General features: G+C 73.2%; 411 protein-coding genes, 8 tRNA genes, 3 rRNA genes, 1 other RNA gene, 7 pseudogenes and 1 riboswitch (1 of these 431 only partly in view). Of the genes and pseudogenes, 206 read left to right on the top strand and 224 right to left on the bottom strand.

The genetic code is table 11. The annotated features are described in order from the left end of the window. A protein-coding gene (locus BLASA_RS02145) for a DNA polymerase III subunit gamma and tau (RefSeq protein WP_014374355.1) crosses the window boundary here: on the bottom strand, positions 1-878 show its start. It extends 1,492 nt beyond the left edge of the window; only the first 878 of its 2,370 coding nucleotides appear in the window; its start codon is at positions 876-878; its stop codon lies beyond the left edge, outside the window. 192 nt (positions 879-1,070) lie between these two features. Further along, an RNA gene (ffs, locus tag BLASA_RS23810) (signal recognition particle sRNA small type) lies at positions 1,071-1,166 on the bottom strand. A gap of 176 nt (positions 1,167-1,342) precedes the next feature. On the opposite strand from ffs, the gene BLASA_RS02140 reads away from it, so the two are divergent. Further along, positions 1,343-2,308, top strand: a complete 966-nt coding sequence (locus BLASA_RS02140; RefSeq protein ID WP_014374354.1) for a DMT family transporter — start codon at positions 1,343-1,345, stop codon at positions 2,306-2,308. Between the two features lie 70 nt (positions 2,309-2,378). On the opposite strand, the gene BLASA_RS02135 is transcribed toward BLASA_RS02140, so the two are convergent. After that, positions 2,379-2,463 (bottom strand) — tRNA-Ser (locus tag BLASA_RS02135). 164 nt (positions 2,464-2,627) lie between these two features. Between BLASA_RS02135 and BLASA_RS02130 the strand changes: the two genes are divergently transcribed. The 3 genes and pseudogenes from BLASA_RS02130 to BLASA_RS23225 all read left to right on the top strand — a co-directional run bounded on the left by BLASA_RS02130 (position 2,628) and on the right by BLASA_RS23225 (position 4,598). Further along, on the top strand, positions 2,628-2,975 hold the full coding sequence (locus BLASA_RS02130; protein WP_041776016.1) for a hypothetical protein: 348 nt from the start codon (positions 2,628-2,630) through the stop codon (positions 2,973-2,975). A gap of 11 nt (positions 2,976-2,986) precedes the next feature. Continuing rightward, a pseudogene (locus BLASA_RS26475) lies at positions 2,987-3,268 on the top strand (protein kinase domain-containing protein); the annotation flags it as partial. After that, entirely contained in the window at positions 3,165-4,598 is a 1,434-nt protein-coding gene (locus BLASA_RS23225) for a protein kinase domain-containing protein (protein ID WP_269446699.1), read from the top strand. The pseudogene BLASA_RS26475 and the gene BLASA_RS23225, both read left to right, overlap by 104 nt. 230 nt (positions 4,599-4,828) lie before the next feature. Here the strand turns inward: BLASA_RS23225 and BLASA_RS23930 are convergent, their stop codons facing one another. Beyond that, on the bottom strand, positions 4,829-5,017 hold the full coding sequence (locus BLASA_RS23930; protein ID WP_051005118.1) for an Ada metal-binding domain-containing protein: 189 nt from the start codon (positions 5,015-5,017) through the stop codon (positions 4,829-4,831). A gap of 378 nt (positions 5,018-5,395) precedes the next feature. On the opposite strand from BLASA_RS23930, the gene BLASA_RS02115 reads away from it, so the two are divergent. The 3 genes from BLASA_RS02115 (at position 5,396) to BLASA_RS02105 (ending at position 7,658) form a co-directional block, all read left to right on the top strand. Next, a complete protein-coding gene (locus BLASA_RS02115) occupies positions 5,396-6,559 on the top strand; it encodes a hypothetical protein (protein WP_014374349.1) in 1,164 nt (387 codons plus the stop codon). A gap of 371 nt (positions 6,560-6,930) precedes the next feature. Next, positions 6,931-7,122, top strand: a complete 192-nt coding sequence (locus BLASA_RS02110; RefSeq protein WP_166486454.1) for a hypothetical protein — start codon at positions 6,931-6,933, stop codon at positions 7,120-7,122. A 212-nt stretch (positions 7,123-7,334) separates the two neighbouring features. Then, positions 7,335-7,658 (top strand): hypothetical protein, encoded by a 324-nt coding sequence (locus BLASA_RS02105; protein ID WP_014374346.1) that lies wholly within the window; start codon positions 7,335-7,337, stop codon positions 7,656-7,658. 262 nt (positions 7,659-7,920) lie between these two features. On the opposite strand, the gene BLASA_RS02100 is transcribed toward BLASA_RS02105, so the two are convergent. The 5 genes from BLASA_RS02100 to BLASA_RS02080 all read right to left on the bottom strand — a co-directional run bounded on the left by BLASA_RS02100 (position 7,921) and on the right by BLASA_RS02080 (position 10,366). Then, positions 7,921-8,008, bottom strand: a tRNA-Ser gene (locus BLASA_RS02100). A 10-nt stretch (positions 8,009-8,018) separates the two neighbouring features. Beyond that, positions 8,019-8,483, bottom strand: coding sequence for a nucleoside deaminase (locus BLASA_RS02095; protein WP_014374345.1), 465 nt, complete (start codon positions 8,481-8,483; stop codon positions 8,019-8,021). Between the two features lie 76 nt (positions 8,484-8,559). After that, positions 8,560-9,207, bottom strand: a complete 648-nt coding sequence (locus BLASA_RS02090) for an HAD-IA family hydrolase (RefSeq protein WP_014374344.1) — start codon at positions 9,205-9,207, stop codon at positions 8,560-8,562. Next, positions 9,204-9,707: a tRNA adenosine deaminase-associated protein gene (locus BLASA_RS02085; RefSeq protein ID WP_014374343.1), complete on the bottom strand. Its 504-nt coding sequence runs from the start codon at positions 9,705-9,707 to the stop codon at positions 9,204-9,206. The genes BLASA_RS02090 and BLASA_RS02085 overlap by 4 nt, the downstream gene beginning before the upstream one ends. Next, positions 9,704-10,366 (bottom strand): O-methyltransferase, encoded by a 663-nt coding sequence (locus tag BLASA_RS02080; protein WP_014374342.1) that lies wholly within the window; start codon positions 10,364-10,366, stop codon positions 9,704-9,706. The genes BLASA_RS02085 and BLASA_RS02080 overlap by 4 nt, the downstream gene beginning before the upstream one ends. A 55-nt stretch (positions 10,367-10,421) precedes the next feature. Here BLASA_RS02080 and BLASA_RS02075 point away from each other — a divergent pair, with 55 nt between their 5' ends. Both BLASA_RS02075 and BLASA_RS02070 read left to right on the top strand, forming a co-directional pair. Next, positions 10,422-11,381 (top strand): prephenate dehydrogenase/arogenate dehydrogenase family protein, encoded by a 960-nt coding sequence (locus BLASA_RS02075; RefSeq protein WP_166486453.1) that lies wholly within the window; start codon positions 10,422-10,424, stop codon positions 11,379-11,381. Between the two features lie 62 nt (positions 11,382-11,443). Next, the gene (locus tag BLASA_RS02070; protein ID WP_014374340.1) at positions 11,444-11,677 is read left to right on the top strand and encodes a DUF2630 family protein; all 234 of its coding nucleotides are present in this window, start codon (positions 11,444-11,446) and stop codon (positions 11,675-11,677) included. On the opposite strand, the gene BLASA_RS02065 is transcribed toward BLASA_RS02070, so the two are convergent. Next, complete coding sequence (locus BLASA_RS02065) at positions 11,678-12,898, bottom strand: PucR family transcriptional regulator (protein WP_014374339.1); 1,221 nt, start codon at positions 12,896-12,898, stop codon at positions 11,678-11,680. Positions 12,899-13,207: 309 nt separating this feature from the next. On the opposite strand from BLASA_RS02065, the gene BLASA_RS02060 reads away from it, so the two are divergent. The 7 genes from BLASA_RS02060 (at position 13,208) to BLASA_RS02030 (ending at position 21,301) form a co-directional block, all read left to right on the top strand. After that, positions 13,208-14,077: an ABC transporter ATP-binding protein gene (locus BLASA_RS02060; protein WP_014374338.1), complete on the top strand. Its 870-nt coding sequence runs from the start codon at positions 13,208-13,210 to the stop codon at positions 14,075-14,077. After that, complete coding sequence (locus tag BLASA_RS02055) at positions 14,070-14,837, top strand: ABC transporter ATP-binding protein (RefSeq protein ID WP_014374337.1); 768 nt, start codon at positions 14,070-14,072, stop codon at positions 14,835-14,837. Before BLASA_RS02060 ends, BLASA_RS02055 begins: the two co-directional genes overlap by 8 nt. 31 nt (positions 14,838-14,868) lie before the next feature. Then, entirely contained in the window at positions 14,869-15,753 is an 885-nt protein-coding gene (locus BLASA_RS02050; RefSeq protein WP_014374336.1) for a branched-chain amino acid ABC transporter permease, read from the top strand. A 2-nt stretch (positions 15,754-15,755) separates the two neighbouring features. Next, entirely contained in the window at positions 15,756-16,946 is a 1,191-nt protein-coding gene (locus BLASA_RS02045; RefSeq protein WP_166486452.1) for a branched-chain amino acid ABC transporter permease, read from the top strand. Between the two features lie 89 nt (positions 16,947-17,035). Further along, positions 17,036-18,400, top strand: a complete 1,365-nt coding sequence (locus BLASA_RS02040) for an ABC transporter substrate-binding protein (protein ID WP_231839532.1) — start codon at positions 17,036-17,038, stop codon at positions 18,398-18,400. 171 nt (positions 18,401-18,571) lie between these two features. Then, on the top strand, positions 18,572-19,561 hold the full coding sequence (locus BLASA_RS02035) for a UDP-glucuronic acid decarboxylase family protein (protein ID WP_014374333.1): 990 nt from the start codon (positions 18,572-18,574) through the stop codon (positions 19,559-19,561). A 108-nt stretch (positions 19,562-19,669) separates the two neighbouring features. Continuing rightward, the gene (locus tag BLASA_RS02030; protein WP_014374332.1) at positions 19,670-21,301 is read left to right on the top strand and encodes a VWA domain-containing protein; all 1,632 of its coding nucleotides are present in this window, start codon (positions 19,670-19,672) and stop codon (positions 21,299-21,301) included. Positions 21,302-21,375: 74 nt separating this feature from the next. On the opposite strand, the gene BLASA_RS02025 is transcribed toward BLASA_RS02030, so the two are convergent. The 16 genes from BLASA_RS02025 to BLASA_RS01950 all read right to left on the bottom strand — a co-directional run bounded on the left by BLASA_RS02025 (position 21,376) and on the right by BLASA_RS01950 (position 38,559). After that, the gene (locus BLASA_RS02025; RefSeq protein ID WP_014374331.1) at positions 21,376-22,308 is read right to left on the bottom strand and encodes a glycosyltransferase family 9 protein; all 933 of its coding nucleotides are present in this window, start codon (positions 22,306-22,308) and stop codon (positions 21,376-21,378) included. Between the two features lie 107 nt (positions 22,309-22,415). Next, positions 22,416-23,831: a D-glycero-beta-D-manno-heptose 1-phosphate adenylyltransferase gene (gene rfaE2, locus BLASA_RS02020; RefSeq protein WP_014374330.1), complete on the bottom strand. Its 1,416-nt coding sequence runs from the start codon at positions 23,829-23,831 to the stop codon at positions 22,416-22,418. Further along, positions 23,828-24,526 (bottom strand): D-sedoheptulose-7-phosphate isomerase, encoded by a 699-nt coding sequence (locus BLASA_RS02015; RefSeq protein ID WP_014374329.1) that lies wholly within the window; start codon positions 24,524-24,526, stop codon positions 23,828-23,830. The genes rfaE2 and BLASA_RS02015 overlap by 4 nt, the downstream gene beginning before the upstream one ends. After that, positions 24,523-25,767: a glycosyltransferase gene (locus BLASA_RS02010; protein WP_014374328.1), complete on the bottom strand. Its 1,245-nt coding sequence runs from the start codon at positions 25,765-25,767 to the stop codon at positions 24,523-24,525. The genes BLASA_RS02015 and BLASA_RS02010 overlap by 4 nt, the downstream gene beginning before the upstream one ends. Before the next feature lie 52 nt (positions 25,768-25,819). Continuing rightward, complete coding sequence (locus BLASA_RS02005; protein ID WP_014374327.1) at positions 25,820-26,800, bottom strand: glycosyltransferase; 981 nt, start codon at positions 26,798-26,800, stop codon at positions 25,820-25,822. After that, positions 26,797-27,915, bottom strand: coding sequence for a glycosyltransferase family 9 protein (locus BLASA_RS02000; RefSeq protein WP_014374326.1), 1,119 nt, complete (start codon positions 27,913-27,915; stop codon positions 26,797-26,799). Before BLASA_RS02000 ends, BLASA_RS02005 begins: the two co-directional genes overlap by 4 nt. Continuing rightward, positions 27,915-29,405, bottom strand: a complete 1,491-nt coding sequence (locus BLASA_RS01995) for an HAD-IIIA family hydrolase (RefSeq protein ID WP_014374325.1) — start codon at positions 29,403-29,405, stop codon at positions 27,915-27,917. Before BLASA_RS01995 ends, BLASA_RS02000 begins: the two co-directional genes overlap by 1 nt. A 195-nt stretch (positions 29,406-29,600) precedes the next feature. After that, a complete protein-coding gene (locus BLASA_RS01990; protein WP_014374324.1) occupies positions 29,601-30,272 on the bottom strand; it encodes a 3-oxoacid CoA-transferase subunit B in 672 nt (223 codons plus the stop codon). Continuing rightward, a complete protein-coding gene (locus BLASA_RS01985) occupies positions 30,269-30,934 on the bottom strand; it encodes a 3-oxoacid CoA-transferase subunit A (protein WP_014374323.1) in 666 nt (221 codons plus the stop codon). The genes BLASA_RS01990 and BLASA_RS01985 overlap by 4 nt, the downstream gene beginning before the upstream one ends. 34 nt (positions 30,935-30,968) lie before the next feature. Then, a complete protein-coding gene (locus BLASA_RS01980) occupies positions 30,969-32,591 on the bottom strand; it encodes a tripartite tricarboxylate transporter permease (protein WP_014374322.1) in 1,623 nt (540 codons plus the stop codon). A gap of 1 nt (position 32,592) precedes the next feature. Continuing rightward, positions 32,593-33,045, bottom strand: coding sequence for a tripartite tricarboxylate transporter TctB family protein (locus tag BLASA_RS01975; RefSeq protein WP_014374321.1), 453 nt, complete (start codon positions 33,043-33,045; stop codon positions 32,593-32,595). Positions 33,046-33,128: 83 nt separating this feature from the next. Beyond that, positions 33,129-34,133 carry a Bug family tripartite tricarboxylate transporter substrate binding protein gene (locus BLASA_RS01970; protein ID WP_014374320.1) on the bottom strand — a complete coding sequence of 335 codons (1,005 nt, stop codon included), beginning with the start codon at positions 34,131-34,133 and terminating at the stop codon, positions 33,129-33,131. Between the two features lie 46 nt (positions 34,134-34,179). Next, positions 34,180-35,160, bottom strand: a complete 981-nt coding sequence (locus tag BLASA_RS01965) for a tripartite tricarboxylate transporter substrate binding protein (RefSeq protein ID WP_014374319.1) — start codon at positions 35,158-35,160, stop codon at positions 34,180-34,182. 118 nt (positions 35,161-35,278) lie between these two features. Further along, positions 35,279-36,829 carry an acetolactate synthase large subunit gene (locus BLASA_RS01960; RefSeq protein ID WP_014374318.1) on the bottom strand — a complete coding sequence of 517 codons (1,551 nt, stop codon included), beginning with the start codon at positions 36,827-36,829 and terminating at the stop codon, positions 35,279-35,281. Between the two features lie 99 nt (positions 36,830-36,928). Then, on the bottom strand, positions 36,929-37,429 hold the full coding sequence (locus BLASA_RS01955) for a MarR family winged helix-turn-helix transcriptional regulator (RefSeq protein ID WP_014374317.1): 501 nt from the start codon (positions 37,427-37,429) through the stop codon (positions 36,929-36,931). A gap of 38 nt (positions 37,430-37,467) precedes the next feature. Further along, on the bottom strand, positions 37,468-38,559 hold the full coding sequence (locus tag BLASA_RS01950; RefSeq protein WP_166486450.1) for a hypothetical protein: 1,092 nt from the start codon (positions 38,557-38,559) through the stop codon (positions 37,468-37,470). Between the two features lie 228 nt (positions 38,560-38,787). On the opposite strand from BLASA_RS01950, the gene BLASA_RS01945 reads away from it, so the two are divergent. Then, positions 38,788-40,083, top strand: a complete 1,296-nt coding sequence (locus tag BLASA_RS01945; protein WP_014374315.1) for an alpha-hydroxy-acid oxidizing protein — start codon at positions 38,788-38,790, stop codon at positions 40,081-40,083. A gap of 75 nt (positions 40,084-40,158) precedes the next feature. Here BLASA_RS01945 and BLASA_RS01940 read toward each other — a convergent pair whose 3' ends face one another. The 5 genes from BLASA_RS01940 to BLASA_RS01915 form a co-directional block, all read right to left on the bottom strand. Beyond that, positions 40,159-41,424, bottom strand: a complete 1,266-nt coding sequence (locus BLASA_RS01940) for an integrase catalytic domain-containing protein (RefSeq protein WP_014374314.1) — start codon at positions 41,422-41,424, stop codon at positions 40,159-40,161. A 277-nt stretch (positions 41,425-41,701) separates the two neighbouring features. After that, positions 41,702-44,470, bottom strand: a complete 2,769-nt coding sequence (locus BLASA_RS26180) for a penicillin-binding protein (protein WP_269446685.1) — start codon at positions 44,468-44,470, stop codon at positions 41,702-41,704. 344 nt (positions 44,471-44,814) lie between these two features. Further along, a tRNA-Arg gene (locus tag BLASA_RS01925) sits at positions 44,815-44,887 on the bottom strand. 20 nt (positions 44,888-44,907) lie between these two features. Beyond that, a tRNA-Ser gene (locus tag BLASA_RS01920) sits at positions 44,908-44,996 on the bottom strand. 178 nt (positions 44,997-45,174) lie between these two features. Continuing rightward, positions 45,175-46,374, bottom strand: coding sequence for an MFS transporter (locus BLASA_RS01915; RefSeq protein WP_014374312.1), 1,200 nt, complete (start codon positions 46,372-46,374; stop codon positions 45,175-45,177). Positions 46,375-46,477: 103 nt separating this feature from the next. Between BLASA_RS01915 and BLASA_RS01910 the strand changes: the two genes are divergently transcribed. From BLASA_RS01910 to BLASA_RS01870, 9 genes are all read left to right on the top strand, one after another. Further along, positions 46,478-47,008 carry a CGNR zinc finger domain-containing protein gene (locus BLASA_RS01910; RefSeq protein ID WP_014374311.1) on the top strand — a complete coding sequence of 177 codons (531 nt, stop codon included), beginning with the start codon at positions 46,478-46,480 and terminating at the stop codon, positions 47,006-47,008. Positions 47,009-47,571: 563 nt separating this feature from the next. Next, the gene (locus BLASA_RS01905) at positions 47,572-48,144 is read left to right on the top strand and encodes a DoxX family protein (RefSeq protein WP_014374310.1); all 573 of its coding nucleotides are present in this window, start codon (positions 47,572-47,574) and stop codon (positions 48,142-48,144) included. After that, positions 48,141-49,193: a PHP domain-containing protein gene (locus BLASA_RS01900; protein ID WP_041776007.1), complete on the top strand. Its 1,053-nt coding sequence runs from the start codon at positions 48,141-48,143 to the stop codon at positions 49,191-49,193. The genes BLASA_RS01905 and BLASA_RS01900 overlap by 4 nt, the downstream gene beginning before the upstream one ends. A 519-nt stretch (positions 49,194-49,712) precedes the next feature. Beyond that, positions 49,713-50,981 carry a nucleotide sugar dehydrogenase gene (locus tag BLASA_RS01895; protein ID WP_014374307.1) on the top strand — a complete coding sequence of 423 codons (1,269 nt, stop codon included), beginning with the start codon at positions 49,713-49,715 and terminating at the stop codon, positions 50,979-50,981. Between the two features lie 152 nt (positions 50,982-51,133). Continuing rightward, entirely contained in the window at positions 51,134-52,384 is a 1,251-nt protein-coding gene (locus BLASA_RS01890; RefSeq protein ID WP_197536258.1) for a glycosyltransferase, read from the top strand. 153 nt (positions 52,385-52,537) lie between these two features. Then, positions 52,538-52,801: an acyl carrier protein gene (locus BLASA_RS01885; RefSeq protein WP_014374305.1), complete on the top strand. Its 264-nt coding sequence runs from the start codon at positions 52,538-52,540 to the stop codon at positions 52,799-52,801. Next, positions 52,791-54,074, top strand: coding sequence for an AMP-binding protein (locus tag BLASA_RS01880; protein WP_014374304.1), 1,284 nt, complete (start codon positions 52,791-52,793; stop codon positions 54,072-54,074). The genes BLASA_RS01885 and BLASA_RS01880 overlap by 11 nt, the downstream gene beginning before the upstream one ends. Beyond that, on the top strand, positions 54,071-54,781 hold the full coding sequence (locus BLASA_RS01875; protein WP_014374303.1) for an SDR family NAD(P)-dependent oxidoreductase: 711 nt from the start codon (positions 54,071-54,073) through the stop codon (positions 54,779-54,781). The genes BLASA_RS01880 and BLASA_RS01875 overlap by 4 nt, the downstream gene beginning before the upstream one ends. Positions 54,782-54,790: 9 nt before the next feature. Continuing rightward, the gene (locus BLASA_RS01870) at positions 54,791-55,357 is read left to right on the top strand and encodes a serine O-acetyltransferase (RefSeq protein WP_014374302.1); all 567 of its coding nucleotides are present in this window, start codon (positions 54,791-54,793) and stop codon (positions 55,355-55,357) included. A 136-nt stretch (positions 55,358-55,493) separates the two neighbouring features. On the opposite strand, the gene BLASA_RS01865 is transcribed toward BLASA_RS01870, so the two are convergent. From BLASA_RS01865 to BLASA_RS01845, 4 genes are all read right to left on the bottom strand, one after another. Beyond that, a complete protein-coding gene (locus BLASA_RS01865; RefSeq protein WP_041775557.1) occupies positions 55,494-56,384 on the bottom strand; it encodes a glycoside hydrolase family 26 protein in 891 nt (296 codons plus the stop codon). Between the two features lie 701 nt (positions 56,385-57,085). After that, positions 57,086-58,303: a Na+-driven multidrug efflux pump gene (locus BLASA_RS01855; protein WP_014374300.1), complete on the bottom strand. Its 1,218-nt coding sequence runs from the start codon at positions 58,301-58,303 to the stop codon at positions 57,086-57,088. Between the two features lie 179 nt (positions 58,304-58,482). Then, a complete protein-coding gene (locus BLASA_RS01850) occupies positions 58,483-59,940 on the bottom strand; it encodes a hypothetical protein (protein WP_014374299.1) in 1,458 nt (485 codons plus the stop codon). A gap of 184 nt (positions 59,941-60,124) precedes the next feature. After that, the gene (locus tag BLASA_RS01845; RefSeq protein ID WP_014374298.1) at positions 60,125-61,549 is read right to left on the bottom strand and encodes a Wzz/FepE/Etk N-terminal domain-containing protein; all 1,425 of its coding nucleotides are present in this window, start codon (positions 61,547-61,549) and stop codon (positions 60,125-60,127) included. A gap of 274 nt (positions 61,550-61,823) precedes the next feature. On the opposite strand from BLASA_RS01845, the gene BLASA_RS01840 reads away from it, so the two are divergent. After that, positions 61,824-63,053 (top strand): hypothetical protein, encoded by a 1,230-nt coding sequence (locus BLASA_RS01840; protein WP_166486449.1) that lies wholly within the window; start codon positions 61,824-61,826, stop codon positions 63,051-63,053. 13 nt (positions 63,054-63,066) lie between these two features. On the opposite strand, the gene BLASA_RS23220 is transcribed toward BLASA_RS01840, so the two are convergent. After that, on the bottom strand, positions 63,067-64,197 hold the full coding sequence (locus BLASA_RS23220) for a glycoside hydrolase family 26 protein (protein WP_014374296.1): 1,131 nt from the start codon (positions 64,195-64,197) through the stop codon (positions 63,067-63,069). Between the two features lie 286 nt (positions 64,198-64,483). Here BLASA_RS23220 and BLASA_RS01830 point away from each other — a divergent pair, with 286 nt between their 5' ends. From BLASA_RS01830 to BLASA_RS24745, 3 genes are all read left to right on the top strand, one after another. Beyond that, on the top strand, positions 64,484-65,404 hold the full coding sequence (locus BLASA_RS01830; protein ID WP_014374295.1) for a glycosyltransferase: 921 nt from the start codon (positions 64,484-64,486) through the stop codon (positions 65,402-65,404). Beyond that, positions 65,401-66,288, top strand: a complete 888-nt coding sequence (locus BLASA_RS01825) for a glycosyltransferase family 2 protein (RefSeq protein ID WP_014374294.1) — start codon at positions 65,401-65,403, stop codon at positions 66,286-66,288. Before BLASA_RS01830 ends, BLASA_RS01825 begins: the two co-directional genes overlap by 4 nt. A 1,008-nt stretch (positions 66,289-67,296) precedes the next feature. Continuing rightward, positions 67,297-67,668, top strand: a complete 372-nt coding sequence (locus BLASA_RS24745; protein ID WP_166486448.1) for a hypothetical protein — start codon at positions 67,297-67,299, stop codon at positions 67,666-67,668. A 49-nt stretch (positions 67,669-67,717) separates the two neighbouring features. Here BLASA_RS24745 and rfbF read toward each other — a convergent pair whose 3' ends face one another. The 6 genes from rfbF to BLASA_RS01785 form a co-directional block, all read right to left on the bottom strand. Next, positions 67,718-68,491 carry a glucose-1-phosphate cytidylyltransferase gene (gene rfbF / locus BLASA_RS01815; protein ID WP_014374292.1) on the bottom strand — a complete coding sequence of 258 codons (774 nt, stop codon included), beginning with the start codon at positions 68,489-68,491 and terminating at the stop codon, positions 67,718-67,720. 289 nt (positions 68,492-68,780) lie between these two features. Further along, positions 68,781-70,298, bottom strand: a complete 1,518-nt coding sequence (locus BLASA_RS01810; RefSeq protein WP_014374291.1) for a sugar transferase — start codon at positions 70,296-70,298, stop codon at positions 68,781-68,783. Between the two features lie 689 nt (positions 70,299-70,987). Then, positions 70,988-71,287, bottom strand: coding sequence for a hypothetical protein (locus BLASA_RS01800; RefSeq protein ID WP_041775552.1), 300 nt, complete (start codon positions 71,285-71,287; stop codon positions 70,988-70,990). A gap of 141 nt (positions 71,288-71,428) precedes the next feature. Continuing rightward, a complete protein-coding gene (locus BLASA_RS01795) occupies positions 71,429-72,733 on the bottom strand; it encodes an NAD(P)H-dependent oxidoreductase (RefSeq protein ID WP_014374290.1) in 1,305 nt (434 codons plus the stop codon). Further along, positions 72,730-73,299, bottom strand: coding sequence for a dTDP-4-dehydrorhamnose 3,5-epimerase family protein (locus BLASA_RS01790; protein ID WP_014374288.1), 570 nt, complete (start codon positions 73,297-73,299; stop codon positions 72,730-72,732). The genes BLASA_RS01795 and BLASA_RS01790 overlap by 4 nt, the downstream gene beginning before the upstream one ends. Then, positions 73,296-74,321, bottom strand: a complete 1,026-nt coding sequence (locus tag BLASA_RS01785; RefSeq protein WP_014374287.1) for an NAD-dependent epimerase/dehydratase family protein — start codon at positions 74,319-74,321, stop codon at positions 73,296-73,298. Before BLASA_RS01785 ends, BLASA_RS01790 begins: the two co-directional genes overlap by 4 nt. Before the next feature lie 230 nt (positions 74,322-74,551). Between BLASA_RS01785 and BLASA_RS01780 the strand changes: the two genes are divergently transcribed. Next, positions 74,552-75,358: a glucose-1-phosphate cytidylyltransferase gene (locus BLASA_RS01780; RefSeq protein ID WP_014374286.1), complete on the top strand. Its 807-nt coding sequence runs from the start codon at positions 74,552-74,554 to the stop codon at positions 75,356-75,358. A 20-nt stretch (positions 75,359-75,378) separates the two neighbouring features. After that, a complete protein-coding gene (locus BLASA_RS01775; protein ID WP_231839531.1) occupies positions 75,379-76,017 on the top strand; it encodes a PIG-L deacetylase family protein in 639 nt (212 codons plus the stop codon). Here BLASA_RS01775 and BLASA_RS01770 read toward each other — a convergent pair. The 4 genes from BLASA_RS01770 to BLASA_RS01755 all read right to left on the bottom strand — a co-directional run bounded on the left by BLASA_RS01770 (position 75,969) and on the right by BLASA_RS01755 (position 79,613). Next, entirely contained in the window at positions 75,969-76,205 is a 237-nt protein-coding gene (locus tag BLASA_RS01770) for a hypothetical protein (RefSeq protein ID WP_166486417.1), read from the bottom strand. The genes BLASA_RS01775 and BLASA_RS01770 overlap by 49 nt on opposite strands. A 171-nt stretch (positions 76,206-76,376) precedes the next feature. Then, on the bottom strand, positions 76,377-77,429 hold the full coding sequence (locus tag BLASA_RS01765; protein ID WP_041775550.1) for an alpha-hydroxy acid oxidase: 1,053 nt from the start codon (positions 77,427-77,429) through the stop codon (positions 76,377-76,379). Between the two features lie 759 nt (positions 77,430-78,188). Continuing rightward, complete coding sequence (locus BLASA_RS01760; RefSeq protein ID WP_014374281.1) at positions 78,189-78,413, bottom strand: hypothetical protein; 225 nt, start codon at positions 78,411-78,413, stop codon at positions 78,189-78,191. Between the two features lie 363 nt (positions 78,414-78,776). After that, positions 78,777-79,613 (bottom strand): hypothetical protein, encoded by an 837-nt coding sequence (locus tag BLASA_RS01755; protein ID WP_014374279.1) that lies wholly within the window; start codon positions 79,611-79,613, stop codon positions 78,777-78,779. Positions 79,614-79,859: 246 nt separating this feature from the next. Between BLASA_RS01755 and BLASA_RS01750 the strand changes: the two genes are divergently transcribed. Beyond that, on the top strand, positions 79,860-80,096 hold the full coding sequence (locus BLASA_RS01750) for a hypothetical protein (protein WP_014374278.1): 237 nt from the start codon (positions 79,860-79,862) through the stop codon (positions 80,094-80,096). A gap of 264 nt (positions 80,097-80,360) precedes the next feature. Further along, positions 80,361-81,347, top strand: coding sequence for an LCP family protein (locus BLASA_RS01745; protein WP_014374277.1), 987 nt, complete (start codon positions 80,361-80,363; stop codon positions 81,345-81,347). Positions 81,348-81,362: 15 nt separating this feature from the next. On the opposite strand, the gene BLASA_RS01740 is transcribed toward BLASA_RS01745, so the two are convergent. Beyond that, positions 81,363-82,682, bottom strand: coding sequence for a UDP-glucose dehydrogenase family protein (locus tag BLASA_RS01740; RefSeq protein WP_014374276.1), 1,320 nt, complete (start codon positions 82,680-82,682; stop codon positions 81,363-81,365). Positions 82,683-83,267: 585 nt separating this feature from the next. Between BLASA_RS01740 and BLASA_RS01735 the strand changes: the two genes are divergently transcribed. From BLASA_RS01735 to BLASA_RS01725, 3 genes are read left to right on the top strand one after another with little or no spacing between them, the layout of a single operon-like run. Then, positions 83,268-84,536 (top strand): glycosyltransferase, encoded by a 1,269-nt coding sequence (locus BLASA_RS01735; RefSeq protein ID WP_014374275.1) that lies wholly within the window; start codon positions 83,268-83,270, stop codon positions 84,534-84,536. Continuing rightward, positions 84,533-86,248, top strand: a complete 1,716-nt coding sequence (locus BLASA_RS01730) for a right-handed parallel beta-helix repeat-containing protein (protein ID WP_014374274.1) — start codon at positions 84,533-84,535, stop codon at positions 86,246-86,248. The genes BLASA_RS01735 and BLASA_RS01730 overlap by 4 nt, the downstream gene beginning before the upstream one ends. Continuing rightward, positions 86,245-87,381 carry a right-handed parallel beta-helix repeat-containing protein gene (locus BLASA_RS01725; RefSeq protein ID WP_014374273.1) on the top strand — a complete coding sequence of 379 codons (1,137 nt, stop codon included), beginning with the start codon at positions 86,245-86,247 and terminating at the stop codon, positions 87,379-87,381. Before BLASA_RS01730 ends, BLASA_RS01725 begins: the two co-directional genes overlap by 4 nt. Before the next feature lie 343 nt (positions 87,382-87,724). On the opposite strand, the gene BLASA_RS01715 is transcribed toward BLASA_RS01725, so the two are convergent. Continuing rightward, entirely contained in the window at positions 87,725-88,651 is a 927-nt protein-coding gene (locus BLASA_RS01715; RefSeq protein ID WP_014374271.1) for a hypothetical protein, read from the bottom strand. A 42-nt stretch (positions 88,652-88,693) separates the two neighbouring features. Next, positions 88,694-89,632, bottom strand: a complete 939-nt coding sequence (locus tag BLASA_RS25735; RefSeq protein WP_014374270.1) for a GDP-mannose 4,6-dehydratase — start codon at positions 89,630-89,632, stop codon at positions 88,694-88,696. A gap of 333 nt (positions 89,633-89,965) precedes the next feature. Between BLASA_RS25735 and BLASA_RS01705 the strand changes: the two genes are divergently transcribed. The 5 genes from BLASA_RS01705 (at position 89,966) to BLASA_RS01680 (ending at position 96,312) form a co-directional block, all read left to right on the top strand. Beyond that, positions 89,966-91,285: a UDP-glucose dehydrogenase family protein gene (locus BLASA_RS01705; RefSeq protein WP_014374269.1), complete on the top strand. Its 1,320-nt coding sequence runs from the start codon at positions 89,966-89,968 to the stop codon at positions 91,283-91,285. A 385-nt stretch (positions 91,286-91,670) separates the two neighbouring features. Next, positions 91,671-92,135: a hypothetical protein gene (locus BLASA_RS01700; RefSeq protein ID WP_014374268.1), complete on the top strand. Its 465-nt coding sequence runs from the start codon at positions 91,671-91,673 to the stop codon at positions 92,133-92,135. A gap of 673 nt (positions 92,136-92,808) precedes the next feature. Further along, a complete protein-coding gene (locus BLASA_RS01690; RefSeq protein ID WP_166486446.1) occupies positions 92,809-93,891 on the top strand; it encodes an LCP family protein in 1,083 nt (360 codons plus the stop codon). A 412-nt stretch (positions 93,892-94,303) separates the two neighbouring features. After that, on the top strand, positions 94,304-95,272 hold the full coding sequence (locus tag BLASA_RS01685) for an NAD-dependent epimerase/dehydratase family protein (RefSeq protein WP_014374264.1): 969 nt from the start codon (positions 94,304-94,306) through the stop codon (positions 95,270-95,272). Further along, a complete protein-coding gene (locus BLASA_RS01680; RefSeq protein WP_014374263.1) occupies positions 95,269-96,312 on the top strand; it encodes an O-antigen ligase family protein in 1,044 nt (347 codons plus the stop codon). Before BLASA_RS01685 ends, BLASA_RS01680 begins: the two co-directional genes overlap by 4 nt. Here BLASA_RS01680 and BLASA_RS01675 read toward each other — a convergent pair. Then, entirely contained in the window at positions 96,286-96,888 is a 603-nt protein-coding gene (locus BLASA_RS01675; RefSeq protein ID WP_014374262.1) for an acetyltransferase, read from the bottom strand. The genes BLASA_RS01680 and BLASA_RS01675 overlap by 27 nt on opposite strands. A gap of 190 nt (positions 96,889-97,078) precedes the next feature. Here BLASA_RS01675 and BLASA_RS01670 point away from each other — a divergent pair, with 190 nt between their 5' ends. The 4 genes from BLASA_RS01670 to BLASA_RS01655 are packed head-to-tail and all read left to right on the top strand — an operon-like array spanning position 97,079 to position 101,688. Continuing rightward, positions 97,079-98,890, top strand: a complete 1,812-nt coding sequence (locus BLASA_RS01670) for an ABC transporter ATP-binding protein (RefSeq protein ID WP_014374261.1) — start codon at positions 97,079-97,081, stop codon at positions 98,888-98,890. Beyond that, positions 98,887-99,708, top strand: a complete 822-nt coding sequence (locus tag BLASA_RS01665) for a putative methyltransferase (protein ID WP_014374260.1) — start codon at positions 98,887-98,889, stop codon at positions 99,706-99,708. The genes BLASA_RS01670 and BLASA_RS01665 overlap by 4 nt, the downstream gene beginning before the upstream one ends. After that, on the top strand, positions 99,698-99,979 hold the full coding sequence (locus BLASA_RS01660) for a PqqD family protein (RefSeq protein ID WP_014374259.1): 282 nt from the start codon (positions 99,698-99,700) through the stop codon (positions 99,977-99,979). Before BLASA_RS01665 ends, BLASA_RS01660 begins: the two co-directional genes overlap by 11 nt. After that, a complete protein-coding gene (locus BLASA_RS01655) occupies positions 99,976-101,688 on the top strand; it encodes a lasso peptide biosynthesis B2 protein (RefSeq protein ID WP_014374258.1) in 1,713 nt (570 codons plus the stop codon). Before BLASA_RS01660 ends, BLASA_RS01655 begins: the two co-directional genes overlap by 4 nt. Here the strand turns inward: BLASA_RS01655 and BLASA_RS01650 are convergent. Further along, positions 101,641-102,570: a hypothetical protein gene (locus BLASA_RS01650; RefSeq protein WP_166486445.1), complete on the bottom strand. Its 930-nt coding sequence runs from the start codon at positions 102,568-102,570 to the stop codon at positions 101,641-101,643. The genes BLASA_RS01655 and BLASA_RS01650 overlap by 48 nt on opposite strands. On the opposite strand from BLASA_RS01650, the gene BLASA_RS24735 reads away from it, so the two are divergent. Together BLASA_RS24735 and BLASA_RS01640 are read left to right on the top strand one after the other, a co-directional pair. Continuing rightward, complete coding sequence (locus BLASA_RS24735) at positions 102,569-102,724, top strand: hypothetical protein (RefSeq protein ID WP_014374256.1); 156 nt, start codon at positions 102,569-102,571, stop codon at positions 102,722-102,724. The two genes, BLASA_RS01650 and BLASA_RS24735, sit on opposite strands and share 2 nt — an antisense overlap. A 122-nt stretch (positions 102,725-102,846) precedes the next feature. Beyond that, positions 102,847-104,075, top strand: a protein-coding gene (locus BLASA_RS01640; RefSeq protein ID WP_085972497.1) for an IS3 family transposase whose coding sequence is annotated in 2 segments (ribosomal slippage) — positions 102,847-103,159 and positions 103,159-104,075 — 1,230 coding nt in all. Because the reading frame shifts where the segments join, the coding sequence is not laid out codon by codon here. Between the two features lie 107 nt (positions 104,076-104,182). Here the strand turns inward: BLASA_RS01640 and BLASA_RS23215 are convergent. From BLASA_RS23215 to BLASA_RS01605, 7 genes are all read right to left on the bottom strand, one after another. Continuing rightward, positions 104,183-104,764: a response regulator transcription factor gene (locus BLASA_RS23215; protein WP_166486444.1), complete on the bottom strand. Its 582-nt coding sequence runs from the start codon at positions 104,762-104,764 to the stop codon at positions 104,183-104,185. A gap of 62 nt (positions 104,765-104,826) precedes the next feature. Beyond that, positions 104,827-105,375, bottom strand: a complete 549-nt coding sequence (locus tag BLASA_RS23925) for a helix-turn-helix transcriptional regulator (protein ID WP_166486443.1) — start codon at positions 105,373-105,375, stop codon at positions 104,827-104,829. A 76-nt stretch (positions 105,376-105,451) separates the two neighbouring features. Continuing rightward, the gene (locus BLASA_RS01625) at positions 105,452-106,570 is read right to left on the bottom strand and encodes a nucleotidyltransferase family protein (RefSeq protein WP_014374251.1); all 1,119 of its coding nucleotides are present in this window, start codon (positions 106,568-106,570) and stop codon (positions 105,452-105,454) included. 171 nt (positions 106,571-106,741) lie between these two features. After that, complete coding sequence (locus BLASA_RS01620; RefSeq protein WP_014374250.1) at positions 106,742-107,905, bottom strand: glycosyltransferase; 1,164 nt, start codon at positions 107,903-107,905, stop codon at positions 106,742-106,744. Beyond that, positions 107,902-108,996: a glycosyltransferase gene (locus BLASA_RS23205; RefSeq protein ID WP_014374249.1), complete on the bottom strand. Its 1,095-nt coding sequence runs from the start codon at positions 108,994-108,996 to the stop codon at positions 107,902-107,904. The genes BLASA_RS01620 and BLASA_RS23205 overlap by 4 nt, the downstream gene beginning before the upstream one ends. Continuing rightward, positions 108,993-109,901 (bottom strand): GNAT family N-acetyltransferase, encoded by a 909-nt coding sequence (locus BLASA_RS01610; RefSeq protein WP_014374248.1) that lies wholly within the window; start codon positions 109,899-109,901, stop codon positions 108,993-108,995. Before BLASA_RS01610 ends, BLASA_RS23205 begins: the two co-directional genes overlap by 4 nt. Further along, positions 109,898-110,707, bottom strand: a complete 810-nt coding sequence (locus BLASA_RS01605; protein WP_166486442.1) for a polysaccharide deacetylase family protein — start codon at positions 110,705-110,707, stop codon at positions 109,898-109,900. Before BLASA_RS01605 ends, BLASA_RS01610 begins: the two co-directional genes overlap by 4 nt. Before the next feature lie 347 nt (positions 110,708-111,054). Here BLASA_RS01605 and BLASA_RS01600 point away from each other — a divergent pair, with 347 nt between their 5' ends. Together BLASA_RS01600 and BLASA_RS01595 are read left to right on the top strand one after the other, a co-directional pair. Beyond that, positions 111,055-112,467, top strand: coding sequence for a polysaccharide pyruvyl transferase family protein (locus BLASA_RS01600; protein WP_083877897.1), 1,413 nt, complete (start codon positions 111,055-111,057; stop codon positions 112,465-112,467). Between the two features lie 64 nt (positions 112,468-112,531). Beyond that, on the top strand, positions 112,532-114,019 hold the full coding sequence (locus BLASA_RS01595; protein ID WP_014374245.1) for an oligosaccharide flippase family protein: 1,488 nt from the start codon (positions 112,532-112,534) through the stop codon (positions 114,017-114,019). Positions 114,020-114,095: 76 nt separating this feature from the next. On the opposite strand, the gene BLASA_RS01590 is transcribed toward BLASA_RS01595, so the two are convergent. Genes BLASA_RS01590 through BLASA_RS01580 form a run of 3 tightly spaced genes read right to left on the bottom strand, consistent with a single transcriptional unit; the run spans position 114,096 to position 116,630 of the window. Further along, positions 114,096-114,755 (bottom strand): sugar transferase, encoded by a 660-nt coding sequence (locus tag BLASA_RS01590; RefSeq protein ID WP_197536257.1) that lies wholly within the window; start codon positions 114,753-114,755, stop codon positions 114,096-114,098. After that, positions 114,752-115,918, bottom strand: coding sequence for a glycosyltransferase (locus BLASA_RS01585; protein WP_014374243.1), 1,167 nt, complete (start codon positions 115,916-115,918; stop codon positions 114,752-114,754). Before BLASA_RS01585 ends, BLASA_RS01590 begins: the two co-directional genes overlap by 4 nt. Continuing rightward, positions 115,911-116,630, bottom strand: a complete 720-nt coding sequence (locus tag BLASA_RS01580) for a polysaccharide deacetylase family protein (RefSeq protein ID WP_197536256.1) — start codon at positions 116,628-116,630, stop codon at positions 115,911-115,913. Before BLASA_RS01580 ends, BLASA_RS01585 begins: the two co-directional genes overlap by 8 nt. Before the next feature lie 417 nt (positions 116,631-117,047). On the opposite strand from BLASA_RS01580, the gene BLASA_RS01575 reads away from it, so the two are divergent. The 4 genes from BLASA_RS01575 to BLASA_RS01560 are packed head-to-tail and all read left to right on the top strand — an operon-like array spanning position 117,048 to position 121,580. Beyond that, a complete protein-coding gene (locus tag BLASA_RS01575; protein ID WP_051004767.1) occupies positions 117,048-119,021 on the top strand; it encodes a nucleoside-diphosphate sugar epimerase/dehydratase in 1,974 nt (657 codons plus the stop codon). Further along, on the top strand, positions 119,018-120,322 hold the full coding sequence (locus BLASA_RS01570; protein WP_014374240.1) for a nucleotide sugar dehydrogenase: 1,305 nt from the start codon (positions 119,018-119,020) through the stop codon (positions 120,320-120,322). Before BLASA_RS01575 ends, BLASA_RS01570 begins: the two co-directional genes overlap by 4 nt. After that, positions 120,319-120,615, top strand: a complete 297-nt coding sequence (locus tag BLASA_RS24730; RefSeq protein WP_014374239.1) for a hypothetical protein — start codon at positions 120,319-120,321, stop codon at positions 120,613-120,615. The genes BLASA_RS01570 and BLASA_RS24730 overlap by 4 nt, the downstream gene beginning before the upstream one ends. Next, on the top strand, positions 120,612-121,580 hold the full coding sequence (locus tag BLASA_RS01560) for a nucleotidyltransferase family protein (RefSeq protein WP_014374238.1): 969 nt from the start codon (positions 120,612-120,614) through the stop codon (positions 121,578-121,580). Before BLASA_RS24730 ends, BLASA_RS01560 begins: the two co-directional genes overlap by 4 nt. A gap of 22 nt (positions 121,581-121,602) precedes the next feature. On the opposite strand, the gene BLASA_RS24725 is transcribed toward BLASA_RS01560, so the two are convergent. Continuing rightward, positions 121,603-122,811 (bottom strand): glycosyltransferase, encoded by a 1,209-nt coding sequence (locus tag BLASA_RS24725; protein WP_051004765.1) that lies wholly within the window; start codon positions 122,809-122,811, stop codon positions 121,603-121,605. A 96-nt stretch (positions 122,812-122,907) separates the two neighbouring features. Between BLASA_RS24725 and asnB the strand changes: the two genes are divergently transcribed. From asnB to BLASA_RS01535, 4 genes are all read left to right on the top strand, one after another. Continuing rightward, on the top strand, positions 122,908-124,824 hold the full coding sequence (gene asnB, locus BLASA_RS01550; protein ID WP_014374236.1) for an asparagine synthase (glutamine-hydrolyzing): 1,917 nt from the start codon (positions 122,908-122,910) through the stop codon (positions 124,822-124,824). Further along, positions 124,821-125,786, top strand: a complete 966-nt coding sequence (locus tag BLASA_RS01545; protein WP_014374235.1) for a GNAT family N-acetyltransferase — start codon at positions 124,821-124,823, stop codon at positions 125,784-125,786. The genes asnB and BLASA_RS01545 overlap by 4 nt, the downstream gene beginning before the upstream one ends. 318 nt (positions 125,787-126,104) lie before the next feature. Further along, positions 126,105-127,559 (top strand): polysaccharide biosynthesis tyrosine autokinase, encoded by a 1,455-nt coding sequence (locus tag BLASA_RS01540; RefSeq protein WP_014374234.1) that lies wholly within the window; start codon positions 126,105-126,107, stop codon positions 127,557-127,559. Positions 127,560-127,629: 70 nt separating this feature from the next. Further along, positions 127,630-129,063 carry a hypothetical protein gene (locus BLASA_RS01535; protein WP_014374233.1) on the top strand — a complete coding sequence of 478 codons (1,434 nt, stop codon included), beginning with the start codon at positions 127,630-127,632 and terminating at the stop codon, positions 129,061-129,063. 52 nt (positions 129,064-129,115) lie between these two features. On the opposite strand, the gene BLASA_RS01530 is transcribed toward BLASA_RS01535, so the two are convergent. Then, positions 129,116-130,267: a DegT/DnrJ/EryC1/StrS family aminotransferase gene (locus BLASA_RS01530; protein WP_014374232.1), complete on the bottom strand. Its 1,152-nt coding sequence runs from the start codon at positions 130,265-130,267 to the stop codon at positions 129,116-129,118. 578 nt (positions 130,268-130,845) lie between these two features. Here BLASA_RS01530 and BLASA_RS01525 point away from each other — a divergent pair. Then, complete coding sequence (locus BLASA_RS01525; RefSeq protein ID WP_014374230.1) at positions 130,846-131,646, top strand: hypothetical protein; 801 nt, start codon at positions 130,846-130,848, stop codon at positions 131,644-131,646. Between the two features lie 94 nt (positions 131,647-131,740). Here the strand turns inward: BLASA_RS01525 and BLASA_RS01520 are convergent, their stop codons facing one another. After that, positions 131,741-132,040: a hypothetical protein gene (locus BLASA_RS01520; RefSeq protein ID WP_014374229.1), complete on the bottom strand. Its 300-nt coding sequence runs from the start codon at positions 132,038-132,040 to the stop codon at positions 131,741-131,743. A gap of 230 nt (positions 132,041-132,270) precedes the next feature. Between BLASA_RS01520 and BLASA_RS01515 the strand changes: the two genes are divergently transcribed. From BLASA_RS01515 to BLASA_RS01495, 5 genes are all read left to right on the top strand, one after another. Next, on the top strand, positions 132,271-134,589 hold the full coding sequence (locus BLASA_RS01515) for a putative bifunctional diguanylate cyclase/phosphodiesterase (RefSeq protein WP_014374228.1): 2,319 nt from the start codon (positions 132,271-132,273) through the stop codon (positions 134,587-134,589). 88 nt (positions 134,590-134,677) lie between these two features. After that, entirely contained in the window at positions 134,678-135,067 is a 390-nt protein-coding gene (locus BLASA_RS01510; RefSeq protein ID WP_014374227.1) for an S-adenosylmethionine decarboxylase, read from the top strand. Position 135,068: 1 nt separating this feature from the next. Further along, positions 135,069-135,866, top strand: coding sequence for a hypothetical protein (locus tag BLASA_RS01505; protein WP_014374226.1), 798 nt, complete (start codon positions 135,069-135,071; stop codon positions 135,864-135,866). An 83-nt stretch (positions 135,867-135,949) separates the two neighbouring features. Next, a complete protein-coding gene (locus tag BLASA_RS01500; RefSeq protein WP_014374225.1) occupies positions 135,950-136,216 on the top strand; it encodes a ribbon-helix-helix protein, CopG family in 267 nt (88 codons plus the stop codon). Further along, a complete protein-coding gene (locus tag BLASA_RS01495; RefSeq protein WP_014374224.1) occupies positions 136,213-136,614 on the top strand; it encodes a type II toxin-antitoxin system VapC family toxin in 402 nt (133 codons plus the stop codon). Before BLASA_RS01500 ends, BLASA_RS01495 begins: the two co-directional genes overlap by 4 nt. Positions 136,615-136,683: 69 nt before the next feature. On the opposite strand, the gene BLASA_RS01490 is transcribed toward BLASA_RS01495, so the two are convergent. Next, positions 136,684-136,887 carry a hypothetical protein gene (locus BLASA_RS01490; RefSeq protein ID WP_014374223.1) on the bottom strand — a complete coding sequence of 68 codons (204 nt, stop codon included), beginning with the start codon at positions 136,885-136,887 and terminating at the stop codon, positions 136,684-136,686. Between the two features lie 391 nt (positions 136,888-137,278). Between BLASA_RS01490 and BLASA_RS01485 the strand changes: the two genes are divergently transcribed. From BLASA_RS01485 to BLASA_RS01470, 4 genes are all read left to right on the top strand, one after another. Then, positions 137,279-137,506 carry a hypothetical protein gene (locus BLASA_RS01485; RefSeq protein ID WP_014374222.1) on the top strand — a complete coding sequence of 76 codons (228 nt, stop codon included), beginning with the start codon at positions 137,279-137,281 and terminating at the stop codon, positions 137,504-137,506. After that, the gene (locus tag BLASA_RS01480) at positions 137,503-137,904 is read left to right on the top strand and encodes a TA system VapC family ribonuclease toxin (protein ID WP_014374221.1); all 402 of its coding nucleotides are present in this window, start codon (positions 137,503-137,505) and stop codon (positions 137,902-137,904) included. Before BLASA_RS01485 ends, BLASA_RS01480 begins: the two co-directional genes overlap by 4 nt. A gap of 147 nt (positions 137,905-138,051) precedes the next feature. Beyond that, the gene (locus BLASA_RS01475; protein ID WP_014374220.1) at positions 138,052-138,315 is read left to right on the top strand and encodes a type II toxin-antitoxin system VapB family antitoxin; all 264 of its coding nucleotides are present in this window, start codon (positions 138,052-138,054) and stop codon (positions 138,313-138,315) included. Further along, positions 138,312-138,722: a type II toxin-antitoxin system VapC family toxin gene (locus BLASA_RS01470; protein ID WP_014374219.1), complete on the top strand. Its 411-nt coding sequence runs from the start codon at positions 138,312-138,314 to the stop codon at positions 138,720-138,722. Before BLASA_RS01475 ends, BLASA_RS01470 begins: the two co-directional genes overlap by 4 nt. A 25-nt stretch (positions 138,723-138,747) precedes the next feature. On the opposite strand, the gene BLASA_RS01465 is transcribed toward BLASA_RS01470, so the two are convergent. The 3 genes from BLASA_RS01465 to BLASA_RS01455 all read right to left on the bottom strand — a co-directional run bounded on the left by BLASA_RS01465 (position 138,748) and on the right by BLASA_RS01455 (position 141,191). Further along, entirely contained in the window at positions 138,748-138,951 is a 204-nt protein-coding gene (locus tag BLASA_RS01465) for a hypothetical protein (protein WP_014374218.1), read from the bottom strand. A 114-nt stretch (positions 138,952-139,065) separates the two neighbouring features. Then, the gene (nrfD, locus tag BLASA_RS01460; RefSeq protein ID WP_014374217.1) at positions 139,066-140,127 is read right to left on the bottom strand and encodes an NrfD/PsrC family molybdoenzyme membrane anchor subunit; all 1,062 of its coding nucleotides are present in this window, start codon (positions 140,125-140,127) and stop codon (positions 139,066-139,068) included. A gap of 2 nt (positions 140,128-140,129) precedes the next feature. Then, complete coding sequence (locus BLASA_RS01455; protein ID WP_014374216.1) at positions 140,130-141,191, bottom strand: 4Fe-4S dicluster domain-containing protein; 1,062 nt, start codon at positions 141,189-141,191, stop codon at positions 140,130-140,132. Positions 141,192-141,236: 45 nt separating this feature from the next. Between BLASA_RS01455 and BLASA_RS01450 the strand changes: the two genes are divergently transcribed. After that, positions 141,237-141,485 carry a ribbon-helix-helix protein, CopG family gene (locus BLASA_RS01450; RefSeq protein WP_041775983.1) on the top strand — a complete coding sequence of 83 codons (249 nt, stop codon included), beginning with the start codon at positions 141,237-141,239 and terminating at the stop codon, positions 141,483-141,485. After that, the gene (locus tag BLASA_RS01445; protein ID WP_014374214.1) at positions 141,482-141,823 is read left to right on the top strand and encodes a type II toxin-antitoxin system PemK/MazF family toxin; all 342 of its coding nucleotides are present in this window, start codon (positions 141,482-141,484) and stop codon (positions 141,821-141,823) included. Before BLASA_RS01450 ends, BLASA_RS01445 begins: the two co-directional genes overlap by 4 nt. A gap of 2 nt (positions 141,824-141,825) precedes the next feature. Here the strand turns inward: BLASA_RS01445 and fdh are convergent. Further along, positions 141,826-145,122 (bottom strand): annotated as a pseudogene (gene fdh, locus BLASA_RS01440) (formate dehydrogenase). A 178-nt stretch (positions 145,123-145,300) separates the two neighbouring features. Between fdh and BLASA_RS24720 the strand changes: the two are divergent. Further along, a complete protein-coding gene (locus BLASA_RS24720) occupies positions 145,301-145,534 on the top strand; it encodes a hypothetical protein (RefSeq protein ID WP_014374211.1) in 234 nt (77 codons plus the stop codon). Beyond that, positions 145,531-145,905, top strand: a complete 375-nt coding sequence (locus BLASA_RS01430; protein ID WP_014374210.1) for a type II toxin-antitoxin system PemK/MazF family toxin — start codon at positions 145,531-145,533, stop codon at positions 145,903-145,905. The genes BLASA_RS24720 and BLASA_RS01430 overlap by 4 nt, the downstream gene beginning before the upstream one ends. A gap of 90 nt (positions 145,906-145,995) precedes the next feature. Here BLASA_RS01430 and BLASA_RS01425 read toward each other — a convergent pair whose 3' ends face one another. Further along, positions 145,996-146,217: a hypothetical protein gene (locus BLASA_RS01425; protein ID WP_014374209.1), complete on the bottom strand. Its 222-nt coding sequence runs from the start codon at positions 146,215-146,217 to the stop codon at positions 145,996-145,998. Between the two features lie 305 nt (positions 146,218-146,522). Then, positions 146,523-146,789 carry a hypothetical protein gene (locus BLASA_RS01420; RefSeq protein WP_166486438.1) on the bottom strand — a complete coding sequence of 89 codons (267 nt, stop codon included), beginning with the start codon at positions 146,787-146,789 and terminating at the stop codon, positions 146,523-146,525. A gap of 210 nt (positions 146,790-146,999) precedes the next feature. Between BLASA_RS01420 and BLASA_RS01415 the strand changes: the two genes are divergently transcribed. The 4 genes from BLASA_RS01415 to BLASA_RS01400 all read left to right on the top strand — a co-directional run bounded on the left by BLASA_RS01415 (position 147,000) and on the right by BLASA_RS01400 (position 151,125). Beyond that, positions 147,000-147,965, top strand: a complete 966-nt coding sequence (locus BLASA_RS01415; protein ID WP_014374207.1) for a glucosyl-3-phosphoglycerate synthase — start codon at positions 147,000-147,002, stop codon at positions 147,963-147,965. Between the two features lie 87 nt (positions 147,966-148,052). Further along, positions 148,053-148,892: a glycerophosphodiester phosphodiesterase gene (locus BLASA_RS01410; RefSeq protein WP_014374206.1), complete on the top strand. Its 840-nt coding sequence runs from the start codon at positions 148,053-148,055 to the stop codon at positions 148,890-148,892. Between the two features lie 104 nt (positions 148,893-148,996). Further along, positions 148,997-149,956, top strand: coding sequence for a glucosyl-3-phosphoglycerate synthase (locus tag BLASA_RS01405; protein ID WP_014374205.1), 960 nt, complete (start codon positions 148,997-148,999; stop codon positions 149,954-149,956). Between the two features lie 8 nt (positions 149,957-149,964). Further along, a complete protein-coding gene (locus BLASA_RS01400) occupies positions 149,965-151,125 on the top strand; it encodes a glycosyltransferase (protein ID WP_231839530.1) in 1,161 nt (386 codons plus the stop codon). A 3-nt stretch (positions 151,126-151,128) separates the two neighbouring features. Here BLASA_RS01400 and BLASA_RS01395 read toward each other — a convergent pair whose 3' ends face one another. The 3 genes from BLASA_RS01395 to BLASA_RS01385 all read right to left on the bottom strand — a co-directional run bounded on the left by BLASA_RS01395 (position 151,129) and on the right by BLASA_RS01385 (position 154,003). Beyond that, the gene (locus tag BLASA_RS01395) at positions 151,129-152,085 is read right to left on the bottom strand and encodes a Gfo/Idh/MocA family protein (RefSeq protein WP_014374203.1); all 957 of its coding nucleotides are present in this window, start codon (positions 152,083-152,085) and stop codon (positions 151,129-151,131) included. Beyond that, entirely contained in the window at positions 152,082-152,747 is a 666-nt protein-coding gene (locus BLASA_RS01390) for an HAD family hydrolase (RefSeq protein WP_014374202.1), read from the bottom strand. Before BLASA_RS01390 ends, BLASA_RS01395 begins: the two co-directional genes overlap by 4 nt. A 140-nt stretch (positions 152,748-152,887) precedes the next feature. Next, positions 152,888-154,003: an NDMA-dependent alcohol dehydrogenase gene (locus tag BLASA_RS01385; RefSeq protein WP_014374201.1), complete on the bottom strand. Its 1,116-nt coding sequence runs from the start codon at positions 154,001-154,003 to the stop codon at positions 152,888-152,890. 178 nt (positions 154,004-154,181) lie between these two features. Here BLASA_RS01385 and BLASA_RS01380 point away from each other — a divergent pair, with 178 nt between their 5' ends. Then, positions 154,182-154,880: a TetR/AcrR family transcriptional regulator gene (locus tag BLASA_RS01380; protein WP_014374200.1), complete on the top strand. Its 699-nt coding sequence runs from the start codon at positions 154,182-154,184 to the stop codon at positions 154,878-154,880. Positions 154,881-154,889: 9 nt separating this feature from the next. Here BLASA_RS01380 and BLASA_RS01375 read toward each other — a convergent pair whose 3' ends face one another. The 5 genes from BLASA_RS01375 to BLASA_RS01355 all read right to left on the bottom strand — a co-directional run bounded on the left by BLASA_RS01375 (position 154,890) and on the right by BLASA_RS01355 (position 158,397). After that, entirely contained in the window at positions 154,890-155,483 is a 594-nt protein-coding gene (locus tag BLASA_RS01375; RefSeq protein WP_014374199.1) for a TetR-like C-terminal domain-containing protein, read from the bottom strand. Positions 155,484-155,617: 134 nt separating this feature from the next. Then, positions 155,618-155,950 carry a hypothetical protein gene (locus BLASA_RS01370; protein WP_014374198.1) on the bottom strand — a complete coding sequence of 111 codons (333 nt, stop codon included), beginning with the start codon at positions 155,948-155,950 and terminating at the stop codon, positions 155,618-155,620. Positions 155,951-156,006: 56 nt separating this feature from the next. After that, complete coding sequence (locus BLASA_RS01365; RefSeq protein WP_014374197.1) at positions 156,007-156,897, bottom strand: 1,4-dihydroxy-2-naphthoyl-CoA synthase; 891 nt, start codon at positions 156,895-156,897, stop codon at positions 156,007-156,009. Positions 156,898-157,012: 115 nt separating this feature from the next. Further along, the gene (locus BLASA_RS24490) at positions 157,013-157,705 is read right to left on the bottom strand and encodes a hypothetical protein (protein WP_166486416.1); all 693 of its coding nucleotides are present in this window, start codon (positions 157,703-157,705) and stop codon (positions 157,013-157,015) included. 215 nt (positions 157,706-157,920) lie between these two features. Beyond that, complete coding sequence (locus BLASA_RS01355; RefSeq protein WP_014374195.1) at positions 157,921-158,397, bottom strand: NUDIX domain-containing protein; 477 nt, start codon at positions 158,395-158,397, stop codon at positions 157,921-157,923. Positions 158,398-158,539: 142 nt separating this feature from the next. Between BLASA_RS01355 and BLASA_RS01350 the strand changes: the two genes are divergently transcribed. The 3 genes from BLASA_RS01350 to BLASA_RS01340 all read left to right on the top strand — a co-directional run bounded on the left by BLASA_RS01350 (position 158,540) and on the right by BLASA_RS01340 (position 160,798). After that, positions 158,540-158,998 (top strand): MaoC family dehydratase, encoded by a 459-nt coding sequence (locus tag BLASA_RS01350; protein WP_014374194.1) that lies wholly within the window; start codon positions 158,540-158,542, stop codon positions 158,996-158,998. A gap of 7 nt (positions 158,999-159,005) precedes the next feature. Beyond that, positions 159,006-159,584: a TIGR00730 family Rossman fold protein gene (locus BLASA_RS01345; protein ID WP_014374193.1), complete on the top strand. Its 579-nt coding sequence runs from the start codon at positions 159,006-159,008 to the stop codon at positions 159,582-159,584. A 98-nt stretch (positions 159,585-159,682) separates the two neighbouring features. Beyond that, the gene (locus BLASA_RS01340) at positions 159,683-160,798 is read left to right on the top strand and encodes an NAD(P)/FAD-dependent oxidoreductase (protein ID WP_014374192.1); all 1,116 of its coding nucleotides are present in this window, start codon (positions 159,683-159,685) and stop codon (positions 160,796-160,798) included. Positions 160,799-160,867: 69 nt separating this feature from the next. Here the strand turns inward: BLASA_RS01340 and BLASA_RS01335 are convergent, their stop codons facing one another. The 4 genes from BLASA_RS01335 to BLASA_RS23200 form a co-directional block, all read right to left on the bottom strand. After that, positions 160,868-161,692, bottom strand: a complete 825-nt coding sequence (locus tag BLASA_RS01335; protein WP_231839614.1) for a hypothetical protein — start codon at positions 161,690-161,692, stop codon at positions 160,868-160,870. 375 nt (positions 161,693-162,067) lie between these two features. Next, positions 162,068-164,332 carry an immune inhibitor A domain-containing protein gene (locus BLASA_RS01330; RefSeq protein ID WP_014374190.1) on the bottom strand — a complete coding sequence of 755 codons (2,265 nt, stop codon included), beginning with the start codon at positions 164,330-164,332 and terminating at the stop codon, positions 162,068-162,070. Positions 164,333-164,643: 311 nt separating this feature from the next. Continuing rightward, positions 164,644-166,260 (bottom strand): FAD-binding oxidoreductase, encoded by a 1,617-nt coding sequence (locus tag BLASA_RS01325; protein ID WP_083877892.1) that lies wholly within the window; start codon positions 166,258-166,260, stop codon positions 164,644-164,646. Positions 166,261-166,368: 108 nt separating this feature from the next. Beyond that, positions 166,369-167,430, bottom strand: a complete 1,062-nt coding sequence (locus BLASA_RS23200; protein WP_051004760.1) for an alpha/beta fold hydrolase — start codon at positions 167,428-167,430, stop codon at positions 166,369-166,371. Positions 167,431-167,504: 74 nt separating this feature from the next. Here BLASA_RS23200 and BLASA_RS26470 point away from each other — a divergent pair. Continuing rightward, positions 167,505-168,375 (top strand): annotated as a pseudogene (locus tag BLASA_RS26470) (site-specific integrase). Between the two features lie 78 nt (positions 168,376-168,453). On the opposite strand, the gene BLASA_RS01310 reads toward BLASA_RS26470, so the two are convergent. Next, positions 168,454-168,541 (bottom strand) — tRNA-Ser (locus BLASA_RS01310). 109 nt (positions 168,542-168,650) lie between these two features. Here BLASA_RS01310 and BLASA_RS01305 point away from each other — a divergent pair. Then, on the top strand, positions 168,651-169,871 hold the full coding sequence (locus BLASA_RS01305; RefSeq protein WP_014374186.1) for an MFS transporter: 1,221 nt from the start codon (positions 168,651-168,653) through the stop codon (positions 169,869-169,871). A 22-nt stretch (positions 169,872-169,893) separates the two neighbouring features. On the opposite strand, the gene BLASA_RS01300 is transcribed toward BLASA_RS01305, so the two are convergent. Genes BLASA_RS01300 through BLASA_RS01280 form a run of 5 tightly spaced genes read right to left on the bottom strand, consistent with a single transcriptional unit; the run spans position 169,894 to position 175,579 of the window. Beyond that, positions 169,894-170,940: an ABC transporter ATP-binding protein gene (locus tag BLASA_RS01300; RefSeq protein ID WP_014374185.1), complete on the bottom strand. Its 1,047-nt coding sequence runs from the start codon at positions 170,938-170,940 to the stop codon at positions 169,894-169,896. Further along, positions 170,937-172,067: an ABC transporter ATP-binding protein gene (locus BLASA_RS01295; protein WP_014374184.1), complete on the bottom strand. Its 1,131-nt coding sequence runs from the start codon at positions 172,065-172,067 to the stop codon at positions 170,937-170,939. The genes BLASA_RS01300 and BLASA_RS01295 overlap by 4 nt, the downstream gene beginning before the upstream one ends. Next, positions 172,064-173,062: an ABC transporter permease gene (locus tag BLASA_RS01290; protein WP_014374183.1), complete on the bottom strand. Its 999-nt coding sequence runs from the start codon at positions 173,060-173,062 to the stop codon at positions 172,064-172,066. The genes BLASA_RS01295 and BLASA_RS01290 overlap by 4 nt, the downstream gene beginning before the upstream one ends. Positions 173,063-173,108: 46 nt before the next feature. Beyond that, the gene (locus tag BLASA_RS01285; protein WP_269446698.1) at positions 173,109-174,035 is read right to left on the bottom strand and encodes an ABC transporter permease; all 927 of its coding nucleotides are present in this window, start codon (positions 174,033-174,035) and stop codon (positions 173,109-173,111) included. An 11-nt stretch (positions 174,036-174,046) separates the two neighbouring features. Further along, positions 174,047-175,579 (bottom strand): ABC transporter substrate-binding protein, encoded by a 1,533-nt coding sequence (locus BLASA_RS01280; protein ID WP_014374181.1) that lies wholly within the window; start codon positions 175,577-175,579, stop codon positions 174,047-174,049. A gap of 174 nt (positions 175,580-175,753) precedes the next feature. Here BLASA_RS01280 and BLASA_RS01275 point away from each other — a divergent pair, with 174 nt between their 5' ends. Genes BLASA_RS01275 through BLASA_RS01265 form a run of 3 tightly spaced genes read left to right on the top strand, consistent with a single transcriptional unit; the run spans position 175,754 to position 179,056 of the window. Next, positions 175,754-176,941 (top strand): hydroxymethylglutaryl-CoA reductase, encoded by a 1,188-nt coding sequence (locus BLASA_RS01275; RefSeq protein WP_014374180.1) that lies wholly within the window; start codon positions 175,754-175,756, stop codon positions 176,939-176,941. Positions 176,942-176,999: 58 nt separating this feature from the next. Beyond that, positions 177,000-178,019, top strand: coding sequence for a dipeptide epimerase (locus tag BLASA_RS01270; protein WP_014374179.1), 1,020 nt, complete (start codon positions 177,000-177,002; stop codon positions 178,017-178,019). Then, a complete protein-coding gene (locus BLASA_RS01265) occupies positions 178,016-179,056 on the top strand; it encodes a DUF1611 domain-containing protein (protein WP_014374178.1) in 1,041 nt (346 codons plus the stop codon). Before BLASA_RS01270 ends, BLASA_RS01265 begins: the two co-directional genes overlap by 4 nt. Positions 179,057-179,066: 10 nt before the next feature. Here BLASA_RS01265 and BLASA_RS24485 read toward each other — a convergent pair whose 3' ends face one another. The 6 genes from BLASA_RS24485 to BLASA_RS01240 form a co-directional block, all read right to left on the bottom strand. Beyond that, positions 179,067-179,225, bottom strand: coding sequence for a hypothetical protein (locus tag BLASA_RS24485; protein ID WP_014374177.1), 159 nt, complete (start codon positions 179,223-179,225; stop codon positions 179,067-179,069). A 14-nt stretch (positions 179,226-179,239) separates the two neighbouring features. Beyond that, the gene (locus BLASA_RS01260; protein WP_166486437.1) at positions 179,240-180,034 is read right to left on the bottom strand and encodes a class E sortase; all 795 of its coding nucleotides are present in this window, start codon (positions 180,032-180,034) and stop codon (positions 179,240-179,242) included. Positions 180,035-180,284: 250 nt separating this feature from the next. Continuing rightward, positions 180,285-181,931 (bottom strand): fibronectin type III domain-containing protein, encoded by a 1,647-nt coding sequence (locus tag BLASA_RS01255; protein ID WP_041775538.1) that lies wholly within the window; start codon positions 181,929-181,931, stop codon positions 180,285-180,287. Positions 181,932-182,242: 311 nt separating this feature from the next. Continuing rightward, the gene (locus tag BLASA_RS01250) at positions 182,243-183,097 is read right to left on the bottom strand and encodes a MaoC family dehydratase (protein WP_014374174.1); all 855 of its coding nucleotides are present in this window, start codon (positions 183,095-183,097) and stop codon (positions 182,243-182,245) included. After that, entirely contained in the window at positions 183,097-184,464 is a 1,368-nt protein-coding gene (locus BLASA_RS01245) for a 3-oxoacyl-ACP reductase (RefSeq protein WP_014374173.1), read from the bottom strand. The genes BLASA_RS01250 and BLASA_RS01245 overlap by 1 nt, the downstream gene beginning before the upstream one ends. Before the next feature lie 143 nt (positions 184,465-184,607). Beyond that, entirely contained in the window at positions 184,608-185,903 is a 1,296-nt protein-coding gene (locus BLASA_RS01240) for an acetyl-CoA C-acetyltransferase (RefSeq protein WP_014374172.1), read from the bottom strand. Between the two features lie 62 nt (positions 185,904-185,965). On the opposite strand from BLASA_RS01240, the gene BLASA_RS01235 reads away from it, so the two are divergent. Both BLASA_RS01235 and BLASA_RS01230 read left to right on the top strand, forming a co-directional pair. Continuing rightward, the gene (locus BLASA_RS01235) at positions 185,966-186,670 is read left to right on the top strand and encodes a TetR family transcriptional regulator (protein ID WP_231839528.1); all 705 of its coding nucleotides are present in this window, start codon (positions 185,966-185,968) and stop codon (positions 186,668-186,670) included. Beyond that, positions 186,667-188,730 (top strand): acyl-CoA dehydrogenase, encoded by a 2,064-nt coding sequence (locus BLASA_RS01230; RefSeq protein WP_051004759.1) that lies wholly within the window; start codon positions 186,667-186,669, stop codon positions 188,728-188,730. The genes BLASA_RS01235 and BLASA_RS01230 overlap by 4 nt, the downstream gene beginning before the upstream one ends. Positions 188,731-188,959: 229 nt before the next feature. Here the strand turns inward: BLASA_RS01230 and BLASA_RS01225 are convergent, their stop codons facing one another. Then, on the bottom strand, positions 188,960-191,716 hold the full coding sequence (locus BLASA_RS01225) for a SpoIIE family protein phosphatase (RefSeq protein ID WP_014374169.1): 2,757 nt from the start codon (positions 191,714-191,716) through the stop codon (positions 188,960-188,962). Positions 191,717-191,904: 188 nt separating this feature from the next. On the opposite strand from BLASA_RS01225, the gene BLASA_RS01220 reads away from it, so the two are divergent. After that, the gene (locus BLASA_RS01220) at positions 191,905-192,993 is read left to right on the top strand and encodes an EAL domain-containing protein (RefSeq protein ID WP_166486436.1); all 1,089 of its coding nucleotides are present in this window, start codon (positions 191,905-191,907) and stop codon (positions 192,991-192,993) included. A 19-nt stretch (positions 192,994-193,012) separates the two neighbouring features. On the opposite strand, the gene BLASA_RS01215 is transcribed toward BLASA_RS01220, so the two are convergent. Beyond that, complete coding sequence (locus BLASA_RS01215; protein ID WP_014374167.1) at positions 193,013-193,936, bottom strand: aldo/keto reductase; 924 nt, start codon at positions 193,934-193,936, stop codon at positions 193,013-193,015. 158 nt (positions 193,937-194,094) lie between these two features. On the opposite strand from BLASA_RS01215, the gene BLASA_RS01210 reads away from it, so the two are divergent. Both BLASA_RS01210 and BLASA_RS01205 read left to right on the top strand, forming a co-directional pair. Continuing rightward, complete coding sequence (locus tag BLASA_RS01210) at positions 194,095-194,550, top strand: HU family DNA-binding protein (RefSeq protein WP_419761014.1); 456 nt, start codon at positions 194,095-194,097, stop codon at positions 194,548-194,550. Between the two features lie 133 nt (positions 194,551-194,683). Further along, positions 194,684-195,940 carry a serine hydrolase domain-containing protein gene (locus tag BLASA_RS01205; RefSeq protein WP_014374165.1) on the top strand — a complete coding sequence of 419 codons (1,257 nt, stop codon included), beginning with the start codon at positions 194,684-194,686 and terminating at the stop codon, positions 195,938-195,940. Positions 195,941-195,988: 48 nt separating this feature from the next. Here BLASA_RS01205 and BLASA_RS01200 read toward each other — a convergent pair whose 3' ends face one another. Continuing rightward, entirely contained in the window at positions 195,989-196,450 is a 462-nt protein-coding gene (locus BLASA_RS01200) for a MaoC family dehydratase (RefSeq protein WP_041775972.1), read from the bottom strand. Positions 196,451-196,519: 69 nt separating this feature from the next. Between BLASA_RS01200 and folP the strand changes: the two genes are divergently transcribed. The 4 genes from folP (at position 196,520) to BLASA_RS01180 (ending at position 200,803) form a co-directional block, all read left to right on the top strand. Next, positions 196,520-197,380 carry a dihydropteroate synthase gene (gene folP, locus BLASA_RS01195; RefSeq protein WP_014374163.1) on the top strand — a complete coding sequence of 287 codons (861 nt, stop codon included), beginning with the start codon at positions 196,520-196,522 and terminating at the stop codon, positions 197,378-197,380. Positions 197,381-197,540: 160 nt separating this feature from the next. Continuing rightward, entirely contained in the window at positions 197,541-197,966 is a 426-nt protein-coding gene (locus BLASA_RS01190; RefSeq protein ID WP_014374162.1) for a PaaI family thioesterase, read from the top strand. Positions 197,967-198,054: 88 nt separating this feature from the next. Next, positions 198,055-199,650 carry a 4-coumarate--CoA ligase family protein gene (locus BLASA_RS01185; RefSeq protein WP_014374161.1) on the top strand — a complete coding sequence of 532 codons (1,596 nt, stop codon included), beginning with the start codon at positions 198,055-198,057 and terminating at the stop codon, positions 199,648-199,650. A gap of 160 nt (positions 199,651-199,810) precedes the next feature. Beyond that, positions 199,811-200,803 (top strand): NAD(P)H-quinone oxidoreductase, encoded by a 993-nt coding sequence (locus BLASA_RS01180; protein ID WP_014374160.1) that lies wholly within the window; start codon positions 199,811-199,813, stop codon positions 200,801-200,803. 2 nt (positions 200,804-200,805) lie between these two features. Here the strand turns inward: BLASA_RS01180 and BLASA_RS01175 are convergent, their stop codons facing one another. Then, positions 200,806-202,029 carry a cysteine desulfurase-like protein gene (locus tag BLASA_RS01175; protein ID WP_014374159.1) on the bottom strand — a complete coding sequence of 408 codons (1,224 nt, stop codon included), beginning with the start codon at positions 202,027-202,029 and terminating at the stop codon, positions 200,806-200,808. A 98-nt stretch (positions 202,030-202,127) separates the two neighbouring features. Here BLASA_RS01175 and BLASA_RS01170 point away from each other — a divergent pair, with 98 nt between their 5' ends. Both BLASA_RS01170 and BLASA_RS01165 read left to right on the top strand, forming a co-directional pair. Further along, entirely contained in the window at positions 202,128-202,673 is a 546-nt protein-coding gene (locus tag BLASA_RS01170; RefSeq protein WP_014374158.1) for a bacterial proteasome activator family protein, read from the top strand. 17 nt (positions 202,674-202,690) lie between these two features. Further along, positions 202,691-202,891 carry a DUF1707 SHOCT-like domain-containing protein gene (locus tag BLASA_RS01165; protein WP_014374157.1) on the top strand — a complete coding sequence of 67 codons (201 nt, stop codon included), beginning with the start codon at positions 202,691-202,693 and terminating at the stop codon, positions 202,889-202,891. On the opposite strand, the gene BLASA_RS25730 is transcribed toward BLASA_RS01165, so the two are convergent. From BLASA_RS25730 to serS, 4 genes are all read right to left on the bottom strand, one after another. Further along, on the bottom strand, positions 202,860-204,725 hold the full coding sequence (locus BLASA_RS25730; RefSeq protein WP_014374156.1) for an SPFH domain-containing protein: 1,866 nt from the start codon (positions 204,723-204,725) through the stop codon (positions 202,860-202,862). The two genes, BLASA_RS01165 and BLASA_RS25730, sit on opposite strands and share 32 nt — an antisense overlap. A gap of 122 nt (positions 204,726-204,847) precedes the next feature. Beyond that, the gene (locus tag BLASA_RS01155; protein ID WP_014374155.1) at positions 204,848-205,651 is read right to left on the bottom strand and encodes an HAD family hydrolase; all 804 of its coding nucleotides are present in this window, start codon (positions 205,649-205,651) and stop codon (positions 204,848-204,850) included. Positions 205,652-205,662: 11 nt separating this feature from the next. Beyond that, positions 205,663-206,571, bottom strand: coding sequence for an HAD family hydrolase (locus BLASA_RS01150; protein ID WP_014374154.1), 909 nt, complete (start codon positions 206,569-206,571; stop codon positions 205,663-205,665). A gap of 79 nt (positions 206,572-206,650) precedes the next feature. Further along, positions 206,651-207,952 (bottom strand): serine--tRNA ligase, encoded by a 1,302-nt coding sequence (gene serS / locus BLASA_RS01145; protein WP_014374153.1) that lies wholly within the window; start codon positions 207,950-207,952, stop codon positions 206,651-206,653. A 141-nt stretch (positions 207,953-208,093) separates the two neighbouring features. Here serS and BLASA_RS01140 point away from each other — a divergent pair, with 141 nt between their 5' ends. Genes BLASA_RS01140 through BLASA_RS01130 form a run of 3 tightly spaced genes read left to right on the top strand, consistent with a single transcriptional unit; the run spans position 208,094 to position 210,254 of the window. Continuing rightward, positions 208,094-209,524, top strand: a complete 1,431-nt coding sequence (locus BLASA_RS01140; RefSeq protein ID WP_014374152.1) for a GuaB1 family IMP dehydrogenase-related protein — start codon at positions 208,094-208,096, stop codon at positions 209,522-209,524. Further along, positions 209,521-209,868 (top strand): metallopeptidase family protein, encoded by a 348-nt coding sequence (locus BLASA_RS01135; RefSeq protein ID WP_014374151.1) that lies wholly within the window; start codon positions 209,521-209,523, stop codon positions 209,866-209,868. Before BLASA_RS01140 ends, BLASA_RS01135 begins: the two co-directional genes overlap by 4 nt. Before the next feature lie 53 nt (positions 209,869-209,921). Further along, on the top strand, positions 209,922-210,254 hold the full coding sequence (locus BLASA_RS01130; RefSeq protein ID WP_014374150.1) for a GroES family chaperonin: 333 nt from the start codon (positions 209,922-209,924) through the stop codon (positions 210,252-210,254). Positions 210,255-210,332: 78 nt separating this feature from the next. On the opposite strand, the gene BLASA_RS01125 is transcribed toward BLASA_RS01130, so the two are convergent. Continuing rightward, entirely contained in the window at positions 210,333-210,809 is a 477-nt protein-coding gene (locus tag BLASA_RS01125; protein ID WP_014374149.1) for a MarR family winged helix-turn-helix transcriptional regulator, read from the bottom strand. Positions 210,810-210,877: 68 nt separating this feature from the next. Here BLASA_RS01125 and BLASA_RS01120 point away from each other — a divergent pair, with 68 nt between their 5' ends. Next, the gene (locus BLASA_RS01120; protein WP_014374148.1) at positions 210,878-212,998 is read left to right on the top strand and encodes an MMPL family transporter; all 2,121 of its coding nucleotides are present in this window, start codon (positions 210,878-210,880) and stop codon (positions 212,996-212,998) included. A gap of 49 nt (positions 212,999-213,047) precedes the next feature. Here BLASA_RS01120 and BLASA_RS01115 read toward each other — a convergent pair whose 3' ends face one another. Then, positions 213,048-213,602 carry a PIN domain-containing protein gene (locus tag BLASA_RS01115; RefSeq protein ID WP_014374147.1) on the bottom strand — a complete coding sequence of 185 codons (555 nt, stop codon included), beginning with the start codon at positions 213,600-213,602 and terminating at the stop codon, positions 213,048-213,050. Position 213,603: 1 nt separating this feature from the next. Further along, positions 213,604-214,014, bottom strand: a complete 411-nt coding sequence (locus BLASA_RS01110) for a helix-turn-helix domain-containing protein (protein ID WP_197536254.1) — start codon at positions 214,012-214,014, stop codon at positions 213,604-213,606. A gap of 331 nt (positions 214,015-214,345) precedes the next feature. On the opposite strand from BLASA_RS01110, the gene BLASA_RS01105 reads away from it, so the two are divergent. Next, on the top strand, positions 214,346-215,254 hold the full coding sequence (locus BLASA_RS01105; protein WP_014374145.1) for a ketopantoate reductase family protein: 909 nt from the start codon (positions 214,346-214,348) through the stop codon (positions 215,252-215,254). Here the strand turns inward: BLASA_RS01105 and BLASA_RS01100 are convergent. Both BLASA_RS01100 and pheA read right to left on the bottom strand, forming a co-directional pair. After that, on the bottom strand, positions 215,241-215,561 hold the full coding sequence (locus BLASA_RS01100; RefSeq protein ID WP_014374144.1) for a hypothetical protein: 321 nt from the start codon (positions 215,559-215,561) through the stop codon (positions 215,241-215,243). The two genes, BLASA_RS01105 and BLASA_RS01100, sit on opposite strands and share 14 nt — an antisense overlap. A gap of 118 nt (positions 215,562-215,679) precedes the next feature. Further along, positions 215,680-216,627: a prephenate dehydratase gene (gene pheA, locus BLASA_RS01095; RefSeq protein WP_041775537.1), complete on the bottom strand. Its 948-nt coding sequence runs from the start codon at positions 216,625-216,627 to the stop codon at positions 215,680-215,682. 109 nt (positions 216,628-216,736) lie between these two features. Here pheA and BLASA_RS01090 point away from each other — a divergent pair, with 109 nt between their 5' ends. From BLASA_RS01090 to larC, 3 genes are all read left to right on the top strand, one after another. Further along, positions 216,737-218,407, top strand: a complete 1,671-nt coding sequence (locus BLASA_RS01090) for a GGDEF domain-containing protein (protein ID WP_231839527.1) — start codon at positions 216,737-216,739, stop codon at positions 218,405-218,407. 178 nt (positions 218,408-218,585) lie between these two features. Continuing rightward, positions 218,586-221,249 (top strand): diguanylate cyclase domain-containing protein, encoded by a 2,664-nt coding sequence (locus tag BLASA_RS01085; RefSeq protein WP_231839526.1) that lies wholly within the window; start codon positions 218,586-218,588, stop codon positions 221,247-221,249. A 442-nt stretch (positions 221,250-221,691) separates the two neighbouring features. Further along, positions 221,692-222,909 carry a nickel pincer cofactor biosynthesis protein LarC gene (gene larC / locus BLASA_RS01080; RefSeq protein WP_014374140.1) on the top strand — a complete coding sequence of 406 codons (1,218 nt, stop codon included), beginning with the start codon at positions 221,692-221,694 and terminating at the stop codon, positions 222,907-222,909. 10 nt (positions 222,910-222,919) lie between these two features. Here larC and BLASA_RS01075 read toward each other — a convergent pair whose 3' ends face one another. Both BLASA_RS01075 and BLASA_RS01070 read right to left on the bottom strand, forming a co-directional pair. Continuing rightward, positions 222,920-223,330, bottom strand: a complete 411-nt coding sequence (locus tag BLASA_RS01075; RefSeq protein WP_014374139.1) for a DUF6157 family protein — start codon at positions 223,328-223,330, stop codon at positions 222,920-222,922. A gap of 77 nt (positions 223,331-223,407) precedes the next feature. After that, entirely contained in the window at positions 223,408-224,523 is a 1,116-nt protein-coding gene (locus tag BLASA_RS01070) for an MFS transporter (RefSeq protein ID WP_014374138.1), read from the bottom strand. A gap of 242 nt (positions 224,524-224,765) precedes the next feature. On the opposite strand from BLASA_RS01070, the gene BLASA_RS01065 reads away from it, so the two are divergent. From BLASA_RS01065 to BLASA_RS01055, 3 genes are all read left to right on the top strand, one after another. After that, complete coding sequence (locus BLASA_RS01065; RefSeq protein WP_014374137.1) at positions 224,766-226,241, top strand: sensor domain-containing diguanylate cyclase; 1,476 nt, start codon at positions 224,766-224,768, stop codon at positions 226,239-226,241. Between the two features lie 103 nt (positions 226,242-226,344). Further along, positions 226,345-226,944 (top strand): TMEM165/GDT1 family protein, encoded by a 600-nt coding sequence (locus tag BLASA_RS01060; RefSeq protein WP_014374136.1) that lies wholly within the window; start codon positions 226,345-226,347, stop codon positions 226,942-226,944. A gap of 78 nt (positions 226,945-227,022) precedes the next feature. Next, a complete protein-coding gene (locus BLASA_RS01055; protein WP_014374135.1) occupies positions 227,023-227,403 on the top strand; it encodes a hypothetical protein in 381 nt (126 codons plus the stop codon). On the opposite strand, the gene BLASA_RS01050 is transcribed toward BLASA_RS01055, so the two are convergent. Next, on the bottom strand, positions 227,400-228,290 hold the full coding sequence (locus BLASA_RS01050; RefSeq protein ID WP_014374134.1) for a haloalkane dehalogenase: 891 nt from the start codon (positions 228,288-228,290) through the stop codon (positions 227,400-227,402). The two genes, BLASA_RS01055 and BLASA_RS01050, sit on opposite strands and share 4 nt — an antisense overlap. A gap of 110 nt (positions 228,291-228,400) precedes the next feature. On the opposite strand from BLASA_RS01050, the gene BLASA_RS01045 reads away from it, so the two are divergent. After that, positions 228,401-229,153: a MerR family transcriptional regulator gene (locus tag BLASA_RS01045; protein ID WP_014374133.1), complete on the top strand. Its 753-nt coding sequence runs from the start codon at positions 228,401-228,403 to the stop codon at positions 229,151-229,153. A 109-nt stretch (positions 229,154-229,262) separates the two neighbouring features. Here BLASA_RS01045 and BLASA_RS01040 read toward each other — a convergent pair whose 3' ends face one another. From BLASA_RS01040 to BLASA_RS01020, 5 genes are all read right to left on the bottom strand, one after another. Next, the gene (locus tag BLASA_RS01040) at positions 229,263-229,850 is read right to left on the bottom strand and encodes a hypothetical protein (protein ID WP_014374132.1); all 588 of its coding nucleotides are present in this window, start codon (positions 229,848-229,850) and stop codon (positions 229,263-229,265) included. Positions 229,851-230,011: 161 nt separating this feature from the next. After that, the gene (locus BLASA_RS01035; RefSeq protein WP_014374131.1) at positions 230,012-230,992 is read right to left on the bottom strand and encodes a glycine betaine ABC transporter substrate-binding protein; all 981 of its coding nucleotides are present in this window, start codon (positions 230,990-230,992) and stop codon (positions 230,012-230,014) included. Next, a complete protein-coding gene (locus tag BLASA_RS01030; protein WP_014374130.1) occupies positions 230,992-231,807 on the bottom strand; it encodes an ABC transporter permease in 816 nt (271 codons plus the stop codon). Before BLASA_RS01030 ends, BLASA_RS01035 begins: the two co-directional genes overlap by 1 nt. Beyond that, positions 231,804-232,991 carry an ABC transporter ATP-binding protein gene (locus BLASA_RS01025; protein ID WP_014374129.1) on the bottom strand — a complete coding sequence of 396 codons (1,188 nt, stop codon included), beginning with the start codon at positions 232,989-232,991 and terminating at the stop codon, positions 231,804-231,806. The genes BLASA_RS01030 and BLASA_RS01025 overlap by 4 nt, the downstream gene beginning before the upstream one ends. Next, entirely contained in the window at positions 232,984-233,613 is a 630-nt protein-coding gene (locus BLASA_RS01020; RefSeq protein WP_231839525.1) for an ABC transporter permease, read from the bottom strand. Before BLASA_RS01020 ends, BLASA_RS01025 begins: the two co-directional genes overlap by 8 nt. Positions 233,614-233,880: 267 nt before the next feature. On the opposite strand from BLASA_RS01020, the gene BLASA_RS01015 reads away from it, so the two are divergent. Beyond that, positions 233,881-234,975: an FUSC family protein gene (locus BLASA_RS01015; RefSeq protein ID WP_083877888.1), complete on the top strand. Its 1,095-nt coding sequence runs from the start codon at positions 233,881-233,883 to the stop codon at positions 234,973-234,975. 98 nt (positions 234,976-235,073) lie between these two features. Here BLASA_RS01015 and BLASA_RS01010 read toward each other — a convergent pair whose 3' ends face one another. Continuing rightward, entirely contained in the window at positions 235,074-236,579 is a 1,506-nt protein-coding gene (locus tag BLASA_RS01010) for a glycerol-3-phosphate dehydrogenase/oxidase (RefSeq protein ID WP_014374126.1), read from the bottom strand. Between the two features lie 38 nt (positions 236,580-236,617). Here BLASA_RS01010 and BLASA_RS25440 point away from each other — a divergent pair, with 38 nt between their 5' ends. Beyond that, entirely contained in the window at positions 236,618-238,270 is a 1,653-nt protein-coding gene (locus BLASA_RS25440; RefSeq protein WP_014374125.1) for an FAD-binding oxidoreductase, read from the top strand. 107 nt (positions 238,271-238,377) lie between these two features. Here BLASA_RS25440 and BLASA_RS01000 read toward each other — a convergent pair whose 3' ends face one another. Further along, a complete protein-coding gene (locus BLASA_RS01000; RefSeq protein ID WP_014374124.1) occupies positions 238,378-239,145 on the bottom strand; it encodes an SDR family oxidoreductase in 768 nt (255 codons plus the stop codon). A 119-nt stretch (positions 239,146-239,264) separates the two neighbouring features. On the opposite strand from BLASA_RS01000, the gene BLASA_RS00995 reads away from it, so the two are divergent. From BLASA_RS00995 to BLASA_RS00985, 3 genes are all read left to right on the top strand, one after another. Continuing rightward, a complete protein-coding gene (locus tag BLASA_RS00995) occupies positions 239,265-240,500 on the top strand; it encodes an arginine deiminase (RefSeq protein WP_014374123.1) in 1,236 nt (411 codons plus the stop codon). Between the two features lie 107 nt (positions 240,501-240,607). Continuing rightward, positions 240,608-242,083, top strand: coding sequence for an MFS transporter (locus BLASA_RS00990; RefSeq protein WP_014374122.1), 1,476 nt, complete (start codon positions 240,608-240,610; stop codon positions 242,081-242,083). Further along, complete coding sequence (locus BLASA_RS00985) at positions 242,080-243,513, top strand: M20/M25/M40 family metallo-hydrolase (RefSeq protein WP_014374121.1); 1,434 nt, start codon at positions 242,080-242,082, stop codon at positions 243,511-243,513. The genes BLASA_RS00990 and BLASA_RS00985 overlap by 4 nt, the downstream gene beginning before the upstream one ends. A 7-nt stretch (positions 243,514-243,520) precedes the next feature. On the opposite strand, the gene BLASA_RS00980 is transcribed toward BLASA_RS00985, so the two are convergent. The 6 genes from BLASA_RS00980 to BLASA_RS00955 are packed head-to-tail and all read right to left on the bottom strand — an operon-like array spanning position 243,521 to position 250,054. After that, on the bottom strand, positions 243,521-243,790 hold the full coding sequence (locus BLASA_RS00980) for an acyl carrier protein (RefSeq protein WP_014374120.1): 270 nt from the start codon (positions 243,788-243,790) through the stop codon (positions 243,521-243,523). Positions 243,791-243,810: 20 nt separating this feature from the next. Continuing rightward, complete coding sequence (locus BLASA_RS00975) at positions 243,811-245,376, bottom strand: class I adenylate-forming enzyme family protein (RefSeq protein ID WP_014374119.1); 1,566 nt, start codon at positions 245,374-245,376, stop codon at positions 243,811-243,813. A 25-nt stretch (positions 245,377-245,401) separates the two neighbouring features. Continuing rightward, the gene (locus tag BLASA_RS00970) at positions 245,402-246,598 is read right to left on the bottom strand and encodes a cytochrome P450 (protein WP_014374118.1); all 1,197 of its coding nucleotides are present in this window, start codon (positions 246,596-246,598) and stop codon (positions 245,402-245,404) included. Continuing rightward, the gene (locus tag BLASA_RS00965; protein WP_014374117.1) at positions 246,595-247,950 is read right to left on the bottom strand and encodes a condensation domain-containing protein; all 1,356 of its coding nucleotides are present in this window, start codon (positions 247,948-247,950) and stop codon (positions 246,595-246,597) included. The genes BLASA_RS00970 and BLASA_RS00965 overlap by 4 nt, the downstream gene beginning before the upstream one ends. Further along, entirely contained in the window at positions 247,944-248,477 is a 534-nt protein-coding gene (locus BLASA_RS23195; protein ID WP_014374116.1) for a PaaI family thioesterase, read from the bottom strand. The genes BLASA_RS00965 and BLASA_RS23195 overlap by 7 nt, the downstream gene beginning before the upstream one ends. Beyond that, positions 248,474-250,054 (bottom strand): class I adenylate-forming enzyme family protein, encoded by a 1,581-nt coding sequence (locus BLASA_RS00955; protein WP_166486432.1) that lies wholly within the window; start codon positions 250,052-250,054, stop codon positions 248,474-248,476. The genes BLASA_RS23195 and BLASA_RS00955 overlap by 4 nt, the downstream gene beginning before the upstream one ends. A gap of 169 nt (positions 250,055-250,223) precedes the next feature. Here BLASA_RS00955 and BLASA_RS23190 point away from each other — a divergent pair, with 169 nt between their 5' ends. The 10 genes and pseudogenes from BLASA_RS23190 to BLASA_RS00900 all read left to right on the top strand — a co-directional run bounded on the left by BLASA_RS23190 (position 250,224) and on the right by BLASA_RS00900 (position 262,027). After that, complete coding sequence (locus tag BLASA_RS23190; protein WP_014374114.1) at positions 250,224-250,796, top strand: hypothetical protein; 573 nt, start codon at positions 250,224-250,226, stop codon at positions 250,794-250,796. An 88-nt stretch (positions 250,797-250,884) separates the two neighbouring features. Next, entirely contained in the window at positions 250,885-251,556 is a 672-nt protein-coding gene (locus tag BLASA_RS00945; RefSeq protein ID WP_014374113.1) for an O-methyltransferase, read from the top strand. A gap of 302 nt (positions 251,557-251,858) precedes the next feature. Next, a pseudogene (locus BLASA_RS26465) lies at positions 251,859-252,104 on the top strand (4'-phosphopantetheinyl transferase family protein); the annotation flags it as partial. Between the two features lie 269 nt (positions 252,105-252,373). Then, on the top strand, positions 252,374-253,117 hold the full coding sequence (locus BLASA_RS00935; RefSeq protein ID WP_041775535.1) for an SDR family NAD(P)-dependent oxidoreductase: 744 nt from the start codon (positions 252,374-252,376) through the stop codon (positions 253,115-253,117). A gap of 132 nt (positions 253,118-253,249) precedes the next feature. Further along, positions 253,250-255,019 carry a squalene synthase HpnC gene (gene hpnC / locus BLASA_RS25435; protein ID WP_014374110.1) on the top strand — a complete coding sequence of 590 codons (1,770 nt, stop codon included), beginning with the start codon at positions 253,250-253,252 and terminating at the stop codon, positions 255,017-255,019. Continuing rightward, complete coding sequence (gene hpnE / locus BLASA_RS00925; RefSeq protein ID WP_014374109.1) at positions 255,016-256,380, top strand: hydroxysqualene dehydroxylase HpnE; 1,365 nt, start codon at positions 255,016-255,018, stop codon at positions 256,378-256,380. The genes hpnC and hpnE overlap by 4 nt, the downstream gene beginning before the upstream one ends. Then, positions 256,377-257,390 (top strand): polyprenyl synthetase family protein, encoded by a 1,014-nt coding sequence (locus tag BLASA_RS00920; RefSeq protein ID WP_014374108.1) that lies wholly within the window; start codon positions 256,377-256,379, stop codon positions 257,388-257,390. Before hpnE ends, BLASA_RS00920 begins: the two co-directional genes overlap by 4 nt. Before the next feature lies 1 nt (position 257,391). Further along, positions 257,392-259,317, top strand: coding sequence for a squalene--hopene cyclase (gene shc / locus BLASA_RS00915; RefSeq protein WP_014374107.1), 1,926 nt, complete (start codon positions 257,392-257,394; stop codon positions 259,315-259,317). Then, the gene (hpnH, locus tag BLASA_RS23885; protein ID WP_014374106.1) at positions 259,314-260,969 is read left to right on the top strand and encodes an adenosyl-hopene transferase HpnH; all 1,656 of its coding nucleotides are present in this window, start codon (positions 259,314-259,316) and stop codon (positions 260,967-260,969) included. Before shc ends, hpnH begins: the two co-directional genes overlap by 4 nt. 17 nt (positions 260,970-260,986) lie before the next feature. Continuing rightward, positions 260,987-262,027: an NAD(P)-binding domain-containing protein gene (locus BLASA_RS00900; protein WP_014374105.1), complete on the top strand. Its 1,041-nt coding sequence runs from the start codon at positions 260,987-260,989 to the stop codon at positions 262,025-262,027. Here the strand turns inward: BLASA_RS00900 and BLASA_RS00895 are convergent. After that, positions 262,011-263,471, bottom strand: a complete 1,461-nt coding sequence (locus tag BLASA_RS00895; protein WP_014374104.1) for an aldehyde dehydrogenase family protein — start codon at positions 263,469-263,471, stop codon at positions 262,011-262,013. The two genes, BLASA_RS00900 and BLASA_RS00895, sit on opposite strands and share 17 nt — an antisense overlap. A 45-nt stretch (positions 263,472-263,516) precedes the next feature. Further along, a complete protein-coding gene (locus BLASA_RS00890) occupies positions 263,517-264,446 on the bottom strand; it encodes a DUF5926 family protein (protein WP_014374103.1) in 930 nt (309 codons plus the stop codon). A 174-nt stretch (positions 264,447-264,620) separates the two neighbouring features. Here BLASA_RS00890 and BLASA_RS00885 point away from each other — a divergent pair, with 174 nt between their 5' ends. From BLASA_RS00885 to BLASA_RS00870, 4 genes are all read left to right on the top strand, one after another. Beyond that, entirely contained in the window at positions 264,621-265,823 is a 1,203-nt protein-coding gene (locus BLASA_RS00885) for a cytochrome P450 (protein WP_231839524.1), read from the top strand. Positions 265,824-265,945: 122 nt separating this feature from the next. Continuing rightward, positions 265,946-267,562 carry a long-chain fatty acid--CoA ligase gene (locus BLASA_RS00880; RefSeq protein ID WP_014374101.1) on the top strand — a complete coding sequence of 539 codons (1,617 nt, stop codon included), beginning with the start codon at positions 265,946-265,948 and terminating at the stop codon, positions 267,560-267,562. Between the two features lie 148 nt (positions 267,563-267,710). Continuing rightward, a complete protein-coding gene (locus BLASA_RS00875) occupies positions 267,711-268,217 on the top strand; it encodes a SigE family RNA polymerase sigma factor (protein ID WP_014374100.1) in 507 nt (168 codons plus the stop codon). Further along, a complete protein-coding gene (locus BLASA_RS00870; protein WP_014374099.1) occupies positions 268,214-268,939 on the top strand; it encodes a hypothetical protein in 726 nt (241 codons plus the stop codon). Before BLASA_RS00875 ends, BLASA_RS00870 begins: the two co-directional genes overlap by 4 nt. 226 nt (positions 268,940-269,165) lie before the next feature. On the opposite strand, the gene BLASA_RS00865 is transcribed toward BLASA_RS00870, so the two are convergent. Together BLASA_RS00865 and BLASA_RS00860 are read right to left on the bottom strand one after the other, a co-directional pair. Next, positions 269,166-269,495, bottom strand: a complete 330-nt coding sequence (locus BLASA_RS00865; protein WP_231839523.1) for a rhodanese-like domain-containing protein — start codon at positions 269,493-269,495, stop codon at positions 269,166-269,168. Between the two features lie 141 nt (positions 269,496-269,636). Next, positions 269,637-269,894, bottom strand: a complete 258-nt coding sequence (locus BLASA_RS00860) for a hypothetical protein (RefSeq protein WP_014374097.1) — start codon at positions 269,892-269,894, stop codon at positions 269,637-269,639. 267 nt (positions 269,895-270,161) lie between these two features. Between BLASA_RS00860 and BLASA_RS25430 the strand changes: the two genes are divergently transcribed. Together BLASA_RS25430 and BLASA_RS00850 are read left to right on the top strand one after the other, a co-directional pair. Then, positions 270,162-270,674, top strand: a complete 513-nt coding sequence (locus tag BLASA_RS25430) for a PH domain-containing protein (protein ID WP_014374096.1) — start codon at positions 270,162-270,164, stop codon at positions 270,672-270,674. Beyond that, the gene (locus BLASA_RS00850; RefSeq protein ID WP_014374095.1) at positions 270,671-272,116 is read left to right on the top strand and encodes a PH domain-containing protein; all 1,446 of its coding nucleotides are present in this window, start codon (positions 270,671-270,673) and stop codon (positions 272,114-272,116) included. The genes BLASA_RS25430 and BLASA_RS00850 overlap by 4 nt, the downstream gene beginning before the upstream one ends. Positions 272,117-272,228: 112 nt before the next feature. Here BLASA_RS00850 and BLASA_RS00845 read toward each other — a convergent pair whose 3' ends face one another. Next, complete coding sequence (locus BLASA_RS00845; RefSeq protein ID WP_166486430.1) at positions 272,229-272,951, bottom strand: response regulator; 723 nt, start codon at positions 272,949-272,951, stop codon at positions 272,229-272,231. 62 nt (positions 272,952-273,013) lie between these two features. Here BLASA_RS00845 and BLASA_RS00840 point away from each other — a divergent pair, with 62 nt between their 5' ends. The 3 genes from BLASA_RS00840 to BLASA_RS00830 all read left to right on the top strand — a co-directional run bounded on the left by BLASA_RS00840 (position 273,014) and on the right by BLASA_RS00830 (position 275,106). Then, positions 273,014-273,751, top strand: a complete 738-nt coding sequence (locus BLASA_RS00840; RefSeq protein WP_014374093.1) for a sensor histidine kinase — start codon at positions 273,014-273,016, stop codon at positions 273,749-273,751. Positions 273,752-273,862: 111 nt separating this feature from the next. Next, a complete protein-coding gene (locus BLASA_RS00835) occupies positions 273,863-274,723 on the top strand; it encodes a manganese catalase family protein (protein WP_014374092.1) in 861 nt (286 codons plus the stop codon). A gap of 95 nt (positions 274,724-274,818) precedes the next feature. Then, positions 274,819-275,106 carry a hypothetical protein gene (locus BLASA_RS00830; protein WP_014374091.1) on the top strand — a complete coding sequence of 96 codons (288 nt, stop codon included), beginning with the start codon at positions 274,819-274,821 and terminating at the stop codon, positions 275,104-275,106. 230 nt (positions 275,107-275,336) lie between these two features. Here BLASA_RS00830 and BLASA_RS00825 read toward each other — a convergent pair whose 3' ends face one another. Together BLASA_RS00825 and BLASA_RS00820 are read right to left on the bottom strand one after the other, a co-directional pair. Then, positions 275,337-277,058 (bottom strand): sodium:solute symporter family protein, encoded by a 1,722-nt coding sequence (locus tag BLASA_RS00825; RefSeq protein WP_014374090.1) that lies wholly within the window; start codon positions 277,056-277,058, stop codon positions 275,337-275,339. After that, positions 277,055-277,333, bottom strand: a complete 279-nt coding sequence (locus BLASA_RS00820) for a DUF4212 domain-containing protein (RefSeq protein ID WP_041775532.1) — start codon at positions 277,331-277,333, stop codon at positions 277,055-277,057. Before BLASA_RS00820 ends, BLASA_RS00825 begins: the two co-directional genes overlap by 4 nt. A gap of 191 nt (positions 277,334-277,524) precedes the next feature. Here BLASA_RS00820 and BLASA_RS00815 point away from each other — a divergent pair, with 191 nt between their 5' ends. Further along, positions 277,525-277,944, top strand: coding sequence for a hypothetical protein (locus BLASA_RS00815; protein WP_014374089.1), 420 nt, complete (start codon positions 277,525-277,527; stop codon positions 277,942-277,944). A 28-nt stretch (positions 277,945-277,972) separates the two neighbouring features. Here the strand turns inward: BLASA_RS00815 and BLASA_RS24705 are convergent, their stop codons facing one another. Next, positions 277,973-278,122, bottom strand: a complete 150-nt coding sequence (locus tag BLASA_RS24705; protein WP_166486429.1) for a hypothetical protein — start codon at positions 278,120-278,122, stop codon at positions 277,973-277,975. A 113-nt stretch (positions 278,123-278,235) separates the two neighbouring features. Between BLASA_RS24705 and BLASA_RS00810 the strand changes: the two genes are divergently transcribed. Together BLASA_RS00810 and BLASA_RS00805 are read left to right on the top strand one after the other, a co-directional pair. Next, a complete protein-coding gene (locus tag BLASA_RS00810; protein WP_014374088.1) occupies positions 278,236-278,829 on the top strand; it encodes a hypothetical protein in 594 nt (197 codons plus the stop codon). Between the two features lie 75 nt (positions 278,830-278,904). Further along, positions 278,905-280,350 carry an MBL fold metallo-hydrolase gene (locus tag BLASA_RS00805; RefSeq protein WP_014374087.1) on the top strand — a complete coding sequence of 482 codons (1,446 nt, stop codon included), beginning with the start codon at positions 278,905-278,907 and terminating at the stop codon, positions 280,348-280,350. Between the two features lie 107 nt (positions 280,351-280,457). On the opposite strand, the gene BLASA_RS00800 is transcribed toward BLASA_RS00805, so the two are convergent. Next, positions 280,458-281,366 (bottom strand): Fpg/Nei family DNA glycosylase, encoded by a 909-nt coding sequence (locus BLASA_RS00800; protein WP_014374086.1) that lies wholly within the window; start codon positions 281,364-281,366, stop codon positions 280,458-280,460. 220 nt (positions 281,367-281,586) lie between these two features. Here BLASA_RS00800 and BLASA_RS00795 point away from each other — a divergent pair, with 220 nt between their 5' ends. After that, positions 281,587-282,165 (top strand): AMIN-like domain-containing (lipo)protein, encoded by a 579-nt coding sequence (locus tag BLASA_RS00795; RefSeq protein ID WP_231839522.1) that lies wholly within the window; start codon positions 281,587-281,589, stop codon positions 282,163-282,165. An 82-nt stretch (positions 282,166-282,247) separates the two neighbouring features. Here BLASA_RS00795 and BLASA_RS24700 read toward each other — a convergent pair whose 3' ends face one another. From BLASA_RS24700 to BLASA_RS00775, 3 genes are read right to left on the bottom strand one after another with little or no spacing between them, the layout of a single operon-like run. After that, positions 282,248-283,402, bottom strand: a complete 1,155-nt coding sequence (locus tag BLASA_RS24700) for a GerMN domain-containing protein (protein ID WP_014374084.1) — start codon at positions 283,400-283,402, stop codon at positions 282,248-282,250. Beyond that, positions 283,399-284,772, bottom strand: coding sequence for a sensor histidine kinase (locus BLASA_RS00780; RefSeq protein ID WP_041775531.1), 1,374 nt, complete (start codon positions 284,770-284,772; stop codon positions 283,399-283,401). Before BLASA_RS00780 ends, BLASA_RS24700 begins: the two co-directional genes overlap by 4 nt. A 31-nt stretch (positions 284,773-284,803) precedes the next feature. After that, positions 284,804-285,520 carry a response regulator gene (locus BLASA_RS00775; protein ID WP_014374082.1) on the bottom strand — a complete coding sequence of 239 codons (717 nt, stop codon included), beginning with the start codon at positions 285,518-285,520 and terminating at the stop codon, positions 284,804-284,806. A gap of 144 nt (positions 285,521-285,664) precedes the next feature. Between BLASA_RS00775 and BLASA_RS00770 the strand changes: the two genes are divergently transcribed. The 3 genes from BLASA_RS00770 to BLASA_RS25720 all read left to right on the top strand — a co-directional run bounded on the left by BLASA_RS00770 (position 285,665) and on the right by BLASA_RS25720 (position 287,420). Further along, positions 285,665-286,003, top strand: a complete 339-nt coding sequence (locus BLASA_RS00770) for an STAS domain-containing protein (RefSeq protein ID WP_014374081.1) — start codon at positions 285,665-285,667, stop codon at positions 286,001-286,003. A gap of 49 nt (positions 286,004-286,052) precedes the next feature. Next, positions 286,053-286,652 (top strand): deoxyribodipyrimidine photo-lyase, encoded by a 600-nt coding sequence (locus BLASA_RS25725; protein ID WP_014374080.1) that lies wholly within the window; start codon positions 286,053-286,055, stop codon positions 286,650-286,652. A 75-nt stretch (positions 286,653-286,727) separates the two neighbouring features. Next, positions 286,728-287,420: a cryptochrome/photolyase family protein gene (locus BLASA_RS25720; protein WP_014374079.1), complete on the top strand. Its 693-nt coding sequence runs from the start codon at positions 286,728-286,730 to the stop codon at positions 287,418-287,420. A 77-nt stretch (positions 287,421-287,497) separates the two neighbouring features. Here BLASA_RS25720 and BLASA_RS00760 read toward each other — a convergent pair whose 3' ends face one another. Further along, positions 287,498-287,965 (bottom strand): DUF309 domain-containing protein, encoded by a 468-nt coding sequence (locus BLASA_RS00760; protein ID WP_014374078.1) that lies wholly within the window; start codon positions 287,963-287,965, stop codon positions 287,498-287,500. Between the two features lie 160 nt (positions 287,966-288,125). On the opposite strand from BLASA_RS00760, the gene BLASA_RS00755 reads away from it, so the two are divergent. From BLASA_RS00755 to egtE, 5 genes are read left to right on the top strand one after another with little or no spacing between them, the layout of a single operon-like run. Beyond that, positions 288,126-289,028, top strand: coding sequence for a DUF4397 domain-containing protein (locus BLASA_RS00755; RefSeq protein WP_014374077.1), 903 nt, complete (start codon positions 288,126-288,128; stop codon positions 289,026-289,028). A 22-nt stretch (positions 289,029-289,050) separates the two neighbouring features. After that, positions 289,051-289,719, top strand: coding sequence for a class F sortase (locus BLASA_RS00750; protein WP_014374076.1), 669 nt, complete (start codon positions 289,051-289,053; stop codon positions 289,717-289,719). A 44-nt stretch (positions 289,720-289,763) separates the two neighbouring features. After that, entirely contained in the window at positions 289,764-290,366 is a 603-nt protein-coding gene (locus BLASA_RS00745) for an RNA polymerase sigma factor (protein ID WP_231839521.1), read from the top strand. Then, positions 290,347-291,120, top strand: a complete 774-nt coding sequence (locus BLASA_RS00740; protein WP_014374074.1) for an anti-sigma factor — start codon at positions 290,347-290,349, stop codon at positions 291,118-291,120. The genes BLASA_RS00745 and BLASA_RS00740 overlap by 20 nt, the downstream gene beginning before the upstream one ends. Positions 291,121-291,141: 21 nt before the next feature. Beyond that, positions 291,142-292,275 (top strand): ergothioneine biosynthesis PLP-dependent enzyme EgtE, encoded by a 1,134-nt coding sequence (egtE, locus tag BLASA_RS00735; RefSeq protein WP_014374073.1) that lies wholly within the window; start codon positions 291,142-291,144, stop codon positions 292,273-292,275. Positions 292,276-292,454: 179 nt separating this feature from the next. Here egtE and rrf read toward each other — a convergent pair. From rrf to BLASA_RS00710, 5 genes are all read right to left on the bottom strand, one after another. Continuing rightward, a 5S ribosomal RNA gene (gene rrf / locus BLASA_RS00730) occupies positions 292,455-292,571 on the bottom strand. Between the two features lie 112 nt (positions 292,572-292,683). Further along, positions 292,684-295,810 (bottom strand): 23S ribosomal RNA (locus BLASA_RS00725). 491 nt (positions 295,811-296,301) lie between these two features. Beyond that, positions 296,302-297,820 (bottom strand): 16S ribosomal RNA (locus BLASA_RS00720). Together the 16S, 23S and 5S rRNA genes form the textbook arrangement of a ribosomal RNA operon. Positions 297,821-298,238: 418 nt before the next feature. Continuing rightward, on the bottom strand, positions 298,239-298,865 hold the full coding sequence (locus BLASA_RS00715; protein ID WP_014374072.1) for an alpha-ketoglutarate-dependent dioxygenase AlkB: 627 nt from the start codon (positions 298,863-298,865) through the stop codon (positions 298,239-298,241). 69 nt (positions 298,866-298,934) lie between these two features. Beyond that, positions 298,935-301,151, bottom strand: coding sequence for a RecQ family ATP-dependent DNA helicase (locus tag BLASA_RS00710; protein ID WP_014374071.1), 2,217 nt, complete (start codon positions 301,149-301,151; stop codon positions 298,935-298,937). 101 nt (positions 301,152-301,252) lie between these two features. Here BLASA_RS00710 and BLASA_RS00705 point away from each other — a divergent pair, with 101 nt between their 5' ends. The 6 genes from BLASA_RS00705 (at position 301,253) to BLASA_RS00675 (ending at position 308,322) form a co-directional block, all read left to right on the top strand. After that, entirely contained in the window at positions 301,253-302,104 is an 852-nt protein-coding gene (locus BLASA_RS00705) for a PHP domain-containing protein (RefSeq protein ID WP_014374070.1), read from the top strand. Between the two features lie 58 nt (positions 302,105-302,162). Then, the gene (locus BLASA_RS00700) at positions 302,163-303,134 is read left to right on the top strand and encodes a carbamate kinase (protein ID WP_014374069.1); all 972 of its coding nucleotides are present in this window, start codon (positions 302,163-302,165) and stop codon (positions 303,132-303,134) included. A gap of 11 nt (positions 303,135-303,145) precedes the next feature. Beyond that, positions 303,146-304,249, top strand: a complete 1,104-nt coding sequence (locus BLASA_RS00695) for a ring-opening amidohydrolase (RefSeq protein WP_014374068.1) — start codon at positions 303,146-303,148, stop codon at positions 304,247-304,249. A gap of 663 nt (positions 304,250-304,912) precedes the next feature. After that, positions 304,913-306,055, top strand: a complete 1,143-nt coding sequence (locus BLASA_RS00685; RefSeq protein ID WP_014374067.1) for a Cache 3/Cache 2 fusion domain-containing protein — start codon at positions 304,913-304,915, stop codon at positions 306,053-306,055. A gap of 52 nt (positions 306,056-306,107) precedes the next feature. Beyond that, entirely contained in the window at positions 306,108-307,232 is a 1,125-nt protein-coding gene (locus BLASA_RS00680; RefSeq protein ID WP_014374066.1) for a PP2C family protein-serine/threonine phosphatase, read from the top strand. A 115-nt stretch (positions 307,233-307,347) separates the two neighbouring features. After that, positions 307,348-308,322 carry a tripartite tricarboxylate transporter substrate binding protein gene (locus tag BLASA_RS00675; RefSeq protein ID WP_014374065.1) on the top strand — a complete coding sequence of 325 codons (975 nt, stop codon included), beginning with the start codon at positions 307,348-307,350 and terminating at the stop codon, positions 308,320-308,322. A 137-nt stretch (positions 308,323-308,459) separates the two neighbouring features. On the opposite strand, the gene BLASA_RS00670 is transcribed toward BLASA_RS00675, so the two are convergent. Both BLASA_RS00670 and BLASA_RS26175 read right to left on the bottom strand, forming a co-directional pair. Further along, entirely contained in the window at positions 308,460-309,893 is a 1,434-nt protein-coding gene (locus tag BLASA_RS00670; protein ID WP_014374064.1) for a DUF1116 domain-containing protein, read from the bottom strand. After that, positions 309,890-311,395: a succinyl-CoA synthetase subunit alpha gene (locus BLASA_RS26175; RefSeq protein WP_014374063.1), complete on the bottom strand. Its 1,506-nt coding sequence runs from the start codon at positions 311,393-311,395 to the stop codon at positions 309,890-309,892. Before BLASA_RS26175 ends, BLASA_RS00670 begins: the two co-directional genes overlap by 4 nt. A gap of 180 nt (positions 311,396-311,575) precedes the next feature. Here BLASA_RS26175 and BLASA_RS00660 point away from each other — a divergent pair, with 180 nt between their 5' ends. The 5 genes from BLASA_RS00660 to BLASA_RS00640 all read left to right on the top strand — a co-directional run bounded on the left by BLASA_RS00660 (position 311,576) and on the right by BLASA_RS00640 (position 317,618). Further along, positions 311,576-313,057, top strand: a complete 1,482-nt coding sequence (locus BLASA_RS00660) for a uracil-xanthine permease family protein (protein ID WP_014374062.1) — start codon at positions 311,576-311,578, stop codon at positions 313,055-313,057. Continuing rightward, positions 313,054-313,929: an FAD binding domain-containing protein gene (locus tag BLASA_RS00655; RefSeq protein ID WP_014374061.1), complete on the top strand. Its 876-nt coding sequence runs from the start codon at positions 313,054-313,056 to the stop codon at positions 313,927-313,929. The genes BLASA_RS00660 and BLASA_RS00655 overlap by 4 nt, the downstream gene beginning before the upstream one ends. Continuing rightward, positions 313,926-314,435 (top strand): (2Fe-2S)-binding protein, encoded by a 510-nt coding sequence (locus BLASA_RS00650; protein ID WP_014374060.1) that lies wholly within the window; start codon positions 313,926-313,928, stop codon positions 314,433-314,435. Before BLASA_RS00655 ends, BLASA_RS00650 begins: the two co-directional genes overlap by 4 nt. 91 nt (positions 314,436-314,526) lie before the next feature. After that, positions 314,527-316,950, top strand: coding sequence for an aerobic carbon-monoxide dehydrogenase large subunit (cutA, locus tag BLASA_RS00645; protein WP_014374059.1), 2,424 nt, complete (start codon positions 314,527-314,529; stop codon positions 316,948-316,950). Next, positions 316,947-317,618, top strand: coding sequence for a CoxG family protein (locus BLASA_RS00640; RefSeq protein WP_014374058.1), 672 nt, complete (start codon positions 316,947-316,949; stop codon positions 317,616-317,618). Before cutA ends, BLASA_RS00640 begins: the two co-directional genes overlap by 4 nt. A 153-nt stretch (positions 317,619-317,771) precedes the next feature. On the opposite strand, the gene BLASA_RS26460 is transcribed toward BLASA_RS00640, so the two are convergent. The 3 genes from BLASA_RS26460 to BLASA_RS00625 are packed head-to-tail and all read right to left on the bottom strand — an operon-like array spanning position 317,772 to position 318,547. After that, entirely contained in the window at positions 317,772-317,996 is a 225-nt protein-coding gene (locus tag BLASA_RS26460; protein WP_419761017.1) for a hypothetical protein, read from the bottom strand. A 44-nt stretch (positions 317,997-318,040) separates the two neighbouring features. After that, positions 318,041-318,310, bottom strand: a complete 270-nt coding sequence (locus BLASA_RS00630) for a type II toxin-antitoxin system Phd/YefM family antitoxin (protein WP_014374056.1) — start codon at positions 318,308-318,310, stop codon at positions 318,041-318,043. Between the two features lie 24 nt (positions 318,311-318,334). Then, the gene (locus BLASA_RS00625; protein ID WP_014374055.1) at positions 318,335-318,547 is read right to left on the bottom strand and encodes a hypothetical protein; all 213 of its coding nucleotides are present in this window, start codon (positions 318,545-318,547) and stop codon (positions 318,335-318,337) included. 44 nt (positions 318,548-318,591) lie between these two features. Here BLASA_RS00625 and BLASA_RS00620 point away from each other — a divergent pair, with 44 nt between their 5' ends. The 4 genes from BLASA_RS00620 to BLASA_RS00605 all read left to right on the top strand — a co-directional run bounded on the left by BLASA_RS00620 (position 318,592) and on the right by BLASA_RS00605 (position 321,857). Continuing rightward, positions 318,592-319,584 carry a hypothetical protein gene (locus BLASA_RS00620; RefSeq protein WP_014374054.1) on the top strand — a complete coding sequence of 331 codons (993 nt, stop codon included), beginning with the start codon at positions 318,592-318,594 and terminating at the stop codon, positions 319,582-319,584. 104 nt (positions 319,585-319,688) lie between these two features. Next, on the top strand, positions 319,689-320,135 hold the full coding sequence (locus BLASA_RS00615; RefSeq protein ID WP_014374053.1) for a MarR family winged helix-turn-helix transcriptional regulator: 447 nt from the start codon (positions 319,689-319,691) through the stop codon (positions 320,133-320,135). After that, entirely contained in the window at positions 320,132-320,806 is a 675-nt protein-coding gene (locus tag BLASA_RS00610; protein WP_014374052.1) for a hypothetical protein, read from the top strand. The genes BLASA_RS00615 and BLASA_RS00610 overlap by 4 nt, the downstream gene beginning before the upstream one ends. A 118-nt stretch (positions 320,807-320,924) precedes the next feature. Then, the gene (locus BLASA_RS00605; protein ID WP_014374051.1) at positions 320,925-321,857 is read left to right on the top strand and encodes an oxidoreductase; all 933 of its coding nucleotides are present in this window, start codon (positions 320,925-320,927) and stop codon (positions 321,855-321,857) included. Positions 321,858-321,932: 75 nt separating this feature from the next. Here the strand turns inward: BLASA_RS00605 and BLASA_RS00600 are convergent, their stop codons facing one another. Then, positions 321,933-322,487, bottom strand: coding sequence for a hypothetical protein (locus tag BLASA_RS00600; RefSeq protein ID WP_014374050.1), 555 nt, complete (start codon positions 322,485-322,487; stop codon positions 321,933-321,935). Next, a complete protein-coding gene (locus tag BLASA_RS00595) occupies positions 322,487-323,620 on the bottom strand; it encodes an EstA family serine hydrolase (protein ID WP_014374049.1) in 1,134 nt (377 codons plus the stop codon). Before BLASA_RS00595 ends, BLASA_RS00600 begins: the two co-directional genes overlap by 1 nt. Positions 323,621-323,959: 339 nt before the next feature. Here BLASA_RS00595 and BLASA_RS00590 point away from each other — a divergent pair, with 339 nt between their 5' ends. Further along, positions 323,960-325,186, top strand: a complete 1,227-nt coding sequence (locus BLASA_RS00590; RefSeq protein ID WP_014374048.1) for an EAL domain-containing protein — start codon at positions 323,960-323,962, stop codon at positions 325,184-325,186. Between the two features lie 10 nt (positions 325,187-325,196). On the opposite strand, the gene BLASA_RS00585 is transcribed toward BLASA_RS00590, so the two are convergent. The 3 genes from BLASA_RS00585 to BLASA_RS00575 form a co-directional block, all read right to left on the bottom strand. Then, positions 325,197-326,099 (bottom strand): GGDEF domain-containing protein, encoded by a 903-nt coding sequence (locus BLASA_RS00585; protein WP_041775526.1) that lies wholly within the window; start codon positions 326,097-326,099, stop codon positions 325,197-325,199. Between the two features lie 172 nt (positions 326,100-326,271). After that, on the bottom strand, positions 326,272-327,378 hold the full coding sequence (locus BLASA_RS00580; RefSeq protein ID WP_014374046.1) for an alkene reductase: 1,107 nt from the start codon (positions 327,376-327,378) through the stop codon (positions 326,272-326,274). A gap of 79 nt (positions 327,379-327,457) precedes the next feature. After that, a complete protein-coding gene (locus BLASA_RS00575) occupies positions 327,458-329,299 on the bottom strand; it encodes an ABC transporter ATP-binding protein (protein WP_014374045.1) in 1,842 nt (613 codons plus the stop codon). A 91-nt stretch (positions 329,300-329,390) separates the two neighbouring features. On the opposite strand from BLASA_RS00575, the gene BLASA_RS26170 reads away from it, so the two are divergent. Then, positions 329,391-329,807: a MarR family winged helix-turn-helix transcriptional regulator gene (locus tag BLASA_RS26170; RefSeq protein WP_014374044.1), complete on the top strand. Its 417-nt coding sequence runs from the start codon at positions 329,391-329,393 to the stop codon at positions 329,805-329,807. A 57-nt stretch (positions 329,808-329,864) separates the two neighbouring features. Further along, the gene (locus BLASA_RS00565) at positions 329,865-330,434 is read left to right on the top strand and encodes a DUF421 domain-containing protein (protein ID WP_014374043.1); all 570 of its coding nucleotides are present in this window, start codon (positions 329,865-329,867) and stop codon (positions 330,432-330,434) included. Here the strand turns inward: BLASA_RS00565 and BLASA_RS00560 are convergent. After that, positions 330,435-331,001, bottom strand: a pseudogene (locus BLASA_RS00560) (peroxiredoxin family protein); the annotation flags it as partial. Positions 331,002-331,152: 151 nt separating this feature from the next. Continuing rightward, positions 331,153-332,307, bottom strand: coding sequence for a glycerate kinase (locus BLASA_RS00555; RefSeq protein ID WP_014374040.1), 1,155 nt, complete (start codon positions 332,305-332,307; stop codon positions 331,153-331,155). 86 nt (positions 332,308-332,393) lie between these two features. Here BLASA_RS00555 and BLASA_RS00550 point away from each other — a divergent pair, with 86 nt between their 5' ends. Together BLASA_RS00550 and BLASA_RS00545 are read left to right on the top strand one after the other, a co-directional pair. Then, positions 332,394-334,496 (top strand): hydantoinase/oxoprolinase family protein, encoded by a 2,103-nt coding sequence (locus BLASA_RS00550; RefSeq protein ID WP_014374039.1) that lies wholly within the window; start codon positions 332,394-332,396, stop codon positions 334,494-334,496. A gap of 74 nt (positions 334,497-334,570) precedes the next feature. Next, positions 334,571-336,448 (top strand): hydantoinase B/oxoprolinase family protein, encoded by a 1,878-nt coding sequence (locus BLASA_RS00545; protein WP_014374038.1) that lies wholly within the window; start codon positions 334,571-334,573, stop codon positions 336,446-336,448. Positions 336,449-336,509: 61 nt separating this feature from the next. Here BLASA_RS00545 and BLASA_RS25695 read toward each other — a convergent pair whose 3' ends face one another. From BLASA_RS25695 to BLASA_RS26455, 3 genes and pseudogenes are all read right to left on the bottom strand, one after another. After that, on the bottom strand, positions 336,510-336,686 hold the full coding sequence (locus tag BLASA_RS25695; RefSeq protein WP_014374037.1) for a hypothetical protein: 177 nt from the start codon (positions 336,684-336,686) through the stop codon (positions 336,510-336,512). A gap of 133 nt (positions 336,687-336,819) precedes the next feature. Continuing rightward, the gene (locus BLASA_RS25690) at positions 336,820-337,143 is read right to left on the bottom strand and encodes a hypothetical protein (protein ID WP_014374036.1); all 324 of its coding nucleotides are present in this window, start codon (positions 337,141-337,143) and stop codon (positions 336,820-336,822) included. Positions 337,144-337,184: 41 nt separating this feature from the next. Further along, positions 337,185-337,229: pseudogene (locus BLASA_RS26455) on the bottom strand (hypothetical protein); the annotation flags it as partial. 102 nt (positions 337,230-337,331) lie between these two features. Between BLASA_RS26455 and BLASA_RS00535 the strand changes: the two are divergent. From BLASA_RS00535 to BLASA_RS23180, 3 genes are all read left to right on the top strand, one after another. After that, the gene (locus BLASA_RS00535; protein ID WP_014374035.1) at positions 337,332-337,856 is read left to right on the top strand and encodes an NUDIX domain-containing protein; all 525 of its coding nucleotides are present in this window, start codon (positions 337,332-337,334) and stop codon (positions 337,854-337,856) included. A gap of 109 nt (positions 337,857-337,965) precedes the next feature. Continuing rightward, positions 337,966-338,976, top strand: a complete 1,011-nt coding sequence (locus BLASA_RS00530) for an ATP-dependent DNA ligase (RefSeq protein WP_014374034.1) — start codon at positions 337,966-337,968, stop codon at positions 338,974-338,976. A 70-nt stretch (positions 338,977-339,046) separates the two neighbouring features. Then, a complete protein-coding gene (locus BLASA_RS23180; protein ID WP_014374033.1) occupies positions 339,047-340,924 on the top strand; it encodes a diguanylate cyclase domain-containing protein in 1,878 nt (625 codons plus the stop codon). Here BLASA_RS23180 and BLASA_RS00520 read toward each other — a convergent pair. From BLASA_RS00520 to msrA, 5 genes are all read right to left on the bottom strand, one after another. Beyond that, positions 340,921-341,454 (bottom strand): MarR family winged helix-turn-helix transcriptional regulator, encoded by a 534-nt coding sequence (locus tag BLASA_RS00520; protein WP_231839520.1) that lies wholly within the window; start codon positions 341,452-341,454, stop codon positions 340,921-340,923. The genes BLASA_RS23180 and BLASA_RS00520 overlap by 4 nt on opposite strands. A 22-nt stretch (positions 341,455-341,476) precedes the next feature. After that, positions 341,477-341,698 (bottom strand): ATP-binding protein, encoded by a 222-nt coding sequence (locus tag BLASA_RS00515; protein ID WP_014374031.1) that lies wholly within the window; start codon positions 341,696-341,698, stop codon positions 341,477-341,479. Between the two features lie 115 nt (positions 341,699-341,813). After that, the gene (locus tag BLASA_RS00510) at positions 341,814-342,941 is read right to left on the bottom strand and encodes a class I SAM-dependent methyltransferase (protein ID WP_014374030.1); all 1,128 of its coding nucleotides are present in this window, start codon (positions 342,939-342,941) and stop codon (positions 341,814-341,816) included. Positions 342,942-342,995: 54 nt separating this feature from the next. Next, on the bottom strand, positions 342,996-343,922 hold the full coding sequence (locus BLASA_RS00505; RefSeq protein WP_014374029.1) for a haloalkane dehalogenase: 927 nt from the start codon (positions 343,920-343,922) through the stop codon (positions 342,996-342,998). A 96-nt stretch (positions 343,923-344,018) separates the two neighbouring features. Continuing rightward, on the bottom strand, positions 344,019-344,672 hold the full coding sequence (gene msrA / locus BLASA_RS00500) for a peptide-methionine (S)-S-oxide reductase MsrA (protein WP_014374028.1): 654 nt from the start codon (positions 344,670-344,672) through the stop codon (positions 344,019-344,021). An 89-nt stretch (positions 344,673-344,761) separates the two neighbouring features. Here msrA and BLASA_RS00495 point away from each other — a divergent pair, with 89 nt between their 5' ends. The 3 genes from BLASA_RS00495 (at position 344,762) to BLASA_RS00485 (ending at position 346,789) form a co-directional block, all read left to right on the top strand. After that, positions 344,762-345,778 carry an NADP-dependent oxidoreductase gene (locus tag BLASA_RS00495; RefSeq protein WP_014374027.1) on the top strand — a complete coding sequence of 339 codons (1,017 nt, stop codon included), beginning with the start codon at positions 344,762-344,764 and terminating at the stop codon, positions 345,776-345,778. A 109-nt stretch (positions 345,779-345,887) separates the two neighbouring features. After that, complete coding sequence (locus BLASA_RS00490; protein ID WP_014374026.1) at positions 345,888-346,106, top strand: hypothetical protein; 219 nt, start codon at positions 345,888-345,890, stop codon at positions 346,104-346,106. Beyond that, the gene (locus tag BLASA_RS00485) at positions 346,103-346,789 is read left to right on the top strand and encodes an alpha/beta fold hydrolase (RefSeq protein WP_014374025.1); all 687 of its coding nucleotides are present in this window, start codon (positions 346,103-346,105) and stop codon (positions 346,787-346,789) included. The genes BLASA_RS00490 and BLASA_RS00485 overlap by 4 nt, the downstream gene beginning before the upstream one ends. 14 nt (positions 346,790-346,803) lie before the next feature. Here the strand turns inward: BLASA_RS00485 and BLASA_RS00480 are convergent, their stop codons facing one another. Beyond that, positions 346,804-347,607, bottom strand: coding sequence for an SDR family NAD(P)-dependent oxidoreductase (locus BLASA_RS00480; protein ID WP_014374024.1), 804 nt, complete (start codon positions 347,605-347,607; stop codon positions 346,804-346,806). A 101-nt stretch (positions 347,608-347,708) separates the two neighbouring features. On the opposite strand from BLASA_RS00480, the gene BLASA_RS00475 reads away from it, so the two are divergent. Then, positions 347,709-348,428, top strand: a complete 720-nt coding sequence (locus BLASA_RS00475) for a Mut7-C RNAse domain-containing protein (protein WP_014374023.1) — start codon at positions 347,709-347,711, stop codon at positions 348,426-348,428. A 117-nt stretch (positions 348,429-348,545) separates the two neighbouring features. Continuing rightward, the gene (locus BLASA_RS00470) at positions 348,546-349,838 is read left to right on the top strand and encodes an Nramp family divalent metal transporter (protein WP_014374022.1); all 1,293 of its coding nucleotides are present in this window, start codon (positions 348,546-348,548) and stop codon (positions 349,836-349,838) included. A 12-nt stretch (positions 349,839-349,850) separates the two neighbouring features. Here the strand turns inward: BLASA_RS00470 and thiD are convergent, their stop codons facing one another. The 3 genes from thiD to BLASA_RS00455 are packed head-to-tail and all read right to left on the bottom strand — an operon-like array spanning position 349,851 to position 351,923. Further along, the gene (gene thiD / locus BLASA_RS00465; RefSeq protein ID WP_014374021.1) at positions 349,851-350,705 is read right to left on the bottom strand and encodes a bifunctional hydroxymethylpyrimidine kinase/phosphomethylpyrimidine kinase; all 855 of its coding nucleotides are present in this window, start codon (positions 350,703-350,705) and stop codon (positions 349,851-349,853) included. Further along, the gene (locus BLASA_RS00460) at positions 350,695-351,330 is read right to left on the bottom strand and encodes a TenA family protein (protein WP_014374020.1); all 636 of its coding nucleotides are present in this window, start codon (positions 351,328-351,330) and stop codon (positions 350,695-350,697) included. The genes thiD and BLASA_RS00460 overlap by 11 nt, the downstream gene beginning before the upstream one ends. Continuing rightward, positions 351,327-351,923 (bottom strand): TenA family transcriptional regulator, encoded by a 597-nt coding sequence (locus tag BLASA_RS00455; protein WP_014374019.1) that lies wholly within the window; start codon positions 351,921-351,923, stop codon positions 351,327-351,329. Before BLASA_RS00455 ends, BLASA_RS00460 begins: the two co-directional genes overlap by 4 nt. A gap of 32 nt (positions 351,924-351,955) precedes the next feature. Continuing rightward, a riboswitch (TPP riboswitch) is annotated at positions 351,956-352,067 on the top strand. On the opposite strand from BLASA_RS00455, the gene BLASA_RS00450 reads away from it, so the two are divergent. The 7 genes from BLASA_RS00450 (at position 352,057) to BLASA_RS00420 (ending at position 357,328) form a co-directional block, all read left to right on the top strand. Beyond that, complete coding sequence (locus BLASA_RS00450) at positions 352,057-353,394, top strand: purine-cytosine permease family protein (protein WP_014374018.1); 1,338 nt, start codon at positions 352,057-352,059, stop codon at positions 353,392-353,394. Its footprint overlaps the riboswitch before it by 11 nt. Then, positions 353,391-354,017, top strand: a complete 627-nt coding sequence (thiE, locus tag BLASA_RS00445) for a thiamine phosphate synthase (protein ID WP_014374017.1) — start codon at positions 353,391-353,393, stop codon at positions 354,015-354,017. The genes BLASA_RS00450 and thiE overlap by 4 nt, the downstream gene beginning before the upstream one ends. Next, on the top strand, positions 354,014-355,126 hold the full coding sequence (gene thiO, locus BLASA_RS00440) for a glycine oxidase ThiO (protein WP_014374016.1): 1,113 nt from the start codon (positions 354,014-354,016) through the stop codon (positions 355,124-355,126). The genes thiE and thiO overlap by 4 nt, the downstream gene beginning before the upstream one ends. A gap of 31 nt (positions 355,127-355,157) precedes the next feature. After that, a complete protein-coding gene (gene thiS, locus BLASA_RS00435) occupies positions 355,158-355,358 on the top strand; it encodes a sulfur carrier protein ThiS (RefSeq protein ID WP_014374015.1) in 201 nt (66 codons plus the stop codon). Further along, a complete protein-coding gene (locus tag BLASA_RS00430; RefSeq protein ID WP_014374014.1) occupies positions 355,355-356,188 on the top strand; it encodes a thiazole synthase in 834 nt (277 codons plus the stop codon). The genes thiS and BLASA_RS00430 overlap by 4 nt, the downstream gene beginning before the upstream one ends. Beyond that, positions 356,185-356,787 (top strand): thiamine phosphate synthase, encoded by a 603-nt coding sequence (locus tag BLASA_RS00425; RefSeq protein ID WP_014374013.1) that lies wholly within the window; start codon positions 356,185-356,187, stop codon positions 356,785-356,787. The genes BLASA_RS00430 and BLASA_RS00425 overlap by 4 nt, the downstream gene beginning before the upstream one ends. 118 nt (positions 356,788-356,905) lie before the next feature. After that, positions 356,906-357,328 carry an ATP-binding protein gene (locus BLASA_RS00420; RefSeq protein WP_014374012.1) on the top strand — a complete coding sequence of 141 codons (423 nt, stop codon included), beginning with the start codon at positions 356,906-356,908 and terminating at the stop codon, positions 357,326-357,328. Positions 357,329-357,352: 24 nt separating this feature from the next. Here BLASA_RS00420 and BLASA_RS00415 read toward each other — a convergent pair whose 3' ends face one another. Together BLASA_RS00415 and BLASA_RS00410 are read right to left on the bottom strand one after the other, a co-directional pair. Further along, positions 357,353-359,869 (bottom strand): SpoIIE family protein phosphatase, encoded by a 2,517-nt coding sequence (locus BLASA_RS00415; RefSeq protein WP_014374011.1) that lies wholly within the window; start codon positions 359,867-359,869, stop codon positions 357,353-357,355. Between the two features lie 782 nt (positions 359,870-360,651). Beyond that, the gene (locus BLASA_RS00410) at positions 360,652-361,671 is read right to left on the bottom strand and encodes a hypothetical protein (protein WP_014374010.1); all 1,020 of its coding nucleotides are present in this window, start codon (positions 361,669-361,671) and stop codon (positions 360,652-360,654) included. A 301-nt stretch (positions 361,672-361,972) separates the two neighbouring features. On the opposite strand from BLASA_RS00410, the gene BLASA_RS00405 reads away from it, so the two are divergent. After that, the gene (locus BLASA_RS00405; protein WP_014374009.1) at positions 361,973-362,920 is read left to right on the top strand and encodes a nucleoside hydrolase; all 948 of its coding nucleotides are present in this window, start codon (positions 361,973-361,975) and stop codon (positions 362,918-362,920) included. Here BLASA_RS00405 and BLASA_RS00400 read toward each other — a convergent pair. Beyond that, positions 362,917-363,606, bottom strand: coding sequence for a GAF and ANTAR domain-containing protein (locus BLASA_RS00400; protein WP_014374008.1), 690 nt, complete (start codon positions 363,604-363,606; stop codon positions 362,917-362,919). The genes BLASA_RS00405 and BLASA_RS00400 overlap by 4 nt on opposite strands. 114 nt (positions 363,607-363,720) lie before the next feature. On the opposite strand from BLASA_RS00400, the gene BLASA_RS00395 reads away from it, so the two are divergent. Continuing rightward, positions 363,721-364,245 carry an ATP-binding protein gene (locus BLASA_RS00395; protein WP_231839673.1) on the top strand — a complete coding sequence of 175 codons (525 nt, stop codon included), beginning with the start codon at positions 363,721-363,723 and terminating at the stop codon, positions 364,243-364,245. A 32-nt stretch (positions 364,246-364,277) separates the two neighbouring features. Here BLASA_RS00395 and BLASA_RS26165 read toward each other — a convergent pair whose 3' ends face one another. From BLASA_RS26165 to BLASA_RS00350, 9 genes are all read right to left on the bottom strand, one after another. Next, positions 364,278-365,894 carry a GTPase gene (locus BLASA_RS26165; RefSeq protein ID WP_014374006.1) on the bottom strand — a complete coding sequence of 539 codons (1,617 nt, stop codon included), beginning with the start codon at positions 365,892-365,894 and terminating at the stop codon, positions 364,278-364,280. Further along, a complete protein-coding gene (locus BLASA_RS00385; protein WP_014374005.1) occupies positions 365,891-367,591 on the bottom strand; it encodes an ABC transporter in 1,701 nt (566 codons plus the stop codon). The genes BLASA_RS26165 and BLASA_RS00385 overlap by 4 nt, the downstream gene beginning before the upstream one ends. A gap of 52 nt (positions 367,592-367,643) precedes the next feature. Next, positions 367,644-368,282: a flagellar brake protein gene (locus BLASA_RS00380; RefSeq protein ID WP_014374004.1), complete on the bottom strand. Its 639-nt coding sequence runs from the start codon at positions 368,280-368,282 to the stop codon at positions 367,644-367,646. A 208-nt stretch (positions 368,283-368,490) separates the two neighbouring features. After that, a complete protein-coding gene (locus tag BLASA_RS00375; RefSeq protein WP_231839518.1) occupies positions 368,491-369,192 on the bottom strand; it encodes an NYN domain-containing protein in 702 nt (233 codons plus the stop codon). Positions 369,193-369,308: 116 nt separating this feature from the next. Continuing rightward, on the bottom strand, positions 369,309-371,366 hold the full coding sequence (locus BLASA_RS00370; protein WP_014374002.1) for a putative bifunctional diguanylate cyclase/phosphodiesterase: 2,058 nt from the start codon (positions 371,364-371,366) through the stop codon (positions 369,309-369,311). Positions 371,367-371,540: 174 nt separating this feature from the next. Further along, on the bottom strand, positions 371,541-373,196 hold the full coding sequence (locus tag BLASA_RS00365; protein WP_014374001.1) for an acyl-CoA dehydrogenase family protein: 1,656 nt from the start codon (positions 373,194-373,196) through the stop codon (positions 371,541-371,543). Positions 373,197-373,271: 75 nt separating this feature from the next. Next, complete coding sequence (locus BLASA_RS00360) at positions 373,272-374,555, bottom strand: competence/damage-inducible protein A (protein WP_014374000.1); 1,284 nt, start codon at positions 374,553-374,555, stop codon at positions 373,272-373,274. Positions 374,556-374,564: 9 nt separating this feature from the next. After that, positions 374,565-376,919 (bottom strand): protein kinase domain-containing protein, encoded by a 2,355-nt coding sequence (locus BLASA_RS25675; protein ID WP_014373999.1) that lies wholly within the window; start codon positions 376,917-376,919, stop codon positions 374,565-374,567. Further along, on the bottom strand, positions 376,916-378,544 hold the full coding sequence (locus tag BLASA_RS00350; protein WP_166486424.1) for a protein kinase domain-containing protein: 1,629 nt from the start codon (positions 378,542-378,544) through the stop codon (positions 376,916-376,918). The genes BLASA_RS25675 and BLASA_RS00350 overlap by 4 nt, the downstream gene beginning before the upstream one ends. A gap of 278 nt (positions 378,545-378,822) precedes the next feature. Between BLASA_RS00350 and BLASA_RS00345 the strand changes: the two genes are divergently transcribed. Next, positions 378,823-379,668, top strand: a complete 846-nt coding sequence (locus BLASA_RS00345; protein WP_014373997.1) for an enoyl-CoA hydratase-related protein — start codon at positions 378,823-378,825, stop codon at positions 379,666-379,668. Here the strand turns inward: BLASA_RS00345 and BLASA_RS00340 are convergent. Next, entirely contained in the window at positions 379,655-381,490 is a 1,836-nt protein-coding gene (locus BLASA_RS00340; RefSeq protein ID WP_014373996.1) for a hypothetical protein, read from the bottom strand. The genes BLASA_RS00345 and BLASA_RS00340 overlap by 14 nt on opposite strands. 189 nt (positions 381,491-381,679) lie before the next feature. On the opposite strand from BLASA_RS00340, the gene BLASA_RS00335 reads away from it, so the two are divergent. After that, a complete protein-coding gene (locus BLASA_RS00335; protein ID WP_014373995.1) occupies positions 381,680-382,267 on the top strand; it encodes a hypothetical protein in 588 nt (195 codons plus the stop codon). On the opposite strand, the gene BLASA_RS00330 is transcribed toward BLASA_RS00335, so the two are convergent. From BLASA_RS00330 to BLASA_RS23165, 3 genes are all read right to left on the bottom strand, one after another. Further along, a complete protein-coding gene (locus BLASA_RS00330; RefSeq protein ID WP_014373994.1) occupies positions 382,235-383,761 on the bottom strand; it encodes a dynamin family protein in 1,527 nt (508 codons plus the stop codon). The two genes, BLASA_RS00335 and BLASA_RS00330, sit on opposite strands and share 33 nt — an antisense overlap. Beyond that, complete coding sequence (locus tag BLASA_RS00325; RefSeq protein ID WP_014373993.1) at positions 383,758-385,602, bottom strand: dynamin family protein; 1,845 nt, start codon at positions 385,600-385,602, stop codon at positions 383,758-383,760. Before BLASA_RS00325 ends, BLASA_RS00330 begins: the two co-directional genes overlap by 4 nt. 183 nt (positions 385,603-385,785) lie before the next feature. Next, positions 385,786-387,357, bottom strand: coding sequence for an IniB N-terminal domain-containing protein (locus BLASA_RS23165; RefSeq protein WP_014373992.1), 1,572 nt, complete (start codon positions 387,355-387,357; stop codon positions 385,786-385,788). A 235-nt stretch (positions 387,358-387,592) separates the two neighbouring features. On the opposite strand from BLASA_RS23165, the gene BLASA_RS26160 reads away from it, so the two are divergent. Then, complete coding sequence (locus tag BLASA_RS26160) at positions 387,593-389,719, top strand: Hsp70 family protein (RefSeq protein WP_014373990.1); 2,127 nt, start codon at positions 387,593-387,595, stop codon at positions 389,717-389,719. Then, on the top strand, positions 389,716-392,337 hold the full coding sequence (locus tag BLASA_RS00310) for a LuxR C-terminal-related transcriptional regulator (protein WP_231839517.1): 2,622 nt from the start codon (positions 389,716-389,718) through the stop codon (positions 392,335-392,337). The genes BLASA_RS26160 and BLASA_RS00310 overlap by 4 nt, the downstream gene beginning before the upstream one ends. 102 nt (positions 392,338-392,439) lie before the next feature. Here BLASA_RS00310 and BLASA_RS00305 read toward each other — a convergent pair whose 3' ends face one another. Next, positions 392,440-392,655 (bottom strand): hypothetical protein, encoded by a 216-nt coding sequence (locus BLASA_RS00305; RefSeq protein ID WP_166486423.1) that lies wholly within the window; start codon positions 392,653-392,655, stop codon positions 392,440-392,442. 129 nt (positions 392,656-392,784) lie between these two features. Here BLASA_RS00305 and BLASA_RS00300 point away from each other — a divergent pair, with 129 nt between their 5' ends. Continuing rightward, the gene (locus tag BLASA_RS00300; protein ID WP_014373987.1) at positions 392,785-393,423 is read left to right on the top strand and encodes an MBL fold metallo-hydrolase; all 639 of its coding nucleotides are present in this window, start codon (positions 392,785-392,787) and stop codon (positions 393,421-393,423) included. 21 nt (positions 393,424-393,444) lie between these two features. Here BLASA_RS00300 and BLASA_RS00295 read toward each other — a convergent pair whose 3' ends face one another. From BLASA_RS00295 to BLASA_RS00275, 5 genes are all read right to left on the bottom strand, one after another. Next, positions 393,445-393,720 carry a GlsB/YeaQ/YmgE family stress response membrane protein gene (locus tag BLASA_RS00295; protein WP_014373986.1) on the bottom strand — a complete coding sequence of 92 codons (276 nt, stop codon included), beginning with the start codon at positions 393,718-393,720 and terminating at the stop codon, positions 393,445-393,447. A gap of 138 nt (positions 393,721-393,858) precedes the next feature. Continuing rightward, positions 393,859-394,326 carry an SRPBCC family protein gene (locus BLASA_RS00290; protein WP_014373985.1) on the bottom strand — a complete coding sequence of 156 codons (468 nt, stop codon included), beginning with the start codon at positions 394,324-394,326 and terminating at the stop codon, positions 393,859-393,861. 1 nt (position 394,327) lies between these two features. Further along, positions 394,328-395,068, bottom strand: a complete 741-nt coding sequence (locus BLASA_RS00285; protein WP_014373984.1) for a GntR family transcriptional regulator — start codon at positions 395,066-395,068, stop codon at positions 394,328-394,330. Between the two features lie 78 nt (positions 395,069-395,146). Continuing rightward, the gene (locus BLASA_RS00280) at positions 395,147-396,499 is read right to left on the bottom strand and encodes a metallophosphoesterase (RefSeq protein ID WP_014373983.1); all 1,353 of its coding nucleotides are present in this window, start codon (positions 396,497-396,499) and stop codon (positions 395,147-395,149) included. Positions 396,500-396,599: 100 nt separating this feature from the next. Then, on the bottom strand, positions 396,600-397,226 hold the full coding sequence (locus tag BLASA_RS00275) for a CYTH domain-containing protein (RefSeq protein ID WP_014373982.1): 627 nt from the start codon (positions 397,224-397,226) through the stop codon (positions 396,600-396,602). A gap of 63 nt (positions 397,227-397,289) precedes the next feature. On the opposite strand from BLASA_RS00275, the gene BLASA_RS00270 reads away from it, so the two are divergent. Both BLASA_RS00270 and BLASA_RS00265 read left to right on the top strand, forming a co-directional pair. Continuing rightward, complete coding sequence (locus tag BLASA_RS00270) at positions 397,290-398,252, top strand: endonuclease/exonuclease/phosphatase family protein (protein WP_014373981.1); 963 nt, start codon at positions 397,290-397,292, stop codon at positions 398,250-398,252. 93 nt (positions 398,253-398,345) lie between these two features. Continuing rightward, positions 398,346-399,188: a PRC and DUF2382 domain-containing protein gene (locus BLASA_RS00265; RefSeq protein WP_014373980.1), complete on the top strand. Its 843-nt coding sequence runs from the start codon at positions 398,346-398,348 to the stop codon at positions 399,186-399,188. 7 nt (positions 399,189-399,195) lie between these two features. Here BLASA_RS00265 and BLASA_RS00260 read toward each other — a convergent pair whose 3' ends face one another. The 7 genes from BLASA_RS00260 to BLASA_RS00230 all read right to left on the bottom strand — a co-directional run bounded on the left by BLASA_RS00260 (position 399,196) and on the right by BLASA_RS00230 (position 405,158). Continuing rightward, positions 399,196-399,981: a nitrilase-related carbon-nitrogen hydrolase gene (locus tag BLASA_RS00260; RefSeq protein WP_014373979.1), complete on the bottom strand. Its 786-nt coding sequence runs from the start codon at positions 399,979-399,981 to the stop codon at positions 399,196-399,198. Then, a complete protein-coding gene (locus BLASA_RS00255; protein ID WP_014373978.1) occupies positions 399,978-401,159 on the bottom strand; it encodes a pyridoxal phosphate-dependent aminotransferase in 1,182 nt (393 codons plus the stop codon). Before BLASA_RS00255 ends, BLASA_RS00260 begins: the two co-directional genes overlap by 4 nt. A gap of 67 nt (positions 401,160-401,226) precedes the next feature. Continuing rightward, entirely contained in the window at positions 401,227-401,442 is a 216-nt protein-coding gene (locus BLASA_RS00250; RefSeq protein ID WP_014373977.1) for an RNA-binding S4 domain-containing protein, read from the bottom strand. Positions 401,443-401,447: 5 nt separating this feature from the next. Further along, positions 401,448-402,176 carry an MOSC domain-containing protein gene (locus BLASA_RS00245; RefSeq protein WP_014373976.1) on the bottom strand — a complete coding sequence of 243 codons (729 nt, stop codon included), beginning with the start codon at positions 402,174-402,176 and terminating at the stop codon, positions 401,448-401,450. A gap of 1 nt (position 402,177) precedes the next feature. Further along, on the bottom strand, positions 402,178-403,104 hold the full coding sequence (locus tag BLASA_RS00240) for an aldose 1-epimerase family protein (RefSeq protein ID WP_014373975.1): 927 nt from the start codon (positions 403,102-403,104) through the stop codon (positions 402,178-402,180). Between the two features lie 366 nt (positions 403,105-403,470). Then, positions 403,471-404,514 carry a hypothetical protein gene (locus BLASA_RS23155; RefSeq protein WP_014373974.1) on the bottom strand — a complete coding sequence of 348 codons (1,044 nt, stop codon included), beginning with the start codon at positions 404,512-404,514 and terminating at the stop codon, positions 403,471-403,473. Next, on the bottom strand, positions 404,511-405,158 hold the full coding sequence (locus BLASA_RS00230) for an RNA polymerase sigma factor (RefSeq protein ID WP_197536251.1): 648 nt from the start codon (positions 405,156-405,158) through the stop codon (positions 404,511-404,513). The genes BLASA_RS23155 and BLASA_RS00230 overlap by 4 nt, the downstream gene beginning before the upstream one ends. Before the next feature lie 250 nt (positions 405,159-405,408). On the opposite strand from BLASA_RS00230, the gene BLASA_RS23870 reads away from it, so the two are divergent. Next, positions 405,409-406,047 carry a ribonuclease D gene (locus BLASA_RS23870; RefSeq protein ID WP_166486422.1) on the top strand — a complete coding sequence of 213 codons (639 nt, stop codon included), beginning with the start codon at positions 405,409-405,411 and terminating at the stop codon, positions 406,045-406,047. Between the two features lie 818 nt (positions 406,048-406,865). Here the strand turns inward: BLASA_RS23870 and BLASA_RS00225 are convergent. From BLASA_RS00225 to BLASA_RS00215, 3 genes are all read right to left on the bottom strand, one after another. After that, positions 406,866-407,756, bottom strand: a complete 891-nt coding sequence (locus BLASA_RS00225; RefSeq protein WP_166486421.1) for a HipA domain-containing protein — start codon at positions 407,754-407,756, stop codon at positions 406,866-406,868. 165 nt (positions 407,757-407,921) lie between these two features. Next, positions 407,922-408,278: a hypothetical protein gene (locus BLASA_RS00220; protein ID WP_014373969.1), complete on the bottom strand. Its 357-nt coding sequence runs from the start codon at positions 408,276-408,278 to the stop codon at positions 407,922-407,924. 115 nt (positions 408,279-408,393) lie between these two features. After that, entirely contained in the window at positions 408,394-408,858 is a 465-nt protein-coding gene (locus tag BLASA_RS00215; RefSeq protein WP_014373968.1) for a GNAT family N-acetyltransferase, read from the bottom strand. A 73-nt stretch (positions 408,859-408,931) separates the two neighbouring features. Between BLASA_RS00215 and BLASA_RS00210 the strand changes: the two genes are divergently transcribed. The 3 genes from BLASA_RS00210 to BLASA_RS00200 all read left to right on the top strand — a co-directional run bounded on the left by BLASA_RS00210 (position 408,932) and on the right by BLASA_RS00200 (position 411,186). Further along, positions 408,932-410,119: an acyl-CoA dehydrogenase family protein gene (locus tag BLASA_RS00210; protein WP_014373967.1), complete on the top strand. Its 1,188-nt coding sequence runs from the start codon at positions 408,932-408,934 to the stop codon at positions 410,117-410,119. A gap of 39 nt (positions 410,120-410,158) precedes the next feature. Next, on the top strand, positions 410,159-410,638 hold the full coding sequence (locus tag BLASA_RS00205) for a pyridoxamine 5'-phosphate oxidase family protein (protein ID WP_014373966.1): 480 nt from the start codon (positions 410,159-410,161) through the stop codon (positions 410,636-410,638). Positions 410,639-410,727: 89 nt separating this feature from the next. After that, positions 410,728-411,186, top strand: a complete 459-nt coding sequence (locus BLASA_RS00200; protein ID WP_014373965.1) for a DUF1707 SHOCT-like domain-containing protein — start codon at positions 410,728-410,730, stop codon at positions 411,184-411,186. A gap of 64 nt (positions 411,187-411,250) precedes the next feature. Here the strand turns inward: BLASA_RS00200 and BLASA_RS00195 are convergent. Next, positions 411,251-411,333, bottom strand: a tRNA-Leu gene (locus tag BLASA_RS00195). 175 nt (positions 411,334-411,508) lie between these two features. Between BLASA_RS00195 and BLASA_RS00190 the strand changes: the two genes are divergently transcribed. The 7 genes from BLASA_RS00190 to pknB all read left to right on the top strand — a co-directional run bounded on the left by BLASA_RS00190 (position 411,509) and on the right by pknB (position 421,098). After that, on the top strand, positions 411,509-412,327 hold the full coding sequence (locus tag BLASA_RS00190) for an FhaA domain-containing protein (protein ID WP_014373964.1): 819 nt from the start codon (positions 411,509-411,511) through the stop codon (positions 412,325-412,327). 163 nt (positions 412,328-412,490) lie between these two features. Next, on the top strand, positions 412,491-412,955 hold the full coding sequence (locus BLASA_RS00185; RefSeq protein ID WP_014373963.1) for an FHA domain-containing protein FhaB/FipA: 465 nt from the start codon (positions 412,491-412,493) through the stop codon (positions 412,953-412,955). Then, positions 412,952-414,358 carry a PP2C family protein-serine/threonine phosphatase gene (locus BLASA_RS00180; RefSeq protein ID WP_014373962.1) on the top strand — a complete coding sequence of 469 codons (1,407 nt, stop codon included), beginning with the start codon at positions 412,952-412,954 and terminating at the stop codon, positions 414,356-414,358. The genes BLASA_RS00185 and BLASA_RS00180 overlap by 4 nt, the downstream gene beginning before the upstream one ends. An 81-nt stretch (positions 414,359-414,439) precedes the next feature. Beyond that, complete coding sequence (locus BLASA_RS00175) at positions 414,440-415,846, top strand: FtsW/RodA/SpoVE family cell cycle protein (RefSeq protein WP_014373961.1); 1,407 nt, start codon at positions 414,440-414,442, stop codon at positions 415,844-415,846. Further along, the gene (locus BLASA_RS00170; protein ID WP_014373960.1) at positions 415,843-417,285 is read left to right on the top strand and encodes a peptidoglycan D,D-transpeptidase FtsI family protein; all 1,443 of its coding nucleotides are present in this window, start codon (positions 415,843-415,845) and stop codon (positions 417,283-417,285) included. Before BLASA_RS00175 ends, BLASA_RS00170 begins: the two co-directional genes overlap by 4 nt. Continuing rightward, the gene (locus BLASA_RS00165) at positions 417,285-419,030 is read left to right on the top strand and encodes a protein kinase domain-containing protein (protein ID WP_014373959.1); all 1,746 of its coding nucleotides are present in this window, start codon (positions 417,285-417,287) and stop codon (positions 419,028-419,030) included. Before BLASA_RS00170 ends, BLASA_RS00165 begins: the two co-directional genes overlap by 1 nt. Positions 419,031-419,172: 142 nt before the next feature. After that, entirely contained in the window at positions 419,173-421,098 is a 1,926-nt protein-coding gene (gene pknB, locus BLASA_RS00160) for a Stk1 family PASTA domain-containing Ser/Thr kinase (RefSeq protein WP_014373958.1), read from the top strand. Positions 421,099-421,164: 66 nt separating this feature from the next. Here pknB and BLASA_RS00155 read toward each other — a convergent pair whose 3' ends face one another. Both BLASA_RS00155 and BLASA_RS00150 read right to left on the bottom strand, forming a co-directional pair. Further along, positions 421,165-421,824, bottom strand: a complete 660-nt coding sequence (locus tag BLASA_RS00155; RefSeq protein ID WP_014373957.1) for an aminodeoxychorismate/anthranilate synthase component II — start codon at positions 421,822-421,824, stop codon at positions 421,165-421,167. A gap of 61 nt (positions 421,825-421,885) precedes the next feature. After that, on the bottom strand, positions 421,886-422,635 hold the full coding sequence (locus BLASA_RS00150) for a DUF881 domain-containing protein (protein ID WP_014373956.1): 750 nt from the start codon (positions 422,633-422,635) through the stop codon (positions 421,886-421,888). Between the two features lie 135 nt (positions 422,636-422,770). Here BLASA_RS00150 and crgA point away from each other — a divergent pair, with 135 nt between their 5' ends. Beyond that, positions 422,771-423,043, top strand: coding sequence for a cell division protein CrgA (crgA, locus tag BLASA_RS00145; RefSeq protein ID WP_014373955.1), 273 nt, complete (start codon positions 422,771-422,773; stop codon positions 423,041-423,043). Positions 423,044-423,571: 528 nt separating this feature from the next. On the opposite strand, the gene BLASA_RS00140 is transcribed toward crgA, so the two are convergent. Continuing rightward, positions 423,572-424,732, bottom strand: coding sequence for a thiolase family protein (locus tag BLASA_RS00140; RefSeq protein ID WP_014373954.1), 1,161 nt, complete (start codon positions 424,730-424,732; stop codon positions 423,572-423,574). 92 nt (positions 424,733-424,824) lie between these two features. Here BLASA_RS00140 and BLASA_RS00135 point away from each other — a divergent pair, with 92 nt between their 5' ends. Next, complete coding sequence (locus tag BLASA_RS00135; RefSeq protein WP_014373953.1) at positions 424,825-425,241, top strand: PH domain-containing protein; 417 nt, start codon at positions 424,825-424,827, stop codon at positions 425,239-425,241. On the opposite strand, the gene BLASA_RS00130 is transcribed toward BLASA_RS00135, so the two are convergent. The 6 genes from BLASA_RS00130 to BLASA_RS00110 all read right to left on the bottom strand — a co-directional run bounded on the left by BLASA_RS00130 (position 425,231) and on the right by BLASA_RS00110 (position 431,237). Continuing rightward, positions 425,231-425,992 carry a rhomboid family intramembrane serine protease gene (locus BLASA_RS00130; RefSeq protein WP_014373952.1) on the bottom strand — a complete coding sequence of 254 codons (762 nt, stop codon included), beginning with the start codon at positions 425,990-425,992 and terminating at the stop codon, positions 425,231-425,233. The genes BLASA_RS00135 and BLASA_RS00130 overlap by 11 nt on opposite strands. A gap of 128 nt (positions 425,993-426,120) precedes the next feature. Further along, positions 426,121-426,654 (bottom strand): peptidylprolyl isomerase, encoded by a 534-nt coding sequence (locus tag BLASA_RS00125; protein ID WP_014373951.1) that lies wholly within the window; start codon positions 426,652-426,654, stop codon positions 426,121-426,123. A gap of 589 nt (positions 426,655-427,243) precedes the next feature. After that, positions 427,244-427,369, bottom strand: a complete 126-nt coding sequence (locus BLASA_RS26155; protein WP_269446680.1) for a hypothetical protein — start codon at positions 427,367-427,369, stop codon at positions 427,244-427,246. Between the two features lie 117 nt (positions 427,370-427,486). After that, complete coding sequence (locus BLASA_RS00120) at positions 427,487-428,233, bottom strand: hypothetical protein (protein WP_014373948.1); 747 nt, start codon at positions 428,231-428,233, stop codon at positions 427,487-427,489. Positions 428,234-428,457: 224 nt separating this feature from the next. Next, on the bottom strand, positions 428,458-429,498 hold the full coding sequence (locus tag BLASA_RS00115; RefSeq protein WP_014373947.1) for a hypothetical protein: 1,041 nt from the start codon (positions 429,496-429,498) through the stop codon (positions 428,458-428,460). Further along, positions 429,498-431,237: an HsdM family class I SAM-dependent methyltransferase gene (locus tag BLASA_RS00110; protein WP_014373946.1), complete on the bottom strand. Its 1,740-nt coding sequence runs from the start codon at positions 431,235-431,237 to the stop codon at positions 429,498-429,500. The genes BLASA_RS00115 and BLASA_RS00110 overlap by 1 nt, the downstream gene beginning before the upstream one ends. Before the next feature lie 375 nt (positions 431,238-431,612). Here BLASA_RS00110 and BLASA_RS00105 point away from each other — a divergent pair, with 375 nt between their 5' ends. Further along, complete coding sequence (locus BLASA_RS00105; RefSeq protein WP_014373945.1) at positions 431,613-432,434, top strand: hypothetical protein; 822 nt, start codon at positions 431,613-431,615, stop codon at positions 432,432-432,434. A gap of 133 nt (positions 432,435-432,567) precedes the next feature. On the opposite strand, the gene BLASA_RS00100 is transcribed toward BLASA_RS00105, so the two are convergent. Then, a complete protein-coding gene (locus tag BLASA_RS00100; protein ID WP_014373944.1) occupies positions 432,568-434,325 on the bottom strand; it encodes an ATP-dependent helicase in 1,758 nt (585 codons plus the stop codon). A gap of 2 nt (positions 434,326-434,327) precedes the next feature. Then, positions 434,328-436,025 carry an ATP-dependent nuclease gene (locus tag BLASA_RS00095; RefSeq protein WP_014373943.1) on the bottom strand — a complete coding sequence of 566 codons (1,698 nt, stop codon included), beginning with the start codon at positions 436,023-436,025 and terminating at the stop codon, positions 434,328-434,330. 358 nt (positions 436,026-436,383) lie between these two features. Between BLASA_RS00095 and mobF the strand changes: the two genes are divergently transcribed. From mobF to BLASA_RS23860, 3 genes and pseudogenes are all read left to right on the top strand, one after another. Next, positions 436,384-440,010, top strand: a complete 3,627-nt coding sequence (gene mobF / locus BLASA_RS00090; RefSeq protein WP_014373941.1) for a MobF family relaxase — start codon at positions 436,384-436,386, stop codon at positions 440,008-440,010. Between the two features lie 162 nt (positions 440,011-440,172). Next, entirely contained in the window at positions 440,173-440,397 is a 225-nt protein-coding gene (locus BLASA_RS00085; RefSeq protein ID WP_014373940.1) for a helix-turn-helix domain-containing protein, read from the top strand. Between the two features lie 162 nt (positions 440,398-440,559). After that, positions 440,560-441,507 (top strand): annotated as a pseudogene (locus tag BLASA_RS23860) (tyrosine-type recombinase/integrase); the annotation flags it as partial. A 205-nt stretch (positions 441,508-441,712) separates the two neighbouring features. Here the strand turns inward: BLASA_RS23860 and BLASA_RS00070 are convergent. The 6 genes from BLASA_RS00070 to gyrB form a co-directional block, all read right to left on the bottom strand. Further along, positions 441,713-441,785: transfer RNA gene (locus tag BLASA_RS00070), tRNA-Ala, on the bottom strand. Positions 441,786-441,810: 25 nt separating this feature from the next. After that, positions 441,811-441,951 carry a DLW-39 family protein gene (locus BLASA_RS24690; RefSeq protein WP_014373938.1) on the bottom strand — a complete coding sequence of 47 codons (141 nt, stop codon included), beginning with the start codon at positions 441,949-441,951 and terminating at the stop codon, positions 441,811-441,813. Between the two features lie 80 nt (positions 441,952-442,031). Further along, a tRNA-Ile gene (locus BLASA_RS00065) sits at positions 442,032-442,105 on the bottom strand. 371 nt (positions 442,106-442,476) lie between these two features. Further along, complete coding sequence (locus BLASA_RS00060; protein WP_014373937.1) at positions 442,477-443,220, bottom strand: DUF3566 domain-containing protein; 744 nt, start codon at positions 443,218-443,220, stop codon at positions 442,477-442,479. Between the two features lie 107 nt (positions 443,221-443,327). Beyond that, positions 443,328-445,796 (bottom strand): DNA gyrase subunit A, encoded by a 2,469-nt coding sequence (gyrA, locus tag BLASA_RS00055; RefSeq protein ID WP_014373936.1) that lies wholly within the window; start codon positions 445,794-445,796, stop codon positions 443,328-443,330. Positions 445,797-445,952: 156 nt separating this feature from the next. Further along, a complete protein-coding gene (gyrB, locus tag BLASA_RS00050) occupies positions 445,953-447,986 on the bottom strand; it encodes a DNA topoisomerase (ATP-hydrolyzing) subunit B (protein WP_014373935.1) in 2,034 nt (677 codons plus the stop codon). A 286-nt stretch (positions 447,987-448,272) separates the two neighbouring features. Between gyrB and BLASA_RS00045 the strand changes: the two genes are divergently transcribed. After that, positions 448,273-449,784 carry an SDR family oxidoreductase gene (locus tag BLASA_RS00045; RefSeq protein WP_014373934.1) on the top strand — a complete coding sequence of 504 codons (1,512 nt, stop codon included), beginning with the start codon at positions 448,273-448,275 and terminating at the stop codon, positions 449,782-449,784. Positions 449,785-449,913: 129 nt separating this feature from the next. Here the strand turns inward: BLASA_RS00045 and BLASA_RS00040 are convergent, their stop codons facing one another. The 8 genes from BLASA_RS00040 to dnaA all read right to left on the bottom strand — a co-directional run bounded on the left by BLASA_RS00040 (position 449,914) and on the right by dnaA (position 461,137). Further along, positions 449,914-451,185, bottom strand: a complete 1,272-nt coding sequence (locus tag BLASA_RS00040; protein WP_014373933.1) for an IS110 family transposase — start codon at positions 451,183-451,185, stop codon at positions 449,914-449,916. 285 nt (positions 451,186-451,470) lie between these two features. Beyond that, the gene (locus BLASA_RS00035) at positions 451,471-453,243 is read right to left on the bottom strand and encodes an ABC transporter ATP-binding protein (RefSeq protein ID WP_014373932.1); all 1,773 of its coding nucleotides are present in this window, start codon (positions 453,241-453,243) and stop codon (positions 451,471-451,473) included. 10 nt (positions 453,244-453,253) lie between these two features. After that, complete coding sequence (locus tag BLASA_RS00030; protein WP_014373931.1) at positions 453,254-454,222, bottom strand: hypothetical protein; 969 nt, start codon at positions 454,220-454,222, stop codon at positions 453,254-453,256. A gap of 45 nt (positions 454,223-454,267) precedes the next feature. Then, positions 454,268-454,768: a DUF721 domain-containing protein gene (locus tag BLASA_RS00025; RefSeq protein WP_014373930.1), complete on the bottom strand. Its 501-nt coding sequence runs from the start codon at positions 454,766-454,768 to the stop codon at positions 454,268-454,270. Positions 454,769-454,918: 150 nt separating this feature from the next. After that, positions 454,919-456,097, bottom strand: a complete 1,179-nt coding sequence (recF, locus tag BLASA_RS00020; RefSeq protein WP_014373929.1) for a DNA replication/repair protein RecF — start codon at positions 456,095-456,097, stop codon at positions 454,919-454,921. A gap of 21 nt (positions 456,098-456,118) precedes the next feature. Further along, entirely contained in the window at positions 456,119-457,078 is a 960-nt protein-coding gene (gene gnd, locus BLASA_RS00015; RefSeq protein ID WP_014373928.1) for a phosphogluconate dehydrogenase (NAD(+)-dependent, decarboxylating), read from the bottom strand. 79 nt (positions 457,079-457,157) lie between these two features. Then, positions 457,158-458,318 (bottom strand): DNA polymerase III subunit beta, encoded by a 1,161-nt coding sequence (gene dnaN, locus BLASA_RS00010; RefSeq protein ID WP_014373927.1) that lies wholly within the window; start codon positions 458,316-458,318, stop codon positions 457,158-457,160. Between the two features lie 1,049 nt (positions 458,319-459,367). Beyond that, positions 459,368-461,137 carry a chromosomal replication initiator protein DnaA gene (dnaA, locus tag BLASA_RS00005; protein WP_014373925.1) on the bottom strand — a complete coding sequence of 590 codons (1,770 nt, stop codon included), beginning with the start codon at positions 461,135-461,137 and terminating at the stop codon, positions 459,368-459,370. Between the last annotated feature and the right edge of the window lie 236 nt (positions 461,138-461,373).

The raw sequence follows: 461,373 nt of genomic DNA, 5'->3' as shown, positions 1-461,373 counted from the left end.
TCGCGCAGCCGGTCGAGCAGGTCGGTGGCGAAGCGCCGGGGGTCGTGGCCGGCCTCGACCACGCGGTCGACCGCACGGAAGACGCCGGGCGCGTCCTGGGCGGCCAGCGCGTCGATGGTCTCGTCGAGCAGCGCGTCGTCGGTGACGCCGAGCAGCCCGACCGCGGTCCGGTACGTGACGCCCTCGGGGCCGGCGCCGGCCAGCAGCTGGTCGAGGATGGACAGCGAGTCGCGCACCGAGCCGCCGCCGGCCCGGACGACCAGGGGGAACACGGTCGGCTCCACCTGCACACCCTCGGCCGCGCAGGTCTTCTCCAGCAGGGCGCGCAGCGTCGTCGGCGGCACCAGCCGGAACGGGTAGTGGTGGGTGCGCGAGCGGATGGTCGGGAGGACCTTCTCCGGCTCCGTCGTCGCGAAGACGAAGACGAGGAAGTCCGGCGGCTCCTCGACCACCTTCAGCAGGGCGTTGAAGCCCTGCGTGGTGACCATGTGCGCCTCGTCGACGATGTAGACCTTGTAGCGGCTGTTCACCGGCGCGAAGAACGCCCGCTCGCGGAGGTCCCGGGCATCGTCGACGCCACCGTGGCTGGCCGCGTCGATCTCCATGACGTCCAGCGAGCCCGGGCCGTCGGGGGCGAGTGCGATGCAGGACCCGCACACCCCGCACGGCGTGGACGTCGGCCCCTGCTCGCAGTTCAGCGAGCGCGCCAGGATCCGGGCCGACGACGTCTTGCCGCAGCCCCGCGGGCCGCTGAACAGGTACGCGTGATTGATCCGCCCGGCGTCGACCGCGTTCATCAGCGGGGTGGTGACGTGCTCCTGCCCGACCACCTCGGCGAAGGTCGCCGGGCGGTACTTGCGGTAGAGCGCCAGAGCCACGGCAGCAGGTTACGCGGGGCGTGAGACACCACAGCGGACGCGACCGCCGACAGTGTGGACCGATCGCGGAGCCCGGAGGGTTCCCGATCGGGACACGGGCAACGGCTCCGCACACCAGGGGGACGGCACCTGGCCGCGGTGCGGTCCGGAGGACCGCGATGTCATCGCGGTGTCGGCCGGAGGCCGGCAGAAGACAGGGACCCCCCGCGCACCCGCCAGAGCCCGCTTATCCTTGCTGCCTTCCGGCCCTGGGGAGGTTCACAGGGTGACGCCACACGAGGGGTCGCGCACCACTGTAGAGGAATCGGCCCGGCCGGTGCCGCACGCCCCGCTACGCTGCTTCCCGTGACGCCCCGCCTCCGCCTCGTGCTCCCGCCGCCCCGGTCCTGACCCGGAGCCATCCGCGCACCGGCGCGCCGCGCTCCGGAGACGAGTCCCCCACCGGAACCGGCACCTGGAGCGTCATGTCCACCCCCGACCTCACCGCGGACCGCGAGCGCCCGACCGCCGTCCCCGCCGCCGCCCGCCGCGGTTTCCCCCTCGTCGTGCTCGCCGCCCTCTGCTGGGGCACCTCCGGTCTCAGTGGCGCGGTGGTCGCCCGGCGCAGCGATCTGGGCCCGCTCGACATCGCCTGGCACCGGATGGCCATCGGCGCGGTGGTCCTCCTCGCTCTCTGGGCGGCCACCCGGCGCCGGTCCCGACCCGCACCCGCGGTGACCCGCGGCACCGTCGTCCGACTGCTCCTGGTGGGCGCCGGGCTGGCCGCGTACCAGCTGGCCTACTTCGCCGCGGTCGCCGCGAGCGGGGTCAGCATCGCCACCCTCGTGGCGCTGGGCCTGGCGCCGCTGCTGATCGCCGTCGGCGCCTCGCTGCTGGGTCACGGCCGCCCCGATCGGACCACCGCCGTCGCGCTGGTCGTGGCCCTCGTGGGGCTGGTGCTGCTCGTCGGGGTCTCGGCCGGTGCCGACACCGGGACGGCCGTGGTGCTCGGTGCTCTCCTGGCGGTCGGGTCGGCCCTCGGCTACACCGTCGTCACCCTGGCCGGCGCCGGCGTGCCCGCCGGGGTACCGGTGACCCTCGTGGGCTTCGCCCTCGGGGCGCTGCTGCTCACCCCCGTGGCACTGGCCGCCGGCCTCCGGTTCACCGCCGACCCGGCCGCCCTGGCCGTGCTGCTGTACCTGGGGACCGTCCCCAGCGCGGCCGCCTATGCGATGTTCTTCACCGGGCTGCGCACGGTGCCGGGCGCGGTGGCGTCCATCGTCACCCTGCTGGAACCGCTGACGGCGACCGCACTGGCCGCCCTCCTCCTCGGCGAGCGCCTGGCGCCGGCGGCACTGGCCGGCGGGCTGCTCGTCCTGGCCGCCGTCGCGGGGCTGTACCTGCGCCGCCTGCAGCGGCCGGCGCCGGTCCCGCCGGCTGCCGGCGCCTGACCCGGCGGGCCGACGACCCCGACGTGGAGACGACAGGCCCCGGTGCGCACACCGGGGCCTGTCCGTACTGCGGAGGATGGGAGATTCGAACTCCCGAGGGGTTGCCCCCAACCCGCTTTCCAAGCGAGCGCCATAGGCCACTAGGCGAATCCTCCAGGTACGGACCGAATGCTACCGGTTCCCTTTCCGGCGGTCGGCCGCGACACCGCGGACGGGCCGTCCGGGCAGGTGTGCGGCATCCTGCACGGCAGAGCGGTTGACCGTGCGGTCGGCGGGGAAGGGCCCCGAGTCGCGGGGCACGGACGAGGAGGCGCGGGACATGAGCCAGCACAGCGAAGTGCGGCCGGACGTCGTGGAGGCGATCGTCGGCGTGCTCAAGGGCGGCGACGCGGCGGGGCTGCCGGCCGGCGCGACGGCCGAGGAGAAGACCGCGGCGAAGGACCGCTATCTCTCGGAGTTCGTCGCCGAGCGCAGCAAGCGCGACCGCCAGGCGCAGGCGTGGGAGCTGCTGCTCACCCGCAGCTACGACGAGCCACCCACCTGGCAGCGGATCTTCGACGACCTCGATCCCGAGGTGCACACGGAGCTCGGCGAGCTCTACGACGCCCTGCCGGTGGGTGCGCAGGAGGAGTACGCACGCCGGTACGGCGTGCCCTCCACCGTCTGACCCGTCCCCGGTTGGAGTCGCAGATCGGCGGCGGCGGGATGGGGACCGTCTGGCTCGCCCGCGACGAGCGGCTCGGCCGGCAGGTCGCGGTGAAGCAGGTGCTCTTCCCGCTCGGGGCCGACGAGAAGCAGATCGACGAGCAGCGCCAGCGCGCCCTGCGCGAGGAGCGGATCGCGGCGCGGCTGAGCCATCCGCACGCGATCTCGGTCTACGACGTCGCCGTGGAGGGCGGGGCGCCCTGGCTGGTCATGGAGTACCTGCCCTCGCGCAGCCTCGCGGAGGTCCTCACCCAGGACGGCGTGCTGCGCGGGGGACCAGGTGGCGCAGATCGGTGCCCAGGTCGCCGACGCGCTGGCCGCCACGCACGCGGCAGGCATCGTGCACCGCGACGTGAAGCCGGCCAACATCCTGATCGGCCGCGGCGGCCGGGTCGCCGGGCTGGTGAAGATCACCGACTTCGGCATCTCGCACGCCCGCGGCGACGTCACTCTCACCCAGACCGGCCAGCTCACCGGCACCCCGGCGTTCCTCGCTCCCGAGGTGGCGCAGGGGTTCGAGATGACCGAGGCCAGCGACGTCTTCTCCCTCGGAGCCACGCTGTACACCTGCCTGGAAGGCATGCCGCCGTTCGGCATGGACGACAACGCCCTGGGGATGCTGCACCGGGTCGCCGGTGGGCAGGTCATGCCCCCTCGCCGCGCCGGCGAGCTCACCGGCCCGCTGCTGCGGATGCTGGCCGCGGGCCCCACCGCCCGGCCGGCGATGACGGAGGTGCGCGACGAACTGGCCCGGCTGGCGGCCGGTCGGGACGGGGACACGACGACAGTCCTGCTCGCCCGGACCGACCTGCGGCCGTCGTCGGGACCGGCCGGGACCGCGGTCCTCGCCTCCACCCCCGTATCGGGACCGGCGCCCCGGCCGACCCCCGCCGCGTTCACGCCGGTCCCCCGCACCCCGGTCCCGCAGCCGGCCCCCACTCCGGCGCCACCCGCGCCGGCCGCCCCCGGCCGGCGGCGCGGCGCCTGGGCGGCGGCCGCGATCGTCGCGGTGTTCCTGGCGGGCGCACTCGCGCTGCTGGTGAACACGCTCGGCGACGCGGATCCCGAGGAACCGGCCGCGGGCTCCACGACCTCGGCGCCGTCGGAGGCGCCGCCGACCAGCGAGCAGCCGGCTCCTCCCCCGGTCGAGCCCGAGCCGCCGGTCGAGCAGGAACAGCCGACCGCACCGGCCCCCGCGGAGGAGCCCGAGGACGACGACCGGGACGAACGCGAGGAGGACGGCGAAGGGGGCGGCGAGGGCAGCGACGTCGACCCGCTGAACGAAGCGAACATCCGCGCCTTTCTCCGGGACTACCACCGGCTCGTGCTCGACGACCCGGCCCGGGCCTGGGAGCTCACCGGCCCGACGCTGCGCGCCAACATCAGCCGGGAGAACTACATCCGCTACTGGGACCAGTTCTCCGACGTGCGCCTCAGCGACATCGCGGCCGAGGACGGGCGGAGCACGGCCACGGCCACCATGGAGCTGCGCTACCCCGACGGCCGCCGCGAGACCGGGCCGCACGTGTTCACGTTCCTGGACCGGGACGGTGTGCTGATCCTGGACAGCGACTTCCCCGCCTGAACCGCCCCGCCGAACGACGACGGCGGCGCACGGCCGGGTCAGGACCCGGCCGGACGCCGCCGTCGGAACTGCTGGCGGGCTGACGACACAAGCCGCTGAACAGCCCGAAGATCATCCTGTGCGGGATCGTTCCCCGCCGCATCGGTGATCATTCCCCGCCAGGGACTTCACTCGGCCAGGGGCCGCAGGAGCGGTGGGGCTACAGCGGTTGCCGTCCGCTTCCACTCCCGCTACTTCTCCGGCAAGCACCTGGAGCACGGCTCGTAACCGGCGGCGATGGCCGTGGCCTCATCGGCGAAGAAGACCCGGTGCTTGACGTAGTGGCCCTTGGCGATCCACCTGAGAGCGGAGGGACAGTCGAGGCGTCCGTAGATCTTCCCGGGCCGATAGCCGCCCAGCGTTCCGGGGACCGGGCTCATGTACGGACGACGATCGGCACCCAGCAGTTTGTACACGTCGGCATCCTGCGGCCACGGTTGGCTGACCCTCGACAACCGGTCTCCATACGGTGTGTCAAAGGGGTATAAGCCCTCTCCCAGCAGAGGCTGCATGGTGTATTGATAACGGCCAGGCAAGTCTGCGTCGCGACGACGGCGCCGCCACGCAACGGCGCACTCTGGAGCACCGCGCGCATGTCACTCCAGCCCGGGCTCGGCCTTCGACATCCAGGAGGAGTGCGGGCGCAGGCTGTCGACGCCCATCACCGGTCGATGAGCGCTGGCACCACAGCGCGAGTCGCTCGGCCTGATCGTCACCGTCGGCCACTACGTTCACCACGCAACGGAAGGAGCGCGGCTGTGGAAGCGCCGTACACCAGCACCGGACCCGGCCAGGCCGTGCGCCTCGTCTACCAGGTCATGGGTTCCAACGGGCCGATCCCAAACCCGCAGAAGATCCGCTACATCCCGGTCGGATCCGCTGATGCGGCGGGCCTGGGGCTGCCCACACCGACGGGGCCCCTGCCGTCGGCACCGGACGCCTCCGCCGTGATGGGTGCGGTCCAACTCGCCAACCTCGGCGTCTCCGTCGTCAACCTCGCGATCTCCACGGCGATCCTGTTCGAGGTCAAGAAGCAGACGCGCATGCTGCGCGAGATGCAGGTTGGACTGCAGGAGGTCCGGGCGGGAATCAGTGATCTCCTGACGCGCACGGAACGCATCGACGTCAACGTCGCAGAACTCCACCTCCGCGACACCCTCAACCACGCGCTGAAGTCCGCGAGCAAAGGCGACGAGGTCGATCTGGTTCTGCTCGCGCAGTTGGTCGCCAAGGCTCTCGACCGGTTCTTCGCGTCGATGGACGGTCCCGTTCAGCCCGGCATGAATCGGAGTTTCACGCTCACCTCGGACGTGCGCGAGATGGCAGAGGCCGCCCTGCACCTTCTCTGGGGTGCCCGCCTGACCGCCGTCCAGGCGCACAACCTTGCTTGCTCGGGTGACCCACTCAAGGTGGTCGGCGATGACGGGCTCCGCCGCCACCTGGAACAAGCGGCGGACGCAACCACGCTCATGGCGGCCATGGGCACCATCATGGATGGCGCGAACGCCATGGCGGACAAGGTGGCCGACGGCCTTCGCGACACTCGGCTGTTCTGGGGTGACAGCGACATCAAGCGCAAGTTCATGCACCGTCAACTGGCGGGGCTTCAGAAGAAGAACCTCGACCGCCTGGCGCCAGTTGCGCCAGCCCGCCGCCTGCTGGCCGAACTGCAGGACCAAGAACCGTGGAAGGCCGCCTGCGAAGAAGGCGACGAGTCAATCAACGCCTTTCTGCGGGACTATCTGCTGGCCTGGAGTGCCCACACAGACGCAGGTCTGCTGTGGAAGCTCCGGTACGAAACAGACCTGCAGGCCGACGCGACCTACTGGCAGACCCTCGACGGCTGGATGCAGCCGATGGTGACCGACGCGACCGAACCGGTTTTGGGCGTCACTCGGCCGCACGAAGCAACCGTCGCCTGACGCGGGCGGCGTTGCACGGACACTGGCCGGGGCGAGACATAGCCCTGTGGGCGATCCGGAGCCGTATCCGGCGCTGCAGGCTCTGCCGCCGTCGACCGGCACGTTCTCCCAGCGGGTCGGCGACCTGCCCACCGAGGCGCAGATCCTCGCGCACGGCTTCGACTTCCACCCCGACTGGTGGGAGACCCGGATCGGCAATCCGGCGTGGACCACGTTCTTCCATGACCTACCGCCCGCAACGCGCGGGGGGGACACCGGCGGATCACCCGCCGGGATCTGCTCACCGGGCTCGGCCCGTCCAGCGGCCGGGATGGTTGGGGGCGCTGCTGGCCGGGTGCTACGCGTGGGGTACCGGCGATCAGCCTTGGCTGGTGCCGCGCCGGGCGCTGGTCTACACCCGTCCCGATCGGCTGCCGTATCCGCTCACCGAGGCCCGGCTCGCCGCGGCCGTTGATGCCATGCATCGGGGAACGCCGGAGGACGGCTACCGACTGCTGCTGCGCACCTGCGACAACCTGGGCGAGGGCAGTGGGGCGGTCAAGTACCTGGGGCCGTCGTTCTAGACCAAGGTCCTGCACAACGCCGACGCCGACCAGTCCACCGGCCGCCCCGTGCGGGCGCTCATCCTCGACCGGTTCGTGGTCAACGGGCACGTCACCGACGCCCGGCTGCGGATCCTTCCGCCCGCCGACATCAGCGGGGAGAACAAGCCTCGCGTCTGCGGGCAGAGTCGATCGCGGTCAGCCCGCTCGACGGTGCCAAGGTCCGCCAGTCGTTGCCCTACGGCTCCGACCAGCACACGGACCTGTACAACACGCTGCGCCAGTCGCAGGAGGGCATGCACGGGTTCGCCAAGGACGAAGCGCACGAGGCCCTCGCTGCACCCGGCAGGCGCCGCGTCCGGGGCAAGGCCGCGCAGAGCGTCTTCGCCGCGTTCCTGCTCGCCGCTGCGAGCATCCGCAAGATCCGCACGTTCCTCGCCAACGCGATCGAAGACCCCAGCGGCGTCATCTACGTTCCTCGCAAGCAGCGCAAGGGCGAACACGCCCGCACCGGCCTACCACCCGGCGTCGGGCCACCCGAGACGGCCGCGGCCTAACCCGGCCAGATGAACAACCCCACAGCACTCGCCAGCCGGTCCCAACGGACCGGCCCTTCGGCATGCCCGCAAACTGTCCGGAACGGCAGATTCAGCCTCCGATGACCCTCGATGGCCGTCGATCCGCCCACAACAGCGGCTGATCCGGCCCCGAACAGCAGCGAAGCCGCCCCCAGAGTCCCCAACCTGCCGGTCAGATCCCCCAAAGACGGCTTCGCCGTCACTTTCGTCGCTACTTCCGGAATCTTCCGTCGGTAGCCCCTGGCGGTGGCGGTGGGATTTGAACCCACGGAGGCTTGCACCTCACACGCTTTCGAGGCGTGCTCCTTCGGCCGCTCGGACACGCCACCGCCGAAGAGACTACAGGCCCCGCTGCCGCCGGAAGAAAGCACGTAGCAGCGCGCCGCACTCCTCCGCGCGGACCCCGCCGGTCACCTGGGGGCGGTGGTTGAGCCGCCGGTCGCGGACCACGTCCCACAGCGATCCCGCCGCTCCTGCCTTCGGGTCCTCGGCGCCGAAGACGATGTGGTCGACCCGGGACAGGACACTGGCGCCCGCGCACATCGTGCAGGGCTCGAGCGTGACCACCAGGGTGCAGCCGGACAGCCGCCAGCCGTCCCCGTGCGCCTGCGCGGCGGCCCGCAGCGCGCGCACCTCCGCGTGCGCCGTCGGGTCGCTCCGCTTCTCCCGCTCGTTGGCCGCCTCGGCCAGCACCGTCCCGTCCGGTCCGAGGACGACGGCGCCGATCGGGGTGTCGCCCCAGCCCTCCGCGGCGGCCGCCAGCTCCAGCGCCCGGCCCATCGCCGCGTCGAGGTCGGGGCTCACGGGGCCCCCTGCCGCCAATCCGTCTCTGCCCAGCTCCGGTGGGCAGAGACGGACTGCCGGCGAACCAGGTATCGGCTCACGCGGCGCCGTCCAGCGGGAAGCCGACCAGCTCGGACAGCTCGGCGAGCGCGGCGGAGGGGTCCACCACCTTGATCGTGGAAAAGCCCAGCGCCCGGGCGGGCTTGAGGTTGATGCCGAGGTCGTCCAGGTAGGCGCAGTCGGCGGCCTCGATCCGCCGGCCGGCCGCGTCGGAGAGCCGCACCAGCGCCCGTCGGTAGATCTCGGGCTCGGGCTTGCGCACACCCTCGACCGATGACTCCACGATCGCGTCGAACAGGCCCAGCAGCTCCCCGAGCCGCCCGGTGCGCTCCATCGGCGCGACGTTGTTCGACAGGAGCGCCAGCGGCAGCCCCGCCTCCCGCAGCCGCCGCACGGCGGCCACCATGGCCGGCCGCACCTCGCCGTGCAGGGCCGCGAGGACGCGCGCCGCCTCGAGCCGGTGGCCCCGCGCGGCGGCCTCGGCCTCGAAAGCCGCGCAGAACCCGGCGACGTCGAGCTCGTTGCGCTCGAACCGGGCCCACGCGTTGGTGTCCGGATCGGTCGAGTTGAGCTGGCGGATCAGGCCCTCGGGCAGCCCGGCCTCGCGCTCGTACGCGGCGAAGGCGGTCATCGGGCTCTCGGTGATGACCCCGCCCAGGTCGAACACCACCGCGGTGACGGTCACGAGACCACCGCCGCGGCCAGCTCGTCGGCGAAGCCCAGCCGGGTGGCGATCCGGGCCACCATCTCGTCGGCCCACAGGTCGTCAGCGGTCACGATCGGTCGTAGCTCCTCAGCGGGCAGCCCGTCGTCGGCGAACAGGTCCAGGTCGCCGCCGGGCCAGCCGGTCTCGTCGTCGTCGAAGGCGCCGTCGGTGTCGACGCCGATCCCGTAGCGCTCCACCACCTCGGCGGCGAGCACCCACTCCAGCATCGTGGCGTCGGAGATCAGCGCGCGCACCATGCCGCCGGGGCCGTGCCGCAGCGCCACGAAGTACAGCCGGGAGTCCACGACGAGCACGACCGGCGGCGGCCAGTGACCGGCCGCCGGGTCGCCCAGCGCCCGCTCGAGCACCGGCAGCTCGTCGCCGGCGTCGTCGGCCAGCAGCTCCACCCGCCACCGCCCGTCGCTGCGGCTGACCCGCACCGCGTAGCTGGGCGGCCCCTCCGCCCCGGTGCCGGTCATCGCTTGCGCAGCAGGGTCAGGCCGTCGGCGAGGGGCAGCAGTGCCGTCTCCCACCGCGGGTCGCGGGCCAGCGCGGTGTTCAGCTCCGCCAGCGCCCGGTCGGACTCGTCGCGCGGCTCGAGGACCTGGCCGCCCCGGAGCGTGTTGTCCAGCAGCACCACACCGTTGCGGCTCATGCGCGGGTGCAGCTCCTCGACGTAGGCGGCGTAGCCGGTCTTGTCGGCGTCGACGAAGGCCAGGTCGAACGTCTCCGCACGAGGAAGCCCCCGGAGCGTGGTCAGCGCGTCGCCGATCCGCAGCTCGATCCGCCCGGCCACCCCCGCCCGCTCCCAGTACCGCCGGGCGACCGCCGTCCACTCCTCGCTGCGGTCCAGGCAGAGCAGCGAGCCGTCCTCGGGCAGCCCCCGGGCGATGCACAGCGCGGAGAAGCCGGTGAACGTGCCGATCTCGATCGCCCGCCGCGCGCCCAGCGCGGTGGTGAGCAGCCGCATCAGCACCCCCTGCTCGGGTGCGATCTGCATGGTCGCCGACGCCTCCCCGCGGGCGGCCATCTCGGCGGTCTCCCGGATCAGGTCGGCCATCACGTCGTCGACCGGGTCGGACGACGCGCGGACGTAGTCGGCGAGCTCCGGGCTGAGGAGGAACGACCGGGGCGTCATGGCGTGGCGGGGTGGAGCAGCGCGTCGGTCGGGAGAGGCGTCATAGCCTCTGATCATGGCCGATGCCGCGCGCCCCGGGGCCGCCCCCGCCGGTGGAGCACCCTCGTTCCCGGTACCGACCATGCCCGCTCCCCCGGTGGCGGTGGTCGGGCTGGGTCAGCTCGGTGGCTCGCTGGCCGCCGCCCTCGCCGCTGCCGGCCGCCCGGTGTCCGGCTGGGACGTCGACCCGGATGCCCGGGACGCCGCCGCCGCGCGCGGTGTGCGGATCACCCGGGAGCTCTCGGGGGTCGTCGTCCTGGCCGTGCCGCTGCCGGTCATGGCGACGGCGCTGGACGGGCTGGCGATCGACCCCGACGCCACGGTCACCGATCTGGGGTCGGTCAAGGTGCCGGTGCTCGCGTCCGTCGGCACCACGCTGGGACGCCGGTTCGTCGGCGGCCACCCCATGTGCGGCACCGAGCGGTCGGGGCACGGGGCCACCGACCCGGCGCTGTTCACCGGCGCCCGCTGGGCGCTCTGCCTGGAGGCCGACACCGAACTGCCCCGGTGGCTGCGCGTCGCGGAGGTGGCACTGGCCGTCGGCGCCGAGGTCGTGCCGGTCACCGCGGCGGAGCACGACGACGCCGTCGCGACGATCAGCCACGTGCCGCACCTGCTCGCCGCCGCGCTCGCCGCCGCGGCGGCCGAGGCCGGGCCGCTGGCGCTCGCGCTGGCCGCCGGGAGCTTCCGGGACGGCACCCGCGTGGCCGGCAGCGACCCCGGCTTCGTGACGGCGATGGTCGAGGGCAACGCGGGCCCCTCCGCGGCGGCCCTGGGCCGGGTGCGCCACCAGCTCGCCCGCCCGTGGCCCGAGCTGGTGGCCGCCGGCCACGCCGTCGCCAGCGGCCGGCCGGGCCGCCGCACCGTCCGGGTCCCGCTCGACCGCGCCGCGCTGCTGGCCCTGGGCCGCGCCGGCGGAGCCGTGCACCGCCGGCTGGCGGCCTTCGTCGAGGGCTGGGTGCCCGAGCAGTCCTGACCGTCCGGGCGCACGGGGCGGGTTCCGGTTTCACGGCTCTGTCCCCGGGCAGGTTCGAGAGCATGGACGAGGACGACATCCTGACGCGCATCCACACCCTGGTGGACGAGGAGCACGCGCTGCGCGACAGCAGCGAGCACACCGACGAGACCAGGGCCCGCATGAGCAAGGTCGAGGCCGACCTGGACCAGTGCTGGGACCTGCTGCGCCAGCGCCGCGCCAAGCGGCAGTACGACGAGAACCCCGACGAGGCGCAGGTCCGGCCCGAGCAGCAGGTGGAGAGCTACCTCCAGTAGTCAGGCGGAGCGCCTGGCCGGCTGCCCGTGCTCGGTGCCCAGCAGGGCCAGCTGCCAGAGCAGCCGGGAGCGGGGGTCGGTCAGCTTCCGGTCGGTCACCGACTCGATCCGCCGCAACCGGTGCATCACCGTGTTCCGGTGGCAGTACAGGGCGTCGGCGGCGCGGGTCGGTGACCCGTCGGAGGCGAGGAAGGCCGCCAACGTGTCCAGCAGCACCTCGCGCTCGTCCTGCGGCAGCTCGAGCAGCCCACCGAGGGACTGCCCGACGAGCCGGGAGCTGATCTCCGGCGAGTTGCTGAGCAGCGCCTCGGGCAGTCGCTCGTCGATGCTCACCACCCGGCTGGCACCGGCAGGCAATGTCCGCACCGCCGTCTCGGCCAGCCGGTAGGCGACACCGGCCGCGGCCGCGCCGACGACGACGTCGGACACCCCGACCGGCCCGCGCGCCGCGGTGCGCAGCAGGGCCAGCAGGTCGGCCGGCCGGCTCCTGCCCAGCACCACCACGCCGACCTGCGCCTCGCTGCGGGCGCCCCACACCGATCGCAGCCCGCGCTTGAGCAGGGTCTCCGCGGGCGTCTCCAGCCCCGGCTCCCCGTCCGGGCCCGGCAGCGCGACGGCCGCCATCAGCCGCCCCTCGAGCGGCATGGCCAACAGCTCGGCGGCGCTGCGCACGAACGCCGGATCGCTGCCGCGGCCGTCCAGCAGGCCGTCCAGCACCTGCTGCCGGGCCTGCTCGTCCACGCCGTCGAGCCGTCGCTGCTCCTGCCGGTAGCCCTCGGCGAGCGCGCCGCACTCCGCGTCGTTGGTGCGCCACACCGAGCCGGCCACCTCGAGCAGGAGCGTGTCCTCGTGCCCGCTGCCGTCCCGGGACACCGCCACGAGCGTCTCCCAGGTGACCTGGCCGCCCAGCCGGTAGGCCCGCAGCACCGCTTCCAGCGGCATGCCCTGCGCGGCCCGCCGCCGCCCCACCGCCCGCGCGGACGCCAGGTGCGGCGACCCTCCGGGTCCCGCCGCGGCCATGAGCGAGCGGAGCCCGTTCTCCAGGTTCGAGCGCGTCGACAGCCGCAGGTCCTGCTCGGACTGCTCGATCAGCTCGCGGTACGCCGGCTCGGTGCGGGCGAGCACGTCCACCATGCGGTCGGTCATCGCGTCGAGCTGGTCGAGCAGCCTCGGCCCCAGCTGCGCAAGCCTCGTCGCCACCTCCGGCCGGAAGGCGTGCACTCGATCACCTCCTCGAAGACACCGCTGACAGCACAACACGGGGAGTTCAGAACTGTGCGTTCCGCCCATTGTGAGTGCACCCACGGCACGAGAGGGTCGGCGCCACCGAAGCGTGACCCAATCGACGCCCGCAGCGGGTCGGGAACCGGCTCCACGGCGCCGACGGACAGCACAACCCGACCTCGGGATCGCTGTGCGGTGCGCCCATTGTGACCGCGAACACCGCCGGGCAGGCTCACCAGAAATACTCGTGACCCGATCGAGGCCGTTCGGCATGCCCGGACGGTGATCCCCTGACGAAGAGGAGCAGTGGGCCCCTTGGCGCAGCCGCTCAGGCATTCCGGCAGCCAGCCACCCGACGACGCGCCCACCTCCCGGCTCGAGATGAGCGGCATCAACGTCGCCTTCGGCGGCGTCGCGGCGCTCACCGACGTCTCGCTCACCGTGGAGCCGGGCCAGGTGCACGGGCTCATCGGTCCCAACGGAGCCGGCAAGACGACCCTGTTCAACGTCGCCTGTGGACTGGTGCGCCCGTCGGCCGGCCGGATCACGTGGCGCGGGCAGGAGCTGCGCCGCCTGAAGCCCGCACAGCTCACCGGCCTCGGCATCGCCCGCACGCTGCAGGGCGTCGGCCTGTTCCCGCTGATGACCGTCCTCGAGAACGTGATGGTCGGCGCGCACCGGCACGCGAAGGCCGGCTTCTTCTCCGCGCTGTTCGCGCTCCCGACCTCGGACAAGGATGAGCACCGGCTGCGCGAGCGGGCGATGCACGCGCTCACCGAGCTGGACGCCGAGCAGTACGCCGGTCGCTACCCCGGCTCGCTGCCGTACCCGGTGCAGAAGCGCGTCGCGCTGGCACGCGCGCTGGTCGCCGAGCCGGACCTGCTGCTGCTCGACGAGCCGGCCAGCGGCCTGTCCGAGGAGGAGATGCACGAGCTCGGCGACCTCGTCCGCAGCCTGTCCGGCCAGATGAGTGTCCTGCTGGTCGAGCACCACATGGACCTGGTCATGCGGGTGTGCGACCGCATCACCGTCCTCGACTCCGGCATCCAGATCGCGGCCGGCACGCCCGCGGAGGTGCAGGCCGATCCTGCGGTGACCGAGGCCTACCTCGGCGACGAGGTCGAGGCCGGGCCGACGACGGCGAGCACGCCGGAAGGAGGAGCCACCCGTGTCTGAGACCACGCGCGGCGCCACCGCCATGCCGGCGGCAGCCGGCAGCGCCACGACGACCGCCCTGCTCGAGGTGGAGGACCTCAGCGCTTCGTACGGACCGGTCCGAGCGTTGGACGGCGTCACCCTGCGGGCCGACACCGGCCGGATCACCGCCGTCCTCGGCGCGAACGGCGCCGGCAAGACCACCCTGCTGCGCACGATCAGCGGGCTGGTCCGGCCCACCGGGGGGCGCGTCCGCCTGGACGGTGAGGACATCACCAAGGCGCGCGTCGAGTCGATGGTCGCCAAGGGGATGTCGCACGTCCCCGAGGGCCGCGGCGTGATCGCCGAGCTCACCGTCGACGAGAACCTGCGGGTGGGCTCGCTGTTCCGCGGAAAAGTCGGCAAGGAGGAGTTCGACCGGGTCTACGACCTCTTCCCGCGCATCGCGGAGCGGCGCGACAACCACGCGCACACGCTGTCCGGCGGCGAGCGGCAGATGCTGGTCATCGGCCGCGCGCTGCTGGCCCGCCCCCGCGTGCTGCTCCTCGACGAGCCCTCGCTGGGCCTGGCCCCGAAGATCGTCGCGCAGATCTTCGGATTGCTCCGCCAACTGGTCGACAGCGAAGGCCTGTCGGTCCTGCTCGTCGAGCAGAACGCCCGGAGTGCGCTGTCGGTCGCCGACATCGGCGTCGTCCTCAACCTCGGCCGGGTCGTCGTCACCGACGACGCGCGCACGTTGATGGCCGACGAGCAGCTCCGGCACGCCTATCTCGGCTTCTGAGCCGCCCGCAGAGTCAGGAAGACGCATCGTCGTGACCTATTTCGTGAACGTCACCATCACCGGGCTGATCGAGGGCACCATCTACGCCGCCTTCGCGCTCGCCCTGGTGCTGATCTGGCGGTCCACCCGGATCGTCAACTTCGCCCAGGGCGCGATGGCCGCCCTCACCACCTTCATCGCCCTCGCCCTCATCCAGGGCGGGATGTCCTACTGGCTGGCCTTCGCGGCCGCGCTGCTCAGCGGCTTCGCCCTGGGCGCGATCGTGGAGCGGGTCGTCATCCGGCCGGTCGAGGGCGGGCCCGAGCTCAACGCGGTCATCGTCACCCTCGGCCTGTTCGTCGCGATCCAGGCGCTGATCGCGATCCTCTTCGGCTCGTCGTTCCAGAGCTTCCCGGCACCGTTCGGTCTGCGCGGGCTCGAGATCGGCGGCACCACCATCGCGCTGACGCCCAACAGCATCTTCGTGGCCCTCGCGGTCATCGTCACGATGGCGCTGCTCGTCGCGCTGTTCCGGTTCACCCGCGTCGGCCTGGCGATGCGCGCCTCGGCCTTCGGCCAGGAGGTCGCCCGCCTGCTCGGCGTCCGGGTGGGCCGGATGCTGACGCTGGGCTGGGCGCTGGCCGCGGTGGTCGGGGCGCTGTCCGGGATCCTCATCGCCGGCGGTGAGTTCGTCTGGCCGGCCTACATGGACAGCCTGATCATCTTCGGCTTCGTCGCCGCGGTGCTCGGCGGGCTGGACTCCCCCATCGGCGCGATCGTCGGCGGGCTGCTCCTCGGCCTGGCGCTGAGCTACGTCAGCGGCTACGTCGAGCGCGGCAGCGCGCTGGTCAACGTCGCGGCGCTGGTGATCCTCATGGTGGTGCTGCTCGTGCGCCCCGGCGGTCTCTTCTCCAGCACCGTGGCACGGAGGGCATGACGATGAGCGAACTGCGGACCCCCGAAGACGCCCCGGGCAAGGCGGCGTCCCAGGCCCCCGGCGAGACCACGGTTGCGGCCGACGCCCCCTCGGCGCCGGCCCGCACCGGCCGGACGTTCCTGCCGGAGTCCACGCTGCTGCGGCATCTGCTGGTGCTGCTGATCGCAGCGGTCGTCGCGGTCGCCGTGCTGGAGCTCACCGACTCCTTCACCAACTCGCAGCTGGCGCAGCTGAGCTACTACGCCATCGCCGCCGGCGGACTCACCGTGCTCACCGGCATGAACGGCCAGATCTCGCTCGGCCACGGCGCGCTCATGGCGGTCGGCGCCTACACCACGGCGCTGTTCCTCGCCGCCGAGGAGCCGCTGCCCCTGGCAGTCATCTTCCTGGCCGCCGTGGTGGTCGCCACTCTCGTGGGCGCTCTGGTCGGCGTCGCCGCCGCCCGCCTGCACGGCCCGTACCTGGCCGGGGCGACGCTGGCACTGGCGGTCGGCATCCCCGGCCTGGCCATCTACTTCCACGACTGGCTCGGCGGTGAGCAGGGCCTGCGGGTGAGCGCGCCTCGCGCGCCGGAGTCGTTCGACGCGTTCATCGGCTTCGTGTCGGGCGGCAACGCGTCGAACACCAAGTGGCTGGCCTACATCGGCGTCGTCTGCCTGCTGATCACCTACTTCCTGCTGGCCAACCTGGTCCGCAGCCGGATCGGGCGCACCTGGCGAGCGGTGCGCGACCAGGAGGTCGCCGCTGAGCTGGCCGGCATCAACCTCGGCGCGTGGCGGGTGCTGGCGTTCGTGGTGAGCGCCGCCGCCGCGGGCCTGGCCGGCGGGGTCCTGGCGATCGTCGTCCGACTGGCCGCACCCAGCGGCTTCACCATCGTGCTGTCGCTGTCGCTGCTCACCGCGATCGTGATCGGCGGCCTCGGCAGCCTGCTCGGCGCGCTGCTCGGCTCGGCGCTGCTGGTCTTCCTGCCGCCGTTCGTCACGAACCTGGGTGCCGACTTCGGCTTGAACAACACCGAGGCCGCCCAGCTGGCGCCGCTCGTCTACGGCGTGGTGCTCATCGTGGTGATGATCTTCGCGCCGGCCGGCTTCGTCGGCACGATCAAAATGCGCTGGCTGACGCGCAAGGCCAAGCGGCAGATCGCAGCCCAGCAGGCCGCGGGGGCCACGTCGGCTCCCGGCAGCAGGGGGTGAGCACGACCCGATCGTCTCGCCGATCCCGGCCGCTCCATCCCATCCAGACTCCCGGGCACCGATGCCCGGGCCGCATCAGAGGAGAACTGTTGTCCAGATCCTCCCGACGGCTTCTGTCCACCATGGCCGCCGCTTCCATGCTCGCCACCCTCGCCGCCTGCGGCGCCGGGGGCGACGACGGGGACGGCGGTGGCGTCAGCGCCAGCGCCGATGGTGAGAACGAGGCCTCCGACATCGGCATCACCGAGGACACCATCACGCTCGGCTCGCACTACCCGCTGACCGGTGTGGCCGCCCCCGGCTACAGCGAGATCCCCACCGGCGTCGAGGCCTACTTCGACTGCGTCAACCAGGCGGGCGGGATCTACGACCGCGAGATCGAGTGGATCTACCGCGACGACGCCTACAACCCGACCCAGACCGCCCAGGTGGTCAACCAGCTGGTGCTCGAGGACGAGGTCTTCGCGATCATGGGCGGCCTCGGGACCCCGACGCACAGCGCGGTCCTCGAGTTCCTCAACGCCGAGGGGGTGCCCGACATGTTCGTGGCATCCGGCTCGCTGCTGTGGGGCGCCCAGCCCGATGAGTACCCCTACACGTTCGGCTGGCAGACCGACTACATGAGCGAGGGGAAGATTATCGGCCAGTACATCGCCGAGAACTTCCCGGACGCCAACGTCGGCCTCTTCCTGCAGGACGACGACTTCGGCGAGGACGGCGAGGCCGGCCTGCGGCAGTACCTCTCCGACGACCAGATCGTCGCCGTCGAGCGCTACGTCCCGGGCAACACCAACATCGGTCCGCAGATCGCCGCGCTGCAGGCGGCCGGCGCCGACGTCGTCGTCGGCTTCACCGTGCCCAGCTACACGGCGCTGTCGCAGCTGGCCGCAGCTCAGCTGGGCTTCCAGCCGGAGCAGTGGTTCTACTCCAACGTCGGGTCGGACCCGGCGCTGGTCGGGCGACTGCTGAACAGCTTCTCCCAGGGTGCGGTGAGCGACGCCAGTCTGCTGGCCGGCGCCATCACCACCGACTACCTGCCGACGGTCGACGAGACCGACAACCCCTGGGTGCAGGAGTTCCAGCGGATCTGGGACGAGTGCGGTGGCGAGGGTGAGCTCACCAACTACCGCATCTACGGCATGAGCCAGGCATACACCATGGTGCAGGCGCTGCAGGCGGCTGGGCGGAACCCCACGCGTGACGACTTCGTCGAGATCGTCGAGCAGATCGGCGAGGACTGGCAGGGCCCCGGCCTGGCGCCGTTCCGCTACTCGGAGGAGAGCCACCTCGGCATCAGCGGCATGTCGCTCGCCCGGATCACCCCCGACGGCGGCTCCGAGCAGCTGACCCCGGTGCTGGTGACCGACATCGGTGACGCCCCGATCGAGGAGTACACCGGCGAGGAGTCCACCCCGCCGGCGGACGCCATCCCCGAGGAGGAGCCGGCCGGCTGATCGGCTGACCCCACCGTGCACCGGGCCGCCGGTCTCCTTCGGGAGGCCGGCGGCCCGTCCACGTTCGGGTGGACCGCCGCCCCGACACTTCGGGATCGAAGTGTGTGCGGAGTTGATCTCCGGGTAGGGGGTGCTGCAGCGCGCTCCCGCGCGCGGGCGAGGAGGACGGCGATGGTCAGCGGGCCGGCACGCGAGACACGGACGATCCGCCGGGCGGTCGTCACCGGAGGGGCGGGGTTCCTGGGCTCGCACCTGTGCGAGCAGCTGCTCGAGCGCGGGGTCGAGGTGGTCTGCCTCGACAACTTCCTCACCGGTTCCCCGGAGAACGTCCTCCACCTGATGGAGCACCCCGGGTTCCGCCTGGTCCGCTGCGACGTCACCGACTACGTGCACGTCCCCGGCCCGGTCGACCTCGTGCTGCACTTCGCCTCGCCGGCCAGCCCGATCGACTACCTGAAGATGCCGATCGAGACGCTGAAGGTCGGCAGCCTCGGCACCCTGCACACCCTCGGCCTGGCGCACGACAAGGGCGCCCGGTACGTGCTGGCGTCGACGTCGGAGGTCTACGGCGATCCGCTGCAGCACCCGCAGACCGAGGAGTACTGGGGCAACGTCAACCCGGTCGGCCCCCGCGGGGTCTACGACGAGGCCAAGCGGTTCAGCGAGGCCATGACCACCGCCTACCGGACGTCGAAGGGCACCGACACCGGCATCGTGCGGATCTTCAACACCTACGGCCCCCGGATGCGCGCCGACGACGGCCGCGCCATCCCGGCGTTCGTGAACCAGGCGCTCGAGGGCCGCCCCCTGACGGTGGCCGGGGACGGGTCCCAGACGCGCTCCATCTGCTACGTCGACGACACCGTCGCCGGCATCCTCGCGATGGCGTTCTCCGCCCACACCGGCCCGGTCAACATCGGCAACCCCGACGAGCTGTCGATGCTGCGGCTGGCCGAGTGGATCGTCGAGCTCACCGGCTCCGGCTCCCCCATCGACTACATCGACCTGCCCGTCGACGACCCCAAGGTGCGCCGCCCGGACACCACGCGCGCCGAGCAGCTGCTCGGCTGGCGGCCTCGGGTGCCCTCGGAGGAGGGGCTGCGCCGCACCGTCGACTGGTTCGCCGCCCAGCGGCAGACCGCGCGGGTGCAGGCCGTCTGACCCCGGCGTGCGACGAGGGTCACCCCGGAGCGGCGCGGTCGCCCTCTAACCTGGAGCGGCGGGCTCGGGGGAGCCGCGCCCACCCCGAGTCGACCTCAGAGAGCGAGCATGGGCCGCCACGCCGATACCACCGCACGTCGCCGTCCGGTGCCGCCCGTCCTCATCGCCGCAGCGCTGGCCGTGGTGCTGGCCGGCGGCGGCCTCGCCTGGTGGCTGACCGGTAGCGGCGGCTGTGACGACCGCGCGACCGTGGCGGTCACCGTCGCCCCCGAGCTGGGCGAGCTGACCGAGCGGATCCTCCCCGCGGAGATCGTCGTCGAGGAGCGTCTCTGCGTCGAGACCACCGTGGCCACCCAGCAGCCGCTGCAGACCGTCGGCGACCTGTCTGCCCTGGCGGCCGACGCGCTGCCCGGCGTGTGGGTACCCGACTCGTCGCTGTGGGCGGCCCGCGCGGCCGAGGCACCGCTGGAGGTGGTGGGCTCGCTGGCCACGTCGCCGGTCGTGCTGGCCACCAGCCAGGCCGCCGTCGACGCCCTCGGCTGGGCCGACCAGCCACCCGGATGGGGCGCCGCCCTGGCCGGCGCGCACCCGGTCGCGGTTCCCGACCTCGCCACGAGCGCCGAGGGGCTGGCCGCGCTCACCGCCGTGAGCACCGCGCTCGGCGGCGGCGAGGCGGCCGGCAACGCCGTCGTGCAGGCCGTGCTGGCCGCCCAGCGCGGGCCCGCGCTGTCCGCCGCGGAGGGCCTGGCCGCGGGCCTGAAGGGCGGTGCCGATGCCCCGCTGGTCCCGGTCAGCGAACAGGAGGTCTACGAGATCAACACCGCCGCCGAGGCGTCCGCGCTCGTCGCCGTCTACCCGGGCGAGGGCAGCCCGGTGCTGGACTACCCGGTCGTGCGGGTGGGGTCGCCGGACGGCGACCAGGCCCTCGCCGTGGCAGCGGTCGTCCGCGCACTGACCTCGGACGCGGCGCGCACCGCGGCCGTCGACGCCGGTTTCCGCGACGGGAACGGCGCCGTGCCCCCGGACGCCGCCGACGCCGGGATCCGGGCCGAGGCGCCCACCGCCCTCGAGCTGGAACCCGCCGCCGTCCAGGCGCTGGTGGCGCAGCTGAGCAACCTGGCGGATCCCTCCCGGATCCTCGCGGTCTTCGACGTCTCGACGTCCATGGAGGCGCCGGTCGGTGAGGGGACGCGCGCGACCCTGGCCCGGGACACGGCGAAAGCCACGCTCTCGCTCGTGCCCGGCGACTTCGCGCTCGGCCTGTGGGCGTTCGCCTACCAGCTCGACGGCGAGCAGGACTGGACCGAGCTGGTGCCCACCCGTGAGCTCGAGACCCTCGTCGGCGACACCACGCAGCGGGAGATCCTCGACGACCAGCTCGACACCATCCCCGACCGGCTGACCCCGGGCGGCACCGGCCTGTACGACACGACGCTGGCCGCGGTGCGGGCCGCGCGGGAGAACTACGACCCGACCGCGGTCAACAGCGTCCTGGTCCTCACCGACGGCACCAACGAGGACGACCAGAACGGCCTCACCCTGGACAACCTGTTGATCACGCTCGCCGCCGAGGCCGATCCCGAGCGGCCCATCAAGGTCATCGGGGTGGCGCTCGGCCCGGACGCCGACCTGACCGCGCTCGAGCAGATCGCCGACGCGACCGGCGGGGCGGCGTACTCCGCGGTCGACGAGAGCGACCTGCAGACCGTCCTCTTCGACGCCCTCCGCCAACGCGGCTGAACCCCGGCCGAACCCCGCACGGGCATAGGAGGCTATGCATACGTCCCGCGGCGCCGAAGCGTAGGCATAGCTTCCTATGCCCGGGGTCGGTGGGCGGCGTCGGGCAGCCGGTCGAGGGCTGCGACGACCTCGTCGACGGTGATGCGCGCCAGCGCCGGGTCGAGTTCGGTGCCCCAGGGGTCGCCGGTGCCGTCGCCGTGCCAGAGGACGACGTGCTGCGCCCGCGCCGGCGGGCCCCACAGCGCCGGGGACACCGGGCCGAACAGCACCACCGACGGCCGTCGGTAGGCCGACGCCAGGTGCGCGACGCCGGTGTCGCCGCAGACGACGACCCGCGCGGCGGCGACCACCGAGGCCAGTTCCATCGACGTCGTCCACCCGGCGAGCACGCACCCCTCCCCCAGGCCGGCGGCCGAGGCCACCGACCGCGCCAGCTCCACCTCGCCCGGGCCGCCGGTGATCCGGACGTCGTGGCCGGCGCCGGCGAGGTGCCGGGCGACCGCGGCGAACCGGTCGGCCGGCCAGCGCCGCCCGGGGTAGGCGGCACCCGGGTGGACGACGGCGACGTCGCGCACCGGCGGCGGCACGGCCGGGACGGCGAGATCGAGGGCATCGGGATCGGCCTCGACGCCCAGCCCCTCGGAGACCAGCCGGCACCATCGCCGCACCTCGTGCTCGCCGGGGAGCCAGGTCGGGCCGGGGTACCCGGGGCTGGCGAAGGTGAGCAGGCGCTGCGGGTGCAGGCCGGCCACGACCACGTGCGAGGCCGGGCCCTTGCCGTGCAGGTCGACGGCGAGCTCCGGCGGTGGTCCCGACCAGTCCAGCGGCTCGAGCTCGCGGGCGGGCAGCACCTGGTCGACGGCGTCGATCAGCTCGGCGAGCGGCCGCAGCGGCTCCGTCGTCGCCAGGACCAGCCGGTGATCGGGGACCGCGGCCCGGATCGCCCGGATGGCGGGCACGCCGGTGAGCAGGTCGCCGAGCCCCAGCGGCCGCAGCACCACCGCCACCGGCTGCCCGCCCCTCACGGGAACCGAGGCATAGGAACCTATGCCTATGGAATGGGGCCCGAATCCATAGGCATAGGTTCCTATGCCTGCCACTCCGGGGGCGGGCATCACACCTGCGAGCGCTCCACCAGCGCCGTGGTCGAGTGCCCGTCGAGGTAGGGCAGGACGACGGCCTGGCCGCCCCAGCCGCGCAGCACCTCGGCCTCGGGCAGGTCGGCGCCGGCGTAGTCGCCGCCCTTGGCCCAGACGTCCGGGCGCAGCCGGTCGAGCACCTCGGCGGGGGTGTCCTCGCCGAAGACGACCACGGCGTCGACGAACTCCAGCGCCTCCAGCACGCGGGCGCGGTCGGTCGCGGTGACCAACGGCCGCGACGGGCCCTTGAGCCGGCGCACCGAGTCGTCGGAGTTGATGCACACGATCAGGCAGTCGCCGAGGCCCCGGGCCGCGCGCAGGGTGGCCACGTGGCCGGGGTGCAGCAGGTCGAAGCACCCCCCGGTGGCGACGACGGTGCCGCCGGCCGCCCGGACGCGGGAGATCACCGCGTCCGCACCCGGCTCGGGAACGACATCCGGCTCGGCCGGCTCGGCGGCGTCCCAGGCCGATGCCCCGCCGCGGGCCACGAACGCCGACGCGAACGCGACCGCGGCGGCCACGGCCTCACCGGTGACGGCCCCGTCGGCCAGGGCGAGCGCCGCGGCGGCGGCGAAGGAGTCACCGGCTCCGCAGGGGTCCCCGCCGGTGACCGTGACCGCGGGCACGACCATCGGCGCCCCGGAGCCGTAGGAGAGCAGCGCGCCGCGGGAGCCGAGCGTCACCGCCACCGCCCCGACCCTCCAGTGCCGGATGAGCGACTCCGCGCGGGTACCGACCGCGGCCAGGCCGCTGCCCTCGGCGTCCACGCCGGCCGCGGCGGCCACCCGGGCGGCCTCCGCGCCGTTCGGGGTCACCAGGCGGGCGCTGGGCACGGGGTCGGCGCCCCGGGGGTGCGGGTCCCAGACCACCGGCCCCCGTGCGGCGGTCAGCGCGGCGCGGACGGCGGGGTCCGCGGTCGTCCCACGGCCGTAGTCGGCGACCAGCACCGCGGCCGCGTTCCCGATGGCGGCGGCGGCCTCGGCCGGCAGCTCACCGAGCGCCGCCACCGGCGCACCGCTGTCCAGCCGGGCGACGGAGTGGTCGCCCACCCGCACCCGCTGCTTGACCGCGGTGCCGCCGGTGGCCGGGATCTCGATCAGCCGGACCCGGCCGGCCAGCAGGGCGCGCAGCCGGTCGGCGCCCTCGTCGGAGTCGATCGGGGCCACGAGGACGACCTCGCGGCGCCCGGCCGCCGCGGCGATGACCGCGGCCAGCGCGGCGCCGCCGGGGCGTTCCCGTCGCTCGATGTCCTCGACCACCGGGACCGGCGCATCGGGGGTCAGCCGGGACGCCGACCCCACCAGGTCGACGTCGAGCAATGCGTCTCCGACGACGACCAGCGGCCGGGGATCCGCACGCACGGCCATGAACGCGGGATCGCGGCGGGTCACCGGGCGGTCCCCAGCGTCGGCCCGGACGGGACCCGCGAGGGCTCGCTCAGCACGGCCGCGTCGAAGGCGGCGCAGACCAGGTGCAGGGCGACCAGGTGGCACTCCTGCACGGTCGCCGTCCACGGGGAGTCGATGCAGACCGCGTCGTCGGCGGCGGCGGCCAGCGGGTTGGGCGCCGGGCCGGTGAGGGCCAGCGTGGTGATGCCGCACTCGCGGGCCCGGCGGGCGGCGGCGACGGCGTTGGGCGAGCGGCCCGACGTCGACAGCAGGATCAGCACGTCACCGGCCCGCCCGTGCGCCTCCACCTGGCGGGCGAACAGCTCGTCGGCCGGGTAGTCGTTGGCGATGGCGGTCAGCGACGAGGTCTCCGCGGTGAGGCAGATGGCGGAGAACGGTGGCCGGTCGGCGCGGTAGCGGCCCACCAGCTCGGCGGTGAGGTGCTGGGCCTGGGCGGCGCTGCCCCCGTTGCCGGCGGCGAGCAGCCGGCCGCGGGACTCGCCGCACAGCACGCCGGCCAGCTGCCGGCCCCACCGGTCGAGCACGTCCAGCTGGCCGTTCAACGAGCCGAGCGCCGCGGTCAGCGAGGCGACGTGGTCGGCACCGGTGAGGTGGGTGCAGGTGTCGGGCGAGACGGCCTCCGCATTGGAGGACGGAGCGGTGGTGTTCGGGGCCGCACTCATCGGAATGCTGCTCATCGGGCGACCTCCACGGGACGGCGGCGGGCGAGCACCTGCCGGTAGACGGTTTCGGTGTCGGCGACGACGCGGGCCCAGCGGTAGCGGGCGCGGGCCCGCTTCACGCCGGCGGCGCCGTAGGCGGCGCGCCGCTCGTCGTCGGTGAGCAGCGCGGCGAGCACCTCGCCCAGCCGCTCGGGGTCGCGGGGCGGCACCAGGTCACCGGTGACCCCGTCGGCGACGGTGTCCTGCAGCCCGCCGACGGCGGTGGCGACGACGGGGCGCCCGCAGGCCATGGCCTCCAGCGGCGTGATGCCGAACGGCTCGTACCAGGGCACGGCGAGGACGACGTCGGCCGAGCGCACCCAGGCCGGCACGTCGGCGCGGGCCACGGACCCGGCGAAGACCAGCCGGTCGGCCACGCCGGCCTCGGCGGCGATGCCGCGCAGCCGCTGCACCTCCGGATCGGCGTCGATCGCGTCGGTCGGCGGGCCGCCGACGACCACCAGCTCGGCCTCCGGCACCGCGCGCAGGGCCCGGACGGCGTCGTCCTGGCCCTTGCGCTCGACGAGCCGGCCGAGGACCAGCAGGCGCGTGCGCTCGGTCCGGGGTGCGACCGGGCCGCGGGGGGTGAACACCGAGGTGTCCACGCCGCAGGGGACGATCGAGACCCGGTCGCTCGGCAGCCCGAGGCGGCGCAGTTCGAAGACCTCGTCGGAGCAGGTGGCGACGACGTGGCCGACGTCGCGGCACAGCCCGCGCTCGAGGTCGATCCGCTCGGCGGGCGAGGTGTCGGCGTCGCCCTGGTGCCGGCGCTTGACCGAGCCGAGGGCGTGGAAGGTCTGCAGCACCGGCACCGGCGTGAGCAGGCTGGCCGACGCCTCGACCGACGCCAGGCCGCTCATCCAGAAGTGCGCGTGCACGACATCGGGTGCCTGCGCGGCCCAGCCGTGCCGCAGCACCCGCGCGAACGCGGGCATGTGCTGGAGCAGCTCGTCCTTGGGCAGCGCCTCGGCCGGTCCGGCGGTGACGTGCACGACGTCGTACCCGTCCGGCGTGGAAACCCGCTCGGGCAGCCCCGCGTCGTCGCGGCGGGTGTGCACGGTGACCTCGTGGCCGCGCTGGGCGAGCCCGGCGGCCAGGGCGGCGACGTGCACGTTCTGCCCGCCGGCGTCGACGCCACCGATCGCGGCGAGCGGGCTGGCGTGCTCGGATACCAGGTCGATCCTGAGCCGGTACGTCCCCAGCTGGTCGGTCCTCATCGACCCACCTCCGGTGTCGGAGCGGAACGGCTCCGCCGCACTGTCAAGCACATCACCTGGTCACCTCCTCCAAGAGCCCATCCCAGTCCCGCAGGAAGCGGTCGAGTCCGTAGCGCTCCAGCGCCGCAACGCGGGCCGCCTTGCCGGCGAGCCGGGCGGCGCCCTCGTCGTGCAGGAACTCGCGCACGGCGGCCCACAGCCGGTCGGGCCGGGTGGAGAGCACGCCGGCCTCGGCCGGCACGGCCGCCACGACCTCGGTGGTGGCCAGCCCGACCACCGGCATGCCCAGGTGCATGGCCTCCAGCAGCGAGAGCCCCAGCGACGTCCAGCGCACCGGGTGCACGTAGACCCGTCGGCGGGCCAGCTCCTCGTGCATCGCCGCCTGCGGCGGGTCGTCGTGCAGGGTCACCCGGTCGGGGTCGAGGCCGTACGCCTCGTGCAGCCCGGCCAGGCCCATGCCGAAGACGTCGACCGGTGCCGCCTGCGCGAGGCCGGGCAGCAGGTCGGCGCCGACGGTCCGGCCGCGGCGCACCGGCTCGTTGGTGACGACGGCAGCGCGGGCCAGCTCACCGGTGTACCGCTCCCCCGGGTCGACGATGCCGTGCTCGATGACCGTCGCCGGGGCGCGGCCGTTGTCGTAGAACAGCTGGTTGAAGAAGGTGACGTGCGCGATCGGGATGTCGTCGCGGTCGGCCATCGGGTGCACGGTGTGCGGCACCGGGCCGTCACCGGGCTCCAGCCCCGGCGCGTTGTGCTCCAGAAAGACGGCGGGCAGGTCGCGGCCGGGCTCGCGGCCGAGCCATTCGCGGACCAGCTCCAGGTCGCGGACGCGCTGCAGCACCACGACGTCGACCTGCTCGTCGCGCAGCTGCTCGGGCGTCACCTCGCGGGCCGACGACGGCCAGTCCCAGGTGCGGGCGCGGCCGAGACCGTCCGGACCGCGATCCGGCGTCACCGGGAGCAGGTAGTCGTGGTCACCCTGGACGAACGACGTCGTCCAGGACCCGTGCACGTGCCAGATCAGGATCTTCACGTTCTCCCCTGGAGTGTCGGCGCCGCCTCTCGGGCTGCGACAGGGTGTCGGAGAACGGCCGGCTGTTGGACCGTGGTGGTGAGCGTGGCGACGGCGACGACGACGTCCTGCGCCGTCACCGAGGTCAGGCAGGGGTGGCCGGGCACGGGGCACTCGCGGGCCCGTGTGTCGCGGCAGGGGGCCGACTGGTCGCCGAGCAGCACGGTGGGCACGCCGTAGGGCGCCCACCGGGCGGCCGGGACGACCGGCGAGAACAGGGACACGACCGGCGTCCCGACGGCGGCGGCCAGGTGCGCCGGACCGGTGTTGCCGACGACGACCGCGACCGCACCGTCCAGCAGCGCGGCCATCTCCGGCAGCGACGTCGCGCCGCCCAGGTCGACGCCGCGGCTCCCGGCGACGGCCGCGCTCAGGGCTTTCTCCCCCGGCCCGCCGGTGACCAGCACCCGGTGACCGGCGTCGGCCAGCGCCTCGACCGCCTCGGCGCAGCGCTCCGCCGGCCAGGCCCGCGCCGGCACCGACGCTCCGGGGTGCACGACCACGTACCCGGGCGACAGATCATGGCCCCGGTGCTCGTGCGCGACCGGGGGCAGGGGTCGTCGCACGGCGAGCCGGCCGTCGTCGCCGTCCGGCAGCTCGAAGCCCGCGGCCCGGGCGAGCGACAGCGCCCGCTGGGGCTCCGGGAGGTCGTCCTCGACGCGGTGGCGCACGTCGAGCAGCGTGCCGGGGTAGTCCACGCTGATCGCCGAGATGCGCGGCACGCCGGCCAGCCGCAGCACCAGGGCCAGGGGCAACGGCGACTGGTGGAACGACGTGGAGATGACCGCCGCATCGGGCGCGAGGGCCCGCACGCGCCCGATCAGGGCGGCGACGTCCGCGGCGTCCACCGCCGGCGGGTCGCCGAGGATCCAGGGGCAGGCCCACGTCCACACCTCGTCGACGCCCGGCAGCAGCTCGGCGGCGGGTGCTCCGGCCGGCCCGGCGAGGAATACCACGCGGTCGGCGCCGTGTGCGACGGCGCGCACGAGCGGGCCCTGCAGGAGGACGTCCCCGGCGTTGTCCAGCCGGGCGACGAGAACCGTTCGGCGGCTGCGGGGGGCGGGTCCGGGGCTCATCACCACCGCCCCGCCAGGACGTCGTCGACCGCGGCGGTCAGGGTCCCGGCCCGGTGCCCGGCGGCCTCGACCTCCTCGCTGCGGGTGACCGGGGTGGGCACCATGATCGCGACGGCGCCGGCCGCGGCCGCTGCCTCGACGTCGGCGCCGATGTCACCGACCACGACGCAGCGCGCCGGGTCGACGCCGAGTTCGGCGCAGGCCGCGGCGACCATGCCGGGGGCGGGCTTGCGGCAGCCGCAGCCGTCGTCGGGCCCGTGCGGGCAGAACTGGATGGTGTCGAACGGGCCGAGCAGCTCGTCGAGCCGCTCCATGCAGGCGGCCACCTGCTCGCGGGTGATCAACCCGCGGGCGACGCCGGACTGGTTGCTCACCACGCCGACCCGCACGCCGCGGGTGCGCAGCGCGTCCAGCGCCTCCTTCGCGCCGTCCACCGGGCGGACCCACGCGGGGTCGCCGTTGTACGGGTAGTCGTGCACGAGGGTGCCGTCGCGGTCGAAGAGCACCAGGTCGGGCAGGCCCTTCCAGCGGCGGACCCCCACGTGCTGCACCACCCCGCGGAGCCAGTGCCAGGTGGCCAGCGGCGGGATCAGCGCGCTGGTGGCCAGCATGGTGCTCACCTCGGTGCGGTCGCGCGGACCGGCGGCGATGCGCCGCCAGGCGAACTCGGCCGTGCCGGCCGCCCACGCGGCGGCCGCGACAGCCGCGGCGCCCGGCCTCCGCGCCACGGCCAGCCCGACCGCGGCCAGTGCCGCGGCGGTGACCGCGGTGTGCTGGGGACGGCGGCCGAGCGCGGCGTCGGCCCGATCGCGCCAGTCGGGGCCGTGCAGCCGGCGCATCAGCACGTCGTCGGCGTTGCCGGCCTGCACCCGGACGCTGACCCAGCGGTCGGTGGGCCGGACCGGGTGGGTGATCCAGCGCTCGCCGCGCACCAGGCGGGCGCCGGTGTCCATGACCCGCAGCGCCAGGTCGGAGTCCTCGCGGAAGGCGCGGGGGAAGCGCTCGTCGAAACCGCCGACCGCGGCCAGGGTGCTGCGGCGGTAGGCGAGGTCGGCGGTGATCCAGCTGGAGGCGGCCAGCCCGGCGGTGCCGCGCTCCCAGTCGGTGGGCTGCCGGTCGGGCGGCAGCGGCACCCGGACGCGGCCCTGGCTGCCGGCGACGTCGGCCGGCAGACCTGCGAGGTCCTGCTCCAGCCGCGCGTACCAGTCGGGGTCGGGGACGACGTCGTCGTCCAGGAAGGCGGTCCACTCCGTCCGGGCCGTGCGCCAGCCCAGGTTCCGCGCGCGCGCCGGGCCGCCGCCACCGGTCCGCACCACGCGCACCGGCGGCAGGCCCGGCCGGTCGGGGTGCAGCGGGGCGCCGGTGGGCCGGTCGTCGACCAGGACCAGTTCGGCCGGCCGGGGGCCCGGGGCAGCGGCGAGCGCGTCGAGCAGGACGTCGAGCGACGGTCGCCCGATCGTCGGCACGACGACGGTGCACTGCGCGAGCATGATCACCCCCCTGCCCGATCCGCGGCGACCCAAACACTACGGGCTTGAAGTGTTCCGCGGCCGTCCGAACGGGTGACGGACCGGAGGGGCTGCAGCGGCAGTCGGTCTCTGCCCAGCCAGTGTGGGCAGAGACCTATCGCGCGATCGGTCTCTGCCCAGCCGGTGTGGGCAGAGACCGACTCGCGGTGGAGCAGCTCAGCTGCCGGAGGGCTCCAGGAGGGCGACCTCGTCGGCGAAGGCCAGCGACGCACCGGTGCGCTCCTGCAGATCCTCGCGGGAGAGCCCGACCACCATGTCGCGGACCACGAACCCGTCCGGGCCGACGTCGATGACCGCGAGTTCGGTGTAGATGCGGTGCACGACCTGGGCGGCGGTGAGCGGATAGGTGCACTCGGGCAGGAGCTTGGCCCGGCCGTCGGGCGTGGTGTGCATCATCAGCACGAGCACCCGCTTGGCGCCGACGGCCAGGTCCATGGCGCCGCCGACGGCCGGGGGCAGGTGCGCGTCGTCGGTCGCCCAGTTGGCGAGGTCGCCCTGCTCGGACACCTGGAAGGCACCCAGGACCGTGACGTCGATGTGGCCGCCGCGCATCATCATGAACGAGTCGGTGTGGTGGAAGTAGGAGCCACCGGGAAGCAGGGTGACCGGCGACTTGCCGGCGTTGATCAGCTCCCAGTCCACCTCGCCGGGCGCCGGCGCGGGGCCCATGCCCAGGATGCCGTTCTCGCTGTGGAAGACGATCTCCTTGCCGGCGGAGATCACGTCGCCGACGAGGGTGGGCATGCCGATGCCCAGGTTGACGTAGGAGCCGTCGGGGATGTCGCGGGCGACCCGGGCAGCCATGTCGGTGTGCGAGAGCTGGGTCATTCCGCCACCTCGACGACCCGGTCGACGAAGATGCCCGGGGTCACGACTGCCTCGGCATCCAGATCGCCCAGCTCCACGAACTCCCGCACCTGCACGGCGGTGACCTCCGCGGCGGTGGCCATGGTCGGGCCGAAGTTCCGCGCCGCCTTGTTGTAGACCAGGTTGCCCCAGCGGTCGGCGCGCAACGCCTTGACCAGGGCCAGGTCGCCGCGCAGCGGCTCCTCGAAGACGTGCCGCCGTCCGGCGATCATCCGCACCTCCTTGCCGCGGGCCAGCAGCGAGTCCGCGCCGGCGGGGGTGAAGAAGCCACCGAGGCCCGCCCCCGCCGCACGCATGCGCTCGCTCAGCGTGCCCTGGGGGACCAGCTCGAGCTCGATGTCCCCCGCCCGGTAGAACTCCTCGAACCAGATCGACCCCGCCGACCGCGGGTACGAGCAGATGATCTTCCGCACCCGGTGCTCCCGGATGAGCGCGGCGACGTCGGTCTCGCCGGCGCCGGCGTTGTTGGTGACGATCGTCAAGTCCCGCGCCCCCTGGTCGAGGACGGCGTGCACCAGCTCCACCGGGACGCCGGCGGCGCCGAACCCGCCGACCAGGACGGTCGAGCCGTCCGCCAGGCCCTGGACCGCCTCGGCGAGGGACGCCACCCGTTTGTCGATCACTCGCGCCCCTCGCGCTCGATGGATTCCGGTTCGGTCAGGAGCGGTCGCGCGGCGCCCCGCTCTCGGCCGGGGGCACCTGCTCGTCGGTCGTCTCGTTGCCGGGGGTCCCCTCGGGCTCGGCGGTGGTCCCCGTCGCGGTGAGGTCCTCCTCCCCCGGGGTGGCCGGGCGGCTGCGGCGGCGACGCTTCCGGATCCCCGAGATCACGCTGATGATGATGACCAGCGCCATGAGGGCGAAGATGGTTCCGGACATGGGCCGGGTGACGAAGGTCGACAATTCGCCGCCGGAGAGCAGCATCGATCGGCGGAAGTTGGTCTCGAGGATCGAGCCGAGCACGAAGGCGAGCACCAGCGGGCCCGGCTCGAACCCGGTCTTCTTCATCAGCCAGCCGACGATGCCGAAGATCAGCACGACCCACATGTCGAACGGGTCGTTGTTGACCGAGAAGACGCCGGCCATCGTGACCAGCAGCGCGAAGGCGGCGAGGATCCCGGCCCGCACCCGCAGCAGCTGCACGAACACCCCGACCAGCGGGATGTTCAGCGCCAGCAGCATGAGGTTGCCGATGTACATCGACGCGATGACGCCCCAGAAGATCTCGGGCTCCTGGGAGATCAGCTGGGGGCCGGGTGTGATGCCTTGGACCAGCAGCGCGCCGAAGATCAGCGCGAGGACCACGTTGGCCGGGATCCCGAGCGTGAGCAGCGGGATGAAGGCCGAGGTCGACGACGCGTTGTTGGCCGTCTCCGGCCCCGCGACGCCCTCGATGGCGCCCTTGCCGAACCGGCTCGGGTCCTTGGCGCGCCGCTTCTCGGTGGCGTAGGAGGCCAGCGAGGAGATGACCCCGCCGCCACCGGGCAGGACGCCGATGAAGAAGCCCATCACCGAGCCGCGGGCGATCGCACCCGAGGAGTCGCGGAAGTCCTTGCGGCTCGGCCAGACGTTCTTGAGCTTGGTCTTGATCGCCTGGGCCTTCTCGGTCTTCTCGACGTTGTAGAGGATCTCGCCGACGCCGAACAGGCCCATGGCCACCGCGACGAAGTCGAACCCGTCGAACAGCGAGATCTGCCCGAAGGTGAAGCGGGTGGTCCCGGTGATGGCGTCCTGGCCGATGGTGGCCAGCAGCAGGCCCAGGGCCGCCATGCACAGGCTCTTCACCGGGTGCCGGGTGCCCAGGTAGGTGACGAGCAGGATGCCGAGGGCGGTGAGCGCCACGTACTCCTGCGAGCCGAACTCGACGGCCAGGTCGGCCAACGGCGGCGCCAGCAGGGTCAGCCCGATCACCGCGACCGTGCCGCCGATGAACGAGCCGACCGCCGCGATACCCAGGGCGGGGCCGGCCCGGCCCTGCTTGGCCATCTGGTAGCCGTCGAACGTGGTGACGACCGAGGCCGCCTCGCCGGGCAGCTGCAGCAGCACCGAGGTGATCGTGCCGCCGTACATCGACCCGTAGTAGATGCCCGCCAGCAGGATGACCGCGGTGACGGGCTCGACCTCGTAGGTCAGCGGCAGCAGCAGGGCGATGGTCGCCGTCGGCCCGAGGCCCGGCAGCACGCCGATGACCGTGCCGATCAGGACGCCGAGGAAGACGTAGAGCAGGTTGACCGGGTCGAGGGCGACGGCGAAGCCCTGGCTGATCCCGTCGAGGATTCCCACGTCAGCGCCCCGTTCCCGCGAAGAGGATGCCGTCGGGGAAGGGCACGGCCAGTGCCACGTCGAACAGCAGGTAGAACACCAGCGCGCCGCCGACCGCCAGCGGGACGGCCCAGCGCCACGGCTCCTTGGCGAACAGCCGCAGCCAGAGGAGCAGCATGAGGAAGGCGGGGATGACGAAGCCGATCGTCTCGAAGAGCACGATGAACGCCGCGAGGCTCAGCAGCCCGCCCGCGATGCGCAGGGCATTCCGGTTCCACTGCTCGTAGTCGTCGGGGTCGTCGATGAACAGGAGCAGCAGCGCGGTCAGCGCCATCAGCGACGCCACGATGAACGGCCACAGTCCCGACCCCGGGGCCTGGAGCTCACCGAGGCCGAGCTGGTATGCGCCGTACATCGCGGCAAGGCCGAACACCAGCAGGAGCGCGGGGGCCAGCCGGTGCAGGTGCTTGGACATCGGGAACTCCAGGAGGACGCGGGGACCGGGAGCAGGCCGGCGCCGTGGGGCCCGCCGTTCCCGGCGGGCCCCACGGCGGAAGGTCACTCCTGCAGGATCGGGCCGTAGGCCTCGATGATGCTGTCGATCCGCGACGAGAAGGCCTCGGAGTCGATGAACTCGTCGGGCACGTACTGCTCACCCAGCTGCTCGCGGACCTCGTTCTTCTGCAGGCACGTGTCCACCGTCTCCTCGAGCGTCGACACGACGTCGTCCGGGACGCCGGCCGGCGCCGCGAGACCGAACACCGACACGCTGTTGGTCAGCTCGGGGAAGCCGGACTCCGCGAGGGTCGGCGCGTCGATGTAGTCCACCGGCTCGGCCGGGCTGACCGCCAGCGGGAGGAAGCTGCCGGCCTCGATGTTCTCCAGGACGTCCTGGGAGGAGTTGATGAAGATGGCGTCGACGTTGCCGCCGAGGATGGCCGTGGTCATCTCGGCATTGCCGGTGAACGGCACCGCCGTCACCTCGACGCCGTACTCCTCGGCCAGCCGCCGGAGCTCCATCGCCTGCGACGTCGTCGTGCCGGGAACCCCGACGTTGAGCTCGCCCGGGTTCTCCTCGGCGTACTGGAAGAACTCCTCGGCGGTGCTGAACTGCGAGTCCGCTCCCACGACGAGCGCCGAGGGGATCTCGGTGACCACGGCGATCGGGACGTAGTCCTCGTTCGTGTAGCCCACGTCGTCCTGCAGCGGGTTGGTCGCCGATGCGGGCACCGCGATCAGCGACAGGGTGTAGCCGTCGTTGCCGCCGGCGATCATCGCCTGCATGCCGACCGAGCCGGAGGCACCCTCCCGGTTCTCCACGACCACGGTCTGCCCGAGCTCCTCCTCGATGCAGGACCCGATCGTGCGCCCCGCCAGGTCGGTGGGGCCACCGGCGGCGTAGGGCACGATCAGGGTGATGCTCTCGGTCGGGTACTCGGCGGCGGCCGCGTCGCCGCCACCCCCGGCATCGGTGTCGGGCTCGGCCGCATCGTCACCGCAGGCGGCGAGGACGAGGACGGACGCCGCCAGCAGGGCTGGGGCGGTGGCACGGATTCGTCGCATGTGTGGTTCCTCCGGTCGTGCGGGATCGGTACAGGGGATGCGCAGGTCAGCCGAGGATCGGCTCGTACGCCTGCTGGGTGTCGTCGAGGATCGTGCCGAGCTCGTCGGCGCCGGCGAACTCCTCGGGCACGTACTGCTCGCCGATCGTCTGGCGCACCTCGTCCTTCGCCAGGCAGGTCTGCAGCGTGTCCTCGAGCGTCGTCACGACGTCGTCGGGCAGACCGGCGGGGCCGGCGAGGCCGAAGGTGGAGCCCGAGAGGGTCAGCCCCTCGTAGCCCAGCTCGGTGAAGGTCGGGGTGTCGGGCAGCCAGGACAGCCGCTCCTCCGACGAGGCCACCAGCGGCTGGAACGCCCCGGCCTCGATGTTCTGCACGACGTCCGAGGAGGCGTTGATCAGCACCGCGTCGACGTTGCCGCCCAGGACGGCGGTGGTCATCTCGGCGTTCCCGTCGAACGGGACCACGGTGACCTCCACGCCGTGCTCGTCGGCCAGCCGCTGGAGCTCGATGCCCTGCGGCGTCGAGGCGCCGGGGACGCCGACGGTCACCGTGCCCGGTTCGGCCTCGGCCGCGGCGAAGAAGTCCTCGGCGGAGGCGTACGGCGAGTCCTCCCCCACCGCCAGCACCGAGGGCACCAGCGACATGACGCCGATCGGGGTGAAGTCGTCCTTGGTGTAGTCCAGGTCGTTGGCCAGCGGGGTGAGGACCGTGGTGCCGGCCGTGACCAGCGACAGGGTGTACCCGTCGGGCTCGGCACCGGCCAGCTCGGTCATGGCCAGCGCACCCGATCCGCCTTCCATGTTCTCGACCACGACCGTCTGCCCCAGCTCCTCCTCGATGCAGGCGCCGACGGTGCGGGTGGTCAGGTCGGTGGGGCCACCGGCGCCGTAGGGCACCAGCATCCGGATCGACTCGGTCGGGTAGGAGGCGGCGGCCTCGCCAGGAGCTGCGGCCTCCTCGCCGTCCCCACCGCACGCCGCGACGAGACCCAGCAGGACGAGGCCGCTGAGGGCTGACGAGTTCCGCATGGTTCCTCCTGGATGGTGACGCCGGCTACCGCCGGATCGGGCGGTGGCCCGGGTCACGACGATGTAAGCACAGCTGGGAGACGGCGGCGCCCGGGAGTCGGCAACGGTTCGGACTCGTTCACGGACCGGGAAGTACCACATCGATCAGGTGCGGGCCGGGCTCGGCCAGCGCGCGGCGGAACTGCTGGATCAGGTCCTCGGCGGTCCGCGCCCGCGTCGCCGGGACGCCCATGCCGGTGGCCATGGCCGCGAAGTCCAGCTCCGGCCGTCCGAGCTCCAGCAGGTCCCTCGCCCGCGGCCCGGAGGCCGCCGCCCCCACGTTGGCGAGCTCCCCCTCGAGGATCCGGTAGGAGCGGTTGCTGAACACCAGCGTGGTGACGTCGAGCCCCTCGCGAGCCTGGGTCCACAGGGCCGACACGGTGTACATGGCGCTGCCGTCGCCCTCGAGGCAGATCACCGGGCGACCCGGCGCCGCGACCGCGGCTCCGGTCGCCACCGGCAGCCCCTGACCGATGGCTCCGCCGGTGAGCGTGAGCCAGTCGTGCGGCGGCGCGCCCGCGGTCGGGCCGGGCATCTGCCGGGTGGAGGTGACGCCTTCGTCCACCACGATCGCCCCCTCGGGCAGCAGCGCACCCAGGATCCGGCCGATCGAGTCGAGGCTCAGCTCGCCGGTGGGCAGCTCCGGCCGCCCGGCCGGCTGCAGGACCGCCTCCGCGGGCGCGCCCACGAGGTCCGCGAGCCGCTCGAGCGCACCGGGCAGGTCGTCGGCGACCGTGCCCAGCTCGTGCACCTGGCAGCCGTCGGGCACCAGGTCGCTGGGCTGGTCGGGATAGGCGAAGAACGACACCGGCGAGCGGACACCCACCAGCACCAGGTGACGGACGCCGGCCAGCCGCCGGGTGACCTGGTCGGCCGCCCGCGGGAGCCGCTCGACCACCGGCCGGCCCGCGCCGCGCTCCAGCCGGGCGGGGAACGTCTCGCAGAACAGCGGCGCCCCCGCGGCGGCCGCCACCCGGCTCGCGGCCACGAGGCCCCGGGTGCGGGTCGCTCCCCCGCCGACCAGCAGGGCGCACGGCTCGCCGGAGGCCAGCACGGCGGCCACGGCGGCGAGGGCGTCGTCCGGCACCGCCGCCGGCGCCTCGACCGGCAGCGGCGCGGCGCTCGCGGCACCGGCCGACCAGGAGGTGTCCGCGGGCAGGACCAGCGTGGCGATCTGGCCGGGTGCGGTGCGGGCAGCGGCGACGGCGGCCGCGGCGTCGTCGCCGATGTCGGCCGACCGCGCGGAGCGCCGGACCCAGCCGGACACCGTGCCGGCGAGGGCGTCGATGTCCGACTCCAGGGGTGAGTCATAGGCCTTGTGGTAGCCGGCGTGATCACCGACCACGGTGACGATCGGCGTCCGCGCGCGGCGGGCGTTGTGCAGATTGGCCAGCCCGTTGGCCAGACCCGGCCCCAGGTGCAGCAGGACCGAGGCGGGGCGGCCCGTCATCCGCCCGTAACCGTCGGCGGCACCGGTGGCCACGCCTTCGAACAGGCAGAGGACGCCGCGCATCTCCGGCACCTGGTCAAGCGCGGCGACGAAGTGCATCTCGGACGTGCCCGGGTTGCTGAAGCAGACGTCGACGCGCGCGTCGACCAGGGTGCGGATCAGCGCCTGGGCCCCGTTCATCGCCGCACCGCCGTCGTGCGGAGCCCTGGGTGATGCCGGTCACGGAGGTCTGTCACGCCGGCGACCGTACGCGCGTCGCGCCCGGTCCACCCGGGGACGTCAGCGGCGGCTGCGGGTGGCGGCCGAGACCCGGGCCAGGGCGTCGGTGACGACGGCGGCGTCGTCCCCGATCAGGGTGAGCAGGTGGGCGACGAGTTCGTCGTGCGTGACGCGGGCCGCCTCCACCCGTTCCCGGCCCGCCGGTGTCAGCCGCGCGTGCAGCAGCCGCTTGTCGCCCTCGACCCGTTCCCGGATGACGAGGCCCTCGGTCACCAGCCGGTTGATCGTGCTGGTGACGCCGGGCCGCGACAGCCCGACGGCCTCGGCGACCTCCCCCATCGACGCTCGTTCGCCCGGTGAGTCGGCGATCCGGCGGAGGGCCTCGAAGCCGGTGAGGGAGAGGCCGTGGTGGCGGTGGAGCGCCGAGTCGACCCGTCGGGTGATCCGGTCGTGCACCTGGACGATGCGCAACCACGTCTCGGCGGGGCGGGGAGCGACTCCGGGAAGAGCGGCGGCGTCCCGGGGGACCCCGCGCGCGATCGCGTCCTCGGACAGTGGCACCTGCCCATCGTCCCCTGATCCGGGAGCGGCGAAACCGGTCAGGCGGTACGGATCGGGCCGCGGCCGCGACGATCGGCGTGCTGCCGGCCCGCGACCGAGACCAGCGCGCCGACCGTGCCCACGAGCGCCACCGCCGCCGCGATCAGGGAGGCGAGCGAGACGACACCCCGCGTCCGGCCGGCCGCTTCCTGGCCGGCGGCGACCTGCAGGTCCACACCGGTGCTGACGGCGGAGTCGACGCCGACGAGGTCGAGCGTGGTGGGACCGGCCGTCACGTCCGCGGGGATGCGGACGTCCACGCGGACCGCACCGTCGGCGTCGGCGGTCGCCGTGGCGAGGACCGTGTCCCGGCCGTGGAGCCGGATGTCCACCCGCTCACCGGGGATGAAGCCCGCTCCGCGCAGGGTCACCGTGCCCCCGGACGGGATCTGCGGCGTGCCCGCGGCCGCGGGCGCCGGGACGGCCGGCGAGGTGCTCTCCGGGACGGAGGTGACCGACGGGGTGCCCGTCGTGCTGGTCTCGCTGCTCGTCGTGGTGGTGCGGGGTGCCCGGCTGGTGGTCACCGCGACGCCCGCCTGCGAGCCGGTGCCGCCGGCCGAGCCGGTGCTGGGTGCGGGAGCGGTGGCACCGGCTTCCACGCTGGCCGTCGGCGGCGCGGGCGGGGGCGGCGGCGGGGACAGGGCGAGCTGGCAGTCCTCCACCGTCGGCCGGGTGAGCGTGTACTCCTCGAGCTCGTCGACGTATGCGACGCCGGAACCGTCCCGGGCGGTGAACTCCAGCCGTGGGTCGATGGTCTCGCCGGGTGCGACGTCACCGGTCCGCAGCACCACGCTGCTGCCCTGCGCGCCGAGCGTGGCCTCGTCCTCACCCGCCGGCCGGCGGGTCGTCGCCAGGCGGACGGAGAAGGGAGCGCTGCCGGCGACGACCTCGACGACGATCCCGCCCGGGTGGCAGCTGGGCCCGTGGGTGACGCGGGCGTCCGGACGGGTCGGGTCGTCGATCGCCAGCGCGGACCCGGCCCCGGCGACCGCGGCGGAGAGCAGCAGGACGAGGAGACCGGTCACCACACCGGCAGAGCGGGCGCTCCGCGCCTTCCGGGCCGACGTCGTCCACGTCGGTTCGGCGGTCAACTCCCACCTGCTGGTCAGTCCGATCTCCGCCTTTCGGTGCGCTGGAGTTCCAGATGATGCAGGATGTGACGCTTCGTCGCCAGCCCGTTACGCGCGTGTCGGGCGTGTCGTCCGGCGTGTCGGGAATTCCCTTTCCGACCGGTCTCCGGAGAACCTCGGTGAGGTCGCCGGTATGCCCTCCGCCCGCCCCGCGGGAGACGGTGAGAGCGGGGTCACTACGGTGGCCGCGTGAACGAGGTGGGCGTGGGTCGACGGCGGCAGAACGAGGTCTACCGGGCCGGGGTGTACGGCCGTTCCCCGCGCGTGCCCGTCGGCATCCGGCGGCTGCAGGAGCGGGCCAAGCGGGTGCTCGACGCCCGCGCCTACGCCTACGTGGCCGGCGGCGCGGGCGACGAGACGACGCAGCGGGCGAACCGCGCCGCGTTCGACACGTGGGCCGTCGTCCCCCGGGTGCTGCGGGACGCCAGCGCGCGCGACACCTCGGTGGAGCTGTTCGGACGCCGGCTACCCGCGCCGTTGCTGCTCGGCCCGGTCGGCGCCCTCGAACTGGTGCACCCGGAGGCCGACCTCGCCGTCGCCCGGGCGGCCGCGGCCACCGGTGTGCCGATGGTCTTCTCCAACCAGGGCTCCCGCTCGATGGAGGAGTGCGCGGCGGTGATGGGCGCCGCGCCCCGCTGGTTCCAGCTGTACTGGTCGACCTCCGACGAGCTGGTCGAGAGCCTGATCGGCCGGGCGGAGGCCGCGGGCTGCGACGCGCTCGTGGTCACCCTGGACACCACCATGCTCGGATGGCGGCCACGCGATCTCGACCTGGGCCACCTGCCGTTCGCCCTGGGCAAGGGCATCGCCCAGTACACCTCCGACCCGGTGTTCCGCAGGCTGGTCGAGGCGCGGGCCGCCGGCGCCGGGCAGACAGACTCCCCGCCCGCCCAACCGCAGCCCCGCCCGACGCCCGCCGCGGTCAAGGCGCTGGTGACGATGGCGAAGGCGTGGCCGGGGTCGTTCCGCGACAACCTGCGCTCGCCGCTGCCCCGCGCCGCCGTCGAGACGTTCCTGTCCATCTACTCCCGGCCCTCGATCAGCTGGGCCGACCTCACCTGGCTGCGGGAGCGCACGAAGCTGCCCATCCTGCTCAAGGGCGTGCTGCACCCCGACGACGCCCGCCGCGCGCTGGACGAGGGGATGGACGGCGTCGTCGTCAGCACCCACGGCGGCCGCCAGGTGGACCGTTCGATCGCCGCACTGGACGCCCTGCCCGACGTCGTCGCCGCGATCGGCGACCGCGCGCCGGTGCTGCTCGACAGCGGAATCCGCAGCGGCGCCGACGTGTTCACCGCCGTCGCGCTCGGCGCCCGGGCGGTGCTGCTGGGCCGCCCCTTCGCCTGGGGGCTGGCACTGGCCGGCGAGGAGGGGGTCCGACAGGTGATCTCCGACGTGGTCGGCGAGTTCGACCTGACCCTGGGGCTGACCGGGCACACCGCCGTCGACCAGCTGAGCCCGGACATCCTCCGTCGCGTCGGCTGAGGGACGTCCGTCCAGGGAGTCCGTCCCGGCTGCGGCTGGAGGGCGACACTCCGCACCCGCCCCTGTTGCCTCACGTCAAGATGCCCGCGTACGGCCCTTCGTTGACTCACGTGCGGATGCCCGCGGATGAGCCTTCGTTGCCTCACCGGCAGGTGCCCGGGTAGCCGGCGGCGTGGCCGGGACGCGTCGGGACAGGTGCTTGGTCCTGACGAGGTCGAGGAGCTTGTCGCTGAGGGCGTGTTGGTCGCGGCGTAGCTGAGCGGGGTTGAGACCGCGGTACTGCTTGTCGAGCGCTGTTCTGATCTTGGCCGGGATGCGGTCGTCGGCGACGGTGCGCTGGTGGGGCGTGGCCACGGTGTCGTACCGCTTGATCACCTTCGCGCCGTCGCGGGTCTTCTCGATGAGCTTCTGCTGCGGGGAGAAAAAGTTGATCTGCAGCCGGAGCCGGGCGTACAGCTCGTTGAGCGCGTCGACCTCGGCGCCGGTGTCGAAACGGTGGTAGCCGACGGCCTGGCGCACCACCGACCAGTTCTTCTGCTCCACGTGCGCGCCGTCGTTCTTCCGCCCGGCCCGCGACCGGGTGAAGGTGATCTTGTTGGCCACGCAGTAGCGCAGCAGCTGGGCGTTGATGAACTCGCTGCCGTTGTCGGAGTCGATGCCCTTGACCGGGAACGGGAACGCCGCGGTGATCTCCATCAGCGCCGCGAACACCCACTTCTGCGCCTTGTTGCGCACCGCCCGGGTCTCGGTCCACCCGGTGGCGATGTCGGTCACCGTCAGGGTCTGGGCGAAGTCACCCGAGGGGTCGCCGCCCTCGTGTCCGACCAGGTCGATCTCGACGAAACCGGGCTCGTCCTCGTTCCAGTCCGCCCAGGTGCGTATCGGGATCTGCGACTTCAGCAACGACCCGGGCTTGGTGCCCGACCGGCCCTTGAGCTGCAGTTTCTTGCGGTCACCGGCCAGCCGCCGGTCGATCGTGGCCGCCGACATACCGACCAGCTGGGCCCGCACCGCAGGAGTGAGGTCGAGCTCCCCTGCCCGCTCCAGCGCAGTGGTGATCTCGGGCAGGAACGGGGCCAGGCGCTTGCCGGCCGGCGCGTCCAGCACCGCCCAGATCTTGCGCAACGGCACCAGCACGTCCTCGCCGTAGACCGGCGGGCGAGGCGCCCGTGCTCGCCGCGGCGGCTCGCCCGCCAGCGCCAGGCGCAGCGCCTTGCGGGCGTGGTCACGGTGCCAGCCGGTCACCGCGCACAACTCGGTCAAGATCGCGGCCTTCTCGCTCTTCGACGCAGACCGGTACCGCTTCGCCGTCGTCTTCGTGACCGCCTTCCGCTGCCCCATCGTTAACCCCATCGCCGACCGTGGCCCGACCCCAGCGCTCCGGGCTCACCGCCACGCCGCTACGCGGGCATTTCTTGATGAGGCAACGAAGCCGCTACGCGGGCATCTGGCGTGAGTCAACGCGCCGCCTTGACGGGGGCTGTGGTGTGGGTCACAGTGGGATCCGGGCGGGGGTAGCCGGGAACGAGTGGCTACCCACTGCTGGGTAGACCGACCAACGCGGCCAGACCGTCAGGACCGGCCCCCCGCCCCCACTCCCCCCCATGCCTGGCGCGGCCTACGCCGGCTGCCCAGCGAGCTCGGGAGCCGGCTCCGGTGCGGGCTCGGGTGCCGGTTCCGGTGCCGGTTCCGGTGCGGGCTCGGGCTCAGGTGCCGGCTCCGGTGCGGGCTCAGGCGCGGGCTCGGGCGCCGGTTCCGGTGCGGGCTCGGGCTCAGGTGCCGGCTCCGGTGCGGGCTCAGGCGCGGGCTCGGGCGCCGGCTCCGGTGCCGGTTCCGGTGCGGGCTCGGGTGCCGGCTCGGGAGCCGGCTCAGGTGCCGGTTCCGGTGCGGGCTCGGGTGCCGGTTCCGGTGCGGGCTCGGGTGCGGGCGCCGGTGCGGGCTCCGGTGCGGGCTCGGGCGCGGGCTCGGGCTCGGACGCGGGTGCCGGTTCCGGTGCCGGCGCCGGCGCCGGCGCCGGCGCCGGCGGCGGCGGCGGCGGCGGCTCAGGGGCCGGCGGCGGAGGAGGAGGAGGAGGAGGAGGAGGCGGGGGCGGCGGCGGAGGCGGAGGCGGAGGCGGCGCCCAGCGCGCACCGTTGCTGACCAGCACCGTGACCGGAGCGCTCTGCTGCACGAGGCTGCCGGGCCCCGGCTGGACCCCGAGGACGACGCCCGGCGGGCGGCCGCTGTCGACGCGGGCGAGCATGGCGGTCAGGCCACGGGCGCCGAGGATCCCGCGGCACCGGTCGGCACTCTTCCCCGCGCAGCCTGCGGGCACGGTCGCCCGCGTCCCGTCCACGTACCGGACGTCAGCCGGCGGGAACGGTGCCGGAGCCCGGGCACTCAGCACCGGCTGCATCGCGTCGTGCCAGATCTGCGCGGGCATGCCACCGCCGAAGCCACCGACGTCCCGGTTGGCCACCGGGTCGTAGACCATCACGCTGGCCGACAGCTGCGGTGTGTAGCCGACGAACGTGACCGAGAAGTTGTTCTGCGTCGTCCCCGTCTTGCCGGCGATCTGGTGCCCGGGCACGTGGGCACGCTCGCCGGTCTGGCCGGGGAACCCGGGCTCGACGTCCTTGCGCAGCGCCTGGGTGAGGGTGTGCGCGAGCGCCGGGTCGACGACGCCGGCCTCGCACTGCGGCCCGCCAAGCGGCTGGCCGTCCTCGCCGAGCAGCGGCTGCCCGTCGCGGTCGAGCACCCGGGCGATCGGGATCGGCGCGCACCGGGTGCCGCCGGCGGCGAGCGTCGCGTAGGCGTTGGCCAGGTGCAGCGGGCTGGTGGCCTCGGAGCCGAAGGAGAACGAGCCGCGGTTCTGGGCCACGATCTCGTCCGCGATCGGGTCCAGGGAGCGCAGCCCCAGCCGCTGGGCCATGCGGACCGGCGCCTCCACACTGCCCAGCTGGTCCTGAAGCGCCAGGAAGTAGGTGTTCGAGGACATGTACAGCGCCCGCTCCATGTCCAGCGTGCGCGGGTAGCGGCCGGCGTTCTCCACGTCGTAGGGGCCGTCGCCGTCCTGGTAGACCGTCGACACGTAGGGGTTGGAGGTGGTGATGCGGTGCTCCAGCCCGAAGCCCTGCTCCATCGCCGCGGCGGCGGTGAACACCTTGTACGTCGAGCCGGAGCCCTGCCCGGCGGCGACGTTGAGGTTGACCGTCGTGTAGGCCGGATCGCCCGGGACGACGCCGAACTTCCGGTTGACCGACATGGCGAGCACGCGGCCGGTGCCCGGCTCGACGACGGTGTAGATGCCGGCGCGCGGGTCCTGGAGGCCCAGGGTCTTCAGCACCGCCGCGTCGCCGGCACGCTGGATGGCCGGGTCCAGCGTCGTCTCGACGGTGAGCCCACCGGTCTCCAGCTCGGCCACGCTCAAGCCGAGGGTGCCGGTCAGGTAGTCGAGGGCGTAGTCGCAGAAGAAGCCACCGATCAGCGCCTCCCGGCAGCCGCGCGGCGGGGGCTGGCCGGGGGTGAGCACCACCGGGGTGGCGCGGACGGCGTCGGCCGCGGCCTGGTCCACCATGCCGAGTTCCGCCATCCGGGCCAGGACGACGTCGCGCCGCTCGGTGGCGCGCTCGGGAGCGACGAACGGGTCGTACTCGCTGGGGCTCTGCACCAGACCGGCGAGCGTGGCGGCCTGGGCGAGGGTGAGGGCGTCCGGCGTCGTCCCGAAGTAGGCGTGGGCCGCGGCGGCCACCCCGTAGGCGCCGGCGCCGAAGTACACCCGGTTGAGATAGCGGGTGAGGATCTCGTCCTTGGTGTACTGCTGCTCCAGGGCGAGGGCCAGCTGTGCCTCGCGGAGCTTGCGGCCGAGGCTCTCGTCGGTGGCGGCCTCGCGGGCGTCGGGGTCAGTGGCCGTCTGCAGCCGGATCTGCTTGATCAGCTGCTGGGTGATCGTGGAGCCGCCCTGCACCACCTCGCCGGCCGAGAGGTTGGTCAGGAACGCCCGGGCCAGCCCCTTGCCGTCGACCCCGCTGTGGCCGAAGAAGCGGCTGTCCTCGATGGCGATCAGCGCGTCCTTCATCACCGGGGCGATGGCTTCCCCGGGCACCGGGGTGCGGTTGCGCCGGTAGAGCTCGGCGATCAGCGAACCGTCGGCCGCGAGGATGCGGGTGTTGCCGGCCGGGGTGAGGTCGAGCAGGTCGGCGCTGACCGGGCGCAGCAGACCGGCACCGGCGTTGGTCGCCATCGACGCGCCACCCACGAGCGGCAGGGCCAGCCCCGCGAGCAGCGCACCGGCGAGCAGCACGGCCAGGGCGAGCTCGGCCACCAGTCCGCCCCGGCGCACCCGCTTCCGCGGAGCATCCTCGACCCCTGGCAGCGGCAAGCCGTTGATGGAGGGGCGGGGCGACACGAAACTCCTCGGCGCAGGCGACAACGGCAGGGCCCGCATGGCGGGCCCTGCCCCTCGATACCCCGGTCCCGGGATCTCGCCACCGGCCGGCAGCGTCTGTCACGCGATCGCAAAGTGCGCGATGGCCGCCGCTCCACCCGGCGTGCGAGCGCCCCGGTGCGCACTCCCGCCCTTTGGGGGTCGTTCTCGCGCCGTGGGGGCGCTGCAGCACCCGCAGAGCACGAGCAGCAGCCCCAGAGCGGGGCGGGGGAAGGCCGGCTCGGGCAGCGGTGACGACCCGGGAAACGAATCTGCCGCGTCTCCCCCGTCGGGGCGGCGCGGCAGATCGGTGTCTCAACCAGACGTGCACCCGAAGGGATTCGAACCCCTAACCTTCTGATCCGTAGTCAGATGCTCTATCCGTTGAGCTACGGGTGCGTGTGTTCAGTTGTCGTACGCGGAGGCTCCGGGATTTGAACCCGGGATGGGGATTAACCCAAACCGCATTAGCAGTGCGGCGCCATAGACCGGACTAGGCGAAGCCTCCCGGGGTCCGAGTCGCCTCGTAACCACCGAGGGAAGAGACTACCAGCGCCTCCAGGGGTCTCCCAGCCCGGGTCCGCGGGCCCGGACGTCGACCAGCCGAGTGCGACGAACTCGTGGCGATCAGCCCCGGTGATGGCCACGAGTTCGTCGCACTCGACCGGCGCACTCAGCCGGCGGTTTCAGGCCGGGACGCTCTCCCGGACGGCGGCGACGGGCTCCATGTCCCGCCCGGGCACCAGCGTGACGACGACGGCCGCCGCGGCTCCGGCGCAGGCGAGCACCAGTGCCCCGGAGACGCCGAACCGACCCTCGATCAGCGCGCCACCGAGGGCCGCGCCGACCGCCGAGGCGCCGACGGTGATGGTGGAGAGCCAGGTGAACGCCTCGGTGGTGGCGTGCACGGGGGCGATGGACCCGACCAGCGAGCTCTGCACGGTGAGGGTCGGCGCGATCGCCGTGCCGCCGAGGAACAGCAGGACGCCGAGCGCCCAGGGGCTGGAGATCCAGGCCAGGGGCGCGAGGCCGATGGTGACGCCGAACAGCAGCCAGCGGTACTGCCGGGGCAGCGACGCGCTCATCACGCGGGCGCCGAACCACAGCCCGCCGGCGACCGAGCCCAGCGACCAGACCGCGAGCAGCAGGCCGGAGAGGCCGGGCGCGCCGGTGGAGTCGGCGAACGCGGGGATGGCGACCTCGAGGGCGCCGAAGCCGAGCATCACGGCCGAGCCGCTGAGCAGCACCCGTGGCATACCGGGGGTCAGCACGGTCGAGAACAGGCTCGCCGCCCCGGCGGGCGCGGGCACCCAGGACCGGGCCGCACGGGCGATGCCCAGCGCCCCGCCGACGGCCAGCGCGCCGGCGACGCCGACCGCCCACGCCGGTGCCGCGAGCACCGCGAGGGTGGCGACCAGCGTGGGGCCGACGACGAAGACCAGCTCGGTGGCGGTGGCGTCGAGAGCGTAGGCGGTGGAGCGGCTGCGCGGGTCGGTGCGCGACCACAGGGCGCGGACGGTGCCGGAGACCAGCGGCGTGCTGGCGCCGGCCAGGCCCGAGGCGGCGACGACGGCGGCGTCCGGCGCTCCCCCGAGGACGACGGCGACCAGCAGGGCGAGCAGCAGCGGGTAGAGCGCCGCCTGGGCGAGCAGGATCGTCCGCGGCCCCCTCCGGTCGGCGAGCCGCCCCAGGACCGGCGCCATCGCGGCCGAAGCGACCCCGAGGGAGGCCGCGGCGAGACCGGCGATGGCGTACGAGCCCGTCTGCTGCTGCACCATGAGCAGCAGCGCGAGCGGCACCATGGCAGACGGGAGACGGCCGGCGAAGCCGGCGAGGAGGAGCACCGGGGCGGAGGGAAGCCGCCAGACGGCGAGGTAGGCGCGCACGCTTGCACTCGTTTCACACTGCAGGGAAAGGAACAGTAGGCGGTCAAAGACCGTTGATCGCCTACGCAGTCCCGAGAGTAGGGACTCGACGGTAGGGAGTCAATTGGACTACGACACCTACGGGTCTACCGCGGTCGAGCTGGCCATCGCCCTGGCCAACGCCGACCTCGAACCCGACGACGGCGTGCCCCGTTTCCTGGCGGCGCACGACGAGTGGTTCACGCCCGGGACCTCGCTGGAACTCACGGCCTCCGACGCTCACCAGGCGGCCGCCACCGCGCGGTTGGTCCGCGCCGTCGCGCTGGCCGATTCGCAGCCCGACGTCCTCACCCGGCTCAACGAGCTGCTGGCGCTCGCCCGTCCCCGGCCCTACGCCACCGACCACGACGGCGAGCTGCACCTGCACTACGCCGGCCCCGACGCCCCCGCGCTCGAGCAGCTGACGACGACGGTGGCGATGGGGTTGTCGCAGGTGGTGGTGCAGCACGGCTGGCAGCGCCTGGGTGTCTGCTCGGCCGAGGGGTGCGACGACGTCTACGTCGACACCTCGCGCAACGCCAGCCGCCGCTACTGCTCCAACACCTGTGCGAGCCGCTCCACGGTGGCCGCCTACCGGGCGCGCCAGAAGTCCTGACGCGCGCCTCCGACTCTCCGGAGAGTCCCCGCCGTCGTCGTCCTGCACTCTCCGCACACCCACCGTAGTGTCGAGGTGACCGATCGTCACCACCGACGTCGGCGCGGAGGACGGGGGACGGCGGTGCCGTGGTGGGGCTGGCTGCTCGTCGCCTGGCCGGTGGTCGCGCTCTTCGCGGCCCTTCTCGTGGGCAGGGCCATCCGACTCGCCGACCGGCCACGGCGACCCGCGGACCGTCCACCGGCAGCCAGCAGCCGGCAGCGGCGACGCCACCCCTCGCCCGTCGGCGCGGGATGCAGTCACCGAGATCCCTCGACAGGGGCGCCCCGAGCCGCGAGTGGACGACGACGTGGGCTGAGCCGACACCGGCGCCGCACGCCCGGCGCCCTACGGCTGCCCTGGCGGGGGCGCTGGACTTCCGTAGCCCACGGCGGGGGACGCGTGCCCCGGCAGCCGCGGATGCCGTCGGCCGACGGCCCCGAGTTGCGGACGGTGGTTGCCCGGTGGATCTTGCGGGCAGTCCACGACGCGACTGTCCCGATGCATCGAGGAAAGAGGTCACCATGCTGGTTCGCCGGATCGCCCGGCCCCTGCTCGCCGCGCCCTTCATCTACGGGGGGATCAGCACGCTGCGCAAGCCGCAGGATCGCGTGCCGGGCGCCCGCCCTGTGGTGGAGAAGCTCGCCGACACCGCCGACAAGCAGCTCCCGGTGGAGGTGCCCCGGGACGTCGAGCAGTGGGTGAAGGCCGACGCCGCCATCAAGGTCGCCGCGGGCTCGCTGTTCGCGCTCAACAAGTTCCCCCGGCTGACCGCGATCGCCCTGTCGGCGTCGGTCGTGCCGACCACGCTGGCCGGTCACCGGTTCTGGGAGCACGACGACCCGACCGAGAAGTTCGGGCAGCTCTCGAACTTCCTGAAGAACACCGGCCTGCTGGGCGGGCTGCTGCTCGCCGCCGTCGACACCGAGGGCAGGCCGTCGGTGCGCTACCGCGCCAAGCGGGCGGCCAAGCGGGCCGCCGACGTCACCGAGAAGAACTACGAGAAGGCCTCCAAGCGTGCGGTCACGGCGCAGAAGAAGGCCTCGCGCAAGGCCGGCAAGAAGACCGGCAAGGGAGCCCTGAAGGTGCTGAGCTGAGCACCCCCCTTCCGCCCGCGGCCGCGCTCCGGAGGATCGCCTTCCTCCTGGAGCGCGCCCGCGAGGCCAGCTACCGCGTCGGGGCCTACCGCACCGCCGCGGCGGTGGTCGCCGGCCTGGACGAGGCCGAGCTCGACCGCCGGATCCGCACCAACACGCTGAAGGACCTCAAGGGCATCGGCCCGAAGACGGCGACGGCGATCGCCCAGGCGCACGAGGGCCAGGTGCCGGAGTACCTGGCGGACCTCGAGCAGGGCTACGCCGACGAGGTGCCGGCGGCCGACGAGATCGCGGCGTTCCGTGCCGCGCTCAAGGGCGACCTGCACGCGCATTCGGACTGGTCCGACGGCGGCAGCCCGATCCGGGAGATGGCCGAGGCCGCGATCGCGCTCGGCCACGAGTACCTGGCGCTCACCGACCACTCCCCCCGGCTCACCGTCGCCAACGGGCTCTCCCCCGAGCGGCTGGAGCAGCAGCTCGACGTCGTCGCCGCGCTCAACGAGGAACTCGCGCCCTTCCGGATCCTCACCGGCATCGAGGTCGACATCAACGTCGACGGCAGCCTGGACCAGACCGACGAACTGCTCGGCCGGCTCGACGCCGTCGTCGCCAGCGTCCACTCCGACCTGCGCGCCGACCGCGCGGCGATGACCCGGCGGATGCTCGCCGCCGTCGCCGATCCGCACACCGACGTGCTGGGCCACTGCACCGGCCGGCTGGTGATCGGCCGCAGACAGCGCAACGGGACCCAGCGGCCGCGGCCGGAGAGCCAGTTCGACGCCGAGGCCGTCTTCTCCGCCTGCGTCGAGCACGGCACCGCGGTGGAGATCAACTCCCGCCCCGAACGGCTGGACCCGCCGCGGCGGCTGCTCACCCTGGCCGTCGAGCTGGGCTGCGAGTTCGCCATCGACACCGACGCGCACGCCCCTGGCCAGCTGGACTGGCAGTACAACGGCTGCGAGCGGGCGATCGAGTGCGGCGTGCCGGTGGAGCGGGTGGTCAACACCCGCTCCGCCGACGACCTGCTCGAGTGGACCACACCGCCGTAGTGAAAGAGCTCCGTGCCGAGGTGCTAGACACGTGGCACTCGCGCCACCTGGGGAAACGGCAGAACGACAGATCCGCCGAACGAGGCAGGGATCCGACTGCCGAGCGTGGAGAGCCCTACTCGGAGCGGGGTCGAAGGCCCGGATCGGAGACGTCGTCGTGCTGAACGCGCTGTTGCTGACCAGGACAGCCGACGGGCCGCATCGGGCGACCTCCGGCCGCCCGGAGCCGACAGCAGGCACACCAGGACGAAGCCACGTGCACTGAAGCCACGTGCACTGGTTCCGCCGGATCGGCGACGATCCCTTCAGCAGCGCGACGGCCTACGGCTGCCGTTGCGGTATGGTCCGCGCCGGGTTCTGAGCCACCCTGTCGCACCGACCGTCGAGGAGGCGGTGCGGCTGCGACACAGGTTCCATTGGCTGCCGTCACACGGACGTGTGGACGTGCGCTGCCGCCCCTTCGGCCCGGCGCGGTGCCGACTAGGGTGGATTTTCGATCAACGCAGGGAGTGAGCACCGGTGAAGGTAGCCGTCTTCGGCCTGGGCTACGTCGGCATGACCGCAGCGGCGTGCATGGTGAAGCAAGGGCACGTGGTCGTCGGGATCGACGTCAGCGAGGCCAAGGTGTCCACGATCCGGCGTGGCAAATCGCCGATCATGGAACCGGGCGTCCAGGAGCAGATCGCTGAGGGGATCGACCGGGGGACGCTGTCCGCGACGACCTCCCCGATCGGCGTGCTCGACGACGCTGACTTGGCGATCGTCTGCGTGGGCACGCCGAGCGCTCCCGATGGCGGCCACAACATGACCTACATCGCCGAGGTCAGCCGCCAGATCGCCGCCAACGTCGGAACCGGGCGCACGACCCCGCTGACCGTGGCGTACCGGTCGACGGTGCGGCCCGGAACGATGGAGGAGCTGGTGTGGCCGATCTTCCAGGGCGCGCTGGGGGACGACATCGACGCCGCGCTGGAGCTCGTCTACAACCCCGAGTTCCTCCGCGAGAGCAGCGGGATGCGCGACTACTTCGAGCCGCCGAAGGTGGTGGTCGGCACTCGTGACGGCCGAGGGTCGGACACCATGCTGAAGCTCTATGCCGATGTCCAGGCTCCGTGGTTCGACGTCCCGTTCCGCGAGGCCGAGCTGACCAAGTTCGTCGACAACACCTGGCACGCGGTCAAGGTGGCCTACGCGAACGAGCTGGGGCGCATCTGCCAGCAGATGGGCATCAGCGCCTCGGCGGTGTCCGAGATCTTCCTGTCGGACACCAAGCTGAACATCTCGGCCCGGTACCTCCGCCCGGGCGGACCGTTCGGCGGCTCCTGCCTGCCCAAGGACGTGCGGGCACTCCAGCGGATCTCCGCTGACGTCGGCGCCAACACCCACCTGATCGACGCGCTGATCCGTAGCAACGAGTCGCACAAGTACCACCAGTTCCAGGACATCCGGAGCGCGGTCTCCCCCGGCGACCGGATCCTGCTCTGCGGCCTCACCTTCAAGGCGCACACCGACGATGTCCGGGAGAGCCCGGCCATCGACCTCGCCCGGATGCTGATCACCGACGGGTGCCTGGTCGAGGTCTACGATCCCTACCTGGAGCCGGCGGCCTTGGTCGGCCAGAACCTCGGCTATGCGTACAGCCACCTGCCGCAGCTGTCCTCGCTCCTGGTGAGCGCCCAGCACGCCGAGTCGCAGGACTACGCGCTCGTGGTCGACACCAACGGGACCGCGTCGGACCTTCAGTTGAGCCCGGATCAGCCGGTCGTGTCCACCAACCGCATCGCATGACCGGGCGCTTCCTGCCCGGCGGCCCCACACGAGCAGCGCCGACGGAGGGCTCTCAGCTGCCCCGCCGGATGCGCGTCGAACCGACGCCGAGGCCGCTGCGCATCGCGATCGTCTACAGCAGGTCACCGCTGCCCATGAGGCGAGCCGACCAGATGACCGTAGCGAACCTCATCTCCTTCCTCGCCGCCCGAGGCCATACGGTCGACCTGTACGCCCTCCGTACGGGTGGGCAGATCACGGAGTCCCACCAGTCCTGGCTGCGCGACCACTGCTCCCAGGTCCGCCTCTTCCGGCACGGTCGGTTCCGGATGGCGCTCGGCATGCTCCAGGCCGTCTGCACAGGCAGGCCGCTCCAGGTAGGCATCTTCCGGAACGGCCGGCAGCGCCAGGCCGTGGACCGCGCCGCCCGCGACGGCGACTACGACATCGTGTACACGTACTACCTCCGGAGCGCGGAGGCGACCCGGAGCATCCGCCAGAAGCGGGACGGTGTCTCGCGCCGCCGTCCCGCCACGTTCCTGGCGATGCAGCTCTCCCAGAGCCTCAACACCCGCCGGATCCTCGAGAACGCATCGAACGTCTGGACCCGGACCCTCTACTGGTACGAGTCACGGCGGGTGCGCCAGTACGAGACGACCGTCTGGCGGGACTTCGACCGGTCCGTCCTCATCGGTCAGCAGGACCTGGACACCATCAACGAGGAGTGCCGCAGGGCCGGGCTGCCCGAACTGGACAACGTGGTCTTCGGGGCGCACGGCACGGACCTGGACCAGTTCGCGGTGGCCACCGCGGACGAGGTCGTCCCGAACCGGATCGTCTTCTCCGGCGTCATGCGAACGCCGACCAACGTCCAAGCCGTCCTCTGGTTCGCCCAGAAGGTGTGGCCGACAGTGCGCCGCGCGGTTCCCCAGGCCGAGTTCATGATCGTCGGCCGGGAACCGACCGGCGAGGTCCGCGCGCTGCACGGCAAGGACGGGATCACGGTGACGGGCACGGTCCCCGACCCGGCGGTCCTCATCCGCAGCGCCACCGTCTGCATCAACCCCATGCAGGCGGGAGGCGGCATGCAGAACAAGCTGCTCGAGTACCTGGCATGTGCAAAGCCGGTCGTCGCCACGACCGTGGCGAACGAGGGCATCGGCGCACCGGCAGACTGCGTCGCCGTAACAGACGACCCTGCGGAGTTCGCGCAGCAGACGATCCGCCTCCTCGAGGACCGTGCGGCCCAGGTCCGTCTCGGCACCGCCGCGCGGTCGTTCGTCGAGGAGCACTGGTCCTGGGAGGGCCACTTCCTGCGCCTCGAGCGAGACTTCATCCTCGCCCTGGAAGAGCTATGCGGGGACGAGGCAGCAGAGGACACACTCCCCCCGCGGAGGAGCCGCCCGGGGCGATCCGTCGCCTGAGATAGCGACAGCAGGGCTGGGCGCGGATGCTGCCCAGCACCGACGCCGTACCCGTCACCAAGGACCGCCTGCAGGCTGGAAAGGTTTCCCGCAACGGCGGGTTGCCTATGATGTCCCCGGTGAGTCCGGAGCAAACTGCGGAGAGGGGTCGGCATGGCCGACGTGAGCCAGGTGCGGGCAGCCGTCGTCGAGGAGATCACGGCACTGCTGGCTGAGGACGGGAAAGACGTTCCGCCGCTGACCGACGACATCGTCCTCCTGGAGAGCGGTCTCGACAGCCTCGGGTTCGCCGTCCTCGTCACACGGCTCGAGGAGTCACTCGGCTACGACCCCTTCACCGAGATGGACGATCCCGTCTATCCCACGACCCTGGCCGACTTCGTCGACATCTACTCCGGACGGCCGCATGAGCGCTGATCCACAGGACACCGCCCGCAGCGGTGCCGGGCCGGCGATCATCGACCGAGACGGTGCCGTGCTGCACGCGGAGTTGCGTCAGGACCCCTTCGGTCTGCGCCGCATCGTTCCCCGGGGAGCAGTCGTCGCCCTCCAGGCCCACCGGGCCCGCACCGTGGCCGCAGCCCTCTGCGTCCTCGAGGGCCGCGCCCGACGGGTCGACCTGATCGGGTCCCTCGGCCACTCCGTGGAGCCGGGCACCATCACCGTCGACGACGCGGCCGTGGGGACGGAGTCCGCAGCGGAAGATGACGAGCACGCGGGCGAGGCAGCGACGGACCAGGCCGAGACCCGGACCCGCTGGCGACTGTTCACGTCCGGGACGACGGGCGAACCGAAGCCGGTCGACCACACGCTGAGGTCCCTCAGCCGGACGGTCCGCGTCCCCGGCACCGGCGGCCGGACGCAGCGACGCTGGGGACTGCTCTACGAGCCTACGCGGATGGCAGGCCTCCAGGTCCTGCTGCAGGCACTGGCGAGCGAGGACGTCCTGGTGGACGCATCCGGCCACGGAAGTCTGCCGGACCGACTGCAGTGGTTGGCCGACAACTCGGTCGACACGATCTCGGCGACACCGACGATCTGGCGCCAGGTTCTGCAGAGCCAGGACCCCAGGGCACTGCCGCTGACGCAGATCACGCTGGGCGGCGAGATCGCCGACCAGCGCCTCCTCGACGCGCTGCGCCGGACGTTCCCCGAGGCACGCATCACGCACATTTTCGCCTCCACGGACACCGGTGCGGCATTCGCCGTCAACGACGGCCGGGAGGGCTTCCCGCGCGCCTATCTGGAGTCCGCGCCGTCCGGGGTGCGACTGGACGTGCGCGACGGCCGGTTGTTCGTCGAGGCTCCCGAGGTCAGTGGCGCCGGGCCCGACGGTTTCGTGGACACCGGGGACTTGGTCGAGATGACCGCCGATCGGATCCGAATCCTCGGCCGGGCCTCCGGCGCGGTGAACGTCGGCGGTGTCCTGGTGTCACCGGAGCAGGTGGAGAGCGTGCTACGGGCCCATCCGGACGTCGTCGACGCCGTGGTGACCTCCCGGCGCAACGCTTTCAGCGGAAACATCCTGGTGGCCGATGTGCTGCCCACATCCGAGGCCGACACGAGGGCCCTGCCCGCCGCGCTCCGCGCCGAGGTAGCCTCCCGACTCTCCTCGGTGCACGTCCCCGCCTCCGTCAAGGTCGTTCCCGAGATGGTCGTCACGTCGACCGGCAAGGTCGGCCGCCGGTGAGCGACCTCGTGGTGATCACCGGGACGAGCGGGGGGCTCGGCCGGGCTCTGGCCCGGGAAGCCGTGGCGAACGGTTACCGGGTCCTCGGGATCGCTCGCCGATCGGTCGAGGAGGCCGACATCGGGGACGGGTACGCGCACCTGTGCGCGGACCTGTCGGACATCGACGCGATCCCACGTCTGGCGCGACAGGTGCTGGCCGAGCACGGCGCCCCCTACGGGCTGGTGAACAACGCCGCCGCCGGGCTGGACGGCCTGCTGCCGACGATGCACAACAGCCAGATCCGCGCGGTGCTCGACCTGGACCTGTTGTCGCCGATCATGCTGACGAAATACCTCTGCCGGCCCATGCTGTCCGTGGGCCGTGGACGGGTCATCACCGTGTCCTCGATCGTCGCCCGCACAGGCTTCCGTGGCCTGTCGGTCTACGCGGCCGCCAAGGCCGGGCTCGAGGGGTTCACCCGGTCACTCGCCCGCGACCTGGGACGTCGCGGCGTGACCGTCAACGCGGTCGCGCCCGGCTTCCTGGACACGGACATGACCACGGTCCTCGGGGATGCCGGCATGGCCCGGGTGCAGCGACGCAGCCCGCTCGACCGGTTCGCCACCACCGAGGAGGTCGCCGCCGCGGTGACGTACCTGCTGAGCCCGGCGGCAGCAGGAGTGACGGGGACGACCCTGACCGTGGACGCCGGGTCCACTGCCTGAGGAGCCTGCATGACGCGCCAGCCCACCCCATCGACGCTCCACCTCGTCCGCGAGGACTGGCTGACCCACAACCGCAAGCTCACCGCCCCCGGTGTTCACGCCCTCGTGGTGCACCGCCTGCAGGTGTCGCTGGCCCAGCGCACGGGCCTGCCGGCCAGGGTCGGCCGCCTGGCACTACACGCAGTGAACAACCTCCTGATCCGGAACGTGTACGGGATGGAGCTCTACCCGACGACCCGGATCGGCCGGCGACTGCTGCTCCCTCACCACGTCGGTGTGCTCCTGGGCAGGCACAGCGTCATCGGCGACGACTGCGTGATCCGGCAGCACGTGACGCTCGGCCAGCAGGGCGGTACAACCTACGACCAGCCCACCCTGGGGGACCGTGTCGACGTGGGGCCGGGCGCGACAATCGCCGGAAGGATCACCGTGGGGGATGACGCGACCATCGGCGCGCACGCTCTGGTCCTGCGGGACGTTCCCGCGGGTGCGACCGCGATGGTGTCTCCGGCTCGGGTCCTGCCGGCGACGCCCGGGGCTGCCTCGGCCGCCCGCGGGGCAGCGGCCTCGTCCTGACGGCCAGCCGGGTCGCTCCGCCCTTCCCCGCGCCGGCGTCGGGCACCGCAGGTGGGCGGTCACCAGGATCTGGTGACCGCCCACCGTCGGAGCACTCCTCGACGCTCCCGCACGGGATGACGACGCGCGTGCCGGTCTAGCGGTAGAGCTTCTGGTAGGCGGCAGAGCCTCTCGGGTTCTGGTTCGGGCTCACGAGCGAGCCGGCGACCCCCGACCTCGACTGGTTGAAGTAGGACTCGTACGCCAGGTGGTCACCCAGCGAGCGGAAGAACCCGACCATCTTCTCGATGTAGAGGGGGTTGTCCCCCCCGTTGTTCCCGGCCTGCTCCGTGCCCGGGTAGAGCCCCCACTCGGGAACGCTGACCTGCTTGCCACGCTGGATCGCGAAGTCCGCCCAGAAGCGGAGCCCGAACTCACCGGCGAGGTGCTCCTGCCAGTCGGCCTCGGTCCGCACACCGGGCCAGATATCGTACGAGTCGATTCCGACGATGTCGACGTACTGGTCACCGGGGTAGGCCTTCCGGGCGTCCGCGACGCTGTGCCCGCGGCCACGGTTGACGTTCCAGTCCCAGCGCAGCTCCGGCGCCACTCGCTCCACCTGGGTATGGATGGCGCGCCAGCACGCGGCGAACGCCTCGGGGTTGCGGGCGGACCACTTGTACCAGTCGCCGTTGAACTCCCAGCCGAGCCGGATGATGACCTCGTCGGCCAATCCGCGCTCGGCCAGGTTCTCGCCGAACTCCCGCCAGTGCCGGTCGTAGCTGCCCCGCGCGCATGCGTCCAGGGACGCGCTCTCCTTCTCGGGCAGCATGGCCACCCCGAACGACTTGATGTAGGGAGTCCCCGACCAGTTGTTGTACAGCCAGGTCGGGTTGACGATGTCGGCCCAGCTGGACCGCGCCGGCCAGTCGACCACGACATCGAGCTCCCGTCCGCGCCAGGCGGCGAAGGCCTCGTACTCCTCGGGGTCCGAACCGGGCACGTAGACGCCGCTCCGCCAGGCTGCACCCGAACGGCTCCCCTGCATCGCCGCAGCCTGCCGGCCCGCAGCGGCGGCCGGCGGCGCTGCGGCCGGCGGCACGGCGGCGGGCGCAGCGGCGGCCGGCGGTGCGGCCGCCGGTGGCGCATCGGCCGCTGGGGGCGCAGCCGCCGTCGGCGGCGCAACGACAGGAGCCGGGCTCTCGGGGACCGCAGCCGCGGGCACCTCCACCGGGACCTCGGCGGGAGGGGCCGCGGTCACCAGAGGCGTGCCGGGAGGGACTGCGGTGGGAGCCCTGCGCTCACCGCGACTCACCGCCGTCCCTTCGTCCGTGGGGCCGGACTCCGGGATGCCGCCCTGCCGGGCACCGATGACGGCGCCCTGGGATGGGGAGTCGGGACCGTGGGACAGCTGCGCCAGCGGCTGGCAGGCAGTGATCGACAGGAGGGCAACTGCCGCCAGGGCAGTGGCTCCGACACGGGAACGGGGAAGTTTCACAGCGGGGGGTCCTCCGGGCGTCGGTCACCCTGAGCGATGTAACCGACCTGTTGAGTCATCGACATGTCGACTGTGACATGTCAGCTCTGCATACGGAAGGTCACGCTCAGTACTCAACAACCCCACCAGTCACAGCGGTCCCGTTGGCATCCCCCGCCCTGCGTGTCGGCCTGGCGTGTCACCCGGGCAATGACATCGCCGGCGTCCGGGTCCGGTGCGGACGGCTCCGGAGCCGTTGCCGCCGGCCGCCGTCAGGCGTCGGAAGCAGCCCGGACGACCGCCGGCGGGGCGTCGTCCCGGTCGGCGGTGGTGGCGCCGGTGGCTCGGACCGCGAGGACGACCATGAGGACGCCTCCCACCAGGTGGGCCAGCGCGATGCCCCAGGCGGCGCCCTCGATCCCGAGCCAGGCACCGCCGCCCACCCCCAGCCCCAGGATGAGCGGCGCCTGGACCAGCGTGGCCCGGAAGAGAAGATCGACCCGGCTGAGGACCTTGAGCGTCGCCATTGCGCCGATCACCAGAGAGATGAGGCACTGCGTCGTACCGACCGCGGCCATTACGCGCTCGGCCTCGTCCCACGAGGACCCGAGCAGCTCCCGGCCGATCGAATCCGGGAGGAGCAGGAGGGTGACCACCACGGTCGCACTGATGGTGAACGCGAAGCCGGCCAGCAGGAGGGCGGGGGTACGTAGCGCGCGCGGTCCCCGGGCGGCCAGCCGGCGGGCCAGCAGGGGAACCATGAAGGCCGTCAGAGCTCCGAACACCAGCTGGATCGGGCCGAGGAGGGTCTGCGCGAAGCGCAGCCCGCCCGTCGCGGCGAACCCCAGCAGCACCACGAGCAGGGATGTGGTCAGCGTGAACGACCCCATGTTGATCAGGTAGTCCCCGCCCAGCCGGACGTTGATCGACGAGTGCTGGCGCAGCCAGGCGATCACCCCCGCAGGGGCAGCGGGCAGCCCGAACTGCCAGGCCCCCAGCCCGGCGCCCACCCAGGCACCCAGCGCCCAGGCGGCGAGGTACCAGCCCAGCTCGTCGGTCTCCGAGACGATGCACGCCGCGATGGCCGCGAACTGGACCAGGAACCGGACGAGGTCGTTGACCGCGGCCTTGTGGACGGCCCCGGTGGCGAACGCGGCGCTGCGCCAGCTGTCCTGCAGGAGTTGGCCGGGCAGGATGATCACCAGCAGCGCCAGCGCTTCCCCCAGCTGGTCACCCAGGGCCAGCCCGACGGCCAGGCAGACGAGGCCGAAGGTGAGCCCGGCGCCGGTGCTCGAGCCGGCCGCCTGAGCCACCGCCCGGCCCCGGGTCTCGTCGGAGGCAGCGCTGAACCTGATCAGGAGGGGATCGGTCGTCACCGCGCGGGAGAGGCCGATGGCTAGGCTGAAGATCAGGAACACGTAGGTGAAGACGCCTCCGAGTTCCTCGTCGACCGCTCGGGCGACGGCGATCGTCAGGCCGAAGTTCGACATGCTCGCCAGCGCCTGCGAGAGGATGGTCCAGAGCGCCTGCTGCTGGGATCGGCCGGGCCGGAGTCCACGCCGTCGGGAGGGGTCACGCCGTCGGGAGGGGTCACGCCGTCGGGAGGGGTCACGCTGGTCCCCCGACGTACCCGGCGAGGAGGCCGGCGCACCGGCCGGCGACCGCCGGCTCAACCCCGGGACCGATCGCCGAGGGTCTCCGGGGCCGGATGCGCGACGGCGCCGCTGCGGGTCGCCCGCCTGGGGTGACGGGGACGTCGGCCGGCCGGCTTCGTGACGACCACTCCGGTGAGCTCCTTCCCGGCCGCCTCGATCCGGTACCGCGCCGTGGCCAGCAGGTCCGGATCCTCGCCGAGCCCGGTGACGGCGACCACGGCAGCCGCCCTGCCCACCAGGGCCAACGACGAGGGGCTCGACCGCACCGGAGCGGTGTGGACGAGGACGAGGTCTGCCACCTCCGTCAGGCGGAGCAGCGCCCGGTCCACCGCCCCGCCGGTCTCGAAGCCGGTGTCCCGGGAGTCCCCCAGCATGGCCAGCCCGATCCGGCCCGGCAGGTCGCCGTCGGTCCGGACGGCCACCACGCCCTCGCCGGTGTCCACCGACGCCTGCGCCAGTTGCTCCACCGAGCGCGGGGGCGCCTGCGAGACGAGTCGCTCGACGAGTGCACGCGCCCCCGGATCGGCATCGAGCACGATGACGTTCCGGCCACGCGCGGCGGCGGCCAATGCCAGGCCCTCCACGGCGGCGGCCGTCCCGCTGTCCTCGGTGACGCCGGTCAGGACCACCGGACCTTCGGCTCCGTGCACGGCGTAGTCGAGCGCTACCAGCGTCAGGGCGTGGTCCTCGGCGTCCGGGACCATCCCTCCGACCCTCCCGGCCCCGGGCACCGGGACGACTCCGAGGACCGGGCTCCCGGCGGCCTCGGCGATCGGTGTGACGTCACCTGCGGGTGGTCGCCGCAGGAGCGCCAGGGCGGTAGCGGCCAGCGCGGCGATGACGGCCAGGATCACCGCGGCCCGTAACGGACGGGGCGAGGACGGATCCTCCGGCAAGACGGCCCGTTCCACGACGGCGACCCCGTCCCCGTACACCGCCGCCTCGGTGCGGATCTGGTCGGCCACGGCCGGGTCCGCGGTCGCGGCCAGCGCGGCGGCAGCCCTGCCCGCCACCCGCTCGGTCGCCGACTCCAGGTAGGCGGTCACCACTGCATCCGCCCGGTCCACCGCAGACTCCGGGGTCGGTGCCGTGGCAGCGACGAGCAGCACGTCGGCGTCGGAGAGAGCCGAGACGTCCACGGACTCGGCCAGTTCGCTCACCGAGAGGTCGCCGTCCAACCGCTCGAGGGCCGCCCGGAGCAGCGGCTGGGTGGTCATGATCAGGCGCTGGTTGCTCAGAAAGCGGGACGAGTCGACGAAGGATCTCCCGCCCAGGGGTTCGAAGACGTCGTCCGCGGACAGTACGACGCGGCTGACCGCGGTGTATTCCCGGGGTTGGCCCTCGCTGAACACGTATCCACCGATGCCGGCCACGACGGCTGCTCCCAGGATCAGCCAGCGCGCCCGCCACACCGCGCCTCCGAAGGACGGCCTGTCCCGGCCGGCGCGAGCCCTGCGGGTGGGGCGGCTCATGCGCACTCCTCAGAGACAGACACCATCAGCGGGCTCGCCCCCACGGGCTGCGCACCCACGGAAGACTTCGGTGCGGGCGCAGAGGTTCGCGGTCACCGACCCTCACTCTGACACGGCGATGGCCACCGTCAGCGCGGTGGGCACCCGGAACCGCGTGCCCGTACCGCTGCGGGTCAGGCCGGGATCAGCGCGTGTGCACCGGCGCGTCGGGCACCGCGTCGGGCGATGACCGCAGGGGCGGCTGGTGGCGCAGCCGGGCCCGTGACCTGCGGGCGCTCGCGACGACGACACCGGAGCACGCGCGCCCGGCCAGCGAGAGCCGATCCCGCACGTCGACGAGGTCCTGGGTCCGGGCCCCTCGTCCCTGCCCGTCGACCACGAGGACGACCTCCCCGACGTCCCGGAGGAGCGCGAACGCCACCGGGTCCTCCGAGACGGGACCCGCGCACACCAGGACCAGGTCGTAGGCACCGGCCAGCGAGGCGAGGCGGCGCCGCGCCGCCCCCTGCGGTCCTGCAGCATCCCGGGTGAGGACCGCCAGATCGACGCGCACGCCGTCATCTCCGGGCAGCGGGGCGTCGACGACGAAACGGTCGAGGCTCCCGGCATCGCCGGCCTCGTCGAGGGTCTGGGGCGGCGGATCCACCTGCGCCGCGGCGATCAGGGGAGCACCGTCCCCGTCGGCGTCGACGACGAGGACCCGGCGGGTGCGGGCCGCGGCCGCGGCCAGGCCGAGGGCCACTCCTCGAGCCAGTGGATGGCGACCCAGCGGACTGACCATGACGATGGGCGACCGGCCGTCACAGGTGTAGTCCAGACCGACCACGGCCATGTCGTAGCCCTCGGGCGCCGTGGCCGTCACCCTCCCGCGGGCCACGGGGACGTCCACCACGCCGAGCAGAGCAGCGTCCGCGTCCGCCGCCAGCTCCTGGGGGGTCCGTGCCTGGTGGTCGCGCCGCCAGAGCGCGAAGCCCGAGGCGACGATTGCGGACAGGATCCCGAGGAGCAGCGCGTCGCGCACCGGCTTCGGCGCGATGGGCTCGACCGGCACGGACGCCCTCTCCACCACCGAGACGCCGTCCCCGTAGACCGCCGCCTCGGTCCGGATGCCGGCGACCGCAGCTGCGCCCCCGGCGACCACCAGGGCAGCCGCATCCGCGATCTCGTCCACTCGCTCGCTGATGAACTGCTGGTAGGCGAACGCGACGGCGTTGGCACGAGCCGCGGCGAGCTCGGCGGTGGGCGCCTGGGCAGTGACGATGATGATGTCGCTGTCCGCCAGGGTCGTGACGGCGAGCGACTCCTCGAGCAGCTCGGTGTCGTCGCCCGCGCCGAGCTCCGCGGCCGCCAGGTCGAGCACCTCGCCGGACTGGATCACCTCGCGTTGGTTGGCGAGGTATCGGGAGGCGTTCCCAGCGGTCCCGCCGAGGGGGTCGAAGGGGTGGGTCGCCGAGAGGACCAGGCGGCTCTCCGCCTGGTACGTCTCGTCCTGTAGCGAGCTGAGCAGGTAGCCGAGGACCGCACCGAGGACGGTCGCGACAGCGATCAGTCGACGCCGGCGCCACAGGGCGGAAGCGACGAGGGACTTCTCCCCCGATGTGGTAATCATGGCCATCCTCCCTGCACCGGCGAGCCGGTCGTCGGCCCTAATGTTCACATGCTCCGACGGCAGGCAGCGCCGTCGTGAGCAGTTCTTCCCACCATCGGGGCAGCGCACGGACGGAGGATGCGGCGTGACGCCAGCGGACAGACCGGCACGGCCCTCGGTGCGGTCGCACCGGGAAACACACGGGGGGACGGGGCCGGGCAGCGGCCCGGTCCTGGCAGGACGGGGTCCTCGCGTCTCCACGGTCGTCATCGGCACGCTCGCCCTGATCCTGCTGGTGCAGCGCCTGGTTCTCCCGGTCGGCCCGAGCCCGGTGCAGCTCAGCATCCTTGTCGCGTACGGCGCTCTGGCGCTGCTCCTGCTCACCGGCCAGGCCCGTGCCGATCGGATGCGCGCGGAGCTGTTCATGCTCGCGGTGGCTCTCTGCCTGGTCGCGACCCTGACGGCGGCCGCCATGGGGTCGACCCCGAGCCTGCCGTCTCTGGGCCTGCTGATCCTGCTGTACCTGCTCTGGATCTACCGGGTCGTCCCCGAGGCGACGGCCTCGTTGATCACGGTGGCCCGGGGCTTCGTGTGGATGATGCTTGTGTTCGCATCCGTCGGCATCGTGCAACTCGTCTCGCAGTTCGTGGGGGTGTGGTCCTACACCGACTACGTCGGTGAGTTCCTGCCGCCGGTGCTGATCGACGACAGCTTCAACAGCAGCATCCCCGTCGTCTACGGATCCCCGGTGCACAAGGCGAATGCCTTCGTCTTCCTCGAGCCGTCCTTCTTCTCCCAGTTCACCGCCCTCGGTGCCGTCGTCGCCGTGGTGACCAGGGCCCCGGCCTGGCAGGTCCTGGTCCTGGTGGGCGGTGTCTTCTCGGCGGTCTCGGGGACGGGCCTGATCGTGCTGCTGGTGGGCGGGCTGTTGATCGCCGTCCGAGCCGGGTGGCTGATCCGGCCGGTGCACGTGGGGGCGCTCGCGCTGGCCGCGGTGGGCCTGCTCGCCAGCCCGGTCGCCCCGCTGCTGACCCGCCGGATGGGCGAGACGTCCCAGGTGGGCAGCAGCGGCTACCTGCGCTTCGTCCAGCCCTACGCCGAGGTGGCCGGTGCGCTGCGCGAGGATCCCATCCGCTTCCTCATGGGCTACGGGGCCGGTTCGGTCGACCGACTGCTGCCGTCCGGCCGGGAAGGCCGCGAACCCGTGGTGTACACGATCATCCCCAAGCTGGTCTTCGAGTACGGGCTCGTGGCCGGTGGCGTCCTGGCGCTGTTCATCGTGCTGGTCCTCCTCGACCGCGGCGCGTGGCGCGTGGTCCCCGGGACCGTCCTGGTGATGATCTTCCTGCTCTCTGGCAGCCTGCTGCAGCCGCACACCGTCGTCACCGCCTGGTTGCTGACCGGGCTGTGGGCCGGCGGCGCGGGCCGGCGACTGGACCAGCTGGACCGGAGTCGGCTCCTGGCCGACGAGGGGACGGACCGCGGCGTCGGCCTCCCCGCCCCGCGGGGACGGCTCCTGCTCTGACCGCCGGGAGGGGTCAGCCTCCGAACAGCTCCAGGTAGCGCTCCCGGGCCTCCGGGAACCGGTCGCTCTGCCACAGCCGGTGGGTGCCGCCGTCGTTGGTGCTCTCGAAGTAGGAGTGGTATCCCACCCGGTTGTCGGGGTCCTCGATGAACTCGGCCATCTGCTCGATGTAGTGGGGGTTGTCCCCACCGCCGAGGTCGTCCGTGCGGTCCCAGACACCCCACTCCGGCAGGGACATCTGCTTGCCGCGCTCCGCCGCGAAGTCGCTCCAGAACTCGAGCCCCCGGTCGCTGCCGTAGATCTGGACCTCCCAGGCGCGCTCCCGGCGCTCCTCGGCGCACTCCCCGAGGCAGTCCTCGGGGATGGGATAGGTGCCCCTGGCCCCGCTCACGTCGTAGGCATCGACCCCGACGAAGTCGACGTACTCGTCGCCCGGGTAGTACTCGACGGCGTCGTAGTCGTTCCCCGCCCCATTGTTGACGGTCCAGTCGAAGAGGAACTCCTGGCCCTCGACCTCGCGCATCGTCGTGACGATCCGCCGCCAGTACTCGATCCAGGCCTCCTCGTCCTCGGTGGACCAGCGCCAGCCGTCGATGTTGAACTCCCAGCCGAGCCGCAGGATGGCGTCTTCGTGGCCGTGGGCCACGAGCGTCTCGGCCAAGGTGCGGAAGTACTCGTCGTACTCGCCGTCCGCGCCCTCCTGGATGGAGACGCCCTCGACCTCCTCCGGGAGCATGGCGACCCCGAGCACCAGCCGCCGCTCCTGACCCTCCCAGCCCTCGACCAGGTAGTCGGGCCGCGAGATGTCCCACCAGTTGGCCCGGGCGGAGAAGTCGGCCGCCAGCTCGATCGGACGCCCGAGCCACTCCTCGTAGGCGGCCACCTCGTCCGGGTTGGTGCTGCGGAAGACGCCCACCATGGGCCTCTCCCAGTTGTCCCGTGTCGGCCGCTGGATCGGCTCCTCCGCCAGGACGTCGGCCTCCGGCCCGGGCTCGGACGGCTCCTCGGCGTCGAGCGGCGCCTCGGTCGCGACCGGGACCCCGTCGCCGCCCGGGTCGTCCTCACCGTCGACGATTCCGGCCACCAGGAGGACTCCCAGGACCACCGCGAGGACCAGCAGGGCGGACAGCCACCTGTGCGCCACCCACGGACTACGCTCCGGCTGTGCCGGCTCGGGTCCCCCAGCAGGGACGGCCTGGTGCGGCGACGTGCTGTGGCCGACCTGCTGCTCCGAACCCACATCCACTCCTCGTCACGTCACGCCAGCACGGGCAATGGCCGCCGACAGCCTCACGCCTACGGGTTAACGGGCCGCCGTATCCGACGGACGCATGGTCGGGTGTCCTGCCCGAACCAGGTAGTTTGCCACGGAGATGCACGCGGCGCCGCCGAGATGATGTGGCACCGCCGAGGTGAGGAGTCCGTACATCGTGGTGGCAGTTCCCCTGACCGAACGGGACGTCGAGCTCGTCGTGGTGACGTACCGGAGCCGCGCCCAGCTCGAGGGACTGCTGAGCGGATTGTCGGAGGACCTGCCGGTCGTCGTCGTCGACAACTCCGACGGCGTGGACGGCGTCGACGAGGTCGTATCGAAGCGCCCGCGCGGTCGGTACCTTCCGGGGGGCGGGGTCGGTTTCGCCCGTGCGGCCAACCTCGGGGCCCGCACCTCGACGGCCGAGTACCTCGTGTTCCTCAACCCGGACATCCGCCCCACGGACGAGGTGCTCGCCACCCTGGTCCAGGACGTGGCCGACGACCCCACCTGTGCCGCCAGCGCAGCCACCCGCGCCGATGCGGCCGGTAGGCCGCAGAAGAACGGGGGCTGGGAACCGTCGGTCGGGCGCGCGTTCACCCACGCCCTCGGTGCGCACAAGGTCTTCCGGCGGGCGGGCCTGTACGCGACCCCCCGACTGGATCAGCCGCTGGCGGTCGACTGGGTCAGCGGCGGGTGCATGGCGGTGCGCCGGGAGACCTTCCTCTCCCTCGGCGGCTTCGACGAGAGCTTCTACGTGTACTGCGAGGACATGGCCTACGGGCGAGCGGCCCGTGAGCACGGCCTCACGGAGCGGCTGCGCACCGATGTGACCTTCGTCGGGGATGCCGGTGGCTCGGGGGCACCGTCCCTGGAGATGGCGCGGCTGCGCGGCGCGGCGATGACCCGCTACGTGCGCAAGCACAACCCTGCGGCGGTGGCCCTCGCCATCAACGCCGTCAACGCCGCCGGCTACGCAGTGCGCGCCGCCCAGCTGCGCCTCCGTGGCGACCGGACCACCGCGCAGGTCTGCTGGGCGTACGTGAAGGGGGCCGTGACCGCGCGGGCCACGGTCGCCGGTCGGGTCGTGACCCGATGAGCCGGCCCGCCCCGCAGGTCGGTGCCCCGCGGTACGGGGCCGTCGTCCTGACCCAGGGCAACCGCCCTGCCGAACTCCGGGCCGCCGTGGAGTCGCTCCTCCGCCAGCGCGACGTCACGGTCGACCTCGTGGTGGTCGGGAACGGGTGGCAGCCCACGGGGTTGCCGACCGGGGTCAAGACGCTAGGGCTGCCCGAGAACGTCGGCATCCCGGCCGGGCGCAACGCCGGGGTGCCGGAGGTGGACGGCGACCTGCTGTTCTTCCTGGACGACGATGAGGTGCTGCCCGAGGACACCCTGCTGGCCGAGGCCGCCCGCCGCTTTGCCGCCGATCCGCGGCTGGGCATGATCCAGCCGCGGATCGACGTGCTCGGCGGGGGCGAGCCGCCGAGGCGGTGGACCCCGCGCAGCCGCGTCGGGGACCGGATGCGCTCGGGCATGGCCTTCCAGGTGCTGGAAGGGGCGCTCGCCATCCGGCGCGACGTGTTCGACGCCGCGGGCGGGTGGCCGGGGTCGTTCTGGTACAGCCTGGAGGGGGTCGAGCTGGCCTGGCGGGTCTGGGACACCGGGCACACCGTGCGCTACGAGGCGGACCTGGCAGCCGAGCACCCGCTGACTCAGGTGACCCGGCACAAGGACTTCTACCGGCTCAGCGGCCGTAACCGGATGTGGCTCGCTCGCCGCAACCTGCCGCTCGTCTTCGGCGTCCCCTACGTGATGTCCTGGGCCGGCCTGCAGGCGGCCCGGTCCCTGCGCCGCCCGGACAACGTCCGCACGTACCTGGCCGGGACCTGGGAGGGGCTGAGGACGCCCACCGAGCGCCGGCCCCTGAAGTGGCGGACCATCGCACGGATGACGCGGTACGCCCGGCCACCGGTCTGGTGACCGCCGGCTCGATCCGAACGGATCCGCGCCTCCCCGGCTGACGGGTGGGTGGGGCGGCATGAGGAACCGGCCACCTCCGGCCGGAGCGTGACGAGCCGACCACTGTCGGTTCCTCCAGGCCAGAGGCTTCGTGCCCGGCGTTGCCGGGTGCCCGAGGTCCGGAGACACTGCGGACCCTGGTCGTCATTCGCCGTTCCGTTCGGCCACCACCCCTGGGAGGCACGCGTGGGCATGTCTCACGTCCGTCGGCCGGGCCGGCGGACGCCGGTTGAGCGGAGCACCTCGTTCCGGGACCTGCTGTCGGGCTCGGGGCTCGGTCTCCTGGTGCTCGCGGTAGCGACCCTGGGACTCGGCAGCACCCTGCTCGCGGTCGGTTCGGTCGCCCTCGTCGCGGGGACGGCGGTGGGCCTCGCCGCACTCCTCGGGCCGCGGGCTCGTCCGGCGCGTAGCGGTGGCCTCGGCGGCCGGGTCGCCGCCCACCTGCTGGTCGCCGCGCTCTTGCTCGGCTCGGCGGGATGGGCCGTCCGCTCCGGGACCGAGGACCGACCGTCCGCGCTCGCGGATCCGGTCACCCGGGCCGCGACCGGACTCGACTCGCCCGACGAGCTCGACCCCGGTCCTCCTCCAGAGGCTCCCGGGACGACCCCCGCCGAGGGCACCGGACCGGCGGCCGGCACCGCCGGGGACCCGCCCGCCAGAGAGGTCCCGTCCAGCGCAGGCCCACGTCCGGGGACCGGCGGTTCCATGGAGCCGCCCCTCCAGGAGCCCGGGCCGGTGCCGGTTCCGGGAAGCCTCGACCGTCCGCCGCCGCGCATCGACGGTCCGCCCCCAGCGGCGCCCGCAGAACCGGGCCGCCCCGTTCCCGGCGCAGCCGCCACGGAGGCGCCCGCCCGACCGGCGCCGCCGGCCCCTCGACGCACCTCTCCGCCGGCCGCGGTGAGCACGCCGGCTCCGCAACCGTCGAGACAGCAGCCCTCGGGGCAGCAGCCGGTTCCGGACCCGTCGCCCGTGGCCGATCCGGGGCCCGACCCGGTCAGCGATCCCAGGACCGACCCGGGAACCGAGCCGATCGTCGGTCCGACCACCGATCCGGTCCTCGATCCGGTTCCCGACCCCGAGCCGATGCCGCCTGCCCCGGAGCCCCGGCCCGCGCCCGAGGTCACGCCGGACCCCGAGGCCACTCTCACGCCCGCAGCCCCGGCCGACCCCACTCTGGCACCCGCACCCTCGGCCGACCCCACCCCCGCGCCCACCGCTACGCCGACACCCGAGCCCGAGCCGAAGGAGGACGAGGACGAGCGCGAGCCCGAGTCACCGCCGGAGCCGCGGGTGGACCGGCTGACCCTCGAGGACGTCGTGGACAGCATCCTGGCCGGCTGACCGGAGGCCAAGGCCCTCAGCGTCCGGCCGACTCAGCCGGACGGTGAGGTCACCACACCTTCCACGGCGCCCGACCGCTGCGCCATATCTCGTCGAGCATGTTCTTGTCCCGCAGGGTGTCCATGGGCTGCCAGAAACCCTGGTGGCGGTAGGCGCTCAGCTGCCCGGCGTGCGCCAGTTCCCGCAGCGGCTCCTGCTCCCACACCGTGCTGTCGTCGCTGATGTAGTCGATGACGTCAGGCTCGAGGACGAAGTAACCGCCATTGATCCAGGCGCCGTCGCCTTCGGGCTTCTCGTGGAAGGAGTGGATGGAGGTCTCGTCCTCACCCAGCACCACCGCACCGAACCGGCCGGGCGGCTGGACGGCCGTCATCGTCGCCAGGCGGCCCTGCTGCCGGTGGAAGCGGATCGACTCGGTGATATCGATGTCGGCCACCCCGTCCCCGTAGGTGAAGCAGAACGTCTCCCCGTCGAGGTGGTCGGCGACCCGGCGGAGCCGGCCGCCGGTCATGGACTCCTCACCGGTGTCCACGAGGGTCACCCGCCAGTCCTCGGCCTTGGCCGAGTGCACGTGGACCTGGTTCTTGGCCAGGTCGATGGTCACGTCGGACATGCGCAGGGCGTACGTGGAGAAGTACTCCTTGATGTAGTAGCCCTTGTAGCCCAAGCAGACGACGAAGTCGTTGATGCCGTGGGCCGCGTAGGTCTTGAGGATGTGCCAGAGGACCGGACGACCGCCGATCTCCACCATCGGCTTCGGCCGGACCGTCGTCTCCTCGCTGAGCCGCGTCCCCAGGCCTCCGGCCAGGACGACCGCCTTCACCTCGCGCCCCCGATCACCGCTCGATCCGATCCCGTCCGAGATGAGTCGTCCATGCGTTCCCCCGTCGCCTCGCTGACCGCAGCCCTCCGACCGGCGCTGGTGGCCGGTCCCGCTCCCGGCGGAGCCCGTGCGGCCCACGCCCGGTGGAGGTGCTGTCCATGCCGATCCCTGACATCCGGACGCTACTCGGGTGCCCGCCCTTCAGGCCGCTCCGCGGACGCCGGACCCGGCACAGCGGGCCTTCTTCACCTGTACGGGTGCATGCAGTCGTGCCGGGCGGGGGTGCCCGTCAGTACGCTCCCGAGCCCCGGAGAACAGCGCCCGCAGTCTTCCACAGGATCATGAGGTCGAGAGCCAGTGACCAGTTCTCCACGTAGCGGACGTCCATCCGGACCGAGTCGTCCCAGGACAGGTCCGAGCGGCCGCTGATCTGCCAGAGCCCGGTGAGCCCCGGCTTCACGAGGAACCGGCGGTGCATGTCCACCCCGTACCGCTCCACCTCGCTCGGCAGCGGAGGCCGTGGGCCGACGAGGGACATCTCGCCGCGGACGACGTTGAACAGCTGCGGCAGCTCGTCGACGGAGTACCGCCGCAGGACCTTGCCCACCCTGGTCACCCGCGGGTCGCTGCGCAGCTTGAAGAGCACCCCGTTGCCCTCGTCCTGCGCCGCGAGCGACGCCGTCATGTCGTGGGCGCCCTGAACCATGGTCCGGAACTTCAGCATGTGGAAGACCCGGCCGTCCCGGCCGACCCGCTCCTGGCGGAAGAGCGCCGGGCCCTGGCTGGTGAACCGGACGGCAGCCGCGACCACAAGCAGCAGGGGCAAGAGCAGCAGCAGCGCCGCGACGGCGGCCGTTCGGTCCGTCGCCTCCTTGGTCAGGCGCCGCACGCCACGGAGTTCCGGACGCTCCATGTGCAGCAACGGGAGACCGGAGACGGGGCGGATGTTCACCCGCGGCCCGACGATCTCCGTGATCGCCGGAGCCAGGAGGAGCTCCGCCTGGGTGTCCTCGAGCGCCCAGCCGAGTCGCCGGAGGGCAGGCCCGTCCATCTCCGGCGACGGGAGGACCGCCACCGTCTCGACGGCATGCGCACGGACGACCTCGGCTACCTCGTGCAGCCCGCCGAGGACCGGCAGCGAGCCGTAGATCTCGTCGTCCTGCCCGGCTTGCCCGGCCGGCCGGCAGCAACCCACCACCCGGTAGCCGTGGTAGGCCTCCCGGTCGATCTGCGTGTGCAGGGCGGCGATGCCGTAACCGTGACCGACGATCAGCATGGTCTGCTCGAAGCGGCCCCCGCTCCGCTGCCGATGGACCCACACCCGGTGCGCGTAGCGCTGGCCCAGGGTCAGCAACGTGGCCAGCGGCAGCGCCAGGACGATGAAGCCCCGCGCGACCTCGAGCTTGAACGCCCAGCTCACGGTGCCGACCGTGGCCAGCAGGAACACGGCAGCAGAGAAGACCCGACGGAACTCCTCTGGACCGATCCACAGGAAGCGCCGCTCGTAACCACGCGCCAGGAGCATCGCCGTCACCCACACGAACGGGAGCAGCCCCGCGATCCACGCGGACGCCGCGTGCGACCCCTGGGTGGCCGTCTCGGGCCCGAACCGGATCAGGTAACCGGCGGCCGCGGCGGTCAGACCCGCCAGCGCATCCCCGGCCAGGATCCGCCGGACGTAGATCCCCTGCCAGGACGTCCGCTGGCTGGCGGCACCCGGGCCACCGAGACCGAACAGCGTCCTGGACCTCGAACCGTCCGGGGAACCCTGCACGGGCGACGGCTGATCACTCTGCGTGAGAGCCACTACTCCATCCCTCGTCACTGCTCGACCCCCGTCCCTGGTCATCACGCTCTCGGGCGAGTCCAGGCGCTGCCCGCTCCAGGCTTCGCGACGTTACCCAACACTCAGCGTGAGGGGAACGTCCAGCAGGCACCGGCTCGCAGCCGACCACGGACGGGGGGCACCCCCGGCCGCGCGGCCCTGCGCGTCGGGGCTCTCTGACAGGCCAGCAATACCCGTTGTCACGAGCAACCGTCCCCGCGTGCTACACCTCACACAACTTTCCGGTCCACCGTATCGAGACCGCCACGGGTTGGTTACCGTCCATCCCCACCGCGGTCTTTCCCGCGGGCACGGGAGGCGGGGCGGAAATGATCGATCAGCACAGCGGAGTGCACGACGACAAGGTCACGGGCCTCGAGTCCACCGATGCGGAGGGATGGCGGAGGCCTTTCCCCCGCCTGCCTGCCGCGCTGACGCTGACCGCTCTGGCCCTTGCCGCGCTGAGCATCGGCCTGCCGAACATCGCGCCGGGGGTCGGCTTCCTGTCCGACCCCGGATCACCGGTCCGCATGTTCTTCGGGGTCTCCAAGGAGATGAACCTCCCGACGTTCTTCAGCGTCATGCTGGGGATGGCGGCGTTCCTCGGTCACGCGGTGACGGGCAGACTGGTCGGCGGACACACCGGGAGGGCGTTCTACGCGACTGCCGCACTACTGCTCGCGATGGCCTTCGACGACTTCACCGCCCTGCACGAGAACCTCGACGAGATCGGTCTCACGGCGACGCCGCCAGGCGTCTCCAGCTACCTGTGGGTGATCCCGGCCCTCGTTCCGGCGGCCGTCGTCCTCATCGCCTTCTGCTGGCTGGGGACCCGGCTCCGCGGTGGCGCGCGTCGCGACCTCCTGCTCGGTGTCGTGATCTTCCTGACGGCCGCCCTCGGCCTGGAGTCGGTCAGTGGCCTGCTCGACCACCCCGGAACCGACGGCGCCCCGCTGCAGGTCATCACCCACATCGAGGAGGTGACCGAGAACCTGGGGCTGATCCTGCTGCTCCGCGCGTCGCTGGAGATGCTGCAGGTCTCCCGCCGGACACCGTCCGGGTTCTCGGTGCGGCCGGCCCCCGGTCGGAGTCCGTCCCGGACTGACCACCCGCTAGACGGCCGCCGCCGAACTGCCGAAGAACCGGGTGTCCTGCTCGGCGCGGAGCCGGTCGACCAACCGGTCCCCCGGAACCTGGACGTCGGCGTAGCCGATCACCTCGTCCTTGGCGACGTCCCGGAGCAACCGGGTGCCCTCCGCCAGGCCCAGCGGGAGCAACCGGTCGCGGTGGGTGACGTCGGCCCGCTCGGCCTCGCCGTAGTAGTGGTATCCGCCCGGGCGGTCGAGGACCGTCCCGGCGGACAGGTCGATCTTGGCCGTCGTCACCACGTCGACCTGCGGGGCGCCGGCCGGGCGGATCGCCGGGTCGCCGAGGAGGGCGGCTCGGGCCACCGTGATCGGCACCTCGAAGTGGCACAGGTGGTAGGGCGTGTAGAAGCTGTACAGCGGCCCGGTCCCGAGCTTGTACAGCTCCAGGTAGTGACGCTGCTTGGGGTCGTCGTGCTCCCCGAGCACGTAGATGCCCGGCCCCGGCCGGCTGCCGACGACGTAGTCGACGGCTCCCCCCAGCGCCCGGAGTTCCTCGATGTCGTACATGGTCGTCAGCTCGTCGACGTGCCCGTGGTGGTCGCGGCCCAGCATGCCGCGCCGGTGCACCGAGAAGCCCGCCGCGTTGGCGACCAGGGCCTCCTCCACGCTGACCTTCGTGCCGTCGGCGAAGCTCGTCACCATCCACGGGTCCTGGCCCCACCGCTTGGCGAAGCCCTCCTGGGTGGTCGGGTTGCGGTAGGGGTCCTGCAGACCCTTGATGTTCCCGGCCACCAGCGGCCGCAGGCCGATCTGGCGGACGAACCGGATGAGGTTCATCTGTACGGCCGGCTGGTCGCCGTCGGCGCCGGAGTAGACGAGGCCGGCCGCATCGGCCTTGGTGACCAGCAGCGGTCCCAGAGTGGCGTCCACCTCGGCGTTGAGCAGGACCAGGTGCTTGCCGCCGGCGAAGCAGGCCAGGGCGACCTCGGCTCCGAAGGCCACGGCGCCGGTCGCGTCGACGACCACGTCGACCGCGTCGCTGTCGGTCAGGACCCGGAAGTCGTCGGTGATCGCCACCTCGCCGGAGGCGGCCAGCCGGTCGACGCCGCCCGGCTTCTCGGCGGCGGCCGGCCGGCCACCGGCGGTGGTGACGGCCTCGTGCGCCTTGACCGGGGTCCGGTTGCTGACGGCCACGAGCTGCATGCCGGGGGTGCTGTTGAGCACCTGGTTGATCAGCCCGCAGGCCATGAACCCGGCGCCGACGATCCCGAGTCGGACGGGCCGTCCCTCGGTCTGCCGCTCCCGGAGCAGGCGGTCGACGACGATCACGAGTCGACCCCCGCTGCGAACGCCGCCGCGTTGGCCGCGTGGTCGAAGGCCGGCCAGGCCGCGTCCTTGTCGGAGATGACCGAGACCTCGCGGGGCCACGGGATCCCGAAGGCCGGGTCGTCGTACCGGTAGCCGATCTCGGCGCCGGCCGCGTAGGGAACGCTGACCATGTAGAGCACCTCCGTGTCGTCCGTGAGCGTCAGGTAGGCGTGCGCCACGTGCGCCGGCAGGTAGAGACCCGCGCGGTTGTCGGCGGACAGCTCGACGGCGACGTGCTGCAGATAGGTCGGCGAGCCGGGCCGGATGTCGACGGCGACATCGACGATGGCACCCCGGGTGCACCGCACGAACTTCGACTCCGGGTGCCCGGGCAGGGACAGGTGCAGGCCGCGCATGGTGCCCGCACGGTGGTTGAAGGAGACGTTGGCGTGCGCCACGGCCGACTGCAGGCCGTGGGCCTCGAACTCCTCGGCGGCGAACGACCGGGCGAAGAAGCCGCGCTCGTCCGAGTGCGGCTCCATCTCGACCAGGTGGACGCCGTCCACCGCCTGCGGGGTGAACTTCACGGCGCCGTCCAATAGAGCTCGGGGTCGACCTGCGAGGTCCGGATCAGGTATTCGATCTGCTTGAGCCGGGTGTGCCCCCGGCCGGTGAAGGTGGCCTCGTCCATGTCGATGGCCTCGAAGATCCGGTGCAACTGGGCGGCTCCCGCCTTGGCGTCCCAGCCGGTCTCATACCCGGGGAGCACCTCGCGGATCTTGTCGAACCCGACGCGGTAACTGCGGTTGTCGGCGCTGGGGTCTCCGAAGGAGAGCTCGCAACCGGGGAACTCGGCGGCCACGATCTCGGCGACCTCCCGGACCCGGTAGTTGTTGGCCTCGCTGCCCACGTTGAAGACCTGCCCGTGCACCCGCTCCCGCGGGCTGTCCAGGGTCATCCGGATGGCCGTGGCGATGTCGAGGGCGTGCACCAGCGGCCGCCAGGGCGTGCCGTCGCTGGTCATGGCGATCTTGCCGGTCGTCCACGCCAATCCGGCCAGGTTGTTGAGCACGATGTCGAAGCGCATGCGGGGGCTCGCCCCGAAGGCGGTGGCGTTGCGCAGGAACGTCGGGGAGAAGTCGTCGGAGGCCATGGCGCCGACGTCCCCCTCGACCAGGGCCTTGCAGCGGGCGTAGGAGGTCTGCGGCGAGACGGGGCTGGTCTCGTCCACGGTCCCGTCGGCCACGCCGTAGACGCTGCACGAGGACATGTAGACGAACCGCTGCACGCCGGCCGCGCGAGCGACCTGGGCGAGGTGCACCGAGCCCTTGTGGTTGATGTCGTAGGTGACCTCACCGATCAGGTCGCCGATGGGGTCGTTGCTGAGCTCGGCCATGTGCACGATGGCCTCGACGCCCTCGAGGTGACGCGGCTCGATCCGCCGGATGTCCAGGGCCAGCGTCTCGGGCACCCGCTCGAGCCCGGGGTAGAGCCACCCGTTCTTGTAGTAGCCGGTGTCCACGCCGACCACTTCGTGCCCCCCGCGCAGCAGCTCCTGCGCGGCGAGGCAGCCGAGGTAGCCCTCGGTGCCGGTGACCAGAACTCGCACGCCCGCCTCCCTCCATCCCCTGCTCGTTCGCACTCTCGGTCCGTCATGGCGAACGCTAGCCCCTGACCCGCCCCGCGCAAGCAACCGTGCCCGGAACGGACCACGGCACCGCGGATCCCGACTGATCGAGTGACCCCGGAGTGGCGACGGCGCGGACAGTCGGCTAGAACCGGGGTACGGCCGCGCAGCCCGTCGTCCGTCACCGTCGCGTTCAATCAGACAAGGTGATCATGAAGGTCGTGCTGTTCTGTGGTGGCTTCGGCATGCGGATGCGCGACGACGTCGACGACGTCCCGAAACCGATGCAGATGGTCGGCGACCGCCCGCTCATCTGGCACGTCATGCGCTATTACGCCCACTTCGGCTACACCGATTTCGTGCTCTGTCTGGGCTACGGGGCGCGGCACATCGTGGACTTCTTCCGGAGCTACGACGAGACCCGCTCCAACGACTTCGTGCTCCGCAAGGGCGCGACGGAGGTCGAGCTGCTCTCCTCGGACATCGCCGACTGGACGATCACGTTCGTGCACACCGGGCTGGACACCCCCATCGGCGAGCGACTGCGGCGGGTGCGTGAGCACGTCGGCTCCGAAGAGGCCTTCGCAGCCAACTACGCCGACGTCCTCACCGACGCCCCGCTCGACGAGATCGAACGACGCTTCCGGGCCAGCGGCGCCATCGGGAGCCTGCTGGCCGTGCCGCCGCAGTCGGCGTTCCACATGGTGGCCGCCGACGCCGAGGGCCTCGTGGATGCGATCACCTCGGTGTCGAGCTTGCCGGTACGTGAGAACGGCGGGTACTTCTTCTTCCGACGGGAGATCTTCGACCACCTGCACGAGGGCGAAGACCTCGTCACCCACGCCCTGCCGAGGCTGATCGAGAAGCGGGCGTTGCTCGCCTATCCGCACGACGGCTTCTGGAAGCCCGCGGACACCGTCAAGGAGCGCAGCGAGCTCGACCAGCTGGCCCGGCGCCACGAACGGCCCTGGGCGCTGTGGGCGGAGGGCCACCCGGCCGCCGCCCCCGGCCGGCGCTGAGCGTGCTGGGGCTGGCGCCCGTGGCAGGGCGGCCGCTGCGGCTGGCGCTGCTCGGTGCGCACTGCGACGACGTGGAGATCGGCTGCGGCGGCCTGGTCCTGGACCTCGCGGCGCGCGGGGCGCTGGGTGAGGTCGACGTCCTCGTGCTGGCCTCGGAGCCGGCGCGGGAGGCCGAGTCGCAGGCCGCGCTGGCGGCCTTCTGCGCACCTGCCACCCCGGCAGTCCGCTTCGGCGGGCTGGCGGACGGCCGCCTGCCCGGGCACTGGAACGAGACCAAGGACCTGCTGCAGGACTGGGCGGTGGCCTGCCGGGCGGCGGACGTGGTGCTGGCCCCCTCGCCTGCCGACGCCCACCAGGACCACCGGCTGCTCGGCGAGCTCGTCCGCACCGCGTTCCGGGACCACCTGGTCCTGCACTACGAGATCCCGAAGTGGGACGGCGACCTGGGGTCCGCGCGGCCCTCGGTGTACTGGCCGCTCACGGCGGAGCAGCTGGGGCGCAAGTACGCGCTGCTGTCCGAGCACTACCCGTCCCAGCGGGGCCACGACTGGTTCCGTGAGGACACGTTCCGCGGGCTGGCCCGCCTCCGCGGGATGGAGTGCCGAGCCGACTACGCCGAGGCGTTCGGCTGCCCGGCGCTGGTCCTCCGCCTGAGCTGAGTGCGCGCCGAGCCGCCGGCCACCGAGCCGCCCGGCAAGGACTGGGCGGCCAGCGCGGTTGTCTGCGGCACACCGGAACGCAGCTCGCGCTGGTCGGCGACCCGGATGCCACGGCCGATGACCACGGCGACCGCAGCCGCCAGCAGGAACCAGCCGGCCAGCCCGCCCACGATCCAGAGCCCCGTCACGGAGGGATCTTCGGCAGGTCGGCCGACGAACATGATCGTTCGGTCCCACGTGTCGCGACAGGTGGGTCGCCTGGGCCCACTGTGATCGCCGAGGTTCGGCGGCATCCGTCCGCCGGCCTCGACCGGCTGCCGCATGCAGGGCCAGCGCAGGCAGCGTGGGCTGCGGACAGCTCACCCGTGCCGGGGTACCACCATGCCGGGATCGAGGTCCCCGAAGGAGCGTCCGCCCGCCACCGCCAGGACGTGCCGCAGATCATCGGCGAGCGTCCGTAGCACGGTCTCCACTGCGTCGGCGCCACCGGCCGCCAGCGCCCACAGCACCGGGCGCCCGACCAGCACGGCGCTCGCCCCGAGGGCCAACGCGACGAGCGCGTCGAGCCCGCTCCGGATGCCGCCGTCGGCCAGCACCGGGGCGCGGCCGGCGACTGCCTGCACCACCTCCGGTAGGGCCAGCGCGCTCGGCACCACCCGATCCAGCTGCCGGCCACCGTGGCCGGAGACGATCACCCCGGCCGCCCCGGCCTCCAGGCACCGGACGGCCTCGTCACCGCGCAGCACACCCTTCACCAGGACCGGCAGCCCGCCGACGTCGGCCAGCCGGGCGATCACGTCCGGGGTCATGGACGGGTCCTGCTCGGCCGAGTCCCGGCCGACGGCACCGGGCAGGAGGTGCTGGGCGAGGTTCACCAGGTACACGTCGTCCGGAACGGCGAACCGGACACCGCCCACCTTGTTCTTGCGACCCACGTAGGGGGTGTCGACGGTGAGCACGATGGCCGTCGCCCCGGCCGCGGCGGCGCGCTGCACGAGGGCCTCGGTGAGCCCGCGGTCACGCATCAGGTAGGCCTGGAACCACCACGGACCCGTGGCCGCTGCGACGACGTCCTCGATCGTCCGCGACGAGCGGGTCGAGAGGACCGCCAGTGAGCCGGCGCTGCCTGCTCCGCGCACGGTCGCGCACTCCCCATCCGGATGCGCAAGTGCGTGGAAGGCCATGGGCGCCACGAGGAACGGCGAGGCGACCCGGGTGCCGAGCAGATCGACGGAGAGATCGACGACGGAGACGTCGTTGAGCACGCGGGGCCGGAGCCGGTAGGAGCGCCATGACTCCTCCGCCTCGCCCACGGTGATCTCGTCACCCGATCCGGCCTCGTAGTAGTCCCAGACCTCAGGAGGGACCCGGTTCCGGGCCTGGGTGCGCAGCTCCGCGAGCAAGGGCAGCATCTGTCGTGGCCGGGTGAGCCCTCGGCCGTCCTCCTGTCATCTGCGGTCCGATGCGTCGACGCGCGGACTGGACCCGGCGCCGCGCGCAGCCTAAGCGCGCCGGTGTCCTGACCGGTCGTCCACCGCCGCAGGCGGCCACGGTGGCGCCGCGGACCGGCTGGTCGGCAGATGCGGACGGCGTCGCCCGACGGCTTCCGGAACAGCAGACCGCGTTCGCCCCGCCTCGCGACGGACTTCCACCGGGCACGACCGGCTGTCACACTGGCCCCATGCGCGACCCTTCGGGCGCTTCCGTCGGGCTCCCCCGGTTGGCGTCACTCGTGCGCCGCGCCTCCAGCGCGACGCGTCACCTGCACCATTTCCGCTGGCGCAGTCCCGACCCGTTCAGCGGCTCGAGCCTGTACGCCTGCCGCTGTGGTGAGGTCCGCCCAGGGCTGTGACCCGGCCGACGGCCACTCCGGTGCTGACCCGGACGACGTCGTCCGCGGAGTGACCGCGGGCGGCGCAATCCAGGGCGGCGATGTCGGCCCAGGAGCCGGGGTCGTCGGAGTTGGTGATGTTGTAGGTGCCGAACTCCTCGGGGATCGGCCCGGTGTGGGTGTCGCCGAAGACGCAGCGGCGCTGAGGATCACGTCCACCCCGGACCAGTGGAACCCCTGGAGAGCCGTGGCGTCGGCGATGTCGAGATCCGCGAGGGCGATGGCGTCGGGGAACTGGCGCGGCGCAGCGCCCTGCCGAGCGGAGACCCGTGGTGGGAGATCAGTCCGCCCGGGGCCTCCCGGTGGAGAGCACCACGAGACACGCGAGAGCGAGCATGGCAGCCGCCCACCCGGCGAGGACGAAGAGGTCACCAGCGTGCAGCCCATGTGCGGACGAGAGGGAGAGCAGGATCGGCCCTTCGTTGATGTACCGGCCGGTGACCAGGAGGAAGGCGAACCCGGTGACGACTCCGCCGATCATCAGTGCACAGATCGAACGGAGCACGCCCACAGACTAGGCCGTCAACATGGCCGCACGAGAGCATCGCCCGTCAGGCGGTGCGGTTTCGCTGTCCCTGCCCGTCCCGCGGCTCGGCTCGGCGACCGCCGCTGCCCCGACGTCTCCAGTGACGTCGATCGGGACGCTCAGCGCGGATCGGGGTTCGACGCGGCAGGTCATCGAGCGCTCCGGGGAGCACCACGGTCGAGCGCAACAACTCCGGTGAGCTCGCACGAGTGGTACCCACCGACCTTCGATCGTCCTGGCTCCATCTGCACTGGTACCACTGGGCGGGGCACGACGCGTTCAGCGGATCGACCCTGTACGCCTGCCGGTGCGGCGTGGTCCGGCCCGGCTTCTGATCCGGGGTCAGGCGCGGGTGGTACCCCCGGCCCCGGGGCGGCCGGGCAGGACGTCGGCCACCTCGAGGCTGTGGGCATCGGCCGTGCGGCGCAGCGCCCAGTCGGCCGGGAGCGCCAGCCGCGGGGCGACGCCGACGAGGACGGCCATCAGGAACGCGACACCGGCCAGCGCCTCGCCGGACTCCTCGACGAAGGTGACGGTGATCGCCCAGCTCCCGGGCGCCACCGTGGCGGCGGCGGGTAGCCCGACGGCGGCGACCGCGTATCCGCTCAGCGCGCCGAGCACCCGCCGGCGGTCACGGCGGTCGGTCCGGCTGAGGAACCACAGTGCCGAGAGGACGACGGCGGCGGCCAGGACGCTGACCACCACCGCGCCGCGGGCCCCGACCACGTCGGCGAGGGCCCGCACCCCCTCGACGTGCACGGTGCTGCCGGCCTTGACCGCGGCGATCCCGGCGGCCACCAGGCCGACGGCCAGCCACCAGCTGCGGCGGGTGGTGGCCGCCCCGGCGACCGCGACGAGGGCCGCGGCACCGAAGAGGGCGGTCACGTACAGCCGCGGCAGGGAGGCCGGCGCGTCCATGGAGAACAGCTGGGCGGCCGGACCGGTCGCGCCGGCCAGCCGCAGGGCGTAGCCGGTGGCCATGAGCGCGACGGCGAGCCCGGCGAGGGCGATGCCGACCGGGGGCAGCGGCACGGCACGCCGCCGGGGGCGGCGGGCGGCAGGCCCTGCGGGGGCGGTGCCGCGGTCGGCCAGCCGGATGCCGCGGCCGATGACGACGGCAAGCAGGGTCGCGAGCACCAGCCAGACGACCAGTCCACCGACGATCCAGAGCCACGGCACGAGGAGATCATCGGCAGGTGCGGCCCAGAACCTGACCGTCCCGTCCCGTTGTCGTCGCGTGTCGCGACGGGTGGGTCAGCTGAGGTCGCTGAGGCAGGCCCGGAGGGCCCACGCGGCCCGGCGGCGTGCGGAAGCCTCATCCGCACCCGGCGTAACGCCCGATCACAGAAGGCCCGCACGGGTTTCGGCAAGCCATGCCGGAACTGGAGCCGAGGAGCCGTCGTGGTGGTCCCGTAGGAAGGACGCATGAGCGCGATGGTGGTCGTCGGAGCGGTGTGGATGGCGCTCGCGCTCGGGCTGGCCCTCATGCTGGGCCGAGCGATCCGCCTGGCCGACGCCAAGGAGTGCAGGACGTCGCACCAGTCGAACTTCGTCGTCGACGGGGACCCCTTCGACGCGCCGCTGCCGGCCGCGCCGATGTCCCCGACCGCACTACTGACCGGGGGGCTACCGCTCTCCCGTCGCCCCGCCGACGGGGCCTGACCTCCCTCTCCGTCCTCGTTTCCTCGCCCACGGTGAGCATGACGGTCGGAGGGCCGCCCGGCGCGCCGTACCCTCGGGCGTGAGCCGGCCGGACGGGGGACAGATGAGCACCGACGAACCGGGCGGGACGCCGTCCGCGGACTCCGCGGGCGTCCGCCGGCTGACCCCGTCGGACGCCGAGCCGGACCCGCAGGACCACACCGGGCAGCACCGGCTCCCCGACGCGGAGCACGACCCTGCCCTCGGCGGCACCGGCTGCGCACCGTGCTCATCAGCGTGGGTGTCCTCGCGGCCGTCCTGCTGCTCGCGGTCGGCGGCGGCTTCTGGTACCTCACCGAGCGCTACGCCGGCAACATCGACCGCGTCAGCGATGTCTTCGCGGACATCAACGAGGAAGCCCGCCCGGCACCGGCCACGCCGGTGCAGCCGGCCGCCGAGGATCCGGTCACCTTCCTGCTGGTCGGTTCGGACACCCGGTCACAACTGGAGGCGGGTGAGACGCCCGACGGCCGGTCCGACGCCATCATGCTGGCCAGATTCTCCGCAGACCGTCAGCACGCGCAGGTCATCTCGATCCCCCGCGACAGCTGGGTGAACATCCCGGGGCACGGCATGAACAAGATCAATGCCGCGTACGCCTTCGGTGGCCCCTCCCTGCTCATCCAGACGGTCGAGGAGCTCACCGGGGTACGCATCGACCACTACGCGGCGATCGACTTCGACGGGCTGATCCAGGTGACCGACGACCTCGGCGGCGTCGAGGTGGTGGTCGCCGAGACCACCTCCAACGGCCCGTACACGTTCCCCGCGGGCGTGAACCACCTGAATGGGGACGAGGCCCGCTGGTACCTGGGTCAGCGGTACGGGCTGGCCGGCGGCGACTTCGACCGGGTGCGCCGGCAGCAGCAGTACCTGCAGGCGATGTTCGGGAAGCTGTTCAGCTCCGACACCTTCACCGATCCGGCCCGCCTGGATGCCGCGCTGCTCGCGGTCACCAGCGCCGTGAAGCTCGACGAGACGCTGGGCAACGGCGAACTGCTGTCCCTGGCCTACTCGCTGCGCAACCTCACCCCGGAGAACGTCGAGTTCTTCACCGCCCCGGTGCTCGGCCTGGGGATGGAGGGGCCGGCCAGCGTGGTCTACCTGGACCAGACGGCCGGTGAACGCATGTGGGAATACCTCCGCAACGACTCCCTCGGGAAGAACGCCGACGAGTTCGCCGACGACGCGCTGCCCGAGGTGCCCCGGTAGGAGAAGCCCGGCGGCTCAGCCGGCCCGGCGGCCGAGCGCGCGGTAGGTCCACCCGGCGGCGGTCCAGGCGTCGCGGTCGAGGGCGTTCCGCCCGTCGAGCACCCGCTTCTGCCTGACGACCTTCCCGAACGTGACCGGGTCGAGTTCCCGGTACTGCGTCCACTCGGTGAGCACCAGCACGGCGTCGGCACGGTCGGCCGCCTCCTCCGCCGTGTCGGCGTAGTCCAGCTGCGGCCACAGCCGGCGGCCGTTCTCGACGGCGGCCGGGTCCGTCACCCGGACGACGGCGCCCTGCAGCTGCAGCTGGGCGGCGACGTTGAGGGCTGGGGAGTCACGGATGTCATCGCTGTCGGGCTTGAAGGCCGCGCCGAGCACGGCCACCCGCTTGCCGAGCAGCGACCCGTCGCACACCTCGCGAGCGAGCTCCACCATGCGGATGCGGCGCCGCATGTTGATGTTGTCGACCTCGCGCAGGAAGGTCAGCGCCTGGTCCGCGCCCAGCTCACCGGCACGGGCCATGAAGGCGCGGATGTCCTTGGGCAGGCAGCCGCCGCCGAAGCCCAAGCCCGCGTTGAGGAACTTACGGCCGATGCGGTCGTCATAGCCGATGGCGTCGGCCAGCAGCTTCACGTCGGCGCCGGTCGCCTCGCACAGCTCGGCCATCGCGTTGATGAAGGAGATCTTGGTGGCGAGGAAGGAGTTGGCGGCCGTCTTCACCATCTCCGCGGTGGCGTAGTCGCTCTCCACCTTGGGGGTGCCCCGCTCGACGATCGTCGCGTACACCTCGTCGAGCAGCGCCCGGGCGGTGTCGCCGTCGGCGCCCGCCGGAAGCCCGTAGACCAGCCGGTCGGGGTGCAGCGTGTCCTCGACGGCGAAGCCTTCCCGGAGGAACTCCGGGTTCCAGGCCAGCAGAGCGCCCGGCACCTTGCTCTCCACCAGCTCCGCCAGGCCGGCCGCGGTGCCGACCGGCACGGTCGACTTCCCGACCACCAGATCCCCGGGCTCGAGGACTCCGAGGAGCGACTCGACCGCCCCCTGCACGTACCGCATGTCGGCCGCGTACTCGCCGCGCTTCTGCGGGGTCCCGACACAGACGAAGTGGACCGACGAGCCGGCGGCGTCGGCGAAGTCGGTGGAGAACCGAAGTCGGCCGGTCGCCAGGGTGCGCGCCAGCAGCTCTTCGAATCCCGGCTCGAAGAAGGGCGCCTCGGCCGCGGCCAGCGTGGCCACCTTGCGCTCGTCGACATCGATCCCGACGACCTCGTGGCCCAGCTCCGCCATCGACGCCGCATGCACGGCGCCCAGATAGCCACAACCGATGACCGACAATTTCATGGGCTAACTCCAGTGGGAAGAAGGATTGTGCGCAGTGGCCGCGCACCGCCGAAACGGCGTAGACAGCACGCACCGTAACCGATGCCGGAGGGGGGCATGAGCGAGCATCCCCGCCAGGAAAGCGAGTTACACCAGCGTCCTTTACGCTTAGTAGTGCTACGTGCACGCATTGTACGTTTACGGAAAGTTAATGTTATCGGGGTGCGCGACGGTCGATTTCCGTCCATGATCAGTCGGGGTCACTGGCAGGTAGCTGCGCCGGTGACCAGCGCGCCGGCCGCGGCCGTGCACGCCGAATAACGCCGTTCGACCTCGTCAGACGGTCGCCACAGTGCCGTGGCGACCGTGCAGCGGGGGTGACCGATCCGTCCGTCCGTCCGAATTCCGACAATGCGGGCAGCATGCCCGCAGTGCTCACGTTGCGTAATCATTTAATCACTCGTCGGTGAGTGGTCATGGTGCGCATTCCACGACCGGCCATGCAAGCCGCCGACTCCCGTCCGGGCGCTGCGTGACGGTGCATGCCCGCGGCCGGGCTCTCCGCATTGCCCGTCGCACCATCAGATTCTTGGAGAAACGCTCTCGATGTCCGACCTCTTGTCCGTGGTCGCCCGCGACTGGCACCTGCTCATCCCGGTCGGCGTGGTGGGCGCGCTGTCCTGGTCCATCTGGCTGATCCGCAAGATCCTCTCGAGCCGGTACCGGCCGACGGTCAACGACTACCGGACGACCACGTCGGTCGTCGTTCCGTCGTTCCGTGAGGACCCGGACGTGCTGGAGCGGTGCCTGGACACCTGGCTGGCGCAGGACCCCACCGAGGTCATCGTCGTCCTGGACCTCGAGGACGACGAAGCGTTCCGGCGGCTGACCGCTCGAGAGGATCCCCGGTTGGTCGTGCTGTCCTTCGCGCACGAGGGGAAGCGCTCGGCGCTCGGCGTCGGCATCCGGGAAGCCAAGGGCGAGATCCTGGTGCTGTGCGACTCCGACACCAACTGGCGTCCGGGGCTGCTGGAAGCCGTGCAGATGCCCTTCGTCGACCCCACGGTCGGCGCGGTGAGCACCCGGCAGAACGTGCACCTGCCGATGTCGAGCATCTGGCGGCGGGTGGCCGACTGGATCATCGATCTGCGCTACCTCGACTACGTGCCTGCGACCGGACGGGCCGGCGCCGTGGTGTGCGTGTCCGGCCGGACGGGGGCCTACCGGCGGAGCGCCGTGCTGCCGGTCCTGGAGAACCTCGAGCACGAGTTCTTCCTCGGCCGGCGCTGCATCGCCGGTGACGACGGCCGGCTGACCTGGCTGGTGCTGGCCAGCGGGTACAAGACCATGCACCAGGACACCGCCCGGGCGATGTCGATGTTCCCGGGCAGCTTCAAGGCCTTCTGCAAGCAGCGGGTGCGGTGGAGCCGGAACAGCTACCGCTGCTATCTCACCGCCGTGTGGAAGGGCTGGCTGTGGCGGGTGCCGCTGGTCAGCCAGATCACGGTGCTGCAGATCCTGTTCACCCCGGTCACCATGTTCGCCGCCATCTACTACGTGGTGGCTGCCGGCGTCATCGGCACCGGCTGGTGGGGGCTGGGTCTCGCGGTGACCTGGCTGTTCCTGGGTCGGGCCATTCGTAGCTACAGCCATCTCCGCCGTCGTCCCAGCGACCTGCTGATCCTGCCCCTGGTGACCCTGGTGATCGTCATGGTGGCCCTCCCGATCAAGACCTATGCATTGGTGACCATGAACAAGCAGGGCTGGCTGACCCGCCGCGCCGACCTCACCGGCGGCGAGGGCCAGAACGAGGCGAGCCTGCGCGCTCCCGCACCGGTCACCGCCACTGCTGCCCCGGCGGGGGCGCCGGCATGAGCGCGCGAGAAGGACGACGGGTCACGGCCGGGCGGCTGGTGGCCGGGTTCGCGCTTGTCGCGGCCGTGCTGGGCGTCGCCGCCCTGCAGCCGTTCGAGCAGGAGCCACCACCGGCACTGCCGGCTCCTGCGCTCCTGGCCGCCCAGTCCCGCGCCGTCGACGACGGGGCTAAGCGGCAACGCCAGCTGCTGACCGAGGAGGACGACCGGCTGCTGCGCCTGGTGGCCGGTCTCCGTCCCGGCTCGGCCCCCTATCTGCGCGCCATTGAGGGTGACGAGACGCTGGTGCTCACCCCTCGCGGCCTCGACTACCAGCTGGCCGACCTGATCGCGAGCGGCGTCGCCCAGGAACAGCCCGGCGGTGCCGTCCTGCTCACCGGGCACGTCCTCGTGGCGCCGGGCGCACGGCTCGACATCACCGCTCCGGGCACGAGCCTGCGGCTGCGCAGCGACCCCGGACAGATCGCGTCGCTCGTTGCCTGGAAGGCCGACCTCGAGCTGTCCGGCGCCGACGGGAACCCGCTCACCGTCACCAGCTGGAACACGCGCCTGAACGCTCGGGACGAGCAGGTCAGGAACGGCCGGGCCTACATCCGCGTGGTGAGCGGAGACCTGGACGCCAGCCACGTCGACACCACCGCACTGGGCTTCTGGGCGGGCCGCACCGGCGGCGTCGCGCTGACCGGCGGGTCCAGCGGCCCGTCGGGCGGCACCATCACCGACTCCTCGTTCGAGGACGGGCACTACGGGCTGTTCGCGTCCGAGACCGAGGACCTGGAAGTGACCGGATCCCGGTTCACCGGGAATGCCATCGACGGCATCGCGCTACACCGGCAGACGGTCGAGACCTCGGTCCTCGACTCGCTGGTGGAGGGGAACGGCCGGCACGGCATCGCCGCAGGCCGGGGCTCCGAGGACGTCACGCTGACCGACGTCGCAGCCGCGAACAACGCGGAGTACGGCGTCTACTTCAGCGGCGCACCGCTCTCCGACGGGCCATCGGCCAGTGGCGCGTCGCTGCGCTCCTACGGCAGCCTGGCGATCACCGGCGGCGAGCTGCGCGGCAACCGGAAAGGCGGCGTCCGCGTGGTCGGGGCCAGCGACGTGACCATCGTCGGCACCGAGGTGGCGGACAACCGGGACGGCATCGTCCTGGTCGACACCGCGGCCCCGGCGACGGTCGCGGGCACCACCGTGTCCGGCGACCACCGGTTCGGCATCTCGGCGACCGGTGGTGCGGCCACGATCACCGGCAACGAGGTCACCGGCGGGGAGACCGCGATCCGGGTGCGCGGCGCCAGCGGCACCGTCACCGGGAACACCGTCGAGGGCGCCACCAACCACGGCATCTCGGTGGTGGGCCCGGCCGTGGCCTCCTCCGTCGTCGACAACTCGATCGGCGGCCGCGGACCCAGTGGTCTGGACCTGCACCGCCTCTCCCCCGGCGTGGTGGTCGAGCAGATCGGCAACGACCTCGAGGGCTGGACCCGCGACCGCGACAACTGGGTCTACTGGTCCACGTTCGTGCCCAACCACCCCATGCTGGTCCTCTGGGTGGTGATCCTGGGCGTACCCCTCGCGCTCGCGCTACGGGCCCGCCGCAACCGCCCATCGGTCGGCACCCCGCCATACCAGGACGCCATCCGGCGGGAACGCACGGCAGCACGACGCGTCGACCTCGGCCGACCGATCACCTCAGGAGGCCACGCATGACCAGCACACCGACAGCCGCCACCCGGCGGGCTGCCACCCGGCCCCACCGGGTGTGGCGGCACGTCCTGCTCCCCCTGGCCGTCGCGTTGACCGCCGGCGCCTGCACGTCGGGCTCGACCGACACCACCTCCTCCGCGCCGTCGCCGTCGGCCGCCCCGGAGACCAGCACGACCGCTCCGACGCCTCCCCCTCCCCCGGTGGAGGAGAGCGCCGCCGGCACGTCCGAGCTGCCGCCGGCCTGTGCCGACGTCGAGGCCGTGGAGGTGACCGATGCCGACGGGCTGGAGACCGCTCTCGAGGACGCCCGTCCCGGGCAGGTCATCCGCCTGGCCGACGGCACGTACGAGGGCAGCTTCGTGGCGACGACGGCGGCGACGCCGGACGCCCCGATCCTGCTGTGCGGCAGCCGGGACGCCGTGCTGGACGGCGGCGACATCGACGGTGACTACGCGCTGCACCTGCAAGGCGCCTCCTCCTGGCACCTGCTCGGCTTCACCGTGACCGGCGGCAAGAAGGGGGTGATGGTGGACGCGGGCACCGGCCACCGGATCGAGGATCTGCTGGTGACCTCCATGGGCGATGAGGCGATCCACCTCCGTACCAACAGCTCGGACAACGTCGTCGTGGGGAACACGGTGCGCGACACCGGCTTGCGGAAGCCCAAGTACGGCGAGGGCATCTACATCGGCAGCGCCGAGAGCAACTGGTGCCGGCAGACCGATTGCGAGCCCGACCGCAGCGACCGGAACCTCATCGAGGGCAACGACATCGCCGGCACCACCTCGGAAGCCGTGGACATCAAGGAAGGGACGACCGGAGGGGTGCTGCGCGGCAACACCTTCGACGGCTCCGACATGGTGGAGGCCGACTCCTGGGTGGACGTGAAGGGCAATGACTGGCTCATCGAGGGCAACACCGGCCAGAACTCGCCGGTCGACGGTTTCCAGGTGCACGACGTGGCCGACGGCTGGGGCAAGGGCAACGTGTTCTCGGGGAACCGGGCCGTCGGGGTCGCCGAGCTGGGCTACAACGCGGCAGGCAACCGGGCGCTCCGGGAGAGCACCACGGTCGAGTGCGACAACTCCAGCGAGGGCGGGAAGGCCCTGAGCAACGTGCCCTGCTCTGCAGGCTGACCACGATCGTCGGCACGGAGCAAGCGCCGACCGTGGCCGGCGAGCTACCCCTGAGCTCGCCCGGGTGGTACACACCGACCTGACTCGAGTGCGACAAGCAGCAGCGCAGATAGGGGCTTCGGCTCCCGGATCGGAGTAGTCGTGCTGGACCGGCACCTGTTGACCGACAGGAACGAGCAGCCGGGTGAATCCGACCGTGTGAGCAGCGACGCCCGCCGGAGACGGCACTCGTCGGTGCACCTGCACTGGTACCACTGGGCGGGCCACGATCCGTTCAGCGGATCGAGCCTGTACGCCTGCCGCTGCGGCGTGGTGCGCCCCGGCTTCTGATCCGGGCGGGCGGTCAGCCGCGCGCGGTGCCGCCGGCCGTCGAGCGGCCGGGCAGGACGTCGGCCACCTCGAGGCTCTGGGCGTCGGCGGTGCGGCGCAGCGCCCAGTCGGCCGGGAGCACCAGCCGCGGCGCCACCCCGAGGAGGGCGGCCATCAGGAAGGCGACACCGGCCAGCGCCTCGCCGGCCTCCTCGACGAAGGTCGCGGTCACCGCCCAGCTCCCGGGCGCGACCGTGGCGAGGGCAGACAGCCCGACGGCGGCGACGGCGTAGCCGGTGAGGGCGCCGAGCACCCGCCGGCGGTCTCGGCGTTCGGTGCGGCTGAGGAACCAGAGTGCGGAGACGACGGCGGCGGCGGCCAGGACGCTGACGACCACCGCGCCCCGCGCCCCGACCACATCGGCCAGGGCACGCATGCCCTCCACGTGCACGGTGCTGCCGGCCTTCACCGCGGCGATCCCGCCGGCCACCAGGCCGACGGCCAGCCACCAGCTGCGGCGGGTGGTGGCCGCCCCGGCGACGGCGACGAGGGCCGCGGCGCCGAAGAGCGCGGTCACGTACAGGCGGGGCAGCGACGCGGGGGCGTCCATCGAGAGCAGCTGGGCGGCCGGGCCGGTGCCACCGGACAGCCGGAGGGCGTAGCCGGTGGTCATGAGCGCGACGGCGAGCCCGGCCAGGGCGATGCCCACCGGGGGCAGCGGCACGGCGCGCCGCCGGGCGCGGCGGGCAGCAGGGGCGGCGGCGGGCGCGGCGGCAGCGGAGCTCGGCAGATCGGCGGTGGTCAGCGTCGGATAGCTGGCAGCGGTGCCGCGGTCGGCCAGCCGGATGCCCCGGCCGATGACGACGGCGAGCAGGGTCGCGAGGACCAGCCAGACGACCAGTCCACCGACGATCCAGAGCCACCACACATGCTCGTGATCGGCAGGTGGTGCGCGGAACATGACCGTCCCGTCCCGACTTTTTCGGCCGGGGCGTTCGCAGGCTCAGGAGTCGGCGAGGTAGCCGCTCAGCGCGTCGCGCCAGTCGCGGGGCCGGAAGCCGGTCGCACGGATGCGGATGAGGTCGAGGACGCTGTTGAGCAGCCGGGGGCCATCCCGGTCTTCCCGGCGTAGTGCTCGGCGGTGCTCACTCGGGTCACGTCGTCGGCCGAGCGCCCGCGGGCGCCGAAGACCAGCGCCGCGACGTCCGCCCAGGAGGTGGGCTCGCCGTCGCCGGTGAGGTTGTAGGTGTCGTACGGCGCCCCGTCCCGACCACGTGCCGGATGCCGGCGGCGAGGGTCGGCCGGCCCAGCTGGTCGTCGACGACCGACGGGGAGACGCCGCGGTCGGCGAGGCCGGCCATGGTGCGCACGAAGTTGCCACCCTCGCCACCACCCAGGTGGTGCGCACCAGCCAGTGCCGCTCGATCGCGGTGGCACGGGCGGTGTACGGCGTCTCGGGGGTGAACTTCGCCGGGTCGTCGAGCTCCAGGTCGCCGTAGACCTCGTCGGTGGAGATGTGGTGGTAGCGGACGCCGTGCGCGCGCACCGCCTCCAGCAGCGTGAACGAGCCGACGATGTTGGTCTGCAGGAACGGCGACGGGTCCCGCAACGAGTTGTCGTTGTGGCTCTCCGCGGCGAAGTGCACGCCGACGTCGCAGCCACTGACCAGCCGGTCGACCAGCTCGGCGTCGGCCACCGAGCCGTGCACGAACTCGATGCGGTCGCGCACCGGCGCCAGCGACGCCTCGTTGCCCGCGTACGTCAGCGCGTCGAGCACGGTGATTTGGTGCTCGGGGTGTTCACGAACGGTGTAGTGCACGAAGTTGGCGCCGATGAAGCCCGCGCCCCCGGTGACGAGCATGCGCATCGTCTGCTGAATCTCTGCGGCGAGCAGGCACGGCATGATCCCGCGGAGGATGGTTTTGGTCAGCGCATCGCTCACCTCCGCCTACTCCACGCCTCGCAGCCGTTCGCCGGACCAGGGCGGGCATCTGCGGTCCGACACAACCTCCCGTCCGTGCTGCGCTACCGACGATGCCACGGCCGGGCATCCCACCCGGCCAGATGGCGCGCGAGGGAAGCCGGCAGACCCGCGACACCCCGGGTTTGGGTCCGGCTTGCACCCGGCCGGGTTAGTTCTGCCTGTCCGCGGACCCCCGGGGTGGCCAGCACGGCCCAGGGTGGACGACGATGACCGGGGCCTGGAGCGGACGTACGGGATGACGCCGGGCCCTGGACTTGCCTCGACCATCCCGGTCGGAAAGTGGAGCACTGCATGAAGATCTCGGTCATCGGATGCGGATACCTGGGCGCCGTGCACGCCGCGTCGATGGCCGAGCTGGGTCACGATGTCGTCGGCATCGACGTCGACCGCCCGAAAATCGAGGCGCTATCGCAGGCCCGAGCCCCCTTCTTCGAGCCGGGCTTCGAGGAGCTTCTGGCCCGCACCCTCGCCACCGGGCGGCTGCGCTTCTCCACCGACTTCGCCGACGCCGCCGGCGCGGCGGTGCACTTCGTCTGCGTCGGGACGCCGCAGCGCCGCGGCGAGTACGCCGCCGACATGCGCTATGTCCAGGGAGCGGTCGAGTCGCTGCTCGATATCCTCGCCACCGGCGAGCTCGTCGTCGGGAAGTCCACCGTGCCGGTGGGCACGGCGGCCCGGCTGGCCGAGCTGATCGGCGACAAAGTGCCCGGCGCCCTGCTCGCCTGGAACCCCGAGTTCCTGCGCGAGGGCTTCGCCGTCGAGGACACCCTGCACCCCGACCGGCTGGTCTACGGACTCCCCTCCTGTCCGGACGGCGACACCGCGCGGAAGCTGCTGGACGAGGTGTACGCCCCGATCGTCGAGCGCGGCACACCCAAGGTGGAGAGCGACTACGCCACCGCGGAGATGGTGAAGACGGCCGCCAACTCCTTCCTCGCCACCAAGATCTCCTTCATCAACGCGATGGCCGAGCTGTGCGAGGCCACCGGCGCCGACGTGAAGCTGCTGGCCGACGCCATCGGCTATGACGACCGCATCGGCCGCAAGTTCCTCAACGCGGGCCTCGGATTCGGTGGCGGCTGCCTGCCCAAGGACATCCGCGCCTTCATGGCGCGGGCCGGTGAGCTGGGCGCGGACCAGGCGCTGACGTTCCTGCGCGAGGTCGACAACATCAACATGCGCCGGCGGATCCGGATGGTGGAGTTGGCCCGTGAGGTGTGCGACGGCTCGCTGCTCGGCAAGCGCGTCGCCGTCCTGGGTGCGGCCTTCAAGCCCGACAGCGACGACATCCGCGACTCCCCGGCCCTCAACGTCGCCGCCCAGCTGCAGCTGCAGGGCGCCGTCGTCCGGGTGACCGACCCGGCCGCCGTGGAGAACAGCCGGCGGCTGTGGCCGCAGCTGGACTACGCCGACACGGCGGAGGAGGCGGCCGATCGTGCCGACGCCGTCCTGGTGCTCACCGAGTGGAAGGACTACCGGCAGCTCGACCCGGTCGCCTTCGGCAAGATCGTCAAGCAGAAGCGGGTGCTCGACGGCCGCAACGCCCTCGACCGGGACGCCTGGACCGCCGCCGGGTGGACCTACCGCGCACTCGGCCGCCGCGCGGGCTGAGCGACGGCTGCCCGACCACCTCACACGGGTGCAGGAGTTGCTGCCGACCGGAACCGCCGGCCGATAGCGATCGGCCGCCACCGGTCGCGGCACGGCGGGAGACTCGCCGGCCGCGCAGCCGGCGTGCGCTTCTTCTTCATCCTCAGCGGCTATGTGCTGACCTGAACCCATCGCACCGGCGGCCGAGCCGGGTTGTTCTACCGCCGCCGGTGCGGACGCATCGCGCCGGCCTACTGAGTTGCCGTCGTCGCGTTCATCCCGCTGAACGCGCCGGCCTACCGCGAACGGATCGGCATGCTCCTGCCGCACATGACTCCGTCATCCGTGGGCCGCGCACGCGTGCTTCCCGGCCAACAAGTACTGCGGGGCCAGGAATCTAGCGGCTGTGAGGTTCCGCCTCGGCGTCCTGATCGCGCTGTGGATGACGCAGGGCGCGGTCGGTACCGGCTCGGCCTTTCCGTCGCCCCTCGCGCTGGCCGCCGCCGCGGTGTCGGTCCCCGGCTACCCTGATTTGGTGGGCATCCCGTTCATCCCGTTTCCGCTGGGTGATCGCGACGGCCGCCCAGGCCGACCTCGAGGGCCGCCCGTCGGCGTTTTGCACCCGCTGCTGGTGCATCTCGGCGAGTGGTCGTTCGTCTTCTACCTCACCCACCAGCAGGTGATCCGGACGGTGGGCTACGTGCTGGTGCCCACCACGGCCGTGACGGGCAAGGGTGCGCCGCTGCTCGCCGTGGCCGGCTCGATCGCCGGCGCCTGCCTGCCTGCTCTACTCGGTCGTCGTGCAGCCACTGGAGAGTTGGGCTGCGCGGTGGCACCCTGCCAGTCGGCACCGTTACGCGGGAGGCGTTGACCGGCCCCGTCCCGGAGCCGCAACCCTGCTGATGCAGTTCCGTAACCCGAGCGTGCGCATGGCCATTATCGTTGCGGGCAATGGAGCAGATCACAGTGGCGCCAACGTGCGATGCGTTCCTCACATCGGCATCCGGCCTCCGAGCCGGCGACACCTAGGAAGAGCGCATGACGTGGGTGGTAATGCTCCCAGCGGTGTGGGTGATCGTCGCCATCGCGGCCGGCGTGGTGATCGGCCGGGGCGTCCGCCTTGCCGATGCCGAGGCGGCCCGGGTCGGCCGCGCCGAAGACGACGCGTGGGTGCCGCGCGTCGCTGCCGGGGGGCCCGCTCGCCTCGTGGGCTCCTCTTCCCGGGGACGGCGAGCCGGCGGCGGGCGGCGCTCTCGGGGCGGGTAGCGGTGCGCCGATGCCCCCTCTTTCGGGGGTGCATCGCGGCGTTCGTGCGGGCAGCGGCGCACCGCGGGCGCAGGCCGGCCTGACGCCCCTCGCCCCGACAGACCTGGACATGGGTGGCCCGAGACCCATGACATGGCCGGTGACCGCGCCGGTTCCACCTACGTCGGGTGACTCTGGGCCATACCGGCCCGCCGCCGTCACCTGAGTGGGTTACAGAGCGTACCGACCTGCGGTTACCCAGCGTAACGTCGATGCTGTCGTCGTCGTTGGGGGAACCGATGCGCACCGAGATCGCCGATCTGGATCGACCTGCCGATACAGGGGCTGCGCCCGCGCCGTTAGCGCCGCTTCGCCGGGACCGGGCTCTGCGCCAGGCGCTCGTCGCCATCGGGGTGCTGGGGCTGGTACTCACCCTGCTGGTCAGTGGTGCCCTGTGGTTCCTCACCGATCGCTACGCCAGCAACATCGACCGGGTCTCCGACGTCTTCGCCAGGCTGGATGCGGGCACGCGGCCGGCACCGGCCACACCTGCGGAGCCGTCCGGGAACGAGCCGGTCACATTCCTGCTGGTCGGCTCCGACTCCCGGGCGACGGCGGACGAAGGCATCGCGTCCGGCGGCCGGGCGGACGCCGTCATGCTCGCCCGCTTCTCGGCCGACCGGCAGTACGCCCAACTGATCTCGATTCCTCGCGACTCGTGGGTGGAGATCCCTGGCTACGGCACGGATAAGATCAATGCCGCGTACGCCTACGGCGGGCCGGCCCTCCTGATCGAGACCGTCGAGCAGCTGACCGACGTGCGCATCGACCACTACGTGGCGATCGACTTCGCGGGACTGATTCAGGTGACCGACGATCTAGGCGGTGTCGACGTGGACGTCGCCGAGACGACGACGAACGGCCCGTACACCTTCGAGGCCGGGGTGAACCACCTCGATGGCGCCGAGGCGCGCTGGTATCTGGCGCAGCGCAAGAGCCTGCCCGGCGGGGACTTCGACCGGGTACGGCGACAGCAGCAGTACCTGCAGGCCATGTTCACCAAGTTGTTCCAGGCCGACACGTTCAGCAACCCGGGCCGGCTCGACGCCGCACTGCTCGCCGTCACCAGGGGGGTGGCGGTCGACGACACGCTCGGCAACGCCGATCTGCTGGCGCTGGCGTACTCGCTGCGCAACCTCAGACCCGACGCCATCGACTTCTTCACCGCACCGGTGCTGGGTACCGGGCGGGAGGGTTCGGCGAGCGTCGTCTACCTGGACACGGTGACCGCCGAGCGCATGTGGGCTTACCTGCGGAACGACTCCCTGTCCCAGAACGCTGGGGAGTTCAACGACGAGGCGCTGCCCGTCGTCCCTCGATGACCACTCCGAGCATCCCGACGCGGAACCTCGTTCGCCCCTCCTGTCCCGGCCGCCACGGGACGCAAGGGCAGCACCGTGCGTAGCTCGCGGAGGTCAGCTGCGGCGGCACGATGCCGCCGTGATGTTCCTCCTGGGCTCCACCTGGCTGGCGATCAACATCTGGGTGAGCGAGTATGGGTGGTTGCTGTTGGCAGCCGCCCTGGCTAGCGTGCGCTGGCGACTCGGGCACCGTGGACTCGGGGGCCGGCGTCCCGTCGGCGGCCGATCGGACGTCGGACAGGATTGACTCGGATCAGTAGCACTCGACCGTGGCACGATGCCCTGAACTGGCGCGCGCGGCTCGACGAACGTCGGACACCGGGCGTCGCCGTAACGACGGGACCCTGGCAGGGTCCACGCACAGGAGGTGCCCGTGAAGGTTGTCGTTACAGGTGGCGCCGGCTTCATCGGCGCGAACTTCTGCCGAGTGTTGAGCGCGGAGTCCGGGGCCGAGGTCGTGGCGCTGGACGACCTCTCGACCGGTTTCCGCACGAACCTCGACGGCGTCGACGCCACCCTGGTCGAGGGCAGCATCCTCGACCGCGACCTGCTCGACGAGGTCGTCTCCGGTGCCTCGTCGATCGTGCACCTGGCGGCGATCCCCTCGGTACCGCGGTCGGTCGCTGATCCGCTGGCCAGTCATGCCGCCAATGCCACCGGGACGCTGGAGGTGCTCGACGCCGCCCGCCGAGCCGGGGACGTGCACGTGGTGGTGGCCTCGTCCTCGTCGGTGTACGGACGCAACCCGGAGCTGCCCAAGCACGAGGGCCTGCGCTGCGAGCCGATGAGCCCGTACGCCGTGAACAAGCTGGCCGCGGAGACCTATGCCGGTGCGTACGCGGCCTGCTACGACCTGGAGGTGCTGCCGTTCCGGTTCTTCAACGTCTTCGGGCCGCTGCAGGCCGCCGGGCACGCCTACGCCGCGGTGATCCCGGCGTTCGTCGATGCGGCCATGGCAGGCCGGGCGTTGCCCGTGCACGGGGACGGGTCGCAGAGCCGTGACTTCACCTACGTGGAGAGCGTCACGCGGGTCCTCCGCGAGGCCGTCGTGCGGCGGGCCACCTCCGCATCACCGGTCAACCTGGCGTTCGGCTCTCGCACCACGCTCATGGAGGTGGTCGCGATGCTCGGGGAGATCCTGGGCCGCCGGCTCGAGGTCGAGCACCTCCCGACCCGGCCGGGTGACGTCCCGCACTCACAGGCCGATGACAGCCGACTGCGTGCTCTGTTCCCCGAGCTGAGCCCGGTGCCGTTGCGTACCGGCCTCGAACGCACCGTCGCCTGGTTCGAGGAGCTCGCCGGCTCCGGCTCGGCGTCCGGACGAGGAGGATCCGCGGCGTGATCCGCGCCCGGCTGGCCGACATGGTCGGGGCCGGGCTGTTGTTGCTCGTCGCCGGCGCCGCGCTCGTGTCGGCAGAGGTGACCGGGGCTGGGAACCCGTGGCCGGTCGTTGCCACGTTGATCGGGGCCGGGGTGGCCTACGCGGCCGGCCGCGTGCTGGTCCCCGTGCTGCGCCCCGTGGTGGCGGTCGTGCTGTGCGGGGTGGTGGCGGTCCTCCTCCTCGACCCCGCTGCGCTGTCGGGGGGCCCGCTCGTGCCGCCGCTGGGTTACGCGAACGCCAACGCCGCGCTGTACGTGCAGGTGGCCGCGCTGACCGGGCTGGCGGCGCTCACCGCAGGCGACGACCGCCCGCCGGGGCTGACGGTGCTGCCGGTAGGAGGACTGGTCGCCGTCACCGGGTTGACCGGGTCCCTCGCCGGTCTGACGACCGGCGCCGTCGTGCTCGTCGTCTTCCTCGCGCTCCTGGCCGGCTGGCGACCCGGTCGACGCCGGTGGCTGCTCGGCTGCTTGGCGACGGTGCTTGCGGCGCACCTGACCGTGCTCGCCCTGGGTGCCACCTACCGGCCGGACGACGCGCCGACGGCGCAGGTCGCCGCGGCGTCCGCACTCAGCGAGCGGCGGCTGGCTCTGTGGCACGACGCCGTCTCACTCACGGCCGATCACCCGTTCACCGGTGTCAGTCCAGGCGAGTTCCCGCGGGCGAGCCCTATGGCCCGGCTCGACCCGGACACCCGCCAGGCGCACTCGGCGACGCTGCAGACGGCCGCGGAGACCGGTTGGCTCGGTGGAGCAGCCCTGCTCTGCTTGCTGTTGTGGGCCGTGTCCCGGCCGCTACTGGGCGCCGGTCGCCCCGGGGCGACCGCCGTCGTCGGAGCGACCTCCGCCACGGCTCTGGCGGTGCACGCCGCCGTGGACTACGTACTCGCGTTTCCGCTCGTCCTCACCACCGCAGCGCTCGTGCTTGGTGCCGCGACGGCGCACTTGTGGACGGCGCCGGCCACGGCGATGCGACGTTCAACGGACGAGCGGCCGAGCCGGTGAACCGACGACGACCGTCCCGGCCGGCACGTCGCGCGTGACGACCGCGCCGGCCCCGACGAAGGAACCGCGGCCGATGGTGCGGCCCTGCAGGACGACGGCATTGCTGCCGACGGTCACGTCCTCCTCCAGCGTCACCGAGCCGGAGATGTTCGCTCCGGGATAGACGGTTGCCCGGTCCCCGAGCAGGGCGTCATGACCGATCGTGGCGTTGTACTGCACCTGGGCATGGAAGCCGATGCTGACGCTGCTCGAGACGTGTGCGTTGGCCATGACGAGGCAGCCGAGCCGCAGCGTCGTCTCCGGTGCGATCACGGCCCTGGGGTGTATCAGCGTGGTCGGACGAAGTCCGCGGCCGTCGAGCAGCGCAGCGAGCCGACGCCGGGCCGGCGGATCGGCTATGCCGATGACGTAGGAGGCGACCGCGGGGGCCCGCTCCGGGGCCAGCACCGGCATCCCCCGCACCGTCTGGCCCGCCCGCGCGTCGTCGAGGAACGCCTCCACGGCCGTCCCGCAGGCGATCGCCACGTCCAGCGTCTCCCTGCCCAACCCACCGGCACCGGCGATGTAGAATCCCACAGCGGCATACTGCCGTGCCGTCCCGCCCGTCCGGTCCTCCCCCCTCACCTCCGGTCGGTGCGACGAACGACCGGAAGTCGAGGCGCCGGTCATCGGTGCCGCGGCACGAGCTCCGCACTACTGTCACCGCCGTGGCGACGACCGGCACCGTGCATCCGCGGGTGCTGCGTCGCGTGCCTTGGGGGCTGACGTGAGGGGAGAGCCCACGGTCGGCCGAACGGCGGAGCTCCGACGGGTCGCTGGGCTGCTGGGCGGAGCGGTGCGGCTGGCGTGGCGTGCCGACCGGGTCACCTTCATCGCCGCCGCGGGGTGGACCGTCGTGGGCGCGGTGAGCCTGGCCGCTCTGGTGCTGGTCGGGAAGTGGGTGCTCGACGGCATACTGGCCGCGCCCCAGGGTGGCGCGAGCGCCGCTCGCCTGGCTCCGGCCCTCGCTGCGCTCGCGGTGGTCACCGCACTGGCCGGCGCCGCTACGGCGTTCCAGCAGCAGCATCAGCGGCTCATGAACGAGCAGACGTCCCAGACGGTGTGGCGGCAGGTGCTCGGCGTGACCAGCCGGGTCGGGCTGGAGGCCTTCGAGTCACCGAGCTTCTTCGACCGGTTGCAGCGCATCCAGGACAACGCCGTCACACAACCCGCGGCCGTGGCGACCGGCTTGTTCGGTCTCATCGGTGGCGGCGTCGGCACCATCCTCCTGCTCGCCGCCTTGCTGACCCTGGACCCGCTGCTCGTCCCGGTCCTCCTGCTGGCCGGCGTCCCCTCCGTGCTGCTGAGCAGGAAAGCCAGCCGGACGGAGTTCGAATTCACGACCCGGGCCATGCCGATCTACCGGCGCCGGACGTACCTACGGCGAGTTCTGACGGGCCGGCAGGAGGCCAAGGAGGTCCGGGCCTTCGGCGTCGAGGCTGCCCTCCGGCACCGGCACGAGCAGGCCAGCGCCCAGTTCCTGTCCATGTTCCGGGACCAGGCCCGTCGACGTCAGCGGTATGCAGCGGCGGTCGTGGGCACGACCTCGTTGGCCCTGGTCCTCACGCTGGCCCTGCTGGTGTGGCTGATCGCGGTCGGTCGCGTCGGTCTGGCGGAGGCGGGCGCTGCGGCGTTGGGCGTGCGGCTGGTCAGCTCACGCCTCGAACAGTTGTTCAAGGCCGTGGGCACCCTCATCGAGTCGTCGACCTTCCTCGCCGACCTCGCGGACTTCCTCGACTCGCCGGGCCAGGCCGCGCAGGGCGACGAACCGAGTGGCGCCCCTCTCCTCCAGGACGTCGTCCTGGAGGACGTCCATTACACCTATCCCGAAACGGCCACGCCTGCCCTTCGTGGCGTCGACCTCACGATCCGCCGAGGGCAGGTCGTCGCCCTCGTCGGAGAGAACGGCTCGGGCAAGACCACGGTCGCCAAGATCGTCGCCTGCCTCTATCCGCCCACCCAAGGCACCATGCGCTGGGACGGGCGCGACATCGGGGAGATGGAGCCGGCGCGGATCCGGCGGAGCGTGGCGGTGATCTTCCAGGACTTCGTGCGCTACCAGCTCACCGCGCGAGAGAACATCGACCTGAGCGGTCCGGACGAGCAATCGGACCAGCCGCGGGTCGAGGTGGCGGCTCACCGCGCCGGAGCGGCGCCGTTCATCGAACGCCTGCCCGAGGGGTACGACACGCTGCTGGGCAAGGAGTTCGCTGGCGGGGTGGACCTGTCGGTCGGGCAGTGGCAGCGGGTGGCGCTGGCCCGCGCCTTGTTCCGAGACGCCCCCCTTGTCGTCCTGGACGAACCGACGGCGGCGCTGGACCCCCGTGCGGAACATGCGCTGTTCGAGGACGTCCGCGCCCTGCTCGGTGGCCGGACGGCGCTGCTTGTCTCGCATCGCTTCTCTAGTGTTCGATCAGCCGACATGATCTACGTGCTCCAGGACGGCCGGGTGGTGGAACAGGGCACTCACGACGCCCTGATGGCGGAGGCCGGACTGTACGCGGAACTGTTCACGCTGCAGGCCCGGGCGTACCTGTGAGCCGCCCCGACCCGGTCACCCGCGCCGTCCTGCGCAGCCACCGCTTGATGGAGGCCGGCCTGAAGGCAGCGCGTGGCCTGTTCGACGGCGTCTGGCTCGGCCTGCTCGACGATCGGCGGCTGGCTGCACTGGACACGGCGTACTACGACCGTGCGCCGATGTACCAGGACGAGGCATACAACCGGAGCGGGCTCTCGTCGTGGGAGCAGCATGCCGTCTCGACGTACTTCCCGGCCGGCTGCCGGGTCACCGTGGTGGGCGCGGGGGGCGGCCGCGAGGTGCTCGCCCTCCTCGCGCAGGGTTTCGACGCCATGGGGTTCGAGCCGCATCCCGCGCTGGCTGCCTTTGGGGCCCGCCTGATCGCGGCCGAAGGCCACGGGGAGCGTGTTCGGGTCAGCCCCCGGGTCGGTTGGCCACCGGCAGCACCACCCACCGACGCCGTCGTCATCGGCTGGGGGGCCTACATGCTGATACCGGGGCGGCACCGCCGGATCGCCTATCTTCGCGCGACGGCCACCGCACTGCCGGACGGAGGCCGGGTGCTGTTGTCGTACTTCGCCCGCCGCGGAACCATCGCCCGGTTCCGGGTCGCCGCCCGGATCGGAACCGCGCTCCGTCGGCTCAGCCGCCGGCCGCCGGTGGAGCCCGGAGATGCGCTCGTGCCCAACTTCGTCCACTTCTTCACCCGCGAGCAGATAGAAGCCGAGCTGGTCGAAGCCGGATTCCGCCCCTTGCAGGTGGGCTCAGACGACTATGGTTGGGCGGTTGGAGAAGTGGTGCAACGTCCCGTCTCTGCAGGAGTGACCCATGAGCGCTGACTCCCGAACCCATTCCGTCAAGTTGCGTGAGAGGGCGGCCGCCTGGCGGGAGGTCGACGGCGAGATCATCCTTCTGGGCTTGGAGTCGTCGACCTATCTCGGCGTCAACGGGGCCGGTTCCACGCTCTGGCCCCTGATGGTCGAGGGGACGACGAGCGAATCCATGGCGAACCGGCTCGTGGAGCGGTACGGCATCGACCGGACGCGTGCGGACGGCGACGTCGCAGCCTTCGTCGAAGCCTGCCGAACCCGGGGTCTACTCGAACCGTGACGAGCGCGGAGCCGGCAGCAAGGGCCGACACAGAGAACCGCGCCACCCCCGCATTCGACCGCTATGCGAGTACGCCCCTGACGCCCCGGTGGTCCGTGCCGACTGCGCGAGCCGCCGCCTGGACCGCCTGGGCCGTCTGGCGGACGCGACGGTCCTTGAAGTCGGCGGGCCTCCAAGCCGTCGTCCCGGACGTACCCCCCTTGCCGCCCGGTGCGCGGCGCGGCGTGTTCGCGGTCCTTCGACGCCTCGAACCCACCTGCCTGGAACGGTCGCTCGTCGAGCAGGCCTGGCTGGCGGTCAACGGCGTTCGCTGTGACGTCGTGGTCGGGGTCGCCCGACCGGAGGCCAGGGTGGAAGCGCACGCCTGGCTCGCCGGAGATGCGCTGCCGTCACGGGCGGCGAACGGCTACTCGGAGATTCATCGACTGCCGCCCTCCGCTGTGATCGCACCAAAGCCGGCAGAGATACCGGAGTCCCCCCGGCCCTACCAGCTGACGGCACTGCAGACATCGATCGGGATGCTGGTCGGGCAGAATCCCTCGGCGCCACCGCTGCCCAGGGCGCTGCGGGCACAGACCGCCCGTGAGGCGCTCGAGGCGTCGATCCTCCAGGCGTTGCAGAGTCCGCCGTGCGTCATCAGTTTCTCCGGGGGGCGCGACTCGTCCGCGGTCCTCGCGGTCGCCGCCCATGTGGCCCGGCGTGAGGGCCTGCCCCTGCCGATCCCGGTGACGCTGCGCTTTCCTGACGTCGGCGCTTCCGACGAGGGGTCTTGGCAGGAACTCGTCGTTCGACACCTCGCACTGACCGAGTGGGAGAAGGTCGCACTGACCGATGAGATGGACATCGTCGGCCCGCTAGCCCAGCGCGTGATGCGACAACACGGATTGCTCTGGCCGCTGAACGCGCACTTCCACCTGCCCGTCGCGGAGCGGGCGCCAGGGGGCTCGGTGCTCACCGGCTTCGGCGGTGACGAGTTGCTGTCGATGGGATGGGACTGGGAACGCGTCAACCAGGCGCTGACCGGCCGCGTGCGCCTCAACAAGAGGGACGCAGTCCGGATTGCAGTCGCTGCGATGCCTCCGGTGGTCCGGCGCCTGTTCCTCGAGCGCCGGAAGCGGCACAGGCCGGCTCCGCGGCTCACGTGGTTGCGGCCGGATGCAGAGGCGGCGGTCGCGAGGATGAAGCTCGACGCGGCCGCCCGCGCGGCGGTCCACTGGGACGAGAACATCCGTCGAGACTGGTGGCCGAGCCTGTACCGCAGCGTCTGTGCCGACAGCCTCGACATCGTGTCGCGCGGCGCGGGCTCTCGGTTCGCGTCGAGTCCCCTGTGCGATGGCGTCTTCCTGGACGCGCTCGCCCGGGAACGTGGCCGCGGCGGGTTCGCCAGCCGAACGGAGGCGATGCAGTACCTGGTCGGTGATCTTCTGCCCCACCCGGTGCTCAACCGGTCGACCAAAGGATTCTTCGATGGGGCCTTTTGGAACGTCCACGCGCGTCAGGCGGCGCAGGACTGGGACGGCTCCGGGGTGGATGCGAGCGTCGTTGATCCGGACGTGCTCCATGCCATGTGGAAGACCGAGGGCTCCGGCTCTGACGCCCGTAGTTGGATGCTCCTCCAGTCTGCATGGCTCGCTCAGCACCGAGCGGCTGCGACTCGGACGTCAGCCGCCACCACCGAAACCACGGGTGGCGCGCAGAAGCGCGGCTGAGGCATCGGACATGGCGCCCCAGTCTTTCGGGCGGGTGAGCACCAGGACAGGCAGGGAAGCGAGCGAAATGGCCGCAGCCGGGTCGCGCGGCCCCCGGTACAGCGCATAGTTGCCCAAAACCGACTTCAGCCGGTCCCGGACCGGTTGTGCCGTGACGCCCACCGTCGAACCCCACGTCGGAACGATCCAGCCCCGAAGGACCGCTCGGGAGTCGCTTCGCGGCAGGCGCAGGCGAATTCGCTCGCGAACTCCTACGACTCCTAGCGGCTCGCCCCCGAACCGGTCCGCTGCCCCCGGGCGGAGGTCGATGCAGGACGGGCCGGCGTGAGCGAGCTGGCCGTCGAGCACGAGCAGGTCGTCGCACAGCACGGCGCGGCCATCGGTTGCGAGTTGCGCCAGCAGGGAGCTCTTGCCGGCTTCCTTGGCACCGAGCACGCCCCACGCCCCGCCGTCGACCACAAATGCCCCGGCATGCAGCACGTGCCGACCTATCCACCAGTTCGAGATCGCCGCCGTCATCGCCAGGAACGGGTGCAGTACCTGCTCATCGTTGTACGGCCCGTCGAGGCGCAGCTGCGCCCGGAGAGGTTCCCGAGACAGTCTGACCCACCCGCTATCCCCTTGGAGTCCGAAGGCCGCGCTCCACTCGTCCAGCTCGGTGACGTGGGGCCGTTCGCCCGTCGTCTCCCGGCGCACCTCCAAGAGGGGCAACGTGTCGTCGTCGGGCTGCATCAACCGTGCCGCAGCGTCGAGACCCTGGATGCGCAAGCCGTATACCGATCCCAACGAAGACCGCCGTTCCCCTAGGGCAATTTCCTCTGATGCATGCAGACCGGCGAGCGTAGCGTCCGAGATCCCACAACACAGGAGATTGAGTTCCATGACGAACGAGGACTACACGCCCCCGACCATCGCGGAGATCGGCTCGCTGCACGAGTTGACTCTGCAGGCCAAGGACTTCACCGGTGTGGACGGCATCGTGCTGCAGCCCGACCCGAATGCTCCGGGCGTTCCACTCGGTCCTGTCTCTCCCTGACGCTCGCCGAGGGACGGGACCCCGTCACGCAGGGCCCATGCAGGGCCCCGTCCGGGACTTGACCCCTGATCGTGGACACGCTGAATCCAGGCTTGGCCTGGAGGAAGCGAGAAGATCAGACGGTGGCGAGGAAGACGTACTCCGAGGAGTTCCGCCGGGACGCGGTGGAGCTGTACCGGTCGACGCCGGGGGCGACGGTGGTGGGGATCGCCGGCGACCTGGGGATCATGGACGGAACGCTGTCGGCGTGGCTGAAGGCCGCTGGCGTTGAGGTGCAGCGGCGGCCTGGTGGCCGGTCCGGACCGCCAGGACCGGAGGGCGAGACTCCTGAGCAGGAACTCGCCCGCCTGCGCGCTCGAGTCAGCGAGCTGGAGGCTGATCAGCGGAAGCTGAACAGTGAGCGAGACATCCTGCGGGCGGCGGCCAAGTATTTCGCCGGGGAGACGCGCTGGTGACCCGCTTCCAGTTCGTCGCCGACCACCGGGACGCCTTCGAGGTGAAGCGGATGTGCCAGATCGTGGAGGTCGCCCGAACATCGTTCTACGCCTGGGAGGCCGGCGCCGAGGCCCGTGCCGTGGCCGATGAGGAGCTCGCGGCCCGGATTCGCGCGGTGCACGCCGAGGACCCGGGCAACCGGGCCTACGGGGCGCCGCGGGTGACCGCCGAGCTCAACGACGGCGCCCCGGCCGAGGCGCGGGTGAACCACAAGCGGGTCGCCCGCGTCATGGCCTCCAACGGCATCGCCGGGATCCGGCTGCGCCGGCGGGTGCGCACCACGATCCCCGAACCGGCTGATCAGCAGGTGCCTGACCTGCTTGAACGCAACTTCACCGCCGACGCCCCCAACCGCGTCTACGTCGGGGACATCACCTACCTGCCCTGCGGCGACGGGCGCAACCTCTACCTGGCCACGGTGATCGACTGCTTCTCCCGCCGGCTGGTGGGCTGGTCGATCGCCGACCACATGCGCACCGAACTCGTCGAAGACGCACTGCTCGCCGCGCACCGCGAACGCGGCGGCCTGACCGGGGCCATCTTTCACAGCGACCACGGCGCTCAATACACGTCACGGGCCTACGCCGACCTGTGCGACCGCCTCGGCGTGACCCGCTCGATGGGCGCGGTCGGCTCCAGCGCCGACAACGCCCTGGCCGAGTCCTTCAACGCCACCCTCAAGCGCGAGACCCTCGCCGGCGCTCCCGGCTGGGACACCCCCGCCCAGGCGCGGCGCGCGGTGTTCGCCTGGAGCACCCGCTACAACACCCGCCGGCGGCACTCCGCCTGCGGCCAGATCAGCCCCAGCGCCTACGAGGCCCGCCGGTCTCCGGCTACGCTGCCAACCGCGGCGTAGACACCCCACGCGTGTCCAAGATCAGGGGGCAAGGCCCTCCCTCGGTTCGGCAGCCTGTCTGCCGAATCCGAAAAGTCTGCTGAATCCCGGACGAATGAACGCATCGTTCAATCCAGCAGGTGTCGGGACCTCGCTAGGGACACCGCGTGCGCCTGATTGCGAGCTCCCAGCTTCGCGAACACCCGCGCTTTGTGCGCCTCGACCGTCTTGACGGAGATCTCCAACTTCTCGGCTACCCCTCGAGTGGTCAACCCCCTGGCCATGGCCGCGAGGATCTCCCGCTCGCGGCTCGTCAGGACGTCTCGGCGGGGGTTTGAGGGACTGGGTCCGTCACGCTCCGCCCGCCAGCGATTGAGAACCGCATGGGCCGCCAGCGGATGCAGTGCCGATCCCCCCTTCGACACCGTGCGCACCCCCTGTGCCACATCGTCCGGCAAGCCGTCAGTGAGGAACACACAACCGGACGCACCGGCGAGCAGGATGTCGACGACGTTGTCTGAGTGGCTCTCGCACACCGCAAGAATGCGCGCCCCCGACGACAGCAGGGCAGTAAGGCCGGCGAGGAGGTCGCCGTCGGGAAACCGTTCCGCGCTGACCACGACCTGCGGGTGTGTCTCAGCGCAGCGTTGCCGCAGGATGGTGAGCCGGTCCGCATCACCTACGACTGGTATGCCGCGCTTCTCGAGCACGGACTGCAGCGTGGTCCGCACCAATGCGGAGGGGTGCGCGACGAGCACTCGTGGTGCGGCACTCATGGTATGGGCTCGGCGGTCGGGTCACCGGGCAGCAGTAGGATGAGCCCTTCGTCGAGGGCACGAGCGACGGCCTGCGCCTGGCTGGCGACCCCGAACTTCGTGAACACCGCCTGCTTGTGGCCGTCGACGGTGCGCGCGCTGATGCCCAACCGCTGGGCGATCTCTCGAGCAGTCAGGCCGACGGCCACCAGTTCGAGCACACCGGCCTCACGAGCGGTCAGCAGCGCGCGCAGCGGTTCCGCGTGCGTCGCCGAGCGCGGCGGCTTTGAACCCGACGGGCCCCGGATCGCCGCACTGATCATCGCTGCTATCGTGGTCCCGTCCGTGATTCGCACCAGTCTGTGCCGCGCGGTGAGGCGGGTGATGGCTGATCCAGCGACGGGGCTCAGCACCACGTCGGCATCCAGTTCCCCCAGTGCGTGATCGAGCGCCGCAACCGTCGGGACCGCCGCCACGACCATGACACCGGACGACCGCAACGCCTCGCTGACTCCCTCCCGTATGAAGCACCGGGGGTCCTGCACGATTGCCCGCACCTCGGTCACCGGGGGTATCATGGGAGGAACCCTAAGCACCAGCGCGTGATCAAGGCAGATTCTCACTCCGCCGAACTCCGCGAGCTCAGCTCGATCTCTTTCGGGAACGCAGTCCTGCGACGGCGAACAGCCCCTTGGTCAGCCGCTGCCGCGGGCTTACGTATCGACCCTCCACGTAGGAAGGGTCCGGGAAAGCCAGTGCGCGCAAGAAGGCTGCCTTGTCGCGGAGGCCGGGAACTGCCCGAAGCGCTCCGAGTGACTTCCGGGCATAGCCGCTCTCGGAGTCGCTGTACAGGGCGAGCTCACGCGCCTCCCGCCGCGATGGGCGGTAGCCAAGCGCCCAGACGACCAGGTCCGGACGAAGGTCGAGCCGAAGGGTGCGCCAACTCTCCGTCACAGCCTTGGCCACGACCGCCTCGGCGCGCCAGTTTCGAGCGAGCAACAAGACCCGGTCGACGTCGAGCCGCACGTCGAGCAGCATCTGCACGACGTCACGTTGCGGTACGAGGCGAGGGACGACGTCGCCGAGGGCGGCGTGGAAGCACGCATGCATGAAACGGACCTCCCGGTCCAGCGCCTGGAGGCGAGCACCACCCATGGTGAACGTGCTCGACGAGCGCCACACCTCCACAAGGTCCACCCACAGCCCGAACGGCCCCATGACGAACGTCCGGTGCAGGTCGACCACCAGGTGGTCGCTGACGACGAAGCTGGTTCCCTTGCTGAAGCGACGGTCGAAGCCAGGGCGAGGCTGCCGGTGCCGCCGATGGTGTCCCGCTTCCGTCAGCGCTACGACAGCCCGGTCGAAGTCATCCGACCGGACGATGAGGTCGATGTCGACGAACAGCCGGAGGGCTGGGTCAGGGTAGTCGAGCTGGGCCACCGCCGGCCCCTTGAGCACGCGTGCCTGCACTCCGGCTGATGCGAGCTGTCGAAGGATCTGGAGAGCGCCCGTCTCGATGCCGAGCACTCTGCCCACCGCGACGAGGTGTTCTCTCTTCGCCTGTACAGCCTGTTGCGGAGTGGCCGCCAGCGCGCCCGAACCGATGGCATGGACCAGGAACCCGGGCAGGCGCTCCGCGCGAACGCGGCGCAGCAATTCGGCCCAGGCGACGTCGTCGAGCGGCTCGGCCGGCCACGCGCCCTGCGCACACTCCATCCCGCTGGCAGCAATGCTGCCGAGCAGCTCTCCGACGTCGGTCATGGGCCACCTGATGTTCGGTCGGTGCGGGAGGCACCACACCTGCTGCTGCTCATGGTGACAGCAATTCGACAGGGAAAGCGATTCACGCCAGCCGACCAGGTGGACTCGCGAACGACCGTCACGCGCGGAAATCGGGGAAGTCGGTCGTGTCGCCGAATAGCGGAGACCGAGTCACCGTCCGGCATGGGACAGGGATCGATACCAGTCGGCCATGCGCGCGGCCACCGTCTCGATCCGATAGTTGTCCTCGAAGCGGCTGAGCGCCGTCGCGACCAATCGCCGCCGGCGCACGGGATCGTCGATGAGAGAGAGGACCGCATCTCCGAGGGCCACCACATCGCCCGGCGGGACGACGACGCCCGAGTCTCCCAGCACCTCAACCACCGCCGGCAGCGCGAAGCTGGCGACGGCAGCCTCCATGGCCATCGCCTCGATGACGACGCCACCGAGGCCTTCCGACAACGAAGGAAGAGCGAAGACGTCTGCGGCGCAGAGAAGATCACCCACATCATCGCGGCGTCCCAGTACACGGACACTGCCCTCAGGGAGATCCGCCTGCGTGATGCAGCTCTCGATGCGGCTGGTATTGGCGCCAGGCCGTCCCGCGAGCACGAGCACCGCCCTGGGGTGCTTCGCGACAACTGTCGTGAACGCCTGGACAAGGAGGTGGTGTGCCTTCTGCCCTTCCTGACGCCCGACCGACAGCACCACCGGCTGGGTGTCATCGAGCTCCAAGGCAGCTCGAGCGGACGCTCGGCGCTCCGGGCTGGGATGCCCCAGAGCCGCTCGGTCGCGCCCACGAGGGACGACGGTGATCCGGTGAGGATCGGCGCCCAACGTCTCCTCCGCAGCGGATGCCGAGAAATGGGACAGAGCATGCACGCCGATCGTGGCGTGCCGCGTCAGCTGCCGGTCGACCTGCTTTACGACCACCCCCGCCAGGCGGCCACCGGATGCTCTCCCTACGGTGGCCGCGTAGGCCGCGTTGACCACGGAGATCACGGCTGGGACACCGCGCATGCGGGCGGCCACCCGGCCGACGACTCCGGCATCGAAGAGGGTCGTGTGGACGAGGTCTGCCTGGAGGCCGGGAAGCAGCCGCATGAACCGAGCAGTGGCCGACAGCAACCCAGGCGCATCGAGACAGATGACGTCAGCGCCCGATGACCGCGCCTCGTCCACCCGGGAACCGCGATCGTGCGGGTGGACGGTGACCACGGTGCTGCGGATGCCTGCGGCACGGAGGTGGGGAAGGGACTGGAGCAGGGAGACCTCGGCGCCGCCGGACGGCGAGAGCCGGTTGATGACGTGGACCACGTGGAGCTCATCGGTCACCGCGCCACCTCGTGCAGCAGCGACTCCCAGGCGTCGAGGATCCGCTCCATCTCGAACTGCTCCATGCAGTGCCTGCGACCGGCCGCGCCCATCTCCTCCGCGGCGGTCAGCGCGGTCTCGACCGCGCGGGCCATGCGCACGGGATCCCCGGGTTCAACCAGGACCCCCGTGACGCCGTCCACGACGACGGATGAGGTGAAGCCGACGGCCGTGGCCACGACCGGGATCCCCACGAGCCCGGCCTCGATCACCACGCCAGGCAGGCCTTCGCTGTCGCTCGCCAGCGCCAGGACGTCCGCGGCCGCCAACACCTGAGCAACGTCGTTCCGCACGCCCAGGAATACGGCGCGGTCACCGAGAACGGCGCGCGCTTGCCTCTCCAGTTCCGCTCGGAGGAGCCCGTCACCCGCCAGCACCAGCCGGGTCGACGAGTCCATGCGACCGACGGCGTCGATGAGGACGTCGACCCGCTTCTCCGGCGCCAAGGCTCCCGCGTGGACCACGACATCCCCGGCGCCATCAAGCCCAAGCGCCTTGCGAGCAGCGGCTCTCCGGTGCTCGTCGGTCGGCGGGAAGTCGCTCGAACGCCGGCCGTTGCCGATGACGCGGACCGCGGCGGGCCGCATGCCCAGATGGTCGATCAACGCCTTCCGCGAGGCCTCGGTGCGAGCCGCCACGGCAGCGAGACGGCGGAACATCAGTCGCACTCGGGCACGACGGAGCGGCGTGTTCGCCCAGAAAAGTGGGTCACCGATGTTGACGTAGACGACCGGGACCCTGGAGAAGCACAGGGCGAGGGCGCAGGCCGGCAAGGTGCGGGACCCGTGCGCGACGACGACATCGACATCGGCCGCCGCACGGCGCAGGCCCATGAGCGTCGCCGGCCCCAGATGGGTCGCCCCCAGTGGATCGACGGGGAGGGTGGGGGGATGCGACGCGCCGACGAGCGCGACCGGCCGGGTGTCGTGCCCCCGCTCCCGCAGGCCACGCTGCACGCTGAGGGCGAACGACTCCGCGCCGCGACGTTGCGTCGACGTCAGGACGTGCAGAACCCGCAGCTTCGGCGGCCCCACGTGCGCGGAGGTGATCACAGGACCCCTTCCAGGTCTGCACCGGTGAACGTCCAGTTGCCGCCGGCCCTCGCGTCGACCGGAGCGTCCGGGCCCTCCTGCTGCCACACCGAGACGGTGCTCCCCGATACCACCCGCGGCCTCGCGGACGTCGCTGGATCGAGCGCCTGCAGGATCACCGCACCGCACCGTCCTCGAGCGCACGCGGCCCCGAGGAGCGCCGACTGCTCCTCGGGTGGACCGGTCCTCACCACGACGACCAGGACGGGGACGCCGCGCAGGGTCGTGCGCCGGTACAGCAGGCGGCTGCCGCCGTTCCGGAGCTGGACCGCCTCGTACCGATGACCGGAGCGCGGATCCACTCGCCATCCCAGGCCGCGGGCGTCCCAGTCGGTGTGGAGCCGGCCGGCGGGGATCGTCGGCTGCACCGTCCGGGGATCGATCTCCTCCACCAGCGCCGGGCGTCGTGGAAGACGCACCGACAGCACGGACGGCCGGGGCTCCAGGATCGTCCAACCCAGCCGGCGGTACGCCTCCCGACTGGCGGGGACAGAGGTCGAGTAGAGGACGTGCCAGCGCTCGGCTGCTGCGAGGTGGGACATCTCGCGCCTGACCAGACCACTGAAGACGCCGCGGCCCCGCGCTGCGGGAGTGACCGCTCCGTCCATGGCCCGGGACGCGGCGAAGCTCCTTCCGTCCAGCGCCAGGCGCCACGGGACGATCAGCCGCGCGCCCAGCACGGCGTCCCCGTCGACCGCCACCCATCCTCGGGAGGGACCCCACGGGCCTTCGACGTGCTTCCAGGTGTAGTGGTCCGCCGTCTTGGCAGGTCCGAACGCCGCCTGCAGCAACTCGACGATCTGCTGCCTCGGGACGTCCTCGACCAGCACGACGTCGTACGAGGGCCGGTCTGCTGCCTTGCTCACCGCAGGATCCCGAAGGCGGCCGAGTGCGCGCCGGAGGCGATGGACCGCGCCCGGCCCACGCTCGCCGACGCGTCCAGCCGGAGGCGTGACAGGCGGTGGGAGCTCTCGTCCAGCCTCGTCAGCCGGTGATCGAACAGGAACGACGCGACGTACCCCAGCTCCTGGGCGGTCCGTTCGGCCTCCTCCCCCAGGTCGCCGTTGGGATAGGCGAAGAACCGCGGGGCGATGCCCCAGCTGACCAGCGTCTCGTGGGCCTGGACGAGCTGGCGGCGCTGCTCGGGATCGGTGCACCTCGGCAGGCACGGGTGGTCCCAGGTGTGGTTTCCGATCTCGTGGCCGGCTTCGCACCAACGACGCAGGTCGTGCTGCGTCGCCTGTTCCACGGTCAGCGGTTGCCCGAGTCGGTCGCGCAGACGTTCCTCGAGGACGGCGACCTCAGCGCGCCGCTCGGGGTCGGGGAGCATCTTCAGCCGCGCCCGGGAGAACTGTGTCTGCTCCCCTGGAGCGATGACTCCCGCCCCGCCGGCGTGGTCCACGACCTGCCACCAGAACGGAACGCGGGTGTCCAACGTCCCGGGGCAGACGAACATGCATGCCGAGACGCCTTCCTCGGCGAGGAGGTCAGCCACCGCGAATGCGTCCGGGTGCCCGTCGTCGAAGGTCAACCACAACGATGCGGGCGGCAGCTTCTCCCCCGTCGCGACGGCCCTCGCGATGTCGTCTCCGGTGACGAGCTGGTACCTCCGCCTCAGTGCGGCGATCTGATCGACCAGCGCCCGGGGATCGGAGACTCCGTGGTACGCCACCACGCGCAGCCGACCGGAACTGAGCCGCCTGGCAGCCGCCGTGACGGGCGCAACCTGCAGCGCAGACGCGAGGGTCCTCGTCGCCAGCTGCCGATCCGAGAGCATGCGGCGATCTTGCCATGACGATCGGCGGGGAGTGCCGGGCCGGGACGCCGGTGCCGGCGGCCCCGGACGCGGCGCACGAAGACGTTTGATCGGGGGTGGCCGTCCCCGACCCGGCGCTGGTCGAGCCGCCCCGCACGACCGACCCGACGGCCGGCTACCGAGTTCAGCCAGCTGTTGGGCCGCACAGCGGTCAGGAACCAAAGGGGTGACGCGCCGGAACGCCACGCTAGCCTCCACCAGGCATGACAACGGCACGGGAGGGTGACTTGCGAGTGGTCGATCATGTGTTCCGGCGACCCGTTGCCCTGCTCGGTACGGCGATCCGGTCCTTCGGGCGATGGAAGAACCAGGTACGCACGAGTTCACGGAGTCTCGAAGGGGCTCGCCGCGCACAGCAGCGCCAGGAGTCCGCACCGAAGCGCTTCGTGATAACCAATGTCTTCGGTGATACGAACGTGGGAGGAGCGGCCATCACGGCCGCGACGCTGGAGGCCCTGCTCGTCGCATCCCCCGGCGCCCAGGTCGCTGCGCTACCGATTGACAACCGACGGCCGATCGATCGAAGTCACCAGCTCACGACCAGCGCCTACCCCGAGCTCCGCTGGCTCCCGTCGCCCTTCCCCCGGTCGGGACCGTTGGCGGGCATCCGCCGGGTGGCGCGGCTAATTGCCAGTCTCGTGCTGCCCGGACGTGACTCGGATCCGCCTGCTCTCAAGGCGCTCCGAAATGCGGACCTCGTCGTGAGCAAAGGCGGTTACGTCTTCGTCGATCGCGACAGCATCAGGTCGACCCTGTCGATGGTGAGCACCATCTACCCGCTGCTCTACGCCGCACGTCATGGGGTGCCCACCGCAACGTTTCCGACGACGGTCGGCCCGTTCTCCCACTCCATCCCCCGAGCCGTGGTCCGGCACGTTCTCCGGCGACTCGACCTCGTCATCGCTCGTGACCCGCGGAGCTTCGATGAAGCGCTCGCTCTCGGAGTCCCTCGCGATCGTGTCGTGTCCGCCACGGACGGGGTGCTGCACATGGCCCCGCCCAGTCTTGCCGCTCAGGAGAAGGCGCTCGCGAAGGCGGGCCTACAAGGACAGCGTTTCCTTGTCCTGACTCTGCGCCACATCCCCGAGGCGGCGCCGAACGAGAAAATGTTCCGGGCCGTGGAGGAAGCCAGCCGCAACGCGCTCGACCGGTCACACGTGGACCGAATCGTGATCGCCATTCACGACGAAGCGGAGCGAAGCCACGCCCACCGGCTCGCCGACGCACTGGGCGCCCCGGCCACGGTGCTCGAGGAGGGGTGGACGCCAACCGGACTGATCGCGCTGTACGCCCGCGCCGAGGTGCTCCTGGCCACGCGCCTGCACTCGGCGATCTTCGCTTTCATCGCCGGCACGCCGGCCGTGGCCGTCTCCAGCGCCGGGACGAAGACGGAGGGGGTTTACGAGTCACTGGGTCTGCCGGGTTCCTGGGTCATGCCCCTCAGGGACACGACGGGCTCCCGGCTTTCCGCGCAAATGACGGAGATGGCAGGCGAGTCAGCTGCCCGAGCTCAGGTCCAGGAAGCCATGGAACGACTGCGGAAGAACGGCAACCCCGTAGCCGCGCACTTCGCGGCCCTGGCGCAGCACCGTCGGCCTCTTCCGGTGAGGGACTAGGGCTGACAGCGGTGGACGATCCGGGACGGCAGTCGATGCCAACGGCTATGCAGGCCGACGCAGCATGAGCGCCTCCTCCGACTCGGATCGGTCTGCACCGACCACCACCGGACAGGTCGCCCGGCGTGGAGCACGCACCACGCTCGTGGCACACACCATCGTCCAGCTGGGAAGTCTGGCAGCGACGGTGATCCTCGCCCGGCTGCTCACCACGGGCGAGTTTGGGATCGTGGCGCTCGCGCAGAGCTTACTGGGCTTGTTGTCCCTGCTGTCACTCAGCGGCATCAACGCGGCCATCGTCACGCGAACCGACGGCCTCCGGACGGCTGCCTCCTCCTACTTCTGGTTGTGCGCAGGCACCGGCGTGGCGGCCGTCTTGGTGATGACCCTCGCCGCACGACCGCTCGCGTCGTTGCTGGGCCAGCCCGACGCCGGTCCGTACCTGGCTGTGTTGTCCTTCTCCTTCTTGTTCGGTCTCATGCAACTGGTTCCTCAGGCACTGCTGCAGCGAAGCCGCAAGTTCACGAGGATGAATGCGGCCCTGCTCGCCGGATCCCTCACATACCTGGTTCTCGAGGTCGTCTTGGCATTCGCCGGCCTCGGAGCGTGGGCGGTCATCATCGGGAACGTCTGCGGGGCGGCCGCGGGCTTCGCCGTCTCCATTACTGCCGCGCGCTGGCTGCCTGACACGCGCATCTCGATGGGGCTGATCCGTCGCGACCTGTCTTTCACGTCAGGGCTGACACTGGGCATGGCGTTCTCCTATGTCCAGAAGAACGCCGACTACTGGCTTGTGAGTGCCGGCATCGGCGGACCTGCGCTCGGGGTCTACTACGTGGCCTACGTCCTTCCGAACATCATCCGCCTACGGATCACGGACGTCGTCCGTCAAGTCATGCTGCCGACCTATATGCGAGCCGGCGACCTGCGTAGCACTGCCCAGCTCTGGCATAAGACGCTGCCGGTGCTGCTCGGCTTGGGAATGCCCGTGTTCGTCGGTATCAGCCTCTGCGCGGAGCCTTTGATCCTCCTCTTCTTCGGTGCGTCATGGTCCGGCGCAGTGGACCCGCTGCGAATTCTCGCTCTCGGTGCCCTGATTGATCTCTACACGACATCGGTCAACATCGTCTCGGTGGCCCAGCGCTCAGTTCGACGCCACGTTCTCGTGCTCGGGTTCCGCGCCGGCGCGACAGTCGTCGGCGCAACGATCGCCGTAGCCGTGTGGGGAGACATCGTCGCAGTAGCCGGCGCCGTCGTTACTGCATCCCTGACGACCGTCTGTCTCCAGGAAATTCTCGTGAGCAGGCACCTGCTGCTCGGATGGCGTCTCGTGGCCCGGCCGGTCGCGACGTACATCGGGCTGTCAGTGCTGATGAGTGCCGCTGTGATCACCTGCGACGTCCTGCTGCCGTCCAGCACGCCCACGGCCGTGGAATTAGTCGTTCTTGTGCTCGTCGGCGCGACCAGCTACCTGGGGGGTGGCTTCCTGGTCGCACGAGCCACGGTTCGAGTGCTCCTGCGGGACGCTCGCCTCGTCGTCGCGGGGCGGTGACGGGACAGACCGGAGCGGCTCCGCTGACCCACCGGTCCACCATGGGCTTACGTACTGCAATGCGCTTGAGGTGAAGTTAGGCCTCGCGTGAGTACTGACACGTCGGCAGACCGATCAGGTCCTCCGGCAGCGGAAATCCCGGATTGATCCCGCCGACCGCGGTCACGCCGCTCGGACGCAGCAAGCGCCACGCCGTGAGCAGCAGGATGCGCGCATCCAGTGACCAGCTGCGGTGCTCGACATACCAGAGGTCGAGCTCGATGCGCTCTGGCCAGCTGATGCTATTGCGGGCCAGGACCTGCGCCCAGCCCGTGAGACCAGGACGGACGGCGAGCCGACCCCGCTGACGATCGCTGTAGCGCTCGACCTGCTCGGGGAGCGTGGGTCGCGGCCCGATGAGCGCCATGTCGCCGCGGAGCACGTTCCACAGCTGGGGCAATTCGTCGAGGCTCGTCGTCCGCAGTACGTTACCCACTGTGGTCAGGCGATCGGGGTCCGGCTCACCCGGGTAGTCCTCCGCCCGCATGGTGCGGAGCTTGAGGATCGAGAACTCGGCCCCGTGCAGCCCGCTGCGCTGCTGTCGGAACAGCACCGGCGGCCCCATCCGCCAGCGGACGAGGACGGCCGCCGCTACCGCCACCGGGCCGAGCACGACCCCTGCGACCGTCGCGAGCGCGAGGTCCACGGCGCGCCGAGCGCTTTCCCCGCCCCGGTACGGCCGAGCGGTGACGGTCACTGCTCGGCCCATCCGAGACCGCGGCGGCGGGCCACCGCGGCGTACGTCCGCAGCGACTCCGCTGCGATCCCCACCTGGTCGAACTCTGCCCGGGCCCGCTCCCCCGCCGCCGCACCCAGCCGGGCGCGCAGCGCCGCGTCGTCGAGCAGCCGTGCGATGGCACCTGTCAGCGCGTCGGCGTCCCGAGGTGGGACCAGCAGCAGGTGCCTCTCGTGGTCGCCCACCTCGCGGCAGCCGCGGATGTCGCTGAGCACCATGGGCAGGCCGCACGCAGCCGCCTCCATGCCCGAGCGCGAGAAACCCTCCCGGTACGACGGCAGCACGAAGACGTCAAGGGCGGAGTACACCCCCGGCATGTCCGATCGGGCCGGGACCCATCGAACGGCCGGGTCCTCCTCCGCCAAGGCATCCGGCTTGTCCGGATCCTCCGGGCCGATCCACAGGAACCGTGCCCGCTCACCGAGCGCGCGCGCGGCCGCCACGAACTCGGCGATCCCCTTCTCCTGCACCCGTCGCCCGATGGCTCCGACGACGAGCTCGGCGGAGCCGATGCCGAGCTCGGCGCGTACGCGCTCCTGCCCGGCCGGATCGGGCCGGAACCGCTCGAGGTCGATGCCGTTCCCGACCACCCGCGAGCGCCTCGGCGAGACGAACCGCCGCAGCCGGTGCCGGTCGGCCGCGTTCTGGTAGAGCTCGGCATGCGAGGCCTGCGCCGCGAGTGCCTCGGCGCCCAGAACCATCGCCTGCCGACGCCAGGGGTCGCCCGGCCCGGCCCACAACCCGTGGCAGGTGTTCACGATGACCGGCACACCTGCTGCCCGGCCGGCAAGCCGGCCGATCACACCGGTCTTCGGATTGTGGGTGTGCAGGACATCGAGCCGCAAGCCCTTCAGGACCGACACCAGCTCTCGGGCGGCGCGCAGGTCCTGCCGTGGCTGCCAGGACCGGGTGAGACCAGGAACCGGCACGTGCGTCGCCCCGGTCTTCTCCACATCCGACGCGAACGGCCCGGGAGCACTCAACGCGAACGTCTCCAGGCCAGTCTCCACGTCGGCCTGCAGCTCGCGCCCCAGCAGGAGAGCCAGGCTCATGTCGACGGTGGTCAGGTGAGCGACGCGCAGCGGCCGACCACCGGGCCCACGCAGCACCGGGAGTTCAGGCACGCGCACCGCTCCTCTTGGCCAGCGCCACCATCCCGGCATAAGCCTTTTCGGGGCCGAGTGACCCGCGCAGCTTGGCCCGGAAGAAGCCGATCGGATCGGTGCGGCGCACGGGCACGCGGCGCAGCCGCGCGAGGTCCACGCCGGGCTGGTTGCGGCCGAGTTCTCCGGTGACGGACGAGCGGTACCGCCTCCGCAGCTCCTCCTCCATGCGCGGGACGGCGACGCCCCACGGGTAGGCGAAGTGCCGGGGTCGTGTTCCCAGCCGTTCCTCGATCGCCGAGTCGCAGAAGTCCAGTTCCTCGGTGGTCAGCAGCTCGGGACGCGCGTGGTTGTGGGTGTGCGCGCCGACGGTGACCAGGCCCGTCGACGCCATCTCCTCGATGTGCGCCCACTCCAGGGCCGGCCCCGCCGCCTTCGCCGTCGAGCCGTCCCAGTGCATCGTCCCACCGACGAACGCGGTGGCCAAGTACAGCGTGCTCGGCAGGCGGGCTTCCCGGAGCCGGGGCCAGGCGTGCTCGTACACGTCCCGGAAGCCGTCGTCGAAGGTGAGGACCACGGACGGGGACGTGTCGCCCCGCTCGATCCGGTCCAGGGCATCGTCGAGCCGCAGCACGTCGTGGCTGGCGAGCTCGTCGAGCTGCGCCTCGAAGTCCGCCACGGCCAGATCCCGCTCGTCCGGCGAGCCGCCACCCACCCGGTGGTAGATCAACACGGTGCACCCGGAGGCCTCGCGGCCCGGTACCGCACCCAGTACACGCTTGAGGCCTGTTCGCACGGCAGCACGATAGCCGTCCACGTCACCGAGCGGAGTCACTTCTTGCGTTTGTATCCACGCGCTCAGTAGCGACATGAGGAGTCGACGGCAATAACAGTAACTAAGCGCACTGGATTGAATACACGATGTCATTTAAGTTGCTCGAGTTGAACGTTTTAGGGGCTTCCGCGGCACGAGTTCGTGCCGTTAAGGTCCGTTCGTCTTTGTTTAGCGCGCCGACGATCTGGGCACCGGGTCGGGTCGGCGTCCCATCGCCCAGGGGGGGACGTGGGATCGGTCAGAGGTCCGCACGACGCCAGTCCGTCGGTTCCGGTCAGCCTCCTCGGCCGTCTCGCGAGAACCCGCCCGGCCCTGGTGCTTCCGCTGCAGGACACCGTCCTGCTCACGGCCGCGCTGGTGCTGTCCCTGCTGTTCCGGTACGACGGCGCGGTCCCGTCGGATGCCTGGGCGGGTCTCCTGAGCTTCGTCCCTCTCGCGATCGCCGTGTTCGTCGGGGTCAACGCCGCGGCCGGCGTGTACGGGCACCTGTGGCGGTACGCGAGCGTGGTCGAGGCGCGGCGGGTCCTGGTCGCAGGAGGGGCCGCCACCCTCATCATGGTCGCGATCGACCTGGTACCCCGGTTCGTGCCGCTGACCGTCGCACTGGTGTCCGGCCTCGTCGCGACCATGTTCGTGGGTTTGGCGAGGTTCCAGACGCGCCTGGTGTCGTTCCGCCGGCGATCGGAACAGGCCGAGGCCGACACCGGCATGCGCGTGCTCGTCATCGGCGCCGGCCGGACGGGCGCGGAGCTCATCCGCCAGATGCAGACCCACGGGCACACCGGGCTCCTGCCCGTGGCGGTACTCGACAACGACGCCCGCACCTGGGGGCGGCTGCTCTCCGGGGTGCGCGTCCTGGGCGGCCTGAGCGAGCTCCCACGGCTCCTCGCCGAGCTGGACGTCCACCAGATCGTGCTGGCAGACCCGGAGACGCCCACCGCCGTCGTGGAGCGCATCGCCGGGCTGGCCGACGATTCCGGCGTGGTCCTGCGGGTCCTGCCGGGCGGCGACGAGCTGGTCCGCTCGGGCCTCCGGCTGCAGGACGTGCGCGACCTGCGGATCGACGACCTGCTCGGCCGCGAGCCCGTCGGCACCGACCTGGTCCGGATCGCCTCGATGCTGCAGGGGCGTCGGGTCCTGGTCACGGGCGCCGGCGGCTCGATCGGCTCCGAGATCTGCCGCCAGGTCGCCAGGTGCGCCCCGGAGCGCCTGGTCCTGCTCGACCACGACGAGACGCATCTGCACGACGCCCTCGCCACGCTGCCGCCCACGGCAGTGCCCGAGCTCGTCGACATCCGCGACGCGGAGCGGCTGAACCGGGCCTTCGCGCGACACCGGCCCGACGTGGTCTTCCACGCCGCCGCGCACAAGCACGTGCCCATGCTGGAGACGGCGCCCAGCGAGGCCGTGATGACCAACGTGGTCGGCACCGGGAACGTCGTCGCGGCCGCCGCGGCGGTCGACGTCCCGTCCCTCGTGCTCATCTCCACCGACAAGGCGGTGCGCCCGAGCAGCGTCATGGGCGCCTCGAAGAGCGTCGCGGAGGACCTCGTCCTGACCAGCGCCCGGAACTCCGGCCGAGCCTGGTGCGGTGTCCGCTTCGGCAACGTGCTCGGCTCGCGCGGCAGCGTCATCCCGACGTTCTCCCGCCAGATCCAGGCGGGCGGCCCGGTCACGGTCACCGACGCCCGGATGACCCGCTACTTCATGACCATTCCGGAAGCCGTCCAGCTGGTTCTGCAGGCGGCCGCGATGAGTCGCGGCGGTGAGTTGTTCATGCTCGAGATGGGACAGCCCGTCAGCATCATCGATCTCGCCCACCGGATGATCCGCCTGTCCGGTCGCCGACCGGGTACGGACGTCGAGATCCGCATTTCCGGAACACGTCCCGGCGAGAAATTGCACGAGGAATTGAGCATTCCGGAGGAGGGGGCGCGGCCGACCGAGCACCCCAGCGTGCTGCGCCTTGATCCGGTGCTGCCCTCCGACCGTGCGCTGGCCGCGCGAGTGGACCTGTTGCGCCGCCTGGCGGACGCGGAGGACGGCGCAGGGGTCCGCGCCGCCCTGCTGGAGCGGAACGAAGCCGCCGAGGTCGCCCCGCAGCCGAACTTCGTCGTTCCGATGGGCCCGCTGTCCCCCGACTCGCCGGTCGAGCCGGCCGCTGCCGGTATGGCCCCCCTCGGTCCGCTGCACGGCCAGGCCTTCGACGACCACCGAGGCACCTCACCTCTGATCACAGCCGCGCAGTCCGCCGGTGAGCTCACCACGATGAATGGGAATCGGGCATGAAAACGCAGCAGCTCCAGCGTCGTATCACCCGCCGCGAAGCGGTGATCGGCGTCGTGGGCCAGGGCTACGTCGGGCTGTCGCTGGCCGCGTCGGCCGCCGTCGAGGGGATGACCGTCCGGGCGGTCGACGTGGACACCGACCGAATCCAGCAGCTCGCCGCAGGGTCGAACGTCGTCCCCGGGGTGGACGACGCGCTGTTCGCCAACGCGGTGGAGGCCGGTCGGCTCTTCTTCGGGACCGATGCCGCCGCCCTCGCCGACTGCGACGTGGTCGTCATCTGCGTCCCGACGCCGGTCGTGGAGCACCGCCCCGACCTGCGGTTCATCGAGGACGCCGGACGGGCGGTTGCCGGGCACCTCCGCCGGGACAGCCTCGTGGTGCTGGAGTCCACCACGTATCCCGGCACCACCGAGCAGGTGCTCCGCCCCCTACTCGAGGCGCACGGCCTGCGCGCCGGGCGCGACTTCCTGCTGGCCTACTCGCCGGAGCGCATCGACCCCGGCAACGTCAAGTACGGGTTGCGCAACACCCCGCGGGTCGTCGGCGGGATCGACGAGCCCTCCTCGCAGACCGCCGGCATGTTCTACGACCAGCTCGTGGACGAGGTGGAGGTGCTGTCGAGCTGCCGGGCCGCGGAGATGGCGAAGCTGCTCGAGAACACGTTCCGGATGGTCAACATCGCCCTGGTGAACGAGCTGGCGACGCTCTGCTCGGAGCAGCAGATCGACGTCTGGGAGGTCATCCGGGCGGCGGCGACGAAGCCCTTCGGCTTCATGCCCTTCTACCCCGGACCCGGCGTGGGCGGGCACTGCATCCCGCTCGACCCCACCTACCTGGCCTGGCAGTCGCGACGGGACACCGGGCGGCCGTTCCGCCTCGTGGAGACGGCGCAGGACATCAACGCGCACATGCCGACCTACGTCACCTCGCGGGTCATCGAGGCGCTGAGCGACCACGGCAAGGCGGTGAAGGGGGCGAACATCCTCGCCTTGGGCGTCACCTACAAGCCCGACGTGGGTGACCTGCGGGAATCGGCAGCCATCGAGGTGCTCGCCCGTCTCGTCAGCAAGGGTGCGAAGGTCACCTTCCACGACCCCTTCGTCACGGAAATCCGGGAGCACGGGCTGTCACTGCGCGGCTCCAGCCTCTCGCGCACCTCCCTCGCCGCGGCCGACATCGTCCTGCTCCTGACCCCGCACTCCACCTACGACGTCGACATGGTGGCGGAGCACGCGAAGCTGCTGTTCGACGCCCGCAATGCAACGAACGGGAGTCGCCGGCCCACCGTGGTCACCTTGTGACCGGCGACCACGGCCCGGGGATCAGGGCCGGCGCGGTCGTCCGGCGGCGGCCCGGCCTGTTGTTCCGCTCCACCGCAACCGGTTACCTGCTGCGCTCCGAGGGGCGGCTGGTTCCAGTCACCGGCGCGGGCGCCCGGGTGTGGTCGCAGCTCGTGGGCGACGTGCCGATCGACGACCTGGTCGAGCACCAGTCGGCGGCGACGGGGCGGGACCGCAGCGATGTCGAGGCCGAGGTGCTCGGCGCCCTGGCCGACCTCGAACGGTGCCGGTCTCTCGAGGTCGTCCCGGAGTGAGCCCCCCGCCCGACGACGTCCTGACCGCGGTGGCCGCCGCGGGGCTGCCAGGATCGCTCCGGGAGCTCCCCCAGCGGGAGATCCACGAGCCGCTGGCAGGAGACCTGGTCGCGGCCGTGCGGCCACACCGGCTCGCGGGCCTTCTGCTCGGTACGGTCCAGCGCGAGGAGCTGGTCCTGCCACCGGCGGCCACGGCTGCGCTGGCAGAGACGCACACGCAGGACATGGCCACCTGCCTGCGGCTCGAGCACGCGCTGCTCTCGGTGGCTGAGCTGCTGGACCAGGCGGGCGTCCCGTTCCGGGTACTGGGGGGCACCGCTGCAGCGCAGCTGCAGTACCGCGACCCGGCGATGCGGCCCTTCCACCGGCTCAGCCTCCTGGTGCAACCACCGCAACTCCCGGACGCGACCGAACTGCTCCGGGGCACCGGCTGGACGGAGCGGCCGTCGGACGCGGCGGCCGTACCCGGCACCACGCTCACCGGACCCACCGGACTCCGGCTCGACCTGCACGACGCCCTCCCGATGCCCGTCCCCGGGGTGGAGGTCGACCCGGCCGGCCTCTGGGGCGAGGGACGCGAGTTCCGGCTCGGTGGCCGGAGCCTGCGGACGTTGGCCGATGAGGAGCGGCTGCTGCACGCCTGCGGGATGGTGGTGGCCGGCTCATCGTCGCTCGTCGCGCACCGTGACCTCGCGGAGCTGGTGTTGTTCGGCGAGTGGCTGCAGCCTCGGCTCATGCACCTGTCGAAGGTCTGGAACGCCCACGCGCTCCTCGCGCGGGCCGTGACCTCCGTGTGGCGACGCTTCGCACTCGCCGACGTCACGGCTCTGTCGGTCTGGGCGGAGGGTTGGCAGTCCTCGACCCAGACGTCTCCGTACCGCCGTGGCCATCGCACACCGTCGGACAGCAGCCTGCGCCTGCGTCGACCCGGCTGGCTCCAGGGCCCGTCCGCGAAGCGTCGGTAGCGCTCCACCCCCTGCCGAACCGTCAGCGCCGCGCGCGATCCCGCAGCCGGCGGAACGACGCAGCAGCCCCCCGTGGTCGCAGGATCCGGGGAGCACCCTGGCGGCCGGGTCCGTGCACCGTCGCCCGCCCGTACGCCAGTTCCATGTACCCCCTCTCCAGCCGCCGGCAGGCGAGTCGGATGTCGAACGCCTGCCCACGGTCGCGCGCCGCGAGCCCCATCCGTCGTCGACGCTCCTCGTCCTCGATCAACGTGGTCAGCGCCGCCACCAGGGCGTGCGTGTCGCGCGGGGGGACCAGGAGCCCCTCGACGCCGTGCCGCACCTGCTCCGGTATCCCGCCGACCCTGGTGGCGACCACGGGAAGACCCACGCACAGCGCTTCCATGATCGCGATCGGCTGACCCTCGTAGCGCGAGGGCAGCACGAAGATGTCGGCCGCTGTCAGCAAGTTGGGCACGTCGTCGACCTGCCCCAGGAACCGGAACCGGTTGCCGAGGCGGAGCCGTTCGTGCTCCCGGTGCAACATGTCCGCCAGCGCGCCCTGACCGGCCGCGAGGAACACGGCCCGGGAGTCGGCCTGCGTGATGACTGCGGCAGCGTCCAGCAGCTCGGGGTAGCCCTTCTCCCGCCGCAGGTTCGCCACGGTGCAGATGACGATGCCGGCGGGATCGATGCCCAACTCCTTTCGCACCTCCTCGCGGCGGCCGGGCGCCGTGGTGTAGTCCTCAAGCACGACTCCGTGCGCCAGTACTTCGACTTCCGGGCGCCACCGACGCCACATCGAGTTGCGGCACTCGGTGGACACCGCGAAGCGGAGATCGTCTCTCCTGTGGAGCACGGCGTTAAGCCAGCGCGTCGCAGGCACGTAGGAGTTCCAGCTGTTGTGCTCGGTCGAGACCATGGCCGGCCGCGTCCTCTTCCCGAGGGTGAGCCTGAGCAGCCGGGTCACGCCCGCGACGACCGGGGAGTGGGTGTGGACCACGTCGTAGTCGCCGCGCTTCAGGAGCTGGCGCAGCTTCCGCGCCCACGCGACGTTGCGGCGCAGCGCGCCCCGCGGCGCCTCCGTCAGGAGGGGGACCACCTCCACGCCGGCGGCGGCCAGTTCGCTGACGAGTGCATCCTTGTGCGGCAGCACGTACGCGACCGTCAGGTGGAACCTCCTCCTGTCCGAGACCCTCGCGAGCGATACGAGCAGCCGCTCCGCACCCCCGGCCCCCAGACCCTTGATCACCCACAGGACCCGGACGCGTTCTCCAGGCACGGGCGATGCGTCACTGACGGCTAGGGTGGTCCGGGGCTCTGGTCCGGGACTCGTAGGAGGCTTGCCGTGTGCGGCATCGTGGGGTTGCTCGACTTCGACGGCGTCCTGACCACCGAGGCCATGCGGCACCACCTCGGCACCATGGTCAGCTCGGTCACCCACCGTGGTCCCGACGACCAGGGCGTGTTCCTCGACGACCGAGTCGGCCTGGGACACCGGCGGCTCGCCGTCGTGGATCTCTCGCCTGCTGGTCATCAGCCTATGACCTCCCGGAACGGCCGCCATGTCCTCGTCTTCAACGGGATGATCTACAACTTCCGCGCCCTGGCCAAGCAGTTGGCCTCCGAGGGTGTCACCTTCCGGGGGCACTCGGATACGGAGGTACTCCTGGAGGCTTGGGCCACGTGGGGTCCGGAAGAGACGCTGTCGCAGGTGAACGGCATGTTTGCCCTCGCCGTCTGGGATCGCCAGGAGCGGACCCTCATCCTGGCCCGAGATCGTCTCGGCGAGAAGCCGCTGTACTGGACCCATCAGCGCGGCGTCCTGGCTTTCGGGTCGGAAGTGCGTTCCCTCGTCCAGCTGCCGATCGTCGACCGGGAGCTGGACCGGGACGTGCTCGCCGAGATGCTGCACTGGTCGTTCGTGCCGGGCGCCGCGAGCGTCTGGAAGGGCGTGCACCGTCTGGAGCCGGGCCACGTGCTGCGCTTCCGGCACGGCGATGCGCAACCACGTCTGGGACCGTACTGGAGCATCTCCTCCGTTGCGCTCGCCGGCTCTGCAGACCCGTTCACGGGGTCCGAGGAGGAGCTGGTCGAGCGGACCGAGGAGCTCCTCACGGACGCGGTCTCCCTGCGCCTGGAGTCCGACGTCCCCCTGGGGACCTTCTTGTCCGGCGGGATCGACTCCGCCCTGGTGACCGCCTTGGCCACGTCCACGGGGCAGTCGATCCGGACCTTCACCGTCGGGATGGCGGGGGGCGGGGACCTCGACGAGTCGGATGCAGCCGGGGAGGTGGCACGCCACCTCGGCACCGACCACACGACCGTGAGGCTTCGACCGCAGGACGTCATGCGGGGCGTGGACGACCTCGGTCGCGTGTACGACGAGCCCTTCGCCGACCCCTCCGCCCTGGCGCTCCTCGCCCTGGCGCGCGCCACACGTGAGTACGCCACCGTCGCCCTGAGCGGGGATGGCGGCGACGAGCTGTTCGGCGGCTACAACCGGTACGTCGCGGCGCAGCGGGTCGTCATCTCCGCCGCTCGAGTGCCGCACGTGCTCCGTGTCGCCGCAGCACGAGGTGTCCGAGCCGTTCCCCCCCGGGCATGGCAGCGTCTCGGCACGCGGGTGCTCCCCCGCCTCGCGACGATCCCGGATCTCGGCAGCAAGGCGCACCGGGCGGCGGATGTCCTCGGCAGCCGGGACCTCGGCGACGCGTGGATGAGTCTCGCGGCGATCTGGCCGCAGCCACCGATCCTGGGTGCCGGTCCGACGCCGGCCAGGGCCCCGGAGCCATCTCTCCGGGGGCTCATGCTGAGGGACCAGGCCGTGACGCTCCCCGACGACATGCTGACCAAGGTCGACCGGGCCACGATGTCGGTCGGCCTCGAGGCCAGGGTCCCGCTCCTCGACCACCGGTTGGTGGAGTGGTCGTGGCGGCTGCCGACCGAGGCGATGGTTCGTGACGGTCGAGGCAAGTGGGTCCTACGGGAGGTGCTGAGCCGGCACCTGCCGGCCGACATGATCGACCGGCCGAAGGCCGGATTCGACCCACCCGTGGGGCGCTGGCTCACCGGGCCCCTCCGCGGGTGGGCGGAGGAACGACTGTCGCCCGAGGCCCTGGCCGGATCCGGGATCATCGACCCCCAGCCGGTGCAGCGGGCCTGGCGGGCACACCTGGCGGGGCGCGCGGACCACACGTACCGCCTCTGGTCCGTCGTGATGCTGCAGTCGTGGCTGGCCGAGCAGAAGGACGTCGTGGGATGACGCAGCCTGACCCGCTCGTCCTGCGCAGGGCGACGGCACTCGATGACGCCGGGATCCGACAGCTGGTCGCGAGGGAGATGGGCTGGGGCGACGGCGGCCACGCCGCCCGCATGTGGGACTGGAAGCACGAAGGCAACCCCTTTGGGCCGTCCCCGAGGTGGGTGGCAGCCCAGGGCGATCGGATCGTGGCCGTCCGTATCTTCCTGCGCTGGCAGTTCGTGACGCCCGCTGGAGGGGCACAGGCTGCGGTCCGAGCCGTCGACACCGTGACCGACCGCGAGTTCCGCGGGCAGGGGCTGTTCCGCCGCCTGACGCTCCAGGCGCTCGACGACATGGCGCGGGAAGGGGTCGACTTCGTTTTCAACACCCCGAATGACCTCTCCCGCCCCGGCTACCTGTCGATGGGATGGCAGCCGAGGGGCCGGCTGCCCGTCGCCGCGTGGGGCAACGGCGCCGCCGGGTGGGCTGCGATGGCCCGGAACCGGCGTCCCGCCGACCTGGGCTCCTTGCCGTCGAGCGCCGGGCAGCCGGCGGGGGACGGCCTGGACGACGACGTCATCGGGCTCCTGGACCGGCCGAGCGCCCAGCTCACCACGCGCCGGTCGGCCGGGTACCTCCGCTGGCGATACGCGGGCCTTCCCGACCTGCACTACCGCGTCGTCCGGCTGGGCCGTGATCCGCGCGAGGGGGTCGGCGTGGTGCGCGTTCGGCGGCGCGGCTCCGCGGTGGAGGCCGCCGTCCTCGACTCGTTCGCCCCCAGCCGCCGGCAGGGCATCCGCCTCACCCTGGAGGTCGCCCGGTCCACCGGGGCCACCCACGTGCTCGCACTGCCGCAGGCATCGGGCGCCGTCGGGGTGCCCGTCCCGAAGGTCGGGCCCCAGCTGACCGTGCGGGAGATCGCGGCCGCACCCCCGGAGGCAGGCGGCTTGAGCCTGGCGCTGGGGGATGTCGAGCTGTTCTGAGCCGCGTCGCACGCTGCGCCGCCGATGGCGCCCGGTACGGCTGCGGGCGGCGGCCCGTCCTGCGCCCCCGGGGACGTCCACGCGTCGGTGCCGGTGGTGACTATCCACCGGGGGATCCGCTGCCCGACATCGGCGTTGTCGGGGGCTACAGCTCGCCCGGGGGCGGTGCCGCGCAACTCATTCGGGGACTTGGGGTGTTGGCAGACGCCCCGGTGACGTAATTTTCCGTTCGAACCTGCTCCGACGTCGCGGTGCGTCGGCTGGGACGACCCGCGGGGAACGGAGCGGGGGCCAAGCACCGGACGGTACCGAGGAGCCATGGAGTCCACCGACTACCTGAAGGTGCTGCGGCGCCGTTGGAAGATCATCCTCGCGTCGGGGCTGCTCTCCGCCCTCGTCGTGCTGCTCCTGGTGCAGCCGGAGGCATCCGGGCTCGGTGCCCGCTCCTACACGGCGACGGCGACCCTGCTGCAACCCGTCGACGGGGCCCTGGGGCCGGAGTTCACCGCACTCCTGGTGACGACCGGACCGGTGCCCGTCGCGGTCGCTGAGCAGCTCGATTACGCCGGCGAGCCCACCGAGCTCAGCGCGCTGGTGCAGGTGTCTCCCGACGCAGAGACCGGGGCGGTGCAGATCTCCACCACCTCCACCGACCCCGAACAGGCCGCTCTCATCGCGAACACCTTCGCAGAGGCGACTCTCGCCGAGGTCGCCGATCGGACCACCGGCGCCGTTGCCGGCGTTCCACCGATCGAACTCCTCGAGCGCGCCACGCCGCTGCCGAACGACGACAGCTTGCTGAGCGGGCCGACGACCCAGAGCGGCCGGCTCGTGCTCGGCCTGGTGGTGGGGCTCGTCCTCGGCAGCGCACTGGCGCTGCTCGTGGAGCGTTTCGACACGAGCGTCCGCGACCGCATCGACGTGCAGCGCGCCTACCGGGTGCCGGTGCTCGCGGAGGTCCCGCGGCTGCCCCGGTCGGCCCGATCGTCCCGAGGGGTCATCGTCAAGACCGATCCAGCTTCGACGGCCGCCGAAGCCTTCCGGTCCCTGCGGTCCTCGGTCCTGCTCATCCCCAGCCGGGTGCTCCTCCCGGCCGACGCCGATCAACTGGTCGGCCCGACGAGCGAGCGTGGCAGGCCGCAGATCATCCTGGTGACCAGCGCGCGAGCGGGCGAGGGCAAGACCACGACCGCGGTCAACCTCGCCGCCGCGCTGGCCGAGAGCGGCCAGCAGACACTCGTCCTGGACTTCGACTTCCGCCGGCCGGACGCGCATCGGTACCTCGACGTGATCAACGGGCCGGGGCTGTCGGACCTGGTCCATGCCGAGGAAGGTGAGCACGAGCTGCGCACGTTGTGCCGTCCCTCTGCCGTCGACGGCGTCCGCATGGTGCCGGCCGGAACGATGATCGATCAGCCACCCGCCCTGCCGACGCGGATCGCCGGCCTGCTGTCCGACGCCCGCGGGCTGGCCGACGTCGTCATCGTCGACAGCCCGCCCATGCTGCTCGGGAACGACGCCATGGACTTGATGCCCTACGTGGACACCGTGCTGGTGACCTGCCGGAGCGGACGGGTGACGCGCGACCAGGCCGAGCGGGCCAGCGAACTGCTGGCCCGCCTCCGCGTCCCGGTCGTCGGTGCCGCCTTCATCGGCTGGCGCGCGAGCGTGAGGAACCTCGGCGAGCGGATCGCGCACCGCTCCGGTGCCCTCACGAACTCCGAGTTCCCTCGGAGGGACACCGGCGCCTCCGCCCACAGGGCGGAATCGTGAACCCGCGGTCGACCAGCGCCCCCGGTGTGCGGCCCGCGTCCTCGCCGGCCCGCTGACGGTCGGCCCCGCAATGGCGCACCGCTCCTCGCCGGGCCCCGTCGGCCAGCAGGTCCCGGCCGGGCACCTCGCTGCCCGGCTCGGCCGCCGGCTCGAACGGATCCGGCCGGCCGGCTGGACTGCCGGCCTGGGGCTGGCCGCGATCGCGGCCTACGCCATCGTGCTGGCCGCGGGCATGACGCGTTCCACCTACGACGTCTGGGGCGCGCTGGTCGTCGGCCCCGGCCTGCTGGCCGTGAGCTGGCCGCTGCTCGCGGGAGTGCTCCGTCGCGAGAGAGACCAGTGGGTGCGCCGCGTCATCGTGTTCGCGTTCGGCCTGAAGATCCTGGGTGCGCTCGCACGCTGGGCCGTCGCCTTCGTCCTCTACGACGGCGCCGCGGACGCCAGTCGATACGACCTCCAGGGTGCGGCGGTCGCCGAACAACTGCGTTCGGGCTCGTTCGTCATCGATCTCGGGGTGCCGCTGGTCGGAACCGGCTTCCTGATCCTGCTCACCGGCATCGTGTACACGGTCACCGGCCCCACGCTGCTCGGCGGCTACCTGGTCTTCGCCTGGCTCGGCTTCTGGGGCCTGTACGCCTTCTACCGGGCTTTCCGAACCGCCATGCCCGAGGGCAATCACCGGCGGTACGCGCTGCTCGTCTTCCTGCTGCCCTCCATGATCTTCTGGCCCTCCGGGATCGGGAAAGAAGCCTGGATGTGCCTGTGCCTCGGCGTGGCAACCCTGGGTGCCGCACGGCTCCTGACGGGCACGCGCGGTGCTGTGCTCCCACTGGCGCTCGGACTGGGCGGCTCTGCCCTGGTGCGCCCCCACCTGACCGCACTCATCTTTGTGGCCACCGTCGCAGGCTTCCTCTTCCGCCGGGACGTGCGCCGCACCGTGCTCACGCCGGTGACGCGCGCGGTCACCCTCGTGGCGCTCCTGGCCGCCGGTGCGCTGATCGCTCAGCAGGCGGCGGCGTTCTTCGACGTGGAGGACGTCTCCGCCGGTTCGGTCGAGACCGTGCTCGCCGAGACGGAACGCAACACGGGGACCGGCGGGTCCAACTTCGACGCCCAGCCGGTGCGCTCGCCGCTGGACCTGCCCGCCGCTGTCCTCACCGTGCTCTTCCGTCCTTTCCCGTGGGAGGCCGGCAACCTGCAGTCCCTGCTCACCTCCGCCGAAGGCGTCCTGCTCCTCGGGCTGGCCATCGCCTCCTGGGGCCGCCTGCGCACGGTCTGGGCCTACCGTGCCGGCCGGCCGTTCGTCGTGCTGTGCCTGGCGTACACGGTGGCCTTCGTCTACGTGTTCTCGACCTTCGGCAACTTCGGGATCCTGGCGCGGCAACGCGTCCTCGCCTACCCGTTCGTGCTCGCGCTGCTGTGCCTGCCCACCCTGCGTGAGCTCCGCCGCCACCGCAGCGCGAGCCGGGGTCGACCGGCGCCGCGGGAGCAGATGCTCCGCTGACCGACGCCTGATCGCGCCCGGCCCGTCCGACGGACGTGGAGGGCCGGCCCGCCTACCGACGGTCCAGGAACGCGGAGATCGCGCTTATGACGCGGTCGACCTGCGCGGCCGACAGGGACGACCCGCTGGGCAGCGTCAGGCCTGTGGCGAAGAGCCCGTCGGCGGCACCGGTCAGCAGCGTGCGCGCGTGCGCGAACACCGGCTGGCGGTGCATCGGCTTCCACAGCGGCCGGGACTCGATGTCGGCGTGGTCGAGGGTCGACCGCAGGTCGTCGGCCGACCAGCCGGCCTCGGCCGGATCGATGACGACCGCGGTGAGCCAGCAGTTGTCGGACTCGTCACCGGGGTGCTGGAAGGCGCGCGCGCCCGACACGCTTCCCAGCAGCTCTGCGTACTGCCGGCGCAGCGCGCGGCGGCGACCGATCATCTCATCGAGCCGCTCCAGCTGGGCGATGCCGACGGCGGCGAGCAGGTTGCTCAGGCGATAGTTGTAGCCGACCTCGGTGTGCTCGTAGTGCACTGCCGGCTGCCGCGCCTGGGTGCTCAGGTACCGCACCCGATCGGCCGTCGCCGTGTCATCGGTGAGCAGCATGCCGCCACCGCTGGTGGTCATCACTTTGTTGCCGTTGAACGACAATGCGGCCGTGCTGCCGAAGGACCCGGCCGGACGGCCGGCGTGGGAGGAGCCGAACGACTCCGCCGCATCGGACACCACTGTCACGCCGAACCGCTCGCAGATCGGCAGCAGCGCGGTGTAGTCGGCGCAACGACCCAGCAGATCAACCGGGATGACGGCGGCGACCGTCTCGTCTGCCGCCCGCAGCTCGCGCAGCGCGCGCTCGAGGAGCTCCGGGTGGAGATTGCCGGTCTCCTTGTCGCAGTCCACGAAGAAGGGTTCCGCTCCCGTGTACACGACCGCGTTCGCCGTGGCCGCGAACGTCATCGTCGGGACGATGACCACCGTGCGCGGCCCCGCGCCTGCCTCCAGCAGCGCGAGATGAAGCGCCGCCGTCCCGGACGAGAGCGCCACCGCGTGCCGGCGACCGGTGCGCTCGGCCATCGCCTGCTCGAAAGCGTCCACCATGGGCCCCAGCGGCGCGATCCAGCCGGACCGCACCGCCTCGACGACCAGCTCCTCCTCCCGTGGACCGACGTCCGGGGGCGACAGGAGGATGCGCTGACGCGCCTCGTGAGCGGCGCTCACCGCAACGCCCCCGACTGGGCCAGCCGGGTCTCCACACCATCCAACTGCAGCACCGCCTCCGATGGGGGGATCGGCCGAGCCAGCCAGCTGTCGAAGTCGGCATACCGCGTCACGCCGCACATGATCCCTCATCGACGAGCGTGGCATTCCACGTACATGAGTTATTAACGTTCCGGCCGGGCGCCCGCCCGGACATGACGTCGAACTGACCGGCGGGTCGGCGTGACTGATAGCGGCGTCTTCCCCGCGTCGGTGCCGGTTGCGGTGTTCTCGTCGGAGCGGCCGGCACGCTGGCGGCCACGGCGTGCGGCGCGCTCCGCGCTGGCCAGACCGATCAGGCAGCCACCATGGCGATAGCGGCGGCCGTCCTCGGACACGTAGGGCAGCTGCATCCCTGCAGGTGGCCAGCGACCCGCCGAACAGCCGCGGAAGGACCTGTCACGTGGCCGGTGCCATCCAGTGGTTCCTGGATGGAGCTGCATCGCGCGCCCGTGGCGGTTGTGATGGGCGTGCCGCCGTGTGTCCGACACGTGAGCGATCCGGGGCCTGCGCGGCCCCACCGCTCCTACGCTGCCGTCATGCCATGTCCCTCCTGTGGGGCGACGGACACACGCACGCAGATCCTGACCGGTTACTGGCGCTGCGACGCCGTCGTGCCAGCCGCCCAGCCCGTCGCCGTCGGCGCGGAGACAACGCCGGCGGCCGAGCCGGCGGAGTCGACCCGCTGCGGCACGGTCTACATCCAGACCCGCAGCGACGACGCCGGACCGACCATGTGCCGGTGCGGCGAGCCGGCGGTGGGCGAGTGCTCCGAGTGCACCCGCATGGTGTGCGCCGACCACTCGGGCCTCTGGCAGGGCTGGCGGGTCTGCGACCGCGACCTGGCCAACGCCCGGCTCCGGGCGCGCAACGCCGCGGCCGCCGAGGAGCGCCAGGCCCGCGAGGCCGCGGCAGCCGCGGAGGCCGAACGCCTCCGGCAGCGCACCACGCTGCTCGAACTCGCCGACGAGGACGCGGTCTGGAACCTCTACGTCCGCAGCGAGCCGCGGACCGAGCAGGAGATCCGCTCGGCGGTCCACGTCCTGCGCCGGCTGACCGCCGCCGAGTTCACCGACGCCTGCCTCTACCTCCTCCCCTACGCCGGCGCCCCCCAGAGGCAGCGGAACGGCCTCGGCCGGCTATCGGGCTGGCTGTTCACCGGGCCCGACTTCCACGGCCGGTCCTGGTTCCTGACCCGCAAGGGCGAGTGGCACCGCAGCGGCTCCGCCGGCACCGACCAGGGGCACCGGTGGAAGAAGGTGCGGTTCGACGACGTCGATAAGCGCGCCGTCATCGACGAGATGGCCTGGCAGCAGTCGGTGGGCAACCGCCTGGTCTGACCGTGCGCACGTCCCGGTCGGTTCCACGGTGAGGTGCTGACAGCCGGCGGCTCCGGGGCCCGGCGCCGCGGCCGGGCCGTCCACCGTCCGTGCGTTACGCCGCCTTGGGCAGCAGGCGCAGCCGCGCCCAGAAGCCGGTGGTCTTCATCGACACCTCACCCGACGACCGGGCACCGGCGACTACGCCGCCCGCGACGGCGACCTCGGCCCGGCCTGCGGAGTCGATGACCTCCACCAGAGCGTCCCCGGAGTCGGTCTGCTCGGGCACTCGAGAGCCGGTGGGCGACACCGGAAGCACGCGATGGACGTCCGAGGGACCGTAGGCGGACAGCGGCGCAGCGTGGCGGCCGTATCCCGCGGCCTCCGGGCCGCGGAGCACGACGGTGACGCTCATCGACGCGGGCTCCGGCCCGGCGTCGGCACCATGACGGGCCACCCGCGGCGGCAGCCCTTCCCCCCCATGCCAGTGCTCCACGCATACGTCATCGGCAGTCGGGAAAGCGTTCGTGACGATGCACGCCGACCGGCACCGCCGGGATCGGTCGAGCGGCGCGACTCCCCCCTCCGGGTGATCCAGGGGCCGCACCGGTGCATCTCCCCCGCTCCGCCGCCGTTGTCCCCGACATGGACCAGCGGAATCAGGACGCGGCCGCGCGCCGGCGTCCCGGCCCCGCGCTGTTCGTGACCATCGGCCTGGTCGCGCTGTTCGCCACCGGCATCGGGCCGCGCCCGGCCGGCGCGGCGTGGGACCGGACGTACGACGTCGTCCTCTACAACCTGCCCTACCTCGCCGCCGCGGCGGCGTGCGTGCTGGCGGCGCGCCGGGTGCGCACCGAGCGGATCCTGTGGGCCGCACTCGCCGCCGCGCTGACCCTCGGCGCGATCGGCAACGTGCTGCGCGTGCTCTCCGCCGGCCTGCAGGGCAACGAGCCGTCCTCCGCGCTCTCGCACGTCGTCTCGTTCGCGGCCTACCTGCTCGTGTACGTGCCCCTCGTCGTGCTGATCCGCGCCCGGGTGCCGCGCTTCCACCCCAGCATGTGGCTCGACGGCGTCGTGGCCGCCCTCGGCAGCCTGTCCGCCGGGGTCGCCTTCCTGCTGGGCCCCTATCTCCGCACCGACCCCGGCGGGACGCCGGTGGCCGCGGTCGACCTCGTGGCACCGATCACGACGGTCCTCCTCATCGCCGTGCTCATGGCCGTCGGCGGCATCCTCGGCGTGCGCCTCGACCGCACCTTCGTGCTGCTCGGCGCGGGGCTGGCCGCCCTCTGCGCCTCGGACATCATCCTGTTCGCCCTCAAGGTGCAGGGCACCTACGTCGACGGCGGCCCGCTCGAACTCGGCTGGCTCCTCTGCATCGTCCTGACCGCCGCGGCCGCCGACGGCGCGGTCGAACGGCCGGCCCCCGTCGACGACACCGATTCCCGCATCGGCTGGCGGCTGCTCGCCGTGCCGCTCGCCTCGCTCGTGGCCGGCCTCGTCGTGCTGAGCCCGTGGTCGAAGCCCGTGCCCGACGTCGCGGGCTGGCTCGCCCTCGGCTGCGTGCTGGCCGGCGTCGTCCGCATCGCCGTGACCTTCCGCGAGGTCCGCGGCTACAACCAGGTCAAGCTCGAGTCACGGACCGACGAGCTCACCCGGCTCGCCAACCGCCGCGCGCTGCTCGAGCACGCCCAGCGCGTCGTCACCTCGGCCACCCCGGAGCGGCCCGCCGCTCTCCTGATCCTCGACCTCGACGGGTTCAAGGAGATCAACGACAGCCTCGGCCACTCCGCCGGCGACGACCTGCTGCGCCAGATCGGCCCGCGGCTGCGCAGCTCCCTGCGTGCCGATGACCTGCTGGCCCGGCTCGGCGGCGACGAGTTCGCCGTCCTGATGCCGGCCGCGGAGCCCGCCGAGGCACGCGCGCTCGCCGGGCGGCTGTGCGACCTGCTGCTCGCCCCCTTCACGGTGGCCGACGTCCGGCTGCACGTCGGCGTGAGCATCGGCGTCGCGACCACGCCGGCACCGGCGGCGACCGTCGAGGAGCTGCTGCACTGCGCCGACGTCGCCATGTACAGCGCCAAGCGCACCCGCGAAGGCGTGCACGTCTTCGTGCCCGACCCCGTCACCGGCACCTCCGGCAGCGACCGGCTGCGCACCATGGAGGAACTGCGGACGGCGCTGGACGGGGACGAGCTGCGGGTCTACCTCCAGCCCCAGATGGACATGCGCGACGGCCGCATCGTGGGCGCCGAGGCGCTGGTCCGGTGGGACCACCCCACCCGCGGGCTGCTCTCCCCCGCCGCGCTGCTGCCGGCGGCCGAGCAGGCGGGGCTCCTGCGGCCGCTGACCGACCGCGTGCTCGAATTGGCGCTCGCTGCGGCCGCCCGCTGGTGGCCCGAGCGCGAGGTGCCGGTGTCGGTCAACCTGTCGGCGGCGAACGTCACCGACCTCGATCTCGCCGGCAAGGTGGCCGCCGCGCTGCACCGGCACGGCCTACCCGCGCGGGCGCTCACGCTGGAGGTCGTCGAGGACACCCTCATGGCCGACCCCGAGCGCGGCCGCACGGTGCTCGCCGACCTGCGCGCCTCCGGCGTCCGCACGTCGATCGACGACTACGGCACTGGCTACAGCTCGCTGGCCTACCTGCGGCACCTGCCGGCCGACGAGCTCAAGCTCGATCGCAGCCTGACCGCCGACGTCGACCGCGACCCCCGGGCGGCGGCCATCGTGCAGAGCACCGTCGCGCTCGCCCATGCCCTGGGCCTGAGCCTGGTGGCCGAGGGCGTCGAGAGCCTGGCGATCAGCACCACGCTCGCCGGCCTCGGCTGCGACGTCGCCCAGGGGTACGCCATCGCCCGCCCCATGCCGGTCGACGACTTCCTCCGCTGGCTGGCCGCCTCCGACTCCGGTCTCGTCGACGAGGCGCTGATCCCCGACTTCAGCCAGGGTCGCGCGTCCGACTGACCGGGGATGTCACGGATGCGATCCGCACTCGGCGCGACACGCCGGTGCCGGTCAGCACGGTGCGCGGTCGACTGGGGACTATGGGCACGTGACGCCGCCCTCCCCCGCCCGAAAGCTGCTCTCCCGACCCGTCGCCTGGCGCGACCTCGCGCCGGAGATCGTCCGGCAGCGCCTGGTGATCGAGGGCATTCCCGCCCGGCCCGTGGACGACGCCCAGATCCGGACGTACCTCTCGGCGCTGTCCCGCGAGGTGGACATGGTGCAACTCCTCGAGCCGGTGACCCACCGTTCCGACCTGTACGGCTGGGCCGGCTGGATCCACTGGGAGACGTCGGGCGCGCACTTCTACGCCTGGGAGCAGCCGCGGCTGTTCTTCTCGGTGGACATCTACACGTGCAAGGCCTTCGACCCGGACGTCGCCGTGGCGTTCACCGCCGACTTCTTCGCCGCCCGCACCGTCGTCGCGAAGTCCGTCTGACATGGCCCTTCGGCTCCTCGTGGCGCAGTCCCCCGCCGAGCGGGACGCCGCACGCCAGGTCGAGGCCCAGGTCTTCCTGCAGGCGTTCGGCAACACCCCCGAGGTCATGGAGCAGGAGTACGGCCCCTACGAGGCGCGGTCGCGGTTCGTCGTCGTGATCGACGACCAGAGCGGCGCCGCCCTGGGCACCGCACGGCTGATCGTCGCCGCCGCGGACCCGGTGAAGACGCTGCTCGACGTGGCGGGCGAGCCGTGGCAGCTGCCCGTGGCCGACAGCCTGGGCACCGTCGGGCTCGCCCCCGGGACGGTGTGGGACGTCGGGAGCCTGGCCGTGGACCCCCGCTACCGCGCCGGCGCCGCGGGTGCCGAGGTCAGCGTCGCCCTGTGCCACGGCCTCTGGCGGTACGCCCGCAACTGCGACGTCCCGGGTCTGGTCACCATCGTCGACGACCGGGTGCGCCGGCTGCTCCGCGCGATGGGCGTGCCCTGGCACCCGATGGTGGGGGCGGCGTCCCGGCCCTATCTGGGCTCGCCCGCCAGCACCCCGTGTGTCCTCGTTGCGCAGATGGCGGAGGAGGAGATGTCCCGGGCCCGCCCGGATCTCGCACCGGCCCTGGTCCACGGCATGTTCCGCTCGATCACCGTCGACCCGGCCGACCTGGCGCCGAGCCGGGGCACCGTCGTCCCGCAGGCCGAACCGGCCGACCGGCCGTCGCTGCCTCCGCGGCGGGACACCACCGGGTGGCGGCCGCCGACGTCCCGCCGCACGGAGCTCTTCGCGAACCCGCCCGGTGCGTAGTCCCCGGTCCACCCCTCGAGCAGCACGGAGGACCGGCTCATCACTCTGGTACCGAACTGTGCCAGAGCGGTACCATCGCGCGCATGGCCACCAACCTGCGGTTGAGCGACGCGGCAGCGGAGGCACTGCGCCAGGCCGCGGCGGCCACGGGGCGGCCGCAGCAGCAACTCATCCGTGAGGCACTCGACCGGTACCTCGGCCTGGATTCCGGCGAATCGGATCGCGCGCGCGCCCGTGCGGCCGGATCGGTCCGCCCCGGAACGCCGTTCTGTGACGTGGCGCCCACGGTGCGCCTGCCACCGGGCGTCACCACCGGAGACCTGCTCGAGCCCGACGCCGACCTCCGTTGATCGTCTACCTCGACACCAGTGCGCTGCTCAAGCGGGTCATCATCGAGCCGGAGTCGGCAGCCGTACGGGAACTGCTCAGCCGGTCGGCGGCCGCCGTCGATCTGCTCACCTCCTCGGCACTCACCTGGGTGGAGGTGGAACGCGCTCTGCGCCGTGCCGACGTTCCCGACCTCGACCGGCTGACCGAAGCCGCGCTCTCGGGCATCGACGAGTTTCCGCTGCGACCCGTCGTCCTCGACCGGGCCAGGACCATCGGCCCGGCCACACTGCGCTCGCTCGACGCCATCCATCTGGCGTCCGCCATCGGCATCCGCGCCACGCAGCTGGTCACCTACGACGAACGGTTGGCGGCCGCGGCCCGCGACGAAGGGATCGACGTGCTGGCGTCGACCAGCTGAGGCGGTCGAGCCGGGCCCGGTGACCAGCCGCGCCGGAGGTGATCGCATCCTGTGCCCACCGTCCGCCGCTCAGCCTCGCCTTCCCCGCCGCCGGACCCGGCGACGCCAGGACACCAGCAGCCACGTCAGGACGGCGAGGAGAACGACACCGGCGGTCCAGCCGGCCACCTCCGGATCACCCGGGAGTCCGGCCGCCTCCCACACCGCGTACCCGACGGAGTAGCCGAGGACGACCACGAGCAGCGCCGGCACCAGGAAGACGATGGTCTCCACACCTCCTCCTCACGGGCTGCGCCGGCCGGTCCTCCGGGCGGCTACCCGCGACGAGCGGGTCACACCCGGCAAGGCTCCGACCACCGACGTGAGCACGGCCGGTCCGAGGTGCAGCCGGGGGGAAGCCCGCCGCGCCGCGACACCACCGGGTGGCGACCGCCGACGTCCCGCCGTGTACGCGACTGCCCGGGCAACCGACCGCGCACATGGTCCCTCGACGCATACCGCCACCACGCCCGATGCCGCACTCGTGCGGCATCCGGTGACCGGCCGTCCGCACAGGGGTGGGCGCTGTCTCCTCCATCGCCCACTCGGCGCCGGCCGCCCACAACTTGGTGAGCACAGTGATGCATATGGTCCGCGGATTGCATCACGACGCTACGCTGTGGCGGTGCGTACCACCATCGACCTCCCGGAGGACATCCACCGGGTGGCAGCCGCCATTGCTCGCGACTCCAACAGCTCGTTGAGCGACACGGTCACCCGGCTGCTCCGCGCCGCCCTGGCTGCACCCGGACCGGTCAAGGTCAGCACGAGCCGCCGCACCGGCTTGCAGGTCGCCTCGCTCGGCCGAGTGGTCACCAGCGACGAGGTGCGCTCGCTGGACGACGACGAATGACGGTCCTGCTCGACGCGAACGCACTCACCGCACTCACCGTCGCCGACCACGTCCACCACGACCTCACGGAGGCCTGGTTCACGCAGCGATCGGAGCCCTTCGCGACCTGCCCCGTGACCCAGGGGGCACTCGCCCGATTCCTGCTCCGCGGCGGGGCGACCGCGCGGCAGGCCCTCGATGTGGTGCGCGCCCTGCGAGCGGCGGATGGGCATGAGTTCTGGCCCGACGAACTCGGCTACGACGTCATCGACATGCGCGGGGTGGTCGGGCACCGACAGGTGACCGACGCCTACCTGGCCGGGCTGACCCGCTCGCGAGGCGGTCGACTGGCCACCTTCGACCGCGCCCTAGCAGCGCTCCACGATGACGTCGCGATGCTGCTCGACGGTGGCGGCTGAAGCCTCGGCCGCATCGTCGTCCCGAAGGCCATCCGCGACCCTCCGGGACCGACATGCAGCGCGTCGCGTCCGTCGGCCACCGGGCCGGTCACTCCGGGACGGCTTGGCGACATGCAGAAGGGTAGATCACTCGGATAGAGTTCTACCATGGGCCTCAACATCAAGAACCCGGAAACCGAGGAGCTCGCCCGCCAACTCGCCGACGCAACCGGCGAGAACCTCACGCGGGCCATCACCGTGGCGGTGCGCGAACGTCTCGATCGGATTCAACGCCGGGGCACCGCCGCGGCGGCCGACCGCACCGCCCTGCTCCAGAGGATTGCCGGGGATGCAGCCGATCGGTGGGTCGAGCCCTATCGCAGCAGCGACCACGGCGACCTGCTCTACGACGAGACCGGCCTGCCCCGATGATCGTCGACACGTCCGCTGTCGTCGCGATCCTGCGCGGAGAACCGGACGCCGACCGCTACATCCAGGCACTGGCCACCGCGGACGAGGCTCGCACCTCGGCGGCGACCTACCTGGAGACCGCTGTCGTGGTGGACGCCAACCGTGACCCGGTGCTCAGTGGCCGCTTCGACGACCTCGTGGCCGCGGTGCCCATCACCGTCGAACCGGTCACGCGGTCGCATGCGGACATCGCCCGCCGGGCCTATCGCGACTTCGGCAAGGGCAGCGGCCACGCCGCCCGCCTGAACTTCGGCGACTGCTTCAGCTACGCGCTGGCCCGCGCCACGGGCGAACCACTGCTCTTCACGGGCACCGACTTCTCGGCGACCGATGTCACCCCGGCCCTCGATCCGGCGGATCCTGCCTGAGAGCAGCACCGCGAACGGCTTCGTCTCAGGTCCGTCTCCGTCGCCGCCGGACCCGGCGGCGCCAGGACAGCAGCAGCCCGGTCACCACCGCGAGGAGCAGGAATCCGGTGATCCAGCCGGCCGTCTCCGGGTCGCCCGGGAGCCCGGCCGCCTCCCACAGCGTGTAGACGACGGAGTAGCCGACGACGACCACCAGCAGCGCCGGCAGGAGCACGAGGAGAATCTCCACCTGCCCTACCTCCCCGTCCGCGCCCGATCGGACACGTCATCGGCGCCGGGAACGTGCGGCATCCCCCAGGGCCGACGGTCCACCTGTGCCGGTGGGACGGTCGCGGGTGCCGGGTCAGCGGGTGGCCGAGCGGGCCTCTCCCTCGCCGAGGGCCCTGGCCGCCTCGCGGGCGGCCATCCGCTCCCGCTGCGGGACGACGGTGTACTTCGGATCGCGAGCACTGGCCAGGCCGGCCTCGAACACCCCGAACCGGGTGAGCAGCGACCCGGCCGCCAGCAACGTCCCGGACGCGATGGCGCCGACCCGGGTGCGCCCGGCGATCGCGGTCAGCCCCGCACCCGCAGCGGTGCACGTCTTCGCCGCCCGCATCAGCGTCCCGGCCCGGCCCTCGTGGTACGGCTCGCTCACGATCCCGTGGTCGTTCTCCACCTTGTGCATCGCGGCCAGCTCGATCACCGCACCGGCGATCGCCATCTTCCGCGACGGCCCCGCCTCGTCCACCGGCGTGAAGAGCATGGTCAGCCCGCCGCCGGCCGCCATCGCCGATCCGCCGAAGACGAACGGCAGCTGCTCGTGCGCCTCGTGCCACGACGGCACGGCGGTGTTGCTGAGCAGCACCGCGGTGTAGGTGGCCATCGGCCCGCCGAACAGGGCCCCCACGGCGCCGCCGAACCGCTTGAGCCGCGGGAACCAGCCCAGCAGCTCGACCGCGGCCGTCGCGCCGGTCGCGGCGCTGAACGGCGACAGGATGTAGGTGCCCACCGACAGCGGCGACGTCGGCTTCAGCACCCGCAGCATGTGCAGGAACCGTTCCGGCCGGCCCAGGTCGTGGATCAGCCAGCCCACCGACGCGACCGACGCGCCACCGGCCACCAGCCGGCCCACCCGGGTCAGCGTCGGCCGGTCGGTCAGGTCGGCGAACGCCGCCAGGATCGACGACGAGCCCGCCGCGCCCCCGAGGAACAGGTACAGCGGCACGTCCGGGGTCTTCCACACCGGCGGCTTGATGATCGGCCGGCCGTAGTACGAGGTGAACTCCGCGTCGTCCACCATCGCGACCTCGCCGACCGCCCGGCGGCCGCTGCGCCGGCGCTTGCCGCCGCCGTCCTTCTTCTTCCCGACCCAGCCGTCGGCGCGGCGCCAGCCGGCCCCGGGCGTCGCGATGCCTTCCGTCATGCTCAGTTCCTCCGCGAGCCGAACACGGCCGTGGCCGCGATCCCGATGATCATCGCCGCGCCCGTGGCGGCCGCCTTCCACATGGCCGGCAGGTCGCGCGTGGTGACGATCGGGTCCGGCGGCAGGCCGTAGACCTCCGGCTCGTCGAGCAGCAGGAAGAACGCCCCCGCCCCGCCGACGCCGTCGTTCTCGTCGCGCCCGTACAGCCGGGCGGTCTCCACGCCCTGCTCCCGGAGCGTCGCCAGCCGGGCGTCGGCCCGGGCCTGCAGCTCGTCGAGGTCGCCGAACTGGATCGACTGCGTGGGGCACGCGGTGGCGCACGCCGGCTGCAGCCCGTCGGTGAGCCGGTCGTAGCACATCGTGCACTTGAAGACCCGGCCGTCGTCCTTGCGCTGGTCGATGACGCCGTACGGGCAGGCCGGCACGCAGTAGCCGCAGCCGTTGCAGATGTCCTGCTGCACGACCACGGTGCCGAACTCGGTGCGGAACAGCGCACCGGTCGGGCAGACGTCGAGGCAGCCGGCGTGCGTGCAGTGCTTGCACACGTCGGAGCTCATCAGCCAGCGGACCTCGCGGTCACCGGACTGAGTGGTCTGCGGGTCGAACTCGGTGAGCGCCTCGGCGTTGAGCACGCTGGACTGCTGCGCGTCCGCCAGGCTGTTCGGCCTGCTGAGGTCGGGCGCGACGGTGTCCTGCCGCGCCGCCGCCCCGGGCAGCCCCACGCCGGGCATCGGCAGGTCGACGGTGCGCGACTGCTCGATGAAGGCCACGTGCCGCCACGAGTTCGCGCCCAGCATGCCGGTGTTGTCGTAGGACATCCCCGACAGCCCGAGCGCGTCCCGCTCGCCGTGCGAGTCGTCCATCGGGAGCGTGTTCCACTCCTTGCAGGCGACCTCGCAGGCCTTGCAGCCGATGCAGACCGAGGTGTCGGTGAAGAAGCCGACCCGCTTGGGGTGCTCCTCCACGTAACCGGCCTCCGCCGACACGTCGGGCAGCGGCCCGAACAGCCGGTTCTTCGGATCGTTGCCGGTCAGGGCCGGACTGGCTGAGCTGATCTGGGTCACGCGCACACCTTGCCCATCGAGTTATACCCGGTCATACTCGTGGTCGTGAAGACAGCGATCTCGGTTCCAGACCACATCCTCGAGCAGGTGAACCGGAAGGCCAGAGACCTCGGCCTGAACCGCTCCCAGTTCTTCAGCCAGGCGGCCGAGCGATACCTGCGCGAAATCGACGACGACATCACCGAGCGCATCAACGCGGCACTGGATGCCGCGGGTGACGACGACAGCAACGCGGTCGCCGCCGCGCATGGCCGCCGGATGTTGCTGGAGCTCACTGCCGACGACGAGTGGTGATCCAGCGAGGCAGCATCCACTGGGCAGACCTCGGCGAACCTCGGCGTAGCGAACCCGGCTGGCGACGGCCGATCGTCGTCATTCAGATCGATCGCTACACCGAGAGCCGCCTGGCGACCGTTCTTGCGGCCATCGTGACCGGGAATGAGCGGCTCGGTGCCGTGCCGGGCAACGTCGTCATCGAGCCGCACGACAGCGGACTTCCCCGCACGTCGGTGATCAACGTGACCGCGCTGGTGGCCGTGGACAAGGCCTTTATCGAGCCGGCCATCGGTCTCCTGCCCCTGGCCGTCATGCAACAGGTCGACGATGGGTTGCGTTTCGTCCTGGGCCTCTGACCTCATCCCGTCTCCACCGGCGCCCGTCCGCCCACCGGGACGGCGCCGGACTCCATGCCCGCGCGACGTCGGTACCCCTCGAGGAACTCCACCATCGCCGGGCCCCGCGGACGCCGGCCGGGCCGGATGTCGCAGGTGGCGGCCTTGCTCTCCTGGATGTGCGTGTTCGCGTCCATGACCACGCCCAGCAGGTCGTTGGCGGAGTCGCCGGTCGAGATGCCGCGCTCACCCCAGTGGTACGGGATGCCGATCTGGTGGATGACCTGACCGTCCTTGAGCTTCAGCGGCCGGATCCGCTCGGTGATCAGCACCCGCGCCTCCACCGCTGCCCGGCCGGTGACGACCGTCGCCCAGCCGCCGTTGTCCAGCCCGCGCTCGGCGGCCAGCTGGGGGCTCACCTCGACGAAGAACTCCGGCTGGAGCTCGGCCAGGTAGGGCAGCGTGCGGCTCATTGCGCCGGCCGTGTGGTGCTCGGTCAGCCGGTAGGTGGTGAACGCGTACGGGAAGACCTCGCTGCGCGGCGGGTTTCCGCGGTTCCACGGCGCCCGGATCTCCTCCATGGTCGGGTTCGACTGGACGGAGTACAGCGGGTTGTCCATCGGCGACTCGGCCGGCTCGTAGTGCGTCGGCAGCGGCCCGTCCATCAGGCCCTTGGGCGCGTACAGCCACGCCTTGCCGTCGCTCTGCATCACGAACGGGTCGGCGCCGCCGATCGCGTCCTGCGCCTTCGCGCCGGGCGGCGGCACGTAGTCCGGTCGCTTGGTCGCCTCGAAGTCGGGGACGTCCTCACCGGTCCAGCGACCCGCGTCGGCGTCCCACCACACGTACTTCTTGCGCTCGCTCCACGGCTTGCCCTCGGGGTCGGCCGAGGCGCGGTTGTAGAGCACGCGGCGGTTCAGCGGCCAGGCCCAGCCCCACTCCAGCGCCACCGGGGTCTGCTCGTGGTGCGGCTTCCGCCGCCGCGCCTGGTTCACCCCGTCGGCGTAGACGCCGGTGTAGATCCAGCAGCCACCACTCGTGGAGCCGTCGTCCTTCATCTGCATGTAGGTCGACAGCAGCTCGCCGTCCGGCCCGAAGCCGTTGATCTCGCGGAGGACGGCGTCGGCGTCCGGCTCGGCCTTCTCGCCGTGGGTCGGGTAGTCCCAGGTGAGGTCGAGCAGCGGACGGTCCCGCGGGTCGGTGGAGCCCTGCAGCCGCTCGCGCAGCATCCGGCCCAGGTGGAAGAAGAACCACAGGTCGCTGCGGCACTCGCCCGGCGGCTCCACCGCCTTGTCCCGCCACTGCAGCATCCGCTGCGTCTGGGTGAAGGTGCCCTCCTTCTCCACGTGCGTCGCGGCGGGCATCAGGAAGACCTCGGTGGCGATCTGGTCGGTGACCAGCTCGCCGGTCTCGATCTCCGGCCCGTCCTTCCAGAAGGTGGCCGACTCGATGAACTGCAGGTCGCGGACGACCAGCCACTCGAGGTTGGCCAGCCCGAAGCGCTGCATGCGCCCGTTGGCGTGCCCGACCGTCGGGTTCTCCCCCACCAGGAAGTAGCCGGGGACCTTGCCCTCGACCATGTCGCTGATCGTGCGGTAGGAGCTGTGGTCGCCGTTGATCCGCGGCAGGTAATCGAAGGCGAAGTCGTTCTCCGCCGTCGCCGCATCACCCCACCAGGCCTTGAGCAGGCTCACCATGTACGAACGCTTGTTGCCCCAGAAGCCGCCGGCCCCCTCGGCGTCGGCCACGTACTCGTCCAGCGAGTCGTGCTGATCGGCGTGTGGCATCGGCAGGTAGCCGGGCAGGATGTTGAACAGCGTCGGGATGTCGGTGGAGCCCTGGATGCTCGCGTGCCCGCGCAGCGCCAGGATCCCGCCGCCGGGGCGCCCCATGTTGCCGAGCAGCGCCTGCAGGATCGAGGCGGTGCGGATGTACTGCGCGCCGACGGTGTGCTGGGTCCAGCCGACCGAGTACACCCACGCCGTCGTCCGCTCGCGGTTGCTGTTCGCCGTCACCCACTCGGCGACCTCGAGGAACACCTCCGGCTCGATGCCGCAGGTCTCGGCCACCATCTCCGGCGTGTAGCGGGCGTAGTGCCGCTTGAGCACCTGGAACACCGAGCGCGGGTGCTGCAGGGTCTCGTCGCGCTGGCCCTTCGAGTGCAGCGCCGGCCCACCGGAGCCGGCGGCCTGCGCCTGGTCGGCGTGCTTGACCGACTCCTGCTGGGAGAGCTCGTCCTGGTGCTGCGCCTCGGCCGGCTGGTCCTCGTTGATGCCGTCGTCGCCCGACTCGACCGGCGCGTACTGCCAGCTCTCCTGGTCGTACGTGCGCTGCTCGGGGTCGTAGCCGGAGAACAGGCCGTCGAGGTCCTCGGCGTCCTGGAACTCCTCGCGCAGGATCGTCGCCGCATTCGTGTACGCGACGACGTACTCCCTGAAGTACAGGTCGTTGTTCAGCACGTGGTTGATCAGCCCACCGAGGAACGCGATGTCACTGCCCGCGCGCAGCGGCACGTGCAGGTCGGCGATCGCGCTGGTGCGGGTGAAGCGCGGATCGATGTGGATGACCTTCGCGCCGCGCGCCTTGGCCTCGGTCACCCACTGGAAACCCACCGGGTGGCACTCGGCCATGTTCGAACCCTCGATGACGATGCAGTCGGAGTTCGCGAGGTCCTGCTGAGTGTTCGTGGCACCGCCACGACCGAACGAGGCACCCAGACCGGGCACCGTCGACGAGTGCTATATGCGCGCCTGGTTCTCGATCTGGATCGCGCCCATGGCGCTGTAGAGCTTCTTCATGAGGTAGTTCTCCTCGTTGTCGAGGGTCGCCCCTCCGAGGCTCGCTATCCCCATCGTTCTGTTGACCCGGCGCCGGTTGTCCGCTGGTCCGTCCTCGTCCTGCCAGGTCTTGCGGCGGGCGTCGAGCACGCGGTCGGCGATCATCTCCATGGCCGTGTCGAGGTCCAGGTCCTCCCAGTCCGTCCCGTAGGGACGGCGGTACTTGACCGTGGTCACCCGGCTCGGGCTGGTGACCAGCTGCTTGCTGGCGCTGCCCTTGGGGCAGAGCCGGCCGCGGTTGACCGGCGAATCGGGGTTGCCCTCGATCTGGACGATCTGCTCGTCCTTCACGTAGACGTTCTGCGCGCAACCCACCGCGCAGAACGGGCAGACGCTCTTCACCACGCGGTCAGCGGTCGCCGTGCGCGACACCACCGCCTCGGTCGCCTTGCTGCGCGCGGCCTTGCCGCGCCCCAGCGGGTCCGAACCAGTCAGCTGCCGGTACACCGGCCAGCTCTCGAGCCAGGTCTTCACCCGCGTCACTCTGCCATCAGGCTCCCGCGGTGGCGCGCCGGCCGAGCCCACAATCGGATCGTGTCCGTCCGACGGGGGACCGGCTCCCTCGAGGGGCGCACCGTCGGCGACCCATGGGGCGGCCTTCGGGTCGCTCCACCGAGGCGTCAGACTTCGCTCCGGAAGATTCGTGGGTATCCTCGTCAGTATGCCTGACACGGTTACCACCATCAAGGTGCCGCGGAGCCTGCGCGAACGCATCGCCGCACGGGCAGGTCGGCAACGGATGACCGCCGCCGAAGTGATCGCCGAACTCCTCGACGAGGCAGACCGGCGGGCGCGGTTCGAGGCCGTCCGCGAGGCCTACGCGAGCACGGACGCGTCCTACCGCGAGGAGACCGAGGCATGGGACTCGTTGGCTGACGACGGTCTCCACCCGTGACGGACACGGCTTCCTCGCTCGCGCGTGGCGCCATCATCTGGGTCGACTTCGACCCGACCGCGGGGCGGGAACAGCGTGGCACCCGACCCGCCGTGGTCGTGTCCAGCACGGACTACCTGGCCAGCGTCCGCGATCTGGCGATCGTCGTCCCGATCACGTCAGTGGACCGAGGTTGGCCCCACCACGTGCTCGTCGAGGGTGACCGCACCGGCCTCTCCAAGCCGAGCTTCGCCATGACCGAGCAGCCGCGGACGATCTCGACGACTCGGATCACGCGACGCACGGGGACCGCGGGCGCCGACACCATGCGGCGCGTCGACCAGTGGCTCCGCGACTTCCTCGGCATGGGTCGCGAGCCTGGCCGCGAGTGACCCACAGGGCGGCGCTTGGTGTCAACGCCGCCCGTAGCCGCGGGGACCGGGCCCCCCGTGGGCCCGGTACCCGCCGCTACCGCGCCCGGGTCAGCGGGTGGCGCCGTCGCGCTGGGCGGCGGTGAAGGTGAAGGCGATCCGGCTGGCCTGGCCGACCAGGTCCTCGCCTGCGGTCTCGGGGAACGAGATGCTGGCCAGCAGGTGGTCGACGCCGCCGGGGAACAGCGCCCCGCTGGTGAACGGCACGGTGGTCATGCCCGCGGCTGCGTCCAGGTCGATCGACAGCACCCCCGTGCCCACCTGGGCGTCCACGGCCTCGGTGTCGGTGAAGCCGCCGTAGGTTGCCCAGACCGGCGACGGTGGCCGCCGCGGCGAGGACGCCCAGGGTGCCGACGAGCTTCGCGGCAGAGCTGCGCTCGGCGGCGGTGCTGATCCGGCTGATCACGGTGCGGTCCCCCCTGCTGCTGACCGGGCGGCTGATCCACCCGGCGGCAGGGACGAGCCTGCGCGGCCGACCGCACGGTTGCGCCCAGCGATCCGCAAGAGAACCGCAGGATGCCGACGGTGCCCCGTGGCGCACCTCCCGGCCGGTCAGGCCGATGACGCGCCCCCACCCGCTAGGCCGGGCCGACCTGCCGGCGGCGGTCGGAAACCGGCACGGGGCGGTCGGGGACGGGCAGGGCGCGGCCGGCCGCGAGGCGGGCCGCCTGCGCCCGGCGCTGCGCCGAGCGGCGCAGCAGCACCTCGGCCTGGACCGTGTCATCGGTGCGCCGGGCCCGTTCGGCCAGGACGTCGGCGGTCTCCAGCAGCAGCGCCACCCGCCGCCGCTGATCGGCCGTCGCACGGGGCACGGGCACTCCTCGGGGCAGCTGCCCAGTGGTCATGCCGCACATCGTGGGCGCTGCCCGAGCGCACCGCGACTCGGCCGGACGCGGCCCCCCGATCGGATGACGGAACGGGGACGCACCTGCAGCACCGCAGGAGCCACGAACCGGGCCACCCCCGACCACCGGCACGGAACGTCCCCGTGACGGCGAGGTGAACAGCCCCGACCCGCCCTGGTGCCCGGAGCCGGCCTGGTCGACAGTGGGGAGGTGAGACCCGACGCCCGCGCCTGGTTCGCCGACCGCACCACCACGGCGACGTCGCTCGACCGGATCGACGTCGCGGCCCTGCTGCACGCCAAGCACCGCGGCGGCCACCGGATCAGCGTCGTCCTCCCCGCGCGCAACGAGGAGGCGACCGTGGGCCGGCTGGTCGCCGACCTGCGCGCGCACTGGATGCGCCGGACGCCGCTGGTCGACGAGCTCGTCGTCGTCGACTCCGACAGCACCGACGCCACCGCCGCCGTCGCCCGCGCCGCCGGGGCCTCCGTCGTCGCCACCACCGACGTGCTGCCCGCCCACGGCACCCGCCGCGGCAAGGGCGAGGCGCTGTGGAAGTCGCTGGCCGCCACCACCGGCGACCTCGTCGTCTTCCTCGACGCCGACCTGCTCGGCGACGTCGCCCACTACGTGCCCGGGCTGCTCGGCCCGCTGCTGACCGACCCGCAGGTCGACTACGTGAAGGGCTGCTACACCCGGCCGCTGCAGGTCGGGGACGTCGTGCTGCCCGCCGGCGGGGGCCGGGTGACCGAGCTGACCGCCCGCCCGCTGCTCAACGCGCTGTGGCCCGAGCTCGCCGGGGTCGTCCAGCCCCTCGGCGGCGAGTACGCCGGCCGGCGCACCGCCCTGGAGCAGGTGCCGTTCGTCGCGTCCTACGGCGTGGAGGTGGGGCTGCTGGTCGATCTGCTGCGGCTCGGCGGGCTGGCCTCGCTGGCCCAGGTGGACCTCGGCGAGCGGCGGCACACCTCGCAGGGCGTCGAGGCGCTCGGCGAGATGGCCGGGCAGGTGGTCGCCACCGTGCTGGCCCGGGCCGCGTCCGCGCCGGATGCCAGCGGGCTGCTGACCCGGTTCCGGCACGACGGCGCCGGCTTCGTGCCCCGTACCAGCAGCGTCGCCGTCGACGAGCGGCCGCCGATGGGCACCGTCCCGGAGTACCGCGCCCGGCTGGCCGGCTGAGGTCACCCCCACGGTCGCGGTCTCCACCGCGGGCGGGGAGGATCGCCGCGTGCCGGTCGCTCCTCCCGTCCTGTCCGCCTCGCGCAGGTGAGCGCCCCCGAGGTCGTCGCCCACCGCGGGGCCACCGCGGAGGCGCCGGAACACACGCTGGCCGCCTTCCGCAACGCGGCGGTGCTCGGCGCCGACGCGGTCGAGTGCGACGTCCGGATGACCCGCGACGGCGTGCTGGTCTGCGTCCACGACCGAAGGGTCCGGCGCACCTCCAACGGCCGCGGCGTCGTCTCCGCGCTGCACCTCGCCGAGCTCGAGCAGTTCCGCTTCGGGGCCCGCCGCAGCCGGTTCGACCGGTGGAAGGACGACGAGATCGTCGCCGTCACCGACGAGCCGGACGTGGAGAACGGCCTGGTGCTGACCCTGGACCGGCTGCTCGAGTACGTGACCGCCACCCCCGGCACCGTGCGGCTGGCCATCGAGACCAAGCACCCCACCCGGCACGCGTTCCGCGTCGAGGCCGAACTTCTGCGGACCCTGCGCCGGTTCGGCCTGCTCCGCGGCGACCGGCCGGCCGAGTGGGGCGGGAAGCCGGCGTTCCGGGTGATGAGCTTCTCCCAGCTCGCGGTGCGCCGGGTGACCGCTCTCGCGCCGGGCGTGCCGACGGTGCAGCTGATCGGCAAGCGGCTGCGCCCGGTGCGCACCGACCTGCTGTCCGGGTCGATGACCGCGGTCGGCCCCGGGCTGGCGCTGGTGCGCGCCGACCCCGGCTACGTCGCCCAGGCGCACGCCGCCGGCAAGGAGGTGCACGTCTGGACGGCGAACTCCCCCGCCGACATCGACTTCCTGCTCACCCTCGGCGTCGACGCGCTGATCACCGACCGCCCCGACGAGGCGCTCCGCCGCCGGACCCCGCCGGCGCAGCCCGGCCGCTGAGACCCCACGCACGGGAGGGGCGACGGAACGCGTCGTCTCCGGCATGCTGCGCCGACGGGGGTCCCGCGCCGGTGCGGACCCGGCGCCCGACCGGGGGGACGTGCATGCGGGCGGACGTTCGACGCTGGCTCCACCACCGCACCTATTCGGCGAGCGCCTGGCAGCCGGCGGACGTGCTGGCCGCCAAGCGACGAGCGGGCTGCACGATCAGCGTCGTCCTGCCCGCACTGGACGAGGAACGCACGGTCGGCGCCATCGTCGCCGCCCTCCGGACCTGGCTGATCGAGGACCACCCGCTCATCGACGAGCTGGTCGTCATGGACAGCGGCTCCACCGACCGCACCGCGGCCGTCGCCGCGCGTGCGGGGGCCCGGGTGGTGCACGTCGACACGGTCCTGCCCGAGCACGGCCGCGTCCCGGGCAAGGGGGAGGCGCTGTGGAAGTCCCTCGCCGTCACCACCGGTGACCTGGTGGTCTTCGTCGACGCCGACCTCGTCGCGTTCGACCCGCGGTTCGTCGTCGGCCTGGTCGGTCCGCTGCTGGCCGACCCCGGCGTCGGCTACGTGAAAGGCCTGTACGACCGGCCGCTCGACACCCCTGAGGGCCTGGTGCCCTCCGGGGGCGGGCGGGTCACCGAGCTGCTCGCCCGGCCGCTGCTCAACGCCTGGTGGCCGGAGCTGGCCGGCTTCGTGCAGCCGCTGTCCGGCGAGTACGCCGGCCGCCGCGCGCTGCTCGAGTCGGTGCCGTTCGTCTCCGGCTACGGCGTGGAACTCGGTCTGCTGGTCGACATCCTGGAGGAGGCCGGGGTGGACGCCATGGCCCAGGTCGACCTCGGCACCCGGCGGCACGGTCACCAGCCCGACGCGGCGCTCGGTCGCATGGCCGGGCAGATCCTGCAGACGGCGCTGGCCCGGCGGCCGTCCGCCGGGCCGTCGTCGGCCGAACTGCTCCAGTTCCTGGGCAGCGGCGACGGCATCGAGGCGGTGAACTGGGACGTCGGAGTGCTGGAGCGGCCCCCGATGCGGTCGGTCCGGGCGGCGGAACAGCACCGGCGGGGCGCATGAGGATCCTGATGGACGCCGGCCCCTGGCTGCCGGTGCCACCGAACGGCTACGGCGGGCTGGAGAACGTCGTCGCCACGCTCACCGCCGAACTGCGCGCCCGCGGGCACGTGGTCGTCCTCGCGACCGTGGGCGACTCCCGGTTGCCGGCCGACGGACTGGTCAGCGCCTTTCCCACCGGCCAGTTCGCCCGGCTGGCCGGTCCGTACCCCGAGGTCGTGGGGATCGCCCACGCCCACGCCGTCGCCGTCCTCGCCGCGCTCCGAAAGCATGCGGACGCCGGGGAGCCGTTCGACCTCGTCCACACGCACCTGGAGGTCGTCGGGCCCGCGGTGCTGGCCGCGCTCGGGGAGGCCGCTCCCCCGGTGCTGGCGACGCTGCACTGGGACCTGCGCCGCAACGCCGACTTCTACGAGCGCTTCGACGGCAGGGGGCGGGTGTTCTTCGCGGGCGTCTCGGACACCCAGGTCGCGCGGGGGCCGGATGCCGTGCGGCGCCAGACGGTCGGCTCGGTGCCGCTGTCCGTCCCGATCCCTTCCGAACCGCCGCTGCCGACCGCGGACCGGTCGGACTACGCGCTGCTGCTGGCCCGGATGTGCGCGCTCAAGGGCGTGGACACCGCGGTGCGCGCCTGCCGGACGGCCGGGCTGCCGCTCGTGCTCGCCGGGCCGGTCGCGGGGCTGCCCGACGCGGCGGCGCTGGATGCGGCGCTCGCCGACCCGGACCACCCGGTGCACACCCACCCCGACCTGGCGTGGTTCACCGCACACGTCCGGCCGCTGCTGGACGGGGACCGCGCGCGCTGGATCGGCTCGGTCACCGGAGCGGACAAGACGCGGCTGCTCCGCGAGGCCCGCGCCGTCCTCTTCCCGATCCGCTGGGAGGAGCCGGGCGGGACCGCCGTGTGCGAGGCCCTCGCCGCCGGGACCCCGGTCGTGGCGATGGCCCGCGGGTGCCTGCCTTCCCTGGTGGAGCACGGGCGGACCGGTTTCCTCGCCTCCGACGAGGCCGGGTTCGCCGCTGCGCTGCACCGGGTCGGCGACATCGACCCGGCGGTCTGCGCGGCGGAGGCGCGCCGCCGGTTCGCGCCGGCGGTCATGACCGACCGCTACGAGCGGCTCTACGGTGAGGTGTTGCGGCGGGCGGGCGTCTCCTACGCGCGGGCCGGATAGGCATCAGGGCCGGGGGCGCACCGGAGCACCGGTCCGCGCCGCCTCCGCGACCGCCCAGGCGAGGCGGTGGGTGCGCAGCGCCTCGGCGTGGTCGACCAGCCCCGCGGGGGCGGGACGGCCGGTGAGGACGTCGACGAAGGCCCGGTCCACCGCCGTCCGCGCGTCGACGGACGGGGCGGCCTCGCGCACGCCGTCGGCCCCGGTGATCCGCAGCGAGGTCTCGGTGAGCTGGAGCAGCAGGCCGTCGGCGGCCACGTCGATCCCGGCCCCGCCCCTCGCCGGGAGGGCGCACGTGGCGGCGAGGGTGCCCACCGCGCCGGAGGTGAAGCGCAGCACGGCGGCGGTGGCGTCGGCGACGTCGCGGTCCGGAGCCGACGACGGCGCCGCGATCGCCTGCACCTCGTCGACCTCCCCCGCCAGCACCCGGGCCAGGTCGAGCACGTGCGTAACCTGCTCGACCACCTGCCCGCCGCCCAGCGCGGTGCTGGACCACCAGGCCGGCGGCGGGACCTTGTCCTGCCAGGTGACGCTCACCAGCCGGGGCGTGCGGCCGGTCAGCTCGTCCCGGGCACGGGCCACCGTGTCCAGGTGACGCCAGTGGTAGCCGGTCGCGGTGGGCAGACCGGCCGCGGTCACCGCCTCGGCCACGCGCTCGGCGACGGCGAGATCGGCCGCCAGGGGCTTCTCGACGAAGAAGGGCAGCCCGGCGGCGGTCACGGCCAGCTCCAGGTCGCCGTGCGCGAACGGCGGGACGCACAGCCAGACGGCGTCCGGCCGGGCGCGCAGGAGCTGCTCGACCGAGTCGAGGACCGGCACGCCGAGTGCCGCGGCGAGGGCGTCCGCCGCCCCGGGCACGGCGTCGGCGAGGCCGACCAGCTCCACGTCGTCGAAGCCGGCCAGGGTGCGGGCGTGCCGGGCGCCGACGCCGCCCGCGCCCACCAGCCCGACCCGCACGGTCACGCCGGCGGTATCCGGTCCAGCGCCGCGGCGAGGTCGCCCGGGGTGTCGAAGACGTCGACCGCCCCGGCCTCGCGCAGCTCGTCGTCCCCGAACCCGCCGGACCGCACGACGAGCGCCGGCATCCCGGCGTTCTTCGCCGCCTCGACGTCGAAGACCGAGTCGCCGACCACGACGCTCGGCGCGTCCGCGGGCTCGCCCAGCTTCGTCAGCGCCACCTGCAGCAGGTCGGGGGCGGGCTTGCTGGACTCGACGTCGTCGTTGGTCGTCCACGCCTCGGCCAGGTCCCGGACGCCGAGCAGGTCGAGGAAGTGGTCGACGTGCTTGGCCTTGCCCGAGCTGGCCAGCACCACCCGGTGCCCGCGCTCGCGCAGGCCCTCGATCAGCTCGCGGGCGCCCGGCAGCGGCGCCACCTCGTCGATCAGCCGGTCGAACTCCTCCGTCCACCGTTCGCGGGCGTCGTCGCCGATCCGCGCCTCGACGTCGTCGCCACCCAGCGCCGCCGGCAGCCGGTCGCCGCCCATCCCGATCAGCCGGTGGATCCGCCAGATCGGATAGGTCTCCCCCAACGACCGGGGCGCCCGGTACCAGGCCAGGGCGTGCTGGTAGTTGGTGTCGACCAGGGTGCCGTCGACGTCGAGGACGGCGATGCGGGGCTCACTCATGCGCCGCAGGCTGCCCACTCGGCGCACTCCCCAACCGGCCCCCGCCACTACCTAGGCATAGGAGGCTATGCATACGGTTTCGGTGCCGAATCCGTATGCATAGCCTCCTATGCCCTGACGGGCGGGCGGCGGCGCCGGGCTCAGCGGGAGTGGTCGAGGAGGCCGCGCACCGTCTCGCCGGCGGCCTGGTCGCGGTACCCCTGGTTGACCTCGTCGAGGGAGTACCGGCGGGTGATCAGCCGGTCGAGCTCCAGCCGGCCCTCCTCGTGCAGCCGCAGCAGCCGCGGGATGTCGGTGAACGGGTTGCACGAGCCGAACATCGCGCCCTGCACGCGGTGCTCGAACACGGTGGTGACCTGGCCGTTGAGCACCGCGCGGCCCTCCTCGGGCCGGTCGGCCAGAGCGGTGAGCACGAGCGTTCCGCCCTTGCCCAGGCAGGCCGACGCCGCCCGGTAGACCTCGCCCGACATCTTCCCGACCGTCACGACCACGACGTCGGCGCCGGTGCCGCGGGACAGCTCGCGGGCCGGCCCGACCGCCTCGCCGGCGTCGGCCACCGTGCGGGTGGCGCCCAGCGACTCGGCGAACTCGCGCTTCATCGCCACCGGGTCGACGCCGATCACGTGCATGGCGCCGGCGTGCACCGCGCCCTGGACGGCGTTCACGCCCACCCCGCCGAGGCCGACGACGACGACCGTGTCCCCTGGCCGCACCCCGCCGGAGTAGACCGCCGAACCCCAGCCCGTCGGCACGCTGCAGGCGACCAGCGCGGCGGTGTCCAGCGGCAGCCAGGGGTCGATCCGCACGCAGGAGAACTCGCTGAGCAGCGTGTGCCGGGCGAAGGCGCCGATCATGCAGAACCCGCCGAGCGGCTCGCCGTCCAGCCGGTAGGGAAACGTGCCGGTGGGCAGCTGGCCGGTGGCGATGGTGGCGCCCTTGTCGCAGAGGTTGGAGCGGCCGGAGGCGCAGAACCGGCAGTGCCCGCACGCCGGCAGGAAGCTGGTGACGACGTGGTCGCCGGGGGCCACGCCGGTCACGCCGGCGCCCACCGCCTGGACGACGCCGGAGCCCTCGTGCCCACCCACGATCGGGTACCGCCCGCCCGGGTTGGCGTGCCGGAGGTGCTCGTCGGAGTGGCAGAGCCCGGCGTAGGCCATCTCGACCAGCACCTCGCCGGGGTCGGGGTCGAGGACCTCCAGCTCGACGAACTCGTACTCGGTCTCCGGCTCGCGCAGTACCGCAGCTCTCGTCCGCACTTGGCGGCTCCTCCTCGCAGTCGTCCGGCGCCGCCGGCGTCTGCAGCGGGGCACCTCGCGGGACATCGTGCCTGGCCGGCAGCGGGCACCCACATCCACCCCGCGATGCGGTGTGCACGACATACCGTCCGGTCGGTAATGCGCGGCGCGAGCCTCCCGGGTACCTAGGCTCGGCGCCGTGAACGAGGGCACCGACCGCCGGGCGGCGAAGAAGGCACGGACGCGGGCGCACATCCGCGCGGTGGCGCACGCGATGTTCGCCGACCAGGGCTTCGACGCCGTGACCATCGCCGACATCGCCCGCCGTGCCGACGTCGCCGTGCAGACGGTCTTCAACCACTTCCCGACCAAGGAAGAGCTCTTCTTCGACGGGCGCATCCCGTGGTCGCACGGTCCGGCCGACGCGGTCCGGAACCGGCCGGCCGGGGTGTCCCCCCTGGCGGCGCTGGCCGATCACCTGGCCGATGGCGCCGCACGGTTCGTGGGCCTGCAGCTGAGTCCGGAGGGGCGCGCCTTCACCGAGGTGGTGCGGACCAGCCCGGCCCTGGCCGCCTACGAGCAGCGGGTGCTGTTCGAGGCCGAGCCACGGCTGGCGGCCGCACTGGCCGAGGCCTGGGAGACCGACCCCGAGCCCGGCCTGGCCACGTCACCGGTGCTGTTCTGCCCGCGGATGGCCGCCCCGCTGGCCGCAGCCCTGTGGCTCGCGGTGTCCCGGGTGGTCGCGACCGAGCAGCGGCTGGTCGCGGAGGAGGCAGCCGACCGCGACCCCGCCGCGGAGGTGCGGGCGCTGGCCGACCGCCTCATGAGCGGCCTGCACGCCCAGCTGGGCCTGGAGCCGCGGGCGGTCGCGGCGCAGCCGGCACACCGCACCGGCTGAGCGCCGAGGTCAGGCGGGAACGCGCTCGCCCACCGGCCGGACCAGCGGCATCAGGACCTCGTCGACGACCAGCTCGATCTGGTCGGGACCGAACGGCTCGGCCATCCGGTAGCGCTGCCACCAGAACGCCTCCAGGACCGACGTCAGCAGCCGCATCCGCTCGTGACGGACCAGTTCACCTCGCTCCTCGGCGCGAGCGCAGATCTTCCCGACGGCCGCCGTCAGGGGCTGCACCAGGGCCTCGTCGAGCCCGGCGCGCAGCTCCTCGTCGTGCCGCGCGGCACCCACGAGGCTGGCCACCGCCCGCTCCTCGCGGCTCAGCGGCTGCGTCCACCGCGCGTTGAGCAGACCGAGCAGGTCCTCCCGCACCGAGCCGCCGTCGTCGGGCAACGCCACCAGCTCGAACCGGCTCACAGCCGCACGGGCGAGCGCCGCCATGGTCGGCCACCGGCGGTAGATGCCCGCCTTGCCGGCCCGGGCGCGGGCCGCGATGCGGTCGCTGTTGAGCCTGCCCCATCCCTCGTCGGCCAGGATGTCGACGGAGACGGCGAGCAGCTGCTCGGACAGTTCCGCGCTCAGCGGCCGTCCAGGCGCGCCCGTCATGACGCCGTTCCGGCACGGCTGGTCGTATGCACGGGGCCATCCTGGCGTCTCGGCGGGAGGACCACAATGATCTCGCTACCGATAAGTAGCGATGACTTCCCGCAGGTCACAGGGGTGCGCCCGCAGGGTTGCGCTCAGGCGCCGGCGGCGCTCTCCACGTGCACCTGGAGGCTGGCGCCGTCCTCGGACAGCCATCCCTTGCCGCGGGCCGCGGTGATCATCCGATCCCACTCCGCCGACCAGCCGGGGCCTCCGGCGCGTGGCTCGGCGGCGGCGCGGAGGGCCGCCACGTCGAGGAACGCGGTGTCCTCGTCCTGCAACCGGCCGAGGCCCGAGCGCTCCAGCGCCTCGGCGGCCTCCTCGTCGGTGACCACGCCCAGGGCCAGGTGCAGCCGCCCCAGGTCGTCGACGTCGACCACCCGCGCCTCCGGACGCTCGTCGGCGCCCGTCACCACCTCGACGATCACAGCGACCTCCTCTTCGTCTGTTCTTCCGGCCCCGGGAGTCCCCCCGTGGCGCCGATTCACACGTGCCAGGGGAACCGGGTGAAGTCGGGGTCGCGCTTCTCGAGGAACGCGTCCCGGCCCTCGACGGCCTCCTCGGCCATGTAGGCCAGCCGGGTGGTCTCGCCGGCGAACAACTGCTGACCGACCAGCCCGTCGTCGATCAGGTTGAACGAGTACTTGAGCATCCGCTGCGCCGTGGGGCTCTTCGCCACGATCTTCTTCCCCCACTCCAGCGCGGTGCGCTCCAGGTCGGCATGCGGGACGACGCGGTTGACCATGCCCATCGCGTGCGCGTCCTGGGCGGTGTACTCGTCGCCGAGGAAGAAGATCTCGCGGGCGAACTTCTGCCCGACCTGGCGGGCCAGGTAGGCCGAGCCGAAGCCGCCGTCGAAGCTGCCGACGTCGGCGTCGGTCTGCTTGAACCGGGCGTTCTCGGCGCTGGCCAGGGTCAGGTCGGAGACGACGTGCAGGCTGTGCCCGCCGCCGGCCGCCCACCCGGGGACGACGCAGATGACGACCTTGGGCATGAAGCGGATCAGCCGCTGCGCCTCGAGGATGTGCAGCCGGCCGCTCGAGCGCCCCTTGTCGTGCTCGTAGCCGTACTTCCCGCGCACCCGCTGGTCGCCGCCGGAGCAGAAGGCCCAGCCGCCGTCCTTCGGGCTGGGCCCGTTGCCGGTGAGGAGCACGCAGCCGACGTCGGTGGACAGCCGCGCGTGCTCCAGGGCGGCGATCAGCTCGTCGACGCTCTGCGGCCGGAAGGCGTTGCGCACCTCGGGCCGGTCGAAGGCGATGCGGACGACGCCGGCGTCGACGGCGCGGTGGTAGGTGATGTCCTCGAAGTCGAAGCCCTCGACCGGCCGCCAGGCGGAGCTGTCGAAAATCTCGGAGACGTCGTCGCGGGCGCTCATGCACCGAACCTAGCGAGACCGCGCCCGACCGCGACCCCAGGCCCGTGGTCACCGCTCCCGCGCTGCACCGCTGGGGTCGCGACAGCCCGGGTCGACGAGGAGGGAGACGCCGGCTTCAGCCGAGCAGGCTGCCGGTGACGTCGTCGGTCACCCTGGAGAGGCTGACCAGGACGCCGTTCACCACCCGGCACGGGCAGGGGACGTCGTTGGCGTCGGTCTCCGGCTCCGGGGTCGGGGCCGGGGCCGGCGGCTGCGGCGCGGGCTGCAGCGCCGGGGCGGGCTGCTGCGGCGCGGGCTGCAGCGCCGGGGCGGGCTGCTGCGGCGCGGGCTGCAGCGCCGGGCCGGGCTGGGGAGCCGGTGCGCCGGCGGCGGTCCCGCCGTCGTACGCCGGAGCCGGCGCCTGGCCCCCGCCGGCATTCGCGGTGCCGCCGCCCGACCGGCCGCCGCTCGACCCACCGACGGCCGGGGCGCCCGCGCCGCCGGTCGTGGACCCGCTGGTCCCGCCCGTCGACCCGCCGCTCCCGGTCCTCCAACCGCCGGTCCCGGCGCCACCACCGGCGGCGCCCGGCGTGCCCGAGGCGTTGCCCGCGGCGTCCACCGGCGTCCCTCCGGGGTCGCGCGTCCGGGCGGCCTCCGTCGTGGCGCCGGGAACGGCTCCGTCGTCGGAACCGCCACCGGGACCGCCGCCTCCGGCGCCGCCGCCGTCACCCCCGCCGCTGAACACACCGCCCGCACCGCGGGAGGACGGCGAGCTGTCGCTGCCGGAATCCCACGCGGACAGGAGCACCACGGGCACGGCGATGAGCACGCCGGCGCAGGCCAGCGCGAGCGCCAGCAGCAGCCCGGCACGCCGGGACCGGCGCTCGTGGCGGCCTGCCCCGGAGGACCGCGTGCCGCGGCGCGCGGTCCGGGACGAACGGTGGCGGGGTCGGGACAGGGCCGGCTCCTTCGTCGTGCGGACGCGGTCCCCGATGGGCGGGGCCGACCGGGGAGGTGCGGCGGCAGTGCCCACTCCCGCTCGATCTACTCGCCGGCGGTGTCCAGAAGTGGCCGGAGCCGGTCCAGCGACGCGGCGAGGCCGGGATGCAGCGGTACCTCCCGCAGGGACGCGAGCGGCAGCCACGCCACTCCGACGCTCTCGCCGTCCAGCCGCAGCTCCGCCGCCTCGAACGGCCGCGCCGGCCGGGCCAGGACCGTCGTGTACGCCCACCCGCCGTGGTCGTCGACCGAGGAGGCCCCGAGCACGACGTCGCCCGGCTGCAGGCCCAGCTCCTCCCCCACCTCCCGCAGCGCTCCCGCGGCCGGCAACTCGCCGGCGTGCAGGGCGCCGCCCGGGGTGCCCCAGGTGCCGCCGTGGTGCGACCACAGCGCGCGGTGCTGCAGCAGCAGCTCGGCGCCTCCGGGACCGTCGCGGTGGATCAGCAGCCCGGCGGCACCGGCCCGGCCCCAGTGCCGGTGCCCCTGGGCGCACGTGGTCCAGCCGTCGGTCGCGCTCAGCACGCCGCCCAGTGAACCCGGTCGCGCGCCGTCGCACCCGGCCCGGCAAGGTATCCCTCGGGAAAGTCGGACTCTGCCCACGCATGGTGAGCAGAGACAGACTGTCCGCAGAAGACATCACCCACCCCGGGGAAGGACCGACGACGTGACCACCACCACGACCATGGCCGAGCTGGACGGGCTGATCGGTACCGAGCTGGGCACCAGCGACTGGTACGAGGTCACCCAGGACCACGTGAACCTCTTCGCCGACGCCACCGGTGACCACCAGTGGATCCACGTCGACGTGGAGCGGGCGACGAAGGAGAGCCCGTTCGGCGGGCCCATCGCGCACGGCTACCTCACCCTGTCGCTGCTGGTCCCGCTGCTCGGCCAGGTGATCGCCGTGTCAGACACGGTCATGGGTGTGAACTACGGCCTGAACAAGGTCCGGTTCCCCTCCCCGGTGCCGGTCGGCTCGCGAGTGCGGCTCACCGCCACGCTGGCGAAGGTCGAGGAGGTCGCCGGTGGCAAGCAGCTGACCTTCTCCTGCGTCGTCGAGCGCGACGGCGGGGACAAGCCGGTCTGCATCGCCGAGCCGGTCTACCGCTACTACGGCGGCTGACCGCGGCGTGCGGATCGCCGTCTTCACCGGGTCCCACGCCGGGCCGGCGTCGCACACCGCCGCGGCCGCGGGCTTCGCCACCGCGCTGGCGGAGGCCGGCGTCGGCATCGTCTACGGCGGCGGGCACGTCGGGATGATGGGCACCGTCGCCGACGCCGCGCTGGCCGCGGGCGGCGAGGTCATCGGCGTCATGCCGCAGCACCTGGTCGACGACGAGGTGGCCCACCGGGGGCTGCCGCGGCTGGACGTCGTCGGGTCGATGCACGAGCGCAAGGCGCGGATGACCGAGCTGGCCGACGCCTTCGTCGCGCTGCCCGGCGCGGCCGGCACCCTCGAGGAGCTGTTCGAGGCCTGGACGTGGGGGATGCTCGGGCTGCACGCCAAGCCCGCGGCGCTGCTCGACGTCGACGGCTTCTGGCAACCCCTGCTGGCCCAGCTGCGGCGCATGGTCGACGACGGCTACCTCGATGCCCGGCGGCTGGACGCCCTCGGCGTGGTCGGCGACACCGGGGAGCTGCTGCGGTTCGTGGAGACCTACGAGCACCCGCCGCGGAAGTGGACCAGCGCCCCTCCCCCGGCGCCCTGACCGACACGGGGGGCACTCGGTACGGAAAGTCGCCCGTAGACCGGCCGGGGAGGGGCTCCGGCGCGCGCCCGGGGACGGCGCTGCCTAGCGTCGGGTCCGTGGAGCACTGGGACGTGGTGGTCGTCGGCGGGGGCCCGGCCGGTGCCGCCGCCGCGCTGGCGGCCCGGCGCAACCGCCCCTCCGCCCGCGTCCTGGTCCTGGACCGCACCGACTTCCCCCGCGACAAGGTGTGCGGCGACGGCATCGCCGCCGAAGCGCTGGACGTCCTCGGCGACCTCGGGGTCCCGCCGGCGGCGGTCACCGACGGGTACCCCGCCGTCCCGCGGCTGCGGTTGCGCTCGCCCGGCGGGACGACGGTGGAGCGCGCCACCGCACGGCCCTCCTACGTGATCCCGCGCGCTGTCCTCGACGCCCGGCTGATCGCGGCAGCCCAGGAGGCAGGGGCGGTGCTGCGCCGGTGGCAGGTGCGCGACGTGCGTGTGCAGGACGGGCACGTGGAGCTGGACGGGGCGGTCAGCGCCGGTGTGCTCATCGGGGCGGACGGCGCCGAGTCGGTGGTGCGCCGCGCCGTCGGCGTCCGGCGCAACCTGCCCTCCCAGCTGGCGGTCGCGCTGCGCGGCTACGCACCGGAGCCGCCCGGGCAGCGCGGGGTCCAGGTCATCACCACCACCGAGCAGCGCTGGCCGGCCTACGCCTGGTCCTTCCCCCTCGGCGACGGGCGGGCCAACGTCGGGTACGGCGAGCTGGTCTCCGGCGGGGCCACCCGGGCGGGCCTCGTCGAGGGCCTGCACCGGCTGCTGCCCGGCGTCGAGCCCGACCGGCTGAAGGCCCACCGCCTGCCGCTGAGCACCGGCCGGCCGCGCCAGCCCGACGGACGGGTGCTGCTCGCCGGCGACGCCGCCGCGCTGATCAACCCGCTGACCGGCGAGGGGATCTTCTACGCGGTCCTCTCCGGCGCCCTGGCCGGAGCGGCCGCCGGCTCCGGCGCGGACGCCGGAGCGCACTACCGGCGGGCGCTCGGCCACCGGCTGGGCGGGCACCTGCGGCACTCGTCCGTCGTGTCCCGGCTGAGCCGCTGGCCGGTGCTGATGGACGCCGCCTTCCGGGCCGCCGCGGCCGACCAGCGGGTCTTCGACGACGTCGTCGCGCTCGGTCTCGCCGACGGGCGGCTGGGGGTGACCACCCTCGCCGCGGCCGCGCGGTCCCTGCGCTGACCCGGGGGCCGGGCGGTCAGCCGACCGCGACCTCGACCCGGCCACGTCCGGCGGACAGCGGTGCCGGGCTCAGCGCAGCGCCGTCACCAGGGAGCAGCCGACCTCCCCGAACGTGTGGACGACGAAGCCCAGCTGGGCCAGGGTGCAGGCGACCGCGTCGTTCATCAGCTGCTGCACCGCGGCGTCGGCCGTCGTGCCCCGCACGTTCTGCACGCTCATCCGGTCGTGCGTGCGCCAGCCGACCAGGACGCCCCCGGAGGCGACGTCGGGCACCAGGCACACCCCCCCGGCCGGGCGCCCGCCGGCCGCGTCGTGCAGCGGCAGCCCCGCCTCGACCAGCGCCGCGGCGACCTCGACCACCAGGGTGGTGAGCGGGTCGGTGTCGCTGATCAGTGCGTCCCAGTCCTCGGGGAGCCGGTCCAGCTGGTCGCCGAGCTCGGTCAGCCAGGCCCGGTCCACCGCGGAGGGCCGGGGCGCGACCGTCGCGTCGGCGCGCCGGACCCCGTGGACCGCGATGGCTGCCAGCTCGCCGGCGAGGGCGGCCCACTCGGCGTCGACCTGGTCGTCGAACGGGCCGGCCACCACCTGCGCCGCGTCGTCGACCAGCCACCAGGCCGGGCCGGTCGGGGCCTGCGACGCGGGGGCGGGGCGGACGGCGACCGCGACCGCCTGCGCCTGCCCCTGCCCGTCGTGGGCCGCACCGGACCGGGCGGGGGAACGGCGACCCGCGGGGTGGTTGTCCGCCCGCGGGGCGACCGCCGCCCGGGACTCCTGCGCGGCGTTGCGCGCGAACTCGTACCGGGCCGTCGAGCTGGCCCCGAGCGCGACCACCACGGCGACGCACGAGAGGAAGCCCACCAGCGCGAAGGCCGGCCACACCAGCATCGAACCCATGACCACGGGGCGCTCCTCAGCACGTACCGCCGCGGCTGGGAAGTGCCGCGGACAGGGCAGACGCTAAGGGCCTCCGCAGGCTTCCTCGGCGGTCCCGGACCCGCCTCTGACCGCCCGTCACCTGATCGTTGTCGCAGGCCCGGCGGGCGGTCGGTGACCCGCTCTCCGGGGCGCCGTCTTGTCGACATGTACCGCGTCGACCTGCGGAAACGCGGGTTCCCGGGCCGCGGTCACGCCCGGGCGGCGCGCTCCCCCCGGCATGTCGAGCCTTCCTCGGGGCGCCGAGGGGCCCACCCAGGCATAGGAAGCTCTGCCTACGGATTCGGCACCGTATCCGTAGGCAGAGCTTCCTATGCCCTGAACTGCGTCACCGGATCAGTTGATCCGCACCTGCATGAAGGTGTCGTGGGCGCTGGTGCTCACGACGGTGATCCTCGTGCCGGTCTTCGGGACGTCGACGCCGGTCCAGCCGTTGGCGTCCGGTTGCTCACCCGGAGCAACCCACCAGTCCAGCGTGTCGTCGAAGGTCGGGACGGCCGGGAGACCGCCGACGGTGCCGGCCACACCGGTGTCCGGGTCGTGCAGGGTGAACCGGTCCGTGGCCTGCCGCCCGAAGGTGGAGTCGTAGGACTGAACCCGCGGCCGCCAGCTCTCGCCGTCGGTGCGGTCGGTGCCCTCGTCGTCGGTCGGCTCGTAGAGCAGCCCCGGGTGGGCGTCGACCGGCAGGATCAGCCCGGCACCCGGGTGGGCGCCGACGTTGTTGTCGCCGTACTGGCTGTTCCAGTAGCTGATCAGCAGACCGTCCTGGTACGGGAAGTGCTCCGCCCAGCCCGGCTGTGTCGGGTTCCCGAAGTTGTACGGGCCGGTCCGCAGGCTGTCGTCGTACGCCGTGTACGCGCGGTTCTCCAGGAGGTAGGCGTTGAAGAAGTCCTCCGTGGTCGTGCCGGTGGTCTGCTCGAAGCCGTTCAGCGTCCAGGCGGTGATGGGCGTGTCGCCGATCTCCACGGCGTCGACCTGCAGGCCCGGCTCCGCCACGGCGCCGTCGGTCCAGTAGCGGAAGCCGATCTGCGCGCCGGCAGGGACCTGGCTGACGTCGACCGTCAGGTCGACCCACTCGCCACCGGTGCCGCCGGTGATGCCGTGGCCGAAGTTCTGGCCGTTGGGGTCGGTGCTCGTCGACCGGTTGGTCTGCAGCGAGGTGACGGTCTTCCCGCCGTCGGTGGAGTAGACCGCGTAGGCGTAGTCCCAGTCCGGCTCGATCTCGTACGCCACCTGGGCGGTCAGGGTGGTGCCGCCGGCCGGCAGCGGAGCCAGCATGGCGTGGTCCAGGCCGTCACCCGAACCGGAGTACCAGAAGTCGGTGCCCTCGTGGGGCGCGCCGACGGTGGTGGTGACCTCGCGGTCCGGCAGCAGCGCGATGACGGCCTGGGCCTGCTTGGTGTTCGCCGTCGACGGGCCGAGCTTGGTGCTGAGCTTGGCGCCCGGCTGCACCAGCTCGTAGTTCAGCCAGCCCAGCTGCAGCTTCTCCCAGGCGCCCATGTGGATCGGCTTGGTGCCGATGCCGTCGGCCGGCTGGCCGGAGTTGCCGTAGGAGCCGGAGCTCATCAGCGTCCAGAAGGCGGTGCTGTTCTCCGCGCCACCGCTGTTGCCCGAGGTGTCGTAGAGGTCGGGCAGGCCGAGGTCGTGGGCGAACTCGTGGGCGAAGACGCCGACCCCGCCGTTCTCCGGCTCGACCGTGTAGTCGCCGACCCAGTACTTCGACTGGCCGACGCGGGCGCCGCCGAAGGGCACGGTGTGGCCGTCGATGGTCGGCCCGCCCTCGCCGATCCCGGTGGTCTGGTTGTACCAGCGGTGCGACCAGATGGCGTCGTCACCGAGGACGCCGCCGCCGACCTCCTCACCCATGCCGCTGTGCACGGCCTGGAAGTGGTCGATGTAGCCGTCGGCCTCGTCGAAGTCGCCGTCGTCGTCGTGGTCGTAGCGGTCCCAGACGTCGAACTGCGACAGGTACTCGTCGATCTGCGCGACGGTCTTCCCGGAGTCGAGCTGACCCGCGTACCAGGTGTTCATCGTGTCGTTGACGAACGTCCAGGTGACCGCGTCGCCCAGGTCGTTGTCGCCGTAGGAGGCGCCGGTGCCGGGTACCTGCACCCAGTCCTCGACCTCACCGGTGACGGTGTACCGGCCGGAGGAGAGCTCCTCGTAGAAGTTCGCCACCGAGTTCACGCCGGCCTCGGTGCTGTACAGCAGCTCCGCGAAGTACGGCTGCGAGAAGTCCTCGGCCCAGATGGTGCTGTTGTCCACCGCCCGGTCCGGTTCCGGGATGCTGTTGTGCGGCAGGTCGGCGAACTCGCCGAGGATGGTCCAGATGGCGTCGCTGTCCTCCTGGGCCAGCTCGACGTACTGCCCCTTCGCGACCTGGACGACCTTGTTCTCGCCCTGCGGGGTGGCCTCGCCGCGGAGCACCTTCTCGAGGGCGGCGGCGCGCAGCTCACGCTGCTTGTCGGCCAGCGGGCTGGTCAGGTCATGCGCGCGGGCGGGGGGCGCGGGGGCGCCCTCGGCGGGCGGTGCGGCAGAGGCCGTCACGGGGACCGCCATGACCAGGGCGGCGCCGACGACGACGGCCAGGGATCTCTTCACGGATGCTGCTCCTGGGTCGGAGGACGACCGCCCAGCCGACCGGCGGGAGTCACCGGCGCCCTCACGGACGGTCGTCCGGGACGTTAGGTGAGCGCAGCATCGTTGTCTACAAATCGACACCGGCCGATCACGGAGCGAATTCACGGAGCAGGGTCAACCGCGGCGCAACCTGCATCTCTACCGCCGCGGATCATCCGTCGCCCGGATCGACGCCCGCTCGCCGCGTCCCACGCCGTGGGACGGGCGGTGGCGGAGGTCGGCCTTTCCGGCCACGCGGTTGCGATGGCCAGCCACCCGCCTTCCCATGCAACTCACTGACCGGCTTGCCACCCCGCCCTCTGCTGAGCGGGCTTGATGTTCGAGTTGTGATGGAAGAGGTTCCCGGGGTCGTAGGCGGCTTTGATCCGGGCGAGGCGCCGGTATTTGTCGGGGCCGTATGCCGACCTCACGCGGTCGTCATCGGCGTCGGTCAGTGCGTTGACGTACAACCCGAAGTGGGGCGTGTACGGCTGCAGTGCCTGCCACAGCTCTCGGACCCAGGCTCGGTCGGAGACGAGCAGGTCGGGGGCCGGGCAGACCGCGACGATGAACACCGCGTAGCGGGGTGAGCGTCCGCCGCTGAACGCGGTGGCGTCGTCGGGGATCTCGGAGTAGGCCTGGTCGAGCCGGTAGAGCAGCAGCACGGACAGCGGCGAGCTCTTGCCGGGCAGGTGCTTCACGATGACGTCGATCGCGGCGTCGGAGAGCTCCTCGAGGTAGGCGCCCTTGTCGTAGTCGTGGAAGCCCCAGGCGTTGGGTTCGTCGAGCATCTGCTGCAGGGCGACGTAGGGCATCGGGGTGACGTACTCCCACACCGGCGGCAGCGCGCCACGGATGCGGTTCAGCAGGCCCTCGTGCTCGTCGCCGGAGGAGAACCCGGTGACGAGGAGGGCGTAGCCGGGCTGCAGCTGGTGCTGTTCGGGCACGAAGGGTGCCGGCGGCGCCTGGAGCCCCGCGATGATCATGTTGAGGTCGGGCGGGAGGGTCGCCATGACCTCGCGGGCCAGCCGCAGCACCTCGCGGCCCTGGTCGAGACCCCAGAAGAGCAGACCCAGGTGCACGATCGGGCCGGCTTCGATGAGCCGGAACTCGAACTGCGTCACGACTCCGAAGTTGCCGCCGCCGCCGCGGATGGCCCAGAACAGGTCGGGATCGTCCTGCGCCGAGACGTGGCGGATCTCGCCGTCGGCGGTCACGATCTCGGCGGAGACCAGGTTGTCGATGGTGAGGCCGGCCTTGCGGGTCAGCCAGCCCATGCCGCCGCCGAGTGTCAGCCCGCCCACTCCGGTGTGGCTGACCACACCGGACGGTACGGCGAGGCCGTGCTGCTGGGTCGCGGCGTCCAGATCGCCGAGAAGGGCACCGCCCCCCACGCGCGCCCGGCGGGTGTCCGGATCGACGACGACGTGGTTGAGTCGGCCCAGGTCGATCACCATGCCACCGTCGACGACCGAGGCGCCCGACATGCTGTGCCCGCCGCCGCGGACGGCGATCTCCACGCCTTCGTCGGCGGCGACGGTCACCGCGGCCGCGACGTCGTGTGCCGATGCGCACTGCACGATGACGGCCGGGCGCCGGTCGATGTCCGCGTTCCAGACCCGGCGCGCGTCGTCGTAGCCGTCGTCCTCCGGTGTGATCAACCCGCCCGTGACCCGGGTCCGGAGTCCGTCCAGGCTGTCGTGGCGCAGGCCCGTCGTGTCCGACCTCGGGTGATCCGTCAACGGCGCGGAACCTGGGCGTCGCGCGGTGGCCGGATCTGCCGCGGCGGGCGCGTGGCCGTCGGGCGGGTCGACGGTGCCCACCGCTGCGCCGGAGATGGAGGGCGCTTGGGCGAGGACGTGTGCGCCGGAGAGCTCGGGCAGTGACTCGGATGCCGGTCGGTCGGTCATACGGGGACGGTAGGGACCGGCGCCTCCCGAGGGCATCGGTGCGGCTGCGCAGGTCTGCGCGGGCTCGACCGGGCTCCGTGGGCTGCGAGACACCCGTCGTGCGCAGGACTACGCAGGGGTGACCGGCCGGCCGGGGCGGGACAGCCACTGCCCGACGGCCTCCGTCCGACCGTGCACGCCAAGCTTCGCGTAGGAGTTCAGCAGGTGCCGTTCCACGGTGCGGACGCTCAGGTGGAGTCGCCGGGCCGCCTCGGCGTTCGTGCAGCCTTCCGCGACGAGTTGGAGCACTTCGGCCTCGCGGGCGGTCAGCTGCGCCGACGATCTGTGGTGGGCGCCCCCGGTGAAGGCCGTGATGCGCTCGGCGAGCACGGCGCTGTCCCCGACCAGATGAACGTGTGCCTCGCCGTCGACCAACTCGAGGACGGCCCCGGGTATCCGTCCTGCCAACCGCCGCGCCGCCTCGGGTGAGACGAACGGATCTCCCCACCGGTTGAGCACCAAGGTGGGTGTCTGAAGCTGGCCCAGGGCCTCCGTGAGGTCGTAGGAGCCTGCCGCGTCCTGGAGCGCGACGGTCATCTCAGGGGTGGCCGAGGCGTGCATCACCGCCGCGAAGGCCCCCACGTCATCGGCATCGCAGCCGGGCGTGGCGAGGGCGGCGATCGCTCTGGTCGCGGCCGGCCAGTTGGCCAGGATCAGCTCGCGTAACGGAGGCCACGTCGTGGCGTCGATCAGTGTCCGGGCGCCGGTGCCGTAGAGGATCAGGTGGGACACCCGGCGCGGTTGGCGATGAGCCACGGCCACGGCGGTCGGTCCGCCGTGCGACGGGCCCAGGACGGCGAACCGCCGGAACCTCAGCTGATCAGCCAGGTCGACCAGGACCTGCACCTCCCCGTCCAGCGAGAAGTCCGTCCGATCCCGGTCGGACAGGCCGGTCCCCCAGCGGTCGTAGAGCACGACCGTGTGGTCCCGACCGAGGACCTCGTGGAACCGGCGATAGCCCGACAAGGAGGTCAGCGCATCGAGGTGGGTCAGCCAGGGTGGGATGACGATCAGCGGCGGCCCCGACCCCAGGGTGGTGTAGGCGATCCGCGCCCCGACCGCCGACCACATGAAGCGGACGCCGCCCATCATGAACGCACCGTAGTGGTGCAGGGGGATGGCATTCGACATCGCAAGTCTCTCAATCCGACCAGGCAGCGAAGAATCGCCCGCCAGGGCAGCCGCGCCCCGGACCTCCTGGAGTGATGGCCCTCTGGTTGCGACCACATGCCCGGCCTGAACATGACGGTCGAGGACTCGGTGACCCCGCGCTGGGGAGCCTGCCGCTCGACCGCACAACTCCGGCAGCCGTGCGGCGATGGCATGCCGAGACCAGCGCAGCCACCGGCCCAACGGCGACCAGACAGGCCTACGCCCTCCTCCACGCTGTCCTGGCCACGGCCGTCGCGGACGACGCGCTCCCCTGGACCCCCTGTCGGATCACGGGGGCGGGCCAGGCCCGCAGCGACGAGCGACCGCTGCTGGACCTCGACCATGTGCAGCGCCTATCCGCCAACATGCCGGAGAATCTCCGGGGCCTCGTCGACCTGGCCTTCCGGGCTCATCTGCGCCTCGGCGAGCTGCTGGCTCTCCGCATCGGCGACATCGACATGGACAACGGCACCGTGACCGTGCAGCGGCAGGTCGTGGAGACGGACGCCGGCCCCGTGGAGAGTCCACCGAAGGTGGGGAGCCAGCGCGTCATCCACCTCCCGCCGCAGGGGGTCTCGGCACTGGCCGGACACCTGAAGACCCGCTCCCCGGCGCTGCCAACGGCTCGGCTGTTCGCGCGGAGGAACGGGAGCCCTCCGCGCCCATCACGTCCACGCCGCCTGGAGCACGTCCCGGCGAGCAGCCAGCCTGGCCGGCGTCCATCTGCACGATCTGCGGCATGCGGGCCTCACCCTGGCGGCGCAGAGCGGGGCGACCCTGGCCGAGGTCATGCGGCGCGCCGGCCACTCGTCGTCCCGCGCGGCGATGATCTACCAGCACGCGGCTGAGCAGCGCAATGCCGAGGTCGCGGCCCGCCTCGGGCACCCCGCAGCGGGCACGACGCCGAACCGTACGGGCACGTAGCGGGCACGCGACCGGGTGGCGGCGCCGGACGCCCGTCGACTGGAGCTCTTCGGTCAGCGCGAACCCGCTGGTCAGGAGCGGAGGGCGTGGGATTCGAACCCACGAAGAGGGGTTACCTCTTAGCGGTTTTCAAGACCGCCGCCATCGGCCACTAGGCGAGCCCTCCTGGCGCCGTCGAGGCTAGTGCGTGCGCGGCCGCCGGTCGCGCGGGGCGTCGTCCCGGCCGCCGCCGCACCCGATGCGGGGCACCCGGAGGCGAAGGGCAGCATGGAGCCATGGCACCGGGGACCGAGGCGCAGCAGGTTCCGGGCACCCGCCGCTCGGGGTGGTTGCTGGTGCTCCCGGCCGTGGCCCTGGTACTGGTGGCGTTGTGCCTGCGCGCCCCGTTCGCCGCCGTCGGCCCTCTGCTGGGCGAGCTGGGCGCGGAGCTGTCGCTCTCCACCGGCGCGCTCGCCGTCGTCACCGCCCTGCCGCTGGTGTGCTTCGGGCTGGTCTCCCCGTTCGCGCCCGCGCTCGCGACGCGGTTCGGCGTGCACCGTGCGGTCCTCCTCGGCGTCGTCGCCATCGCCGCCGGCGTGGCGCTGCGCCTGGCCGGCGCCCCGGGGCTCTACGTCGGCACCGTGGTGCTCACCGGCGGCATCGCCGTCGCCAACGTGCTCCTGCCCGCGGCCGCCCGCGCCGACTACGGCAACCGGAGCGCCCTCGTCCTCGGCATGATCGTCGCCTCGATGGCCGCCTCGGCCAGCATCGGAGCCGGCCTCGCCCAGCCCCTGGCGAACGCCGCCGGGAGCGCGCTCACCGGCCTGGCCCTCTGGGGCGGGCTGGTGCTCGCGGCGCTGGTCGCCATGGCGCTCCTGACCCGCGCGCGGCGCGACGTCTCCCGGCCGGCCCCCGCACCTCAGGGCGCCCGCACGGCCGTGCTGCGCGACCGCGTGGCGCTCGCCGTCACGCTGTTCTTCGGGCTCCAGTCGCTGGCCTTCTACTCGATGCTGACCTGGCTGGCCGAGATCCTCGAGACCGAGGCCGGCGTCTCCCCCGTCGCCGCGGGCGGGATCCTGGCGCTGGCGGTCGCGCTGGGCCTGCCGGCGTCCCTCCTGGTGCCGCCGCTCGCCGCCCGCCGGCCGGGTCAGGGCGGCTGGGTGCTGGTCGGCTCCCTGCCTGTCCTGGCCGGCCTGCTCGGCCTGCTGCTCGCCCCCGCTGCGGCTCCGCTGCTGTGGGCGCTCCTCTACGGCCTCGGCAGCGGCGCGTCGTTCCCGCTCGCCATGACGCTGATCCTCCAGCGCACCCGGGACGTCGGCCAGACCGGACGGCTGTCGGCGTCCGCGCAGAGCCTGGGCTACCTGCTGGCCGCCACCGGGCCGCTCGGCATCGGGCTGCTGCACCAGGCCACCGGCGGCTGGGCGGCCGGGCTGGTGGTCCTGCTGGTGGTCGTCACCGTGCAACTCGCCATCGGGCTGGCCGCCGCGCGCCCCCGGCTGGTCGGCGAGGCGGTCTGAGCCGGCCCGACCCGGCGGATGATCAGCGGGAGGACGGCTCGGCCGTGACGCCCTCGGGGGTCTTCGTCACCGGCGTCCCGACGACGCCGTGCAGATGGCAGGCGGCCAGCTGGCCGGGCGCCCCGGCCGGCTGCAGCGCCGGGTCGACGTCGTCGCACGGCCCGAACACGTACGGGCAGCGGGTGCGGAACCGGCAGCCGCTGGGCACCGCCGACGGCGAGGGCACGTCGCCGGTCAGCACGATCCGCTGGCGCGCCCGCTCCTGCGCCGGGTGCGGCACCGGCACCGCCGACAGCAGCGCCTGCGTGTAGGGCATCTGCGGATCGCTGCCCACGGCCGCCGCCGGCCCGACCTCGACCACCCGGCCCAGGTACATGACGGCGATCCGGTCGGAGATGTGCCGGACGGCGGACAGGTCGTGCGAGATGAACAGCAGCGTGAGCCCGAGCTGCCGCTGCAGCCGGCGCAGCAGGTTGAGCACCTGCGCCTGCACGCTGACGTCGAGGGAGGCGATCGCCTCGTCGCAGACCAGGAAGTCCGGCTCCCCCGCCAGCGCGCGGGCGATGCCGACCCGCTGCCGCTGCCCACCGGAGAACTCGTGCGGATAGCGTCCGGCGACGACGGGGTCCAGCCCGACCAGCTCCAGCAGCTCCCCCACCCGCGCGGCCCGCTCCTGGCGACCCGACCGCAGGCCGTGCACCTCCAGGGGCTCGCTGACCGTCTGCGCCACGGTGCGCCGCGGGTCGAGCGAGGCGAACGGGTCCTGGAACACCATCCCGGCCCGGCGGCGCATCTCCTTGAGGCCGCGGCGGTCCAGCGAGGTGACGTCGGTGCCGTCGAAGGTGACCGTGCCTCCGGTGGGTGGGACCAGCCGCAGCAGCGCGTTGCCCAGCGTGGACTTCCCGCAGCCCGACTCCCCCACGAGACCCAGCGCCTCGCCGCGCAGGATGTCGAGGTCCACGCCGTCGACGGCGCGCAGCACGCCGGCGGCCTTGCCCCGCAGCCCTCCGCCGCCGACCGGGAAGTGCACCTCGAGCCCGCGCGCGGAGACCAGGACGTCGTCGCTCATCGGTCCCCTCCCGAGGGGCTCGCGGCACGGGAAGTCCCTCCAGCGGCGTGGCTCTCCGTGCCGGGAGCCCCTTCGGCGCACCAGGTGGCGGCTCGGTGCGGGAGGTGGGCGCCGCCCTCGTGGGCGCCCGACGACGTCGCTCCGGACGCGATCGCGCCGGCGGTGCCCGGACCTCGTGAGACGACTGCCAGCGGCGGCTGCTCGTGCTCGCAGCGCGGGTCCGAGCGCACCGGGCAGCGCGGCCAGAACACGCACCCCGGCGGCAGGTCGGTGGGCGGCGGGGGGAGGCCGGGCACCGCGGTCAGCTCGGGCACCTCGCCGTCCGGGCCCACCGGTGCGGCGAGGTCGGGCAGCGAGCCGAGCAGGCCGCGGGTGTACGGGTGCGCCGGCCGCTCCAGGACGTCGTCCACGGTGCCGTCCTCCACGCACCGCCCGCCGTACATGACCAGCACCCGGTCGGCGATGCCGGCGACGACCCCGAGGTCGTGGGTGATCCAGATGACGCCGGTGCCGTGGTCGGCCTGCAGCTTCTCGACCAGGTCGATGATCTGCGCCTGCACCGTGACGTCCAGCGCCGTCGTCGCCTCGTCGGCGATGAGCAGCGACGGCGAGTTGGACAGCGCGATCGCGATGACCACCCGCTGCCGCATCCCGCCGGAGAGCTCGTGCGGATAGCGGTCCAGCGCGCGGTCGGGATCGGGCAGCCCGACCTCCCGCAGCAGGTCCGCGGCCCGCGAGCGGGCGGCGGCCTTGGAGACGTCGCCGTGCGCGCGGATGCCCTCGACCAGCTGCCGGCCGATGGTGAGCACCGGGTTCAGCGAGGTCATCGGGTCCTGGAAGACCATGCCGGCGCCCGGCCCGCGCACCTGCCGCAGCCGGTCGGGCGACATGGCCAGCAGGTCCTCGCCCTGCAGCAGCGCCGTCCCGGTGACCGTCGCGACCCGCGCCGGCAGCAGGCCCAGCAGCGCCAGCACCGAGACGCTCTTGCCGCTGCCGGACTCCCCGACCACGGCGACGGTCTCGCCGGGGCCCACGGTGTACGAGAGCCCGTTGACGACGTCGGCCAGACCCCGCGGCGTGCGCAACCGCACCCGCAGGTCCTCGACCGCCAGCACCGGCTCGCTCATTTCCCGCCCCCGGCCATCAGCGTGCGCTGCCGCGGGTCCAGCGCGTCCCGCAACCCGTCGCCGAGCAGGTTGAAGCAGAGCACGGTCAGGAAGATCGCCATCCCGGGGAAGAAGGCCAGCCACCAGGCCAGCTCGATGTAGCCGCGCCCCTCGGCCAGCATCAGCCCCCACGACGGGTCGGGCGGCTGGGTGCCAAGGCCGAGGAACGACAGCGCCGCCTCGGCGAGCACCGCGAAGGCCAGGCTGATCGAGGTCTGCACGATGATCGGCGGCGCGGCGTTCGGGAGGATGTGCCGGGTCAGGATCCGCCAGTCCGAGGCCCCCACCGACCGGGAGGCCCGCACGTACACCTCCTCACGCACGCCGAGCACGCTGGCCCGGGTGACGCGGGCGAAGATCGGCGTGTAGACGATGCCGATCGCCAGCGCGGTGTTCCCCGACCCGGGCCCGCGGACGGCCAGCACGGCGATCGCCAGCAGCACGGCCGGGAAGGCGAACAGCATGTCCATGATCCGCATGAGGACGTCGTCGACCCACTTGCCGTAGTAGCCGGCGAGCAGGCCGATCAGGGTGCCGGCGATGAGCGCGAAGCCGACGGCGAGGAAGCCGACCTTGAGCGACACCGAGGCGCCGAGGATGACGCGGCTCAGGATGTCGCGACCCAGGTCGTCGGTGCCGAAGGGGTGCGCCCAGCTGGGCGACTGCAGCCGCTCGTCCACCGAGATGTCGTTGGCGCCCTCGGAGGCGAACGTGTCGTCGAAGACCGCCACGATCACGATGAACAGCAGCACCAGCGAGGCGATCGCCGCTGTCGGGTTGTGCGCCAGCAGGCTGAGCGTCTCCCGCCACCGGGGGCGGGCCGGGCGCAGCGACGGCGGCTCGGACCGCGTCTCCCGTTGCGGCGACCCGCCGGGAGGCTCCTCCGGCGTCTCCGGTCGGCGCGCGTCGTCCGGCTCCTGGTAAGGCGGGGGCCCGGGTGTCGGCTGGATGCTCATGGCAGCAGGACTCGGCTGGATGTCGCCCGCAGGCCTCGGCGGTGTGTCATCGCCGGATCCGCGGGTCGATGGCGGTGTAGAGCAGGTCGACGATCAGGTTGATCACCAGGAACACCACCGCGAACAGCAGGATCGCCCCCTGCAGGACCGGGTAGTCGCGGGCCTCCACGGCCTGGAGCGCGAGCTGCCCGAGCCCGGGCCAGGAGAAGACGATCTCCACGACGACGACGCCGGACAGCAGGTAGGCCAGCTGCACACCGGTCACGGTGACCAGCGGGAGCAGCGCGTTGCGCAGCACGTGCCAGGTGAACACCTGCCGGGTGCCCAGCCCCTTGGCCTGCGCCGTCCGGACGTGGTCGGAGCCCAGCGCCTCGAGCATGCTGGAGCGCACGAACCGGGTGATCACCGAACCGGACACCACGCCGGTGACCAGCGCCGGCATGAGCAGCCGCTGCAGCCACGCGCCCGGGTCCTCGGTCAGCGGTACGTACCCGCCCGAGGGCAGCCAGCCCAGCGTCCCGGCGAAGACCAGGATGAGCACGATCGCCATCCAGAAGTCGGGCACCGAGATGCCGAACTGGCTGATCACCGTCGCGATGCGGTCGGCGATCGACCTCGGCCGCAGCGCGGAGATCGTGCCGAGCGGGATCGCGATGAGCAGCGCCACCAGGATGGAGGCGAAGGCCAGCGTCAGCGTGGCCGGCAACCGCTCGGCGATCTGCGAGGTGACCGTCTCCCCGCTGCGGAAGCTCACCCCGAGGTCGCCGGTCAGGGCCCGGCCGAACCAGGTGAAGAACTGCTCGACCAGCGGCTCGTCGAGCCCGGACCGCTCGCGGAGGGCGTCGTAGGTCTCCTGGGAGAACCGCGTGCCCAGGGCGAGCCGCACCGGATCGCCCGGTACGAAGTGCACCAGGGCGAACACGATGACGCTCACTCCGGCGAGGACGACGGCCGACTGGCCGACCCGCCGCAGCAGGTAACCGGTCAGGGCAGCTCCACGTCCTCGAAGTTGATCGCCTTGTCCGGCCGGATGGTGTAGCCGGTCAGGCCGGGCGCCCAGGCCTGCACCACGTTCGGGTTGTAGAGGTACAGGTACGAGACGTCGTCGACGATCATCTGCACGGCCTCGTTGTAGAGCTCCTTGCGGGTCTCGCGGTCGGTCTCGCTGGAGGCCGCCTGCAGGAGCCGGTCGACCTCCGGGTTGCTGTAGCCCTGGTAGTTGTTCACCCCGCCGGTGATGTGCTGCGAGTGGTAGTAGTCGAACGGGTCCAGGTTGCCCAGCCAGCCCAGCAGGAAGGCGTCGAAGTCACCCTGCGCCTGCCGGTCCAGCCAGGTGGCGAAGTCCACCGTCTGGACGTCGACCTCGATCCCGATCGGCTCCAGCTGGGCAGCGATGACCTGGGCGGCGGTCACCGTCTCGGGGAACTCGTCGGTGACCATCAACCCCATCTCGATGGGCAGCTCGACGCCGGACTCCTCCAGCAGCTGGCGGGCCGCCTCGGCGTCGGCCTCGAACGGCGCGTAGTCCGACGCGAAGAAGTTGCCCTCGGGGATGGCCGTCTGGTTGGCCTGGGCCGCGCCGAAGCGGGCCGCCTCGGTGACCGCCTCGCGGTCGATCGCCGTCGCGATCGCCTGGCGCACCAGCGGGTTCCCGAACGGCTCCCGCGCGAAGTTCATCGACATGTACCAGTAGTCGACGCTCGGGATGCTCGCCACCTCGACGTCCTCGTTGCCCTGCAGCGCCTCGATCTGCTGCGGCGGGATGTTGTCGGTCCAGTCGACCTCGCCGTTCTCCAGCGCGGTGAGCGCCGCGGCCGGCTCGGTGATGTATCGGAACTCGACGCCGGCGAGCTCCGGCGCGCCACCCCAGTAGTCCTCGTAGGCGGCCAGCTCGGTGCTGCTCGCGTCCGAGCTCTCCAGCGTGAACGGCCCGGTGCCCACGGCCTCGGTGGTGAGGTCGTACTCCTCGGCCGCCCCCTCGGGGATGATCGCCGTCCCCTTGAACCCACCGATCAGCGCCAGCAGGTTCGGCGTGGGCTGGGAGAGCGTGATCTGCACGGTCTGCGGATCCACCGCCTCGACCGACTCGACGTTCTCGAACCGGTAGGCGTTCTGGAGCTCCTCGTCGATGATCCGGTTGTAGGAGTAGACGACGTCGGCGGCGTCGAACTCGCTGCCGTCGTGGAACGTCACGCCCTCGCGCAGGTCGAACGTCCAGGTGAGCCCGTCCTCGCTGATCTCCCAGTCGGTGGCCAGACTCGGCTCCATCGTCAGGTCCTCGGGGTTCGGGACGACGAGGGTGTCGTACACGTTCTCCAGCACCTGGAAGCTCGGGTAGGCGCTGGTGACGTGCGGATCGAACTGGTCGGGCTGCGCGCCGACCGCGGCGACGAGGGTCTCCTCCCCACCGCCACCGCCACCACCACCACCGGTGTCGACGCTCTCCCCACCTCCGCTGCAGGCGGTGAGGCTCAGCGCTCCGACGGCGGCAAGGGACAGGAGTCGGGTCGGGCGCACGGGAACCTCCGGGGTCGGGGCAGGTCGTCCACCCCGACCTTGCTCCCGTCCTCGCAGGTTGGCGACCTGAACCCGCGAGATCGTTGCCGGTTCGAGATCCGTCGGCGAACGAGCGACACCGGGTGACTCAGCTCACACTGGAGCCCACCACACCGCCGTACCGGAGAGGTCCCCATGACCGACGCCCACTCCTCGCACCGTGCCCGCATCCCCCGCGACCGGGAGCACGACTACACCGACGAGATGGCGCACAAGCGGCAGGCCTTCGTCGCCGAGCAGACCGGCGCGGGGCTGGAGCACGTCGGCCGCTACTCCATCGACCCGGCCGCCCTGCCGGGCAACGTCGAGAACTTCACCGGCGTCGCCCAGGTGCCCATCGGCGTGGCCGGGCCGCTGACCGTGCGGGGCGAGCACGCCCGCGGCGACTTCTTCGTGCCGCTGGCCACGACCGAGGGCACGCTGGTGGCCAGCTACAACCGCGGCATGCGGCTGATCGGCGAGGCCGGCGGCGTGCGGACCACGGTCGTCGACGACCACATGCAACGCGCGCCCGCCTTTCTGTTCGACAACGCGCTCGATGCCCGGGAGTTCGGCCGCTGGGTGGACGAGAACCTCGACGGCATCCGGACGGCGGCGGAGTCGACCACCCGCTCGGGGAAGCTCACCTACATCGGCCAGCACCAGATCGGCCCGCTGCGCTACCTGCGGGTCAACTACACGACCGGGGACGCCGCCGGGCAGAACATGACCGGCAAGGCGACGCTGGCGGCCTGCGAGTGGATCCGCGAGAACCACCCCGACCACCCGCGCTACGTGCTCTCCGGCGCGATCGACACCGACAAGAAGCACTCGCAGATCAACATGCTCATGACCCGCGGCAAGCGGGTCGTCGCCGAGGTGACGATCCCGAACGAGGTGCTGAAGCGGGTCACCGGCGTCGACACCCGGCAGCTGTTCGAGTACCGGCAGATCGGCATGGCCGGGGCCTTCATGTCCGGCGCCGCCTACAACGGCGCGCACGCGGCCAACGGCCTGACCGCGATGTTCATCGCCACCGGGCAGGACGCCGCCAACGTCGCCGAGTCGCACTCCGGGGTCACCTACACCCAGCTGCTGGAGAACGGCGACTACTACTGGTCGACGACGCTCACCTCGCTCATCGTCGCGACCTACGGCGGTGGCACCGGGCTGCCCACGCAGCGGGAGTGCCTCGAGATGCTCGGCTGCTACGGCCAGGACAAGGTGCAGAAGTTCGCCGAGATCTGCGCCGGCGTCGTCCTCGCCGGCGACATCTCGCTGACCTCGGCGATCCTGGCCGGCGACTGGGTGACCAGCCACGACCAGCTGGGCCGCAACCGGTAGCCCCGGCGTCGCGTTCCGTTCCCGGGACAACCCGGTCCGCGGCCGGGAGACTGCGCGGGTGGACCTCACCTGCCGCCCCCGGACGCTGCACCTGCGCGACACCTTCACCATCGCGCGGTCGTCCGTGGACACCCAGGAGGTGCTCGTCGTCGCGGTCGACGCCGCCGGTGTGCGCGGACACGGCGAGGGGGCGCCGGTCGAGTACTGGGGCGAGTCGGTGGCGACCATGGCCGAGGCCGTCGCCGCCGACGGCGCCGCCCTGCTCGGCGACGACCTGCGCGATCTCGAGGGCATCGCCCGCCGGCTGCGCGCCTGGAACGGGCCCCAGGGCGCGAAGATGGCCCTGGACGGCGCCGCGCACGACTGGGTCGGCCGCCGGTACGGCCTGCCGGTGTGGCGGCTGCTGGGCCTCGACGGCGTCGCCCCGCCGACCAGTTTCACGATCGGCATCTCGACGGTGGAGGAGACGGTCGCCCGGGTGCGGCGGGCGCCGGGCTTCGCCGTCTACAAGGTGAAGGTCGGCGGGCCGGGCGACCTGGCCCGGCTGGAGGCGATCCGGTCGGCATGCGGCGCCCGGCTGCGGATCGACGGCAACGAGGGCTGGACGTTCGAGGAGGCCCGCGACCTCACCCCGCGCCTGCGGGAGCTCGGCGTCGAGATGGTCGAGCAGCCCTTCCCGGCGGCCGACCTCGACTCCTTCGCGCGCTACCGCGAGCTGCCGGGCCGGCTGCCGGTCTTCGTCGACGAGGGCTGCAAGGACCTCGGATCGGTGGCCGCCGTGGCCGGCTACGCCGACGGCATCGTGGTCAAGCTGGCCAAGTGCGGCGGCATCCGCGAGGCGCAGCGCATGCTGGCCGCGGCCGCCGCGCTGGACCTGCGGGTGATGCTGGGCTGCATGATCGAGTCGCAGCTCGGGATCGCCCAGGCCGCGCAGCTCGGCGCGCTGGCGGACCTGATCGACCTCGACGCCCACCTGCTGATCAGCGACCGGCCGTTCACCGGGCTGGGGCTCGACGACGGGCGGCTGGTGCTGCCCGACGCGCCCGGCCTCGGGCTCGTCGCCGAGGAGGCGGCGTGAGCGGGGAGCGGCTGGCCGTCCTGACCGGCGGGCAGCTCGCCGAGTCCTACGCCAAGACCGCGCACGGGGTGCTGCGCTACGGCACCCGCGAGGTGGTCTGCGTGATAGACCCCGTGCACGCCGGGCGGCCGGCCGTGGACGTCGTCCCCTTCTGCGCCTCCCCCGCCCCCGTGGTCGCCGACGTCGCGACGGCCCGGGACCTGGGCGCGACGACGGTGCTGCTGGGCGTCGCGCCGCTCGGTGGCCGGCTGACGGCCGCCTGGCGGGAGACGCTGCTGGCGGCGCTCCGGATGGGCCTGCACGTCGAGGCGGGGCTGCACACCGACCTCGGCGCCGATCCGGAGCTGGCGGCCGCGGCCCGGGCGGCCGGGGTCGGGATCCGGGACCTGCGCGCGGTACCGGCCGACCTGGGTGTCCCGCTCGCCGAGCCGGTCGGGGCGCAGGTCGTCCACACGGTCGGCTCCGACTGCGCCATCGGGAAGATGAGCGTCGTCCTAGAGCTGGACCGGGCCGCGCGTGCCCGCGGGCTCGGCTCGGTGTTCGTGGCCACCGGGCAGACCGGCGTCGCCATCTCCGGCTGGGGCATGGCCGTCGACCACGTGATCTCCGACTTCGTCGCCGGAGCGGCCGACCGCCTGGTCCGCGAGGGGGCGGACCGCGGCGACCTGCTCTGGCTGGAAGGGCAGGGCTCGATCTACCACCCGGCCTACTCGGGCGTGACGCTCGGCCTGCTGCACGGGTCATCGGCCGACGCGCTGGTGCTGTGCCACCGGGCGGGGCGGACCGCCGTCTTCGACTACCCCGGCACGGCCCTCCCGCCGCTGCCCGAGATCGTCCGCGGGTACGAGCAGGCCGCCGGGTGGGTGCGGCCCGCGCGGGTCGCCGCCGTGGCGCTGAACACCGCGGGCCTGGACGACGCCGCCGCGCGGCGAGCGGTCGACGACGCCGCCGCGGAGACGGGCCTCGTGGCCGACGACGTCGTGCGCTTCGGTGCCGCACGGGTGCTGGACGCCGTCCTCGCCGCCCTGCCGGGCTGAGCCCGCCGGGTCAGCTGCCGACGGTGACGTCGTTGAACGGCAGCCGGGGCTCCACCCACGGGAAGACGACGAACAGCAGCAGCGCGCAGACGGCGAGCACGAGCACGAGCGCCTGCACCGCCTTCAGGCCGGCGCCGCCGGGGAGGTGCCGCCAGATCCAGGGGTACATCGGGTGTGCTCCGTTCAGCTCTCGCGCAGCGCCGGCGGGCCGTCGGGCATCTCGGCCTTCGGGATGCCGGCGCCGTCCAGGCGGGCGTGGACGATCAGCCGCTGGCGCGCGGAGAACCGGGGGTGGCAGGTGGTCAGGGTCAGATAGGCGCCGGTCGGGGCCGCGTCGGCGCTCGCGTTCGGCGTCGGGGAGATGACCTCGATCGTCTCCGGCCGGACGATGTGGCGGCCCGGGATGCCGCTGGGGTCGGTGTCGACGTTGCCGGTCGCGGCGTTCCCGAGCACCCGGTAGACGAACCAGCTGTCGGCCGTCTCCACGACGATCGGGTCACCGGGCTGCACGAGGTCCAGCTCCAGGAACGGCGAGCCCTTGCCCACGCGGTGACCGGCGAGCGCCACGTTGCCCGGCTCACCGGGCATCGCCGTCCCGGCGTAGTGGCCCGGGCCCTGCGACAGCTCGGCCTCGGTGGTCCCCTCGAGGATCACGCGGGCGTAGTCCTCGCCCAGCCGCGGGATGCGCAGGACACCGAAGGCGTCGCCGATCTCGACCTGCACCAGCCCGGCCTCCGCGGGGGCGTCCTCCTCCCACCGCTCGTGCAGTTCCACGCTCAGCTGGTCCTGCCGGCGCTCGGTCAGCAGGTCGGTGACGTAGACCTCGTAGCCGACGAACAGCAGGACGACCAGCCCGCCGGTGACCAGCAGCTCCCCGGTCCCCTGGGCGACGGCGCGCCAGCGGCCCGGGGCAGGCCGGACAGCCGGCGGCGGCGGTGGCGGTGGGGGCACCCGCTCGATGGGCTGCGTGTCGCTCATCAACGGTCGGTCCCCCCTTCCGCGTTCGGGTCGTGACAGCCGGCTGGGAATGCTAGGCGCGGCCACCGCCTCGCCGCGGGACGCGCGGGGCTGCGCCGGAGGGCCGTGGCCGGTGGGACGGATGAGGTGGCGCCGAAGCGGTCCGCGAGGCGACGCTGGGCCGGGCCCCAGGAACGCCGGGGGCCCGGACCCCGCCGTCGGCGGCGGAACCCGGGCCCGTGGTGACCGGCGGCTGCCGGTCAGGTGTGCGTCAGGCGGTCGCGCGGCGCCGGGAGGCGACGAGCAGGCCACCACCGAGCAGGAGGGCAGCCGCCCCGCCGGCCAGCGGCAGCGCGATGTCGGCACCGGTGTCGGCGAGCACAGCAGCCCCGGTCGCGGTGGCCGTGCCGCCGACGACCGTGACCGGCAGCGTCAGGTAGCGCAGGTTCCCGGCCGGGTCGACGCCCGAGCCGACGAGCGTGTGCTCACCGTCGGCCAGACCGGCCGGGACGGTCACCGTCGCGGTGAACGAGCCGGTGGCGTCGGTGACGACCTGCGTGAGCACCTGCGGCTCGGAGTAGATGACCACGGTGACGGTCGAGTTCGGCAGGTAGCCGGTGCCGGTCAGCGTGATCTCCTTGCCGGCCGTGACCGGACCGGTCGCACCGGCCGGGCGACCGAGGGCGCCGTCCGACGCCGGCACCGTGGCCGGGACGGTGGGGGCCGGGATCACGCCGGCGGGCACGACCGCCGAAGGAGTACCGACGTTGCCCTCGGTGTCCACGGCGAAGACCGTGACCCCGTACTCCGCGCCCGGCTCCGCCGGGAAGACGCAGACGCGCGGCTGATCCACGTCGACCTCGCAGGCCAGGTCCCCGCGCTCACCGGCACCCCAGCCCACCACGTACCCGGCGATCGGGTACGTGCCGGCGGACGCCGGCGGGTTCCAGGTCACCGTGATCGAGGACGGGCCGGCCTTCGCGACGACGTTCGTCGGCGCACCGGCCGGAGCGGCGGGCGCCGCGCTCACCGCGGCGCTGGCCGCACCGGGGCCGGCGGCGCTGTCGGCGCGGACCGTGACGCTGTAGGTCGTGCCGTTGGTCAGACCGGTGACGGTGGCGCTCCACGAGCCGAAGGCCCCGGTGGCGTCCAGCGCCTGCCACGTGGTGCCGCCGTCGGTGCTGGCGTCCCAGCCGGTCACCTCGGCCATAGTGTCCCAGTCGAAGTCACCCTCCTCGAAATAGAGGTCGATGGAGCGGTCCCCGGCCGTGACCCAGAGGCCGGTCGGAGCGTTCGGCACGGCGCAGGGGTTGGCGACACCGCTGACGGATCCGGCCGCACCCGGCTCGGCGGTCGTGTCGGTGGGGGTGCCGATCGGTGTGGTGTTGATGAGGTTCGAGCCGTAGCCACCGGCTCCGCCGTCGTTCGAGCCGGCGTTGAACTCCGCACCCTTCCCACCCGAGGCGATCAGCGCGACCGCCTCGCCCTGGGTGACCACGGAGGCGGCTCCGCCGCCACCGGAGGCGCCGACCCCGTTCTGGCCATCGAAGCCGCCCCCGCCGATCGGGTTCACCCCGCCCGGGGCCGGGTCCGTGGTCCCGGGGGCGCCGTCCGCTCCGCGGCCGAGCCCGAACACGTCCCCCTCGAACGCGGCGGTGGTCACCACGAGCCTGCCGCCGGGCGCACCGGGCGCGCCCTCGCCGGTGGCCCCACCGTGGCCGCCGACGACGGTCCAGGTGATGGAGCAGTAACCCGGCAGCACCTCGTAGGTGCCGGCCGAGTCGTCGAAGGCGACCGCGACGACAGGGGTGGTGGCCGCCTGGGCCGTTCCCGGGACGCCGAGCACTGCGGTGGACATCCCGACCGCGCTCAGGGCCACCAGGCCGAGCGCACGACGAGACGGGAACGTGAGCTGCACGTCGACTCCCTCTGTGGTCCCGGAACGCCGGGGCGGTGGCCCGGTCGTCCGGACGCGAGGGGACCAGACCACGGCGCCGGGTGCCGGGATCCGCCGCCGCGCAGGGCAGAACGCATGGGGCTGCGCGTGACCGGATCGTTACCAGTGCCAGGAAACCGCAGGTCAGCAGCGGAACTCATCACGCCCGAAACCGCCAAGAGCGACCCGGTCCGGTTGTGCGGATCAGTTCAGCACGAAGCCGTACCGCAACTCCTTCCGCGCACGTGGACGGCGCACGACGTCCTGACGGCGTAGCCCGGACCGCCCGCGTGTCAGAGGGCGCGGATCGTCCCCACGAGGTGCTCGGTGCCGGTCGTCGCGTTGCGGACGGCGACGTCCCAGCCGCCGTCGGCCTGCGCCGTCGAGAGCGTGACCGTCGACGGCAGGAACAGCGGCTTGCGGAAGCCGACGTCGACGGTGAGCGCATCCGGCAGCCGGTTGGCCACCGCCGCGAGCACCCGGGCCTTCACCCACATGCCGTGCGCGATCGCCCGCTTGAAGCCGAACGCCTTCGCGGTGAGCCCGGAGAGGTGGATCGGGTTCACGTCGCCGGAGACCTTCCCGTAGCGGCGGCCGGCGTCGTCAGGGATCCGCCAGGTGGCGGCCGCACGGTCGAGGGTCCCCACCGCCACCGTCACATCGGAATCCGGTGCTCCCTCGGGGGCCCGCGCCCCGCGGGCCAGGTAGGTCGAGCGCCCGCGCCAGACCTCCTGCCCGCCGGAGGACACCGACGCGCAGAGATCGACCGTCGCCCCGCTGCGGTGGGTGGCGAACCGCTCGGCCCACACCTCGAGGTCGAGGGCCTCCGACGCCGCGATCGGCCGGAGCACGTCGATCCGGTTCCGCACGTGCACGAGCCCCGGGAGCGCCAGCGGGAAGGACCGGTCGCTCATCAGCGCCATCTGCAGCGGGAAGGTGAGCACGTGCGGGTACGTGGCCGGCAGCGAGTCGGCGAGCGGGAACCGGCACACCCGGGCGTAATCGGCGAGGTTTGCGGGTTCCACGGTCACGCCGTGCCGCGCCAGCCGGGTATCGGAAAGGTCCCCGCCCCGGCCGCGCGCGGTGAACGCCGCCTTCGCGAACAGCGCCGCCATGTTCGGCGGCTGCTCCAGGACGGTGGTCGCCATCAGGCCCCCAGCATCGACTGGCCGCAGACCCGCACGGTCTGCCCGTTGACCCCGGCGCTGCCCGGCTGCGCGAGCCAGGCGATCGTCTCCGCGACGTCGACCGGGAGCCCGCCCTGCTGCAGCGAGTTGATCCGCGACCCGACCTCCCGGGTGCCGAAGGGCATCGTCGCCGTCATCTCGGTGATGATGAAGCCCGGCGCGACGGCGTTGATCGTGGCGCCGCGCTCGGCGAACAGCGGCGCCCAGGCCCGCACCATGCCGATCACGCCGGCCTTCGACGCCGCGTAGTTGGTCTGGCCGCGGTTGCCGGCGATGCCCGACTGCGAGGAGACGCAGACGACGCGCGCGCCGGGCTGCAGGGTGTCGCTGTCCAGCAGCGCCTGGGTGATGTCGAGCTGCGCCTGCAGGTTGACCGCCATGACGGAGTTCCAGCGGGCGGCGTCCATGTTCACCAGCAGCTTGTCGCGGGTGATCCCGGCGTTGTGGACGATCACGTCCACGCCCTGTCGTCCGTCCGCGGAGTGCCGCTCGCGCAGGTGCTCGACCAGCCGCTGCGGGGCTTCCGCGGCGGTGATGTCGAGCTGCAGCGCCGTCCCGCCGATCTCGTTGGCGACCTGCGCCAGGTTGTCGCCCGCGGCCGGGATGTCGACGGCGACCACGTGCGCGCCGTCCCGCGCCATGACCCTCGCGATCTCCGCGCCGATCCCCCGGGCCGCCCCGGTGACGACGGCGACCGTGCCGGCCAGCGGCCTCTCCTCGTCCTGGTCGGCCGGGACGTCGGCCGGGGAGACGGTGAGCAGCTGCCCGTCGACGTAGGCGGACCGGCCGGAGAGGAAGAACCGGAGCGGGCCGGCCAGTGAGTCCTCCGCACCTTCCGGCACGAAGACGGCGTTGGCCGTAGAGCCACCGCGGAGCTCCTTCGCGATGGACCGGACCAGTCCGTCCACCGCCTGCCGCGCCGCGGCCTGCGCCGGGGAGTCGGCGTCGGTCGGCGGGGCGGCCAGGATCAGCACCCGGCCGGACGCCCGCAGCCGCTTGATCGCCGGGGCCAGGAAGTCGTGCGCGCCGGCGAGGTCACCGGGGCCGGTCACCCCGGTCGCGTCGAGGATCACCGCGGCCGGCTTCGCGCCGTCGGTGCCGCCGTCCGCCGTCACCGGCGACTGCACGGTCACCCCCGCATCCCGCAGGACGGCGGTGACCGTGTCGCGGAGCCGGCCGTCGCCGGCCGAGCCGACGACCGCCGGGCCCGGCAGCAGCGGCTGGCCGGGCTCGTAACGGCGCAGCACCGCCGGCCGCGGCAGGCCCAGCTGCTTGGTGATCGTGGTGCCGAAGCCGGAGTTGGCGAAGGTGGTGTACCAGTCAGCCACTGGAGGTCTTCCTTCCACAGATGGGATGAGGGCGTGCGCTCTGTCGCGGCCCGGGTCAACCCGGGTCGCGCAGGGTTGAGCCGCGTGCCCACGCGGCTCCACCCCGCCGGGCCCGGGTCGACCCCGCGGCGGCGACTACCGGGTCACGACTCGAGGATGGCGACGACGCCCTGGCCGCCGGCCGCGCAGATGGAGATCAGACCGCGCTTGCCGGGGCCCGCCTCGTGCAGCGCCTTCGCCAGCTGGGCGACGATCCGGCCGCCGGTCGCGGCGAACGGGTGCCCGGCCGCCAGCGACGAGCCGTTGACGTTCAGCTTCGACCGGTCGATCGAGCCCAGCGGCGCGTCGAGGCCGAGCGTGTCCTTGCAGTAGGCCGGGTCCTCCCAGGCCTTCATCGTGGCGAGCACGGTGGAGGCGAACGCCTCGTGGATCTCGTAGAAGTCGAAGTCCTGCAGGGTCAGCCCGTTGCGGGCCAGCAGTACGGGGACGGCGTACACCGGCGCCATGAGCAGGCCCTCGCCGCCGTGCACGTAGTCGACCGCCGCGGTCTGCGCGTCGACCAGGTGGGCCAGCACCGGCAGGCCCTTGGCCTCGGCCCACTCGTCGGAGGCCAGCAGCACCGCGGAGGCGCCGTCGGTGAGCGGGGTCGAGTTGCCCGCGGTCATCGTGGCGCCCTCGCCCTTGCCGAACACCGGCTCGAGCGTGGCGAGTTTCTCCACCGACGAATCCGGCCGCAGGTTGTTGTCGCGGGCCAGCCCGAGGAACGGCGTCACGAGGTCGTCGAAGAAGCCGCGGTCGTAGGCGGCGGCCATGGACCGGTGCGAGCGGACGGCGAGCTCGTCCTGCTCCTCGCGGCCGATCTCCCACTCCTCGGCGGTGATCGCCGCGTGGTCACCCATCGCCAGGCCGGTGCGCGGCTCGGCGTTGCGCGGGATCTCCGGCGCGATCATGCCGGGGCGGATCCGGCCGAGGACCTTGAGCCGGTCCTGCCACGTCTTCGCGTTGTTCAGCGAGATCAGGACCCGGCGCAGGTCGTCACTGACGGCGAGGGGAGCGTCCGAGGTGGTGTCGACGCCCCCGGCGATGCCGGACTCGACCTGCCCGAGGGCGATCTTGTTGGCGACGAGGATCGCCGCCTCCAGGCCGGTGCCGCAGGCCTGCTGCACGTCGTAGGCCGGCGTGGTCGCCGACAGCTTCGAGCCGAGCACGGCCTCGCGGGTGAGGTTGAAGTCGCGGGCGTGCTTGAGGACGGCGCCGGCGACGACCTCGCCCAGGGACTCCCCCTGCAGGCCGAAGCGGGCGACCAGCCCGTCGAGCGTGGCAGTGAGCATGTCCTGGTTGGACGCCTGGGCGTACGCCGTGTTGGATCGCGCGAACGGGATCCGGTTCCCGCCGACGATCGCCGCCTTGCGGGTCGTGGGCTGCTGGCTCTGCGCCATGGAGACCTCCGGGTTCGGGTGGAGCTGGCCGGTACTCACGGTATCAGGTACCGTCGGTCACTGTGAAAGCCGAGGCGGTGCGAGAGACGTCGCACGTGCAGCCCCGCGTGCAGGAGAAGAAGGTGGCGCACCGCCGGGACCGGCGCGACTCGAGATGGGACGAGCACCGGCGGGAACGCCGCGAACAACTCGTCCAGGCCACCCTCACCGCCGTCGGCAAGCACGGGGCCGGCGTCGGCATGGAGGAGATCGCCGCCGAGGCCGGCACCAGCAAGACCGTCGTCTACCGGCACTTCGCCGACCGCACCGACCTGCACGTCGCCGTCTGCGCGCGGGTGGCCGAGCAGCTGCTGCCCACGCTGCGGGCGGCGATGAGCAGCAGCGCCGAGCCCCGCGCCATGCTCGGCGCCGCGATCGAGGCCTACCTCGCCTTCCTCGAGGCCGATCCCGAGGTCTACCGGTTCGTCGTCTCCGCCCCCGGCGGCGACCGGCCGGCCGACGCCGATCCGGTCACCGGCCTCGCCGACCTCGTCGGCGACCAGGCGGCCGCACTGCTGGCCGCCGCCCTTGCCGACGCCGGCCGCGACCCGGCCGCAGCGGCCCCCTGGGGCCACGGCGTCGTCGGCCTGGTCCGCGCCGCCGCCGACTGGTGGCTGCGCACCGGCCGCCCCATGCCCCGTCGCGACCTGGCGGCGCACCTCACCGCACTGGCCTGGGCCGGGCTCTCCGGCGTCGTGACCACCGACAACCGCAAGGAGGACCTGTGACGAGCACCCTGCCACCCACGGTGGACCCGGCCCACCTCCAGGAGGCGCTCGACGGCCGCTGGGCACACGTGCGCCGCGACGCCCGGGAGAACCTGCACGACCCGGACATGTTGCCGGTCTACGGCGAGTCGATGGCCGAGGCCCGCGAGCGGGTCACCCGCGCGGCACGGACGCTCGCCCAGTCGGGTCGGGTGGGCTTCGGCTTTCCCAAGGAGTTCGGCGGCGAGGCCGACGCCGGCGGCTCGGTCACCTCGATCGAGATGCTCGCCTTCACCGACCTCTCCCTCATGGTCAAGGCCGGTGTCCAGTGGGGGTTGTTCGGCGGCGCCGTCCAGCTGCTGGGCACGCGCCGGCACCACGAGACCTACCTGCGCGACATCATGAGCTTCGACCTGCCCGGCTGCTTCGCCATGACCGAGACCGGCCACGGCTCCGACGTCCAGCAGCTGCGCACCACCTGCACCTACGACCCGGCCACGCAGACGTTCGACCTGCACACCCCGCACGAGGCCGCGCGCAAGGACTACATCGGCAACGCCGCCGAGGACGGGCGCATGGCGGTGGTCTTCGCCCAGCTGATCACGCAGGGGACGAACCACGGCGTGCACGCCTGGCTGGTGCCGATCCGGGACGAGGACGGGAACCCGATGCCCGGCGTCACCATCGGCGACGACGGCCCGAAGGCCGGCCTGCTCGGCGTCGACAACGGCCGGCTGACCTTCGACCACGTGACCGTGCCCCGCGACATGCTGCTCGACCGCTACGGGCAGGTCGCCTCCGACGGCACCTACACGTCCAGCATCGAGAACGAGACCCGCCGCTTCTTCACCATGCTGGGCACGCTGGTGCGCGGCCGGGTCAGCGTCGGCGGCTCGGCGGCGTCGGCCACGAAGCTGGCCCTGGACATCGCCGTGCGCTACGGCAACGCCCGCCGCCAGTTCGCCGCCCCGGGCGAGGAGCGCGAGATCGTCATCAACGACTACCTCGTGCACCAGCGCAAGCTCCTCCCCGCGCTGGCCAGGACCTACGCGCTGAACTTCGCCCAGGCCGAGCTGGTCAGCACGATGCACGACGTCCAGACGGCGGTGCACGAGCACGGCCAGGAGATCGACGAGCAGGCCCAGCGCGAGCTCGAGTCCCGCGCCGCCGGGCTCAAGGTCGCCCAGACCTGGCACGCCACGCAGACCATCCAGATGTGCCGCGAGGCGTGCGGCGGGGCCGGCTACCTGCAGGAGAACCGGCTGCCGCACCTCAAGGCCGACACCGACGTCTTCACCACGTTCGAGGGCGACAACACCGTCCTGCTGCAGCTGGTCGCCAAGGGCCTGCTCACCGGCTACCGCGACACGTTCGGCTCGCTCGACGGCTGGGGCCGGATCGGCTTCGTCGCCGACATGGTGCGCGAGACCGTGCTGGAACGGACGGCGGCCCGCGCGCTGATCGCCCGCCTCGTCGACGCCGTGCCCGGGCTGGAGGACGTGCCGATGCTCGAGCGCGGCTGGCAGCTGAAGATGCTCGAGTTCCGCGAGAAGCACGCGCTCGAGGGCGCCATCCGGCGGCTCCGGAAGAACTCCACCACCGTGTCGTCTCCCACCCACCCGATGGCGCCCTTCGACATGTTCAACGACGTCCAGGACCACGTGCTCAAGACGGCGCAGACGCACATCGACCGGATCGTCCTCGAGGCGTTCGTCGACGGCGTCGACCGCACCACCGACCCGGCCGCACGGACGCTGCTGGACGCCGTCTGCGACCTGTACGCGTTGTCGACCATCGAGGCGGACAAGGCCTGGTTCCTCGAGCACGGGCAGCTCACTCCCGCACGCGCCAAGACGCTGACCGCCACGGTGAACTCCCTGCTCAAGCAGCTGCGCCCGCACATGACCACGCTGGTCGACGCCTTCGCCATCCCGGCGGACTGGAAGGCCGCGGCCATCCTCGAGGAGGAGCCCGGCCGGCAGGAGGCCATGGCCGCCCGCGACGCCGAGCTGCGCCGGCAGCACGGTGCCGGGACGCCGGAGGGCACCGCGACCGACCTGGACGTGCCACCCGGCCAGTGACACAGCGGTGTTCCACGCGCAGCCTGGGTCCGAGTGGCCACGTACCCGGGATCAGGCCGTGCCGGGAACTGTGGGCCGGCCGGTGACACAGGTGTTCCGCGCACAGTCGGACTCTGCCCAGCGCTGATGGGCAGAGTCCGACTGTGCGGAAAACCATGCCTGGCGCGGGCCGTAGCGCCCCGGGGAGTCGGCGTCGGGTGGAGACGGTGCCGATCTCGACCGCCCGGCGTCAGCCCTCAGGGTGCAGGCGGACGGCGAGGACGGCGACGTCGTCCTCGGCGTCGGGCAGGAACATCCGCTCGAGCACCCGGTCGCACAGCTCGCCCAGCGGCAGCCCCTCGCAGTCGCCGAGCACCTCGAGCAGCTGCTGGGTGCCGGCGTCGATGTCCCGGTCGCGCCGCTCGACCAGCCCGTCGGTGTAGAGCAGCACCGTGGACCCCGGCGCGAGGACGGCCACGTGGTCCTCGCGCACCGTCTCCGGCGCCACGCCGAGCAGCAGATCGGCCTGCTTGCCCTCGAGCAGCACCACGCTGCCGTCGGAAGCGAGCAGCGCCGGCGGCGGGTGGCCGGCGTTGGCCCAGCGCAGCCGCACGCGGCCGGTCTCGTCGCCGGGCTCGGGCTCGAGGTGGGCGACCAGCGCGGTGGCCATCGTGTCCAGTGCCAGCCCCTGGACGGCGCGGTCCAGCTCGCTGAGCACCTCGGCCGGTGAGCCACCGCTGGAGTAGCTGATCCCGCGCAGCAGCCCGCGCACCTGGCCCATCGCCGCGGCTGCGCGGGTGTCGTGCCCGACGACGTCGCCGATGGCCAGCACCGTCGCCCCACCGCGCTGCAGGAAGGCGTCGTACCAGTCACCGCCGATCTCGGCGCCCTCGGCCGCCGGCACGTACCGGACGACGATCTCGCCGTGCTCGGGCTGGGGCGGCTCGGTCAGCATGCTGCGCTGCAGCGCGTCGGCCAGCTCCCGCTGCTGGCCGTAGAGCCGGGCCTGGTGCAGGGCCAGGCCGGCCCGCCGGCCGATCTCCACGGCGGTGTCCACCTCGCGGTCGCCCAGCGGGCCGCGCTCCTCCCGGGTGAACAACCCCAGCGCGCCGAGCACCTGCCCGCGGGCGACGAGCGGGACCGCCACCCCGGAGCCCGCGCCGAGCCGCGCGAACCGCTCGCGGGCGCCGGCGTCGGGCAGCGCACGGGCCACGTCGTCCCAGTCGATCACCGGCAGCATCACAGGCGAGCCGGTCGTGGTGACCCGGCGGGCGGCCGACGCCTCGCTCATCGTGGCCACCATCGCCCGCACGTACTCCTCCACCTCGGAGCGGCGGGCGGCGTCCCGGTGACTGCTGGCCACGTCGTGCAGCCGGCCCTGCTCGTCGGTGACCACGATCCAGCACCAGTCGGCGAGCTCGGGGACCACGAGCGAGGCCAGCCGGCCGATCTGCTGGTTGATGTCCAGCGTGCCCGACAGCACCCGGCCGGCCTCGGCGAGCAACCGCAGCCGCTCGTTGGCCTGGGCCATCGCCGCCACCGCGGCGGCACGCTCGGCGTCGGCCTGCAGCCGCGAGACGCTCAGCGCGATCTGCGCGGCCAGCGCCTCCAGCACCTCGACGTCGTCCCCGAGGAAGTCGTGGTCGACGGTCCAGACCACGAGGAACGTGCCGAGAACCCGGCCCTCCACCCGCAGCGGCACCGCCGCGAGGGCGCGCAGCCCCACCAGGTCGACGACCCCCGCCATCGCGGGGAACCGGGCGATCGTCTCGGCGGGATCGCTGAGCAGCAGCCGCCGGCCGCGCCGGGCGGCGTACTGGACCGGCAACGCGTCGTCCATCGGCAGGACGACGCCGTCGACCAGCCCGATCTCGGGGTGCTGCTCCCGGACGGTGGCCGCCAGGTCGCCGGCCATGTGCAGGCGCAGCGGACCGCCCGGTCCGTCGACGATCGCGAGCGCACCGGTCTGGGCCCCCAGCACGTGAGCGGCCCGCACGACCACGTCGGCGAGATCCTCGAGGCGGGCGGCGTTGGCCAGCTCGGCGGCGACCTCGGCGATGGCGGCGGCCCGCTCGACCGCGGTGAGCCGCCGCTGGGCCTGCCCCCGTGCCTCGGTGACGTCGAGGACGGTGCCGAGCACCCGCGCCGGTGCACCCGATGCGTCGGCCACCACCCGGCCGCGGGCGAGCACCCAGCGGGCGACGCCGTCCTCGCGGCGCACCCGGAACTCGACGGTGTAGTCACCCCGCTCCTCGATCGCGACCCGCATCGCCTCCTCCACGGCGGCGTGGTCCTCCGGGTGCACGTGCTCGGTCAGCACCTGGTCCAGCGACTCGTGGTCCATCGCGGAGTCCACGCCGAACAGGGCCGCGCAGCGCTCGTCCCAGTGGATGGTCCCGGTGCGCAGGTCGCGCTCCCAGATGCCGACCGAGCTGGCCTCCAGGGCCACCTCCAGCCAGGCGCGGGAGGTGCCGACGGCGGACTGCGCGGCGGAGAGCTCGAGCTCGGCGACGACGGAGGCCGCGAGCTGCTCCAGCAGCTCCTCGGCGTCGTCCGACCACTCCCGGGGGGCGGCGTCGTAGCCGGCCAGCGCGCCGACCACCTGGCCCGAGGCCGCCAGCAGCGGCGCACCCAGGTAGGACCGCACCTCCCCCGAGGTGACGGCCGGCAGCCCGGCGACCCGCTCGTCGTCGGCCGCCGAGGAGATCCGCAGCGACGAGCCCTGGCGCACGGTGATCGCCGAGAGGGCGCCGGTCAGCAGTGCCGGCCCACCGACCACGCCGGCCGGCAGTCCGTGACCACCGACGACGACGTCGCGGTCGGTGAACAGGGTGACCTTCACGTGGCCGACATCCAGCAGCCGCGCGGCGAGCGCGGAGAGCCGGTCGAAGGCGGCCGGGCCGGGCACCTCCAGCAGCAGCCGCCGGGCCGCGGCGACCCGCAGGGGATCGGTCAGCGGGTCGCTCCCCGGCAGGCCCGGAGGGACGGTGGACGCAGCGCCGGCCACACAGCCCTCCGCCCGGTGTCGCCGCACCCGGTCGGGTGCTCCTGACGCACATGCTGGCACGACCGTCCGACGGATCGGGGCCGGCACGTCCGGCGGGGCGGACGACGGGCGGATCTTCCTGCGGGGGGAGATCCGGGCGCGGGTTCAAGGAACGACGCCGATCGTCCGATCCACCTCTCATGCTCGGCATGCGCACGGTCGCTCTCCCGGATTGCCGGCCGCTGCTCGCCGACGCCGACGACCTCACGCTCGTCTTCCAGCCCATCGTCGACCTCGCCACCGCGACGATCGCCGGCTACGAGGCACTGGCCCGGTTCCCCGGCACCGCCGGACCCGACGCCTGGTTCGCGGCCGCGGCCGAGGTGGGGATCGCCGCGGAGCTGGAGGCGCTGGCGGTCCACAAGGTGCTCGCCGCCGTCGACGGGCTGCCGCCGAACGCCTTCCTGACCCTCAACGTCAGCCCCCACCTGCTGGGCACCGACGTCGTCCAGGACGCCCTGTCCAGCCGGGCCGACCTGCACCGCGTGGTCGTCGAGCTCACCGAGCACACCCCCGTCGACGACCTGGCCGCCCTGCGCCGGCAGACCGACGCCCTGCGCGAGCGGGGCGCCCGGATCGCCCTCGACGACGCCGGCAGCGGCTACTCCGGGCTGCAGCAGCTGGCCGCCGTCCGGCCGCAGCTGGTCAAGCTCGACCGGGCGCTGGTCGCCGGCATCGACGGCGACCCCGTCCGCATGACGCTGGCCGAGATGATCGGGGAGTTCGCCGGTCGGATCGACGCCCGCCTGCTGGCCGAGGGCGTGGAGACCCCGGCCGAGCTGGCCGCGTTCGCCCGGCTCGGCGTCCCGCTGGCCCAGGGCTGGCTGCTCGGCCGGCCCGCGACGACGTTCGCCCCGCTCTCCGCCGAGGTCACCCAGCTCCTCCGCGCCCAGGTCGCCCGGGCCCGGGTCACCGAGACCGTGGCCGGCCTGCTGCGGCCGGTGCGCCGGTACGAACCGGACGAGGACACCGCCATGGTGGCGCCCGCGGTCCTGCTCGGCCCGCACGGCGAACCGGCCGGCCTGCTGCTCAGCGACCCGCGGACGGCGGAGGTCTACACCTCCCCCGTCTCCCTGCGGGTGCACCCGTCCACCGGCATCGACGACGCGCTCCGGCGGGCGCTCAGCCGCCCGCCGGCCCAGCGGTTCGACCCGGTGATCTGCACCGACCCGACCGGCGAGGTCCTCGGCCTGCTCCGGATCGAGGACCTCGCCACCGCGGCCGGCTCGGGCCGCTGACCGGCGGAGCCCGCGGCGGTCAGGCCGCCGCGTCGGTGAGGCGCCGGCGTTCGTCGTCGCCGAGCACCAGGTCCTGCATCGGCAGCAGGTCGGCGAGCTGCTCGACCGTGCGCCCACTGGCGATGGGGGCGACGACGGCCGGCTGGTCGGCCAGCCAGCGCAGCGCCACCGCCGGCATCGGCACGCCGTACCCGTCGGCGACCTCGGCGAGGGCGGCGAGCACCCGGTCGCCCCGCTCCCCCAGGTAGGCCGACGCCTTCTCCGCCCGCACCGAGTCGATCTGCTGCCCCGGCCGGTACTTGCCGGTGCGGAAGCCCTTGGCCAGCCCGTAGTACGGCAGCACGCCCAGCCCGCGGTCGAGGGCGACGTCGCGCAGCTCGTCCTCGAAGACCGGCCGCTCCATGAGGTTGTAGTGGGCCTGCAGGGCGGCGTACCGCGCCGTGCCCGCCCGCTCGGCGGTGTCCAGCGCCTCGGTCAGCCGCGCCGCCGAGTAGTTCGACGCGGCCACGTACCGCACCTTGCCCGCCTGCACCAGCTCGTCGAGCGCGCGCACGGTCTCCTCGAGCGGCGTCGTCCCGTCGTCGTAGTGGGCGTAGTAGACGTCGATGACGTCGGTCTGCAGATTGCGCAGCGACCGCTCCGCCGCCGTCCGGATCTCCCCGGCGGCCAGCGGGTGCTCCTTCTGCATGCGCGAGGCCTTGGTGGCGATGACGACCCGGTCGCGGGCGCCGCGGTCGGCCATCCAGGCGCCGAGGATCCGCTCGGACTCGCCGTCGCCGTAGGACTCCGCGGTGTCGACGAACGGCTGGACCGTGCTGGGGGTGGCGTCCAGGTAGCGGTCGAGCACGGCGTACGACGTCGCCTCGTCGGCCGTCCAGCCGAAGACGTTGCCGCCCAGGCAGAGCGGGCTCACGGTCAGATCGGTCCCTGGCAGCGTCGGCATGGACCCACGCTAGTAGCAGGCCCCTCCTTCCCCCCCACGCCCGCACGCCCGGCGCGGGCCCCTGAAGGCCGGCCGGGGGATGCGCACGGGCCGCGGGACAGCTGTGACCGGGGAGGTTTCTGCGGGCTCCGCAGGGCCCCCGGTGGCGGGACCGACGGGTGGCATGGCACCGTGCCCCCCGGCCCGGCCTCCCGCGAGACCGGGCGCCCCGTAGGCCGCGCCACCCGCGCGGATCTCGGGGAACCCCGCCGGCGCCCCGCGCGTCCAGGGTGAAGAGCCGGCTGCGTGCCGCGCACACGGCACCCGCCACCGCCTACGGAAGGACACACATGAACAAGGCCGAACTGGTCTCCGCCATCGCCAAGCGCGCCGACGTCCCGGCCTCGACCGTCGACTCGGTCCTCGCCGGCCTGCAGGACGAGCTCGTCGACGCCATCACCCGTGGCGAGAAGGTCGCCGTCCCGGGCCTGATCACCGTCGAGCGCACCCAGCGGTCCGCCCGCACCGGCCGCAACCCGCAGACCGGGGAGTCCATCGACATCCCCGCGGCGAACGCCGTCAAGGTGACCGCCGGCTCGAACCTGAAGAAGGCCGCGAGCTCCGTCCCCGTCTGATCCCTCCCGGGACCGGTGGTCGCCGCCGGGCGGACGTCCCGACCCCGTGTGTCCCGGCTCACAACGGCGTGAGTCAGGATGCCGGTCGAGACGTTGCCCGGCGGCGGGCGGCGTCCTGGACCCGGAGGTGGGCGTGAGCAGTGATCTGCAGGTGCGGACGGACCCGGCCGAGGTGGGCATGGACCCGGCCCGGTTGGCACGCATCGACGGGCGGCTGAACCGCTACGTCGACGACGGCCAGCTGCCCGGCTTCCTGGTCACGGTCGCCCGGCGCGGGAAGCTCGTGCACGTCGGCCGCGCCGGCTTCCGGAACGTCGAGGAGGGCCTCCCGGTCGAGGAGGACACCCGCTGGCGGATCTTCTCGATGACCAAGCCGATCACCTCGGTCGCGGCGATGATGCTGTACGAGGAGGGGGCCTTCCAGCTCACCGACCCGATCGCGCACTGGCTGCCGGAGTTCGCCGAGACCCGGGTGTACGTGGCCGGATCGGCGATGAAGCCGGTCACCAGCCCGCAGGTCGAGCCGATCCGCGTGTGGCACCTGCTCACCCACATGTCGGGGCTCACCTACGGCTTCCACCACGCGCACCCCGTCGACGCCATGTACCGCGCGATGGGCCACGAGTGGGGCACGCCGCCGGGCGCCGACTCCGCCGAGGTGTGCCGCCAGTGGGCCTCGGCGCCGCTGGTCTTCCAGCCGGGCACCGAGTGGAACTACGGCGTCTCCACCGACGTGCTCGGCCGCCTGGTCGAGGTGGTGTCCGGCCAGCCGCTGGACGAGTTCTTCCAGGGGCGGATCTTCGCCCCGCTCGGGATGCGGGACACCTCGTTCGGGCTGCGGGACGGCGACGACGTCGAGTCCCTGGCCCGCCTCTACTCCGCCGTCCCCGGGCAGCCGGGTGGCGCCGCGACCGGCTTCGCGCCGCTCGACGCCATGGGACAGGCGGCGCACCGCAAGCCCGCGTTCCTCTCCGGCGGTGGCGGGCTGGTCTCCACCGCGGGGAACTACCTGCGGTTCATCGAGATGCTGCGCCGCGGAGGCTCCTACGACGGCGGCCGGCTGCTCGGCCCGCGCACGCTCGCGCACATGGTCAGCAACCACCTCCCCGGCGGCCAGGACCTGGAGAGCTTCGGCCGGCCGCTGTTCGCCGAGACGCCACTGCGCGGGGTCGGCTTCGGGCTGGGCTTCTCCATGGTCATCGACCCCGCGCGCTACGGCGTCGTCGTCAACGCCGGCGACTACAGCTGGGGCGGGGCGGCGTCCACGGCCTTCTACGTCGATCCGGTCGAGGACGTCACCGTCAGCTTCTACACGCAGCTGCTGCCCTCGAGCACCCTGCCGATCCGCAACTACCTGCGCCAGCTGGTCAACCAGGCCATCGTCACCTGACCCACCTCTCCGGAACGATCAGGTGACCTGATCATTCCGACAGGCGCCTCAGAGGTAGCGGCGGTAGACGACGGTCGCGACCATCGCCGGCTTGCTGCCGCCCTCGGTCTCCACCGTGACGGCGAGGTTCATCTGGATGCCGCCCTCGAACGGCGTCGCCGCCTCGAGCGTGGCCCCGGCCCGCACCCGGGCGCCCACCGGCACCGGGGAGGGGAAGCGCACCTTCTCCGTGCCGTAGTTGACGCCCATGCGGAAGCCGGTGATCTCGACGATCTGCGGCATCAGCGAGGGCAGCAGCGACAGGGTCAGGTAGCCGTGCGCGATCGGCCCGCCGAAGGGGCTCTCGTTCGTGGCCCGTTCCGGGTCGACGTGGATCCACTGGTGGTCGCCGGTCGCCTCGGCGAACTGGTTCACCTGCTCCTGCGTGATCGTCACCCAGTCGCTGTGGCCCAGGTGCTGCCCGACCAGGCCCTGGACCCCTTCGACACCATCGGCCGTCGTCTGCGCCATCTGCTCTGCCTCCTCGTGCACGGTCTGATTGGCTGACTCCACCACACACCACGACCGGACGGGGAGCGAGTGCTGCGACTGGGAGCCCTCGACGTGCCCGACGGGCGGTTCGTGGTCATGGCGATCGTCAACCGCACCCCCGACTCGTTCTACGACCGCGGCGCCACCTACGAGCTGGCCGCCGCCGTCGAGCGGGTGGGGCGCGTGGTCGCCGAGGGCGCCGACATGGTGGACGTCGGCGGCGTGAAGGCCGCGCCCGGTGACGACGTCGACGCCGCCGAGGAGATCCGCCGCACCGTCGACCTGGTGGCCGCGATCCGGGCCGCGCACCCCACGCTCCCCATCTCGATCGACACCTGGCGGGCGTCGGTTGCGCGGGAGGCGCTGGCCGCCGGCGCCGACGTCGTGAACGACGCCTGGGGCGGGGTGGACCCCGCGCTCGCGGAGGTCGCCGCCGAGGCCGAGGCCGGGATCGTCTGCACGCACGCCGGCGGCCTGCCGCCGCGCACCCGACCGCACCGGGTGGCCTACGACGACGTCGTCGCCGACATCGTCACCCGGACGACGGCGCTGGCCGAGGCCGCCGTCGCCGCCGGGGTGGACCGGGAGCGCGTGCTCGTCGACCCCGGGCACGACTTCGGCAAGAACACCCGGCACTCGCTGGAGGCGACACGGAGGCTGGGCGAGCTCGTGGGCACCGGCTGGCCGGTGCTGATGGCGCTGTCGAACAAGGACTTCGTCGGCGAGACCCTCGACGTCGCCCTCGACGAGCGGCTCACCGGCACGCTGGCGGCGACGGCGGTGAGCGCCTGGCTCGGCGCACGGGTCTTCCGCGCGCACGACGTCGCGCCCACCCGGCAGACGCTGGACATGGTGGCGTCGATCCAGGGCACCCGGCCCCCGGTGCGCACCGTCCGCGGCCTCGCCTGATGATGACATCGCGGTCCTCCGGACCGCACCGCCACCAATTGTCGTCCCCCACTGCCGTTGAGCCGTTGCCCATGTCCCGGTCGGGAGACCCCCCGGGCCCCCGCGACCGGTCCACCCGGCAGTGCCGCGGTCGGGAGCGCGGCTCGATATGTTTCGCACCATGGCCGCCACCGGGTTCCTGACCGCCGACGAGCTCAACGACCTCCTGCCGGGCACCTTCCCCGGGCTGCTCGGCATCGTGATCGACAGCCACGAGCCCGGGCGGCTCACCTCGCACCTGGACATCCGGCCCGAGCTGCTGGCGCCCAACGGCTACCTGCACGCCGGCACCGTGGTCACGCTGGCCGACACCAGCTGCGGCCTGCCCACCCGGGCGCTGCTGCCCGAGGGCTCGACGGGCTTCACCACGATCGAGCTCAAGAGCAACCACCTCAGCACCGCGCGCGACGGACGGATCGCCTGCACGGCGACGAACGTGCACGCTGGGCGGACGACCCAGGTGTGGGACGCCGTGGTCAGCAACGCAGACACGGGGAAGACGATCGCGCTGTTCCGCTGCACGCAGTCGGTGCTCTGGCCTCGCTGATCGGGCGAACCCGCCGGTAACCCCCTTGTGAGAGGGGACACCGCAGGTGTGAGACTGGCGCCACAACACCGTGCGAGGAGGAACCACCGTGGCGCTGGCCAGCCGTTTTCCCGACGTCGAGATCCCGGACGTCTCCGTCCCCGAGTACGTCCTCGCGGCCGGCAGGGACCGGCCCGACGCACCGGCCCTGATCGACGGCCTCAAGGGTGATGTGATCACCCACGGCCAGCTGGCCGCCTACGTCGACCGCGTCGCCGCCAACCTGCACGCCCGCGGCCTGCGCAAGGGCGACGTCGTCGCCGTCTTCTGCCCGAACACCCCCTGGTTCCCGGTGGTGTTCCACGGCATCGCCGCAGCCGGCTGCGTGATGAGCCCGATCAATTCGCTCTACACGCCCGACGAGATCGCCTTCCAGCTGAAGGACTCCGGCGCGAAGATCCTGATCACGATCTCGCTGTTCCTGGACCGCGCCACCGCGGCCGCGGAGAAGTCGCCGGTCGACGAGATCATCGTGCTCGACGGCGCCGAGGGGCACGCCAACCTGTTCGACCTGCTGGGCGCCGACGCGCCCTCGGTGCAGGTGGACATCGACCCGGCCAACGACCTGGTCACGCTGCCCTACTCCAGCGGGACCACCGGGCTGCCCAAGGGCGTCATGCTGACCCACCGAAACCTGGTGGCCAACGTCGCGCAGTGCAAGCCGCTGATCAACATCGGCGAGGACGAGCGGATCATCGCCGTCCTGCCGTTCTTCCACATCTACGGCCTGACCGTGCTGATGAACCAGGGCCTGGCGTGGGGCGGCGCCGTCGTCACCCTGCCGCGGTTCGACCTGGAGGACTTCCTCCGCACGATCCAGGACCACAAGATCACCCGCGCGTTCGTGGCGCCGCCCATCCTGCTGGCCATGGCCAAGCACCCGCTGGTCGACCAGTTCGACCTCTCGTCGCTCACCTCGATCCTCTCCGGTGCGGCGCCGCTGGACGAGCAGCTCGCGCTGGCCGCCCAGGACCGGCTGCGCAAGGGCGCCGACAGCGGCGTCTCGGTGGGCCAGGGCTACGGGATGACCGAGCTCTCTCCGGTCTCGCACACCACGCCCGACCTGGGCGCGGAGCCCCCCGGCTTCAGCGGCGAGGTGCCCAAGGGCTCGGTCGGTTTCGCGGTGCCCAACACCGAGTGCCGGCTGATCGACCCGGGTACCGGGCAGGACGCCGCCGAGGGTGAGCGCGGCGAGCTGTGGATCCGCGGCCCGCAGGTGATGAAGGGCTACCTGAACAACCCCGACGCCACCGCCGGCACCGTCGACAGCGAGGGCTGGCTGCACACCGGCGACGTCGCCGTCGTCGACGCGAACGGCTGCTACACGGTCGTCGACCGGGTCAAGGAGCTGATCAAGTACAAGGGCTACCAGGTCGCGCCGGCCGAGCTGGAGGCCGTGCTCATCGGTCACCCCGAGATCGCCGACGCCGCCGTCATCGGTGTGCCGGACAAGGAGAGCGGCGAGGAGCTGCCCAAGGCCTTCGTCGTCCGCGCGCCGGGCTCGGAGATCACCGAGGATGCCGTCATGGCCTACATGACCGAGAAGGTGGCCCCGCACAAGAAGGTCCGCTTCGTGGAGTTCATCGAGCAGGTGCCGAAGTCGGCGGCCGGCAAGATCCTGCGCAAGGACCTGAAGAACCGCTGAGCACCCCGACGGCGCCGCGTCCCTTCCGGGGGCGCGGCGCCGTCGCGCGTCCGGGGCCGGGGCCGAGATGCGCCGGAAGCGGGTGTCCCGCATCCGGGAGACCCGCATCCGGCGATTCTCGGTGAGCAGCTCCCCCCACCGGCTCCCTAAGGTCAGGTCCATGCGCGCGGTGACGATCAGCGAACCCGGTGGCCCTGAGGTGCTGCAGTGGACCGAGGTGCCCGATCCGGTGTGCGGCCCGGGCGAGGTGATCGTCGACGTCGTCGCCACCGCGGTGAACCGGGCCGACCTGCTCCAGCGGCAGGGCTTCTACGCACCGCCGAAGGGCACCAGCGAGATCCTCGGTCTGGAGTGCAGCGGGATCGTCAGCGAGATCGGTGACGGCGTGACGGGATGGTCGAGAGGCGACGAGGTGTGCGCGCTGCTCGCCGGCGGCGGCTACGCCGAGCGGGTCGCCGTCCCCGCCGAGCAGCTCCTGCCCCGCCCGGCCGGTGTCGAACTGGCCACCGCCGCCGCCCTGCCCGAGGTCGCCTGCACCGTCTGGTCCAACGTCTTCCTGCTCGCGGGGCTCGAGCGCGGCGACACCTTCCTGGTGCACGGCGGCTCCAGCGGCATCGGCACCATGGCCATCCAGCTGGCCGCCCGTGCCGGGGCGCGCGTCGCCACCACCGCGGGCAGCGCCGCCAAGCTCGCCGTCTGCCGGGAGCTGGGCGCGGAGGTGGCGATCAACTACCGCGACGAGGACTTCGTCGAGCGGGTGCGGGAGGCGACCGACGGCCGCGGCGCCGACGTGGTCCTGGACAACATGGGCGCCAAGTACCTGGGCCGCAACGTCGACGCCCTGGCCGACGGCGGCCGGCTGGTGATCATCGGCATGCAGGGCGGCGCCAAGGCCGAGCTCGACATCAACGCGTTGCTGCGCAAGCGCGGCTCCGTGCACGCCACCGCCCTGCGCTCCCGGCCGGTCCGCGGCCCCGGCGGCAAGGCCGAGATCGTCGCCGCGGTGCGGCACGACGTGTGGCCCGAGGTCGAGCGCGGGGTGGTCCGGCCGATCGTCGACCGGCGGCTGCCGATGTCGGAGGCCGCCGAGGGACACCGCGTCGTCGCGGCCAGCGAGCACATCGGGAAGGTGCTGCTCGTCTCCGGCAGCTGAGCTCAGCGGGGGCGCAGCCCGGCGACGGCGTCGATGATCCGGCCGACCTCGTCGGCGGTGTTGTAGTGCATGAGCCCGAGCCGCACCGCTCCCCCGGTCTCGTTGACACCGAGGGCGTCGAAGAGCTCGCGGGCGTAGAAGTCACCGTCCCAGGCGCAGATCCCGGCCCGGGCGAGCTCGGCGGCCACCTGGCGGGGGCGCATGCCGGCCACCGTGAACGACAGGGTGGGGGTGCAGCGCTCGGGCTCGCCGAGCACCTGCACGTGCCGCATGGCGCGCAGCGCCTGGTCCAGCCACTCGAACAGGTCGGCCTCGTGCCGGGCGACGTCGGCCATGGAGGCCCGCAGCCGGTCCCGCCGGGTGCCGACCGCCTCGGCGCACAGGCCGGCCAGGTGGTCGACGGCGGCGCTCACCCCCGCGAACAGCTCGAAGGGCGGGGTGCCGGTCTCGAACCGCTCGGGCACCCGGTCCGACGACGGCAGGAGCTTGTCCGGCCGCAGGTGATCCAGCAGGTCGGGATCGGCCACGACGGCGCCGACGTGCGGCCCGCACCACTTGTACGCCGAGACGGCGACGAAGTCCGCCCCGAGGGACGCCTTGTCGAGGAACACGTGCGGGGCGGCGTGGACGGCGTCCACGTAGACCAGCGCACCCACTGCCTGCGCCTGCGCGGCGATGCCGGCGACGTCGGGGCGGGTGCCCAGCGCGTTGCTCGCGGCGGTGACCGCCACCAGCCGGGTGCGGCGGTTGAGCAGCTCGGCGTACTGCCAGGCGGGCAGCTCGCCGGTCTCGATGTCCACCTCCGCCCAGCGCACCTGCACGCCGACGGCCTCGGCCACCTGCAGCCACGGCCGCACGTTGGCGTCGTGGTCCAGACGGCTGAGCACGATCTCGTCCCCTGCCCGCCAGGTGCGCGCCAGTGCCCGGGCCACGCCGTAGGTCAGCGTGGTCATGTTGGCGCCGAGCACCACCCCGCCTGGCCGGCCGCCGACCAGGTCGGCCACGGCGGCGCGGGCGCCCGAGACCAGCGCCTCCGCGCGGCCCGAGGCGGGGAAGACCCCGCCCCGGTTGGCGACCGGCATGCGCATCGCCGAGCCGACCGCGTGCGCCACGTTCTCCGGCACCAGCGAACCGGCGGGGCCGTCGGCGTGCACGAACCCGTCGGAGAGGGCCGGGAACAGCCCGCGCACCCGGGCGACGTCGAGCCGCGCCGCCCCCGATGACATGCGCCGCACCCTAGTTCCTGGCCGCCGCCGTCCATGCGCCGTCCCCGCGCTCCCCGCCGCTCGGCCGGCTGTCCCCGGCACGGGGCAGGATGGAGGGCATGACGGCACCGGAGAACGGCAGCGAACGTCCCCAGCAGGTGGTCGTGGTGGGTCCCGACGGGCGCCCGGTGGGCACGATGCCCATGCCCCAGTCGCCCGACGACGACGGCGACGGCGGCATGCACGTCGGCGAGCTCGTGGAGCAGCCGGCGAAGGTCATGCGCATCGGGACGATGATCAAGCAGCTCCTGGAGGAGGTCCGCGCGGCGCCCCTGGACGACGCCAGCCGGAACCGGCTGCGGGACATCCACGCCTCGTCGATCCGGGAGCTGGAGCAGGGCCTGGCCCCGGAGCTGCGGGAGGAGCTGGAGCGGATCACGCTGCCCTTCAGCGAGGGCGAGACGCCGTCGGACGCCGAGCTGCGGATCGCGCAGGCCCAGCTGGTCGGCTGGCTGGAAGGCGTCTTCCACGGCATCCAGACCGCGCTGTTCGCCCAGCAGATGGCGGCCCGGGCCCAGCTGGAGGAGATGCGCCGCAAGGCGCTCCCCGGGGGCCAGGCGCCGGCGCAGCCGGACTTCCGCCCGGGCGGCGGGCAGTACCTCTGAGGCCGCCGGAGGAGGAGGTGCCCGAGGATCCCCGCGATGCCCAGGTGCGGGCGTCGGACGACGACCGCGAGGAGACGGTGCGGCAGCTTCAGCGCGGACTGACCCAGGGCCGGCTCACTGTCGACGAGTTCGACGAGCGGGTGCGGGCGGCCTACGCCGCCCGCACCCTCGGCGAGCTCGCGGAGCTCACCCGCGACCTGCCGAGGAGCCTGTGGTGAGGCCCGGGACGCCGTCGGCCTGACCGTTCCCGGCGCCTTCGGTCGACGACAGCGCGCGCACCTCCTCGGTCGAGGCCAGCGCGGCCTGCTCGGCATCCTCGTCGGACGCCGCCGGCCGCGTGGCCTCCGCCTCCGGCCGGCCGCCTGCGGCCTGCTCGAAGAAGCGCAGCAGCTCGACGGGGAACGGCATGACCAGCGTGCTGTTCTTCTCCGAGGCCACGTCGGCCACCGTCTGGAGCAGCCGCAGCTGCAGCGCGCCGGGAGTGGCGCTCATCGCCTCGGCGGCCTGCGCGAGCTTGGTCGAGGCCTGGAACTCGCCGTCGGCGGAGATCACCCGGGCGCGACGGTCCCGCTCGGCCTCGGCCTGGCGGGACATGGACCGCCGCATCCCCTCGGGCAGGGAGATGTCCTTGACCTCCACCCGGTCGATCTTGATGCCCCAGTCCTCCGTGGGGGTGTCAATGACCGCCCGGAGCTCGCTGTTGATGGCCTCGCGGTCCGACAGCAGCGTGTCGAGGTCGGCACGCCCGATGACGGAACGGAGCGAGGTCTGCGAGACCTGCGACGTGGCGATCATGTAGTTCTCCACGTTGATGACCGCGCGGACCGGGTCGACCACGCGGAAGTAGACGACCGCGTCGACGCCGATCGTGACGTTGTCCCGGGTGATGGTGCCCTGCGACGGCACGTCGAGCACGAGCGTCTGCACGGGCACCTTGGTCATCTGGTCGACGAACGGGATGATGAACCGCAGTCCCGGCTCGCGGACCGCCGGCAGCAGCCGGCCGAAGCGCAGGACGACGCCGCGCTGGTACTGCTGCACCGATTGGACGCCGGCTGCTCCCAGCACCACGGCGAGCACCACCACGACGGCGAGGACGACGAGCAGAGCAGTCACCGGGACCACCTCTTCCGGCCGACTCGGTGACCGCGGGACGGTCCCGCGGCACGCTGTGCCGACCCGTCTGCCACCACGGTTCCACGTCTCCGTCGCGCGCGCCGGAGACGGAGACGCCACCGACCGCAGCAGCCGATCACCCGATGCGATGAGCAGGGGGTTCGCCGGCGGTTCACCGACCGGAACGGCGCGCAGTCCTGACCTGACCCCCCGCACGACGAAGCGGCTGACCGCGTCCTGGAGCTCACCACTCATCCGGGCCAGCTCGGAGGCCGCCCCCTGGGCGTCCTCCACCCGCTGGTTCGTCTCCGCCGTGCCGGCGGCGAGACCGGTGATCGCGGCGGCGATGTCCCGCGAGCCGCTGGCGGCCTCGGCCACGTTGCGGTTCATCTCGTTGGTCGTCGCCGTCTGCTCCTCCACGGCCGCCGCGATGGTGGCCTGGAAGTCGTTGATCTCACCGATGACCGCGCTGATCCTGCCGATCGCGTCCACCGCGCCGGCGGTGTCGGCCTGGATGGCCTCCACCCGCTGGGAGATGTCCTCGGTCGCCCGGGCGGTCTCCTGCGCCAGTTCCTTGACCTCGGAGGCGACGACGGCGAAGCCCTTGCCGGCCTCCCCGGCCCGCGCCGCCTCGATCGTGGCGTTGAGGGCCAGCAGGTTGGTCTGCTCGGCGATCCCGTTGATCAGCTTGATCACCGTGGCGATCTCCGCCGAGGAGTCACCCAGCTTCCCGACGGTCTTCGTCGTCTCCTCGGCGACGTCGACGGCCTGGCCGGCCACCCGGCTGGCCTGGCTGGCGTTCTGCGAGATCTCCCGGATCGCCGACTCCATCTGCGAGGAGCCGGTGGCCACGGTGTCGACGCTGGAGGCGACGGCACCGGCCGAGGCGACGACCTCGTCGGCCTGACCGGCGGCGGTCTGCGCGTTCGAGCGCATGCCCTCGGCCGCGCCGTTGAGCTGCTGCGAGGCCGTGGCCAGGCGATGACACGTTCGGACGCGATTTCGGCACTGCCGCACGGATGTTCAGCTGACCGGGGCTCGGTGCGGGTCAGCTGTGACTAGAGCGACCCGAGGAACGCGGCGACGCCGTCCTCGTCGTTGCCGACGGTGACGTCGGTGGCGACGTCGAGCAGGTCGGGGTGCGCGTGCTCCATCGCCACGGCGCGGCCGCCGCCGTCGCGCACCCACTCGAAGGCGGCGATGTCGTTGGGCATGTCGCCGAAGACCACGACGTCCTCCGGCCCGACGCCGTGGCGGGCCGCCACCGTCGCCAGCCCGGTGGCCTTGGTGACGCCGGGGGCGGAGATCTCGGCCAGCGCGTCGGTCGAGGAGGTCGTGACCGTGCCGCGGGCGCCGACGACGTCCTCGACCAGCTGCACGAACGCGTCGCGGGTCAAGGACTCGTGGCGGGCCAGCAGCTTCGCCGCCGGGGCCGCGGTCATCTCGCCCAGGGTGGCCGCGGCGACCCCGGGCGCGTCGACGTCCCAGCGCGGGCGGTACACCGGCTCGTGCCGGAACTCCCAGCCGTACTCGACGGCGAACCACATCGTGGGCTGCTGCACGCGCAGTTCCGCGGTGATCGCCTGCAGCGCGTCCGGCTCCAGCGGGGCCTCGCCGAGGATCTCCATCGGCTCCAGGTCCAGCAGCACCGCGCCGTTGCAGCACACCGCGGTGCCGTACCGCAGCACCTCCCGGACGCCGTGCATCCAGCGCGGCGGCCGGCCGGTGGCCAGCACCAGCGGGACGCCGCCGGCCCGCCACCGCTCGAGCTCGGCGACCGTCGCGGCGCTCACCGACTCGTCGCGCCGCAGCAGGGTGCCGTCCATGTCGCTGGCGATCAGCCGCGGTCGCCAGTCAGACATCGTGCGTCCGGTCAGACATCGAGCACGGCCTCCAGGTAGCGGGCGACGCCGTCGGCCCGGTGGCCGCTGGTCGTCCCGTGCACGACGGCGTGCACGGCCGGGTGGGCGTTGGCCACGGCGATGGCCCGGCCGCCCGCGTCGGCGACGGCGGTGAGCATCGGCAGGTCGTTGGGCATGTCGCCGAACACCAGGACGTCGCCGAGGTCGACGCCGTAGCGCTCCAGCGCGATGGCCAGCCCGCTGGCCTTGGTGATGCCCGGCGGAAGCACCTCGATGAAACCCAGGCCGGCGTGCGTCAGCTCCGCGTCGGCAGGGTCGACGACGGAGCGCGCGCGGGCCAGCAGCTCGTCCTGGCCGATGCCCGGCGAGCGGAGGAACACCTTGAGCACCGCCTCGGCCGGCAGCACCTCTTCCCGGGACAGCAGCTCCGCACCCTCGGGGTAGGGCCAGTCGAAGCCGTGCTGCACGCGCAGCCGGGCGTGCACCTCGCCCTGCTGGGCGGCGTCCTCCACGGCGAGGACGAGCTCGCCCGTCACGGTCTCGATCCGCTCGATGACCGCAGCCGCCTGGGTGCGCGGGAGGGCGACGGTGCGCAGCACCTCGTCCCGCTCGAGGTCGACGACGAAACCGCCCTGCGCGAGCACGGCGATGCCGCGCCCGTCGAGGGCGGCGCGCACGCTGTCCAGCAGCCGGGGGCCGCGGCCGGTCACGCCCACCACCGGGATGCCGGCGTCCCAGCAGGCCGCCAGCGCCGCCCGGGTGCGCGGGCTGACCTCGCCGGTGGCGTCGAGCAGGGTGCCGTCGAGGTCGGTGGCGACCAGCTTCGGGCGCCACGTCCCGAGGTCGCCGAGCTCGACGACCTCGTCGGCGCCGGGCAGGACGCCGTATGCCTGCAGCGCCTTCGGCGGACGTGCGCTCATGCGGACCGCCCGACGACAGCCGCGGGAGCATCGCAGCGAGGCCTGCGAACGAGGAGCGGACCGGGGCCCGGAGTCGGGCTCATGCGCTGAGCGGCGGGACCGGCGCCGCCAGGGACATGCCGGGCGTCAGCGACTCGACGCCCCCCAGCCACGGCCGCAGGGCCACCGGCACGTGCACCGAGCCGTCGGCCTGCTGGTGCACCTCGAGCAGGCAGGCGATGGTGCGGGCGATGGCGCAGAGCGTGCCGTTGAGCGTGGCCGCGATCTGGGTCTTCCCGTCGTCGTCCCGGTAGCGGATGTTGAGCCGGCGGGCCTGGAACGTGGTGCAGTCCGACGTCGAGGTCAGCTCACGGTAGGTGCCCTGGCTGGGGAACCAGGCCTCGATGTCGTACTTGCGGGTCGCGCTGGTGCCGAGGTCGCCGGCGGCGATGTCGACGACGCGGTAGGGCAGTTCCAGGGCCTGGAGGAACTCCTCCTCCCAGGCCAGCAGGCGCAGGTGCTCGGCGGCGGTGTCCTCCGGCCGGGCGAAGCTGAACATCTCCACCTTGTCGAACCAGTGCACGCGGATGATGCCGCGGGTGTCCTTGCCGTAGGAGCCGGCCTCGCGGCGGAAGCAGGACGACCAGCCGGCGTAGCGCTTCGGGCCGGCGGACAGCTCGAGCACCTCGCCGCTGTGCATGCCGGCCAGGGCGACCTCGGAGGTGCCGACGAGGTACAGGTCGTCGCGCTCGATGCGGTAGACCTCCTCGTCGTGCTCGCCGAGGAAGCCGGTGCCCTCCATGGCCTCCGGACGCACCAGCGCGGGCGCGATGACCGGGGTGAACCCGGCGGCGACGGCGCGGCTGATGGCCAACTGGGCGAGCGCGAACTCCAGCAGCGCCCCGGGGCCGGTGAGGAAGTAGAATCGCGAGCCCGACACCTTGGCGCCGCGCTCCATGTCGATGGCGCCGAGGGTCTCGCCGATCTCGATGTGGTCGCGCACCGCGAAGTCGTAGGTGGGCACCTCGCCGACGGTGCGGAGGGGAACCGCGTCGTCCTCACCGCCGGGCGGCACCTCGTCGGCCACGACGTTCGGGATGCGGGTGTGCACCGCACGCAGGGCTGCGTCGGCGGCGCGCTGCGCCTCCTCGGCCTCCCGCACCTCGGCGGCCAGCGCCTTGGCCCGTTCCAGGACGGCGGGGCGCTCCTCCGGCGTGGCTTTCTTCACCGCCTGCGACGCACTCTTCTGCTCGGCGCGCAGGTCGTCGGCCCGCTTGACCGCCTCGCGCCGGGCGACGTCGGCGGCGAGCAGCGCGTCGACCAGCGACTCGTCGGCACCCCGGGCGCGCTGGCTGGCACGGACGAGGTCGGGGTTGTCACGCAGGAGCCGCAGGTCGATCACGCAGTCGATCGTACGGAGCCGTCGGAGCCACCCCTGCCTGGACGAGGCATAGGAAGCTATGCCTATGGGATTGGGCCCCGATCCGTAGGCATAGCTTCCTATGCCCACCGGGCGGTGGGATGCGTCAGGGACACTGCACCTATGCGCTTCATCGGGAATGACCGCCCGGCCCACGACCTGACCTACTCCGACGTCTTCATGGTGCCGGCGCACTCGACGGTCGGGTCGCGACTCGAGGTGGACCTGACCACGCCGGACCGCGTCGGCACGACCATCCCGATCGTCGTCGCGAACATGACGGCCATCTCCGGCCGGCGCATGGCCGAGACCGTGGCCCGCCGCGGTGGCCTCGCCGTGCTGCCGCAGGACATCCCGGTCGACGTCGTCGCCGAGGTCGTGTCCTGGATCAAGACCCGGCACCCGGTCTACGACACCCCGATCACTCTCTCCCCCACGTCCACCGTGGGGGAGGCGCTGTCGCTGCTGACCAAGCGGGCGCACGGGATCGTCGTGGTGGTCGAGGACGGCTCCCCGGTCGGCGTGGTCACCGACGGCGCCTGCCAGGGCGTCGACCGGTTCACCCAGCTGTCCGAGGTCATGACCCGTGAGCCGCTCACCATCCCGGCCGGCACCGACCTCACCAAGATCTTCGACGTGCTCTCCGACGAGCGGGTCAGCGCCGCCCCGGTGGTGCAGGGCGACCGGCTGGTCGGCGTCATCACCCGCAAGGGCGCGCTGCGCTCGTCGCTGTACACGCCGGCCGTGAACGCCGAGGGCCACCTGCTCACCTCTGCCGCCGTCGGCATCAACGGCGACGTCGCGGGCAAGGCCGGCGCCCTGCTGGCCGCGGGCGTGGACGTGCTCGTGGTCGACACCGCGCACGGGCACCAGGAGAAGGCGATCGAGGCGCTGCGCGCGGTGCGCTCGGTGGCCGGGGCCGCTTCGGTGGTGGCCGGCAACGTGGTGACGGCGCAGGGCACCCGCGACCTGATCGAGGCCGGCGCCGACGTCGTGAAGGTCGGCGTCGGGCCCGGCGCCATGTGCACCACCCGGATGATGACCGGCGTCGGCCGGCCGCAGTTCTCCGCCGTCGAGGAGTGCGCGGCCGAGGCCCGCTCGCTGGGCAAGCACGTGTGGGCAGACGGCGGCGTCCGGCATCCGCGCGACATCGCGCTCGCCCTGGCCGCCGGCGCGGCCAACGTGATGGTCGGCTCCTGGTTCGCCGGCACCTACGAGTCGGCCGGCGACGTGCACGACGACGGCGGCCGGCTCTACAAGGAGTCCTTCGGCATGGCCTCCGCCCGCGCGGTCAAGGCCCGGACGGCGACCCAGACCGGGTTCGAGCGGGCGCGGGCGGGGCTGTTCGAGGAGGGCATCTCGTCGTCCCGCATGTACCTGGACCCGGCCCGGCCGGGTGTCGAGGACCTGATCGACCAGATCGTGGCCGGCGTACGGTCCTCGTGCACCTACGCGGGCGCGCGCACCGTCGACGAGCTGCACGAGCGGGCGGTGCTGGGGGTGCAGAGCTCGGCCGGCTACGAGGAGGGCCGGCCGCTGCCGACGTCCTGGTGAAGGCGCTCCCGCTACCGGTGTTCGAGGCGCTCGTCGCCGACGCGCTCGACGAGGTGCCGGCCGAGCTGATGGCGCTGCTCGACAACGTCGTCGTCCTGGTGGAGGACCGCAACCCCGACGAGCCCGAGCTCCTCGGGGTCTACGAGGGGTACGCGCTGACCGAGCGCGGCTGGGACTACGGCGGCACGCTGCCCGACCGGATCATGATCTACCGCGAGGCCATCTGCGACATCTGCGAGACCGAGGACGACGTCGTCGAGGAGGTCACGATCACCGTCGTGCACGAGATCGCGCACCACTTCGGCATCGAGGAGGAGCGCCTGCACGAGCTCGGCTGGGGTTGAGCGGCGCTGACGGCCGGGAACGCCCCTCCGGGCGGCGGGTAGCGTGCGAGGACGTGCCCGAGAACAGCGCCGTCGGCAAGCTGCCGATCAAGATGCTGCACGACCGCATCCTGGTCGCGCTCCGCAAGGAGGACGGCGACCGCCGGTCCACCGGCGGCATCCTCATCCCGGCGACCGCCCAGGTGGCCAAGCGGCTGGTGTGGGGCGAGGCCCGCGGGATCGGCGCCGGCGTCCGTCAGGTGAAGGTCGGCGACCAGGTGCTCTTCTCCCCCGAGGACCAGCACGAGGTCGAGGTGCACGGCGAGGACCTGATCATCCTGCGCGAGCGCGACGTGCACGCCGTCGCCGCCGAGCGCATCGAGGAATCGACCGGCCTCTACCTCTGAGAACCCCCCGGGCATAGGAGGCTATGCCTATGGTTCGGCGCCCCAGAACGTAGGCATAGCCTCCTATGCCGGGGTGGGTCAGCCAGGCTCGGGCCCCGCGCGGGCGTGGCCCTCGATCACCTCGGTCATGCCGGTCAGGAACCGGTGGACGACGGCGAGCTCCTCGTCGCTGTAGCCCTGCATCGCCGCGAGCAGGTCCCGTTGCAGGCCGCCGAAGAACTCCGCGCCGGCCGCCATGGCCGCCGGTGACATCTGCAGCGTGACCCGCCGGCGGTCGGCGTCGTCGCGCGCCCGCCGCAGGTGGCCGGCCCGTTCCAGCCGGTCGACCAGCGCGGTGACCGACGCCGAGCTCAGCTCCACCGCCGATCCCAGCCGCCCGGCCGTGAGCGCCTCACCGCGGCGCGCGGCGTCCATGACCGCCACCAGCGCCCGGACGTCGGTGCGGCCGAGCCCGTGCGCTCCGGCGAATCGCTGCCCGACCGCATCCAGCTCCACGGTCAGCCGGCGAAGGAGCAGCGCCAGCTCGTTCCGCACGGGGTCGACCTCGCTCGCCACTAAGCACCTCCCTCCGCGCGGGGACCTACTATCTCGATGTTCGAGATTGTCGACCGTCAAGGATTCCGATGCGCCGGAGCACCGTCCTCCGCTGGCTCCTGCCGGCCATCGTCGCACTGCTGTGGCTCGGCCTCGCCGGGCCGCTGAGCTCGTTCAGCGGGCAGCTCGGCTCGGTCCAGGAGAACGACTCCACCGCCTTCCTGCCCGACCGGGCGGAGTCCACGCGGGTCACCGAGCTGCTGCAGGAGTTCCGCACCGAGCGGACGCTGCCGGTGATCCTGCTGTGGGAGAGCGAGGACGGGGAGCTGAGCCAGGCCGCACGGGCCGAGGCGCAGGACCGGGTCGCCGCGGCGACCACCCTCGCCGAAGACGCCGGGGCACTCGCCGGCGAGGCGTCACCCCCCATCCCGTCCGACGACGGCGCGGCGGTGCAGGCGGTGCTCCCCTTCGACCCGGACCTCGGGGAGGGGCTGGGCGCGGTGATCGCCGACCTGCGCGCGCTCCCCGGCATCGACGGGACGACGGCGTACGTGACCGGCCCCGGCGCGGTCTTCGCCGACTTCGCCGAGGGCTTCTCCGGCATCGACGGGCTGCTGCTGCTCGCCGCGTTCGGCGTCGTCCTGCTGATCCTGCTCGTGGTCTACCGCAGTCCGCTGCTGCCGTTGCTGGTGATCGGCACCGCGGGCATGGCGCTGGTGGTCTCCCTCGCGGTCGCCTACCTCCTGGCCGAGCAGGGTTGGATCACGGTGAACGGCCAGAGCCAGGGCATCGCCTCGATCCTCGTCGTCGGCGCGGCCACCGACTACGGGCTGCTGCTGGTCGCCCGGTACCGGGAGGAGCTGCGCCGCGAGGAGTCGGCCGTCGCCGCGATGCGGGTGGCGCTGCGGCAGTCGTGGGAACCGATCCTCGCCAGCGGCGTCACGGTCATCCTCGGGGTCCTGTGCCTGCTCTTCTCGGACCTCGGGTCGAACCGGGGCCTCGGCCCGATCTCGGCGGTCAGCATCGCCTTCGCCATGCTCGCCGCGCTCACCTTCCTGCCGGCGGTGCTGCTGCTGTTCGGGCGGGCGGCGTTCTGGCCCTTCCGGCCGAAGCGCGGCGAGGAGCACGCGCACGGCCGCGGCTGGGAACGGCTGGCCACGACCGTCGGCCGCCGGCCCGGCCGGGTCCTGCTCGGCAGCCTCGGCCTGGTCGTCGCGCTCTCCGCCTTCGCACCCGGTTTCGACGCCGGCGGCATCCCGCTGTCCGAGGCCGTGCGCGGTGGCTCGGAGTCCGGCGCGGGGCAGGAGGCGCTGGCCCGGCACTACCTGGCCGGCGCGGCCAGCCCGGCGATCATCATCACGCCGGCCGACGGCTGGGAGGCCGTCGCCGACGCCGCGGACGACGTCGACGGCGTGGCCCAGGTCGCCCCCTTCACCGGTGAACGAGGCGGCCCACCGGGCGGCGGCGAGCCCGTGGTCGCCGACGGCCTGGTGCGGATCGACGCCACCCTCACCGATCCCACCGACAGCCAGCCGGCCCAGGACACCGTCTCCGCGCTCCGGACGGCGGTGAGCGCGGTCGACGCCGACGCCCTCGTCGGCGGGAACACGGCCAGCGACCTGGACACCCAGGAGACGGCGGCCCGCGACCTCGCGGTGATCGTCCCGCTGGTGCTGCTGGTCATCACCGTGGTCCTGGCGGTGCTGCTGCGGGCGCTCGTGGCACCGATCCTGCTGGTGGCCACGGTGGCGGTGAGCGTGCTGGCCACCATGGGCGTCAGCGCGCTGGTGTTCGAGCACCTGTTCCAGTTCCCGGGCAGCGATCCGCAGGTGCTGCTGATCGGATTCGTGTTCCTGGTGGCGCTGGGGATCGACTACAACATCTTCCTGATGACCCGCGCCCGCGAGGAGTCGCAGCGGGTCGGCACCCGGAACGGCGTGCTGCGCGCGCTCGCCGTCACCGGCGGCGTCATCACCAGCGCCGGGCTGGTGCTCGCGGCCACCTTCGGCGCGCTGGCCGTGCTGCCGCTGGTGATCCTGGTTCAGCTCGGGTTCCTGGTCGGCTTCGGCGTCCTGCTCGACACCTTCGTGGTCCGCACGCTGGTGGTGCCGGCCGCCGTCCACCTGCTCGGCGACAGGGTATGGTGGCCGGGCACGCTCGCGAAGGGCCCGACCGCGCCCGCCGACGAGCGGCAGCGCGCGCGGGCCTGAGCACTGTCGAGGCGAGGAAAGCCAACCTTGATGGAGCCACCTGCCGGCCTCAGGACCGCAGTGCTGCCACGGTTTCGATGAGGCCCTGGTTGTGCAGCGCAGCGAGCACTTCATCCAGATCCATGGGTGGGCGCTTCTTGCTGTCGGCGATGCGCTGGACCTCGCCGAAGACGATTTCTGGGTTCAGGTCGACCATCGAGTGCAGAAACTCGTCGGCGCGACGGGCCTCGATGTGCCACCGGGCCAGGCCGTCTCGCGGGAAATCACGCACGTTGTTGGTGACGATGGTCTGAGCGCCGACCTTGATGGCTGCAGCGACCACGTGCCGGTCGTCGGGGTCGGGGAGGTCGACGACCCCTGTCAGCGGCTCGTAACCGGTGACCAGGACATCCCGGATGGCCTGATTCATCAGGGTGCGGGTGCGAGCGAGCCGGTCGGGGTCCAGGTCGGGGCGGTCCTCGACGAGGTTGCGGAAGACTTCATCGAGGATCTCGTCGGTCCAGCGGGCGCGCACCAACCCGGCCTGTGCGACACGAATCAGCAGGTCGCGGAGAAGGCTGGGGTACAGGACGTTCGCGTCATAGATGACAACGAAGGAAGCCACGTCAGAGGACGTCCATCTCCTCGCCGAGCGCAGTCAGTTCGTCGGCTGCGGCGCGACGCCGGCGGTCGTCCTGACGCATGTACCGCAGCAGAGACTCTGCCTTGATCCGGCGGTGAGTGCCGACCTTCCGGTACTCGATCTCACCACCCTCCAGTAGGGAGATCAGGTACGGGCGGCTCACGTTGAGCATGTCGGCGGCCTGCTGGGTGGTGAGCTCGGCGTGTGCCGGAACGACTGAGACGCCTTCCCCAGCAGCCATGTGTGCGAGGACGCGGGCCAGGAGTTCGACGGCGGAACGGGGTACGACGAGCGAGTCCTCGTGCTCGTCATCGACGACCAGACGCACAGTGTCGTTGCTTGTGTGGGTGCGCAGGTAGTTCTTGACGCTCTTGACCGCCTCGACAGCGGTCATCACGTCGGTCGCATCGGGCTGAACCGGCGGCTCTAGCAGGGAAGTCATGGCGATCCTCCTGACTCTGCAGTGCCGTGAACTTCCAGCACCACGCGTGCTTAAATAAACGCAATAACCGCAATATACGCAATATTCATCGGTCCGGCATGGCTTTGCCGTGACTCGGCCGGGGGATCCTGCGTGGCTGCTGGCGCCGCTACACTTTCCCAGTGCAGCGACCGGTCGTCTCATGGCCACGCAGCTCACGCGGAGCAGTCGCTGACTGGTGAGGACCCCTGCACATGGCCGGATCACTGGCCTGACGTCCGCCCGTTCGGGCAGGGTGGCTCCCGTGACCTCTGGCCAGAAGCTCCGGATCGCCGTGCTCGGGCCCGGAGGTGTCGGCGGGTTGCTGGCCGCCCTGCTGGCGCGGGAGGGTCACGCGGTCACCTGCCTGGCCCGCCCGGAGACCGCGCAGCACCTCGACCGCGACGGCCTGCGGCTGACCAGCGGCCGATTCGGCGAGGTCCCGGCCGCGGTCCGCGGCGCAGAGCGGCTTTCCGAGCCGGTCGACGTCCTCCTGGTGACGACGAAGGCCACCCAGCTCGAGGCCGCGCTCGACCGGGTGCCGGCCGACGTCCTCGGTGACGCCGTCCTGGTGCCGCTGCTCAACGGCGTCGAGCACCTGGCGCAGCTGCGCGCGCGCTACCCGACCGCGCGGGTGGTCGCCGGCACCATCCGGGTGTTCGCCGACCGCCCGACACCGGGCGTGATCCGGCACGACGGCGAGCTGTGCGCCGTCCAGCTGGCCCCGGGCGCCGAGCCGCTGGCCGAGGCCCTGACCGCCGCCGGCGTCGACGTCGCCGTCCGTCCCGACGAGGCCGGGCTGCTCTGGGACAAGCTGTGCTTCCTCGCGCCGATGGCCCTGTTGACGACGGCGGCCGGGACGCCGCTCGGGCCGGTGCGCGACGAGCGCGGCGACGACCTCACCGCGGTGATCGGCGAGGTCGCCGCGGTCGCCCGGGCCGACGGTGCGGCGAGCGACGCCGCGGCCACCCGCGACTTCGCCTGGTCGCTGCCGGACGGGATGCGCTCCTCGATGCAGCGGGACGCCGAGGCCGGCAACCCCACCGAGCTGGAGGCGATCGGCGGGGCGGTGCTGCGGGCGGCCGACCGGCACGGCATCGACGTTCCGGTCACCCGGCGAATCGTCGAGGAGCTGCGCAGCCGGCTCCGGGAAGCCGAACCTAACCGGCGGTGAAGATCCAGGTCAGGACGGCGGCCCCGACGACCACCCAGAGCAGCGGCACCCGGTTGGTCCACCGCGCCGCGGCGAGGCGCCCGGTGCCGAACAGCACCCACGCGATCACCGTCGTGGTCACCGCCACGAACGGGTAGCCGAACCAGCCGTAGATCAGCAGCGCGGCCCAGGAGGAGTTCGCGTTGGCCATCCCCATCGCGCCGCCGATCGCGACGAGGAACCACGGGGCCAGGAAGAGCAGGTAGCCGACCTGCAGCACGCCGAGCTCGACCGCGGTGCGGCGGCGGGACGCCCGGTCCGGCGACACGACGGAACCGGAGGGCGGGGGCGGTGTGGACCGTCACGGCGGCGGAGCGTAGCGGCGGGAATGCCTCGTGAGCGGTCCCCGGACGGGTGAACCGCCGATCATCAACGGGGAGGGGCGCTCAGACCTCGCCCGAGCGCAGCCGGGCCAGCCAGACGTCGGCGTCGGCGAACGCGGCGTCGGACGACTCCTGCCGCACCGGCCGGTTCTCCCGCCCGTCGGCACGGGGATAGGAGCCGAGGAACCGGACGTCGTCGCAGAGCCGGTGCAGCGCGGCCAGCGCCTCGCCCACCCGCGGATCGGCGACGTGCCCCTCGCAGTCGAGGGAGAAGGAGTAGACCCCGAGCCGCTGCCGGGTGGGGCGGGACTCGATGCGGGTCAGGCTGATGCCGCGGACGGCGAACTCCTGCAGCAGCTCCAGCAGCGCCCCGGTGCGGTCCCCCACGACGGCCACCAGCGACGTCTTGTCGTTGCCGGTCGGGTCGGGCAGCCGCCCCGGTCGCGAGACCAGCACGAACCGGGTCACCGCACCCGGGTGGTCGGCGACGTCGTCGGCCAGGACGTCGAGGCCGTACCGCGAGGCGGCGATCGCCGCGCACACGGCGGCGTCGACCTCGCCGGCCGCCACCGCCGCGGCGGCCGCGGCGGTGGACGTCGTCGGCAGCGGGCTGATCCCGGGCAGCAGTTCGGTGAGCCGCCGGCCGGTCTGCGCGAGCGCGTGCGGATGGCTGGCCACCGAGCCGACGTCGGCGAGCACCGTCCCCGGGCGCACCGCGAGCACGAACGCCACGTCGAGGAACACCTCGCGGGTGATCACCAGCGGCTCGCCGTCGACCAGCCCGTCCATCGTCGCCGGCACGGATCCCTCGACGGAGTTCTCGAGCGGGACGAGCGCCGCGTCGGCGTCACCCGACCGGACGGCGGCCAGCGCCGCGGCGACACTCGGCTGGGGGTCGCGCCGTCCCTCCGGAGCGGTAATCGCCCTGCTCAGGGCCGCTTCGGCGAAGGTACCCTCGGGCCCGAGATAGGCGAACCGCGTCGGAGACGGACTGGGTGGCATCCCGGGCATCCGACGAGGGTAGTGCGCACAGCACGAGGCGGTCGCCCGACCCGGGAGCAGGGGCGGGCCACCGGCAGCACCGGCCTCCGCGGCCGCCTACCCCTGACTGGAGGAGTGCGTGACCCCCGCCCCCGCCCGCGTTCCTCCCGTGGGGCTGCAGGCTGCGCTGTGGCGACTGCTCGACGCCGGTCAGCAGGAGGACCCCACCCCGTTCCGCGCCCTGCTCGACGAGGCCGAGGACGCGTTCGCCGGCAGCGACGAGCCGCTCTGGGCCGCCTGGCGGCACGTGGTGCGCGCCCGCCGGAGCCTGCTCGACGGCGACCCGGCCGCCACCGCGGACGGGATCGCCGCGGCCCGGGAGCTGCTGGACCGGTGCCCGGTGTCGGCGGAGACCGCCCTCCTGATGGCGTACCTCGCGCACGTCGAGACGACCTGCGACCACCTCGACCACGCGATGCTGCTCGCCGTCGACGCCAGCCTGCTCACCGACGGGCAGTCCGGGCAGCCCTCGCGCCCGCTGCTCCAGGCGCACCGCTGGCTGTCGATGACCCTGTCGGGGCTCGACCTGGAGGAGCTGGCCGTCGCGCACGCCGTCCGGGGCTCCCGGGTGGCCGCGGCGCTGCCCGACGTCGGCGACCGCTGGCGGCTGCTGCTGCTCGCCGCCCGCCAGCACGTCGAGCTCGCCCAGACCCTGCGCCGCCGCGGGGACACCGACCGCGCCGGGCGGCTGGCCACCGAGGCGATCTCCCACGCCACCCAGGCGCGGCAGCTGCCCTGGGAGCCGGAGCAGGCCGACGCCGACCTCCTCGACGTGGTGCAGGCCTGGGGGCTCGTCTGCAGCGGCGACCTGGATGCCGCTCTCGGCCCGCTGCGCCGGGTCCGCCGGTCGCTGCAGCGCGACGGTGGCCTGTGGCTGCGCGGCTACACCGATCTGGTCCTCGCCCGGCTGCTCGCCGCGCTCGCCCGGCGGGACGGCGACGTGACGGTGGGCGAGGAGGCGATCGACCTGCTGGTCGACGCCTCCGGTGCGTTCGCCGCCACCGGTGACCGCCGCCGCTACCGGCAGGCCCTGCTGGAGCTCGGCCAGGACTACGCCGATCTCGGCCGGCCGGCCGAGGCGCTGCACTGGCTCGAGGCCTACCGCGCCGAGACCGGTCGGGCGCACACCCGCGGCCGTGAGATGTGGGCGGAGATGTTCGTCCGCCGCAGCCGGCTGCGCGAGGCCGAGCGCCAGGCGGCGCTGCTGCGCCGGCACGCGCTCGAGGACCCGCTCACCGGTCTGGGCAACCGGCGCAGCGCGGAGCGCCGGCTGGGCACCCTGCGGCTGGGCGAGGAACCGCTGTCCCTGGCCGTCGTCGACGTCGACCGGTTCAAGGAGGTCAACGACGACACGTCGCACACCCACGGCGACGCCGTGCTCCGCCGGGTCGCCGACCTGCTGCGGGAGCACAGCCGCGGGGACGACGAAGTGTACCGCTGGGCCGGGGACGAGTTCCTCGTCGTGCTGCCGACGGCGACCGAGGCGCAGGCGGTCGTGGTGATGGAGCGGCTGCGGTCCGCCGTCGCGGAGGCCGACTGGAGCGACCTGCCCCTGACCGATCCGGTGACGGTGAGCATCGGCGTCGCCACCGCACCGGCGGCCCCGGACGGGGAGCCGGGCGCCGTCGTGGGCTGGCGGGCACTGTTCGACACCGCGGACCTGCACCTGTTCTCCGCCAAGCGGCTGGGACGCAACCGGGTCCGCGCCCACGGCCCGACCGACGCCACCGGTCGCGGGGCGAGCGCGTGAGCGAGCTTGCGAGCTCACCGGAGGGCACAGCAGCGTCGCGAACGCGGTCGACGAGCGCCAGCGAGGAGAGCACGTGAGCTTCCCGCACGCGTGGGACGGGAGGGACACGACGGACGGGGGACGGCGCGTTCTCAGTGACGTGCTCGACACGGTCAGTAACGACATGCACAGTGCGCTCGTGCCACCGGGAGCCCTGCACCACCGGGTGACCGCCGCCCTGAGCAACTGGCAGCTCGACGACGCCGAGCAGCTGCTCGCCGGGGTCGAGCGGGACCCGTCGCCGTACGTCGCGGCCGTGCCGACCGCCGACGTTCCCGACGGTGCCCCGACGTCGCTGGGCCGGGCGTGGGCGGACACGCTGCGCGCCGAGCTGCTGGTGCGCCGGCTGCGCGTCGCCGGGTTCACCCTCGTCGGCGATCCGGTGGCCGGCGACTCCCCCGCCGAGCCGGCGCTCGACCTGCACGCGGGGGTCGCCGAGCTGATCGACGGCAACGGCGCGCCCTCCCGCGAGGACGCCGACCCGCGCTCGGAGTCGGCCTCCCGGGCCGCGCTGGCCATCGCCCTCGTCCGCTCGGCCAAGGCCGCGTTCGACGCCGCCGACGACGACCTCCAGCGGGCCGCGGGGCTCGCCCGCCACGCCCGCATCGAACTGCTCTCCCGGCGGATCGACGCCGCGATGGACGAGGCCGTGGAGGCCGCGAGCCTGCTCGACCCGGCCCTCCCGCCCAGCGCGCTGCTGGTCGACACGCTGGGCACGCTGGCCGGCGTCCTGGCCGACCTCGAGCTCATGCCGCTCGCGCTCGACTACCAGCGGCGCGCGCACGAGACGGCGCAGGCGGCCGCCGCCGACCCCGCCGTCCTCGGCCCGGAGGACACCGACCCCGACGTCCTCGTCGCCGTCGCCGCCACCCGCCTCGGCGAGCTGTGCGCCGAGCTCGGCGAGGGGCTGCTCGACGACGGAGCGCCCGACTCCGCCGCCCCCTACTTCACCGAGGCCCGCGAGCTGGCCGAGCAGGCCCTGGCGCAGCTGCCCCCGGACGCGGCCGGCATCGTGGCCGCCCAGGTGGTGCACGGCTGGGCGCTGGTGGGCCTGGGCGAGCACGCCGCGGCGACCGGGCCGCTGCGCGCCGCCGTCCGGCTCTCCGCGGCCGCCGCCGACCGGGACCGGCTGGCCTCGGCGCGACTCGCGCTGGGCCGGGCCCTGCGCCGGCAGGGGGAGGGCCGGGCCGCCGACGAGCACCTCGTCGCCGCGCTCGGCCTCGCCACCGAGCACGGCCTGCCCCGGCTGCGCCGGGCGGCGCTGCGCGAGCTGTGCACGCTGCAAACGGACCTCGACGACGCCGGCCGGGCGCTCCCCTACCTGCAGGCCTACCTGGCCGACGAGCTGGACCGGGTCGACGAGCGGCGCACCCGCTGGGTGGAGCTGTTCGGCCGCCGCAAGAGCCTGCTGGAGACCGAGCGGGCCGCCGGCCAGCTGCGCCGGCAGGCCTACGAGGACCCGCTCACGCACCTGCCGAACCGGCGTTACGCCGAGGCGCGGCTCGACGGCCTGCTGGCCGCCGGCGGCGTCCCGGCCCTGGCCGTGGTCGACGTCGACCGGTTCAAGTCGATCAACGACTCGATCGGGCATCCCGGCGGCGACGCCGTGCTGCGCGTGGTCGGGGAGCTGCTGGTGGCCGGCGTCCGCGACACCGACGAGGTGTGCCGCTGGGCCGGCGACGAGTTCGTCATCCTGCTCCCCGACACCACCGCCGAGCAGGGCGAGCGAGCGCTGGAGCGCATCCGCGCCGCGGTCGCCCGCTACCCGTGGGTGGAGCTGGGCCTCGACGTGCCGGTCACCATCAGCGCCGGCATCGCCTCGGCCACCCGCGGCGACGACCGCAAGACCCTGTTCGCCGCGGCCGACGGCGTGCTCTACGACGCCAAGCGCAGCGGACGGGACCAGGTCGTACGGCTCTCGGCGCTCACCCAGACCCGCGCCCCGGGCGGTGCACCGGATGCGCCGGCCGCTCCCGCCCCCGTGCCCGACGCCGTCCCGGTGCCGGTGGCTGCCACCCCGCTGGACGACGCCCGCCGGGCGTTGGCCGCCGTGCGCGACGAGGCCACCGGCTTCGCGCCGCTGCTGGATCCGCCGCACCCGCCGCTGGGCAGCGACCGGCCCGGCGAGCCCCTGCTCGGGCCGCTCCCCCGGTTCCCGCAGCCGACCGGGCCCACGCCCGTCGCCGCGGGAGAGCCAGAGGTCGTGTGGGCCACCGGCCGCAGCACCGAGCAGGTGCAGGCGCTGGTCCGCGAGGCGCGGCGCGAGCACCCGGACCGCCCGGCGCTCGTGCTGCGCGCGGCACCGGAGACGCTGGTGGCGCTGGCCGCCGAGCACGGCTCGGCCACGACTCTGGACGCCACGGCGATGGCCGCAGCGGTGGGCCCGGTGCCGGAGCCGCTCGGCCGCACCACCGTGCTCTGCGCGAGTGGCGCCGACGCCCCGGTCGCCGCGGAGGTGGCGTTCGTCGCGCGGGTGGCCGGTACGGCCGTCACGCGGCTGGACGCCGTCTCCCCCAGGCGGGTGCACGCCCTGCTGGACGACGGCTCGCTGGTCGCCGACTGCCTCGTGGTGGTCGCCGGCATGGACGCCGCCCTGGCGACGGCGATCGGCCCGCTCACCGACGTCCCCGTGGTCGCCGTGCCCACCTCCGCCGGGCAGCCCAGCGCGTTCGGTGGCCTGGGGGCGCTCATGACGATGCTCAACTCCTCCGCACCGGGGGTCGTGGTGAGCACCATCGACAACGGCTACTCGGCGGGTGTCTTCGCGGCGCGGGTGAGCCGGAGGAGCGGCGGGAGGACATGATCTTCCGACGAGCGGGTGCCGGGAGGGTCCCGCGAGGAGTGACGGCCACGGCTCCGCGCGACCGGGGGACGGCACCTGGCCGCGGTGTCGCGACGAGTGGGGCCCGCAGGGTCCCGCGAGGAGTGACGGCCACGGCTCCGCGCGACCGGGGGACGGCACCTGGCCGCGGTGTCGCGACGAGTGGGGCCCGCAGGGTCCCGCGAGGAGTGACGGCCACGGCTCCGCGCGACCGGGGGACGGCACCTGGCCGCGGTGTCGCGACGAGTGGGGCCCGCAGGGTCCCGCGAGGAGTGACGGCCACGGCTCCGCGCGACCGGGGGACGGCACCTGGCCGCGGTGTCGCGACGAGTGGGGCCCGCAGGGTCCCGCGAGGAGTGACGGCCACGGCTCCGCGCGACCGGGGGACGGCACCCGGCCGCGGTGTCGTCCGGAGGACGACAGTGTGATCGCGTGGCTGGACCTGGCGGCCGGGGCGTCGGGCGACATGCTGCTCGGCGCGATGGTGGACGCCGGGGTGCCGCTGGACGTGCCGGCCGAGGCGGTGGCCGCGCTGCCGGTCGAGCACGTCGTCCTGGAGACCGAGCAGGTCACCCGGCACGGGCTGGGCGCCATCCGCGTCCACGTGCGCACCTCGCCGTCGGACACCACCCGCACCTGGGCCGACGTCCGGTCGCTGCTGGCCGCCTCCGCCCTGCCGGCACCGGTGCGCGACGGCGCCCTGGCCGTGTTCGAGCGGCTGGCCGTGGCCGAGGGCCGGGTGCACCGCACCGACCCGGAGCAGGTGCACTTCCACGAGGTCGGGGCCCTGGACGCGCTGGCCGACGTGGTGGGGGTGATCGCCTGCCTGGAGTACCTGGAGCTCGACCGGCTGACCGCCTCTCCCGTGGCGCTGGGCAGCGGCTCGGCCCGCGGCGCGCACGGCGTCGTCCCCGTGCCCGGCCCCGCCGTGCTGGAGCTGCTGGCCGGGGTGCCGGTGCACGCCGGGGCCGTGGCCGCCGAGATGTGCACCCCCACGGGCGCGGCGCTGCTCGCTGCCCGGGTGGACGAGTGGACGACCCTGCCCGCGCTGCGCCCGGAGCGGGTGGGCACCGGCGCCGGGCGGCGGGATCCGGCGGAGCTGCCCAACGTCGTCCGGCTGGTGCTCGGCGAACCGGCCGAGCCGGCCCCGGCGCGGCCGGTGGTGCTCGAGGCCAACGTCGACGACCTCGACCCCCGGCTGTGGCCGGGCGTGCTCGACGCACTGCTGGCGGCGGGCGCCTCCGACGCCTGGCTGACGCCGATCCTGATGAAGAAGGGCCGCCCGGCGCACACCCTCTCGGTGCTCTGCCGGCCCGGCGCCGTGGCGGCGGTCCAGGCCGCCGTCTTCGCGACGACGTCGACCATCGGCCTGCGGGTGGTCCACGTCGGCAAGGTGGAGCTGGAACGGGCGCAGGCGGCCGTGGACGTGCTCGGCGGGCAGGTGCGGGTGAAGCTCGCCGTCTCCGGCGGGCGGCCGGTGAACGTGAGCGTCGAGTTCGAGGACGTCGCCGCCCTGGCCCGGGGCCTCGGCCTGCCGGTCAAGGAGGTGCTGCGGGCGGCCACCGCCGCCGCGGAGGCCGCCCATCCGGTCGCGCCGACGACGCCCCCGTCCGCGCCCGCCGCCCCGCCGTTGTGGAGCTGACGCCTGCCGGTCAGCCGCGGCTGGACCGCATGGCGCGCAGCTGGGTGAGTGCCGGGTCGCCGGCCAGCCGGGCGTACTCGGGGGAATCCACTGCGTGCAGCGTGATCCGGCCCTCGGCGTCGTAGTGCAGGCCCCAGCCGTACGTCTTCGGCAGCGGCGAGGCGCGCAGGCAGGCGCGCGGCTGGGCGAAGTACTCCTCGCGCAGCCGGGCCAGCTCGTCGTCGTCGACGCCGGTACGCCCGCGGACGGCCGGGGAGGAGGCCAGCAGGACCTCCTCCTGGGTCCACCCGCCCGGGCGGGCCGCGAGCATCGCGTACTGCGTGCCGGCCACCGTGGGGCCGGCGGCCCGCTCCGGTGGCACCTCGCCCGTGGTCGCCCGGCAGTCCGTGGCGACGGCGATGAACGTGTTCTCGTACCCCATGGCGGCATCCTGCCCGGCGGTACCGACGAAACGGCGCGGACCAGCCGCGCGGCCCGGCCGGTCCGACCGGCCCCACGTCAGCCGCAGTTCCGCCGGCTCGGTCCGCGCGTGCTCAGCCCCGCGGCCGCCACCGGGGCGACGGCGAGCACGAGCAGACCCACGGCGGCCACCCCGCCCAGGGCCCAGGCCGCGAACACCAGCAGCGCCGACAGCTCGACGCCCAGGCCGGCCACCGAGGTGACCGTCGCCCGGTAGGGCCCGGTGATCCGCCGCTGCAGCTCCGCCTCGGCGGCCACGAGCACCGCCAGGTACAGGCCGTAGGCCACCGCCAGCGCGGCCAGGGCGACCGGCGGGGTCACCACCGGGACCAGGAGGAGGCCCGCCCCGGCCGCCAGCAGCACCGCGGCCAGGATCCGCGCCGGGGGCCGGACCAGCCGGCCGCCGAGGGTGGCGCCGGCCGCGCCCGCCAGCGAGGCGGCGAGCACGACGACCGGGACCGCGCCCACGGGCACCCCGAGGTCGGCAGCGACCACCGGGAAGTACTCCTCCATCCCGTCGAGCCCCCCGACCAGCGCGACCGCCACGACCGCCACCAGCAGCGCGGGGCGCCGCAGCGCCTGGACCAGGCCGGCGCGCACCGAGCCCGCGACGTCCTCGTCGGCGCCCGGCCGCGGGTCGGGGAGGCGCAGCGCCAGGGCCGCGGCGGCCAGGCAGACCGCGACGCTGGCCCAGCCGACCAGCGGGTAGCCGCCGACGGCGTGCAGGGCGGTCGCGGCGAGCGCCGTCGGCACCTGCACGAGCAGCTCGGCCGCCGTCATGGCGCCGTTCACCCGGGGGAAGCACTCCGCCGCACCGACGTCGGCCAGCGCGTCGTGGACCAGGGCCTCCGCGGTGCCCGAGGAGCACGCCCCCCCGAGTCCCCAGACGACGAAGCCCGCGGCGAACGAGGCGAGCGAGGGCGCCGCGGTCCAGAGGACGAACGCGGCGGCCTGCAACACCCCGGAGAGCGCCAGCACTCCCCGCCGCGACCAGCGGTCGGCGAGCACCCCCGCGGGGACCTCGGCCAGCAGTCCGGTGACCGACCAGAGGCCGAACAGCAGCGACAGCTCGGCGCCGGACACGCCCGTGTCGAGGAAGAGTAGGGCGTAGAGGGGATAGAGCGGCACCAGCTCGGAGAGCGCGGCCCAGCCCACGGCCAGCCGCGCGATCGGCCGGGCCGCCCCGGGCAGCGAGGGGGATCAATGTCGGCGCATGGCCGGACGGTACTCGGGAACCCCCGGCCGCGCCCGCGATTTCCGGAGCCGGGACGTGCGGTGCAGGCCGGAGAGCCACCCGTGCGGGGGAACTCCCCCGGCGGGCCTCGATCGCGCTACCGTTCGCGCCGTTGCGAAACTGAACGGATCGGAGTCGCCGGCCGTACCGGAGGGATACCAGGATGACCAGCGCGGCCGAGCCCGCACCGGAGCTCGGCCGTACCGGTGCCGCGGCACCGGATCGCGAGCTCCCGGTCATGGACGCCGACCCGGCTCTCGACGGCCTGGTGCGGGTCGCCGCCGCCGTGACGGGCATGCGCTGCGCGGCGGTGATCACCATGGACACCGCCGTCATGCGGGTGATGGCGGTCCACGGCTTCCGCGGCGCGGCCTGGCCCCGCGAGGGATCCATCGTCGCCACGGTGCTCGCGCGCGGAAGCGGGGTGCAGACCTGCGACGACCTGATCCTGGAGCCGGGGTTCGGCCGGAGCCCCTGGGTCGACGGGCGCCGCGGCCGGATGCGGGCCTTCGGCTGCGTGCCGGTGCTGGTGGACGGCGTGATGCTGGCCGCGATCTGCGTCTTCGACGACGCTCCGCACACCTTTACCGACGAGGAACGCGGCCGGCTCGCCGACGTCGCGACCGCCGTCGCGTCGCTGGTGCGCGCCGGCCAGCAGGCCCGCCAGCTGGCCGATCTCGCCGCGGCCAGCCACCTCGCCCGCGCCGAGACCGCCCGCGCGCACCAGCAGCTGGCCCGCTCCACCGCCTTCACCCGCGCCCTGCTCGAGGTGCTCCCCGTGGGCGTCATCGGCGCCGACCCGGAGGGGCGGGTGACCCTCTTCAACGCCACCTTCCGCGACTGGCACGGGCTGGACGTCGATCTCACGGTGGAGCCCGACGACCTCGTGGAGACCTTCTCGCTCACCGACACCGACGGCACCCCGCTGCAGCCTGACCAGGTGCCGCTCCGGCGGGTCCTCGCCGATGGCCGGCTCGATGCCACCGAGATCGCGATCGCCGTGCCCGGCCGGCCGCCGCGGCGGATCTCCACCTCCGGCGCCCGGGTGCACGACGACGACGGCAACCTGCTGGGCCTCGTCCTGACCTCCACCGACGTCACCGAGCAGCGGGCCCTGGAGGCCGCGCTGCGCGAGGCGGCCCTGCACGACCCCCTGACCGGGCTGCCCAACCGCAACCTCCTGCTGGACCGGCTGGACCAGAGCCTGGCCGCCGCCGAGCGCGCGCAGCGGCCGATGGCGGTGCTCTACTGCGACCTCGACGGGTTCAAGCCGGTGAACGACTCCGCGGGGCACGCGGCGGGCGACGAGGTGCTGGTCCAGGCGTCGCGCCGGCTGGCTGCCGAGGTGCGCCCCGGCGACACCGTCGCGCGGATCGGCGGCGACGAGTTCGTCGTGCTCTGCCCCGAGGTCGGCTCGGAGGCGGCCGCCCAGGTGATCGCCGACCGCATCACGGCCGCCTTCGACGCGCCGCTGCGCCGGGCCGGGGGCGCCGAGCACGCGGTCGGCATCAGCATCGGGGTCGCGCTCTGCGGCCCCGGCCACACCGCGGACTCGGCACTGGCCTCGTCGGACGCCGCCATGTACCGGGTGAAGGCCGCCCGCCGGCGTCCGCGCGGACGGACCCCGGCGACCGTCTGACCCGCCGCCCTCCGGGCGCCCGGGCACCGACCGATACCGTGGGCCACCGAGAGACCGCCTGCCCGAGCCCCGCCCGGCAGTGCCGAGCGAGGAGAGTTCGAAAGTGATCTGGTCGGTGGTCCTGGCCGCGTTCGTCCTGGTGCTGCCGGTGGAGCTGCCCGACAAGACGCTGTTCGCCAGCCTCGTCCTCGCCACCCGCTTCCCGCCGCTCCCGGTCTTCGTCGGGGTGGGGACGGCGTTCGGCCTGCAGGTGGCGATCGCCGTCACCGCCGGGTCGCTGCTGTCGCTGCTGCCCGAGGCGCTGGTCACCGGCGTCGTCGCGCTGCTGTTCCTGGTGGGCGCGATCCTGCTGTGGCGGAGCGCCTCCGCCGGGCCCGAGGACGGCGGGGAGGCCGCCGAGACCCGGGAGCAGACGTCGTTCCTCCGGGCGGCGGCCATCTCGTTCGGCGTCCTCTTCGCCGCCGAGTGGGGCGACCTCTCCCAGCTGGCCACCGCCGGGCTCGCCGCCCGCTACGACGCCCCCGTGTCGGTGTTCGTCGGCTCCTGGGCCGCGCTGCTGGTCGTCTCCGGCCTCGCGGTGTTCCTGGGCAGGAAGCTCGCCGACCGGCTGCCGATCGCGCTGATCCGGCGGGTGGCCGCAGGCCTGTTCCTGGTGTTCGCCGTCGTCGCCGTGGTCGAGACCGTCCGCGCGCTCACGGCCTGACGCGCGAAGGACTCCTCCGGCAGCCACCGACGCCCTAGCCTTCGGGCGACCTGCCTGCGCACCGGAGGAGGAGGCCGCATGCCCCTCGTACCCGATCTTCCGTGGACCGCCGACCGGATCGGCGGGGGGCCCGGCCATGTCGAGGTCACCCACCTCCACCTGCGCCGGCTGCGGGACGTCCCGGCCTTCCTGCGCGACAGCATGGCTGTCCGGAGGCAGGTGATGGCCAGTCCAGGAGCCCGCTGTCTGCACCTGCGCGCCCAGCCGCTGGCCCGCCGTTTCACCACCGTCTCGTGGTGGGACGACGAGGCGGCGCTGCGTGCCTTCGTCCGCCTGGACCCGCACCGCACGGCGATCCGACGCTGGGCCCCGGAGATGCGGCACTTCAGCACCGGCTCCTACCCGGGAACGGCAGGTACTGCCCCGACCGTGGCAGAAGCGCTGTCCCGCACGGCCTAGCTGGGCAGGGTCGGGAGCCAGTCCGCGACCGCGCGGCCGATCTCGTGCGGCGAGTCCTCGGGGACGAAGTGGCTGCCGGTCACGGGAACCTCGGTGAGCGCCGGCCAGCTGCGCACGAACTCCCGCTGGCGGCCGACCAGGATCGACCCCGGCTCGGCGTCGATGAACAGCTTCGGGACGTCGCTGCCCGCGAGCCAGCCGGCGTACCGCTCGACGACCTGCACCACCTCGGCCGGGTGCCCCTCGATCGGCAGCTGCCGCGGCCACTCGAGGGTGGGCCAGCGGTCCTCGCGCTGGGCGAACGGCTCCCGGTAGCGGTCGTGCGCCTCGGGCGTGAGCCCACGGGCCACGGACGCCGGCAGGATCCGCTCGACGAAGACGTTCTTGTCCAGCACCGCGGCCTCGCCCTGGGGGCCGCGCATGAGCTGGAAGATGTTGCGGGCGTCGGCGGGCCAGTCGTCCCAGGTGACCGGCGTGACGATCGCCTCGGTGAACGCGATGCCGCGGACCGCGTCGGGGTGGCGGGCGGCCCAGTCGAAGCCGAGGCCGGAGCCCCAGTCGTGCAGCACCAGCGTGACCCGCTCCGTCGCGCCCACCGCGACGAGGAACTCCTCGAGGTAGGCGGCATGCGTGGCGAACGAGTACGTGCCCGGGCCCGCGTCCGGCAGCTTGTCGGACCGGCCCATGCCGATCAGGTCCGGTGCCAGGCAGCGGCCGAGGTGCTGCACGTGCGGGATGACGTTGCGCCAGAGGTAGGACGACGTCGGGTTGCCGTGCAGGAAGACGATCGGATCCCCCTCCCCGGCCTCCACGTACGCCATCTCGGCGTCCTTCACCTGCACGCGCCGGCGGGGGAACGGGTCCTCGGGGGAGATCTCGTCGGCCATGCCCCGATCCTCACACGGGACGGTCACGCCCCGCCGTCCGGAGAATGGCGCTTGACCCTGACGCAACGTCAGGCTGTTGCCTTGTCCTCGTCGGAAGAAGGGAGGGCCCGGTGAACGTGGGTCAGGTGGCCGCGACGGCCGGCGTCACGGTGCGCACGCTGCACCACTACGACCGGATCGGCCTGCTGTCGCCGTCCGGCCGGACGGCGAACGGCTACCGGCAGTACGCGCCGGCCGATCTGGACCGGCTGCACCAGGTGCTGCTGTACCGCGAGCTCGGGTTCCCCCTCGAGGAGGTCGCGACCCTGCTGGACGACCCGTCCGCCGATCCCCTCGAGCACCTGCGCCGCCAGCACCGGCTGCTGCAGGGCCGGCTGGAGCGGACGTCGGCGATGGTCGCGGCCGTGGAGAAGGAGATGGAGGCACGTGCCATGGGGATCTCGTTGACCCCGGAGGAACGGTTCGAGGTGTTCGGCGACTGGCTGCCCGAGGAGTACGCCGCCGAGGCCGAGGAGAAGTGGGGCGACACCGACGCCTGGGCGCAGTCCCAGCAGCGCACCCGCGCCATAACCAAGGACGACTGGCTGCGGGTGAAGGCCGAGTCCGACGACGTCGAGCGCCGGTTCGCCGAGGCGCTGGCCGCGGACGTGCCCGCGGACTCGGAGCAGGCGATGGACCTGGCGGAGGAGCACCGGCAGCAGATCAGCCGGAACTTCTACGACTGCACACCCGCGATGCACGCCGGGCTCGGCCAGATGTACCTGGCGGACGAGCGCTTCACCGCGTACTACGAGCGGATCGCGCCCGGGCTCGCGCAGTACGTGAGCGACGCCGTCCAGGCCAACGCCGCCCGCCACGGCTGAGGCCGGATCGCTGAGCGCTGATGCGCAGTTCCCGGCCCGGGAACTGCGCATCGGCGCCCAGCGTCCAGGCGCCCTCGCCCGGGCGGCCCCTTGGTCCGGCGTGCCGCCCTCAGGAACCGGGGGGCACCGGCGCGCAGTACTCGTCGACCTGCCCGGACGCGCAGAGGGTCACCGACGCCTCGATGGGGAGCGCCCCGGACCGGACGCCGGACCGCCAGTGGAGATGGAAGTCATCGGTGTGCGCAGGCCCGTTGACGCCGCGGGAGACCTCGACGGCCAGCTCGGAGTAGGTGTCGTCGGCACACGCGACGGTGACCGTCCGGCCGCCGCTGAAGCCGCTCTCCCGGAGCGTGCCGTCGAAGGCTCCGACGGTCGGCTCCCCGGACTCAGCCGGCCGCACGGCGAAATCCGTGACGATGAGTCCGGCCCGGTCCGCGGTGACCCCGTCGATGGTCGCCGTCTCCGCGCCGTCGAGGCACAGCAGCGCGATCATCAGCATCTGCGGCTCGCCCGGATCGACGTCCGGCAGGGCGACGTTGACCGCGGGGACCGCCTCGACCGGTGACGACCGGAGCAACCACCAGGCCGAGACCCCACCGGCCAGGAGCACCACGGACACCGCGGCGACCAGCAGCCGGCGGCGGGAGCGGGAGGACCGCTGGGCGGGTGGTGCGGGAGGGGTCTCCGGCCGGGTCACGCGCTGAGCATCCCGGTTGCCCGCCGCGGGGGGAAGCACGTCGGCAGCACGTCATCCGCCCGCCGGAGCTGAGCGAGCCCGGCGAGTGCGACGAACTCGTGGTCATCACCCGCTGATGGCCACGAGTCCGTCGCACTCGGCGCTCAGGTGCCCAGGGCAGGTCAGCCGCGGGTGACCAGGCCTTCGGACACCAGCCAGTCCAGCGCGACATCGGCGGGCGTCTCGCCGCCGACGTCGACGCGGCTGTTGAGCTCGATCATCACCTCGTCGGTGAGCCGGGGGATGATCTTCGCGAAGACGTCGGCGATCTCCGGGTTCTCCTCGAGCACGTCCGTGAGCACCACCGGAGCCACGTTGTACGCGGGGAAGTACCCGCGGTCGTCCTCCAGCACCGTCAGGTCCAGCGACGCGATCCGGCCGTCGGTCGTGAACACCTCGCCGAAGTTGCACGCGCCCTCGTCGGTCGCGGTGTAGACGGCTCCGGTGTCCAGGACGCTGACGTTGTCCCGGGGCACGCCCTGCGGGTCGCCCAGGGGGATGCCGTAGGCCTCGAGCATCGGCTCGAACCCGTCGCCGCGGGTGGCGAACTCCGACTCGACGCAGAAGGTCCGTTCCTCCACCGGTAGCTCGGCGATGTCGGAGAGGCTGTCGATGCCGCCCAGCTCCTCCACCGCCTCGCTGCGGACGGCGAAGGCGTAGGTGTTGTTCAGCGGCGCCGGCGGCAGCCAGGTGAGCCCGTTGGCCAGGTCGGCCTCCCGCACCGCCTCGTACTGCTCCTGCTGGTCCGGGATGCCCTCGGGCATGCCCAGGTAGTTCAGCCATCCGGTGCCGGTGTACTCCCACTGGAACTCGACCTCGCCGTCGAGCATCGCCGCCCGCGCCGGCGCGGCGCCGGGGATGCCGCTGCGGTCGACGACCTCGAAACCGGCGGCCTGCAGGGCGATCGCGGCGATCTTGCCCAGGATGAGCGCCTCGGTGAAGTTCTTCGTGCCGACGGTGATCTCCGCGCCCTCGTCGGCGACCGGCTCGATCAGCCCGGGCTCGGCCTGCGGGGTGAAGGTGTTGGCGCTCTCCAGTCCGCAGCCGGCCACCAGCGCGGCGGAGCTCAGCAGGGCCGCCGCGGCGGCGAGGGGGGAACGCATCAGAGTCCCTTCGGTCGGGCGACGTGCTCGACGACCCGGCCCAGCCAGTCGACGGCGAGCGCCAGCAGCGCCACGAGCACCGCCCCGCTGATCAGCAGCGAGTCCAGCGACAGCGTGATCCCGGTGTTGATCAGGACCCCGAGCCCGCCGCCGTCGATGAAGGTCGCCAGCGTGGCGGTGCCCACCAGGAGCACCAGCGCGGTGCGCACGCCTGCCAACAGCACCGGGACGGCCAGCGGGAGCTCCACGCGCAGCAGCACCGCCAGCGCGCTCATCCCCATCCCCCGGCCGGCCTCGACCAGCCGCGCGTCGACGCCCTGGATGCCGACCATGGTGTTGCGCAGCACGGGCAGCGCCGCGTAGACCACCAGCGCGACCACCGTCGTCCGGAAGCCGAACCCCAGCCACATGGCGAGCAGGACGAACAGCCCGATCGCCGGCGCGGCCTGCCCGGTGTTGGCGACCCCGATGACCAGCGGGCTGAACCGGCGCAGCGGACGCCGGGTCAGCGCGACGCCCAGCGGCACCGCGATCAGCAGGACGATCAGCGCCGCGGCGGCGGTCAGGTACAGGTGTTCCCGGATGCTGTTCCACAGCACCGTCGCGCCGAGCTGCCGGTCCTCGGTCTCGCTCAGGCCGGCGGTGGCCCGCCACACCAGGAAGGCGCCGACGCCGAGGACCAGGAGCGCCGGCTGCAGCAGCAGCGCACGCCAGCCGCCGTTCCCGGCGGCGGACGGGTCGGCCTGCCGCGCGGTCTCCTCCGGAGGTACCTCCTGCGGCGCGTCCTCCGGGTGCAGTTCCGTGGCCGCGGTCATCCGGCCACCTCCGTGCGGGTGCGCTGGATGGCGGCCATCACCGTCTCGACCGCCATGACACCGGCGAGACCGTCCCGTCGGCCGGTGACCACGACGCCGCCCTGGCTGGCCGCCAGCATGGTGTCCAGCGCGTCGTTGAGGGTGGACCGGAGCCCGACGACGGGGAGGCGCTCGTCGACCGTGTCCGGCACCGTGGTCGTCCGGGCGAGCTCGGCCACCGTGGGCCAGCTGATCGGCCGGCCGCGGCGGTCCAGCACGACGACGAAGCCGTCGCCGGCGGCCTGCGCGGCGGCCACCACCTGCGCGGAGTCGGCTCCGGCGGTCGCCGTCGTCACCTGCATGAGGTCGACGTCGCCGACCCGGGTGAGCGTCAGCTGCTTCAGCGTGGCCCCCGCGCCGACGAAGTCGGCGACGTACTCCTCGGCCGGCTCGGCCAGGATCCGCTCGGGGGTGTCGTACTGCACCACGCGCGCGCCGACGTCGAAGACGACGATCTTGTCGCCCAGCTTGACCGCCTCGTCGAAGTCGTGGGTGACGAAGACGATCGTCTTGCCCAGCTCCTCCTGGATCCGGATCAGCTCGTCCTGCAGGCGCTGGCGGGTGATCGGGTCGACGGCGCCGAACGGCTCGTCCATCAGCAGCACCGGCGGGTCCGCGGCCAGGGCGCGGGCCACCCCGACCCGCTGCTGCTGGCCCCCGGACAGCTCCCGCGGGTACCGGTCGCGGTAGACGGCCGGGTCCAGACCGACGAGGTCCAGCAGCTCGTCGACCCGCTCGGCGATGCGCTGCTTCTCCCACTTCAGCATCCGGGGGACCATCCCGATGTTGGTCGCGACGGTCATGTGCGGGAACAGCCCACCGGCCTGGATGACGTAACCGATCCGCCGGCGCAGCTGGTCGGCGTCCTGATCGGTGACGTCCTCCTCGCCCAGGTGGATCCGCCCGCTGGACGGCTCGATCAGCCGGTTGAGCATCTTCAGCAGGGTCGTCTTCCCGCAACCGGACGGGCCGACGAACATCACCGTCTCGCCGGCGGCGATCTCGAGGGTGACGTCGTCGACGGCCGGCCGGTCCTGTCCCGGGTACCGCTTGGTCACGCCGTCCAGGCGGATGCTGACCCCGCTGATGTGCCGGTCGCTGCTGCCGGCCGTCCCGGCGGCCGGCGCGGACGTTGCCTCAGACACGGATCCCCCTGGGGGTGGTGAGCCGACCCGCCAGCACCAGCAGCAGGTCGAGGACGAGTGCGAGCAGGACGATCGCGATCGTCCCGGTGAGCGTGGAGTTGACGGCATTGGCGCCGCCCAGCCGGGACAGCCCGGAGAAGATGAAGCCGCCGAGGCCCGGTCCGAGCACGTAGGCGGCGATGGCCGCGATCCCCATGACCATCTGGGTGGAGATGCGGATACCGGCGAGCACGACCGGCCAGGCCAGGGGCAGTTCCACCCGCAGCAGCGTGGCCGTGCGGGTCATGCCGATGCCCCGGGCGGACTCGACCAGCGAGCGGTCGACCCCGGCCAGCCCCACCACGGCGTTGCGCAGCACCGGCAGCGCCGCGTAGAAGGTCACGGCGATGACCGCCGGGGTGATCCCGAAGCCGAACGGCGTCAGCAGGACCCCCAGCAGGGCGAAGGCCGGGATGGTCAGGCCCACCGCCGACAGGCCGTTGGCCAGCGCCGTCGCCCTCGGGCTGCGGTACACCAGCATGGCCACCGCGACGCCGATTCCCGAGCCCAGCAGGACGGACTGGACGACCAGGCTCACGTGCTGGAAGGCCTGGAAGGCGATGACGTCGGCACGTTCGGTCACGTACTCCCACATCGCGGCAGCGCCTTCCCCACCCGACGTCGCTGTCGGGCCTGGTCGTCGTTCGTCTTCCGGACACGGATCCCTGCGACCGGTCGGGCGCCGGCGCGACAGCCCGGCGCACCGGCGGCCGCGGCACTCGTTCCACGGTAGCCGCTGCCTCCCCGGCAGGGGCAGTCCGCGGGGGGGCGCCGGCCCGGCCGGCGGCGGCCCGACCCGGATCGGGACCCGGCGCGCGCCACGGATCGGCACCGGTCATCCTGGGACCGGATGAAGGCCATATTTGTGTGGCTGCACCACCCTGCCGCACAGCGCGGGGTGCGAGCAGCCGTCGCGGCGGGACTGGCCTGGCAGGTCGCCGTCCTGCTGCCGCCACTGCTGTCGGAGTACGCGTACTACGCGCCGCTCGGCGCGGTGATCGCCGTCCACCCGACGATCGCCGACTCCGCGAGCGCGGCGTGGCGGAGCGTCCTGGCGATGCTGATGGGCTTCGCCCTGGCCTACGTCGTGTACGAGCTGACCCGGTCGGTCCCGGACGCCCTGACGATCGCGCTGATCGTCGCCCTGGCCATCGGGGTGGAGCAGTGGCGGCGACTCCTGCGGGACCAGGCCGGCTGGGTGAGCTTCGCCGCGGTCCTCATGATCACCGTCGGGGCGGGCCAACCGGGGCCCTACGTCCTGCGGTACGCCGGCCTGACCCTGGTCGGCGCGGCCATCGGTGTGCTGGTCACCGCCGTCCTCTTCCCGCCGTTGCAGCTCACCCAGGCCGTCGGCCGGATCGGTGGCACCCGCGCCGTCCTCGCCGCACACCTGCACGACATGGCCGAGACCCTGCGCGAGGGGCGGGTCCCCGACCCCGCCGAGTGGACCGAGCGCAACCGCCGGCTGGACCGCTCGCTGGACCGCATGCGTGCCGCCGAGCGCCAGGTCGAGCGGGCCCGCCTCGCCAACCCGCGGGCCCGCCGCTGGAAGGGACGCGCCGAGACCATCCGCGAGGAGTCCCGCGCGGTCGACCGCGTCGCCGTCCTCGTCGACGACCTCACGTCACTGCTCGTCGAGTTCCATCCGCACCGGCGCGGCGTCGACCACGCCGAGGCCGGCACCGGCTGGGTGCTCGCCGACGCGCTGGACGGGCTCGCCGGCGTGCTCACCACCCCGTACCACACCGGCGACGGGACGACGCCCGACGAGCGGGAGGCGCGGATCGCCCGCGCCGTCGATGCGCTGCACCGCCTGGTCGGCCTCGTCCGGACCAGCACGGTCTCCGACGACCAGGGCTTCTTCGCCCTCGGTGCGGTCGCGGTCGGTGTCCACCGCAGCCTGTCCGCGCTCGGTGCCCAGGAACGCCAGCCCTCCACGGCGTGAGCCCCGCGTCCGGGTGAGCAACTCGCCGTCCCGCGCGAGATGGAACCGCCTTCCCGGTAGCGGAGATCCGCAGTCCTGGCCATGAGCGCGGGACCGGGTCAGGCCTCCTCGGCGAGGACCTGCTCCGCGACGGACACCGCCCGCTCCCGGTCTGCGGGCACCAGGCCGATGCGGGTGCGCCGGTCCAGCAGGTCGGAGACGGTCCGTGCGCCCTCGTGCCGGACGGCGAACCGCAGCTCCCCCACCGTCTCCGAGCGGCCGGCGACCACCAGCGCCGGGCCGAGCGCCTCCACCGACGGCGCCTCGGTGCCGTAGCGGGCCACCAGGCGAGCGGGAGCGGGTACCCGGTCCAGCGCCACCCGGGGCGCCGCACCGACCAGCGGCAGCCGGGCCGTGAGCGACCGCGCCGCCCCGCGCCCGAGCCGGGCCACCACCGCGTCCACCGCCTCCTCGGCCATAGCGCGGTAGGTGGTGAGCTTGCCGCCCACCACGGAGAGGACCGGTCCGTCCCACGTCAGCAGGTGCTTGCGCGACAGGTCGGCGGTCGCGTTGCCGGGCCCGCTACCGGCCGATTCCGGGAGCACGAGCGGCCGGTACCCGGCGTAGGCGCCCACCAGGTCGTCCCTGGCCAGCGGCTCGGTGAGCACCTGGTTCACCGTCTCGAGCAGCTGCGCCACCTCGGCGTCCGACGGCTGGGCGTCGTCGTCGGGCACCGGGCCCTCGACCGGCTCGTCGGTCAGCCCGAGGTGGACCAGCCCGTCGGGCTGCGGCAGTGCGAAGACGTAGCGCGACCGCGCCCCGGGCAGCGGCACGGTCAGCGCCGCCGACGGCGAGCCCAGCCGCACGGCCGGCACCACCAGGTGCGAGCCGCGCGAGGGCACCAGCCGGATCCGCGGCGCCAGGCGCTGCGCCCACACCCCGGCCGCGTTGACCACCACGCCCGCACGCAGGGTCACCTCCGCGCCGTCGACCAGCGCGTGCACCGCACCGCCGCCGACCGCGGTGACCGTGGCCCCGGCGACGATCCGCGCCCCGTAGGCGGCCGCGGTCCGGGCCAGCGCCACCACGAGCCGCGCGTCGTCGGTGAGCTGCCCGTCCCAGAAGACGACGCCACCGCCCCCGGGCCGCACCGCCGGGACCAGCCGGCCGACGTCAGAGGCCGGCACCCGCCGGGTCGAGGGGAGCGAGCCGCGGCCACCGGGCACCGAGAGCCGCACCGCATCGCCCAGCCGCCCCCCGGCGGCGGCCAGCGCGGTCACGCCCCGGCCGGCGGCGTCCGGCACCAGGAACGGCAGTGGCCGCACCAGGTGCGGTGCCGTGGCGCCCATGAGGACGGCGCGCTCGCGGGCGCTTTCCCGGGCCAACCCGATCTCGCCGTGCGCGAAGTACCGCAGCCCGCCGTGCACCAGCTTCGACGACCACCGGCTGGTGCCGGCGGCGAGGTCGGTGCGCTCCAGCAGCACCACCGACAGACCGCGCGACGCGGCGTCCAGGGCCACCCCGGCGCCGGTCACGCCACCGCCGACGACGACCACGTCGACGGCCGCGCCGGGCAGCGCGGCCACCTCGCGGGTACGCCGGGCGGGGGACAGCGAGCCGATCACCTGACTGCTCCCGGCTGCCGCACCGGCAGACTGTAGCGGTGTCCGAGCAGCCGGAACTGACGATCCAGGGCTGGGGCCCGCGCCCCGCCGACGACGGGTCCGCGGGCCTCGAAGCGGCGGTGCCCAAGGCCGCGCGCCGCTACCTGGGCCGCGAGCTGGGCTGGACCCCGCGGCCGACTCCGGCCGTCCCCGTGGCGGAGATCCGGCTCGGGCCCTCCCGGTTGCCCGATGCCGCCCGCACCGCGCTGATCGAACTGCTCGGCGAGGACGCCGTGAGCACCGACCGGGAGTCGCGGCTGCGCCACGCCGGCGGCAAGAGCTACCTCGACCTGCTGCGCCGGCGCGAGGGCGACGCCTCCGAGGCCCCCGACGCCGTCGTCCGCCCCGGGACCACCGAGGAGACCGCCGCGCTGCTGTCACTGTGCAGCGCGCGCGGCATCGTGGTGGTGCCCTTCGGGGGCGGCACCAGCGTGGTGGGCGGGCTGGCCGGGGTGGACGCCGACGACCGGCCGACGGTCGCCGTCGACCTCTCCCGCATGGCGTCGGTGCAGGCGCTCGACGTGCCGTCGTCCCTGGTCACCGTGGGGCCGGGGCTGCGTGGGCCCGCGCTGGAGGAGGTGCTGGGCCGCGAGGGCCTGACGTTCGGTCACCTGCCGCAGAGCTGGGAGTTCGCCACGCTGGGCGGCTACGCGGCCACCCGCTCGGCCGGGCAGTCCTCCACCGGGATCGGCCGGTTCGACGAGCTGGTCGCCGGTGTCACGCTGGCGACGCCGTCGGGCGTACTGGAGCTCGGGCACCCGCCGGCGTCGGCCGCCGGCCCCGACCTGCTCGGCCTGGCGCTCGGCTCGGAGGGCACGCTCGGGATCATCACCGAGCTCCGGCTGCGGGTGCGGCCCAGGCCCCCGGCCAGCTCCTACGAGGGCTGGTCCTTCCGCACCTGGGCCGCCGGCCTGGCCGCGATGCAGCGGCTGGCCCGGCACGACCTGCTGCCCGACGTCGTCCGCCTCTCCGACTCCGACGAGACCCGCGCGAACCTGCTCATGGCCGCAGGTGCCGGGGCGAAGGCGCTGCGCGGGAGCCTGCGGGCCCGCGGGCACGGCCAGGGCTGCCTGCTCGTGCTCGGCTGGGAGGGCCTGCCGGACCTGGTCCGCGCCCGCCAGCGGGCGGCGGCCTCGCTGCTGCGCGACGGCGGCGCCGTCCGGCTCGGCCGCCGGGTGGGCGAGTCGTGGCGCCGGAACCGGTTCTCCGCCCCCTACCTGCGCGACCGGCTCCTGGACGGCGGCCTGCTGGTGGAGACGCTGGAGACGGCGGCCACCTGGACGGCGCTGCCCACGGTGTACGACGCCACCCGCCGGGCGCTGCGCGAGTCGCTGACCCGCGGCGGGCACGCGCCGCTGGTGATGACCCACCTCTCGCACGGCTATCCCACCGGCGCCTCGCTGTACTTCACGGTGCTCGCCGACCGCGACGACGCGCTGCCCATCCAGCAGTGGCTCACCGCCAAGCGGGCGGCGACCGACGCGCTGCTGGCCGCCGGCGGCACGCTCACCCACCACCACGCCGTGGGCGCCGACCACCGGCCGTGGCTGGAGCGGGAGGTCGGCCCCCTCGGCGTCGAGGTGCTGCGGGCGGTCAAGCAGCGGCTGGACCCGAACGGGATCTGCAACCCCGGCGTCCTCCTTCCCGACTGAGCCCGCCGCCCTCGTTGATCAGGTGACCTGATCAACAGGGGTCCTGGCTCACCGTCGACCGTGAGCCAGGACCCCGCATGGTGAGCCAGGACGCGCGACGCGGCGGCTCAGGCGGTCGTCGCGATGCCGCCGTCCACCGGGATGACCGCGCCGGTGACGTAGGCGCCGGCCCGCGAGGACAGGTACACGACGACGCCGGCCATGTCGTCGGGGCGGCCGATGCGGCCCAGCGGCGCCTTCGCGGCGATCTCGGCGCCGAACGCGTCGAGCGTGGCGGCCATCATCTTGGACTCGAACGGCCCTGGCGCGACGGCGTTGACGGTGATCCGCCTGGGCCCCAGCTCCTTGGCCAGCACCCGGGTGAGGTGGTGCAGCCCGGCCTTGCTGGCGGCGTAGGAGTAGGTCGGCATCGGGTTGACGTGCAGGCCGTCGATGCTGCCCACGTTCACGATGCGCGCCGGGTCGCCGTCGGCCGCCGCAGCCTCGAGCTTCGGGAGGAACGCGCGGGTCAGGAAGAACGGCGACTTGAGGTTCAGGTCGAGCAGCTTGTCCCAGGCCGACTCGGGGAAGGTCTCCAGCGGCTCGCCCCACGTGGCGCCGGCGTTGTTGACCAGGATGTGCAGCTTCTCCTCGTGGCGGCCGACCTCCTCGGCCAGCCGCAGGCACTCGGCCTCGGTGGAGAGGTCGGCCGGGACGGAGACGACGGTCCCGAACTCGGACAGCTCGGCGACGGCGGCGTCGCCGGCCTCGGCCTTGCGGGAGCTGATGTAGACCTTCGCTCCGGCCTGCAGCAGCCCGCGCGCCATCATCAGGCCGATGCCGCGGGTGCCACCGGTGACCACGGCCACCTTGCCGGTCAGGTCGAACAGGTCCACGGATACCTCCGGTCGGGGCGGTCGGGACGCCGTCGTCGGCGCCCTTCCCGGCACCCTAACGAGGCGGTCCGGACCGCCGGGACGGCGCTGCCCGCGCCAGGTGTGCCAGCCTGTGGTGCGTGATCGACTCCGCCGCACCCCTGGGCGCCACCAGCGAGGTCGGCCCGCTGCGCACCGTGCTGCTGCACCGGCCGGGCCCGGAGCTGCGCCGGCTGACGCCGCGGAACAACGACCAGCTGCTCTTCGACGGCGTCCCGTGGGTGGCACGCGCCCAGGAGGAGCACGACGCGTTCGCCCAGGCCCTCACCGACCGCGGGGTCGAGGTGCTGCACCTGGCGACCCTGCTCGCGGAGGTCCTCGCGTTCCCGGCCGCCCGCGCCGAGCTGATCGGCGCCGCCGTCGACGACCCCCGGCTGGGCGCGACGCTGCAGCGCGACGCCACCCGCCACCTGGCCGGGCTCGCGCCCGAGGACCTCGCGTCGGCGCTGATCGCGGGCGTGGCGCACGAGGAGCTGCGCGGGCACGGGCTGGCCTACCAGCTGATGGACCGCTCGGACTTCGTCGTCCCGCCGCTGCCGAACCTGCTGTTCACCCGCGACTCGTCGGTGTGGATCGGCGACGAGGTGGCGGTGACGTCGCTGGCGATGCCGGCGCGGCACCGGGAGAGCACGATCACCGCCGCGATCTACACCCACCACCCGCGGTTCGCCGGCGCCGAGCAGCTGTACGCGTCCAGCCTGGAGCACCTCGAGGGCGGCGACGTCCTGCTGCTCGCCCCCGGGGTGGTGGCCGTCGGCGTCGGCGAGCGGACGACGCCCGGAGGCGCCGAGCGGCTGGCCCGGCGGCTGTTCGCCCGCGGCCTGGCGCACACCGTGCTCGTCGTCCCGATCGCCCAGGAGCGGGCGACGATGCACCTGGACACCATCGCCACGATGGTCGACGTCGACGCGATGGTGATGTACCCGGCGGTCGCCGACTCGCTCGTCGCGTGGACGGTGCGCGCCACCGATGGCTCCCCCACCCACCCGGCCGATGACACCGACACCACCGACCTCGCCGTCACCGGGCCGCAGCCGTTCCTCACCGCCGCCGCGGCCGCGATGGGCATCGACCAGCTCCGGGTGATCGACACCGGCCTCGACCCGGTCACCGCCGAGCGCGAGCAGTGGGACGACGGCAACAACACCCTCGCGCTGGCCCCTCGGCTGACGGTGGCCTACGAGCGGAACACCGTCACGAACGCCGCGCTCGAGGCGGCCGGCATCGAGGTCGTGCGGATCGCCGGCTCGGAGCTGGGCAGCGGCCGCGGCGGCCCGCGGTGCATGTCCTGCCCGGTCTCCCGCGCTCCCCTCTGACCAGCCCCCGAGGGACTCCCCGCACACGAGGTCCGGGGTGGTGACGGCGGCCACTACGCTGCCAACTTCGCGCGCCGGCCCGGCGCCTCGGCGAAGGGACGCCCGCGGTGGCACGCACGGAGACGGCCCGGCGAACGGGCCGGATCGCGGGGATCGGCGGCGGGCTCGTCGGTTACCTGGTCTTCGTCGAGTTCACCAGCGGCGTCCTGCAGGGCTACTACGTCCCGCTGCTCACCGACATCGCCCGGTACCTCGACGTCAACGACGCCGACGTCAACTGGCTGGAGGCCGCGCAGCTGATGCTGTCGGCGATCGCGGTGCCGGTGCTCGCCAAGCTGGGCGACCTGTACGGGCACCGGCGGGTGCTGCTCTGGTCCGCCGTGGTCGTCGCGCTCTCCACGGTCGTGCTGGCCTTCGCGCAGAGCTTCGCGCTGTTCCTCGTCGCCTGGGCGCTGCAGGGCATGTACGTGGTCTGGCTCCCGTTGCAGGTGGCGCTGATCTGGGACCGGTCGCGCCGGACACCGGGCGCGGCCGGCCAGACCCGGCGCGCGACGGGGTTGATCGTGGCGGCGCTGCAGGCCGGTGCCATCGCCGGCGCCCTGGCGGGAGGGCAGATCGGGCAGAGCCTCGCCGACTCGTTCTGGATCGTGCTGATGGCCCCGCTGGTCCTGGTCGTCGGCGTCTGCGTCATCGTGGCCCTCCGGGTGCCGGAGAGCCAGGACCGCACCGGCGGCAGCGTCGACGCCACCGGCGCCGCCCTGCTGAGCCTGGTCCTGCTGGTCATCACCGGTGGACTGAGCTTCGTGCGGCTCAACGAGGACGCCGCCTGGCCGTGGGCGGTCACCGCCGCAGGCCTGCTGCTGCTCGTCCCGTTCGTGCGGTACGAGCTGCGCCAGGAGGACCCGCTGGTGGACTTCCGGGTGCTGCGCAGCTCGTCGATGTGGCCGGTGCAGCTGACGGCCGGCCTGTTCGGCATCAGCGTGCTGGGCGCCCAGGGGCCGCTGTCCACGTTCGCCCGCACCGACCCGGAGGTCTACGGCTACGGGCTGGGCCTGACCACCAGCGAGGTGTCGATCGTCATCGGCGCCTACGTCGTCTCCATGCTGATCGGCGCCAGCCAGTTCTCCCGGGTCAGCCGGCTCACCACCCCGCGGCACACGCTGATCGGCGCGGCCACCCTCACCGGCGTCGGCTACCTGCTGCTCGTGCCCTTCCACGACACCCTGGGCCAGATGCTGGCCTGCATCGCCGTCGCCGGGCTCGGGTCGGGCGCGCTGGTCGCAGCGCTGCCGGCGGCCGCCGCCGCGGCCGCCCCGGTCGGCCGGACGGCGGTGGCCACCGGCCTCACCAACACCACCAAGGTGCTCGGCGGGTCGTTCGCCTCGGCGACGTTCGCCATCGCCCTGGCCTCCGGCGCACCGCTGCTGGCCGACGGGACGCTCGGCACCGCGGGATCGCTGTCCGGTTACCTCACGGTGTGGGTGGTCTGCGGCACGGCCGCGCTGCTGGCGGCGCTGGCGCTGCTCGTCGTCCCGAAGCTCGCCTTCTCCGATCCGTCGGTCCCCGAGGAGCCCAGAACATGAAGCGCACGCTCACGCTGGCCGCCGCCGCGGCGGCCGCCACCACCACCGCCCGCCGGGTGGCCCGGTTCCGGCCGGAGGAGCTGCCGGTCGGCCCCGTCGACCTGACCGGGCTGGACGCCGAGGGCGCGGCCGGCCGCCTCGCCGAGCTGATCCGCATCCCGACCGTCTCCTCCCGGGACGCCGCCGAGGTGGACCGGTCCGTCTTCGAGCGGTACCGCGCCCGCCTGGCCGAGCTGTACCCGCGCACCCACGCGGCGCTGGACCGCGAGCAGCTCGGCGACGGTGCGCTGCTCTACCGCTGGCGGGGGATCACCGACGAGCCGCCGTTGGTGCTCATGGCGCACTACGACGTCGTCCCGGTGGCCGGGCAGGAGTGGAGCCGCGACCCGTTCTCCGGTTCGATCGAGGACGGCTACGTGCACGGCCGCGGTGCCATCGACGACAAGGGCTCGATGGTGGCGATCCTCGAGGCCGTCGAGAACCTGGTCGCCGACGGCTTCGCACCCCGGCGGGACGTCTACCTCTCCTTCGGCAACGACGAGGAGGTGGCCGGCGTCGGGGCCCGGCTGGCCGTGGCGGCGTTCACCGACCGCGGCATCGTGCCCTGGGCCGTCGTCGACGAGGGCGGGGCCGTGGTCAGCGGGATGTTCCCCGGCGTCCCCGGTCAGGTCGCCGTCGTGGGACTGGCGGAGAAGGGCCTGCTGGACGTCGAGCTGATCACCACCGACGCCGGCGGGCACGCGTCCGCCCCGGTCCGGAGTGGCGCCCCGGCGCGGCTGGCGCGGGCGATCCTCGCGCTCGAGGACCACCCGTTCCCCGCCCGGCTGCACGACGTCGTCCTGGGCATGGTCGACGCCGTGGGGCGGCGCGCGCCGCTCGGGTACCGGGCGCTGTTCTCCCATGCGGCCCAGCTCCGGCCGGTGCTCGCCGCGCTCCTGGCGCGGGCCGGTCGCGAGGCGGGCGCGATGGTCCGGACGACGGTCGCCGTCACCCGCCTGGAGGGCAGCCGGGCGGCCAACGTGCTCGCCACCCGAGCGGTGGCGCACCTGAACATCCGCATCGCGCTGGGTGAGACGGTGCAGTCGACGGTGGACCGGCTGCGGAGGGTGATCGACGACCCGTCGGTGGAGCTGCGCGTCGTGTCCGGCAACGACCCCTCACCGGTGTCGCGGGCCGACAACGAGGCGTTCGCACTGATCAGCGCCGCGGCGCGGGCGACGTACCCGGACGCCACCGTCGCCCCGTACGTCATGGTGCAGGCCAGCGACTCACGGCACTTCAGCCAGATCTGCGACAGCGTCTACCGGTTCATGCCGTTCGACCTGAGCAAGGGTGAGCTGGCCGCGCTGCACGCCGCCGACGAGCGGATCTCGGTGGCTGCGCTGCACCGCGGCGCGGGCTTCTTCCGCCACCTGATCCGCAGTGTCTGAGCCGCCGTCAGCGGCCACCGTCCGCCGCCGGGGCGGCGGAGTCGTCGACGGGCGGCTCCTGGAGCGCGCGCAGGTAGAGCTCGTGCAGGCCGCCGAGGGTCTGCTCCGGCCCCACGCTGTCGTCCGCCAGGTGGACGCCGAGGTCCTCGACGGCGACCAGCGCCTCCAGCCGCTGGATCGAGTCGAGCTCGAGGTCGTCGCCCAGCCGGCTGCCCGGCCCGGCCGCGGCCAGGTCGACCTCCAGCTGTTCGCCGAGGTGGTCGCGGAACGCGGTCACCGACAGGGGTGGCCTCCTCCTCATGAACCGTTCTCCTCTCCGACGGCGACCGGTCCGCCCGCAGCCTGCTCACGTAGCAGGTTGCGGCGGATCTCGCCGTACTCGTTCACCGGCAGGGTCTCCACCACGCGCACCCGGTCCGGCTGCTTCGCCGGCGACAGGTTCGCCCGGCAGTGCCGGCGGATCTCCTCGGCGGTGACCTCCTGCCCCTCGGCGGGGACGACGAACACCCACACCTGCTGGTCGCCGCGCACGGGCACCCCGACGGCGGCGCAGCGCCGGACGGCCGGCAGCTCTGCCAGGACCCGCTCCAGCTCCTGCGGGTGCACGTTCTGCCCGCCCCGCACGATCAGGTCGTCGACCCGGCCGAGGATGCGGATGTTCCCCGATCCGTCACGGACGCCGAGGTCCCGGGTGCGGTGCCAGGGCGCATCCGCACCGGATCCGGGTGGCCGGGCCAGCAGCTCGCCGGGGGTGCCGGCGGGCACGTCCGCCCCCGACCCGTCGACGATGCGCACCTCGGTGCCGGGGAACGGACGCCCGACGGTCTCCGCCTGGGCCGTCAGGGAGTCCTCCAGCCGGGTGGCCAGCACCCCGCCGCCGAGCTCGGTGGAGCCGTACCCGACGGTCACGGCGCAGCCGAGCCGGTCGCGGGCCCGCTCGACCAGGTCCGGAGCCGTCGGCCCACCCCCGAGGCCGAGCACGAGCAGGGACCCGAGGTCGTAGCGCGACAGGTCCTCGATCCGGAGCAGCAGCTCGGCCATGGCCGGGGTGCCCGCCAGCACGTTGACCCGGTGCCGGTCGACCAGTTCCAGGACGCGGCGCGGGGAGAACCCGGCCGAGGTCACCAGGTTGTGGCCCAGCAGCAGCGATCCGGTGAGGACCTGGTGGCCGGCCATGCTCCGGAACGGGCTCACGGTGAGCCAGGTCTGCCGCCCGGCGGCGCGCAGCAGCTTGGTGCCGTGCCGCGAGGTCACCGTGGCCACCCGCCGGACCCGCTCGAGGGGGGAGCCGCTGAAGAAGGCGCCGTGCAGCCGCTGCAGGGCGATCAGCGGGCGCACCAGACCGTGGTGGGTCAGCGTCACCGGCTTCGGTGCGCCGGTGGTGCCGGAGGTGAAGAAGACGGCGGCCGGGTCGTCCCGCTGCCGTGGCGCCGGCGGGCCGGGAACCGAATCGGGTGCGCCCGGGATCTGCCACACCCCGTCCGAGAGGACGACGTCGAGCCGGCCGGCTCCGGGTCGACCGCGGTCGGCGAGGGTCGCCCGGAGCGGCAGCACCTCCTGGATCTCCCCCAGCTCGCGCTCGGTGAGACCGCCGTCGAGCGGGACCACCACACCGCCGAGCAGGATGGTGGCGAAGAAGCCCTCCACGTAGCCGGTCCCGTTCGGCAGCAGGAGCCCGACGTGGTCACCCGGGCCCACACCAGCGCCGCGCAGCCGGGCCGCCAGGTCCCCGGCCCGAGCGGTCAGCTGCTGCAGCGTCAGGACGTCGCCGTCCGCGGCCAGCCACGCGTCGCCGGATCCCTCCGTGGCGGCTCCGACCACCTCGCCGAGGGTCATCGTCGGGCGCAGGGCGACCGAGGGCACGGGCTCCTCCAGTGGTCGTGGGTGGTCAGGACAGGTGGACGAGCAGGCTCCGGGGACTCCGCAGCACCTGCCCCTCCGGTGGGGGCGAGCCCGGATCCAGGCGCAACCGCGGGAACCGGTCGAGCAGGGCACGCACGCAGGCGACGACCTCCACCCGGGCCAGCTGCCAGCCCAGGCACCGGTGCACCCCCGACCCGAAGGCCAGGTGCGCCGCAGCGCCCGGGCGGGTCGGCCGCCCGATGTCGTACCGGTCGGGGTGCGGGAAGCGACGCGGATCCCGGTTCGCCGCGCCCAGGTGGACGAGGACGGTGGCGCCGGCTGGGATCGTGGTGCTCCCGAGGGTGACCGGCTGCTCCGCCCTCCGGGAGGTCACCTGCACCGGCGACTCCCAGCGCAACGCCTCGTCGACCGCGGCCGGCAGCAGGCCGGGGTCGGCCCGCACGGCGGCCTCGGTGTCCGGATGGCCGAGCAGCGCGTAAAGGCACGTGAGGATCGCGGGGAAGGCGGTCTCCGTGCCGGCCCACACCAGGAGCAGCAGCGAGGCCACCACCTCGGCCTCCTCGAGCGGCCGGCCGTCGACGTCCACCCGGGTGAGGGCCGTGACGACGTCGTCCCCCGGGTCCGCCCGGCGGGCGCGGACGTGGTCGGTGAGGGACCGGCGCAGCGCCCGGGTGGCGCGCAGCGCCGCGCGGGGATCGGTCAGCAGGCCGGCCGCCGCCGCGGCCAGCCGGGCGACACCGACCCACTCGTCCTCGGGCAGCCCGAGCAGGCGGACGAGGACCCGCGCGGGTACCTGCCCGGCGAACGGCGAGGCCAGGTCCACCGGCCCGCCCGGCACCGCCGCCAGGTCGTCGACGCGCGCGGCCACCACCGCCTCCACCAGTTCGGCCGTCCCGGCCGAGCCCGGGTGCAGGTGCGTGCCGACGACCCGGCGCAGCGCCCGCCGCACCGTCGGAGCCGCGGTGAGCATGGAACGGCCGAGGACGGCGCCGTAGCGCTGCTCCACGACGCCGACGGAGAACCGCTCCACGTCGGTGAGCACGGCCAGCGCGTCGTCGTACCCGTACACCGCCCACACCCGCTCGGCGGTACCGAGGGCGGTCACCGGCTCCACCGGCGTCCGGGCGCGGTGTGCCGCCAGGCCTGCGTGGTGGTCGGCCGCGTCGTGCAGGTGCAGCGGGAACCAGTCGGCCGGCCGCAGGGGAACGTCCGTGGCGGTCACGACGCCCCCTCCGGCCGGCGCCGGCCCAGCGGCCGGCCCGGATCCGTGCGGCCGCGCCGCAGCACGTCCTCGAGCGTGTCGAGCGACGCGGCGACGTCGGCCCGGGACCACCGGCCGGGGTCGTACAGGACCGCGACGCCGTGCTCGGCCCCGCGCCGCTCGACGGTGAGGTCCAGGTCGATGGGCAGCGCCCACGGGTGCGGCTCGCCGTCGTCCGTGGCCGGGAAGGTGGGCAGGACCCGCCCCGGCAGCCCGGCCAGGTCCAGGTCGGTGAGGGTGAAGTACTGCACCAGGGTGGCCGGCCGGCTGCCGCGCAGCAGGCTGACGGCCAGGCGCGGCGCGGACCCGAGCAGCTCCAGGAACGGCACGCCGCGGTGGCCCATCGCGCCGAGCACGGTGCCCCGCACCGCCCCGACCGCCGCGCCCAGCGGCAGCGAGCGGTCCAGGCGCAGCCGCAGCGGCAGCGGCTCGGACAGGAAGCCGATCGTCCGCCGCGCCGCGCCGGACCGGCCGCCGTCGACGGTGAACACCGTCCCGTCGAGGGCGTCGGCGTCCCGGCCGTCGTCCAGGACGGCCCCGAGCGCGGCGAGCAGCACCATGTACGGCGACGCGCGGTGCTCGACGGTCAGCTGCAGCAGCGCGGCCGAGGCGGCCGGGTCCAGCGGCCGGGCCAGCAGTGCGGTGGCGCTCCCGGCCGTCCGCCCGGCGTCCCCGGGCAGGGCCGCCCGGCGCAGGCCGGTCAGCTCGGCCCGCCACCAGGCGTGCAGCTCCTCCGCCCCGTCGGCCGGCCGGCTCCGGCCGGCCGCCGCGAGGTCCGCGTAGCGCGGCGGCGCGGGTGGCAGCGGGTCCCCCGTTCGCAGGGCCGCGTACAGCTCGGCCGTCTCCTGCTGCAGGGCGTCCAGCGCCGCGGCATCACCGGCCCAGTGGTGCAGCCCCAGGACGAGGACCCCGCCGGTGTCACCGCGCAGCCACACCGCGCGCACCAGCGGCCCGTGCACCAGGTCGTACGGGGCCGTGCCGGCCGCGAGGACGGCGCGGCGGACGTCGTCGTCCCGCGCCCCGGCGGGCAGCCGGCCGACCGGAACCGCGACCGGTCTCGCGGGGCGGAGGTCCAGGTGCAGGTCGTCGCCGTCCCGGCGGGGCAGGGTGCGGACGGCGTCGTGCCGCTCGACGACCGCGGTCAGCGCCCGGCCCAGCAGGTCCAGGTCGGGCTCCGCGGCGAAGGCGAACGCCCGTCCGATCCCGCAGCGCGGGTCGAGGACGGTGCCGGGACGCATGCGCTCCGCCAGCCACAGCACCTCCTGCGGCCAGGACAGGAGGAGACCGGCGGCGGGCGCCGGCGCCGTCAGCACCGGGGGCCGTCCAGGCCGGTCCCGGCGACGCCACGGTGCGGCACCAGGCGCGAGGTCACGACGGCGCGGCCCACCACGCGGCCCGCGTCATCGGTGACCGCGCACTCGCTGCATGCGGTCCGGCGCCCCACCTCGAGCACCTCCGCCGTGGCCCGGACGGCCTCGCCGTCCGGCTGCGCGCGGAAGTCGATCTCGGCCCGGACGGTGACCAGCCCGTACCGGGTGACGTCGAGCGCGCCCCCCGTGGCGACCGCGACGTTGCCGGCGACGTCGACCAGCGTGGCGAGCGCGCCGCCGTGCAGCGGGCCGGCCCGGGTGCGGGTGCGCTCGGTCAGCGGCATCTCCACCACCACGGGCCGCAGCCCGGCGAGGACCAGCCCGAGGTAGTCGTGCAGCGGCAGCCGCAGGCCCTCCTGCAGCACCGCGAGGGGAACGTCGGGAAGGTCTCCCCCGGCCAGGCGCGCGGCCACGTCCCGGTCGCCGACGACCGCGGGACCACCGGTGCCGGCGGGCCGGTCCGCGGTCACCGCGGCAGGTCCGCTCGCCGGATCTTGCCGCCGGCACCGCGGGGCAGCGCGTCGAGCTGCACCACGCGGGTGGGGATCTTGTGGGCGGACAGCCGGTCCCGCAGAGCCGCGACCAGGTCGGCTCGGCGCACCGGGTGGTCGGCGACGACGTAGGCACAGACCTCCGTCCGGCCCGACTCCAGGGCAATGCCCTCGACCGCGCAGTCGGTGAGCCCCAGGGACTCCCGGCACGCGGCCTCGACCTCCCGCGGGTCCACCTTGCTGCCCCCGACGTTGAGCTGGTCGTCCAGCCGTCCGCGGAGGAGCAGGTGCCCGTCCTCCCGGACCTCGGCGAGGTCACCGGTCGCGAACCAGCCGTCCCGGAACCGGTCGGCGGTCAGCTCCGGATCGCCGGCGTAGCCGCGGGCCAGGCCCGGTGAGCGCACCAGGAGCTCGCCGGCGCCGGTCCCCCCGGGGGCGTCGTGCTCCCCGGTCAGCCGCACCTCGACCCCGGGCAGCGGCCGCCCGACCGACCCGGCGACCCCCTCGACGTTCGTGCTCACGTGGCCGGTCTCGCTGGTGCCGTAGGAGTCGGTCAGCGGCACACCCGTCCGCTCCTCCCAGACGCTGTCCAGGCCGGGCGGCAGCGGCTCACCACCGATCACCGCACGCCGCAGGGCCGGTAGCCGGGCACCGGCGGCCAGCAGGAACCGGTAGGCCAGCCCCACCCCCATCGTCAGGGTGGGCGGTTGCTCCTCGGCGGCCCGGCGCAGGCCGTCGGGGGTCAGGGGCAGCGGGGGGAGCACGACCGTCACGCCGCCGAGCAGCCCGGCCAGCAGGCCGCCCCCCAGGCCGAAGGAGAGGTGCAGCGGAGCGGTGACCAGGTAGACGTCCCCGGGGACCATGCCGACGTCCTCGGCCTGCCGGAGGCGGACCAGCAGCGTGCCGTCGGTCGGCGAGAGGACCACCTTCGGTCGCCCGGTGGAGCCGGAGGTGGCCAGGCCGTGCACGGGCCCGGCTCCCGCCAGCCGGCCGCCGGCCCGCAACTCACCGTCGAAGGCCTCCCGGGCGGCAGCCTCCTCGGCCGCCGTGGCGGCCGGGTCGAGCACCAGCACCGGCACCCCCGCGGCGAGGTCGGCGAGCACGGTCCGCACCCCGTCGACCGTGGTCGGCAGCCGCACCGCACGCGGTGCCGGCGGTTCCGCCGCCCGGGCGGCCGCGCGCTCCGTCAGCGCCGCCGCCTCCGCGTAGGAGAGCGCGCCGTCCGGCCCCACGACGGCCGGCCGGGTCGGGTCGGGCGCCGCGGCCCGGGCCAGCAGCCCGGCCAGCCCCGGCCGGTCGGGATCGGGCGCCGAAGGCGGCTGAACCAGCCGCCGCAACCCGGCGAGGGTCGGCTCGGCGTAGAAGCGCTCCACCGCGACCGTCACCCCGAACCGGGCGCGCACCCGCTCCAGCAGGATCTCGACGAGCAGGGACGAGCCGCCCAGGACGAAGAAGCCCTCCCCCTCGTCGACGTGCCCGGCCCCGAGCACGTCCTCGTAGATCGCGCGCAGCAGCACCGCTTCCGCGTGGTCCGGCTGGGCAGGGGCGCGTGTCATCGGCTCCACCGGCGACTCACCTTTCTCCTCGCTGACCTGCGCCCATGACTTGTGATCTATCCAACATCCCACGATGGTGGTGGTGCACACCACTCCGGAGGCCGTTCCCCGGTCTGCCCGCGTCGGGGGGACGCCCGGGTGCCCGATCACCCACGTGAGGAGAGTCCGTATGTTCCGCAACCCGCCCGAGGTCAACTACCGCGCCGTCCGTGACATGGGCCTGGCCGCCTGGTTCGGCAGCTCGCTGATGGGGCTGGGCGTGCTCGGCCACGCGATCCCCGATGCGATCTCCGAGATGCGCGAACGGCACCGGGTGGTCGACGCCGGGTGGAAGGGGACGCGCGGCCTGACCGCGGGCGCGGTCACCGCATACGTCGTCGGGCAGGGGCTGGTGCGGTTCGACGGCAAGCCGTTCCAGGACGGGATGCCCCGGTGGCTGACCGAGGGGCCGGAGAGCCCGCTGCGCGCCTGCCTCACCGGCACGGCCCTCGGCGCGGCGGTCGCTGCCATGCGGGCGCGGGACAAGTCGCTGAAGCAGCTGGAACAGGGCCCGGGAACCGCCGGGACTGCGGTCACGGCGGTGGCCACGACGGAGGACCCGCCTGAGGTGGCGCGGCGGGTGAAGACCGGCCGGGTGCTGCACACGATCACCGCCGCGTGCACCGGCGCGCTGATGTACTCCCACCTCAAGGAGGAGATGCAGCAGAAGTCCAAGGTCTCCGCCCGGTTCGGCCGCCGCTGACCGCGCGGCCCGTGGCCCCGACATCCCGTCGGGCGGAACCGGCCGGCCCCCCGGGCGGCGGAGCCGGCCGCGCCCGGGCGGTGGCCGGGTGACGGAGGCCCACGACCGGTCGCTCAGGATCTCCCCGACGCCGGAGGTGGTGGACTACGTGCTGACGCACAGCCTGCCGGCGCACCCCGCACAGGCGGCGCTGGCCGCGCGCACCCGGCGGCAGTACGGCGGGCTGGCCCGCATGCAGATCGCGCCCGAACAGGGCGGCCTGCTCACCGTTCTGGTGCGGCTGGTCCGGGCGACGCACGCGGTGGAGGTCGGCACCTTCACCGGCTACTCGTCGATCTCGATCGCGCGCGGACTGGAACCCGGCGGACGCCTGCTGTGCCTCGACATCAGCGAGCGCGCCACCGACATCGCCCGGGAGGCCTGGCAGGAGGCCGGCCTGGCGGACCGGGTGGACCTGCGCCTGGGCCCGGCCGCCGACACGCTGCGCGCCCTGCCGCCGGACGAGCAGTTCGACTTCTGCTTCGTCGACGCGGACAAGGCCGGGTACCCCGGCTACCTCGACGAGCTGCTGCCGCGCACCCGCGCCGGAGGGCTGCTGGCCTTCGACAACGTCCTCCTCGGCGGCGAGGTGCTCGACCCCCGGTCGCAGGGGGACGCCGCCGTGATGCGCGCCTTCAACGACCAGCTCGCGGCGGACCCACGGGTCGACGTCGCGATGATCCCGGTCGCCGACGGACTGACCCTGGCGGTCAAACGGTGAGCGCCGGTCCGGGGACCGGCCGTGGGCCGGCCTGGCCGGAACCCGGCAGCGTGCACGTCCACTGGGTGCGGCTGGACCGCCCGCTCCCGCCGCTCGGGGCACTGCTGTCCGACGGCGAGCGCCGGCGCGCCGCCGCCCACCGGCGGGCTGCCGACCGGCTGCGGAGCGCGGCCGCAGCGGCGTTGCTGCGGACCGTGGCCGGCCGGTCCCTGGGGCTGGCCCCCCGGGCGGTCGACGTCCGGCGGTCCTGCGACGGGTGCGGACAGGCACACGGGCGGCCCCGGATCGCCGGGTTTTCGAGGATGCAGCTGTCGGTGACCCACTCGGGCGGGTGCGTGGCCGTCGCCCTGGCCCTGGACATGCCGGTCGGCATCGACGTGGAATCCGTCGACATCGACCTCCCGGCCGACGAGATCTTCCGGGTGGCCGGTGAGACCGGCGCCGCCGCCCTCGCCGGCTCGGCAGCGGGCCGGGAGGCGCGGACCGACGCCGTCCGCAGGGCACTGACGCTGTGGACCCGCAAGGAGGCCGTGCTCAAGGCCACCGGTGCCGGGCTGGCCGGACGCGCTGCGTCGGTGCGCCTCGGCGGGCCCGGGTCGCGTCCCCGCGTGTCGTCCTGGCCGGCGGCTCCGGCCCTGGTGGGACAGCTTCGGCTCCGACCCCTCCAGCCACCACCGGCACACGTGGCGACCCTTGCCGTGGTCGGCCCGCCCCGCACCGTCGTCGAGCAGGACAGCACCGACCTGCTGGTCGCCGTCGCGGAGGAAGGAGCCCGCTCCCCGGTGCGGTCCGTCCCCGGCTGGGCTAGACCGGGACCGTGCAGCTCGCAGGGACCACGGTCCTCGTCACCGGCGCCTCCAGCGGGATCGGCCGCGCGGTGGCCCTCGAGCTGGGTCGGCGGCGGCCGCCCCGGCTCCTGCTCGTGGGCCGGGAGCACAGGGCGCTCACCGAGGTCGCCGACGCCACCGGCGGAACCGCGCTGGAGGCGGACCTCGCCGATCCCGCAGGGCTCACCGCCGTCGCCGCGGCCGGGGCGGCCGCCGACGTCGTGGTGCACGCCGCCGGCATCGGCTGGGCGGGTGACCTCGCCACCATGTCCGCGGAGGAGGCTCGCCGGCTCCTCGAGGTGGACCTGTGGGCCCCGATCGAGCTCACCCGGGCGATCCTGCCGGGGATGCTCGCGCGGCGACGGGGGCACCTGGTGTTCCTCGGCTCCATCGCCGGCGCGGTCGGCGTCCCCGGCGAAGCGACGTACTCGGCGGCCAAGGCCGGGATCGGGGCGTTCGCCGAGGTCGTCCGCGCGGAGACGGCCGGACGCGGCGTCGGGGTGTCGACGGTGCTGCCGGGAGTCGTGGACACGCCCTTCTTCACCCGGCGCGGCCGGCCCTACGACCGCCGGTGGCCGCGGCCGGTCCCGCCCGAGCGGGTCGCCCGGGCCGTGGTGCGCGCGATCGAGCGGAACCGCGCGGAGATGTTCGTCCCTGCCTGGCTACGGCTGCCCGCGCGCCTGCACGGGGCAGCCCCCCCGCTCTACGGTGCGCTGGCGCGACGCCTCGGCTGACCAGCGCCTGCGTCGCACCGCGAGCACGGCCGTCCGACCGCACCCGAGGCCCCCCGGCCCGGCGAAGGGAGCATCCATGAGGACGCACCACCCGACTGCCCGGTCGTGGGGCCGGCCGACCGGCGGTCACCCGTGACCGCCCAGGAGGCCGCCGTCCCGGTGCCGGCCGCGCTCCACGGCCTGGCGGAGCGGATCCACGCACGCCCGGTCCGGGAGAATTTCCCGGTGGCGCCGCCGTTCCTGCACGCGTCTCGCCGCCGGAGCCTGCAGGCGCTCTACCGGTTCGCCCGCTTCGTGGACGACGTGGGCGACGAGCCGCTGGACGAGTCGGACCGGGCCGGAGGGCGCGATGGGGCGCGGAGGACCGAGCTGCTTCAGGGGATCCGGGACGATCTCCGACGTCTACCGGTCGGCGAGGCGCGGCTGTGCCCCGTCGCCGACCTGGCCGCCACGGGACGGGCCTGGCCGGTCGCGCCACTCGACGCCCTCGTGCGGGCCAACCTCCAGGACCAGGTGGTCGACCGGTACGCGACGTTCGACGAGCTGCTCGCGTACTGCCGGCTGTCCGCGGTCCCCGTCGGAGAGCTGGTGCTGCACGTCTTCAACGCCGGCACACCAGAGCGGCTGGCCCTGGCGTCCGACGTGTGCACCGCCCTGCAGATCGTCGAGCACTGCCAGGACGTCGCCGAGGACCTGCGCCGTGGCCGGATCTACCTGCCGCTGGAGGACCTCGCCCGCTTCGGGGTCACCGAGGACGACCTTGCGGCCGGCCGGGCCGGGCCACAGGTCCGGCGGCTGCTGGCGTGCGAGGTGGACCGGGCCGAGGAGCTCCTGGACGCCGGGGCGCCGCTGGTGGCGACGCTGCCGGGTGAGGCCCGGCTGCTGACCGCCGGATTCGTGGCCGGAGGGCGGGCCGCCATCCGGGCGATCCGGGCGGCCGGCCACGACGTGCTGGCGGCTCCCCCGCGGCCCACGCGGCGGCAGATCACGGCCGAGACGATCCGGATCCTGCTGGCCCCCCGGGCCGCGGCCGGGCGCCCGCGGCGCATCGCGTCGGCCTACCGCAGGTGCGAGGAGATCACCCGGCGGGAGGCCCGCAACTTCTCCTACGGCATCCGGCTGCTGCCGACGGGCAAGCGCCGGGCGATGTCGGCGATCTACGCCTTCGCCCGCCGGGTCGACGACATCGGCGACGACACCACGCTGACCCCGGCCGAGAAGCGCCGGCTGCTGTCGGCCGTCCGCGACCAGCTGCACGCCCTCGACGACCACCGCGACGACCCGGTGAGCGTCGCGCTGCACGATGCCGCCGTCCGGATGCAGCTCCCCCTGACCGCCTTCGACGACCTGATCGACGGCGTGGAGATGGACGTCGAGGGCCGGGCGTACCGCACGATGGACGACCTGGTCGACTACTGCGAGCACGTGGCCGGATCCATCGGGCGGCTGTCCCTCGGCGTGTTCGGGACGGCGGATCCCGAGGGTGCCGCTCCGCTCGCCGACGCCCTGGGTGTGGGTCTCCAGATCACCAACATCCTCCGCGACATCCGTGAGGACCTGGGCAACGGCCGGGTCTACCTGCCCGCCGAGGACCTCGCCGCGCACGGGATCGCCCTGGTGCCCGGAGAGCTGTCGACGCTGACCGCGCACGCCGATCGGGTGCCCGTTCTGGTCCGTGCCGAGGCGGACCGGGCACGGGACTGGTACGCCACCGGGTTGCAGCTGATCCCGCTGCTCGACCGGCGGAGCGCGGCCTGCTGCCTGGCGATGTCGGGGATCTACCGGCGGCTGCTGGAGAAGATCGACGCCGCACCCGAGCAGGTGGTGCACACCCGGGTGTCCCTCCCCGTGCGCGAGAAGCTGGCGGTCGCCGTGCAGGCGCTGGCGGGGAGGGCGCCGTGAGCCACCCCCGGGTCGTCGTCGTCGGTGGCGGGCTGGCGGGTCTGACCGCGGCGCTCGAGGCGGGCGACGCCGGAGCGCAGGTCACGCTGCTGGAACGGAGCCCGCGGCTGGGCGGGGCGACCCACTCGTTCCGCCGCGGAGCCCTCGAGGTGGACAACGGTCAGCACGTGTTCCTGCGCTGCTGCACCGCCTACCGCGGCCTGCTGCGCCGCCTCGGCGTGGAGAGCGACACGGTTCTCCAGGACCGGCTGGACGTCCCGGTGGTCACCGGCTCGGGGCAGACGGCGCGGCTGCGCCGGGGTGCGCTCCCCGCTCCGCTGCACCTGGCCCGGGCGCTGGCCGGGTACCGGCTGCTGTCCCCCCGGGACCGGTCGCACGCCGTCCGTGCGGCCCTCGCCCTGGGCCGGCTGCGGACCGACGACCCGGACGTCGACGCGGTCAGCTTCGGCACCTGGCTGGCGGCGCACGGCCAGAGCCCGGCCGCCGTCGAGCGGCTGTGGGAACTGGTGACGGTGGCCACCCTCAACGCCCGGGCGGCCGACGCCTCCCTCGCCCTGGCGGCCACGGTCGTCCAGCGCGGCCTGCTCGCCGAGCGCGGGGCCGCAGACCTGGGCTACGCCACCGTGCCGCTCTCCCGGCTCCACGGAGAGCCGGCGGCACGGGCACTGGCCGCCCTGGGCGCCGACGTCCGGTGCGGCGTGAAGGTGTCCGCCGTCCGGCCGGACGGGGACGGCGGGTTCACCGTGCTGGCCGGCAGCCGGACCGGCGACGCGGCGTTCCCCGCCGATGCCGTCGTCCTCGCCGTGCCCTCCGACGCGGTCGCCGGCCTGATGCCGGCAGGCGCTCTGGCGGCGCCCGCCGCCCCCGCTGCCCTGGGCAGCGCCCCGATCGTCAACGTCCACGTCGTCTACGACCGGCCGGTGACCACCTCCCCGTTCCTCGCCGCCGTGGAGTCCCCCGTCCAGTGGGTGTTCGACCGCACGGCCGCGGCCGGGCTCGACTCCGGCCAGTACCTGGCGCTGTCCGTGTCGGCCGCCGACGCGGACATCGGCCGGCCGACCGCAGACCTGCTCGCGCAGTACCTGCCGGCGATGCACGCACTCGTCCCCGGTACCCGGACCGCGGAGGTGACGGAGGCGTTCGTCACCCGGGAGCCGGCCGCGACCTTCCGCCAGGCCCCGGGCACGCTGCAACTGCGGCCGGGCCCGCGGACGCGCCTCCCCGGCCTGGCCCTCGCCGGAGCCTGGACCCGCACCGACTGGCCCGCGACGATGGAGGGCGCGGTCCGCAGCGGCCGGGCGGCTGCACGGGCCGCCCTCCAGGACGCGCGGCCGCCGGCCCTCCTCGGAGCGCCGGGATGACCGCCACGCTGCCGCCGAACCTGCCGGCCGCGCGGACCCTCGTCGACCCGTGGCTGCGCGGGGCGGTGGCCGGCCTGGCGCCGTCCCTGCGGGAGGTGGCCGAGCACCACTTCGGCTGGCGGGATCTCGACGGCCGGGGAACGACGGCGACCGGGAAGGCGCTGCGCCCGGCGCTGACCCTGCTCGGGGCCCGAGCGGCCGGCGCCGACGAGGTGGACGCCGGCCCCGTGGCCGCGGCCGTGGAGCTGGTGCACAACTTCTCGCTGCTGCACGACGACCTGATGGACGGCGACGAGACCCGCCACCACCGCGCGACGGCCTGGGCCGCCTTCGGGCCGGCCCGGGCGATCCTGACGGGGGACGCCCTCCTGGCGCTGGCCTCCCAGCTGCTGCAGCAGCGGCCGGCCGCGTGGGCGTGGGAGGTGAGCCGCTGCCTGACGGAGGCGACCGCCGAGCTGATCAGCGGCCAGGCCGACGACCTCGCCTTCGAGCAGCGGCTGGACGTCTCCGTCGAGGAGTACCTCGCGATGGCCCGGCGCAAGACGGCGGCGCTGCTCTCCTGCTCGGTCCGTGCGGGTGCTCTGGTCGGGAGCGCACCGCCGGCCCAGGCGGCGGCGCTGGCGCGGTTCGGCACCCACCTGGGGCTGGCCTTCCAGCTCGTGGACGACCTGCTCGGGATCTGGGGCGATCCCGCGGACACGGGCAAACCCCCGCGCTCGGACCTCCGGACGCGCAAGCAGAACGGCCCCGTCGTCGCCGCGCTGGCCGCCCGGACGCCCGCGGCCGGCCGGCTCCGGTCGCTGCTCGCCACCGGCGCGCCGCAGCAGGGCGCCGACCTCGACCTCGCCGCCGACCTCGTCGAGCAGGCCGGCGGGCGGGCCTGGGCCGAGGCCGAGGCCGACCGGCACACCCGGCTGGCTCTAGAGGCCCTGGCCGACGCGGCGGTGCCGGTCGACGTCGACCGGGAGCTGACCGAGCTCGCCCTGTTCGTCACCACCAGGAGGTGCTGAGATGCCGGCCCCGTCCCCGTCCACGACGGCTCCCGGCCGCCTCGCCGCTCCCCCACGAGGGCGCGAGGGAGCGGCCGCCACGGCCCTGGCGGCCGGCCGCGACTGGCTGCTGGCCCGCCAGGAACCGGGCGGCTGGTGGCAGGGCGAGCTCGAGACCAACGTGACGATGGACGCCGAGGATCTCCTGCTCCGGGAGTTCCTGGGCATCCGCACCGACGCCGAGACGGCCGAGACCGCCGCCTGGATCCGCTCCCGGCAGCGGGACGACGGGAGCTGGGCCACGTACACCGGCGGGCCGGGCGACCTCTCCACCACCGTGGAGGCCTACGTCGCCCTCCGCCTGGCGGGGGACGACCCCGGCAGCGCGCACCTGCGCCGGGCGGCCGGGTTCGTCGTCGCGCACGGCGGGCTGGAGGCCAGCCGGGTCTTCACCCGGTTCTGGCTGGCCATGTTCGGGGAGGAGCCGTGGGCCCGGCTCCCGGTGCTGCCCCCCGAGCTGGTCCTCCTCCCCCGCCGGATGCCGCTGAACGTGTACGACTTCGCCAGCTGGGCCCGGCAGACGATCGTGCCGCTGGCCGTGGTCGGGGCGCTCCGCCCCCGTCGGCCGCTGCCGTTCGGGCTCGCCGAGCTGCGCGCCGGCGCCGCTCCGCCCGCGCGCCCCGTCTCCCCGGTCGGCCGGGCCTTCCTGGGGCTGGACCGGCTGCTGCACCGCTACGAGCGCCGCCCGCTGAAGGGCCTGCGCCGCCTGGCCCTGGCGCGGGCGGAGCGCTGGATCCTCGAGCGGCAGGAGGCCGACGGGTCGTGGGGCGGGATCCAGCCGCCCTGGGTGTACTCACTCATCGCGCTGCACCTCCTCGGCCATCCGCTCGACTCGCCCGCCGTGCAGGCCGGGCTGGCCGGGCTCGACCGGTTCACCGTCCGATCCGGCGGGCTGCGGCGCCTGGAGGCCTGCCAGTCGCCGGTCTGGGACACCGCTCTCACCGTCCTGGCGCTCACCGACGCGGGGGTGCCGGGTGACGATCCCGCGCTGCGGCGGGCGGCCGGCTGGCTGGTCGGCGAGGAGATCCGGATCCGCGGCGACTGGTCGGTCCGGAGACCCGATCTGGTACCGAGCGGCTGGGCCTTCGAGTTCGACAACGACTGGTATCCGGACGTGGACGACACCGCCGAGGTCGCCCTCGCCCTGTGCCGGACGGCGGCGGCGGAGGCCGACGGCGGACCGGCGCGGGCCGCCGTCGACCGCGGCGTGGCCTGGCTGGTGGGGATGCAGAGCCGGGACGGCGGCTGGGGGGCCTTCGACGCCGACAACACCAGCCGGCTGTGCCGCCACCTGCCGTTCCTGGACTTCGGCGAGGTCACCGACCCGCCGTCCGCCGACGTCACCGCGCACGTCGTGGAGACGCTGGCGCACACCGGCGCAGCAGGCAGCCCGGCTGCGCGCCGGGGCGTCGACTGGCTGCTGGACGCGCAGGAGCCGGACGGCTCGTGGTTCGGCCGCTGGGGGGTCAACCACGTGTACGGCACCGGGGCCGTCGTCCCGGCCCTGGTCGCCGCGGGGGTCGATCCGGGCGCCCGGCCGATCCGCCGGGCGGTGTCCTGGCTCGAGGAGCACCAGGGAGCGGACGGCGGCTGGGGCGAGGACCCCCGGTCCTACACCGACCCGGCCTGGCGGGGCCGCGGCCGGCCGACGGCGTCCCAGACGGCGTGGGCGCTGCTGGCCCTGCTCGCCGCCGGGGAACGCGGACCGGCGGTCGAGCGTGGCATCGGCTGGCTGACGGCGACGCAGCGGCCGGACGGTTCATGGGACGAGCCGGAGTTCACCGGCACCGGCTTCCCCGGCGACTTCTTCATCAACTACCACCTCTACCGGCAGGTCTTCCCGCTGATGGCGCTGGGCCGGTACCTCGGCGAGGGACGGACCCGGTGAGCGCCCCGTCCCTGCTGGTGCTGGCTCCGCTCCGGACGGAGGCGCGCGTCGTGCGCCGCGGGCTGCGCGGCACCGGGGCGGCCGGGTGGTCGGTGCGCCGCACCGGCATGGGGCCGCACCGGTCCCGGCGGGCGGCGGCGTCCGTGCGCGCCGGGCCGGACGTCGCCGTCGCGGTGGCCGGGTTCTGCGGCGCCCTGGACCCGCGGCTGCAGGTCGGCGACGTCGTCGTCGCCAGCCGGCTCGACGGGCCGTCCGGAGCCCTGCCCTGCCCGTGGGCGGAGCCGCTGCCGGCCGCGCTGGCCGAGCGGGGGCTGCGGGTGTGGCACGCGCCGATCGCCGCGGCTCCCCGCCCGGTCCTGGGCGGGGCCCGGGCCGCCGCCGCCGGGGCGGCCGCCGTCGACATGGAGTCGGCCTGGCTGGCACCCGCGGCCGGGGACCGGCCGTTCGCCGTCGTCCGGGTGGTCCTCGACGCGCCGGGAGCCGAGCTGCTGCGGCCGACGCTGCCGCGCGCCCTGCGGACCGCCACGCGGGCGCTGGCCACCGCGGCTCCCGCACTCCTCGACTGGGCGGCCGCCTGCCACGCCCGCTCGCCCCCGTATCCGGGCGCCCCCGTACCGCACTCCCCCTCCCCGAGAGATGAGCCGACCGTGCCCGTACCCCTGCGCCAGAGCGTCCGCATCGGAGCGCACCTGCTCCGGCAGCGACTGCGCGGCACCACCAAGTTCCCCCTGCTGGTGGAGCTGGAGCCGCTGTACGCCTGCAACCTCGCCTGCAACGGCTGCGGCAAGATCCAGCAGCCGCCGCACGTCCTCAAGCAGCGGATGCCGGTGCAGCAGGCGCTCGACGCGGTCGAGGAGTCGGGCTCGCCCATGGTGTCGATCGCCGGCGGTGAACCGCTCATCCACCCGGAGATCGGCGAGATGGTTCGGCAGCTGCTCGCCCGGAAGCGGTTCGTCTACCTCTGCACCAACGCCCTGCTGATGAAGAAGAAGCTCGACCAGTTCACCCCCTCGCCGTACTTCGCCTGGGTGGTGCACATCGACGGCCTGCGCGAGCGGCACGACGCCTCGGTCAGCAAGGAAGGCGTCTTCGACGAAGCGGTCGCGGCCATCCGGGAGGCCCGCGCCCGGGGCTTCCGGGTGACCACGAACACCACGTTCTTCGACACCGACACCCCGGCCACCGTCCGCGAGGTGCTCGACTTCCTCAACGACGACGTGGGCGTCGACCAGATGATGATCTCCCCCGGTTACGCGTACGAGAAGGCGCCGGACCAGGACCACTTCCTCGGCCGGAAGGCGACCACGGCGCTGTTCCGGGAGGCGTTCGCCGGCGGCAACCGGCGGCGGTGGCGGCTCAACCACTCGCCGTTGTTCCTGGATTTCCTGGAGGGCCGGGTCGACTTCGGGTGCACCGCCTGGGCCATCCCCAGCTACTCGGTCCTCGGCTGGCAGCGCCCCTGCTACCTGATGGCCGACGGTTACGTCAGCACCTACCGGGAGCTCGTGGAGACCACCGACTGGGACAGCTACGGCGCCGGCCGCGACCCGCGGTGCGCCAACTGCATGGCGCACTGCGGCTACGAGCCCAGCGCCGTCTTCGCCACCGTCGGCTCGCTCAGGCAGAGCCTCCGCGCGCTCACCAGCGCCTGACCCTCAGGAGTTCACCGATGACCGAGCCGCAGACCGTGTTCTACCGGCAGTCCGACAGCGATCCCGCGGCCCTGGCCGGCAGCGAGATCGCCGTCCTCGGCTACGGCAACCTGGGCCGCTCCGTGGCCCTCAACCTGCGCGACAGCGGGCTGCCGGTACGGGTCGGCAACATCGACGACGCCTACCGGCAGCGGGCCACCGACGACGGCTTCGCCGTCCTCGACCTGGCCGACGCGGTCGACGGCGCCGACGTCGTGTACCTGCTGCTGCCGGACGAGGTGCTCCCCGCCGTGTTCGGCGAGCAACTGGCGCCGCGGTTCGGCGTGGGGACGGCGGTGTGCTTCGCGTCGGGGTACGTCCTCGCCTACGAACTGGTGAAACCCGCCGCCGACCTCGACGTCCTGCTGCTGGCGCCCCGCATGCTCGGCGAGGAGGTGCGCCGTGCCTACGTCGACGGCAGCGGCTTCCTCAGCTACGTCTCCGTCGAGCAGGACAGCACCGGCCGCGGGCGGGAGCGGATGCTCGGCCTCGCCTCGGCCATCGGGTCCCTGCAGCGCGGCGCCATCGGCCTCAGCGCCGAGCAGGAGGCCACCCTCGACCTGTTCATCGAGCAGAGCGTCGGCCCCTACCTCGGCGTCGCCTTCCAGACGGCGTTCCGGCTCGGTGTGGAGGCCGGGCTGCCCCCGGAGGCGCTGGTGTGCGAGCTGTACATGTCGGGGGAGATGTCGCGCACGATCAGCACGATGGCCACCGCCGGGTTCTTCGAGTCGGTGCGCTGGCACGGCCTGGTGGCCATGTACGGCGGCTTCCTCGGGACGATGGGCATGGACGGCGAGGCGATGGAGCGCCACTTCCGGGAGGTCCTCGAGCAGATCCGGTCGGGCGGCTTCGCCCGCAAGCTGCAGGAGGAGGAGGCGCAGGGCTATCCGGTGCTGGAGCTGATCGACGCGGTCACCGCGACGGACAACCCCCTCACCGCGGCCGAGCAGCGGGTCCGCGCCGCGCTGGGCGACCCGGACGGCGGGCCCGGAGGTGCACCCCTCACCGGCGGGGCCTGACTCCCCGCCACCGGCCGTACAGGAGGCGGGCCACCCCGGTCCACAGCCGGGCCCCGCCCAGGCGCGGGAACCACTGCAGCTCGCGCGGCGGGCGCAGCAGGCTGTCGGTCACCGTCTGGCTGAAGCAATAGGCGCGCAGGCCCTCCACGCCGCCCTGCCGGCCCGTCCCGGAGGCCCCGACCCCGCCGAACGGGAGCCCGGGCGCGGCGTAGTTGACCAGGCAGTCGTTGATCGCGACGCCGCCGACCCGGAGGCGGGTGGCCAGCCGCCGTCCGCGCACCCGGTCCGCCGTCCAGACCGAGGCCTGCAGGCCGTAGGGGGAGTCGTTGGCCAGCCGCACCGCGGTCTCCTCGTCCGGGACCGCCACCACCGGCAGGACCGGCCCGAAGGACTCCTCCTGCACGATCGCCGCTCCCTGGGCGACGTCGCTGAGCAGCGTCGGCTCGAAGTACTCGCGCCCCGCCACCCGTACCCGCCGGCCGCCCCGGTGCAGCCGGGCTCCGCCGGCCACCGCCTCGGCGACCTGCCGCTCGAGGGCGGGCAGCAGCCCCGGCAGCACGACGGGCCCGATGTCCCGGCGACCCTCGCCACCCACGGCCAGCTCGTCGAAGGCCGCCTCCAGCTCGGCGACGAGCTGGTCGTGGACGCTGCGGACGACGTAGAGCCGTTCGATCGACACGCACGACTGCCCGGCGTTGAAGCAGGCTCCCCAGGCCGCGGCCCGGGCAGCGCGCCGCAGGTCGGCGTCGGCCAGGACGATCATCGCGTCCTTGCCGCCGAGCTCCGCCACGACCGGCGTGAGACGGCGGGCGGCCAGCTCGGCGACCCGCCGTCCGGTCGCCGCCGACCCGGTCACCGCGACCACGTCGACGTCCCCGCCGACGAGCCGTTCACCGACCTCGGGGCCGCCCTGGACCACCTGCACGGCGCCGGGCGGGAACCCGGCCTCCGCGGCGAGCCGGGCGACCAGCGCCCCGGCTGCGGGGGCGTGCTCGGAGGGCTTCAGCACGACGGTGCAGCCGGCCGCCAGGGCGGTCACCGTGGGCAGCAGGGCGAGCAGGAACGGGTAGTTCCACGGCGCGAGCACGGCCGCGACGCCTCGTGGCCGGTGGTGGATCGCCGCCCGCTTGGTCACCAGCGGCCAGACGAACGGCCGGCGGACGGTCAGCGCCCGCGCGGTGTGCCGGGCCAGCCAGTCCAGATGCGCGGCCGAGTGCATCACCTCGGCGATCGCGATGTCGGCCGGATGCCGGCCGGTGCCGGCCGCGACCACGGAGACGATCTCCTCCGCCCGGTCGAGCACCACCTGCCGCAGAGCGGCCAGGCGGGCCTCGCGCTCGCCCACCGGGGTCCGGGCCCACGCCGGCCAGGCGCACCGGGCCGCCGCCACGGCGCCGTCGACGTCGACGGGCGCGGGACGGCCCGGTGCTGCATCGGCGTCCACGGGCCTGTGCCTACCAGCCGGGTCGGACCCCCGCCGGTCGACCGGTCAGCGCAGGGTGATCTGGCGGGAGAGCAGCCCGGCGCGGGCGCGTCGCTCGTCGGCGTCCAGCGGGGCCGTCTCGGCCAGGGCCTTCTCCAGCCGCCCCTGGAACTCGGTGGCCGGCCCGACCCAGTCCCCGGCCGGGGTGTCGGCCGGCAGGTCCCACACCGGGACGACGAGACCGTGCGCGCGGAAGGCGCCGGCGTATCGGGTGCCCGGGCCCAGCAGGATCTGCTCGGCGGCCGAGAGGCGGGCCAGCGCGTCGAGCAGCTGCTCCTCCTTCTCCGGCCGGACCCAGCGCAGGTGCGCCCGCTCGTTCCCCGGCCGCACCCAGTAGGCCGCCTCCAGGCCCTCCAGCCGGACCGTCGGCAGGATCGACTCGTTGGCCTGCTGCAGGCCGGCACGGGCGGCCGCCCCGGCCTCGGCGCCCTCCAGCCAGAAGTCGAACGTGTCGTGCACGGTCACCTCGAGCGGGACGGTGAGGTCGAGGACCTCCTGCAGCCGCGGCCCGGCCGAGCCGGCGCCACCGATCGGCCCGGGCTCCACCGGCGCGCCGGCCGGCGCCTCCAGCGCGGCGGCCACCGAGGTGCCCAGGTCGCGGCTGACGTCGTCGGACGACGTCGCCAGCTGGGCGCCGACGAGGATCTCGCCGTTTGCGCGGACCAGCGCGGGCGCGCCGCCGGGGAGCACGCTGGCCAGGGTGAGGTTCCGGCCGTCGGCCGACGTCAGCCTCGCCGTCGCCGCCGGGACCAGCTCGCGCAGCGCCACCCAGTCGGGCTCGCCGGGCAGGCCCTCGAACGGCCGGGGAACGGCCGGGGCGTAGCCGGAGCCGTGGCAGTGCTTGTAGCGGCGACCCGAGCCGCAGCGGCACGGGGCCTTCGGGTTGATGCCCTCCGGCGCGGCGGCGGGGGCGGAGGAGCGCTTGCGGGAAGCCATGCCGTGCAGCGTAGGTGGGCCGCCGCGACCGGGTGCTGACGCCGTCCCGGTACCGCCTCCGGCCACCCGGCGCGAGTGCGACGAACTCGTGGCCATCAGCGGCTGATCACCACGCGTTCGTCGCCCTCGATGGCGGTGACGGACGTCGTTACCGCTGTTCCTACGCTCGTGGACGTGACACCCGCGCCGGTCGACCTGTCCGATCCCGCCGTCGTCGCCGACCCGTACCCGGCTTTCGCGCGGGCCCGGAGCCAGGCGCCCGTGCAATGGCACGAGGCGCTCGGTCTGTGGTTGGCGTTCACCCACGCCGAGGCGAACGCGGTGCTGCGCGACCGGCGGCTGGGCAGGATCTGGTCGGACAAGGCGCCGGCCGAGCGGTTCGAGAGCTTCAACCTCATCCACCGCAACGCGATCCTGGAGATGGAGCCGCCCGACCACACCCGCCTGCGCCGGCTGGTCAGCGCCGCCTTCGCCCGCGGGCACGTCGAGCGGCTGCGGCCGTGGGTGGAGGATCTGGCCCGCTCCCTCGTCGACGATCTGGTCGAGCGCTCTGCCGGCACCGAGCCGGTCGACGTCCTGTCGGGCATGGCGGAGGAGCTGCCGGTCGCGGTCATCGCCGAGCTGCTCGGGGTGCCCGAGGCCGACCGGCCGCTGCTGCGGCCGTGGTCGAACGCGATCGTGAAGATGTACGAGTACGGCCGGACGACGGCCATCGAGGACGCCGCCGAGCGCGCCGCTGACGAGTTCGTCGCCTACCTGCGGGAGCTGGCCGCCGACCGCCGGAAGCACCTGGGCGACGACCTGGTCTCGCACCTGGTGAGCGTCCGGGACGCCGAGGGGGACCGGCTCACCGAGGACGAGCTGGTGACCACCTGCATCCTGCTGCTCAACGCCGGCCACGAGGCCACGGTGAACGTGAGCGGCAACGGGCTGCTCGCGCTGCTGGAGCACCCGGATCAGCTGCGCCGGCTGCGTGAGGACCCCGGCCTGCTGCCGACGGCGATCGAGGAGCTGATGCGCTTCGACTCCCCGCTCCAGCTGTTCGAGCGCACCGCGACCGAGGACGTCGAGCTCGGCGGGATCACGGTGCAGCGCGGCCAGAAGATCGCCGCCCTGCTCGGCTCGGCCAACCACGACCCCGCGGTGTTCGCCGACCCGGGGACCCTCGACGTCGGCCGCACCGAGAACCCGCACATCTCCTTCGGGGCCGGCGTGCACTTCTGCATCGGCGCCCCGCTGGCCCGCGTCGAGCTGCAGGCGTCGTTCGGGGCGCTGCTGGAGCGGACCTCGCACCTGGAGCTCGGCCGCCCCGCGCGGCGCCGTCCGGAGTTCGTCATCCGGGGCCTGCGCGACCTGCCCGTCGTCCTCGCTCGCTGACCGACCTCACCGGGTGGTCGCCGACCTCGCGATGCACCCTGGGGACGGCGACCGCAGGGTGAGGTCGGCGGCCGTGCGTACTCCCAGTGGAACGTGAGCGCGGTCACTGGCAGGATCCGGCCATGCGCGGCCTCATGCAGGACACCCCACTGACCGTCGACGCCATCTTCCGGCACGTCGAGCAGCACTACGGCGACGGGACGATCGTCACCAACAACCCCGGGGGCGTGACCCGGGCGACCTATGCCGAGTGGGCGCAGCGCACCCGCAGGCTGGGCGGCGTCCTGGACACCCTGGGCATCAGCGCCGACGGCCGGGTCGGCACGTTCGGCTGGAACAGCCAGCGCCACCTCGAGCTGTACTTCGCCGCGCCGTGCACCGGCCGGGTGCTGCACACGCTCAACGTGCGGCTGTTTCCCGAGCAGCTCACCTACATCGCCAACCACGCCGAGGACGAGGTCATCTTCGTCGACCGGAGCGTGCTCCAGATCCTGTGGCCACTCATCGACACCATGAAGACGGTCAAGCAGGTCGTGGTCATGGACGACGGCGCCGGCACCGAGATCCCCGACGACGCCCGGATCCTCGACTACGAGACGCTGCTGGCCGACGCGGAGCCCGTCGACTTCCACGTCACCGACGAGTGGCGGGCCGCCTCGATGTGCTACACGAGCGGCACCACCGGCAACCCCAAGGGCGTCGTCTACTCGCACCGCTCCACGTTCCTGCACACCATGGGCGTCCTCATGCCCAACGCCTTCGGGCTGGGCGTCAACGACGTCGCCATGCCGGTCGTGCCGATGTTCCACGCCAACGCCTGGGGCATCGCGCAGGCCGCGCCGGCGGCGGGGGCCTCCCTGGTCATGCCCGGCGCGATGATGCAGCCGGAGGCGCTGGCGATGCTGATCCTCGAGGAGGGCGTCACCTTCACCGCCGGCGTCCCGACCATCTGGCAGGGCGTGCTGCCGCACCTGGCCGGCAAGCAGCACCGGCTGCGGGACATCGGCTGCGGCGGCTCGGCGGTGCCCAAGGCGCTGAGCGAGGCCTACCGGGAGCAGGTCGGCATCCCGATCCTGCAGGCCTGGGGGATGACCGAGACCCACCCGGTCGCCTCCTCGGGCATCCTGCCGCCGCGCTACCAGGACGCCGACGACGAGACCAAGGCGACCCAGCGGGCCCGCGCGGGCATCCCGTTCCTCGGCGTGGAGGCCCGGATCGTCGACTCCGACACGCTCGAGCCGCAGCCGTGGGACGACAAGGCCACCGGTGAGCTGCAGGTGCGCGGCCCGTGGTGCGCGCAGGAGTACTACAACCCCGACGCCGGCGTGGAGCTCACCACCCCGGACGGCTGGATGAAGACCGGCGACGTCGCCGCGATGGACGAGTTCGGCTCCGTCCGGATCGCCGACCGCACCAAGGACCTGATCAAGTCCGGCGGCGAGTGGATCAGCTCGGTCGACCTGGAGAACGCGATCATGAGCCACCCGAAGGTGAAGGAGGCCGCCGTCGTCGGCATCCCGCACCCCAAGTGGGACGAGCGGCCGCTGGCCTGCGTGGTGCTGAACGAGGGGGAGAGCGCGACCGAGGAGGAGATCCTCGAGCACCTCAAGCCGCTGGTGGCCAAGTGGTGGATGCCCGAGGCCGTCGAGTTCATCGACGAGGTGCCCAAGACCAGCGTCGGCAAGTTCTCGAAGAAGGACCTGCGCAGCCGGTTCGCCGAGTACGAGCTCAAGAGCTGACGCCCGCCGCTGGATGATCATCGGTGGGTGGCTGCCCGCACCGGCGTGTCGGGCGGCCATCTGCCGATGATCCACGGCTCCGGGTGGAACCTCGGTCCGTTCCCGACCCGTCGTCGGAGTCGAGAGGGCGGGACGCCTGGAGGGCTGAGTGGAGCGGGACGAGGAGTTCGCGCGGTTCGTGGACGAGCGCTGGCCGGTGCTCGTCCGCTCCGCGGTGCTGCTCGGCTGCACCCCGCCGGAGGCGGAGGACCTGGTGCAGACGGCGCTCGTGCGCTGCTACGTGGCCTGGGGCCGGGTCCGGGACGCGGCGAACCGGGACGGGTACGTCTACCGGGTGCTGGTGAACTGCCACCACGACAGCCACCGCCGTCGCTGGTGGCGCGAGCGGCCCACCGGGGAACTGCCCGAGGTGCCGGCCGAGGACCTCACCGGGCAGGTCGACGACGCCGACGCCGTCCGGCGGGCGCTGCGCCGGCTGAGCCCGGCGCACCGGGAGGTCGTCGTGCTGCGCTACTACGCCCACCTGGGGGAGCAGCAGATCGCCGACGCGCTGAAGATCGCGCCCGGCACGGTGAAGAGCCGGCTCTCCCGCGCACTGGCCCAGCTCTCCACCGACCTGGACGTCTCCGAACTGCGCGGCGGGAGGGCATCGTGACCGATCGGGAGACCTCCGTCCTGCTCGACGAGCTGGCCGGGCGGGTGCCGGTGGGCCCGCCGCCGACGGCGCGGCTGCTGCGCGCCGGGCGCCGCGCCCGTCGCCGCCGGACAGCCGGCGCGACGCTGGCCGTGGCCGCCGGGGTGGCGGTCGCCGTCGGCGGGATCGTCACCGTCGTCGACCTGGCCCCGGGCGGTGGCGAACCGGCGCCGGTGGTCGTCGCCGAGGAGCCGGCAGCCGGCCTCCCAGCGACCCCGGAGGCCGGGTCGGCGGCGGGCAGCGCGATGTCGCAGCTGCCGCCGAACCCGACCGACAGCCGCACCGGCCCGCTGGCCGACGGCGGGGCGGCGTCCTGCGTCGCGGAGTACAGCGCGGCGGCGGTGGCCGAGCGCGGGTTCGCCTTCGACGGCGTGGTCGTCGCCATCGGCCCGAGCGGAACGGAGCGGTCCGGCTCGCCGGGGACGGAGCTGGCGGGGGTGACCTTCGCCGTCCAGGAGTGGTTCTCCGGCGGCCAGGGGCCGACGGTGACCGTCGACCTGCCGGCGCCCGCCGACGGCAGCGGGTCGTCCCCGGTGGGCCAGGCGCCGGCCTACGGGGTGGGCTCGCGGCTGCTGGTGAGCGGTGAGGACCGGTGGGGTGCGGGGCCGATGGCCGACCCGATCGCCTGGATGTGCGGGTTCACCCGCTACTACGACGAGGGCACCGCGGCCGCCTGGCGCTGAAGGAGTACCCCGCCCTTCTCCCCGCTCGGGAGCTCGGCGAGCCTTCGGGACGGGGCCGGACGGACGATCCTGACGGTCCGCTTCCGCGCCACGGTCCCTCCACCCGGGGAAGTCCGGCTCTGCCCAACTCGGCTGGGCAGAGCCGGACTGCGCCCGGGACCACTCGCTCGCCGGCGCTCGCTGCGCTGCCCCGGCAGCTGTCAGCGCTGCGCTGCTCCGGCGCCTGTCACCGCACGAAAGGCTCCTCGCCGGTCTCACTCACCATGGGCTTCCCGGCCGCCTGCCACTCCCCCATGCCGCCGCCGACGTTCACCGCGTCGAACCCGTTCTGGTTCAGCCAGGCGGCCACCCGCGCCGACCGGCCACCCCCGCGGCAGGTCACGTACAGCGGGTCGCCCTCGGGGAGCTCGTCGAGCTTGGCCGGCACGTCGCCCATCGGGATGTGGGTGGCGCCCTCGATGTGGCCGTGCATCCACTCGTCGTCCTCCCGGACGTCGAGGATCACGGCGTCCGCGGGCAGCTCGGAGGCGGGGACGGTGGGAACCTGCTGCGGCATCACGTGCGCCATCGTGGCACACTCCCGCGGCCTCGTCCGGTGCTCGACGCAGCAGCCCGCGACGACGCCGCGATCACCCGGCGGCCTCGACCGGACGGCCGGGGAGGGGCCGTGGTGGCCCACTCCCCGCCCGTCACGCCGTCACGCCCACATGCGGCCGAAGGAGGGCCCGGACGCCCACATGCGGCCCGAGGAGGGAGCGGCGTCGGGAGCCGGGGCCACGGTCCCGGTGACCGTCGTCGGCGCGACGGGGTCGGACTTCTTCGGCCCCGCCAGCGCACCCGTCGCCGAGCCGGCCACGACGGCCGCCGCGACGGCCCCGACGATCAGCGAACGGCCGAGCAGGCCGCGCCCCCCGCCGGCGGAGGAACGAACCGACGAACCTGCAGATCGAGCCACAGCACACCTCACGAACGGACGACACCCGAGAACCTGACGGAGATGAACCTGGCAGTCACGGTGCGTCGCGCGCAACGGGACCAGGCAGGCCCGTTACTCGATCGTCAGCCCGTACGGGTGACAGCGGGGTCACCGCCGGTGGCGAGATCCGCGGGCCAGGGGCGAGGCGGTCGCTCGAAGGGGTGTGCTCGCGGAACCGCCATCGAGGTCACAGCGCGGTCCGCCGGGAGTCGGGCCTCGCGACGCGCCCTGGAAGGATGGGCGCCGATGACCACCGCCCCGTCCCCCGTGCGCGAGCCGGCCTGGTCGCTGCCCCGGTCGGCGATCGGCCTGTGGGCCACCGAGGGCGTGATCGGGGCGGTCCTGCTGTGGCTGGGGATCGGGGCGTTCCTGCTGTTCGTCCCGGCCTCGGCGGGCGGCCCGGTTCCCGTCCTGCGCTGGCTGCTGCCCGTCCTGGGGGTGCTCGTGGCCGTCGTCACGATCGGCATCAGCCCGCGGATCAAGCACCGGGTCTACCGCTGGGAGATCACCGCAGAGGCCGCCTACGCGCGCACCGGCTGGCTGACCCAGACCTGGACGCTGGTGCCCATCTCCCGCATCCAGACCGTCGACGTCACCCGGGGCGTGCTGCAGCAGCTGTTCGGGCTGGCCACGGTCGCGGTGCTCACCGCCTCCAGCCAGGGCACGGTGCGCATCTGGCACCTCGAGCACGACGTCGCCCAGCGGGTCGCCGACGATCTCGCCCGCCGCGCCGAGCTCGTCCGCGACCAGGCCACGTGACCTCCCCGGCCCGGCGGACCTCCCCCCGCATCGTGCTGGTGCACACGGTCACCTTCCGGCAGGCCCGGCAATTCGTGCCGGTGCTCATCCCGGTCGTCGCGGCCACCGGCCTCGACGGCGTCGGCACGATCGCCTCGCTCGTCGTGGGCGTCACCCTCTTCTCGCTGGCCGTCGCCGCCGTCTCCTGGTGGCGGTTCGGCTACGCCGACGGGCCGGCCGCCGTGGTGGTCACCCGCGGTCTGCTGTCGCGCTCGGTCCGCACCGTGCCGAACGACCGCATCCGCGGCGTCGAGGTCGAGGCTCCCGCGCTGCACCGGCTCTTCGGCCTGGTCCGGGTGCGCATCGACGCCGCCGCGGGAGCCGCCGGGCAGGACGAGGAACTCGTCGTCGACGGCGTGCAGCGCGCGGAGGGCGACCGGCTGCGGGTCGCCGTCCTCACCCACCGCGGGGCGCCCGAGGTCGCCCTCGCGGACACCGCACCGGCCGAGGAGGAGCTCTCCCGCTGGGACAACCGGTGGCTGCTGTACGCGCCCCTGGTCGGCAGCTATCTCGCGCTCCCCCTGGCCGGGCTCGGCGCCCTGCTGCGCTTCGGCGACGAGGTGCCCGGCGACCTGCTGGACGTCGACGTCCTCGACGTCCCGGCCGGGTGGGTGGTCGGCGCCGCGGTCGTCGGCATGCTGCTGCTCGTCCTCGCCGGCTCGGTCATCGGCGCGGCCGTCGTCAACTGGGGGTTCCGGCTGGTGCGCCGTGGCAGCTCGCTGGTCGCAGTCCGCGGGCTGATCACCCGGCGGCACACCGAACTGGAGCTCGACCGCATCCGGGGGGTCACGGTGTCGGAGGGGCTGGGCATGCGCTGGGTGCGCGCGGCCCGCGTCGGCGCGCTGGTGACCGGCCTGGCCAGCGCGGAGCGCCGGGGCCAGCTGCTGCCGCTCGGGCCGCGCACGGAGGCGTGGTCGCTGACCCACCGGCTGGTGGACGATCCCGGGCCCCTGCACGCCCATCCCTCCGCGGCGCTGCGCCGGCGGGTGGCCCGCGCGCTGTCCGCCGGCCTGCTGGTCACGGCCGCGGGCGGCGTGCTCGCGGCCACGCTCGGCCGCTGGGAGCTGCTCGGGGCGGGCGTCGCGCTGACCGTCCTCGGCGTCCCGCTGGCCCGCGGCCTGTACGCCTCGCTCGGGCACGCCGCCGGCCCCCGCTCCTTCAGCGTGCGGCGCGGGTGGCTGGTCCGCGAGCAGGCCGTCCTGGAGCGCCGGGCGGTCGTGGGCTGGGAGGTCCGCCAGTCGCTGTTCCAGCGCCGGGCCGGGCTGGCCACCGTCACCGCCTGCGTCGGCGCGGGCAGCGGCGGCTACCCGGCAGTGGACATGGCGGCCGACGACGTCTCCGCCTTCGCGCTCGCCGCCTCCGGCCCGTGGGCCCACGCCCTGGTCGCCCCGCGGGAGGGGTGACCCGGCGCGGGTGCGCCCGGCAGAAACGAAAGTGAACCAGTGAACCTTTCCTTACCGGTGCTTGTCGATCATCCCCCCGGGTAGCTGGCCGGTCGATGCAGCCCCGCAGGAGTCACTCCGCGAGCCCGCCGGCCTGCCTGCCGAGGCCACCGGTCTCCTTGCCGAGCCCCACCCGGCCGGCCAGCGCGGCTGCCTCCACCCGCGTCGCCACGTCCAGCCGGCGCAGCAGGTGCGCCACGAGCCGCTTCGTCGTCCGCTCCGAGACGTGCAGCGTGGTCGCGATGTCCACGGTGCTGGTGCCGTCGGCGACCAGCCGCCACAGCCGGCGCTCGTCGGCGGTCAGCCGGTCGGCGATGCTCTGCTGCCCGCTCGGCGCCGCCTCGGCCAGCAGCTGGCGCAGCACCGCCTCGGGCAGCACCGACCACCCGTCCAGGACGGCGAGCAGCGGCCGCACCAGCGCGTCCGGGTCCGCCGTCTTCGGCAGGAAGCCCGACGCCCCGGCCCGCAGCGCCTCGATCGCCGCGTCGGCCTCCGCCAGCCCCGACAGCGCGACCACCCGCACCAGCGGATCCGCGCGGCGGATCGCCGCGATCGCCCTCGTCCCGCCCGGCGGCGGCATGTGCAGGTCGACGATCGCGACGTCGGCGTGGTGGCGGCGAACCAGCGCGGCGGCCGCCGACGCGTCCTCGGTCGTGCCCACCACCCGGACCCGTCCCCCGCTGAGCCCCGGCAGCAGCAGGCTCAGCCCCCGCGTGAACAACGGGTGGTCGTCGACGACCACCACGTCCACCGGCGGCCTGCGGTCAGCAGCGGCCGTGCCGTCGGTCTCCCCCACATCACTCCCGAAGGTCGGTGCGTCGCCCGTCGCTCCCGGCCGGACTCCCCGAGGAGATGCCCGTGACCCTGGCTGCCGACACGCAGGCGTCGACGCGTAGCCGCGGACTGCTGGACGATCTCGCCCGTGTGCTGCGCGCGCATCTCCCGCGCCCCCGCAGGGCGGACCCCACCGAGCAGACGACCAGCACCGAGGATGACGCCGTCGTCCGGGCCCTGTGCCACGACATGCGGACCCCGCTGGCCTCCCTGGAGGCGGTGCTCGGATCGCTCGACCGCGCTCCGGCGCAGCGGGCCGAGCTGCTCGAACTGGCGCGCGCCCAGACCGCGCACCTGTCGTCCATGCTCCGGACCGCAGACGCCAGCGGCGGGGCCGTCCGCCGGTCGCGGGCGACGCGTCGGCTCGGTGACGTCGTCCTGTCCGCCGTGTCGTCGTCCGGCCTGCCCCGGTCGCAGCTGACCCTGGAGCTGCGCGAGGACGCCGAGGACGTCGCCGTCGGCGACGCCCGCGTGCAGCGGATCCTGATCAACCTCCTGGAGAACGCACACCGCCACGGCGGTGGCGCCCCCGTGCGGCTGCTGGTGATCCGCCGGATCGGCTGGGTCGAGCTGGCCCTGAGCCAGGGCGGCGTCCCCGCCGACCGGATCGTCCAGCACCTGGGCACCACCCGACCACCGGTGGACCTGACCGGGCTGGGGCTGTGGTCGGTGCAGCAGCAGACGCGGGAGCTCGGCGGGCGGCTGCTCTGGACGGACCGGGACGGCGAGTTCACGTTCACGGTGCAGCTCCCCGACCGCTGAGACGAGGTTGGCACCGGCGGGCCACCGGACGGCACGGGTGGGCCACCGGGGCGGGGCAGATCCCTCGTGTCACCGCGATCGCGGTGCACGCGACGACGCGAGGAGAACGCCGTGTTCACGCACACCCAGGCCCTGCAGTACGAGGCGAAGCCCGACGGTCCGGACCCGGACTTCGCGCGCAAGCTGCAGGAGGTCCTCGGCGGCCAGTGGGGCGAGATGACCGTCGCCACCCAGTACCTGCTGCAGGGCTGGAACTGCCGGCTGCCCGGCAAGTACAAGGACATGCTGCTCTCCATCGGCACGGAGGAGCTCGCCCACGTCGAGATCCTCGTGACGATGATCGACCGGCTGCTCGACCACATCCCGCTGAAGCCCGACGCCGCGGACCGCAGCAAGGAGTCCGCCGCCGGGTACGGGCAGCTGAACCCGCAGCACGCGATCGTCAACGGTGGCGGCGCCTACTACCGCGACAGCATGGGCCTGCCGTGGAGCGGCGGCTACGTGACCGCGAGCGGCAACCTGATGGCCGACTTCCACTACAACGCCACCGCCGAGATGCAGGGCCGGCTGCAGGTGTCCCGGCTGTACAACATGACCGACGACCCGGGCGTCAAGGAGACCCTGAAGTTCCTCATCGCCCGTGACCACATGCACCAGATGCAGTGGCTCGCCGCGATCGAGGAGCTCAAGGCGGACGGCCTCGAGGGCATCCCGGTGCCCGAGGCCTTCCCGATGGAGGAGGAGCCCGCCGACTTCGGCTACGCCTTCCTCGTCGCCTCCGACGGCCCCGACGCCGCCGCCGGCCGCTGGGCGCACGGCCCGGCACTGGACGGCCGCGGCGAGATGACCGCGCGGCCGATCGAGGCCTCGGCCGACGCGCCGCAGCTGCCCCCGGGCGACCCGCGGCTGTGGGGCACCCCGCAGTTGCCGGGCCAGTCGATGCTGCAGAAGGCCAAGGACATGCTCACCTGAGGTCCGGCTCCACCCCCTTGCGCCGTCGCCGTGCCGGCGGCCCGCCCTTCCCGGGCGCGGCCGCCGGCCCGGCCCCCCCGTCCGGAGGTTCTGCCGTGCATCCCCACCCGCAGCTGCGCCTGTCCCACCTGCCCCTCCCCGCCGCCGTGCTCTCCCTCGTCTACCTCGCCGCGATCGCCGTCGCGGTGAGCGCCCCGGGCCAGCACGCCATCGCCGGCCTGGTGGTCCTCACCGGGCTCACCGCCCGCTGGGTCGCCCACGCCAGGCGGACCGGCCGCACCGCCCGCCCGGTCCACGCCGTGGTGGTGGAGACGACGAGCACCGTCGATGCCGTCCTCGCCCCGGAGCCCGCCACCGCCCCGGTGCCCGCCCGGGCCGCCTGAGCGCACCGGACGGCGACGGCGAGGACCGCGCCGCAGCCGCGAGTACCGCCATGCACGACGGCCTCGGCCACCACACGGCGGTCCTGAGCCGGCCGGGCCGTCCGCCACGCGTCGGGAACGCACGAGGCGCGCGCCCCCCGGGCGGGGACGCGCGCCATGCGTCGTGCTGGAGCGGCCCCCCTGCAGGACCCCGCCGCGAGCCTGCGAGCGGTGGGGGCAGGGGTCCTTCCTCAGTGGGAGCGCGGCTCGTTCGGCGGCCCCTCGTGGGTCAGGTCCTCCAGGTGCCCCTCGGCGTGCGCCGTGACCAGCCGGCTCTTGCCGGGGTAGCGGATCTCCTCCACCAGCTCCTGCATCACCGGCGACGGCTTCGTGGTGAACTGCGAGACCACGATGGTGACCGCGAAGTTGATCAGCATGCCGATCGTGCCGAAGCCGGTCTCGGGGATGCCGAACAGACCGTCGCTGTTGCCGTAGATGTCGATCGTCCACAGCATGTAGGCGATCGTGGTGCCGAGGCCGGCCGCGAGGCCCGCCGTCGCTCCGGCTGCCGTGGTCTTCTTCCAGAAGATCCCGAGCACGAGGATCGGGAAGAAACTGGCACAGGCCAGGCCGAAGGCGAGCGCCACCACCTGGGCCACGAAGCCGGGCGGGTTGATGCCCAGGTAGCCGGCGACGAGGATGGCCGCGCCCATCGCGATCCGGCCCACCATCAGCTGCCGCGCCTCGGTGGCCTGCGGGTTGATGCGCTTGTAGTAGACGTCGTTCGCCACCGAGGAGGAGATGACCAGGAGCAGACCCGACGCCGTGGACAGCGCCGCGGCCAGCGCGCCGGCCGCCACCAGCCCGACCACCGGCGCCGGCAGCCCGGCGATCTCCGGCGCCGCGAGCACGATGATGTCGTTGTTGATCACCAGCTCGCCGGCCTCGGGGCCGTAGTCGATGACCCCGTCGCCGTCCACGTCGTCGACGGTGATCAGCCCGACGTCGGCCCAGGTGTTGAACCAGTTCGGCGTCTCGCCGATCGGGGTGCCCGCGATCTGGTCGATGAAGTTGAACTTGCTGAACGCTCCGACCGCCGGGGCCGAGGTGTAGAGCAGCGCGATGAAGAACAGCGCCCACAGCGCCGAGTACCGGGCGGCCCGTACGCTCTTGGCCGTGTAGAAGCGGACGATCACGTGCGGGAGGCCCGCGGTCCCGAACATCAGCGCCGCGGTGATCAGCACCATGTTCAGCATGGTGGTCTGCGTGAAGGCCTCGGTGTACGCGGCGAAGCCGAGGTCCTGCTGGAGGGCGTCGAGCTCGCCGAGGATCTCGCCGAATCCGATCTGCGGCACGGGGTTCCCGGTGATCTGCACCGAGATCGCCACCACGGGGATGAGGTAGGCGACGATCAGGACGCTGTACTGGGCGACCTGCGTCCAGGTGATCCCCTTCATGCCGCCGAGCACGGCGTAGAAGAAGACGATCACCATGCCGATGACCACGCCCGCCGCGGTGCCGACCCCGAGGAACCGCTGGAACACCAGGCCGACGCCGGCCATCTGTCCCGCGACGTAGACGAACGAGACGACGATCGCCGCGACGACCGCGACCAGGCGGGCACTCTCGGAGTACCGGTCACCGACGAAGTCGGGGATCGTGTACTTGCCGAACTTGCGGAGGTACGGCGCCAGCAGGAGGGCCAGCAGCACGTAGCCGCCGGTCCATCCCATGAGGTAGACCGACCCCGCGTACCCGTTCCCCGCGAACGCGACGATGCCCGCCATCGAGATGAACGACGCCGCGCTCATCCAGTCCGCCGCGATCGCGGCACCGTTGGCCGGCGCCGGGATGCCGCCGCCGGCGATGTAGAAGCCGGACGTGGTGGACACGCGGCTGGCGTAGGCGATGTAGATGTAGATGCCGAACGTGATGATGACGAAGACGAGCGTCCACACCTGGATGTCGCTCATGAGTGGTGGACCTCTTCCTCGTACTCGTCGATGCCGAACTCGGCGTCGAGCTTGTCCATCCGCCAGACGTAGACGGCGATGAGGACGACGAAGGTGACGATGGACCCCTGCTGGGCGAACCAGAAACCGAGGGGGAAGCCGAGGATCTCGATGGTGTTCAACGGCTCGACGAAGATGATCCCCGCGCCGAACGACACCAGTGCCCAGATCACGAGCAGCACGCTCATCAGACGGAGATTTCTCCGCCAGTAGTCCTTGCGCTGTGTAGCGTCCACCCGCTCCTCCAGAGGTCCCGACTGTGTGTGCCAGGTCACACACGCGCCCGAAAGGGAACCAGACCAGGTCGGTACCGTCAAACACTGGGACGACGACTGCGACGGGGGGCCGTGATCTCGATGGGCTCGTGGGCACACCGGCGGACGACGGGCTATCGGCGCGGCGCCGGAGCACCTAGAGTCCTGACCCCATGGCGATGAGTGCACAGGAGTCGGGGCGCCGGGGCCGGCGCCGCAGCCCCGGGAGCAGGCGGCTGCTCGGTGCTGCACTCCTGGTGCTCCTCGGGGCCTTCCTCCCCTGGGTCGCCACTGCCGCGGGCAACGTCGCAGGTGTGCAGGGAGCCGGCCTGTGGACGATGTACGCGGCACTGCTCGGCATCGCCGGGGCGATCATCCGCTCGCACACCCTGGCCGCCGTGCATGCGGCGGTCCTGGCCGTGGTGGCCATCGCCCTCCCGCTGTGGCAGGTGCTGCACCTCGCGGACCTCGTGGGCTTCACGGGTTGGGCGCCCGGCCCGGGTCTGGTCCTGACCATCGGTGGCGGGGTCCTGGCCGGCTCCGCGGCGGTCTCGTTGCTCCGGGCCGCACGGGCGGCTCTCCCGACGAACTGACCCGGTCACGGAGCACCCGACCGTCGGATCACTCCACCGGCAGTTCCGCCCCGCACCGGGGACAGCGGGTCGGCGGGTCCTCGTCGGCCAGCCCGCCGCAGGCCGGGCACACGCGGTGCAGCCAGCAGGCCGGGTCGCCACCGTCATCCGCTCGTGCGGCCCGGGCCTCGTCGTCCACGGCTGCCCCTTCCGGGAATACGACAGATCTGTTGCGGTGGGCCGATCCATGCTGCACCGGCCGCCGTACGGGGTAGCCCCTGCGCAGTCGTACGCCATCCCGGAAGGACCAGCATGCCCCGCCGCCCTCTGACCACGCACCGCTTCGCCACCGCGCTCGTCGCGGCGGCCCTCCCCCTCGCCGCCTGCGGAGGGATCGCCGACGAGGAGGAGTCGGCCGACCCCATCGAGGAGATCGGCACGGAAGTGGACGGCGGCAACGCGGGACCGGACGAGGCCGTCACCGAGGACATCGGGCTCGCCGACGTCGAGCTCCCCTACCCCGCGGACGGCGTGTACAGCGCCGGCGAGGACGCCCCGCTGACCTTCGCGGTCACCAACACCGGCTCCGACCCCGTCGCCCTCGAGTCGATCACCGGGGAGGACTTCGCCGAGGCGGTCCTCCTGGGCGAGGGGGGCGCGGAGCAACCGGTCTCGGCGCTGGAGATCGCCGGCAACGACAACCTCTACGTCGGTGCACCGGACCTGCCGTCGGTGGTGCTCGTCGAGCTGGACCGGGACCTGCGCTCCTCGCAGTCGATCCCGGTGGTGTTCTCCTTCGCCAACGGCCAGGAGGTCGAGGTCGACGCGATGGTCGCCGCTGAGCCGACGAACGGGGTCGGCGGGGACGTCCCGGAGCCCGACGAGGACCCCACCCCGGACAGCTGATCCACCCGCGGGGGGACCCGCGGATCATCCCCAGGGGCGACGAGGTCGGCGGCTCGGCTCCCTGGGCTCGCCGTCGTGGAACGGTCAGCCTCTGCCGAGCGCCTGGCGGAGTGGCTGCGCGAGCGGCCGTTCGCCGTCGACGTGGCGCTCGCGGCCGCCATCGGGCTGGTCACGGTGGTCCTGCCCACGGCGTACGGGTCGTACTGGCCCGCGGAGGGCGAGGGCTGGTGGCCGCGGATATCGCCGGAGGGCAGGAAGCGAGAGTTCCCGACGCATTCACAGGAACCGCACGGTTCGGACTGGGATGCTGGGACCGTGCCGTCCCGTCTCGCTCGTCGCACCGCCCTGACCACCGCCGCTCTCGCCGGCCCCGTCGGCTGGTTGACCGCGGCCGCCTGGGGTCTGCCGACCGCACTGGGCGCCCACCGCCGCCGGCTGCGCCTCGTCGTCTCCCGCTCGGCGCAGTTCTCCGACGGCAAGTTCCACAACCGGATGCCGACGCCGGCGCTCTCCCCCGCGAACACCCGCGACGGGCTGCTGCGGCAGTGGCACGAGGAGCGGCACGTGGGTCTGCCGACCGGCCCGATCCCGCTGGCGCAGCCGGAGATCCCGCAGGACGCCGCCGAGCTGGCGGTCACCTGGTTCGGGCACGCCAGCGCGCTGCTCGAGGTCGACGGCCGGCGTGTCCTGGTCGACCCGGTGTGGGGCCACCGGGTCTCGCCGTCGCCGGTGTTCGGCCCCACGCGCCTGCACGAGCCGCCGATGTCGATCGAGGACCTGCCGCCGGTCGACGCCGTCCTCATCTCCCACGACCACTACGACCACCTCGACCTGCCGACCGTCCGGGCGCTGCTCGCCACGCAGACGGCGCCCTTCGTCGTCCCCCTGGGGATCGGCGAGCACCTGCGCAAATGGCGTGTGCCGGAGGCCCGCATCGTCGAGCTGGACTGGGACGAGACCCACGCAGTCGGCGGACTGGCGCTCACCTGCACCGAGGCGCGGCACTTCTCCGGCCGCTACTTCCACCGGGACACCACCCTCTGGGCGTCCTGGGCGGTCAGCGGTCCGCGGCACCGGGTCTTCTTCGGCGGCGACACCGGGTACACGCCCGCGTTCGCCGGCATCGGCGCCCGGCTGGGCCCGTTCGACCTCACGCTGCTGCCGATCGGGGCCTACAACGACGCCTGGCACGCCATCCACATGGACCCGGAGGAGGCGGTACGCGCCCACGGCGACCTCGGCGGCGCGGTGCTGCTGCCCATCCACTGGGCGACGTTCAACCTGGCGTTCCACCGCTGGGCGGAGCCGGTCGAGCGGCTGCTGGCGGCGGCCGGTCCCCGTGGGATCGACGTCGTCGTCCCGCGGCCCGGGGAGCGGACCGACGTGCTGGACCGGCCGCCGCTGCACGACTGGTGGACGACGGTGGGCTCGGCGACCGCCCCCGGCACCGAGGACGCCGGCGTGGGCAGCGCCGTCCTCGCCCGCGTGGTGTCGCGGTTGATCGCCCTCCTGCCGAGCTGAAGTCCTCGGCCGGTGACGGCCGTCCTCACGCACCTCGCGGCGTCCTCCCGCACCGCCCACCGTGCGGGAGGACGCGCCATGGTCAGGTCACCTGATCGTCGCCGGGATCAGCGCAGCAGCTTGGACATCCGCCGGTCGGCCAGCGGCTTCCCGCCGGTCTGGCAGGTGGGGCAGTACTGCAGCGAGGTGTCGGCGAAGCTGACCTCCCGCACGGTGTCCCCGCACACCGGGCAGGGCAGGCCGGTGCGGGCGTGCACCCGCAGGCCGGAGCGCTTCTCGCCCTTCATCGTCGCGGCCTGCTGCCCCACCTGGCGCTCGAGTGCTCCGGTGAGCGTGGTCCGCACCGCATCGAAGAGACGGACCAGTTCGTCGTCGGTGAGCTTGTCGGCCATCTTGAACGGCGAGAGCCGCGCGGCGTGCAGGATCTCGTCGGAGTAGGCGTTGCCGATGCCGGCGACCAGGGTCTGGTCGGTCAGCGCCCCCTTGAGCTGGCCCGAGCGGCCGGCCATCAGGCGGGCGAACGTCTCCCGGTCCACCGCGAGGGCGTCGGGCCCGAGGCGGGCGATCCCGGGGACCTCGGCCGGCGACCGGACGACGTAGACCGCCAGGCCCTTGCGGGTGCCCTGCTCGGTGAGGTCGAAGCCCACTCCGCCGGAGGCGGATAGATCCGTAGAGCCGCCGGAGGCGGATGGATCCGTAGCGCCGTCATCGAGGTGCACCCGCAGCGCGAGCGGACCCTTGCCCGGCTTCGGCGGCGCGGCGGGGAGGTTCGTCCGCCAGTGCAGCCAGCCGGCCCGCGCCAGGTGGACGACCAGGTGCACCCCGGAGACGTCGAGGTCCAGGAACTTCCCGTGCCGGCCGGCGCCGGTGATCTCCAGGCCACCCAGCGCGCTCAGCGGTGGGTCGAAGGTCTTGATCGCCTGGACGGCGGCCAGGTCGGCGCGCGCCAGCACGTGGCCAACGGCGCGCTCCCGCAGGAACGCGGCCAGCGCCTCCACCTCGGGCAACTCGGGCACCCGACCATGATCGCGCGGATCCGCGCGTCCCGCCGTCCCCGATCGGGGGTTTCCGGCCCGCCGGGGACGCCCCGTGGTTGCGGTGGTGCGACGACGGCGTGACGGCGACGACGACCTGGTGGAGAGGCTGTTGCGGCGGCTTTCGGGGGCCCGTTCCGGGAGTACACCTCTTCCTGCAGGCCCGTTCCACCGAAGGCGGGCCCGACAGATGGAGGCCATCGTGAACAGGTTCCGACTCGGTTCCCTGACGGTCCTCGCGGGGGTGGTGGCGCTGCTGGTCGGCGTCCTCGCCCCGGCGTCGGCCGCCGGCTCGGCACGTGCGCCGTACTGCGGCCTGGTGTGGGGCTCGCTGCCGGAGAGCAGCGCGGCGTCCGCCGCCGGCCTGGAGGTGACCGACGTGCGCGCCGGCCGCCACGCCTGCTTCGACCGCCTGGTCGTCGACCTGCGCGGTCCGGCGGCGGCGACCGGCTACTCGGTGCGCTACGTCGACACGGTGCACCAGGTGGGCACGGGCACGCCCATTGCGCTCGACGGTGGCGCGGCCCTGGAGGTCATCGTCCGCGCCCCGGCCTACGACCGGTACGGCCGCGCCACCTACCTGCCGCCCAGCCGCGGTGACGTCGTCGACGTCGACGGCTTCCGGACGTTCGAGCAGGTGGCGTGGGCCGGTTCCTACGAAGGCTCGACCACCCTGGGGATCGGCACCCGCGCCCGGCTGCCGTTCCGCACGTTCACCCTGGTCGGCGCCCCGGGGGACGACGCGGTGCGAGTGGTGATCGACGTGGCCCACCGCTGGTGACGGGACCCGTCGCCGCGAGATCTGCACACTGGTCGGCATCCGGGGACCCGGAAGGCACGCCGGTGTGCAGATCTCGCACGTCTCAGCCCTCGTGGAGCACCTCGGCCACCACCCGATTCGGGTTCTGCAGCCGGTAGACGCGGAACGGGCGCTCGGCGGTGGTGCCGAGGAAGGACACCATCTGCCCTTCGAAGATGGTGTCCAGGACGACCTCGCGGATGGCCTCGCCGCCCAGCGCGACCGGGTCGGGCCCGGCGTACGGCGGAACGCCGGTGTCCCCGGGCAGGCCCACGCCGGTGAGCACGACCTTCAGGACGGCGTCCCCCGCCACTTCCACCTCGAAGCCGCTCCCCGCCGACCGCGCCTCGGGGACGTAGCGTGCGTCCCAGCCGGGCAGCCCTCCGCCGTCCACCTCGAACACCACCCGGTCGAAGCCGGCGTGCCGGCTGACGCGGACGTCGGTCACGGTCACGGCGGCGTCGGGTGACGGCACGGCGGTGTCCGGGCGGGTGTCGGCGGTGAAGGGCGGCGGCACGGCAGGGGAAGGCGGCGGCACGGCGGGGGAGGGCGGCGGCACGGCCGTCGGAGGCGGCGGAACGGCAGGGACGGGCGCCGTGGTGACGGCCGGCGGGGACGGAGGCGTGAGGAAGACGGAGTAGTCGGCCGGCAGCAGAGGTGTGTCGGTGAGCGCACCGGACGGCAGCGGCGCCTCCACCGGCTCCCCCTCGCTGGTCAGTAGCACCGCCTCGACGCCGGGCAGGCTCGTGGCGGTCAGCACGATCTGCGCCACGGCCCGGCGGCTGGCCGCGCCGGAGGGCAGGGGCGCCACACCCGAGAGGTCGATCGTCGCCGTGGCCCCGTCGATGCCGGCCACCGAGAGCGTCACGCCGGGCGGCAGCGCCGTGGACAGCCGCCGGTCCTGCTCCTCCTCGGTCGGGCCGTCGGCCAGCGCGGACAGCAGTTCGCCGAGCCGCTCCTCGGTCGAGCCCGTCCCGCTGTCCCGGGCCCGGGGGACGAGCGCCTGGTCGGGGCCGACGAGGTAGGCCCAGCCGGCCTCGTCCCGGGGGACCGACGACGGCGCAGCCGACGCCTGCGGCGCGGGTGCGGCAAGCCCGTACGGGACGTCGGACGGCGCGATCGTCGACGGCGCCGAGCCGGTCGGGACCCCGCAGGACGACGTCACCGTGAGGACGGCGCCCAGCGTGCCGGCGGCTCCCAGGCGGTGCAGGCGGTTCACGTCCGTGCCACCGGCAGGGAGAGGACGAAGCGGGCGCCCCCGCCGGGGCGCTCGGCGCACCAGGCGGCGCCGCCGTGCTGCATGGTCGTCTCGGCCACGATGGCCAGCCCCAGCCCCGCCCCGGGCACCGAACGGCGCGCCGAGCCCGGCGCGCGTGCGAACCGCTCGAAGATCCGTTCGCGGTCCAGCGGGGCGACCCCCGGACCGGCGTCGTCCACCGTCACGACCACCGACCCCTCGCAGCGCCGCACCCCCACGCACACCGGACCGTCGCCGTAGCGGTCGGCGTTGTCGAGGAGGTTGCGCACGGCGCGCTCCAGCCGCGACTTGTCGCCGAGCACGGTGGTCTCGGGCTCCGGGCCGGCGTCCAGCAGCTCGACGGGTCGGCCGGTTCCCTCGAGCACCTCCCGGACCAGTGCCGTCATCGACACCGGGACGGCGTCCGGCACGTGGCCCGCGCCGTCGAACCAGGCCAGTTCCAGGAGGTCGTCCAGGGTGACCCGCAGGCGGGTGACCTCCCCCTCCACCAGGGCCAGCGCCTGCTGGGCCCGCGGCGGCAGCTCCTGGCGCCGCGTGGCCAGCACCTCGACGCTGGTGGTGAGGCTGGTCAGCGGGCTGCGGAGCTCGTGGCTGACGTCGCCGACGAACCGGGCGTCCCGCGAGATCCGCGCGGCGAGGGCGTCCACCATGCTGTTGAAGGCGGCCACGATCCCCACCAGATCGGGGTCGTCGGTCGCCGGGAGCCGGGTGGACAGCTCGCCGCCGGCGATCCGCGTCGCGGCGCCGGCCACCTGCTCCAGCGGGAGGACGGCGCGCCGGCTGGCCCACGCCCCGAACCCGGCCCCCGCCAGGGTCGCCACGCAGGCCCCGGCGCCGAGGACGACGGCCAGCGTCCGCAGCAGCGTCTCCAGCTCACCCAGCGGCGCGACCTCGTAGAACTCGACGCCGGCGCTCACCACGGGCACGGCGACGACGAGCTGCGGACCGTCCGCCGTCTCGACGCGCAGCGCGCCCGCGGCACCGGTCGCCACCACCTCCTGGAGCGCCCGCGGCACGTCGCGGCCACCGACGTCCAGGCTCGAGGAGTACCAGTCGTCCCCGCTACGGACGACGACCTCCGCGTCGCCGAACGGGACCAGCTCGCCGAGCACCCGCCCGACGTCGGCGCCCGCGGTGGACAGCCGGTTGCGGAGCACGTCGGCGTCGGCGAAGGCCTGCTGGGTGAGCGCCTGCTCCCGCTGCTCCACCACGTAGCTGCGGGCCAGCAGCCAGGTGGTCGTGACCAGCACGGCCGAGACCAGCAGCGTGCTGGCCGCGAAGCCCAGCACGATCCGCGCCCGGAGCCCCCGCCGTCCCGGAGTCCTGCTCACCCGCCGCTCCGGACGCGACCGGACGTCCCGGTCACTGCGGGTCCAGCCGGTAGCCCAGCCCCCGGACGGTGACGACGAGCCGCGGGGCGCTCGGGTCCCGCTCCACCTTGGTCCGCAGCCGCCGCACGTGGACGTCGACGATCCGCTCGTCCCCGAAGAAGCCGTGCTCCCAGACCCGCTCCAGCAGCGCCTGCCGGCTGAAGACCCGCCCGGGCGCCCCGGCCAGCTCGCACAGCACCCGGTACTCGGTGAGCGTCAGCGGCACCTGCCGGCTTCCCCGGTGGACGGTGCCGCTGGCCTCCCGGAGGACCAGCGGCGCCTCCGGGTCGTGATCGAGGACCACGCCCGCCTGCGCACCGTCGCCCTGGTGGCCCGCCGGCGCCGTCGCCGTCCGGCGGCGCAGGGCCCGCAGCCGTGCGGTGATCTCCTTGATCTGGAACGGCTTGGTGACGTAGTCGTCCGCGCCCACCTCGAGAGCGGCGACGATGTCCTGGGTGTCGGCGCGGGCGCTGACCACGACGACGGGCAGGTCGTGAGCGCGACGCACCTCGCGGATGACCGTGAAACCGTCCATCGACCCGAGCATCAGGTCGACGATCATCATGTCCGGGGCGGCGATGCCCACCATGCGGACGGCCTCCTCGCCGGAGGCGGCCTCGGCGACGTCGTACCCCTCGTCCTCCAGCGCCCACCGCAACGCGGTGCGGATGGAGTCGTCGTCCTCCACGATCAGGATCCGCAGCGACACGCGGACATGCTGCCACCACCGGACCGCCGCTCAGTGCAGCCCGGTCACCGTCATCCGATCGCAATGTGGCGAGACCGGAGATCGCAATCTCCGGTCGCGAGGCTACTGGCAGACCATCGGACCGCGACCGCCGAGGAGACCGCCGTGCGCCCTGCCGACCCCACCCACGACGGCCCGCGCGACTCCGACGAGGTGGTCGTGCGACTGACCGACGACCTGCTCGCCGACGGGGTCGCCGACATCCGCTGGCTGCTGCACGACGCCGTGCTGTCGGGTGCGCGGCACGTGGTCGTCGACGTCCGGGAGGTGGAGCAGCTGTCCAGCCCGGCCGTGGCCAGCTTCCTCTCCGCGCACCGTGCCTGCCGGGCCCGCGGCGGCAGCGTCGTCGTCCGGGGGGCCAACCGGCGGACGCTGGACCTGCTGCACCGGACGGGTCTGTGGCGCGTGCTGGACCTCGAGGGCAGCCTGGACCGCTCGGCCTGACCCCGCCGACGCCCGGCAGCTCCGCCGGGTCCCTCCTACGCTCGGCCGGGTGCCCACCGCGCTGCTCTGGTTCCGCAGGGACCTGCGGCTGCGCGACCACCCCGCGCTGCTGACGGCCCGGGACGCGGCCGGCCCGGACGGCGACGTGCTGCCGGTGTTCGTGTTCGACGACCGGCTGTGGGGGCCGTCCGGTGCGCCCCGCCGCCGCTTCCTCCTGGACTGCCTCGCCGCGCTGGACGACGACCTGGGCGGCGCGCTGGTGCTCCGTTCCGGTGACCCGACCCGGCTGCTGCCGGCACTGGTGCACGAGGCCGGGGCGACGTCGGTGCACGTCAGCGCCGACGCCGGGCCGTACGGCCGGCGCCGGGACGAGGCCGTGGAACGCGCGCTGGGCGACGTCCCGTTCGTGCGCACCGGCTCGCCGTACGCGGTGACGCCCGGCCGGGTCACCAAGCGGGACGGGTCGCCGTTCCGGGTCTGGTCCCCCTTCGCCCGGGCCTGGCGGGAGCACGGCTGGCGCGCACCGGCGCCGGGGCCCGACGGTGTCCGGTGGCGGACCGCCGTCCGCTCCGACGACCCGCCCCCGGCGCCGGACCTCGACGGCGTCGCCCTTCCCCCCGCCGGCGAGGCCGCCGCACTGGCCGCCTGAGAGCGATTCCGCAACGAGCGGCTGCTCGGCTACGCCGAGGGCCGCAACACCCCGGGCACCGACGGGACGAGCCGGATGTCGACCTACCTCAAGTACGGCTGCGTCCACCCCCGGACGCTGCTGGCCGACCTCGCCGCGGCGGAGCAGACCGAGTCGGTGCGCCGGTACACCGACGAGCTGGCCTGGCGGGACTTCTACGCCGACGTCCTCTGGCACCGCCCGGAGTCGGCCCGCGAGTACCTCAGGCCGGAGCTGCAGGCGTTGGGTCACGACAGCGGACCGCAGGCCGAGGAACTGGTGCGCGCCTGGGAGTCCGGCCGCACCGGTTTCCCGATCGTCGACGCCGGGATGCGGCAGTTGCTCGGCGAGGGGTACGTGCACAACCGGGTGCGGATGATCGTCGCCTCGTTCCTGGTGAAGGACCTGCACCAGGAGTGGACGCTCGGCGCGCGCTGGTTCATGCAGCACCTCGTCGACGGCGACCTCGCCAGCAACAACCACGGTTGGCAGTGGGTGGCGGGCACCGGCACCGACGCCTCGCCCTACTACCGCATCTTCAACCCGGTCGCCCAGGGGAAGAAGTTCGACCCGGACGGCGCCTACGTGAAGCGATGGGTGCCGGAGTTGCGCGACGTCGAGCCGCGGTACGTCCACGAGCCGTGGACGGCGCCCGGCGGCATCCCCGACGGCTATCCGGAGCCCGTCGTCGACCACGCGCACGAGCGCCAGGTGGCCCTCGACCGCTACGCCCGTGTCCGCGCCCGCTGAGCGGCGCCCCGCCGGTTCAGCCGACCAGCAGCGTCACCGGGTCCCGCCGGATGACGGTGCGGACGACCAGCGCGACCTCAGCCGCGGAGACGCGGAGCGCCACGGGCGGGATCGCGCCCGGTCGCAGGGTCCGCGGCCAGCGCGCGGGCCCAGGTCACCAGCCCCGGCACGTCCACCCCGTGCGGAGGGCGGTCCGCGTAGGAGCCGATGGTCGCCGCACCCCGCTCGAGCAGCGTCGTCGCCCCCGGGTCGTTGCCCCGGGCGGCGTGCGTCAGCCCGACGGCGAGCTGCGCGAGCCCGCGCCACAGCTGCCGCTCGTCCTCGGGTGCGGACTTCCAGGCATCCTCCAGCACCTCGTGGGCGTGGAAGGGGCGGCCGGCGTCCAGCAGCGCCTGGGCCTCGGCGAGGGCGAGGCCGGGCGGGCGGACGATCCCCTCGGGCGCCCGCTCCTCGCCGACGGCGCCGCGCGGCAACGGCCGCCCGAGGGCGTCCCGTGGCCGGGCGTTGCGGGCCCGGCCCTCCTCGTCGCGGTCGCGGTCGGGCACGGGCCCATCCTGCCCCGGCCGGGTACCGACCTGCGGGGCAGATCGACCGGGCGGACCCGATCGGATGGTGTCCGACCAGAAAATTTGGTCTGCTCGCATCCGGGTGCGGGTGCGTCGCGGAAGAGGGGGTGTCACACCTCCTGCTACGAGAGGAAAGACCATGAACACCACCACCCGCACGTTCGGTCGCACCGCCGGCGTCCTCGGCGCCGCCGGCGCCCTCGTCCTGGTCGCCAGCCCGGCCATGGCCGACAACCACACCGCCACCGTCTCGGTCCTGCACGCCGTCCCGGACACCCCGGTCGACGTCTACGCCAACGGTGAGCGGTTGATCGACGACTTCCAGCCCGGTACGCTGACCGACCCGCTGACGCTGCCCGCCGGCGACTACGATTTGGCGCTCTACCCGGCTGACGCCGCCGACGCCTCCGGTGAGCCTCTGCTGTCGGCGATGGACGTGGCCGTCCCCGCCGGCGCCAACGCCACCGTGGTGGCCCACCTGACCGAGGGCGGCGATCCCGCACTCACGCCATTCGTCAACGAGACCGGTGACATCCCCGCCGGCCAGGCCCGGCTCACCGTGCGGCACGTCGCCGCGGCGCCCGCCGTGGACGTCCGCGCCGGTGGTGAGGTCGTCGTCGACGGGCTGACCAACCCGAACGGCGAGTCGCTCACCGTCCCGGCCGGCACGGTGACCGCCGACGTCGTGCTCGCGGGCACCGACACCGTGGCCATCGGCCCGGCGGACCTGAGCCTCGCCGAGGGCACGACGACGATCGCGTACGCGTGGGGCTCGGGCGACGCCGGCTACGAGTTGGCCGTCCAGACGATCGCCGGCCAGCAGTCCGCTCCCGCCGGCGTCCCGGGTGGCTCGGGCGACGCCGGCTACGAGTTGGCCGTCCAGACGATCGCCGGCCAGCAGTCCGCTCCCGCCGGCGTCCCGGGTGGCTCGGCCGGCCTGGCCGACGACTCCGGCCTGCCGCTCCCCGTGGGTGCCGCTGCCCTGGCCGGCGTCGCGCTGGCCGCTGCCGGCGCCGTGCGGCTCGCCCGCGCCGCCCGCTGACCGCAGGCCGCAGGAGCACCTGATGCGACCCGCCGCCGCCACCATCGTCCTGGGGCTGGCCCTCGCTGTCGGCGCGCCGACCGCCTGGGCAGTCACCCGGCCGGAGGCGGCGGCGGGTCCGTCGCTCGACCGGGTGCTATCCGCACCCGCCGCCCCCACCGCGGCCCCGCCCGGGGCGGGGACCATGCCGCCCGCCACCGTCCGGGACGCCTCCCCCGTCGCCGTCCCGGCGCCGCCGCCACCCGTGCGCATCGAGCTGCCGGGGCAGGGGATCACCGCTCCCGTCGACCCCGTGGGCGTCGCCGGCGACGGTCAGATGGAGCTGCCCGAGGACGTGGCCCGCGTCGGCTGGTACCGCTTCGGGCCGGCGCCCGGCGAACCGGGCAACGCCGTGCTCGCCGGCCACGTCGACGACCGCGAGCAGGGCGCCGGCGCACTCTTCCCGCTGCGCGAGGTGGCTGCCGGTGCCGAGATCGTCGTCACCGACGCCACCGGGCAGGCCACGCGCTGGCGGGTGGTGTCCCGGGAGCTCGTGCAGAAGCAGGTGCTCCCGCTCGAGGCGCTCTTCGCCCGCGACGGCCCGCCCCGGCTCGTCGTCCTCACCTGCGGCGGGCCGTTCCTGCCGGAGTACCGCAGCTATCGGGACAACGTCGTGGTGGTCGCCGAGCCCGTCGCAGACGCCACGCCATGACCGGGTTGCTCCCCAGACGCACCGACCTCGGTAGCGTCCTCGGCGTGACGTCCGAGCCGGTGCCCGCGCCGCAGGGCGTAGGAGAGCCGGACGACGCCGAGGTGGGCCGCCGCTTCGCCGCCGGCGACGAGCAGGCGCTGGCGCTGGCCTACGAGCGGTGGGCGGGTCAGCTGCATGGCATGGCCGTGCGCGCCTTCGGCCCGGGGCCGGATGCCGAGGACGTCACCCAGCAGACCTTCATCTCGGCATGGACGGGGCGCGCCCGCTTCCGGCCGGACCAGGGCCCGCTGCCGGCCTGGCTGACCGGCGTCTGCCGGCACAAGATCGCCGACACCTGGGCGCGGCGCGATCGGCAGCGTCGCGAGGCGGAGGCGGCGGTCTCCCAGGTGCAGGCCGCGCCCGCCGGTGGGACGACACCGGCCGTCGACACCGCCGTCGCCGACCGGATGCTGGTGCTCGAGGAGCTCGACCGCCTCGGCCAGCCACAGCGCGGGATCATCGAACTGGCGTTCTTCGCCGACCTCACCCATGCCCAGATCGCCGAGCGGACCGGGATCCCGCTGGGCACGGTCAAATCCCATATCCGCCGCACTCTCGAACGCCTGAGAAACCGATTGGAGGTGGACGGTGCCGCACAGCCAGCCTGAACAGCTCGCCCTCGCCGCGCTGCACGAGGCCCTGCCGGCCGACGACGCCGCCCACCTGGCGTCCTGCGCCCAGTGCCGGTCCGACGTGGCCGCCCTGCAGCGCGCGGTCGACGCCGTGGCCATCCCCGAGTTCGCCGCTCCGGTGGCGGCCGTACCGCCGCCGCCGGCGGTATGGGCCGCGATCGCCACCGCCACCGGGGTGACGGCCGTACCACGGTCGGAGGTCTCCGCGGCTCCCGTCGCTCCCCCTGCCGCGGCCACCCCTCCGGTGGCCGACCCGCCGACGGCCCCGGCCGCAGCAGGGCAGGTGCTGCCGTTCCGGTCGCGCCGGCCCCGGCTGCTGCTGGTGGCGGCCGCCGTCGCCGCCGGCGCCGTCGTGGGAGCAGGGGCAGTGGCGGTCCTGAGCGGTCATGACGACGCCGAGCCGGTGGCCGCAGTGGCCCTCGACCCGTTCGGGGAGGAGCCCGCGTCGGGCCGGGCCCAGGTGGTCGTCCGCGACGACGGGTCCCGCGCGCTCCAGGTCGACCTCGACGCGCCGCCGCTCACCGAGGAGTACTACGAGATCTGGCTGATCGAGCCGGACGTCGTCGAGATGGTGCCCCTCGGGGTGCTGCGGCCGGGCACGCAGACCTTCGAGCTGCCGACCGGGATCGACCTGGGTGCGTACCCGATCGTCGACGTCTCGGTGGAGCCGCTGGACGGCGACCCGACGCACTCGGGGGTCTCGGTGGCCCGGGGTGTGCTGGACAGCTGAGCGACGCCTAGCGTGCTCTCCGTGACCGGCCCGCGCGACCGCCTGCTGCCCTCCGAGGACCTCGGCGCCTCGTGGCGGGCGGTGCGTCCCCGCCCCGCAGGCATCCACCTGGACAGCGCTGCCTCCAGCCGGCAGAGCCACCGGGCCCTGGAGGCAGCGGCACATCACGCCCGGCACGAGTCGGAACTGGGCGGCTACGTCGCCGAGGCGACCGCCGACGACCTCCTCCAGCAGGGGCGCTCGGTGCTCGGCGGGCTGGTCGGCATGGCGGCGGCAGACGTCGCATTCGTCGAGTCGGCCCAGGCGGCGCTGGTGGCCCTGCTCAGCGGATGGCGGCTGCCGGCCGGCTCCCGGGTGGCGTGCCTGCCGGGCGAGTACGCCCCCAACGTCGCCCAGCTGCGTGCCGCCGGCCTCCGGCCGGAGCCCCTACCGGTCGACGACCTGGGCCGCGCGGACGTCGAGGGGGTGGACCGGCTGCTGGCCACCGATCCCCCGCGGCTGGTGCATCTCACGCACATCGGGAGCCACCGGGGGCTGCTGCAGCCGGCCCGGGAGATCGCGGCGCTGTGCCGTGCGGCCGGAGTTCCCCTGGTGCTGGACGCCGCCCAGTCCCTGGGGCACGTCGACGTCGACCTGGGTGCCGACGTCGTCTACGGCACCTCGCGGAAGTGGCTGACCGGCCCCCGTGGCGTCGGGATGCTGTTCGCCCGGCCGGCGATCGCATCGCAGCTGGTGCCGGTCCTCCCCGAGCCGGAGGGGGAGCCGCCGCTGCGGGCCTTCGAGTCAGGGGAGGCGCACGTCGCCGGCCGGATCGGTCTCGTCGTCGCCGTGGGGGAGCACCTGGCGGCCGGCCCGGACCGGGTCCGCGGGCGGCTGGCCGCACTGGGGCGGGCGACCCGGGAACTGCTCGATGGCGTCGCCGGTTGGCGGGTCGTGGAACCGGTCGAGGAGCCCACCGCGACCACCACGCTGCGCCCACCGGACGAAGTGGACGTCCTCCGGACGCGGACCCGGCTCCTGACCGAGCAGGGGATCGTGGTGAGCGCGATCGGGCCGGAGCGCGCACCGGGGGAGATGACCGGCCCCGTCCTGCGCGTGTCACCGCACCTGGACGCCACGATCGAGGACCTCGAGGCGCTCGCCGCCGCCCTGTGACCGGGCGCGCTCGTGCTACGGCCGTCGCGCCCCCTTGGTCCGCAGGGCTGCGCGAGTGCCCCGGAGCCGAATCCGGGCCGACTCTGGCTTTGTGCTGCAGAAGGTCCCCGCTGGAGGCGGTTGCCGGGCATGCCGAAAGGGGCCCCAGCACGGATGCTGGGGCCCCTTCGGGAATGGTTGTCCGGCGGCGTCCTACTCTCCCACCCCGTCTCCAGGGCAGTACCATCGGCGCTGAGAGGCTTAGCTTCCGGGTTCGGAATGTTGCCGGGCGTTTCCCTCTCGCCATGGCCGCCGTAACTCTGTGAACCTGTACGAACCGGTCTGGTTCGTGCGTTCAGAACCGCACAGTGGACGCGTGACATCTTCGTGTTGACCCGTTGTCACAGAGCACCTGAGTGTAGGTGTTGTGTGGTCAAGCCCTCGGCCTGTTAGTACCGGTCAGCTGCACACCTTGCGGTGCTTCCACTTCCGGCCTATCAACCCGCTGGTCTGGGCGGGGGCCTTACCCGGTTGACCCGGTGAGAGACCTCATCTTGAAGCGAGCTTCCCGCTTAGATGCTTTCAGCGGTTATCCCTGCCGAACGTAGCTAACCAGCAGTGCACCTGGCGGTACAACTGGCACACCAGAGGTTCGTCCGTCCCGGTCCTCTCGTACTAGGGACAGCTCTTCTCAAGTCTCTTACGCGCGCGGCGGATAGGGACCGAACTGTCTCACGACGTTCTAAACCCAGCTCGCGTACCGCTTTAATGGGCGAACAGCCCAACCCTTGGGACCTACTCCAGCCCCAGGATGCGACGAGCCGACATCGAGGTGCCAAACCATCCCGTCGATATGGACTCTTGGGGAAGATCAGCCTGTTATCCCCGGGGTACCTTTTATCCGTTGAGCGACACCGCTTCCACATGCCGGTGCCGGGTCACTAGTCCCAGCTTTCGCTCCTGCTCGACCCGTCGGTCTCGCAGTCAAGCTCCCTTGTGCACTTGCACTCGACACCTGATTGCCAACCAGGCTGAGGGAACCTTTGGGCGCCTCCGTTACATTTTGGGAGGCAACCGCCCCAGTTAAACTACCCACCTGACACTGTCCCTGATCCGGATCACGGACCGAGGTTAGACATCCAATTCGACCAGAGTGGTATTTCAACGGCGACTCCACGAACACTGGCGTGCCCGCTTCGCAGTCTCCCACCTATCCTACACAAGCCGAACCGAACACCAATATCAAGCTATAGTAAAGGTCCCGGGGTCTTTCCGTCCTGCCGCGCGTAACGAGCATCTTTACTCGTAGTGCAATTTCGCCGAGCCTGTGGTTGAGACAGCTGAGAAGTCGTTACGCCATTCGTGCAGGTCGGAACTTACCCGACAAGGAATTTCGCTACCTTAGGATGGTTATAGTTACCACCGCCGTTTACTGGCGCTTGAGTTCTGAGCTTCGCCTTGCGGCTAACCCGTCCCCTTAACGTTCCAGCACCGGGCAGGCGTCAGTCCGTATACATCGTCTTACGACTTCGCACGGACCTGTGTTTTTAGTAAACAGTCGCTTCTCACTGGTCTCTGCGGCCACCCACCGCTCCCCACTGCAAGAGCGGTTCACGATCGATGGCCCCCCTTCTCCCGAAGTTACGGGGGCATTTTGCCGAGTTCCTTAACCACAGTTCGCTCGATCGCCTCGGTATTCTCTACCTGACCACCTGAGTTGGTTTGGGGTACGGGCCGCTCGGAACTCGCTAGAGGCTTTTCTCGGCAGCATAGGATCATCCAATTCGCCTCAATCGGCTATGCATCAGGTCTCACCCTCGTGTGGAACGGATTTACCTATCCCACGGGCCACACCCTTGCCCCGGTACTACCACTCACCGGTAGGACTACCTTCCTGCGTCACCCCATCGCTTGCCTACTACCAGTCCGGGTCCCCAGCTTCCCCGGCGTGCCCACAAGTGGGCGCACCGGCGTCGGTGGGTTAGCATCGCTGGGTTCAGCATGGGCGTTCCTTCGCGGGTACGGGAATATCAACCCGTTGTCCATCGACTACGCCTGTCGGCCTCGCCTTAGGTCCCGACTCACCCTGGGCGGATTAGCCTGGCCCAGGAACCCTTGGTCTTCCGGCGGGGGAGGTTCTCACTCCCCTCTCGCTACTCATGCCTGCATTCTCACTCGTGTGGCGTCCACGGCTGGATCACTCCGCCGCTTCCACCGCCACACGACGCTCCCCTACCCATCCACACACCTGGCCGGCACCTTCGAGAGGTACCGGCGGGCGATCATGTGAATGCCACGGCTTCGGCGGTGTGCTTGAGCCCCGCTACATTGTCGGCGCGGAACCACTTGACCAGTGAGCTATTACGCACTCTTTCAAGGGTGGCTGCTTCTAAGCCAACCTCCTGGTTGTCTCTGCGATCCCACATCCTTTTCCACTTAGCACACGCTTAGGGGCCTTAGCCGATGATCTGGGCTGTTTCCCTCTCGACTACGAACCTTATCGCCCGCAGTCTCACTGCCACGCTCTCACTTACCGGCATTCGGAGTTTGGTTGACGTCAGTAACCTTGTGGGGCCCATCGGCCATCCAGTGCTCTACCTCCGGCAAGAAACACGTGACGCTGCACCTAAATGCATTTCGGGGAGAACCAGCTATCACCGAGTTTGATTGGCCTTTCACCCCTACCCACAGCTCATCCCCCAGGTTTTCAACCCTGGTGGGTTCGGTCCTCCACGCGGTCTTACCCGCGCTTCAACCTGGCCATGGGTAGATCACTCGGCTTCGGGTCTAGAGCACGCGACTGAAGATCGCCCTGTTCGGACTCGCTTTCGCTACGGCTACCCCACACGGGTTAACCTCGCCACGTACCACTAACTCGCAGGCTCATTCTTCAAAAGGCACGCAATCACCCCCACCCCGAAGGGCATAAGGCTCTCACGGCTTGTAGGCACACGGTTTCAGGTACTATTTCACTCCCCTCCCGGGGTACTTTTCACCTTTCCCTCACGGTACTTGTCCGCTATCGGTCACCAGGGAGTATTCAGGCTTAGCGGGTGGTCCCGCCAGATTCACACCGAATTTCACGGGCTCGGTGCTACTTGGGAACAAGCTCGGGAGAGACTCGGTTTTCGTGTACGGGGCTCTCACCCTCTACGGCGACCCCTTCCAGAGGCCTTCCACTAACACAAGTCTTTTATGACTCCCCGCCACCCCGGCAGGAGTGACTGAACTGTCCCACGACCCCGCCTCCACAACGCCTGCCGGCTATCACATGGAAACGGTTTAGCCTCTTCCGCTTTCGCTCGCCACTACTCACGGAATCACTGTTGTTTTCTCTTCCTGTGGGTACTGAGATGTTTCACTTCCCCACGTTCCCTCCACACGCCCTATGTGTTCAGGCGCGGGTCACACCACATGACTGGTGCGGGGTTCCCCCATTCGGACATCCTCGGATCAACGCTCGGTTGACAGCTCCCCGAGGCTTATCGCAGCCTCCTACGTCCTTCATCGGCTCCTGGTGCCCAGGCATCCACCGTGTGCCCTTAACAACTTGGCCACACAAAAATCCCACCCACCACACGCCCGGAAGGACATCGATGAGCGGGCCTACACACTCGAAACTCTGCTAATCAGAGTCAAAAGATGCTCGCGTCCACTGTGCAGTTCTCAACGTACGACCAGCCACCGGTCACCCGACCCCGCCGAACCCGACCCACCCCGCAAGGGGCATCGGTGGTACGAGATGCAGACCGGCCCTGACACAAGGACAACAACCCGACCCCGCACGCGGGGCGGCCCGTTCCCTCAGGACCCAACAGCGTGCCTACGACCGGACCCACCCACCGACACCCCGCTCCACACGCCACCGCAAGGTGACGCCGTACTAGGGGCAGCAGCAGCTGCCGGCCGAACTGGTCAGCGTTCCACCCTCGAGCACCACCCCACACACACGCCGGCACCCGCAGATGGGCACCGATCACGATGTGGGCGCAGCTCTGGACCACCCACTACCCCAGCGGAGCTGAGTGGGCGGCCAGTGCTCCTTAGAAAGGAGGTGATCCAGCCGCACCTTCCGGTACGGCTACCTTGTTACGACTTCGTCCCAATCGCCGATCCCGCCTTCGACGGCTCCCTCCACAAGGGTTGGGCCACCGGCTTCGGGCGTTACCGACTTTCGTGACGTGACGGGCGGTGTGTACAAGGCCCGGGAACGTATTCACCGCAGCGTTGCTGATCTGCGATTACTAGCGACTCCAACTTCATGGGGTCGAGTTGCAGACCCCAATCCGAACTGAGACCGGCTTTTTGGGATTCGCTCCACCTCGCGGTATCGCAGCCCTTTGTACCAGCCATTGTAGCATGTTTGCAGCCCTAGACATAAGGGGCATGATGATTTGACGTCATCCCCACCTTCCTCCGAGTTGACCCCGGCAGTCTCCTATGAGTCCCCACCATGACGTGCTGGCAACATAGAACGAGGGTTGCGCTCGTTGCGGGACTTAACCCAACATCTCACGACACGAGCTGACGACAACCATGCACCACCTGTGCACGGCCCTTACGGACCCACCATCTCTGGAGGATTTCCGTGCATGTCAAGCCTAGGTAAGGTTCTTCGCGTTGCATCGAATTAAGCAACATGCTCCGCCGCTTGTGCGGGCCCCCGTCAATTCCTTTGAGTTTTAGCCTTGCGGCCGTACTCCCCAGGCGGGGCGCTTAATGCGTTAGCTGCGGCACGGAACTCGTGGAATGAGCCCCACACCTAGCGCCCAACGTTTACGGCGTGGACTACCAGGGTATCTAATCCTGTTCGCTCCCCACGCTTTCGCTCCTCAGCGTCAGTTTCGGCCCAGAGACCCGCCTTCGCCACCGGTGTTCCTCCTGATATCTGCGCATTTCACCGCTACACCAGGAATTCCAGTCTCCCCTGCCGAACTCAAGTCCGCCCGTATCGACTGCAGACCCGAGGTTGAGCCTCGGGATTTCACAGCCGACGCGACGAACCGCCTACGAGCTCTTTACGCCCAATAATTCCGGACAACGCTTGCACCCTACGTATTACCGCGGCTGCTGGCACGTAGTTGGCCGGTGCTTCTTCTGCAGGTACCGTCACTCTCGCTTCGTCCCTGCTGAAAGAGGTTTACAACCCGAAGGCCGTCATCCCCCACGCGGCGTCGCTGCGTCAGGCTTCCGCCCATTGCGCAATATTCCCCACTGCTGCCTCCCGTAGGAGTCTGGGCCGTGTCTCAGTCCCAGTGTGGCCGGTCACCCTCTCAGGCCGGCTACCCGTCGTCGCCTTGGTAGGCCACTACCCCACCAACAAGCTGATAGGCCGCGGGCCCATCCCCAGCCGATAAATCTTTCCACCACCAGACCATGCGGTCAGCGGTCATATCCGGTATTAGCCCCAATTTCTTGGAGTTATCCCAGAGCCAGGGGCAGGTTGCCCACGTGTTACTCACCCGTTCGCCACTGATCCCCCCGCAAGCGGAGTTCACCGTTCGACTTGCATGTGTTAAGCACGCCGCCAGCGTTCGTCCTGAGCCAGGATCAAACTCTCCGTAGATGATTTGATCGCAGCTGAGAACCGCGAGCTGACACTCGCGATATCAATCAACCAAAGGAATCCCTGCCACAACCACAACAGCCATGGCACGGGGTATTACTTGGCACTGACTTTCGGCACGCTGTTGAGTTCTCAAGGAGCGGACGCGCACGAAACCCGGCCAATTTCTTGACCTTTGTTCGAGGCGGTATGTCCGACTGTACACCGGGCTCCGCAGCGGCTGAACCTCGGGGGTTCCTCCGGCGGTTTCCCGGGCCTCGCGGCCCGGTCCGTTCTCGCTCGGTGCAGGGAGAACCTTACACGGCCTCCGACGGTCGTGCACGGGGGGTCCCGGGAGGCCTTCCCTACCCCGCCGGGCACCCCATCCGAACCCCCGCGGCGGTGGTGGATCCGCGTGGTCGCGGGGCCCGGAGAGGGCTCAGGCCACGCCGCTGGGCCGGAACTGGACGCTCACCCGCGGCCCCACGGGCTTCGTCGTCTTGGGGATGCAGTGCTCCCAGGTGCGCTGGCACGAACCGCCCATGACCACGAGGTCTCCGTGACCGAGAGGGAAGCGCAGCGACTCCCCACCGCCTACGGGGCGCAGCAGAAGCGGCCGGGGCGAGCCGAAGGAGACGATGGCGACCATCGTGTCGGCGGAGCGACCCCGGCCGATGCGGTCACCGTGCCAGGCGACGCTGTCCCGGCCGTCGCGGTACAGGCACATACCGGCGGTGACCAACGGCTCGCCGAGCTCGGGGCCGTAGTGGCGGTTCAGCTCGGTGCGCGCGTCGGTCAGCAGCGAGTGCGGCAACTCCTCCTGGCCCGGGTACCAGCGCAGCAGCCGGGGGACGGCGACCTCGCGCTCGTACATCTGCCGGCGGTCCTCCCGCCAGCCGATGTCACCGAGCAGCACGTCGAGCACCTCGTCGGAGCCGGCCACCCAGCCAGGGAGGTGGTCGACCCAGGCGCCGCGGCCGAGGTGGTGGCGGACCACGCCGGCCAACGGTTCGAGGGTGGCCTGCTCTGCGAGGTCCCACATCGAGGGCTGGTGCGCCAGCGTCATGCCGCCACGCTACCGCCACTTTTCGCACAGTTGTGCGAAAAGCTGTGGATGGAGGGACCCTCCGGCCCGCTAGGCCGTGAGGGCGAGAGCGAAGGGCAGCACCCCGGCGGCACCGGCCCGCCGCAGCTCGCGACCGGCGACGGTCATGGTCCAGCGGGAGTCGGCGAGGTCGTCGACCAGCAGGACCGGCCCGGGCACCGACGACAGACGCTCCCGGAGCTCGGGGCCGACGACGATCCGGTCCCACACCGCGGCCAGCCGGAAGGCGCTGTTGCCGCCGGGCTGCCCGGTCGGGCCGCCGTGGGCCAGGGAGAGCTCGCCGAGGTACGGCAGGCGGCCCATGCCAGCCAGGCCCTGCGCCACCCCGCTCACCAGCTGCGGCCGGCGGCGCGACGGCATGGCCACCACGGCGGCCGGACGCTCCTTCCAGTCCCAGGCAGCGAGCACCCGCCCGCAGGCCCGCAGCAGTTCCTCGTCCGGGGGGACGTCGGAGATCGCGCGGCGCACGGGCACGTCGAAGGCCGCGTCCGGGTCCTCCTCGATGCTCGGCGCCTCGAGCTCCACCACGCCACCGACGCCGTCGTCACCGAGCAGGGATCGCAGGCGCTGCCCCCAGCCCAGGTCGGTGAGCCGGGCGACGGCACGGCCGGTCTCGAGCTGCTCCGACGGCGGGATCTTGCCCTTGACGTCGACGCCGAGCCGGTCGGCGCCGGTGGGCCACATCGCACGGGGCGCGAGCTCGACCCCGGGCCGGTCCAGGGCGGCGGACGCCGCCTCGGCCGCGGCCTCGGGCACGTCCGTGGCGTACCAGGGACCGGCGCAGACGTCGCAGCGCCCGCACGGCGCCGCGGTCGGGTCGTCCAGGGCGGACTGCAGGAAGGCCATCCGGCACTCGGCCTGGTCGACCGGCGTGGCGTAGGCGAGCATCGACCGCTGCTCGGCCTCGCGCGTGCGGGTGACCCGGGCATAGCGGTCGGCGTCGTAGACCCACGGCCGGCCGGTGGACCGCCAGCCGCCCTGCACCCGCTCCACCGCCCCGTCGACGGCGAGCACCTTGAGCAGCAGCTCCAGCCGGGAGCGGCGCACGTCGGCCACCGTCTCGAGCCGGGCCACCGACCACGCCTTGCCGTCGGCCATGGCGGTCAGCACGGCCGCGGCGTGGTCCTCCCGCGGCATGGAGGAGGTGGCGAACCACTGCCAGATCGCGATGTCCTCGGGGCCGGGCAGCAGCAGGACGTCGGCGTGCTCGACGGCGCGTCCGGCACGGCCGACCTGCTGGTAGTAGCTGACCGGCGACGACGGCGCCCCCAGGTGGACGACGAACCCGAGGTCGGGCTTGTCGAAGCCCATGCCGAGTGCCGAGGTGGCGACCAGGGCCTTCACCCGGTTCTGCCGCAGCGCCTCCTCGGCGTCCTTGCGGTCCGCGTCGTCCAGCCGGCCGGTGTAGGCACGCACCTCGTGCCCGGCGTCGCGCAGCAGGTTCGCCGTCTCCTCGGCGGCGGCCACGGTGAGCGTGTAGACGATGCCGCTGCCCGGCAGGTCGGTCAGGTGCGAGGCGAGCCAAGCCAGGCGCGCGCGGTCGGTGGGCAGCCGGAGCACACCCAGCCGCAGCGAGTCGCGGGACAGCGGGCCGCGCACGGTCGTCACGTCGACGCCGCCGGCGCCGAGCTGCTCGGCGACGTCGGCCACCACGCGTTCGTTGGCCGTCGCCGTCGTCGCCAGCACCGGGGTGCCGGCCGGCAGCGTGCCCAGCAGGTCGCGAATGCGGCGGTAGTCAGGGCGGAAGTCGTGCCCCCAGTCCGAGACGCAGTGCGCCTCGTCGACGACGACCAGCCCGCAGCGCGCCACCAGCCCGGGCAGCTGCTCCTCGCGGAAGCGGGGGTTGGTGAGCCGCTCGGGCGAGACCAGGAGGACGTCGACGTCGTCGGCGGCCAGACGGGCGGCGATGTCGTCCCACTCGGTCATGTTGGCGCTGGAGATCTCCACCGCGCGGATACCGGCGCGGGCGGCGGCGGCCACCTGGTCGCGCATCAGTGCCAGCAGCGGGCTCACCAGCAGGGTGGGCCCGGCTCCGCGGCGGCGCAGCAGCGCGGTCGACACGAAGTAGACCGCCGACTTCCCCCACCCGGTGCGCTGGACGACCAGAGCGCGCTGCGAGCGCTCGACGAGTGCGGCGACCGCGGCGTCCTGCCCCTCGCGGAAGACGGCGTCGGGCCGGCCGGTGAGCTCGCGCAGGATCTCCAGGGCCTCGTCTGCGATCTCCGACGGCGGGGCAGCGGTGGTCATGCCGACGACAGTAGGCACCCCCGGGGACAGGACGGGTGGCCGCGCGCCAGAGGTGGCGCGGAGCGCTCCGGCTCCCCAGCGGGGCTGTGAGGGGGACGGCGGTGGAGAATCCACAGGCGATGGCACACCAGGGGCAGCTTCCGGCCGACAACCACGTGCACACCCACTGGTCGTGGGACACGCCTGACTCGTCGACGATGCGCAGGGCCTGCGAGCAGGCGATCGCCCAGGGGCTGCCGGCGATCGCCTTCACCGAGCACCTGGACTTCACCATCTGGCAGGACGACGACCGTGCGACCACGGACGGGCTGGTCGACCGGCACCCCGCCCACCAGCTGCCCATCGACGTCGAGGGCTACGTCGCCGAGCTGGCCGAGTGCCGGGAGCGGTTCCCCGGACTGCGCATCTGGTCCGGCGTCGAGACCGGCGAGCCGCACCTGTTCGCCGCCAGCATCGCCCGGCACCTGCGCGACTCCCCGGTGGACCGGGTGCTCGGCTCGCTGCACTCGCTGTCCGACCGAGGCCGCCTCGTCGGCGTCGGCCGGCTGCTGCACGTCGACGCCGACGCCACGATGCGCCGCTACCTCGGCGAGATGGTCGGGATGATCGAGAGCAGCGACGTCTTCCAGGTCCTGGCGCACGTGGACTTCCCGCGGCGGTACTGGCCCGGCGGCTCCCACCGGTACGTGGAGAAGGACTACGAGGAGGAGTACCGGGCGGTCTTCCGCGCCCTGGCCGGCACCGGCCGGGCGCTGGAGATCAACACCAGCAGCCCGCTGGCCTCGGCGGACCAGGTGCGCTGGTTCCACGAGGCGGGCGGCGAGGCGGTGAGCTTCGGCAGCGACGCGCATGCGCCGACCGCGGTGGGCCAGAAGTTCGACCTCGCGGTGGCCGTCGCCGAGGCGGCCGGATTCCGACCCGGGCGCGACCGGTTCGACTTCTGGCGCCGCTGACGCAATCCGTCCCCGCGACTACTTCACCGCTAAGGAATTGGCGGCTAGGGTCGACCGGGTGACGTCGCCGCGCCGTGTCGTGATCGCCCTCGGAGGCAACGCCATGACCGGACCCGACGGCTCGGCGACGCCCGAGGCGCAGCGGGACGCCATCCGCGAGGCGGCCGGCCACATCGCCGAGGTGGTCGCGGCCGGGGTCGAGGTGGTCCTGACCCACGGGAACGGCCCACAGGTGGGCAATCTGCTGGTGAAGAACGAGCTGGCCGCGCACGAGGTGCCGCCGGTCCCGCTGGACTGGAACGTCGCCCAGACGCAGGCGACGATCGGCTTCACCGTCGCCGACGAGCTGGACGCCGCCCTGCGGGCCCGCGACCTGTCCCAGCGCACCGCCGCCCTGGTCACCCGCACCCTCGTGGACGCCGACGACCCGCACTTCGCCGAGCCCTCCAAGCCGGTCGGCCGCTTCCTCCCCCGCGAGCGGGCGGAACGGTTCGTCGCGCTCGGCCAGCGGTGGGAGGACCGCGGCGAGAAGGGCTGGCGCCGCGTCGTCGCCTCGCCCGAGCCGCTGACCGTCGTCGACTCCGCCGCCGTGCACGCCCTGGTCGCCGCCGGGTTCGTCGTCGTCTGCGCCGGCGGCGGCGGCATCCCGGTGGTCGATGACCACGTGGACGGGCACGCGCTGCGCGGCGTCGAGGCGGTCATCGACAAGGACCTGACCGCCGCGATCCTCGCCCGCGACGTCGACGCCGACACGCTCGTCATCGCCACCGACGTCCCGAACGTGATGGTCGACTTCGGCACGCCGTCGCAGCGCCCACTGGGAAGGGTCACCGCCGGCGAGCTGCGGGAGCTCGCCGCCGCCGGTCAGTTCTCCCGCGGCTCGATGGGCCCCAAGGTCGAGGCCGCCCTACGTTTCGTGGAGGCCGACGACTCCGCAGACGGACGACGCAGAGCCGTCATCAGCTCGCTCCAGCACATCGCCGACGCCGTTCGCGGCGACGACGCCGGCACCGTCCTCACCTCCTCCTGAAGGGAATCCGCATGCCCGCTCCGATCGAGGTCCGCAAGGTCCCGCTGCACAACGTCAGTGACGCCTCCGAGCTGGCCAAGCTCATCGACGACGGCGTGATGGAGGCCGACCGGGTCGTCGCCGTCATCGGCAAGACGGAGGGCAACGGCGGGATCAACGACTACACGCGGATCATCGCCGACCGCGCCTTCCGCGAGGTGCTGCTCGAGAAGGGCACGCGCTCGCCCGACGAGGTCAAGCAGATCCCGATCGTGTGGTCCGGCGGCACCGACGGCGTCATCAGCCCGCACGCGACGGTCTTCGCCACGCTGCCCGAGGACTCGGTCGAGAAGACCGACGAGCCGCGGCTGACCGTGGGCTACGCGATGAGCGACGTCCTGCTGCCCGAGGACATCGGCCGCGTCGCGATGGTGGAGAAGGTCGCCGAGGGCGTGAAGAAGGCGATGGAGGCCGCCGGCATCACCGACCCGGCCGACGTGCACTACGTGCAGACGAAGACGCCGCTGCTGACGATCGACACCATCCGCGACGCCCATCAGCGCGGGGAGACGACGATCCTGGAGGAGCCGCACGGCTCCATGGACATCTCCAACGGCACGACGGCGCTGGGCATCGCGGTGGCGCTCGGCGAGATCGAGATGCCGACGCAGGAGCAGGTCATGCGTGACCTCTCCCTCTACAGCGCCGTCGCCTCCTGCTCGTCGGGCGTGGAGCTGGACCGGGCGCAGATCGTCGTGGTCGGCAACGCCCGCGGCCACGGCGGTGCGTACCGGGTCGGCCACTCGGTGATGAAGGACGCGCTGGACCAGGACGGCATCTGGGCGGCGATCCGCGACGCCGGCCTCGAACTGCCCGAGCGTCCGCACCACACCGACCTGGGCGGCCGCCTGGTCAACGTGTTCCTCAAGTGCGAGGCCTCGCCGGACGGCAAGGTCCGTGGGCGCCGCAACGCCATGCTCGACGACTCCGACGTCTCCTGGCACCGCCAGATCAAGGCGACGGTCGGTGGGGTGACGGCGTCGGTGACCGGTGACCCGGCGGTGTTCGTGTCGGTGGCCGCGGTGCACCAGGGCCCGTCCGGCGGCGGACCGGTCGCGGCGATCGTCAAGGCGTGACGGCAGCGGTTCCTCGAGGGGCATCGCGGCCGGCACCGGCCAGCGAGGAGCGGCCCGGGGCGCGGAGCCGCGCCTTGCGCACGGCGTAGCCAGAGCACGCAGGCCTGCCTTCGGGGACGCAGGGGTCCGGACGACGGTCCGGACCCCTGCGTCCCCGGAGTCGGTGGCGGAGCCGCACCCGGTGGCGGAGCTGTGGCGAGCGGGGACCGGCGGCCTGCCACGCCGGCGGTCGCGACGGGCAGGATGCGGCCGGTGTGCCGGACCAGGAACTCGTCGGCGGCGTCGTCGCGGCCGGCAGTTGTCGGCAATGCACAGCGCATTCCTGACTCCTGTCCCAGAAGGAGCCCGAGTCACCGAGTCGACGATTTCGAGCCGGCCACCAACAGCCATTTCGGGTACGGGCAGGCGCGGAACCGCACCACTGGATCGGCGCGCCTGATCGGGCCGGCGCACACGCGGATCTACGGTCCTCGCCGAACCCTTCGCCGACTCCGGGCGGGCCAGGCCCGCGGTTCGCCGAGCAGCTGTGGGAGGGATCGAGTCGTGCGCCGGTCGACGTCGCGGGAGTTCGTACCGTCCATCCCACCTCCTGCGCCGCCTGCCGTCCCGGCGTCGCCGGCGGCACGCCCGACGCGGCGGCGGGCCACCGAGCGGGACACCAGCATGGAAGCCGCCGCTCAGCAGGCCGGCGTCCTCGCCCAGGCCTCGCGCGAGGTGTCCGACACCTCGTCGGAGGCGGCCGCCTCCCTGGCCGAACTGCGCTGCGCCATCGCGGACATCGCCACCAGCACCGGCCGGGCGTCCACGATCGCCGAGGAAGCGGTGCAGGAGGCCCGCGCCGTCGACGAGCGGATCGCCGCGCTGCAGGCGGCGAGCGAGTCGATCACCGAGTTCGTGCGCCTGGTCGGCGCGATCAGCCAGCAGAGCCGCTTCCTCGCCCTCAACGCCTCCGTCGAGGCGGCCCGCGCCGGCGACGTGGGCCGCGGGTTCGCGGTGGTCGCCGACGAGGTGAAGGAGCTGGCCGGCCGCACCGCCCAGGCGGCCCAGGACATCGACGCGCAGATCAAGGCGGTGCAGCAGGAGACCCGGCAGGCGGTCGAGGCGGTGCGGCGCATCACCGGCACGCTCGGGTCCATCGCCGAGGCCCAGGACACCATCGCCGCCGCCGTGGAGCAGCAGCGCGCGGCCACCGACCGGGTCATGGACAACGTCGACCGCGCCGCGAACGGCTCCGCCCGGATCACCGAGGCCGTGGGGCAGCTGGCCGACAGCCAGCGCGTGGTCTACGTCCGCCGGGCGCTGGCCGTGGCCGAGCAGGTGCTCGCCGACCTGGGCGGCGCGCAGCTGGGCGAGGGCCGGGCCACGCACACCGTGCGCGACCAGGCCACCGGCGCGACGCACAGCGCCCAGCTCCCCGACCTGCTGATCGGCGGGACGCCCCTGGACCGCAGCGACGACCCGCGGCGGCCGTCGGCTCTCGTCGACGAGGTGGTGCGGCAGATCGGCGGCAGCTGCACGGTCTTCCAGCGCCTGGACGGCTCCGGCAGCATGGTGCGGGCCGCCACCACGGTCCTCAACCCGGCCGGGCGGCGGAACGTGGGCACCTACATCGCCCGGACCGATCCGGACGGCACGCCGAACCCGGTGCTGGCCGCGGTCCTCGCCGGGGAGACGTACACCGGCGCGGCCACCGTCGCCGGTCGCCAGTACTTCACCGCCTACACCGGGCTCTACGACGGGTCCGACCTCATCGGCGCCCTCTACGTCGGCCTGCCGCTGGACTCGATGCCGGGTTCGGCCGGCTGACCGCCGACCTCCCTCGGCTGGCCTCCACCGTCCTCTAGGTTGGGCGATCCCGGTGCAGCGGCGCCGCTGGACCGACGAGGGGGACGTGGTGGACCGGTGGCAGCGGATCAACGCGGTGCTGCCGGCGCTCGTGCTGGTGCTGGTGGTGCTGGGTTCGCTCTCCAGCGGTCCCGGGAACAGCCTGATGGGCCTGTCCGCGCTCGCCCCGCTCGTGGCCGCCACGTCGCTGAGCCGACAGGGCACGGTCATGTACGGCGCGGCCGCGTTCGTCCTCGCGACCGCGCTCGGCATCGTCGAGCAGCAGTACACGGCCGACACCGCGGTGGCGCAGGGCGTCCGGCTCACCGCGGTGGTGCTGAGCACCGTGCTCGCCGTGGTGACCTGCGACCTGCGCCTGCGGCGGGAGGCCCAGATCGCCCGGCTCAGCGCCGAGGCGGCCGCCACCCAGGCGTCGGTCCGCACCGGGGAGACCCTGCAGCGCGCACTGCTGGGTGGCGACCCCCAGGTGCCCGGCCTGCTCACCGCCGCCCGCTACCTGCCCGGCGCGCGGGAGGCCTACGTCGGCGGCGACTGGTACGACGCATTCCCCCTGGCCGACGGCCGGACGATGCTGGTCATCGGCGACGTCGCCGGCCACGACGCCCCCGCTGCGGCCGCGATGGCGCAGATCCGTGGCATGCTGCGGGCGCTGGCGCGGTCGGGGCACAGCCGGCCCGGCGGCGTCCTCACCGCGCTGGACGACGTCCGGTCCCGGCTGGGGATGGACACGCTCGTGACCGCCACCGTCGCCACCGTCGACTCCCGGATGCTCGACGGGAACGTGGTCCCGCTGCGCTGGTCCAACGCCGGTCACCCACCGCCGGTCCTGGTGCACGCCGACGGCATGGTCGAGGTGCTCGAGCGTGGGGCCGACCTGCTGCTGGGCGCCTTCGCCGGCGGCCCTCCGCGTGCGGACCACGAGGTCCTGCTGCACCGCGGGGACACCCTGCTGCTCTACACCGACGGCCTGGTCGAACGGCGCGACATGACCCTCGACGACGGGACCGCCTGGTTGGTGCGGGCGCTGCAGGACCTGGGCCGCGAGCCCCTGGACCGGATGTGCGACGGGCTGCTCGGCGCCCTCGGCAGCCGCGGCGACGACGACATCGCCCTGCTGGCGGTCCGCCTGCCGTCCTGACCGGTCCCGCGCGGCGGGGACCGGGCCGCACGCGGGTGCCGCGGCGGCCGCGATGCCCCACCATGGGTCCACCGCCCGACACGGACGGCCGGCGTCGCCATCCCGTAGGAGACCGATGACACCCACCCGCCTGCTCGCCGCCCTGCTCACCGCCACCGTGCTGACCGCCTGCGGCGGCGACGACCCGGGATCGGGCGGCGAGGCGGCGGCGGAGTTCCCGACGGAGAACGTGCGACTGCTGGTGCCCTACACCGCCGGCGGGCCGACCGACATCGCGGCACGGGCACTGGCGAAGCACATGGAGGAGGAGCTCGACCAATCCGTCGTCGTCGAGAACCTCCCGGGCGCCTCGGGCGCCACCGCCTACCAGCAGCTCATCGCCGCCGAGGCCGACGGGCACACGCTGTCGATGACCGCCCTGCCGACCGCGGTGCTGAACTACCTGAGCAACGACGTCGGCTACACCGCCGAGGACTTCTCCTACATCGGCGTCGTCACCCGCGTGCCGTCGGGCATCCTGGTGCCCGCCGACTCGCCGTACGAGGACCTGGAGTCGCTCTTCGAGGCCGCGAAGGCAGACCCCGGCTCCGTCACCGTGGGTACGCCCGGCGCCACGAACACGCATGCCGCCGAGACCCAGCGGATCACCCAGCTCTACGACGTCCCGCTCACCGTGGTGCCCTTCAACGGCAACGCGGAGGTGCAGACGGCGCTGCTCGGCGGGAACGTCACCGCCGGCTTCGTGAACCTCTCCCAGGACATGCTCCCGGCCGTCGAGTCCGGTGACCTGCGCGTCCTCGCCGTCGGCAGCGAGGAGCCCCTGCCGTACGTCGACGCGCCCACCTTCGTCGAGCTGGGTTTCCCCGAGCTGGTCCAGAGCACGACCACCTTCGGGGTGATCGCGCCCGCCGGGATCCCCGACGAGGTGACGCAGACCCTCGAGGACACGCTGCGCAGCGCAGCGGAGGAGTCGTCGGTGGTGGAGACGCTGGACGAGCGCTACGTGCCCGAGGAGTTCATCGGCAGCGAGGGCCTGGCCGAGCTGTTCACCGAGACCGAGGAGACCTTTCGCGACGTGATGGGCGGGTGAGCCCGGGACCACCGGGCGGCCCCGCCGGTCGGCCGGCCGCAACCGCCGTCGAGCACGTGCTCACCTGACGCGCGAGATCTGCACACTCGGGGCTTCCAGGCGCGTGATGGCCACGAGTGTGCAGATCTCGCGGAGGTTCAGGCGGTGCGGGCTGCCTCGGCGAGCGCGGCCAGCGCCTGCTCGAAGCACTCCTGCGGCGGCTGGACGAGCCCGGCGCCGACCTGGCCGGTGCCGGCGATCCGCCCGGCCATGCCGGTGTTGATCTGCGGCAGCCAGCCGGTGCGGGCCACCTTGAGCACGTCGATGCCGGTGGGTGAGCCGCGGAAGCCCATGATCGGGATGGCCATGGCCGGGTTCTCGGTGAGCGTGAGCTGGTACATCCGCTCGGTCGTCGCCAGCGCGTCGGGAACGGTGCCGCCGACGAACCGGACGATCGCGGGTGCGGCGGCCATGGCGAACCCGCCGACGCCGTAGGCCTCCATGATGGCGGAGTCACCGATGTCGGGGTTGGCGTCGTCGGGGCCGTAGTCGCCGAGGAACAGCCCGACCGGGGTGTTGGCCGGGGCGGTGAACCAGCGGTCGCCGGTGCCGGCGGTCTGGATGCCGAACTCGGTGCCGTTCCGGGACAGCACGGTCACCATCGAGGAGCCGGGGACGTCGCGGGCGGCGTCCGTCGCGAGCTTCGCCGTCGGCATGCCCAGGTTGAGGAAGAAGTGCTCGTTGCCGCCGATGAAACGCAGTACTGCGGCTATGTCATCGGCGGAATGGCCGGACGAGGCGGCGTCGACGGCCACGATCGACGGCGAGAGCTCACGCAGCGCCATCAGCGACCCCGCGCGGTTGCGGTTGTGCCCCTCGTCGCCCATCTGCAGCATCTGGGCGAGGATCCCCTTGACGTCGATGGGGTCGTTGCCGGCGTCGATCGAGCCGCGCACGGCCTTCGACAGGATCGGCCCGAGCACGTCGCGCATCCAGCGCAGCCGGGCCTGCACCTCCTCGTTGAACGCGCCCATGCGCAGGACCTTGCCGAGGCCCTCGTTGAGGTTGCAGTAGGCCCGGCCGCCGCCGACCGGGTCCTCCAGGCACCACATCCACATCGACGGGCTGGTCACGCCGGCCATCGGGCCGACGGTGCGGTGGTGGTGGCAGGGGTCGAGGGTGATCGCGCCGGAGGCGAGCAGGATCTCGGCCTCCTCGACGTCGTCGGCCCAGCCCTCGAACAGGCAGGCGCCGACCAGCGCGCCCCGCATCGGGCCGGAGGCCGTCTCCCAGGTGAGCGGCGGGCCGGAGTGCAGCAGCGTGCGGTCCTCGAGCCCGATCACCTCCCGGGCGGGGCGGACGTCGACGAGCACCGACCCGGCGGCCAGCAGCCGCTCGACCGCAGTGCGGTTGGCCGCGGCGCGGCGGGCGTCGAGCGCGAGCGCGGCGAGGTCGGCCGGGTCGCCGAAGCCCGGCGGGCGCCAGTCGACGTCGGAGACCTCGGCGCCCTGGGCACGCAGCGCCTCGGAGAAGACGTCGACGCCGGCGGCGACGATGGACGGCGGGCCGGACAGCAGGTTCCCGAGACTCATGCGCGAGCTCCCAGCAGGTCGAGGGCGTACCGCGTGGCCGCGGCGTTGGAGGAGAAGACGGCGGCGCCGGCGGCGGCCAGCGCGTCGGCCTGGCGTGACCAGCCCTGCGGATCGCCCTCGGTGCCGATCAGCGCGACGACCACCGGCAGCGAGCGTGCGGCGCGGGCGGCCTCGAGCGCGGGCACGAGCGCCCCGGCCGGGTCGGGGTCGGCGCCGTGGCCCAGGACGACGTCGAGCAGCAGCACGGCGGGCTCGTCGGAGGCGGCGAGGCCGGCGATCGCCTCCAGCCGCAGCGTCGGGTCGATCATCGGGTGCGCGCGGCCGACCGTGAGGGCGTCGTCGCCGAAGTCGATCACCAGGTGCCCGGAGGCGGACAGGTCCGTACCGAGGCCCAGTCCGGGTTCCAGCGGGGTGTTCGAGCGGATGCCGCCCAGCGCCGGGGAGGCGAGCAGCATGGCCTCGTCGGCCAGCGTGCCGCCGGAGTAGAGCCCCTTGAGCACCGCTCCGGGCACCGCTGCCTCGGCCGGCCCGGGCCGCGCCGGCCACACCGGCACGTCGAGGCCCATGTCGGCCAGCAGCGCCTCGACCGCGGCGGTGAGGTCGGGGCTCTCCGGGGAGAGCGCGGCGGACCGGACGGGGACGCCCAGGCCGTCGGCGAAGGACGTCACCGCGGCGGCCACCGACGGCGCCGGGGGCTTGGACACCAGCAGGACCCGCTCGGTGGCCGGGTCGGCGTCCAGGGCGGCGAGGGCGTCGAGGGTCGCGAGGCCACCGACGGCCTCGGAGAGGTCACGTCCGCCGACGCCCAGCACGTGCGAGACGCCGACGCCGGCCATGTCGAGCAGGCAGGAGACCTGCTGGGCGCCGGTGCCGGAGGCGGCGACCAGCCCCACGGTGCCGGGGCGGACGACGTTGGCGAAGCCGAGGGCCACGCCGGAGACGATCGCCGTCCCGCAGTCGGGGCCCATGACGAGGACGCCGGCGTCGTGCGCGGCCCGCTTGAGCGCGACCTCCTGCTCGACCGGGACGCCGTCGGAGAAGACCAGCACGCTGCGGCCGGCGGCGATCGCGTCGGCGGCCTCCACGGCGGCGTAGGCGCCGGGCACGCTGACGATCGCCAGGGCCGGGACGTCCGGGGCGAGCTCGTCGAGGCCCGCGCCGACCGTGCGGTGCGGGATGGCATCGGCGGTGCCGGTGGAGCGCTCCCGCTCGGCGAGGGCGGCGTCGACGTCGGCGAGCGCGGCGGCGAGCGCGTCGTCGTCCTCGGCCCGGACGGCGATCAGCAGCTGCTCGGGCGAGACGTCACCGTCGGGAGCCAGGCCCATGCCGGCCGCGAGCTCCAGGTTCAGCGGCGTCGCCATGGCGACCAGCACGGCGGAGACGCCGTCCCGCGCGCCGATCCGGCGGCTCACCTGCATCAGCTTGACCGAGTCGGCGTAGACCCCGGAGCGCAGTTGCACCGAGACCGCCGCGTCTCCGCGGGCGGGGGCTGGGGAACTCATCCCTGGACCGTACCGACGGATTTCTCAGCGGTGAAGTATCCACATCTCGGTGGCACAACAATTTAGCGCTGAGGTACTTCCGTCAGGGCTGTGTGCGGTGACACAGTGGCGCCTCGCGGTGGGGACGATGCCCGTCGGCCCGCACCGCATCGAGACGAAGTGCACGTCGAGGAGGCACTCATGGCGTTCGGGTGGAAGCTCTACGGGGATGGCAAGACGCCCCCGCTCGGTGAGGCCGTCGCTCCCGACGAACGCCTCTCCTGGCCGCGCACGGTAGGGATCGGCGCGCAGCACGTCGTCGCCATGTTCGGCGCGACGTTCGTCTTCCCGCTCATCATGGGGCTGGACGCGAACCTCGCGATCATGATGAGCGGTATCGCGACGATCATCTTCCTGCTGATCGTCAAGGGGCAGGTGCCCAGCTACCTGGGCACCAGCGCCGCCTTCGTCGGCGGTGTGCTGGCGGTACGGGCGCAGACCGACAGCGACGCCGCCGTCCTGGGCGCGATCCTGGTGTCCGGCGTCGTGCTGGCCCTGGCCGGCCTGGTCATCCACTTCATGGGCCCCCGGGCGATCAACGCCGCACTGCCGCCGGCGGTCACCGGGGCAGTCGTCCTGCTGATCGGGTTCAACCTGGCCCCGGTGGTGGCCAACGTGTACTGGCCGCAGGACCAGTGGGTCGGCCTGGCGACCATGACGTTCGTGATCGTCGCCTCGCTGCTGCTGCGCGGTTTCTGGTCGCGGATCTCGATCCTGCTCGGCCTGATCTTCGGCTACCTGTTCTCGGTCCTGCTCGACGTGATCGCTGGTCCGATCACCTCGCCGGACGGCACGGGGGCGGTCGTCACCCGCGACCGGATCAACTTCGACGCGGTCGCCCAGGCCGACTGGATCGGGCTGCCGGAGTTCACGGCCCCGAGCTTCTCGGTGCCCTTCACCCTGCTGGTGCTGCCCGCGGTGATCGCGCTGATCGCCGAGAACGCCGGGCACGTCAAGGCGGTCGCCGCGATGACCAAGCGCGACCTGGACCCGGTCATGGGCCGGGCGGTGTTCGCCGACGGTGTCGCCACCGTCGTCGCCACCTCGGTCGGCGGCTCCCCGACGACGACGTACGCGGAGAACATCGGGGTCATGGCCGCCACCCGCGTGTACTCGACGGCGGCCTACTACGTGGCCGCGATCGTCGCGATCCTGCTGGGCCTGGTGCCGAAGTTCGGCGCGCTGATCAACATCATCCCGGGCGGGGTGCTCGGCGGGATCACCGTCGTCCTCTACGGGATGATCGGCCTGCTCGGCGCCAAGATCTGGAAGGAGAACCGGGTCGACTTCGCCAATCCGATCAACCTGGTGCCGCTGGCGGCCGGGATCATCATCGCCATCGGCAACGTGACCCTGAACGTCACCGACACCTTCCCGCTGAGCGGCATCGCCCTGGGCACGATCGTCGTCGTCGTCGGCTGGCACCTCGCCCGGGCCGTGGCGCCCGCGGAGATGAAGGCCGCGCTCCTCGAGGAAGGCGGATTCGTGGACGGCACCGGGCCGGCCCTGGGGCACGCCGGTGGGCACGAGGTCCGGCCGGACCCGTCGTCGGTCGACCAGGTCGGCCGGCCGGGGGTCCTCGGCGGCTCCACGCCGGGAGACGAAGGCGCGCACCGCCGATGAAACCCGCTCCCTTCCGCTACGCCGATCCCCGGACCCTCGAAGAAGCCATCGCGGCCCTGTCGAGCGAGGGTGCGGGCGCCAAGGTGCTCGCCGGTGGCCAGTCGCTGCTCCCGCTGCTCTCCATGCGGCTCGCAGCGCCGGCCGTCCTGGTGGACATCAACCGGGTGCCCGGCCTCGACACCGTCGAGATCACCGGGGACGGCGTGCGGGTGGGAGCACTGGTCCGGCACAACGCACTGCTGAAGGACGACGCCGCTGCCCGGGTCCAGCCGTTGCTGGCCCGGGCGGGGGCGTTCGTCGCCCACCCGGCGATCCGCAACCGGGGCACCACCGTCGGCTCCATCGCGCACGCCGACCCTTCGGGCGAGATGACCTCGGTCCTCGCCCTGACCGACGGCACCGTCACCGTGGCCACCCCGGCCGGCGTCGAGACCGTGGCCTGGCGCGACTTCTTCGTCGGCCCGCTGGAGACGTCGATCTCCGGCCCGGCCGTCGTCACCTCTGCTCTCTTCCCCGCGCTGCCTCCCCGCTCGGGGACGGCGTTCGACGAGGTCGCCCGCCGCAAGGGCGACTACGCGGTGTGCGGCGCGGGCGTCGTCGTCACCCTGTCCGAGGACCGCCGCATCGAGTCGGTACGCGCCTCCTACGTCTCCGTGGGGCTGACCCCGGAGGTGCACGACCTGACCGAGGCCGTTGCCGGTTCACCGGTGGAGCAGGCCGACTGGGCCGCCGCCGGGGCGCTGGCCCGCACGCTGGTCGACCCGGACACCGACATCCACGCCAGCGCGGACTACCGGCGGCTGCTGGTGGGCGTGCTGACCGAACGCACCTGCGTTTCCGCCGCCGCGGAAGCCGCTGGGAGGGCTGCATGACCGACTCCGAACGGACCATCAGCGTCACGGTCAACGGTGTTCCACGGAAAGCGACCGTGCCGGTGCGCCGGCTGCTGTCGGATGCGCTGCGCCACGATCTCGGGCTGACCGGCACGCACGTCGGCTGCGAGCACGGGGTGTGCGGGGCGTGCACGGTGATCGTCGACGGCGATCCGGTCCGCTCGTGCCTGATGCTCGCCGTCCAGGTGGACGGGTCGTCGGTGCAGACGGTCGAAGGTCTCGCGCGCGACGACCACCAGGGCGGGCAGGCGCTGCACCCGGTGCAGGAGGCCTTCCGCGAGTGCCACGCCCTGCAGTGCGGCTTCTGCACGCCGGGCTTCCTGATGACGATCGCCGCGGGGCTCGAGTCGCGGAACAGCGCCCAGGAGATCTCCGAGGAGGAGGTCGACGAGCTGATCGGCGGCAACCTCTGCCGGTGCACCGGCTACGCCAACATCAAGAAGGCCGTGCGGCACGCCGCCGCCGCGATGAAGGACGACGCCTGATGCTCCCGGCCACCGTAGGCAGAGGAACCCATGCCTACGTTCTGAGCCCGAAGACGCAGGTAGAGGTTCCTATGCCCGAGAGGGGCGACCGGTGACGACGAAGCTGTTCGGCGAACCGGTCCGCCGGCGCGAGGATCAGCGCCTGATCACCGGCAAGGGTCGCTACCTCGACGACATCGGCCACTCCGCGCTCGCCGCCGCCTTCGTGCGGTCGCCGCACGCCCACGCCCGGATCACCGACATCGACGTCGAGGCTGCCCTGGACGTCGAGGGCCTGGTCGCCATCTACACCTACGACGACCTCACGGGACCGATGGCCGAGCCGCTGCCGGTGCTCATCCCGCACCCGCAGCTGACCGAGCCGCGCACCGGGTACCCGCTGGCGCGCGACGTCGTCCGGCACGTCGGCGAGCCGATCGTCATGGTCGTCGCGACCGACCGGTACGTCGCCGAGGACGTCTGCGACCGCATCGTCGTCAGCTACGAGGAGCTGCCGGTCGTCGTCGGCGTCGACGCCGCGCACGAGGCGAGCTCGTGCGTGCACGACGACGTCCCCGACAACGTGGCCGCCCGGCACCACCAGGAGACCGGCGACGTCGAGCCGGTCCTGGCGGCCTCGCCGCGCACGCTGAGCTTCACGCAGTACATCGAGCGCAGCGCCAGCATGCCGATGGAGGGCAAGGGCGTGCACGCGCGGTGGGACGCCGACGACCGATCGCTGCGGGTCTACACGAGCACCCAGGCGTCGACGTCGGTCCGGGCGGCGATAGCGGCGAAGCTCCAGCTCTCGCTGGACACGGTGGAGGTGATCGCACCCGACGTCGGCGGCGGCTTCGGCGTGAAGATCATGCACCCGTGGCCCGAGGAGCTGCTGGTCCCCATGGCGGCGATCGCGCTGGGGCGGGAGGTGAAGTGGGCCGAGGACCGGCGCGAGCACTTCATCTCCTCGGCGCACGAGCGGCAGCAGCGCCAGGACATCACCGTGGGGTACGACGACGAGGGCCGGATCACCGCGCTCGACGTGCACGTCCTGCACGACAACGGCGCGTATACGCCCTACGGGATCATCGTCCCGATCATCACCGCCACCCAGCTGGTCGGCCCGTACGCGATCCCCGTCTACCGGGTGCGCGTGGACAGCGTCTACACCAACACCGTCATCGTGACGCCGTACCGCGGCGCCGGGCGGCCGCAGGCCTGCTATGCGATGGAGCGGACGATGGACCGCATCGCCGACGAGCTGGGGTTGGACCGCGCCGTCGTCCGGGAGCGGAACCTGATCCAGCCCGACCAGTTCCCCTATGACCACCACCTGACGTTCCAGGACGGCCGGCCGGTCATCTACGACTCGGGCGACTACCCGGGGCTGCTGGACAAGCTGCGGGCGCTGGTGGGCTGGTCGGAGGCCGATCGTCTCCGTGCGGAGGCGGCCGCGCGCGGGAAGCTGCTCGGCGTCGGCATGGCCCTGTACGTGGAGGGCACCGGGCCCGGGCCGTACGAGGGCGGGCACGTGCAGGTGCTCGGCAGCGGCAAGGTGCTGGTCTCGACCGGGCTGACCTCGCAGGGCCAGGGCCACGAGACGGCGTTCGCGCAGATCGTGGCCAGTGAGCTCGGGGTGCCGATCGAGGACGTCGAGGTGACCACCGGTGACACCCGGCGGTTCGGCTACGCCGTGGGCACCTTCGCCTCGCGGGCCGCGGTGATGAGCGGCAACGCGATCGCACTGGCGGCCCGGGGTGTGCGCGAGAAGGCGCTGCGGATCGCCGCGGACGTGCTCGAGGTGGACCCGGGCGACCTGGAGATCGACGAGGGCCTGGTGCAGGTGCGCGGGGTGCCGGGGTCGTCGATCCCGCTGCGGACCGTCGCCGTGCTCTCCAACCCGCTGCGCTACGCGTTCGACGAGGCGGCCAAGCAGGCGACGCAGTTCGCCAAGGCCGGGGACAACGACAAGCCGCCGGTGGCCGAGGGCGATGCGCCGGGGCTGGAGCACCGCGACTACTACTCACCGATCCGGTCGACGTTCGCCTCCGGTGCGCATGCGGCGATCGTGGAGATCGACCCGGCCACCTGGGAGATCGACATCGTGAAGTACGCCGTGGTGCACGACTGCGGCAACGTGGTGAACCCGATGATCGTCGAGGGCCAGGTGCAGGGCGGCGTCGCGCAGGGCGTGGGCGGCGCGCTGTACGAGCGGATGGTCTACGACCGCGACGGCCAGCTGACGAACGCCTCCTACATGGACTTCCTGATGCCCTACGCCTCCGAGGTGCCGGACATCGACATCGACCACCAGCAGACGCCCTCGCCGCTGAACCCGCTGGGCATCAAGGGCGCCGGCGAGGCCGGCGTCATCCCCGGGACGGCGGCGATCGCCTCGGCGATCGAGGACGCGGTGGGACGGCGGATCGCGTCGATGCCGATCTCCCCCACGGAGCTGTACGACCTGGTGCGGAACGACTCGTCGGAGATGACCGCCACGGCTGCGCGCCGGGCGGGGACTGGAGTGATGGCGTGAACCTCGACGGCTCTGCGGTGCTGCACGGCGACCCCGAGCAGGTGTGGGCCGTGATCACCGACCCGGCCGTGCTGGCGCGGACCATCCCCGGTTGCGAGACGCTCGAGCAGGTCGGCGACGACGAGTACCGGATGAACGTCTCGGTGGGCGTCGGCGCGATCCGCGGGACGTACGCGGGCGAGGTCAAGCTGTCGGACAAGGCCCACCCGACGTCGTACGTCATGCACGCCTCCGGGGCCGGTGCGCCCGGCAACGCTCGGGCGCAGGTGACGATCAACCTCGAGCCGGCCGACGCCGGGATGACGACGCTGACCTACTCGGCCGACGCCGTCATCGGCGGGCCGGTCGCGGGCGTGGGCCAGCGGATGATCACCGGCGTCGCGAAGCGGATGGCCGGGCAGTTCTTCAAGGCGATCGACGACGAGCTGACCGGTGCCGCGGTCCCTGCCGCCGCTGCTCCGTCGGCCGCCGCGGTGAGCTCGACGGCCGCGCCGGCTGCTCCCGGTGAGGCGGCCGCCGCCCCGGCGCCTGCGGTGTTCGCAGGCAAGGCGGGCGTTCCCGCGGGAACGCCCGGCGACGTCCAGACCCTGGCGCTCGGCGCCGTCGGCGGCGCCGTGCTGACGCTCATCGGCGTGCTGGTCGGCTACCGTCTCGGCCGCCGCGGGTAATCGCTCCTCGGGTGGCAGACCTCCGGGGCTCAGCTGCCCGGCTGCGCCACCACGAGTCCGGCGGCCTCGGCGGCCGCGGTCAGTCGACCGTCGTAGGCGACGAATGCGGCGAGATCGGCACCGATCTGCAGGGCGCTCGCCAGGTGGAGCGCGTCACGACTGCGGAGATCGGTGCCGGGCAGTCCCGCCGCCAGGCCGAGAACGTCGTCGTCGGGTGGGACCAGGTGGAGTGCGGCGACGACGGCGCGACCTGTCTCCAGCAGACCGTTCGTCGAGCCGCCGACACGACCGGAGCACCTCGACCCGCGCCAGTGTGCTGCTGATGAGCGGCGCACCGGGCCGATCGGCCAGCCGGCGTCGCAGTTCGGCCGTGTGCACCTCGGCTCGGACCAGCTTGAGCAGCGCCGAGGAGTCCAGATAGATCACCAGCGGTCCGCCCGGAGGTCGTCCAGCACCTCGCCGGTCGACGGTCCCTCGACGTGCATCGGTTCCGGGAGACGGAGGGGACCCCGGGCGGGAAGGAGCTTCCCTTCAGCGACCAAGCGATCACGGGCCGAGTCGGCTGGGCGCGGTGGGGTGAGCAGCGCGATGAGCGTGCCTCGTTCGGTGATCTCGACGGATTCTCCCGCCTTGACGCGCGCCAGGTACTTGCTGACGTTCTGCCGGAGCTCGCGTACCCCGACCCGTAGCACCCGACGACTGTAGGACCGGGTGTGCTACAGGGCGCCAGTCGTATCCGTCGCCGAGACGGCGGCGAGCACCATCCCGAGCAGCGCGACCGCGACCAGCTCGGCCGCCGGCACCCGCCCGCGGTGCGGCACGAGCAGCAGGGTCGTCCTCGCGGTGCGACGCAGGCCGCGATCCCCGCCGACGAGGGCCGAGCGCCCCGCTGCGCCGCGCCCCGTCCCCTTGTCCTGCAACGAATGCACGCCCACCATCTCGTCCATCCGGCAGTGGGGGGACAGGCGGGGTCATGAGCCGTGGATCCGTCGGCGCCAGCATCGGCAGGGGACTGGACACCCGCAGAGATCGCAACAGGGCCGCCGTCACGACGTGGCGCTACCTGCGGCTGGCACTCGTCGGGCTCGCGCTCGGACTGGCCTGCGCCGTGCTCTACGAGCGGTCCGCGGTCGACGACTGCTGGCAGACGTCGATCAGCGCGTACTACTACACGCCGGTCCAGAGCTTCTTCGTCGGCGCGCTGGTCACCATCGGCGTCTGCCTCATCTCCCTCCGCGGGGCGAGCGACGGAGAGGACGTGCTGCTCAACCTCGCCGGCATCTGCGCTCCCTTCGTGGCCCTGGTCCCGACGCCCGACACCGGCGACTGCGGCTCCGTCCTGACCGACACGGCCAACCGTGCGGTCACCATCGACAACAACGTCACCGCCCTGCTGTTCGTCGCCTGGATCGCCCTGGGAGCGGCGGCCGCGCTCGGCTTCACCGGGACCCGCGAGGAGCCCCCGCAGCAGCCGTCGCCGGTGGACCTGATCGGCTTCGGCATCGCCCTCGTCGCGCTCGGCCTCACGACGTGGGCCTTCCTCGACCAGGAGGCGTGGTTCGCGGCCAATGCCCACGACGTCGCCGCGATCTGCCTGTTCTTCTTCGTCTTCCTCAACGTGTGCCTGAACGCCGTCCAGCGGCACCTGGTGCGGGAGAAGGCGGGTCTGCCGACGTTCTGGCTCAACCGGTACACGCTGGTAGCCCTGGTCATGCTCGGTGACGCGATCCTGCACTACGTCCTCTGGAGAAACGGGTGGCCGTACTGGGTGCTCACCATCGAGTTCAGCCTCATCGGCCTGTTCGCGCTGTTCTGGTCGCTGCAGACCGCCGAGCGCTGGGCCGACGGCGTCAGCCCCGAACCGGCACTTGGCACGCCGCCCCGGCGCGGCGGGGAGCGGGACGCCACTCTCCCGTCTGATCCGGCACCCGTCGGCGGGTCGGGAACCACCGCCGGGCGGACGTGACCCGGCGGCAGGCGACCGACTCCGGCCCGTGCCGGGGCCGGCCGGTTCGGAGGCCGACACCGGGAAGTTAGTGCAACAAGGTAACCATGTACTAGATTCACGGCATGTCCGCAGGGGTGCAGGTCTTCGACCGGCTGCTCGAGATCGCCCTCCTCGTGCAGGCCGACATGGCGCGGGAGCTCGAGCCGGCCGGCCTCACCCCGGCCCGCACGCACCTGCTCTGGGAGGTGCACCAGCGCGGCCCGTCCAGCCAGCGCGCCCTGGCCACCGCCCTCGACGTCACCCCCCGGAACGTGACCGGCCTGGTCGACGCACTGGAGGAACGCGGCTTCGTCCGCCGCGAGCCGCATCCCACCGACCGGCGGATCACGCTCGTCACCCTCACCGAGCAGGGCGCGCGGACGACGGCGGAGATGGAGAAGAGCCACCGGGAGATCGCCGCCCACCTGGTGGCCGGCTTCGACGCCGACCGGCTCGAGCAGTTCCGTACCGACCTGGACACCATCGCCGCCCGGCTGCACGAGCTCATGGATCCGGAGGCCCGATCGTGACGACCGCCGAGAAGCGCACCGCCTGGCAGCTGGTCCGGCACGTCGCCGTGCTCGCGGTCCGCCTGGAGATCGCGATCTGGCAGAGCCTCTACCGGTTCCTGCTCCGCCGTCCCCGGGTGCCGGCCGGCGCCGTCCCGTTCACCTATCACCGGGTCGTGCTGCCGGTGATCATCACGTTCATCGTGGTGTCGGCAATCGAGGTGGTCGCCATCGACCTGCTCGTCCAGCGCTGGCCGCTCGTCCGGATCCCCCTGCTGGTCCTCGGCATCTGGGGGCTCACCTGGATGTTCGGCTACCTCGCGGCCATGGTCACCCGGCCGCACGGCGTCGGCCCGGACGGCATCTCGGTCCGGTACCTGGCCGAGATCGATGCCCTGGTCACGTGGGAGGCGATCGGCCGGGTCGTCCGGCAGTCGCAGCCACGGGCGGACAAGGCGCCACGGCTGGTCCGGGACGACGACGGCGCAGGCACCCTCCAGCTGTGGATGCACGACCAGACCAACGTCGACATCCACCTCGAGCGGCCGGTGGTCGTCCGCATGCCGGACGGCGCCGAGGAGGTGCGCACCATCCGGCTGTTCGCCGACGACGCGACCGGGTTCCTGGCCGAGGTCCGCCGGCACGCCCCCTCGGTGACCGGCCCCGCGGGAAAGGCCCCCCGCAGCACCTGACAGCCAGTGGGATGCCCGGCGCGGACGTCGGCGCTGCCGGACGGCGCACCCCGCGGGGACGCCCGGCTGACCGTAGGCCGGTCCGGCCGGACGACGACGGTGCCAGGAGACTGGTCTCGTGACCTGGACTCCCGCGGACATCCCCGACCTGACCGGCCGCACCGCGGTGATCACCGGCGGGAACGGTGGCCTCGGTCTCGTCTGCGCGCACGAACTGGCCCGCGCCGGCGCGCACGTCGTGATCGCCGCCCGGGACCAGGACAAGGCACGCACCGCCGAGCAGCAGGTCCGCGCCCGCCACCCCGAGGCCTCGGTGGAGGTCGTCCGCCTCGACCTCGGTTCGCTGGACTCGGTCGCGGAGGCGGCGGAGACCGTCCAGCGCGCCCACGACCGGGTCGACCTGCTGCTCAACAACGCCGGCGTGATGGCGATGCCGCAACGGCGCACCGACGACGGCTTCGAGATGCAGTTCGGCGTCGACCACCTGGGTCACTTCGCCCTCACGGCACAGCTGCTGCCCGCGCTGCTGCGCGCCGCGGCCGCCCGCGTCGTCACGGTCTCCAGCACCGCCCGCTTCGCCGGCGGCCCGATGAACCCGGACGATCCGCACCTCACCCGCGGCTACGGGCCCTGGCGCGCCTACGCCCGCGCGAAGTGGGCCAACTACCACTTCGGGCTGGGACTGCAGCGGCAGTTCGAGCAGGCCGGCGTCGCGGCGCGCAGCCTGGTCGCGCACCCCGGGCTGTCCCACACCGACCTGCAGGCCCGGACCGTCCGGGAGGGCGGCGCCGGCTGGCTGGGCGCCGTGTCGGAGGTGCTGGCCGCGCGCAGCGGCATGCCCCCGGCCCTGGGCGCCCGCCCCCAGCTGCGCGCCGCCACCGATCCACGGGCCCGCGGCGGCGAGCTCTACGCGCCGCGGTACGCCTCCAGCGGTCCCGCCGTCCGCCGGCCGATCCTGCGGCGCTGGGACCTCGACCGGCGGATCGCCGAGCTCTGGGCGGTCTCCGAGCGGGAGACGGGCGTCGTCCTCGACGTCTCCGCCGCGGTCTGACCTGACGAGTGCGCACTGACCGTGGTCAGGGGAGCCGGATGACCACCGTGCGCGCGCACTCGGTGGCGGCGCAGGTCAGGGCAGCCGGCCGGTGACCTTCAGCTCCACCGCGGTCAGCACTTCCCACCGGATCGCGGAGCTACCCGGCCGCACGAACATCCAGTAGCGGTCGAACCGCCGCCGGGTCTCGGCGTCGGTCGACATCACCCGGGTCTCCGAGCTCAGTTCCGTCCCGCTGCCCCGGGGCGCCAGGCGGAAGTCCATCGCGGCCTTCACCCAGCCGCGCTGGGTGAACGAGCGGAACCGCTCGGCGTCCAGGACCGGTCCGTCCTCCCCGCCCGACAACCGCCAGGCCTGCAGCGCACCGCCGAACACCACCGCCGACGGCGCCTGCGTAGCCAGCAGCGGCACCGGCAGCGCGTCGAGGAACGGCCGGTCGTGCAGCTGGCCGAAGCCGTGGCCGGAGAGCACCACGGGCAGGAAGCGCGCCGCCGAGAGCGTCAGCGTCACCGGCAGCTCGGACAGCCGGACGGCGTGCAGCGCCTCCCAGACCGCGTCGGGCGGCGCGGCGATCCATCGCGACTGCCGCGTGACGTGCTCCGGCCGCGGGAGGACGGCGTCGAGCTCCATCAGCCCAGCGCGTCGTACACGGCGCGGACGTACGCCTCGCTGCGCGGCGAGCCGATCAGCCCGCTGCCCATCTTGTTCATCATGTAGCTGGTCGTCAGCCGCCGGTCGAGGTCCATGACCACCAGCGAGCCGCCCCAGCCACCCCAGAAGAACGTCCGCCCCCCGGGCACGTACGGCACCGTCGGCGAGCCGAGGCAGAAACCCGTCCCCCAGCGGAACGGCGCACCCAGCACCAGGTCGACGCCGTCGGCCTGCGGCTCCAGCACCTTCTCCACCGTCTCCGGCGAGAGCAGCCGGACGCCGCCGGACGCACCACCCAGCGACAGCGTGCGCAGCACCCGCATGACCCCGCGGGCGTTCGAGTGCCCGTTCAGCGCACCGAGGTCCGCCGCCCGCCACTCCGGGGAGTTCGCCGCCTTCGCTGACGCCGTCGGCCCGGTGAAGGTCTTCACGCTGACCGACTCGGGGTCGAGCGTGCGCGGGTCGACGTCGGGGCGCGGTGGCGCGACGACCGGCGCGATCCGGGACACCTCGGACTCCCGCGCGCCGATCTGGAAGTCCGCCCCCAGCGGGTCGGCGATCCGGTCGGCCACGAACCGCTTGAAGGTGAGCCCGGTGATCCGCCGGATCACCTCACCGACGAGGTGCCCCTGGTTGTTCGCGTGGTAGCCCGAGGCCGTCCCCGGCTCCCACCAGGGGCGCTGCTGCGCCAGCCGCTCGGTGGCCGAGGTCCAGTCGTACATGTCGCGGATCGAGAACGGCTGCTCCCAGCCGGAGACGCCGGAGGTGTGCGACAGCAGGTGCCGCACCCGCACGTCCTTCTTGCCCTTGGCGGAGAACTCGGGCCAGTAGTCACCCACCGGCGCGTCGAGGTCCAGCTCCCCCCGCTCGACGAGCATGAGCGCCGCCAGCGCCAGCACGCACTTCGTCGTCGACCAGACGTTGACGACGGTGTGCTCCGACCACGGCTGGGTCCGTGCCTCGTCCCGGTAGCCACCCCACAGGTCGACGACGGTCTTGCCGTCCAGGTCGACGGCGACCGAGGCGCCCAGCTCCTCGCCGTCCAGCTGCTGCGCCAGCGCCTCCCGCACCCCGGCGAAGCGCTCGTCGCACCGCCCGTGGACCTCGGCCATCAGCCCCCCTCGCTCCGGGCACGGCATCGTCGGCGTGCCTTCCCGTGATCACATCACGGCGGGAGGCCCGACGCAGGACCGTCGGTCCGGCCCGGCTGGATGGCCCGTGGGCGGGGTGCCGCTGCTCCCACCGGAGACCGCCCGCGCCCTGCTGGCCGACCCCGCCCGCTGGACCGACGAGACCCCGGAGGGGTCGCGGCGCTCGTGCCGACCGGGCGCGGCAGGAGCACCCCGGCCGACCGCTGGCCCTGAGCGGCGACCCCGTGGGGTGACACCGCTCCAGGACCTGCCCTGACCGGCCGATGGAGGCGGAAACGGGCACATCGGAGGGGAACACGCGTGAGCAGAGAACGCTCGGCAGCCGAGCAGCAGATCGCCGATCTGCTGCACACCGCGCGGAAGTCCCTGCGGCTCAGCGTCGCCTTCCTGAGCCGGCTCGACGGCACGACCCAGCACCTGGAGGTCGTCGACACCTCGGTGCCGTTCCTCTTCCAGGAGGGGCACCAGCAGAAGCAGGAGGTCACCCTCTGCCAGGCGGTCCTGGACGAGAAACTGCCGCAGGTGATCCCGAACCTGAAGGACTTCCCCGAGGCGATGAAGCTGCCGGCGGCCCGCATGCCGCGGCTGCGCAGCTACGTCTCGGTGCCGGTGACCCTCAGCGACGGATCGCTCTACGGCACCTTCTGCGCGGCCGGGCTGACCTCGGACAAGGACCTGACCACGCGCGACAAGGCGCTGATGGACGTGCTGGCCTCGGCGGCCGCCGTGATCATCGAGCCGGAGGTCCGGTCGCAGGAACGCCGCGTGGAGATCGCCGGCCGCCTGGACCCGCTCATCGCCGCGGGCGGTCCCACCGTCGTCCTCCAGCCGATCGTCGATCTCTCCACCGGCCACCGCGTGGGCGCCGAGGCGCTCAGCCGCTTCCCCGGCGACTGGGGCATGCCGCCCGACGTCTGCTTCGCCGAGGCGCACAGCGTCGGCGAGGGGCACCGACTCGAGCTGCTGGCCCTCGAACGCGCCGCCTCGCTGCTCGACCGGGTGGACGGGTACGTGGCCATGAACGTCTCCCCCGCCACCCTGCTCACCCCCGAGTGCGGCGCCCTCCTCCGCCGGCTGCCGCTCGAGCGGATCCTCCTGGAGCTGTCCGAGCACGACCCGGTCGAGGACTACGCGGCCCTGACCGCCGCGCTCGCGCCGCTGCGGGCCGCGGGCCTGCGGCTGGCCATCGACGACGTCGGCGCCGGTTTCTCCTCGCTGCGGCACATCGTGGTCACCGCCCCGGACGTGATCAAGGTCGACCGGAGCATCGTCGCCGGCCTCGACACCGACCCGGTGCTCGCCAAGCTGGTCGCCTCCCTCGTGGAGTTCGCGCACGGCTGCGACGTCCGGGTGGTCGCCGAAGGCGTGGAGACCGCCGGGGAGCACGTCGTCCTGCGGAACCTGGGCGTCGACTACGGCCAGGGCTGGTACTTCGGCCGGCCCGGCCCGCCCGAGGCGCTGGTCGATGTGGCCGCACCGCGCATCCCGTCGCCCCGCCGGGAGGCGGCCGCGGTCGTGGAGGTCTGACCGGCCCGGCTCAGTCCCGGGATGCCCTACGGCGCTGGGAGCTCTTCGCGCCGTACATCGCGCGATCGGCGCGGGCGATCACCTCGTCGGCCGTCTCGCCTGCGCGGCACACCGTGGCGCCCACGCTGACTCCGATCAGCAGCGGGCCCTCGGGACCGGGAAACGGCATGCCCAGCCGCGCGACGACCCGGACGGACAGCTCGGCGAGCTCCCGCTCCTCCCCGGCCATGGACAGGATGACGAATTCGTCGCCACCGAACCGGGCCACCAGGTGGTCCGGCCCGGCGACCTCCACCAGGCGGGTGGCCGCCTCGGCGAGCAGCTGATCGCCCACCCCGTGCCCGAACCGGTCGTTCACGGTCTTGAAGTCGTCCAGGTCGCAGAAGAGCAGGCCGCACTCCGACGCCTCGAGCCGGGCGCGCAGCGCGTCGAACAACGCGCCCCGGTTGGCGACGCCGGTGAGCAGGTCGGTGCGGGTCTGCTGGCGTAGCCGCGCCTCGCGCGCCCGGTCCTCGGTGACGTCGATGCCCACGCAGGCGACCGCGAAGGGCCGTCCGTCGTCGTCGAAGAGGACGGTGTTGCGCATCGACACCCGGCGCAGATCGCCCCGCGCGTCGATCCAGTCGGCCTCCTCCGCGAAGTGCCTCCCGCTGGCCACCGCCAGGCGGAGGTGCTCCTGCGCGTGCGGGACGTCGTCGGGCACCACCCACACGTCCCAGAACCGCCGGCCGCGCAGCTCGTCGCCGTCGACGCCGGTGAACCGCTGCAGGGCCGGATTGCTCAGCAGGATCCGTCCGTCGGCGTCCACCATGCACAGCAGTGCATCGACCGCCTGGACGAACGTGTGCGCGAGACCGACCTCGTCCTCGGTGGACGCGCGGGCCTGCGGGGACGAGGCCGCCTGCGCAGACACCTGGCTGCTCTCCTCGCGGTCGACGGGCGGACGAGTTCCGGACGGGCCCGGGGCCGAGAACATACGCCGACGTCGCGGCCCGGGCCCTTCCAGCACTGCCCACGCACCCCCGGGTTCCTAACGTGGATCCGGGCCGACACACCGAGTGACCAGCGGTTCTGGTCCCGGCAGCTCAGCGGGCGGCGGCCAGGATCGGGTAGTCGGTGTAGCCCTCGGGCCCGGACGCGTAGAAGGTCAGCGCGTCGGGCTCGTTCTCCGGGTGCTCGCCGCGCCAGCGCTCGACGAGGTCGGGGTTGGCCAGCACCGGCCGGCCGACGGCGATCGCTTCCGCGTGTGCGGCGTCGATCAGCCGCACCGCCTCCTCCCGGGTGGTGACGGTGCCGAAGCCGCTGTTGGCGACCAGCGGGCCACCGAACCGGCGGCGCAGTTCCTGCACCAGGTCGCCGCCTGGTTCCACGTGCAACACGCTCAGGTAGGCCAGTCCCAGGGGGCGCAGCCCGTCCATGAGCGCCTTGTAGGTGGCCCGGACGTCCTCGGGGTCGGTCTCCAGGGCGTCCTGGATGTCGTGCGCCGGGGAGATCCGGATGCCGACGCGGCCGGCGCCGACGGCCTCGGCCACCGCGGTGGCCACCTCGACGACCAAGCGGCTGCGGTTCTCCGGGCTGCCGCCGTAGACGTCGTCGCGCTGGTTGGACGCCGGCGACAGGAACTCGTGCAGCAGGTAGCCGTTGGCGGCGTGCAGCTCGACGCCGTCCAGGCCGGCCCCGACGGCCCGCCGAGCCGCGGCGACGATGTCGGCCAGCGTGGCGCGGGCCTCGTCGGTGGTGAGCGCGTGCGGCACCGGGAACGGCACCTTGGTGCCGCCGCCGACGTGCACCTCGCCGCGGATCGCGATCGCGCTGGGGGCGACGACGCGGGTGCCGGTGACCTCGGGGTGCGAGACGCGTCCGCCGTGCATGAGCTGCATCACGATCCGCCCACCGCGCGCGTGCACCGCGTCGGCGACCTTCCGCCAGCCCTCGGCCTGCTCGTCGGTGACGATGCCCGGCTGCCCCGCGTAGGACCGCGACTCGTCGTTCGGGAACGTGCCCTCGGTGATGATCAGGCCGACGCCGGCCCGCTGCCCGTAGTGCTCGACGACGATGTCGCGCGGGATGCCGGCGCGGCCGGAGCGCAGGCGGGTCAGGGGGGCCATCACGACGCGGTTGGCGAGCTCCAGCTCACCGCGCCGCACGGGGGAGAACAGGTCCATGCCCGGCGTGACCTCGTTGACGGGCACAACGATTCCCGGGCATAGGAGGCTTTGCCTGCGTTCCGGGGCCTCTGGACATAGGTAAAGCCTCCTATGCCGACGCACGTCAGCCGGCGAGGACGGCGTCCCGCTGCGCGATGCCGGCCAGCCGGGCGTACCGGCCGCCCCGGTCCACGAGCTCCTCGTGCGCGCCCTGCTCGACGATCCGCCCCGCGTCGAGGACGACGATGCAGTCGGCGTGCCGCACGGTCGAGAGCCGGTGCGCGATGGTGATCGTCGTCCGGCCGCGGCTGGCCTCGTCGAGCGCGGCCTGCACCGCCCGCTCGGTCTCGTTGTCCAGCGCGCTGGTGGCCTCGTCGAGCACCAGCACCCGGGGGTCGCGCAGCAGCGTCCGGGCGATGGCCAGCCGCTGCTTCTCCCCGCCGGAGAACCGGTGCCCGCGGGCCCCCACCACGGTGTCGTAGCCGTCGGGCAGCGCGGCGATGATCTCGTGGACCTGGGCCCGGCGGGCGGCGTCGACGATCTCCTCGTCGGTGGCGTCGGGCCGGGCGTGCAGCAGGTTCTCCCGCACGGTGCCGTGCAGCAGGTAGGTCTCCTGGGAGACGACGCCGACCACGCGGGCGAGGTCGGCCAGCCGCATGTCACGCACGTCGACGCCGTCGACCAGCACCCGGCCGGTGGTGGGATCGTTGAGCCGGGCGATCAGCGAGGCCAGCGTGCTCTTGCCCGACCCGGTCTCGCCGACCAGCGCCAGGGTCGAGCCGGCCGGCACCGTGACGTCGACGCCGGTCAGCGCGGGCCGGATTCCGTCGGGATAGCGGAAGCCGACGTGCTCGAACCGCACCTCGCCACGGACGGAGGCACCGTCGACCGGCACCGGGTCCGCCGGGTCGTCGATGTCGACGGGCAGGTCGAGGTACTCGAAGACCCGGCTGAACAGCGCCATCGAGGCGGTCAGCGAGACGCCGATGTCGAGCAGCTGCATGAGCGGGCGGAAGAGCGCGCCCTGCAGCGTGGTGAAGGCGACCAGGGTGCCGATGGTCATGCCACCGGACGTCGCCGGCAGGCCGGCGGCCAGGTAGATCAGCGCCGGGATGCCGGCGAAGACGATGCTCATCGTGGCCATCCGCCAGCGGCCGGCCAGCTGCGAGCGCACCTCGAGGTCGACCAGGTACTCCGACGTGCCGGCGAACCGCCGCGACTGGGCCGGCCCGGCGCCGAGGGTCTTCCCGAGCAGGACGCCGCTGACCGAGAGCCCCTCCTCGACCTGGGAGTGCAGGTCGGCCAGGTGCCGCTGCCGCTGGGCGGTGATCGCCCGGCGCATGCGGGCGACCCGACGGGTGAGCCAGACCGCCGGGGGCAGCACGACCAGCGAGAGCAGGGACAGCCGCCAGCTCAGCACGGCCATGGCGACGGCGGTGCCGATGACCGTCGTGGCGCTCGAGGCGAAGGACGTCGCGGTCGAGGTGACCACCGACTGCATGCTGCCGATGTCGTTCATTAGCCGGGACTGCACCTCCCCGCCCTTGGTGCGGGTGAAGAAGCCCAGCGACTGCCGCTGCAGGTGGGTGAAGACCGCCGTCCGCAGGCCGTGCATGACCCGCTGCCCGACGGTGGTGGACAGCCAGGTCTGCCCGACCCCGAAGATCGCCGTGATCACCGTGACGGCGAGCATCCCGGCGACCGCCCACAGCAGCAGCGGCACGTCCTGCTCGGGGATCGCCTCGTCGATGACCAGCCGGATGAGGAACGGGGTGGCCAGCGCGACGGTCGAGGACGCCACGATCAGCGCCATGACGACGGCGAGCTGCCAGCGGTAGGGACGGAACAGCGCCGCCACCCGGCTCCACCGGACCGGCGAGCGCTCGAGCTGGGCGCGGTCGGCCGGGTCGGGCCGGCGCCCGGAGTTCCCGCCGCCGCCGGGACCACCGCCCCGGCCGCCACTCATCGCCATCTCGGTGATGCCGCCACCTCCCTGCTCATGTTGTTGAGGTTACCTCACCATGAGGGAAGGCATGGATGCTCGCTACCATTCCCCCGTGGCGGACGACGGGACCGGCGAGCTGGGCGACCTGCTGATGCGCGTGGCCCGCACCCAGCGCCGCCGCTGGCGCGACGCCCTCGCGCCCTGGGACCTCTCCCCGCACCAGGCCCGTGCGCTGCGGGTGGTCTGCGAGCGCGACGGCGACCGGCTCTCCGACCTGGCCGACGCGCTGCACATCGCCCCCCGCTCGGCCACCGAGGTCGCCGACGCCCTGCAGGAGCGCGGCCTGGTGGAGCGCAGTCCCGATCCGGGCGACCGTCGCGCGGTGATCCTCCGGCCCACCGACGAGGGCCGGCGGGTCCGCGCGGAGGTCGGCCGCGCCCGGGCCGCCGACTCCGCGGAGCTGTTCGCCCGGCTGGGCCCCGAGGACCGGGTGGCGCTCGCCCGTCTCCTGCGGCAGCTCACCGACTGAGGCCCCGCCCACCCCGGACAATGGGCCGACCCGACCGCCGCCGTCCAGGGAGGCCCGATGCAGGAGCAGCTGGGGATCGACGGGGGGACGGCCGCCTTCGTCGTGCTGGCCACGGTTGCCATGTACCTCACGCTCGTGCTGTGCGTCCGGCTGGTGGGCCAGCGCAGCCTCGCCACCATGTCCAGCTTCGACCTCGGGTGCGCGATCGCGCTGGGCGCGGTGGTCGGCCGGACGGCGCTGCTGCTGGACCCCACCCTGGCGACCGGTGTCCTCGCGATGGTCACGCTCTTCGCGACCCAGACCGTGCTGGCCCGCCTGCGGCAGAGCCGCTGGGTGGACCGGCTGATGAACCGCCCGCCGGTGCTGCTCATGGCCGGCCCCACCCCGCTGACGGACAACCTGCGCGCCGCACATGTCGCCGAGGACGAACTGCGGCAGAAGCTGCGGCTGGCCGGCGTCCGCAACCTCACCGAGGTGCGCTGCGTCGTCCTCGAGCGCACCGGCGCGGTGAGCGTGATCCGGCAGGGCGAGCCGCTGGACCCGTGGCTGTTCTCCGACGTCCCGGGCGCCGAGCGCCTGCGCGTGGCCGCGCAGGACGAGCCCGGCCCCCGGCGCCCGCCGTCCTGACTACTGCCGGCCCGGCGGGTGCTCGGCGTGCCAGGTGTCGAACGCGCCGAGGAACGACGTCGCCATCGCGTTCTCGGTGAGTACCTCGTCCCGGTCCCGCTCGTCGACCATCCGCTCGCTCAGCGCCTTGGTGTTGAACGTGATCGCGCGGAAGTACGGGATGAACGAGGCGGGCGTGAACGCGCGCTTGGACGGCCGCGGTTCGACCCCGTCGGGGGCCCAGGGCGCCGGCTCGGGCAGCGCGGGCAGGCCGAGCGCCTCGACGGCGGCCAGGACCGGCTCGTCGTCGGGCCGGTCGGTGAAGTCGCGGGAGAGCTCCCGGAACACCTCGCTGCCGTCCGGCCCCACTGCGACGATGACCGGCCGGAAGATCGACGCGTCCTCGTCCCAGGCGCCCAGGGGCCTGGCCAGCCGGGAGCCGTCGGGGTCGCTCACCCAGGGGAACGGGACGTGCCAGGTGCGGTCGAAGGCCAGCTGCACCTCCGGCGGGTCGACCGAGGCGAGCAGGACCTCGGTACCGGCGGCGGCGAGCCGGGGCAGCGACTGGGCCAGACGGACCGCCTGGGCGCAGCAGTAGGGCTACCAGTCGCCGCGCAGGCCGACGAGGAGCAGGGCCGCGCGGTCGTCGGACCGCAGCGCGAGCAGGTCGGCGGTGTCCATTCCCCCACCGTAGGGACGTCGGGACGCCGCCGCGACCGGCGACGGCGAGCCGGCCCGGTCAGTCCCGCGGCGCCGCCGAGCGGCGCTCCGCCCACTCCGCCACCGCCACGGCCGCGGTCACCCGGAGGAGCTCCGCGGCCCGGCGGACCGCGTCGTCCATGCTCTCCGCCCGCTCGGTGAGGGAGTGCGCCGCCTGGATGCCGGCGGCGTGCAGCGCCTCCGGCCGCGCGGCCACCTGGCCCGCCACCGCGACGACGTCGACGCCCAGCGACCCGGCCAGGCGGGCCACTCCCACCGGCGCCTTCCCGGCGAAGGTCTGGTCGTCGAGCCGACCCTCGCCGATCAGCACCAGGTCCGCCCCGCGGACGGTGCCGGGCAGGCCGAGCAGCTCCAGCAGCAGGTCGATGCCCGAGGTGGCCCGCGCGCCGAGGAAGGCCATGGTCCCGGCCCCGAGGCCACCGGCCGCGCCGGCGCCGGGGCGGCCGGCCACGTCGGCGCCCAATACCGCCGCCAGCCGGACCCCGAAGCGGGTGAGCGCGGCATCCAGCTCGGCCACGGAGTCGCGGTCGGCCCCCTTCTGCGACGCGAACACCGCGGCGGCCCCCAACGGCCCCGAGAGCGGGTTGTCCACGTCGCAGGCGAGCACGACCTCCACGTCCCGGAGGCGCGCGTCCAGGCCGTTGAGGTCCACCGCCGCCAGGCCCGACAGCGCGGCGCCGCCCGGTGGGAGGTCGCGGCCGTCCGCGTCCAGCAGCCGGGCGCCGAGCGCGACGGCCATGCCCGCCCCGCCGTCGGTGGTCGCGCTGCCGCCCAGGCCGAGGACGATCCTGCGATGGCCCAGCTCCAGCGCCGCGGCGACCAGCTGCCCGACGCCGTACGTCGTGGCCGTGCGTGCGGTCGCCGGCCCGGGGGCCGGTACGTGGCGCAGCCCGCACGCCTGCGCCGTCTCCAGGTAGGCGGTGTCCCCGAGCACCGCGAATTCCGCCTCGACGTCCGCGCCGAGCGGGCCGGTGACCGTCCGCCGGACCAGACGGGCGCCGGCGCGGCGCAGGACGTCGACCGTGCCGTCCCCGCCGTCGGCGACCGGGACGGCGGTCACCCGGCAGTCCGGCAGCGCGTCCCTGCACCCCGCGGCCATGGCGTCGGCCGCGGCGGCCGCGGAGAGACTGCCCTTGAACTTGTCGGGGGCGACGACGAGAGCGGCCGGCGTCACGCCGGGACCGTACGACATCCCCGGCCGACCGGCGCGGATCCAGGAATGGCTTCCGGTGCGGATATCTCACCGCTAAGGTTTCGGGCATGAGCACGCGCCGGGTCCGCATCGGCATCGACACGGGCGGGACGTTCACCGACGTCGTCGCCGTGGACGAGGAGACCGGCGCGACGACGACCACCAAGACCCCGTCCACGCCGGCCGACCCCGCGGAGGGCTTCCTCACCGGGGTGCGGAAGGTCCTGGACCTGATGGGCCTCCAGGGCGACTCGGTCACCGCCGTCAGCCACGGGACGACGGTCGCGACCAACCAGCTGCTCGAGGGCAAGCTCGACCGGATCGGGTTCATCACGACCGAGGGCTACGAGTCGGTGCTGGAGATCGCCCGCCAGTCGGTGCCCGACGGCTACGGCAACAGCTACTTCTGGGTCAAGCCGCCGCGGATCGTGCCGGCCGACCTGGTGCGGACCGTGCGCGGGCGCCTCGACCACACCGGCGCGGAGGTCCGGCCCTTCGACGAGGACGACGCCCGCGCCGCCGCCCGGTTCTTCCGGGACGCCGGTATCGGCACGATCGGCGTCTGCTTCCTGCACGCCTACGCGGACGACGCGCACGAGCGCCGGATGCTCGAGGTGATCCGCGAGGAGCACCCGGGCGCCGTCGTGAGCATCAGCTCGCAGGTGCTGCGCGAGTACCGGGAGTACGAGCGGTCGGTGACCACGCTGGTCGACGCCGCGGTGAAGCCCAAGGTCGCCGCGTACGTCACCAACATCCGCACCCGGCTGGACGAGATCGCCCCCGGTGTGCCGTTCTACGTGATGAAGAGCAACGGCGGCGTGCTCTCGGCCGGCGAGGTCGTGCACCAGCCGATCACCACGATGCTGTCCGGGCCGGCAGCCGGAGCGCTCGGCGCGGCGCTGATCGCCGGCACCGCCGGGTTCGACCGGGTGCTCACCTGCGACGGCGGCGGCACCTCCACCGACGTCACGGTCGTCATCGACGGCGAGCCGGCCCTGACCACCGAGGGCTCGGTGGGCGACTACCCGTCCAAGATCCCGATGATCGACGTCGTCACCGTCGGCGCGGGCGGCGGCTCGATCGCCTGGCTGTCCCCGGAGGGCACGCTCAAGGTCGGCCCGAAGTCGGCCGGCGCCGACCCCGGCCCCATCTGCTACCCGGGCGGCGGCGACCAGCCCACCGTCACCGACGCGCACGTCGTCCTGGGCCGGATCCCCCCGCACCTGCTCGGTGGCGAGATCCCGCTGTCGGTGGACGCCGCGCGCACGGGCCTCGAGCAGCTGGGCGGGAAGCTCGACCTCTCGCTGGAGCGCACCGCCACCGGGATCCTGGAGATCTCCGCCTGGAACCAGGCCAACGCGCTGCGCCAGGTGACGGTCGCCAAGGGCCTCGACGTCCGCGACTTCACGCTGACCACGTTCGGCGGCTCCGGCTCGCTGCTCGCCTGCCGGCTGATGGACATCCTGGGGCTGCCGCGCACCCTGGTGCCGCCCAACCCGGGCAACGTCAGCGCGTTCGGGCTGCTCACCGTCGACGTCCGCAACGACTACGTGCAGACGGTGGTGAGCAAGCACGTCGACCTGGACCTCTCCCGCGTCCGGTCGGTGTTCGCCGACCTGGAGGGCCAGGCCCAGGCGGCGCTGGACGGCGAGGGCTTCGCGCGCGAGGCCCAGCGGATGCAGCGGACGGCGGACCTGCGCTACGTGGGCCAGGCCTTCGAGGTGCGGGTGCCCGTCGCGGACGAGGAGCTCGACCGAGCCGCGGCCGAGGAGGTCGCCCAGACCTTCCACGCCGCGCACCGGCAGCTCTACGGCTACGACTTCGCCGGCGACCCGCGCCAGGCGGTCGAGTGGGTCAACCTCCGGGTGAGCGGGATCGGGCCGATCCGCCGTCCCGACGTGGTGGAGCTGGAGCCGAGGGACGGCGGGACGGACCGGGCCGTCACGGGCTCCCGCCGGGTGTTCTTCGACGCCGTGCACCCGTCGCCGTCCTCCGGAGGCGCCTGGATCGACACGCCCACCTACAACCGTCCCGACCTGGCCCCCGGCGACGTCGTCCGCGGCCCGGCGATCGTCGAGGAGTTCGGCTCGACCGTCCCGGTGCACCCGGGCTTCGCCGCCACCGTCGACGCCTACGGCAACCTGCTGCTCACGAAGGAGTCGGCACAGTGAGCGAGCTTGCGAGCGAACGCAATGACACAGCACCCGCGGGCACGCGGCCGACGAGCGCCAGCGAGGAGCACCGCGTGACCACCGCTCAGAAGGTCGACGCCGACCCGGTCCTCGTCGAGATCGTCGCCGGCACCCTGGCCGCGATCGAGAAGGAGGTCGAGACCTCCATCGGCCGCACGTCGCGCTCGCCGATGATCCGCGACGCGCACGACTTCCGCGCCGGCATCCACGACCGGCAGCTGCGCAAGCTCACCGGCCGCTCGTACTCGGCGCTCGTGCACCCCGTGGTGCGCGACTACCCGATCGAGACGATGAACGTCGGCGACGTCTACTTCCACAACGACGTCTACCTCTCCGAAGGCGGCATCGGCCACCTGCCCGACCTGTGCGTGACCGTGCCGGTGTTCGCGTCACTCGACGGGCAGGCTGGGTCACCACAGGTCGTGGCCTTCGTCCAGGCGTTCGGCCATCACGACGACATCGGTGGCGCGGTGCCCGGCTCGATGCCGTCGGCGGCGACCAGCGTGTACGAGGAGGGCCTGATGGTCCCCCCGATCAAGCTGTGGGACCGCGGCGTGCCCAACGAGAGCGCGCTGAAGATCATGACCCGCAACTCGCGGATGCCGGACTCGCTGGCCGCCGACCTGGACGCCGAGTGCTCGGCCTGCCTGGCCGGCGCACGCCGCCTGGGCGAGCTGTTCGACCGCTACGGCGTGGCCGCCGTCGAGGCCTGCTTCGACGCGATCCTGAGCAGCTCGACGGACGTCTACCGGCGGGAAATCCTGTCGCAGATCCCGGACGGCACGTACGTCTGGGAGGACTACGCCGAGCACGACGGCGTCGAGGAACCGCAGCTGCACCGGCAGCGAATCACGCTGATCATGGACTCCACCAAGGACGTCCCGCTCGTCATCGACTTCACCGGCACGGGCCCGCAGGCCAAGGGGCCGATCAACCACTGCGGCGACTACGCCGACGGCAACTTCCTCAAGAAGTGGCTGGCCCCGATCCTGCGCAACCTGGCCGAGTCACCGGAGCGCATGGCCCAGCTGGACGTGAACGAGGGCGTCGTCCCGCTGATCGAGATGCGCTTCCCGGAGAAGGGCACCCTCCTCACGCCGATCTTCCCCGCTCCGACGAACGCCCGGACCTTCGTCATCCTGCGGCTGCTCGGCGTGCTGGCCGGCGTGCTCGCGAAGGCCACCGGGGGCCGGATGCCCGCCGACCAGGAGACGATCCGCTACACCGGCGTCTACGGGACGGACGTCGACGGGCAGCCCTACCTGATGCGCGAGGTGCTCGGCGGCGGATCGGGCGGGCGGTACTACGCCGACGGCGAGGACACGATCCACGTCGTCCCGGACTCGCGGAACCTGCCCACCGAGTTCACGGAAGGCCGTTTCCCGCTGCGGGTCGAGCGCCTCGGCCTGGCGACGGACTCCGGTGGCCCGGGGCGTTACCGCGGCGGCTGCGGCTACGAGAAGCACATCCGGGTGCTGCGCGACGCGCACTTCATGTCGATCGCCGACCGCTCGATCCTGGCCTGCTGGGGGGTCAAGGGCGGCAAGGCCGGCAAGCCCTTCCGGATCACCGTCGACCCCGGCGGCCCCGACGAGCACGAGGTAGACGCGCTGGCCGACGCGGAGCCGCTGAAGGCGGGCACCGTCGTGCGGATCAGGACGACGGGGGGCGGCGGCTGGGGCGACCCGCTGGACCGCCCGGTCGAGGAGGTGCTGCGCGACATCGCCTGGCGCAAGGTGTCGGTGGCCGGCGCGCGCGAGGACTACGGCGTCGTCGTGCTGGAGGACGGCCTGGCCGACCCGGCCGCGACGGAGGAGCTGCGGGCTTCGCTGCGGGCCCAGCGGCCGGAGACGGAGCCGTTCTTCGACCGCGGCCCCGGCTACGCCACCCTCTCCGGCGGCGCGGCGTTCAACGAGTTCGACGTCCTGTAGGAGCTCGGCGGGCAGTCCGTCTCTGCCCGGCAGAGCTGGGCAGAGACGGACTGCGCGCGGATCAGGGAACGGGGTCGGTGCCTCCCGACGGCGGCTTGGCGTCGTCGCCGGTCACCCCCTCGTCGCCCCGGGGCCGCGCGGCATCCTCGTCGCCTTCGACGTCCTCGGGAACCAGCGGGGTCTCCTCGCGGACGTTCTCCCTGGCCTCGTCGCGGTCGGTGCCGGGTACCTCGGTCATGGTGACCTCCTTCGCGTCGCGTAGCGCTCCCCTACCCGGCGGTCCCACCGGCAGGCGCACGTTCGCCACGGGCGGACGGCGGGCTCGACGCCGGCACCGCGGGGCAGGAAACGCCGGGCGGCATGGACGCCGGTCAGGACCGCCGGCGGCGCCACCGGCGCCGGGCCGCGGGTGGCGGCGCGGGAGCGGGTGGGGGAGGCGGCGGCCGGTCGCGCAGCCAGCCGGCCACCAGCGCCTCGACGTCGGCCAGGCCGGGCACCGGCGCCCACCGACTCTCCGCCGGCCGGCGCCAGAAGGCCTCGACACGCGCGTTGTAGTCCTCGGCCAGCGCCCGCACCTGGGCCTCCGAGGCCAGCCGCGCCGCCCGCGCCGGCAGCTCGTCGCGCTCCCGGCGCAGCCGCAGGCCCGGTGGCAGCATCTCCGCCGTCTCCACGCCCTCGCGCCGCGCCTTGGCCACGCCCAGTCGTAGGCGTCCTGGGACAGCGCCTCGCGCGGCAACGGCCGGCCCGCCCCGGGCAGGGTCGCGAAGTCGCCGCGCTCCATCCCGCGGTGGATCTGCTGCTCCACCCAGGTCTCGAACGACATCCCGGTCGGCTTCCGTTCGGTCACCCCTCCCATGGTCCGCGTCTCTGCCAGGGTGGGCACATGCGGACGACGGCCAGCCGGGAGGTCTACCGGAACCCCTGGATCCGGGTCCGGGAGGACACCATCGAGCTCGCGGACGGTTCGACCGGGCTGTACGGCGTGGTGGAAAAGGCCGACTTCGCGCTGGTCATGCCGGCGGAGAACGGCGGGTTCTGGCTGGTCGAGCAGTACCGCTACCCGCTGGGCCGTCGCTCCTGGGAGTTCCCGCAGGGGACGTGGGGCGCCGGCAAGAGCGGCTCGGCCGAAGACCTCGCCCGGGCGGAGCTGGCCGAGGAGACCGGACTGCGCGCTGCGGGTCTGGCGCATCTCGGGCGACTGGACCTGGCGTCCGGGCTCCTGACGCAGCGGTTCGACGTCTGGGTGGCCACGGACCTGACCCCCGGCCCCACGGCGCGGGAGGCCACCGAGTCGGACATGCAGGTGGCGTTCGTACCCGAGAGCGAGCTGCGCCGGATGATCCGCGGCGGCCGGATCACCGACAGCCCCTCACTGGCCGCCTACAGCCTGCTCCTCCTGGCGCAGTGACCAGGGACGTACGACTCGTCCCGCACGCTGCGCAGCGACCGGCCCACGATCGGGTGGGACGTCCGGCCGCCGGGGTGCGCGGGTGGGGACGGCCCAGCAGGCTGTCCAGGTGCCGCTCTCCGTCCCGGGCCTGCCCGCGCTGCCACCGGAGCTGGCCGGGCCGGTCGCGGTGGAGCTGGCCAAACCGGTGCGCACCATCCCGCCGCCGGGGGCCCTGACCGGTGGCTGCCGCTACGAGCCCAAGTGGGACGGCTACCGCCTGGTTATCGTGCGGGACCGGAGCTCCACCCGGCTGTGGTCGAAGCAGGGCCGGGACCTGACCGACCGCTTCCCCGACGTCGCGGCCGCCGCCCTCGCGCAGGTGCCCGCGGGCTCGGTGGTCGACGGCGAGGTCGTCATCTGGAACGGCGACCGGCTGGACTTCGGCCTGCTGCAGCGCCGCATGGTCACCGCCGCCGCGCGGATCGCCGCCCAGGCCGCCGCCACCCCCGCCTCCTACGTCGCGTTCGACCTGCTCGCCGCGGGCGGCGAGGATCTCCGGAGCCGCACCCTCGGCCGGCGGCGCGCCGTGCTGGAGGAGCTGGCCGACCGCTGGACCCCACCGCTGCAGCTCTCGCCGGTGACGGCGGACCCCGCCGAGGCGCGGCAGTGGTTCGACGACTTCCGTGCCGCCGGGGTCGAGGGGCTGGTGGTCAAGGGGGCGGCCACCCGCTACGCCCCCGGACGGCGCGAGTGGCTCAAGGTGAAGAGCTGGGAGAGCACCGAGGTGCTCGCCGGCGGCGTCATCGGATCCCTCGACCGGCCCAGCCAGCTGGTCGCGGGCCGCTACCGGGACGGCGAGCTGGTCGTCGTCGGCCGGACCAGCCCGCTGTCCCCCGGGCAGGCGGCCGAGCTGGCCGCCGTGCTGCGCCCCGCGGCGGAGGACCACCCCTGGCCGGAGCGCATCGGCACGGGCAGGTTCGGCGGCGGGCGGCTGTCGGTGCCGCTCACCCGCGTGGAGCCCTCCGTCGTGGTCGAGGTCAGCGCCGACGCCGCCCTCCAGGCCGGTGTCTTCCGGCACCCGCTCCGGTTCGTGCGCACCCGCCCCGACCTGCGCGCCGAGGACGTGCCGCCGGTCTGATCCGGCGCCGCATCCCCCCTGCGGGTGAGCGAGGATCACCTCGCCCCCGGCCCCGGCCGATGGAACGGGCGTGACCACTTCCGCCACCACGGCGCCGGCGACCGCGCGTGCTGCCTGGCTGCACGCCGCCCTGGTCGTCCTCGTGGTCGCCGTCGTCGTCACCGTCGTCCCGCTGGGGCCGTGGCGGCCCGCGGCGGAGGTCGTGCCCTTCCTCCAGGGTCTGGCCGGCGTCGTCTGCGCGCTCCGCCGTCACGGGGCACCGCTCACCCTGACCTGGCGGGCGGTGGGCGTGGCCCTGCTGTGCTTCGCCGCCAGCAGCGCGGTCGAGGCGCCGGAGATGGCCGGGGTCCTCCCCGACGCGCTCGGTGCCGTGGAGTCCGTGCTGGACGTCGCCGCCTACGCGGCGCTGGTCGTCGCCGCCGTCGGGGTGCTCCGCGCCGGGCGCCGGCGGCGGGACTGGGCCGCCCTGGCCGACACCGCGACCCTCCTGCTCGCCGCCGGTCTCGCGGTCCTCGCTGTCAGCGGTGACCGGCACGGGATGTCCACCGACCTGGTCGAGGTGGGCATCGGCACGCCGCTGCTCACCGCGGTGCTGCTCCTCGTCTGCGTCCCCCTCGCCATGTCCCGCGGGCGCCGCTCGGTCAGCACGATGGCCATGCTGGTCGCGGCCGTCCTGACCGTCATCGGCTACGGCGGCCGGATGCTCGTCGGACCGCTCCGCGAGTCCCCCCTCCTCGACCCGCTCCCCCTGCTGGCCGTGGCCGCGATCACCCTGGCGACCCGGCACCCCTCGGTCGCCTGGATGGGCCTGGGCCCGGAGTCCGACCAGGACGCGGCGTCGGGCCGGGTGCTGGGTCTGGGCGCCGCGCTGCTGATCAGCCCCGCCCTCCTGCTGCTCTGGAGCATCGGCCACGGCGGCGTCGGCTACGTCCTGGGCGCGGGTAGCTCGCTGCTCACCGGCCTGGCGCTGTGGCGGCTGACCGCGCTCAACCGCGAACGGGAACGAGTCCGCGCGGCGCTGGTCGCCAGCGAGTCGCGGATGCAGCTCCTGCTGGCCAACGCCGCCGACGTCATCGCGATCATCGACAACACCGGTGCCATCTCCTACATGAGCCCGGCGGCGGGGTCGCTGCTCGGCCGCTCCGGCAGCGAGTACATCGGCCGGGCGGCGATCGAGCTCGCGGATCCGCGCGACCAGGCCCGGCTCCGGGCCGCGGTCGCCGAGGCCGGCGCAGCCGGGACCGAGGTCACCGGCTTCGTCGACACCGACATCCGCATCGCGCACGGCGCCGGCGGGAGCCGGTGGGTCGAGGCCCGGATCAGCGGCAAGGTGGACGCCGTCGGTCTCCACGGGTGGGTGGTCAACCTGCGCGAGGTGACCGACCGGAAGCTCTTCGAGCAGGAGCTGCGCCGCCAGGCCACCACCGACCCGCTCACCGGGCTGCTCAACCGGGCGTCGTTCAACGAGCGGCTGGCCGAGGCCACCGCCGCGATCGACACCGGCTCGTCGCCGGCGGTGCTCTTCGTCGACATCGACGACTTCAAGTCGGTCAACGACACGCTCGGGCACGCCGCCGGCGACGAGCTGCTGCTCACCGTCGCCGCCCGGCTCTCGGCCGACGTGCGCGGCGGTGACGTGGTCGCACGGCTCGGCGGCGACGAGTTCGCGCTGCTCTTGGCCGACGCCGACGACGGCCGCCTCCGCGACGTCGCCGACCGGCTGCTCGCCGCCCTGCGCGAGCCGGTGGAGCTGGCCGGCCGGACGGTGACGGTGACCGCGAGCATCGGTGGTGCGCTCGCCGAGCCCGGCTGCACCGCGGAGCGGTTGCTGCACGACGCCGACACCGCCATGTACGCGGCCAAGCGGGCGGGCAAGGACTCCCGAGCCCTGCCCGGCCCGCCGAGGCCCCGCTCTCCCGAGCCCACGGCGGCGCCGCAGCCGCGCTAACTCTGGTAGGGCTCCTGCGGAACCCGGCCCAGCCCCACCAGCAGCCGCCGCAGCAACGCGGCCAGCTGCTCCCGGTCGTCGGACGGCAGCGCATCGAGCAACCGTCGTTCGGTCTCCAGGTGATCGGGCAGCGCCGCGTCGAGGGCGGCCCGCCCGGCGTCGGTCAGCGTGACGACGACGGCCCGCCCGTCGGCCGCGCTGCGCTCCCGGGTGATCAGTCCGCGCTCCTCGAGCCGGTCCAGCCGCTGGGTGATCGCCCCCGAGGTGACCAGCGCCGTCCGCATCAGCGCCGTGGGGGTGAGCTGGTACGGGCGCCCGGCCCGGCGCAGCGCCGCGAGCACGTCGAAGGACGGCGCGTCCAGACCGTGCCGGGCGAAGGTGGCCCGCTGCGCGAGGTGGACCTCCCGCTGGAGCTGGGTGATCCGGCCGATGACCCCCATCGGCGAGCAGTCGAGGTCCGGCCGTTCCCGAGCCCACTGCGCCAGGATCAGGTCGACGGCGTCCTCCACGTCGCTCACCGTAGTGGCCACCGTCACTCCTGCTGTCAGGACGTCAGCGCAGCCGGGTGCTGAGGCGGACGGTGAACCCGGGCTCCCCCGGGAGGAGGTCGACGTGGTCCCACAGCGTGCGTGCCAGCCACAGCCCCATGCCGCCGCGGGAGAGGTCGGGGCCGTGCGCGGGCCGGAATCCGGCGAACGGCTGATCCAGCCCGTGGCCGCGGTCGGTCACGGTGCACACGAGCCGGTCGCCGGAGACCCACAGGCGGGCCGACACCGGCGGCGCCCCGTGCGGCGATGTTTCACGTGCACCATCGCCGCGCTCGGTCGGCGTCCGTCCCGGGACGTGAACCGGTGGCGGCGAGGCAGTCACCCCGCCGCCACCGGCCCCTTCACCTGCGGCGGGACACCGTGACGGTGAACTTGGGGTCCTGGCCGGCCACCCGCGTGGGGCCGACGACCCGGTTCAGCACCGGGCGGTAGCGCAACGCGGAGTTGTAGACCGTCCAGAGCTCACCGCCCGGCCGCAGCACCCGGGCGGCCGCGGCGAACAGCCGATCGGCCGCCGTGGTCACCACGGCCGCACCGACGTGGAAGGGCGGGTTGCAGACGACGAGGTCGACGCTCCCGTCGGCAACCGACCCCGCGGCGTCGTCGCGCACGGTCTCCACCCGATCGGCGACCTCGTTGGCGGCGGCGGTCGCGGCGGCCGACACCACCGCGGCCGCCGACTGGTCGACCGTGAGCACCCGCAGCCCGGGGCGGCTCCGGGCCAGCAGCGTGGCCAGCACACCGGTGCCGCACCCCAGGTCCAGCGCGGTACGCGCGTCCTCGGTCATCTCCGGCAGGGCGCGCAGCAGCGCCCGGGTGCCGATGTCGATCTTCGTGCCGGCGAACGCGGCGCCGTGCGCGCACACGGTCAGGTCCAGCTCGGGGTGCACCTGCCGCCGCGGGAAGGACGACGCTCCCGGGACCGGGCCGCGGGCGACCAGCAGCCGCGACTTCTGCCGGGCCAGCGTCGCCGACACCTCGCCGAACGACGCACGCAGCACGTCGTTCATCGCGTGCGTCATGTGCTTGACCCGCCCGCCGACCAGCACGGTGACGTCCGGCGCCGCGGAGGCGGCGACCACCTCGGCGATCTCCCGCAGCGCGTCGAGGGCCCTCGGCGCCTTGACCAGCACCACCCGGGCGCCGTCGGCGAGCTCGGGGCCCAGCGGCATCGAGCGGTAGCTGCCGGCCAGGCCCACACGGTCGGCATTGCGCGCCAGCGCCCGCTCCCCCACGAGCAGGTCCTGGCTCACCCGCACGCCCGGCAGGCCGTACAGGGCGACCAGCCCGAGCGTCAGCGCCCCGTAGGAGTCGTCGACCACGGCCACGTCGCCGGCGGCGCGGCCGGCGACGAGGTCGGCCGCGGTGTCCAGCAGCAGCCGGTCCGTCGCGTCGACGGCGACCAGGTCGGGGGACTCGACGTCCGGCTCCCGGCGCAGCGCCCCGAACAGCTCGTCCGCACCTGTCATAGGCATAGGAAGCTATGCATGCGGTTTCGGCGGCTGATCCATATGCATAGCTTCCTATGCCTGGGCGGGGCAAGGCGTGGCGGCCACCAGGTCGACGACGACCCGGGCGAGCTCGGGGCCGACGTCCTCCTGCAGGAAGTGCCCGCCCCCGGGCAGCGTCGTGTGCGCCATGCCCTGCGCGCCGGGCACCAGCTTCTGGAAAACCCGCTCACCACCGCCGGTGATCGGGTCGCCGTCGGAGAAGGCGGTGAGGAACGGCTTCTCCCAGCTCCTGAGCACCTCCCACGCCGCGCGGTTGGCCGCGGCGGCGGGGTCGTCGGGGGACGTGGGCACCAGCGCCGGGAAGACGCGTGCGCCGGCCTTGTACGAGTCGTCGGGGAAGGGCGCGTCGTAGGCGGCCACGGCCTCCGGGGAGAGGCCACCCACGGTGCCGTTGCCGACGATCCGGCCGATAGGGAACTCAGGGCTCTCCTGGGAGAACCGCTGCCAGGCGAGGAACGCCTCGCTCATCGGCTGGTCGCCGGTGGGCAGGCCGGTGTTGGCGACGACGACCCGGGCGAACCGGTCGGGGTTCTCGGCGACCAGCCGCAGGCCGATCAGCCCACCCCAGTCCTGCCCGACGAACGTGAGGTCGCGCAGGTCCAGCTCGTCGAGCAGCACCCGCCGCATCCAGGCGACGTGCCGGGCGTAGGTGTAGGCGGAGCGATCGGCCGGCTTGTCCGACCGGCCGAACCCGACCAGGTCCGGCACGACCACGCGCAGGCCGGCCTCGACCAGCACCGGGACCATCGTGCGGTACAGGAACGACCAGGACGGCTCCCCGTGCAGCAGCAGCACGGTCTCGCCGTCGGCCGGCCCCTCGTCCAGGTAGGCCACCCGCAGCCGCCCCACCTCGGCGTCGTCGATCTCGACGTAGCGCGGCTGGTACGGGAAGCCGGGCAGGTCGGCGAAGCGGTCGTCGGGCGTCCGGGGGATGTCCATGGAGCCGGCCCTCCCAGGCCTCGGGCATAGGAACCTATGCATACGGTTTCGGGGCCAGAACCGTATGCATAGCCTCCTATGCCCGGGGGTGGCGGGTCAGACGTTCGGCAGGCCCACCGGGCAGGAGACGCCGGTCGAGTGCACGGGGCAGTAGCCGTTCGGCACCTTGTAGAGGTACTGCTGGTGGTAGTCCTCGGCGTAGAAGAACTCGCCCAGCGGCGCGATCTCGGTGGTGATGTCGCCGTAGCCGGCCGCCTTCAGCCGCTCCTGGTAGGCGTCGCGGGTGGCGCGAGCGGCGGCCTCCTGCTCCGGCGAGGCGTGGTAGATCGCCGAGCGGTACTGGCTGCCGATGTCGTTGCCCTGCCGCATGCCCTGCGTCGGGTCGTGGTCCTCCCAGAACGCCTTGAGCAGCTGCTCGTAGGAGGTCACCGCGGGGTCGAAGACGACGAGCACGACCTCGGTGTGCCCGGTGCGCGCCGAGCAGACCTCGTCGTACGTGGGGTTGGGCGTGTGGCCGCCCGCGTAGCCGGCCGCCGTCGAGTAGACCCCCGGGAGCTCCCAGAAGACCTTCTCCACGCCCCAGAAGCAGCCCGCGCCGAACACGGCGGTCTGCATGCCGTCGGGGAACGGCGGCTGGATGCGGTTGCCGTTGATCGCGTGCACCTCGGGCACGTGCGGCAACGGGTCGGGACGGCCGGGCAGCGCGTCCTCGGCCGCGACAGGCTGCGTCTTGAACCGGGAGAACAACATGTCCCGAGCGTAGGCCCGGTTCGCAACCCGGCGGCACGCGACCGACTCCTCGCCTGCGGCCCTGACCTGCGCAGGGCAGGATCGCACCCGTGCCCGTAGCGACGCGTGAATGGCAGCTGGCGGCCCGCCCGCACGGCGAGCCGACCCCCGACGACTTCCGCCTGGTGGAGCTGGAGCGGCCAGGGCCGGCCGAGGGGCAGGTCGTCGTCCGGATGCTCGTGATGAGCGTCGACCCGTACATGCGCGGCCGCATGAACGCCGGGAAGTCCTACGCCGCGCCCTGGGAGATCGGCGAGACGATGAAGGGCGGCGCGGTCGGCCGGGTGGTCGAGTCCCGCTCCCCCGCCGTCCCCGAGGGCTCGCTCGTGCTCGCCGACGCCGCGTGGCGCGACGTCGCCGTCCTGGACGCCGCGCACGTGAGGGTGCTGCCCGAGCTCCCCGGCATCCCGCCGAGCTACTACCTGGGCGTCCTGGGCATGCCCGGCCTGACCGCCTGGGTCGGTCTGTTCCGGATGGCCGAGTTCCGCGAGGCGGACGCGGTCTTCGTCTCCGGCGCCGCGGGCGCGGTGGGCAGCCTGGTCGGGCAGTTCGCCCGGCTGAACGGCGCCTCGAGGGTCGTCGGCAGCGCCGGGACGCCGGAGAAGGTGCGCTGGCTGACCGGGGAACTGGGCTTCGACGCCGCGTTCGACTACCACGACGGCCCGGTCGCCGAACTGCTGCGCGACGCCGCGCCCGAGGGCATCGACGTCTTCTTCGACAACGTCGGCGGCGAGCACCTCGAGGCGGCCATCGGCGCGTTCAACGAGCACGGCCGGGGCGCGCTGTGCGGCGCGATCTCCGGCTACAACGCCGTCGAGCCGCCGCCCGGCCCGCGGAACATGTTCCTGATGGTGGGCAAGAAGCTCAGCCTGCGCGGGTTCATCGTCGGCGACCACACCGACATGCGCGACGAGTTCACCACCAAGGTCACCCGCATGGTGACTTCCGGAGACCTCGTCGTCCGCGAGACCGTCCGCGACGGGCTGGACGACGCCGTGGACACCTTCCTCGACCTCCTCCGCGGCGGGAACACCGGGAAGATGATCGTGAAGCTGGCCGAGGGGTGACCAGCACCCGCTGAGAGCGGTGCCCGCCGAGATCCCAGGGCGAGTCCGCACGCCGGAGTGATCACCGCCGGGGGGTTCCGCACGGCGGCCGCGGGGCAGAGGAGCCGTTATGTGGCTCTTCTTCACCCGCCGGCTGCGCATGTGGCTGATCCTTCCCGTCGTCGTCCCCCTGGCCACCGGCGTGCTCCGCCGGCTCGGACGGGCGCTGGAGCGGCGCCGCGGCCCGTCGGCGGTCAGCAACGCGCTGCTGGCGGCCGGCGATCTCGGCGATCGGGCCCGGGCGACCCTGGGCGGCGGGCGACGGGGACGTCGAGGACGCCGGGGGTGACCGAGCCGTACCTCGAGCGGCGGCCGGCCGGCCGGCCGCCGCGGGCGGTCGCGCTGTTCTGCCACGGCGGGACCGTGGCCAGCGTGGAACCGCCCAAGGAGCGCGCGCTGTCGCTGGTGCGGATGCGGGCCATCGAGCAGTTCGTGTCCGCGGCCGCCGCGGACCGGGGGCTCACGACCGGCCTGCTGCGCTACCGGGTGGCCGGGTGGAACGGCGCGGCCGCGGACGCCTACGCCGACGTGCGCTGGGCCCTGGATCGGGTCCGTGCCGAGCACGGCGACCTGCCGGTGGTGCTGGTCGGCCACTCCATGGGTGGCCGTGCCGTCCTGCGCGCGGGCGGGCAGGACGGCGTGGCCGCGGTGTGCGCGCTGGCGCCCTGGACGCCGCCGGGCGAGCCGGTGGACCACCTGCGTGGCCGCACCGTCGCGATCCTGCACGGCCGCGGCGACCGGTGGGTGCCCGCCCAGCTGTCGGCGGACTACGCCGTCCGGGCGCAGCAGACCGGTGCGCGGGTGGCCCGCTTCACCGTCGCGGGCGGGCACAGCATGCTGCGCCGGGCGTACCTGTGGCACACCTTCGTGCGGGACGTCGTCCTCGCCGGTGCCGGTCTGGCACCGATGCGGCCGGACGTCGCCGAGGCCCTGGACCGCCCGGCGCCGGAGGGCCTCGCCGTTCCGCTCTGAGTCAGCCGGACGGGTCAGCCCTCCGCGGAGCCCGGCCTCGTCATCGGCTTGTGGCTCTTCCCGGCGATCGCGTCGGGCAGCACGGCCGAGAGCTTGCCCATGAGCTTGCTGCTCACCGAGCCGGCGAAGACCGAGGCCTCGCCCTTCATCAGCCCCTCGAAGCCCTGCCGGGCCACCAGCGCGGGGTCGTCCTTGCTGTCGCTGGCCCCGAGCTTGGTGTCGGTGAGGTCGGCCCGGTCGAAGAACTCCGTGTCGGTCGGGCCGGGCAGCAGCGCGGTCACGGTGACCCCGGTGTCGGCGAGCTCCTCACGGACCCCGAGGGCGAGGAACTGCACGAAGGCCTTGGTCGCGGAGTAGACCGCCTGGAACGGCTCGGGCGCCTGAGAGGCGACCGAGGAGGTGAACAGCACCCGGCCCTCCCCACGGGCGACCATGTCCTGCAGGACGCCCTTGGCGAGGTGCAGCGTGGAGATGCAGTTCAGCTCCACCATGCCGATCTCGGCGTCGAGGTCGGACTCGACGAACCGGCCGCCGACCCCCACGCCGGCATTGAGGGCCGCGGCGTCCAGCGGCCGCCCGGCACCGCGCACGGCCGCGACCACCTTCTCCACCTCCTCCCGGCGGGTGAGGTCCGCGCGCACCGGGAAGACGGCGGCCCCCCGCTGGCGCAGCTGCTGGGTGGCTGCCTCCAGCTCGGTGTCCTCCGCGACGACGATCAGGTCGAACCCGTGCTCGGCGAACTGCTTGGCGAGCTCCAGCCCGATGCCGCTGGAGGCACCGGTGACGAGGGCGAGGGGACGGGCAGCCGGCTGGGACACGGGACCTCCACGGGCGGACGGCGACAGGCCCCGGGTGTGCCCACACCGGCGGTTCCCGACTCATCGGGTTCCGTCCGCGGCGGCGGGGGTAGGCCGCCGGAGTGGGCGGCAGACCGTGGGTCGATGTCGTCGTCCCCCCGGCGCTGCGGTTCCTGCTGCCGGCGCGGGACCGGGCCGGCGGCGTCCGGCGGCTGGGGTTCGACCCCGACGCGACCCTCGGCCACCTGGTGCGGGCGGCCGGCGTCCCCCCTCCGGAAGTGGGCGGGCTGCGGCTGGACGGCGAGCCGGCGCCGCCGGCGGCCCGGGCCCGGCCGGGCGGCACCGTGACGGTCGAGGAGATCCGGCGGCCGCAGGGAGCACCGGCCGGCGGCTACCTGCTCGATGTCGGGCTCGGCGCGCTGGCCCGGCGGCTCCGGCTGCTCGGGCTGGACGCCGCGTGGTCGAACCGGGCCGGGGACGCCGACCTGGTGGTGCGCGCGGATGCGGAGGACCGGGTGCTGCTCACCCAGGACCGCGGCCTGCTCATGCGCAGCGCCCTGGTGCACGGGGCGCTGGTGCGCGGTGCCGCGCCCGACGCCCAGCTGGCCGACGTCCTCGACCGGTTCGCGCCCGCCCTGGCCCCGCTGACCCGGTGCACCGCCTGCAACGGCGTGCTGCGGCCCGTGGCCAAGGTGCAGGTCGCCGCACTGCTGGAGCCGGGCACCCGGCGCAGCTACGACGAGTTCTCCCGGTGCGCCGCCTGCGGGCGGGTGTACTGGCGGGGCGCCCACGCCCGGCGCATCGACGAACTGATCGGCACGGCCCGGGGAAGGTCAGGCTGACCTTGGCCCCGGGGGGCCACGGGTCGGCCCCGGCGTGACACCCGCGGCGGGCAGGACAGGAGCGATCGCCCACCCTGCACCTACCTCCCCCGCCCGTCCCACCCTCGCGAGGCCGCCGTGTACCTGTCGAAGACCGAGGCCGCCGTCCTGCCGACGACCCTGGCGTCGGCCCCGCGCCCCGCCCCGCCCGCGCCGGGCCGCCGTCGGCTGTGGTCGATGCTGGGCCCGGCGTTCGTCGCCGCCGTCGCCTACGTCGACCCCGGCAACTTCGCGACCAACTTCGCCGGCGGCGCAGCGTTCGGCTACACGCTGCTGTGGGTCATCGTCGCGGCCAACCTCATGGCGATGCTCATCCAGTCGCTGACGGCGAAGCTGGGGCTGGCCACCGGGCGGGACCTCGCCACGCTGTGCCGCGAGCGCCTCCCCCGGCCGGTCACCTGGGGGCTGTGGCTGCAGGCCGAGGCGGTGGCCATCGCCACCGACGTCGCCGAGATCGTCGGCGGCGCGGTGGCGCTCAACCTGCTGTTCGGGGTGCCGCTGCCGATCGGTGGGCTGATCACCGCCGTGGTCGCGTTCGTGCTGCTGGCCGCACAGTCCCGCGGGCACCGGCCCTTCGAGCGGGTCATCACCGGACTGCTGCTCGTCGTCGGGCTCGGTTTCGGCTACACGCTGATCGGGGCGGGCGTGGACATGGGCGGCGTGGCCGGCGGGATGGTGCCCTCGTTCGCCGGCGCCGACAGCATCGTGCTGGCCGCCGGCATCCTGGGCGCCACCGTCATGCCGCACGTCATCTACGTGCACTCCGCACTCACCCCCGGCCGCTACGGCGACGCCGTCACCGCCGGGCGCACCCAGCAGGGCCGCGGCCGGCTGCTCCGCGCCCAGCGCCTGGACGTGCTGCTGGCCATGGGGCTCGCCGGGCTGGTCAACGCCGCCATGCTGATCATCGCCGCCCAGCTGTTCACCGGGGACAGCGGCGCCGACACCCTCGAGGGCGTGCACGCCGGCCTGGGCGACCAGCTGGGCACCGGCGCCGCGCTCGCCTTCGCCCTCGCCCTGCTGGCGTCGGGCTTCGCGTCCTCGTCGGTCGGTACGCACGCCGGGCAGGTGGTCATGGCCGGCTTCCTGCGCAGGCACATCCCGGTCCTGGCCCGCCGGCTGATCACGCTGACCCCCGCGCTCGCCGTGCTCGTGCTCGGCGGCGACCCGACCACCGCACTGGTGTGGTCCCAGGTGGTGCTCTCCTTCGGCATCCCGTTCGCCCTGGTGCCGCTGCTGTGGCTCACCAGCCGGCGCGACCTCATGGCGGGCTGGGTGAACCGCCGGGTCACCACGCTCGTGGGTTGCGTGGTGGCCGCCCTGATCATCGGGCTCAACGGCCACCTGCTCCTGGGCCTCGTGCTGGGCTGAACGCCGCCCGGCTCAGATGTCCCAGATGCCGGCGAAGTGGTGCACCGGTCCGTGCCCCGATCCGATCCCCAGCGCCTCGCCGCCGGTCAGCGCCACCTGCAGGTAGTCGCGGGCAGCCTCCACGACCGGCGTCCAGTCCGCGACGTCCGCCGCCCGGGGCTCGGCACCGGCCCGGCGGCGGGCCAGCAGCGCCGCGACAGCAGCGGAGAGCGTGCAACCGGTGCCGTGCGTCGCGGAGGTCGCGATCCGGGGCCGGACGGTCTCCACGAGGCGTCCCGGCGTGGCCAGCACGTCGACGCTCAGGTCCCCGCGCAGGTGCCCGCCCTTGAGCAGCACCGCGCGCGGGCCCAGGGTCAGCAGCGCCGTCGCCTGCTCGGCCATCTCGTCGACCGAGCGGGCCGGGGCCACGCCGAGCAGCGCCGCGGCCTCCGGGACGTTGGGCGTGACCAGGTCGACGACGGGCAGGAGATCGGTGCGGACGGCGGCCACGGCGTCCTCGTCGACCAGCCGGTCGCCGCTGGTGGCCACCATGACCGGGTCACAGACCACCGGTCCGGCCGCCCGCCCGGCCAGCACCGACGCCACCTCGCGGACGACGGCCGCGGTGCCGAGCATGCCGGTCTTGCAGGCGTGCACCTCGACGTCGTCGAGCAGGGTGTGCACCTGGTCGCCGACGAATTCCGCCGGTACCGGATGGACACCGGTGACGCCCCGGGTGTTCTGCGCCGTCAGCGCGGTGAGAGCGGCCGTGCCGTAGACACCTAACGCGCTGAAGGTCTTGAGATCGGCCTGGATGCCCGCGCCACCGCTCGGGTCGCTGCCCGCGATGGTCAGTGCGACGGGGGTGTGGCGGTGCTCAACGGACAACGGGTCTCTCCCAGGCGGCGTCGAAGAAGGCGACCTCGAGCTCCATCGCCCGCCGGTAGGCGCGGGCCACCGACGGGGTGTCCGCGGCGAGCCGGTCCAGCAGCGCTTCGAGGGTCACCGCCAGCTCCTCGAAGCCCGGGTCGGCGTAGGTGTCCACCCACTCGGCGTAGTCCGCCGACGCCCGCCCGGCCAGCGACCGCCCCAAATGTGCGTAGAGCCGCATGCACGGCGTCATGGCCGCGCAGGTCTCGCCGACGTCGCCCAGCGCCGCCGTGGCCAGCAGGAACTCGGTGTAGGCCTGCGTCGCCGGGGCCGGCTCGACGGTGGAAAGGTCGACCCCCCACCGGGTCGCGTAGCCGTCGTGGAGCCGCAGCTCCTCCCGGACGCCGGCCAGCAGCTCGGCGAAGGCGTCGAGGGTGGCGCGGTCGCGGCTGTGGGCGACTCCCAGCGCGTAGGCCCGGGCGAAGGCCTCGAGGAAGAACGCGTCCTGGGCGACATAGCCGGCGAACCGTTCGCGGGGCAGCGATCCGTCGGCGAGACCCGCGACGAACGGGTGCGCCAGCGCCGCCGCGGCGAGGTCCGCATTCCCGGCCCACAACCGCGCGGCGAGCCCGTCGATGCTCACCGGCCCGCCTCCACCGCGGTGTTCCAGAAGGCGGTCTCCGCGGCCACCACCTCGGCGAACACGGCGTCGTCGCCCCCGCCCGACGCATCGGCGGCCGCCTCCAGCCCGGTCACGTAGCCGGCGAACCCGGGCACGGTCCAGTGCTCCACGAACTCCCGGTACGCCGGCGCGCCCGGCAGGGCGGCCGACCACGCGTCGAGATAGGTCCGCTCGATGGTCCACAGCGCAGCCAGCGCGGTGGGCACGTCGCCGGCGTCCAGCCGCTCCAGCAAGGCGGCGTAGGCCGCCGTGGCCGGCAGCGGCGCGGCATCGAGGTCGAGACCGCGGCGGGCCGCCTGCTCCTCGAACCAGGCCAGCTCGTCGACCAGGGCGACGCAGCCCGCGGCGAGCACCGCCTGCGCCGGTCGCGGGGCGCGGGCCAGCAGCCGGGCCTGGAAGCGCAGCAGGTCGGCCACGAACAGCGAGTCCTGGGCCAGCCATGTGTCGAACGCCGCGGGGGCGAGCGTCCCGTCCCGGACGGCGGTCAGGAACGGATGCCGGGTGGCGTCCCGCCAGGCATCGGGGTGGGCGGTGAGCAGCTCGGCGACCGGCACGACGGCGACCCTACTGGGTGCGTAAGGTAGGTCCCGCCATGTGCGGGAGCTCGGGCAGTCGGGCTGAGAGGGCGACAGGACGCGTCGCCGACCGCTGGAACCTGACCGGGTAATGCCGGCGTAGGGAGCGACCATGAGCACGTCCGACGCTGTCCGCACTCCCGGGGCCGACGCCCCGCTCACCCTCACCGAGCCACCACCCCGCACCCTCGGCCTGCGCGACGCCCTGGGCCTCTGGGGGAACCTGGGCATCAGCCTGCTGCTGCCGGTGGCCGCGGTGTTCGTCGTCCTGCCGGGGCGCCCCCTCGGGGTCACGGTCGCCGCGATCGTCGTCGGCGCGGTGATCGGCTCGGTGCTGCTCGGGCTGGTCGCGGCGGCCGGTGCGCGCGAACGCGTGCCCGGGATGGTGCTGCTGCGCGGGCTGCTCGGCCGGCGGACCTCGTGGCTGCCGACCGCGTTCAACCTCGTGCAGTGCATCGGCTGGGCGACCTTCGAGATCGTCATCATCGCCGAGGCCGCCTCGCGGGTCCTCGACGCGCCGCGCTGGCCGTTCGTCCTGGCCGCCGGCGTGCTGGCCACCGCCATGGCGCTGCGGCCGCTCGGTGTGGTCCGGGTGCTGGCCCGCTACGCCGTCTGGGCCGCGCTGATCGCGGTCGGCTACCTCTACGTGCAGGTCCTCGCCGAACCCCTGCCGCCGCTGAGCGAAGGGGGCGCGACGTCGTTCTGGACCGCCGCCGACATCGTCATCGCGCTCCCGGTCTCCTGGTTGCCGCTGGCCGCCGACTACACCCGGCACGTCCGCAGCGGCCGCGCGGCCTTCACCGGAACCGCAGTGGGCTACGGCCTGGCGACGGTCGTGATGTTCGTGCTCGGTGTCCTGGCGCTGGCCGCCTACGGCAGCGCGGGCCTCGACGTCATCGACGCGCTGCTGATGGTGCCTCTCGGCGCGGTGGCGGTGCTCGTGCTGGTCTCCGTCGAGCTCGACGAGGCCTTCGCCAACGTCTACTCGACCGCGGTGTCGGCGCAGAACGTCGTCGCGCGGCTGGACCGGCGGGTGCTCGCCGTCCTCGTCGGCACGCTGGCCACCCTGCTCGCGCTGACCTTCGACATCGCCGCCTACGAACCGTTCCTGTTCCTCATCGGCGCCGTGTTCGTGCCGTTGGCCGGGGTGCTGATCGTGGCGTACTGGCTGACCCCGAGCGGGAGCTGGAACACCTCCGACACCGCGCCGGCCCGTCCGGTGTTCCTCCTGCCGTGGGCGGCCGGGTTCATCGCCTACCAGCTGACCCTGCCCACGTTCTTCCCCGGCCCGGGCTCGGGATGGACGGCGTGGTGGAGCGCCCGCCAGGCGGACCTGGGCATCGATCCGGGCAACGGGTGGTCGGCCTCGCTGATCGGTCTCACCGTCGCCGTCGCCCTCACGCTGCCGGTCGTGCTGGCCGGCCGCCGGAACGCGCGGGTCGCGCGATGAGCCGGGCGCTGGGCGGGCTGCACGTCCTCACCGACGCCGCCGGTGGCCCGCGGGCCCTGGCCGCCGTGGCCGCCGCGGTGTCCGCGGGTGCGCCGGTGGTCCAGGTGCGCGCCAAGGACTGCACCGACCGGGTCCTCGTCGAGTTCGCCGGGCAGGTGGTCGACATCTGCGCGCCGACCGGCGTGACGTGCCTGGTGAACGACCGGGTGGACGTCGCTCTCGCCGTCGGTGCGCACGGCACGCACCTGGGAGCGACCGACCTGCCGGTCGCCGCGGCCCGGCGGGTGGCCGGGCCGGGCCACCTGCTCGGCGGCACGGCCCGGGACCCCGAGACGGCACGCCGCCTGGTCGCCGAGGGCGCCGACTACCTCGGCGTCGGACCGGCGTGGCCCACGACGACGAAGACCGGTCTCCCCGACGCGCTGGGGCCCGCCGGGGTGGCGGCCGTGGCCGCGGCGGTGGACGTCCCCGTGATCGCCATCGGCGGCGTCACCGCCGAACGGGTGGCTGCGTTGCTGGCCGCCGGCGCAGCGGGGGTGGCCGTGGTGGGCGCGGTCACCGGCGCGCCCGACCCGACCGCCGCCACCCGGGAGCTGCTGCGCGCCCTGGCCGGGGCGCCGTGACCGACGTCGTGGTCGCCGGGGGCGGGCTGATCGGCCTGGCGGTGGCCTGGCGCGCGGCCCGGCGCGGGCTGACGGTGACCGTCGTCGACGAGGCCCCGGGCCGGGGCGCCTCCGAGGCCGCCGCCGGGATGCTGGCACCGGTCACCGAGGCCGGCTACCGCGAGGAGTCGCTGCTGCGGCTGGGCCTGGCCTCCCTCGAGCGCTGGCCGGCCTTCGCCGCCGAGCTCGAGGCCGCCGGCGGGCTGCCGGTGGGTCTGCGCACGGTGGGAACGCTGGTAGTCGGCTTCGACGACGACGACATGCGCCAGCTCGAAGCGCTGCACGACTTCCAGCAAGAGCTGGGCCTGTCCGCCGCGCGTCTGCTACCGCGCGCCGCCCGGCGCCGCGAGCCGTCGCTGACCTCGCGGATCCGTGGCGGACTGCTGGTCGCCGGCGACCACTCCGTCGACGGCCGTGCCGTGCACGCCGCACTGCTGGCCGCCGCCGAGGCGGCCGGTGTGACGCTGGTGCGCGACCGGGTCGAAGGCGTCGTCGTGGACGGCGGCCGCGCCACGGGATTGCGGCTCCGCTCGGGCGGCACGGTCCCGGCCGGCAGCGTCGTCGTCGCCCTGGGGGCGCACAGTGCGGGGCTGCCCGGCCTCCCGCCGGTGCCCGTGCGGCCCGTCAAGGGCCAGATCCTGCGGATGGCGGGGGCGGCCGGGCTGCTCGACGGCACGGTGCGCGCGCTGGTCCGCGGTCGGCACGTCTACCTGGTGCCCTACGGCGAGGACCGGCTGATCATCGGGGCCACCACGGAGGACCGCGGCTTCGACCCCACCGTCACCGCCGGGGGCGTCCACGACCTGCTGCACGACGCCATCGAGGTCGTTCCGGGCGTGAGCGAGCTGGAGCTGGCCGAGACACTGGCCCGCTGGCGGCCGGGCACGCCGGACAATGCCCCGCTGCTCGGCCCGACGGCCGTGCCGGGTCTCGTGCTGGCCACCGGACACCACCGCAACGGCGTGCTCCTCACGCCGGTGACCGCCGACGCCATCGCCGACCTGCTCGCCACCGGGGAGCTGCCGGACCGGGCCGCACCCTTCACCGTCGACCGCTTCGAGGCACCGTGAGCCGCGCCGGAGCGACAGGAGGACGAGAACCATGCAGGTGACCGTGAACGGCGTCCCCGCCGAGCTGACCGGGGACGTCACCGTGGCCGACCTCGTGGCCGAGCGCGCCGGTGGGCACGATCGTGTCGCCGTCGCGCGCAACGGCGACGTCGTCCCGCGCAGCAGCTGGGCGCAGACCCGGCTGGTGGACGGCGACGCCCTCGAGGTGCTGGCACCGACCGCAGGAGGATGACCATGACCGCACACGACACTCGGCCCGCCGACCTGGCCCCCGCCCTCTCCCGGGAGGAGGCCGGCGACCCGTTCACCGTGGGCGGCGAGACGTTCACGTCCCGGCTGCTGCTCGGCACCGGTGGCGTGCCCAGTCTCGAGGTGCTCGAGGCGTCGGTGCGGGCCTCGGGCACCCAGCTGGTCACCGTGGCGCTGCGTCGCGTCGAGGCCTCGGCCACCAGCTCGATGATGGCGGTGCTCGACCGCTGCGGCGTGCGCCTGCTGCCCAACACCGCCGGGTGCCACACCGCGCGCGAAGCCGTCCTCACCGCTCGGCTGGCCCGGGAGGCGTTCGGGACGGACTGGGTCAAGCTCGAGGTGATCGGCGACGACCACACCCTGCTACCGGACGCCGTCGAGCTGCTGGACGCAGCCGAACAACTCGTCGCCGAGGGCTTCACCGTGCTTGCCTACACCACCGACGACCCCATCCTCGGCCGCCGCCTGGCCGATGTCGGCTGCGCGGCCGTCATGCCGCTGGGCTCCCCGATCGGCAGCGGTCTCGGCATCCGCAACCCGCACAACATCGCCCTGTTGCGCGAGGCCGTGCAGGTGCCGGTCGTGCTCGACGCCGGCATCGGGACGGCCTCCGATGCCGCACAGGCGATGGAGCTGGGCTGTGACGCGGTCTTGCTGGCCTCGGCCGTCACCCGGGCGCGCGACCCGGAACGGATGGCGTTGGCCATGCGCCAGGCTGTGGAGGGCGGCCGGCTGGCCAGGCTCGCCGGCCGCATCCCGCGCCGGTGGCACGCCGAGGCTTCCACGTCGTTCGCCGGCCTGCCGGACCTGTGAACCTCCCGCGGCTGGTGCTCGTCACCGACCGGACGCAGTGCGCGCGGCCGCTGGTGGACGTCGTGGCGACGGCCGTCGCCCACGGCGCCCGTGCCGTGGTCCTGCGCGACAAGGACCTACCGGCCGCCGAACGGACCGCGCTGGTCGCCGACCTCCGGTCCGTGCTGCAGCCCGTGGGCGGACTGCTGGTGCACGGGGGCGCACGCGGGGCACCCCTGGACACCCCTGTCCACCTCGCCGCAGCCGAGCCGTTCCCGGCGGTCCGACCGCCGCTGGTCGGGCGCTCCTGCCACTCGGCCACCGAACTCGCCCGGGCGGCGCGGGAAGGCTGCGACTGGGTGACGCTCTCGCCGGTCTTCCCCACGGTGTCCAAGCCCGGCTACGGCCCGGCGCTCGGGCTGGAAGGGCTGGCCGCGCTGGTGCCCGGAGCACCTCCAGTGCTCGCGCTGGGCGGCATCCGGCCGGACCACGTCGCCGACTGCCTGGCAGCCGGAGCGTACGGCGTTGCGGTCATGGGGCCGGTCATGCGCGATCCCACGCTCGTCGCGGAGTACCTCGCGGCGGATGTCGCCGAGCAACCCGGACCGCACCGCGACTGATCGGGCGGCCGGCGAAGTGATCTGTGCAACATCATGTTTGGCCGTGGCCCCACGAGTCCATACGTGACTGTTGGGCCAGCACAGATCGCGCCGGCCTCGAACAGAGGAGATCACGCGCGTGACAGGGCAGGCGGCCGGCACCATCTGGTCGTCGGCGCACCCTCCCGCGGCCGGCACGGTGCTGGCCTGGCAGCTGCGCGACGTCGCCGAGCTGCCCGCGGTCCGGGCCCAGGTGCGCGCGGAACTGGCGGGCGCAGCGACCAGCGACCTCCTCGACCGGCTCGTCCTGGCACTCGACGAGATGGCGTCCAACGCGCTGCGCCACGGTGGTGGTGACGTGCGGGCCACCCTGAGCTCGACCGGCGAGGGCTACCTCGTCGAGGTCTCCGACCGGGCGGCGCAGGCGCCGCCGACGCCGGCGGTCGGCCGTGACCCGAGCCTCGGCGGCCTCGGTCTCTACCTGATCGCCGAGCTGGCCAGCCAGCACGGGTGGTACACGGGCGACGGCGCCAAGCACGTCTGGGCCCTGCTGCCCGGCTGAACCCGGGCTCCCGGCGCGCCGCGTTCAGTGCTGCGGGTGCAGCCGCAGCGCCACGAGGGCGACGTCGTCCTGCAGGCCCTCCGGCCGCAGGCGCGCCAGCAGCGCGTCGCACAGCTCGGGGAGCGGCTCCCCGGCCAGCTCGCCCAGCGCCGCCTTGAGCCGCGCGGTGCCCTCGTCGAGCGAGAGGTCCCGCCCCTCCACCAGCCCGTCGGTGTAGAGCAGCACCGTGCTGCCGCGTGGCACGGTGACCACCGACTCCGAGCGGCGGGCGCGCCGGTCCACCCCGAGCATGAGTTCGGCGCGCTCCCCGGCCAGCTCCTCGATCCGGCCGTCGGGACGCAGCACCAAGGGCGGCGGATGCCCGGCGTTCGACCAGCGCAGCCGGGTCACCCCGGCGGCGCGCTCGGTGGCCGTCTGCTCGATCCGCACGATGGCCGCGGTCGCCAGCGTGCCCATCTGCAGGCCATCGATGGCGGCATCCAGGTCGGCGAGCACCCCGGCCGGGCCGATGCCCTCGCGGTAGGCGATCCCCCGCAGCATCCCGCGCAACTGGCCCATGGCCGCCGCCGCCTCGGTGTCGTGGCCGACGACGTCGCCGATGACCAGCATCGTGGCCCCGGCCGGCTGCAGGAACGCGTCGTACCAGTCGCCACCGACCTCGGCGACGGCCATCGCGGGGTGGTAGCGCACCACGATCTCCGAGTGGTCCGGCTGCGGGGGCGCGGTGAGCAGGCTCCGCTGCAGGCCCTCGGCCAGCCGCCGCTGCTGGTCGTAGAGCCGGGCGTTGTCCAGGGCCAGCGCCACCCGGCCGGCGACGTCCCGCGCCACCGAGACGTCCGCGTCGTCCGGTACCGGCTGGCCGGCGGACCGGTAGATGCTGAGCGCGCCCAGCGTCCGGCCCCGGGCCGCCATCGGCAGGGCCATCGCCGACTGCGGGGCCAGCGCCCAGAACGTGTCGCTGACCTCGCCCGGTGGGAGGGTCTCGCCCACCGTCGCCCCCACGTCGGGGACCACCAGCCCCTGCCCGGAGGCCAGTGCGCGCAGGACCGGGGCGTCGGGCTGCAGCGCGGCCAGCCGCACCCGCGCGTACCGGCCGACCAGTTCCCGCAGGTCCGGCTCACGGTGCCAGCCGGCGACGTCGTGCATCCGACCCTCGGGGTCGACCAGGCTGATGATCACCCAGTCCCCGAGCTCGGGCACCAGCAGCCCGGCCACCCGCTGCAGCGCCTGCTCCTCGTGCTCGCGGCTGTCGAGCGAGGCGGACATGGCGCTGGTGGTGTCCGCGACGAGGGCGAGGCGGGCGGTGATCTGCCGCATGTGCTCCTCGGCGGCTCGCCGCTCGGTCACGTCGAGGAAAGAGACCGACAGCCCGTCGGGAGTCGGCCAGGCACGCACCTCGTACCAGGCGTCCAGCGGCGGGGGGTAGTAGGCCTCGAACATCCGCTCGGTGCCGGTGGACACCGCGGCCCGGTAGTGCCGCTCGAAGTCGCTGCCGACGGCGGCCGGGAAGAGCTCCCAGACGTCACCGCCGAGCAGCTCCTCACGGGGTACGCCCAGCACCCGCTCGGCCTCCGCGTTGACGTAGGTGAACCGCCAGTCCGGGTCGAGAGAGAAGAAGGAGGCCTTCATCGCCTCCAGCAGGCGGGCGATGCGGACGTCGTCCTGCCGCTGCGGCGTGGTGTCGTAACCGGCACCGAGCAGGCGCACCGAGGTTCCCCGGTCGTCGGCGACCGCCCGGCCGCTCCCGCGGATCCAGCGCGTCTCCCCGGACGGCACGACCACGCGGAACTCCGCGTCGTACGCGCCCACCGTGTCGATCGCCGCCTGCAGCGCCTCCAGGGTGCGCTCCCGGTCGTCGGGGTGCAGCCGGTCGGCGAACGAATCGATGGTCTCGTCGAAGTCGGCCCGGTCGTAGCCGAAGAGGGCGAGCAACCGGTCGTCCCACAGCAGGCGCCCGGTGACCAGGTTCCAGTCGAAGCTGCCGATGCCGGCCGCGTCGATGGCCAGCTCGAACCGCAGCCGGTGCGCCTCGTACTCCGACGTGAGCGCCATGAGCTGCAGCTCCGTGCCGACGGAGTAGGAAAGCTGGCGCAGCAGCGCGACGTCGTGGTCGGACCAGGTGCGCGGCTCGGGTCCGTAGACGCACAGCGCACCGACCGGCTCGCCGCCGTCCACCCGCAGCGGGATCCCCAGGTAGGCGCCGACCCGGCCCTCGCGGACCGGCGTGCGGTCGCGGACCCGGTCGTCGTGCGCGGCGTCCGGAACGACCATGGGCGCGTCCGCGGCGACGGCCAGCGCGCACAGCGAGTCGGCCAGCGGCAGCTGGGCGCCGATGCCCCCGGGCGGCAGGCCGGTGCCGGCCACCGCGGTCTGGACCTCCCCGAGGAGCGAGACCTGGGCGGTGTCGCAGTCGAGCAGCCGGGTGGCCAGGTCGGTCAGCCGCTGGAGGCTGCGGTCCCCCATCGCCTCGGCGGCCAGCCGGCGCACCAGCTCGAGGCGGTCGCCGGAAGGGATCCCGGGCGGCTGCTCGGCGGCGGTCACGACGGTTGCCTCCACAGCGGTCCGCGTCCGACGGCCCGGTTGCTCCAGGGCGTTGCGATCGGTACAGAGGGTTGCACACCGGGGACCGCAGGTCGGCGGCACCGCACGGCGGGCGCCCGGAGAGACTGGCCGGGGACGTCGGGTGGCCGGGGCGGGCGCCCGGCCGGGGGGGCCGCGACCGGTGGCGATCGCGGCCCGCGCTGCGGCGGGCGCCCGCCGTCCGGCGGGGACTGCGGACGGGAGACCCGTCCACCGGCACGTGCCCACGGGTGCCGGGACGCCGTCCGCGCCGACCCGGAGCGCCGCACGGGGACGTCGACCCCGGTCCGGCAGCGTCCACCCGACCGGCCGGCGCCGGTGGCGTTCCGCGCCGCACGACCGGCCAGGCCTCCTGCGGTCAGAGACCCGCGGTCGCGAAGGGCGTCGCGCCGCCGGGTACCGGCAGGGGCCTGTCCACCACCTCGCCGAACGGTTCGCCGGATGCCGGCGGACCGCGCCGTCCGCGATCCGTGCCTCCCTGGAGGGTCCGCGCGCTGCCTGCGTGCAGCAGCCGTGCGGGGGGACGAGGCCGGATTCGGAGAGCGGAGAGGTCTGCCGGCGCCCGGGAGGGGCACCGTCGGAGGTGGGCCAGGTGCGGCCGAGGTCGGCCGGGGAGGACGTGCTCGCAGGACCGAGTCGACGGTCCACGGGCACCCGGGGAAGAGGGTGACCGGTTCCGGCGCGCTCGACAGGAGAGCGGGGGCGGCGTTCCGCGGCTGGCTGCCGTGGTCGCGCTACGCGGATCAGCTCGGCGCGCGGGGCGCCGGGCGGGGGTGCGACGAGGGCGCCCGCGGGGGAAACGGACCGGCTGGGAGGCCGTTCGCGGGCCCGGCTCGTCGCGGCGGGAGGGGCGAGCCCCTGACCGGGCACCCGGACGGATCGCCGCGGGCCCCGGCGCCACCGGACCCCCGGGGGGATCTCCGTGCCGGCATCCCGGGGGTGCGGCTGGTCGGGCCGGAGGTGCGGACCGGGATGGACGGCGGCGTGGACCGCGCCCCGTACCGACCCGAGGACGGCCAGTCCCGCGGTGGGCGCCAGCCGACGCGCGGCTGCGACCGGTCCGTGGGTTCCGGAGAACTCGGGTGGGGGGTGGGACGGGCGGTCGCGTCAGGTGCGGCCGGACCGGTTCGCGACCCCGGCGACGAGGCCGGTCCCGCGGGAAGGAGCGCCGCGGCGGGGGAAGACGCCACGGGCTGGATCGAGGGGGTGCTGGGCAGCTCGCGCAGCACCACGGGCGGGTCGATCTCTCGCACCACCGGCCGGGTCGGCGCCGAGGACGCGGAGCTGGACCAGGCCAGGTGCTCGCCCTGGTCGCCGGCGCCCCACAGGGCCATCCGGCGGCTGAAGGCGCGCAGGGCGGCGCGGCGCCGGCCGCGCACCGGCGCGGGGAAGGCCGGGGTGCGCCACGCCAGGTACTCGCCCTGGTCACCGCCGCCCCACAGCGCCGCCCGCCGGGCCACGCCGCGCAGGCCGCCCAGGGGCTGCCGCACCCGCTCGGGGACGACGACGACCCGCGGGGTGCGGGGAGCCTCCACCGGCCGGCGGGCGGCGCGGGCCGAGGGCGCCGGCTGGACCGAGCGCAGGGGTACCGGGCGGGCGCCGGACCGGTGCGCGGCCGGCCGGGTGCGCTGGCGCGGCAGCCCTCCGTCGGCGCGGTCGAGGACGTCGATCAGCCCGGCCAGCGTGCTGGCCGGCTCACGCCCGGAGAGGTCGGCGCGCACGGCCGCGCCCGCCGGCCGGATGGCCCGCTGGCTGCTGTTCATGTCGCCTCCCGAAGTCGTGTCCGCAGCCGGGGAAGGTGCTGCGGACAAGGAGAAAGCTAGGGACCGGAGGGCTCCGCGACGCGCTTCTCGGAGCCCTTGCCGGAGTCGCGTGACCCAACCGTTGCGGAGCCGGCCCGGAGCGGGCGGTGACCCCGCCTCCGGCCCGTGCCCTTGTCGACACCCGGGCCCTCCACGAGCGTGGAAGGCCCTGACGGGGCGCCGGTGACTTCCGGACGGCGCCGGCACGCGGGCGTGTCGCCGTGGTTCCGGGCGCCGGTCGGGCGGCTGACAGGATGCGGCGGTGACCGACCGCACTCCCCTGGTGATCGACACCGACCCCGGCATCGACGACGCCCTGGCGATCCTGCTGGCCCTGGCCAGCCCGGAGGTGGACCTGCGGCTGGTCACCACGGTGCACGGGAACGTCGGGCTCGGGCAGGTCACCGAGAACGCGCTGCGGGTGCTGCACCTGGCGGGCCGGTCCGACGTGCCGGTCGCGGCCGGCGCGCGGTCCTCGCTCGTCCACCCGCAGCCGGAGCGGGCCGGGCACGTGCACGGCGAGGCGGGGCTCGGCGGTGTCGAGCTCCCGCCGTCCCCGGCGGCGCCCGACCCGCGGCCGGCCGTGGTCGCCCTGGCCGAGCTGCTGCTGGCCTCCCCCATCCCGGTGACCGTCGCCGCCATCGGGCCGCTGACCAACCTGGCGCTGCTGCTGGCGGTGTACCCGGAGGCCGCCGAGCGCATCGGCCGGCTGGTGGTCATGGGCGGCTCCGCCGGGCGGGGCGGGAACGTGACCGCCGCCGCGGAGTTCAACATCTGGTCCGACCCGGAGGCGGCCGCCGCGGTCTTCGGCTCCACCATCCCGACCGCCATGGTGGGCCTCGACGTCACCCTGCCCACGGTGCTCCCCGAGGAGGGCATCGCCCGGTTCGCCGCCGCCGGGCCGATCGGCCGCACCGCCGCGGCGATCCTGCAGCAGTACGTGGATCACGCCCGCGACGCCTACGGCACCGCAGGCGTGGTGGTGCACGACGCGCTGGCGCTCACCGAGGCCATCTGCCCCGGCACGGTGGACACCGTGCGGCGCGACGTCGTCGTCGACACCACGCTGGGGGCCGGGCGGGGGCAGACGCTGGTCGACCGCCGGGCGGTCTCCCCGTCCGCGGCCGCGGTGCAGGTGGCGGAGGAAGTCGACAGCGAGGCGGCGGTGGAGTTCCTGGTCTGGCGGCTGGCCCGGCTGGACGTCGTCTAACGGGCGTTCTGGACGCCGGCGACGATGCCGGCGGCGATGTCCCGCAGCTTGCGGTTGTAGCGCTGGGACGCCTCCCGCAGGATCTCGAAGGCCTGCTCGGGGTCGACGTGCCGCTGCGCCATGAGCACCCCTTTGGCCTGCTCGATGACCGCGCGGGACTCCATCGCGATGCGCATGTTGCGGGCCTGCTCGGCCAGCTGGGCGTGCGCGTCGGCGTTGGCCACCGCGACCGCGATCGTCTCGGCCACGCCGAGGCCCGCGGCCAGCGACTCCGGCGTCGCGAACGCCGCCGGCTCCGTCGAGTAGACGTTGAGCGCGCCGATGCTCGAGCCCTGGTAGGGCAGCGGCACCGACAGCGAACTGCGCACCCCGGTCCGGCGGACCCGGGCGACGTAGGCGGGCCACCGCTGCTCGGTGCGCATGTCGTCGACCCGCAGGACGACGCCGCCGCGACCGGCGTCGAGGCAGGGGCCGCTGTCCTCCTCGTACTGCAGCTCGTCGGCGTCCAAGGCCATCTGGCCGCTGAACGCGGCCGTGAACGCCTTGTCGCCACGCACCATGGTGGTGGACACGGCCTCGGCGCCGGGCACGGCCCGGGCCGCGATGCCGGTGATCTCGCCGAGCACCTCGCCCAGCTCCCGGCCCCCGAGGGTCACCCGGCTGAGGTCCCGCAGCAGCTCCTCCACGCCGGTGATTGTGCACCGCCGGCCCCGCGCCGATCGCCCGCCGTCGCGTCACGGGGCGTCATCGGTCAGGATGGGGGCGTCCGGGACCGGCGTCCCGGCGCCGCCTCGGAGCAGATGCGAGAGGAACCGATGGCCGACGAGCTGGCCCACGACGCGTGGCCGTGCGCGCCCGTGCCCTCCGTGCCCGGTGACGTCTGGCACTGGCAGCTGGAGGCCATGCACGTCGTCTCGCGGGTGCGGACCGACCTGCGCGCGCGGATCGCCCACCCATCGGTGTCCGCGGCATCCACCGAGGACGCTCGCGACGGCCTGCTGCTGGTCTTCGAGGAGCTGGCCTCGAACGCCCTGCGGCACGGCGGTGGCGACGTCCGGGCCCTGGTCGTGGCCGGCCCCGCCGGCTGGCTGCTCGACCTCAGCGACGAGGCCCCCGACCGGCCGCCCGTGCCCGCCGTCGACCGCGACCCCGCCCTGGGCGGCATGGGGCTGCACCTGGTGGCCCAGCTCTCCCGCGGCTACGGGTGGGAGCGGCGGCCCGGCCGCAAGCACGTCTGGGCCCTGCTGCCCTCCGGCCGGGAGGCGGCCGAGCCGCTGCGCGACCGGCTGCCCGAGCAGCGCTCGCCCGGGATCCCCCGGGACTGAAGCGGCGCCCGCCTGCCGCGGCCGTCGGCGCCTCAGCGCGCGGCGGTCGTGACCGCCGCGCAGAACCGGGCGGCCTCGTCCCGCACCTCCGCCATCGGGGCGAGCAGTTCCTCCTCCGCGACGCCGCGGATGGCCGCCCGCAACCTCCGGTCGGCCGCCCGGGCCCGCCGGCGGGCGCGCAGGCCCACGAACGGCCGGGCCACCAGGGCCAGGAGCGCCCCGGCCAGCAGCCCGCCCACGACCAGCAGCGTGGGCAGGGGCAGCCCCTCGACCCGGGGCAGCGGAACGACGTCGTCCAGGCGGAAGAATCCCAGCCCGACCAGCAGCAGCAACCACAGCGCGCCCACGAGGGCGGTGGCCAGCAGCAGCCACTGCAGCCCCCCGGCCGCCCGCTGCCACAGCGGTACCCGGTCGGAGCCCAGCCCGGTGCCGCCGACCGCCCGGTCCAGCGCGTCGGCCAGCCGGTCCTCGGACACCTCCGCGGTCCGCCGCAGCTCGTCCCGCCAGGCCGGTGCCAGGCCGTCGGCCGCGGCATCTCGCGCCTCCCGCACGGCGGTGGCCATCCGCGCCCGTTCCACGGCTCCGGCGGCCGGCAGCGAGGTGCGGGCCCGCTCGTCGCCCAGGTGCAGCCCGCCCAACGGATCGGGCCGCAGCTTCCGCGTCCAGCGCAGCACCGGCCAGCCGGTGCGGCCGGTGCCCGCCCGCCGGGTGGAGCGCTCGACGGCGGCGGTGACCGTGGGCACCCCGGCCGCGGCGGCCAGGGCGTCGGTGAGGTCGTCCACCACCTCCCCCGGAACGGACCCGCCCGCCACCGGCCGTCCCCACCGGCGGGAACCGCCGGCCTCCTCCTCGGGGCAGTGCGCGGCCAGCTCCGCGGCGCTGCCCCGCACGTCGGCCAGCAGCCGCTCGGTAGCCGCCCGCCGGGCGCCCACCCGGCGGGCCAGCTCCCCGCGGAGCTCCGCCAGCCCCGTGCCGGTCCGCGCCGACACCGCGAGCAGCGGGGTGGCGGCCAGCCCCTCCCGGTCGAGCAGCCCGCGCAGGTCGGCCAGGCAGGCGCGCGCCGCGGCCTCGTCCAGCCGGTCCACCTGGTTCAGCACCACCAGGAGCACGCCGGCGTGCCCGGCCAGCGGGGCCAGGTAGCGCTCGTGCACCGCGGCGTCGGCGTACTTCTGCGGGTCCAGCACCCACACCAGGACGTCGACCAGCCCGACCAGGCGGTCGACCTCGAGCCGGTGCTCCAGCCGCACGCTGTCGTGGTCGGGGAGATCGAGCAGGACCAGTCCGTCCAGCGCCGCCTCCGGCTCGCGCCGGTGCCGGCGGGGCACCTCGAGCCAGTCGAGCAACCGGTCGGCGCCGTCGTCGGGCCGCCCCCACACGGTGGCGTGCGCGACCCCGGTGGTGGGCCGGCGCACCCCCGGCGTGCTCACCTCGCTACCCGACAGCGCGTTGAACAGCGTGGACTTCCCGCTGCCGGTGGCGCCGGCCAGCGCCACCACCGTCGCGTCGCCGAGGGCCTCGCGGGCGCCGGCCTTGGCCAGCACGGCACGTGCCCGGCCGACCTCCGGCACGTCCAGCCGGCCCTCGGCGGTCTCCACCGCCTCGCGCAGCGCGGTCAACCGGTCCGGGAGCGAGCGGTCTGCGCCCCTCACGCCGTCGCCCGCCGGGCCTCGGTGAGGGCACCGGTGGCCGCCAGCAGCTCATCGGCCGCGCCCGGCTCGGGAGCGACCGCGTCCACCCGGGCCCCGAAGCGGTCCTGCTCGTAGGTCAGCAGGACGTCGGCCCGCTCGCGGAGGTCCGCCCGGGCGCGCTCGGCGAGCGCCCGGACCGCCGCGTCGCCGAACACCGCCTCCAGCACCCGCTGCCCCACCGCCGTCGTCCCGCCGGCCACGGCCACCTCACCACCGAGCAGCCCACCCGTGTGCGCGAACACCGCCACCATGACGACCGCGCCGGTGCCGCTGACACCCCAGGACAGCACCCGGGCGCGGGAGCGCTTGTCGGCCCCCTCCTCGCGGACGAGATCCAGCACGGCGCCCTGCCAGTCGCGCACCTGCACCCCGGCGGCCTCGGAGAAGTCGCCGGACACCCGGGACAGCTCCTGCTCCTCCCCCGCCAGCAACGGCGGCCCGGCCGGCAGCGCCCGCCAGGCCGTGACGGTCCGCTCCGCAGCGCGGTCGGCCTCGGCCCGCAGCAGGTGCTCGACGCTGCTCTCCAGCGCTCCCTGCAGGCTCTCCTCCGGCAGCGGCCGGCCGGTCACAGCAGCGGCGACCCGGTCGCGCAGCCGGCCGACCCGGGTCTGCAGGGACCGCATCCACTCACCGGTGCCCACGAACTCCTGCCAGCGGGCCAGGACCTCCCCGCGCAGCAGGCTGCCGCTGCGGATGCCCTCGTCCACGCCGTCCCGGGCCGCGTCGTAGGCAGCGGCCGCGGCGTCGCGCAGGGCCCCGGCGGTGACCAGCTGCTCCTCGACGGCGGTCACCACCGTGCCGGTGCGCTCCTGCAGGCTGCCCAGCGCACCCTCCAGGGTCTGCCGGACGACGACGGCCCGCTGCTCCTGGTCGGCGGCCAGGGCATGCAGCCAGCCGCGCAGCGGAGCCACCTGCTCCTCGGGCAGCCGGCCGTCTGCCAGGGGGCCCTCCTCGACGACGAACAGCCGGGCCGCGGCCAGCCCCGCGCGCGCCAGCATCCCGGCCAGATCGGCGGAGACCTCCGCCGACGCCTCCGGCGGCACGCGGTCCAGGACGACGGCCAGCGCCGTCCCGCGCTCCTGGGCGGTGCGCAGCACGTCCCACGGCACGGCGTCGGCGTAGCGGGCCGCCGTCGTGACGAACACCCACAGGTCGGCGGCGGCCAGCAGCTGGCCGGCGAGGTCGCGGTTGGACGCCACGACCGAATCGACGTCGGGGGCGTCGAGCAGGGCCAGGCCGGGCGGGACGTCGTCGCGCACCACGAGCTGCACGGTCCCCGGTCCGCCCGCGCCGCCGGTGACCCGGGCCAGGCCGGGCAGCACCCGGTCGCCGGCGAAGCTGGCCGCGTCGGCCCGGGAGCAGACCAGCACGGGGGCGCGGGTGGTCGGGCGGAGCACCCCCGCGGTCGTGACCGGGGCGCCGACCAGGCTGTTGACCAGCGTGGACTTCCCCGCGCCGGTGGACCCGCCGATCACGGTGAGCAGGGGGGCGTCGAGGTCCCGCAGCCGGGGCAGCAGGTAGTCGTCGATCTGGTCGGTCACGCCCCGGGCGGCCCGGACGGCGGCGTCCCGCCCAGGCGTGGCCAGGCCCAACGGTGCGGCGGCGAGCCGGTCGCGGAGCACCGTCAAGGCCTCGGGCAGGCGCGGCGGGGAGGTCACGCTGACTCCTCTGCCCCGGGACGGCGTCGGCTACCCGCCGGTCGCCGGCCGGTCAGTCCGCCAGCCGGGCGCGTTCCTCGCGCAGCGCCTGGAACACCCGCCGGCGGATGCGGTCCTGCTCCTTCTCGGCGATGTCGAGGAACCGGATGCTCAGCACCCAGCGGGCGCCGCGGGCCTGGAGGCGGATCACCTCCGCGGTGGTGTTCACCGGGCCGTCCTCGAAGGCGATCGACAGCGCCAGCGTGGTCCCGGCGTCGGGGGCCAGCCCGAAGCCCTCGAACTCGGCACGGGTGCCGGCCTCGCTGATGTCGATGGTCGTGCCCGTGAGCTCCACGTTGCCGAGCCGGGCCTCGACCGGGAAGGACACCCGGCCACGGACCGCGGCGCGGCGCTGGCTGTGCTCGGCCACGCCGGTGACGGCGAGCCGCCAGCGCACGACCGCGCCCTGCTGCACCTCCAGCACGTCGGCCGGCAGCGCACGCTGGCCGTCATCGGTCCTCCAGAACACCTCCACCGGGTCCCCGACCTTGACGACGGTGTCCTGGGCGAAGTCGCCCGCGGAGGGACGGACGGAGATGACGCCCTCGTGGACCACCTCGACCCGCGCGGTGACGGCGATGTTGGTGCCGGCCAGCCGCACCTCGGCCTCGGTCTGCTCCACCGGGTGGTCGACGCCGGGAACGCTGCTCATGGAACCTCTCTCGATGGGGCGCTCGCGCAGGCGGCCGGGCTGCGCCGCCGTGCCCGCACGGGAAACCGTAACCGCCGCTCGGAGACCGTCCCCGTCCCGGCCCGGCGACGCGCCGGGCGGGCACGCCGCGGGTCGGGGTCAGCGGGCCGGCTGCACGGGCCACCCGTCCGGATGACCCGAGCCGCATCGGCCCAGGTCACCCGAGGGATCAGCCGGTGCGGCGGGCGGTGAACCCGGCGACGAAGTCGCGCAGGCTGCGGGTCGGCCGCAGCCAGGCCCCGTCCGGCGGCAGCGCGTCCAGACGCACCCGGTCCAGGGGCTCGGTGAACGCGCCGGGGACGTCCTCGATGTCGATGAACTCCAGCAGGTCCGAGCCGATCGCGTACCCGGCCACCTCGCTGAACGCGACGACGACGACCTGGACGCCCTGCCGGACGAGGTCCTCCAGCGGGTCGGCGAAGTTGCGCCCGTCCCCGGAGAACACGACCAGCCGCCGCAGCCGGTGGCTGTGCTGCCGCACGGCGATGTGGTCGAGCATGTCCTGGTCGATGTCGTCGTCGGGCTGGCTCTTGGGCCGGGCGAACACCGAGTAGCCGAAGCCACGGAGCGCCTCCACCCACCGCTGCAGCGACCCGGGCTGCGGCGGGATGTTGGCGAAGACGCACGCCTCCACGTCCGACGCGTCCGGTCGGGCCGGGTCACCGGCGCCGTCGACGAACCAGGCCGCGATCGCGTCGAAGCGCGGCCGGGACGCCGCCGTCGGCCGGGCGCCGATGACCGTCGACAGGGTCATGTCGATGTTCGGGGCGTCCCAGATCAGGAGGTCCAGCGGGGGCCGCTCGCGGCCGTCGTCGACGGCGCGCGCCGGCTCCTCGGCGAGCCCGGGCGCGTCCTCGGAGATGTCCAGCACGGGCACAGTCTGCCCGGCGTCGGCCGCCGTCGTCCCCGGGGGCGGCGGGACGTGCGCGGCGGAGGGGCGCGGCGGACCGGCCGGGGAGGTCGCTCGCCGGCCCGGGCGGCGGGCGCTCACCTCGCGGCGGGAACGGCCCGCCCGCCGGCCGCCAGCGCGCAGACGTCGCCGCCGGCCTGCCGCACCTCGCGGAGCCACTCCGGCACGCGCTCGGCCGGCATGGGGTGGCCCAGCAGCCAGCCCTGGGCCAGGTCGCACCCGGCCGCCTGCACCATTCGCAGGTGCTCCACCGTCTCGACGCCCTCGGCCACCGAGCGGATGCCCAGCGTCCGGGTGAGCCCGACGATCGCCGTGAGCACCGCGCCGGTCTCGCCGGCGGCCACCCGCTCGGCCGCGGCGAGCAGCGAGCGGTCGATCTTCAGCGTGCCGATGGGCAGCGAGAACAGCTGGGCCAGCGACGACCACCCGGTGCCGAAGTCGTCGATCGCCACCCGGACACCGAATCCGCGCAGCAGGTTCAGCTGGTCCTCGGCACGGGTGGGGTCCTCGGCGACGCTGGTCTCGGTCAGCTCGAGGATGAGCTGGTCGGCCGGCAGCCCGGAGTGCTGCAGGGCCACCCGGACGTCGCGCACGAGCGTCTCGGTGGAGAAGTGCCGGGCGCTGACGTTCACCGACATCCGCAGGTTCAGGCCCTGAGCCGCCCACGCGGCCGCCTTGAGGGTGGTCTCCCGCAGCAGCCAGCGGGTGATCGGGATGATCTGGCCGGTCTCCTCGGCCACGGCGAGGAACGTGTCCGGTGGGAGGAGGCCCCGCTCGGGGTGCTGCCAGCGCACCAGGGCCTCCACGCCCTCGACCTGGCCGGTGTCCAGCCGGATGACGGGCTGGTAGTGCACGACGAGCTGGTCGATGGCGTCACCGCGGAGCCGGGTGGCCACCTCCAGCCGCCAGCGGGCCGCCTCGCGCAGCGCCGGGGAGAACAGGTGCACCCGGTCCCGGCCGGAGCTCTTGGCGGCGAACATCGCGGCATCGGCGTCGCTGAGCAGGTGGTGGGCGTCGCGGACCTCCGGCCGCGCCACCGCCACGCCGATGCTGGCGCTGACCGGCACGGAGATCTCCCCGACCGCGAAGGGCCGGCCGAACGCCGTCTGCAGCCGGAACGCCAGCGCGGCGGCCTCGGAGGCGTCGCAGCCGTGCGCGAGGACGACGAACTGGTCCGCCCCCAGCCGCGCCACCGCGTCACCGGGCCGGATCTGCTCGGAGACCCGGCCGCCCACCAGCCGGAGCAGCTCGTCACCGATCTGGTGCCCGAGGGAGTCGTTGACGGTCTTGAAGCCGTCGAGGTCCAGGACCAGCAGCGCCACCCCCGCCCGGTGGTCGGCGGCGAGCGCCTCACCGGTGAGCTCGAGCAGCCGGGACCGGTTGGGCAGCCCGGTCAGGTCATCGTGCTGCGCCCGCCACAGCAGCTGCTCCTGCGCCCGCACCTGGTCGGTGATGTCGGTGTGGGTGATGACCACCCGCCCCTCGCCGTCGACCCGCGTGGCCTGGAGCTGGAACCAGCCGATGCCGGCGCGGGTGGCGCGCGAGTAGTTCCAGCGGAACGTGCCGTCGCCGGAGGGCTCGCTGCCGTCGAGCAGCGCATGCAGGCCGCTGTCCAGGGCGGCATGCACCTGCGGCTCCAGGCCCCGCGACATGACCATCAGGTAGTCCTCGCCCACCCGGCCGGGCAGCACGACCTCGGGCAACGTGTCGGCGGCGCGGATCCAGGCCGCGTTGGTCGAGAGGATCCGGCCGTCCCGGCCGACGAGGACGGTCGGGGAGGGCAGCGCCTCGAGCACCGCGGTCAGCTGACGCACCTGGGCGTCCCGCTCCAGGTCCCGCCGGTACCGGAGGTCGACGTCGCGGAAGAGCACGGCCGCCCCGGCGGCATCGGGGAAGATCCGGACCTCGTACCAGCGACCCTGGGGCTCGTAGAGGAACTGGAACTCCCGCGGCCGGCCGTCCTCGAGCACCTGGCGGTACTGGTCCTCGGCCAGCGACCCGCGCAGCCCCGGGAAGGCCTCGCCGGCGTTACGGCCGAGCAGCTCGTCGGCGGAGTGGCCCAGCAGCCGTTCCGCGGACGCGTTGAGGTAGGCGAAGCAGCCGTGCTGGTCCAGGCGGTAGACGGCGTCGGGCACGCTGCTCAACGGGTCGGTCCGCACCCCTGAGGGCCGGTCGTCGCCTGGTTGCACACTGCCCGCTCTCGTCCACTGATCGTCCGTCCGCACGCACGGACGACGGGCACGGACCACCCGTGATGTTCGACAGGCAGCACGTGGACCGTCCCTCAGGGTAGTAGTTCGGGTCCCTCCTCAGCGACGGACGAGGCCAGATCGCCCGACGATCCCGGCGACGTCGGTGCCCGCCGGGAGAGTGCCGAGCACCGTGCCGGCGTCTCCGCCCAGGCGAGAGGCGCAGAAGGCGTCGGACACGGCCGCAGGAGCGTGCCGGAGCAGCAGCGAGCCCTGCAGGCAGAGGGCGAGCAGACCGGCGATCCGCCGGGCCCGGAACGGCAGCCCGTCGCGGTCCCCGAGCTCGGCGGAGAGGCGCTTGACCGCGTCGTCGAACCGCCGGTCGGCACCCCGGGCCAGCTCGATCTCGGCGGTGACGGCCGCCAGCGACTCCTCCGACCGCCCGAGCGCCCGCAGCACGTCGAGGGCGATCACGTTGCCCGAGCCCTCCCAGATGGAGTTCAGCGGCGCCTGCCGGTAGAGCCGCGGCAGCCCCGACTCCTCCACGTAGCCGTTGCCGCCCAGCACCTCCATGGCCTCGGCGACGACGCCGGGCGTGCGCTTGCAGACCCAGTACTTGGCCGCGGCACCCGCCAGCCGCAGGAAGGCCTCCTCGCCGTCGTCCACGGCCGCGGCCAGGCGCACACCGAGCGCCGTGGCCGCCTCGCTCTCCACGGCCAGGTCGGCCAGCACGTTCTGCATGAGCGGCTGGTCGGCGAGCAGGGAACCGAAGGCCCGCCGGTGCCGGGCGTGGTGGATCGCCTGGGTGAGCGCCGCGCGCACCGTCGCAGCGGAACCGAGCACGCAGTCCAGCCGGGTCATGTTGACCATCTCGATGATCGCCGGCACGCCCCGCCCGGGCTCCCCCACCAGCCAGCCGGTCGTGCCGTCGAACTCCACCTCGCTGGAGGCGTTCGACCGGTCGCCGAGCTTGTCCTTGAGCCGCTGCAGCCGGAACACGTTGCGGCTGCCGTCGGGCAGCACCCGCGGCACCGCGAAGCAGGACACCCCCTCCTCCAGCTGGGCGAGCACGAGGAAGAGATCGCTCATCGGCGCGGAGGTGAACCACTTGTGCCCGGTGAGGGCGTAACTGCCGTCGGGTCGCGCGACCGCCCGCGTGGCGTTGGCCCGGACGTCGGACCCGCCCTGCTTCTCGGTCATGCCCATGCCGGCCACCAGGCCCCGCTTGGCGGTGGGCTCGGTCAGCCCGAACTCGTACGCGCCTGCGGTGAGGCCGGCCTCGTACCGGGCGGCGAGCTCCGGCGCCCGGCGGAGGGCGGGCACGACGGCGTAGGTCATGGTGACCGGGCAGCCGTGGCCCATCTCGACCTGCGTCCAGCCGAGGTAGCCGACGGCGCGCCGGACGTGCGCGTGCCGGTCCCCGGCGGACCGGCCCGGGGCGGTGGGGTGGGTGGGCTGATCGGCCCACGGGGCGCCGCCGAGCCCGTGCTCCATCGCCGTCCGCATCAGCTCGTGCCAGGCGGGGTGGAACTCGACCTCGTCGATCCGGTGGCCGTACCGGTCGTGCGTGCGCAGCTTCGGCGGGTTCTCGTTGACCAGCCGGCCCCACTCCTGCGCCTGCTCGCTCCCGGCGAGCCGGCCGAGCCCCTCCAGCGACGCCAGCACAGCCGGGTCGGCGTGCCGGAGGCAGGCTTCGGTCAGCGCGGTGTCACCGGCGATCGGGTCGTGCCCGGTTAACGGCGGGACCTGGTTGGTGACCTCGTGGGTGGCCGTCATGGGTGCACCGTAGCCATGACGGCGCCGTCCTCCGGACGGCACCGCGACCACATCCCGTCCCGGCCGCCGCGGAGCTCAGGCGGGCGGGCCGCCCAGGAGCAGCTCGCGCAGCAGGTGCATCGCCATCGTGACGGACCGGTTCCGCACGGTGGACCGGGAGCCGGGCAGGGCCAGCGCCCGGGAGCTCGCGCCGTCCGGCCCGACGACGCACAGGTGCACCGTGCCCACCGGCTTCTCCGCGCTGCCCCCGCCAGGTCCGGCGACGCCGGTGATCCCCACGCCGATGTCGGCACCGAACCGGCCGCGCGCGCCGTCGGCGAGGGCGCGGGCCACCTCGGCGCTGACCGCGCCGTGCTCGGCGAGGACGGCGGCCGGCACGCCCAGGAGCTGCTCCTTGGCGCTGTTCGCGTAGGCGACCACCCCACCGAACACGGACGTGGAGGAGCCCGGCCGCTCGGTGAGCCGCGCCGCCAGCAGCCCGCCGGTGCAGGACTCGCCGGTCGCGACCCGCAGCCCCCGCTCGGCCAGGGCCGCGCCGACGAGCTCGTCGAGGCCGGGGCCGGTGGAGAAGAGGGTGCCGGCGTACCGCTCGGCGAGGTCCGCGGCGAACCGGTCGTAGACCACCTGCGCATCCGCGGGGAACCGGGTGACGACCTCCAGCTCGCCCTCGCGCAGGCAGGTGGTGATCTCCAGACCGGCCAGCCCGGGCTCGAGCTCCCGCAGGGTCGCGGCCAGCTGCGCCTCGAGCGTGCCCCAGAGCCGGAGGGTCTCCTGCCGCAGCTCCGCGGCGCCCGCCAAGGCGGCCCGGGCGGGTGCCGCCGCCACGGCCGCCGGCCACATCCCACGCAGCTCCGCGGGAGGCCCGGGCAGCACCACCACCGGCGGGCCGGTGCGGTCGGCCGCCGGGGGCACGACGAGGCCGGGGGCGGTGCCGACGGGCTCCAGGACCGTGGCGCCGTCGGGCACCAGGGCCTGCTTGCGCACCCCGGCCGCCGTCGCCGCCGCGTCGGCCCGCCAGCCGCGGCGGGCCATCAGCCGCGCCACGACCTGTGCCACCCGCTGTTCCAGCTCCGGGTCCACCGCGGAGGGGCGCCCCTGGAACTCACCCACCACCTGCGCGGTGAGGTCGTCGGCCGTGGGGCCGAGCCCCCCGGTGGTGATCACCAGGTCCGCGCCGGTCCCGACCAGGAAGGACAGCGCCGACCGGAGGTCGTCGGGTCGGTCGCCGACCACCACCACGTGCCCGACGTCGACGCCGAGCCCCCGCAGCTGCTCGGCCAGCCAGGGGCCGTTGCGGTCGGCCACCCGGCCGGTGAGCACCTCGGTCCCGGTGACGACGATGCCCGCGCGCGTGACCACGTCCCGACCCTAGGGGTGCCGGTCGGGCGGGGCAGACCGGGCGCCGACCCGGGTGGCACCCTCCCGAACCGCCGCAGCGCCGCTACCGTGCCGGGGAACAGCACCGACCGGGGGAGCCCCCGGAGTCCGCCAGGAGGCCGCCGTGAGCACGCCGTCCGACCCCTCGCCGCCCGCTCCGGGTACCGGCCCGGCGGAGCCCACGACGCAGGAGATCCCGTCGGCCGCGCCGGCCTCGGCGCGCACGACGATCCAGCAGCTCCCGCCGCCGTCGGCGCCCGTCCCTCCGCCCGCGGCCACCGGGCAGCCGGGTACGGCCCCTGCGCAGCCGGACACGCCCCCCGCCGCGCAGCCCACCGGGCCGGTCGACTTCGTCCCCGGGCTGCCCGGTGCCGGGTCCGCTCCCCCGCGGTCGGCCGGCCCGTCGTGGCCGGAGACGCTCGAGTCCGGGGCCGCAGCGCCGGGCGAGGAGACCGCGTCGCGGGAGCGGGCACCCCGCGACCGCAGCGCCCTCGCCGGCGCCGGCCTGGTGCTGTTGTCGCTGGTGCTGCTGCAGTGCGGGCTGTTCCTGGGCTTCGGCGCCGAGTCGTTCTGGTCGGCGTTGCCGCTCTGGTCCCTGTTCGCCACCGTCTGCGTCCTGCTCGGGCTGGCGGTCTCCGCCGCACTCCTGCCCGGGGGCCGGCGGCTCGACCGGCAGGTCGCCTGGCGGGTCGCCGCCGGCGGTCTCACCGGTCTGGCCGTCTTCTGGGTGCTCGTCGTGCTGCCCGACGCCGACACCGACCGGGGGTTTTTGCACACCGCCGCGCTGGGCGCCCTGGGCGGGGCAGTCTGGCTCGCCACCGGCCGCGAGGACGACTGAGCGCCGCTCCCGGCTACGTCCTGCCCCGCCCCCCGCCCCCGGCCGTTGCCGTTGCCGTCCCCGTTGGCCGCGCCGTTCCCGTTCCCGGGAACGTCGTCGAGCCCGTTCCCGTTGCCGTCCCCCGGGTTACCGGCGTTGCCGTTCCCGTTCCCCGGGCCGCCGTCGCCCACCGGCACCGGGGCGGGCGCGCCCCCGTCCACCGTCGGGGGCGCCACGGGGGCGGGCGCCGGGGCCGGCTGCGGCTCGGGCTCGGGCTCGGGCTCCGGCTCGGGCGGCGGAACGGCATAGGTGACGGTCACCACCGTCCCCCGGGGGACCGTTCCGACCGGGTTCACCCGCAGCACGTGGTCGGCCGGCACCGCGGAGCTCTCCTCGCCCACCAGATCGACGCCCAGGCCGGCGGTCGCGAGCTCGTCTGCCACCTCGGCCACCAGCCGCCCGCGGTAGTCGGCGATCGCGAGCAGGACCGACTCGGTCGCCTCCGTCGTCCCCGAGTCCGGTCCGGCCGGCGCGTCCGCCCCCAGCTGGAGCGCGGCTACGCCCAGCCCGGCGCCGACCAGCAGCGCGGTGAGGGTCACCAGGAGCCGGCGCCGGACGGGGTGCGGCGGCGGAACGACGGCCAGGGGCCGGGTGCCGCCGCGGGGGACGACCGGGGGCAGCGGGCGCCCCGCCAGGACGTCTTCGACGGCGTCCCGGAAGGCGGCCCCGTCGGCGAACCGCTCGGCCGGCTCCTTCACCAGCGCCCGGTCGACCAGCGTGCGGACCTGCTCGGGGACGTCGGCCGGTAGCGGAGGTGGTGGCTCGCGCAGCTGGCGCAGGGCGATCTGCACCGAGTTCTCCCCGTCGAACGCGCGGTGCCCGGCCAGGCACTCGAAGCCGATCATGCCGAGGGCGTAGACATCGCTGGCCGGACCGGCCTTGCCGCCCGCAGCCTGCTCGGGTGACAGGTAGTGGGCGGTACCCACCACCTGCCCGGTCTGGGTGAGCGGCGCGCTGGCCGCGGACCAGGCGATGCCGAAGTCGGTGAGCTTCACCGTGCCGTCGGAGCCGACCAGGACGTTCCCCGGCTTCACGTCCCGGTGCACCAGCCCGGCGGCATGTGCCGCGGCCAGACCCGAGGCGGCCTGCCGCAGGACGTCCAGGGTGCGGTCGACACCGAGCCGTCCCTCGCGGGCCAGCAGCTGGGCCAGCGACTTCCCTTCGACCAGCTCCATCACGAGGTAGGCCAGCTGCTCGCCGTCGGCGGCCGACGTCTCGCCGTAGTCGAACAGTGCGGCGATGTTGCGGTGGGTCAGCAGAGCGGTGTGCTGGGCCTCCGCCCGGAACCGGGCGAGGAAGGTGGCGTCGCCGGTGTACTCGCTGCGCAGCACCTTCGCAGCCACCGGGCGCTGCAGGACGATGTCGCGAGCCCGCCACACCCGGCCCATCCCGCCGGTCGCGACCAGGGAGAGCAGCTCGTAGCGACCGTCGAGCAGCCGGGTGGCCGCCGGCTGACGCCGCGACGTCACGGCGCCGGGGGTTGCGTCGTCGCAGTCGTGGTGCTCGGGCTCGAGGCCGTCTCCGACGCCGTGGACGTCGACGTCGGGGTCGAGGTCTCGGTCGGGGTAGAGGTCGAGCTCGTCGTCGACGGTGCGGACGAGGTGGACGTCGGCGCGGAGGTGCTGGCCGGGAGGCTCGGGGTCGTGGCCGGCGCCGTGGTCGTCGGCGCGGTGGGAGCCGGCGGCGTGGTGGTCGACGGCGCGGGCGGTTCGGTGGGCTGCGTACTGGGTGGCGCCACCCGGTCGACGGCCGCCCCGGTCACCGCCGTCCCCCGGCGGGGTTCCTCCCGGTGCTGGGCGGCGGCGTAGTGGACGACGACGCGGTCACCGCTGCGCAGCGGCCGGTCCGCGGGCACGACGCTGATGACCCGGTCGGGCACGACGTCGTCGCGCACCTCGGCACGGACGGCCACCGTGAGCCCGAGCGCGGCCAGCCGCTCGGCCACCTCTCCCACGGGCTGGCCCACGTAGTCCTCGGATGCGAGCACGATGGTCCCGCTGGTGCGTTCCTCGGCCGCCGCAGCGGTGGACGAGGGCGTCTCCTGGCTGAGCGACTGCAGCGCCGCGGCGGTGATGCCGGCGCCGGCCAGCAGCCCGAGCAGCGGCATCAGGACCACCGTGAGCCGGCTCCGCCGGCGGGCGACCGGCGGACGCGCCACACCGCGCTCGACCGCCGCCCGGGCGGGACGCGATCCGGCCGGCCGCCAGGAGCCCCCCGGCCGACGTGCCTGCGCCGCTCCGCCCGGTGCGGGCTCGCGGCCCTCCTGCACGTCGGCGATCGCCGCGGCGAAGCCGGCCCCGTCGGGGATCCGCGCACCCGGGTCCTTCACCAGCGCCCGGCCGATGAGCGTGCGCACGTCGGAGGGCAGCTCCGCGGGCAGCGGCTCCGGCTCCTCGCGGATCTGCTTGAGCGCGATGGTGACCGCGTTGTCGCCCTCGAACGCCGGGTGGCCGGTGAGGCACTCGTAGCCGATGAGCCCGAGGGCGTAGACGTCGCTGGCAGGGGTCGCGTGCCGGCCCTCCGCCTGCTCGGGGGAGAGGTACTGCGGCGTGCCGATGACCTGCCCGGTGCGGGTGAGCGCCACGCTGCGGGCGGACCAGGCGATGCCGAAGTCGGTGATCTTCACGGTGCCGTCGGGCCGCACCAGGATGTTCCCCGGCTTCACGTCCCGGTGGACCATCCCGACCAGGTGCGCCTCGGCCAGTGCCGCCGCCGTCTGGTGCAGCACCGACAGGGTGGTCTCGGGGTCGAGCGCGCCCTCGCGTCGCAGGAGAGCCGACAGCGGCTCCCCCTCCACCAGCTCCATCACCAGGTAGGCGAGCGTCTCCCCCGACCCGTTCCCGGCGGTCTCCTCGCCGTAGTCGAACACCGCCGCGATGTGCGGGTGGCTGAGCGCGGCGGCGTGCTGGGCCTCGGCCCGGAAGCGGGCGACGAAGGTCGGATCACCGGTGTACTCGCTGCGGAGGATCTTCACGGCGACCGGGCGGTGCAGGGCGGCGTCGACCGCCCGCCAGACCTGGCCCATGCCGCCGGCGGCGATGAGCCGGTCCAGCTCGTAGCGGTCTCCCAGGCACCTGCGCCCTGGTTCCACCACGGTGGTCACTCCTCGTCTGCCCGGCCCTGCGCTCAGGCCGCCGCATGACCGACCAAGGGCGCACCTCTGCCCGGCTCTCCATGTCCGCTCCGGCCGCGACCTACACATCGCCGGAGGGGTGCATTGTCCCGGACCCACCGATCTCCACCCGAACAGGGGTCACGGCAGCACCACCGCTGCGGCGCGTCGACTACGGAGGGTGCGCGTAGCACCACCCGCCCGCGCCCGGCCACCGGTGGGGCAGGGGACGGTGCTGGTCTCCCCGCGGACCTGGCAAGGTGACCGTCGACGCCGCGGACCCGCGGCGCACCACCGAGCCGGAAGGCGGGGCGACGATGTCCGACACCGTGACCCGGGAGGACGCCGACGGCGTCGCCACCCTCACCCTCCTCCGCGCCGGCCTGACCTCTGCCCTGCGTCGCGATCTGCGGGCCGCGGTGGAGGAGGTGGCGGCCGACGACTCGGTCCGGGCGGTGCTGCTGACCGGTACCGGCCGCGCCTTCTGCGTCGGCCAGGACCTGGCGGAGCACCTGGAGAAGCTGCAGAGCGGTGGCGCGGACGGGGACGACGCCCCGCTGTCGGTGGTGGAGCGGGAGTACAACCCGCTGGTGCTGGCGCTGGCCGGGCTGCGGGTACCGGTCGTCGTCGCCATCAACGGGGCCTGCGCGGGGGCCGGGCTGGGCATCGCGCTGGCCGGCGACCTGCGCGTGGCCGCGGCTGGGTCCAAGTTCACCACGGCGTTCACCGGGATCGGGCTGTCCAGCGACTCGGCGCTGGCCGCGCGCCTGGTGCACAGCGTGGGCGGCTCCCGCGCGGCGCAGCTGCTGCTGATGCCCGATCCGTTCCTGGCCGAGTCGGCCGCGGAATGGGGACTGGTGCACCGGGTGGTGGCGCCCGAGCAGGTCCTCGCCGAGGCCCGCGAGCTCGCCGTCCGGCTGGCGGCGGGCCCGACCGCGGCCTACCGGGCGGTCAAGACGGTGCTGGCCACCGCGGCGACCGACTCGCTGGAGCAGACCCTCGCGCTCGAGGCGCGGCTGCAGGCCGAGGTCGGGCAGAGCGCCGACCACCGGGAGGCGGTCGAGGCCTTCCTCGCCAAGCGCGCACCGCGGTTCACCGGGAGCTAGGTTCGGCAGCAGGGTGTGATGGATGTGCGGAAGTCGCGCAGCCGTCACGCCCTGCTGGCGTTGTGCCGTCAGCCCGGTGGGGCTGTGGCGCCGCGGAACCTATGCGCGGCGTTCTGCCCGCCCGGCGGCCTGTCTCACCGGGTCCGCGCCCACCGAAGGGGGGTGGGGCGGGCGCCGAGACGGCCGCCGGGGTGCGGCGGGCAGCTCGTGCGCCGGCGCGGTCGCGCGGGGTCGGCCTCGCGGGCGCGCCGGGTGCCCGCACCGGAGCAGACCGGCTGCTCGTGCTTCCATCCCCGCGGCCGGCCGGACGGGTGTCCGGGCGGCGGCGCTGGTGGGGTGCGGATCGGCGCTCCGGACCGCGGGGTCCGGCCGTGAGGCCGTGCGCGAGGGCGCGTCGGCCGATCGCGACCGCGGCACCGTGGTGCCGAGTCACGCTCGTCTGTGAGGTGAGTGGGGCCGTAGGGCCGCCGGTGAGCACTCGCTGCCAGTCCCGCCCGCCGACCTTGCTGGTGTAGCGCGGATCGACGCTGATGACCGCGAGCCCGGCGGTGGCGGCCATCGCGGCCAGCCGGCGGCGGAACGCCAGGGTGGGGAAGCCGGACAGCAGCCGGCGGAACCGCCGGTTGCGGCCGTGCTTCTCCCGGGTGGTTTCGTCGGTGAAGCCGAGTTCCTCGACCGCGACCGCCTGTGCCCCGGTCGTTGCGGCGAAGTCGAGCAGGGCGGTGATCGCCTCGCGCAGCCGTGCGTCCCGCGTGGTCGTCGGTAGGTCGTCGAGATCGAGGGGGATGCGGATTGGCCGCCCGATCGGGTTGCCGTCCTGGTCGAGCCTCGCGGTGGCGAGGTGATTGGCGTTCAGATCCACTCCGACCAGGCCGCCGAGCCGGGCCTGCTGCAGCGTCAGCGCCGGCTGCGCTCGCCGCACCCACGCCACGCGCAGCATCACCCGACCCCGGCCGCGCCGGTCGATGGTGAAGTCGACGTCGAGCCGGACGGCGCGGCGGGCGGACAGCCGCTCCTCCAGCTCTTCGCGCCGGTGGTGCAGCGGCACCGGGTGGGTGAGCCGGACCTGGCTGCCACACCCGAACCGGGCCCGCACCGGTCCGGGCGCCGACACGGTCAGGAACCACTCACCGGGTCGGTCCGGAGCGTCCTGCCGCAGGCTCAGGCACGGATTGCCACCCAGAACGCCGGCGTTGCCGACGCAGCCGAACCACGCACGCCGCCGGAGCCAGAGCTGCTGCCACTGCCGCTCGGTCAGGCCGGCCTGGTTCAGGTGGTGGCGGGTGGTGGCCAGCCGCTTGCCGCCCAGGCACGCCCCGTACCGGCCCTCGGACCGGCGGCGCTGCACCTCGGCGAGCTCGGCGCGCAGGACGTCGAGTCGGCGGCGCTTCATCACTCGCTCGTTCTCCGTGACATAGCCGCCCCCGCACCGGTGGCAGCGGCGCTTTCCGCAGCCGCAGCAGGCCGCTCTGCTGGGCAGCGCGGTGCGCGCTTCCACATGCCGAAAGGCGGCCTGCAGTCGCTGCTGGTGTGCCCACAGCTGCTCCTTCACAGCGCGTGCGGCGGCGTCGTTGTCCACACAGATGCTGCCCGCGTACCGGGAGTGGATGCCGAACCGCGCCGAGAGCGCCTTCTGCCGGTCGTTGGCCCGCTCCCGCCGCTGCGCCGCGGCCAGGTCCGTAGCCCGCGCCCGGGACAGATGCGTGCCGACCGCAGCCAACAACTGCTGCTCCCAGTCGGTCACCCGCAGCCTGCTGCCGACGCTGACGCCCGACGGTGGCGCGACCACATGGGTCGGCAGCCGCGGGCGTGAGGAGGACATGGCCGCAGACTGCCCGATACCACTGACAAGGCTTACGCACAGCAGATCTCACCTTGCTGCCGAACCGACCGGGAGCTGAGCCGGCCACCGGCCGTACCCCCCGCTGGGCCGCAGGCGCGTCGCGGCGGCCCGTGACAAGGCACCGGCCGTACCCCACGCTGGACCGCAGGCGCCCGTCGAGGAGGTTCCGTGTCCGATCCGTCCAGCCCGCCGGTGCCCCCCGGCCCTGCCGGGGCACCCGGTGACCGGCTCCCCCGCCGGCCACCACCGCGGCCGGCGTTCAGCCCCGCGCCGCCGCCCCCGGACACGCCGGCCGACGGGCGGCGCCCGGCCGCACTGCGGGCCTCGGCCTGGTGCTGGGCGGGCAGCTTCGCGGCCGGAGCTTTGGGTCTCGCCACCGCCCTGGTCAACCGGGACACCATCCGGGCGCGGGTCACCGAGGCGGCGCTGGAGACCGACCCGGCCCTGGCCCCCGACGTCCTCGAGACCGGGGTGACCGTGACGGTCGACGGCATGCTCGGTACCGCCGCCGGGTTGGTCGTCGTGGCCGCCCTCTGCCTGGTGCTCGCGCTGCGGCGCACGCCCGGCATGCGCTGGGTGCTCGCCGTCGCCGGGGTGCTGACGCTGTTCCTGCTCCCCCTCGTGCTCAGCCTGGTCGCCGGGGGGACCACGGTCGACGAGCTGTCGTTCCTGGTCCAGGCGGCGCTCGTCGTCGTCGCCCTGGTGACCCTGTTCGTCGGGTCGTCACGGAGCTGGTTGCGCGGCCCGCGACCCTGAGCCGGCGGCGTCGAGCGTCGCCACCGCCGCCTCGCAGGACCGGGCCAGGACCGCGTAGGCGTCCACGGCGGGCCGCCCGGCCAGCGGGTCGGCGGCGCGCGCCCGCCAGCGGTCGAGGGCAGCCAGCGCGGCGGCACGCAGCTCCTCCGGCGGAGCGTCCGCCGCGAGGCCGAGCCGATCGGCCGGGTCCGGCCCCTCGGCGCCGAGGAGGCGTTCGGCCTCCGCCCGGAACTCGGGCGGGATCGGCCCGTCGACGGCCCGGGAGCGCGCCAGCAGCTCGAGCTCCACGAACTCCTGGGAGCCGATCTGCAGCCGCTCGACCCGCGCCCTCAGCGGGCCGGTGTCCGCGACCGGCCGCTGGCGGAGCAGGCGCTCGATCAGGCGGACGGCGGTCGCCGCCCGGAGCGCGGCGCTGCGCCGGAGGAAGTGGACGATGAGCAGCCGCTGCAGCTCCGCCAGACCGCTGCGGCGGACCAGCTGGTCGCCCAGCTCCCCGGCGTCGGAGACCCCGGTGCGGATCAGCGCCACCGCCAGCCGGATGCCGAAGAAGCCGAGCCGTTCGAGCAGCGTGGCGCGCAGCTCCCTCGAGACGGGGACCGGTGCGTCGTCGCGGCAGAACCGGTCGGCGCTCAGCAGCATCGCCTCGAGGTCGGCCCGCTCTGCCACGGCGAGGCTCCGGAGGGCCACGAACTCCCGGTGCCGGAGCATCCGGCCGGCGAGCCCGACCAGGCCGGCCACCGGGACGACCGCCTGGCTGAGCGCCCGCACGGCGGGGTCCCCGGACATCCGGCGGGCCACCTTCTGCGCGGCCAGCAGCGCGTCCACCCGGCCGGCGCCCACCTCGTCGGCCCGGGACAGCACGGTGATCGTCGTCGTGTGCACCCCGGACCCACCGGTCGCCTCCTGGAAGCGGGCCAGGAAGTCGAGGTCCTCGGGCTGCATCTGCCGGGTGAGGAAGACGACCGCGTCGGCGACCGGCAGCTCGTCGCGGGCCAGGAGCTCCCACGCACGGGCGCTGATGCCGACGTCCAGCGACGAGATGCCGGGGGTGTCCAGCAGCGTCGCCACGGCGAGCCCCGCGGTGGGCCAGTCGACCACGAGGCGCTCGACGTCCTCCGGTGGCGTCCCGGCGAGGTCCAGCCGCAGCGCACCGTCGGCCCGCCGGACCGGCAGCACCCGCCGCGGACCGTCCACCGGGTGCAGCGCGACCCGCGGCACGGAGCCGTGGCGGTACCAGGTGACGACCCGGGTGCACTCGCCGGCGTCGGTCGGCGCCAGCCGTTCCCCGACCAGGGCGTTGAGCAGCGTCGACTTCCCGGCCTTCACCCGGCCGACCAGCGCGATGCGCAACGGCTCGTCCAACCGCTCGCGCTGCGCCCGGAGGACCGGGAGCGCGTCCGGGTCGTCGCGGTAGGCGTCGAGGGCCTCGTCGAGCAGCAGGCGGACCTCGTCGACGAGCGTGGTGGCCTGCACGCCGTCCGGCGGGGCGGTCACCGCAGGGCCGCCGGTGCCGCCTCGAGCCGGGCGATCTCCTTGGCGAACCGGTCCAGCACCTCGAGCTGGGTCCGCACCGCCCGGATCCGGGCGGTGCGCTCGGCCGTGGCGGCCTTCGTCGACCGCTGCGCCGCGGCGAGGGCGTCGCCGAGCGTGCGGGAGAGCTCGTCGACGGTGTCGGTGATCAGGTCGCGCAGGGTCCGCTGAACCAGGCGCAGCTGGTCCTTCAGCTGCTTGCCGACCTGGAAGACCACCTCGTCGAGGTGCCGCCGGACGATCTGCTTGGCCTCGCTCTGCCGCCGCTGCCGCCGGGCGACCTTGTCGTCCTGGTAGGCCTTGCGGCCCAGGACGACGCCGACGGCCAGCGAGAGCGGGTTGATGACGGCGAGCCCGGCCAGGCTGGTGACCAGCCCGGTCATCAGCACGCCGGTGTAGGAGCCGCGGAGGCCGATGAGCAGCCGTTCCCGCATCGGGAGGAAGCCGTCGTCCATGCTCGCGACGTCGACCAGGGCGCCGAGCGCCTCCGCGGGCGACCCGATGTCCAGCTCGGGAGCGACGACGCCGCCGTCGCGGGCGAACTGCTCGACCACCTGCTCGGCCAGGTACTCCGACCGCTGCCCGGCCCACACGTAGCTGTCGGTCACCGCGGTGGCCAGCCGCTCGTCGAGCCACTCGGTGAACTCGGCCCAGACCGGCCCCGGGTCGCGGGCGTCGATGGCCTCCTCCGCCTCGCGGATGAGCACCCGGGAGCGGTCCCGCAGGTCGTAGTCGATGTCGGCCATCAGGTCGGTGACGCCGTCGCCGAGCATCTGCTGCCAGCGCGACGACCGGCGACGCAGCTCCTCGACCCGGGCGCGGGCCTGGGTCAGCTCCTCCACCAGGGCGTCGTTGCCGGCCGGGTCCTCGAGCGCGGCGAGCTCGGCGCGCAGGGACAGCGCCAGCTGCTCGGTGACCGAGCGGAGGTCGTGCACCGTCGACCGCTGGCGCAGCGCCTCGGCCCGGCCGAGGACTTCCCGGCGCAGGTGCTCGGCCAGCGGCGCCAGCCCTGACTCGGCGTGCAGCTCGGCGTCCTTCTGCTGCACCGCGAGGATGCCGAGGGACGCCGAGACCGGGAACAGCGGCGCCTCGATCCCCTGCCGACGGAGGTGCGCCCGGTCCAGCTCGACGATCGACCGCCACGACGGGTGCACGTCGGTCTTCGTCACCGCGAACACCACGGTGGGGCACAGCGCCTCGGCCTGGCGGATGAAGGCCATCTCCGGGCCGGTGTACTCCTGCGACGCATCGGACACCACGAGCACCGCGGAGGCGCTGGGCAGCAGGTCGACGGTCTGCAGGGAGTGGCCGGTCCCGATGCCCCCGACCCCTGCGGTGTCCACGAGCTCCAGGCCCCCGGCCAGGAACCGGCGGGGCAGCTCCACCTCGGCCCGGACGAGGTGCCGGCCGTCGCCGGCGTCCGCACCGCGGGTGGTGCGCGCCGAGAGCGACTCGATCGGTACGGGGGTGCGCTCGACCGGCCCCTCTGCCGCGGGCACCGCTCGGCCGTCGGCCGTGCCACCGGCCGCCACGCTGTGCACCAGCACCGCCCGGGGTGCCACACCCTCGCGGATCACCGTGGGGACGACGGTGGCGACATCGTCGGCCACCGGGCAGACCGGCGCCCCGACGAGCGCGTTGACCAGCTGGCTCTTGCCCTGCTTGGGCTCCCCGACGACGAGCACCCGGACGCTGGCCGCCCCGACCCGCTCGCGGACCAGGGCCAGCCGGCGCTCCAGGTCGGCCCGGCCACCCGTCTCCGCGAGGGCGCGGGCCCGGTCGATCAACTCGAGCGGCGTTGCCACGGTGCCCCTTCCGACGTGCCTGCCGACATCACACCAGGAGATCGACCCCCGCACAGGCCCGAGCCCGGCCCCGATCCTGCCCGGGAGGGCGAGAGGGGGCCGGGCTCGGGACGGATCACCCGGTGGCGGCGCGCGGTCCACCACCGCCACCGGGTCGTTCCCATCCGGTCTGGGGACCGACTCTCAGGCGGCGCCCTCGAGAGTCGTGGACAGGTCGTTGTTGTTGCCGGAGTCGTCCACCAGGTCGTTGTCCTGGAAGGAGTCCTCGACCTCGACGTCGACCTCGGTGGAGTTGTCCTGGAACGAGTCCTCGATCTCCGTGGAGTTGTCGTTGAACGAGTCCTCGAGCTCGACGTCGACCTCGGTGTTCGTCGAGTTGTCGGAGTTGTCGTTGAACGAGTCGTCGACGTCGACCTCGGTGTTCGTCGAGTTGTCGGAGTTGTCGTTGAACGAGTCCTCGACCTCGACCTCCGTGTTCGTCGAGTTGTCCGAGTTGTCGGAGTTGTCGTTGAACGAGTCCTCGACCTCGACCGAGTTGTCCGTGTTGAAGGAGTCGTCGACGTCGACGTCGGTGGAGTTGTCCTGGAACGAGTCCTCGATGTCGACGTTCGTCGAGTTGTCGTTGCCCGAGTCGCTGACGTTCGTCGAGTTGTCGTTGCCCGAGTCGCTGACGGTCGTCGAGTTGTCGTTGCCCGAGTCGTTCACCGAGTTGTCGGTGTTGAACGAGTCGTCGACGGCCACGTCCAGGTGCGTCGAGTTGTCGTTCCCGGAGTCGCTGATGGTCGTCGAGTTGTCCGAGTTGTCGGTGTTGAACGAGTCCTCGATCTCGGCGTCGATCTTGACCGAGTTGTCGACCGAGTTGTCCTGGAACGAGTCCTCGATGCGGACGGAGTTGTCCGAGTTGTCGTTGAACGAGTCGGTGTAGGTGTTGCCGACGTTCGTGGAGTCCTCGATGACGGTGGTTCCGTCGCCGATGAAGACGTCCTCGATCTCGAACTTGTACTCCTGGCTGTTGTCGACGTAGGCGTGGTTGTTGCTGCCGCTGACGACCGTGCCGACGGTGGTGGAGTGGTCCGACTTGTCGTTGAACGAGCCGTTGAGCGAGTCCCGCACGTCCACGTCGACGTCGACCGAGTTGTCGGAGTTGTCGACGTGGTTGTCCTCGCCGACGGCGTTGCCGTCGCCGGTCACGTGGATGGAGTGGTCGCTGTTGTCGACGCTGGTGTCGACGGTCGAGTCCTCGATGTCATCGCCGGCGACGACGGCGTGGTCACCGGTGTTCAGCACGATGTCCTCGCCGAAGACCTTGTAGGTGTCGCCCCAGACGTTGTGCGACGCGTCGACCTCGTAGTGGTAGCTGTGCGAGATGTACTTGAGGTGCTCGATCGCGGCGGGCTCGTGGCCGCCGCCGCCGCCCTCGGCCGGCTTCTCCTCGTCGTCGCACTTCGCCGGCTTCTCGACCGGCTTCTCGTCGTCGTCGCAGTGGTCCTTCATCGGCGGCTTGTAGTGGTCGTCGTCGTCCTTGCCCCAGCCGGCGTGGCCGCCACCGCCACCGCCACCGGCGCCGGCACTGACGGCGACGGGGGCGAAGTCGGCGACCATCGGCATGATCGCCTCGACGTCGGCCGCGGTCAGGTCCTCGAGGCCGGCGGCCTCGAGCGCGCCCGCGGGGTCCTCCTCGAACCGCTCGGCCGCCTCCGGGTCGCGGAGCAGGTCGAGGATGAAGTCGAGCAGGGAGGTGTAGAGGTCAGACATTGCTGTTTCTCCTGAGGTCCGGGCCGTCCGTCGTGGCCGGCTGCCGGGAGCAGTCAACGCACCGCGCGGTCGGCAGCCCATCGGGGAACGACCCCCCACTCGGTGACCCCCTAGGGGGGATCGGGTACTGACGGAGCGTTAGGGGGATCGGGGTGTCGCCTCTCCCTCACGTCACATCCACCCCAAGAGACGTCAGGCACCTCCCAATCGGGTTGCCCAGAGTTACGTTCCCCCGGTGCATCGTGAACAACGGAGTTCCACTCGCGAGGCCACCGCTGGATGCAGCCGTCAGGCGGGGGGCCGGGATTTCGATGAGCCCTATGCGCTCGGCATCGACATCGGTGACGAGACGGTCACCGCGGCCGTCTGCCACCCGGACGGCACGGCGGCCCCCGTGCCGGTCGATGACGCGGTGTGCGCCGCGGCCGCCGTGCGGCTGGCGGCGGTCGGTGGCATCGGCCTGATCGATCAGGCCGATGCCCGCCCGCGGACGGCGGCCCCGGTCACCCGCCACCTGATGTCCCGGGTCGGCGTCCCGGTCCCCCTGCTGGTGGCGGGGCACCCGGTGCAGGCCGCCGACCTCGTGGCCGCGGTGGTGGCCGCCGTCCAGTCCCTCGCAGCGGCGCAGGAGGGCCGTCCGACGTCCTGGACGGTCCTCGCCGTGCCCCCCTCGTGGGGGCCGCACCGGCAGGCCGCCCTGACCGAGGCGCTGGCCGAGCACGCCACCGGCCCGGTCTTCCTGGCGTCCGGCGCGGTGGCGGCCGCCCGTCACCAGCTCGCGGACGGAGACGGCGCCGGCCGCACCGTCGCGGTCTACGACCTGGGCGCGAGCACCCTGGACACGGCGGTCGTCCGGGCTGCCACCAACGGCGGCCCGGCGCACGTCGCCGTGCCGCCCGCTCCGCTCGCGTGGGGCGGGCGCGACGTCGACGACGCCGTCCTCGGCCACGTCGTGGCCGCGCTGTCCGGCGGACCGCGGGCGACACCTGAGGTGCGGGCGGCGCTGGCCGGGCTCCGCGCCCAGTGCGTGACGGCCAAGGAGGCGCTCTCCACCGGTACCCACGTCCGGCTGGACGTCGACCTGCCCGCCGGGACGACGACGCTCCGGGTGGTCCGGGAGGACCTCGAGGAACTGCTGACCGATGACGTCCGCAGCACCGTCGACACCCTGCGCCGCACCGTCGAGAGCGCCGGGCTCCGGGTGACCGACCTCGACGGCGTGCTCCTCGTCGGCGGGGCCGGGCGGATGCCCCTGGTCGCCGAACTGCTCTCGGCGGAGCTGGGCCGGCCGCTGCTCGTGCCCGAGGACCCTGCGCTGGCCCTCGCCCTCGGCGCCGCACGGCTGGGTCTGGACGCCCTGGTCGCCGGCGCCGGGGCGGGAGGCGGCACGAAGCCGGCCGACGGCGACCACGGGGAACCGGCCGCGGTCGCATCCGACGGCGACGACACCGGTCATCCGGCCGCCGCGGTGGCCCCCCGGCGGCAGGCCGTCCGGCGCCCACCCGCCGCGCGGCCGTCGCGCACCCGATCGCCGGTCGCGCCGGCCGGCCGGCGGAGTGGCCGCCGGGTCGTCGTCGTCGGCGGGGTGCTCGTGACGCTCCTGGCGGTACCGGCCGCCTTCGGGCTCCCGCAGAGCCGGGAGACGGCCGGCACGGGCACGGCGGACGCGCTCGCCGCGGCCGAGGACCGCAACGCCGGGTGGCCGTCCTCCTGGTGGCCGGCCGCGGCAGCGGAGGCCGCCGGTGACCAGACCGGTGACGTCACCCCCGGCACCGCGGCGGCCGAGGGCGCCGACCAGGTGACCGGGACGTCCCTGGCGGCGGCGCGGCGGATGGCCGCCCCCGCCGCTGCGGACCCGGCGGACGAACCCGTCCGTGCCACGTCCGGTGGGCGACCGGCCGGCGGGAGTACCGGCACCGAGGACCCCGACGTGGCGACCGTTGCCGGCAGCCCTGCCCCCGCGGAGACCACCACCGGCCCGAGCCCGTCGGCAGACGTGGCGCCCGGTACGCCCACCAGCCCGGCACCCACCACCGGGACGACGCCACCGGCCAGCACATCCACCACCAGCGCTCCACCGGCCAGCATCCCCCCGAGCAGCACCCCGCCGCCGGCCAGCACCCCGTCGCCTTCGACCCCCACCACCGGCGCACCCGAGCCGGCGACCCCCACCACCAGCACCCCGCCGCCGGCGACCCCCACCACCACCAGCGCTACCGGACCGGGGTCGGACACCGGCTCCGCGCCGGAGACCGGCACCACGCCGGAGACGGGAACGCAGACGGCGCCGGAGACGGAAACGGCGCCGGAGACGGCCCCGCCGGCCGAGCCCACCGGGAGCGACCGGGGAACCGCGGCATGAGCGTCGACGTCCGCACACCCGTTCCGACACCGATGCGCAAGACCGAGGAGGACCCCTGCTGGCCCGGCTCCCCCCAGGCGATGGCCCGCCGGGTGGTGCATGAGCAGGTCGCCGGCGACGGTGCCACCCACGTCGCCGTCCTCGGTCCCGGGGGCACCGGCAAGACCACGTTGCTCGCGGAGCTGGTGAGGCTCTACCGGCGGGCCGGCGTGGCGGTCGTGGACGCTCAGGCCGCGCCGGAGCCGGGCGAGGTGACCGACCGGCTGGTGGTCCTGGTGGACGACGCACACCGGCTCACCCCCGGCGCCGCCGGCCGGCTGCGGGTGCTGCTGCGGCATCCGCTGGTCGGGATCGTGGTGGCTTACCGCCCGTGGCCGCGGCCGCCGGCGCTGCAGGAACTGATCGAGGCGATGGCGGGTGACCGGCGCCTGGTGGTGCTCGGTCACCTCGACCGCGACGTCGTCCGCGGCTGCGCGGAGCACCACCTCGGCCCGGCGGCTGCGGCGGTGGTCGACCCGGTGCTGCGCCAGACCGGTGGTCTGCCGGCCTTGGTGGAGCCCATGCTCCGCGCGCTCGCCGCGGCGGGCGCCGCGCGGCAGGGCGCAGCGCTCGCACCACGAGGTGCCGTTCCCGGACCGGTGGGGATGGCCGAGACGCCCGGCGTGGTGAGCGAGCAGATCTGCGCCGCCCTCGCCGACCTCGATCCGTGCACCCGGGCGGTGCTCCACGCCCTTGCCGCGGGCGCGCCGCTGGACGCCGAGCTGCTGGCCGAGCTCGTGGGCACCGCGGACGCCACCGACCTCGTCCAGCGCGTTCAGACGACGGGTGCGCTGCTCGCCACCGGGCGGGTCGTGCCGGCCATCGGCAGCGCCCTGCTGTCGACCACGCCGCACGACGTGACCCGGTCGGTGCGCCGGCGCCTCTTCACGCTGCTGCTCGACCGCGGCGAGGAGCCGGTCGAGCTGGCCCGCGCGCTCGCCGCCGACCGGGTGCGGGAACCGCGGGTGGCACGGCTGCTGCTCGAGCAGGCCGACGCGGCCCTCGCCGAGGACCCGGGGCTGGCCGGGGCGCTGCTGTCGGAGGCCGTGGACGCCGGTGCACCCGCCGCCCCACTGGCTGTGCGCCGCGCGCTGGCGGCCGCCCTCGTCGGAGACCTCGACGGCGCGCTGCAGTGGGCCGATCCGGCGCTGCGGGACGAGTCGGCTCCCGGCCACCGCCAGGCCGCCGGCATCACCGCCGCCGTGCTGGCGCAGCGAGGACTGCTCACCAGCACCGCCGAGCTCTACCGGGTGGCCGGACCGCAGCGGGCCGGCTCGACGGCGCTGGCACTGCTCGCGGTGGGGGCCCGGGAGGATGCGGAGGCGGAGCTGGCCTCGACCGAGGGTGCGGCCGGACGCTGGTCGCCGCACCTGGTCTCCGGCTGCGAATCGCTGATGGCCCGAGGCGTGCTGGAGTCGATCCGCCCGGGGCCGAGCACGGCCGAGGCGGCGACGACCGCGCTCTCCACGCTGACCCGGGCAGCCACGCTGCTCGAACCGGTCGGGCGCACCGCGCTGCTGATGGACACCCCGTCCGCGCTCGCCGCGCTGGTCGCGCTGCACACCGGTGAGCTGGGCAGCGCGGAGTCGGTGCTCGAGCGGGCGCTGGCCGCGGACATCGGCGGGCCGCCCGCCCGGTCGCGCCACCTGCTGCTGCTGGCCTGGACGGCGATGCTGCGCGGCCGCATGCCCATCGCTGTGGAGCGGATGAACGAGGCCCGGTCGGGACGGGGACCTCTGGAGCCGCGCGACGAGCTCTTCCTGCGCGCTCTGGAGGTGGGGCTGGCCCGGCGCGCGAGCGACCTACCCGCCCTGCTGCGGGCGTGGGGCCGGGCGCGGGAGGCCGTCGTCCGGCACCCGGTCGACCTCTTCACGCTGCTGCCCCTGGGGGAGCTGGTGGTCGCCGCCGCCCGCCTGGGCGAGACCGCGCGCCTCGCCCCGCACCTGGCCGAGGCCGAGGCGCTGCTCGCCCGGCTGGGGAACCCGCCGTTGTGGTCGACCTCCCTGCACTGGAGCGGCGCCCAGGCGGCGATCGTCATGGCCGACCCGGCCATGCTGCAGCCGCACGCCACCGCACTGGTCAGCGCCGCGCGCACCAGTTTCTACGCGGCCGTGCTCGCCGACGCGGGACGCAGCTGGCTGCGGGTCCTCGTGGGGGACATCGATGCGGTGTCGGTCCTCACCGCCGCCGAGCGGCTCGCGGGGATCGGGCTGACCTGGGACGGCTCCCGACTGGCCGGGCAGGCCGCCGCCCGGGCGACGGATTCCTCCGACCGGAGCTGCCTGCTGCAGTGCGCCCGGGTGCTCTCCGGCGACGACGAGCCGCGCCACGTGTCGACGGGCGGGGCGGCCCCGCACGGCCGGGCGCAGGCCGAGCCCGGCGGCGTGCTCAGCGCACGAGAGCGGGAGATCGCCGCACTGGTCGTCGAGGGGCTGACCTACCGGGAGATCGGTGCGCAGCTCTACATCTCGGCGAAGACGGTCGAGCACCACGTCTCGCGGATGCGTCAGCGGCTCGGTGCCAGCAGCCGTTCGGATCTGCTGGCCCGGCTGCGGGCGGAATTGGCCGAGGGGGCCTGAACCGACCCGGACCAGCCCCGCGGGACGTGTGCACCTGCCGCCGGGCGGGCGGTTCCGACCCGACAGCAAGGCGTTCAGGGGTCGCCGTCGCCGGCGACGCGTTCACCGGGCCAGGGACACGCAGGCCGGGCAGACGTCGGTGGCGCGCACCGGCCACTGCTCGCCGGGGCTGACCCGGGCCAGCGTGCCGCAGACGGTCAGCTCGCAGGCGCCGTCCACCTCGGCCGCCGGCCGGTGCACCTCGACGGCGTGCCACAGGGCAGCCGTCGGGCCGTGGGCCCGGCTGCGGGCGGCGGCGAAGACGGTCGTCACGGACATCATGGGAAGGACGTCGGCAGCACCGCCGGCCCCGATAACCGATGCGGCGCCGGATCTCCCCCGGAAGGAGGAGATCCGGCGCCGGGGGATCCGGCGCGCGGTGTGGCGGCCGGGTGCCAGGATGCGGTCATGGAGCTCACCAAGCACGGGCACGCCTGCGTCGTGCTCACCGACGGGGACCGGCGTCTGGTCATCGACCCGGGCGCATTCACCGACCCGGCCGCGCTCGAGGGCGCCGGCGCGGTCCTGGTCACGCACGAGCACGCGGACCACGTGGTGCCGGACCGGCTGCGTGCCGCGCTGGAGGGGAATCCGGGTCTCGAGGTGTGGACCAACCGGTCCGTGGCGGCCCTGCTGGAGGGGGCCGGGGACCGGGTGCACGTGGTCGGCCACGGCGACGCGATCACGGTCGCGGGCTTCGACGTCCGGGTGCACGGGGAGCTGCACGCGGAGATCCACCCGGACCTGCCCCGGGTGGCGAACATCGGTTTCCTGGTGGACGGCCTGGTCTTCCATCCGGGCGACGCGTTCACGGTGCCCGAGGTGCCCGTCGCGACGCTGCTCCTGCCCCTGCAGGCCCCGTGGTCCCGGACGGCCGACGTCATCGACTACGTGCGGGAGGTCCACGCCGACCAGGCGTTCGCGGTGCACGACGGGCTGCTCAACGACACGGGCCTCGGCGTCGTCCACGGGCTGCTCGGGGAACGGGGCCCGGGGACCCCGACCCCGATCGGCCGGCTGGCCCCGGGGGAGACCGTCGAGCTCTGACTCCCCCGGCGACCGGCCGGGTCAGTGCCGGACGGCGCGGCCCGACCGGCCCGCCATGCCCGCGTAGGCACCGACCAGCACGAGAGCGGCGACGACGGCGATCACGAAACCCACGACGTTGAGCTCGAAGATGTCGCCGGCGCCGAACAGGCTGGCGATGAAGCCACCGATGACCGCGCCGAGGACACCCAGCAGCAGGGTCGCGACGATGCTGATGGACTGCTTGCCGGGAAGGATCAGCCGGGCGAGCGCGCCGATGACCAGGCCGATCACGATGAGACCGAGAATGTCGAACACAGCGTTCTCCTTCGTTCGACCGGCGCTGCGGTTCCGGCAGGAAGCCGGGCGCACCACGCCGGTGCACGACCCGCTCCAGTACCCCGCAGCGTTACAGTGATGCGTCATTCCCTCGATCGAGCTTGTGATCAGCGTCGTTCACGCGGTATTCGCGGCGCGGGCCACGTGGGCGGGCACCTTCGCCAGTTCCGCGTCCACGGTCCGCCGCACCAGCCGCCGCATCGCGCCCCGCTGCAGCCGACGGACGACCCGGCCACCCACCGGCTCGTGGGTGACGGTGATGGAGACCTGGGTCCCACCGGCGGACGTCCCGGCCAGCTCGAGCCGCGTCGTCCAGGTCTCCGGGGTCAGGTCCAGCCGGGTGACCACCAGCCGGGGTTCGTCCCAGGCGAGGATCTCCCCGCGCGGGGACCCCGGCCGGGGCGCAGCGCCGGCGAGCTCGCCGGGGGCGCAGACGAACGTCGTCCCGACCTGCGGGCCCGAGCCGGCCCGGTCGACGACGTAGGAGACGTCGCAGACGGCGCAGTACGGCTCGAGCACCGCCAGCGCCCGCCACACCTCGGCCGGGGGCTGGGGGACCTCGCGGACGCCGGTCGCCGTGGTCATCTCAGCGTCCTCCCACCGACACCTCGAACTCCACCTGGCTGACGTCCGGCCGCAACCGGGAGAAGCTGTGCACCAGCGGGCGGCCGCCACCGTCGCGGACGGTGGTGCGCACCACCAGCAGGGGGGAACCGGCCACCACCCGGAGCAGCTCGGCCTCCTCGGGCGCGGCGGTGCCGACGTCGACGACGATGCGCCCGTGCGCCAGATCGGCGCCGTACTCCCGCCGCAGGTAGTCGTACAGGGAGCCCTGGCGGAAGTCTTCCACCGCGGCCGCGGGGTAGAGCTTCGCGGGCAGGAAGCTGTGCGCGACGTGGTTCGGCGCACCGTCGACGCTGCGCAGCCGGACCAGCTCGACGACGTCGGCCGCGGAATCCAGCGTGAGCTCGGTCCCGACCGCGGCCGGCGCCGGCACGATCCGCTGGGTGAGGACCGTCGTCCCGACCTGGGCGCCCTGCTCGGTCATGACCGAGTTGAACCCCGCGATCCGGTGCACGAAGCTCTCGCGGTACTCGTGCCGGATCGCCGGTCGGGTCACGTACGTGCCCCGACCCTGCTCCCGCACGAGGTGCCCGTCGGCGACCAGGCCGTCCACCGCCCGTCGCAGCGTGATCCGGCTGACGCCGTACTCGGCGCACAGCACGGGCTCCGGTGGCAGCAGGGTCATCTCGGGCAGCGCGGCGACCCGGCGCCGCAGATTCTCGCGGACCGACAGGTACTTCGGTCCGGAGACGGGGCTCACCACGCGGTCAAAGGTACTGCCAGAGCAGACGTCTGGTCGTCATGTCGTATGAGACGTCACATCCGGAGGGGCTGGGACAGCTCACGTGCGGGGCGCCCGCAGTTCCACCACGGTGACCTCCGGACGCGCCCCGATCCGCATCGGCGGGCCCCAGTACCCGGCTCCCGACGTGACGTACAGCTGGGTGTCGCCGTGTCGGGAGAGGCCCTCCACCGTCGGCTGGTCCAACCGGATGGCGTAGTCGAAGGGCCACAGCTGACCGCCGTGCGTGTGCCCGGACAGCTGGAGGTCCACGCCCGCCGCAGCGGCCTGCTCCACCATCACCGGCTGGTGCGCGAGCAGGACGACCGGCGTCGAGTCGTCGCGTCCGTCCAGCGCGGCGTCGAGGTCGGCGCCGTGACCGGGGAGGCCGGAGCGCGCGGCCGTGCGGTCGTCGATGCCGGCGAGGTCGAAGGTCGCGCCACCGCGGCCGATCGCCACCCGTTCGTTGCGCAGCACGTCCACGCCGAGGGTCGGCAGGTGCCGCATCCAGGCCCGGGTGTCCACGAAGTACTCGTGGTTGCCGGTGACGAAGTAGACGCCCTGCTCGCTGACCAGGTCGGCCAGCGGCGCCACGTCCTCTCGCAGCTCGTCGACGTTCCCGTCGACCAGGTCCCCGACGATCGCCACGACGTCGGGGCGCTGCTCTTTGACGATCTCCACCAGCCGCTCGAACCGCCGGCCGCCGTACGTGGCCGAGAGGTGACCATCGGAGAAGGTGACGATCCGCAGCCCGTCGAGGGCCGGGTCCAGCCCGGGCAGCGCCACCGGCACCCGGCGCACCACCGGTGCGGCGTTGGCGAAGTAGGCGCCGGTGCCGGCAGTGCCGAGCGCCACCGCGCCGGCCGTCACCGCCAGACCCCGGGCGAGGAAGCGCCGCCGGTCGATGGCCGCGGGGTCCCCGTCCTCGCTGTGCACATCGGTTGCGACACCACCGTCCTCCCGGACGGCGCTCTGCACATCGCCGTGCTGCCGGACGGCATTGCGATCAACTGCCGTCCCCGACTCACGCTGAGCCGCTTCGTCGTCCCTGCCCGGACCCCTCCGGGGCCCACTCGGGACGACCGTTCCGGAGGTGTTCTTCGTGATCCACCGGTTGCCCGCCCAGCGCACGGGCTCCAGGACGACCAGCGCCAGGACGGCGTAGAGGGCGATACCCAGCCAGCTGTAGCCGATCCAGCTCAACGGGGAGGCGGCGTCGATCGAGAGCGCCCCGCGGGAGAGCACCGCCGCGACCGGCAGCACGGCCAGCACCACGGTGAGCGCGGTCAGCCGGCGGCGCAGCCGGCCGGGCCCGGTGGTGCTCCTGACCAGCCGGAACCAGAGGTAGGCGTGCAGCAACCCGACGGCCAGGAGGACCACGGTCCCGAAACCCAGCAGGCCGATGACGGACAACAACGGCCTCCGGGGCTCCAGGGTGCGGTGACGCGGGTGCGGGTGCACCGGGCGCAGAGGGTGGACGATCAGGAACGGCGCGGCGTTCCCGGAGGCCGGGTCAGCCCGCGCCGCCCAGCCGGGAGGAGAGCGCGAAGGCCACCTTGGAGGCCCGTGGCGACGGCTGGGCACCGGCGGCCACCAGCGCGTCGCCGACGGCGCTCAGCAGCGGCTCGTCGCCGTCGACCAGCTCCACCTCGACCTCCCGCCAGGACCGCACCTCCGGCGCCTCGTCCTGGCCCCCCGCCGCCACGGTCGCCGTCACCGTGTCGTCGGCCAACTCGGCCAGCACCCGGCCGGACGCGTCCCGCAGCGCGGTGACCACCCGACGGGTCCGGAGCACGACCACCGGCGCCGGACGCTCCCCCTGCAGCAGGTCGGCCACCATCTCCAGCAGCTCGGGAGGTGCGGTGCCCAGACCGCGGTCCAGCGGCAGGTGCAGCTCACGGCGCGCCGTACCGGCGGGCAGCTTCAGGTGCCAGCCCTCGTCCGGCCCCCCGGTGCGCCGGCGCAGCGTGACCCGGCCGCGGACCAGCCGGAGGTCGGCCGTGTCGTGGTAGACCGCTGCCAGCTCGTGCGTCACCGGGGGGTCGACGGCGGCGACACCTGGGACGCCGTCGAGCGGGGGCGGTACGAACGCCGCGTCGACGTCGAACTTCCGCTCGATCTCGAGCTGCTCGGAAACCACGGGCCGACCGTAGGACACCACACCGGCCAGCAGCTCCCCCGCCCGCTGGCTACGTTGACCGCCATGGCCTCGAAGCGCCCCGACCGCCGGTGGACCCCGGCGATGGCCCTGCCCTGGGCGGTGTGGGCGCTGGTGCGCGGAACCGGGACCGAGCGCGGCTTCCCGCTGGTGCCGGCGCTGGCGTTCACGCCCTACGCAGCGCTCACCGCGGTCGTCCCGCTGACCGCGGCCGTCCGCAGCGGGTCGCGCACCGGCGCGCTCCTGGCCGCCGGCGCCGGCGCGGCCCTGGGCGCCGCGGTGCTGTCCTCACGCAGACGGGCGGGAGCTGTCCCGCCCGAGGGCGCGAGGGTGCGGGTCGCCACGGTGAGCCTGCGGCTGGGACTCGTCCCGGCCGAGCCCGTCCTCGAGCTCGTCCGCCGGCATGCCGTCGACGTCCTGGTCGTGCAGGAACTCACGCCCGACGCGGAACGGCGCCTGACCGGCGCCGGCCTGCACCGGGAGCTCCCCCACTCCCACGCCGTCCCGGCACGGCGGGGCAGCGTCGTCTCCGCCTCGGGCGCCGTCTGGAGCCGGTGGCCCGTGGCCGCGCGCGGCGCGGTGCCCGGCGGCTTCGAGCAGCCCACCGTCCGGCTGCCCGTCGCCGGGAGCCCCGACCTCGAGGTGACGGCGGTGCACACCCGCCCGCCGGCCACCTCGCCCGCCGCCGTCCGGAGCTGGACGGCGGACCTCGCCGCGCTCCCCTCCCCCACGCCCGATGCGCTCCGGGTGCTGGCCGGCGACTTCAACGCCACTCCCGACCACGCCGCGCTCCGGGCCGTCCTGGCCCGCGGCTACGTCGACGCGGCGCAGGCGGTCGGGCGGGGGCGGGTGTGGACCTGGCGCCCGCTCCGGCTGCGGTTCCCCCGGCTGACCCTCGACCACGTCCTCGTGGACCCGCGCGTCGCCGTCGCCGGCTGCGCGCACGTGCCGGTCGCCGGCAGCGACCACCGCGCCCTCGTCGTCGATCTGGCGCTGCCCGCGCACTGACGCTGCGGCGGCGATGTTCGTCCGGCCACCCGGCTGGGCAGCCAGGGAGGAGGGGCGCGCACCGGCGTGTGCCCCACGGAGGGGAGCCGACCCATGTTGAGCGAGCGCGAGGTGGCCGCCGCGATCGGCAGCACCGCCTACGGCGACGGTGGCGACAAGCTGGGCACCGTCGAGAGTTTTTTCGTCGACGACCGGACCGGTGAACCCACGTGGGTCGCGGTGACCACCGGCCTCTTCGGCACCCGGCACTCGGTCGTGCCGGCCGCGGAGGCGACCTGGGACGACGGTGCGCTGCGCCTGCCGGTAAGCGCGGAGGCGGTCAAGAGCGCCCCGGCGATGAGCGGCAACCACCTCGAGCCCGGGGAGGAGGCGGAGCTGCGCCGGCACTACGGCATCACGGACGGCGGCCGTGCGGACGCGGACACCACGGCGCCGGTCGCCGACGCGCCGCTGGCCGGCCCTACCGACACCGTCGCCGTGCCGGCGGTGGCCCCGGTCCCGCCCCCGGCGGCCGGCACCGCCACGGCGGGCGAGACCGACGGCGCCATGACCCGCAGCGAGGAGCGGCTGCGCGTGGGCACCGAGCGGGTGATCGCCCGACGGGTGCGGCTGGTGAAGTACGTGGTCACCGAGGAGATGCAGGTGACCGTGCCGATCCGGCGCGAGGAGGTCCGCCTCGAGGAGATACCGCTCGGGGACGCCGACCCGGCCGGGGACGCGGTCGGCGGCGAGTCGCTCGTCGCCGCGGACGCGGCCAGCGGCGGGCTGCCCGGCGAGATCGTCCTGCACAGCGAGCGGCCGGTCATCACCGTCGAGGTGGTGCCCGTCGAGCGGGTGCGGGTGCGGACCGAGATCGTCCAGGGCCAGGAGACGGTGACCGAGCAGGTGGAGCGCGAGCAGATCACCGTCGACGAGAGCGGCGTGGCGGGCCGCTGACGGACGGTCAGCCGCGCCGGTCGGGCAGGAATCTCAGCCGGTCGCGGGTGGCCGCCACCTCGGCGGCGTCGACGTCGGCCAGCACGAGCGTCTCGGTGCCGGCAGCGGTGGCCAGCAGCTCCCCCATCGGGCTGACGATCCGGCTGTCACCGGTGTGCTCCGTGCCGTCCCCGGCCGTGCCCACCCGGTTGCAGCCGACCACGTAGGCCTGGTTCTCGATGGCCCGGGCCTGCAGCAACGTCTGCCAGTGCAGCCGGCGGGCAGCCGGCCAGTTCGCCACCACGACGTAGAGGTCGGTGTCCGGGGCCGCGTGCCAGAAGACGTCGGCGAAGCGCAGGTCGTAGCAGACGAACGGGGTCACCCGCAGGCCGCCGATCTCCACGGTGACCGGCCCCTCGCCCGCGCGGAAGCGCTCGTGCTCGCCGCCGTGGGTGAACGGGTGCAGCTTGCGGTAGCGGTGCGTCGTCCCCTCCGGGCCGGCCAGGACGAACGAGTTGTACGGAAGCCCTGCCTTGCCCCCGTCCTCCCCCCCGCCGCCCGGCGCGATCTCCGGGCAGCTGCCGCCGACCCAGACGCCGTGCTCGGCGGCCTGGGTGGCGAGGAACCCCGCCGACGGCCCGTCCTCGGGCTCACCGATCCCCGGGGTCATGGAGAACCCGGTGGAGAAGGTCTCGGTGAGCAGCACCAGCTCCGCGCCCGCTGCCGCCGCCCGCCCCACCTGGGGGGCGAGCCGGCGGAAGTTGGCTTCCCGGTCCTCCCACACGATGTCGTGCTGCACCGCCGCAACCTTCATGCCAGCCTCCTCAGCCGCTCGACCGCCTCGGCGAGCACCGCATCGCTCTTGCAGAACGCGAACCGCACCAGGTGCCGCCCCAGGGCGGCGTGTTCCTGGGTGTAGAAGACCACGGTCGGGATGGCCACGAGCCCCGCACGGCGCGGCAGCTCCCGGCAGAACGCCAGGCCGTCGCCGTCCGGCTGCACCCCGCGGACGTCGACCGTGGCGAAGTAGGTGGCCTGCGGGCTGACCACCGGCAGCCCGGCCTCCCGCAGCCCGGCGACCAGGACGTCGCGCCGGTACTGCAGGTCCCGGGCGATCCCGGCGAAGTAGCCGTCGGGCAGCCGCAGCCCGTCCGCCACCGCCGGCTGGAACGGGCCGCCGTTGACGTAGGTGAGGAACTGCTTCGCGGTGCGGACGGCGGCCACGAGCGGCGCCGGCCCGCAGACCCAGCCGATCTTCCAGCCGGTGACGTTGAAGGTCTTGCCCGCGCTGGAGACGACGAGCGTGCGCTCGCGCATGCCCGGCAGCGTGGCGAGCGAGACGTGCCGGGCGCCGTCGAACACCAGGTGCTCGTAGACCTCGTCGGTGAGGACGGTCAGGTCGTGCGCCGTCGCCAGCTCGGCGAGCACCGCCAGCTCGGCCGCGGCCAGGACCGTGCCGGTGGGGTTGTGCGGGGAGTTGACCAGCAGCACCCGCGTGCGCGGGGTGACGGCGGCGCGCAGCTCGGCCTCGTCGAAGGTCCAGGCACCCTCGCCGTCCGCCGGCGGGTGCAACGGGACGGGCTGCACCACGCCACCGGCCATGGCCACCGACGCGCTGTAGCTGTCGTAGATCGGTTCGAAGAGGACGACCTCGTCGCCGGGCTCGAGCAGCGCCAGCATGGCGGCGGCGAGCGCCTCGGTGGCCCCGGCGGTGACCAGCACCTCGGTGCCGGGGTCGTAGCCGAGCTCCTGGAACCGCTGCTGGTGCTCGGCGACGGCGGTGCGCAGCTCCGGGATGCCGGGGCCGGGCGGGTACTGGTCGGCGCCGGTGCCGATGGCGGCCCGGGCGATGTCGAGCACCTCCGGCGGGCCGGGGTAGTCGGGGAAGCCCTGACCGAGGTTGAGCGAGCCGGTCTCCACGGCGAGCGCGCTCATCTCGGCGAAGACCGTCGTCCCGAAGCCCCGGAGCCGGGATGCCAGCGGTGCGCGCATGCGGCTCTCCTGCCCGGCGGTTCCACGTGGAACCGCTCTGTCACTGCCGAGTCGTGAGCTCCTCGGGCTAGCCGATCCGGACGTCGTCGTACCCCCCGATGGCCACCACGTCACCGGAGCGCAGCTGCCGGCCCCGCCGCTCCTCCGGCTCACCGTTGACGGTGACGGCGCCCGACACGAGCACGTCCTTGACCTGGGCGCCGGTGGGGACGGCGTCGACGAGCTTGAGCAGCTGGCCGAGCCGGATGCTGTCCTCGCCGGGACGCAGGTCGATGGTGCGCACGCCGATCAGTCTGCCCGTCCGTCGGGGAGGAGCTCGTCGCCGACCCGGACGACACCGGGATCGAGCACGGCGGCGCGCACGGCCAGCAGCCCGTCCCGCTCGCGGTGGATCGTCTTGAGCACCGAGGTGTCCCGGCCGATCCCGCCCGGCTGCGGACGGGTGGTCATGACGCATCGCGGGATGCCGACGCCGAGCCGCAGCCTGACCCCGCCCAGGTCCGCCTCCTGTCCCCGGAGCTCCTCCTCGCCGGCGCCGTCCAGGACGACGTTGGCCCGGAACCGGCGGCGGTCCCAGGTGCCGATCGTCCCGGTCGAGACCAGGGACAGCCGGATCCGGGGGCTGTCGTGGAACGGACCGGGCGCACCCTCCCACTGCAGCCACTCGGTGGGGTCCGGCACCTCCTCGTCGGCCGGCGTCTCGTAGCTGGGCGCCGCACCGTCGGCGGTCGCCTCGCGGAGCTCCACCCGGCGGCCCAGCCAGTCGGACAGCACGTCCTCGTCGGCGGTGACCGTGCCGTCGGGGAGCACGACCTCGACGCCGCCGTCCGGGCGCACCCGGGCCGCGCCGAACAGCAGCTCGGGCACCCGGCGGGCGGTGAGGCCCAGGCCGGTGCCACGATCGAAGAGCGCCCAGCGACGGTCGCCGACGGTGCCGAGGACACCCATCTGCGCCTCGGTCAGCCGCTCACCCTGCAGCGACTTCACCGGGTACCGCCACAGCTCGATGACCTGCACGTCAGGCCGCCGGGTTCCAGGCCAGGGACCAGCTGCCGGTCCACTCCTGGCCCGGTTCGAGGACCAGCAGGTCGGCGCCGTCGGCGAGCGCGTTCGGCGGGCAGGTCATCGGTTCGACAGCGAGGCTGCGCCGCCACTGGCCGGCCGGCAGGGTGTCGCCGGTGTAGATCTGCAGCCACGGCCACGCGGCGTCGACCGAGATCACCAGCTCGCCGGCGCTGCCGCTGAGCCGGACGTTCGCCCAGCCCTCGGCGTCGCGGGCGAGGTCGGTGAGCGGGGTGTCCAGCGCCCGGTCGCCGATCCGGCCCACCGCGCCGTCGAAGGGCCGGCGCTCCCCCGTCGGCATCCCGCCGTCGAGGACCAGCTCGGTGCGGGCGGGCAGCGCCAGCTCGGCGTCGCCGATACCGCCGTCGGCCGTCGCGCCGACGGAGAGGTAGGGGTGGAAACCGGCGCCGAAGGGCGCCGGCCGGTCGCCGGCGTTCCGCACCCGAAGGGTGCTGGTCAGCCGGTCGTCGCTCAGCACGTGGTCGACCGCGGCGGCGAGCCGGAACGGGTAGCCCGCGTGCGGCTCGATCGTCGTCCCGACCGTGACGGACCGGTCCGCTTCCGCCAGTACCGACCATGGCTGCCAGGCCACCAGCCCGTGGATGGCGTGCGGCTCCACCGGTGACTGGACCTCCAGCTGGAACTCCTCGCCCTCCCACGACCACCGGCCGTGCCGGAGGCGGTTGGGCCAGGGCACCAGGACAGCGCCGCGCCAGCCGGGGGCGACGGTGCCGGGGGCGTAGCCGTCCAGGACCTCCCAGTTCCCGACCGCGAGCCGGCGCAGCGTCCCGCCGCGGAGGTCCACGGCCAGCCGCGCGTCGCCGGCGGTCAGCTCGACGTCACTGGGCGTGGTGGCGGGCCAGGGGGCGGACGACGGTGGCATGGCGCCACTCCACCACACCCGGGGCACCGGCTCACGTCCTGGTCGTAGCACGTATCCCCCTGGCCGACCGGATCGGCTGTGCATACCGCAGATCCGTCCACAGGGCCGTTGACCTGCGGTTTCTGTCATCGCCGGCGCCTATGGTGCGTACAGGTGCTCGATCGGATGTGGGGAAGGAGGCGGTCGGCGGTGTCGTCCTGGCGGTCGGTGCTCGACCAGCTCGCCGCGCTCGATCCCGCCGACTTCGACCGGTGAGCGTCCGCGCCGGCCCGGCGCCACCGGGACCGGGATGACGTCGGAGGACCATGCAGGGGGCCGGGCGGAACGACGCCCGCCCGGTCCCCCGCATGCCCGGATCGCGGCCCGTCAGGGGTGGTAGGTCACCTGCTCCGCGAACTCCACGACCTGCTCCTGCGTGAACGCATCGGGCACCTGGAGGGTGAAGGTGGTGCCGTCCTCGAACTGCCCCTGGAGGTACCAGCCGCGGTCCCTCGGCCCGCTGTCGACCCGCACCAGCGCCGCCGGCCGGCCCTGCACCGTCACGTCGAGCTGCGGACCCACGGGGCCCATGAGGTTCTCCCGCACCTGCTCCAGCGGGGGAACGTCCTCGGGCAGCGGCACGTGCACCGTGACCGTCTGCTGCTCGTAGGCATCGTTGACCAGGGTGAGGACGCGGCCCATCTTGAAGAACTGCACCGACCAGCCGGCCGGGGCGAGTTCGGCGGTGAGCGTGGCCCGCTGCGGCCGGTCGACCAAGGACTCGGCGACGGCCACCAGCTCCGAGGTCCGGCTGTACCGGCCCTCCCCCGACATCACCACCCACTGGTCCTCCGCTCGTTCCCAGACGAGTTCGGCGAACCGCTCGCGCTCGCAGACGGTCAGGCCGTCCTCGCAGTACAGCTCGCGCACCCCCCGGACGAGGTCGGCCGCCACCCCGTCGACCGTCACCTCGTCACGTCCGCTGACGTCGACGTGCGCGTAGGCGTCCTCCAGCCAGTCGGGCTCGTCCTCGTGGATCCCCACGGTGAACCTGTCGTCGCCGTCCGCCGAGTCGTACTCCGCGAAGCCGGCGGACTCGCCGTCACCGCTGAACCCCGGCGCCATCCCGGCGGGAGCCGGATCGAGCGACAGTGGGAACGTCGGCGTCTGGAAGTCGACGAGGGTGACGCTGTCGGCCGGCGTCCCGGGGCCGTCGGGCGCGGCGATGACCACGGCTGCGGCCCAGGCGGCCGCCGCGGTGACGGCGGCCAGGCCGAGGCGGAACGAGACCTTCCGGCTGGGGACCCGGGAGCGCCGGGAGGCCGGGCCCTCGATCTCGGCCAGCAGCGAGGCCCGGGCGGACCGCCGGGCGGCGGCGGACAGCGGCGGCGCCTCGGGGCCCGCCTCGCGGAGCAGGGCGAGGTCGTTCATCGGTCCACCTCGGAGGTCGGGTCGTCGGGGGAGATGCCGCCGAGGGCGGCGCGGGTCTGGCGGCGGGCGCGGTGCAGCCGGGAGCGGACCGTCCCGACGGGGACGTCCAGGACGGCGGCGATCTCCTCGTAACCGAGCTGGCCCCAGGCCAGCAGCAGGAGGGCGTCGCGGTCCCGGGGTTTCAGGCCGGCGAGCGCGGCGGCCAGCGGCCCGCGCAGCGCCTGGGCGTCCAGCCGGTCGGCGGAGTCGCCCGGGTCCGCGCCGTGCCGCTCGGGCTCGGCGGCGGCCCGGGCGAGGGCCTGGTACCGGCGCTGCTCGGTGCGGACGTGCCCGTGGACGACGTTGGTCGCGATGCCCAGCAGCCAGGGCCGCACCTGGACGTGCTCGGGCCGGTAGGCCGCGCGCCGCCGGAAGGCGATCAGGAAGGTCTCGCTGAGCAGGTCGTCGGCCAGTTCACCCACGCGGCGCCCGAGATACCGGTGGACCGTGGTGGCGTGCCGGTCGAACAGCGGGGCGAACTCCGCCGGGTCGTCGACCGACCGGGCGATCAGCTCGGCGTCGCTGGGCAGCGCATCGGGGAGGGCGCGCAGCCGCGGGGGCTCGGCCGGTGGCCCGGCCGCCCGGTGCATCGCCGTCGGAGTCACGGCTGGTGATGATCCGGCCGCGAGGGGTGAAGTCGTCACACCCTGAGATGTCCGGAGCGGCGGATCCGGTTCACCGGGGCGAACCTTGCACTGGCCCGCCTTCCACACGGAGCTGTGCAAGACACGTCCGCCGGAACCAGATGCTCTAGCCTGAGCCCCGACCTTCACTGCGGTCAGCGGCGCTTTTGCCCAGCTTCCTAGACTGCACCGACGAGGAAGCTGGGTAACTACTTCACCCTGGAGGCATGCGGTGTCTATAGAAGCAGACTCCGCCCCCCACGTCGTTTCAGGTGATCTCTCTGATTCGTTGTTCCGGGCGCTCGCTGATCAGCCTATGATTGCATGCGATCTCGAAACATCGGGCCTCGACTGGCGCGTTGAAAGAATTGGGACCATCCAGCTGTTTTCACCCTCGACAGGCACCGTTATTCTGCAGGCGTCGAGCCGCCCTCCAGACCTACTTGCAGCCTTGATGCAGAGGCCGAGCGTCGTGAAGGTGTTTCATCACGCCCCGTTCGACCTTGGCTTTTTACAAGCGGATTGGTCAATCACCACCAGAAATGTCCGCTGCACGAAAGTAGCGTCCAAACTCGCCTTTCCAGAGGCGCCATCCAGTGACCATAGCTTGGCGTCTTTATTGCGCACCCAACTAGGCGTGGCAGTCGCAAAGGGGTCCGTAAGGACCAGTGATTGGATGTCTTCAGAGTTGACCGCCGAACAGATCGAGTATGCCGCCAATGACGTTCGCTTTTTACTTCCCCTTCTAGGCAATCTGACTCACCTGCTGGAACAGCGTGGCAGGCTAGATCTCTACCACGAGTGCTGCAGCTTCTTGCCATCACACGCCCGCCTAGAGACCGGCGGCTTTCCGGATATCTTCTCCTACTGACAGCTCACGCTCTGGACGACAGAGGCTCCCATGAGTCCCCTGAAAACGGGCGGTACATGGGCCGCGGGACGGCCGTAAGACGCACAAGGAGCCGGAGGTGAGGCGGGGCTTCTGGGCCGTTGACGTGCTCTACGACAACGTCCGCAGACTCGGGATCTGACGTCATGGCATGAAGATCGTTCAGAAATAGATCCGGTACCCACCCCAAGGGGAAGCCATCCTCCATAGCCGTGATCACGGCAGATGGGTTAACCGGATTCTGCGGCTCACTGATGAGCCGAAGGCGCTGACCTCTACTCAACAACATGAGGCGGCGTTCAAGGTCTTCACGCGTCACGTCGCTTGTGACTCCATGGAGGATCAGTGAACGACTTGGAACGTGTCGCACACCGTGCACAAGGAAGCTACACGTCAGTTCCCCTGAAGAAAGCGTTTCCGGCTCCGGAAAGAGCTGGAGCACGTCACCCTCTCGCCCGCCGCCCGAGCGCGCCATCTGTTCCCAAGGCGTCGCATCTGCCGATAAGCCCAAACGCTGGACATAGCGATCATGATCAGGGCGCCGCGTATCCATCACTCTCTGCGCGAAAAGAGGGAAAAGATGATCCGACTCATACGTACGCCGAAGTTCAGGGAAGCCAAGGAGGGGTCGGAATCCGTCAACCGATTCAGCGTTGCGGATATAGTTGAAGTGATAACGTGATCCATCAAACTCAAGCAGCGCCACCGGGGAAATCTGGCGTGTCTCAGGGTGCTGCCAGGTGACGGCGAGCCGACGAACGACCGGCCCGTCCGCGCGCTCTGCGCCACGCGGAGCCGTCTCAGTGGCACTCATGCAGCAACCTTTCCTTGTTGATCTTCAAGACCTCAGACGCGAAGCTACGCGCGGGGTCCGACAAAACCGGGAGACGGTGGAGGATCTCCATGACTGTGTCGTCTGTCACAGTGAGCAGCGCTTCGATCCAATGTGCGCGCGACACTGGCGACGCCAGCTCGAGCGCACGCGCCGCAAGGCTTACCAAGCTGGGCGGCTTGCCGCTGTGCTCGAAGCGCCAAGCGGTGCCCCTAGAGGCCCAGGCTGCAACTCCACCAGCCTCCAACATCTGCTGGCGCTTCGGATCTGGAACGTTGAACCCGAGGCAACCAGCCTGGTCGTAGGCGCCGCAGAGTCGGATCGGCTCGTCGGGTTGGTGCGGGTGGAGAACCGACCAGTTCTCATCGTGTCTGTCACGGTTTGCGATCCACGCGTCGAGCACCAGCATGCCTGCGAACGTGTCGAAGGCCGACAGCTCGCTCGGGAGCTGAGCATTAGGCGGCGGAAGCGCGTCCCGAAGCACAGTCTGGATATTTTCCAGGCTGTGCCCCGGGCGGCCGGTGGGATTGTGGGCGCCAGGTATGTAGCCATCGATGAGACCACTAAGCAAGACGGCACCGTTGTGCATGTCATAGCCAGCAGGGCGCAAGTTTCGCGACACGGCGCCTTGCTGACTGCCGCGAACGGCTACCTCAATCTGCGCGCAGGGTAAGCCCAGCGCACACGCAAGCTCGCTAGCTGCCTTCTCGGCCCAGTCCTCGCCGTGAACCACCGACCCCTTTATGGTGATCGGCTTGAAGAGCCAGCGCTCGTCGCTGGTCGGGTGGGCGAGCCAGAGCTTCTCATCGGCGCCTGCCGGCTCCTCAGCTGCAACGCGCCAGTCCGTGACGTCGAGCACCGGGAAACTGGGCAGGGCCACAACCCGACAGTAGTGGGGTCGTGGCCGTAAACGGGACCGACTCTCCATTCTAGGGCGCTCGCCTGCAGGCAACCCGTGGGCCCGTGTCCTCAGCGTCCGAAGCAGCGATCGCAGGTTCGTCAGCAGGGGCGCCGCCGCACGACTTTAGCTCTCGCAGTTCTCGGTGCCGTAGGTGGTGACGGTCTCGACGGCGGCGAGGAACTCCTGCGCGTCCTCCTCGGTCAGCGCGCCGCTGCCGATGGCGGCGTCGAGGTCGCCGTCGGACGGAAAGGTCTCGGCCATGAGGTCGGCGGCTTCCTGGACGTCGTCGCCGGCCTCGTCCGGAACGTTCTCGGCCAGTTCCTCCAGCTCGGCCTTGGCCTGGTCGACGTCGGCCTCCTGGATCTGGTCGATGGCCTCGTACTGCGCGCAGAAGTCGTCCACGCCGGCGCCACCGCAGGCGGTCAGGCCGAACGGCGGGGCGGCCGCGGCGGCGACCAGGGCGAGCTTCCGGATACGCATGGGGTTCCCTTTCCGGGTGCGGACGGGAGCGGTACCGGTCCGGCCGCGGCGATGACGTCGTGCACACCCTCACACACCCGCACCGCTGACCGGCTCCGTCCGGTCACCGCCGGGATCAGGCCCTGTCGAGGTCCTTCTCGAAGAACAGCGAGCCGGCGGCGTCCGGGTCCTCCCCGTAGGTCCCGAACGGGCCGGTCCGCCGGTAGCCCGCGCCGGAGTACAGCCCGGCCGCCTCCGGCTGCAGCGGACCAGTCTCCAGCCGGAGCGTGGTCCACCCCCGGGCACGGGCGGCGTCCTCCAGGCCGGTCAGCACCATCTTCGCCAGGCCCCGCCCCCGGGCGGCAGGTGCCACGTACATGCGCTTCACCTCGGCCACGCCGTCCCCCAGGTCGCGGAGGGCGCCGCAGCCGACCGCCGTCCCGTCATCGTCCCGCAGCAGGAGGGTCGCGCTGATGTCCGCGGCCGAGGGCGGCCGGCCGGGCTCCTCCTTGCCGCCGTAGCGCGCGCGGATCTCGGTCTGCTGGTCGGTGCTGAGCCGCTGGACGTCCGGGTCGTCCCAGGCAGCCGCCTCGATGATCACGAGCCGGATCCTCGCAAGACCGGCCCGGCCTCCCGGCGGTACCGTCCGCTGAGCACCCCACCGAAGGAGCACCGTGCCGGTCGACCGCGAACTGCCCAGCCCCGAGGCCGCCGATCTGCTGGCCCTCGTCCGCGAGATCGCCGATGCCGAACTCGCCCCGAAGGCAGCGGAGTACGAGCGCGAGGAGCGCTTCCCCCGGGAGGTGTTCCGCCTGCTGGGCGACGCCGGCCTGATGGGCCTGCCCTTCCCCGAGGAGGTGGGCGGCGGGGGCCAGCCGTACGAGGTCTACCTGCAGGTGGTCGAGGAGCTCGCCGCCCGGTGGGCCAGCGTCGCGCTCGGCATCAGCGTGCACACCCTGTCCTGCTCCCCCATCGCGAACTTCGGCACCGAGGCCCAGCGCCGCGACCTCCTTCCCGAGATGGTCGGCGGCAACCTGGTCGGCGCGTACTCGCTGTCGGAGGCGCACGCCGGCTCCGACGTCGCCGCCATGCGTGCCACCGCCACCGCCACGGACGACGGCTGGGTCGCCCGCGGTGAGAAGGCGTGGGTGACCCACGGCGGGCACGCGGACTTCTACTCCACGTTCCTGCGCACGCCGGCCGACGGGGCTGCGGGGGCAGGTGGTGGGAGGGGACAGAGCATCAGCTGCTTCCACCTCACCCCCGACCTGCCCGGATTCAGCGCCGCGAGACCGGAGGAGAAGATGGGCCTCACCGGCTCCACGACGTCGGCCATCCGGCTGGACGACGTGCCGATCCCCGCCGACCGGCTGGTCGGCGAGCCCGGTCGCGGCATGGCGATCGCGCTGGCCGCGCTGGACTCCGGCCGGCTGGGCGTCAGCGCCGTCGCCGTCGGGCTGGCGCAGTCGGCCCTCGACGTCGCCGTCCGGTACGCCGTGGAGCGGGAGGCCTTCGGCCGCCCGATCGCCGAGCACCAGGGGGTGGCCTTCCTGCTGGCCGACATGGCCGCCGCGGTGGAGTCCGCCCGCGCCACCTACCTGGTCGCCGCCCGCCGCAAGGACGCCGGCAAGCCGTTCTCCCGGCAGGCCAGCATCGCCAAGCTCGTGGCCACCGACGCCGCCATGAAGGTCACCACCGACGCCGTCCAGGTGCTCGGTGGCGCCGGGTACACCCGGGACCACCCGGCCGAGCGCTACATGCGCGAGGCGAAGGTCATGCAGATCTTCGAGGGCACCAACCAGATCCAGCGGATGGTGATCGGCCGGCACCTCACCTCCGGGGTCGTGCCACCCGCGGGCTGACCCGTTCGCTTCGCCGGCCCACGGGTGCACGCTTCTCCCATGGCTCCCTTCGCCGACCTCGAGCGCGAGGAGCCGGCGTTCGCCGCGCGGGTTCGCGCGGCCTTCGACGCGCACGGTCACACGTTCCTGGCCACCCCGCGGGCCGACGGCGCACCGCGGACCAGCAGCATCGAGTCCTCGTTCCTCGAGGGGGAGATGTGGCTGGTCGGGATGCCCGGCTCGGTGACGTTCACCGACCTGCGCCGCGATCCGCACATGGCCCAGCACAGCGGCAGCGACGAACCCGACGCGTTCACCGCCGATGCCAAGGTGAGCGGACGGGCGGTGGAGATCACCGACCCGGGGGCGTGCGCCGCCTACGCCCGGGCCGCCGGAGCGCCGGGCGCGCCCGGCGCGTTCGAGCTGTTCCGCATCGACCTGGAGCAGGTGGTGCTCACGGCGGTCACCGAGGCGCGGGACGGGCTCGAGATCAGCTCGTGGCGGCCGGGACGGCGGCTGACGACCGTCCACCGGAGCTGAGGGGTTTCACGTGGAACCGGTGACAGGTGTCAGTGGACCCGGCGCCGCCGGCAGGACGAGACTCGAGGCACCCGAGCGAGGAGTACGCCATGCCCGACCCGCACCTGCGCGCCGCCGACTCCGACCGGGCCGCCGTCGCCGCCACGCTGGGCCGGGCCATGTCCGAGGGCCGGCTCACCGTCGCGGAGTACGACGAGCGGCTGGCCGCCGCCTACGCGGCACGCACCTTCGGCGAACTCGCCCCGCTGACCGCCGACCTGCCGCGCGGCACGGCGGCATCGCCCGCTCGCCCGGCACCGGCCGCGGCTCCGACCGTCGCCGCCGGACCGGTGTGCACCGCGAACCGGGGCGGACACGGGTGGCCGGCCTGGGGATCCTGGTCGAGCACCGCGCTGATCGTGCTGTTCATCTGGGCCGCCACCTGCGTGGCCGCGCAGGAGTTCCTCTACTTCTGGCCGTTCTGGGTCATCGTCCCCTGGGGAGCGATGCTCCTCATCGGCACGGTGGGCGCCCGCAGCCGGCGCAGCGACCGGCGGCTTCCCACCTGACCGGCCCGCCAGACGCGACGAGCGCCGGCCCCCGGAGGGACCGGCGCTCGTCGAACGTCCGGAGTGGGCAAGGGGGGAGTTGAACCCCCACGTCCTTTCGGACACACGGACCTGAACCGTGCGCGTCTGCCATTCCGCCACTTGCCCCGGCGAGGGAAGACAGTAGCAGCCGCAGGCCGGGCCCCCGCCGACAGGGTCGATCGTCGGCCGGTCGTGCGTCACCGTGCGGGGAGTCGCGGCTTCCTGGGCGGTCAGCCGCGCCCGGCCCGGCTACGATCACGGGTGGCAGAGTGGGACGTCCGGCGAGCGCAGAGGAGCGACTGTGGGTGTGCTGCAGCGCTTCGAGCGCCGACTCGAAGGCATGGTCGGTCTGGCCTTCGCCCGGCTCTTCAAGGGCAAGGTGCACCCGGCCGAGATCGCGAAGGCCCTGCAGCGCGAGGCCGACGAGCAGCGCTCCATCCTCGGTGAGGGCCGTGTGCTCGCACCCAACGTCTACCGGGTCCGCCTCGGCGAGACCGACTTCGCCCACCTGGGGCAGTGGTCGGACCAGCTGGCCGGTGAGCTGGCCGACATGGTCACCGAGCACATCGAGGACGAGGGGTACCAGGTCTTCGACAAGGTCACCGTCGCCCTCGAGCGCGACGACGACCTGACCACCGGGATCTTCGAGGTCAGCTCGGAGGTCGCCGACCCGGCCCGCCCGGCCGCACGCGCCGCGGTCCCGCCGATGGCCTCGGCGCCGGTGGACGGCCATCCGCCGCTGCCCCCGCTGCCGCCGCTGCGCGGACGCATGGCCACCGACACCGGCAAGCAGAACCCGTCGATCGTCGGCCGGGCCGGCTCTCGCGTCACCTCCACCCACGTGCTGGTCGTCGACGGCCCGGGCACCCGGCACGAGCTGTCCACCGGCCGCAACGTCATCGGCCGGGGCACCGAGGCCGACATCCGCCTCCCCGACACGGGCGTGAGCCGCAAGCACGTCGACGTCGTCCTCGACGGGGACGTCGCCACGGTGGAGGACCTCGGCTCGACCAACGGCACGCTGGTGAACGGCCGCCGGGTCACCCGCCAGCCGCTCAGCGACGGCGACGTCATCCGCATCGGCCACTCCGTGCTGGTCTACCGGCTGGACGGGGCGTGACCGCATCCGTGCCGTCGCAGCAGTACGGGGTCCGGCGGCACCACCTTCGCCGGTACGCCGGGCGGCCCCCTGCCCCGGCGGTGGTCACGACCGAGCTTGCGAGGTCACGGAGGGACACGGCACCGCCGGTCACGTGGCCGACGAGCGCCAGCGGGGAGGTCTCGTGACCGAGCTCGTGGTGCAGATCTTCCGGTTCGGCTTCCTGCTCCTCCTGTGGCTGTTCATCTTCTCGGCGTTCCGCGTGGTGCGCGCCGACCTCTTCGGCGGGCGCCCCGGCCGGGTCGCGTCGGTGCCGCCGCGCTCGGCGGCGGCGCCCAAGAAGAAGCGCGGGCAGAAGGGCCCCCGGTCCCTCGTCGTCACCGCCGGCCCGCTGAGCGGCACCAAGATCACCCTCGGTGACCAGCCGATCCTTATCGGCCGGGCCGACGACTCGACCCTCGTCCTCACCGACGACTTCGCCAGTTCCCGCCACGCCCGCCTGACCAACCGGGGCGGCCAGTGGTACGTGGAAGACCTGGGTTCCACCAATGGCACCTACCTCGACCAGCAGCGCGTGCAGGGACCGCTGCTGGTGGCCCCCGGCCAGCCGATCCGCATCGGCCAGACCGCACTGGAGCTGCGTTCGTGACCCTGGTTCTCCGCTACGCCGCGCGCTCCGACCGCGGCCTCATCCGCGGCAACAACCAGGACTCGGTGTACGCCGGGCCCCGGCTGCTGGCCGTGGCCGACGGCATGGGCGGCCACGCCGCCGGTGACGTCGCGAGCAAGGTGGTCATCGCCGCCCTGGAGCACCTCGACGACGACACCCCCTCCGGCGACATGCTGCAGGCGCTGCGGTCTTCAGTCTTCGAGGGCAGCGAGCACCTGCGGGAGGTCATCCGCGAGTCGCCGCAGCTGGAGGGCATGGGCACCACGCTCACCGCCATCCTCTTCGCGGGCGGCCGGCTGGCGCTGTGCCACGTCGGCGACTCGCGCGCCTACCTGATGCGCGACGGCGAGTTCACCCAGATCACGCACGACGACACGTTCGTGCAGACGCTGATCGATGACGGCCGGATCACGCCGGAGGAGGCCAACCACCACCCGCAGCGGTCCCTGCTGCTGCGGGCGCTCAACGGCCAGGAGGTCGAGCCGGACCTCTCCATGCGCGAGGCGCGCGCCGGCGACCGCTACCTGCTGTGCTCCGACGGCCTCTCCGGGGTCGTCAGCGAGGAGACCCTGGCGGCGGCGCTGAAGGACCCCGACCCCGAGGCCACCGCCGACCGCCTCGTCGAGCTCGCCCTGCGCAGCGGCGGGCCCGACAACATCACGGTGATCGTCGCCGACGTGCTGGAGGACACCGGCAGCAACGGCCGGTTCGACCCGGTCGTCGACGGTGCGGCCGGGGACAACGTCGGCCAGCGCCAGGTCGACGCCCGCTCCGCCGCCGGCCGGGCGGCGCTGGCCGATCAGGGCCCTCCTCCCCCGCCGCCACCCACACTGCCGACGGGCGGCGGCCCCTCCGCCCGCCGCCGCCCGCTACGCATCCTCCTGGTGGCGGGGGCCCTTCTCACCGTGCTGGTGGCAGGGGCGATCGGTGTGTACGCGTGGGCGCTCAACCACTGGTTCGTGGGTGTGAGCGGCTCCGGCGACGACCAGCAGGTCGGCGTCTTCCGGGGGCTGGACGTCTCGGTCCTCGGCCTCGATCTCTACCGCCTCGACCGGGGCACCGACCTCGCGGTGTCCGACCTGACCCCGGCCGCCCGGAGCGGCGTCCTCGCCAGCATCACCGCGGACGACGCCGGCCACGTCGACCGGATCCTCGATGCCCTGCGGGACCAGCGCCTGCCGCTGTGCCGCCCGGCTCCCCGGGCCGGTGACGCAGTGGCGCCGACCAGCCCGGCGCTGCCGCCGGCGGCCGCACAGGAGCCCGCCCCGGGCGAGCCGGCACCGCCGGACGACGCCGCGGCGGCCGAGGAGCTGACCACCACGTCCCCGGCCCGGACCACCTCGTCGTCCGAGGTGGGGGAGAACTGCCGGGAGGCCGACTAGTGAGCGCCGCAGGCACATGTTCCCCACCGGAGGTGTGTTAGTGAGCGCCGCAGGCACCGGTTCCCCACCGGAGGTGTGTTGATGGCCGGTCCCGTCACCGACCCGCGGGAGACCGCGGCGACCACGCCGACCCGGCGTGGGACCGAGGCGGCGATGCTCGCGTTCGCCGTCGTCCTCACCATGGCCGCCCAGGCCATCGTCGACCTCACGGTCACCGGCGCGCTCCGGCCGGAGATGGCGACGTTCAGCGGGTGGATCACCGCGCTGTGGGTCGTGGCGCACCTGGTCGTCCGCCGGTGGGCCTCGTACGCCGACCCGCTGCTCCTGCCCGCCGTCGCCCTGCTCGTGGGGCTGGGCCTGACCGTCATCCACCGGCTGGACCTGGCGGCCGAGATGTCCGGGAACACGGCGTCGCGCGAGGACGCGCCCGTGCAGCTGATCTGGGCCACCCTCGGAGTGGCCCTCTTCGTGGCGGTCCTGGTCGTCGTGCGCGACCACCGCGCGCTCTCCCGGTTCGCCTACACCCTCGCCCTGCTCGGCATCGTGCTGCTGGCCCTGCCGGCGGTGCTGCCCGCCTCCATCTCGGAGGTCAACGGCGCCAAGATCTGGATCCGGGTCGCCGGCTTCTCCATCCAGCCCGGGGAGTTCGCCAAGATCTGCCTGGTCGTGTTCTTCGCGGCCTACCTGGTCGACAAGCGGGACGTGCTGGCGCTGGCCAGCAAGAAGGTCGCCGGCCTGGAGCTGCCGCGGGGACGCGACCTGGGCCCGGTGCTGCTCGCCTGGATCCTGTCGATCCTGGTGCTGGTGTTCGAGCGCGACCTGGGCAGCTCGCTGCTGCTCTTCGGCATCTTCGTGGTCATGCTCTACGTCGCCACCGAGCGCGCCAGCTGGCTGTTCATCGGCCTCGCGCTGTTCGCCGGCGGCGCGCTCATCGCCTACCAGATCTTCACCCACGTGCAGCAGCGCGTGGACACCTGGCTGGACCCGTCCGCGTACTATGACGGCGCCGGCTACCAGCTGATGCAGTCGCTGTTCGGGCTGGGCACCGGCGGCCTCTTCGGCGCCGGCCTCGGTGGTGGCCGCCCGGACCAGGTGCCGGTCGCGAAGAGCGACTTCATCGCCGCCGCGGTCGGTGAGGAGCTGGGCCTGTTCGGCCTGGTGGCCGTGATCGTCGTCTACCTCATCCTCGTCGAGCGCGGGCTGCGCACGTCGCTCGTGGTCCGGGACGCCTTCGGCAAGCTGCTGGCCGCCGGGCTGGCGTTCGCCATCGCCTGGCAGGTCTTCGTCGTCCTGGGCGGCGTCACCGGACTGCTCCCGCTGACCGGGCTCACCACGCCGTTCCTGGCCTACGGCGGGTCGTCGCTGGTGGCCAACTTCGTCCTCGTCGCGCTGCTCGTGCGGATCAGCGACGCCGCCCGGCGGCCGGCCACGCCGCACGCGCCGTCGGTGCGGCTCGGGGACGCCCCGACCGAGGTGGTGACGCCGTGAACGCGCCGCTGCGTCGTGTCGCCATCAGCGTCCTCGTGCTCTTCACCCTGCTGATCATCAACGTCAACGTCATCCAGGTGGTCCGCTCCGAGTCCCTGCGCGAGGACGACCGCAACACCCGGGTGCTGGCCGAGACCTACGACCGCGAACGCGGTTCGATCATCGTCGCCGGCACCGAGATCGCCATGTCGGTGCCCACCGACGGCCGGCTCACGTACCTGCGCACCTATCCGCAGGGGCCGCTGTACGCCCCGATCACCGGCTACCACTCGCTGGTGTACGGGAATCGATACCTGGAGCGGGCCATGAACGACGTGCTCTCCGGCGAGGACGACCGGCTCTTCGTCCGCCGGATCGCCGACCTGTTCACCGGCCGCGATCCGGCCGGCGGGGACGTCGTGCTGACCCTCGACCCCGCCGTCCAGGCCGCCGCGATGGCCGGCCTGGACGGCCTCACCGGCGCCGTCGTCGCGCTCGACCCCCGGACCGGCGCCATCCTCGGCATGGCCAGCACGCCCACCTACGACCCGGGCCTGGTGTCCGGCCACGAGCCCGAGGTCATCCGGGAGAACATGGAGCTGATCACCGGGCAGGACCCGGACCCCCGGGTGAACCGCGGGATCGAGGACAACTTCCCGCCGGGATCGCTGTTCAAGGTGATCGTCGCCGCCGCCGCGCTGGCGGACGGCTACACCCCGGAGACCGTCGTCCCGGCGGTCGACCTGCTGACCCTGCCGCAGTCGACCACCACGCTCGCCAACTTCAACGGGTCCCGCTGCAGCAGCACCCAGGAGCAGCCGCTGATCGACGCGCTCACCATCTCGTGCAACACCGCCTTCGCCCAGCTCGGGATCGACCTGGGGGAGGACGCGGTCCGGGACATGGCCGAGGCATTCGGTCTCGACGACGAAGGCCTGGAGATCCCGCTCGAGGTCGTGCCGAGCACGATCGGTGACATCGAGTCCGACGCCGCCCTCGCCCAGACGTCGATCGGTCAGCGCGACGTCCGGATGACCGTGGTGCAGGCCGCCCTGGTGGCCGCCACCGTGGCCAACGACGGCGTGCAGATGAAGCCGTACCTGGTCGACGAGCTGCGTGCACCCGACCTCTCGGTGCTCGAGGAGACCGACCCGGAGGTGCTGCGCGAGCCGATCTCCGCCGAGGTCGCCGACCAGCTCACCGAGATGATGGTCAGCGTGGTGGAGCGGGGGTCGGGCCGCGCCGCGCGGCTGCCCGGCACCGAGGTCGCCGGCAAGACCGGCACCGCACAGGTGCGCGAGGGCGTCCCCGACCACAACTGGTTCATGGGTTTCGCCCCTGCCGACGACCCGGAGATCGCCGTCGCCGTCTTCGTGGCGAACGGCGGGGGTACCGGTGGCGACGTGTCCGCCCCCATCGCCCGCGAGGTCATGGCGGCCTACTTCGAGGGGCGGGGCTGATGGCACTCGGCATCGGCAGCCTGCTGGCAGGGCGGTACGAGATCACCGCGCCCATCGCGACCGGCGGGATGGGTGAGGTGTGGAAGGCCCGCGACCAGGTGCTGGACCGCATCGTCGCGGCGAAGGTGCTCAAGACCGAGTACACGAACGACCCGAGCTTCCTGGCCCGCTTCCGCAACGAGGCCCGGCACACCGCGGCGCTGTCCCACCCGAACATCGCCTCGGTCTACGACTACGGCGAGACGACCGACGACAGCGGCCTGCAGACCCTCGCCTTCCTGGTCATGGAGTTCGTCGAGGGCCAGCCGCTGGTGACGATCCTGCACGAGGAGGGCCGGCTCCCGGTCGACTGGACGCTGCACGTGCTCGCCCAGTCCGCCGACGGGCTGTCCGCCGCGCACCGTGCGGGCGTCGTGCACCGGGACATCAAGCCGGGCAACCTCATCGTCCGCCCCGACGGCGTCGTCAAGCTCACCGACTTCGGCATCGCGCAGGCCCGCGACGCCGCCCCGCTGACCCGCACCGGCATGGTGGTGGGCACCGCCCAGTACCTCTCCCCCGAGCAGGCGCAGGGCATGGAGGTGGACGCCGCCTCCGACGTCTACTCCCTCGGCGTCGTCGGCTTCGAGTGCCTGTCCGGCGCACGTCCGTTCGACGGCGCCTCGCAGGTAGCGATCGCCCTGGCGCACATCAACCGCCCACCGCCACCGCTGCCGGGCGACGTCCCGCCCGCCGTCCGGCTGCTCGTCGAGCGGGCCCTGGCCAAGGACCCGACCGACCGCTTCGCCGATGGCGGCGCCTTCGCCGACGCCATCCGGCGGGTGGCCGACGGCGGCGACCTGACCCCGGCCGCCTCCGTCGTCGCGCCGGCCACGGCACCCACCCAGGTGGTCGACATCGGCGCCGACGGGCGCACCCAGGTGTTCGCCACCCCGGCCGCCGGGATGCCCGCGGTCTCCGCCGCCACCGGCGCCCGGCCCATGCCGCCCCTGCACGCGCCGCCGGACGGCGACGAGGAGTGGCTGGCCGAGGAACCGCCGGACCGCGGCTCCGGCCGTCGATGGGCCTGGGCGGCAGGGGCCGTGGTGTTCCTCCTGCTGCTCGCCGGCACCACGTATCTGCTGCTGGCCGGGAACGGCGACGATCCGGGCCGCACGCAGGCCGACCCCGCGCCGAGCGTCACCACCACCAGCGCCTCCCCCACCACGGTGACGCTGGTGGCCGCCGAGTACATCGGCGAGGACGCCGACGAGGTGGCGGCGGAACTCGGGGAAGCCGGCCTCGTGGTCTCGCAGGACGAGGCGCCCGAGGACCTCCTGGAGTCGCTCGGCCGGCAGCTGGACGAGGGGGCCGTCGCCGGCGTCCTGCCCGAGGGAACCGTGCCGGTGGGCGCCGAGGTGACGCTGCTGGTCGCCGTCGACGGGTGGGACCCCGAGGCGGCCGAGGACGACGAGGTGGACGAGGAGGAGCCGGTCCCGACGACCGAGCCGGCTCCCGAGACGACCACGTCGTCGCGCCCGGCGACGACGACCACGACCAGGCCCGTGCAGCCACCCGCCGAGGAGGGCGAGGAGGAAGGCGCGGACGAGGACGACGGAGCGGACCCGGCACTCGGTGGCGAGCCGGCCCCCACGACGACCGGTCCCTCCTCCAGCCCTACGCCGACGACGACACCGACCTCGGTGCCCTCCACCCCGACAGACGGGGCCACCGATGCATCGCCAGTGGCGGATGGTGGCCAGTGAGCCCGGTGGTCCTCGCCTCCCGGGTTCCGGCCGATCCGGCGGTTAGGCTCGCCGACGGCCTCCTGTCCGCGGGAGCCACCGCCGGGACGCCCCGCGCCACCGGGGTGCGGACGGCGCACCGAACCGCCCGAGAGGACCGTCGATGACCACGCCGCAGGTGCTCGGTGAGCGCTACGAGATCGGCGGAGTCCTGGGCCGCGGCGGCATGGCCGAGGTGCACCTGGGACGCGATCTGCGCCTCGGCCGCGAGGTGGCCGTCAAGGTGCTGCGCAACGACCTGGCCCGCGACCCGTCGTTCCAGGTGCGGTTCCGCCGGGAGGCGCAGGCCTCCGCGTCCCTCAACCACCCGGCGATCGTCGCCGTCTACGACACCGGCGAGGACCGCACCCCCAGCGGTGCGACGCCGTACATCGTCATGGAGTACGTCGAGGGCGAGACGCTCCGCGACGTCCTCCGCCGGGAGGGCCGGCTGCCGATCGAGCGCGCCATGAGCCTGGCCGCGGACATCTGCGGCGCGCTGGACTTCAGCCACCGCAACGGCATCGTGCACCGGGACGTCAAGCCCGGGAACGTCATGATCACGCCCCAGGGCACGGTCAAGGTCATGGACTTCGGCATCGCCCGCGCGGTCTCCGACTCGGCGGCGACCATGACGTCGACCGCCGCGGTGATCGGCACCGCCCAGTACCTCTCCCCGGAGCAGGCGCGCGGTGAGGGTGTCGACGCCCGATCCGACGTCTACTCCCTCGGCTGCCTGCTCTACGAGCTGGTCACCGGGGCTCCGCCGTTCACCGGTGACTCGCCGGTCTCGGTGGCCTACCAGCACGTGCGCGAGGATCCGCGGCTGCCGTCGTCGATCAACCGCGACGTCCCGCCGGAGCTCGACGCCATCCTGATGAAGGCGATGAGCAAGAACCCGGCCAACCGGTACCAGTCGGCCGCCGACATGCGCAACGACCTGCTGCGGGCGCTGGCCGGGCAGCGGGTGGAGGCGACGCCGGTCATGGGCGAGGACGAGAAGACCGCGATCATCGGTGCGCCGGTCGGGAGCTACCGATACGCCGACGACGACTGGGACGGCGACGAGGAGGCACGGCGTCGCAAGCGGCGGATCATCGCGATCGTCTCCGTCCTGGCCGTCCTGCTGCTCGGTGGTGCCATCGCCGCGGCCGTGGCGCTGAACGGCGGTGCGGAGCCCCCTCCGGTCGTCGCCCAGCAGGTCCAGGTCCCGCCGGTGGTGGACCAGCCCGTGGCCGAGGCCCGGCAGGCGATCACCGACGCCGGTCTGGCGGTCGGCGAGGTGGCGGAGCGGGACACCACCGACCCGGACCAGGTCGGCGTGGTGCTCGAGACGACACCCGCCGGCGGGGCGCAGGTCGATCCCGGCAGCGAGGTGGCGCTCGTCGTGGGTGTCGCCCCCGACAGCATCACCGTGCCCAGCCTGGTGGGCTTCACCGAGGATCAGGCCCGGGAAGCCCTGGAACGGGCCGGGTTCACCGGCAGCATCGACACCCGCGAGGAGGACTCCCTCGAGGAGGAGGGGACGGTCGCCAGCGTCGAGCCGGCCGTTGGTGCGCCGGTGCCCCCCGACGGGACGGTCACCCTCGGCCTGTCCACGGGCACGGTCGACCTGCCCGACGTGACCGGTGTCCCGCAGGCCCAGGCGATCGCGACCCTCACCGAGGCAGGGTTCACCGAGGCCCAGATCCTCGTGGAGGAGATCGAGTCGGCGGAGGCGCCGGGGACGGTCGTGAGCACGACCCCGGGGCCGGCCGGCCCCGCCTCCACCGGTACGCGCATCGTCCTGCAGGTCTCCGGCGGGGTCGCGGAAGTCGAGGACATCGCGGTCCCGGACGTGCGTGGGCAGTCGGCCGCCGCGGCGGAGGCCAACCTCCGGGCAGCCGGCTTCAGCAGCATCCGGTTCGAGGACGTGGGCGGTGAGGGAGACCCCGACGTGGGGCCGAGCGAGGTGATCGACACGGAGCCGCCGGCCGGCACGCCGCTGCCGCCGGATGCCGAGATCATCGTCCTGCTCAACCCGCCGGAGGGCGAGGCAGAGACCGAGTGATGACGTACGACGACGAAGGGCTCCTCCCGTCACGGGAGGAGCCCTTCGTCGTTCCGGCGAGGCTGCTCAGGGGATGGCGGAGGACAGCCGCTGCGCGGCCGCCGTCGCGGCGGACACGGCCGCCTCGTCCGGCGCCAGACCGCAGACCGTCAGCCAGGTGGCCAGCATCCGGTGACCGCCTTCGGTGAGCACCGACTCCGGGTGGAACTGGACCCCCTCGATCGGCAGCTCACGGTGCCGCAGCGCCATGACCAGGCCCGAGGGGGTGTGCCCGGTGACCTCCAGCTCGGAGGGAACGGTGGCGGGGTCGACGGCGAGGGAGTGGTACCGGGTCGCGGTGAACGGTGACGGCAGCCCGGCGAGCACGCCGCGGCCCGCGTGGACCACCTGGCTGGTCTTCCCGTGCAGCAGCTCGGGTGCCCGGACGACCTCCGCACCGAACGCCTCCGCGATCGCCTGGTGGCCGAGGCAGACCCCCAGGACCGGCGTGCCCTGCTCGGCGGCGGCCCGCACCATCGGCACCGTGACACCCGCGTCGGCCGGCGTCCCGGGGCCCGGGGAGAGCAGCACCCCGGCGACGTCGAGGTCGGCCAGCTCGTCGACGTCCACGGCGTCGTTGCGACGCACCACGCAGCGCACGCCCAGCTGGCCCAGGTACTGCACCAGGTTGTAGACGAAGCTGTCGAAGTTGTCGACGACGAGGACCGGACGGTCGGCGGCGGTCATCGCGGTCGGAGCTCCTCGCGGGACGGTGGGACGTCGGCCTCGTCCCGCATCCGCTGCCCGCTCAGGGGGCGACGGCGTGCTGCAGGGTGAGGCCGCCATCGTAGGCGGGCACGGTGACCTCGGACCGCTCACGTACCTCGAAGGTGAGCCCGAACGCGTCGGCGGCCTGCTCGAAGATCCCCACCTGCGGGGAGGCGTCGAGAGCGGCCTCGACCGCAGCCGCGTCGACGACCGCGGTCACCACGAACGGCGGGGAGTAGGTGCGACCTTGCAGCAGCAGGGTGTTGCCCACGCAGCGCACCGCGCTGGTGGAGACGAGCCGCTGGTCCATGACGGCCACCCCCTCGGCCCCCGCGGCCCAGACGGCGTTCACGACCGCCTGGACGTCGCTCTGGTGGATGACCAGGTCATCGGCCCGGGCGTTGCCGGGCAGGCTGCCGTCGGGGCGCTGGGGGGCGTCGTCGAGGGTGATGACCACGCCATCGCCGGAGACCGGCACCAGGCCGGCCGGTACCGCCCCGGTGGCCCCGATGGCCTGCGCCTCGGCCACGGCCCCGTTCCGGGCCGCGGCCTGCTCGGTCAGCAGCTGCACCCGCTCCTGGAGGGACCCCAGTTGCTGCGCCTGCCGGACGACCGCCGCCTCGCGTTCCTCGATCAGCTGCGACAGCTCGGTGACCTCGCCGGCGCGCAGGTCGGTGCCCTGTGCGGTGCGCCCGGACGTGGCGAACAGCAGGCCCGCGGCGACGGCGACGACGGGCACCAGCGCGCTCCAGGCGGAGGGGCGCCCACCACGCAGCAGGGAGCGGGGCACGGGCACCTCCTCGGATCGCGACGCGGGATGGCTCGCCCGGGTGGGGCAGCGCCGTCGTCGTCCCCGCGAAGCTTAGTCTGGGTGACAGTTCCGGCCGGGGAGATCGAGCCCGGCCTCCGGGAGGGAGTACGTAGGGTGCCCAAGTCGAAGGTGCGCAAGAAGTCGGTGTACACGCCCCCGGAGGACGTCGCCCGGTCGCGTGGGGCGCAGGCGAAGGCGCTGCAGCCCAGCCCGCGCTGGTACGCGCCCGTCATGGCGGCGCTCATGCTGTTCGGGCTGCTGTGGATCGTCGTCTACTACGTCGCCGGTGACCAGATCCCGTTCATGGTCACGCTCCAGGCCTGGAACTTCGCGATCGGGTTCGGTGCCATGGTCGCCGGGCTGATCATGTCGATGCGCTGGCGCTGACACACACCCCGAGTTGCCTCGAGGCCCTCGTTCCCCGTCAGGGGGCGGGGGCCTCGGTCGTTCTCTGCCCGTTCCGGCCGCCTGGGGATGCTGTGCACAGTCGTCGCTCGGCGTCCACAGGTCGACATGACGCCCCACCCCCAGGGTTGTCCACCGAGTGTGGAGGACGGGGAGCGCTCGGCACGGAGCTGACCTGCTTTTTTTCCCGCCTGGGACGGGTGTGACACGGTGTCCATCGGCGTAACTACAGCAGTGTGAGTCTGTCCCCAGCTGTGTACCCAGCTGTGGACGAGTCGACATGTCCGTGCGGCCGGGCAGCTCGCCGGGTCCCGAGCTACCCGCGCTGACCTGCGGATACACCCGCCAGCGGCCGGGATGTGGAGGGACCAGTCCGCTCACCGACGGCGATCGGGCGGCCACCCGTGGACACCCTCCTCCACACCGGGACGACACAGCCCCCGGCCGTCGGTCGGCCGGGGGCTGTGGATCGCGATCGTGGGGACGGAGACGCGTCCCGCGCACGGTGGGTCAGGCGTCGAGCAGCTCCAGGATGGTGGCGTTGGCGGTACCGCCGCCCTCGCACATGGTCTGCAGGCCGTAGCGGGTGCCGGTGGCCTGCATGTGGTGCACCAGCGTGGTCATGATGCGCGCGCCGGAACCCCCGAGCGGGTGCCCCAGGGCGATCGCGCCGCCCAGCGGGTTGAGCCGTCCGGCGTCACCACCGGTGTCCGCGAGCCAGGCGAGGGGCACCGGCGCGAACGCCTCGTTCACCTCGAAGACGCCGATGTCGTCGACCGACAGCCCGGATCGGCCCAGCGCCTTCTGGGTCGCCGGGATCGGGGCCGTCAGCATGATGATCGGGTCATCGCCGGCCATCACGGTGGTGTGGATCCGCACGATCGGGCGCAGCCCCAGCTCGCGGGCCTTCTCGCTGGTGGTCACCAGCAGGGCGGCCGAACCGTCCGAGATCTGGCTGGCGTTGCCGGCGCTGATCACGCCGCCCTCCTTGAACGGCGTCTTCAGCGAGGCCAGCTTCTCCAGGGTGCCGCCGGGGCGGATCCCCTCGTCGGCGCTGATGACGGTGCCGTCGTCGAGGGTGACCGTGGCGATCTCCTCGTCGAACGCACCGTCGGCCTGCGCCTTGGCGGCCTTCTCGTGCGAGGCGAGCGAGAACTCGTCGAGCTGCGTGCGGGAGAAGCCCCAGCGCTCGGCGATCATCTCCGCGCCGATCCCCTGGTTGGGGAAGACGCCGTCGTAGCGCTCGAGGAAGCGCGGGCCGAGCGGCTTGCCCGCCGAGCCGTCGGCGCGGGCCGAGCCCATGGGCACCCGGCTCATCGACTCCACCCCGCCGGCGACGACGACGTCGGCCTGACCGCTGATCACCGTGGCGGCGGCGAACGCCACCGCCTGCTGCGAGGAGCCGCACTGGCGATCGATCGTGGTGCCCGGCACCGACTCGGGCCAGCCCGCGGCCAGCGGCGCGTTGCGGCCGATGTTGAACGTCTGCTCCCCGACCTGGCTCACGCAGCCCCAGAAGACGTCCTCGACCACGGCCGGGTCGATGCCCGAGCGCTCGGCGAGGGCGTTCAGCACATGGGCGGACAGGTCGACGGCGTGCACGCCGGAGAGCCCTCCTCCGCGCTTGCCCACCGGCGTACGGACGGCGGCACAGATGACGGCATCACGCATGGACCCACTCCTCGTCGACGACGGTCGGGCGCCGGCAACCGGCGGCCCCGCCGCGATCGTATGTCCCGTGCCACACCTGGCAGGCTGAGGGCGTGCAGTGGTCGCCTCCCGCCCTGGTGCCGGCCGGCCTGGCGGCCGCCGGTGTCGCGCTGGGAGCGACCGCCCTGCTGCTGGATGCAGCGGGCCGGGTCCTGGTGGGCGGAGCGGCCGTGCTGCTCCTCGCGCTGGCCGTCCGGGAGGCGCTGCTGCGGCCGCGCCTGGCCGCCGGACCCGACGGTGTCGAGGTGCGCACGCTGACCGGTCGGCGGTTGCTGCCGTGGGGGCTGCTCCGGGTGCAGGTGCGCACCGCCCGGCGGTGGGGCACCACCGTGCGCACGCTGGAACTGGACGCCTGGCCGCCGGCCGGGGACGACGACGGCCTGCTCGTCGTCCTCGGCCGGTGGGACCTGGGCGCCGACCCCCGCGACGTCGCCCGCACCCTCGACGCCGCGCGCGGGTCTAGAGGGTGACCACGGTGAGCGTCGAGACGCCCAGTGCCAGCACGAGGAGCACCCCGACGAACGTGGCGATGCCGACAGCCTGGAGCGCCGCCCGCCGGCGGGTGAGCACGAAGAGACCGGCGAGCGCGGCACCGGTCACCAGGCCGCCGAGGTGCCCGAGCAGGGACACCCCCGGCAGGAAGCTGATGAACACGTTGATGGCCAGCAGGACGAGGATGCCGCGGATGTCCTGCCGGCGGACCAGCATCAGCACGCCCAGCGCGCCCAGCAGGCCGTAGATCGCCGTCGATGCGCCCGCCACGGGGCGCAGCGGGTCACCGAAGAGCTGGATCGCCGTCGAGCCGCCCAGGGCGGAGACCAGGTAGAGGCCCACGTACCGCCACCGACCCAGCTGACGTTCCAGCTCGGAACCGAAGATGAGCAGCGCCAGCATGTTGAGCGCGAGGTGCAGCAGCCCGATGTGCAGGAAGGCGGCGGTCAGCAGCCGCCAGGGCTGGCCGAACTCGACGGCCAGCGGGTACTGGGACAACTCCGCGAAGACCGGGGACCGGAAGTTGTCCAGCGGCGCGGAGCCGGCCAGCCCGGCCGAGACAGCCGTCACCAGGAACATGACGACGTTGATCGCGATCAGCGACAGGGTGACGGTGCCCCAGCGTGCGGCGGCGCCGCGGATGACCGACGTGCGACGAGGCGCGCGCGTCGTCGCCGCACCCTGGTGGACACAGGCCGGGCACTGGAAGCCGACGGACGCCGGGATCATGCACTCCGGGCAGATCGGCCGGTCGCAGCGCGCGCACGAGATGCCGGTGGGCCGCTCGGGGTGGCGGTGGCAGGCCGGTGGCGGGGGAGCCGGCTGGCCGCCGGCGCCCCCGCCGTCAGGTCCGGTGCTCAGCTGCGCTGCACCTCGACCGAGTCGATGACGACGTCCTCGGCCGGGCGGTCGTTGCGGCCGGTCGCGACCTTCCCGATCCGGTCGACGACGTCGCGGCTGGGCTGGTCGGCCACCTCGCCGAAGATGGTGTGCTTGCCGGTCAGCCAGGTCGTGGGCGCCACGGTGATGAAGAACTGCGAGCCGTTGGTGCCCGGCCCGGCGTTCGCCATGGCGAGCAGGTACGGCTTGGTGAAGGCCAGATCGGGGTGGATCTCGTCACCGAACTGGTAGCCCGGGCCACCGATGCCCTGACCGAGCGGGTCACCGCCCTGGATCATGAAGCCCTCGATGATGCGGTGGAAGACCGTGCCGTCGTAGAGCTTGTCGGTGGTCTTCTCGCGAGTTGAGGGGTGGGTCCACTCGCGACGGCCCTCGGCGAGGTCGGCGAAGTTGGCCACGGTCTTGGGTGCGTGGTCGGGGAACAGGTCCACGGTGATGTCGCCGTGGTTGGTGTGCAGGACCGCGCGGCGGGCGGGAGTCGATTCAGTCACGCCCTCCACTCTCCCACCGCTGCGCCGGTGAGGCGTCGCGGGGCCCGAGGGGATGCCTGCCGTGGTGCTGTGCCACGTGGAGCCTCGGCCGTGATCGACGTGCTGGTGGAGACGAGGGGAATCGAACCCCTAACCCCCGCCTTGCAAAATCGACCAAGGGGCGGTTTGGCGAAGTGGGCTACGACTGAAAAACCGACTTGACCAGCGCTTTCATCGATGGATGCTCTCGGCTGTCGTTGGCCGGTTTTGGCCGTATTGCGGACCATCTGCGGACTCTGTGCGGACTGGGGGCGCCGCAGCAGTCGCTGGGACCCTGCCCTGACGGCCTCATCCGCGCCTACACCCGTAGGAGCCTCTCCGACTGCGCCAGCCGCCGGAAGGGCGCTTCGCGCCCCTGCGGGATGGGCCTGCGGCCCACCCTTCCCCCGGCTCGGTGCAGCCAGGAGATGGGGCGGGTTATGAGGAGGCGGAGGAGTGGGACGTAAGGCCCGCGCCTCTCGGTGTCGACGCCATCGAGCCCGATAAACGGGCGAAGCCCCTGCCTCCCGGCCGGGGCTTCGTCTCGCGCTTGACGAGCGATGGGCACAGGTCAGCGGCGCTTGTCTTCTTGCGCCCGCGCGGTCTCCTTGGCGGTCTCGTCGACCGCCTTGCGCACCTCTGGGTCGCTGCTCAGGCTGCGTACGACGTCGAAGTAGGTACGGCTACCAGTACCCACCGCCTGTCGTTCTGTGCTGCGACGCCCCGCTGCGGCTGCTTTTCGATGGCTCCCCGCCATGCTGACCTTCTCCCCTGAGGCATGGGCGCGCTGCCCAAGACTCACCATACTCAGCCGCTAGTAGAGCAGCTTGCTGACCACGCCAGACGCTGCACAGACCGCCTCAATCACAACGGGTGACTTCAGTAGGGGGTGATACCCCGGCGGGGCGTCCAGGACCACGACCCCTCTGACACGCTCCCGTCGGTCGAACATGGGGATGGCGATCACCGTCCCGTACTTGCCTCGAATCTTCTTGTAGTCCTTGTAGCTCAACCCCCGCCTGGTCTTGACGTCCAGGCGATCCCATCTGTCCTTCGTCCAGTCCTCGTGGCCCTTGTCGAACGTGCCGCTGTCCACGATTTGCTCACGCCCCTGATGCCAACAGTGGCCAATGACCCCCTTGCCCTTGGTCCAACTGATCCCACTGGGACCGGGCATCTCGTTGACGCGCTCGTGCGCGATGCGATGCAGCCTCTGGAACGGCCACCAGGGGGTCACGACCCAGGCGCTGGCCCCCAGGGGCTGCACGGGCACCTTCCCGTTCGTCAGCTCATGCACCGTCCACGGCAGGCCGCGTAGGACTATGGAGACCTTGTGGCGTTCACGCTCGAGGCGATCGAGCGTGTAGATCCGGAGCGGTCGGGCGAACGAGCTCCCGATGGCGACGACGGCGACGACGGCAATGCTGGTGATCTCCCAGAACCGCTCGGTCTCCTCGGGGTAGAGCTGCGCCCACACCAGGTACGCGGTTGCTGCAGCCGCGGCGAGCCCAGCCAGCGCACTGATCCACGCACGAACGGTCGCCCACTCCGGGACATGCATCAGGCGGACGTTCCTCCATTCGGCCGATGGCGCAGGAGCAGCCTACGAGGAGGCGGCCGACTTCGTATCGTAAGCAATCCAGGCTCTGGCCATGATCCCAAGCGCCTCATCAAATCCCCGCGCCACCCGCCCCATCTGCCGGCTCTCCCGGTACGACAGCGAGCTGCACGGCCAACTGCTCATCGACCGGGTTAGGCGCTCACCTCTGTGCTGACCTGCTGCTTCTAGACGGAAGCTTGCTCCCGGCGTAGCCGCGCCTCGCGGTGGAAGTTCACCGGGCTGTTGTCGAGCACGCGGTTGACGATCGTGGGGAAGAAGACCTCTGGTGAGAGGTTCGCCGGTACGACGTCGCGACGTAACCCGACATGCGGGAGGGTCCGGAGCCGTTGATCCAGCTCATCTTCGGGCAGCGGAAGCGGCAGCGGCTCCTCCTCGGCGGAGGCGTCGGCCTGTACGCCGGCTGAGACCAGAGGGTCTTCATCGTCCTCGTCGCCGCCTGGAGGGGGCGGCACTTCATCTGACCAGTCGGGGATGACGAGGCAGACGGCGTCGTATGCGTCGTCCTCGCGGCCGAGCTTGCCGAGCAGGTCGATGATCCAGGCGGCAATGTCGGCGAACTGCGGCGTCAGCGCGGTCGAGCGCAGGCTGTAGAGGAAACCAAGCGCCGCTTGCGGGTGCCGACTGCGCAGGTTCTTGGCGTCGCCGTAGCTCTCTTCGACACGGTTGGCGGCGTTCTTGCCGAACGACGAGTCCATCCGCTTGGTCGAGATCATGATTTCGGGACCGGTACTCCAGGCGGACATGACGACGTCGACCTGCTTGACGTAGTTCTTGCCGAGGATATTGGCGTTCGCGCCGGTTTCGTTGCTGTACGTCTTACCGGACTGCAGCATGGCATCGAGCACGCGCAGCTGTTCACGAGTTGCTTCCCGCCGTAGCGCCACCAGCGTCGACGGCAGGATGCGTGGTGGATTCGCCCGGGGCCACACCAGATCGGGCTCAAAGCCGGCTCGGCGCAGCTCGTAGGCAGTCCAGACGTCAAGGGCTAAGGCCGGCACACCGGACTGCGAGGCCGCTTGCAGCAGTAGCGGCACGCCCAGCAGCTGCTGAAGGACGTCGTAGTCGGGGTTGTAGCGGAGGGGACCCTCTTCGGACTCGCGATTCCATGGGTTGCTGTAGTCCTGCAGCTCCCCGCCGGTCGCCCGCTCAACGATCCGGTCGAACAGGGTCCAGGCCTCGGACTTGAGACTGCGTTCAACAGCCATCAGGGACGCCGCAGCCTGTTGCTGTTGGCTCTCCGGCTGACTGTGCCCCCGTCACCGCGATGGACATGCGACGCACCACCTCTTGCGACGCGTCGGGCCGTCAGCTCCTCGTGTCCTTGGCGCAGCGCCTTCACCTCAGCCTCTGGTAGCCCGAGTTCACCAATGAGAAGCACCTCATCGACCAAGCGGGCCGCCGACACGACTTGACCGCTGGCCAGGAGGCGGACCAACTGCGGCCGAAGTCTCCGTAGGGCCGTCTCGGCGGCTTTGGTCAGGGCGGGCGACGGCACGGGCAACAGGTCAGCTTCCTTGGGTTCCAGCTTGAGCATCCCGCCGCCGTAGGCGCGGCCAACCATCTCTGCGCCGAGCAGCGTCATGGAGTTCAGGGACGCCACCGGCAGCAGATCGCTGCCCAGCGCCCGGTGTTCCGGCTTCAGATAGACGCCGTGCACCGAGTTGAGATGGTGCGCCTGGGCCTTGTTGGCAGACAGCCGCGGCGTATCGGCGTTCATGTACGTCAGCAGCAGATCAGCCGGCTTCACCAGCGGCGTCCGCCACCACGGCTTTCTCACCTGGCACTTGTAGGCCTGATCAACCTCTCGCGCCTCGCCCTCTGCGATGTACGCCCACGCAGCCGCAGACGGCTCGCCAGCCGGTCGGAACAAGCAGACTGCTGCGCCAGCGTCTCCCAACTCAGTGAGTGCCGCGGTGGTGAGGCTGAGGCCCCGCAGGTGTCGCGAGCCAGGGGGTGACAACCGCAGCAGGTCTGACTTGGACAGGCCGAGCTGAGCGGCGCGCGCTGGGCTCAAGGCGAAGTACTTGTTGTTGCCCGTGACCATGCCGAGCGTCGTGTCACCCCAGGTCTCCAGCAGCGTGAAGGACTCAGTCGCCAGCAGCCCGGAATAGGCGCCGAGGGTCTCGCTGGTCAGCAGGCTGGCAGTCCACTTGCCGGCGGGCGGGATCGGCCGCCACAGCCGTGGCGTCGTCGTGTTCGCCAGGTCGTCGGCGTTCCTCGCCTGGAACAGCTGGAAGTGGTCGGTGGGGCCGTTGGCGTAACCATCAGCCAGAACCAGGACGACCTCTTCTAGTACCCCGGGAAAGACACGCTCGTCGAAGGCGACGAGGTCGACCTGCTCGAAATTCTGCAGCAGGAAGGTGCGCACCCCGGCCGCGTAGTTGACCGTCAAGAGTTCGGCCGGCAGCACCAAGCCGAGACGACCGCCGGGCTTTAAGAACTGTGCCGCATGCACCGTGAAGGCCGCCCAGGAGGACGCTAGGCCAGTCAGGGAGACGCCACCGCGGAGCGCCGCGGCGCGGGATCGTGCCCGGCTCTCGCCGGAAAAGTCCTGGTAGCGGACGTAAGGCGGATTCCCGATCACCGCGTCGTACTGCCGCCCCGGATTGACTCCGAAGAAGTCTCCGACGGTGACGGTTGCCTCCACGCCAGCCGCTGTCAGCAGTTCCCGTGCTGCTTGGGCTGAGTCCTCGTGCAGTTCGACGCCGTCGAGGTGGGGGAGCAACGCCTGTCCGGTGCTGGTGGCCTCCAGGGCGGCCAGGCGATCGACCGCGGCCAGGAGGAACGCCGCCTCGCCGCACGAGGGTTCGAGCACACGGTCGTCGACGGAACGGACCGCCCAGTCAGTGATATAGCGCGCGAGCGGTTCCGGGGTGAAGAAGGCGCCCCGGGCCTTCCGAAGGGCCGCCGTATCAAGATCTGCAGAGGCCGACCGGAGTACCACGAGGTGCAGTCTGACCCATGGGGGTCACAGAACTGGCGACCGGGAGGAAACCCGCAGGTCAGCGGGTGGCGGACAACATCACCGGCAACAAGCGTCGAGCATCAGGCCTGAGTGGGAGGCGAAACGGACGCCGAACGGGCCGCGGCGCAGGACGCTCTCGCCGGCGGCTCCGGCCGGCGTCTGCCCCAGAAACCTCCCGGCTTCTCGTGGACCTGGCCGCCGACTGCCACTTCAGCCTGGGCCGGCAGGAGGCCTGACCCGAGCAGCGCCCAGCTCAGCTGCCGCGGCCCAGCGGCAGCATCCAGGGCCCGCTCAACGACCGGCAGAGCGAGAGCCGTCCCACCCCTGGGAACCGCGTTCGGGACGATGAACGGCGTGACGAACATCCGTCTGGCCGTTGGTGCAGAGCTTCGCCTCATGTTCGACGAAGTGACGGCGGAGCCTGGGCCAGGCGCCCACCGTCTCGTGTTGCGCTACAAAGCCACCCCGGTGGGCCTGCCCGTGGGGTCGGTTGCGCTGATCTCCGGAGCGCTACGGCTCCAGCACTCGATGGGCTGGATCGGGGTGCTGCAATCCGATCAGCCGCTGCTGGTCAGCGCCGTAGCGTCCTACCCGCGCTCGGTGGTGCTCACCACCACGATCAGCGACCAGCAATTGGCCGGCGTCGAGGCCGACCGCGATGGAGGCGACCTGGAACTGCTCGTCGACCTGCACGTCGCCCTCGCCGGCGCCGCGACTCTGGACTATCCGGCCGCCGACGCGCAGGACTGGATCCGCGTCCGCGGCCCAGCTTGGGCCAGCCATGCGGAGCGCCTCGGCGCCCTGGTCACCGTGCCGCTCCTGGTGCCGCTGCCGCTCGGCGATCCGGACAGCCTGCGCGCACAGGCCGGCCGCCGACTGCAATCAGCCTTACGGGCGCTGGCGGACGGCCGCGCCGAGGACGCAGTGCGCGACGCGCGGCTCGCTCTCGACCTATACGACCAGCTCGACCCTCCCGTCGCGTATGACGAGCCGAGGACGGCACGTCAACGCGACCTGGCGCAAAGGTTCGCGGCACTGCGCACCGCGGTGCATTCCGTCGCCAGCGGTGCCCACCACGCCGACGCCATCACCGCCGACTTTCGCTACGACCGTCGCGACGCCTCCGCGGTCGTTGCCTGTGTCGCCGCCCTGCTGCAACGGCACTCTTCTGCGTGAGCGGTGGGCTCGCGGATCGAAGGACCGAGGCGCCGGCGGGTTCCGCCAGGACGTACGGACAGGGATGCCCGAGTTTGGATCTTCGGATCAGGGCCATCGCCCACCGCGCGGTTCCCCAAGACCCGCCGAGGCTCTAGCCGACCAAGCCGGATTCGCGGAGGAACACGCTCGGGCCGTTGTGCCGCCGGCCCCGTGGGGTGTCGTACCAGCCGGAGTAGAGAACTTCGACCGAATCCCGGGCGCGGGTGAACGACACGTAGAACTTGCGGCGGTCCTCGGTCCACTCGGCAGACCCGCGTACGGACGCGAAGAACGGGAGCTTGCCCTCTTCCAACGCTGCGATGAAGACGTGGTCGAACTCCAGCCCCTTGCTCGAGGACATCGTCAACACTTCCACTCGTCCACCTCGCAGGCGTAGACCTCCCAGGTCGCGGACCGTGTAGTCGGCCATCCCGCCGGCTGGACTCAGAGCGTCACGCATGCGCTCGAGTTCGTTCGCGTCGTCCGAGCGAAGTTCGGCCCGGGCGCCCGCAGAGTCCAGCACCGTCACGATCGTCTCGACGAACTCGCCAGCACGCGTGTCCGCCGCCGCGGCGAGCAGCGCGGCGACGACCCTATCGGCACCGGCCCGCAGTGCTGACCAGTCGCCGAGCTGCTGCCACTGGTCGAGGAGGTCGCCGAGTCGGTAGCCGCTGTCCTCGCGGCCATGAGACACCCACGCGGCGAATGCCTCGAGCGTCATCGTCAATGGGCTCGGCGAATAGGCGTCTGCTCGCCAGGAAACCGGGATGTCGCGACTTCGAAGGACAGCCACGAGTTCGTCGCAGTCGCCGTTGGTGGGAGCGAGCACAGCGATCTCGTGCAGCGAGACGCCCTCCGACTGCAGCTCAAAGATTCTCCCGGCGATGTAGGCAGCTTGTGCGGTCAGTCCTGCAGGCTCGCATCGCGCACTGACTGACCCGCCGCCGCGCATCGTCACGGCCTCAGCTCCGTGGGCGCCGAGGATGCGTCGGCCCGCTTCCGCGATGACCGCCCCGCATCGATAGTTGATGCGGAGGTCGACCCGGTGGACGGCCTCGAGGTCGGCGAGCTCCACGAGTAGCTCCGGGCGGGTACCGGTCCACCCGTAGATGGCCTGATCGGGGTCGCCAACGGCGAAGAGCGTTGAGTTGCCCTCGTCGAGCGACAGCGACGTGACGATGCGGTGCAACCCCGGGGCGAGGTCCTGGTACTCGTCGACCATCAGGTACGGGAAACGGGCGTGGAGCACTGTGCGAACGAACGGGTACTCCTCGACGAGGTGGACCGCCATGGCGACGACAGTGTCGAAGTCGACGTAGTCCTTCTCCCGCAGCAGCCGGTCGTATTCGAGGGCGGCCTCGCGGATGTTCGGGCCGGCCGTCTTCCATTCCTGCTCGGTCAGGCACAGCTTTCGGTTGCGCATGATCGTCGAGTTCACGTAGCGGGTGTCCTCGTTCGGCTCGAACACTCGGCGGATCGCCTCCCGCATGGCAGCGTTGGCCTCCTGCCGCGGCGCGAGGGTGTACCGCGACCATTCGGGGAAACCAGCGGCGTTGGCAAATGGCCGGATGACGTTCGACCAGGCGAACGAGTGGACCGTCCCGATGTTGACCGTGCGTCCCACCGGTTGGCCGAGGCGCCGGACTCGGGTCCGGAGTTCGGCCGCGGCCGGGTTCGTCAGCGTGATGCAGGCCAGGCCCCGGCCCGGCGCGATTGCGTTGTTTGCCAGCCAGACAGCCTTCGTGGTGAGCAGCTTCGTCTTGCCGCTACCGGGCGGGGCGAGGACGACGCAGTGCCCGTCGTGCTGAAACGCCTCCCACTGCTCTGGGTTTGTCTGCAGCTCGGAGATCGCCTGCCGCAGGCTGGTCATGACTACTGCTCCAGCAGGTACTCGAGGGCTTCGGCGAGATGCGCCGGCGGATCAAGCCTTGTGCTCGCCAGTCGCTGTGCGAACCGCCCTTTGCCGCCAACGGTCGAAATTACCGCGAGGAAGTCCTTCACGTCCGGGGTATCGTCCCGCCAGCCTTCCAGAGTGTCGGAATGCTCTTCGAGATCGTCACCGAGGAGCTCGGTCAAGACCTCGACGATCGCGGAGCGGTTGGAGTCGGATTTCGCGATGATGTCGTGCTCGAACGTGGTGGCACCGACGAAGACGGCGTCCGGGTCCGCGCCGGCGTTCTGCTCCAGCAGCTGCTTGCGGCGAGCGCCGGTAACGCGATTGGTGGGGTCGCCGTCGGTCAGCACGGCCCACGGGATGCCGAGAGCCATACACAGCTTGACGTAGGCGCCGAAGTGGGTACCCCCGATGGCGCACACCGAAATGCCAAGCTGGTCCAGGTCAATGTCGACAGTTTGTGTCAGCGACGGGACCATGAGCTGCTCGGCAACGCCTTCGACGAGCAGTACCCGGCGAGCGAAGACAAGCTCCGACCGGGTGGCGTCTAGGTACCGGTCGATGTCGTCCCACTCCACCTCCGTAAGTGCGGCGTCGGCTGCAGCGCGGGCGACCGTGCCGCTGTCAGTGGTGCGGAGCATGACGAGGTTGCGTGCCGAGGTAGCGCTGGCGATGTGCGGCGAGTGGGTGGTGACGACCGTCGACCGGCTCGCGTCGTCCTGCTGCAGGTGCTTGAACAACAGCCTCTGAAGGTGAGGATGCAGGTGCGCCTCCGGCTCTTCGATGGCGAGTAGCACGTGCGCGACCTCGGCACTTTCGAGCCGTTGTTTGAGCCGCAGCTCCAGCAGCGAGAAGTACAGGACGTTCAGTGCTCCGAGGCTGGTGCTGGTGAGTTGCCGTTGCGCGTCACCGTCAACGAATAGCTGCATCGCACGAATCAGCCGTCGCGGATCCGGCGGCGCCGCCGCCAGGGCCGTCTCCAGGCCTTGGTTCGAGCCGACGGCGGCCCGAGTGCTGTCGGAGATGCTTTTGCTCAGCGTGACCAACGGCCCGAGACGGTTCAGGGAGGCGTTCGCGTCCTCCATCGCGTCGCGGACCGCATCGAGGTCGGCAGGGGCGGCGTCGCGGGAAGCACCCTCCAACAGCGCGCGAAGCGGCGAACGGCGCCAGCTCCGGACGTCACTCTCGACGTCCCGTAGCGCATGCATGAACACAGTGATGAGACGCTCGCGGACGTCCGAGGAGGAGATGGGTCGGTCGTCGTCTCCCCCGCCGTAGAACCGGGCTCGGTAGACGACGTCGTCGTCGATGAGGGGGTCAGGCTCCCACCTATAAGTGAGTCGGGCGGTGAGCGGGTCGCCCGTCACGAGGGCGTCGCTGAGGGCCGCGACTACAGGGGCCTCGTCGTCGAAATCGGTGACCTCCAGGGACACCTCGATCTTCTCGCCGGTGCTCGTTGGGTCGCCGGAGGCGGCCGTGAGTCCGTCCCAGAAGTCCTCCGGGCGCAGCCGTCGCTGGTCCCCAGAGAGAGTGTTGTCCAGAACGAGCCGCATCGCGTGCAGCAGGTTGCTCTTGCCCGAGCGGTTCTCTCCGACGATGACGGTGTGCCTGCTCAGCGGCACGTCGACGTCGACCAGGTTCCGGAAGTTCTTGACTGTGATTCGGCTCAGTCTCACGCCAGACACCGTAGGTGCGCGCCTTCGCGGGTCGCCGCGAACCGCGCGACGACCGGTTGGTGCGCGACCGGAGAGTCGAGCTGCTCACGTGCCCGCGCACGATTCGCGAGCCACCGTCGGTAATTGCAACGGCCGCTTCTGACCATCTCAACAACAATCAATCGCACTCGTCGATCCCCACCCAGGCTCCCAGCCTTCTCAGATTCTGACCCGCTAGTACTCCTGCTGCCGTCTGCCAAAAGCAGCGGCACGAATGCTACCTTCGGAGGTAGCTCGGGCCCCGCTTCGCGGGGCCCATTGGCGTTTCTAGGGGTGACTCATTGGTCATTGTTGGGTGGCGTTGAGAATGCACGGCGGAATGAAGGTCTACGCCGGGGCGCCGGCGGCTGCCCGACACTACGTGGAGGCCGACCGGGGCCGGGCGGACGACTACTACCTGACCGAGGGCACCGGCCTGGCCCGCCGGTTCACCGCCACCGACGGTCGCGTGACCGAGCTGGCGTCGCTGACCGGCGACACCTACGAGACCTGGGTCGCCGGCCGCGACCCGGCCACCGGCGAGCCGCGGGGGCAGCTGCGCGGCGACGAGCACGCCGTCCGCTTCGCCGAGGTGGTGGTCAACGGCCCGAAGACGTGGTCGCTGGCCGCCGCGTTGCACCCGGACATCGCGTCGGCGTACGAGGCGGCGCAGGACCGCGCCGCCGAGCAGATCATCGCCTGGCTGTCGGAGCACGCCACCACGCGGGTCGGGCCGCGGGGCGGGCAGGTGCAGGTGCCGCTGGAGGTGCTGGAGGCGGCGACGGTGCGGCATTACACCTCGCGGGCGGAGGACCCGCACTGGCACCTGCATCTGCAGTTCGTGTCCCGGGTGTTCGCGGCGGGGAAATGGCGGGGGCTGCACACCGTCGGGGTCCGGGATTTCCTGGGCGCGATCAACGGGATGGGACATGCCGCGATGGCGTGTGACCCGGAGTTGAACGCCGCCTTCGCCGCGCACGGTTACCGGAAGGACGGTACGGGAGAAATACGGGAACTGTCCGAGTACGCGGGGCCGTTCAGTGCGCGGCATGCGCAGATCGCCCGGAATGTGGACCGCTACGAACGGGATTGGGCCGCGGCGCATCCCGGTGAATCCCCCGGGCCGGTGCTGCGCCGGGCGTGGGACGCCCGGGCGTGGGCCGACGGCCGCCCGGACAAGGTCACTGCCCAGCCCGGTGTCGGGCTGGCCGAACGCTGGCGGGCCGAGCTGTCCACCCTCGGCTACCGCGACCCGGGCAAGCCGGTCGACCTGGCGCCCACCCTGGTCGGGGCCCTCGATCGAGACGAGCTGGTGCAGCGCGCGCTGACCCGGATCGGAGCGGCACGGTCGGCGTGGAACGCCGCCGACATCCGGGGCGAGGCCGAGCGGCTGATCGCCGCCGCAGGCGTCGTCGCCGACGCCGCGGTGCGCATCGAGCTGGCCGAAGACCTCACCGCCCGCGCCCTGCAGCGCTGCACGCCGCTGCTGGACCGCGACGGGGTACCCGAACACATCCGCGCCTGGACCTCGCAGGCGGTCCTCGACGTCGAAGCCGACCTGGCCACCCGGCTCGCCACCCGCGCCGCATCGGACACCGACCTGGTACCCCCGGTCGAGGGCGCGGCCGCCGCCGGCGGGCTGGATGCCGGCCAGGCCACGGCGGTGGCCGCGCTCGCCGGCGACCGGCCCCTGATAGTGGTCGAGGGCGCCGCGGGGGCGGGCAAGACCACCACCCTCGCCGCCACGCGTGTCCTGCTCGAGGCGCAAGGCCGCCGGCTCGTGGTGGTCACCCCCACGCGCAAGGCGGCCAAGGTGGCCGCCGGCGAGGTGGGGACGGCCGCCGGGTCGGCCGCGTCCCTGGCCTTCCAGCACGGCTGGCGCTGGAACGACGAGGGGCGTTGGACCCGGCTCACCGCCGGCCAGGTCGACCCGGTGACCGGCGGTGTCTACGCCGGGCCGAGCGAGGCCGCCCGGCTGCGGCCCGGGGATCTGCTGCTCATAGACGAGGCCGGGATGCTCGACCAGGACACCGCCCGCGCCCTGCTCACGGTCGCCGACGAGTGCCAGGTCCGGGTGGCGCTGCTCGGCGACCGACATCAGCTCTCCGCGGTCGGTCGCGGCGGCGTCCTGGACCTCGCCATCGCCCAAGCCGACCCCGCGGCAACCCTGACCCTGGACGCGGTGCACCGCTTCACCCGAACCGACGAGGAGGGCCGTACAACACCCGACACCGGCTACGCCGAGCTGACCCTGGCCATGCGCACCGGCGAGGACCCCGGGAAGGTGTTCGACGCCCTCCTCGCCCGCGGCCAGATCCAGCTGCATCCCGACGCCGCCGCGCTGCAGGAGGCACTGGCCGCCACCGCCGCCGAGTCCTATGCCGACGGCCGACCGGTGGCCGTGGTGGTGGACACCCGCGAACAGGCCGCCGAACTCAACAACGCCATCCGCGAACGGCTGGCCGTCGCCGGCCGGGTCGATGACCGGACGGTGGCCATCACCGGGGCCGGGGAGCGGATCGGCGCCGGGGACCGGATCGCCACCCGCCGCAACGACCGCCACCTCGACGTCGCCAACCGCGACGTCTGGGTGGTCACCGCCGTCGGCCGCCGCGGCGGGCTGCTCGTCACCCCCGCTGTCACCCCCACCGGCACCGGCCCCGGGAACGGGTCCGGCGGTGTCACCCCTGCCGGCCCAGGGACCCGGATACTGCCCGCCGACTACGTCACCGAGCACGTCGAGCTCGCCTACGCCACCACCGCGTACGGCGTGCAGGGCGAGACCGTTACGGCGTCGCACGTGGTGGTCGGCGAGCACACCGGCGCCTCCTCCGCCTACGTCGGGATGACCCGCGGCCGAACGGCGAACATCGCCCACCTCCTCGCCGCCGACGCCGACGACGCCCGGGAGCAGTGGATCGCGGTCTTCGCCCGCGACCGCGCCGACCTCGGCCCCGCGTACGCCGCCCAGCTCGCCGCCGCCGAGGCCGCCCGCTACGCCCCATCCCGACCGCTGGAGCAGGTGCTGGCCGAGCTGCGCACGGCGTGGACGGGCGAGCAGCGCTGCATTCAGCGACTCGCCTACTGGGAGCCGCAGCGCGACGCGCTGCGCGAAGTCGTCGCGCTCGAAGCCCCGCACGCCGGCGAACTGGCCCACCTCCAGGCCGCCCGTGAGCAGACGGCGAGCACCGCCGAACAGGCCAAGCAGCACGCCGCAGCCAGCGGCGCGGCCGTCACCGCCCACGCGGACGAGGCCCGCGACACGATGCTCGCTCGCTGGGTCGGCGAACGGAGCGCCGCCCGCGCGGCGGCAAGGACCGTGGGCGACGGTCCCGGCCGGCTTGGGCTCCGGCGGGCCGCGGTCGCGCAGGCCGGCGAGCAGCTCACCGACTGGGCCGACCGGTGGCGGCCCCACGTGCCGTCCCTGCCCACCGACCCGAAGAACCTCGCCCCGGTTGCCAGCTGGTTCGACGACCGGCCCGCCCTGTGGACGGCGCTCAACGCCTCCGCCCACCGGGCCGCCGAAGACGCTCATCCCGAGCACGCGCAGCTCCGCGCCGCGGCCGACGCCGCCCGGCACGCGGCGGAGCAGGCCCGGCGCGCACTGGCCGAGGCCACCCGGCGGCGGGATGAGCGGCTCGACCCGTTCGGGCACGTGGCCTGGACTTCCGACCCGGCCGGCCGGCTCGCCGACCTCGGCCGCGATATCGCCACCACCCGCCAGGAGCTCACCGACGCCCGGACGCGCATCGCGACCCTCACCGCCGAGCCGGCTCTCCGCGCCCAGCCGCCCGACCGGCTCGATCGCGAACGCGAGGCCTGGCGCACACGGCGCGCGGCGGGCCCCAACCAGCCCAGGCCGGCGAGTTTGCGGCCGACCGCCCCGGTCCCGGCCGTTCCACGCCCCGAGGCGGAACGCCTCGGGGCATCCCTCGCCCGGCGTGGCAGCGCCCCAGGCATCGGCTGATGAGCAGGGTGCCTCCGCCATCGACCGCGCGGTCTGCCAGTCGGAGCAGGAGGACAACTGGAGGTTTTCGGAAGCATCTGGCGGTCGGCTGTCAGTACGAGCTCCGAATCGGCGCCTTCTCAGGTGACGGAGCCAGTCCACCCGCCCAGACCGGAGGCAGCCATGCCCGACCATCCCGCCAGCCGCGAGCCCGAACTGCTCACCATCACCGAAGCCGCCGAGCTCCTCCGCGCCCCCGTCGCCACCCTGCGGTACTGGCGCCACCTCGGCATCGGCCCCCGCAGCTTCCGCCTCGGCCGCCGCGTCCTCTACCGCTGCGACGACCTCCGGAGCTGGATCGACGCCCAGCACGATCAGATCGCCCCAGGCCCGGGGAGCCGGCGGTGAGCTGCCCACTCGCCAGCGCGGGCAGCAGTCCACAGAATGCGGTCAACCCACCCGAGACGCAGGCGACTGACGGCAAGCTGGCTCTGCAGATGTTCGCGTCAGCGGTAAAGCCCCTCGTGTGCACGCCGCGGCCGGGGCTCGAGGAGAGGCAGGTAGTCGGCGATGGTGTCGATCGCGAGAAGACCTGACGGCACGTACCGGCCGCGCTACCGGGATGAGCACGGTAAGGAGCACGCTCGCCACTTCAAGCGCAAGGTCGATGCGCAGCGGTGGCTCGACGAGGTCACCGCGGCCGTGCAAACCGGCACCTACGTCGATCCGACGCGGGGAAAGCTGACGGTGGGTGGGCTGGCCGACGTCTGGCTCGCCGGGAAGATCAACCTCAAGCCCACGTCCCGGGCTCGCTATGCCGACGTCCTGCGGACCCACGTCCTCCCGCGCTGGGGTGACGTCGCACTGATCCGGGTGACCCACGGCGACGTCCAGGCCTGGCTGTCCGAGCTCTCCGGCCGCGGGCTGGCCGGGGCCTCGGTCCGCAAGGCGCAGGGCGTCCTGTCCGGCATCCTCGGGCTTGCGGTGCGCGACCGGCGCCTGGCCGTCAACCCCGCGCTCGGCGTGGCCCTGCCCCCGATGCAGGAGAAGCGCCGCCGGTACCTGACCGCCGAGCAGCTGGAAGCGCTCGCCGCCGCCGCCGGGCCCGGCCGTGCCGCCGTCCTGGTGCTCGGCTACTGCGGGCTGCGCTGGTCGGAACTGGCGGCGCTGCGGGTGCGGCACTTCGACCTGCTGCGCCGGCGGGTGCTCGTCGAGGAGGCGGTCACCGAGGTCGACGGCTCCCGCCTGGTGTGGGGCACCCCCAAAACCCACGGCCGCCGCTCGGTGCCGCTGCCGCGGTTCCTCGTCGACGAACTCGCCCGGACGGTGGTGACCCGCCCCGCGGACGAGCTGGCCTTCCCCTCGCCGCAGGGCGCGGTGCTGCGCAACCGGAACGCCCGGTCCGCCTGGTTCGACGCCGCGGCCCGGGCCATCGGGGAGCCCGGGCTCACGCCGCACGAACTCCGGCACACCGCGGCCTCGCTGGCGATCAAGGCCGGGGCGAACGTCAAGGCGGTACAGCGGATGCTCGGGCACGCCTCGGCGGCCATGACCCTGGACCGCTACGCCGACCTGTTCGACGACGACCTGGACGACGTGGCCGACCGGCTGGACGCGCTGCGGGCCGCGGCCCGCGGACGAGTTGCGGACTTTTTGCGGACTGAGACCCCTTTGGAGGGCTCGACGGAGCCCCCGACGGAGGTGAAGCCGCAGGTCAGCGGAGTGGAGACGAGGGGAATCGAACCCCTAACCCCCGCCTTGCAAAGGCGGTGCTCTGCCAATTGAGCTACGTCCCCGGGTGGCCCCGAGGGGCCGGGTGGTTCAGCGGGTCGGCGTGCTGACCGCTCCCGGCCCGCTGGTGGCCTCGTGCCACAGGTCGGCCTCGGTGCGGCCCGCGGTGCGTTTCCGGACCGCGGCCAGGGCCCCGGCTGCGACGGCGGCGAGCGCCAGCTTCTTCAGCACGTGGAGAACCTCCTCAAGCGCTTCGCCCGCCGCGGAGGCGACGACCGGAGGAGCGCGGAACCGACGTTCCGACACACGGGTGGGCCTGGGAGGACTTGAACCTCCGGCCTCATCCTTATCAGGGATGCGCTCTAACCGCCTGAGCTACAGGCCCGTGAACCTCGAACAGCGTACCTGGCCCCGGCCCTGCCCCGACGAGGGGGTCACCTGGTCCGTCGAGCGGAGCCCCGAGTGTCGCGGGGAAGGGCCGGCAGGCGTGGAGCAGGAACGGAACCCCGAGGGACGGGTCCCCGCCGGCCGGGGACGACCGGCAGCCGGAGTGGCTCCGTCGCGGGGGGCCGGAGGGCCTCCCGACGGGGACATGGGCAACGGCTCAGCACCAGACGGGAACGGCACCTGCCGCGGTCCGGTCTGCAGGGTCGTCCCGAGTGGGGCCCGGAGGGTCCCGCGCAGGGACGACGGACACGCTCAGCGCCACAGGGGCACGGCAATTGGCCGCGGTGCGATCCGGAGGATCGCAGTGTTTCAGTCCCGCTCGGAGAGGGTGACCTCCAGGCCGCCGACGAGGTCGGAGCACAGGTTGTAGATGAAGGTCCCCACCGTGCACAGGGCGGTCAGCAGGACGACGTTGATCGCACCGATGACCGCGGCGCCCCAGAAGATGACGCCGGGCGTGAGCACGTCACCGCTGCTCTCGGCACCCGATGCGCTGCCGATCTGCCCGAACAGGTCGTTGACGGCCTCGAAGACGCCGAGGCCGTTCAGCACCAGGTACAGCAGGCCGACCGCGACCATCCAGATGAAGAAGAGGGCGATCGACAGCACCAGCGAAATCTTCAGCGCCGACCAGGTGTCGATGTGCCGCAGCTGGAGGCGCGCCCGCCGCGGACCACGGCCGGCCTGCCGGCCGCGGGCCGGCTTGGTGGCCGACGTGGGTCCGGTGGCCGGTCCGGTCGCTTCGGTGGCGGGCTTCGCTGCCGAGGCGGTTCCACCGGCCGCGGGTGAGCCGGGTGCGGGCACCGGCGGGGGAGCCGCAGCAGCCGGCGGGGCGCCGGCGGCGGGCTGCGCCGGCGACGCGCCGGTCTGCGGGCCGAGTGGCTGCGGGACCACCGGGGCGGCGCCGGTGCCGGGGCCCTGGGCCCGCTGGCTGCCGGTCGCCGGGATGGCCTGCGTCGTGGAGGCGTCCCCAGCGGTGGGGGCACCCTCGGCGGAGGCCCCGTCCCCGGTCCACGAGTCGGTACGCACCGAACCCTGCGTCCGGTCGCTCATACCAGTCTCCCGTTCCCCAGCGGCGGAGCCGCTCCCTCGTACCCCGGCTCCGCGGCGGCCTGCAGCCACCGCGGAGCCATGGTCGCGTGCCTGACTAACCACTCACCCTAGGCCGCGGGCTCGTCGTTGTCCGTCGTACGCGCGATTGCCACGATGCTGACGTCCTCCGGCAAGTTCATGAGCTTGACACCCATCGTGGCGCGGTCCTTGTTGTGCCGCACCCCGTTGACCGGCGTCCGGATGACGCCACCGCCGGAGGTGATGGCGTACAGCTCGTCGCCGAGCGTCACCGACAGCGCGCCGACGAGCGCACCCTTGCGCGCCTTCGGGTCGGCGGTGAGAACGCCCTTGCCGCCGCGGCCCTGGTTCGGGTAGTTCTCGATCCCGGTCCGCTTGGCGAACCCGCGCTCGGTGGCCACGAGCACGTCGACGCCCTCCTGCACCACCATGAGGGACAGCAGGCGGTCGTCCTCGGACAACGCGATGCCGCGGACACCCTCCGTGGCCCGGCCCATGGGACGCAGCGCGGTGTCGTCGGCGGTGAATCGGATCGACATGGCCTTGCGGGTCACCAGCAGCAGGTCGGACGCGTTGTCGATCAGCGCCGCCCCGACCAGCTCGTCGCCATCCCGGAGGTTGATGGCGATCACGCCGCCCTGGCGCGGGGAGTCGAAGTCGGTCAGCCGGGTCTTCTTGACCTGACCCTTGGCCGTGGCGAGCACCAGGTACGGCGCGACGCGGTAGTCCTTGATCTGCATGACCTGGGCGATCTTCTCGTCCGGCTGGAACGCCAGGATGTTCGCCACGTGCTGGCCCCGGGCGGTCCGGTTGGCCTCCGGCAGCTCGTAGGCCTTCGACCGGTAGACCCGGCCCTTGTTCGTGAAGAACAGGATCCAGTCGTGGGTCGAGCCCACGAAGAAGTGGTCGACGATGTCGTCCTGCTTGAGCTGTGCTCCCATCACGCCCTTGCCGCCACGGCGCTGCGAGCGGTAGAGGTCGCTCTTCGTCCGCTTGGCGTACCCGGTGCGGGTGATGGTGACGACGACCTCCTCCTCCGCGATGAGGTCCTCCATCGACACGTCACCGTCGTTGGCGACGAACTGGGTGCGCCGGTCGTCGCCGTACTTCTCCACGATCTCGGCGAGCTCGTCGTGGATGATCTGCCGCTGCCGCTCCGGCGAGGCGAGGATCGCCTGCAGCTCGGCGATCTCCAGCTCGATCTCGGCCAGCTGGTCCAGGATCCGCTGCCGCTCCAGGGCGGCGAGCCGGCGCAGCTGCATGTCCAGGATCGCGGTCGCCTGGATCTCGTCGATGTCCAGGAGCTCCATGAGACCGCCGCGGGCGGCGTCGGCGGACTCGCTGTTGCGGATCAACGTGATGACCGCGTCCAGCTGGTCCAGCGCCTTGGCGTAGCCGCGCAGGATGTGCGCGCGCTCCTCGGCCTTGCGCAGCCGGTACCGGGTGCGCCGCTGGATGACCTCGATCTGGTGGTTCACGTACTCGCGCACGAGCTCGTCCAGGCGCAGCGTCCGCGGGACGCCGTCGACGATGGAGAGCATGTTGCAGCCGAATGTCGTCTGCAGCTGGGTGTGCTTGTAGAGGTTGTTCAGCACGACCTTGGCGACGGCGTCACGGCGCAGCGTGAACACCAGGCGGCGGCCGACGCGGTCGCTGGACTCGTCGGCGATCTCGCTGATGCCCTGCAGCCGGCCGTCCTTGACCGCCTCGGCGATCGACTCGGCCAGGTTGTCCGGGTTGACCTGGTAGGGCAGCTCCGTGCAGACCAGCTGGACCCGGCCGCGCGCGTCCTCCTCCACGGTGACGACGGCGCGCATGCGCACCGAGCCGCGGCCGGTGCGGTAGGCGTCCTCGATGCCCTCTCGGCCGACGATCAGGCCGTAGGTGGGGAAGTCGGGGCCCTTGATCCGCTCCATGCAGGCGGTGAGGGCTTCCTCGGGCTCCGCGTCGGGGTGGTCGAGCACCCAGAAGACGGCGGCCGCCACCTCCCGCAGGTTGTGCGGCGGCATGTTCGTGGCCATGCCGACGGCGATGCCGGCCGAGCCGTTGATCAGCAGGTTCGGGATGCGCCCGGGCAGGACCAGCGGTTCCTGGTTCTTGCCGTCGTAGTTGGGCTGGAAGTCGACGGTCTCCTCGTCGATGTTGGCCAGCATCTCCATGGCCAGCGGCGTCAGTCGTGCCTCTGTGTAACGCATCGCTGCCGCAGGGTCATTGCCCGGGGAGCCGAAGTTGCCCTGGCCGTCGACCAGCGGGTAGCGCATCGACCACGGCTGGGCCAGCCGCACGAGGGCGTCGTAGATCGAGGTGTCGCCGTGCGGGTGGTAGTTACCCATCACCTCACCGACGACGCGGGCGCACTTGACGTAGCTGCGGTCGGGGCGGAAGCCCTGGTCGTACATGGCGTAGAGCACCCGGCGGTGCACCGGCTTGAGGCCGTCGCGGACCTCGGGCAGCGCCCGGCCGACGATGACGCTCATCGCGTAGTCGATGTAGCTGCGCTGCATCTCCTGCTGGAGGTCGACCGGTTCGACGCGGTCGCGGGGTGGGGTCTCCGTCACGGTTCAGGTCTCCACAGGTCGGTGCACACCGGTGGATGGATCCACTGCTCACGAGCGTGCGAGTGAGTGGTGGATTCATCCACCGGCCGCCGGAGGCGGTGTGATGAATGGGTCGTCGGCACGGCGGAGCCGGTCCGCTCCCTCACGGGAGTGTGATCAGACGTCGAGGAACCGGACGTCCTTGGCGTTGCGGGTGATGAAGCTGCGGCGGGCCTCGACGTCCTCACCCATGAGCACGCTGAACAGCTGGTCCGCGGTGGCGGCGTCCTCGAGGGTGACCTGCAGCAGGATGCGCGTCTCGGGGTCCATCGTGGTCTCCCACAGCTCCTTGGCGTTCATCTCGCCGAGGCCCTTGAACCGCTGGATCGCGTCGTCCTTGACCTTCCGCCCCGACTCGGCCGCCGTGCGGAGCACGGCGTCCTTCTCGCGGTCCGTGTAGACGTAGTCGTCGGCGTGCTTGCCGCCCCACTTGATCTTGTACAGCGGGGGCTGGGCGAGGTAGACGTGCCCGGCCTCGACCAGCGGCCGCATGAAGCGGAACAGCAGGGTCAGCAGCAGGGTGCGGATGTGCTGGCCGTCGACGTCGGCATCCGCCATCAGGATGATCTTGTGGTAGCGCAGCTTGGACAGGTCGAACTCGTCGTGGATGCCGGTGCCGAACGCGGTGATCATCGACTGGACCTCGTTGTTCTTGAGGACCCGGTCGATGCGCGCCTTCTCGACGTTGATGATCTTCCCGCGGATCGGGAGGATCGCCTGGAACATCGAGTCGCGGCCGGACTTGGCCGAACCGCCGGCCGAGTCACCCTCGACGATGTAGATCTCCGAGGACCGCGGGTCGGTGGAGCGGCAGTCGGCCAGCTTGCCCGGCAGCGAGTTGTTGCTCAGCAGGCTCTTGCGGGCCAGCTTGCGGGCGTCCTGCGCCGCGCGCCGGGCGCGGGCGGCCGACGCGGCCTTGTTGATGATCATCTTGGCCTCGGTGGGGTTGGCCTCGAACCAGTGCCCGATCTGCTCGTTGCAGACCCTCTGCACGAAGCCCTTCACCTCGGTGTTGCCGAGCTTGGTCTTCGTCTGCCCCTCGAACTGCGGGTCGCCGATCTTCACCGAGACGATCGCGGCGAGTCCCTCGCGGATGTCCTCACCCGTGAGCTTCTCGTCCTTGCCCTTGAAGAGCTTCTTCTCCTCGGCGTACCGGTTGACGATCGAGGTCAGTGCCGCACGGAAGCCCTCCTCGTGCGTGCCCCCCTCGTGGGTGTTGATGATGTTCGCGAAGGTGTAGACCGACTCCGAGTAGGCCTCGGACCACTGCATGGCGACGTCGATCGACATGGCCATGTCGTTCTTGCCGGTGCCCTCGGCGGAGAAGCTGACGACCGACTTGTGGATCGGCGACTTCTTCGCGTTGATGTGCGCGACGTAGTCGATGAGGCCGGCGTCGTACCTGTAGGTGACCTCGGTCGGCTCGAAGGCCTCGCCCTCGGCACCGGCCTGCGGTGCGGCCTCGGCGAGGGTGACCTCGTCGGCCATGCCGGACTCGACCTTGCTGTGCCCCGGTCGCTCATCGCGCAGGGTGATCGTCAGGCCCTTGTTGAGGAAGGCCATCTCCTGCAGGCGGCGGTTGATGGTGTCGAACGAGTAGTGCGTCGTCTCGAAGATGTCGCCGTCGGCCCAGAAGGTGATCGCGGTGCCGCGCTTCCTGGTGGGGCCGACCTCCTCCAGCGGGCCCGGCTTGGCATACGCGTAGCTCTGCTTCCACTCGGTCCCGTCGCGCCAGACGTTGACGTCGAGCCGCGTGGAGAGGGCGTTGACGACGGTCACACCGACGCCGTGCAGGCCACCGGAGACGCCGTAGCTCTTGCCGTCGAACTTCCCGCCCGCGTGCAGGACGGTCATGATCACCTCGACGGTGGGCCGCTTCTCGACCGGGTGCATGTCGACCGGGATGCCACGGCCGTTGTCCTCGACCCGGACGCCGCCGTCGGCCAGCAGGGTGACGTGGACCCGGTCCGCGTGACCCGCCAGCGCCTCGTCGACGGAGTTGTCCACGACCTCCCACACCATGTGGTGCAGCCCGCGCTCGCCGGTCGACCCGATGTACATACCGGGGCGCTTCCGGACCGCCTCCAGCCCTTCGAGGACGGTGATGGAGCTGCCGGAGTACGCGTTCTCGATCTGGGGTGCTGCGACCACGTGGGGCCTTCCTCTCGAGCAACCGGCGACCTCGGGCCCCGACTCCGGGGCCGGGGGCAGATCGGCGCAGAACGGCGCTCAGCCGGTTGCTGACGGTTTCCGTCTGCCACGATACCGCGAGGTGTGACAGGAACAGCGCCGTCCACGCCCTGACGTCGTGTCTGCGCCTCTCGCGGGAGCCGCGCCACCACCGCTCTTACCCCCACAGCCGACACGCCGTCATCGGCGCGATGGTGCGGTCGGCCGCGTCGGGCGGCAGTGCCGGGCGGCCCGCAGACTCGGCCGCATGGCCGCACCGGACGTCCCACCCGCTCCTCCACCCGCCTCCGCGCCGCTCACCTGCCTGGTCACCGGCGCCACCGGGTACGTCGGCGGGCGGCTGGTGCCGGCGCTGCTCGCCGCCGGTCACCGGGTCCGGGTCATGAGCCGCTCCCCGGAGCGGCTGCGGGACCACCCCTGGGCCGCGGACGTCGAGGTGGCGCGCGCCGACGCGGGCGACCCGGAGGCGGTGGCCCGGGCCTGCCAGGGCGTGGACGTCGTCTACTACCTGATCCACGCCCTCGGTACGGGGCCGGAGTTCGAGGAGACCGACCGACGCACGGCGACGGTCATGGCCGGGGCGGTGCGTGAGGCCGGTGCCGGCCGGCTGGTCTACCTCGGTGGGCTGGAGCCCGAGGACGAGGCGCTCTCCCCGCACCTGCGCTCCCGCGCCGAGGTCGCGGCGATCCTGCTCGGGTCCGGCGTCCCGACGGTCGTGCTCCGCGCAGCCGTCGTCCTCGGCTCGGGGTCGGCGTCGTTCGAGATGCTGCGGTACCTGACCGAGCGGCTGCCGGTGATGGTCACCCCGCGCTGGGTGCACAGCCGGATCCAGCCGATCGCCATCCGGGACGTGCTGCGCTACCTGGTGGCCTGCGCCCGGCTGCCGGCGGACGTGCACCGCTGCTTCGACATCGGCGGCCCCGACGTCATGAACTACGCCGAGATGATGCAGCGCTACGCCGCGGTGGCCGAGCTGCCGCGGCGCCGCATCCTGCCGGTGCCGATCTTCACGCCGTCGCTGTCGAGCCACTGGGTCGGCCTGATCACCCCGGTGCCCGCGGCGATCGCCCGGCCCCTGGTGGAGTCGCTGCGCAACACGGTGGTCTGCCGCGAGCACGACATCGCGGCGTACGTCCCGGACCCGCCCGAGGGACTGCTGGGCTTCGACGAGGCCGTACGGCTGGCCGTCCAGCGGATCCAGGACTCGGCGGTGACCACGCGCTGGGCGTCGGCGTCGGTGCCCGGTGCGCCGTCGGACCCGCTGCCCACCGATCCCGGCTGGGCCGGCGGCAGCCTCTACGTCGACGACCGGATCCGGCCGACCGCCGCACCACCGGCCGCGGTCTGGGGCGTGATCGAGGGGATCGGCGGGGAACGCGGCTGGTACTCCTGGCCGCTGGCCTGGCGGGTCCGCGGCTGGCTGGACCGGGTGGTGGGCGGGGTGGGCCTGCGCCGGGGCCGGCGGGATCCGAACCGGCTCTACGTCGGCGACGCACTGGACTTCTGGCGGGTCGAGGAGCTCGAGCAGGGTCGGTTGCTGCGGTTGCGGGCCGAGATGCGGCTGCCCGGCCTGGCCTGGCTGGAGTTCCACGTGGAACACGACCCGGTCACCGGCGGCGCCCTGGTCCGCCAGCGGGCGACCTTCGCTCCCCGGGGACTGGTCGGCCACCTCTACTGGTGGGCGGTCGCCGCCTTCCACGGGTTCGTGTTCGGCGGCATGCTCCGCGGGATCGCGCGCGCCGCCGAGCGACGCGACTGACCGGGCGTCCCGCCGTCCTGGCTCACCACGTGGGGTCCTGACCCGAAAATGACTGGGGTACGGGCGAACGGAACCGACGGCTCGGCCTTGGGGCTGCGCCGAGTCGGGGACGGGCGAACGCTTGTGGGGTTAGGCGGCTGGGGTGAGGGTGACGGTGTAGCCGAGGGCTTCGAGCTGGTGAACGTGAGCGCGGCGTCGCCGGTCGGGGTCGGTTCGTTTGGCGTGGAAGTCCGAGCCGAGGTCGACGAATCGGGCGTCGGGATCAGACAGCAGATGCCAGATGATCACCAGCATGGAGCGGCCGACGGCGACCATGGCCTTCTTCCCGCCGCGGCGGCGGGCCAGGCGGCGATATCGCTCACCGAGGAAGGTGTCGGTCTTCGCCGCGCCGGCGACGGCCTCGCCGATGACTTTGGCCAGGTAGCGGTTTCCGTGGCCGGTGCTGCCGGCGCCCTTCTTCTTGCCGGCCGATTCCTTGGTGCCGGGGGCGAAGCGGGCCCAGGCGCACAGGTGCCCGTCGGTGGGGAACCGACTCATGTCCAGGCCGATCTCGGCCAGGATTGCGCTGGCGGCGACGCGGCCGATGCCGGGGATCTCATCGAGCTTCGCCACCGCGTCGGTGAAAGGGGCGACCATCTCCTCGATCATCACCTCGAGCTCGGCGATGTCGGCTGAGAGGCCGTCGATGCGGGCCAGCATCGTGGTCAGCAGCCGGGCGTGGTGATCGGTGAAGTAGCCGGTGAACGCCTCTTCCAGGTCGGTGAGCTTGGCGCGCATCCGGCCCCGGGCCAGCGCGGCGAGCACCTTGGGGTCGCGGGTGCCGGCGATCAGCGCGGCCAGCATGTCCCGCCCGGAGGCGCCGAAGATGTCGCTGGCCACCACCGACAGCTTGATCTGTGCGTCTTCGAGCAGCTTCTCCACCCGCTGCTTCTCCGCGGTGCGCACCTCGACCAGATCGGCGCGGTAGCGGGTGACATCGCGCAGCCGGCGGATCTTCGGCGGAGGCACGAAGCTGGGCCGCAGCATGCCGCGCTCGGCCAGCTTGGCCAGCCACACCGCGTCCAGCTTGTCGGTCTTGGGCCGGCCGGGCAGGTGCTTGACGTCGCGGGCGTTGACCAGCTTCGGGTTCAATCCGCGGGCCTCGAGCAGGTAGTACGGCGGCTTCCAGTAGTCGCTGGTGGCCTCCATGACCACCTCGCTGACGCCCAGCCCGGCCAGCCGGTCGGCCATCACCAGCAGTGAGCGGGTCATCGTGCGATAGGTGACCACCTCCTGCATCCGCTTGCCCGGCCGGGTCGGATGCGGCACCCGCACACAGCACACCAGCTCGGCCTTGCCGATATCCAGCGCCGCCACCCGGGCGACGATCTCCTCGACCTGTTGATCTTCCTGAAGCACCATGACCTCCTCGCTCTCACCGACCCCTCGGGGGGCCGCCCGCGAGGACTGCTGGGCAGGACGAGCAATCTGATCCGCGTGCTCGAAGCGACAAGGAAGCGCCCACGGCGCAGCCCTCGGCACCCTGCTGGCTCACGACCTCCCACGATCAGGGACAACCGGCGTCGGCGGGCGACCCGACACACATTTTCAGCGCGGAACGCGCGGCCGCCAAGGCCAAGGATGCTGGCTCACCGTCGACCGTGAGCCAGGACCCTTGGTGACCAGGTCACCTGATCATCAGCGGGGTCAGACGAGTAGCTGGGCGGCGGCCAGCTCACGGTAGAGCGGGCTGCTGTCCACCAGCTCCGCGTGCGTGCCACGGGCGACGACCCGGCCCTGGTCCAGCACGACGATCTCGTCGCTGTCGAGGACCGTGGACAGCCGGTGGGCGACGACGAGCAGCGTCCGGCCGGCCGACGCCGCCGCCAGTGTCTCCCGCAGCAGGCTCTCGTTGCGCGCGTCCAGGCTGGCGGTGGGCTCGTCGAGCAGCAGCAGCTCCGGGCGGGCGAGCAGCGAGCGGGCGATGGCCAGGCGCTGGCGCTCCCCGCCGGAGAGCAGCACGCCCTCGTCACCGACCGCGACGTCGAGGCCGCGAGGAGAGCGCCGGACGACCTCGGTGAGACCGACGTCGGCGAGGACCGCCCACAGCTCCGGATCGGTGGCGTCGGGGCGGGTGAGGAGCAGGTTGTCCCGCACCGTCCCCGCCAGGACGGGGGCCTCCTGCTCGACGTAGCCGAGCCGGGCGCGCAGCGCGGCCCGCGGCAGCTCGCGCACGTCGGTCCCGGCCCAGCGGATCGTGCCCGAGTCGACCGGGTAGAACCCCTCGATCAGCGCCAGGACGGTCGACTTGCCCGCTCCCGAGGGGCCGACCAGGGCGACCCGGCTGCGTGGGGCGATCCGGAGGGAGACGCCGCGGAGCACCGGCGTCCCGTCCGGGTAGCTGAACGAGACGTCCTCGAGCTCGAGCAGCGGTGCCGCGCCCGGCCGGGCGGTCGGGGCGACGCCGGCGGGACGCTCCGGCTGCTCGTCCTGCTCCGGGTCCAGCCCGAGCACCTCCTGGATCCGGGTGAGCGCGCCGAGGCCGGTCTGCAGCTGCGTCCACGCGCCGATCAGCTGCCCGAGCGGCATGACCAGCAGGAACAGGTACAGGATGAAGGCGACCAGGTCGGCGACGCCGATCGAGCCACTGGCCACCCGGTACCCGCCGACCCCGAGCACCGCCAGGAACGCGCCCTGGACGGCTATCGATCCGGCCGGTGAGACCAGCGCCTCCCGCCGCGCGACCTGCACGCCCGCGGCGTAGGCCCGTTCCGCGCTGGCCCCGACGGCGGCCGCCTCGCGGGTGGTCGCGCCGCTGGCCCGGATCGTCCGCACCGCGGACAGGGCGCGCTCCACCGCCGCGGTCATCGCGCCCACCTCCTCCTGGGCGCGCTGGGACATCCGTCGCACGCCGCGCGAGGCGAGGACGGCGGTGGAGGCGCCGATCGCGACGGCGACCACCGTCAGCAGGAGCAGCCAGACGTCCACCACCGCCATGGCGACGAGGGCGCCGACCCCGACCACCACCGATCCGGCGACCTCCACCACCCCGGCGGTGACCGTCGCCCGCAGCAGCGTGGTGTCCGAGCCCACGCGGGACATCAGGTCACCGGTGCGGCGGCGGTCGTACTCCGCCACCGGCAGGCGCAGCAGCCGGTCGGTCAAGGCCAGCCGGGTGGTGAGGACGAAGCCCTCGGCGGTGCGCTGGAGGACGAACTGCTGCAGCGCGCGGAGCGCGGACGACACCAGGAGGACGACGACGAGCAGGCCGACCGCGGGGAGCAGCGGCTCCCCCGCACCCACCACCTCGATGACGTGCGCGACCAGCGCCGGCTGGGCCAGCGCAGCCGCCGCCCCCACCAGCGACAGGCCGGCGGCCACCAGCAGCGCGCGGCGGTGCGGGCGCAGCAGCGGGAGGAGGTCCCGCAGACCGGCGGCCGCCGGCGCGGCCGGTTCCCCGGGCGCGACCGGGGCGGTCACCGGCCCGGCGTCAGGCGACGGTGAGGGCACCGACGAGCGCCGTCAGCAGGCGGGCGTGGTGCTCCAGCAGCTGCGGCCGGTGCCCGTCGGGCCGCACCGCCGCCACGTGCCCCACACCCGACCAGAACTCGTCGCCGTCGTCGGTGCCCAGCAGCAGGCCGTGCACGGCCGGGTCCTGGACGAGCCGGCGCAGCTGCGGGCTGTCCTCGGCGGCCAGCAGCAGCCAGCGGGCGTCGAACGCCGGGTCGCCGCTGGGCATCGGCAGCAGTCCGCCGGTGCCGTGCCGCCAGAACCGGGCGGGGCTGAGCCGGAAACCCGGCACGGCACCCAGCATCGGGACGGCGGTGATCGCGTACTCGGGGACGACGTACCGGCCCGACGCGTAGACGACGTCGAACGCGACCAGATCCAGGGTGCCGGCGCGGCCGCGCAGCACGTTCGCTGCCCGGTGGTCCTTGGTGGCGCGCACCGGTGAGCTCGCGATCAGGTCGGCGAGGACGGCGTCCTGCGGAGCGGTGCCGTCGGAGACGGTCCACCCCTGCTGCAGCGCCCACCCCTGGGCGCCGACCGGATCGCCCTCGTAGCGGAACACCCGCTGGGCGATGGTCGGTTCGCGCCGGCGGCGGCCGAACAGGCCGCCCCCGCGGGCCGGCGCCTGAGCCGGTGGCGGGAACCCCTGAGCCGTCGGCGGAGCGTCCTGTGGAGCCGCGTCCTGCGGCCCGGCGGCGTTTTGCGGCCCGGCGGCGTCCTGCGGCGGCGGGACCGGGCGCTGCGGGGTGGCCGGGGGCAGGTCCCAACCCGGCGGCTGCCAGGCCTGGCCGGGCACCGGCTCGTCCCGGGGCTGCTTCCGCCGGTCGGCGAAGTTGGGGCGGTCCTCGTCGTCGCCGGGGGCACCGTCGCCGAGGTGCGGAGGCTCGCGCCAGCCGCCGCCGCCGTCGTCGTCGAATCCGTCCCGGTCACCGTCGCGGGGGCTGCTCATGCCCTCATCGTCCTCCCCGGCGCCGACCCTGTGCGGCCGGGCGCCTCATCCGTAGGTGTCGCGGGGCCCCCGCCCGCGCACCGAGCGCGGGCCCTTCTTCCAGCTCGGGGCCGTCGGACCGACAACGCGCAACCGCGTCACGACGTCCCCGCCGACCTGCGCATGCAGCTTGCCCAGGATCGAGGGGGCGAGCAGTCGCAGCTGGGTGGCCCACGCCGTGGACTCGGCGACGACGAGGAGTTCCCCCTCGGACAGCGTCTCCGGGCGGCAGTGGGAGGCGATGTCCGGGCCGACGATCGCGTCCCACCGGCCGAACACCGACCCCACCAAGGTCTGCGAGGACCAGTCCTGCTGACTGACCAGCGAGTCCACCAGCCGGCCCAGCGGCTGCGGGTCGTCGGCGCCGGGTCCCGGACCGCTCCAGGCACGCTTCGGGCCGGCGATCCGGCGGCGGGTCGGCTTCGGGCGGGCGGCCGACGCCGCGCGCGCCGCCTCCAGGGCGGCACGGGCGATGTCGCTGGGCCGCGCCGGGCGCTCCTCGCTCACGGGCCCTCCTCGCTGGCGCTCGTCGGCCGCGTTCGCGACGCTGCTGTGCCCCTTGGTGAGCTCGCACGCTCGCTCACGGGCCCTCCTCGCTGGCGCTCGTCGGCCGCGTTCGCGACGCTGCTGTGCCCCTTGGTGAGCTCGCACGCTCGCTCACGACGGCTCCCCGTTCCCGGCCGGGACGGCGTCCTTGACCACCAGCGCCATCCCGTTCCCCACCTCGACGCGGGTCGACCGCAGCTCGGCCGGCACGTCGTCGATCACCGCCGCCGTGATCAGCGTCTGCTCGGCCGACCGGGCGACGGCGGCCAGCGCGGCCCGCCGCTCGGTATCGAGGGTGGCGAAGACGTCGTCGAGGACCAGGATCGGATCCTCGCCGTCGGTCCGCAGCAGCGCGAAGGTGGCCAGCTTGAGCGCGAGCGCCAGCGACCACGACTCCCCGTGGCTGGCGAAGCCCTTCGCCGGCGCCGGACCGAGGTGGATGACCAGGTCGTCGCGGTGCGGCCCGACCAGCGTCATGCCCCGGTCCAGCTCGTCGCCGCGGCGCTCGGCGACCCGGGCGCGCATCGCCTCGGTGAGCTCGGCCACCGTCGGCAGCTCGGCGCCGGCGACCAGGGCCGCGCCGTCGCCGGCGAGCGGCACGGTCGAGCTGTAGCCGAGCCCCGCCACGGCGGCACCGTCACCGGCGACGCCGGCGTAGGACTCGCCGACGTAGGGCGCGAGGTCGGCGACGAGCCGGAGCCGGGCGGCCAGGAGCTGACCGCCGAGGTCGGTCAGGTGCCCGTCCCAGACGTCCAGGGTCTCCACGGCCTTGCCGCGGGCGAGCCGGGCGGTCTTCAGCAGTGCGTTGCGCTGCTTGAGCACCCGCTCGTAGTCGCTGCGGACCCCCGCCAGCCGCGGGGTCCGGGTGGCGAGCAGCTCGTCGAGGAAGCGGCGCCGCTCGGTGGGGTCGCCGCGGACCAGGGCGAGGTCCTCGGGTGCGAACAGCACGGTGCGCACCAGGCCCAGCAGTTCCCGCGGGCGGGGCAGGGGGCCGCGGTTGACCCGCACCCGGTTGGCCCTCCCGGGGTTGATCTCGACCTCGACGAGCAGCTCCCGGTCACCACGGCGGAGGGCGGCACGCACCACCGCCTGCGCGGCGCCGTGCCGCACCAGCGGCGCGTCGCCGGACACCCGGTGGCTGCTCATGGTGGCGAGGTAGCCGACGGCCTCGACGAGGTTGGTCTTGCCCTCCCCGTTGCGGCCGACGAAGACGGTCGGCCCCGGGGGCAGGCCCAGGTCCACCCGCTCCCAGCTGCGGAAGGAGCCGACCTGGAGGTGCCTGAGGTACACCTCAGGCCGTCCCGGGTCCGGTCACGCGGGCCGCTCGGCCTCCTGCGCCTGGACGGCGCGCACCGCGTGCCCGCCGAACTGGTTGCGCAGCGCGGCGACCGCCTTCATCGTCGGCGAGTCGTCCTGGCGGGAGGAGAAGCGGGCGAACAGCGAGGCGGCGATGGTCGGCACGGGGACGGCGTTCTCGATCGCCTGCTCGACGGTCCAGCGGCCCTCGCCGGAGTCCTCGGCGTAGCCGCTGATCCCGTCGAGCTCCGGGTCCTCGTCCAGCGCCCGGACCAGCAGGTCGAGCAGCCAGGACCGGATGACCGTGCCCTGGGTCCAAGACGCGATGACGCCCGGGACGTCCTCGACGAGGTCGACGGCGGCCAGCAGCTCGTAGCCCTCGCCGTAGGCCTGCATCAGCGCGTACTCGATGCCGTTGTGGACCATCTTGCTGAAGTGGCCGGCGCCCACCGGCCCGGCGTGCACGAACCCGGCGCCCGGCATCTCCTGCCCGGACTCGTCGTGCGGTGCCGGCGGCTTGAGGGCGTCGAAGATCGGCTGTGCCTTGGCGACGTCCTCCTTGGTGCCGCCGACCATCAGGGCGTAGCCGTTCTCCAGGCCCCAGACACCGCCGGAGACGCCGGCGTCGATGTAGCCGATGCCCTTCTCGCGCATCATGACGTCGTGCACCTGGTCGTCGGTGTACTTGGAGTTGCCGCCGTCGATGACGACGTCGCCCGGGCTGAGCAGTTCGGCCAGCTCCTTGACGGTCGCCTTCGTCGGATCACCCGAGGGCACCATGACCCAGACCACCCGTGGTGCGCTCAGCGCCTCCACCAGCTCCGGCAGGCTCTCCACGTCGCGCTTGCCCGGCGCGCGGTCGTAGCCCACGACCTCGTGACCGGCGCGGCGCAGCCGCTCGGCCATGTTGCCGCCCATCTTGCCCAGCCCGATCAGCCCCAGCTGCACGATCCCGCCCTTCGTCGTCGTGGTCATGCTCGTGGTGGTCCTGCTCATCGTGCTCGCCGGGGGGAAGTCTCGCCTTCCGGGCCCGGTGACGTGGACGTTCGCCCGATCAACCCGGCAGCCGCACCGGCATGATCAGGTACCGGTAGCTGCCGGGGGGCGCGGCCGGGGCCGCCGGCTTGTCGTCGTCGGTCGACGGCTCGTCGACGCCGGATAGCACCGCGGGCTTGAGCGGGCTGGTGAAGTCCATCCGCGCGTGGTCGGTGTGCACGGCGGCGAGCCCGTCGAGCAGGAATGTCGGGTTGAAGCCGATGGTCAGCGGCTCGCCCTCGAAGTCGACGTCGCAGCGCTCCTCGGCCTGGCCCTCGTCGTCGCTGCCCCCGGCCCGGAGGGTGACCTGACCGGGGGTGAACTCGCAGCGCAGCGGCGTACCGCGCTCGGCGACCAGCGCGACCCGCTTGGCGGCGTCGGTGAACAGGCCGACCGGCAGCGTGGCGTTGGCCAGCGACTCGTTGGGCATGATCGCGCGGTACTTCACGAACTCGGCGTCGAGCAGCCGCGTCGTCGTCCGACGGTCCTTGCCGGACAGGCCCAGGATGCCCTCACCGGAGCTGCCCGAGGACAACGACAACGTGATCTCCGGGCCGCTGGTCAGCGTCTTGGCCGCCTCGGCGAGCGTGCGGGCGGGCACGAGCACGGCCGCCGACAGGCCGGAGGTCTCCGGCCGCCAGGTGAACTCGCGGACGGCGAGGCGGTAGCGGTCGGTGGCGGCCAGCGTGATCCGGTCGTCGTCGATCTCCAGGCGGACACCGGTGAGCATCGGGAGCGTGTCGTCGCGGCCGGCGGCGATGGCGACCTGTGCCACCGCCTCGGCGAAGACGTCGCTGTCGACGATGCCCGCGGCGGACGGCATCGACGGCAGGGAGGGGTAGTCCTCGACCGGCAGGGTCGGCAGGCTGAAGCGCGCGTTGCTGCAGGTGATGGCCAGGCGCGGGCCCTCGGCGGTGATCTCGACCGGGTGCGGGGGCAGCGCCCGGGTGATCTCGGCGAGCAGCCGGCCCGGGACGAGCACGCGACCGCTCTCGCTGGTCTGGACGTCGACCTCGGCGCGTGCCGACACCTCGTAGTCGAAGCCGGAGACCGACAGCAGGTTCCCGTCGGCCTCGAGCAGGATGCCCGCCAGGACCGGCACCGACGGCCGCGGGGGCAGGCTGCGCGCCGTCCAGGCGACGGCGTCGGCGAGCACCTCACGTGCCACCCGGAACTTCATCTCTCGACCCACCCATGTTCGGTCCGTTCCCGTGATCACCCGAGGGGTGACCGGTGCGGGCCCGGAGCTCGTGTTCGACGTGCAGCGGAGCGCGACGGCCCCGGTGCGGTGCTCATCGTGCCTGTTGCAGTGCCCCGTGGGGAAACCCCGGTCCCTCGATGGGTTCGGCGCTCCTGCTGCCGACCGTTCGGAAGCCCTGCCGGCGCAGCGTCCCCACCCAGGGTGTGGTTCAAGAATCTCTCGAGATAACTCCCTCATCCTCGTCATCACACGTGTGGAAGGTGGGGAACGAGCTCCTTTCCGCAGGTCAGCGGCCGAGTGGGGCTGTTGGCCCGTTGTGGGCGGTCAGCGTCCTCCTGTTGTCGACACGTGGACAGATCGACGGTTGTGCACCGGAGCGCGCGTCGGTCCACCTGCTGTCCCCTGTCTCTCCCCGTGGCGTCCCCAGGGGCGCCGGCCGTGCGCCGTGCCCGGCGGCCCGGTGCTCGACCGGGGGCGTGGTCCGATGGTGTTCGCGCAGGTCAGCCGGGAGGCGCGGCTGTTCCGGCGCGGGTGGGTGCAGCGGGCGGCGTCCCGGATGTGGTGGCCGCCGATCGGTCGCACGCGACTTTCCCCCAAGCTGTGCACATTCCTGGGGACAACTTCTCGATCTGTCGACGTCGACCGTCCCCGCCCCGGCGGGCGGCGGGCGCAGAACCGGCGATTCCGTCGTCCCCAGGGATCCACACAGGTGTGGACAACGACTTGTCGACCGGTGCGGGGCGTCGGCCGGCGCCCGTCCGGACGGTGATCGGCCCGGCTGCGCACCGTCACGGCAACCCCGCCATCCCGGAGGCTTCCGAAGAGGGTCGGAAAGGGCGCGCAGAAGACCGAGGGAGGGCGCATGGCCCCGGCAGGGCCGTGGCGACGGCGCAGGAGGAGCCGGGACGGCAGCGAGCCGCGGTGGACCGATCGCGGGGCCCGGAGGGCTCCCGATCGGGACATGGGCAGCGGCTCAATGCACCAGGGGAACGGCACGTGGCCGCGGGGCGGTCCGGAGGACCGCAATGTCACTGCCGGGCGCGGCTCTTGATCCGTGCGGTCAGCTCGGTGACCTGCGTGTACGTGGCCCGTCGCTCGCTCATCAGGTTGGTGATCTTCTTGACGGCGTGCATGACCGTGGTGTGGTCCTTGCCGCCGAAGGAGGCCCCGATCCGCGGCAGGGACAGCTCGGTGAGCTCCCGGCACAGGTACATCGCGATCTGCCGGGCGTTGACCAGCGTCCGGCTGCGGTTGGTGCCCTGCAGCTCCTCCATCGTCACGGAGAAGTACTCCGCCGTGGCGGCCATGATGATCGCGGCGGTGATCTGCGGGCCCTGCTCGTCGCTGATCAGGTCCTTGAGCACCAGCTCGGCGAGGGGCAGGTCAACCTGCTGCTTGTTGAGGCTGGCGAACGCGGTGACCCGGATGAGCGCACCTTCCAGCTCGCGGATGTTCGTCTGCACCTTGCTGGCGATGAACTCCAGCACCGGGTCGGGCACCTGCAGCCGCTCGCCCCAGGCCTTCTTCCGCAGGATCGCGATGCGGGTCTCCAGGTCCGGCGCCTGGACGTCGGTGATGAGACCCCACTCGAACCGGGTGCGCAGCCGGTCCTCCAGCGTCGTCAGCTTCTTCGGCGGACGGTCGGAGGTGATCACGATCTGCTTGCTGGCGTTGTGCAGCGTGTTGAAGGTGTGGAAGAACTCCTCCTGCGTGCGCTCGGCGCGCTCGAGGAACTGGATGTCGTCGATCAGCAGGAAGTCGATGTCCCGGTAGCGCCGGCGGAAGTCCTCGGCCCGGCCGGAGTGCACCAGGTTGATGAACTCGTTGGTGAACTCCTCGGTGCTCACGTACCGCACCCGCACGTTGGGGAACATCCGCGCGGCGTAGTGGCCGATCGCGTGCAGCAGGTGTGTCTTGCCCAGCCCGGACTCCCCGTAGATGAACAGCGGGTTGTAGGCGCGGGCCGGCGCCTCGGCCACGGCCACGGCCGCGGCGTGGGCGAACCGGTTGCTGTTGCCGATGACGAAGGAGTCGAAGACGTACTTGGAGTTCAGGCCGGGGTCCAGCCCGGCCGGCCGGCCGGACTCCGGTCGGCGGGGACGGGCGCCGGAGCCACCACCGGATCGGCGCTGTTCGCTCGCCGACGCGTCGACGTCGAAGGGCAGCACGTCGGCGCTGCGGTCGTCCCCGCCACCCCAGTCGCGGCCACCGGAGCCGGCGCCGAAGTCGCTGGTGCCGCTCCCCCACGTGGTGCTCCAGTCCTCGGGGGCGCCCCGGTCCACGGGCGGACGCTGCGGCCCGTCGGCCGGGTGCAGCTCGCGCACCGGGGGGAAGTCCGCGGGTGCCGGCCGCTCCGCGGTGGCATGGCGGTCCCAGGGCGCGGCGGTTCCCACGACGTCGGTGCGCACCCCGAAGGCGCTGCGGCCGTCGTCGGCCCGGTCCCGGGTGGCGCGGTCCTCCTCGGCGCGCTGCGCCTCGGCTGCCGACCACGGCCGGCGGACCGGCTCGTCGTCGCGGGAATCCGCCGGCGGTGCGACCGGTGCGTCCTCGAGCTGCACGGCGACGCGGATGTCCCGGCCGAACTGCTCCGACAGCGCCTCGGCCAGCACCCGGCGCATCCGGGACTCGAGCACGGTCTGGGTGAACTCGTTGGGCGCGGCGAGCACCGCGGTGTCCTCGACCAGGCCCAGCGGCCGGGTGAGGTTCAGCATCGCGTTCTGCTGCGGGGAGAGGCTGGTCGCCAGCCGCTCGCGGATCTGGTCCCAGACCGTCGCCAGGTCCAGCGTGGCATCGGCCATGCCGTGTCGTCCTCCCCATGCAGTCGACCCCGCGGCCGCTCCCGGCACCTTCGTACCGGCCTTCCCGTGGACCACGGGCCATCCACCGGTGGATGCCCCGGTTGTGGACACACGCACGCATGTGTTCCACATCGGTGTCCACAGGCTGTGCACGGCCGGCAGGATGGTGCGCCGGCCCCGCGCATGGCTGCGGCCGCGACAGCATCTCTGCTGGTCACAGCACGGATCGGGCGGCT

This window comes from Blastococcus saxobsidens DD2, assembly GCF_000284015.1.
Taxonomy (GTDB): Bacteria; Actinomycetota; Actinomycetes; order Mycobacteriales; family Geodermatophilaceae; genus Blastococcus; species Blastococcus saxobsidens_A.
The sequence above is the reverse complement of the archived record's forward strand: the minus strand, read 5'-3'. Positions and strand labels throughout refer to the sequence as shown.

Coding starts and splice junctions, on each gene's coding strand:
- BLASA_RS00955 (WP_166486432.1), bottom strand. CDS start 250,054: ATGACACGCGCCCCTGCCCAGCCGGACCACGCGGAAGCGGTGCTGCTG.
- BLASA_RS00655 (WP_014374061.1), top strand. CDS start 313,054: ATGAAACCCGCTCCCTTCCGCTACGCCGATCCCCGGACCCTCGAAGAA.
- BLASA_RS01365 (WP_014374197.1), bottom strand. CDS start 156,897: ATGAGCGCCCGCGACGACGTCTCCGAGATTTTCGACAGCTCCGCCTGG.
- BLASA_RS01400 (WP_231839530.1), top strand. CDS start 149,965: ATGGACGCCGGCCCCTGGCTGCCGGTGCCACCGAACGGCTACGGCGGG.
- BLASA_RS00685 (WP_014374067.1), top strand. CDS start 304,913: ATGGAAGCCGCCGCTCAGCAGGCCGGCGTCCTCGCCCAGGCCTCGCGC.
- BLASA_RS01260 (WP_166486437.1), bottom strand. CDS start 180,034: ATGAGCGACACGCAGCCCATCGAGCGGGTGCCCCCACCGCCACCGCCG.
- BLASA_RS00825 (WP_014374090.1), bottom strand. CDS start 277,058: ATGAGCGACATCCAGGTGTGGACGCTCGTCTTCGTCATCATCACGTTC.
- BLASA_RS00450 (WP_014374018.1), top strand. CDS start 352,057: ATGAGCACGTCCGACGCTGTCCGCACTCCCGGGGCCGACGCCCCGCTC.
- BLASA_RS01825 (WP_014374294.1), top strand. CDS start 65,401: ATGAGCCGGCCCGCCCCGCAGGTCGGTGCCCCGCGGTACGGGGCCGTC.
- BLASA_RS00340 (WP_014373996.1), bottom strand. CDS start 381,490: ATGTCCTCCTCACGCCCGCGGCTGCCGACCCATGTGGTCGCGCCACCG.
- BLASA_RS01375 (WP_014374199.1), bottom strand. CDS start 155,483: ATGACGGGCGCGCCTGGACGGCCGCTGAGCGCGGAACTGTCCGAGCAG.
- BLASA_RS00535 (WP_014374035.1), top strand. CDS start 337,332: ATGCGGACGACGGCCAGCCGGGAGGTCTACCGGAACCCCTGGATCCGG.
- BLASA_RS01295 (WP_014374184.1), bottom strand. CDS start 172,067: ATGAGCGAGCCGGTGCTGGCGGTCGAGGACCTGCGGGTGCGGTTGCGC.
- BLASA_RS00595 (WP_014374049.1), bottom strand. CDS start 323,620: ATGGCCGAGGTCCACGGGCGGTGCGACGAGCGCTTCGCCGGGGTGCGG.
- gnd (WP_014373928.1), bottom strand. CDS start 457,078: ATGACCACGACGACGAAGGGCGGGATCGTGCAGCTGGGGCTGATCGGG.
- BLASA_RS01475 (WP_014374220.1), top strand. CDS start 138,052: ATGGGCCTCAACATCAAGAACCCGGAAACCGAGGAGCTCGCCCGCCAA.
- BLASA_RS00045 (WP_014373934.1), top strand. CDS start 448,273: ATGGCCGCACCGGACGTCCCACCCGCTCCTCCACCCGCCTCCGCGCCG.
- BLASA_RS00620 (WP_014374054.1), top strand. CDS start 318,592: ATGAGCCGTGGATCCGTCGGCGCCAGCATCGGCAGGGGACTGGACACC.
- BLASA_RS00750 (WP_014374076.1), top strand. CDS start 289,051: ATGCGACCCGCCGCCGCCACCATCGTCCTGGGGCTGGCCCTCGCTGTC.
- BLASA_RS01015 (WP_083877888.1), top strand. CDS start 233,881: ATGAAGGCCATATTTGTGTGGCTGCACCACCCTGCCGCACAGCGCGGG.
- BLASA_RS00165 (WP_014373959.1), top strand. CDS start 417,285: ATGGCACTCGGCATCGGCAGCCTGCTGGCAGGGCGGTACGAGATCACC.
- BLASA_RS02130 (WP_041776016.1), top strand. CDS start 2,628: ATGAGCCAGCACAGCGAAGTGCGGCCGGACGTCGTGGAGGCGATCGTC.
- BLASA_RS01030 (WP_014374130.1), bottom strand. CDS start 231,807: ATGACCGCGGCCACGGAACTGCACCCGGAGGACGCGCCGCAGGAGGTA.
- BLASA_RS00395 (WP_231839673.1), top strand. CDS start 363,721: ATGCGAGAGGAACCGATGGCCGACGAGCTGGCCCACGACGCGTGGCCG.
- BLASA_RS02075 (WP_166486453.1), top strand. CDS start 10,422: ATGGCCGATGCCGCGCGCCCCGGGGCCGCCCCCGCCGGTGGAGCACCC.
- BLASA_RS01885 (WP_014374305.1), top strand. CDS start 52,538: ATGGCCGACGTGAGCCAGGTGCGGGCAGCCGTCGTCGAGGAGATCACG.
- BLASA_RS01535 (WP_014374233.1), top strand. CDS start 127,630: ATGGCGCACCGCTCCTCGCCGGGCCCCGTCGGCCAGCAGGTCCCGGCC.
- BLASA_RS23930 (WP_051005118.1), bottom strand. CDS start 5,017: ATGAGCCCGGTCCCCGGAACGCTGGGCGGCTATCGGCCCGGGAAGATC.
- BLASA_RS24720 (WP_014374211.1), top strand. CDS start 145,301: ATGCCTGACACGGTTACCACCATCAAGGTGCCGCGGAGCCTGCGCGAA.
- BLASA_RS01735 (WP_014374275.1), top strand. CDS start 83,268: ATGTCCGACCTCTTGTCCGTGGTCGCCCGCGACTGGCACCTGCTCATC.
- BLASA_RS01515 (WP_014374228.1), top strand. CDS start 132,271: ATGGACCAGCGGAATCAGGACGCGGCCGCGCGCCGGCGTCCCGGCCCC.
- BLASA_RS00505 (WP_014374029.1), bottom strand. CDS start 343,922: ATGGACATCCCCCGGACGCCCGACGACCGCTTCGCCGACCTGCCCGGC.
- BLASA_RS01405 (WP_014374205.1), top strand. CDS start 148,997: ATGCGGGCGGACGTTCGACGCTGGCTCCACCACCGCACCTATTCGGCG.
- BLASA_RS02085 (WP_014374343.1), bottom strand. CDS start 9,707: ATGACCGGCACCGGGGCGGAGGGGCCGCCCAGCTACGCGGTGCGGGTC.
- BLASA_RS01155 (WP_014374155.1), bottom strand. CDS start 205,651: ATGTCTGACTGGCGACCGCGGCTGATCGCCAGCGACATGGACGGCACC.
- BLASA_RS01730 (WP_014374274.1), top strand. CDS start 84,533: ATGAGCGCGCGAGAAGGACGACGGGTCACGGCCGGGCGGCTGGTGGCC.
- BLASA_RS00650 (WP_014374060.1), top strand. CDS start 313,926: ATGACCGACTCCGAACGGACCATCAGCGTCACGGTCAACGGTGTTCCA.
- BLASA_RS01715 (WP_014374271.1), bottom strand. CDS start 88,651: ATGTTCCGCGCACCACCTGCCGATCACGAGCATGTGTGGTGGCTCTGG.
- BLASA_RS00200 (WP_014373965.1), top strand. CDS start 410,728: ATGCCCGACCCGCACCTGCGCGCCGCCGACTCCGACCGGGCCGCCGTC.
- BLASA_RS01055 (WP_014374135.1), top strand. CDS start 227,023: ATGCCCCTCGTACCCGATCTTCCGTGGACCGCCGACCGGATCGGCGGG.
- BLASA_RS01250 (WP_014374174.1), bottom strand. CDS start 183,097: ATGGCGACCACCGTCCTGGAGCAGCCGCCGAACATGGCGGCGCTGTTC.
- BLASA_RS01190 (WP_014374162.1), top strand. CDS start 197,541: ATGGCCGCCACCGGGTTCCTGACCGCCGACGAGCTCAACGACCTCCTG.
- BLASA_RS01480 (WP_014374221.1), top strand. CDS start 137,503: ATGACGGTCCTGCTCGACGCGAACGCACTCACCGCACTCACCGTCGCC.
- BLASA_RS01220 (WP_166486436.1), top strand. CDS start 191,905: ATGCGCACGGTCGCTCTCCCGGATTGCCGGCCGCTGCTCGCCGACGCC.
- BLASA_RS00085 (WP_014373940.1), top strand. CDS start 440,173: ATGCCCGACCATCCCGCCAGCCGCGAGCCCGAACTGCTCACCATCACC.
- BLASA_RS01690 (WP_166486446.1), top strand. CDS start 92,809: ATGCGCACCGAGATCGCCGATCTGGATCGACCTGCCGATACAGGGGCT.
- BLASA_RS00030 (WP_014373931.1), bottom strand. CDS start 454,222: ATGAGCAGCCCCCGCGACGGTGACCGGGACGGATTCGACGACGACGGC.
- BLASA_RS01660 (WP_014374259.1), top strand. CDS start 99,698: ATGAGCGCTGACTCCCGAACCCATTCCGTCAAGTTGCGTGAGAGGGCG.
- BLASA_RS02000 (WP_014374326.1), bottom strand. CDS start 27,915: ATGAGCCCCGGACCCGCCCCCCGCAGCCGCCGAACGGTTCTCGTCGCC.
- BLASA_RS01845 (WP_014374298.1), bottom strand. CDS start 61,549: ATGATTACCACATCGGGGGAGAAGTCCCTCGTCGCTTCCGCCCTGTGG.
- BLASA_RS00810 (WP_014374088.1), top strand. CDS start 278,236: ATGCCCCGCCGCCCTCTGACCACGCACCGCTTCGCCACCGCGCTCGTC.
- BLASA_RS02045 (WP_166486452.1), top strand. CDS start 15,756: ATGAGCGAACTGCGGACCCCCGAAGACGCCCCGGGCAAGGCGGCGTCC.
- BLASA_RS01520 (WP_014374229.1), bottom strand. CDS start 132,040: ATGAGCGTCACCGTCGTGCTCCGCGGCCCGGAGGCCGCGGGATACGGC.
- shc (WP_014374107.1), top strand. CDS start 257,392: ATGCCGGCCCCGTCCCCGTCCACGACGGCTCCCGGCCGCCTCGCCGCT.
- BLASA_RS00815 (WP_014374089.1), top strand. CDS start 277,525: ATGGCGATGAGTGCACAGGAGTCGGGGCGCCGGGGCCGGCGCCGCAGC.
- BLASA_RS01570 (WP_014374240.1), top strand. CDS start 119,018: ATGAAAACGCAGCAGCTCCAGCGTCGTATCACCCGCCGCGAAGCGGTG.
- BLASA_RS01865 (WP_041775557.1), bottom strand. CDS start 56,384: ATGCAGGGGAGCCGTTCGGGTGCAGCCTGGCGGAGCGGCGTCTACGTG.
- BLASA_RS01505 (WP_014374226.1), top strand. CDS start 135,069: ATGGCCCTTCGGCTCCTCGTGGCGCAGTCCCCCGCCGAGCGGGACGCC.
- BLASA_RS00890 (WP_014374103.1), bottom strand. CDS start 264,446: ATGGCTTCCCGCAAGCGCTCCTCCGCCCCCGCCGCCGCGCCGGAGGGC.
- BLASA_RS00120 (WP_014373948.1), bottom strand. CDS start 428,233: ATGCATGTCCCGGAGTGGGCGACCGTTCGTGCGTGGATCAGTGCGCTG.
- BLASA_RS00100 (WP_014373944.1), bottom strand. CDS start 434,325: ATGACCAGCCTGCGGCAGGCGATCTCCGAGCTGCAGACAAACCCAGAG.
- BLASA_RS00490 (WP_014374026.1), top strand. CDS start 345,888: ATGTGGCTCTTCTTCACCCGCCGGCTGCGCATGTGGCTGATCCTTCCC.
- BLASA_RS00290 (WP_014373985.1), bottom strand. CDS start 394,326: ATGACCACGGCGACCGGCGTCCGCGAGGTCCCCCAGCCCCCGGCCGAG.
- BLASA_RS00615 (WP_014374053.1), top strand. CDS start 319,689: ATGTCCGCAGGGGTGCAGGTCTTCGACCGGCTGCTCGAGATCGCCCTC.
- BLASA_RS01140 (WP_014374152.1), top strand. CDS start 208,094: ATGCGCTTCATCGGGAATGACCGCCCGGCCCACGACCTGACCTACTCC.
- BLASA_RS00675 (WP_014374065.1), top strand. CDS start 307,348: ATGACACCCACCCGCCTGCTCGCCGCCCTGCTCACCGCCACCGTGCTG.
- BLASA_RS01525 (WP_014374230.1), top strand. CDS start 130,846: ATGCCATGTCCCTCCTGTGGGGCGACGGACACACGCACGCAGATCCTG.
- BLASA_RS00695 (WP_014374068.1), top strand. CDS start 303,146: ATGCCCGCTCCGATCGAGGTCCGCAAGGTCCCGCTGCACAACGTCAGT.
- BLASA_RS00880 (WP_014374101.1), top strand. CDS start 265,946: ATGCGCGGCCTCATGCAGGACACCCCACTGACCGTCGACGCCATCTTC.
- BLASA_RS01335 (WP_231839614.1), bottom strand. CDS start 161,692: ATGGGTTCGATGCTGGTGTGGCCGGCCTTCGCGCTGGTGGGCTTCCTC.
- BLASA_RS00205 (WP_014373966.1), top strand. CDS start 410,159: ATGGCTCCCTTCGCCGACCTCGAGCGCGAGGAGCCGGCGTTCGCCGCG.
- BLASA_RS00140 (WP_014373954.1), bottom strand. CDS start 424,732: ATGCGTGATGCCGTCATCTGTGCCGCCGTCCGTACGCCGGTGGGCAAG.
- BLASA_RS00755 (WP_014374077.1), top strand. CDS start 288,126: ATGAACACCACCACCCGCACGTTCGGTCGCACCGCCGGCGTCCTCGGC.
- BLASA_RS24485 (WP_014374177.1), bottom strand. CDS start 179,225: ATGTACCCCTGGATCTGGCGGCACCTCCCCGGCGGCGCCGGCCTGAAG.
- BLASA_RS00660 (WP_014374062.1), top strand. CDS start 311,576: ATGGCGTTCGGGTGGAAGCTCTACGGGGATGGCAAGACGCCCCCGCTC.
- BLASA_RS01200 (WP_041775972.1), bottom strand. CDS start 196,450: ATGGCGCAGACGACGGCCGATGGTGTCGAAGGGGTCCAGGGCCTGGTC.
- BLASA_RS00510 (WP_014374030.1), bottom strand. CDS start 342,941: ATGACAGGTGCGGACGAGCTGTTCGGGGCGCTGCGCCGGGAGCCGGAC.
- BLASA_RS01650 (WP_166486445.1), bottom strand. CDS start 102,570: ATGGAACTCAATCTCCTGTGTTGTGGGATCTCGGACGCTACGCTCGCC.
- BLASA_RS01075 (WP_014374139.1), bottom strand. CDS start 223,330: ATGGGGTACGAGAACACGTTCATCGCCGTCGCCACGGACTGCCGGGCG.
- BLASA_RS23155 (WP_014373974.1), bottom strand. CDS start 404,514: ATGAACGACCTCGCCCTGCTCCGCGAGGCGGGCCCCGAGGCGCCGCCG.
- BLASA_RS00600 (WP_014374050.1), bottom strand. CDS start 322,487: ATGGAGCTCGACGCCGTCCTCCCGCGGCCGGAGCACGTCACGCGGCAG.
- BLASA_RS00710 (WP_014374071.1), bottom strand. CDS start 301,151: ATGACCACCGCTGCCCCGCCGTCGGAGATCGCAGACGAGGCCCTGGAG.
- BLASA_RS00365 (WP_014374001.1), bottom strand. CDS start 373,196: ATGACGGCCACCCACGAGGTCACCAACCAGGTCCCGCCGTTAACCGGG.
- BLASA_RS00410 (WP_014374010.1), bottom strand. CDS start 361,671: ATGAACAGCAGCCAGCGGGCCATCCGGCCGGCGGGCGCGGCCGTGCGC.
- BLASA_RS02030 (WP_014374332.1), top strand. CDS start 19,670: ATGGGCCGCCACGCCGATACCACCGCACGTCGCCGTCCGGTGCCGCCC.
- BLASA_RS01990 (WP_014374324.1), bottom strand. CDS start 30,272: ATGACCCAGCTCTCGCACACCGACATGGCTGCCCGGGTCGCCCGCGAC.
- BLASA_RS00270 (WP_014373981.1), top strand. CDS start 397,290: ATGGCCTCGAAGCGCCCCGACCGCCGGTGGACCCCGGCGATGGCCCTG.
- BLASA_RS01890 (WP_197536258.1), top strand. CDS start 51,134: ATGACCGTAGCGAACCTCATCTCCTTCCTCGCCGCCCGAGGCCATACG.
- BLASA_RS00155 (WP_014373957.1), bottom strand. CDS start 421,824: ATGACCGCCGCCGACCGTCCGGTCCTCGTCGTCGACAACTTCGACAGC.
- nrfD (WP_014374217.1), bottom strand. CDS start 140,127: ATGACGGAAGGCATCGCGACGCCCGGGGCCGGCTGGCGCCGCGCCGAC.
- BLASA_RS00265 (WP_014373980.1), top strand. CDS start 398,346: ATGTTGAGCGAGCGCGAGGTGGCCGCCGCGATCGGCAGCACCGCCTAC.
- BLASA_RS01705 (WP_014374269.1), top strand. CDS start 89,966: ATGAAGATCTCGGTCATCGGATGCGGATACCTGGGCGCCGTGCACGCC.
- BLASA_RS02035 (WP_014374333.1), top strand. CDS start 18,572: ATGGTCAGCGGGCCGGCACGCGAGACACGGACGATCCGCCGGGCGGTC.
- BLASA_RS01175 (WP_014374159.1), bottom strand. CDS start 202,029: ATGTCATCGGGGGCGGCGCGGCTCGACGTCGCCCGGGTGCGCGGGCTG.
- BLASA_RS00565 (WP_014374043.1), top strand. CDS start 329,865: ATGCAGGAGCAGCTGGGGATCGACGGGGGGACGGCCGCCTTCGTCGTG.
- BLASA_RS00430 (WP_014374014.1), top strand. CDS start 355,355: ATGACCATGACCGCACACGACACTCGGCCCGCCGACCTGGCCCCCGCC.
- BLASA_RS01625 (WP_014374251.1), bottom strand. CDS start 106,570: ATGACCGACGTCGGAGAGCTGCTCGGCAGCATTGCTGCCAGCGGGATG.
- BLASA_RS01995 (WP_014374325.1), bottom strand. CDS start 29,405: ATGCTCGCGCAGTGCACCGTCGTCGTGCCGACGATCGGGCGACCGTCG.
- BLASA_RS01215 (WP_014374167.1), bottom strand. CDS start 193,936: ATGCCGACGCTGCCAGGGACCGATCTGACCGTGAGCCCGCTCTGCCTG.
- dnaA (WP_014373925.1), bottom strand. CDS start 461,137: ATGGCCGATGCCACGCTGGACCTGGCGACGGTCTGGGACCAGATCCGC.
- BLASA_RS02015 (WP_014374329.1), bottom strand. CDS start 24,526: ATGAGCAGCATTCCGATGAGTGCGGCCCCGAACACCACCGCTCCGTCC.
- msrA (WP_014374028.1), bottom strand. CDS start 344,672: ATGTTGTTCTCCCGGTTCAAGACGCAGCCTGTCGCGGCCGAGGACGCG.
- BLASA_RS00040 (WP_014373933.1), bottom strand. CDS start 451,185: ATGGTGCTTCAGGAAGATCAACAGGTCGAGGAGATCGTCGCCCGGGTG.
- BLASA_RS01065 (WP_014374137.1), top strand. CDS start 224,766: ATGACCAGCGCGGCCGAGCCCGCACCGGAGCTCGGCCGTACCGGTGCC.
- BLASA_RS00305 (WP_166486423.1), bottom strand. CDS start 392,655: ATGTCCGTGACGACCGTCTTCGCCGCCGCCCGCAGCCGGGCCCACGGC.
- BLASA_RS01870 (WP_014374302.1), top strand. CDS start 54,791: ATGACGCGCCAGCCCACCCCATCGACGCTCCACCTCGTCCGCGAGGAC.
- BLASA_RS00985 (WP_014374121.1), top strand. CDS start 242,080: ATGAAGCGCACGCTCACGCTGGCCGCCGCCGCGGCGGCCGCCACCACC.
- BLASA_RS02080 (WP_014374342.1), bottom strand. CDS start 10,366: ATGACGCCCCGGTCGTTCCTCCTCAGCCCGGAGCTCGCCGACTACGTC.
- BLASA_RS25430 (WP_014374096.1), top strand. CDS start 270,162: ATGACCACCGCCCCGTCCCCCGTGCGCGAGCCGGCCTGGTCGCTGCCC.
- BLASA_RS01500 (WP_014374225.1), top strand. CDS start 135,950: ATGGCCACCAACCTGCGGTTGAGCGACGCGGCAGCGGAGGCACTGCGC.
- BLASA_RS01725 (WP_014374273.1), top strand. CDS start 86,245: ATGACCAGCACACCGACAGCCGCCACCCGGCGGGCTGCCACCCGGCCC.
- BLASA_RS01905 (WP_014374310.1), top strand. CDS start 47,572: ATGCTGGTTCGCCGGATCGCCCGGCCCCTGCTCGCCGCGCCCTTCATC.
- thiE (WP_014374017.1), top strand. CDS start 353,391: ATGAGCCGGGCGCTGGGCGGGCTGCACGTCCTCACCGACGCCGCCGGT.
- BLASA_RS01240 (WP_014374172.1), bottom strand. CDS start 185,903: ATGGCGCAGAGCCAGCAGCCCACGACCCGCAAGGCGGCGATCGTCGGC.
- BLASA_RS01850 (WP_014374299.1), bottom strand. CDS start 59,940: ATGAGCCGCCCCACCCGCAGGGCTCGCGCCGGCCGGGACAGGCCGTCC.
- BLASA_RS00175 (WP_014373961.1), top strand. CDS start 414,440: ATGGCCGGTCCCGTCACCGACCCGCGGGAGACCGCGGCGACCACGCCG.
- BLASA_RS01110 (WP_197536254.1), bottom strand. CDS start 214,014: ATGACCGCTGTCGAGGCGGTCAAGAGCGTCAAGAACTACCTGCGCACC.
- BLASA_RS01750 (WP_014374278.1), top strand. CDS start 79,860: ATGAGCGCGATGGTGGTCGTCGGAGCGGTGTGGATGGCGCTCGCGCTC.
- BLASA_RS00310 (WP_231839517.1), top strand. CDS start 389,716: ATGAGCGTCGACGTCCGCACACCCGTTCCGACACCGATGCGCAAGACC.
- BLASA_RS25695 (WP_014374037.1), bottom strand. CDS start 336,686: ATGACCGAGGTACCCGGCACCGACCGCGACGAGGCCAGGGAGAACGTC.
- BLASA_RS00670 (WP_014374064.1), bottom strand. CDS start 309,893: ATGAGTCTCGGGAACCTGCTGTCCGGCCCGCCGTCCATCGTCGCCGCC.
- BLASA_RS01540 (WP_014374234.1), top strand. CDS start 126,105: ATGGAGTCCACCGACTACCTGAAGGTGCTGCGGCGCCGTTGGAAGATC.
- BLASA_RS02070 (WP_014374340.1), top strand. CDS start 11,444: ATGGACGAGGACGACATCCTGACGCGCATCCACACCCTGGTGGACGAG.
- BLASA_RS01765 (WP_041775550.1), bottom strand. CDS start 77,429: ATGCTGCCCTTGCTCGCGGAGCTGCGCACCCAGGCCCGGAACCGGGTC.
- BLASA_RS00220 (WP_014373969.1), bottom strand. CDS start 408,278: ATGCGTATCCGGAAGCTCGCCCTGGTCGCCGCCGCGGCCGCCCCGCCG.
- BLASA_RS00715 (WP_014374072.1), bottom strand. CDS start 298,865: ATGACGCTGGCGCACCAGCCCTCGATGTGGGACCTCGCAGAGCAGGCC.
- BLASA_RS01940 (WP_014374314.1), bottom strand. CDS start 41,424: ATGGGGCAGCGGAAGGCGGTCACGAAGACGACGGCGAAGCGGTACCGG.
- BLASA_RS00060 (WP_014373937.1), bottom strand. CDS start 443,220: ATGAGCGACCGGACGCAGGGTTCGGTGCGTACCGACTCGTGGACCGGG.
- BLASA_RS01855 (WP_014374300.1), bottom strand. CDS start 58,303: ATGTCGAACTTCGGCCTGACGATCGCCGTCGCCCGAGCGGTCGACGAG.
- BLASA_RS01275 (WP_014374180.1), top strand. CDS start 175,754: ATGACCGACGCCCACTCCTCGCACCGTGCCCGCATCCCCCGCGACCGG.
- BLASA_RS00865 (WP_231839523.1), bottom strand. CDS start 269,495: ATGCCGCAGCAGGTTCCCACCGTCCCCGCCTCCGAGCTGCCCGCGGAC.
- BLASA_RS01325 (WP_083877892.1), bottom strand. CDS start 166,260: ATGACCGACCGACCGGCATCCGAGTCACTGCCCGAGCTCTCCGGCGCA.
- BLASA_RS01305 (WP_014374186.1), top strand. CDS start 168,651: ATGGCACCGGGGACCGAGGCGCAGCAGGTTCCGGGCACCCGCCGCTCG.
- BLASA_RS25720 (WP_014374079.1), top strand. CDS start 286,728: ATGTCGACCTACCTCAAGTACGGCTGCGTCCACCCCCGGACGCTGCTG.
- BLASA_RS01595 (WP_014374245.1), top strand. CDS start 112,532: ATGAGCGCCTCCTCCGACTCGGATCGGTCTGCACCGACCACCACCGGA.
- BLASA_RS00130 (WP_014373952.1), bottom strand. CDS start 425,992: ATGATCCCGGCGTCCGTCGGCTTCCAGTGCCCGGCCTGTGTCCACCAG.
- BLASA_RS00380 (WP_014374004.1), bottom strand. CDS start 368,282: ATGAGCAGCGTTCCCGGCGTCGACCACCCGGTGGAGCAGACCGAGGCC.
- BLASA_RS26175 (WP_014374063.1), bottom strand. CDS start 311,395: ATGAGTTCCCCAGCCCCCGCCCGCGGAGACGCGGCGGTCTCGGTGCAA.
- BLASA_RS25730 (WP_014374156.1), bottom strand. CDS start 204,725: ATGCGCTCGAACGCGCAGACCGCCGCCGGTCAGGCCGACGAGGTCGTC.
- BLASA_RS01180 (WP_014374160.1), top strand. CDS start 199,811: ATGCGCGCGGTGACGATCAGCGAACCCGGTGGCCCTGAGGTGCTGCAG.
- BLASA_RS00550 (WP_014374039.1), top strand. CDS start 332,394: ATGAGCACGCGCCGGGTCCGCATCGGCATCGACACGGGCGGGACGTTC.
- BLASA_RS00240 (WP_014373975.1), bottom strand. CDS start 403,104: ATGCCACCGTCGTCCGCCCCCTGGCCCGCCACCACGCCCAGTGACGTC.
- BLASA_RS01420 (WP_166486438.1), bottom strand. CDS start 146,789: ATGACCACTGGGCAGCTGCCCCGAGGAGTGCCCGTGCCCCGTGCGACG.
- BLASA_RS01050 (WP_014374134.1), bottom strand. CDS start 228,290: ATGGCCGACGAGATCTCCCCCGAGGACCCGTTCCCCCGCCGGCGCGTG.
- thiS (WP_014374015.1), top strand. CDS start 355,158: ATGCAGGTGACCGTGAACGGCGTCCCCGCCGAGCTGACCGGGGACGTC.
- BLASA_RS23165 (WP_014373992.1), bottom strand. CDS start 387,357: ATGTCTGACCTCTACACCTCCCTGCTCGACTTCATCCTCGACCTGCTC.
- BLASA_RS24735 (WP_014374256.1), top strand. CDS start 102,569: ATGACGAACGAGGACTACACGCCCCCGACCATCGCGGAGATCGGCTCG.
- BLASA_RS00575 (WP_014374045.1), bottom strand. CDS start 329,299: ATGAGTGGCGGCCGGGGCGGTGGTCCCGGCGGCGGCGGGAACTCCGGG.
- BLASA_RS01390 (WP_014374202.1), bottom strand. CDS start 152,747: ATGAGTGAGCCCCGCATCGCCGTCCTCGACGTCGACGGCACCCTGGTC.
- BLASA_RS01300 (WP_014374185.1), bottom strand. CDS start 170,940: ATGAGCGACGACGTCCTGGTCTCCGCGCGCGGGCTCGAGGTGCACTTC.
- BLASA_RS01545 (WP_014374235.1), top strand. CDS start 124,821: ATGACGCAGCCTGACCCGCTCGTCCTGCGCAGGGCGACGGCACTCGAT.
- BLASA_RS02010 (WP_014374328.1), bottom strand. CDS start 25,767: ATGAGGACCGACCAGCTGGGGACGTACCGGCTCAGGATCGACCTGGTA.
- BLASA_RS01120 (WP_014374148.1), top strand. CDS start 210,878: ATGCGCCGGAGCACCGTCCTCCGCTGGCTCCTGCCGGCCATCGTCGCA.
- BLASA_RS00115 (WP_014373947.1), bottom strand. CDS start 429,498: ATGGCTGTTGAACGCAGTCTCAAGTCCGAGGCCTGGACCCTGTTCGAC.
- BLASA_RS23200 (WP_051004760.1), bottom strand. CDS start 167,430: ATGTCGAATGCCATCCCCCTGCACCACTACGGTGCGTTCATGATGGGC.
- BLASA_RS01970 (WP_014374320.1), bottom strand. CDS start 34,133: ATGCGACGAATCCGTGCCACCGCCCCAGCCCTGCTGGCGGCGTCCGTC.
- BLASA_RS00900 (WP_014374105.1), top strand. CDS start 260,987: ATGACCGAGCCGCAGACCGTGTTCTACCGGCAGTCCGACAGCGATCCC.
- mobF (WP_014373941.1), top strand. CDS start 436,384: ATGAAGGTCTACGCCGGGGCGCCGGCGGCTGCCCGACACTACGTGGAG.
- BLASA_RS01470 (WP_014374219.1), top strand. CDS start 138,312: ATGATCGTCGACACGTCCGCTGTCGTCGCGATCCTGCGCGGAGAACCG.
- BLASA_RS00255 (WP_014373978.1), bottom strand. CDS start 401,159: ATGCGCGCACCGCTGGCATCCCGGCTCCGGGGCTTCGGGACGACGGTC.
- BLASA_RS01880 (WP_014374304.1), top strand. CDS start 52,791: ATGAGCGCTGATCCACAGGACACCGCCCGCAGCGGTGCCGGGCCGGCG.
- BLASA_RS01290 (WP_014374183.1), bottom strand. CDS start 173,062: ATGAGCATCCAGCCGACACCCGGGCCCCCGCCTTACCAGGAGCCGGAC.
- BLASA_RS01170 (WP_014374158.1), top strand. CDS start 202,128: ATGACGGCACCGGAGAACGGCAGCGAACGTCCCCAGCAGGTGGTCGTG.
- BLASA_RS00920 (WP_014374108.1), top strand. CDS start 256,377: ATGACCGCCACGCTGCCGCCGAACCTGCCGGCCGCGCGGACCCTCGTC.
- BLASA_RS01740 (WP_014374276.1), bottom strand. CDS start 82,682: ATGAAATTGTCGGTCATCGGTTGTGGCTATCTGGGCGCCGTGCATGCG.
- pknB (WP_014373958.1), top strand. CDS start 419,173: ATGACCACGCCGCAGGTGCTCGGTGAGCGCTACGAGATCGGCGGAGTC.
- BLASA_RS23190 (WP_014374114.1), top strand. CDS start 250,224: ATGTTCCGCAACCCGCCCGAGGTCAACTACCGCGCCGTCCGTGACATG.
- pheA (WP_041775537.1), bottom strand. CDS start 216,627: ATGCCCGGGATGCCACCCAGTCCGTCTCCGACGCGGTTCGCCTATCTC.
- BLASA_RS01035 (WP_014374131.1), bottom strand. CDS start 230,992: ATGCGTTCCCCCCTCGCCGCCGCGGCGGCCCTGCTGAGCTCCGCCGCG.
- BLASA_RS01150 (WP_014374154.1), bottom strand. CDS start 206,571: ATGAGCGCACGTCCGCCGAAGGCGCTGCAGGCATACGGCGTCCTGCCC.
- BLASA_RS01975 (WP_014374321.1), bottom strand. CDS start 33,045: ATGTCCAAGCACCTGCACCGGCTGGCCCCCGCGCTCCTGCTGGTGTTC.
- BLASA_RS01965 (WP_014374319.1), bottom strand. CDS start 35,160: ATGCGGAACTCGTCAGCCCTCAGCGGCCTCGTCCTGCTGGGTCTCGTC.
- BLASA_RS01960 (WP_014374318.1), bottom strand. CDS start 36,829: ATGAACGGGGCCCAGGCGCTGATCCGCACCCTGGTCGACGCGCGCGTC.
- BLASA_RS01600 (WP_083877897.1), top strand. CDS start 111,055: ATGACAACGGCACGGGAGGGTGACTTGCGAGTGGTCGATCATGTGTTC.
- BLASA_RS01780 (WP_014374286.1), top strand. CDS start 74,552: ATGAAGGTCGTGCTGTTCTGTGGTGGCTTCGGCATGCGGATGCGCGAC.
- dnaN (WP_014373927.1), bottom strand. CDS start 458,318: ATGAAGTTCCGGGTGGCACGTGAGGTGCTCGCCGACGCCGTCGCCTGG.
- BLASA_RS00300 (WP_014373987.1), top strand. CDS start 392,785: ATGGAGCTCACCAAGCACGGGCACGCCTGCGTCGTGCTCACCGACGGG.
- BLASA_RS00260 (WP_014373979.1), bottom strand. CDS start 399,981: ATGAAGGTTGCGGCGGTGCAGCACGACATCGTGTGGGAGGACCGGGAA.
- BLASA_RS02140 (WP_014374354.1), top strand. CDS start 1,343: ATGTCCACCCCCGACCTCACCGCGGACCGCGAGCGCCCGACCGCCGTC.